This is a genomic window from Amycolatopsis sp. NPDC101161 (genome assembly GCF_044768185.1).
In the GTDB taxonomy this organism is placed as follows: Bacteria; Actinomycetota; Actinomycetes; order Mycobacteriales; family Pseudonocardiaceae; genus Amycolatopsis.
In genome coordinates this window covers 1561671-2011009 of the sequence record NZ_JBIWPI010000001.1, presented here as the reverse complement: position 1 = coordinate 2011009, position 449339 = coordinate 1561671, and the positions used below count along the sequence as shown (strand labels likewise).

The following is a 449339-nucleotide window of genomic DNA, read 5'->3' as shown; positions in this document are numbered from 1 at the left end:
AACGGCGCCGAACACCTGCGTCTCGACCGCAGGACCGGCTCACTGACTCCGGGCAAGGAAGCCGACATCGTCCTGCTCGACGCCACCGCACTCAACGTCACCCCGCTCAACAGTGTGCCTGGAGCCGTGGTGTCGCTCATGGACCGGAGCAACGTCGAGACCGTCGTCGTCGCCGGCAAGATCCGCAAGTGGCGTGGATCCCTGCTGGACGCCGACCTCGTCCGCCTGCGCGGTGAGCTCGAGCGGTCACGCGATCACCTGTTCCGCGCCGCGGACGTCCGGCTGAACCTGTTCTCCTACAGCTGACGCCGGTCAAGGTCGGCCCGCGCTTGTCATGTGACCGGCGGAGCCGCCGATCGCGGCCGGGATCCGACCATTCCACGAGAAACACGGACTTCGTCGGTGCACGACCCCTGGGTGAGGCGTGCCGAGAGCATGCCGTCGGCCGGCCCGAACGCGTTGCCGGCCGCGGCTTGCGCTTCCGTGAACTCCTTCTCACGACCTGGCTTCACGCTCATCTCGGTGGACGGGTCGAAAGTGAATCTGCCGGAGCCGTCGGTCGCCGGGTGTGCCTGCGCCCGCAGGACGAGCACGGCCTGCTCGACGTGGCCGCGCTGCTCGGCGAGCCCACCCTGGACACCGCCGTCTACTGCTACGGCCCCGAGCCGCTGCTGAAGGCCGTGGAGGCGCACTGCGCCGCTTGGCCGGCGGGGACGCTGCGCGTGGAGCGGTTCTCCCCGGCGGACGGAGTCCTCGACGGCCCGACGACCGGGAGGCGGGCATCCCCGTCATCTACAACTGCGAGGAAGGGACCTGCGGGGTCTGCGAGACACCCGTCCTCGACGGCGAGCCGGACCACCGCGACTCGGTGCTCACCGAGCATGAGCGCGAAACGGGCGCCTGCATGATGATCTGCGTGTCCCGGGCACGTTCCGCGCGGCTCGTCCTCGACGCTTAGGAGAGCCGGGGTCGACATCCGGCGGCGAAGGCGCGGATTCCACGGATCGGGGACACCGGTTGTCCGATCGAGACAACTCGCGATTCCCGTCGCCGCCCGTCTTGATCCTCGACGGCACGCGCACGGTCAGTCAGCGCAGTGGCGAACCGGTCCTCGAAGCGCCGGATCCAGACGAAGGTGTCCTCGTCGGCGAGCGCGGTGAACGAGCCGGCCGGCTCGGCGCCGCGGCCGGGGTGGGCGTGCTCCGTCCGGATCTCGTAGAACACGGTCCTTCTCCCTCGTGTCCGTGGTCAGTCCCGGGAGGCGGGGCCAGCTCGACCAGCTCGGCGGCCGGCACGGTTTTCGGTGTCCTGCCGTAGTAGTGGGTCGACAGGTCGAGCGTCACCTCGTCGGCGAACAGCTTCCGCAGAGCTGCCCCAGTCCTGGTCGTCCTGGGCGTGGGCGAGGCCGGGCGACGACGTCGGCGATGGCCGTCCGCTCCGCCGGCTCCTGCAGCGCGCTCATGCTCGGTCCTCTTCGGACGTGGGGCGTTCGATCACCGGCAGGATCAGCCGGCTGGGATGCGCGGGTCCGTGGAGGACGTGGTTGACGGCAACCACCACGGCGTCCGCGCCGTCGGTGGCGATCGTCGCGCCGGTGTTGGTGTTGCGGTCGTAGCGGGGGAAGTTGCTGCTGGAGACCTCGAGCCGGATGCGGTGCCCGGGCCGGAAGACGTTCGCGGTGACGCCCAGGTCGAGGGTGAGCTCGGCGACCGTGCCCGGCGCCAGCGGCGCGGGTTCGGTGAGCGACTCGCGGTAGCGGACGCGCTGGATGCCTTCGCACAGCAGGATCGCCCGGCCGTCGGGGTGCACGTCGACGAGCTTGCCGGTGAAGTCGGTGTCCGGTGTGGACGAACGGATGTGCAGCACCAGGGTGATGTGGCCGGTGACCTCGACGGGCCGCCGGAGAACCGGAGTGGTGAAGCACAAGACGTCTTCGCGCGTTTCGACCGCGGTCTGGTCGGCTGGTCCGGGGTAGGTGCCCGGCGCGGCGGCGAGCACCGTGCCGCCCAGGCTGGGCACCGGATCGCGCGGGTCGTAGCGGAAGGTGTCGGTCGCGTCCTCGGCCGGGGCGTCACGGGTCAGAACGCCGTCGCCGGCGGCGGTGTTGGCCCGGCCGCCGCCGGTGAGGAAGAAGTCGCTGTACCGGGTGTCCGGCAGCGGCCAGTCCGGCTCGTCACGCCACTCGTCGGCCCCCATGACGAAGATCCGGACGCGCTGGGTGTCGTCGGGGGCTGTCGTCCGGCCGCGGACCCAGCGGTCGAAGAACCGCAGGTGGGCTTCCGTGACGCCGGCGGCCTTGATGCTGCCGGCGAGGCCGAACGACCGGTCGGGGTAGGTGCCGAGGTCGGTGCCGTCGGCGTGGGACCAGGGACCGATGATCAGCCTCTGGCCGTCGCGGGCCTCGGCACTGCCACCGTGCTGACGCATCGCCGTGTACGACCGCACGGTCTCGCCGATGAACACGTCGTACCACCCTCCTATCTGGAGGGCCGGGACGGTGATGCGGTGGCAGTGGTCGATCGCGGAGATGTCCCGCCAGAACGCGTCCCGGTCCGGATGGTCGAGCACCTGGCCGAGCCAAGGCAGGTGGCGGGTCAGCGCGCCGCGGCCGGCGACCGGCTGCGGGTCGTGCAGCAGGTGCGGGTCGGACAGGCCGGACAGCAGTACCCGGGCGTCGGCGGCGTCATCGTGTCCGTCGGCGTCGCCGCGGCGCAGGTTGCGCAATGCCGACAGGGTCCCCCAGGTCAGGACGGCGTCCTGCGACAGCGCGCCGCCCGGCGAGCGCCAGGGAGCCGCGTACGGGTCGGCGGAGCTCATCACGGGTGCGATCGCCCGCAATGCGGGCGCGTCGTGCGGGGCCGCCTGCCACTGCGTGAATCCCATGTAGGACCCACCCCACATGCCGACCGCGCCGTCACACCACGGCTGGTCGGCCAGCCACGCCAGGGTGTCGAGACCGTCCGGGCCCTCGTGGGCGTGGGGTACGAACGTCCCGGCGGAACGGGATGTGCCCCGGACGTCCTGGGCCACCACCGCGTAACCGGCACCCACGAGAGCGAACACGTCCGGCAGCTTCGGGTTGCCGTACGTTCCGGCGTCGTCCTTGCCGTAGGGCGTGCGGACCAGCAACACGGGGAACGGTCCCGGCCCGGCGGGCCGCCACACGTTCGTGGCGAGGGCGATGCCGTCGCGCATCGGCACCGGCACGTCGACTTCGACGGTGAAGGTCATGCCTTCGCCGCGTTCTGTGCCCGCGCGGAAGTCAGCATCCAGTGACTGAACTCGGCGTAGCGCTGAGCGAACTCCTGCGGAGTGGGCGCGTGTTCCACCGCATCGGACAGTCGAGCGGCGTGGGCGTACCGCGGGATCTGGCGGGCTTCGTAGGCAGCCAACGCGCCGGGCACGTCGCCGCCGGGCGAGAGCAGGTTGCCGAGCAGGGCCGCGTCTTCGATGCCCAGCGTGGCGCCCGCGGTGATGTGCGGTGACATCGCGTGTGCCGCGTCGCCGGCCAGCACGACCCGGGCCGAAACCCAGTGCGGCAGGGGTGGTACGAGCATGATCCGGTTGTGCAGGATCCGCTCTTCGGGGGTCGCGGAGATCAGTTCGGTCAGGACCGTGTTCCGCCCTTCCTCGCCGAGGTGGGCGGCCCGCTGGAGGGCCTGCTCCTTCAGGGTGCCGGTCAGCGGGGGCGTGTCGAACTGGTTCACCAGCCAGTAAACGCTTCCGTCGTAGGTGCGGACGTACCCGCCGCGACAGCCCTCGGTGCCCAGGATCAGCCGGTTCTCGGTCACGGAGAGGCCGGTGGCCGGGATGACGGCGCGCCAGGCGTGGTGGCCGGCGTGTTCCCGCGCCGCGGTGTCCGGCGCCAGCTGCGCGCGCACCGTCGAGTACGCACCGTCGGCCCCGACGAGCACGTCGGCGTCCGCGCTGCTGCCGTCGGACAACCGGACCGTGACCCGGTCGGCGTGCTCGGAGTACTCCTCGAACCCGGTGGCCAGGCGAATGTTCTCCCGCCCGACGGCGTCGGCGAGGAGGTCGGTCAGCTTCGCCCGGTGTACCAACAGGAACTGGTGGTCCTCCTCGCCGAACCCCGGTGTGTCGAGCAGCCGCCCGCCGACGTCGTGGAAGTACATTTCGCTGGGTTTGCCGATGGCGCGCACCTGCTCGCCGACGCCGAGTTCGTCGAACGCCGCGAGCGCGTTCGCCCAGAGTCCCAGCCCCGCCCCGGCGGCGCGGATCTCGGGAGCCCGCTCGTGGATCACCACGTCCAGTCCGGCGCGGCGCAGCGCGAGGCCGGTCGTAAGACCCACGATCCCGCCGCCGATGACCACGGCCCGCGTCCGAATGTCCATTGCGTACTCCTCACTCGTCTCGTTTTCGACGGTAGGGACGCCGGCCGATTCTTTCCAGTGCAATGTTGGTACACATCAATTTCGCCTGTGATAATCGGCCGATGGACTACGACCTGCACACCTCGGCGCCGGCGTCAGCCGGCGTGCTTCCGAAGCTCGCTCAGGTAGGCGGCGATCGCGTCCCGGTTGCGGGCCAAGACGTCGATGCGCGTGCTCATCCGGTCCCGCTCGCGTTCGAGCGCCGCCACCGTCTCCGCCGTGACGCCTTCGAAGACGATCGGATCGCGTGGTGAGGCGAGGCACGGCAGGACCGCGCGGATCACCTCCGTGGACAGGCCCGCGTTCAGCAGTTCACGGATCTGCCGGACGCGGCCCAGGGCCGTCTCGTCGTAGTCGCGGTAGTTGTTCGGCCCGCGCGTCGAGGTGATCAACCCCTTCGCTTCGTAGAACCGCACTTGGCGCGTCGAGGCGTCTGCTCGCGCGGCCAGTTCACCGATGCGCACATCACAACGCTACTCCTTGACCTTGACGCAGGTGTCAAGGTTCGAGGCTGGCCGCATGAGTGAACCGAACGGAACCGTCAGCCCGGCCTTCGAACCCGTCCGCGATGTCGTGGCGGGGCACCTTCGTCGCGGAACCGAGGTCGGCCTGTCCCTGGTCGTCGACGTGGACGGGGATCGGGTGGTGGACCTGTGGGGCGGTCATCGCGACGGGGCACGCACCCGGCCGTGGCAGCGCGACACCATCACCAACGTGTGGTCGATCACGAAGACCGTGACCAGCCTGGCCGCCTTCCTGCTCGTCGACGCGGGCGAACTGGACGTGTCCGCGCCGGTCGCCCGCTACTGGCCCGAATTCGCCGCGCACGGCAAGGCACAGGTCGAGGTGCGGCACCTGTTGTCCCACACCTCCGGCGTTTCCGGCCTCGACCATCCCGCACGGCTCGAGGACTTGTACGACCCGCGTACGGCCGCGGCGCGAATGGCCGCCCAAGCGCCCTGGTGGCGCCCCGGCTCGGCGTCCGGCTACCACGTGCTGAACTACGGCCACCTGATCGGGGAACTGGTGCATCGCCTGACCGGTCAGTCCTTGCGCGAGTTCGTGCACCAGCACATCTCCGTCCCCCTGGGCGCCGACTTCCGGATCGGGTTGCGTGCGTCCGATGTGGACCGGGTTGCCGACGTCCTCCCGCCCGCGATCGATTTCGACCCGTCGGTCTTGGCGCGGGATACCGTCGCGTACAAGACTTTCACCGGCCCCGCGGTGAGCGCGGCCGCGGCCAACAGCCCCGCGTGGCGCGCCGCGGAACTGGGCGCGGCCAACGGGCACGGCAACGCCGCGTCGCTGGCCGAGATCCTGGCTCCCCTCGCGCGCTCCGGTGCTTCCGCCAACGGCCTCCTGCTCAAGCCCGGCACCATCGACCTCATCTTCGACCAGCAGTCCGACGGTACGGATCTCGTCAACGGCCTCCACCTCAAGTGGGGCCTCGGGTTCGCGCTGGCCGACCGGCGGACGGTCCCGTGGATCCCGGAAGGGCGCATCGCCTTCTGGGGTGGCTGGGGCGGCTCGATGATCATCCTGGATCTCGATCGGCACGTCACGATCAGCTACGTCATGAACAACATGGGCGCCGACATCCTCGGCTCACCGCGCGCCGCGGCCTACACCACCGCGTTCTACGACGCCCTGTCTTGATCCGCTCCCCGACTGCTACCAGGCGTTGTCCGTGCCGAGGAACAGCTCGGCGATCCGCCACTCGCCGCCGCCGTGATCGAGCCGGAAGGTGTAGAAGCCGGTGGCGATCACGCCCGAGCCTCCGCCCGCGTTCGAGGTGAGCAGGAGGTAGGCGTGCACCAAGGCCGTGTCGGCGTCCGCGCTGTGGACGACGACGTTGACCAGGTTGTGCCGTCGCTGGTCGGTCTCGGCGCCCATCGCGTCACGTGCGAACTCGAGGATCGCCGGTCGTCCGACGACGGGTCCGAGGTCGTTCTCGCCGGCGATCTTGAACGTCCACGTGGCGTCTTCGGTCAGGACGGCTTCCAGGGCCGTCAAGTCCTGCTGGTCGAGGGCGAAGGCGTAACGAGCCAGTGCCTGGTGGACGGCGAACTGCTCCGCCGGGTCGAGAGCCACCGGCCCCGGAGGGATCGCGGTGAGGTAGCTGCTTCCCCAGCCAGGGGCGGCCTTCGCGCTCATGCGACCGTCAGCACGATCTTGCCCCGCAGGTGTCCCTCGGCAGCTCGCTTGTGCGCTGCGTGGGCGTCCTCGAGGGGGAAGGTGCTGTCGATCGCCACGCGGATCGTGCCTTCTTCGTGCAAGCGCCCGAGTTCGGCGAGCTGCGCGCCGTTCGCGCGGACCTGGGTGGCGGTGACCGTGACCCCGAGCTTCGCGTTCTCCTCGTCGTCGAACTCGCCGAAGTACACCGGGTAGAGAGCCCCACCGCGCTTGAGGGTGCGCAGGAAGCGCCGGCTGTGCGGACCTCCGACGTTGTCCAGGACGAGGTCGAGGTCGCGAGCGACGTCTTCGGGCCGGTCCTCGGTGTAGTCGATGACTTCGTCGGCACCGAGTTCGCGCAGGAAGTCCTCGTGGGCACCCGAGGCCACGGCGATGACGCGGGCGCCCTTCCACTTGGCCAGCTGGAGGGCCAGGTGTCCCACGCCGCCGGCCGCGCCGTTGACGAGCACCGTCTTCCCGCTGTCGAGCGCCATCGGGCGGTGCTGGGCCTTCTGGAACGGCGAGGGGTGGTCGTGGCCGAGCTCGATCAGGAACTGCCACGCCGTCAACCCCGACATGGCCAGGGCGGCGGCGTGCACGTGGTCGACGGCGGCCGGTTTGCGGGCGAGGTCGGACGCCGGGGCGGTGACGTACTCGGCGTAGGCGTCGCTTTGGAGCACCGCGGGGAAGCGCAGCAGCCCGAACACCTCGTCACCGACCGCGAAGCCGTCGACACCGGCACCGATCGCTGCCACGACACCCGAGACGTCGGTGCCCGGGATCAAGGGCAGTTCCATCGGGGGCTTCAGCTCGGCGGGCACGTCGGGCATGCCTTCCCGCGCGTACCAGTCGGGAGGGTTCACTCCGACCGCGTGCACGCGGATGAGCACCTCCCCCGGCCCCGCTTCGGGGACCGGCACGTCCTCGTACCGCAGTACCTCGGGCCCGCCGAACTCGTGCAGCCGGATCGCTTTCATGGTCTGTGCCGGCACGACACTCTCCTTCGTCTCTCACGCGGTAAGCTAAGTGAACCAGGGATCCGTTTTTCCGGACCACTGATCCGAATATATGGTTCAGTGGTCCACTTAGTCAAGGGAGGGCTCATGCGGGCGGATGCCCAAGCCAACCGCGACCGCCTGCTCGTCGTCGCCGGCGCCGTCTTCGCCGAGCAGGGTGTCGAGGCGTCGATGCGGGACATCGCGCGCCGGGCCGGGGTCGGGCTGGCGACGCTGCTGCGGCACTTCCCGACCCGGGAGGCGTTGCTGGAGGCCCTGCTCCGGACGAGCTTCGACGAGTTGACGGCCCGGGCGGCCGAGGTCGAGGCCACCGGCTCGCCTCGAGAGGCGCTGATGACGTGGGTGCGTGAGTTCGTCGGTTTCACCACGGACAACCACGGGGTGGTGACGTCGATGGTGAAGGCGATCGAGGAACCCGAATCCGCGCTTCACGCTTCCTGCGTCGCCCTGCGTGCGGCTGGTGCCCGGATCCTCGGCAGCGCCCAGGCCGCGGAAGTGGCGCGGCCCGATATCGATGGTGAAGATCTCTTCGCCCTGGTTTCGGCGTTCGCCTGGCTCGGCGACCAACCCGGGCACGAAGCACGCGCCAGGCGGCTCTTCGACCTCGTGATGGGCGCGATCCTGACCGATCGGGCCGGCTGACGCCCGGTGCTACGCGTGGTTCGCCACCTGCCGGTCGAGCCAGTCGTAAACGATCTCCTCGCCGCCGGGATTGCCCATGTGGCGCAGACCGCTGCGCGCGTGGATCTCCTTGCGACCGCCGGACAGTGCCACCAGGATGCTGTCCTCGATGGGGAAGATCGAGTCCTCCATGCCGTTGAGGCACAGCAGGAGGCTGGACGGCCGGTCCAGGATCCCGCTGTCCAGCAGGCTGAACTTCGATCCTCGCGCCCGGTAGTCCGCGACCGCGTTCTCGCCACGGAATCCGTGTTTCCAGGCCAGCGCCTCGACCAGCGCGAACGGGTATTCCATCTGGTCTTGACGATCGATCCAGTCCGGGTGGTACATGTAGTGCGCTCCCCCACCCTGACTGACCACTGCGAGCATTCGCTCCGCATGGGTGTGGGCAAGCCGGAAAGCGTTGTAGCCGCCCGTGCTGATGCCTCGCGCGCAGATCTTGCCGGTGTCCACGGCGTAGGTGCCGGCGTTGGCGTCGACCCAGTCGAGGACGCTGCTCATGAGGCGGTCCGTCGACCGCGGGTCGTGAGCGGCGGCGGGGCAGTCGCCGGTTCCCGGGATCTCGAACGACACCGTCACGAAGCCCCGCTCGACGTGCGCCTGGGTGCGTGGCGTGTTGTCCGTCTTGTAGGCGTCCAGTCCGCAGATGAACAGCAGGACCGGCCGGCCACCAGGGGGCGGGGGCCCCTGCGGAACGCGCAGGTAGGCGCGGATGTCCGTGGTCGAGTCCCCCGCGGTGGCGTCGGCGTGGGTGAAGGGGATGCTCACCGGGATGATGGGCGGATCGAGAAGCCGGCCACCTTTCTCGTACGCGGCCTTGCCCAGTGACCACGCCTTCTCACCGTGCGCCGAGCGGATGATCGGGAAGCGGGAGATCCGGCAGACGGCAGCGGCGCGCAGGAAGAGGTCGCGGGCCTGCTCCTGGCGTCCGGCGGAGAGGTGCCCCTCGGCCTGGGCGACCAGATCTTCGGCCACGGGAACGAACGGTGCCCCGTACTCGTCCGGTCGCGACAGGATGGCGGTGTCGTCGCCCGAGACGCGGACCAGCTCGGCGAAGATCGGGTCGAAGTCCTCGACGTTCCCGTCGAAGAAGGGATAGATGCCCGCGGCGGCGTTGGGGCGCCATTTGTCCGCCCAGAGCAAGGAGACGGCATCGTGGTGGTCGAAGTACGGATACCCGTTCTTCAGCCCCTTGGCGGACGTTTGGACGTGGAACGGCGGGCAGAGAACCCGAGGGGAGTTGCTCATCGTGCACTTTCTCCGATTCCGGACGGTCAGGACAGCGGGGACATGGCGGCGGGGTCGAGCAGCACTTCTTCGACGTCGACGATGTCGCCGATGTCGAAGCCCCGCATGTCCGCTGCGAACTCGGGGCTGGCCATGTACGCGGCGGTGACTTCGCCGGGATCGGCGCCGTCGGGGTAGGCGATCAGGGCGACCAGGCGGTGCGCATCGGCGTCGTGGTCGGTCCAGATCCCGTGCGTGGTGACGCCGAACGCGCGCAGGCTCGGGATGTGCCGCGGCCAGTGCACGGTCGCGTAGTCCTGGAGCGCTTCGGCCGTGCGGAGGGTGTAAAACCTGAGCTGGTACACGATCCTCGGAATCCTTTCGGTCTTAGATCAGCTGATGAGGCTTACGCCCAGGGCGAGAACGGCCAGGCCCTGCAGGACGGCCCTGGGGACGATGACGCGGTCCCAGTTTCGTTGCCAGGCGCGGACGTCGGCGGGAGTTTCGCCGGCATCGGCGGCCGCGGTGAGTTCGCGGTTGATGGGTGCGCTGATGCGCAGGTACACCAGCACCCAGACCACCAGCACCAGGAAAGCCACTCCCGCGGTCACCGCGGCGACCGGGTGACCGGTCACCGCGGCGAACACGGATGCGACGGCGGCGGCGATGACGCCGAGGATTCCGGGTACGGGCATCCGCCGGTCGCCGAATCGGTGCACGTTGCCCATGATCGCGGTGAGGGTGGTGTCGTCGACTCGCGCGAGCGCGGATCGCTGGACGAGCGCGCAGAAGGCATCGGTGCCGTAGACGATCCCCGTGCTCAAGATGGCCAAGAGCGCGGCGAGGTGCGAGAGCAGTGTCATGCCTGCGCTCCGGCGGCACCGAGCGGCGGCAGGGCGCCGATCTGCTGGAACAGCTGCATCAGGTTCAGCTGGTCCCAGTGTTCGACGAACATGCCGTCCTGCACGCGCCAGATGTCGATGCTGCGCATTTCGACGGATTCGCCGCTGGCGGGGATGCCCAGCAGGTCCCCGGTGTGGGTGCCGCGGTAGGTGAAGCGGCCCACGACGCGGTCACCGGAGACGATCAGATCCTCCATCGTGACGGCCACGTCGGGCAGTCCGGTGAAGAACGCGGTCCAGAACTGGCGGTTGGCCTCGCGGCCACCGGCGACGAAGTCGTTGTGGTTGTCGTAGTCCTCGGCGATGAACCGGTCCACCAGGTCCGGGTTGTGGGTGTTGGTCATCTCGGTGAACAGCTCGGCGAGCCGGCGCCCGGGTGCGGTCATTGTCGGTCTCCTCGTAGTGGTTAGCACTGCTAGTTCTAGCAACGCTAGACTCCCGGGGCGGCCGCGTCAATAGCACTGCTAGGAAATCTAGCGGTGCTAGACTCGGGCATGACCACCGAAGACCGCCGCCGGCGCGAACGCTCCGCCCGTCGCCGGCTCATCACGACGACGGCGCGCTCCCTGGCCGAGGGTGAGGGCTGGGACGCGGTCACCACACGCAGGTTGTCGACCGAGATCGAGTGCAGCCAGCCGGTGCTGTACAAGCATTTCGGATCGATGGGAGACATCGTCGAAGCGGTCGCGCTGGAGGGCTTCGGCGAACTCGCCGAGAAGCTGCGCGCGGCCCGCCACGGCGGCGCCACGTCCGACGACGACGTCGGCCGGGTCGCCACCGCGTTCCACGGCTTCGCCAGGAAGAACCCCGCCCTCTACGACGCGATGTTCACCCGGACCACACGACTGCGCTTCAGCGGGGAGAGCACCCCTGCGCCACTGGCCGGAGCATTCGGCGAACTGCGCGATGCCGTCGCCACGGTTGCCGCCGAGCGCGACGTCGACACCCTCACCGAAGCCCTCTGGGCGGCACTGCACGGATTGGTCATGCTCGGGCGCGACGGCCGGCTACGCCCGGGGTACGACGCCGACCGCGTCGAGTTGCTGGTCGCACGGTTCGGCGATGCCGGGTCCCCGGCCGGCTGAGCTTCCGCAACGGCCTGCACCGGGCACCCCGGGTTTGCGCAGCAGGCTCGCACTCGGCGCCCTTCGGTCAGGCGGTGAGGACCTCCAACGCCGCGGCGTGCACGCCCGGGGCGGCGGCGAGGTAGCCGGTGCTGGTGAGGGTCCACGGCTTGCCGTCGAAGTCGGTGACGATGCCGCCGGCCTCTTGCACCAACAGCACGCCGGCGACCTGCGAGCGGACGTTCTCGAAGTTCCAGTGCAAGTCCATCCGGCCCGCGGCGACCTGGGCGAGCTGGTGGGTCGCCGGCACCGAGATCCGGACGTAGATGGTCGACTTCATCATCGCGGTGAACGAGGCCCCCATCCGCTCCGCGATCTCGGGGTCCTGGTTCGGCTTCGACTGCCCGGTGCCGGCCAGTGCGCCGTCCAGCGACTCCTTGTCGGAAACCTGCAGCCGTACGCCGTTGAGGAACGTCCCCCCACCCTCCGTGGCCGTGAACATCTGATCCAGCAAGGGAACGTAGAGCACCGACAGCACGGGGCGTCCATCGCGAACGAGGCTCACCCCCACGTTCCAGTCGGTCATCCCGTGCACCGTGTTGACGTTGCCGCCGACCGGATCGATGAGCCACCACTCGCCCTCGTCCAAGGGACCGAAGCCGTGCTCGTCGTTCAGCCAGCTCGCCTGCGGGCGGATCCCGGCCAGCGCCGGCCGCAGCACGTCGACCACCGCGGCGTCGTTGTCGTAGGCGGCCGCGAGGAGTTCGGCGCGACCGGACTGACGTGTCTCGGTGGAGTAGCGCGTCAGCAGCCGTTCGCCCGCGCGACGGACAGCGGCAGCGGCGGCGGGAAGCAGTTCGTGGGTCATCGGTACTCCTTCAGTTGCGTCGGACGCATTGGTTTTCCACTACTGTTTACTGTCATGCAGGTGGATCTGAACATGCTCACGGTGCTCGACGCGCTGCTCGAGGAGGGCAGCGTGATGGGCGCGGCCGAGCGGCTGCACCTCTCGTCGCCGGCGGTGAGCCGTACGCTCGGCAGGCTGCGCAAGGTGACCGGCGACGACATCCTGGTGCGGGCAGGGCACGCGATGGTGCCGACCCCGTACGCGACGGCGATCCGGGAGGACGTTCACGGCCTGATCAGGCTGGCCCACGAGGTCCTCCTGCCGGCCCGCAAGCCGGACCTCGCCACCCTGGAACGCACCTTCACGATCCAGTGCCACGACGCGCTGGCGGCGTTACTGATCCCGGCCCTTGTCGGACGGGTGCAAAAGCAGGCTCCCGGCGTGCAATTGCGTGTGCTGGCGGAGAATTCGGCCGACACCGATGACCTCCGGCAGGGCCGCGTCGACATGGAACTCGGCGGTGGCCGGCCGGAGTCGCCCGACATAGCGTCCGCGGCGCTCGGGCACGACCCGCTCGTCGTGGCGATGCGACCGGGTCATCCCTGCGCCGACCGCCTCGACTTCCGGGCGTACGCGGAACATCCGCACGTGCTGGTCTCCCGGCGCGGTCGTCTCAGAGCACCGATCGATGATCTGCTCGCGGCCGAAGGCCTCGACCGCAAGGTGGTGGCCTCGGTCGCCACCCTTGCCGTGGCGCTGCAGATCGCGAGCAGCAGCGATGTGCTGGTCACGAGCACAGCGATCCTCGGCCGTCCGCTCGTCGAGGCGTTCGGCCTGATCACGCGACCGCTCCCGGTCGAGTCCGAACCGGCGGCGATCATCTGCAACTGGCATCAGCGCTACAGTTCGGATCCCGCGCACTCCTGGCTTCGCGACCAGGTGCGCGCGGCCGTCGAGGAGGCCGTCGAGGCTGACTAGCCGGCCAGCGGCAACGCGACCGCGCCGGGAAAACGCGGCGTCTCGGCTTCGTCGAGCATGGCGGCCGCGACGGTTTCCCGGCTGATCTTCGCGCCGAGGTCGAAGGGCGGCGCGGCGTCCAGCCCGACCGTGCGCCGGTGGGCACTCTCCGGGCCTTCGTCGAGGAGGCCGGCGTGGAAGACCGTCCCCCCGGCGGCCAGGATGGTGTTGTCGGCGTCGATCTTGTCCGGCAGCCGGTCGCCCAGCAGCTTTCCGAGCACCGCGGCCCCTTCCCCGGCCACCTCCGCGGACTTGCCCGTGCCGTAGGCGCCGAGCCAGACGATGCGCCGCGGTCCGGCGGCGACGAGCGCTTTGGCGCCGGCGAGAAGGATTCCCGCTTGTTCCGTGCCCAGTCCGGAAAGGACAATGGAATCCGGGTCGACGACGGCGGCGATGCTGCCGGGATCGGTCACGTCGCCCGCGACCTTGCGCAGCTCGGGGGATTCGGGAAGGGCGATGCGCGCGGGGTCTCGCGCGATCGCCGTGACGGTGTGGCCGCGCCGCAAGGCTTGTCGAGTGATCGAGAGTCCGGTTCGGCCGGACGCGGCGAGAACAGTGAGGTTCATGCCGGAAACGTTACGGAGCCAGCGATTTAACATCAAGTGCATGTTATTTAAGGGATTATTTACCGTCATGCAATCGGCTCCGATGACTTGCAGGACTGTTCCTAGGTGAATGCCTCTTCGAGGAAGTCCGCCATGGCAACCCAAGAGCGGCGGTTCGCCGACGGGTTGAACGCGGCCCCGTGTTCGGGCAGATCCGTGCCGGGGACGGCGAAGGCATGCATCGCACCGGAGTACGTCACGACCTGCCAATCCGGTGCGCCGGCCGCCTTCATCTCCTCCTCGAAGGCTGTGCGCACGGGCGGAGGCACGACCGGGTCGTCCGCCCCCGTCAGGACGAGGATCGGCGAGACGATGCTGCCGGGGCGCGCCGGCGCCCGGGTCTCCAAGTTCCCGTGGAACGTCACGATCGCCGAGACCTTCGCGCCCGACCGAGCGAGTTCGAGCGCCCCCGTGCCGCCGAAGCAGTAGCCGATGACGGCGACTCGGGACGCGTCGACCTGCGGGTCCGCCCGCAACGCCGCGAGGTTCGCGGCGACCCGCTCCCGGAACAACGCCGGGTCGCCGGTGTAGGTGGACGCCAGGGCCATCGCCTGCTCCGGGCCCTCCACCGACACCGCCGCTCCGTAGACGTCGCCGGCCAGAGCGACGTATCCGAGCCGGGCCAGCATCCGCGCCCGCACCCGCACGTGGTCGCTCCGGCCGAACCAGTCGTGCAGCACCAGCACGCCGGGGCGCGCGAGCGAGGTGTCGCCGTCCGGACGAGCGAAGAAACCCTCGTACTCGGTTCCCGCCGTCCCGAACCGGGCCGTCTCCGTCCGGACGGGAACCGTCGCCGCGACGCTGTCGAGCAGAGCGTCCAGTTCCGGCGACAACGTCTGCTCGTTCACTGGATCCACTTCTTGGCCCAGCCGGTGTCGGCTCTCGCCGACCAGAAGTTGTCCATCAACTGCGCCGCGGCACGGGGCTCGAACCCGAGATCCTCCGGCGGCAGTTCGCGGCGCTCCGCAGGCGTGCCCAGCCCCATGATGACCTGCTCGAAGCCACCCGGCGTGTAGCCGTTGAACACGTGCGCCGCGCTCTTCGTCGTGAAACTGTGCACCGTTCCCCGCGGAATCCACACCGAGTCACCCGCCGTCGCCCGCATCGGCGGCTTGTCCTCGACGCGGAATTCGATGGAGCCTTCGAGGACGTTGAACCATTCGTCGATCGGGTGGACGTGCGGCGGCGGGCCGTCATCCGACGGCATCCACTGCTCCATCACCGAGAACGCTCCCCCGGTCTGCTCGGAGTCCGCCAAGACGACCCAGAGGACACCGAACGCCCAGTACGCCGGGGCCGTGTCCCTCCCGGTCAGGAACGGCACCCCATGAGGCGATACGGCGGCGACAGCGTCCTTTTCGTCGATCACGATCGTGTCCTTTCGCAGCGGAGATCGCGCGATCCCCCCGTGTTGGTACTCAGTACCATAACACACTGCGTTCCAAATGAACCCGAGATCCGCGTGAAGGTATGATGGGTCGGTGACACCCGAACAGGCGCCCGACTCCCTCGTCCAGCGCAAGCAGTTGCGCGCGCGGCAGCGCATCATCGACGCCGCCGACGAGCTTTTCGCGCTGCACGGGTACGACGCGGTGTCGGTGAGCGACATCGCCGCACGCGCCGAGGTGGGCCGCACGACGTTCTTCCGCTACTTCGGCGACAAGACGGAGGTCGTCTTCGCCAAGGAGCAGGCGCTGCTCGACACGATCGCCTTGGCGAGCGCTGACGACACCGTCGGCGCCGCGGGCGACTGCCGGGAGGCCGTCGAACAGCTGCGGCCGATCGTCCTGCGTCTGTGCGCCCACGTGGTGGAAGACCTCGCCACCTACGAGCGCCACGCCGATCTGGTCGAAAAGCACCTCGAACTGCGCGCGCGTGAAGCGCTCAAGACCCAGCAGCTCGCGTCGAACCTCAGCGAGGTGCTGCGAAGCCGCGGCACCTCGCTGACCATCGCGGTGTTCGCCGCGCAGATCGCGCTCGCCTGCTACGAGACGGCCCGACGTCGTGCCCGTACCGCCGCCGACCTCGTCAGCGAGTCGTCCGCCGCGTTCGACGAGGTCCTCACGCTCGGGTGCGGCTGACCGTCGCCTGCCCGCTCCTCTGGCTTCCGGCGCAATCGGCGTGCCCGCGCAGCCCGGATCATGGCGCAGGCGTTGGTCACGCCGGCCCCGTCGAAGCCCGGCGGTCCGAACCGCCCCCCGCTGCCGGCGACCTCATCCGCACGCCATACCGGAACGGCATGCCGGAGTAGCCTGCGAACATGCTTCCCGACCTGGATCTGCGGCTGGTCCGGTACTTCCTGGTGGTCGCCGAGCAGCTGAACTTCGCCCGCGCGGCCGAGCAGCTGCGGGTCGCCCAGCCGTCCCTGAGCCGCCAGATCCAGCGGCTGGAAAACGCACTCGGGACACGCCTCTTGGAACGCACCAGCCAGGGCAGCCGGCTCACCGCCGCCGGCGCGGCTTTCCTGCCCCGGGCGCAGCAACTGGTGCACAATGCCGAGCAGGCCGTGCTCGCCGCGCGCGCCGCGGCGCCGGCCCGCACCGTCACCGTCGGGTACGCCGACGATCTGGTCGTCACACCCGCCGTTCGCGACCTGCGAAACCGTTGTCCCGGCGCCCACGTCCGCACCCGTCACCTCAGCTCGCGGGAGGCCGGTGCCCTGGTGGACCGGCAGATCGACGCGCTGGTCATCCGCGCACCACTGCCGATACCCGAAGACGACCTCGCCGTGACGGCGCTCTACACCGAGCCTCCGGTCGCGCTGATGTCGACCGCCCACCGCTTCGCGGGCAAGGAGTCCATCGACGTTTCCGACGTCCGGTCGGAGCCGCTCGTCGGCTGCACCGGCATGGGCGAGGACTGGACCGGCTTCTGGCGTCTCGAACCCCGCGAAGGCAATGGCCCGGCCCCGTTGGGTCCCACCCTCGCCGACACCTACGACGACAAACTCGAGGCCATCGCCGAGGGCACCGCCATCGCGATCGTCCCCGCCGACGACCGGCGCTTCACCCTGCGCCCCGACCTGGTCGCCGTTCCCGTCGACGGGGCCGAGCCGAGCCGGGTCGTCGTCGCCTGCCGTGCCGGGGAGACCAACCCGCTCGTCGCGGAGTTCCTCCGTTCCGCGCAGAAGCTGCTCGTGCGCGATTCCGCTCGTGCATGACCAGGTGCGAAACAGGTCTTGGACGCGCTTGCCGGCCGCCGGTTCGCTGGTGGCATGACCATCGACTACCGCGCCCAGACCGTGCTGCTCACGGGAGCGAGCTCCGGTATCGGAGCCGCGTTCGCCCGGACCCTGGCCGCCCGCGGCGCGAACCTCGTGCTCGCCGCCCGCCGCGCCGACCGGCTGACCTCGCTGGCGGAGGAACTCCGCCGCGCCACCGACGCCCGCATCGACGTGATCCCAACGGATCTCGCCCGACTCGACGCCGCCGATGAACTGCATCAAGCGGTCACCGAGCGGGGCGTCCACGTCACCGGCCTGATCAACAACGCCGCGTCCGGATCGTTCGCCCCGTTCCTCGAATCCGAACCCGGCCGCCTCTCCGCCGAGATCGCCGTGGCCGCCCTGGCACCGATGCGGCTGACCGCCGCCTTCCTCCCCCGCATGGTGAACACCCGCCACGGCTTCGTCGTCAACCTCGCCAGCGTGTCCGCCTACCTGCCTTCGCCCCGGATGGCGGTCTACGGCGCCACGAAAGCGTTTTCCCTCAGCTTCACGGAATCACTGTGGGCCGAGCTGCGCGGCACCGGTGTCACCGTGTTCGCCGTCTGTCCCGGCGCCACCGCCACCGACTTCACGTCGAGCATGGGCCCGGACGCGGCGGTGCTGACCGCCGGAAAACTACGCCGGCCCGACGACGTCGTGACCACCGCGCTGAACCACCTGGAGAGCCGCGACCCGGGCCCCGTCGTGATCGACGGCCGCGCGAACCGCCTCGGCGTGCTCGCGAGCCGGCTCCTGAGCCGCCGTCGAGCTGCCCTGACGATGGCGCGGGTCTTCGATCCTCGTCGCTCCCGGTCGTAACCAGCCAAGACCTTGGCGACAACTCCGGCACCCGCCAGACATCAGCCATTATGAATACTGTCGACAGAATTGCCGCCAGGCCGTAGGGTCGGTGCCTGGGACGGGAACGTCCCTCGGAGGCGGACCGAGCGTCCCCGCCATCTGCGCTCCGGAGCCGGCGCTCGCGAGGGCCGCTCTCGCCGGACTCGCGCAGTCACCGAATCGAGGAGAGGTGCGCATGACCGAGAACATCGTCCGCCGGCGGTGGCGCGACCACGAGCCCGCCTTCGGCGCCATGCTGGGCATCCCGGCGATCTCCACCGCGCACGCCATGGCCGGTGCCGGGTTCGACTGGGTCATCATCGAGCAGCAGCACGCGTACGTGACCGAGGACAGCATCCCGGCGCTGCTGCACGCGCTGGAGCTCGGCGGGACCACCCCCTTCGTGCGCATCGGAGAGAACGACCCGATCGGCATCCAGCGAGCTCTGGACCTGGGCGCCCGGGGCATCGTGGCGCCGATGGTCAACACGCCGGAGCAGGCGGAGATGGTGCGGGACAACACCCGGTTCCCGCCGCTCGGTGCCCGCTCGTGGGGCGCGCCGCGACTGCACGCCACGCCCGCGGCGGCCAATGACGACGTGCTCACCCTGGTGATGATCGAGACGCCGCTCGCGCTGTCGAACATCGACGCGATCCTCGCCGTGGAAGGGATCGACGGAGCGGTCATGGGACCGTCGGACATGGCCCTGAGCATGGGTGCCGATGTGGCAGCGGGGATCGACGACCCGCAGGTGTGGCAGGCCTTCGAGACCATCGGCGACAGCGCCAAGCGGCTGGGGAAGCACTACGGCGCGTATGTCTTCACCGCCGAGGTCGCGCAGCGGATGGTGGACCACGGGGCGGACTTCGTCCTGTTCAGCACGGACATCGGCTACGTGGGCGCGGGTGCCGCGGCCGACATCGAGGCGATCGGGCGGATCCGAAGCCGGAGCGCGGTCTGAGGATCTTGCCGTAACTCGGCGAGGAGCGGGGCGACCAGGTGCCGGCCCCGCTCCTCGACACCACGGTCGGCCTCAGAGCGGGTCAAGCACCTGCGGTGCCGCCATTCCGCGCAAGACGTGGTCCTCCCACACGCGGACGAGCTCGGTGACGTCGCCGCCCTCGACGGCGGCCCGCATCAGGTCGAGGAGCCGGTGGTGGGCTGCCGCGATCGAGGGAGTCCGCTGCCAGGTCTCGATCTCGTTCGCCCGCAGCACGAGCCGGATCTGGTCGACGAGCCTTTCGTAGCGCTCGACCAGTCGAGGCAGGCCGGACAGGCGTACGACCTCGGCGTGGAAGGCGACGTCCGCGGCGAGCCCCTTCGTCGGATCGTTCCCGGCCGCGGCCATGGCTTCGATGGCGGCGGTGAGGGAGTCCAGCGGCAGTCGCTTGGTCACGATCGTGCGGATGGCGAGGATCTCGTCGGCCGCCCGCAGCGCGGCCAGCTCGTGGACGTCCTCGGCCGCGAACGCCGGTATCCGGTACGAGCGGTTGTTCGTCTTTTCGACGAGCCCCGCCTGCTCAAGCAGGCGCAGGGCCTCGCGGACCGGCGACCGGCTCACGCCCATCTCCTCGGCCAGCACCGAGTCCCGGAGACGCTCCCCCGGGCGCAGGTGGCCGGTGAGGATGTTGCGCCGGATCTGTCGCCGCGCCTCGTCGACGAGTGAGCCCACCTGGATGCGTTCGAACTCGGCTGCGGGGTCCGTCGCGGTCATGGCCGAACCTTACCGGAAAATATTCTGTGGACTGTCGACAGAACGCAAAAGAGGCCGTAGCTTCTCAGCAAGCCCGAGCCGACGTCACCGCCGACGAGAGAGGAATTCCGATGACCACCGAGCCATCGATGACCCCGTCACCCCAGACGGCGCCGAGTTCACCCGCCCCCGGCCCGCGCCGACGGGCGCGCTCCGGGACCCGTACCGCGGTCGCCGCCGGTGTCGGGACCGCGATCGAGTGGTACGACTACGGCCTCTACACCGTGGCCGCGGGCCTGGTCATCTCGAAGGTCTTCTTCAGCGGTCAGTCCGCGCAAGTGGCCCTGCTCGCGACCTTCGCCGCGTTCGCCGTCGGGTTCGTCGCGCGTCCGGTCGGCGGCATCGTGCTCGGCGCCGCATCCGACCGCTTCGGCCGCCGGCCGGTGCTGATCTTCTCGCTGATCCTCGTCGGTTCCTCCACGACGATCGTCGGCCTGCTCCCCTCGTCCGCGGCCATCGGCATCTGGGCGCCCCTCCTGTTGCTGCTCATGCGGGTGACGCAGGGGTTCGGTGCCGGCGCCGAGATGGCGGGGGCGATCATCATCGCCAACGAGAGCGCGACGCCCGGGCGCAAGTCCTACCTGTCCTCGCTGGCGATGGCCGGCGCGACTTTCGGCGTGCTGACCGCCTCCGTCCTCTTCGCGGTGACCAGCGCCGTGTTCTCCGCCGAGGACTTCCTCAGCTTCGGCTGGCGCATCCCGTTCCTGCTCAGCGCCGTGTTCACCGGCATCGGGCTCGTCCTGCGGCGGTCGATGCTGGAGTCCCCGGAGTTCGAAGAGGTCCAGCACGAACGGCAGCGCGGCGAGCTCGCCCAGGCGCACCGCAACCCGCTCGTCGCGATGGCGAAGGCCGTCAAGGCCAGCCCCCGCAACTGGGTGGCCGGCTTCCTCGTGCCCTCCGGCCTCAACGTCACCAGCTACATCACCAGTGCCTTCGCCATCAGCTACATCAGCGGTGCGCTCCGCCTGCCGGGCAGCTACGCGTTGCTGATGTCCTGCGCGGTCTTCGGGAGCGGGTTCCTGGCGCTGCTGGTGTTCGGTCGGCTCGGTGACACCATCGGCGTCCGCCGCGTCATGTTCATCGGCATCGCGGGCGCGCTGCTGCTGGCAGTCCCGTACGTCGCGATCCTCAAGGCCGGTGCGATCGTGCCGATCATCATCGCGAGCGTGGCCCTCAACGCCTTCGGGTGGGCCGGGGTGGCGGCGGCCCACACCGTGCTCATGCCGGCCCTGTTCCGGGCCGAGTACCGCTCCTCGGGGCTGTTCTCGTCCCGCGAGCTGCAAGGCGCGCTCATCGCCGGCCCGACGCCGCTCCTCGCGGCCTTCCTCGTCGGCCAGTTGGGCGGGGAACCGTGGATCGTCGCGGGCATCCTCGCGGCCGCCCAGCTCATGACGCTCGCCGGCGTCTTCCTCGGCCGGCCCCTCTTCAGCGCCGAGGAGCTCGCCGAGACCCCGGCCCTCAAGGGCTACGCCGCTACCCCGATCACCGTCGGCGGTGCACGGTGAAGGTCGTCTGCACCAGCAAGCTGATCGAGTTCAGCGAGGAAGACCTCAGCGCCTACGACGGCCTCGATGTCGACTTCCAGGTCATCGACGGGTCGAGCGAGGAGGCCATCCTCGCCGGTGCCGCGGACGCGGACGCGCTCATCGTCGTCGTCGAGGAGATCAGCCGCACGGTCATCGAGGGACTCGAGCGGTGCAAGGCGATCGGCCGGTGCGGCATCGGGTTCGACACCGTCGACCTGGACGCGGCCACCGGGCGCGGCATCTGGGTGAGCAACGTGCCGGACGCGAACTACCGCGAGGTGGCCGTCCACGCCATCGCGCTGACTCTCGCCGTGCAGCGGCGGCTCCCCGCTCTCGACGCCGGGATGCGCGCCACGGGCTGGGCGGACTGGGCCGTGCCGGGGGTGCACCGGCCCGACGTGCAGACCTTCGGCCTGTACGGGCTCGGCCGCATCGGTCGGCGGGTCGCCGAGATCGCCGGCTCGCTCGGCTACACCGTCATCGGGCACGACCCGGCGGTCGGGCAGGCGGACGTCGAGTCGCTGGACATCGAGCTGGTCGGCAGCGAGGAGCTGCTCGCCCGGTCGGACGTCCTGTCACTGCACGTCCCGCTGCTCGAGTCCACCCGCAACGTCATCGACCGCGCCGCCCTCGCCCGGATGAAGCCGGGCGCGGTGCTGGTGAACGTCTCGCGCGGCGGCCTCGTCGACGAGGTCGCGCTCGCCGACGCGCTGCGCTCGGGGCACCTCTTCGGCGCCGGCATCGACGTCTTCGACGCCGAGCCGGTCGCCCCGGGAAACCCCCTGCTGACCTGCGAGTCGGCCATCCTCACCCCGCACGCGGCGCACTGGAGCGAGGAGTCGCTCGCCGAGCTGAAGCGGAAGGTGGTCGACGAGTCGGCCCGCATCCTGCGCGGCGAGGCACCGCGCTCACCGGTCAACCGGCTGCCGAGCACCGCGGCCCGGGCGCAGCGATCCCCAGGAGCATCGAAATGACCAAGACCTTCGACATCGTGTTCGCGCTCTGGCCGCGGTGCGCGCAGCTGGACTTCCTCGGCGCCTACGAGGTGTTCGCGCACCTGCCGGGGGCGAACCTCCGGCTCGCCAGCGAGCACGGCGGCGACCTCACGGGCGCTCTCGGCCTCCCGCTGCGGGACGTCGAGAAGCTCAGCGACATCGAGCGCTGCGACCTGCTGTTCGTCGGCGGCACCGCGGACATGAGCGCAGCCACCACGCCGGGCATGCTCCAGCAGCTCCGGCGGCTCGGCGAGGACGCGCGCTACGTGACCTCCATCTGCACCGGCTCACTCATCCTCGGGCAGGCCGGTCTGCTGCAGGGCCGCCGCAGTGCCACCCACTGGGCGTTTCTCGACCAGCTCCGGCAGTACGGCGCCATCCCGGACCCGGCACGGACGGTCCGCGACGGGAAGTTCTGGAGCGGTGGCGGGGTCACGGCCTGCATCGACTTCGCACTGGAGCTGATGGCGGACATCGAGGATCCCACCTACGCCCGGATGATCCAGCTCTACATCGAGTACAACCCGGCTCCGCCCTTCGGCTCCGGGCACCCGAGCACCGCGCCCGCCGAGGTCATCGAGGCGCTCCGGGCCAAGTTCGGCGAGAAGCTCGGCAAGATCGGCGGCGTCGTGCCCACGACCGCCCTGACCTGACCTCCACCGATCGGTTCGCCCCCACGTCACGAGAGAAGGGCACGACCATGCGAACGCTGCGGAACTACATCGACGGGCGGTGGGCCGGCTCCTCCGGCCCTGGTTCGATCACGCGGCTCAACCCCTACGACGAGACTCCGGTCGTCACGCTGCCCGCCGGTACCGGCGAGGACGCCGACACCGCGGTCCGCGCCGCCGTTCGCGCCCAGCCGGCGTGGGCGGCACTGGACCTGAAGGACCGCCTGGATCGGCTGCGGCACCTCTCGGCCATGGTCCAGGAGCACGTGGACGACCTCGCGGCCGTGGAGACCGAGGAGATGGGCAAGCCGCGCCGGATCGGCGCGCAATTCATCCGGGCCGGCCTGACCACCTTCGACGACGCCCTCCGCAACGCCGAGAGTTATCCCTTCGCCCACCGGGTGAAGGTCGTCGACGGCGTGGCGACGGACGTCCAGCGGTTCCCGGTCGGTGTCGTCGCTCTGATCGTCCCGTGGAACTTCACCGTCACGACGATCCTCATGACCCTGGGTCAGGCGCTGGCGGCCGGGAACACGGTGGTGGTCAAGCCGTCGGAGAAGGCGTCGCTCTCCGCTGCCGCGTTCTTCGACCTCGTCGAGCGGGCGGGCCTGCCCGCCGGCGTGGTGAACCTCCTCCTCGGTGACGGGCACTCCGGCGCGCCCCTGGCCGGGCACCCGGAGGTCGACCTCGTGCACTTCACCGGTTCGGTGCGGACGGGCCGGTCGGTCGCGGTCGCGGCCGCGGCCAACCTCAACCGGGTGCTGCTGGAGCTGGGCGGCAAGGACCCGGTCGTCGTCGACTCCGACGTCGACGTGCACGCCGTCGCCGAGGAGGTGGCCGTGGGCTCCTACCTCAACAGCGGCCAGATCTGCACGGCCATGGAGCGGATCTACGTCCACCAGGACGTGGCCGGACCCTTCCTGGACGCACTGCTGGAGGCCACCGGGCGGCAGGTGGTCGGGGATCCGGCCGACCCCGAGACCCGGATCGGCCCGATGGTCGACGAGGACCAGCGGCGGGCGGTCCACCGGCAGGTGGAGGCTGCCGTCGCCGCCGGTGCCCGGGTGCTCGCCGGCGGAGAGCTTCCGGAGGGGCCGGGCTACTTCTACCCGCCGACCGTCGTGGTCGACGTGAGCCCCGAGATGGAGCTGATGTGCGCCGAGACGTTCGGTCCCGTCGCCGCCGTGCAGGTCGTGCCGTCGTTCGAGGCCGGTATCGAGGAGGCCAAGCGCACCGGGTTCGGCCTGGCGGCGACGGTCTACACGGCCGAAGAGGAGCACCTGAAGCTCGCCCGCTCCATCCCCACGGGCGTGCTGTGGCTCAACGGGTGGCAGCTGGGCGATCTGGGCCGCCTGATCGAGCCCGCCGGCCTCAGCGGTATGGGTGCTTCCGGTGGCGTGCACGCGTTGGACGCCATGACGCGTCCCACGTCGGTCAGCTATGTCGTCGATGCCGTCGAGGACGGCGCCGCACCGGCGGCGGTGTCCGGCACGAGTGGATGAGCCGTTCATGAGCGGGGAGCCCCTGGGACGTAAAGGTGTTGTGCGCTCCCCTGATTCCGCGCCGCGCTTCCATGCGACAGTTCGCTGACACTCCACTGTGGAATCCGCCGACCGCGCGCTGATGGTCACCCTCTCAGGGTGTGCCAGGTCCGGGGAGAGCCGCCTACCGTGGAAGCATGCACCACCTCGACGTCGACAACTCACTGGGCGAGTTCCTGAGGGCCAGGCGAGCACTGCTGGACCCGGTGGAGCTGGGGCTGCCGGACCAGGGTCGCCGACGGGTACCGGGGCTGAGGCGCGAGGAGGTCGCGTTCCTCGCCGGGGTGAGCCCGTACTACTACGCGCGGCTGGAACAGGGGCGCGATCGCAATCCGTCCGCGGCCGTGCTCGACGCGATCGCGCGAGCGCTGCAACTGGACGACGCCGGGTCGGCGCACCTGCGGCAGCTCGCCACGGCCCCGCCTCCGCGGCGGCGGCGCGCGCACCGGCCGGAAAAGGTACGTGCCGGTCTCGCCCGGCTGGTGGAAGGCTGGACCGCCAATCCCGCGGTGGTGATCGGCAGGTATCGCGACGTGCTTGCCGCCAACGAGCTCGCGGTGCTGCTCAACGAAGGGTTCACCCCGGGCCGGAACCTCATGCGCGACGTGTTCCTCGACCCCGCGGCACGCGAGATCTACCCGGACTGGACCACGATCGCGCACAGCGTGGTCGCGAGCGTCCGGTCCACAGCCGGTACCGACGTCGACGACCCGCGCCTGACCGAGCTGGTCGGCGAGCTATCGCTGAAAAGCGCGGAATTCCGCACGATGTGGGCACGCCACGACGTGCACGAGCGGACTGACGGCACGAAGCGGTACAACAATCCCTTCGTCGGCGAGATCACGGTGAACTACCAATCCCTCTCGGTGACGGGGTCGGCGGGGCAAACGCTGTACCTCTACTCCGCGGCCCCCGGTTCCGCGGCCGAACAGTCGCTGGCCCTGCTCGCGGGCATGGCCGGACGTCACGAAACCGCCCGCGCCGTCCCGCTCGAACCAGCGGCGCCTTCGCGCACCTGGAAAGAGCCAGTGGAACGCCAAACCGAGAAACACGACGGGAAGCTTTGATGACCGAGACCATGCGGCGCTGGGAAATGGACGACATCGGCCGCGATCAGCTGGAACTCAGGCACGTTCCGATTCCCGAGCCGCGGCGGGACGAGGTTCTGGTGCAGGTGGCGGCCGTCGCACTCAACTACCGCGACAAGATGGTCACCGAAAGCGGGCGGGGGTTGCCGCTCTCCTTTCCGTTCACCCCCGGGTCCGACCTGTCGGGAACCGTGGCAGCGGTCGGCGACGAGGTCACCCGCTTCGACGTCGGCGAGCAGGTGATCTCCACCTTCACCCCGGACTGGATCGACGGCCGCCGCCACGGCGACGCCCGGACGCCGTCCTACCGGACCCTCGGTGGTTACTACCCGGGCGTCCTGGCGGAGTACGTGGCCTTGCCGGCGGAATGGTTCGTCCGCGCGCCGCGAACACTCGCACACGCGGAAGCCAGCACGTTGCCGTGCGCCGGGCTGACGGCGTGGTTCGCGCTCGCCGAACGCGGCGGAGTGCGGGCCGGCGACACGGTGCTGGTCGAGGGGACCGGCGGGGTGTCGCTGTTCGGGATCCAGCTCGCGAAGGCGCTGGGGGCCGAGGTCATCGTGTCCGGCAGCGCCCACAAGCTGCCGCGCGCCGCGGAACTCGGCGCCGACCACTGCGTCGACCGCACGCGTGCGGACTGGATCGAGGCCATCCTCGAGATCACCGACGACCGCGGCGCGGACCACATCCTCGAAGTGGTGGGCGGTCCGCATCTCGGAAAAGCCGTCCAGACGGCGGCGGTCGGTGGGACGATCCACCAGATCGGCGCGTTGGAGGGCTTTGACGTGACTGCGCCCGTCATGCCCCTGATGCTCAAGGACATCACCGTCCAGGGCATCGGGACCGGCCACCGCCGCGCGCTGGAAGACCTCGTCCGAGCCGTCGACCGCACCGGTCTGAAGCCGGTGATCGATGAGCGCTACCCGCTCACCGAGCTGCCCGCGGCGCTCGACCACCTCGACCGCGGCGCATTCGGCAAGGTCGTCGTCGAAGTGGCCTGAGCCGGCGATCGTGCGACGACCAGCAGCACAACCTGTGACCCGGCCGGTTGTGGCAGCGATCGAACTGCGCGCACATCGGCGTACCGTCGGGGGTCAGCCCTTGAGACCCGGGAACTGGTCGTCCCGCCATTCGGCGCTCGCTTGTGGGTTGTCCGCCAGTTCTTCCTCGCGCGCCCGGAGTTCGACGCGCCGGATCTTGCCGGAAACGGTCTTGGGCAGGTCGTGGAACTCGATTCGCCGTACGCGCTGGTAGGGGGGCGAGGTGTTCCCGGGCGTACCGCAGTATCGACAGTGCCGTTTCCTTCGACGGTTCGTGGCCGGGCGCCAGCGCGATGTACGCCTTGGGCACGGCCAGCCGAATGGGATCCGGTGCCGGAACCACCGCGGCCTCGGCGACCGCCGGGTGCTCGATCAGCGTCGACTCGAGTTCGAACGGGCTGATCTTGTAGTCGCTCGCTTTGAACACGTCGTCGGTGCGGCCGATGTAGGTGATGTAGCCGTCGGTGTCGCGTCTCGCCACGTCGCCTGTGTGGTAGTAGCCGCCGCTCATCGCCTCGGCGTTGCGTTCGGCGTCATCCCAGTAGCCGGTCATGAGCGGCAACGGCCGTGCCGAAAGATCGAGGCACAGTTCTCCTTCGCCCGCTTCGGTGACCAGGCGACCGGACGCCGGGTCGACGAGGACGACCGGAACTCCCGGCAGCGGCCGCCCCATCGAACCGAGCCGGACCGCGCTCCCCGGAGTGTTGCCGACCTGGGCGGTGGTCTCGGTCTGGCCGAATCCGTCGCGCACGGTCAGGCCCCATGCGCGCCGAACCTGGTCGATCACCTCGGGGTTGAGCGGCTCCCCGGCGGCGATCGCCTCACGCAGCGCCTCCGGGCGCTCGTCGAGGTCGGCATTGATCAGCATGCGCCAGACGGTCGGTGGAGCACAGAACGAGCTGACCTTCCGGCGACGCAACTGATCCAGCAACGCCGTCGCGTCGAAGCGGCGGTAGTTGTAGACGACGACGGTGGCTTCGGCGATCCACGGCGCGAAGAAGCAAGACCACGCGTGCTTGGCCCATCCTGGTGATGAGATGTTCAGGTGCACGTCACCGGGCCGCAGGCCCAGGAAGTACATCGTGGACAGGTGGCCGACCGGGTAGGAAACCTGTGTGTGTTCGACCAGCTTGGGTCGCGAGGTCGTACCGGAGGTGAAGTACAACAGCAACGCATCGTCCGGTGTGGTGCCCGGGTGCGGGACGGCGGCGTGCCGCAGTCGCGCGGCCGCCCGCAGATCGGACCAGCCCTCGGCCGCACCGACGCTGATCCGTGTGTAGTCGCCGGGTACCTGGTCGAACTTGCCGGTGTCCGCGGCGTTGCAGATCACGTGCCGGACGTGGCCGCGGGCGATCCGGTCGGCGATGTCGGCCGGCCCCACCGCGGTCGTGGTCGGCACGATCACCGCTCCCAGCTTCATGATGGCCAGCATCGCTTCCCACAGCTCGACCTGGTTGCCGAGCATCAGCAGCACCGAGTGTCCCTTGTGGACGCCTCGGGCCGCCAGCCACGACGACAGGCGATCGGAGGCACGGGACATCTCGGCGAAGGTTCGTTCGGTCGCGGACCCGTCCTCCTCCACGACGACGAGAGCCGGGTGATCGTTGCCGTCCGCGATGACGTCGAACCAGTCCACTGCCCAGTTGAACCGCGGACCGAGTTCCGGCCATCGGAACTCGGCCACCGCGCGGTCGTGCTCGCCACGCAGGTGCAGCAGCTGGTCCCGGCTCCGCCGGTACGCGCCGGTCGCGTTCACGGTGTCTTCCTCCTCGATGAGCGGGACGCCGGTGCCGGGTCAGGAGAGCCGGTCTTCGTTCCGCTGTCCTGTGTCGACGGTAGGAACCGCCGTCGATTCACGCCAGTGCAACATTGGTAGGTACTTCTTTCACTTGTGATAATCGGTCGCGTAGCCGGGCACGATCTGCGACGGCGCTGTCGACCGCGCTCGGCCGGAGTGGGCGGCGGCGCCACCCCGTCCCCGGGGGTGGCGCCGCCGTGTTCAGGAAGCTCAGCCGAAGACGAACCAGAAGAACGCCACCGTCGCCTTCTTGCCCGCCGCGTCCGTCACCGTCACCGTGACCTGCCTGCTGTCCGCCCGGGTCGGGGTCCCGGAGACGACCCCGGTGGCCGGGTCGAGGCCCAGCCCCGGGGCCAGCGTGGTCGAGGACCACTTGTAGGGCGTGGTGCCGCCGGTGGCCTGCAGCGGCAGGTTCACCGCCTGACCGGTCCAGCTGTTCTGGGTGCCCGGGTTGGCCAGTTTCAGGTCCGCGGACTGGCCGCCCGTCACGGTCAGGCTGTAGTGCGTCGTCTGCGTCGACTTCGCGCTCTTGCCGGAGATCGTGACGTCGTAGGTCCCGGCCGGGGTGCTCGCGCTCGTCGAGATCGTGAGCGTCGAGTGGCCGCCCGGGTCCACGCTCGCCGGGCTGAACGCCGCCGTCGCCCCCGAAGGCAGGCCCGACGCCGTCAGGCTGATCGCGCCGGACGGCGGCGGGGTGTCACCGCCGGGCAGGTGCGGGGCGATGTCGGCCGCGTAGGTCGACACCCGCGCGTAGACGGCGTACCAGTCGCACGACGTCGACATCCACGAGAACACGCCCACGACCGCGTTGCCCACCAGGTACGGGCCGCCGCTGTCACCGACGCACGCGCCGGCGTGGTGGTCGGCGTACCCGGTGCACAGCATCGCCGGGGTCTTGTACTGCTCCTGCCCCTGCGGGTCGGTGAACCGGCCCTTGCACGCGCTGTCGGCCGCCACCGGGACGTCGGCCTGGCGCAGGACGTTGCTGTAGGTGTTCGCGCCGGTCTCGCCCCAGCCGATGGAGATCCCCTTCGTCCCGGCCGCCTCCAGGCTCGGGTCGGTGTTGAGCTTCGGGTAGGTGATCTCGGCCGGAACCGGCATGTCCTTGTCGAGGGTGACGACCGCGATGTCGGCGCCGGCACTCCAGTCGGTGTAGCTCGGGTGCACCCACTGCGCCGCGATCTCCGCGGTGGTGCCGGTGTTCTGCGTCAGGTCGTCGGCGCCGTAGACGAACCACTTGTGCCCGGGCTTCTCGAGCAGGCAGTGCGCGGCCAGCAGGACAGTGTGCGGCCCGAAGAGCGTGGCCGTGCAGGACTGCTGGCCCGGGAACGCCGAGCCCTCGCGCCGCATCGAGATGATGAACGGGTGCGCGGCCGTCGTGGTCGGGCTACCACCCACGACCGACGGCGAGGCGGACGGGGAAGCCGCGGCCGTGGCGGTCGCGATCACCGTGGTGCTCGCCGAGCTGCCCGCGGCCACGCTGCCCGAGGACGGCGAGGCGGAAAGGCTGAAGTCGCCGGTCGGAGGCGGCGGGGTGTCACCGCCGCCGGTCAGCTTCGCGCCCAGTGCGTCGGCCTTCGGGGAACCCCAGCCGGTGCACAGGTCGTAGCCGGTGCCCGCGTTGTAGGTGCCGTTGCCGCCGGAGGTGACGTCGTGGAACGTCGAGGCGTAGTCGGCCGAACCGGCGATCTTGTAGATGTTCGGGTTCAGCTGGCCGAGCCGGGACTTCCCGCCGCCGAGCGACTTCTGGTTCAGCATCGCCACGTACCCGGCCCACAGCGGCGAGGACAGGCTGGTGCCGCCGACGTCGAGCCAGCCGCCGTTCAGGTACACCGACAGGGCGCCGGCGCCGTAGTCGGCCAGCAGCGAGACGTCCGGCACCGAGCGGTACTGGTTGCTGCCCGGCTGCCAGTCCGGCCGCGCGTAGATCTTCGAGTAGCCGCCGCCGGAGCGGGTGTTGCCGCTGCTGCCCTGGTTCCAGCACGCCTCCGACTGCCAGGTGCCCGCGCTGTCGGACGTCCGCAGCTGGGTGCCGCCGACGCCGGTGAACAGCGGGTCGCTGGCCGGGTAGTCGGCCTGGATCGTCTTGTTGTCGCCCTGGTAGCCGCAGCCGGTGCCGCCCCAGTCGCCGGACGCCGAGAGCATCGTGACGCCTTGGGCGGCGAGCTGGGTGTAGGAGTCGTGCGAGGCCGCGATCGGGGCGGACTCGCAGACCTCGCCGTTGAGCCAGGACCCGGACAGGATCGTGATCTTGTTGTCCGAGGCGATCTGCGCCATCTCGTGCACCCACGCCTGGTCGGAGTTGGGCGCGGAGTAGACGACCTGCTTGGCCTTGGGCGCGGTGGCCGCCACGGCCTGGACGTCGAGGGTGACCTCCATCTGGTCGCTGCCGGGGTTCGGCACGCCACCGTCGACCTTGACGACCTCCGGTGTGACGGCGGGCTGCTTGAAGTACTGCGTCCAGGCGTCGATGTCGGACTGCTTGAACGTGTCGAACTCGATCAGCCCGACGGTCTCACCCGAACCGTCGTACGAGCCGGACAGCCCGCTCATGCTGTAGGCGGTGCGCAGCTGCGCCGGGGTGTAGCCGCCCGCCGGTCCGGCGGGTCCGGCCGGGGAGCCCGCCCGGTGCGCGGCGGCCCGGTTGGTCAGACCGGTCACCCCGCGGACGACGGCGGCGATGTCCGACGGCACCGCGGCGGGCTTGGTGGCGTTGAAGAACCGCTCGCCGGTCGCCGAGCGGAAGCCGGAGAGCGACGTGGAAAAGGCGCTTCCCACCTCAGCCGGCGCGCCCGACGCGGTGACGACCTGGCGGTTGCCGGTGACGTCGTCGACCCGCAGGCCCTTACCGGTCAGGTACGCCCGCACCTGGTTCACCGCGCCGGTCGTCGGCCCGAAGCGCTCGGTGTACTCCGCCGCGCTCAGGTAACGGTGGTAGAGCGGGGAAGCCGGGTCGGCCGTGGCGGCGACGTACCGCTCGGCGCCCGCCACGTCCCGGGGCTTCAGCGCGACCGAGACCGTGACGTTCCCGGGCATCGCCGAGCTGTCGGCCGTGGCACCGGCGGGGACGGCGGGAGCCGTACCCAGCGGCACCAGCGGCGGTGGCGCGGCCGAGGCCGACGGTGGGGAGATGACCGCCGTCGCCAGGAAAACGGCGGCGAGCAGAGCTGGTTTTCGCATGTGCTGCTCCGGAGAGGTGAGGAGGAATACAGCACTACGGACCGTAAGAACCGGTTTCGCCGATCTCCAGGAGAAGTGACGACCACACCGTGCCGGAGCGATATCCGCTGCTCAACGGCTCGTGTTCACAGAATTGCTACCACACCCATTCGACGCCGATGATCCCGGCGCCGACATCCCGGGCCGCCACGGCGACGACCCGGCTGTCCGTCAAGTGCAGCCGTTCCACCTTGCGGCGCGGTGCCGCCAGATCCCGTCGCCGGAAACGTTCGACGCTCCGCGGGACGGTCCGGCCGAACTGCACCTGACACGTGTACATCGATGCCGGCCGGGTCAGCCTGCGGTGGTAGCCGAGAACCGGCCGGCCGTGCGGGAACACCAGCTCGTACTCCACGGCGGCGACGTCTCCGGCGGCCAGCTCCCGGTCGAAGTACAGCTCGGCCACCAGCAGGCCGCCGCCCGCGTCCCGGCGGACCCGGCCCGCGCGGCAGCAGAACACGGCGGCGAGGCGCGGCGGCGGCCGGTGGATGTCTTCGGTCTGGTAGTACACCGGCATCCTGGTGACGCCGTCCGTCGTGGCCTCGGCGACCACGCGCACCCGCAGCAGACGTTCCTGGCGGTCGTCGTCGACGACCAGCTCGTCGTGCACCGACCTCAGGCGGACGTCGTCCTCGGGCGGGAGCTCGAATTCGAGAGCCGTCGGCCGCACCGACGGCCACAGCCGGCGCCGCTCCAGCAGCGGCGGCCGGCTCCCCCGCCGGAGGCCCGGCCGCTCCTGCGGCCCGAGCAACGACGTCAGGGCGCCGACGGTCAGCCCGAGCACGCGCTCGAGCTCGACCACCGCGCGCAGCGAGGCTTCCCGCTCGGGCTTCGACCGCCCCATCCGCCAGTACACCAGGGCGCTGCGCGAGAGCGACACCCCGCGCGCGGCCAGGTGCTCGCGGACGCGGTCCAGAGTCAGCCCGGCGTCGCTGATCGCGGCGTCCAGGGCGTCGGCGAACGATCCACGAGACGCGGGCACGGCGCCCACGGTGGCCTCCCCGCTGGTCGGCCGGCTACCTCCGTTCGTCGGGAATCGCGGTCCCCGTGCGCGGCCATGAGCAGGACTTTCGTCGGTTCCGGATCGACTCCTTCCCGATCATGCTGAGCGGGTGAATCGGCCGTCGCCGAGCTCGTTCGCGGTCACGCTGGACGCCGCGATCGACGAAGCCGGGCTGTCCCTCGACCGGCTCCAGCACCACCTCGCCGCCCGCGGGGTGCGGCTCTCGCGCTCGGCGCTGTCCTACTGGCGGCGCGGCCGGTCGCAGCCGGAACGCGAGGCGTCGATGGTCGCCGTCACGCACCTGGAGGCGGTGCTCGGCCTCGAACCCGGAACGCTGACCTCGCGGCTCGGGCCCAAGGCGCCCCGGGGCCGCTGGCTCGGCGAACCGGCCTGCCGGATCGAGCGCCGCCGGCTGTGGCCGCAGCTGCGGGTTCTCGCCGATGAGCTGAAGCCCCCGCCGGACGGGCAGCTGGCGTTCTGGTCCATCCACGACCGGATGCTGCTCGACGAACACGGCGGCGAACGCGCGCTGCAGGTCCGGATGGTCGCCGAGGCCGCCGTCGACGGCGTGGACCGGCTGATGACCTACTACCAGGGCGACTCCGCCTTGACCGCCGACCCCCGCTACCACTACGTCCGCGCGGCCCGGCCGGGGCGGGTCTGCGTGGACCGGGCGACCGGCATGGTCGCCGGCGAGCTGTGCCTCACGCATCCGCTCGCGCTGGGCGAGGTGACCGTGGTGGAGTACGAGATCCGCTTCCCGCCAGGGCCGCCGATCGACCACTACCACCGCCGGTTCACCCGGCCGATCGCCGAATACGTCAGCCAGGTGAGCTTCGGCTCGCGAAAGCCGCGGAGCGTCCGGTCGTTCGAGCAGCGAGGGCTGGGCGGGCCCGAGCACCCCGGCCGCCCGTTGTCGGCCGGGAGCACCCACGCGGCAACGCTCGCGCTGCGCGACGTCCGCCCCGGCATTTACGGCACCGGCTGGCAATGGTGACGGCAATTCTGTGAACACCCGACGTAGACCTGGGTGTTCGTGCCACCGGCACCGCGTCGTTCACAAAGGTCTGGGCCGGAAGCGATCATGGCCATACCGTCACGGCGCCTCCACTCCCCGGTCAGAAAGGGCGTCATCATGCGCCGACCGTCCCGTGCCCTGCTTGCCTTCGCCGCCGTCGTCGCCTTCGCGATCAGCGGCACCACCCCCGCGACCGCCGCCCCCGCGGGCGGCCACGACACGCGAGCGACGTCCATGGCCGCCGAATTCGGCACCGTCCCGGCCGCGGCGACCGCCACCACCATCGGCGACATCTACCCCTCGAAGTGGCGCAACGTCCCCCAGGACTCCGTCGTGGACAACTGGAACATGTACAACCGCGAGTGCGTCTCGTGGGCTGCGTTCACCATCGCCCGACACGGCCGGAGCGCGAACAACTACGGCGACGCCAAGTACTGGGACGACAACGCCCGCAACCACGGCTACCGCGTCGACAACACCCCGACCGTGGGCGCCATCGCCCAGACCGACAACGGCACCTACGGCCACGTCGCCGTCGTCGACAGCGTCCACGGCGGCACGATCACCGTCGAGGACTACAACTGGACCGGCGACGGGCACTACCTCGTCCACGACGTCAGCACGTCCTCGTTCCGCTACATCCACTTCTACAACTGAGCCGGGAGCCGACGTGCCTGTTCTGAGCCGAAGGCTCGCGCTCGCGACAGCGGCGTTCGCCGTGGCCGCCACCTTGGTTCCGCAGTCCGCGGTCGCCGTGCCGTCGTCCGCCGCCGCGGTCACGGCCCGCGACTACGAGAAGGACGGGGCGCACCAGCCCGTCAAAGCCGCCGGCGACGCCGCCCACACCTTGTACTACCCCGCCGACATCACCACGAGCACCGCCAGGCACCCGGTGCTGATCTGGGGCAACGGCACCGGGGCGACCGTCGAGCAGTACGAAGTGCTCTTCACCCACCTGGCGAGCTGGGGTTACGTGGTCGCCGCGGCGAACACCGGCCAGTCCGGTTCCGGTCAGGAGATGCTCGACGGCGCGAGATACCTGATCGCCGAGAACACCCGCCCGGGAAGCGCTTTCCGGGACCGGATCGACACCACCGCGATCGCGGCCGCGGGCCACTCCCAGGGCGGCGGCGGCGCGATCGCGGCCGGCGCCGACGCACTGGTGAAAACGACGATCCCGATCATGCCGGGGCCGCAGGGCGCGGAGAAGGCGTTGCACGGCCCCGCCTTCTACGTTTCGGGCCAGGCCGACGTCATCGTCCCCGCGTTCTACGTGCGGGCCAGGTTCGCCGCGACCACCCAGGTGCCGGCGGTCTACGGCCAGCTCGCCGGCGCGACGCACTTCCTGCAGGGCGACACCCGGTACCGCCTGATCGGCGCCATCACCGCCTGGCTGCAGTACCAGCTGGCCGGCGACCAGGCGGCGAAGGGCGTCTTCTTCGGGCCGGCTCCGGCACTGAAGCAGGACACGGCGGCGTGGTCGGATTTCGCCCGCAACCAGCGAGCCGACGCAGAATAGTGCGAGCTCGGGCTCGTGGCGGCTACGTCCGTCACGAGCCCGAGCTCGCACCCCACCCCGAGTTCGGCTGCCGGGTGGTGATCGCGGCGTAGAGCTGCATCCCCCTCGATCCTGAAGTCTTCACGAACGCGGTCGGTTCTCACCGGCCGGCGACCTGCGCGACCGCCGCGTCAGCGGGGCGCGGGTCGATCAGCTTCTCGTACGGCACGTCGGCGCTGACGAGGCCGTCCTCGACCATGATCCGCCGCCATTCCTCGTAGCCGCCGCGATCGATGCGGATGTCCTCCCAGATGCCCCGCGCGCGAAGGTCGTCGACGATCTCGATCAGGTGGCCGGTGTCGAGGTCCGGCCACTCGCGGGCGAGCAGGCCGGCGACGCCCACCGCCGGGTTTCCGCGGAGCCAGTCGTATGCCCGTTGCAGCGCAACGCAAAAACGCCGGATCACGTCGCTGCTCTCGAGCGTTTCCGGCAGCGCGTAGTAGACGCTGTTCGGCATCGGGCCGCCGTCGACGTCGTGCCGGGCGACGATCGCCGCGGTGCCGGCGCGCTCCAGCAGCGCGCCGTTGATCGCGTCGGTCACCAGCGCGTCGCCGTGGCCGCCCAGGAAGAGGTCGAGCATCATCGGCCCGCTCAGGTCGCGGACCCAGCGCACCGTCGCCATGTCCACTCCGGACCTGCGCATGAGACCGGCCGTGTGGACGTAGGGTGCGGTCCCGCCCGCGCCCGGCGCCAGCACGATCTTGTTCTCCAGCAGTGACCACGTGAAGCCCTCGACGGGCTCCCGCATCACGAGCACTTTCGGGTTGCGCGAATTGAGCGCCGCGAAGGGTACGTAGTGCTGCCCGCGGCCGTAGTACATGGCCGGGACCCAGATCCCGCCGAGCGCCACCGCGCAAGTGCCGTCGTGGAGATCGGAGAGCACTTTCGTCCAGTCCGGCGGCGCGCTGCGTCCGAAATCCAGGCCCTCGTCGGCGAAGTAGCCGTGCTCGTGGGCGATGTACTCGGGCAGGTAGTTGGGCCAGTGGGACGTCGCCGACACGTGCATGCGATCCATCGGTCCTCCTCGACCAGCCTCGGGCAGCCGATCACCGCCCGCGCGACGTTCACATTGTATACGCGCAACGTCATGATCAGCAGTCTCTACACCTCTGCTACCACCCTTCGTTAAGACGATGTAACAGCTCTGATCTGGGGGTTTTCCGCCGTCAACGCGAGCTACGCTCTGCCTGCACCTCTTGACCCGCCCCGGCAGGTCGTATACAAAGACTTCGGGGGATGAGGTGCGTCACACACCTCTCCGCTGCGCGAGCCGCAGCCCATCCGAGGAGGACGGTCGTGTCAGATCCAGCTCCCCACCAGCCGGTTGCGCAACGCGCCCGGTACCACTCCGTCGCCGATGCTCTCGATGCCATCCCGCTGACCCGCGCCCAGCTGTGGGTCATGGGCCTGGTGATGGCAGGCATGTTCTTCGACACCCTGCAGCAGGACGCCCCCGGGGCCATCGGCCCCATGCTCAAGGAAACCCTGGGCATCGGGAACGACGAGCTCGTCACGATCAACACGCTCACCGTGGTCGGTGGCATCGTCGGCCGGCTGGTCGGCGGCTACCTCGCCGACCGGAAGGGCCGGCGCTTCTCCCTCAGCTTCAACCTGCTGATCTACACCATCGGCGGCCTGCTCAGCGCCTTCGCCCCCAATTACGAAGTCCTGCTGATCAGCCGGTTCATCGTCGGCATCGGCCTCGGCGGCGAGTTCACCATCGGACTCACGCTCGTATCGGAGATCGTCGCGACCAAACGCCGGGGCACCGCCGTCGGCACGATGGGCTTCGCCTCCGGCGGAATCGGCAACTTCGCGGCCTACGGGCTGTTCGTGGTCGTCCTCGGGCCGCTCAACGACGTCCTCGGAGGCAACCTGCTCTCCTGGCGGTGGCTGCTCGGCTTCCTCGCGATCCCGGCCGTGCTCGTCGTGGTCTACCGCCGGTACCTGCCCGAGTCACCGCGGTTCCTGGTCGACTCCGGGCGCATCCACGAGGCGAACCGCGCGCTGACGATCCTCGCGTCGGACACCATCCGCAAACGGCCCACCGACGCGGAGGTCATCCCGTTCCTCGACACGAGCTCCGCGGCGGAGGTCCAGCCGCACGTGTCGCCGGTCGAGATCTTCAAGCGCCCGCTGCTCAAGCGGACCGTCGCGATCGGGGTCGCGTCGTGGATGGCCTTCGGCGCGCAGGTCACGCTCCTGGTCCTGTTGCCCACCCTGCTGGTGTCCAAGGGCTATTCGGTGTCCAGCAGCCTGATCTTCACCCTGATCATGTACGCGGGCAGCATGTTCGGCGCGCTGGCCGCCGCGCTCGTCGCGGCGAAACTGCCGCGGCGCACCACGGTCGTCATCGCGGGCGTCCTCGGCTGCCTGTCCGCCGTCGCCTTCGCGGAACTGGCGAACGGCGCCGCCGGCATCCTGATCTTCGGCTCGATCTTCCAGTTCTTCTCGCTGTTCCTCAACTCCACGCTCGCCCTCTGGTCACCCGAGCTGTACCCGACGCGGGTCCGCGCGCTCGGCTGCTCGACCGTGAACGGGGTCGGCAACGTCGCCGGCGCGCTCATGCCGTTCGCGGCCGTGTTCGCCTTCGACCGCGCCGGAGTGGCGGGCGTGTTCCTGATGATCGCCGCCATGTACACGATCCTGGCCGTCTCCGCCCGCTTCGCACCCGAGACACTCGGCCGGTCCCTGGAGGACATCAACGAGAGCACGGAAACCGCTCCCCTCACCAAGGAAAGGCGCCCCTGATGGAAACCCTGGCGGTCAGCGCGACCGCGCACGGCGTGAACTACCTGCCGGAGTACGTCGCCCGCGAACACGGCGTCTTCTCCCGCAACGGCCTGAACGTGCCCTACCGGCCGCGCAACCCGTGGGACGGCGTCATGCACGACCTCGCCGACGGGTCGGCCGACGTCGCACTGGGCGGGCTGTGGGTCCCGGCGATGTACGCCGGGAACGGACGCGACTTCGTCGCGGTCGCCCAGCTGAACGACCGGTTCCCGATGGCCGTGGTGACCCGCGAGCCGGTCCCGGACTTCACGCTGGACTGGTTGCCGGGCAAGACTGTGCTCGCCCCGGGCCAGGGCGGCGGTGCCCCCGGGGAGTTCACCCGCGGACTGATGCGCGAAGCCGGTCTGCAGCCGTACGACGCCCGGTTCGTCCACGACCTGTCGATGCAGATGTTCCGCGAGCTGTTCGTCGCCGGTCTCGGCGACGCCTTCATCACAGACCTGGGCACGGCGGCCGAGCTGGTGCGGGCCGGCACCGGCCACATCGTGTTCCGGCACGCGGAGTCCGGCGGGCGGATGCCCAACAGCGTCTACTACGTCCTGCGGGAGCGGATCGACGAGCTGCTGCCCCGGCTGGTGCCGTTCGTGCGCTCGATCGACGAGGCGATGCGCCTGCTGCGTTCCGGCGCCGCGGGCGACCTCACCCCGCTGTTCGAAAAGGAATGGCCCGAGACCGATCCGGCGGTGCTGGCCGACGTGGCCGGGCAAATCGCCGGGAACGGCACCTGGGCCGGGGTGCGGCTCGACCCCGAGCCCGTCGAACGGTGGACCTCGATCCTGCACACCGCCGGGCTGACCACGGCACGCGTCCGGTTCGAGTCCATTGTCGACACCCGCGCGCTGGACGCCGTGGAAAAGCCGGTCTGAGCAACCACTTCGTCAAAGGAGACGTCCGTGACGTTCACATTCGACGCGGCGACGGTCGGGGAGTCGCTCGATCTCGGCAAGCTCATCGAAGTCGTCGAGCAGCTGCACATCGAGCTCGCCGCGGGCCGCGCCGTCCAGCCGCCCCGCCTGCCGCTGGCCGTCCCCGACAGCCGAGCGGTGATCATCCCGATGCTCGCCGCGTCGACGGTCAGCGACCTCGTCTGCTTCAAGCTGCTGATCGACAACCCGGACAACGACCGGGGTCGCCAGCGCTCGACCATCGTCGCGATGAAGATCGACACCGGCGAGTGCGTCGCGACGCTGCAGGGCGCGGTCGTCACCCAGTTGCGCACGGCCGCGGCATCCGCGGTCGCCACCCGCGCGCTGGCCCGGCCCGACGCGCGGGTGCTCGGCCTGATCGGCGCGGGCGCGCAGGCCCGCAGCCACCTGCGGGCCATCGCGGCGGTGCGCGAGCTGGGCGAGGTGGTCGTGTGGAACCGGACGCCGGAGAACGCCGAGCGGCTCGCCGCCGAAGCCGCGTCGCTCGGCCTGCCCTGCACGATCGCCCGAGAGGTCCGCGCCGTCGTCGAGGCGAGCGACATCGTGTGCACCCTGACGCCCAGCCGGGAGCCGATCGTGCGCGGCGACTGGCTGCGCCCCGGCCAGCACCTCAACGTGGTCGGGTCGCCGCCCAGACCCGACCACCGCGAGATCGACTCGGAGGTCCTGCGGCGCTCCACGGTCGTCGTCGACGCGCTCGACGTCGCCCTCGCCGAATCCGGCGCCGTCGTCCGGGCCATCGCCGACGGCGCGATCTCCGCCGACGACCTCCGGCTCGAGCTCGGGCAGGTCCTGCTCGATCGCCCCTTCGAGCGGACGCCCGGGCAGATCACGGTGTTCACCTCGGTCGGCCTCCCGATCCAGGACCTGGCCGCGGTGACGGCACTGCTGGCCTCGACCGAAAGCCCCACGCGGTGACCGGCCCGGAACCGGTGCCCGGCCGCGCGGCGACGGTAGGCTCGGCGCATGGCCGGGAGCAGGAAGGTCCGCGATCCACACCGGGACGTGATCGCCAACGAGGTGCGGCGGGCGATCATCGCCGGCCGCTACAAGTCCGGCGAGCGGCTGCTCGAAGAAGCGCTGGCCGAGGAACACGGTGTGTCGCGGGTCCCGGTCCGGGAAGCGCTGCGCCGGCTGGAGACCGAAGGCTTCGTCACGCTCACCCCGTACCGCGGCGCGACCGTGTCCGCCGGATCGTTCCGCGACAGCTTCGAACTCATGCAGGTGCGCCGAGCCCTCGAGACGATGGCGGCGCGGCTGGCCGCCCAGCAGCGCGGCGGCGACGCGGCCGACGAGCTGGCGACAGTGGTCGCCCGCGGCCGGGAAGCCGCGCGGTCCCACCAGGTCACCGCGCTGCCGCCGCTGATCATGGAGTTCCACGAGCTGGTCGCCCGGGCGTCGGGGAACCAGCAGCTGCAGCTGGCGATCGATCGCGTCCTGCAGCGGGTTTCGTGGGGTTTCGAGCTCGATCTGGAGGAGCGGATCGACTCGGCCTGGACCGACCACGCGGCCATCGCCGCCGCGATCCTCAACGGCTCGCCGATCCAGGCCGGCTACCTCATGGACGAACACATCGCCAAGGACGAGCAGATCTACCGGTCGCAGCTCGATCACCCCGGCGAATAGTCCCGGCCGCGCCGGGCCCAGCGGAGCGAAACCCGGCGGAGGAGAAATCGTGACCAGGCTGCTCGTCGTCAACTGCAACGTCAGCGAATCGATCACCGCGGTGATCGACGCGGCGGCCGGCGCCGCCGCTCCGGCGGCCGACGTCGTCACCATCGCGCCGACCTGGGGCGTCGCCTCGGCCGAAGGCTACCTCGACGGGCAGCTCGCGTCGGTCGCGATGCTCGACGTCGTCCGCCGCTACGAAGAGCCGTACGACGCGGTCGTCCTGGCCGGCTTCGGCGAGCCCGGCCGGGAAGCGTTCCGGGAGCTCCTCGACGTCCCGGTCGTGGACATCACCGACGCCGCCGCCCACGTGGCCTTGATGCTCGGACCGCGGTTCGGCGTGGTGACCAGCCTCCCCCGCGCGATCGTGCAGATCCAGGACAGCCTGCACGCCGCCGGAGTCGCGGCCAACTGCGTCGGGGTGCGCGCCGCCGACCTCCCGGTCCTCGAGGTCGGCACCCTCGAGATCGGCCCGGGCAGCCCCTGCTGACCCAAGCCCGCGCACTGCTGGACCAGGGCGCCGAAACGCTGGTGCTCGGCTGCGCCGGCCTCGCCGGCATGGACAAGGCGCTGTCGGCTCACCTCGAAGTCCCGGTGATCGACCCGGTGGCCGCCGGCGTCGCACTGGCCGAGGCACTGGTCCGGCTCGGCCAGCGCACCAGCAAGATCCGCACCTACGCACCGCCTCGGGGCAAGATCCGGCCTGGCTGGGACACCGGACTCGAAAAGGTCCTCGCCACTTCCTGACGCCGGCGGCGCCTGGACGACCTATGACGCGACCGGCTGCTGGTAGCGCAGGGCTTGGGTCGCGACCCGGGCGCCGAGGTGGCGTGCCGTGGTGATGTCGGCCTTGTGGACGGCGTCCGGGCCTTGGTCGTTCCAGGTCTGGGCGCCCGCGCCGAGGTAGAACCCGAGCCGGTTGTCGTCGTGCTCGCTGCTGGTCGTGGTGTTCCAGCCGGGCAACAGGCCCAGGCTGACCCAGTGCATGCCATGTTGTGCGGCCAGCAGGGCCAAGTACTGCAGCGTGTGCAGCTTGTCGCCGCTCATCGATCCGGAGTTGGTGAACCCGGACGCCAGTTTGTCCAGCCATTGCTGGGTCATCCAGCGCTTCGAAGTCGCTTCGGCGAATGCGTGGAACGCCCCGGACGCCGATCCCATGTAGGTCGGTGTTCCGAAGATGATCGCGTCACTCGCATCGAGGACCGCCCACTTCGCGTCGGTCATGTCGGCCACGTCGACCAGGTCGGCGCGGGCCTCAGGCACCGACTCGATGCCGTCGCGGACGGCCTTGGCGATCTCGAGGGTGTGCCCGTAGCCGGAGTAGTAAGCGATAGCGACGTGAACGGATGGCATGGCAGATCCTTTCGGCACCCACTTGTTGACAACGGCAACGCTAGGGCCGTACCAGTGTCATTGTCAATGTCAACACGCTTCTGTTATCATCGGCACATGACCTCCGACGACCAACGCGAGCGCATCCTGAGCGCGGCCGTGAAACTGCTCGCCGACGCCGGACCGTCCGGACTGTCCACCCGAGCCGTCGCGGCAGCGGCCGGAGTTCAGACACCGACGCTGTACCGGCTGTTCGCGGACAAGGACGGGCTGCTCGACGCCGTGGCCAGCTTCGGCTTCGAGAGCTACCTCGCTGAAAAACGCGCGTTCGTGCCCAGCGACGACCCGGTCGCCGACCTGCGCCGAGGCTGGGACGTGCACGTCGAGTTCGGGTTGGCCAACCCCGCCATCTACACGCTGATGTACGGAAACGCGCGGCCGGGCCGCCAGCCCGTGGCGGCAACGGAAAACCGGGCCATCCTGCGCGGCATGCTCGAACGCGCCAACGCGCAGGGCCTGCTCCGCGTGCCGGTCGAAGCGGCCGTGGTGGCCATCGAGGCATCCACGACGGGCGCGGTCCTGCTCCTGCTGACCCAGCCGGAACAAGCACGGGACGCCCAGCTGATCCGGCCACTGCGCGACGTCGTGCTCGACGCCCTGACCGAGCGGACGAGCCCCCGCCCCGACCACTCCCCCATCGCCGAGCGCGCACAGTCGCTACTCGGGATCATCACTCCCGCCGGCAACACCGACCCCGTGACCGACGCGGGCTTCAGCGTCTCCGAAGCCGGCCTGCTGCGCGAATGGCTCGCCCGCCTCAACGAGGCCCACCCATCCCGCCACTAACAGCAACCCCGCATCTCGACAACCGCGGCGCTGCAGAAACGCCAAGAAATGAGACTTATCTTGGTGTCATCACCGTGAGACAGGCAGGAACCCCAAGTCGCACCGATACCGCCCGAACAAACGAACGCGGGTCAGTGCATCAGTCCCCGTCGCCGTCCGTAGGCGATCGAGGCGAGCGAGACGCCGATGGCCGCGAGCACCACCTGGGTGATCAGCTCCAGCCAGTCGAATCCGGGAGTTTCGGCGTAGCCGGCGCTGCGCGCGATGGCGGTTCCGGCAAGCGCGGCGATGATCCCGATCACGATGGTCAGCCAGATGGGGATTTTCTGCTTCCCCGGCGCAACCAACCGGCCGAGCACGCCGATCACGAGACCGACGACAAGTGCACTGATGATTCCGACTACAGTCATCGCCAACTCCTTTGTCGAAGCGATGACTTCGATTACCCCCGACCGCAAACGGAGAAACGCGATTCGCGGTCAATCTTCGGGAAGCAATGAGCCGAGCGGCCCGAGGTCGAGATTAAGCTCTCCCGGGTCTATCCCGAAATGATCGCACAACTCCGTCATCCGGTTTTCCAAATTCAGGAGCGTCTGCCCGATCGCCTCGATCTGAGTATCGGTGAGGTCACCGTGGTCGACTCTGCGCAACGCCTGCCTCTCCATGAGCTGCCGCAGCAGCTCCACCACGGTCAGCACGAGGCTGACCAGGCTGCGCTCGGCCGTCTCGGGATCGGCGTTGATCCGCCGCTTCTCCGGTTCAGTCATTGCGAGGTTGGAGAGCTGTGATCGAGGTCAGCAGGGTACGCAGTGAGATGTGCACGAGGTCGACGTCCGCAATGGACAGAGTGATTTCGCCGCTCACGACGACTCCCCCGGCGAGCACGCGATCGAGCAGGTCGATCAGCGCGACCGGCCGCTCGGCGATGGCCGGTGCCGGGTCGGATCGGCTCATGGTTCCTCCAGCATCGAAAAGGAGTACGGCGGCCACGGGCCGGTCAACCGCACCCGGATCGCGTCGTTGTCCTGGTCGCAGGTCGCGACGGCTTCGGCGAACCGCAGGGTGTGCCTGTTGTCGACCAGGTACGCGCCGTTGAGGATCATCCGCGCGTCGTCGCCGGCCAGCGCGCGGCTCTGCGGCGGATGGGTCCGGACGTCGACGGCCAGGTCGGCGAGCACGCTTTGCACCCGGTCCGCTTGCTCGACGGCGCGCCCCTCCTGACGCTCGCGCGAATCCAGCGCCGCTCGCCGCCGGGCCAAGTAGGCCGCCCCCGCCCCTCGTGGAGGCGGACCACCGGCGGCGGGCGGCGAGTCCGGCACCGGGGCGAGGAACACCTTGACGCCCCATTCGGTTCTCCCGGCGACCTGGTCGAGCACCCGGGCGAACTCTTCGGCCCGAGACGCGAGCAGGCAACGCACGCGGTCGTCGTCGTGGTACACCGTCGCCAGCCGCATCGGGATGGCCGCTCCCCGGTCGATCAGGGAGACGATCACCGAGTCGTGCGCGCGCGCCACCGCGTCCAGCCAGTCGAGGTCCTCGAGGTTGCGGTGCAACGCTTCCTCGCCGAAGGAGCTCAGCGGCACGTCGCCGATGACCGCGGCCAGCCCGGCCGCCTGGACGGACCGCGGGGTCTCGGCCGAGACCCCCGTCAGGGCGGCGAGTACGGCCGGGACGGGGTCGTGCGTCACGGCATACATCCAAACACCCTGCCCCTCAACCATCTTCGCCGTCCTGCGCCGATCCGGCCTCGAGCTCGGCCACCCGGGCTCGAAGCTGCCGGTTCTCCGCGCGCACCCCGCTGTCGTCCCCGGTCAGCCACGGATCGCTTTCCCACCAATCGATCCCGACTTCCTTCGCCGTTTCCAGGGAGGCCACGACGAGCCGGAGCTTGATCGTCAGCAGCTCGATGTCGAGCAGGTTGACCCGGATGTCGCCGGCGATCACCAGGCCTTTGTCCAGCACGCGTTCGAGGATGTCGCCGAGGTTGGCCGGTTGGTGGCTGCCGGTCGAGCCGAGACCGGGCTGAGTGGCCGACGCGGCGACGGGCTGTCCGGAAGTCATGTCAGCTCACCCCGTTTCCCAGCCCGGCCCGGCCGCGCGCATAGCGCCTGGTCCGGCGGTAAGCGAGCAGGGCACCGTCGTGATCCAGTTCGACTTCGTAGAGCGCGAGCATGTCCGCCGACGACGGGATCCGGCGTTCTTCGAGTACCTCGACCTCCACCAGCCAGCAGTCGTCGTCCGCCGGCTCGACCGAGGTGACCGCCGTCGGCTCGCTCGTGATCAGCTCGCCGACGTAGCGCAGCGCGAACGTCGCCGCCGACGACGCGGAAATCGGGTCACCGCCGGACTTCTGCGGAGCCATCGGGCATCACCTCTTCTCTTCGTCCGGCCGCGGACCAGACGGGGACGCGGTCAGGCGGTTCAGCACCCGCTGCTGCGTCGCGGCCTCTTCCTCGGGCGAGATTTCGCCTTCGGCACGTGCTTCGCCCGCCGCCTCGAGCTCGCGGCGGACCGACGCGGGGTGGTACAGCTCCGCGTCGACCTGCCGCTGGATCAGCTCGGCCACCGCGATCACCCCGCGCACCGGAGCGAGCGGAAGCCCGAGGATCGCGCCCACCACTCCCATCGCCTACCCCCCGGGCCGTTGGGTGACGACGAAGTCGTACGCCGCGAGCGGACCGAGCAACCGCACCTCGACCCGGCCTTCCCAGTCCCGGGCGAGCTCTTCGACGGCCGCCTCGAGATCGGCTTGCTCGGCCGTTTCGGCCAGGCAGGCGAGATGGACGGCGTCTTCTTCGTGCGTCGGTTCCCGTGGGCTGATCTCCACCCCGAGGGGTTTCAAGGCGTCCACCATCCGCTGTGTGTCGGTGGCGCGCTTGGCTTCGATGGCCTTGCCGATCTGCTCGCCCAGGGCGATCCGCTGGTCGCGCGTGGCGTCTTCCGGCTTGCCCCGGATGTGCTCCCGCAGCCGCGCCAGCTCCTCGTTCTCGTCGAGGATCTCGCGCAGGACGGCCTTCTCGACGTACCGGGCCTGGACGACGTATTCCGCCTTGCCTTCCAGTTCTTCCAGGGCCGCGGTGAAATCGTCCTCGTTCGCCTTGAGCAGCTCCTCGACGACGGCGTCCTCATCGGACACGACGGCACCGAAGCGGAGCGGGAGCACCGGGACCTCGGCGGCGGCCGCGTCCAGCAGGCCCGCGTGCGCGGTCAGGTCTTCCGGCCTGCCCAGTGGCTTGTCCAGGGCGATTTCGCTCACCAGCGCCGCGATTCCTTCGTGGGCCACGGTCGTGACGGGCGCGGGCGGGTCGCCGACGCCGCGCGCGCCGGGGTCGGTCTCGACGTCCGCCGGGACGATGCCGTAGACGTAGACGGCGGTCTCGGTTTCGCTCGCCACTTCAGTCACCTCTCTTTCGCCGTCGTCCGGTCGGCTGCTCTTCGTCCTCGTCGTCGCCGAGGAGGTCGCGGAGCTTGTCGCCGGCCGCTTCGAGCGCTCCTCGGGTTTTCGCCTTGGCTCCGCCCTGGTTCATGTCCTCGATGAGGTCGGGCAGTCCTTTCTGCTCGGTGTCCGAGATGTCCAGCCGGTTCACGGCTTCGGCGAACCGGAGGTAGGTGTCCACACTGGCGACGACGACGCGGGCGTCGATGGTCAGCAGCTCGATGCCCACCAGGGACACCCGGACGTAGGCGTCGATCACCAGGCCTTTGTCGAGGATCGTGTCGATCACATCGGCGAGACTGCTCGAACTCGGGCGGTCGAGGCCGCCTCCCCCGCCGGACGGCTGGATGGCTGTCGTCATCGCTTGTTCCCTCGCGCTCCGCCGGCGCGCGTCCGGGCCTGCCCGCGGCGCCGGGACGGTTCCGGCTCGTCGTCCTCGTCCTCGTCGTCTTCCTCGTCTTCGTCCTCTTCGGATTCGTCCTGGCCTTCGTCCTGCGCGCCTTCGTCTTCGTCGAACTCGTCCTCATCGGGCTCGTCGCCCTCTTCGGTGTCGACGACCTGGCCGTCACGGATCTCGCCGCGCCACCCCTCGACGTCCTCGGGGTGCAGGATCGCCTCGGTCATCACGTGCCGCCGGAAGTGCTTCAGCTCCAGCCGGGCCCGGCGGCCTTGGGCACGCCAGATGTTGCCGGTGCGCTCGAACAGGCCCTGCGGGTGGTAGGCGAGGACCAGCACCACCCTGGTGAGGTCGGGCGTGATTTCGTGGAACGTCACGGCGCCGTCCACGTGGCCCTTCTTCCCCTTCGATCGCCACACGATCCGCTCGCCGGGCACCTGCTCGAGGATCGTGGCCTCCCAGCTGCGGTGCGACCAGAAAACCTGGGCCTTCCACTCCAGCTTTTCGTCGCTGACCTGCTCGACGCTCTCGACCTTCTTCATGAACCGCGGGAACTCGGTGAACCGCGTCCACTGGTCGTACACGAGGTCGACGGGCGCACCGATGTCGATCTCCTCGATGATGTTGGTGAGCTTGATCTTCTCGCCCTTGCCCCCGCCGCCGCTGCCGCCGGTGAACGCGTTCTTGACCTTGTCCATGAGACCGGACAACCCGCCTTTGACCGCGCCCATCGCGGCTTTGCCCTTCACGCTGGGTTTCCCGCCGGTGACAGCTTCGGCCAGGCCGCCGCCACCTCCCCCGGCGTAGTCGTTGAGGCGGCCGGACGCGGACGTGATCCGCTTGGTCAGCGAGCCGACCGCCCGTCCCGCGACGGCCTGCGTCAGGTGCCGCAGTGCGTCGGTCAGCTCGTTCGACTGTCCCCCGCCGACCTTGCCCGCCGTCCCCGAGGCGGTGTCCTTGACCTGGTCCGTGGCCTTCTTCAGCTGTTTCGTGACCATCCCGTTCACCTCCGGCCGGTGCCGGCACGGGCTCGCCGGGCCGGCTTTTCGCCGTCGGATGAGGTGGACGCCCGCTTGGTGGCCGTCCTCCGGCGGCGCACGGGCCGCTCGGGCTCGTCTTCCTCGTCGTCGTCCGCGGCGCGGGCGGGCGCCCGCCGGCGCCGCGCGGGCCGCTGCGGCTCGTCTTCCTCGTCGTCGTTGTCCTGGTCGTCGTTTTCGGCGCGGGCAGGCGCCCGGCGGCGCCTCACGGGCCGCTCGGATTCCTCCTCCTCGTCCGGCTCCCCCTTGCGACGCCGATCGGTGCCCTCCGTGTCCTCCTCCTCGTCGGCCGCGCGGTCCGGCTCTTCGTCGTCCGGTTCCTCGTTCCGTTTGCGGCCCCCTTCCTGCAGGCGCCCGGTGAGCGATTCGATCCGGGAGCTCGCCGCCGTCACAGCGGCCGCTTTGGCCGCCCCGAGCAGTTCGTCGCGGGCGACGTCGGTGAGCGTGCCCAGCTCCGGCAAGGCGCCGAGCTGCTTCAGGCCGTGCTGCAGAAGTTTCACCGGGGACGTGCCCGCCCGCCCGGTGGCCCCGGCGGCCGCGATCATCAACGCGAGCCGCATCTTTTTCGTGCGCCCCAGTAGATAGCCGGCCCCGACCCCGAGGGCCATCCGCGCTCCTGCTTTCATGGTCGATCCTCCTGACGCTGACGGTTCGGACGAGTCCCCACACATCGCGCACGACCTACGGAATTCGGGGCGAACGGATGCGTCGGCATCGCTTAGTCCGGCTACCCGAGTGCCAGTCCACGAAAACCGCCGTCGTCGAGGAAATCAAGCTCCGAGATCTTCGCCGAGCCGGTCATCGACTCACCACTGTGGACCATCGGCTTCGGTTACCGACGAGTTTCCTGATCTGCTTGAAGTCACCGAACAAGCAGGCTCGATCACCCTGCGATCGCCTACATCGGACAGATGGCCTGCTCGTCACCGCCGAACAGTCTCACCCACTCGGGTCACGTTCTCTCGCCGTCATCGGCAATCACGGTGAGCTACAACGACCCACGGAGATCAATTTCGAGCGGAACGGGGCCGGAAACGCAGCGAAACGAGAAAGCCGATCCCGCCGAATGGCCTAACCCATCCGGGTCGTCGGCCATGCACGGTGACGCGAAAAGGCAGGCGCCGAAGATCTTGCTCGGTGAGCAGTTTGCCTTTTCCGAACCGAACTTTTGCCGTCCGCTCACCCGAAGCACCGGCTCGGTCGCCGCGACCGGAACCGGCCGAGGACAAGCAGCCGACGGGATCTTCAAACCGCGCCACACCGGAGCGGCACGGCTTGAAGATCCCGAGACGGCCTGACCAGATCAACAACTACAAAACAGCAGTTCAAACCCTATCTCGGCTACTTGTGCCAAAACTTGATCCCACTCCACTCCACCGTGATCGGCCCCTGGCCGCTGGCGGTGCGGTAGCTGCCGAACTTGTCGTAGTAGCTCCCGCCCGGACTCGAAACCGAGTCCTTCTGGGAGCCGTTGATGTACACCTTGTGCGTGCTGCCGACCTGGTTGATCGTGTTCACGCGGACGCTCGTGCCCACGGTCGCGCCGGTGGCGATCGTCTCCCCGCCGTGGACCGCGTAGAGGCGGCCGCCCTTCTCCACCGCCAGCAGGAAGAACGGGCCGGCGCTGGAGCCGTCCCGGAACGTCTGCTTCAGGCTGATCCGGGAGCCGGACATGCTGGTGATCTTGAACGACCCCTCGAACTGGTGGGTGCCGCCGGTGTAGGTGGTGTAGCGGCGTTCCGCGCGTTGGTCGCCACTGGCCGTCGAACACGTCAGCTTGAACGTGAGCCCGGAGACGTTGCCGCACCCCCGCTCCTGCTCGGAGTAACCCGGCGAATCCGAGATCCACGGGCCGGTCCCGACCTGGGCGTCGGCGACCGGGGTGAGTACCGCGAGCCCCGTCGCGACCGCCGCGAGCACGCCCGCGCCGCGAAGTCTGCGCACCGTCCAACCTCCTGTCACTCGAGGCGGCGGTGACCGGAAAGGTTCAGACCTTTACCCGGTGTGACCACGACTGTACGAGCCGAAGCCGCCGCGGACAAGACCCCACGATCTTTTCGCGGAGCGGTGTCGAATCCGGCCACCGCCGTTCGACAGACTGACGAACGCACGGAACGACCACCGAGGAGCACCCCATGCGCACCCTGATCGCCACCGCCTTCGTCTCGCTCGACGGCGTCGTCGAGGCACCCGGCGGCGAGCCCGGCTACCGCAACGCCGGCTGGACCTTCAAGGACATCGAGTTCGACCCGGCGGCCTACGAGCTCAAGGGCCGTGAGCAGGGCGAATCCGCGGCGATGATGATGGGCCGGGTCAGCTACGAGGCGTTCGCGCCGGTGTGGCCGGGCATGACCGAGGAGTTCCCGGGCTACAACGCGATGCCCAAGTACGTCGTCTCGACGACGCTGTCCGAGCAGGACCTGGTGACGAACTGGGGCGAGATCACCGTCCTGCGGTCGCTCGACGACGTCGCCGCGCTCAAGCAGACCGACGGCGGCCCGATCACCGTCCACGGCAGCGCCACCCTGAACCGCGCGCTGGCCGACGCCGGCCTGATCGACCGCTACCACCTGCTGGTGTTCCCGGTCCTGCTCGGCGCGGGCAAGCGGCTGTTCAGCGCGACCGACAAGGACAAGCAGAGCCTGAAGGTCGTCGAGAGCGAGACCTACGGCAACGGGATCCAGAAGCTCGTCTACGACGTGATTCACTAGAACAGGTGTTCGATCTTGGTGTAGGCTGGAGACCATGAACCCGGGTCTCCAGTCTTCGCTTTTCGACACCCAGGGGTCGGTCGCGCTGCGCCCCCTCGCGCCGGAGCGCACCGACCTCGGCTCGGGCGCGTGGGTCGACATCCAGCCCGGCTGGCTCGAGGGCGCCGACGAGCTGTTCGCGGCGCTGGTCGAGGGCGTGCCGTGGCAGGCGGAGAAGCGGAAGATGTACGACCGCGTCGTCGCCGTGCCGCGGCTGCTCAGCTACTACCGGGAGAACGTGCCGCTCCCCCACCCGGTGCTGGCCGCCGCGCGGGACACGTTGAGCCGGCACTACCTGCGGGAACTGCGCGAGCCGTTCCGGACGGCGGGGTTGTGCTACTACCGCGACGGCCGCGACAGCGTGGCCTGGCACGGTGACCGGATCGGGCGGGGTGCCCGGGAGGACACCATGGTCGCGATTCTTTCCGTGGGCGCGGCGCGGAACTTGGCGTTGCGGCCGCGGGGTGGGGGCGGGAAGACCTTGGCTCGGCCGCTGGGGCACGGGGATTTGCTCGTCATGGGTGGGAGTTGTCAGCGGACTTGGGAGCATTCGGTTCCCAAGACCGCCAAAGCCGTTGGGCCTCGGATCTCGGTTCAGTTTCGGCCTCGAGGGGTGAACTGAGGGTTCCTGGGGTTCCCGGGGGGGCCGGGGGGCCGGGGGGCCCGGGGGGCCCGGGGGGCCCGGGGGGGGGGGAGGTTAGTCCACAAAGGACTTTGGTGAGCCCCGTACGATGGCTTTGTGCACAGTCTCTTCGAACCGCCGCTCTTTGCTCGGCTTCGCTCCGCTCGGCGTGTTCTTGTTGCCGGTGCCGGTGGGGGCTTCGATGTCTATGCCGGGCTTCCCCTTGCCGTTGCCCTTCGCGCGCAAGGCAAAGATGTTCACCTCGCCAACCTTGCCTTCAGTGATCTCGACCGGCTTGATCTTGACGACTGGCTCTTCCCCGGTGTCGCCACCGTCCGCCCCCGCAGCTCCGGTGACGATGCCTACTTCCCGGAACGGACCCTTGCTCGGTGGCTCGACTCCCGCGGGTGGCCTTCCGTTGTCCATGCCTTCCCCCGCACCGGGGTTCGGCCGCTTCGGGATGCCTATCGGCAGCTCGTCGCCCACCTCGGTGTCGATGCCGTTGTTCTCGTCGATGGGGGTACCGACATCCTGCTGCGCGGCGATGAAGCCGGGCTCGGGACGCCCGAAGAAGACATGACCAGTCTTGCCGCCGTGGCCTCTCTCGAGGGTGTCGACCGGCTTGTCGTCAGTCTCGGCTTCGGCATCGATGCCTTTCACGGCGTCTGCCACGCTCATGTCCTCGAGAACCTCGCCGCCCTCGATCGGGATGGTGGGTACCTCGGTGCCCTCTCCATCCCCTCGCGTTCACCGGAGGCCGAGGCCTATCTCGATGCCGTTGCCGATGCTCAGCGCGCCACCCCGGAGCGGCCCAGCATCGTGCACGGGCAGATCGCCGCCGCCCTGCGTGGCGAGTTCGGCAATACCCAGTTCACCGCTCGGACCGCCGGCAGTGAGCTCTTCGTGAACCCGCTCATGGGCGTCTACTTCACCGTCGACCTCGCGACCCTCGCCGCCGGGGTCGGCTACCTCGATGACCTCGCCGGTACCGAGAGCGCCGTCGACGTCGCCATGGTCATCGAAGCCCACCGGGACCGCGTCGAGCGGCGGCCGCGGCGGGTCATTCCGCACTGACCCCTCAGTCCACCAGCACCGGGAGCTCGTCCAGGCCGTACACAATGGACACCTTGCGGAACGAGAGCTCCTCCGCCGGCACCGCCAGGCGCAGGTTCGGGAACCGGCGGACCAGCGCCGGGTACGCCGTGCGCAGCTCCATGCGGGCCAGCTCCGCGCCGATGCAGCGGTGGATCCCGTAGCTGAACGCCAGGTGCGACGTCGGCTCGCGGGTCGCGTCGAACTTCTCCATGTCCGGGCCCAGCTTCGGGTCGCGGTCGGCCGCCGACAGCGACACCAGCACGATGTCACCTTCGCTGATCCGCGCGCCCGCGATCTCCATGTCCTCCTTGGCGAACCGCGGGAACGCCATCTGGACGACCGTCAGGTACCGCAGCAGCTCCTCGACGAACCGGTGCACGGACTCCTCGTCGCCGCGGACCGCGTCGAACGCCTGCTCGTCGCGCAGCAGCACCAGCGCGCCGAGCGCGAGCATGCTGGCCGTCGTCTCCAGGCCGCCGGTGAGCACGCCGTCGGCGAGACCGGCCAGCTCGCGGTCGTCGATCTCGTCGCCGTGCTCCTTGATCAGCATGCCGAGCAGGCCGTCGCCGGGCTCCTCACGCTGCTTCTTGACGATGTCGAGCAGGTAGGTCAGCGACTCCGACATCGCGCCGAGCGACGCGCCCGCGCCGCCGAACAGGTCGAACCGGGCGGTGCTCAGCCGCTGGAAGTCCTCGCGGTCCTCGTAGGACACGCCGAGCAGCTCGCAGATCGTCAGCGACGGGATCGGCAGCGCGAACGCCTGCCACAGGTCGACCGGGCCGTCCGCCTTGGCCATCGCGTCGAGCTGCTCGGCGACGATCTGGTCGATGCGCGGGGTCAGCCGGCTCAGCCGCCGCATCGTGAACTCCGGCGTGAGCAGCTTCCGCAGCCGCGTGTGCACCGGCGGGTCCGCGAAGCCGAGGCCGCCCGGGTTCTGGTCCGCGGTGACGCCGGCGTTGCCGACGAGGTTGCCGAAGTCGCTGGAGAACCCGGTCGGCTTGCCGAGCACCGCCTTCGCCTCGTCGTACCCCGTGACCAGCCAGGCGTTCATCCCGAACGGCAGGTCGAGCTTGCTGATCGGGGCTTCGGCGCGGCGCTCGGCCATCGCGGGCACCGGGTCCAGGCCCTCACGCCGGAGCGGCTCCAGGGCCGAGTCCGGCAGGATGGCCGACATCTTTTCGAGGTCGAAGCCTTTTTTCGACTGACGCGCGAGGTACCGGCGCCCGACCCAGCCCAGGACCCGTGAGCGGAGACTCCCCATGGATCCGACAGTACCGCACTAGCCCGATCGGGTGAGCCGCCGCGAGACGGGACTCACCTCCGCGGCGGGACCTCCCGGTTCTCGGTGATCAGCCCGTGCTCGCTCGCGACGTAGTGGAAGTACGGCCGGCCGAGGTCGTCGGTGCCGGCGTACGACGTGCGGGAGCGGCCGTCGGCCTCGGTGTTGACGCCGTTGGTGCGGGCCAGCACGCCGGACGAGCTCAGCCACTCCGTCGACGCGCGGACCGGCCGCCAGTACCGGCCGTCGCCGGTGAGGTCGCCGAGGGTCTGCGTCATCTGCGCCGCACCGGAGATCCGCAGGTTCTGGTCGTCGGTGATGTTCGCGGTGGCGTCGGTGGTCAGCGGGTAGGACCAGGTGTGCCGGTTCGCCGACCGCACCCGGCCGTCCACAGTGGACGTCGAGGTCTGCTGCCCCGAGTCGCCCTGCACGACGTGCTGGGTGAAGCCGCCGCCGGTGACGTCGTCGCTGTTGCGGTAGTCGCGGGTGCGTTCGACGCGCGTGTACACGCGGCCGGCGGAGGTGTCGACGTAGCCGGCGGTCACGTCGTCGCGCTTCGCCGTGACTGTCACGTTCACGCCGTCCTTGATGTCCCGCACCGTTTCCTGCCGCACCGGGGCCGCGGCGACGTCGTGCTGCACCAGGGCGCCGGTGGTCTGCGCGGCGCTTTTGTCGGTGTAGAGCAGTAGCGTCGGGACGACGGTGAACTCACCGCCGATGTCCGGAAAGGAGAAGGAGAGGTCATGCGCGGCGCCGTCCACGAGCCGGCCGGCGAACGGCGTGATGTCGTAGGTTTCGGCGTGCAGGCTGAACGTGTCGATCGCGACGATCGGCCGCCACAGCTGCGGCACGATCCCGCCGGAGTAGATGTGCGGGAAGGTGAACGCGCTGCCGGCGGGCGTCCCGTCGAGCGCGAAGTTCGCTTCGCGGTACGGGCCCTTGCCGCAGAGCCCGGCCGCCGGGTACTTCGCCGACACAGCGTCCGGGACGTCGTCGAACCACTGCTCGTCGCAGGCGTGGCCCTCGAGGGTGACTTCGAGATAGGCGCGGGTGATGTTGCGAGGCAGGTCCTTCGCGCTGAAGTGGACGGTGGGCGCTGCGGGGGTCGCGTCGGCGTGCCCGAACCCGGCCACGTGGTCGGCCGTTTCGGGCGCGGGGTGCTTCCGGTCGGCCTGGTAGTAGGTGAGCGTCACGGTCTGGGCGTAGACCCCGGTGTAGACCGGCGAGTTGTAGTTCTCGATGCCGCCGTGGAACGGCTGCGGCGTGCGCAGCAGCGCGCTGTAGGGCGTGAGGTCCTTGTCGAAGTGGTAGGTGATCGGCCGGTTGCCCTCGCCGCTGGGCTCCTCCGTGGTCCCCCACCAGACTTCGGTGCCGCCGATCCGCAGGTCGCCGATCCGGTCGTACTGGCGGCCGCTGACGGTCACGGTCTGGTCCATGACGACCTTCGCCCACGGGCCCGGGCAGGCCTTCGGCGGCGCGAGCGTGCCTTCGTAGTACTGCGGTGTGCCGTCGGCGGCGTTGGAGCGGAAGGCGTCGGCGAGGGTCACCGTGCAGCGCGCGGTGTCCGGCCGGGTCACCGCGGGCGCCGCCGTCACCGGGTCGTCGGTGTCGTGTTCGAGCACGGGGTCCGCCGAGGCGACCGCCCCGGAGAGCACCCACGTCAGCACCAGTGACAGGACGATCGTGAAGATCCGCACCCGGACTCCTCCCAGCGGCAGCTCACCGCGGGGAAGCCTAGTACCGCGATCATGCTACTTACGGTGGGAAACGACCGTGCTGAAACGTTTCAGCACCGTGGTAGGCTCACGCCCTTCTCAGCGAGGGGGTGCGGTGGTCGGCATCAAGGACGTCGCGAAGCGCGCCGGCGTCTCGATCGGCACGGTGTCCAATGTGGTCAACCGGCCGCACGTGGTCGCCGCGGCCACCCGGAACCGGGTGCTGTCGGTCATCGAAGAGCTCGGCTACGTCCGCGACGAGTCGGCCCGCCAGCTGCGCGCCGGACGCAGCCGGATCATGGGGCTGCTGGTGCTCGACCTCGGCAACCCGTTCTTCGTCGACGTCGCCCGCGGCGCCGAACAGGCCGCGCACGCCGAGGGCCTCAACATCATCACCTGCAACAGCGGCCAGCGGTCCGACCTCGAAGCGTCCTACCTGGCGATGTTCGCCGAGCAGCGGGTCCGCGGCGTGCTGCTGAGCCCGGTCGGGACGTCCGGCGAGGCCCTGCGCGCGTTCCGCCGCAGCGGCACGCCGTACGTGTTCGTCGACCGCAAGGCACCGACGTCGGAAGCGAGCTCGGTCGCGGTGGACGACATCGCGGGCGGCGCGCTCGCGGCCCGGCACCTCCTGGAGACCGGCCACCGCCGCATCGCGTTCGTCAACGGGCCGACGATCCTCGCCCAGTGCCGCGACCGCGAGCAGGGCCTGCGCACGGCGCTGGCGGGCTCGGCGGCGGAACTGACGGTGCTGGAAGCGATCGGCCTCGACGTGGCATCGGGCCGCGACGCCGGCGCCCGCCTGCTGGGCACGATCCCCCGTCCGACGGCGGTGTTCTGCGCGAACGACCTCCTCGCCCTGGGCCTGCTGCAGGCGATGGTCGGCGCGGGCGTGCGCGTTCCGGACGAGATGGCGATCGTCGGCTACGACGACATCGAGTTCGCGGGCGCGGCGGCGGTCCCGCTGACGTCGGTCCGCCAGCCGGCCCAGCGCCTCGGCCGCACGGCGGCGGAACTCCTGCTGGCGGAAACGGCGGACACGACCATCGACCACCAAGCGGTGGTGTTCACGCCGGAACTGGTCGTCCGCGAATCCACCCGCGTCCGCCGCTGAACCCTCACCCGGCGATGACGGCGACGACCGTCGTGCCCTCGGGGAACTCCCCGCCGCGGATGCGCTCCCGCAGCCCGAACATCATCTTGGCTTCGTAGACCCAGTCGAGCCGGACGCCGTGGCGCCGCTCGAACTCGTCGATGAAGGCGTCTAGTTCGCGGGTCCGCCGCGCGAAGCCGCCGAAGTGGTAGCCCGTGTCGACCGACCACTCCCCCAGCTCTCGCCCGAACGCCTCGCGCTGGAGCCGGGCGACGTCGGCGGGCGGAAACTCGCCTTTGAGCGCCGAGAACCCGATGGCGCGCTGTCCGGGTCCGAGCCCGGCGGCGATCCCGGCGAGCGTCGCGCCCGTGCCGACCGCGCACGCGACGACGTCGAACGGCCGCTCGATCTCGGCCACCAGTTCGGCGCAGCCCCGGACGCCGGCCGGGTTCGCCCCGCCTTCCGGGATCAGGAAGAACTCGCCCCACGCGCGACGCAGATCGTCGAGGACCGCGGGATCGGCTTTCGCGCGGTACGCCGTCCGATCGAGGTAGGTGAGCTTCATGCCGTGGCCGGCCGCCGCTCGCAGCACATCGTTGAGGGGCAGGTGTTCCTCGCCCCGGACGACGCCGACCGTCTCGAACCCGAAGTGGTGGCCGGCCGCGGCGGTGGCGAGCAGGTGGTTGGAGTAGGCCCCGCCGAAGGTCAGCAGGCGGATGGCGCCGGCCTCGGCGGCGTCCCGGAGGTTGTGCTTGAGCTTGCGCCACTTGTTGCCGGGCAGCTCGGGGTGGATGAGGTCGTCGCGCTTGAGCAGGACGCGCACCCCACGTTCGGGCTCCTCCAGCTCGACGAGCGGCGAAGGCACGGTGAGCTGCAGCTTCGTCACGCTGTGAGCATAAATCGTTTGAACCGCGTACGACCGTTCGGCATGATGCCGATCATGGGGCTTCGCGCGTGACGAACAGGTGGGTGCGGCTGCAGGCGGTCGCGGTGTCCGGTTCCTCCGCCGAAGGGCTGATGCTCGCCGCGCTGCCGTTGCTCGCGGTTTCCGTCACCACCGATCCGCGCGAGGTGTCGCTGGTCAACGTCGCCGGGCAGGCGCCGTGGCTGCTGCTCTCGCTCTTCGCGGGCGTGCTCATCGACCGCGTGCGGCGGACCGCCGTGCTCGCCTGGGCGTACGCCGTGCAGGTCGTGGCCGCCGTCGTGCTCGCCGCCGTCGCGTCCGCCGGGTTGCTCAGCCTGCCGGTACTCCTGGTGGTCGCCTTCGTCGTCACGTCCGCGCAGGTGCTCGGCGACGGCGCGAGCGGCGCGCTGGTGCCCGAACTCGTCCCGCCGGACCGGCTGGCGCACGCCAACGCGCGGCTCACGGTGATCGACCGCGGGGTCGTGCAGTTCGTCGTGCCGCCGCTGACGGGGTTCCTGATCGTCGTCAGCACCGGGGCGCCGGCGTGGCTGGCCGCGGGCTTCGCGCTGCTCGCGCTGTTCCTGGTCCGGCGCATCCATTCGGAGTCCGTCGTCGCCGCGCGGACGCACCCGCTGCGAGACCTGTCGGCCGGGCTGCGGCACTTGGTGCAGACGCCGTTGCTGCGGTCGATCACGCTCAACGTCGCGCTCGGCTCGTTCGCCGCGAGCGCGGGCAACTCGATGTTCGTGCTGTACGCGACGCAGGTCCTGCACGTCGGCTCGGTCGGCTACGGCCTGCTGCTCGCGTGTCTCGCCTTCGGCTGGGTCGCGTCGTCGTTCGTCGTGCAGAAGGTCGTCGACCGGATCGGCTACTCGTGGTCGATGCGGTTCGGGCAGAGCTTCGGCGTGGTGACGAACCTGCTGATCGCGCTCGTCCCGCCGTGGCCGCCGCTAGTCGGTGCGGTGTTGATCTTGCTGACGGCGACGGTGCTGATCTGGAACGTGTGTTCGCAGTCCAGCCGCCAGCGCTTCACCCCGGCGCCCCTGCTCGGCCGGGTGCTGACGAGCCACCGCGCACTGGCGTGGGGCTTGACGCCGCTGGGCGCGCTGACGGGCGGTTTCGTGGCGGCGCACTGGGGGCTGCGAGCGGTGTGGGTGATGGCCGCGGCGATCCAGTCGGTGAGCGCGGTCTTGGTGTGGTTCACCCTCTCCCCGGCGGCGTTCGAGCGCACCGAGCGCGAAATGGCCGAAGCCGCGAGTTAGCGGATCGAGCTGTGCTTGATTTTGTAGCTCGCCGTGGTGTTGGGATATTCCTTCTGCTTGACGAGCGTTTTCCGGGCTGCCTTGATCCGCGACTTCAGGTCATGCGCTCGGCCCTGAACTTCAGCTCGAAGAAGATGGCACCGGCGATCGCCGATACCGTCGGCGCGGCGCCCGCTCCCCCATACCGGCCTGCAGCGGCTTGCCGGTCGGACCGACGTACGGCTCGGCGGCCTGCTTGCCCTGACGACGAGATGGCTGCGTCACAAAAACGGAGGGCGGCAGACCCGCCCTCCGAGTGGAGTTGATACCGGGTGGTGCGCCGGGTCGGGGCACCGGCGCACCACCCGGACGCCTACCCTCCCAGCGCCAGCGCCACCGCGCCCAGCAGCGCCGCGTCCTGGTCGAAGCGCGCCGAGACCAGCTCAGGAGGGAACGGCACCGCGTGCGCCAGCCGGGCCGCCAACGCCGGCAGCAGCACGTCCGCCGAGCGCACCAGGCCGCCGCCCACCGCGATGCGCTGCGGGTCCAGCGCGATCGCCAAGTTGGCCACGTGCATCGACAGCTCGTCGAGCGCCGCCGTCACCAGTTCCTTCGCCTCGACGTTCTCCTTGGCCAGGGCGAACAACTCGCCCGCGGTGACCGGGCGGCCGAGCAGACTGCTCGCCCGGCCGCCCAGCCCACGCCCACCGACGGCTTCCTCAAGCGGCGCCGCTCCGCTTGCGAAACCCTCGGTGTCCTGCGGCGAGAGCAGGTTGTACCCGATCTCGCCCGCAGCTCCGTTGGCGCCGGTCAGCAACCGGCCGCCCACCAGCACCGCCGCCGCGATGCCCGTGCCCAGCGACAGGAACACCGCCGGGTCCGCCCCCTCCAGGGCGCCCCAGCGCCACTCCGCCAGCGCCGCCGCCTTCGCGTCCGTGCCCACCGAGATCGGCACGTCCGGGAACTCGGCCGCCACCAGCTCGGCCAGGTGCAACTGTTCCCAGCCCGGGACGTTCGGCGCGAGCAGGATCTCCTCCGGCAGCACGATCCCCGGGCTGACGACGCCGACGGCGGCCGGTTCCGCGCCCGACTCGGCCAGGAGCGCTCGCGCCCCGGCCAGCGCCCGCACCACCACCTGCTCGGCCCCCGCCTGCGCGTCGGTGTCCAGCCGGCGCGTGGCCAGCAGGTTCCCGTCGTGGTCGGCGAGCCCCAGCGCCACCTTCGTGCCGCCGAAGTCGATCCCGAGAATCTTCTCCCCTGTCACTCCCTGAACCCCTCGATCTGCGGCGCGACGGCCGCGTCCCCGTGGTGGCCGTACCCGCCGGCCGCACCCACCACGATCCGGCCGGTGTTGAACCCGTCGACGCTGATCACCGGCACCGCGCCGCGCAGGTCGGACGCCTTGTAGGTGACGGTCAGCGTCTGCGACTGGCCCGGCCACAGCGTGATGTCGTTGTCGTCCCAGGTCGCGTTCGCGAGCTGGTTGTCGCCCGGTCCCTCGTGCCCGTCCGGCGTGCCGCGGCGGACGTCGGCCCGCAGGAAGAACGCCGCCCCCGGCGTCTTCGACGTGTTGGTCACGGTCACCGTGGAGACGAGGTCCCCGCCGTTCGCGCGGGTCGACGCCACGGCGCTGACCTGCGACTTCGGCAGGTTCTGCAGGGCCTGCAGGTTGCTGTACTGCGACAGCGTCGCCTGCGGGTTGCCCAGCGTCTTGCCCCAGTCGACGACGTCCTTCTGCGTCGAAAGCCAGTAGACGTTCCGGTCGACGACCTTCCCGCCCTGCTTCACCTGCAGCTCGACGAAGTAGACCTGCGCGGGCGCCGGCGCCTTCGTCTCGGCCGGGACCTTCGGCTTCAGGACCCCGGTGCGCACCCCCTGGCTGCCCAGCGAAATCCCGGAAGCCGTCTGGTCGTCGAGGACCTTGCCCGCGGTGTCGAGCACCCGGGCCTGCACCGAAAGACCGGACTGCGTGGCCGCGCCGAGGTTGTCCAGGGTGACGGACCCGTTGTCGTAGCCGTAGATCGCGTGCAGCGGCTTGTTCGCCTTCTTGGCGCCGAAGAACGCGCCGGCCTGGTCGCCGTCGTCGTTGTAGAGCGACCACAGCAGCGTCGGCCAGCCCTTGTTCAGCTGCCAGTAGACGACGCCGGTCGACGGGTTGTTCTTGTCCGTCGAGTGGTGCAGGAACGCCTCGAACTGCGAGCGGGTGTTCTCGTAGTTCGCGATGTTCGCCAGGTCCACATAGGACTTCAGCGAGCTCCACTTGCCGTACCGCTGGGTGATCGACTGGTCCAGCGTGTACAGCGTGCCGAACGCGTAGCCGCCGTGGTCCGGCTCGAAGTTCGCGTGGTACTGGTTGTACGCCGGGTCCTGCCACAGCTTCGCCTGCTCGGTGGGCGAGAGGAAGCGCTTGATCGAGTCCAGCGTCGGGACGGTGTGCCCGGCGCTCTGCTCGCTCGCGAAGCCCCACGAACCACCCGCGTTGGTGCGGCTGTCATCGGAAGCGTCGAAGTGCGAGGTGTCGTACCAGTACGACGGCGGGACCCAGTCGTACGGGCCTTCCTTCTCCCCCGAGTTGCCCAGCGTCGGCGTGCTCTTGTACTCGGCCGAGGCGATCACCGGGACCTGGAAGTCCTCCTGCTTGAAGGCGGACAGGACGGCCTGCTCCTGGTTCGGGAACGGCTCGTTGTCGCTCCAGCCGTAGTTGAAGACGCTGGGGTGGTTGCGTTCGCGCTGCGCGATGCTGACCGACGAGTCGTGGATGATCCGCAGGTCCCGCGCACCGAGCTGCGCGGCGGTGTCGGGCTGCCAGGCGTCACAGCAGATGAACCCGCCGATGACCAGCAGGCCCGCGCGGTCGGCCTGGTCGTAGAAGTCCTGCGGCATGTCGTGGCCTTCGAGGCGGACGCCGGAGAGGCCCATGTTCTTGATCAGCGCGATCTGGTGCGCGGTGTCGGCCTTGTCGTAGCGCAGGAACAGGTCCGGCGCGAAGCCGCCGCCGCGGAAGACGAAGTCCTTGCCGTTGATCGTGAACTGCCGCGCGCCCTCGGGCAGCGGCGCGGACTTGCCGACCAGGCGCGAGGTGACCGTGCGGATGCCGAAGGTGCTCTTCGACGACGTCGACAGCACGCCGTCCTGCGAGACCGCGGTGCCCAGCGTGTACAGCGGCTGGTCACCCATCGAGTACGGCCACCACACCTGCGGCTTGGCGATCTTCACCGGCGCGAACGTGACGGTCCGCTTGGTGTTCGCCGGGATCGTCACGCGCTGCTTGACGACGATCGGCGCACCCGACGGCGGCGTGATCGTCGCGGCGACGTCACCGGTCTGCGAAGTGGCGGCGTCGTTGGTGACGTCGACCTTCACCGTCAGCTTCGAGCTGGACAGGTCGGCGGCGTTGTCCTGCACGACGTGCGCGTTGTCGCCGGTGAGCGCGTCCCCCACCTGCAGGGTCGGGGGGAACTGGATGCCGGTGTCGTTGTCCGGCGGGATCTGGCCCCAGTCGACCTGGTCGAGCGTGTACATCTTGAGCGGGTTGTTGGGGTAGACCTTGATGGCCAAGGTGTTCTTGCCCGGCTTGACCAGCTTCGAGACGTCGAAGGTGTGCCCGGCGAACGCGCCGCTGACGACGTCCTTCGTCGCGACGAGCGTGCCGTTCACCCAGACGTCGCCCTCGCCGACGATGCCCGGGATGGTCAGCTTCGCGTGCTGGCCGGTCTTGAAGTCCGGGGTGAAGTCGGTGCGGTACCACCACGGGTCGGAGAACGGCTTCGTGACGACGGGGCCGAGCTTGTCGACGTACCCGAAGCACTTGCGCATGTTGTCGGAGTAGAAGACGTCCGGGCACTTCCCGTTCTGCACCAGCGCGTTGATCTCGGTGCCGGGAGCGCCCGCGTCGTCCGGCTTCACCGGTAGCCAGCCGGGAGTGGCGTACCCGGGCGTGGAGACCTTGTCACCGCCGTCCTTGACGTTCGCGGTCGTCAGGACCTGCCAGCCCTGCGCCCCGATCGTGGTGAGGCCGTGCGGCTTCGCCCCTTCGGCTTGGGTGTCCTGCGCGGCGGCGGGTCCGGCGAAGCTGAGCACGCCGGGCACGAGCAGCAGCGCGGCCAGCGCCGCGAGCTTCTTCGTCATGCCTGAGCCCCTTCGGTGTCGGCGGAGGCGAAGGCCTCCTTGATCTCCTTGGGTCCGAACGGCCACGTGTTCTCGGCCTTGGCGTAGACCAGGTACGCGATCGCGCCGAGGACGATCCAGCCCAGCGACAGGCCGATCGAGAGCCAGTCGGCCGAGATGTAGATGTAGACCCAGCCGACGAGCGCGATGAGCGTCGGCACGGGGTAGAGCCACTGGCGGTACGGCCGCCGCAGCTCCGGCTGCCGTCGCCGCAGCACGACGATCGCGGCGACCTGGGCCAGCGACTGGATGATGACCAGGGTCGCGACCGCCGCGTTGATCACCGTGGTCAGGGTGAACAGGGAGCCGAGGATCGTGATGGCGCCCATCGTGAGCACGCCCGCGGTGGGCAGGTGCAGCTTGGGGTGCAGCTTGCCGAACATCGGCAGGAACACCTTGTCGCGCGCGGCTTCGAACGGCACGCGCGAGCCGCCGAGCAGCCCGGCGAAGACCGACCCGATGGCGGCGATCACGATCAGCACGGTGATGGCCTTCGCCGTGCCGGTGCCCCACACCTGTTCCAGCACCGACGACGCCACCGACTTCGCGTCCTTCAGCTGGTCCAGCGGGATCGAGCCGAGCACGCCGACCTGCAGCAGGAAGTAGAGGCCCATGATGCCGAGGATCGAGTAGATGATCGAGCGGGGCAGCGTGCGGCCCGGGTCGCGCACTTCGCCACCGAGGTAGGCGGTCGTGTTGTAGCCGAGGTAGTCGTAGATCGCGATGATCAGGCCGGCACCGAGGCCGCCCCAGAACGTGCCGTCGCCGGCCGAGCTGAACGCGCCCGGGGTGAACGCGAACGCCTGCGCCGCGCTGAAGTGCGAGAACGCCGCGACGATCGTCGTCAGCACGGCGGCGAGCATGATCACGAACAGCACCGTCGTGAGTTTGGAGATCTGGCCGATCTTCCGGAACAGCGCCAGGATGATCACGAGCGTGATGCCGACGCCGATGATCTTGCCCAGTGGCGTCGTGCCCGCGTCGTCGGTGACGCCGGGGATCAGGTAGCCGAGGTACTGGACGAGCCCGATGATGCCGGTGGACATGATCAGCGGGATGAACAGCACCGCGCTCCACACGAACAGGAACGGCATCAGGCGGCCGGTGCGGTACTGGAACGCCTCGCGCAGGTAGAGGTAGGTGCCGCCGGCACCCGGCATCGCGGCGCCGAGCTCGGCCCAGATGAGACCGTCGGCCAGCGCGACGATCGCCCCGATGACCCAGCCGAACATCGCCTGCGGGCCGCCCATCGTGGCGACCATGGCGGGGATCGTGACGAACGGGCCGATACCGCACATTTGCGTCATGTTGATCGCAGTGGCCTGCAGGGGCCCGATCTTGCGTTCAAGGGCGGGCTGCGGCTCCCCTGAACGAGTGGGTGAACTCACGACGTGCCTCCGGCTAGTAGTTAGTAAAGTTTCTTAACATAGAACGGGCGGGGTCGAAAGAGTTCCGTCGATAAACTTGCGGCAACACAGGAGGACGCGTGGGGCAAAACGGGCCGCAGGTCGGAACTCCGGCGAGCATGCGGGCGCTGAACCAGCGTCTCGTACTCGACCGGTTGCGCACCCAGGGCGAGGCGACGCGACCGCAGATCGCGGGCGACACGGGGTTGTCGAAACCCACGGTGGGGCAGGCGCTCCTCGACCTCGAGCAGCACGGACTGGTCCGGACCACCGGCCGCAGCCTGGCCGGCCCGGGCCGCGCGGCGGTGGTGTACCGAGCGGCGCCGGACGCGGGGCACGTCGTCGGCGTCGACATCGGACGGCGCGCGATCCGGATCGCGGTGGCGGACCTGGAGGGCAGCATCGTCGCGCGGCTCGACGAGCCCAACCGGTGCCGCTCCGCGAGCGCGTTGGTGCGCACGGTCAGCGAATCCGTCGAACGCGCGGTGGCGTCGGCCGGGCTGGCGCCGCACGACGTCGTCGCGACGGTGGTCGGCACGCCGGGTGTCCCCGACCCGGCCACCGGGACGGTCCACCGCGCGCCGAACCTGCCGGGCTGGGAGCGGCGCGGGGTGCTGCACGAGCTCGTCGCGGCGCTGGCGGGCGCGGGGTCGGACGTCGTGGTGGAGAACGACGCGAACCTGTGCGCGGTGGGCGAGCACGCGCTCGGGGCGGCGCTGGGCGTGGACGTGCTGGTGTGCTTGACGGTCGGGACGGGCATCGGGATGGGCGTGCTCGTGGAGGGCCGCCTGTTCCGCGGCGCCCACGGCGCGGCGGGCGAGATCGCGGACCTGCCGTTCGGCCCGTTGCCGTCGGCCGCGGGGCCGCGCCGGCCGGGGCCGATGGAGACGGCGGCGGCGGGGCAGGCCGTGGTGGACGCGGCGCGGTCGGCGGGGTTGACGGTGCGGTCGGCGAAGGACGTTTTCCGGTTGGCTCGGAGCGGGGACGCGCGGGCCTCGCAGGTGGTCGCCGAGGAGGCGGAGAAGCTGGCTTACGTGGTCGCGGCGGTGACCGCGGTCCTGGACCCGGGGTTGATCGTGCTGGGCGGCGGGATCGGCGGCAACGCGGACCTGCTGACCGCCCCGATGCGGCGGGCGCTCGCCGCGACGGTGCCGGTGGTGCCGGAGATCGTGGCGGGGCAGCTGGGTTCGGACGCGGTGCTGGCGGGAGCGATCGCGACGGCGCTGGGGACGGCCCGGGAGCTGGTGTTCGACCGCCGGGGCCTCCAGCGGGCGGCCGGGGTGGGTTAGCGGGAGAACGGCCGGCTCACGCCCGCCGGCCGCCTCTGTCGGTCGCGGAATGAACTACCTGGAGAGTTAGGCCGCGAGTTGCGAAGCGGAGAGGACGACCGGTTCAGGCCCGCCTGCCGCCGCCCGCCCGGCGCGAGGCGCGAGCCGCGAGCCGCGAGCCGCGAGGAACTATCCAGTGAGTTCGCCCCTGCATCCCACGCAGGCCGACTCCAACCCGCGCCACCGGGCTCGGCGGCCTACCCCAGTGAGTCAGTCCGAAGGCCCCCGCAGGGTGAGCACCACCCGCAGCACGTGCTCGACCGCCGTCGGGAACGGGGCTCCTCGCAACTCCCCGCGCTCCGCCAAGTTCTCCGCCGCGAACTCCAGCACCCGCTCCGGGCCGCCCCGCCGCACGACCAGCGCCGCCAGGTCCTCGAGGTCCAGGTCCGGGTGGTCCAAGCGCGTCAAAGCGAACTCGATCATCAGCTCTTCCGCTGTCACGGCCACCTCCGCCCTCCATCGTAATCGCCGCCGGCTAACACTTGATCGACCAGACTTCGAGCCCCGATGTGGTGACGTCACGAAGCAAGCCCGCCACCCTCAGCAGACGAAGATTACGCCATTCGGCGGTTAATCCGGGCGATCGTGTACGGACCGCGAATACCCGGTAACCCGGACGAGCCGGTCAGTCATGATGCATAGCCCACCCGGCGGCGGACGGAGGCGACCCATGGCGATGCACCGGCACCGCACCCGGCCCGTCGTCCGGCCCGTCGTCCGGCGGCCGCGGCACGCCCTCCCCGCCCGGTGGTGGCCGCCCATGCTCCTCGCCGCCTCCGTCGCCGCCGTCATCCCCGGTGACACCGTCGGCGGGCTGCTCGTCGGGACCGGCGTGCTCGTCGCCCTGACCGCGCTCGCCGCCGCGCGGCGGGTCCTGGGGCACGCCGCCGTGCGCGTCGACCTCATCCTCGCCGAAGAACTGAGCGAAGACCCGCGCGGCAACTGAGCCGCGTGAGCCGGTGATCGACTTCACCCGCCTTACTGTACCGTCCAGACGGTATAGTAACCGGCATGACCACCACCATGCCGACCTCGGAACACCACGTCCTCAGCCCCCGCCGCCGGTGGGCCGCGCTGGGCGTGCTGGTCGGCGCGGTCCTCCTCCTCGCCGTCGACGGCACGGTCCTCTACCTCGCCGTCCCGTCGCTCACCCGCGAACTCGCGCCGAGCGCCGTCGAGATCCTCTGGATCGGCGACGTCTACTCGCTCGCGCTGGCCGGCCTGCTCGTCACGGCCGGCAACCTGGCCGACCGCTTCGGCCGAAAGAAGGTGCTGCTCCTCGGCACCGCGGCGTTCGGGCTGGCCTCCGCACTCGCGGCCTTCTCCCCCACCGCCGGCGTGCTCGTCGTCGCGCGGCTGCTGCTCGGCATCGCGGGCGCGACGATCATGCCGTCGACGCTGTCGCTCATCCGCACCCTGTTCACCGACCCGCGCGAGCGCACCCGCGCCGTCGCGATCTGGTCGGCCGGGTCCGGCGGCGGCATCGCGCTGGGCCCGCTCGTCGGCGGGACGCTGCTCGAGCACTTCTGGTGGGGCTCGGTGTTCCTGATCAACGTGCCGATCGTCGTCGCGTTCCTGATCGCCGGCGCGTTCCTGCTGCCGGAGTCGCGCGACCCGAACCCCGGCCGCTTCGACGTGCTCTCGGCGGCCCTGTCGATGGCCGCGATCGTCCCGCTGGTCTACGCGGTCAAGCACGCCGTCAGCGCGGGGGTCGACGCGCGGGTCGCCGTCGCGGCGGTCGTCGGGATCGGCGCCGGGATCCTGTTCGTGCGCCGGCAAAAGCGCGCGGCCGACCCGCCGATCGACGTCACCCTGTTCCGCAACGGGGCCTTCAGCGGCGCGGTCCTCGCCAGCTTCATCGCGGTCTTCGCATTGATGGGCCTGCTGTTCTTCTTCTCCCAGTACCTGCAGCTCGTCCGCGGCTTCTCGCCGTTGCAAGCCGGCTTCGCGGAGATGCCGGCGACGCTCGCGTCGATCGTCGTCGTGGCCGCGGTCGGCGTGGTCGTCAGCCGGCTCGGGCGGGGACGCGCCGTCGCCGCGGCCCTGGCCGTCGCCGCGCTGGGCCTGGCGCTCGTCGCCGTCGCCGAACGGATGCCGCAGTACTGGTGGCTCGGCCTGACGCTCGTCCCGGTCGGCCTCGGGGTCGGGTTAGCGCTGACGCTCACCGTCGACTCGGTGCTTTCCGCGGTACCGCGGGACAAGGCCGGGTCGGCGTCGGCGATCTCCGAGACCGCGTACGAACTCGGTGCGGCACTGGGCATCGCGATCCTCGGGTCGCTCGTCACCGTGGTCTACCGCGCTTTCCTGCCCACCGGCCCGATCCCGGCCGAGGTCCGCGATTCCCTCGCGGCCGCGGCGAACGCGCTCGATCCGTCGTCGGAGCTGGCGCACGCCGCGCGCGAGGCGTTCACCGGTGCCATGCAGGTGACTTCGCTCGCGGCCGCCGCGGTCACCGCCGTCGCCGCGGTGATCGCCTGGCGTACCATTCCGTCCGGAAAGGACTGAGCATGCCTCGCAAAGCCGGGCGCGGCCCGGAAGAAACGCGCCGGGCGCTGCTGGACGCGGCCGGGACGGTCATCCGCACGCGCGGGATCGCCGCGTCGCTCGACGAGATCGCGAGGGCGGCCGGGGTGTCGAAAGGCGGGCTGCTGTACCACTTCCCCGCCAAGGACGCGCTCGTCCGCACCCTGGCGCAGGACCTGCTGGACAGCTTCCGCGCGGAGGTCGACGCGGCGCTGGACCCGGCCGACACCGCCCCGGGCCGGCTGACGCGCGCGTACGTCCGGGCGTCGCTGGACACGTCGTACGACGAGGTCGCGATCCGCGAGAACATCGCCTTGATCGCCCAGCTGATCTCGATCCCGGAGATCGCCGAGCTGGCGCGCGCGGACGCCGAGCGCTGGGACCGCGACCTGCGCGCCGACGGCCTCCCGGGCCCGGTGGTCACGCTGGTGATCGCGGCGGCGGACGGCGCGAGCACGGCCCCCCTGTGGGGCGCGGGCATCGACGTCACCGCCGCGCGCGAGCTCGAACAGCAGCTGCTGGACCTGACGAGCGGAGCTTTGTCAACCCGCGAATAGTGTTGGTAAATCACCACTGGCAGCGCCCTACGTAAGTCGGCTCCCGGGCAGGCTAACAGCCGGTAAATTCTCGACAGCGCGCGCAAATCCGGCAAATCCCCGTCCCCCACGAGGAGTCTTCCGATGTCGAGGAAGTTCGCTCTGGCCGGCGCCGTCGCGCTGGCCCTGGCCGTGACGCCGATCGCCGCGGGCACCGCGTCCGCCGCACCGGCCTCCACCCAGCAGGAAGCCGCCGTCACGACGGTCTACTACAGCACCGCCAGCGCGCCGTCGTTCCGGTCGGTGATCAACGCGGGTGCCGCCAACTGGAACAACAGCGTCACGAACGTCAGGCTCGTCGAGCGCAACTCCGGCGCGAGCCTGCGCTACACGGAGGGCAACGACCCGCGCGGCTCCTACGCCTCGACCAACGGGCACGGCAGCGGCACCATCTTCATCGACTACACCCAGGCCCGCCAGTACAACCCGACCCGCATCGCGGCGCACGAGACCGGCCACGCCCTCGGGCTGCCGGACCACTACTCGGGCCCGTGCTCGGAGCTGATGTCGGGTGGCGGCCCCGGCCCGTCGTGCACCAACGCGGTGCCGAACGCGGCCGAGCGCAGCCGCGTGAACTCGCTGTGGGCCAACGGCCTCGTGGCGACGAACCAGCAGCGGGTCTACGAAACGATCTACGGCTTCTGATCCACCGCCGGCGAGCGGCCCGGGGACGATCGTCTCCGGGCCGCTTCGCGGCTACTTCACGCGGGGACGCTCGTCCTCGTCGACGACGTCCTCCGCGAGCTGCCAGCCCCCGCGGCGGCGCAGCACCACGCCGTAATACACCGCCGCCAGCACCACTATCCCCGCCGTCACGATCAAGCTCGGCCGGCCGACCGCCGGGTCCAGCAGGTTCTGGTAGACCACGAACACCAGCACCGCCAGCGCCAGCACCGGGGCGACCGGGAACCACGGCATGCGGTAGCGCGCGTGCGCCGTCGTGCCCGTGCGGCGGCCGTTGAGCGCTCCCAGGCAAAGGGCCGCGTACACCGCCACGATCGACGTGCTCGTCACCACCAGCAGCAGCTTCGGATCGACGTAGCACAGCAGCGCCGCCACGATGCCCGTGCCGATCGTCGCCAGCCACGGGGTGCCGAAACGCGGGTGGACCGCCGACAGCGCGCGGTTGATCGCGCCCGGCCAGGCGCGGTCGCGGCCGCTGCTGAACACCAGGCGGGAGCTGATCAGCACGATCGCCAGCACCGCGTTGACGATCGCGAGCGCCACCGCGAGGCTGATCACCGTGTCGAGCGTGCCGCCGCCGCGGGCGGAGATGAACGCCGACAGCATGTTCTGCGCGCCGAACAGCTGTCCGAGGTCCGGGGCGCCCAGCAGGACCGCCGTCACCGGGACGAGCTCGGCGACCACCGTGATCGCCAGCGCCAGCAGGATCGCGCGGGCGATGCCGCGCGGCGCGTCCTGCGTCTCCTCGCCGAAGTAGACCGCCGAGCCGTAGCCGTTGTAGGCGAACATCGCCACGGCCATCGCGATCGCGATGGCACCGACGGTCGCCGGGCCGCCGTCCGCGGCGACCGGATGGGCGATCAGGTCGGTGAACGGCCGGGCCGGGTGCAGGAACCCGAGCGCGCTCACCACCACCAGCGCGAGGATCTCGATGGCGAGGAAGACGCCGGTCACCCACGCGTTCAGCTTGATGTCGAACACGCCGACCACGGCGGCGAGCACGCACGTCGCCGCGGCGACCGTCGGCCCGGGCAGGCCCGGCCACAGCACGCCCAGGTAGGTGCCGACGCCGAGCGCGATCACCGCGACGATGAGCACCTGCGTGATGATCATCAGGCCCAGCACGGCGAACCCGGGCAGCCGGCCGAGCGTGCGCGCGACGATCGCGTATTCGCCGCCGGCCAGCGGGAACGCCGACGCGAGCTCCGCGTAGACGAACGCCATGAACACCCCGACGACCGCCGCGGCCGCGAAGCTGAGGAACGCGCCGGTGCCGGCGCCGGTGAGCACCCCCGGCGCGATGATGAACACCGACGACGCGGGGCTGATCGCCGAGAGCGTGATGAGCAGGGTGCCGAGCGTGCGCAGGCCGCGGCGGAGGGCGGGGGTGGTCACGAGCGGGCCTCCAGTTCTTTGAAGCTCCTTCGAGAAACCAGGTGACCACGCATCAAAGGCGCTCACCAGCGACAAGTCAAGAGCTTGCTTTTTTCGAAGATCCTTCGAAGAATGACCCGCATGGCACGACCGAGCAGGGCTCCCGAGCGGCGGGCCGAGCTGATCGCGGTGGCGCGCCGCGCCGTCGTCGAACGCGGGGTCCTCAACCTCCGGCTGCGGGACATCGCCGACGGCGCCGGCCTCTCCTCGGGCTCGGTGCTCTACTACTTCCCCACCCTCACCGACCTCCTGCGGGAGGTGCAGCACGAAGCCGTCGAACGCTTTTGCACCCAGCGGGAGGAGGCCGCCCGGCACGGGACTCCGCGGGACCGGCTGCTCGCCACCATCCGCGGCGGCCTGCCGAGCGGACCGGACGACGAACTGTGCGTGCTGCTCTACGAGCTCGGCACGATCGCCCGCCGCGACCCCGCGTACGCCGCCCGGCACGTCGCGCTGTACGAGCGGCAGGTGCGGATCTACACCGGGATCCTCGAGGCCGGCGCCGCGACCGGCGAGTTCGCCCTGACCGCCGACGCGGTCGCGATCGCGCGGAACCTCGTCGCCCTCGAAGACGGCTACGGCCTGCACCTCACCCAGGCCGTGCCGACGCTGGAGCGGGCCACCGCCGAAGCGATGCTCCTGTCCTACGCCCGCACGGCCTGCGCCCTGGAGGACCTCCGATGATCCGCGCCCGCGACCTGGGCATCCCGCTGGCCGGCCGGCCCGGCACGCACAACGCGCTCACCGACGTCCCCGGCGTCGAAGTCGGCTACACGACGCTGGTCGAAGGCGAATCCGTGCGCACCGGCGTCACCGCGATCCTCCCCCGTGGCCGGGCGGACTTCGCCGTCCCCTGCGCGGCCGGGACTTCTTCCCTCAACGGCAACGGCGAGATGACCGGCACGGCGTGGCTCGCCGAGACCGGGTCGCTCACGCTGCCCGTGCTGATCACCAACACCCACGCCGTCGGGCCGTGCCACCGCGGCGTCATCGACTGGGTGGTGCGCGAGCGGCCGGACGTCGCGGCGGAGTGGCTGCTCCCGGTGGTCGCCGAGACGTGGGACGGCTACCTCAACGACATCAACGCCCCGACCATCCACAGTGGACACGCGGTCGCGGCGATCGACGCGGCCCGCCCGGGCGCCATCGCGGAGGGCTCGGTCGGCGGCGGCACCGGGATGACCTGCTACGGCTTCAAGGGCGGCACCGGCACGGCGTCCCGGACCGTCGCCCACGGCGCGGACGAGTACACGGTGGGCGCGCTGGTGCAGGCCAACTTCGGCAGCCGGCGCGAACTCACCGTCGCGGGCTCGCCGGCCGGGCTCGCGCTGACGGCGGACAACCCGATGGACGAGTGGGCGGCCGCACCGGCCGGCGCGGGCTCGGTGATCGTCGTCGTCGGGACGGACGCGCCCCTGCTGCCGGGCCAGTGCACGGCGCTCGCCCGCCGCGTCCCGCTCGGCCTGGCCCGCACCGGCACGACGGGCTCGCACTTCTCCGGCGACCTGTTCCTCGCGTTCAGCACGGCGAACCCGGGCGCGCTGACCAGCACGTTCCCGCGCACCGCGGAAGCCGAGTACGAGACGCTGCGGTTCGTGCCGTGGGGCCGGATCGACCCGTACTTCGAGGCGGTCGTGCAGGCCGTCGAGGAGGCGGTGCTCAACGCGCTGGTGACCGGTCGCGAGACGACCGGCCACCGCGGCCGCCGGGTGCCCGGGCTGCCGCTCTCGCGCTGGCTCGGGTGACCCGGCCGCCGGTTCAGTTCAGCTGGAGGTAGTCGAGCTCGGCGTAACCGGTGCCGCCGGCGAAGAACGGCGCGCCCTTGGCCAGCCGGATCACGTTGTAGCCCGCGTGGAGGCTGACCGACGTCGAGACCGTGCCGAAGCGGCCCCAGCCGGCGGTCGGCGGGTAGCTCACCGTCGACCAGGCGCCGCCGTTGTACGCCAGGCCCTGGGTGGACGTCGCGCCGGTGCCGTTCGCGTAGCCGATGGTCATCGTGTAGGCCCGCGCGCTCGGCACGTTCACGACGAAGTCGACGTAACTGTCGTTGCGGGAGTCGCCGGAGTTGTCGATGCGGCCGACGTAACCACCGTTCGAGGCGGTCGTGCTCGACAGCCGTTGCGCGCGGAAGACCGACGCGTTCTCGGCCTCGTACCGCTGCTGGTACGCGGGCACGCCGCTCGCCGGCTCGACCACCAGGTGGTAGGCGCTCGTCGCGGACATGTTCGGCACCGGCACGGTGATCTGTCCATTCGAGACGGTGTAGGTCGACGTCGAAATCGCGGTCGGCGCGGTCACGGCGGTGAACCGGCCCGACGACGGCGTCGACTCCAGAGTGACGCGGACCGTGCCGCTGATCCCGGTCACCCGCACCGAGTTGGTCCCGGCCTCGTCACCGAAGACGACGTCGACGCGGTTGCGCGTGGAGTCGTAGGAAGCGAACCCGTCGAGCCCGGTCTGCGCCGGCGGCGTCGTGGTCACCATCGAGCCGGCCATGTCGCCGTACCACTTGTACAGCCACCACGTCCCGGTCGGCTGCGTGTTGTTGACGACCAGCCCGTTGACGGTCCCGTACTCGTACCAGAACGCCCGGTCGGCGCCCGCCACGCCGGCGCGTTCCAGCTTGGAGACGTAGTTCGCCACGCGCCCGGGCACGTCGACCTCGTCGGTCCAGGCGTACTCGTTGATGAGGATCGGCCGCGCGCTGATGCCGAGCGAAGACTCCAACGCGCGGTACGCCGAGACGTCGGCCGCGATCGACGCGCTGCTGTGGCCCAGCTCGTGCCAGACGACGACGTCCGGCACGGTGTTCGTGCTCTTCGCGGCGGTCAGGAACGCCCGCATCCGGTCGGTGTTCCAGCTCGAGTAGCCGGGTCCGGCGACCGGGGTCACCGTGTCACGGGTCCGGATCCGCTGGACCGTCCGCGCCCACCCGGCGTTGAAGTCGCCCGCCGCGGCGGTGTTCCAGGTGCCGTCGGGCTCGTTCCAGATCTCCCACGCGGCGACGTTGCTCACCGACGTGGCCGCCAGCCGCTTCGAGACCATCGTGTCCACTTTGGAGAGCCAGTCGTCCCAGCTCACCCACTTGTACGGGAAGTCGGGGTAGATGTCCGGCATCCGGATCACCTGGGCGGCGCCGACCCGGTCGGCCTGCGGCGCGACCAGCAGCGCGTCGCCGCCGGGCGGCTGGCCGTTGGGCTTCTGCCCGACGCCCGGCGGCGGCTGGGTGAGGGTGTTGAGCTTGAGGGGTAGCAGCGTCGAGTCGGCCGGCCGGCTGTTCTCGGCCAGCGCGTAGAGGCCGCCCGCGGCGGCGTGCGTCACCGGCCGGAACGCGGCCGCGGCGTTCACCACCAGGGTGTGGCCGGCGGCCGCCGCCGGGGCGACCGTGAGGCCGGCGAGGACGGCGATCGCGCTGAGCAGGACGGGGGTTCTGGACATCGGGACCTCGATCGGTGTCGGGGACGGGGAAGTACGGGATGAGGCTCGGTTCGGCGGCCGCGGGGTCACCGCCGGGTCCACTGCTGGTTGGCCCCGCCGCCGCAGGCCCAGAGGATGATCTTCGTGCCGTTGGCGGTGGCCGCGCCGCTCGCGTCGAGGCACAGCCCGGACAGCGCGTTGGTGATGGTGCCGTTGGCGTTCAGGGTCCACTGCTGGTTGCGCTGGCCGTTGCAGTCCCAGATGACGACGGCGGTGCCGTTGGCCGTTCCGTTGTTGTAGGCGTCCAGGCATTTGGTGCCGTTGACGACGAGCTGGCCACGCACCGGCGCCCACGTCTGGTTGGGCCCCGCGGCGCAGTCCCACAGCTGGGTCTGGACGCCGTTGGCGATGCTGTTGTCGTTCACGTCGAGGCAGCGGCCCGACTGCGCGCCGGCCACCTGGACGCCGTCGGTGCCGGGCAGCGGCAGGATCGCAACGTCGGTGAGCTGCGGCGACGTCCCCGAGAACGTCAAGGAGTTCGTTCCTTTGCCCAGCGAGACGATCGCGGAGACGGTCTTGGCCGCTCCCCCGGTCGCCGGGAACGCGACGACGGTCGGCTGCTGGCCGTTCACCGCGAGCGCCGGGGTCTGCGTGGTCGTCGCGCTGTAGGTGAAGGTCGCGACGGCCAGGCCCGTTGCAGCCGCGGTGATCGTCGTGCCGTGCGTGGACGCGGCGTCGGTGCCCTGGACGGTCAACAGGACCGAGTCGTTCGCCGGGACGCTCACGCTGTACCCGGTGGCGTAGCTTCCGTTGTCCGTGGCGGCCCAGAGGTTCCGCACCTTCGCCGGGGCCGTCGTCAGTCCGAGGTCGGCCCACCGCGCGGTCATCGTCGCCGCCGAGGACGTCCGGTTGAGCAACAGCACCGCGCGTTTCCCGGTGCCGCTCAGGACTTTGCCGTACACCTGCAGGCCCGCGGCGTCCTCGGCGACCTTCACCCCCTGCAGCCCACGCGGATCCTGGTCGACGGCGATGACTTCCCGGTTCTTCAGGATGCTCGCCGTCTCCGCGCTCATCGTCGCGAGGTTGTTGCCCGCCAGCAGCGGCGCGCCGGAGATCGCCCACATGCCCAGTTCGGTCCGGCCTTGCGCGGTGGTCAGCCCGGGCATGCCCACGGTGAGCATGTCGGGGTCGTTGACGTACCCCGTGTGCTGCGACACGGGGTGCTGCGCCTGGTCGAAGTTGGTCAGGGCCTGCGGGAGGGTCGCGCTCTGGCCGTAGTAGATGATGTCCGTGCTGGTGCGCCACATCGGGGCCGTCCCGGCGCCCCAGTTCCACGGGTTCTTCCGGCCCCAGTCGCAAATGGACAGTGCGAGCGCGCGGCCGGTCTGCGCGGTCGCGGCGCGGTTGGCGTCGCTGATCGCGCGGTAGGTGCTCGCCGGGTCGAGACCCTCGGCGTCGCCGCCGCACCAGTCGACCTTGACGAAGTCGAAGCCCCAGCGCTGGAACTGCAGCATGTCCTGCAGGTAGTGGCCTTCGCTGCCGCTCCCGGGCGCGGCGGGGCGCCCGGTCGGGAAGTAGTAGCCGCAGCCGTCGCGCCCGGCGTCGGTGTAGATCCCGGCCTTCAACCCCTTGCCGTGCAGGTAATCCGCGATCGCTTGCATGCCGCCGGGCCACTCGGCGGTGTCCACCGTGATGTTCCCGGCGCTGTCGCGGGTGCCCTGCCACCAGCCTTCGTCGATGTTGACGTAGCTGTACCCCGCGTCCTTCAGACCGGCCGAGACCAGCGCGTCGGCTTGGGCCTTGATGACGGAGTAGTCGATCTTGGCGGCGAAGGAGTTCCAGGACGCCCAGCCCATCACGGGCGCCGGGACCGGGGCTTCCGCGGCGCTCGCGGTCCCCGCACCGAGGAGCGTTCCGGCGATCAGCACGAGCACGGACAACGCGTGGCGCAGCTTCATGGCAGGACTCCGACTTCGTCGTCGAAAGTGTTAGCGTTAACATTCCGGGCTACGGGTGAATTGTTGACCTCCGGAGATTCCCGCGTCAACCGGCGGATGGTGGAAAGTCGCTCAGCGGGCGGTCTTCAGGCCGATGACGACCAGGCCGAGCATGCGCACGGTCCGCACGCTAGCCCCAGGTCAGGAAGCGGTAGTGCAGCCCGGTCGACGACTCCCGCCACTCCCCCGTGGCGTCCGGCGCCCGGCCGACGTCCGGCGCCCGCGTGTCGCCCTCGAACGTCTCCCGGATCTCCGTGACGACGATCCGGTCCGCGAAGGGCAGCGCCGCCGTGTACACCGCCGCGCCGCCGATCACCCAGCCGTCGCCCGACACCGCGTCCACCGCGGGAGCCAGGTCCGGGAACGTCTCGACGCCCTCCTGCGGGGTGGCCGACAGCACCAGGTTGCGCCGGCCCGGCAGCGGCCGGAACCGCGGCGGCAGAGACTCCCACGTGCGGCGTCCCATGAGGACGGTCGCGCCGGCCGTCAGCGTGCGGAAGTGCTTCAGGTCCTCCGGCAGGTGCCACGGCAGGGTGCCGTCGCGGCCGATGACGCCGTTCGCCGACTGCGCCCAGACCAGCCCGATCACACCGCCACCGGCGCTTTGATGCCCGGGTGCGGGTCGTAGCCGTCGAGCGCGATGTCGTCATACGTGTACTCGAAGAGGCTGCCCGCCTCCTTCAAGCTCAGCGTCGGGAACGGCCGCGCGTCGCGGGCGAGCTGCTTGCGCACCTGCTCTTCGTGGTTGTCGTAGATGTGGCAGTCGCCGCCGGTCCAGATGAAGTCGCCGGGGCGCAGGCCCACCTGGTCGGCGATCATGTGCGTCAGCAGCGCGTAGCTGGCGATGTTGAACGGCACGCCGAGGAACAGGTCCGCGCTGCGCTGGTACAGCTGGCAGGAGAGCTCGCCGTCGGCGACGTAGAACTGGAAGAACGCGTGGCACGGCGGCAGCGCCATCTGCGGGATCTCGCCGACGTTCCACGCCGACACGATGATCCGCCGCGAGTCCGGGTTCTCGCGCAGGGTGCGCAGCACCTCGGCGATCTGGTCGACGTGGCCGCCGTCCGGGGTCGGCCACGACCGCCACTGGACGCCGTAGACGGGGCCGAGGTCGCCGTCCGGCGCGGCCCACTCGTCCCAGATCGTGACGCCGTTGTCCTGCAGCCACCGGACGTTGCGCTCGCCGCGCAGGAACCACAGCAGCTCGTACGCGACCGACCGGAAGTGGACCTTCTTCGTCGTGATCAGCGGGAAGCCGTCGGCGAGGCGGTAGCGCAGCTGGTGCCCGAAGATCGACCGCGTGCCGGTGCCGGTGCGGTCCGCCTTGCGGGCGCCGGTGTCGAGAACGTGGCGGAGCAGGTCTTCGTACTGCGTGTCGGGCATGCCCGCGAGCCTAGACGAGCCGCTCCAGATAGGCCCGCAGCATCGCCTTCAGCTGGTCGAGCAGCGCGGCGGCGCCGTCGGGGTCGGCGCGGAACGCCTCCTGGATGACCGCGTCGGCGGCCAGGAACGCGGTGCGGCACGCCGTCGCGGCCGCTTCGTCGTCCCGGAGCCGGCCCTGCGCGACGAGCACGCGGTGCACCCCGGCGGCCATCACGCGCTTGTGGGCGACGTCCGCCTCCCGCGCCGCCTCGGTGAGCCCGCGGCCCAGCCAGAGGGCGCGGAACCCGGGTTCGGCGCGGTAGAGCGCGGCAAAGGCGTCGACCAGCAGGCCGACCGGGTCTTCCCAGGTCTCCCGCGCGGCCTGGTCGGTGAAGGCAGTCATGAGGTCTTCGAGGCGGGCGAGGTAGCCGTCGGCCAGGGCTTCGGTGATGGCGTCGCGGTCGGGGAGGTACTGGTAGAGCGTCCCGACGGAGACGCCGGCCGCGGCGGCGACCCGGGTGGTCGTCAGCGCCTCGACGCCCTCTTCGGCGAGCAGCCGGTCCGCGGCCTCCAGCACCCGGGCGAGCTTCTCGCGGGCCCGGGCTTGGCGCGGTACTCGCCGCGGCATGCGCTCTCCAAACCTGAACGTGACTTTGTTTCGGGTTTATCCTAGCCTCGGACCATGGCAGCAGGAAGTTCGGTGCTCGACGACGCCCGGCGGGCGGTGGCCCGGGCGAGCAACGGCCTCGCCGCGGAGGGCCTGCTGGTCGGCACCGCGGGCAACGTCAGCGTCCGGACCGGCGACCACGTGGCGGTGACCGCGACCGGCGTCGTGCTGGGCACGGCCGGGCCGGCGGACGTCACGGTCGTCGACCTCGACGGCAGGGTCGTCGACGGCGAACTGGCGCCGACGTCGGAGATGGAGCTGCACCTGGGGATCTACCGGCGCTTCGGCGCGGGCGCGGTGGTGCACACCCACTCCCCGCACGCGACCGCGGTGTCCCTGGTGCTCGACGAGCTGCCCTGCGTGCACTACCAGCAGCTCGCGCTGGGCGGGTCCGTCCGGGTCGCGCCGTTCGCGGTGTTCGGGTCGGCGGAGCTGGCCGCGGGCACCCTCGCGGCGCTCGAGGGGAAGGCGGCGGCGCTGCTGGCCAACCACGGCGCGATCGTCCACGGCCCGACCCTGGAGGCGGCGATGGACCACGCGCTGCTGCTGGAGTGGGCGTGCGGTCTGTACGTCCGGGCGGCGACGCTCGGCGTGCCGCGAGCGCTGGACGACGTGCAGCAGGAAGCCGTCGTGACCGCGGCGGTCCGGCGCGGCTACGGCCGTCCGCGGCGGCTGGAGGACGAGTGACGCAGACCGTCGTGACGCTGGGGGCGCACGTGTTCGACGTGCAGGTCCGGCCGGTGTCGGCGATCCCGGAGGGCCAGGGCGCGGCGCTGGTGGAGCAGATCCGCTTCGGCCCGGCGGGGACGGCGGCGGGCACGGCGGTGACGTTGGCGAAGCTCGGCGCCGAAGTGCGTTCCGCGGGCGCGGTGGGCGACGACCCGATCGGCGACCTGCTGCTGGCGATGCTCGCGAAGTACGGCGTCGACACGTCGCTGGTGCTGCGGCGTTCCGGGGTGCAGACGTCGGCGTCGGTGCTCCCGATCCGGCCCGACGGCACCCGGCCCGCGTTCCACGTGCCGGGTGCGAACCTGGGTTACGAGCCGTCGGAGTTCCCGGCCGCGTCGCTGGCCGGCCTGACCCACCTGCACCTGGGCGGACCGGAGCTGATGGGCGGCGCCGCGGCGGCGTCCCTGCTGGGCCCGGCTCGGTCCGCCGGCGTGGTGACGTCCGCCGACCTGCTGGCACCCGGCGATCCGGGGGTGCTCGCCTGGATCGACCCGGCGTTGTCCTTTGTGGACTACCTGCTGCCGAACGAGGAGCAGGTGCTCGGGTTGACGGGCGCGGTCTCCCTGGAAGCCGGCGCCCACGCCCTGTTGGAACGCGGGGTCGGGTGCGTCGCGGTCACGCGCGGTGCGCGGGGAGCACTGGTGGTGACCCCTCGGGACACGATCGCGGTGCCGGCGTTCGCGGTCCCGGTGATCGACACGACCGGCTGCGGCGACGCGTTCTCGGCCGGGTTCCTCCGCGGCGTGGGCCTGGGCCGGTCCCTGCGCGAGGCGGCGGTACTGGGCTGCGCGGCGGCGGGCCTGGTCGCGCAGGGGCTGGGCAGCGACCACGGCGAGTTCGACCTGGCGGCGGCCGACACCTTCGCGGCGCGGACACCGGTGCTCCCGATCGACTGAGTGACGTACGGCTTCGCGGCTGAACCTCGGCGCGGCACTGCAGCGACAGCGGTCGGGCCCCGATGAGCTCGGGCGCTTTGGACACCGCGGACGAACTGTCCCTGCAGCGCTCCGGTTGGCCAGGACACAGGCCGGAAACCCTGCCCGAGGGTCACGGCGTCGGCCGCCAGCGCACGAAGCCCTCCCGCTTGCTCCGCCGTTCGAACCCGACTCGACGCGACGGGCACGACCGAAGCCTTCGGAGCTCGTCGCCCTCGAAGCGCGCACGCAGACCACCCAGCTGCAGGTCCATACTGCTTCGCCACCTGGCGCGTCGCGGTCGGGCCACGGCGACCCGCAGAGCCTGCAGCCACCGTGATCTGCAGATTTCCTGCATCGCCACCCCTTGACTTGACGATATCCTGCATTCAGGATGCCTCCTGTGCAGAACGAAGCCAAGACCTCGGAGCTGGACCGCCGCATCGTGGCGGCGCTACAGCTCAACGGCCGGGCGTCCTGGGGTGCTGTCGCCCGGCACGTCGGGGCCAGTGAGTCCACCGTGCTGCGGCGGGCCGAAAAGCTCACCGAGAGCGGGCGCCTGCGGGTCATCGGCGTCGTCGATGTCCTGCGCTGCGGTCTCGGCGTGCCCGTCATCGCCCGGCTGAAGTGCCGGCCCGGCGCCGCCGGCACCGTTGCCGAGGCCCTCGCCGCCCGGCCCGATGTGCGGTACGCCAGCGTGCTCGCCGGGAGCGCCGACTGCTCTGCCGAGTTCGTCCTCCCCTCCTACGCCGACATCGCCGGCCTGCAGGAGAACGGCTTCCCCGCCGCCGAAGCCATCCGGGACGCCGAGACCTTCGCCGTTATGCGGACCTTCACGTCCAACCACGACTGGGACTCCGGCGAGCTGACCCCCGAGGCCGCGAAGGACCTGCGCGGCGGGGACGTCCGGCCGTTCGAAGAACAGCACTGGGAACGCCCGCCCGAGCAGCTCGACGAGCTCGACCTCGCCCTCTGCGCCGCCCTCGGCGAAGACGGCCGGCTGCCGTTCAAGGAAGTGTCCAAACTGGTCGGCACCAGCGAGTCCACTGTGGCCCGCCGCGTCGACTCGCTGGTGCGGCGCGGCTGCCTGCGGTTCCGGACGCTCGCCGAGCCCGCCATGTTCGGCTACGCCCTGGAGTTCATGCTCTGGCTCTCGATCGTCCCCGGCGAGCTCGACCGCGCCGGGCAGCAGCTCGCCGCCCACCCCGGCACGAAGTACCTCTCCGCCACCACCGGGCGGTTCAACCTCGTCGGCCAGATCGTGCTGCGCCACTACGCCGAGCTCTACCGCCACACCACCGACGTCGTCGGCGCGCTGCCCGGGCTCCGGGAGGCCGACGTGACCCTGCAGGTTTCGACGCTCAAGCGCGCGTGGGCCCCGACCCCCGCCGCCAGCTTGGAGGACGCATGACCGACCGACCGTGGCAGTGGGACGAACAGACGTGGCGCGGGCACGTCGACCACGTCCGCGCCGGGCGCCCGCTGCGCCCGGCGTCGTGGCCCGGCGGCGCGAAGGTCGCCGTCGCCCTGTCCTTCGACTCCGACCACGAGACGCCCTCCCTGCGCGACGGCGACGTCCTGCCCGGCAAGATGGCGCAGGGCGAGTACGGCGCCCGCGTCGGCGTGCCGCGCATCCTCAAGCTGCTGCGCAAGTACAACGCCCCCGCGTCGTTCTTCATGCCCGCCGTGTCGGCGCTGCTGCACGAGGGCGAAGTTAAGTCCTATGTGGACGCGGGACACGAAGTGGCGCTGCACGGCTGGATCCACGAACGCAACACCGCGCTCACCGAAGCCGAGGAGCGCGACCTCGCCTTCCGCGCCGCCGACGTCCTGGAGGGCCTGGCGGGCACGCGGCCGGTCGGGATCCGGACGCCGTCCTGGGACTTCTCCGCCCACACCCTCGCGATCACGCGCGAGCTGGGCCTGGCGTACGACTCGTCGCTGATGGCCGACGACGACTGCTACGAACTCCTCGAGCACGGCGAGCCGACCGGGATCGTCGAGCTGCCGGTGGAGTGGATCCGCGACGACGCGCCGTACTTCATGATGGACCGGTTCGCCTCGCTGCGGCCGTACACCCCGCCGCGCGGCGTGCTCTCGATCTGGCGCGACGAGTTCGACGCCGCGTATGCCGACGGCGGCCTCTTCCAGCTCACCATGCACCCGCACATCATCGGTCACCGCTCGCGCCTCGCGATCCTGGCGGAGCTCCTCGACCACATCGCCGGCCACGACGGCGTCTGGTTCGCCACGCACGCGCAGATCGTCGACCACGTCCGCCAGGAGCAGCCATGACCACTGTGGACACCGTCGTCAGCCACCGCTTGACGGCTCACCAGCGCAAGGCGATCGTCGCCGGCGCCGTCGGCAACACCGTCGAATGGGTCGACTGGGCCGTCTACGCGACCTTCGCCCCGGTCTTCGCCGGCCAGTTCTTCGCCGGCGGCAACGAAACCACGGCACTGCTGTCCACTTTGGCCGTGTTCGCCGTCGGGTTCGTGATGCGGCCCATCGGCGGCGCGGTGCTCGGCGCCTACGCCGACCGCCGGGGCCGCAAGAAGGGCCTGACGCTCACCATCTCGCTCATGGCCGGCGCGTCGATCCTCATCGCGCTGACCCCGACGTACGCGCAGATCGGCGTGCTCGCCCCGATCGTGCTGCTGCTGGCCCGGCTCGTGCAGGGCTTCTCCGCGGGCGGCGAGTTCGGTTCGTCGTCGGCGTTCCTCATCGAGTCGGCCGCACCTGGCCGCCGCGCGTTCGCCGGTTCGTGGCAGCAGGTCTCGGTCGGCCTGGGATCCCTGCTGGCCGCGCTGATGGGCACCATCCTCAACTCGACGCTGTCCGACGCCGACCTGCGCGGCTGGGGCTGGCGGCTCGCGTTCGGCCTCGCCGGCCTGCTCGGTCTCGTCGGCCTCTGGCTGCGGGTGTCGGTGCACGAGACCGAGGCGTTCCGCAGGATCAGCGCGAAGCCGCGGCGCAACCCGCTGGTGGCGATGCTGCGCGACCACCCGAAGGCCGCGCTGCGCGTCGCCGGCGTGACGATCGCCGGGACGCTGATCTACTACGTGTGGGTGTCCTACATGCCGGCCTACGCCCACCTGGCCACCGGCATCCCGCTCAAGACCGCGCTGCTGGCCAACACCTTGGCCATGGTCGTGTTCATCGCGCTGCTGCCCTTCGGCGGCCTGCTGTCGGACCGGATCGGGCGGAAGGCGACGATGACGGCGTTCGCCGGCGGGTTCGTGGTGTTCGCGTGGCCCGCGTTCCACTTCCTCGGCAACAGCTTCTGGAGCGTCTTCGCCATCGAGCTGATCGGCCTGGTCCTGATCGTCGGGTACTCGGCGAACTGCGCGGTGATCATGGCCGAGCAGTTCCCGCCGGAGGTCCGCACCACCGGCATCGGCCTGCCGTACGCGCTCGCCGTGGCGCTCTTCGGCGGGACCGCGCCGTACGTCACGACGTGGCTCAACGCCAACCACCTCGGGAACCTGGTGTGGGTCTACGTCGCCGTCGCCGCGCTCATCGGCGTCGCGGTCTACCTCACCATGCCGGAGACCAAGGGGAAGGAGCTGTAGTGCGGACCGTGCTCGTCACCGGGGCCGGCGGCGGCATCGGCGCCGCGATCGCGGCCCGGTTCGCCGAAGCCGGCGACCGCCTGGTCCTGGCCGACCTCCGCGCGGCGGAACTGTCCACAGTGGCCGCGGGGCTGCCGGCCGAGGTCGTCGAACTGCCCGGCGATCTCGCCGACGCCGGTTACGCCGAGGGGCTCGTCGAGCGGGCCGGCGCGGTGGACGTCCTCGTCAACGCCGCCGGGATCTACCCCGCCACTCCCCTGCTGGCGCTGACGGCGGCGGTCTGGGACCGCGTCCAAGACGTCAACGTGCGCGCCGCCTTGCTCACGACTGTCGCGTTCGGACGCGCCCACGTCGAAGCCGGAACCACCGGCGCCGTCGTCAACATCTCCTCCGGCGCGGCCACCCGGGCGCGTCCCGGCGCCGCGCACTACGCGACGTCGAAGGCCGCCCTGGAGATGGTCACCAAGGCCTGCGCGGTCGAGCTGGGCCCGCACGGCATCCGCGTGAACGCGGTGAGCCCGGGCTTCGTCACCGTCGACAGCGACGCCAACCCGGTCACCGAGGCCTACGCGGCCGCGGTGTCGGTCAACCCCCTCGGACGGCGCGGCGAGCCGCGCGAGATCGCCGACGCCGTGTACTGGCTCGCCGGCCCGGAAGCCGCCTGGATCACCGGCGCCGTCCTGCGCGTCGACGGCGGTTCGACGGCGGGGGCGGCCGGCCTGCCGCTGCACTGGGACGGGGAAACGTCCGTCCAGCAAGGAAAGGAAGCGCATGTCTGACCGGCGCTCGTACACCGTGGTCGGCGGCGGCGCGATCGGCGGGACGCTCGCGTTCCACCTCGCCCGCGCCGGCCACCCGGTGTCCATTGTGGACACCGACCCGGCCCACGTGGCCGCGATCGCGGACCGCGGCCTCACCCTGCGCGGCCCTGACGGCGACGAAACCGTGGAGCTGCCGGCTTTCCTGCCGGAGGACGCCCCGCCGACGCTCGGCCGCGTACTGCTGGCCGTCAAGGCCCAGGCGACCGAGACCGTGCTGCCTTGGTTGACGCCGCGGCTGGCTGAAGACGGTTTCGTCCTGTCCCTGCAGAACGGGCTCAACGAAGGACTGATCGCCGCGCACGTCGGTCCGGAACGGACAGTCGGCGCGTTCGTGAACCTCTTCGCCGACGTCGTCGAGCCCGGCGTCGTGCGGGACGGCGGGCTCGGCGCGCTGGTCGTCGGCGAGCCGGACGGCCGGATCAGCGACCGCGTCGAGGAGGTTGTCGCCGACCTGCAGGCTTGGGGCCCGGCGAAGGCGACCGCCAACGTCGAGGGCTACCTGTGGGCGAAGCTCGGCTTCGGCGCGATGCTCACGACGACGGCGCTGGCCGACGCGCCGATGGCCGACCTCATCGACCGGCACCGCCCCCTCATGCACGCCCTCGCCGCCGAGGTCCTCGAAGCGGCGGGCGACCGCGTCCTGGAGCCGTTCGACCAGTTCGACCCGGCCGCGTACCTGCCCGGCGCGTCCGGCCGCGACGCGGCGACCGACCGGCTGGTCGCGTGGCTGCGAACCCAGCCGAAGGACCGCAGCGGCATCTGGCGCGACATCGCCGTCCGGCACCGCCCGATCGAAGTGCACCACCACTACGCGCCGGTGCTCGCCGCGGCGGAGGTCCCGCTGCTGCGGGCGATGCTGAGGCGGCTGCGTGACGTCGAAACCGGCGCCGCGCCGATGTCCGAAGACCACCTCGCCGAACTGGAGCGAACGCTGTGATCCGCGAACTGCACGAATGGGTGCGCGCGTACCGCGACGACCTCCTCGCCGACGTCGCCGCCTACGTCGGCATCGAGACGCCCAGCGACGACAAGGGCGCCCTGACCACGGGACTGTCCTGGGTGGACAGCTGGCTGCGCGAACGCCTCGGCGAACCCGGCCAGGTCCGGGAAGTCGACGGCGGCCGGTACGGCGACATCAAGGTCTACGACTTCCCCGGCACCGGCGAGCCGGTGCTCCTGCTCTGCCACTACGACACGGTGTGGCCACTGGGGACACTCGCGAACTGGCCGTTCACCGTGGACGGCGACCGCGCGACCGGCCCCGGCATCTTCGACATGAAGTCCGGCCTGGTGCACGCGGTGTGGGCGCTGCGCGCGCTCGACGCGGCCGGCCTGCCGCGCCCGGCCGTGCGGCTGGTCCTCAACGGCGACGAGGAGATCGGCAGCCCGGCGTCCCGCCCGGTGATCGAAGAGGCCGCCGCGGGCACCCGCGCGACGCTGGTGTTCGAGGCGAGCGCCGACGGCGCGGTGAAGACCGCGCGCAAGGGCGTCGGCCTCTTCCACGTGCACGCGAAGGGCGTCGAGGCGCACGCCGGGCTCGACCCGGCCAAGGGCGCGAGCGCGGTCGACGAGCTGGCCCGCGCGGTGCTCGCGCTGCACGGACTGTCCGATGTGGACGCCGGAACGACGGTGAACGTCGGCGTGATCAGCGGCGGCACCCGGCAGAACGTGATCGCGGGCGCGGCGTCCGGCGAGGTCGACGTCCGCGTGTCCAGCGCGGCCGAGGCGGCGCGCATCGACGCGGGTCTCGCGGCGCTGAAGGCGCACGACCCGCGCGCGACGGTCGAGGTGACCGGCGGCTGGAACCGGCCGGTGATGGAGCGGTCGGACGCCATCGCGCGGCTCTACGAACTGGCTCGCGAGCAGGCCGCGGAACTGGGCGTCACGCTGCGGGAGTGTTCGGTCGGCGGAGCGAGCGACGGCAACTTCGTGGCGGCGCTGGGCCACCCCGTCCTGGACGGCTTCGGCGCGGTCGGCGACGGCGCGCACGCCCGGCACGAGCACATCAGCGTCGAAGGGATGCTGGAGCGGACGGCCTTGGCGGCCGCCGTCCTGCACCAGCTCGCCGGTTGACCGCTTGCGGTTTACAACCGGTCTTCGACGGGTAATACTGCTCTCGTAACGCAACCAGTTCCGAGGTGAGAGCAGTGCGCGAAGCCCGGTCGAAGTGTCCGATCAACCTGTCGCTGGAGATCTTCGGCGACCGGTGGACGCTGCTCGTCCTGCGTGACGTCGTCTTCGGCGGCGCGCGGCACTTCCGCGAGCTGCTCGGCGGCGAGGAACGGATCTCGTCGAACGTGCTGGCCGACCGGCTCGCCGTGCTCGTCGAGCACGGGCTGCTCACCCGGTCCGGCGACCCGTCGCACAAGCAGAAGGTCACCTACAGCCTGACCGAACGCGCGATCGACCTGGTCCCGGTGCTCGCCCAGCTCAGCTCGTGGGGCGTCCGGCACCTGCCGGTGGCCGACGCGTACGCGGCGCGCGCCCGGGTGCTCACCGACGGCGGTCCGCCGCTGTGGGAAGCCTTCATGGACGAACTGCGCGAAACCCACCTCGGCACCCGCCGCGGACCGGCGCCCGGCGGCCCGACCGTCGCCGCGCGCCTGGACGCCGCCTACGCCGCCGCCGGCGGCCGACGAACGGAGTGACCATGGAAACCCGGCTCGACGAACGGTTCAGCGACCCCGGCACCGAAGCCACCGGCTGGGCCGAAACCGCGCACGCGCTCGAGAACGCCCAGATCAGCTGGCTCACCACGGTGCGCGCCGACGGACGGCCGCACGTCACGCCGCTGGTCGCGATCTGGCTCGACGACGTCCTGCACTTCGCGACCGGCGAGACCGAGCAGAAGTACCTCAACCTGGCCGCGAACCCGAACGTCGTGCTCACCACCGGGCGCGACTCCTGGGACGACGCCCTCGACGTGATGGTCGAAGGCGTCGCCCGGCGCGTCACCGACCGGGCGCGGCTGGAGCGGCTCGCCGAGGCGTGGCTGGCCAAGTGGGACGGCAGCTGGGTCTACGAGGCCACCGACAACGGGTTCCGGCAGGGCGGCCACGACGACGTGGCCGTGTTCGCGGTCGAACCGGCGAAGGTGCTCGCCTTCGGCCGCCGCCGCTCGACGACGGACGCCTCGATGCTGTCCACAGTGGAATTCACCCACACCAGCCACTCACCGTCGCGCGGCTGACCGCCCGAACACACGTCCCCGGCGCCGGCCGCCGGTCCGCAGCCGCCCGGCGACTGCGTCCTCGAGCAGGGCGCCGACCGTTTCGCGGGCGCACGCCTTGTTCGCGCCGATGCCCCCCGACGGGCCGCGCTTGATCCACCCGGCCACGTAGGTCCCGGGCTCGACCCGCCCGGCGTCGTTCGGCACGGTCCCGGTGCCCTCGTCGAAGGGCAGGCCCGGCACCGGGACACCCCGGAACCCGGCCGCCCGCACCACGCGGCCGGCGGTGATCTCGACGTCGCCGGTCACGCGGACCCCGCGGACCTCCGTGTCGCCGGTGAACTCCAGCGGGGCCGAGTGGAAGCGCAGGACGACCCGGCGCGCGCCGTCCGGGGGCGGCGACGACCAGTCCACCGCCTCGCGCGGAATCCCTTGCAGCAGCGCGGCCTTGTCCCCGGGCGCGGCCACGTCGATGGCTTCGGCGACGCGCGGGTCGTGCGCGTCCACCACGAGGTCGCCGCGGGCGGCCAGTGCCAGCAGCTCCGAGCGCGTGTACGCGGCGTCGGAAGGCCCGCGCCGGGCCAGCAGCACGACCTCGCGCACCTTGCTCGAGCGCAGCCGGGCCAGCGCGGCCGGCGCCAGGGACGTGCCGGCCAGCGACTCCGGGTCGGCGGTCAGGATCCGGGCGATGTCGAGGGCGACGTTGCCGGTGCCGACCACGACCACCCGCTCGGCCGAGAGGTCGACGGCGTCCGGCGCGACGTCCGGGTGGCCGTTGTACCAGCCGACCACCGTCGCGGCGGGCAGGCTGCCGGGCAGGTCTTCGCCGGGGACGCCGAGGCGGCGGGCCTCCGTCGCGCCGACCGCGTAGATCACCGCGTCGTGCCGCTCGGCCAGCTCGGGACCGGCCTCGGTACCCAGGCGCAGCCGCAGCCGCGGGTGGTCGTGGAACCGCGCGAAGGTCTCGCCGATCTTCTTCGTCGACGGGTGGTCCGGCGCGACGCCGTAGCGGATCAGGCCGCCGGGCGTCGCCAGCCGGTCGATCAGCGTGACGCGGGAGTTGGTGTGCAGCAACAGGTCTTCGACGGCGTACATGCCCGCCGGGCCGGTGCCGACGACGGCGACGTCCAGCGGCGCGAAGTCGCTCGGCAGGACGCGGCCGAACTCCGGCGGCGACCAGCGGTGGAAGTTCGGCGCGACGGTCGCCGCGGCGAGGACGTCCCGGCCCGCGAAGAACTCCGCGTTGATCTCCTCGTAGACCTTCAGCGGCCCGGTGAGGTCACCGGCCGGGAAGATGGCGTCGACCGGGCAGGCGTCGGCGCAGGCACCGCAGTCGATGCAGGTCGCCGGGTCGACGTAGAGCATGTCGGTCGTCCCGAAGTCCGGCTCGTCCGGCGTCGGGTGGATGCAGTTGACCGGGCAGACCGACACGCAGGACGCGTCCGCGCAGCAGGTCTGGGTGATCGCGAACGCCATGTCAGATCAGGTTGGCGCGCTTGTAGAACCACAGCGACGGCTTGGTGAGCAGCCCGGCGGAGTGCAGGAACTCCATCAGCCCGGAGCAGCTCGACCGCAGCATCGACTTGTGGTGCTCGTTGGCTTTCGCCTCGCGCCGCGCGCGCTTGCCGTCGAGCCCGGCGTTCTCGTACACCTTGGCGTTCCACATGCTGCCGACGATGACGTAGGACGCGATCGCGACGACCAGCGCGTTGACCTGGCGCCGCACCCAGCCGGCGCCCTCGAGCCGCTGGCGGGTCTCCTCGCGCGCGAACTTCATGTGGCGCGACTCTTCGACGACGTGGATGTTGTTGATCGTGCGCACGAACGGGACGACGCGCTCATCGCGCATCCAGTCGCGCTGCATGACGTCGAGGACCTCTTCGGCCACGAGGATCGCCGCGTAGGCCGCCTCGCCGGTCGCGGTCGCCTTGAAGATCCGGCCGGCCTCGACGACGAACCGGCGCGGCCGGTAGGCGGGCGCACGCAGCTTGGCGGCGCCGCGGGCGAACATGATCGAGTGCCGGCATTCGTCGGCGATCTCGGTCAGCGCCCACTGGAACGCGGGGTCGGTCGGGTCCTTGGCGTAGAAGTCCCGCAGGATCATCTGCTGCAGGATCATCTCGAACCAGATCCCGGTGCTGGCCACCGACGCCGCCTCCTGGCGGGTCAGCTCGCGCTGCTGCTCCGGGGTCATATCGGCCCAGTAGGACGTGCCGTAGAGCGTGCTCCACTCGGGGCTCGCGCCGTGGAAGCCCGTGTCCAGCGGCGTCTCCCAGTCGACCTCCTTGACGGGGTCGTAGGACAGCTGCTCCGACGAGTCCAGCAGCCGGCGCGCGGTCGTCTCGCGGTCCGAAGCCGCTGCAGTCTCCGCTTCGCGTTCGCTGATGCTGGTCATCGCCGACCTCCTCGTCAGGTGTTACCCGAATTCACTGTTACCAACCGTAACACATATCCATCCGGTGCACACCCGTCGGCTCAACGGCCGCGGAACTCGCTCGGCGGGACGCCGAGCAGGCCGTGGAACATCGTCGTGAACGCCCCGGGGCCCGCGTAGCCGAGCGCGGCCGCGACCTCCGCCACCGGGGTGCCCGCGGCCAGCAGCGGCAACGCGTGCAGCACGCAGGCCCGGCGCCGCCACGGCGCGAGCGCGAGGCCGGTCTCGGCGCGGAACCGCCGGTGCAGCGTCCGCTCGGCGACGTGCAGCCGCGCGGCCCACGCCGCCGGCCGGACGTCGATCCGCGGCGCTGCCAGGAAGTCCTGGCACAGCCGCCGCAGCGCCGGGTCGGCGGGCAGCGGCAGGTCGAGCGGCAGCGGCGCGGCCCGGCGCAGCTCGTGCAGCGCCAGCTGCAGCACCGCGGCGTCCCGCCCGCGCGCGGCGTACCGCGGTTCGACGTCGACGGCTTCGCGCAGCAGCTCACGCAGCAGCGGCGAGACGTCGACAACCTGGCAGCGGGCCGGGAACCACGGGACGGCCCGCGGTTCGACGTAGAGGCTGCGCGTGCTCACGCCGTCCATCCGCACCGCGTGCGCCACCCCCGCCGGGATCAGCACGGCCCGCTGCGGCGGGACGGTCCACGCCCCGTCCGCCGTGTCGACCCGCATGGACCCGGTGACGCCGTAGAGCACCTGGGCCCGCCGGTGGCGGTGCTCGGCGAGGACGTGGCCGGGCGGGTAGTCGGTGCCGATGGCCACGACGTCGCGGTCGAGGTCGTCGACGGTGTCGATCGGGACGTTGCGCACTCCCCGAGCCTAGTGGCCGGAACTCGGAAGGATCTGGCCGATCGGCGAATGCCCGCCACGGCCGCGCGCCGTAGCGTCGAGCCACGTGCCCACCACCTTGACCGTCCTTTTCGGACTCGGGATCCTGTCCGGCGTGACGACCGCGCTCTTCGGCTTCGGGGGCGGATTCGTGACCGTGCCGGTGATCTACGCGGTGACGGGGGCGATGCACGTGGCGGTCGGGACGTCCGCCGCGGTGATGCTGGTCAACGCGCTCGGCGCGACGGTCACCGTGGTCCGGGCAGGCCGGCTGCGCCGCCGGTACGTCTGGCCGCTGGGCGGCTTCGTCGCGCTCGGCGCGGGCCTCGGCGCGCTGGCCGCCACCCGGGTCGCCGACGGCCTGCTGCACGCGCTGTTCGCGGCCTACCTCGGCCTGACCATCGTGGACAGCGTGCTGCGGCGGGGTTTCCTCGCCGGCGGGGCACCGCGTCCGCTCGGCCGCGGCACGGCGTCCGCGGGCGGGGCCGGGATCGGTGCGGTCGCGGCGTTCCTCGGGGTCGGCGGCAGCGTGCTGACCGTGCCGCTGCTGCGCCGCCACGGCCTGCCGATGAGCGAGGCGACCGCGCTGGCCAACCCGCTCAGCCTGCCGGTCGCCGCCGTGGCCACGGCCGTCTACCTGCTCGCCCCCGGCCCGTCGGCCGTCGACACGGTCGCCGCGGGCTTGCTGCTCGCCGGATCCCTGCCCACGATCGCCGTCCTGCGGCGGTGGGCACCGGTCATCCCGGACCGCGCGCACGCCGTCGCCTACCTGGTGCTGCTCGGGGCGGCACTGGTGGCCGTCCTGACGTGAACCGGCTCGCGTGGCCTCGGCGTTTCGGTGTACATTCGTTCACTCAAACGCTTCGAACGGCGGGAACCGGTGCACTCACCCAGCGACACGCCCACCCGGACCGGGCCGTTCGGCTCCGGGCTGCTCGGCCCCCTCGACCAGGACGTCACTGTATTGCGCCGGCGCGTCCAGCGCCTGTTGACCGCCACCCTGATCGCCACGAACGTGATCGGCGCGCTGGTGGTCGTCGGGCTCGCGGCGCTGCTCATGCCGGCCCCGGGGATGTCCGGCGAACTGCTGCGGACCACGGCGGTCGCGGTGCCGGTCTACGTCGTGTCGGCGGTCGTCGTCGGCACGCTGTGGGGCACCCGCGGGGCGCTGCGGACGCTGCACTGGGCCGCCGAAGGACGCCGGCCGACCGACGCCGAGCGGGCCGCGAGCCTCCGCGTCCCCCTGCGCCTCACGCTCATGCAGGCCGTCCTGTGGGGCGTGGCGACCGTCGTGTTCGCCGCGCTGGCCGTGCTCCGGCAGCCCGCCGTCGCGCTGACGGTGTTCCTCGTCGTGGCGTTCGCGAGCGTCGTGGTGTGCGCGATCGCCTACCTCTTCGGCGAGTTCGCCCTGCGGCCGTACGCCGCGCGCGCCCTCGACGGGACGGCGCCGGCGCGCCCGCTCAGCGGCGGCGTCAACCTGCGGATGCTGCTGTTCTGGTGCCTGGGCACCGGGGTGCCGGTCGCCGGGCTCGTCGTCACGGCGGTACTGGCCTGGGTGCGCGGCGACGTCTCGACCACCAAGCTCGCGGTGTCGGTGATCGCGCTCGGGCTGGTCGTGCTCTGCTTCGGCCTGCTGGTCACCGTGTTCACCGCCCGCGCGGTCGTCAACCCGATCACGTCGGTGCGCGACGCGCTGGGCCGCGTCCGGGCCGGCGAGTTCGAGGTCGCCATCCCGGTCTACGACGGCACCGAGCTGGGCCTGCTGCAGGCCGGGTTCAACGACATGGCGGCCGGGCTGGCCGAGCGGGAGCGGATGCGCGACCTGTTCGGCCGGCACGTCGGCCACGAGGTCGCCGTCGAAGCCATGCGCACGACCTCGGCGCTCGGCGGGTCCGTCCGGACGGTGTCGGTGCTGTTCGTCGACCTGGTCGGCTCGACGGCGCTGGCCGCGAGCCGCCCGCCCGAGGAGGTCGTCGGCCTGCTCAACCGGTTCTTCGCGGTGGTGGTCGACGAGGTCGACCGGCACCACGGCCTGGTCAACAAGTTCGTCGGCGACGCGGCGCTGGCCGTCTTCGGGGCGCCCACCCAGCTCGCGGACCACGCGACGTGCGCGCTGGCCGCCGGGCGCGCGATCGCCCGGCGGCTCGCCGAAGAGGTGCCGGACGGCCCGGCCGGCATCGGCGTCGCGACCGGCGACGCGGTGGCGGGGAACGTCGGCGACCCGCGCCGGTTCGAGTACACGGTGATCGGCGACCCGGTCAACGAGGCCGCCCGGCTGACGGAGCTGGCGAAGAACGCGCCGGACCGCCTCCTCGCGTCGTGGACCGCGGTCGAGGCGGCGGCCGCGGCGGAAGCCGAGCGCTGGAAGGCCACCGAGGACGTCACCCTGCGCGGGCGCAGCCGCCCGACGACGCTGGCGGTGCCGCGCTAGCGCCGCGGGTCGACGTGCACCTTCGGCGCGGCGAACCGTTCGCCGGCGAGCACCGCGCCGACCCGGTCCAGCCCGACGGTCGCCCCGACGAGCGGCCGCGGGTCGACGGTCCCGGCGGCGTAGGCGGCGATCGTGTCGGCCAGCCCGGGTGAGGCGGACAGCACCCCGACCGCGGTGACGTCCTTCAGCACCAGCGCGCGGCTGTCGAGCGTGCTGGGCCGGCCGGACAGTCCGATGTAGACGACCCGGCCGGCCGGTTCCACCAGGTCCAGCGCGAGCGCGGGCGAGCCGGCCGCGTCGGTGGCGTCGACGACGGCGTCGAAGGGCAGGTCCGGAAGCGTTTCGCGAGTCCGGACGTGCTCGCTTTCGACCAGGCCCAGGACGTGGACCTCGGCGCCGGCGGCCCGCAGGAACATCGCGGTGAGCAGGCCGATCGTCCCCGGGCCCAGCACCAGCGCCCGGTCACCGGGACCGACCCCGGCGGCCCGTGCGGCCCGCAAGGCGTTGCCGCCGGGCTCGACCAAGGCGCCGAGCACGGCGTCGACCTCGTCGGGCAGGGCGTGCAGCGACCAGGCGGGGACGGCGAGCTTTTCGGCCAGCGCACCGGCCCGGCCGCCGCGGATCCCGACTTCCTGCCGGTTCTCGCAGGTGTGCTGGTGGCCTTTCCGGCAGCGGCGGCACGTCCGGTCGCCGAGCATGGTGTCCCCCATGACCCGCCGGCCCAGCCACGCGGGATCGACGCCGTCGCCGACGGCGGAAACCGTGCCGGCCCACTCGTGCCCGAGCCGCATCGGGTAGGCGGCGTGGCCCTGGTGCAGGTAGGCCATGTCGCCGGTGAAGAACTCGACGTCCGTGCCGCAGACCCCGGCCCGTTCGACGTCGACGACGACCTCACCGGGGACGGCCTCCGGGACGGGCACCTCCTGGACGGCCCCCTCGCGCGGGCCGGTGAGCACGAAGGCCCGCATGGTCGAAGACATGGCTGCATGCTCGCACCCGCCTCCGCGATCGCTTTCGGGCGGCTCGGTTGTCCGACTACGCGAGAGAGAGGAAACCTCATGATCTTGCTGACAGGAGCGACCGGGCTGACCGGCTCCGTGGTACTGCACGCTTGCGTCGCCGACGGACTGCCGGTCCGCGCGCTCGTCCGCGACCCCGCGAAGGCCGCCGGCTTCCCGGACGGCGTCGACGTCGTGCCCGGCGACCTGCTGGACCCGGCCCCCGCGATCTTCGACGGCGTCGAACGGGCCCTGCTGATCTCCTCCGCTGACGAACGGCTCGTGGAGACGCAGCGGACGTTCATCGACGCCGCGAAGCGCGCCGGCGTGGGGCACGTCGTGAAGGTGTCCGGGCGGGGGTGCCGGGACGAGTCCGGGTTCCGGTTCGCGCGGATGCACGCCGAGGTCGAGCGGTACCTCGCCGGCTCCGGGCTCGGCTGGTCGGTGCTGCGGCCGAGCCAGTTCATGCCGGTGTACTTCCGCGAGGTGCCGTCGATCCGGCGCGGTGTGCTGAACCTGCCGATGGGGGACGCGAAACTCGCGCCGGTGGACGTCGGCGACATCGCGCGCGTCGCCCTCGCCCTGCTGCGCGGGGAAGGCGAAGACGGCGGCCGGTACGAGATGACCGGGCCCGAGGCGCTGACGATGTCCGAGGTCGCCGAGCGGATCGCCGCGGCCGTCGGCCGACCGGTCCGCTACGCCGACGCCGACCCGGCGGCCAAGCAAGCCGAACTGCTCGCCGCCGGGATTCCCGTCTTCTTCGCCGACGCGATGGACGAACTGTTCGCCGAGCGGCGGACCGGCGCCGAAGAGTCCCGGGTGGACTTGAGCACCCACGAGGAGTTCGGCGTCCGGCCGACGACGTTCGCCGAGTTCGCCCGGCGGCACGCGGCGGTGTTCCGCGGCGAGGCACCGCCGTCACACCTGTGGGCCTCCGGCTGGCGTGACCCCCGGACAGATACCGAACACTTGCCATTTTCTTGACAACTGTCCATTATCAGAGCCGTGCGAGCCGACTGGACGACCGAAGCCCCCGTCAAGGACCGGCGGGTGCGCCGGTCGCGGGCCGCGCTGATGGGTGCCGCCGTCGAGCTCGTGACCGAACGGAACTCCACCGCCGTGTCCGTCTCGGAGCTCGCCGAGGCGGCCGACGTCAGCCGCCAGGTGCTCTACCAGCAGTTCGGCGACCGCGACGCGCTCCTCCTCGAAGCCGCGCTCGACCTCGTGCGCCGGGAGCTCCTGGCCGACCTGCCCGACGACGAACGCGCGTCGCTCCTGGCCCTGGCCCGGCACTTCGCCGCCCACCGGCGCTTCTACCGCGCGCTTTTGACCGGGACGTCCGCGTTCGCGTTCACCGAGGCGCTCACCGGCCTGTTCCTCCCGCTCAACCGCCGGCACCTGGGCCACGCGCTCGGCGACCGGCTCGGCGAGCGGGAGATCGAGGACCTGGCCACGTTCCTGACCGGCGGGGCGGGCGCGGTCGTCAACGCCTGGGTCGTCGGCGGGCCGGACCCGCTCGACGCGCACGAGTTCACCGACCGGCTGCTGCGGATCCGGTCGGTCGTCACCGCGACGATCACGAAGGAGGCCGACCGGTGATCAGCCGTGTCCTCGAACGCCTGCTGCGGCTGCCCGCGCCGGCGACCCGGCGCCTGACCGTCCAGCGCGACCTGCGCGTCCCGATGCCCGACGGCGTCGAGCTGCTCGCCGACCGGTGGGCGCCCCGCACCGGCGGGGACGGCCTGCCGACCGCGCTGGTCCGCAGCCCCTACGGGCGGAAAGGCGCGTTCGGCGCGCTGTTCGGGCGGCCGCTGGCCGAGCGCGGCTTCCAGGTGCTGATCCAGAGCACGCGCGGTGGCTTCGGCTCCGGCGGCGTCTTCGACCCGCTGCGGCAGGAGCGTGAAGACGGCCTCGCGACGCTGGACTGGGTCGTGCGGCAGCCGTGGTTCGGCGACGCGGCGGTGCTCGTCGGCGCGAGCTACCTCGGCTACGTCCAGTGGGCGGTCGCCGACCGCCTGCCGCCGCAGGTGAAGGCGATGGTCCCGCACGTCACCGAATCCGGGCTGACGCTGGAGTTCCTGCGGGAGGACGGCCTTTCGCTGGAGACGCCGTTCGGCTGGGGCGTGCAGGTCGCCGTCCAGGAGCGCCGGTTCGCGCTGCTGCGTCAGCGCGGGCAGGCGAAGAAGCTGGAGCGGGCGCTGAACACCCTCCCGCTCGCGCAGGCGGACGTCGTCGCCATCGGCCACCGCTCCGACTACATCCAGGACGTCCTGGCCCACCCCGAAACCCACCCGCGGTGGGCGGCGGTCGACCACCGGGCGCGCGTCGCGGACGTCACCGTGCCGGTGAGCGCGGTCGGCGGCTGGTACGACATCTTCCTGCCCGGTCAGCTGCGCGACTTCCGGACGCTGCAGGACTCGGGCCGGCGGCCCCGGCTGACGGTCGGGCCGTGGACCCACGCCGGGCGGCCCGACCTGCTCGCCGGCGCGGGAGCGACGCTCCGGGAGACGCTCGGCTTCGGGCTCGCGCACGCCCGCGGCGAGGAGCCACCCGGGCGCGCGCCGGTCCGGTTGTTCGTCATGGGCGAGGAAGCCTGGCGTGACTTCGCCTCCTGGCCGCCGGAAGGCTATGCACCGCAACGGTTTCACCTCCACGGCGGCGGCACGCTGTCGCTCGACGGGCCGGCGGAGTCCGAGCCGGACCGCTACCGCTACGACCCGGCGGACCCGACGCCCGCGGCCGGCGGCGTGCGCATGGCCCCGGACGCCGGCCGCGTCGACAACGCGGCCCTGGAAGCGCGCGCCGACGTCCTCACCTACACCACGGCCGTGCTCACCGACGACGTCGAAGTCGTCGGCGACGTGAGCGCGGAGATCTGGTTCCGCAGCAGCCTGTCCTTCGCCGACGTCTTCGTCCGGCTCTGCGACGTCGATCCCGGCGGCCGGTCGGTCAACGTCTGCGACGGCCTGACGAGCCTGCGCGACGCCGGCGAGCTCGCCGCGGTCGCCGTGCGGATGTGGCCGACGGCGCACCGGTTCCGGCGCGGGCACCGCCTCCGCGTCCAGGTGTCCAGCGGCGCGTTCCCGCGCTACGCCCGCAATCCCGGCACCGGCGAGCCGCACGCCACCGCGACCACGTTGCGCGCCGCGGACCAGGAGGTCCACCACGACCCGGCGCACCCGTCGGCGATCGTGCTCCCGGTACGGCGGTGATCGGGGCTACGACCAGGGCGTGACCGGCCGCGGCAGCCGCTCGCCGTCGAGGACGACGTCGACGCGCTCGGTGAGGAAGGCGATGAGCCCGGCGACCTCCCGGGCGTCGGACAGCGGTTCTTCGTACGTCCAGGCGAGATCGCGGTGGTCACCCACCGACCAGTAGGTGGCGTGTCCTTTGTAGGCGCAGGTGGTGCGCGTGTCCGACGGCGTGAGCAGGTCCATCCGGACGTCTTCGCGCGGCAGGTAGTACCGGGTCGTGATGCCGGTTTCGAAGAGCATGCGGGGCGCGGCCGAGTCGGCCACGACGACACCGTCCACTTCGATCCGCACCCGGCTGTCGCCGCGCCGGATGTCGATGCGCGCGAAGGGGTCCCGCGGGTGCCCGACGATCGGTTCGGCTTCCTCGAGCCACTCGTCGAAGGCGGCGAAGTCGAGGATGACGTACTCGGCGAGGTCGGGGTCGGCGGGCCGGAAACCCGCGCCCGGCAGGGTCACGCCGTCCGCGGCGAGGGTCAGCGGCTCGCCGGCGCAGGTGTGCACGGCGAACGGGGTCCGCGGGTCGAGCACGGGCGGGCCACCTTCGGCCAGCTGCACCGGGTGTTCGGAAGCCGTCACCTCGCCGGCCGGGGTCAGGGTCGCGTGCAGGTCGGCGAGGGGGAACGCGTAGGAGGGCACGACGCGTTTCGGTTCCCAGACCAGCACGGCCCGCCGCGAGCCGGCGAACGTCCGTCCATTCGCGACCGCGCGCACCCGCTTGGCCACCGGTTCGTACCGCAGCGCGGCCAGGTCCCCGGTGAACCGCGCGCCCATGCGTGTCGCCATGGGTCCACGATCCGCGCCGGACGGCGCCGCCGTCAACACCCGCCGGCGCAGGTCTGCCGGCCGAAGCCCTGGGGCGGCAGCTGCCCGGCCGCGCTGTCGGTAACCCCTGGCCGGGCCGAGCCAGGTCGCCGGCGACCGCACGCAGCTCCTCAGTCGGATCGTCCGGTGAGGACGTCGAAAGCGTGGCGGCGGTGGACGGCGAAGAGGGCGAGAGCCGCGTCGGGGTCGCCGGCTCGCAGCGCCTCGGCGAGCTGCCGGTGCTCGGCGGGGATGCCCGCGAGGTAGCCCTCGGACTCGACGCCGATCCGGGTCAGCAGGAACAGGTGGACCTGCGAGCGGATCGCTTCCCACGCTTCGCGGAGGCGGCGGTGGCCCGCGGCGGCGTAGACCGCGTCGTGGAAGTCGAGGTCGCAGCGGACCATCTCGTGCTCGTCGGCCGCCCGCTCCATGCGCGCGACGACGGCGTCGACCGCCGCCAGGTCGGGCCCGCGGTCGACGACCAGCGTGACGGCGAGCTGCTCCAACGCCGCCCGCAGGCTGTCCAACTCGGCGACGTCCACTTCGGACAGTGCCGTCACCGTCGTCCCCCGGTGCCACTCGCCGCGCACCAGCCCCTCGCGTTCCAGCTTGAGCAGCGCCTCGCGCACCGGCCCGCGGCTGACGCCGAGCGCGTCCGCCAGCTCCACCTCGCGCAGCGACCCGCCCGGCGGGTAGGTCCCGTCGAAGATCGCGTCCCGGATGCGGTCGGCGACCTCGTCGGCCAGCCCGCGCCGGCGCGCGGGAGCCACTCGAGCACTCATGTCGTAATGTTAACATTCAGACATGACGATCCCGCGCTTCCACCTCGCCATGCCCGTCGACGATCTCGCCGCCGCCCGCCGCTTCTACGGCGAGGTCCTGGGCCTCGACCAGGGGCGCAGCGCCGAGACCTGGGTCGACTGGAACCTGCACGGCCACCAGTTCGTGACGCACCTGGCGCCGAAGGGGCCGGAGCGGGTCCACAACCCGGTCGACGGCCACGACGTGCCGGTCCCCCACTTCGGCCTGATCCTCACCGTCCCCGAGTTCCAGGCGCTGGCCGAGCGGCTGCGCGCCGCCGGGACGGCGTTCGTGATCGAACCTTACGTCCGCTTCGAGGGCCAGCCCGGCGAGCAGTGGACGATGTTCCTGCTCGACCCCGCCGGGAACGCCCTGGAGTTCAAGGCGTTCGCCGACGACTCACAGGTCTTCGCGGTCTGACGCCCTCAGCGAGCCCGGGTGTGCCTTCGCCCCGGGGTCGCGCCGGGTCTTGACCAGGCTGGCGACCGTCACCACGGCCAGCACCCCGATGATCACCGCGAGGCTCACCGGCGTGGCGATCTCCGGGACGCGCGCGTCGATGTCCACGTGCGCCCAGTGCAGGATCAGCTTCACGCCGATGAACGCGAGGATCACCGCGAGCCCGGCCGAGAGGTACACGAGCCGGTCGAGCAGGCCCTTGACCAGGAAGTACAGGGCGCGCAGGCCGAGCAGCGCGAAGGCGTTCGCGGCGAACACGACGAAGGGCTCGTCGGTGACGCCGAAGACGGCCGGGATCGAGTCGAGGGCGAACAGCAGGTCGACGCCGCCGATCGCGACGAGCACGACGACCAGCGGCGTCACCAGCCGGCGGCCGCCCTCGCGGGTGAGCAGCCGGCCGCCGTCGTAGGCGTCGGAGACCGGCAGGACCCGGCGGGCCGTCCGGACGATGACGTTGGACTCGATGTCGGGGTCGGCGTCGCGGTGCCGGAACAGCTGGACGCCGGTGTAGATCAGCAGCAGCCCGAAGAGCAGGAACATGACCGAGAACAGCGACAGGAGCGTCGCGCCGAGGGCGATGAAGAGCGCCCGCATGATCAGCGCGAGCACGATCCCGAACGTGAGCACCTTGTGCTGGTGCTCCTCCGGGACGGCGAACGTCGTCATGATGATCACGAAGACGAACAGGTTGTCGACCGACAGGCTCTTCTCGACGATGTAGCCGGCGAAGTACTCGGTGCCGAGTTCGCCGCCGTGGGCCAGCGTCAGCCAGACGCCGAACGCCACCGCGACGAGGATGTAGCCCACCGACCACGCGACCGCCTCGCCGAACCCGACCCGGTGCGGCCGGACGGCGGCGAGCACGAGGTCGACCGCGAGCAGCGCCAGGACGACGCCGATGGTGACCAGCCAGGTGCCGACGCCCATCCACTCCCCCGCTCCCCTGTGTGGCGCGATCGTAAGGGCGGGACGGCGATCGCGCACCAGGAGTCCACTGTGGACGATGCAGGCGGCCGTCGCGCGGAGTGCGTCCGCGGGCCGCTGTGCCGTACACTGCCGTACCTCTTACTTTGGGTGCCAGCTGGTCACGGAGAGTGCCAATGTGGGATGCCGCCGCCGAGCCGCCGGACGCCGTGCTGCTCGCCGCGTTCCGCGCGGGTGACCTCGACGCCGGCGGCGCCCTGTTCCGGCGGCACGCCGGGCCGCTGCGCCGGACCGCGGCAGCGTGGGCGAAGCAGCCCGCGGAAGGCGACGACCTGGTCGCCGAGACGTTCGCCCGGGTGCTGGCCGTGGTGCGCGCGGGCGGCGGGCCGCACGGCGACCTGCGGCCCTACCTCGTCGTGACGCTGCGGAACCTGGTGTGCCGCTGGAGCCGGCAGGGCAGCCGGGTCGAGCTCTGCGAAACCGTCCCCGAGACGAGTTCGAGCGGCGCCGACGAACTGGCCCTGCACCGGTCGCGCGAGAAGCTCGTGTGGTCGGCGTACTGCACGCTGCCCGGCCGGTGGCGGACGGTGCTCTGGCGGACCGAGGCCGAGGGCGACACGCCGACGGAGGTGGCCCCGCTGCTGGGTCTGTCGCCGAACAGCGTGTCGGCGCTGGCGATGCGGGCGCGTGAGGGGCTGCGGCAGGCGTACCTGCAGGTCCAGGTGCCCGACGCGGAGAAGCCGGTGTGCCGCGAGCCGCGCCGCCGGATGGGTGCGTGGGTGCGGGGCGCGCTGTCCCCGCGCCGGGCGAGCGTGGTCGCGGACCACATCGCGGGCTGCGGCGCGTGCCGGTCGGTGGCGCGCGGGCTGGACGAGGCGAACCGCGAGCTGCCGGGCTCGGCGGCCCGCCTCACCGGCTGACGCTCCGGGCCGGGGTTGCGCGAAGGTTGCCCCGACCCCGCTCCCCCGGGTTACCGTGAAGCCCGGCCCAGGAGGTGGCGGTGGACGACGAAGTCTGCGCGGTCCGGCCCGGCACCGACGTCGCCGGGCACGCCCGGCTGCTCGCCGGCATCCACGACGCCGTCCTCGCCGGGCGCGCGCCGGCGAAAGCGCCGCGCCGGCTCGTCGAACGGTCCTGGCGCCGCGTCGCCGCGCAGGGCGTCGACCCGGACCGGCCGCCCGCTCCCGATCCCGTCGGGGCCGCCGAGGTCGAACGACGGCGGACCGTCTGCCGGCTGAACGAGGTCCTGCCCGAGCTGCGCGGCGCGCTGACGTCGGTCGCCGAAGACGCGCACCACCTCATGGTCGTCACCGACGCCGACGGTGTCGTCCTTTGGCGCGAAGGGGCCCGGCGGGTGCGCCACCGCGCCGACTCGCTCGGCTTCACCGAGGGCGCCACCTGGTCGGAGCCCGCCATCGGCAGCAACGCGATCGGCACCGCGCTGGCCGAAGCCGCGCCGGTGCAGATGTTCGCCGCCGAGCACTTCGTCCGCTCGCACCACACCTGGACCTGCACCGCCTCCCCCGTGCACGACCCGCGCACCGGCGAACTGCTCGGGATCGTCGACGTCAGCGGCCCGGCCGAAACCGTGCACCCGATGACCGTCGCCCTGGTCGGGACGTCGGTGCGGCTCGCCGAGGCCGTCCTCCACCAGCGCCACGAAGCCCGGCTCGAAGCATTGCGCCGGCTGTCCGGCCACCTGCTGAGCACGACCGGGCTCGTCGTCGACGACCACGGCTGGGTGGCGGCGCAGCACGGCGTCCACGGGATCGACCGCGTCGCCGCGCCCCGGCCCGGCGTCCCGGTCGCGGTCCGCGGCATCGGCGCGTGCGAGCCCGAACCGGTGCCCGGGGGCTGGCTCCTGCGGCCGAGCCGGCGGGAAACCCTCAGGCTCACCCTCGAACTCGACCCACCTCGCGCGATCGTCGAAGGCTCGGCGCGGTGGACGCACCCGCTCGGCAAGCGGCAGGCCGACCTGCTGCGGCTGATCGCGACCGCGGGCCCGGCCGGGGTGTCGGCGGCCCAGCTGTCGGAGACGCTCTACGGCGACCGGACGCACCTGGTGACCGTGCGCGCGGAGCTGTCCCGGCTGCGCAAGCTGATCGGCGGCCTGCTGCTCGGCCGCCCGTACCGGTTCGCGCCGGGCGTCGAAGTCGTGCTGATGCAACCTTAGGGCAACCCTTACGCCGACCCCGCCCGCCGGGGTTGGCTGCGCTGAACGCGCCGCCGACGATGACGGTGCCCGAGACGGGGAGGTCCGCTCATGACCCAGACCCTCGAACCGGCCGCGGCCCTCGATGCCCGGCAGCGCGTCGACGGCTGGCTCGCCGACTTCGAGGCCGCGCTCGCGGCCCGGGACGCCGACCGGGCAGCCGCCCTCTTCGCCACGACGTCGTTCTGGCGCGACCTGATCGCCTTCACCTGGAACCTCAAGACGGTCGAAAACCGGGACGGCGTCAAGGATCTCCTGCTGGCCACCATGGACAGCACCGACGCGACCGGCTTCCACACCACCGAGGAGCCGAGCGAGGCCGGCGGGATCGTCGAGGCGTGGATCGGGTTCGAAACGGCCGTCGGCCGCGCCCGCGGCCACCTGCGGCTCAACGACGAAGGCGCGTTCACCTTCCTCACGACGTTGTACGAGCTGAAAGGCCACGAGGAGCCGCTCGGCACCACCCGGCCGAAGGGCGCGGAGCACGGCATCAACCGCGAACGCGTCACCTGGGCCGAGGCGCGGCAGGCGGAAGCCGAGGAGCTGGGCACCACCCGCCAGCCGTACGTCGTCGTCATCGGCGGCGGGCAGGGCGGGATCGCGCTGGGCGCGCGGCTGCGCCAGCTGGGCGTGCCGCACGTGGTCGTCGACCGGTACGCGCGGCCGGGCGACCAGTGGCGTGGCCGGTACAAGTCGCTGTGCCTGCACGACCCGGTCTGGTACGACCACCTGCCCTACCTCGACTTCCCGCGCAGCTGGCCGGTGTTCGCGCCGAAGGACAAGATCGCCGACTGGCTCGAGATGTACACGAAGGTCATGGAGGTCAACTACTGGTCGTCGACGACCTGCAAGAGCGCCTCCTACGACGAAGAGGCGAAGGAGTGGACCGTCGTCCTCGACCGCGACGGCGAGGAAGTCGTGCTGCGGCCGAAGCAGCTGGTGCTCGCGACCGGCATGTCGGGCAAGCCGAACGTCCCGGTGCTGCCGGGCCAGGACCGCTTCCGCGGCGAGCAGCACCACAGCTCGCAGCACCCCGGCCCGGACGCCTACCGCGGCAAGAAGGCCGTCATCATCGGGTCGAACAACTCGGCGTTCGACATCTGCGGCGCGCTGTGGGAGGCCGGCGCCGACGTCACGATGGTCCAGCGCAGCTCGACGCACATCGTCAAGTCGGACTCGCTGATGGACCTCGGCCTCGGGGACCTCTATTCGGAACGCGCGCTGGCCGCCGGGATGACGACGCAGAAGGCGGACCTGACGTTCGCCTCGCTCCCGTACCGGATCATGCACACGTTCCAGCAGCCGGTGTACGCGGCGATCAAGGAACGCGACCAGGAGTTCTACGACCGCCTCGAAGCCGCGGGCTTCCGGCACGACTGGGGTGACGACGACTCCGGCCTGTTCATGAAGTACCTGCGCCGCGGCTCGGGCTACTACATCGACGTCGGCGCGGCGGACCTGGTGGCCAACGGCGACGTCAAGCTCGCGCACGGCCAGGTCGTCGAGCTGACCGAGACGTCCGTGAAGCTCGACGACGGCACCGAGCTGGCGGCCGACCTGGTCGTCTACGCGACCGGCTACGGGTCGATGAACGGCTGGGCGGCGGACCTGATCAGCCAGGAGGTCGCGGACAAGGTCGGCAAGGTGTGGGGTCTCGGCTCGGACACGACCAAGGACCCCGGGCCGTGGGAGGGCGAGCAGCGGAACATGTGGAAGCCCACGCAGCAGGAGGGGCTGTGGTTCCACGGCGGGAACCTGCACCAGTCGCGCCACTACTCGCTCTACCTGGCCCTGCAGCTGAAGGCCCGCGCCGAGGGCATCCCGACGCCGGTCTACGGGCTGCAGGAGGTGCACCACCTGGCCTAGCCCGGGAGCGCGCGCACGGGATCGCCGAAGAGGAGGGCGGTCCCGTGGGCGCGCTTGAAGTACAGGTGGGCGTCGTGCTCCCAGGTGATCGCGATACCGCCGTGCAGCTGGATCATCTCGGCCGCCGCGTGGGAAAACGCCTCGCCGCACACGACTTTCGCCGTCGCGACCGCTTCCGGGTCACCGTCCACAATGGCCGCGTACAGGGCGGACCGGGCCGCTTCGACGTGGACGTGCACGTCGGCCATCCGGTGCTTCAGCGCCTGGAACGAGCCGATCGGGCGGCCGAACTGACGGCGTTGCTTCGTGTATTCGACCGTCAGCTCGAGCGCTCGGGCCGCCGCGCCGACCTGCTCGGCGGCCACCGCGATCACCGCCGTGTCGAGCAGCTTCGCGAGCTGCTGGTCGAAGCCGCCGGTGTCGAGGCGCCGGGCCGGCGTCGACGCGAAGTCGACCACGGCGAGCCGCCGGGTCGGGTCGAGCGTGGTGACCTGCTCGCGGCGGACGCCGTCGAGGGACACTTCGAACAGGCCGATGCCGTCCGCGGTGCGGGCCACGGCCAGGAGGACGTCCGCGAGGTCGCCGTCGAGGACGTAGTGCGCGCGGCCGTCCAGTCCGGCGTCCGACGCGGTGAGCGCCGGCGCCCAGTTCTCGTCAGCCCAGGCCAACGCGGCGAGGGTGGTGCCCGCGGCGATGCCCGGCAGCAGCCGTTCGCAGGCTTCGTCGTTTCCCGTGCGCAGCAACGCTTCCCCGCACAGCACCGCGGACCCGAGCAGTGGGGCGGGGGTCAGCGTCCGGCCGAGTTCCTGCAGGACTACACACATCTCGGCCAGGCCGGCGCCCGCACCGCGGTAGTGCTCGGGGATCGCGAGGGCGGCGACGCCGATTTGTTCGCACAGCGTCGACCAGAGTTTGTCGTCGTAGCCGAGCGGGGACTCCATCGCGGCCCGCACCGCCTCGGGACCCGAGCGGCGGGTCAGCAGCGCCCGGACGGCGTCCCGCAGCGCCTGGGCTTCCTCGGTTTCCAGGGGATCGGTCATCGCAGCACCCGCGTCCGGTGGAACGACCCGGTCCCCCAGGCGCCGGCGAGGGCCCGCACCTTCGTCAGCCGCAGCCCGAGGTCGTGTTCGGCGGTGTAGCCGATGGCGCCGTGCACCTGCAGCGCTGTGCGGGCGGCGAGGTACGCGGCGTCGCCCGCCATGACCTTCGCCGCCGAGACATCGCGGGCGAACGTGCCACCGGCGACGGCCGCGCCGTGGAGCAGCGGGCGGGCGAGCTCGAGCCGGGTCGCGACGTCGGCGAGCAGGTGCTTGATCGCCTGGTACTCGCCGATGGCGCGGCCGTACTGGCGGCGCTGTTTCGCGTACTCCACCGACGTGTCGAGGAGCCACTGGCCCGCACCGAGCAGCTGGGCGGACGCGGCCAGGACGCCCAGGTCGAACGCGGGTTCGCCGGCGGCCGGTGCGGCCGGCACCCGGAACAGCCGCCGGGCCGGGTCGATCGACCGCACGAGGTCGCCCTCCGGTTCCAGCTCCGCACCGGTCAGGTCCAGCACGGCTCCGGCGATGTCGGCGTCCAGGGCCAGGGGGACTTCCGGCGGGGCGGCGACGGTGGCCACGAGGTCACCCTCGGCGAGCGCGGCGAGCCGGTCGCCGGTCAGCAGCGCCGGGGCGACCGCCGCCGACTCGACGAGCGGGCCCGGGACGGCGTGGTAGCCGAGCGCTTCGAAGGCGACCACCAGCTCGACCGGGCCGGCACCGAGGCCGCCGTCGTCCTCGGGCACGAGCAGCCCGAAGACCCCGACGTCGGCGAGGGCGCGCCAGAGCTTGAGGCCGCGATCGTGCTCCCCCGCGGCCCAGGCCCGGGCGGCGGCCGCGGTGTCCGCCCCGCCCAGCAGTTCGTGCAGCGTCGCGGCGAACTGCCGGTGCTCCGGCGAGAGCTGGAACCTCATCGGCGGGCCTCCCTCGGCAGCTTCAGCAGCCGTTCGGCGATCGTGTTCCGCTGGATCTGGTCCGTGCCGCCGTAGATCGGACCGGCGAGGGAGAACAGGTAGCCGTTCACCCACGCCTCGTCGGTCTCCGCGGAAGGGCCGAGCACGTCCAGCGCCGTCTCGTGGAGTTCGACGTCCAGGTGCGACCAGAACAGCTTGTTGACGCTCGACTCCGGGCCCAGCTCGCCGCCCTCGGCCAGCCTGCTGACCGTGCCGAACGTGTAGAGCTGGTAGGCGCGGGCCCCGATCCAGGCGTCCGCCACCCGGTCCTTTGTGGACTCCTCGGCGCCGTGGGACCGCCAGAGGTCGACGAGACGGTCGGCCGCGGCGAGGAACCGGCCCGGGCTGCGCAGCGACAGGCCACGCTCGTTGTTCGCCGTCGTCATCGCGACCCGCCAGCCCTGGCCGACCTCCCCGATGACGTCCTCGTCCGGCACGAACACGTCGTCGAAGAAGATCTCCGCGAACCCGGGTTCGCCGTCCAGCTGCGGGATCGGCCGGACCGTGACGCCGTCGGCTTTCAAATCGGCCATGAAGTACGTCAGGCCGTGATGGCGCTGCGCGTCCGGGTCGGTGCGGAACAGCCCGAACGCGCGGTCGGCGAAGGTGGCCCGGGAACTCCACGTCTTCTGCCCCGACAGCAGCCAGCCGCCGTCGGTGCGCACCGCCGTGCTGCGCAAGGCGGCGATGTCGCTGCCCGCCTCGGGTTCCGACCACGCCTGCGCCCACACCTGCTCACCGGTCGCCATCGCGGGCAGGATCCGGTCGCGCTGCTCCTGGGTCCCGTGGGCGAACAGCGTCGGGCCGAGCATGAAGATGCCGTTCTGGCTCACCCGCCCCGGCGCCCCCGAGGCGTAGTACTCCTCCTCGAACAGCAGCCACTGGAGCATCGAGGCGTCCCGGCCGTGGTACTCGCGGGGCCACGACACGACCGACCACCGCGCGTCGGCCAGTTCGGCCTCCCACTCGCGGTGGGCCGCGAAGCCCTCGGCGGTGTCCATCGACGGCAACGTCCGGACGTGCTCGGCGAGCCACGACCGGGCTTCGTCGCGGAGGGCCGCGGAGGCGTCGTCGATGTCGAGGTCCATCACGTCCCCTTGTTCGCGTCGCGCATCGACCGCGCCGACTGGCCGCCCAGCGAGTCTTCCGACGTCTCCGCGTTGTGCGCGTGCGCCAGGTGGTGCAGCCCGAACACGGAGTCCATTCCGGACCGCAGCCCCATCAGGTCCTCGGCCTGGTTCACGGCCTTCTTCGCCAGCGCCAACCCGAACTGCGGCATCCCGCTGATCTTCTCGGCCAGTTCGAGGGTGTGCTGCTCCAGCTCGGCGCGCGGCACGATCCGGGTGACCATGCCCCACTCCTTGGCCTGCTGGACGGTGAACCGCTCGCCCGTGAACAGGACTTCCTTCGCCGCGCGGGGGCCGAGCACCCAGGGGTGCGCGAAGTACTCGACACCCGGGATTCCCATGCGCACCACGGGATCGGCGAAGAACGCGTCGTCCGCGGCGACGATCAGGTCGCACACCCAGGCCAGCATCAGGCCGCCGGCGATGCACGCGCCCTGGACGCTCGCGATCATCGGCTTCGGGATCTCCCGCCACCGGCGGCACATCCCGAGGTAGACCTCGGACTCGCGGGCGAACCGCTGGTCACCGCCGGCCCGGTCGGTGTGGTCCCACCACATCACGGCCCGGCGGTCGAACGGCTGGTCCGCGTCCCGGCCCGGGCTGCCGATGTCGTGCCCGGCGGAGAAGTGCTTGCCTTCCCCGGCCAGCACGATCACCTTCACCTCGGGATCGTCGACGGCCTCGGCGAAGGCGTCGTCGAGCGCGTAGGTCATGGCCGAGTTCTGGGCGTTGCGGTAGTCCGGCCGGTTCATCGTGACCACCGCGACCCGCCCGCGCCGCTCGGAGCGGACCACCGGTTCAGTCATGCGTTCTCCTCGGTCAGCAGCCGCTTCAGCACCTTGCCGGAAGCGTTGCGGGGCAGCTCGTCCAGGAACGCGACGAACCGCGGGGTCTTGTAGTTGGCGAGCCGCTCGCGGCAGAACGCCAGGACGTCCGGCTCGGTCAGGCCGGTGCCGACGACGAACGCCTTGCCGACCTCGCCGAGCCGCTCGTCCGGGACGCCGACGACGGCGACGTCCCGGACGCCTTCCAGCTCGGTCAGCGCGTGTTCGACCTCGGCCGGGTAGACGTTGAACCCGCCGCAGATGTACATGTCCTTGAGCCGGCCGGTGAGCGTGAGGTTGCCCTCGGCGTCGAGTTCGCCGACGTCGCCGGTGTGCAACCACCCCTGCTCGTCGACGGCCTTCGCGGTGGCCTCGGGGTCGTCGAGGTAGCCGAGCATCACGTTCGGCCCGCGGACGACGACCTCGCCGGGCGAACCGTGGATCCCGACCTCGAACTCCGCCGTCGCCCGGCCGGACGTGCGCGCGACCAGCTCGGCGTCGTCACCGGGGCGGCACATCGTCACCACGACGGCTTCGGTGAGGCCGTACGCGGTCAGGACGATCTCGAAGCCCAGCTCGGCCCGCATGCGCCGGACGAGCGACGCCGGCACGTCGGCGGCGCCGGTCACCGCCAGCCGCAACGACGAGAGGTCGCCGCGCTCGGGTTCGTTCAGGAGCGACTGGAAGATCGTCGGCGCGCCCGGCAGCACCGAGACGCGTTCGCGCTCGATCAGCTCCAGGGCGGCCCGCACGTCGAACACCGCCTGCGGCACGATCGTCGCGCCGGTCAGCAGGCAGACCACGATCCCGGCCTTGTAGCCGAAGCTGTGGAAGAACGGGTTGATCACCAGGTACCGGTCGTCGGCGGTGACCCGGCCGCACTCCGCCCAGGCGGCGGCGACGCCGACCACCTGGCGGTGCGCCGACAGCACGCCCTTCGAGCGGCCGGTCGTGCCCGAGGTGAACAGGATGTCGCTGACGTCGTCCGGCTGGACGGCGTCCGCGCGGCTTTCGACCTCGGCGAGCGGAACCCGCTCGGCGAGGTCCAGGAACCCGTCCCAGCCGAGGGTGCCCGGCACCGGCCGGTGCGGCTGCGCCAGGGGTACCCGGATGACTGTGCCGAGGTCGGGCAGGTCGGCGCCGGTCGCCACGATCGCGGCGTGACGGTCCGCGCCGAGGAAGTCCGCGGCCACGACCAGGGCTTTCGCCCGGCTGCGGACCAGCAGGTCGACGGTCTCGGCCGCGGTGAACCGGGTGTTGACCGGCACCAGGGACGCGCCCGCGTAGAGCGCGCCCAGCGCCGTGAGGACCCAGTGGTGGGTGTTCGGGAGGGTGACGGCGACGCGGTCTCCGGGCTGGACGCCCCGGGCCACGAAGGCCCGCGCGACCGCTTGAACACGTTCCAGAAGCGCGTCGAAGCCGAGCCGGACACCGCCGTCGACCAGTGCCTCCGCGGCGCCGAACTTCGCGGCGGCATCGCGGACGACGGCCGGGATCGTGGTCTGTCCCACCGCACCCTCCTCTGGACCGACAAACTAGAACGTGTTCTCATTACCCTAGGTGCCGGACCGGCCCGGCAGCAAGGAGGCGTGCGTGGAACCGACGCGATTCCGCCGCGAGGTCGCGGGCTGGCTCGCGGACAACCTGACCGGCGAGTTCGCCGCGCTGCGAGGCCTCGGCGGGCCGGGACGCGAGCACGAGGCGTTCGACCTGCGCCTGGCCTGGGAACGCCACCTCGCCGCCGCGGGCTGGACGTGCGTCGGCTGGCCGGCGGAGTTCGGCGGCCGCGGTCTCTCCCTCGACGAACAGGTCGCGTTCCACGAGGAGTACGCGGCCTCCGGCGCACCCGCCCGCGTCAACCACATCGGCGAGCAGCTGCTCGGCCCGACGCTCATCGCCTTCGGCACGCCGGAGCAGCGACAACGGTTCCTGCCCAAGATCGTCGCCGTGGAAGAACTCTGGTGCCAGGGCTACTCGGAGCCCGGTGCGGGTTCGGACCTGGCCGCCGTCTCGACGTCGGCGGTCCTGCGCGACGGCGAATGGGTCGTCAACGGCCAGAAGATCTGGACGTCCCTGGCGCACGTGGCCGACTGGTGCTTCGTCGTCGCGCGCACCGAACCGGGGTCCCAACGCCACCACGGACTGTCGTACCTGCTGGTGCCGCTGCGCCAGGACGGCGTGACCGTGCGGCCGATCCAGCAGCTGACCGGCACGTCGGAGTTCAACGAAGTCTTCTTCGACGACGCCCGCACGCCCGCCGACCTGGTCGTCGGCGAACCGGGCGAGGGCTGGAAGATCGCCATGGCCACGCTCGGCTTCGAACGCGGGGTTTCCACGCTGGGCCAGCAGATCGGCTTCCGCCGCGAGCTCGACGACATCACCGCCGAGGCGAAACGGCTCGGCACCTACGACGACCCGCTGCTGCGCGCCGACCTCACCCGCGCCCGCCTCGGCCTGCGCGTCCTGCGCGCCCACGCCCTGCGGACGCTCGGCCGCCCGGCCGGACCGGAGGTCGCGGTCGGCAAGCTCCTGTGGGCCCAGTGGCACCGCGGGCTCGGCGAACTCGCGATGCGCGCCCGTGGAGCGCGTTCCCTGGTCGCCGACGGTGCCGAACTGGACGACGCCCAGCGGCTCTACCTGTTCACCCGCGCCGACACCATCTACGGCGGGTCGGACGAAATCGAGCGGAACATCATCGCCGAGCGCGTGCTCGGCCTGCCGAGGGAGGCCCGCCCGTGATCCCGCAGACAGTGCCTTTGAAAAACGTACCCGGCCACGACCTGTTGTCCGGCAAGGTCGTCGTGGTCACGGCCGCGGCCGGCACCGGCATCGGTTCGGCCGTCGCACGACGCTGCCTCGAAGAAGGCGCGAGCGTCGTCATCAGCGACTGGCACGAACGGCGCCTCGGCGAGAAGGCCGCCGAACTGGCCGAGCTGGGCAAGGTGCACGCCCTCCCGTGCGACGTCACGAAGGAAGACCAGGTCCAGGCGCTCATCGACGGCGCTGTCGGCCACTTCGGACGCCTGGACGTCATGGTCAACAACGCCGGGCTGGGCGGCACGAAATCGGTCCTGGACATGACCGACGACGAGTGGTCCCGCGTCCTCGACATCACGCTCACCGGCACTTTCCGCTGCACCCGCGCGGCGCTGAAGCAGTTCGTCGCCCAAGGCGGCGGCGGGGCGATCGTCAACAACGCCTCGGTGATCGGCTGGCGCGCCCAAGCCGGTCAGGCTCATTACGCCGCCGCGAAAGCCGGGGTCATGGCGCTGACGCGGTGTTCGGCCCTCGACGCCGCCGAGCACCACGTCCGCGTCAACGCCGTCGCACCGAGTCTGGCCATGCACCCGTTCCTGGCCAAGGTGACCAGCGACGAGCTTCTGGCCGACCTCACCAAGCAGGAAGCGTTCGGCCGCGCGGCCGAACCGTGGGAGGTCGCCAACGTCATGGTCTTCCTCGCCAGCGACTACGCGAGCTACCTCACCGGCGAAGTCGTCTCCGTCAGCAGCCAGCACCCCTAGGAGCTCCCGTGCCCGAAGCCTTCCTCCTCGACGCCGTCCGCACCCCGGTCGGCCGGCGCGGCGGCGCGCTGTCCGGGTGGCACTCCGCCGACCTCGGCGCGCACGTCATCCGGGCGGTCGTCGAACGCGCACGTGTCGACCCGGACCTCGTCGACGACGTCATCCTCGGCTGCACCGACACCCTCGGCCCGCAGTCGGGCAACATCGCGCGCACGGCGTGGCTGGCGGCCGGCTACCCCGACCACGTGCCCGGGGTGACCGTCGACCGGCAGTGCGGGTCGAGCCAGCAGGCGGTGCACTTCGCCGCGCAGGCCGTCATGTCCGGCACGCAGGACCTGGTGCTGGCCGGCGGGGTGCAGAACATGAGCCGCATCCCGATCAGCGCGGCGATGCTGGCCGGGCGCGAGTACGGCTTCGACGACCCGTTCTCCGGCTCGAAGGGCTGGCAGGAGCGCTACGGCAGCGTCGAGGTGTCGCAGTTCCGCAGCGCCGACATGATCGCCGAACACTGGGACATCAGCCGGGAGGCGATGGAGGAGTACGCGTTCCGCAGCCACCAGCGGGCCCTGGCGGCCATCGGCTCCGGGCGGTTCGACGCGGAGATCGCGCCGGTCGACGACTTCCGGCACGACGAAGGGCCCCGCCGGGACACCTCGGTGGAGCGGATGCGCGGCTTGAAGCCGCTGAGCGACGGGTCCCGCCTGACGGCGGCGGTGGCCAGCCAGATCTCCGACGGCGCCAGCGCGGCGCTGCTCGCCTCGGCAGCGTTCGTCGAGGAACACGGCCTGACGCCGAGGGCCCGCATCCACCACCTGTCGGTGCGCGCGGCGGACCCGGTGTGGATGCTGACCGGCCCGATCCCGGCGACGTCCCACGCGCTGCGTCGCGCGGGGCTCACCATCGAGGACATCGACCTGTTCGAGGTCAACGAGGCGTTCGCCAGCGTCGTGCTGGCGTGGCTGGACGAAACGGGCGCGGACCCGGCGCGCGTCAACGTCAACGGCGGCGGCATCGCCCTCGGTCACCCGATCGGGGCGACCGGCACGAAGCTCCTCGCGACCCTGCTGCACGAGCTGGAGCGCCGCGAGGGGCGGTACGGCCTGCAGACGATGTGCGAAGGCGGCGGCACCGCCAACGTCACCATCATCGAACGCCTGTCCTGAGCCGTCCGGATGCGGCCACTGGCCGGGGTCGACCGTGTTCCCGAGGGGAGAAGTGGATCTACGGTCGAGCCGAATCCGACGATGCGCGGCGCCGGCGGTGCCGCGCGACCAGGGGAGGAAATCGATGAAACGCATCGGCATGCTGGGTGTTGCCGCGCTCTTCGGCGCGTCGTTGTTCGCACTCGGCACGGGAACGGCGTCCGCCGATCCCTACGACTGCACGGTCACGCATCCCCAGGCGAAGAGCGCCGCGGCCGTGTGCACCAACGGCACCGGCGAGTACCGCGCCTGGACCCACTGCTCGTCCAAGTGGGCCATCGACTACGACCGCACGGGCCCGTGGGTCCGCGTCGGGAAGACCAGCACGGCGGTCTGCAACGTCTACAAGGGCGACAAGGCCGTGAAGTCCACGGTCGAGGTGCACTGAGCCGTCCCGGTTCGCCCGGCCGGCGGCGCCGGCCGGGCGGAACTCCGGGCTCAGCCCAGGGCGCGCAGCTTCGGGAGCACGTCCTCGGAGAACTGGCTCAGGAACCGCTCCTGGTCGTGGCCCGGGCCGTGGAAGACGAGGTGGTTCAGGCCCGCGTCGAGGTACGGCTTGATCTGCGCCACGGCCTCGTCCGGGTCGGACGCCACGATCCAGCGCTTGGCGACCTGGTCGATCGGCAGCTCGTCGGCCAGCCGTTCCATCTCCTCGGCCGAGGACACGCTGTGCTTCTGCTCCGCCGACAGCGACAGCGGCGCCCAGAACCGGGTGTTCTCCAGGGCCTTCTCGTGGTCGCGGTCGTAGGACAGCTTGATCTCGATCGTCCGGTCGACGTCCTCGAGGGACTTCCCGGCCGCCTCCGCGCCTTCCTTGACCGCGGGCATCAGCTTCTCGGTGTAGAGGTCCATGCCCTTGCCCGAGGTGCAGATGAACCCGTCGCCCGCACGGCCCGCGTACTTGGCCACCACCGGACCGCCCGCGGCGACGTACACCGGCACCGGCTGCTCCGGCCGGTCGTAGATCTTGGCGTCGACCAGCTCGTAGTAGTCGCCCTTGAAGTTCACGTTGTCGCTGGTCCACAGCTCGCGGATCAGCTTGATCGACTCGCGCAGGCGGGCGAAGCGCTCCTTGAACTCCGGCCACTCGCGCCCGGAGACGGCGATCTCGTTCAGCGCCTCGCCGGAGCCGACGCCGAGGATCACGCGGCCGTTCGACAGCAGCGACATCGTCGCGAACGCCTGGGCGATCACGGCCGGGTTGTACCGGAACGTCGGGGTCAGCACGCTCGTGCCGATCTGCACCCGCTTCGTGCGCTCGGCGACCGCCGGCATCCACGCCAGCGCCCACGGCGCGTGGCCGCCCTCGTGGCGCCACGGCAGGAAGTGGTCCGACACCCAGACCGAGTCGAGGCCGACCTCTTCGGCACGCACCGCGTACTCGACCAGGTCCCGCGGCCCGAACTGCTCCGCCGACGCCTTGTATCCGACCTTGAGCGCCACGCTGACTCATCCTCCCGTTTGCCGGCCGAGTCTCCGCAGGATCTCACCTGCCTCGGCCACTGTGCCCTCGACGATCCCGGCCACCGTGGGCAGGTCGTGGATCATGCCCACCACCTGTCCCGACGCTAGCACTCCCGCGTCCGTCCGGCCCTCGACCAGCCCCGCCCGCAACAGCATCGGGGTGTTGGCCGCCATGACCAGCTGACTCCAGGTCAGATCGTGGCCGTGCTTCATCGCAAGGCCTTCTTTGACCATGGCAACCGGGGACAGTCCGGTGATATTCCGGAACCGGAGAGCGTTGCGCGCGGCCTGCGCCAGGCCGCGGATCCGGCCCGTCCGTTCGAGCTTCTCGACGAGGTCGGTGCGCAGCACGCGGTGCGGCAAGCCGTCGACGCGGCGGGTGACGACCGTCCCGGTGAGCCCCTGCTCGAGGTAGACACGCTTGACGTCGTCGGGGACCGTGCTCTCCTTGCTGAGCAGGAACCGCGTGCCCATCGCGACGCCGGCCGCGCCGTAGGCCAGCGCGGCGGCCAGGCCGCGGCCGTCGAAGAAGCCGCCGGCGGCGACGACCGGGATGTCGACGGCGTCCAGCACCGACGGCAGCAGCAGCGTGGTCGCCACTCCCCCGGTGTGCCCGCCGCCTTCGCCGCCCTGCACGATGACGGCGTCCGCGCCCCACGCGGCGACCTTCTCGGCGTGCCGCGCGGCGCCGATCGACGGGATCACGACGATCCCGTGGTCGCGCAGCTTCGCGATCATCTCCTTGCGCGGCGCGAGCGCGAACGACGCCACCTTGACGCCCTCGCGGATCAGCAGGTCGACGCGGTCGCCGGCGTCGGCCGCGTCGGCGCGCAGGTTGACGCCGAACGGCTTTTCCGTGCGCTTCTTGACTTCGGCGATCGCGGCTTCCAGCTCGGCGAAGGTCATCGTGGCCGAGGCGAGGATGCCGAGCGCGCCCGCCTCGGCGGTCGCCGAGACGAGCCGCGGTCCGGCGACCCAGCCCATCCCGGTCTGCACGACCGGGTGCTCGACGCCGACGAGCTCGGTCAGCGCGGTCTTCACGCCGGGACTTCCTTGTCGCGCAAGCTCTTCGGGTCGACGACCTCGCGGATCAGCCGCAGCTCTTCGTCCGTCGGCTCGCGGCTGGTCTCGACGCCGGAGAAGTCGATTTCGAACGTCGTCGCCGCCACGACCTCGTCGCGGGTGACGCCGGGGTGCAGCGACACCGCCCGCATCGCGTGGTCGGCACCCCCGAAGTCGAACACGCCGAGGTTCGAGACGACCCGGTGGACGTCGTGGTACCTCTGCGCCGACGGCCCGGCTTTGGCCGCGTTGTCGTAGCCGACCCCGGACACGACGTCCACTGTGTCCACGAAGACCCGCGAAGAGTGCCGCGGAACCCAGTAGCTGGTGCGGTGGTTGACCGTGTTGCCCGGCGCGCCGCGCACGCCGAGCAGCTGCTTCTTCGGCCGGGCGTGGTCGCCGATGGCGGAGATGTTCTGGTTGCCGTACCGGTCGATCTGGTTGGCGCCCATCACGACGTGCCGGCGCCCGTGCGGGACGATCGTGTCGAGCATCTTGCGGAACGGCTGCCAGCCCTCGACCACGCCGCCGGTCGTCACGAGGTAGGCCTCGCCGTCGGACATCAGCAGGTCGGGTTCGAACGTCAGCCGCGCGAGCTTGGCGCCCAGCTGCGGGACCAGGCCCATCGGGCTGACCACGATCTCGCCGTCGCCGCGGAACACCTCGGCCATCGCCACGACGACGATCTCGGCCCGGGTCGCGCTCATGCCGCCTCCGCCTCGAACTTGTCCACTTCGGACAGGTAGGTGCGCTCGTCGCCGGACAGGAACCGGTCCGCGAACCCCGGCCACGCGTCGAGGTCCTTGGCGCAGGCCGCGTAGTGGCGCTGGAACCGTTCGTCCCGGCCGTAGTCCGGCACGGCCGTGGTGAAGTGCGCGCCGCGTGGGGATTCGACGACGCCGTCGACCGCGCTTCGGTTGAGCAGCAGCGACTGCACCGGCCCGCCCGCCGTCAGCTCGGTCGTGTCGACGACCTTTTCCACCGACACGAACCGCCGGTCCGCGGCCAGGCAGAAGAGGTCGTCGAAGTACGGGTCCGGGCCGAGGTACTGGGCGTTGCCGCGGGCGTCGGCGCGGTTGAGGTGCACGAGCGCGACGTCGAGGTGCTGCGCCGGGACCGCGACCAGCTCCTCGCCGTCGGCGTAGGGCGAGCGCACGGTCCGCAGGTCCGGGTTGGCGCGCATCACCTCCGAGCCGAGTCCGGCACGCGTCGGCAGGAACGGAAGCCGTTGCGCGGCCGCGGAAAGCGCGGCGCCGAACATGCCTTCGTCGTACTCGGTGACGGCGATGGCACCGGTCTCGCGGGCGCGGCCGAACCACGGGTCGAACGGGATCGAATCGAGCGTCACGAACCCGAAGACGACGCGCTTGACCTTGCCCGCCGCGCACAGCAGCCCGACGTCGGGGCCACCGTAGGACACCACGGTCAAATCGCGTACGGGCGTCCGGAGGATCGCGCGGACGAGCGCCATCGGCTTGCGCCGCGAGCCCCAGCCGCCGATCCCGATCGTCATGCCGTCCTTCAGCTCGGCCGCCACTTCGTCGGCGGTCGTGCGCTTATCGGCCATTCAAGAACTCCTCGCGGGCTTCGTCGGAGGCGCCGAGCAGGTTGAGCTCGAAGGTGAAGCCCTGCTCGAACCGGTAGCTGCGGTGCACCTGCTGGGTGTCGATGCCGTTCAGGGCTTCTTTGGCCGCCCGGATGACCCGCGGGTCCTTCTTCGCGATGTCCCGGGCGACGGCCAGCGCGGCGTCGTCCAGCTCCGCGCGCGGTACGACCTGATAGACCGACCCGTGCGCGTGCAGCTCGGCGGCGGTGATGGTGCGGGCGGTGAAGTAGAGGGTGCGCATCAGGTGCTGCGGCACGAGCCGGGCCAGGTGGGTCGCGGCGCCGAGCGCGCCGCGTTCGACCTCGGGGACGCCGAAGGTGGCGTCGTCGGACGCCACGATCACGTCGGCGTTCCCGACCAGGCCGATCCCGCCACCGAGGCAGAACCCGTGCACTGCCGCGACAACCGGCACCGCGCAGTCGTAGACGGCGCCGAAAGCCGCGTAGCAACCCCGGTTCGCGCCGACGAGCGCGTCATACCCTTCGCTGCGCTGGATCTCCTTGATGTCGACCCCGGCGTTGAACCCGCGGCCTTCCGCTCGGAGGATCACGACGTGCACGTCGGGGTCGCGGCCCGCCTGCGTGATCGCGTCGGCGAGGTCGAACCAGCCCCGCACGGGCAGCGCGTTCACCGGCGGGAAGTCGACCGTGACGGTCTCGACGTGCGCGTCGCGCTTGGTGAGGATGCCCATCAGCTCGCTCCGTAGACGGGTTCGGGCTCGGGCGCGCGCTCGAGCAGGTCCTTCACCACCGGGCCGAGTTCGGCCGGGTCCCACCGGGCGCCCTTGTCCACGGCCGGGCCGTGCCGCCACGCCTGGGCGACCGACACCTTGCCGCCTTCGACCTCGAACACCCGTCCGGTGACGTGCGCGGACTCCTCGCTGCCGAGCCAGACGACCAGCGGCGAGACGTTCTCCGGCGCCATCGCGTCGAACCCTTCGTCCGGACGCGCCATCGTCGCGAAGACCGCCTCGGTCATCCGGGTCCGCGCGGCCGGCGCGATCGCGTTCACCGTCACGCCGTAGCGCGCCAGCTCGGCCGCCGCCACGACGGTCAGCCCGGCGATACCCGCCTTCGCCGCCGAGTAGTTGCCCTGGCCGACGCTGCCGAGCAGGCCCGCGCCGGAGCTGGTGTTGATCACCCGGGCTTGCGGTGTCCGCCCGGCTTTGGCTTCGGCGCGCCAGTGCTCCGCGGCGTGCCTCAGCGGCGCGAAGTGTCCCTTGAGGTGGACGCGGACGACCGCGTCCCACTCGTCTTCGCCGAGGTTGACCAGCATCCGGTCGCGGACGAACCCGGCGTTGTTGACCAGCACGTCGAGGCGGCCGAAATGCGTCAGGGCGGTGTCGACGAGCGTCTTGGCCCCGGCCCAATCGGCGACGTCGGAGGTGTCGGCCAGGGCTTTCCCGCCCAGGGCTTCGATCTCGGCGACGACTTCCGCGGTCGCGTCGCCGTCCACGTCGTTCACCACCACCGGCGCGCCTTCGGCGGCGAAGGCGAGGGCGTGCGCCCGCCCGATGCCGCGGCCGGCGCCGGTCACGACGACCACCCGATCCTGGCACAACCCGCTCACGAATCCTCCCGTTGGTTGACGTCGGCCGCGGCGAGGAACGCCGGGACCTCTCCCCCGCCGTGCACGAGCAGGGTCGCGCCGGAGACGTAGGAAGCCAGGCCGGAGGCGAGGAAAGCGGCGCAGGCGCCCACTTCCGCCGGCTCGGCCAGCCGGCCCAGCGGCACGGTCTTGCCGACCGCTTCGACGGCGGCCTCGCTGCCGTAGTGCAGGTGGGCCTGTTCGGTGCGCACCATGCCGACGTCGAGGGCGTTGACCCGCACCTTCGGCGCCCACTCGACGGCGAGGCTGGCGGTCAGGTTGCCGAGCCCGGCCTTGGCGGCCCCGTAGGCGGCGGTCCCGGGCGACGCGCGCGTGCCGCTGACGCTGGAGATCATCACGATCGAGCCGCCCGTGCTCTGGCGTTGCATGACGGCGTTGGCGTGCTGCGAGACCAGGAGCGGGGCCAGCAGGTTGAGCTGGACGACCTTCTCGTGCAGCCGCGGCGAGGCGGTGGCGGCCGGCGAGTAGGGGGCCCCGCCGGCGTTGTTGACGACGACGTCGAGCCGGCCGTGGTTGTCGACGATCCCGTCGATGAGCGCCTTGACCTGCGTTTCGTCCCGGACGTCGCAGGGGACGAACTCGGCGTCGGTGGCGGCTTCGCGCCGGGCGCAGGTGACCACGTGGGCGCCCTGGGCGAGGAACACGTCGGTGATGCCCCGGCCCACCCCGCGGACGCCCCCGGTCACCAGCACGACGGCGCCGGACAGGCCCAGATCGGTCTTCACTCCCCAAAACTAGAACACGTTCCAACTTTGGGCAAGGTCGTGCGATCATGGACGCATGACCGACCAGTGGCCCCTCGCGCCACCCGGCGCGGCGGACTGGCTCCGAGACCTGTGCGGCGACGGGCTGACCGGCTTCCTGCCGCCGGCGCTGCCCGACGCGGCCTGGGTGCTCAACGCGATGTACGAGCACGAGGAAGGGCCGACCGGCACGACCCACCACGAGTACCGGCAGGCGCGGCTGGCGGAGGGCGGGGTCGAACCGGTCGTCGTCGGAGGAATCGACCTCGAAGCCAGGACCGTCACCACGGGCGGCGGGCTGGGCCGCGCGGAGCACCCCGGCCCCGGCTGGCGACGGCTGCGCTGGGCGGAACTCGCCGAGCGCACCGGCGACCCCCTCGTTCCTGAGGGGCAGTTGCCCGGTTACCAGTGCTTCCCGTCGGTCAAGACAGGCGGCAGCTGGCCGCTCGGCATCATCCCGCCCACCGAGGGAAGCCTCGACCGCGAAACCTGGACGCGGCTGATCGACCTGCTCACCGAGCACGGTCCCGCCGGGCCGGACACACCTTGCTTCGCCTACTACAGCCCGGCCTTGTTCGGGTTCCTCGACGTCGAGACCCTCGTAGTGCGCGCCGGCCATCTCGGCGACGCCGAAGCCCTCTACGACCACCCCGAGGTCGGCTTCAGTCCCTCGAACCTCTGGCCCATCGACCGGTCGTGGTGCCTGGCCACCGACTACGACCTGTGGGGCACCAAGGTCGCCGGTCCGACCACCTTGATCGAGACTCTCCTGAACGACCCCGAACTCGAAGCCGTGCGACTCGACCCGAACTAGAACGCGTTACGACTCACGCTTGGCGGCGTCGTACTCCGCGTTGGCCGCCATCACCTCGGGCATCTGGCCCTCGACGTCCTCGATCAACGCCAGCAGCAGCGCCGCCGTGCGGCGGCCGCGGGGGGTCAGGCTGTACTCCACCTTCGGCGGGATCGTCGGCTGGGCCTCGCGGTGGACGAACCCGTCGCGCTCGAGGGCCTGCAGCGTCTGGGCGAGCATCTTCTCGCTGACCCCGGACACCCGCCGGCGCAAGGCGTTGAAGCGGAGCGTGCCGTCGTGGAGGGCGGCCATCGCCAGGATCCCCCACCGGCCGGTGATGTGCTCGAGCGTCGCCCGGGACGTGCACGCCTGCGCGAACACGTCGAACAGCACCTGCCCGTGCTCGTCCAGCCACTCCGGCGCCTCGCTCATGCCGTCCACGGTACCTCGCCCGCCGGGGAAACCCAGGTGAGGATGCTCACCAATAGTTTGCACTTTCGAATAGTTAGTACACTCTGTCGGTAAGCAATCCAACAGCGAGGAGCAGCAGATGATCGTCGTCACCGGTGCCACCGGCCAGCTCGGCCGCCTGGTCGTGGAAGGCCTGCTGAAGAAGGTCGCGCCCGGCGAGGTCGTCGCCGCCGTGCGCGATCCCGCGAAGGCCGCCGAGTTCGCCGCGCGCGGCGTGCAGGTGCGGCGCGCCGACTACGACGACCCGGCGAGCCTGGCCGCCGCCTTCGCCGGGGCGGACAAGGTGCTGCTCATCTCGAGCAGCACGCCCGGGCAGCGGCTGGCCCAGCACGAAGCCGCCGTCGCGGCCGCGCGCGAGGCCGGGGTCGGTCACCTCGCCTACACGAGCGTCCTGGCCGCCGACACGACGAAGCTGTTCGTCGCGCCGGACCACAAGGCCACCGAGGAGGCCATCCGCGCGTCGGGCCTGCCGTTCACCTTCCTGCGCAACGGCTGGTACACCGAGAACTACGCGCAGACGATCGCCCAGGCGCTCGCCGTCGGGTCCTTCGTGGGCAGCGCCGGCGAGGGCAAGCTGGGCGGCGTCCCGCGGGTCGACTTCGCGGAGGCGGCCGTCGAGGTCCTGACCGGCGAAGGCCACGAGGGCAAGGTGTACGAGCTGGCCGGCGACGAGCCGTGGAGCTACGCCGACCTCGCCGCCGCCGTGACGGCCGCGGCGGGCAAGCCGGTCACCTACCAGGACCTGCCCGGCGAGCAGTACCGGAAGGTGCTCGTCGGCGCCGGGCTGCCCGAGCCGGTCGCGGCCATGCTGGCCGATGCCGACCGCGGCATCGCCGAGGGCGAGCTGGCGTCGGACTCCGGCGACCTGCGCCGCCTGCTCGGCCGGCCGACGACGCCGCTCGCGGAGGCCGTCACCGCCCTGGTCAAGGGCTGAGGTCCGGCCCCGGGGACCGGAGAGCCGAGGCGCGCAAGGCCGCCTGCATGGCGAACCGGGCCCCGGGGTCCTCCAGCCGCTCGCCGAACGCCTCCCGCAGCTGGCGCACGCGGTACCGGACCGTTTGCGGGTGGACCGACAGGTTCACCGCGATCTTCTCCGAGTTCCCGCCGTTTTCCAGCCACGACAGCAAAGTCTCGCTCAGCCGGCGGCGCGTGCGGTCCGGGAACCGGGCCAGTGGGGCCAGTTCCCGGCGGGCCACCTGGTCCGCCAGGGCCGGGTCGCAAAGCAGCCACAGCTCCGTCAGGTGCTTCGCGCACCACGTCACCGGGGCGTCCGGCAGCGCGCCTTCACCCACCAGCCGCAGCGTCGTCCGCGCCCAGCGCAGGGACTGCGCCGACGCCGACGGCGGGACCGGCGGTCCCACCGCGGCCCGGACGCCGAGGGCGGCGAGCCACCGCTCGTCCACCGGCGCCGGCACCACCAGGCAGGGGCGCGGCGGTTCGAGGTCGGCCAGGACCTCGGGCCCCCAGCACGGTTCCACCGGTGCTTCGAGGACCACGGCGGCCACCTCGGCGGGCACCGGCCAGCCGGCCGCCGTCGCGAGCTCGGCCACGACCGCGTCCGTCGGCGCGACCGGGCCGGTGACCAGGCGCAGCAGGCGACGGCGCAGGCTCGCCCGCGTGCCGCCGAGCTCCGCCTCGGCCTCGCGGTGCCCGCGGATCGACATCCGCGCCAAGTCGTCCGCGTAGGCGAACAGCATCTCCGCCAAGCGCGCCATCACCGCCGACGACAGCCGTTCGCGGCGGCCCAGGCGCATGATCCAGCGCCAGCCGGCACGGGTGCCGATGCGGTACGCCGTCTGCAGGTCGTCGAGGCTCCGGCCCTCGTACGCCTCGCCCGCGCCGAGCCGGCGGCACGTCTCGTACAGCCGGTCCCGCGGCGCCAGCGGGTCCTCGACCAGGTCGACGAAGAGGACCACCGCGCACTCGACGCCGTGGCGGGTCACGCGGCCGTGCCCGGCGTACACCGGGACGGCCTGCCACACCTCCCGGACGATCCATTCCACCAGCGCGGGGATCGCCGGGCGCATGAGCGCGGCCAGCTCCGCGCGTCCGGAAACCTCGTGCGCCACCGGGACTTGCTGCCGAGCTCGGTCGCCGGACACCGGGCTCCCTTCGCGGGGCGGGTCAGCTTTACCGAGCGGTAAAGCAGCGAGACCGTAGAGTACACCTCCATGAGCAGGCCGCGGTCCCCTGATCGATCCAGCACGCGCCGGAGCCCGGCCGCCCGGCCCACCGACGGCGAGCTGCTCGACGCCGCCCGCGCGGTGTTCGCCGAACGCGGGTACGCCCAGGCCACCATGGACCTGATCGCCGCCCGCGCGGACTCCACGAAACCGACTCTCTACGCGCATTTCGGCGACAAAGCGGCGCTGTTCCGCGCCACCGTGAGCCGGGAGGTCGCCGTGCTGCGGAACTGGGTTCTCACGGCGTACGAGACCGCGAGCGCGAGCCCGCTCGAAGACCGCGTCCGGCTCGCGGTGATGGCCATGTTCCGCTACGCCGGCGCGCACCCGGACAGCTTCCGGATGCTGTACGACTCCGCCGTCGACGAGATGTCGAACGAGCGCCGCGCGCTCGCCGACACCGTCACCACGCACGTCGTCGACCGCGTCCGGGAGCACCTGCTCGCCCACGGCCGCACGCCCGGCCCCGGCGCGGACCTGCTGGCCGCGATGATGGTCGGCCTGGTCGGCCGGGCCGCGATGCACGTCTCCCACTCCCCCGGCGTCGACCCGATCGCCGCGGGCGAGCTGGCCACCGGGTTCGTGGTGGCCGCCCTGCGCGGGCTCGAACCCGCCCTGCTGGACCACGTCGACGCCGGGCGGCCGTGCGCCACCTGAGCGTCCACACGGGACTGTTTGTCACCGGCTGAACAATTCCGCCCGGCAAATCGGCGACCCCCTTGCCTTTTCCCGCATTTCGAGAAAGCGTTTGCGGATATTCCGGTTTTCCCGCAGAAGTGGGGTCAGTCATGATTCGTCTGCTTTCCGCTGTCGCCGCGGCCGGCCTCGCCGCCGCCGGGCTAGCCTTCGCCACCGCGCCCGCGGCTTCGGCCGCGGCGTGCACCGACGTCGACGTGCCGGTCGCCCGCGGCACGTTCGAACCCGGCACGCTCGGCCTCATCGTCGGCGACCCCGTCTACCAGGCCGTGCAGAACCAGCTGCGGCCGCGTTCGGTGAGCGGCTACCGCGTCGACTACCCGGCCGACCTCGGCGAGCCCGCGTCGGTGCAGAAGGGCAACACCGACCTGGTGAACCACGTCAAGGCGCAGGCCGCGGCCTGCCCGCAGCAGCGGTTCGTGCTGGTCGGCTACTCCCAGGGCGCCAACGTCGTCGACAATTCGATCGGCGTCAGCAGCGACGGCGCGGTCGTCGGCGGCCCGATCGTCGCGACCATCCCGGCGGAGCTGGCCCCTCGGGTCGCGGCTGTGTTGCTGTTCGGCAACCCGATCCGGGCGATCGGCCGTCAGGTCACCGGGACGTACCAAAGCCGCACCAAGGACTACTGCGCCGACGGCGACCCGATCTGCCAGGCCGGCGGCGCGAACTTCCTGGCTCACCTGAGCTACGGCGGCGACGCCTCCGACGCCGCCGCCTTCGCCGCGGGCGAGCTCTGACTGCTCAGCAGTTGGCCGGGGCCTGCTCACCGTTGAAGCGCTTCACGATCCACTGGTGGGCATCCGCGTTCCCGGCAAGGATTCCGGTGGCGTGGTCGGAGATGTAGGTCTGCCACTGCTCCCGGACGCCGGCGGCGCAGTACGCCCGGTGCAGCGCCTCGGCCTGCGGGGTGTTGACGATCTCGTCGGTGCTCGCGTGGTACTGGAACACCGGCACCCGCGGCGGGTTCGCGCCCAGCTTGTTCTGCGCCAGCCGCGCCTGCCACTGCGGCGTGCTCAGCGGGTTCGATGTCGTGTAGTCGCTGATCTTCTTGAACGAGTAGTTCAGCAGGAGCTCGGCGACGCACGCGTTCTTCTTCGCGTCGTTCAGCTGCTGCCGCCCGGTTTCGTTGAGGAACGAATCGAGCTTCAGCTCCGGGTACGCGGCGTCGAGCCCGACCGCGGCGAACGCGAGGAACCCGAACCCGACGTACCCGTCGAGTCCTTTCGCGACCTCCGTCAGATCGGCCGGCACCCCGCCCGCGACGACGCCGACGACGTTCAGCTCCGGCGCGTACGCGGGCGCTTTCTCCCCCGCCCACATCGACGCGCCGCCGCCCTGGGAGTACCCCTGGAAGATCACCTTGGCGGTCTTGGCCAGCTTGGCGGCCGGGAGGTTCTGCGCCGCCCGCACCGAGTCGATCACGGCCGGTCCTTCGGACTGCCCGGTGATGTACGTCGGCGTGGTCGCCGGCGAGTAGCCCTCGTAGTCGGTCACCGCGACGGCGTACCCGCTGGACAGCGAGTCGTTGATGGCGGGCTGGTCGTAGAGCGTGCCCCGTTCCATCGCCTTCGACGCCGCGCACTTGAACGCCGGGCCCTGCGTGCCGACGGCATACCCGACGATCGGAGCGGCGGCCGGGTCCTTGCCCTTCGGCACCAGGATCGTGCCGGTCACCGCGTCCGGCCGGCCCAGCGCGTCGGTCGAGAGGTACATGACCTGCCAGGTGTCGGCGTTGGCGGCGTTCAGCAGCGGCACCGACGGGCGCCACCGCAGGACGTCCCCGGGCTTGCCGGCCGGCAGCGGCGACGGCGGGGTGTAGAACGAGTCGTCGAACGGGCCGGGCAGGATCGGCGCCGCGGTGGCACCGGCCGGCGGGCTCGCGGCCACGACCCCCAGCGCCGCCAGGGAGACGCCCAGGAGCGCGGACAGCACGCGTCGCAAGTGGACAGACTTCACCACAACCTCCATCGGGGAAAGGGGAATGCGCTCAGGCGGGGAGGCCGAGCGCGCCGGCCAGGACCGGCCACGAGTCGTGCAGGGCCCGCTGCCAGTACGGCCAGCTGTGGGTGCCCGGCCCGTAGTAGTCGACCGTCGCCGGGATGCCGGCTTGGCGCAGCTTGTCGGTGAAGCTCTGCGAAGACAGCAACGCCGACGGTTCGAGCACGTCGGACTGCCCGGGTGGGTCGAGCGGCCCGGTCTGCCCGTTGCCGCAGGAGATGTAGAGCGCCGTGCCGCGCAGGTCCTGCACGTGGTCGTAGGGGTTGTGCGACGACCAGATCGGCTGCATCCCGAAGGAGTCGCCCCACAGGTTCAGGTAGTTGAAGATCCCGGCGCGCGCGAGGATGCCGATGATCCAGATCGGGATGCCCGGGTAGAGCGTGTTCGGCACGCCGGAGTACGACGCGGCCGCGGCGAACATCCCCTTGTGCTGGAACGCGTACGCCATGGCGCCGTAGCCGCCGATCGACAGGCCGGCGACCGCGCGGCGCGTGCCGCCGTGGTAGCCGCGTTCGACGATCTGGCGGACTTCGGCGGTGTGGAACGTGTCCCAGTCGGGTTTGCTCGACAGCCCGAAGTTCCACCACTTCGTGTACATCCCGGCCGGGCCGTCGGTCGGCATCACGACGAGGGCGTCCTTCGTCGCGGTGAACGCCTTGACGTCGGTGAACTGGTCCCAGGACTTGTAGTCGACGGGCTCGCAGCAGCCGTGCAGCAGGAACAGCACCGGCCAGGTCCGCGTCGGCTGGGAGGCCCAGCCGGACGGCACGATCAGCCGGACCATCCCGGTGGTGCCCAGGGCTGGGGAGTCGATCTTCAGGTCGACGGTCCGGGCGTCGAGCCAGGTCTCCTGGACGACCTTCGCGCCGTCGTCGGCCACGGCGGTGCTCGCCTGGGCGGCGGTGACGCCACTGGCGACCAGGACCACGACGGCCAGCATCAGCAGGGTGGCTCTCATCGGAGTCTCCTTCACAGGGGGATGTTTCCGTGCTTCTTGGCCGGCAGGGTCTGCCGCTTGGTCCGCAGGGCCCGCAGGGCGCGCGCGACCTGCAGCCGGGTCTGCGACGGCGTGATGACCTGGTCGACATAGCCGCGTTCGGCGGCCAGGTACGGGCCGGTGTGGCGCTTGCGGTACTCCTCGGTGAGCCGCCGTCGAGCCGCCGCCCGCCGCTCCGGCGGCAGCTCGGCCAGCTCGCGGCGGTAGAGCACCTGCACCGCGCCCGCCGCGCCCATCACCGCGATCTCCGCGGTGGGCCAGGCGAGGGAGACGTCGGCGCCGAGGTGCTTGGACCCCATCACCGCGTAGCCGCCGCCGTACGCCTTGCGGACGACCACCGTCACCTTCGGCACGGTGGCCTCGGAGTAGGCGTAGATCAGCTTGGCGCCGCGGCGGATGATGCCGCCGCGTTCCTGGTCGCTGCCCGGCAGGTAGCCGGGGACGTCGGCGAGGGTGAGCAGCGGGATCGAGAAGGCGTCGCAGAAGCGCACGAACCGGGCGGCCTTTTCCGACGCGTCGATGTCGAGCACGCCGGCCTGGTGCCGCGGCTGGTTCGCCACGACGCCGACCGTGCGGCCCTGGACGCGGCCGAACGCGCAGATCATGTTGGGTGCGAAGGCGCTGTGGACCTCCGAGAACTCGCCGTCGTCGACCAGGCGGACGATCAGCTCGGCCATGTCGTAGGTCTGGTTCGGCGAGTCGGGCACCAGCCGGTCGAGCTCCAGGTCGGCCGGGGTGACGACGGCGCTGGTGTCGTCGGCGTACTCCGGCACCGGGTCCAGGTTGTTCGCGGGCAGGTAGCCCAGCAGCGTCTGCACCCACTCGATGGCGTCCTGCTCGTCGGCGGCCCGGTGGTGGGCGTTGCCGGCGACCTCGCTCTGCACGGCCGCGCCGCCGAGCTCCTGCGCGGTGACGCGCTCGCCCGTCACCGCCTGCACGACGTCCGGTCCGGTGACGAACATGTGCGAGGTTTCGTCGACCATCACGGTGAAGTCGGTGATGGCCGGCGCGTACACGGCTCCGCCCGCACACGGGCCCATGATCATCGAGATCTGCGGGATGACCCCGGACGCGTGGGCGTTGCGCCGCCCCAGTTCGGCGTAGTAGGCCAGCGAGACGACGCCTTCCTGGATGCGCGCGCCGCCGGAGTCGTTGATCCCGACGACCGGGCAGCCCAGCGACATGGCCAGGTCCATCACCTTGAGGACCTTCTCGCCGGAGACTTCGCCCATGCTGCCGCCGAAAACGGTGAAGTCCTGGGAGAAGACGCAGATCTGGCGGCCGTCGACCGTGCCGTGCCCGGTGACGACGCCGTCGCCGTAGGGCCGGTTGGCGTCCATCCCGAACTCGCCGCACCGGTGCCGCGCGAACTGGTCCAGCTCGACGAACGAACCCGGGTCGAGCAGCAGCCCGATCCGTTCGCGCGCGGTGAGCTTGCCCTTGGCGTGCTGGCGGTCGACGGCCCGCTTCTCGGCGATCCGGACGGCTTCGTCCTGCCGGGCCGCGAGATCGGCGATCCGGAACGCCGTGGTCGGCATCAGTTCGTCCATCACCGCACCCCTGCTCCGAGCCGGGCCGCGAGCGCGGCGGCGATCACCGCGACGTGCGGCGGGTCGATCATCGAGACGTGGTCGCCCGGCACCCGGACGACTTCGAGGTCGCCGCAGTACTCGTCCCAGCCGAGGGTCTCGTCCGTGCGCAGGTACCGGGGGTCCAAAGTGGTCGTCAGCGGATGCGGTTCCCGCGCCCGCAGCAGCAGGACCCGGCCGTCGTACCGCTTCGGCGTGTACCGCTCGGCGACGCGCGCGTCCACATAGGACTCGTACTGGTGGCGCAGGACGCCCGCGCCCAGGTCCGGGACCCGTTCGGCGAGGCTTTGCATCACCCAGCGGATCTGCGCGTCTTCGTCCAAAGTGGCCAGTTCGGCGCGCGGGATCGCGAACGGGACGCCGTAGGTCCGCGACACGTGCTCGGCGAACCGGTCGAAGCGGTCGAGCAGCAGGTCCGCCGGCTTCCCCGCCGCCGGCAGCGGCAGGATCGAGTCGATCAGGACCACGAGGTCGACCGGGCCGTCCAGCCGCCGGGCCGTCTCGTGGGCGAGGCAGCCGCCGAACGACCAGCCGCCCAGCCGGTACGGGCCGCGTGGCTGGATCTCCCGGATCAGCTCGGCGTAGCAGGCGGCCTTGGCCTCGACGGTGTCCTCGTCGTCGATCCGCTCCAGCCCGTACACCGGGTGTCCCTCGGGCAGCAGCCGGACGAGCTCGCGGTACACGCTCGTCGGGCCGCCGGCCGGGTGGAACAGGAACAGCGGTTCGGCGACGCCGTCGCGCAGCAGCCGCACCGGGCCGCCGCCGTGGCCTTCGATCTCGCCGCGGAGCAGGTCGGCCAGCGCGGCGACGGTCGGCGTGGCGAACAGCCGCTCGACGGGCGGCACCGCGCCCAGCTGCTCCGCGAAGACGGCCCGAAGCCGCCGCGCGCTTTCCGGATCGCCGCCGGCGGCGAAGAAGTCGTCGTGGACGCCGGGTTCCGGGCCGCCCAGCTCGGCCCGCCAGTGGCGGGCGACCCACCGCTCGGCGGGATCGCGCGGCCCGGCGGTGACCGGCGCGGTCTTCCCCGCGCCGAAGCCGGCCTGCTCGGCGAGGTGCGCGGCGAGCTCGGCGAGGCTGGCGCCGCGCAGGAGCAGCGGGATCGGCAGCGGCAGGCCGAAGTCGCGTTCCACCGCGCCCCGGGCACGCATCGCCGACAGCGAGTCGAGGCCGAGCCGGGTGAGCGGCACGTCCCGCTCGACGTCCGCGTAGCCCAGCACGCCCGCGACGAGCCCGGCCAGGTGGTCGGCGATCGCCTTCCGGGCGGTGTCCGGCGGTGCTTTCCGCAGCGCGGCCAGGCCGTCCCAAGTGGACGGTCCGGTCCGCGGCGCGAACAACCCGAAGAACGGCCGCTCGGCCAGGCGCGGGAACAGCTCCAGCACCGTCCCGGCGTTGACGCGGGCCACGCCGGTCGCCTGGCGGTCGCGCGCGAGCACGGCGTCCAGCGCCGACAGCGCTTCCTCGGTGCCGAGCGGCTCGAGCACCGGGTTGCGCGACCCGGCCGCGGCGCCGACGTCGCCCCAGGCGCCCCACCCGATCGTCGCCGCCGGGAGCCCCTGGGCCCGCCGCCACACGACCAGGGCGTCGGCCCAGGCGTTGGCGGTGGCGTACGCGGCCTGGCCGGGCGAGCCGAAGAGAGCGGCGGCCGACGAGTACACGAGCCACCAGTCGAGGTCGTAGCCGGCGGTCGCCTCGTGCAGGCGCCAGGCGCCGAGCGCCTTCGGCCGCCAGACGGCGTCGAGCGCGGCCGCGTCCAGGCTGATCGCGGCGCCGTCGGCGAGGACCCCGGCGGCGTGCAGCACCCCGCGCAGCGGCACGCCACCGTCGACGGCCGCCGCGACCAGCGCTTCGGCCGTGCCGGGCGCGGCGATGTCGCCGGGCACGACGCGGACGTCGATCCCCAGGTCCGGCGCGGGGGCGGCGCGGCGGCTGTTGAGCACCACCCGGGTCGCGCCGCGCTCGGCCAGCCACTTCGCCGCGACCAGGCCGAGGCCGCCGAGCCCGCCGGTGATGACGTAGGCGCCGTCGCGGACCGGTTCGCGCACCGGGTCGCCCGGCTCGGGGCGGACGAGCCGCCGGACGTACCGGACGCCCTCGCGCCAGGCGACTTCGTCGTCGGGGCCGTCCGCGCGGACCTCGTCGCGCAGCTGCCCGACCCGCAGCCGGGCCGGGTCCGGTCCCGCGTCGAAGTCGACCGCGCTGACCCGGAGTTCGGGGTGTTCGAAGGCGAGCACGCGGACGAACCCGCGCAGCGCGGCCGAGGTCGGGTCGCCCCGTTCGCCGGGTTCGATGCTCTGGGCTCCGGTCGTGACCAGCCACAACCGGGGCGGCTGGGGCAGTTCGGCCAGCTCGGCGACCAGTTCGGACAATCTCCCGATCAGCCTTTCGGCCCGTTCGGGATCGGGGTTGTCTTCGCTGTCGAGGTGGACGAGTACCTCGGTCGGGTTTTCCCGCAGCTGGTCCTCGAGGGTGTCTTCGGACAGCTCGATCCAGCGCTCCGCCCGCTCCGGCGCGGCGGGCAGGTCGACCTGCTGCCACGCGGCCTCGTACAGCAGCCGGTCCAGCGCCGCGTCCCGGAAGCGGCGGCAGTAGACGTCGCGGAACTCGACCAGGACGGCGTCGTCGGCGTCGACGAGCTGGACGCTGCAGAGCAGCCCGTCCCCGGACGGGTCCCGCGAGGTGAGGACCGCGTCCACGCGCACCCCGCGGCGTGGCTCGCCGGCCAGGACCACCTCGCCGATGGTGAGCGGGAGGTAGAGGGCGTCGGCGTCCCCGACGGCCGCGGCGAGCGCGTGCAGGCAGGCGTCGGCGAGCGCGGGGTGCAGCCGGTAGGCGGGGTGGTCGTCGGGCTGGGCGATTTCGGCGGAAGCTTTGCCGTCGGCGGCGACGACGTTGCGGAGGCCGCGGAAGGCCGGGCCGTAGTCCTGGCCCAGCTCGGCCAGGACGCGGTAGAGGTCCAGGGGCTCGCCGGCGGCCTCGCCGAACGGCGCCGACGGCGTGCCGCCGGGCTCGATCCGCGCGGAGGCGTGGCGGACCCACTCGCCGTGGGTCTTGACGTGGACGCCGAACTCGGTGCCGGTGAGGCTGGTCGTCACCTCGGTGTGGCCGTCGAGTTCGAGGACTTCGCGGAGTTCGAGGTCCCGGACTCGCCGGCCCGGAGCGGCGGCGAGCGCCAGTTCGAGGAAGCCGGTCGCGGGGAACACCGGCGTGCCCCGCACGGTGTGGTCGGCCAGCCACGGGAGGGCTTCGGTGCCGACGTCCCCGCGCCAGAGGTCGCCGTCCGGGTGTTCGATGTGGACGCCCAGCAGCGGGTGGCCGCCCCGGGCGGGCGTCCGGCGCTTCGGCCAGAACTTCCGGTGGCGCCAGACCGGTCCCGGCAGGTCGACGCTCGCCGTCCGGGGACGGGCCGCGAGCGCGTCGGGCCGGCCGTGCACGTGCAGCCGGGCGAGGGTGGTGAGGAAGGCGGTCCGCTCGTCGACCTTGCGGCTGGCGGAGGGCAGGCCTCGTTCGCCGGTGGTCTGTTCGATGGCGGCGAGGGCGACGGGGTGCGGGGCGACTTCGATGAAGACGGTGTGGCCGTCCTCGGCCGCGGCGGCCAGCGCTTGGCTGAACCGCACCGGACGGCGGAGGTTCGCGGCCCAGTATTCGACGTCGAAGGCGGGCGTCTCCCGGGGCTCCGGGAGCACTGTCGTGTAGCAAGGGATTTCCGGTGTGCGCGGCCGGATCTCGTCGAGGCCGGCGCGGAACCGGCCGAGCACGGCGTCGACGGCGGCGGAGTGCCCGGCCCCGCCGACGGGGAGCCGCCGGGCGAGCCGGCCCAGGCTTTCGGCGTGCCCGACGAGGGCGTCGACCTGGTCGGCGGCGCCGCTGACGGTGCACTGGGTGGGCGAGGCGTAGACGGCGACGGTGACATCGGGGAACCGGGCGAGCTCCTGCGGCGAAAGCTCGACGACGGCCATGGCACCGGTCCCGCCCCGATCGAGCTCGGCGAGCAGCCGCGCGCGGGTGGCCATGACGCGCAGACCATCGGCGGGTTCGAGCGCCCCGGCGACCACGGCGGCGGCGACCTCTCCCATCGAGTGCCCGACCACGGCGGCCGGGGTGACCCCGTGGGCCCGCCAGAGCCCGGCGAGGGCGAGTTGCACGCCGAAGAGGGCGAGCTGGGTGGTGGCGAGGTCGCCGGGATCGCCTTCGAGGAGGTCGCGAAGGGAGGAACCGAGTTGGGATCGGAAGACGGGGTCGAGCGCTTCGACTTCGGCTTGGAAGGCGGGTTCGGAGCGGAGGAAGGCGCGGCCCATGCCGTCCCATTGGGAGCCGTAGCCGGAGAAGACGAAGACGGGATCGCCGGAACCCTCGCCGCGGCCGGTGGCCGGCCGGTTAGCCGCGCCGGTGGCCGGGCCGCCGCGGCCCGCGGTGGCCTTGCCGCGATCATCGGCCACCTTGCGAGCCACGCCAACCACCGCGCTGGCGGCTGGGCCGCCAGCAGTGGTGGCCCCGCCGCCGCGAATCGCGGTGGCCTCGCCGCGATCATCGGCCACCTTGCGAGCCACGCCAACTACCGCGCCCGCGGCAGTGGTGGCCCCGCCGCCGGACTCGGTCGGCGGTTTGCCCACCAAGCCACTCGCGGAGCCGCCGGACTCCGTGCCTGGCTCCCCCACCAAGCCGCGCCCCGCGGCCAGCTCCCGCAGCCCCGCCACCACCTCGCCGCGGCTTTCCCCCACCACCGCACCACGTACCGACAAGTGCTCCCGCCGGTGCGCCAGCGTCGAGGCCACCGCGCCCAGCGGCACCTCCGAAGCCCCCTCGAGCCACTCCGCCAGCTCCCCCGCCCGGGCCCGCAGCACCTCACCCGACCGGGCCGACAGCGCGAACACCGCCGGTCCCGCGGCCTCCGGCGGCACCCGAACCGGGAACGAAGCCGCCGGCCATTCCTCGAGCACCACGTGCGCGTTCGTCCCGCCGAAACCGAAGGCCGACACCCCCGCCCGGGCCGTGCCCGAGTAGCGCGGCCACTCCGTCGGCGACGTCACCACCCGCAGCCCCGAGAAGTCGATGTGCGGGTTCGGCTCCCGGAACCCCAGGCTCGGCGGCAGCCGGCGGTGCGTCATCGCCAGCACCACCTTCAGCAGCCCCGCGATGCCCGCCGCACCTTCGAGGTGGCCCAGGTTGCTCTTCACCGACCCCAGCAACAGCGGGCGGTCGGCCGGGCGGCCGAGCACCGCCGACAGCGCGCCCGCCTCCAACGGGTCCCCCAGCGGCGTGCCCGTTCCGTGCGCCTCCACGTAGTCCACAGAGGACGGATCCACCCCGGCGGACGCGTAAGCCGAGCGCAGCAAGTCCGCCTGCGCCAAGGGGTTCGGGGCCGTCAAGCCGTTGGACCGGCCGTCGGAGTTGACCGCGCTGCCGCGCAGCACCGCCAGGATCCGGTCGCCGCGGGCCGCCCGCAGCGGCTTCAGCACGACCACCCCGCACCCCTCGCCGCGCGCGATGCCGTCGGCGGCCGCGTCGAACGGCTTGCAGTGGCCGTCCGCGGCCAGCACTCCGGCGCGGTGGAAGCCCGCCGTGATGCCCGGCGACAGCAGCACGTTCACCCCGGCCACCAGCGCGATCTCGCTCTCGCCGCGGCGCAGGCTCTGCATCGCCTGGTGCACCGCGACCAGCGACGACGAGCACGCCGTGTCGAGCGTGAGACTCGGTCCGCGCAGGTCGAGCAGGTACGACAGCCGGTTGGCCGCGATGCTCGCCGCCGCCCCGGTGCCCGACCAGACGTCGACGCCGGCGACGTCCGTCATCGTCAGCGAGCCGTATTCGGTGGCCGACAGCCCGACGAAGACGCCGGTCCGGCTCCCGCGCAGCTCCGACGGCGGGATTCCGGCGTGCTCCAGCGCCGCCCACGCGACCTCCAGGAGGATCCGCTGCTGCGGGTCCATCGCCTCGGCCTCGCGCGGCGTGATGCCGAAGAACTCCGCGTCGAACCCGGCGACGTCGTCGAGGAACCCGCCCCGCAGCGGCAATCCCGCCAAGTCGCTGGCCGGCGCGAACGTCTCCCAACGGCCTTCCGGGACGTCACCGACACCGTCGCCGCTGGAGTCGAGTAACCGCCAGAACGCTTCCGGCGAGTCGATCCCGCCCGGCAGCCGGCAGCCGAGGCCGACGATCGCGATCGGCTCCTCTTCCACCTGCGGTGGCCGGGAAACCGCAGCGGATTCCCCTGTGGACAGATACTCGGCCAGCGCGTCGACCGTCGGGTACTGCCAGACGAGCGTCACGTCCAGCGAGCGCCCGACGAACTCGCCCAGGTCGGCCGCTAGGGCCGTCGCGTCCCGTGAGGACAGTCCCGTTTCGTGCAGCGGCCGGCCGGGGTCCACCGGACCGAGCCGGGCGAGCAGCCACGCGCGCACCGCGCCGGACGTTGTCATCCGAGCCGCCGGCCGGTCAGCGCACCGTCCAGATAGGACTTCCGGCAGCGCGCCCGGCTGATCTTGCCGCTCGACGTCCGCGGCACCTCACCGGGCGGCAGGACCACGACGTCGTGCAGTCCCAGACCGTGCCCGGCCGACACCGCCGCCCGCACCGCGGCCGCCAGCTCGGCGACGGCGACTGACGAGTCCTTCGCTCGTTCCAGCACGACAACCGCGGCTTCCCCGTCGTCGGTGGCGATCGCGAAGGCCGCCGCCGAGTGCGGCCGGACACCGGCGTGTTCCTCGGCCGTCTGCTCGATGTCCTGCGGGTAGTGGTTGCGGCCGTCGACGACGACCAGGTCCTTCAACCGGCCGGTGACGTAAAGCTCGCCTTCGAAGACCACGCCGAGGTCGCCGGTCGCGAGCCAGCCCTCGCCGGTTTCCGGGTCGAGCGGCGGCAGGCCGAACGTCGCCGACGACGCCGTCCGGCCCCAGTAGCCGCGGCCGACGTTCGGGCCGCTGACCCGGATCTCGCCGACCTCGCCCGGCGCGACCGGTTCGCCGGTGCCGGGATCGACGATCCGCACGCGCTGCCCGGCGGGGCGGCCGCACGAGACGAGCGTCGACCCGGCCGCGGCGGGCACCGCGAACCCGGCGGCGAGGCGGTCGCGGTCGAACGTGACCTGCCGGGCCGGTTTCCCGGCGTCGGACACCGCAACCAGCACGGTGGCCTCGGCCAGGCCGTAGGACGACCGGTGGACCTCCGGCCGCAACCCGCACCCGGCGAAGGCGTCCTGGAACTTCGCGATCGTGGCCGGCAGCACCGGTTCGCTGCCGTTGATCAGCGAGACGACCCGGCTCAGCTCCAGGTAGCTCTTCTCGGCCTCGGACACGCGGGAAGCGCAGTAGGCGTAAGCGAAGTTGGGCGCCGCGCTGATCGCGCCCGGGCTGGCCGAGAGCGCGCGCAGCCAGCGCGACGGCCGTTCCAGGAACGCCAGCGGGTCCATCAGCACCGAGGCGAGGCCGCCGACCATCGGCGCGCCGATGCCGAGGATCAGGCCCATGTCGTGGAAGAGCGGGAGCCAGCTGACCGTCGAGGTGGTCCGGCTTTCGGCGCCGTAGGCGGTGCACGCCTGACGCGCGTTGGCGAGCACGTTGCGGTGGGTCAGCACGACACCGGCGGGCGTGCGGGTGGAACCCGAGGTGTACTGCAGGTACGCCGTCGCGTCGGCGTCCGGTGCCGGCCAGTCCCGCGGTTCGGCCGGAGCGAGCGCGTCGACGGCGACGACGTCCGGCCGGACCGCCGAACCGTCGAGGAAGGCGTGGACCGCGTCGATGTCCGCGGTCGTGGTGAGCGCGACGCTCGGCGCGCAGTCGGCGAGCGCCGCGGCCAGCCGGCCCGCGTGCCCGGGCAGGCCGGGCGCGAACAGCGGCACGGCGATCAGGCCCGCCCGGATCGCGCCGAGGAACGCGACGACGTAGTCCACGGACTGCCCGGCGAGCACCGCCGCCCGGTCGCCCGGCGCCGCGATTCCGCTCAACCGCGCGGCGACCGTGCCGACCCGCTCGTCGAGCTCGCGCCAGGTGAGCGCGACCGCCCGGCCGTCGGCGCTGTCGCGGTAGTCGACGTGGGTCAGCGCGACCTCGTCGCCGAGCACCCGCGCCCACCGGCCGAGCAGGGTCGCCAGTGAGGCCGTCGATTCAGCCCCGGGGACGGGAACCGGCGGGGAAATGGTTTCCATGGCACCTCGCAGAGAGCGTTTACCGGCGCAGTGAATAGCCGCGCCCGGGCGGTTGTCAATCAAGCGAATTGCGATACTCACCGGCACGCGCATTACGGCACAGCGCGTTTGTCACGCGGCGACGAGGTCGGGGCGGATCCGCTCCGTGACACGCGCACGGCCAGCAGCGCGCCGGCGAGCGTCAACCCGGCCGCGGCTAGCAGACCCGCGGTGTAGCCCGCGGCCAGCGCCGGTCCCGGCGCCGCACCGGCGCCGAGCCGCAGCGCCCGCACGGCCGTCAGGACGGCCCCGATCAGCGCGACACCCAGCGCGCTCGAAAGCTCGCGAGACGCCGTGAGCAGCCCCGACGCCGTGCCGGCGTGCCGTTCGGCCACGACGTCCAGCGCGTGCGAGGTCAGCGGGGTCGTGAACGCCGAACCGGCCCCGATCAGCACCAGCCCGGGGACCCGCGGGAGCACCGCCGGAACGTGGTTCACCGCGGCGAGCGCGAGCAGGCCGGCCGCGACCACGCCGAGCCCGGCCGCGACCGTCCGATGTGGACCGTGCCGGGCGACGGCCCGCGGAACGAGCGGGGTCGCGGCCACCACCGCGACCGCGACCAGCGCGAGCGGCAGCCCGGCGCGCACCGGGTCGAGGCCGAGGAAGTCCTGGTGCAGCAACGGCGTGAAGAAGACGACGCCCGAAATCCCGAGGCCCCACAGCACCTGCACGGCGAGCGAGCCGGTGAACACCCGGTTTTCGGTCAGCTCGGCCGGCACCAGCCGGGCCGGTGTCCGGCGCTCGCGGAGCACGAACGCCGCACCGAGCGCGCCCCCGGCGGCCAGCAGCGCCACGCCGGTCCGCGGGTGCTCGCCGACCTCGACCAGCGCCGCCGTCAGCAGGACCAGGCTCGCGGTCACGACGGCCATCGCGCCGGCCGCCGGCCCGGGGTCGGCGGGGGCCGAGGGCGGCGAAGTACCGCCGCGGCAGGAGGATCGCCGTCGTCGCGAGGACGAGCCGGGCACCGGGCGGTCGCGGCCTCGCGGGACCGTTCCCGGCAGCAGCACGAGCATCGCCGCCACGAAGGGCAAGTTGACGAAGAAGATCCAGCCCCAGCCGAGGTATTCGCTCAGCAGCCCGCCGAGCGCCGGGCCCAGCGCGAGCGCGGCGGCCAGGCACGCCGTCCAGACGGCGGCACCGAGCGTCCGGCCACGCGCGTCGAGGTTGGTGCGCAGCAGGCTCAGCAGGCCCGGGACCAGGAACGCGGCGGCCGCGCCCTGCACCACCCGGGCCGCGACCAGCAGCCCGGCCGAGGTCGCCAGCCCGCCGGCGGCCGCGCCGAGCCCGAACGCGAGCAGCCCGCCGGCCAGCGCCGGACGCCGGCCCCAGCGGTCGATCAGCGTGCCCGCCACCAGCAGCAGCCCGGCGAACGGCAGCATGTAGCCGAGCGCGACCCACTGCAGCGCCCCGAGGTCCAGGGCGAGGTCGCGGGCGATCGACGGCGCGCCGGCCGCGACGATGGTGTTGTCCAGCGTCGTGACGAACGCGCCGAGCGCGATCAGCACCAGGGTCCGTCGCGTCATCGCCCGCTCCCCACCAGTTCGCGCGCGACCCGGGCCGGCCGCCGGCGCGGGAACCACCAGTTGGCCTCGCCGAACCACGCCATCACCGCCGGGACCAGCACGCACCGGACGACGACGGCGTCGAGCAGCACGGCGACCGTCAGCCCGACGCCGGCTTCCCGCACGACCCGGGCGTCGACGAAGGCGAACGCCACGAACACCAGCGCCATGATCAGCGCGGCCGCGGTGATGGTCCGGCCGGTCGCCGCGACGCCGTCGACGACCGCCGCCCGGGTGTCGCCGCGCCGCCGCCACGCCTCCTGGACGCGCGCGATGAGGAAGACCTCGTAGTCCATCGACAACCCGAACAACCCGGCGAACAGGAACACCGGCAGGTAGGGCTCGATCGGGGCGCCGAAGGCGAAGACGACCGCACCCGTCGTCGCGGCCGCGGTCAGCAGGTTCATCACCGCCGCGGTCAGCGGGATCACCACGCTGCGGAACACCCACGCCAGCAGCAGGACCGAGATGCCGACGACGCTGAACAGGAACAGCGGCAGCCGCGCGGTGACGGCCGCGGCGAAGTCGGCCCGGGCGGCGACCGGCCCTCCGACGTGCGTGTCCGGGCCGCCGACGGTGGTGGCCATCGCCCGCGTCCAGCTCAGCAGCTCGGCGGTGGCCGGGTCGTCGGGCGCGGTGCGCGGGGTGGCCGTGAGCAGCCAGCCGCCCGGGAGCGGGGTGGGCGGCCCGACCTCGGCGCGAGCGAGCAGCGCCTCGCGCAGCGTGCCGAGCGACGCGTCCCCGGTGCCCACCACCAGCAGCGGCGCGCCCGCGCCCGGCCCGAACCCGGCGTGCAGCAGCTCCGCGGCCGTGCGCGTGATGCTGCCGGGCGGGTCGAGGGACGCGTCCGGGACGCCGAGCCGCAGCCCGGTCATCGGCAGCGCGAGGACGGCCACGACCAGCAGCGCGGCGAGCGTGTACGGACCCGGCCGCCGGGTCACCGACCGCGCGAGCCGGGCCCAGCCGCGGCCACCGCCTTCGGCCGGGATCCGCATCCGCCCGGCGGCCGGGCGCAGCAACGCGGGCAGCAGGGTCAGCGCGGCCGACGCGGTGAGCAGCACGGAAACCGCGGCGGCGACGGCAATCCCGTCGAGGAACGGCATGCCGACGGTCAGCATCCCGGCCAGCGAGACGCACACGGTGACCCCGGCGAACACCACGCTGCGGCCCGACGTCGCCGCCGCGACGGCCAGCGCCGCGGCCGGGTCCGCGCCCTCCCGGCGGCCCTGCCGGAAGCGCGTGAGCACGAACAGCGCGTAGTCCACGCCGACGCCGAGCCCCAGCAGCGCGGCGATCTCGGTGCTGATCTTCGGCACGGTCATGACGTGCGACAGCAGCGTCACCGCGGCGAGCGCGCAGCCGACCGACACCGAGGCGGTGAGGACCGGGAGCAGGACGCAGGCCGGCGACCGGAACGTCACGAACAGCACGAGGGCCGCGGCGAGCAGGCCGATGCCGGCGTTGCCCAGGTCGGGCGCGGCCGCGGTCATCGCGGCGAGCTCCCCCGACGCCCCGGCGGTGAGGCCGCGGGCGTCGCGGACGACGTCGGCGAACGTGTCCGCCGTGGCCTGCCCGAGGGTCGTCGCGGGCGCGTCGAACCGGACGGTCAGGATCGCGGTCCCGCCGTCGGGCGCCACCCGGCCGGGCGGCGGGCTGACCGCGACGACGTGCGGCAGCGCCGCCAGGCGGGCGGCGAACGCTTCGAGGTCCACGCGGCCCGCGCCGCGGTCGATCGGGCCGTCCAGGGCACGCACGACGACGCTTTCTTCGGTACCCGTGCCGCGCAGCAGCTTCGCCGCCGCGGTGCTGTCCGCGGCGGGCAGGTCGACCGTGTCGTGGAAGGCCGCGCCCGTGTGCAGCGCGGCGAAACCGAGGCCGGCCAGCGCCGTCAGCCACAGCGCGGCGACCACGACGGCGTGGCGGAAACACCAGGAAACGACCCTCGTCATCCCGTTCTCCCGCCGCGCATGGTTGATCACGCTAACAACCGGATGGCCCGAGAAGATACGGTCCTGCTTCACAAAATGAATTCCGGAAACCCTTGCGGCGGTGAGTGTTCCGCCGTTTGTCGGACGGGTGACAAATCCGCGCGCGGCCATTGGTCTCCGCGTGACAGAACCGGGGCCGGACGCCGGGAGGACGGTTGCCAACCGGCGTTTCCGTGTGAGTACATGACGTCCGCGCCGACGCGGAAAGGGGTGGCCCATGACCCGGACGATCACCGTCCCCCACCCCCGCGGCACCGGCCGGGCGCAGCAGCTGTGGTGCTCGCTGCCGACCGAGCTCGCGCGGCGGTTCCGGCCGCACGCCGACCCGCTGTCCCGGCGGATCCTCGAGGAGATCCAGCGGGCCGTGCCCGAGTACGCCAAGCCCCTCGAAGGCGAGTTCGGGAAGATGATCGTGCTGGCGATCGAACAGGCGGTCCTCAGCTGCATCGACAGCATCGACGACTTACCGTCCACAGAGGACAACTGGCCGAAGTTGTTCCGGGAGGTCGGCAAGCGCGTCCACCACGACGGCGGCAGCCTGAACTCGCTGCAGGCCGCCTACCGCGCGGGCGGGCGCGCGGCGTGGCGGTACTTCGCGGAACTGGGACAGGCGCACCGCTTCCCGGCGGCCGTGCTGTGCGTCGGCGCGGAAGCGATTTTCGCCTACGTGGAAGAGATTTCCTCGTACTCGGTGGAGGGGTACACGCTGGCGCAGGCGATGGCGACCGGCACGCTCGAACGCCGCCGGCGGCGGCTGCTCGAACTCCTCCTGGCCACCCCGCCGTCGTCGCCGGCGACCCTGTCCACAATGGCGAAAGCCGCGAAGTGGACGATGCCGGAGTGGGTCACCGTCGTCGCGCTCGACCCGCGGGACGAGCAGCACCTGACGCCGGCCCCGCAGGTCGCCGACGACGTCCTGCTCGACCTCGAAGGCACCGAACCGTGCCTGCTCACCCCGAACCCGGACCGCGACCTGCGCGGCCTCGAAGGCCGGCTGCCGGGCTGGCGCGCGTCGGTCGGGCCCCGGGTCCGGCCGGCCGACGCGGGGACGTCGGCACGCTGGGCCCGGCGCACGCTCGACCTGGTCCGCCACGGCCTGATCGACGACCGCCCGGTGACGCGCACGGCCGACCACCTGGCGACGCACTGGCTGCTCGCGGACCGGTTCCTGCTCGACGAGCTGTCGGCGAAGACCCTGGCGCCGTTCGCCGGCCTGACGGTGAAGCAGCAGTCCCGGCTCGCCGAGACGTTGCTGAGCTGGCTGGAGCACAACGGGAACACCCCGGACATCGCGCAGGCGCTGGGCGTGCACCCGCAGACCGTCCGCTACCGCGTGAGCCAGCTGAGCGACCTCTTCGGCGACCGGCTGGCCGACCCGGCGCAGCGGCTGGAGATCCAGATGACGCTGCGGGCGCACCAGCTGCTCGGCACCGAGCCGCCGGGCGAGCAGTGACCCTTGACCGGGCGGCCCCTCCTCCCCCATCCTGTTAGCGCTAACAATGGGGAGGCCGCCGATGACGTCCACCGAAGTCACGCGGGAGTTCTTCGGCCGCGCCGGCGGCACCGACGTCCACCGGTACACCCTCGCGCGGTCCGGGATCACCGTCCGCGTGCTGGACTACGGCGGCGTCATCCAGTCCGTGGCCGCACCGGACCGCTCCGGGCGCCCGGCCGGCGTCGTCCTCGGCTACCCCGATCTCGACGGCTACGTCGCGAACAACCGGCCGGGCGCCGCGCGGGTCTTCCTGGGCGCGGTGATCGGCCGGTACGCCAACCGGATCGCCGGCGGCGCGTTCACCCTCGACGGCGTGCTCCACCGGGTCCCGGTCAACGACGGGAAGAACAGCCTGCACGGCGGCCCCGCCGGGTTCGACACGCGGGTGTGGTCCGCGAGCCCGGTGCCGGACGGCGTGCGGCTCACGCTGGTCAGCCCGGACGGCGACCAGGGCTACCCCGGCGAGCTCACCACCGAGGTGACCTACCGCCTCGACGACCGGCTGCGCATCACCTACCGCGCGACCACCGACGCGCCGACGGTCGTCAACCTGACCAACCACACGTACTGGAACCTGGCCGGCGCGGGGACCGTGCACGACCACTCCCTCGCGCTCGCCGCGAGCCGCTACTGCGCGGTCGACGAGGACCTGATCCCGGTGGGCGACCCCGCACCGGTCGAGGGCACGCCGTTCGACTTCCGCCGCGCGACGGCGATCGGCGCGCGCCTGGGCGAGCCCGACCCGCAGCTGGCGATCGGCGACGGCTACGACCACAACTGGGTCCTCGACGACGGTTCGCCCTTCGCCGCCCGCGTCTGGGAGCCGTCGTCCGGCCGGCTGCTCACGATGTGGACGACCGAACCCGGCCTGCAGTTCTACTCGGGCAACCACCTCGGCGATCCCCACGCGGGGTTCGCGCTGGAGGCGCAGCACTTCCCGGACTCGCCGAACCGGCCGGACTTCCCGGGCACGGTCCTCCGGCCGGGCGAGGTCTACCACCAGGAGACGGCGTTCGAGCTGACGACGGCGGACGGGCCGCCGGTGGCGTGAGCAACATTCGCCCCTGCTCCGGCGGCCCCCGCCGTTACCCTCGCCGGTCATGGGAGACCTTGCCGCCGACCTCGCGCCCACCGGGGTGCTGCGCGCCGCCATCAACCTCGGCAACCCCGTGCTCGCGCACGGCACGCCGGATTCCCCCGGCGGCGTCACCGTCGACATCGCGCGCGAAGTGGCCGCGCGGCTGGACCTGCCGGTTGAGTTCGTCTGCTTCGACGCCGCCCGCAAGGCGTTCGAGGCGCTGACCTCGGGCGCGGCCGACCTGTGCTTCCTGGCGATCGAGCCGGCGCGGGCGGCTTCGGTGGCGTTCACCGCGCCGTACGTCGTCATCGAAGGCGTTTACGTGGTGCCGGAAGACTCCGCGTTCGCCTCGCCCGCGGACGTCGACCGGCCGGGCGTCCGGATCGGCGTCAAACAGGGCTCGGCGTACGACCTGTTCCTGACCCGGACCCTCGAGCACGCGACGGTGGTGCGCGGCTCGGACGGCGTCGTGGCGTTCGAGGAGCAGGGCCTCGAGGTGGCCGCCGGGATCCGGCAGCCGATGACCGCCTACGCCGCCGCCCACCCGGGGACGCGGGTGGTTCCGGAGCGGTTCATGCAGATCCGGCAGGCCGTCGGGACGACGCCGGAGCGCGCCCCGGCGACCGTGGCGTTCCTGCACGACCTGGTCGAAGAGCTGAAGGCGAACGGGTTCGTGGCGGAGGCGTTGCGCCGCGCGAACCAGCCGGACGCGACCGTCGCTCCTTGAGTCACAGCCGGGGCAGCACCTGCGTGCGCCACGCCTCGAAGAACTCCTCCTGGTCCGGCCCGATCTGCTGGACGTACACCTCGTCGAACCCGGCGGCGGCGAACTCGCGCACCGCTTCGACGTGCCGGTCGGCGTCCGGGCCGCACGGGAACTGCTCGCGGACCATGTCCTCGGTGACCAGGCTCGCCGCGGCCGCGTAGTCGGCCGGGGTCGGGAGCGTCGAGGGCAGCTTGCCGGGCAGGAGCTCGTTGCGCCACCGGTGGTGCGCCGTGCGGACACCGTCCTCTTCGGACTCCGCCCAGCACACCTTCAGGCCGCCCTGCACCGGTTTGCCGCCCCCACCGGCTTCGCGGTATTTGCGCACGAGGCCGGCGTCGGGCATAACCGTGCAGAAGCCGTCGCCTGCGCGGGCGGCGAGCTCGGTGGCCGCGGGGCCGAACGCCGAGACGTAGATCGGCACCGGCTCGTCGGGCAGCGTGTAGAGCCGGGCGTGGTCGACGGTGTAGTACCGGCCGCGGTGGTCGACCTCCTTGCCGGTGTGCAGCTCCCGGATGACGTCGATCGCCTCTTCGAGCATCTCCAGCCGCACCGCGGGCGGCGGCCACTGCGCGCCGGTGACGTGCTCGTTCAGCGCCTCGCCGGTGCCGACGCCGAGCACGAACCGCCCCTCGCACTGCACGGCGGCGGTCGCCGCGGCCTGCGCCACGACGACGGGGTGCATCCGGATGATCGGGCACGTGACGGCCGTGGAGATGGGCAGCGAAGTGACTTCGCTCAGCGCGCCGATCACCGACCACACGAACGGGCTGTTGCCCTGTTCGTCCAGCCACGGGTGGAAGTGGTCGGAGATCCACAGCCGCTCGAACCCGGCGGATTCGGCGAGCCGGGCCTGCCGGACCAGCTCACGCGGGGAAAACTCTTCGGACGACAGGAAGTAGCCGACGCTCACCATGCCCGGGGGCTACCACCGCGGCGCGCCGCGAAACTTCGCGAAGCGGTGTCAGGACGCCAGCCCCAGCTGCAGGCGGAAGGTGTGCTCGTCCCACAGCGTCCACCGCTGGGTGAACCGGCCCGCCGGGCCGACCCGGTAGATGTCGACGACGTTCACCCGCAGCCGGGCGCCGGTGGCCGGGGGCAGCCCGGCGAACGCCGCGCCGCTGTGCGTGCCGGTGACGATGAGCCGCTGGGCCAGCGTGTCGCCGTCGACGACCTGCTGTTCGGTGTGCGCGCGCAGGTCGGGGAACGCCCGCCGCATCCCGGCGACGAACTCCGCCAGCTCGGCGACGCCGGTCGTGCGGTTCTCGACCGCGAGGTACTGGACGTACGCGGGGTCGACGAGCTCGTCGAGGACCGCGAGGTCGCCCTGGTTGAACACCTCTTCGGTGATTCTGCGGGCCCGCGCCCGGATCTCGTCGGGGGTCATGGCGGCCAGCCTCGCGCGTCGGCGCGGACGGGACCACGACGTCCGCCCACCGTCGGCTTGACACATTCGCCGCACCCGCGACGATTCACGGTCGTGAGCTTTTCCGCCCTGCTCAAGCGGCTGCGCCTGGCCGCGGGCCTGACCCAGGAGGCGCTCGCCGAGCGCGCCGGGGTGAGCCCGCGCGCCGTCAGCGACCTCGAACGCGATCCGCGCCGGATCCCGCGGCTGGACACCGTGCGGCTGCTCGCCGACGCCCTGGCGCTGGCCGACGCGGACCGCGCGGCGCTGCTGGCGGCGGCGCGCCCGGCCGGACCGCCGCCGACGCCCACCCCCGGGCCGCCGCGGCCGCTGCCGCCGCTGATCGGCCGGGCCGGGGTGGCCGCCGCGCTCGTCGAGCTGCTGGAGCGCGGCGAGACGCGGCTGCTGACGCTTACCGGTCCCGGCGGCGTCGGCAAGACGCGGCTCGCGCTGGAGGTCTTCGAGACGGTCCGCCCGCGCTACCCGGACGGCGCGCTCTTCGCCGATCTCGCGCCCCTGCGCGATCCCGCGCAGGTCGTCCCCGCGATCGCGCACGAGGCCGGGCTGGACGAACGCGGCCCGGTCCCGGTCGCCGAGCGCCTGGCCGCCGCGTTCCGCGACCGGCGGGCCATCCTGCTGCTCGACAACTTCGAGCACCTCGTCGACGCCGCCGCCGGCGTGGTCGCCCTGCTCGGCGCGTGCCCGGGTGTGACGGTCCTGGTCACCAGCCGGGTGCCGCTGCGCGTGCGCGCCGAACGCGACTACCGGATCGCGCCGCTGGAGTCGGGCCGGCCGGACGCCCCGGCCGTCCGGCTGTTCACCGAGCGCGCCACCGCCGCGGGCGTGTCCCTGGAAGCGGACGAGACGGTCGCGCGGATCTGCCGCCGGCTGGAAGGCCTGCCGCTGGCGATCGAGCTCGCCGCCGCGCGGACGCGGGTGCTGCCGCCCGCCGTCCTGCTCGACCGCCTCGAGCACCGGCTGCCGATGCTGGTCGGCGGGCCGCGCGACCTGCCCGACCGGCAGCGCACCATGCGGGACGCGATCGGCTGGAGCTACCAGCTCCTCTCACCGGCGGCGCAGGCGTTGTTCCGGACGTTGTCGGTGTTCGCCGGCGGCTGCCCGCTGCCGGCGGTCGACGACCTGGACACGCTCACCGAGCTCGTCGACGCCAGCCTCGTCACCACCGGGCCGGACGGCCGCGTCGGCATGCTGGAGACGATCCGGGAGTACGGACTCGAGCGGCTGCGTGACTGTGGCGAGGAAAGCGCCGCCGTGAGCCGGCACATCGAGTTCTTCGCGGGCCTGGAACCCGCGACCGCGGAGTCCGAAAAGGACAATCTGCGCGCGGCGCTCGACCGGGCCGTCGAGCGCGGCGACGCGGACGCCGGCCTGCGGCTGTGGATCGCGCTGTCGGGGTTCTGGACCGAACACGGCCTGCTGCAGGAGGGCGTCCGCGCGGCGGGGTCGGTGCTCGCCCTCCCCGGAGACGCGGCGGCCCGGATCCCCGCGCTGGCCGGGGCGGCGCGGATGGCGATCGGCATCTCGGCGTTCGAGGAGGCGACGGTGTGGTGCGAGCAGCTCGTCGACCTCGCGCGGCGCACCGGAACCGGGCTGGCCGCGGCGCTCAACACCCGCGGCGTGGTCGCGCGGCTGGCCGACCGCTACGCCGACGCGCTCGCCGACCACGAGGAGGCGCTGTCGCTGGCCGAGACGACCGGTGACCGGGCGGCCGCCCTGATCGGGACGGCCTACGCGCGGTTCTTCACCGGGCAGACGGGTGCGGCGATCGAGCTGGCCGAACGCGGCCTGGCCGAGACGCGCGCGGCCGGATCGGACCGGGAGCTCGCCGACGCGCTGACCCTGCTGGCGTGGCAGGCGATGCACGCGGGTCTGCACGAACGGGCCCGCGAGCTCGGCCTGGAGGGGCTCTCGGTCGCCCGGTCGATCGGCGACCCCAGCCGGGTGGCGGAGGGGCTCCGCGGCCTGGGCACGAACGCCCAGCTGATGGGCCGCTACGACGAAGCGGGGGAAGCGCTGCGGGAGAGCGAGCGGCTCAACCGGGCCCGCGGCGACGACCACACGGCCGACCAGCTGCTCGCGCACCTGGGTCACGTGGCGATGCTGAGGGGCGACCTCGCGGGGGCCCGCGAGCCCAGCGTGGTCGCGCTCGAATCGGCCCGCCGGTACGAGGACCTGTGGTCGATCGCCATGTCGACGACGCAGCTGGGTCACGTCGAGCTGGCGGACGGGCGGATCGAGCGGGCCCGCGAGCTGTTCGCGGAGAGCCGCGAGCTGTTCGGGCGCATCGGCAACCCGATGTACTTGTCGTGGTGCTTGGAGGGTCTGGCGGGCATCGCGTGGGCGGACGGCGACGGGCGGCTGGCGGCCGAGCTGTGCGCGGAGCGGGAGGAGCTGCTGACCCGCCTCGGCGCGCGGCTGCCGCCGATGAACCCGCCGGGCTTCGAGGCGGTTCTCGAGGCGGTGGACCGGCGGGCGCGAGGGGATCGAGAGCGTCCGCCCGGGCCCTGAGGTCCCGGATCCGCCACGTCAGCGGAAACGGTGAGTGCTCGGTGGGTGCTTGTCGTGGTTCGCCGGGGTCGGCCGGCCCAGCCTGGGAACAAGTCCGAAAACCCAGGAGGAGACCATGACCCGCACTCCCGTCTTCACCACCGGCTATGTCCTCTGCGTCGTGCTGGGGCTCTTCGACGTCGTCGGGGTCGCCGGCCTCGCCATGGACGACGCCCCTCCGGCCGTGGTCGTGATCCTCGGCGGGGTTCTGGGCCTCGTCACCCTCGCCGCGGCCGTGCCGGCCTGGCGGGGCAACCGCGCCGGCCAGCTCACCGTCGCCGGCTCGCGAGCGCTGTCCGGGCTGCTCGCGGTTCCCGCCTTCTTCGTCGACGCCCCGGCCTGGGCACGGCTGCTGTCCGGCGGTCTCATCCTCCTGACGATCGTCGGTGTCGGGCTGCTGCTCAGCGGCGCGCGCCGGCCCGCGATGGCGCGATGAGCCGCCTCGGGGGTGCGCTCGCCGCCGGTGGCGCGGCGGGCCTGGCGTGGGCCGCCGGCCTGCGCGGCCTCATGGTCGAGGTCGCCGGGCCGGAGTCCGCCGTGCACTGGTACGGCACCTTCGTCCAAATCCTGCTGCCCGGCGTCGTCACCGGGGCGCTGTTCGGCTGGGCCTGGCACACGCGCCGCCGCCGGTGGCTCGTCGTGGCGCCGCTGGCGTTCCCGCTCGCCGTGGTCGTCTCGCCGGACACGCTCTCGGCGATCCTGGCCGGCCGGATCCCGTTCAGCGACGGCCTGGGCGGCGGCGCGCTCGCGTTGCCGCTCTTCGGCATGGCGGGCGGCTACGCGATCGCCGGTGGGGGCGCGCGGTGGCGGCGCGTCCTCCTCGGCGCGTTCGCCCTGGTGCCCTTGCCCGCGTGGGCGTTCGCGAGCACGGCCATCTCGCCGTCGCTGAGCCTCGCCACCGCCCGCGGCGCCTGGGTCGCGGCCCTGTTCTGGGCCTCGATCGCGACGCTCGCGCTCGGCTGCGCGATCCCGCTCGCCCGGGCCCGGCCCCCGGCGCGCGACGACGTGCCGGCCGTCCCCGCCGGTGCCCGGGGCTGAGCGCGGACCTCGCACATCGCACTTGCGTCGCTACCGTCATCGATCCGACATCGCGTCTTCTCGACGGTCGCAACGAGTGCTACGTTCCTCGTGGTGCAGGTCGACCCGAGGGGTTGCGATGAGGCTTTCTCCCAGCGCGCACACCGACTCGTTCTGCCGCGACCGGCTGCCGCCGGCGCAGCAGTGGCCGCGGCTCGTGTTCGACCTGCCCGAGCTGCACTACCCGGACCGGCTCAACGCCGCCACCGCCCTGCTCGACGGCACGATCGAGCGCCTCGGGCCCGACCGGCCCTGCCTGCGCTCGCTCCAGGAGACGTGGACCTACGGCGAGGTCCTCGCCCGCGCCAACCGGATCGCGCACGTCCTCACCGCCGAGCTCGGCGTCGTTCCCGGCAACCGCGTCCTGTTGCGGGGCACCAACACGCCGTGGCTGGCGGCGTGCTGGCTGGGCGTGCTCAAGGCCGGCGCGGTCGCCGTCTCCACCATGCCGATGCTGCGGCGCCACGAGCTCGACAAGATCGTCGACCGCGCCCGGCCGGCCGTGGCCCTGTGCGACGAGCGCCTGCTCGACGAGCTGCCACCCGGCTTGCCCGTCGTCGCCTACGGCACCGAGCTGGCCGAACGCTGCGCGCGGCACCCGGCCACCTTCGCCGACGTGCCCACGGCCGCCGACGACGTCGCGCTGCTCGCCTTCACCTCCGGCACCACCGGAACCCCCAAGGCGACGATGCACTTCCACCGCGACCTGCTCGCCATCGCCGACACGTTCTCGCGGCACATCGTGCGGCCCACCGCCGACGACCTCTTCTGCGGCACCCCTCCCCTCGCGTTCACCTTCGGCCTGGGCGGCCTCCTCGTCTTCCCGTTGCACGCCGGCGCGTCCGTGCTCCTCCTGGAGCGCGCCACCCCCAAGGAACTGGCCTCGATCGTCGCCGAGCGCTCGGTGACCGTGCTCTTCACCGCCCCGACCGCCTACCGCGCGATCCTCGGCTCCGGCGACGGCGCGCTGCTCGCCGGCGTGCGCCGCGCCGTCTCCGCTGGCGAAGCGCTGCCCGCCGCCGTCGCCGAGCAGTACCGCGCCGTCGTCGGCCGCCCGCTCATCGACGGCATCGGCAGCACGGAGCTGCTGCACGTCTTCATCTCCGCCGCCGACGAGGCCGTCCGACCGGGCACGACCGGCACCGTCGTGCCCGGCTTCCAAGCCGCCGTCCTGGACGTCGACGGCACGCCGGTGCCCGACGGCACCCCCGGCCTGCTCGCGGTGCGGGGCCCCACCGGCTGCCGCTACCTCGAGGACCCGCGGCAGGCCGACTACGTCCGGGACGGCTGGAACATCACCGGCGACACCTACGTCCGCGAACCCGACGGCTACTTCCGGTTCGTGGCGCGCAGCGACGACATGATCGTCTCCTCCGGTTACAACATCGCCGCTCCGGAGGTCGAGGAAGTGCTGCTCGGCCACCCGGACGTCGAGGAGTGCGCGGTCGTCGGCACGCCCGATCCGGACCGGGGCGCGGTCGTGACCGCCTTCGTCGTGCTCCGCGCGGGTGTCACCCCGGGCCCGGAGGTCGTGCACGCCCTGCAGGAGCACGCCAAAGCCGTTGCGGCGCCGTACAAGTACCCGCGCCGGGTGCGGTTCCTCGACGCGCTGCCGCGCAACGCGAGCGGGAAGCTCCAGCGCTTCCTGCTGCGCGAAGCCGGGCGGGGGTGACGGGCCCGCTGCCGAGGTGGGGTGGCGGTGGGCCCGTCACGTCTGCGGGAGGACATGCCTCCACGATACCGGCCGATTCGAACACGTGTTCGCGTCTCTTCGAGTGATTTCCCGCTACGAAACGTCACCGACCTCGCCCAGAACTGCGCCGCGGCAACACTTCCGGGTGACAAGTTGTCCTCAATGGACAGTCGCGGACCACGGCGAACCCGCCGGAAGGCCCGCCCGGCACGCCGTCACGCGAACCGCCGGGGAGAGCGGACCGGCCGCGCGCGGCACCCGCCGTCGGCGGTAGAACTCCGGACACCGCACTGACCTGCGCCGGAGGACCATCACCCCGACGCGCCGAAGAGGCGGTGAGCGACCGGGAAACCGGGTCCCATAAAGTCTTCGCGCAGCCATCCGGAGGTGAACGCCCGCGTGCCCGAGGTCGACTACTACGAGGTGCTCGGCATTCGCCGGGACGCCACGGCGGCCGACGTCAAGACGGCCTACCGCCGGCTGGCGAAGACCATGCACCCGGACGGCGGCGGCACCGTCGGCACGTTCCGCCTGCTCCGCGAGGCCTACGAAGTCCTGGGCGACCCCGTCGCCCGCGCGCGCTACGACTCCGGCGGCGCGACCGTGGTGGCCGTCCCGGTCCGGCCGCGGCCCCGGCGGCGCTTCGGCGACGAGCCCGGCTTCGTCCCCGACCTGCCCGAACTCGACGCCGAAGACCTGACCTGGTGGCACTTCGCCGGGCAGGACACCCGGATGCGCCACGGCCGCCGCCGCGGGCCCGGGCACACGCCGGTGGTCGCCGCGGTGGGCGGGATGGTGCTGGTGCTGCTGCCGCTGGTCACCGGCGTCGGGTTCAGCACGCCGGTGCTCATCGTCTGGCTGCTGCTCACCGCCGGCACCGCGCTGCTCGTCCAGCGCCTGGCCCGCGGCTACCTGCGGGCGAACCGGGCCCGCGAGGCCTACGCCGAGGAGTTCGGCGGCCGCACGGTCTTCGGCGCGCCCGGCACCGAACGCGACGAGCTGGCCGAGCGGCTCACCGCCGACCTGCTCGAGACCTACCTGACCCGGCTGCCCGGCGCGCGGATCTTCCACGGCCTCGCCTGGCCCGGCTCGGTGTTCGCCGACGTCGACCACGCCGTGCTGTGCGGGAAGCGCCTGGTCCTCATCGAGTCGAAGCTGTGGCTGCCGGGGCACTACGAGACGGCCGAGGACGGCCGCCTGCTGCGCAACGGGCGCCCGTTCCGCGGCGGCGGCAGCCGGCTCGCCGAGAGCCTCGCCGCCTACCGCGACTTGCTACCCGGGGTCGCGCTGCGTGGGGCGATGATCGTGTACCCGAGCCGCAGCGGCGAGCTGACCACGGCCGACCCCGGTGACCTGCCCGCGGCGCCGATGACGCCGGAGGAGTTCCTGCACGAGATCGGCGAGTGGCTGGCCGCCGATCCGTCCACAGTGGACCACCAGGCGCTGCGAACCATGCGCGACCAGGTGGTCGGCGGTGGCGGCCGGGCGGCGTGAGCCCCGCGGCGGGTGCCCTGCCCGGGCCGGTGGTGGCGCTCGGCCCGGTGGCCGCCGTGCCAGGCCATCCGCTGTGAACACCGCCGCGGGCGCACGCCCCAGGCCGGTAGCGGCACACGGCCCCGCGACCGCCGTACCAGGCTGCCCGCCGTGAACACCACCGCGGGCGCACGCCCCAGGCCGGTGGCGCACTCGGCCCCGGGACCGCCGTGCCACGCTGTCCGCCCTGAACACCGCCGCGGGCGCACAGCCCAGGCCGGTGGTGGCGCTCGGCCCGGTGACCGCCGTGCCAGGCTGTCCGCTGTGAACAGCGCCGCGGCCACGCTGGGCACGGTCCTGCTGGCCTACCTCCCGGCGGCCGTCTCGCCCGGGCCGAACTTCGTGCTCATCGCGCACACGGCCGCCGCCGGGACGCGCCGGTCGGCGGTGGCGGTCGCGCTCGGGGTGGTCGCGGCGGGCGGGGTGCTGGCCGCGGTCGCGGTGTTCGGGCTGGGGAGCGTGCTGGCCCGGACGCCCTGGCTGGCGACGGCGTTGCGCGTGGTCTGCGGCGGGTACCTCGCCTGGCTCGGCGTGCGGCTGTGGTGGCGCGCCCGCGCCCCCGATGACGGTTCCGTCGAGCGACCGGCCTCGGAGGGCGAGCCGCCGGCGAGCACCCGGCGCGGGAACCACTTCCGGCAGGGAGTCGTCAGCAACCTGACCAACCCCAAGGCCGCGGCGTTCTTCGGCAGTGTGCTGACCGCGGCCCTGCCGCCCACCGAGCCCACCGCGGTCAAGCTCGCCGCGGTGGCGCTGATCGTCGTCGCGTCGACCGCGTGGCACCTGAGCGTGGCGCTGCTGTTCTCCTCCCCCGCCACCCAGCGCTGGTACACCCGCGCGAAACCGGCCCTCAACCGCGTCGTGGGCACGATTCTCGTCGTCCTGGGGCTCATCCTCGCCGTAACGCCGTGAAGGCCTCCCCGCCGAAGCGAGGAGGCCTTCACGAACAACCGACTGCTACCGAGCCCCGCCCGAAGCGCGCTGCTTCTGCGCGTGCGCGGAACGGGTGCAGACCTCGCCGACGTCGACCGTCTGGCCGCGGTCGACGAACACGTCGGCCACGCCGACCAGCTTGCCCTTCGGCGACGAGCAGGTCAGCTGGTAGGCCTCCTTCGTCCCGTACGTCGGCGGGATCGGCGACGCGAACGAGACGTCCCCGGTCCAGTCGTCGACGGCGTTCGGGTCGGTCTGGTCGTAGTTGACCACCACGGCCTTGTAGTCGCCGGCCGGCGGGTCGAACAGCACGGCGTGCTCGGACGTCGTGCCGCCGTTCGCCGACGAGGTGACCAGGTTGCCCGCCGCGTCGTAGACGAACAGGTCCCAGTCGGTCGTGGTGTTCTTCCAGTTGATGTTGACGCTGAACTTCCCGTTGTCGACCTTCGGCAGGCCGTCGACGTGGAAGGTGAAGCTCTCCGCCGTCGCGTCCGCCGGGTAGTTCTGGTTGATCGGCGGGACACCGGGCGGGTTGGCGACCGCGAAGCCCTGCTGCGCCGGGCCCTGGGGGTCACGCCCGTAGCGGCCGGCCACGTACGGCCGGGTCGACGGGTTGACCGACCAGGCGAACCGCCCGCCGGTGGTGGTGAGCTTCGAGTTCAGGTCGTCGGTGATGTAGATCGGCGGCTTGGTGGAGCCGTCGGCCTGGATCACCGGTGACGTCGGCGTCTGGAACGTCTTGTGCAGCTTGAGCTGGTAGTCCTTCGGCGCCGTGCCGATCAGCGTCGAGTGCTGCTGCGGGTCGGCCGCGTTGCCCAGCATGTCCAGGAACGCCTGGCGGTTGCCGCCCTTGCCGGCCCCGGCCGCGGGGGCCAGGCCCTCGTACTCGGCCACGACGCTGTCGGCGTACGGCCCGTGGAAGCCGTTGCCGCCGACCTCGATGGTGAAGCCCCAGCCGCCGGTGGCCCAGTACGACCAGTCCTCGGTGGTGCCCGTGGTGTCGTACAGCGCCCAGCTCGGCTCGCTGGTGTAGCCGTTGCGCGAGGCCAGCTTGTCGCCGAGGGCCTTGTAGGCCGGCTCCTCCAGCGGCGGGCGGACGTCGGCCACGCCCGGCGGGCGCAGCACGAGCGCCGCGACGGTGTGCATCGTCAGCAGGTTGGTCACCTGGCGCGAGGACACGATCGACCGGACGTTGCGCACCTCGGGCTCGCTGAACGGCCCGGACCCGCGGAAGGTGTCGCCGCTCCAGGCGATCTCGGCGCCGTTGCCGCCCCAGAACCCGCCGTAGTTGCGGTTCGGGTCGGTGCCGCGCAGGCGGCCGGCCGGGTTGGCCTTGCACACGCCGGTCGAGTACTGCGCCGGCGAGTCGTTGACGTTGCAGTTCTTCCGCTTCATCTCGTAGTCGAACCGGGTGAAGTCACCCTTGGGCTCGGCTTCGCGGGAGATCTCGAACCCGTCCGGGTTGATGATCGGCACGACGATGTTGCGGGTCTTGCCGACCAGGCTCCGGATCGCCGCGTCGTGGGCGTAGCCGTTGATCAGCTCGTACGCCCACTCCATGACGTGCTCGCCGGCGGGCCACTCCCGGGCGTGGTGCACGCCCATGGTGAAGTTGACCGGCTTGCCGTCGGTGAGGTTCTTGACGTCGCTGGCGATCTCGATCCCGACGACGTCGCGGCCTTCCCACGTCGACTCGGGCATGGTGAACGCCGAGACCAGGCCCGGGTTCTTGCGGGCCAGCTCCTTCATCTCGTAGTTGTAGTCGTAGAGGTGCCGGTAGCTCGTGCGCCCGGACGGCAGCGCCGACGCGGCGGTCGTCGCGGCGTACTGGCGGTCGGTCTTGGCGTCCTGCACGGACTTGGCCGACAGGTCGGCCTCGATCACCTTCGACTTGAAGCCGCTGTTCTTGAGCGTCTGGCGGTCCGCGTCGTCGGCGAGGACGACCTCGACCCCGGTCGCGTCACCCTTCTCCGTGACGTCGAGGCCGGAGGCGGTCAGCTTGTTCTTGTCGGCGCGCGTCGGCGTCTCGACGCGGACCAGCTGCGCCTTCTGCGCGGTCGTCGGCGTGCCCTGCGGCGTGAGCGCGAGGAAGTCGACGCCGAGCTGGGCCTGGCCGGCCGGGCCACCGTAGCGGCAGCCCTGGATGACGAGCTCCTGGCCCTTCTTGACGAAGCTCTCGGCGAGTTCGTGGGTGCGCAACGCCGTCGAGGCGGCGACCACCGCACCCGTCGCCTTGTCGAACACGGCGACGTCCCAGTCGCCTTCGGTGCCCGGGACCGGCTTCAGCCGGGCCTGCACCAAACCGTCCACAGTGGACGTGAGCTCGCGGCGGTCGACGCCCGCGGTGCCCTTGGGCTGCACTTTCGCGAAGCACGAGCGGGGTACCGACTTGTCGGCACGCAGGATGTTCTGGGCCGCGCCGGCGGTACCGGCCGGTAACGCGACGAACGCCGCCGCCAGCGCCACGACCGAAGCCGCCAGCACCAGTCTTCTTGGTGAATTCCCCACAGGCAAAGACCTCCTTGACCGAGGCCGGCACAGCACGGACGTACCGGTAGCGGATGACCGTAATGGACGAAAACCGGCTACGGTAACCGCCGTAAGTCGTACAGCCTTGACCTCGCTTTCACACCTTCGGCCGCCCGAAAGGACATTTCACCGGGAGTTCAACCGGCGCTCGGCTACTGTCGGTTCATGGTCACGGTCCCTGCGCGACGAACGTCGCTCGCGGTTTCGCTGAGCGGCATCGCCGCGCTCGTGATCGGCGCCGCGCTGGTGCTGCTGCTGCAGGTCATCCCGCCGACCGACGAGATCAGCGCGACCCGCCGCACGATCAGCGAGTACGGGCTCTCGGACCACAAGTGGGTGTTCGACCTCGCGGTGGTCCTGGTGGCCCTGGGCTCGGCGGCGGGGCTCGCCGTCCTGCGCAGCCAGCGGCGGCTGCCTGTGCCCGCGGCGCTGCTGGGGACACTGTGGACGGTCGGGCTGCTGGTCATCGTGGCCTTCCCCAAGCCGGACTGGGCCACGGTCTCGCGCGCGGACTTCGGCGGCACGCTGCACCGGATCGCCAGCGTGGTGGCCTTCGTCGCGCTGCCGCTCGCGGTGCTGGTCGCGGCGCGCACGGCGTTCCCGGACTCCCCCGGCCGCCGGTGGCTGGCCCGGGTGCTCGCGATCGCGTCCCTGGCCTGGTTCGCGGTGATCCTGGGCGCGGTCGTGGTTGCCGCGGTCGACGGCGGCCGCTGGTGGACGCTCATCCCGCTCGGCCTGGTCGAACGCGGGATGGCGCTGACCGAGCTGGTCGCTTTGGGCGTCCTGCTCGCTCCGGCGCGCGATCAGGCGCGGTAGAGCTCCGTCAGCAGGGCGGCGGCCAGGTGCGTCGCCGGGTGGGCGTCGCGGTGGCGCCAGATCAGCCGGACCGGCACGGGGTCCGCGTCGCGCAGCGGCCGGTAGCGGATGCCGTCGCGCCGGTACTGGGCCGCGGTCGCCTCCGGGGTGACACCGACGCAGCGCCCGGTCGCGATCGCCGCCAGCCAGTCGTCGATGTCGTGGGTGTACTCCACCGCCGGCCGCGTGCCTTCGGGCCAGAGATCCGGCGTCGTGGTGCCGGTGCGCCGGTCGACGACGAGCGTGCGCTCCGCCAGTTCGGCGAACCGGATCACGCGGCGCCGCGCCCAGGGGTCGTCCGAGGCGAGCGCGACGCACCGGCGTTCCCGGCCGACGAGCGCGTGGCTGTACCGGCGCGTGTCGACGGCGGTGCGCACGACGGCCAGGTCGCAGCGCCCCTCGGCCAGTCCCCCGGTCGCCGTGTTGGTCCGCACGAGCTGCAGCTCGACGTCCGGGTACTGGTCGTGCCAGCGCCGCTGGAACTCCGCGGTGTGCTTGCCCAGCGCCGACCAGGCGTGCCCCAGCCGCAGCCGCGTGTGGCCGGTCGTGACCTCGTGGACCAGCGCCTCGGCGTCGGCCAGCAGGACCCGGGCACGGGCGAGGACCGTGACGCCGGCCGTGGTCGGCTCGACCGTCCGGCTGGTCCGGTGCAGCAGCCGGACGCCGAGGATCCGCTCGAGGGCGAGCAGCGTCCGCGACACCGTCGCCTGCGAGACACCCAGCTCGAGCGCGGCGTCGGTGAAGCTGCCGTTGTCCACGACCGCGGCGAAGTGCCGCAGGTGGCGCAGCTCGAGCGAAGCATCCATGCGCTCAGCGTATAGCCGACGTGTCGGATGCATTTTGCGTATGCGTCCGCGGCCCCGATAGTCGGGGCATGACGAGCGAAGGACGCTGGCGCGGGGCGGCGCTGATGACGGGCAGCGGGCTGTCCAACCAGGTGGGGGCGGCGGTCGCGGCGCTGGCCTTCCCGCAGCTGGGCCCGGCCGGCGTCGTCGCCGTCCGGCAGTGGGTCGCGGCCGTGGTGCTGCTCGCGACCGCGCGGCCGCGCCTGCGCGCGTTCACCGCCGCGCAGTGGCGGCTCGTGCTGGCCTTGGCGCTGGTGTTCGGGACGATGAACCTCTCCCTCTACAGCGCGGTCGACCGCGTCGGTCTGGGCTTGGCCGTGACGCTGGAGTTCCTCGGCCCCCTCGCCGTCGCCCTGGCCGGGTCGCGGCGACGGGGCGACCTGCTGGGCGCGCTCGTCGCGGCGGTTGCCGTGGTGGTGCTGGTGCGGCCCCGGCCGAGCACGGACTACCTCGGCATCGGCCTGGCGCTGCTCGCGGCCGCGTGCTGGGCGAGCTACATCCTGCTCAACCGCGCGGTCGGCGCGCGCATCCCCGGCGTCGCGGGCTCGGCGGCCGCCGCGGGCGTGTCCGGGCTCGCGTACGTGCCGGTCGGGGTCGTCGCGATGCTCACGCACCGGCCGGATCTCGGCGCGGTCCTCGCCGCGGTGACCGCGGGGGTCCTGTCGTCGGCCGTGCCGATGCTGGCCGACCTGCTGACGCTGCGGCGGGTCCCGGCGCCGGTGTTCGGCACGGTGATGAGCGTGAACCCGGTGCTGGCGGCGCTCGTCGGCTGGGTGGTCCTCGGTCAGCGCCTCGACGCGCTGTCGTGGGCGGCGATCGCGGTGATCGTCGCGGTCAACGTCCTCGCGGTGATCAGACCCGCAGCACCGGCTCCGTCGTCTCCGTCAGCCGCGGGTCCGGCTTCGCCCCCGACATCGCCAGGAAGCCCCGTGCCACCCGCAGCAGCAGCGGCCAGTTCTTCGGGTTCTTCTTGTCCACCCCGCCGATCAGCTGCTTGAGCATCGAGAGCGTGTCGAAGTAGATGCGTTCGCACACGAGGTTTTCCTCGGCGTCGAACACGAAGTACGCGGTCATCCGGACGCGGAAGCGCGACCCGGTCGCCGGGATCGCGCCGAACGGGCCGAGGTGCGTGCCCAGCAGCCAGAACTCGACGACGACCGCGTCCGCGCTGTGGCGCAGCGCGATCAGCTCGTGGTGCTGGTCGGGGAACGCGGTGCGGGTGTCGTGGTAGTAGCCGCGGACGGCGCCGTCGCCGTCGTGCACGGTCATCGTCGCGACGACCTCGTAGTGCGGGTGCGGGAACGTCGAGAGCGTGGCGTCCCAGTCCTGGGCGACCTCGTCGCGGAAGTGGTCGAGCACCAGCTTCTGCCGCGCGGCCAGGACTTCCGGGCCGGGGATGTCGAACTCGCTCATCGCGCACTCCTTTATCTACGGCGTAGGTAAACAACGATAACCTACACTGTAGGGACGCCGACGGAAGGGGACGCTGTGCTCGAAGGAACCCTCGCCCGCGCGAAGCCGGTGATCAGGTGGGGCCTCGGCCACGCGCTCCCCCGGACCGTGCTGCGCCGCGAAGCCCGGCGCGGCGACCTGCAGGGGCGGATGGTGGTCGCGGCGGCCGAAGGCCACGACCTGACCGGCCTCTTCGAGGAGATCCGCGCCGCCGGCCCGCTCGCCCGCACCCGCTTCGGCTGGATGACCACGACGCACGCCGCGGTCCGGGAGGTGCTCTCCGGCGACGACTTCCGCGTCGGCGTCATCGGCTCCGACGGTTCGCCGCTCGGGCGGCTCGTCGAGTGGTCGGCCGGCGAGCACCTGCACCCGGTGCGGCCGCCGTCGCTGCTCGCCGTCAACCCGCCCGAGCACACCCGCTACCGCAAGCTCGTCACCGGCGTGTTCACCGTGCGCGCGGTCGAGCAGCTGCGCGGCCGCGTCCAGGAGATCGCCGACGGCCTGCTCGACGCGCTCGACCCGGGCCGCCCGCTCGACCTCGTCGAGTCCTACTGCGGCCTGCTCCCGGTGACGGTGATCAGCGAGATCCTCGGCGTGCCGCCCGCGGACCTGGGCAAGGTGCTGTCGCTGGGCGCGGCCGCGGCGCCGAGCCTCGACCTCGGCCTGGGCTGGCGGACGTTCCGCGACGTCGAGACCGCGCTGGCCGAGTTCGACACCTGGCTCGGCGAGCACCTCGACCACCTGCGCCGGCACCCGGGCCCGGACCTGTTCAGCAAGCTCGTCGCGGCCCGCAACGGCGGCGTCGGGCTCACCGAGACCGAGCTCAAGTCGACCGCGGGCCTGGTGCTGGCGGCCGGGTTCGAGACGACGGTCAACCTGCTCGGCAGCGGGATCGCCCTGCTGGCGGGCGATCCCGCGCAGCTCGCCGTGCTGCGCGAGCGGCCGGAGCTGTGGGGCAACGCCGTCGAGGAGGTCTTGCGGTACGACCCGCCGGTCCTGCTGACCGGGCGTCTGGCGACGCGCGCCACCGAGGTCGCGGGCGTCCCGCTGCCGCGCGGGGCGCTGGTGACCACCGTGCTGGCCGGCGCGAACCGCGACCCGGGCGTGTTCGCCGATCCGGGCACGTTCGACGTCACCCGCGAGGGCGCGCGCGACCACGTGTCGTTCGGCTCCGGCCGCCACCACTGCCTGGGGGCGTCGCTGGCGCGGATGGAGGGCGAGATCGGGCTGCGCACGATCTTCGACCGGTTCCCCGGGCTGCGGGTGCTGCCCGGCGGCCGGCGCCGCACCACGCGGATCCTGCGCGGCTACGAGGTGCTGCCCGCGGTGCTCACGCCGTGACGGGCCGGCGCGGGCGGCCGCCCAAGGAGGCCGGCGGCCTCTCGCGGGAGCGGATCCTGCGGGAAGCGCTCGCGCTCGTCGACGAAGAGGGTCTCGAGGCCGTGAGCATGCGGAAGCTCGCGCGGCGGCTCGGCGTCGACCCGATGAGCCTGTACAACCACGTCGACGGCAAGGACGCCCTGCTGGACGGGGTCGCCGAGGTGCTGCTGGCGGCGATCCCGGCGCCGGTGCCCGGCGGGGGGCTGCGGGAGACGATGTCCGGGCTGGCGCACGGGTTCCGGAACGCGATGCTCGGCCACCCGCGGGCGGCGCCGCTGGTGCTGACCCGGCAGCTGGCGTCGATGACGGCGCTGGCGCCGGTGGAGGCCGTGCTCGGGCCGCTGCTCGCGGCGGGCTACCCGCCGGAGCGCGCGGTGCACGGGTTGCGCGCGGTGCTGGCGTTCCTGATCGGCACGCTGATGCGGGAGGTCGACGCGGCCCCGACGTTCAGCGCGACCGGCTCTTCGGGCCGGCTGGCGGAGTTGGCGGGATCCGGGCTGCCCGCCGTGTCGGCGGCCGCGCCGTACCTGGCGGTGTGCGACCACGAAGCGGAGTTCGAGTTCGGGCTGGGGATCCTGCTCGACGCGCTGGCGCCGTGAGTCAGCGGATCCGTTCGTGCAGGGCGGCCATCCGGGCGTCGAGGTCGGCGGCCGTGCGGGCCGCGGCGGCGAGCTCGCCCGCGAAGTCGTCCGGGACGCGGTCGGCGTACTTGTAGGACAGCTTGTGCTCGACGGCCGCCCAGAAGTCCATCGCGATGGTGCGCAGCTGCACCTCGACCTTGACCTTCTCGACGCGGTCGGACAGGAACACCGGGATCCGGACGATCAGGTGCAGGCTGCGGTAGCCGTTGGCCTTCGGGCGGGCGATGTAGTCCTTGGTGCGCAACAGCTCGACGTCGTCCTGCGCGGTGAGCATCCGGGCGACCTGGTGGACGTCGGAGACGAACGGGCAGACGACGCGGATGCCGGCGATGTCGTCGAGGACGTGCGCGGCGGCGACCCAGTCGTCGCCCAGGCCGCGGCGGCGGACCTTCTCCTTGATCGCTTCCGGCCGCTTCACGCGGCTGGTGATGTGCTCGATCGGGTCGTGCTGGTGGACGAAGTCGAACTCCTCGCTGAGGATCCGCAGTTTCGTCATCAGCTCTTCGATGGCGAACTTGTACATCAGCAGGAACCGCGGGAGCTGCCCGGCGACGGCGAGCTCGTCGGCCGCCTCCCGCAGGTCCTCGGCCGCCGGATCGGTGGTCACTGAAGCCTCGTGCTGTCGTCGGTCGTCTGGGCGCTTCAGGTTACTGCGCTTCGATCGGTGAACGAACAGCGGTGGGGCGGAGTTCCCGCCGGTCACCGGATCGGGTGACGGTGGCCGTGCACCGGCCCGCCGCCGGTGCACACCCACCTGGTCTCACTTGCCGGCGGTTGCCGACGCGCTTTCGGTCGCGGTCGCGGTTCCGGTTCCGCTTTGGCTGCCGGCCGCGACGCACTTCTCGGCGACGGCTACCGCCGCTGCCTGCTCGGCCGCCTTCTTGTTCTTGCCCTTGGCCTTCTGCTGGCCGTTGCCGTTCTGGGCGGTGGCCGTGCCCTGCTGATCGGCGGTGGCGGCGGGATCGGCCGCGGCCTTGGCGACGCAGTCGAGAATGGCGGCGCAGTCCTGGTTGGCGGCCGCGTTCTGGGCTGCCATGCCCTGCTGGTTGGCCATGCCGTTCTGGTTGGCCATGCCATTCTGGTTCGCCATGCCGTTCTGGCTGGCCATGCCGTTCTGGTCGGCCATGCCCTGCTGGTTGGCCATGCCGTTTTCGCTGGCTGCGCCGTTTTGGTCGGCCATGCCGTTCTGGTTGGCCGCGCCGTTCTGGTTCGCCATACCGTTCTGGTCGGCCATACCCTGCTGGTTCGCCATACCGTTCTGGTCAGCCGCGCCATTCTGGTCGGCCATACCCTGCTGGTTGGCCATGCCGTTCTGGCTGGCCATGCCGTTCTGGTTCGCCATGCCCTGCTGGTTGGCCATGCCGTTCTCGTTGGCCGCGCCGTTCTGGCTGGCCATGCCGTTCTGGTTCGCCATGCCGTTGGCGTCGGCGGCTCCCGCGGCTTGGGCCACGCACTGCTCGACCACTCCGCAGGCCTGGGCGGCCGCTTGATCCTGGGCGGCGGCGTCCTGGGCGGCCTTCGCGTTCTTCCCGGCCGCCTTGTTCTTCTTGGCCTTGCCGTTGGCGGCAGCGGCTTTGCCCTGGTCGGCGACTCCCTGCTGGGAGGCCATGCCGTTGGCGTCGGCCATGCCGTTCTGGTCGGCCGCACCGTTCCCGGCGGCCATGCCGTTCTGGTCCGCCATGCCGTTCTGATCGGCCGCACCGTTCCCGGCGGCCATGCCGTTCTGATCGGCCGCGCCGTTCTTGGCCGCCATGCCGTTCTCGTTCGCCGCGCCCATGCCTTGCTGGGCGGCCTTGCCCTTCGCGGCCTTGCCCGCGGCCTTGGCGTCCGCTTCGGCCGCTTTCTCGCCTGCCTTGGCGACCGCCGCGCACTGGGCCGCTACCTCGTTGGCCGCCACCGCGCCGCCGCAGCCCGCGGCCGCGCGGCGTTGCTGGATCTGGTCCACCACCGCCTGGCGGTTGGCGATCCTCGCCGCCGACTGGGCGTCCGGGGCGGCCTGCTGGCCCGCGATGAACGTCAGGTTGTTCTGCAGCGCCGTGTCCAGGCCACCGCAGCTTTCCGTGGCCGCGTTGCTGGCCGGGCTGCTGAGCGCGATCGCCGTCGCGGTCGCCCCCGCGACTCCCAGCAGCGCGACCAGCCCGATCGTCGCCGGTTTGCGGTGTCGTCCGGTACTGCGTGCGTGGGGCATCGAGCCCCTCCTCTCTGGTCGCCACCTCACCACGGCACACGGCGCGACACCGGGAACGGTTCACCGCAAGAGGAAAACGACCAGGAGGAGTCCACAGTGGACATAAAAGAGCGGCCGGCGGTCCGCCGGCCGCTACCTGGATACCAGAGCCCGGGTTATCGGGCGGTAAAACTTCAGCCCAGTCCGGCCAGCTGCGGCACGACCGGCGCCATGCCCTCGATCCACGCGGCGGGCGAGCCGGTCGTCGGCGTGATGATCGCCTGCCGGATCCCGAGCTTCGCGTAGTCGGCCATGGCGCGCACGAAGTCGTCGCGGGTCTCCGGCGTCGGACGCGGGTTGTTCGCCAGGACCGTCTTGCGGATCTCGTCGTAGTCGCGGCCGACGTCGTCGCAGTGGCGGCGCAGCACGTCCAGCTTGTGCTCCACATCCGAAGGCGACGAAGCGAAGAGGTTGCACGCGTCGCCGTACTGGGCGACGAGCCGCAGCGTCTTGCGCTCCCCGCCGCCGCCGATGAGCACCTTCGGCCGGCTGATCGGCTGAGGAGAGCAGAGCGTCTCGGCGAGCTGGTAGTACTTGCCCTCGAACGGGCCGTTGTCGGCCGGGTCCCACATCTGCCCGCAGATCCGCAGCGTCTCCTCCAGCCGCTCGAACCGCTCGGCGACCGGCGGGAACGGCACACCCATCCCCCGGTGCTCGCGCTCGAACCAGGCGGCGCCGATGCCCAGCGCGGCCCGGCCGCCCGAGAGGACGTCGAGGGTCGTGACGATCTTCGCGAGCAGGCCGGGGTGCCGGTAGGTCACGCCGGTGACGAGCAGGCCGAGCTCGACCCGCGACGTGTGCGCGGCGAGGAACCCGAGGGTGGTGTACCCCTCCAGCATGTTCGACTCGGCGGGCAGGCCGGTGGGCTCGATCTGGAAGTAGTGGTCCATGAAGGACAGCCAGGTCGCCCCGGCCTCCTCCGCTGCGGCGCCCACGCGGGCGAGCTCACCGGCGATGGCGGTGGTCCCGCCCTCGATGTCGAAGATGGGGAGGTGGAATCCGAGTTCCATGGAACGTGCTCCTGACGTGTTGTCGCGTGACCTCACGCTAGAGGCTGGAGCGCGCTCCAGGTCAAGCCAGCGCGGCCACCAGGTCCGTGGCGATCCGGTGCTCGACCGGGGCCGGCACCGGCTGGACCTCGGCCGCGAGGCCGCCCGCGGCCACCGCCGCCAGGCTGCGGACCTGCAGGGTGAGCCCCAGATCCATCGCCTGGATGGAGTTCCCGTTCGCGGCGGTCAGGTTCAGCATCCGGCCGCGGTCGAGGACGACGACCTCCCGGCCGTCGGCCAGCACGTGCCCGACCCGGCGGCCCGGCGAGCCGTACTCGACCGTGCGGACCGTCGCCGCCCGCAGCGCCGCCGCGTCGATCTCCCACGCGAAGTGCCCGACCCCGGCGATCAGGGCGCCGTCGGGCAGGGCCGCCAGTTCTTCGGCGCCCACGACACCCGGGGCGCCCGTCGCCGTGAACACCGCCTGCGCGTCCGACAGCACCTCGACGGCGGAGCCGACCCGGTGACCGTCCAAAATGGCCTGCAGCGCCCGCATCGGGTCCGTGTCGCACACCGCTACCCGCGCGCCGAGGCGCGCCAGGGTGTCCGCGACGCCCTTGCCGCACGGCCCGTAGCCGAGCACCGCCGCGCGCATCCCCGGCACCATCAGGTTGGTGGCGTTCAGAAATCCCTGCACGACGCTCTGGCCGACGCCGAACTCGTTCTCCACCAGCAGCTTCAGCCGCGAGTCGTTGATCACGACGACCGGGTGGCGCACGGCCGCCTCCCGCAGCCGGACGCCGCCCGTGGTGGTCTCTTCGGTGCCGCCGAGGTAGCCCGCGGGCGTCCCGGACGCCAGCAGTGACAGCGTCAGGTCGGCGCCGTTGTCGAGCGTGAGGTCCGGTTCGCACTCGAGCACCGCGGCGACGTTGCGGGCGTGGTCGGCTTCGTCGTCGGACCGGCGGGTGTGCACGGCCACCCCGAGGTCCCGGAGCGCGGCCGCGACGTCGTCGTGCGTCGTGCCGGGCGAGCCGGTGAGCGTGACTTCGACGCCGGCGCGGGCCAGCAGGGTGGCCAGGGCGGCCGTCTTGGGTTCGACGTGCAGGCACATCGCCAGGCGCCGCCCGGCGAGCAGCGACGCGGCCTCTTCGACGGCGGCCGCGGTCAGCGGCATGTGCTTGAGCGCCCAGAGCACGGATGAAGACATGGTTTTCCTTGCGGTTGACGGAGAAAAGGACCCGGAGCAAAGGATCCGTCAACCGTAGAAGTCGCAGCGGTACGAGTGATCGCCGAAGATCGCCCGCCCGTCCACGCCTCCAAGCTACCGCACGACTTCGAGCTGGCGGCGCTCGGCGACCTGCCCGCTTCGGGCGCTCGGCACGGGCCGGGCGACGTCATGGCGTCGGTGTGCCGGTCGCCGTCGCCAGGAACCGCGCCACCTCGGCCGGATCGCCGTCGCCGGTCGTCACCGGGACGCCCGCCGCGCGCAGGTGGTCCGCGAACTCGGCCGATTTCCGGCCACCCGCGAGCAGGAACGGTGGGGCGCCCACGCCCGCGTACGTCAGCGGGCTCGCCTCGCGCAGCGTCGCCGGGGAACGGCCCAGGGCCACGAGGATCGAGGCCCGGGTGAGCGGGTCCAGGCCCGCGAGGTCGAAGTCCGCCGGGGCGTCGACCGCGGCCACCGCGCGGACCTCCGGCTTTCCCGCCACGCCCAGCAGCGACGCCAGGGTGCCGCCCGCGCCCGTGCCCACGACCGTGATCCGCGCCGGGTCGAGGCTCAACGCCGCCGCGTTGGCCCCGAGGAACCGGACCGCGCACCGGGCGTCTTCCAGCGGCGCCGGCCAGCGCGCAGCGGGGGCGAGGCGGTAGTCGATCGAGGCGACCGCGAACCCGCGCGCCGTCAGGGCGTCGCGCAGGGGAACCAGCCGCGAGCCGGCCAGCAGCGCGCCCGGGCCGGACGGCCGGCGGTTGCCGGCGACGAGCCCGCCGCCGTGGAGGAAGAGCGCCACCGGGGCGGCGGCGCGGCCGGCCGGACGCGCGAGGTCCATGGCGAGCGGGATGCCGTCCGGGCGGCAGTATTCGACGGTGCTGCCGTCCAGGAGGGACGACGCGGCCGTCCCGCTGATGCGGTCGCCGGCCGCGACCGTGCCCGCGGCGCCGGCCGCGAGCACGACCAGCAGCACCGGGAACAGCAGGATCCACGCCGTCACGCGCCGGGGCATCGAGGGCCTCGGGTGCGCGCGCCGCCGCGCCACGACCAGGAAGCCGAGTACGGCGATGACCTGCAGCGCGGCCGCGACGTAGTCGGTGAAGCCGACGACGGTGTCCGCGGGCTGCCAGGGGTCGAGCCGCGTCAGCAGCCCGAGCGGCCGGCTGGCCACCCACAGCGCGAGGCCGCCGGTGGCGATGAACGCGCCGGCGTGGGCGGTCTTGCGGGTCGGCCACCCGAGGACCGCGACGAAGGCGACCACCTCGATGGCCGCGACCAGGGCGAACAACATGGCGTAGAACTGCCAGATCCGCCAGAGCGCGGGCACCGAAGCGGCCGGGATCAGGGCCCCGCCGAGGGCGGCGAAAGCGGCCGTGACCAGCACCGGACCCCGCCTGAGCGGCGCCGGGGTGGCGTAGCGCGCGGTCGTCGACGGGCGGCGTGTGCCGGGGTACCCGTCGACGACCTTCATGGCGCCAGTGTCACCCCGGGCCGGGGTCCGCCGCCACGGCTCAGGCGGCGAACCCGGCGAGCGCGCGCACCTCGATCGGCGCGTGGATCGCGGCGGTGACCCGGGCGGCCCAGGTCAGCGCGGCGTCAAGACCGTCGGCTTCGATGAGGTAGAAGCCGCCGATGTGCTCCTTCGACTCGGCGAAGGGCCCGTCGGTGGTCAGCAGCCCGTCGCCGGCTTCCCGGACCACCCGGGCGGCGGCGGGGTCGTCCAGCCGGGCGCTGAACACCCAGGCCCCGGTCGTCTTGAGGTCGTTCTCGACGTCGCCGAGCCGCTGCTGCACCGCCCGCATGTCCGCCTCGGTGGGCGGCTCGCGGACTTCGCCTTCGACGCTGTGCACGGACAGCAGGTAGTGCGCCATGACGCTCCTCCTCGCGCGGGCGGGCCCGTCCCGCCGCTCACCGCTCATACGAACGGGCCCGCCCCGGGTCGACAAGGCTACTTGCGCGAGGCCGTGTAGTTCCGGAACAGCAGGTAGGTGTCCAGGATGTCGGACGAGGCGCTTTGGACCGAGCGGTAGATCCCCCACTTGGGCCGCACGTAGTCACCCTGGTCCGGGATGTTGACGTTCGACATGCTGCCCTGCGCCGCGACCGGGGCGCTCGACCCGGTCCCGTTGCGGATGACGCACGCCGCCTTGCCCTTGGACCCCGGCGTGAACGTCCACTCGATGGTGATCCACTTGTCCCGCAGCGGCGACAGATCGGTGGCCGCGATGCTCGGCGAACCCGAGTTGGCGTACGCGCGGGCGTTGAGCATTTCCTTGCTGCCGCTGCGGGTCAGGTCCAGCGTCACCCACGGGCCGCCGTTGGTGGACGGCGTCTTGGTCTGGAAGATGTGGGTGAACTTGCTGGTGCCGTGCAGGGTGCCCGGGATGTACATCTCGTAGGACAGCGTCCAGGTCTCGCCGTTGTGCATCTTGAGCGTCGTGCCGCTCTGCACCATGCCCTTGGACTCGGTGCGCTGGCGGTCGCCGCCGCCGGTCGTGTCGCGGTCGTCCTTCCAGATGTTGAAGCGGTAGTGGTCGCCTTCGACGACGACGTACTTGCGGTCCGGGTGGTGGTTGCCGCGGTCGGCTTCGATGCCTTCGAAGGCCTTGAGCCCGTCGGTGGCGGGGTCGGGGTGCCACAGCGGAGCCGCTTGCGCGACGGGGCTGAACAGGATCGGGATGGTGAGGGCGGCGACGGCGAGAGCCGTCCTGCGGGGGAAGTGGGGCACGTCGGTGTGTCCTTCCTGACGAAGTGGTCGGCAGGGGTGCACATCGGTCGGCGGACGGACCCGGCGAAACCGGGCTGGACATCCGATGTCTGGCGCCACGAAGTTAACGTCATCCGGCGGTGTTTGGCAAGATGCTCGCCTATTTGGTCGGCGATTCATCTGATGGCTAAGCTGATTCCATGCCGCACTTCCGGGGGTACGCCGGCCTGGAGCTCAGCTACCGCGAACTCGGCGCGGGCCGGCCGCTCGTGCTGTTCCACGGCTTCACCGGCTCGGGTCGCGACTGGCTCGGCCCGGCCGAGGTGCTCGCCGGGCACGGGCACCGCGTGCTCCTCCCCGACCTGCGCGGCCACGGCGCGAGCGCCGCCCCGCACGACCCGGGCGCCTACCCGCCCGACGTCCTCGCCGACGACGGGTTCGCCCTGCTCGACCAGCTCGGCCAGGACGACTACGACCTGGGCGGCTATTCGCTCGGCGGCCGGGTGGTGCTGCGCCTGCTGGCCCGCGGCGCCCGCCCCGGCCGCGCGGTCGTCGCGGGGCAGAGCCTCGACGCCGTCCGCCGCGCGACCTCGCGGACCGGGGTCTACCACCAGGCGCTGACCGCCCTCATCGACGGCGAGCCCGTGGAGCCCGGGTCACCGGCGTACTGGATCGGCCAGGCCGGCGGCGACCCGGTCGCGCTGCGGCACGTGCTGGGCACGCACGTCCCGACGACCGGCCTGGACCGGATCACCACGCCGACGTTGATCGTGGTGGGCGAAGAGGACGACAGCCACGCGTCGGCGGACGCGCTGGCCGCGGCCCTGCCCCACGGCCGGTTCGCCCGGGTCCCGGGCAACCACTACACGGCGATGTCGAGCCCGGAGCTGACCACGGCGATGATGGAGTTCCTGGCTCAGCCGTAGCACTCGGCCAAGGCGCCGAACGCCGCCTTCGGTTCCCACGGCACGCCTTCGTAGGTCTCCCCCGTCCCCTCCTCCAGCACCTTCACCACGCCCCAGCTCGCCATGTCCAGGTCCCGCCGGGGATCGGATCGGTGCACCAGCCCGTAACAGACGAACGTGCACGCGAAAGCCGCGTCGACGCCTTCGGTCTCGAACACCTCCAGCAGCTCGCGGAAGTACCGTGCCTGCTCCTCTTCGTCCCGGACGTAGGAACCCTTCAGCCGGACCGGTTCGGCGCCCTCGTACTCGACGATCTCGCCGCAGCGGGCGCCGAGGTCGGCCGCGCCGCGGTAGGGCGTCACGCCGAACTCCGTGATGGCCACCGGTTTGCCCGACGCCACCAGCGTGCGGACGCCCTCGCGGTACACGTGCTCGACCTCCTTCGAGCGGTGCGCGTCCACCGAGACGATGTCGAACGGCGTCCAGTCCACCCGCTCCAGCGGCACCGACGCGTACGTGACGCGGCCGCCGAACTCCGCCCGGACCGCTTCGACCGCGCGGGCCAGGAAAGCGTTGACCCGCTGGGGAAGTCCCGCGATCACCTCCCGCGAAGCCATCAGTGCGGCGACACGGGCGGTGATGTCCTCGCCCGGCACGAAGCCGTGGTTGAACAGGCTCAGCTCGGCGCCGGTGACGAACACGACCTCGGCGCCGGCCGCGCGCAGGCGTTCGGCCCGGGCGGCGCCGTCGGCGAGCAGTTCGAGGACCTCCTCCGGATGCCGGTCCCAGGGGAACGGCGAGAACCACACCTCCAGCCCGAGCGCGGCCGCCTCTCGGGCGGCGTGCTCGATGCGGTCCAGATCCGTGCCGATCAGCCGCACCGCGGTGCAGTGCAGGTCGTCGCGGATGATCGTCAGCTCGCGGCGGACCAGGTCCGGGTCGAACGGACGGTTGAACCGCCCGTCGCGCGCCAAGCCCGTGTCGTAGCCGATGCCCTTGGCTCTCACAGCTCCTCCAGATTTAGGGTACGGTCCGTACCGTACCCTAAACCGGTACACTGCCGTCCATGGCCGAGAAGACCCGCCGCCGCGGTGCCGAGCTGGAAGACGCGATCCTGCGCGCGGCCGCGGACGAGCTCGCCGAGACCGGCTACCCCGGCCTGACAATGGAACGCGTCGCGCAGCGGGCCGGCACCAACAAGAACGCGATCTACCGCCGCTGGCCGAACCGCGCCGCGCTCGGCGTCGCCGCCTACCGGCACGTCGCCGCGGACCGGCTCACCCCGCCCGACACCGGCAGCCTCCGCGAAGACGCGCTCGCCCTGCTGCGCGCGATCAACTGCGGCCAGTCCTCCCCCGCCGCCCGGATCCTGCGCGGCCTGCTGACCGGCGTCGGCGACGAGCCCGAGCTCCGGCGGCAGCTGCACGACCAGGCCGCCGAGGGCGGCCCGAAGCCGTGGCTCACGGTTCTCGACCGGGCCGTCGCCCGCGGTGAAGCACGCCCCGGAGCCCGGCACCCCCGCGTCGCCACCGTGGCACTGGTCCTGCTGCGCAACGAGTTCCTCACGCGCGGACTGACCACAGTGGACGATTCCGTGCTGGTCGAGATCGTCGACGAGGTCTACTTGCCGCTGGTGGGCGCGTAGATCGTCAAGCGCAGCGCGGGGTCCTCGGCGACCTGGAAGGTCGCGTAGTCGAATTCCGCCGGCTCCGGGCGGTACAGCGTCTTGCGGCCGGGTCCGCTGCGGCCGACGTCGTGGCGGTCCCACCACGTCGCGAACTCGCGGCAGCCCGCGCGCAGCCGCGACGCCAGCCCGGTGAACGCCGGGTCGCCGGCCCACAGGTCGTGCGCGGAGCGGAACTGCGCCACGGCGTGCTCGGCCTGCGCGGCCCAGCCCGGGCCGAACAGCCGCCGGCCGCGCTCGTCGAGCAGCAGGAAGACCAGGACGTTGCGGTCCGCGTCCGCGAGCGCGGCGAAGTCGGTGAACACCTCGGTGGCCGCGCGGTTCCAGGCCAGCACGTCCCAGCGGCGGCCCGTCACGTACGCCGGCTCGCTCAGGCCCTCGACGAGCCGGCGGGTGGCGGCCGGCACCTCTTCCCGGTCGAACGGGGACCGGGCCGGGTTCCGGGCGAGGGCACGCAGGTGGGCGCGCTCGACGTCGTCCAACCGCAGGGCACCCGCGAGCGCTTCGACGGTCGCGGCCGACGGGCTGACCGTGCGGCCCTGCTCGAGCCGGATGTACCAGTCGACGCCGATGCCGGCCAGTTCGGCGACCTCTTCGCGACGCAACCCCGGCGTGCGGCGCCGGCGGCGGTCCGGCAACCCGAGCGCCGCCGGGGTCAGCCGCTCGCGCCGGGACCGCAGGAACTCCCCCAGCCCGGCCCGCGCCGCGTCCGGCATGGCGACCTCCGTGGCACTGGACAGTCCCAGGATAATACCAGGTCTGGTTAGCGCTCCCGATCTTCCCGACGATGGCGGGGTGAAAGCTGCTGTCCTCGAAGAATTCGGTAAACCACTCTCGGTGCGCGACGTCCCCGAACCGGTCGTCGGCACGGGCGAAGTGCTGGTCGACGTCGTCGCGGCGGGCGTGCTGCCCTACGCGGCGGAGGTGTTCCGCGGCGAGCGGAACTACCCGCTGACGCTGCCGGTCGTGCCCGGCGCCGGCGCGGTCGGCCGGGTACGCGCGACCGGCCCGGACGCGACCCGGCTGAAGCCCGGCGACTGGGTGCTGTGCGACCCCACCATCCGCTCCCGCGACGACGCGCTCACCCCGGACATCACGCTCCAGGGCCTCAGCGCCCGCGGCGAAGGCGGTCTGTTCCTGCAGCGGCACTTCGGCCACGGCGCCTACGCCGAGCAGGTGCTCGTGCCGACCGAGAACGCGATTCCGCTCGGACCGATCGACCCCGCCGACGCGGGCCGGTGGGCCGCGCTCACCCTCTGCCTCGTGCCCTACGGCGGCCTGCTCGCGGCGGATCTGCGGCCCGGCGAGACCGTGCTCGTCAGCGGCGCCACCGGGAACTTCGGGAGCGCGGCCGTCGCCGTCGCCCTCGCGATGGGCGCCGCGTGCGTGGTCGCGCCGGGCCGGAACGAAGCGGCTCTCGACGACCTGGAGCGGCGCTTCGGCGCGCGCGTCCGGACGGTCCGGCTCACCGGCGACGACGACACCGCCCGCCTGCGCGACGCGGCACCCGGCCCGATCGACGTCGTCCTCGACCTGCTGCCGCCGTCGGCGGGCACGGCGGCCGTGCGCGTGGCGGCGATGACCGTCCGCGAGGCCGGCCGGGTGGTCCTGATGGGCGGCGTCGGCATGCTCGGCGGCGACGACCTCGCCCTGCCCTACCCGTGGCTCATGCGCAACAACATCACCCTGCGCGGCCAGTGGCTGGCCCCGCGGACGGCGAACGCGAGCCTGATCGCGCTCGCCCGGTCCGGGTTGCTCGACTTGGACCAGTTCGCCATCACCGAGTTCGGCCTCGACGACATCACCGGCGCCCTGGACCACGCGGCGAGCGGCCGGACGCGCTTCGCCCTCACGGTGGTCCGCCCTTGAGTAGCTTCGAAGGATGACCCGACTCGCCCGCCACGACAAGATCGCCGCGGCCCTCGCCGAGGCGCCCGACGACCTGCTGGCCGCCGCCCGTCCGCTCGGCACCGGGATCGGCGGGTCGACCTGGCTGCTGGAAGTGGCGGGCGAGCCGGTGTTCGTCAAGCGGGTCGCGCTGACCGACGTCGAACTGGCGAACCCGCGTAGCACGGCCGATCTCTACGGGCTGCCGCCGTGGTCGCACTACGGGGTCGGTTCCGCGGGCGGCGGAGCCTGGCGTGAGCTGCAAGCGCACCTGGCGGCGACCGACTGGGTCCGCACCGGTGCGTGCGAGCACTTCCCGCTCCTGCACCACTGGCGGGTCCTGCCCGGTCTGCCGCGCCCCAGCACGGACATCGAGCGGGACGTCGCGTTCTGGCACGGCGACGCGGGCGTGCGGCGGCGGCTGGAAGCGCTCGCCGCGTCGACCACCGACCTCGTGCTGTTCCTCGAACACCTGCCGCAGGACCTCGCGCACTGGCTCACCGGCAACCCCGGCGGGTTGGCCCTGGCCCACCGGGACCTCCGCCGCGTCACGGAGTTCCTGGCGGCCCAGGGCGTTCAGCACTTCGACGCCCACTTCGCGAACGTCCTCACCGACGGGAACCGGCTCTACCTCACCGACTTCGGCCTCGCCGTGATGCCCGGCTTCGCGCTTTCGGCGGCCGAAGCGGAGTTCCTCGCCGACCACTCCGCGCACGACCGGGCCTACGTGCTGACCCGCTTGCTGAACTGGGCCGTCCGGCACGACCTCGACGACAGCGACCTCCGCGCCTACGCCGCACTGGCCGAGGTCGTCAACGGTTTCTACTTCGCGCTCCACACCGAAAGCCGCCAGACGCCTTACCCCCGCGACGAAATCGCTCAGCAGTTGGAGCGGGCGGGTTTGCCCGCGAACCGGTCGCCGAGGTAGTTCACGACGTCACCGGCGGAGAACGCCAGCGTCGTCACGTGCTCGCCGACGTAGGTGCCCCACGTGACGGCCACCCCGGCCGCGCAGTACTCGCGCCGCAGGGTCTGCGCCTGCGACAGCGGGATGATCTCGTCGAGGCTGCCGTGGAACAGGAAGACCGGCGCGTGCGGCGGCCGGGCACCCAGCTCGTTCTCCGCCAGCCGCGCCTGCCACTTCGCCGTCGTCAGCGGGTTCGACGTCGTGTAGTCGGCGATGTGCCCGAAGGCGTAGCCGAACACCGCGTCGACGCACGCGTCCTGCTGCGTCTCGTACAGCGTGCGGCCGCGGTCGTTGAGGTAGCCCGGCAGGTCCAGCTCCGGGTACGCCGCGTCCAGGCCCAGCGCCGACAGCAGCAGGAAGCCGAACCCGACACCGCCGTCGAGGTTCTTCGCCACGACGTTCAGGTCCGCGGGCGTCCCGCCGGCCGTGATACCGGCGACGTGCAGTTCCGGCGCGTACGACGGCGCCAGCTCGCCCGCCCACGCCGCTCCCCCGCCGCCCTGGGAATAGCCGGAGAACGCGACCGGCCCGCCCGCCGCCAGCCCCGCGGCCGGCAGCCGGGTGGCCGCGCGGACCGCGTCGATCACCGTGTGCCCCTCCGACCGGCCGACGACGTAGGTGTGCCGGCCCGGGGTGCCGAGCCCCTCGTAGTCGGTGATCGCGACGGCCCAGCCGCGGCTCAGCATCGCGTCGACGAACAGCGGTTTCTCGTAGTCCGGCTGGAACTTCGAGGGCGCACAGCGGTCGCCGATGCCGCGGGTGCCGCTGGCCACCGAGACGATCGGGCGCGGGCCGGCCCCGGTCCACGGCGCCGTCGGCACCAGGACCCGGCCCGACACCGCGATCGGCGTGTCCGTCGCGGACCTCGACCGGTACAGCACGAGATAACCCTTGGCCGCACCGGAGTCCGGCAGCGGCCGCCACCAGACGACGTCGCCGTCGGCGCCGGGCGGCAGCGGGCTCGGTGGCGTGTAGAACGCGTCGCCGTCCGGGCCGTGCGGCGGATCCGCGGCCGCCGGTCCCGCCGTGGTGAGCACCAGGACGACGGCCAGCAGGACCGTCCACAAGCGACGCATGAGGTCTCCAGGGCTTCAGAAGACGCGATCGACGTCTTCGGCGATCAGGTGGTCCAGCGCGCGCTCGGCGAGCGCGGCGATGGTCATGGACGGGTTGCAGGCGGCGGTCGTGCCGGGCATCAGGGCGCCGTCGAGCACGTAGAGGCCGCGGTGGCCGAGCACGCGGCCATCGAGGTCGCAGACCGAGCCCATCGTGGCGCCGCCGAGCGGGTGCCACGTGCTGGGCGCGACGGCGGTCGTGTCGAGCAGCACGCCGAGCGAGCCGGCGATGCGGGAGATGCGTTCGTGGATGCGCGCGCTGAGCTTCGCGTCCGCGTCCGACGGCCAGTGCAGGACGGCGTCGTCCTTCGCGGCGTCGTAGACGAACCGGCCGCGGCCCGCGCTGATCCCGTACCCGACGAGCATCGTGGTCCGCAGGTCCGGCAGCGGTGGCAGCGACGCCTGGATGACGGTGTTGGCCGTCGCGGGGTCGGCCCATTCCTTGCTGCCGTAGACGACCGGGCCGCCTTGGGGCGTGCCGAAGTCGTCGGCGAGGTCGGTCCAGGTGTAGATGCGGTCGCCGTTGGTGCCCCAGCCGGCGCCGAGCGCGTCGGGCAGGTCGGGGATGTCGCCCTTGGCGCCCGCGCGCATCAGCAGCCGGGTCGTGTTCGCCGTGCCGGCCGCCATGACGAGCGCGTTCGCGGTGAGGACCTTCTGCTCGAGCACGGTCCCGGCGGTGTCGATGCGGTCGACGCGGATCTCCCAGCGGCCGTCCGGCGCGAGCGCGACGTCGGTGACGTTGTGGAGGGTCGCCACCGTGCAGCGGCCGGTCGCTTCGGCGGCGGCGAGGTAGGTGACGTCGACGGAATGCTTGCCGCCGTTGTTGACGCCGAGCGCGCAGTCGCCGTTGGTGTAGGACGGTTTCATCTCGCCGTTCAGCTCGCGCAGGGCGTAGTCCCAGTCGATCGGCATCGGGATCTTCTCGACCGCGTAGCCGGCGTTGCGCGCGTTGCGGGCGAAGACGCGCGACGCCTTGTACGACTTGCTCTCGATGAGGGCGTCCGGCGCGGTCGCGATGCCCAGCATGCGCGCGACGCGCGGGTAGTACTCGGCGTCCAGCCGCGCGTAGTCGAGCTGTTCGGGGAAGCAGGCGTGGAACAGCTCGGCCGTCGGCTGCAGCGTCATGCCCTGGTACACCAGCGATCCGCCGCCGACGCCCGCCGCGCACATCATGCTCATCCCCTGGCCGCTGACCTGTTCGAGCAGTCCGGTGTAGCGCTCGAACGGCGGCAGCGAGGGCAGGCCCGGCAGCGCCGGGGCGGACCCGAGCCAGAAGATCCGCTTGTCGGGCGCCGACGTCGGGTGCGGGAACGTCTCGGCGTCCGGCCCGGTCGGCCAGCGGCGGCCGCGTTCGAGCACCAGCACCGGCACGCCGGCCTGCGCGAGCCGCAGGGCCGTGACCCCGCCGCCGAACCCGGACCCGATGACGACGACCCGGTGCTCTTCCCGGGTGACCGGCACCCGGGCCGCCCCGAGCGCGGCGACACCCGCGACGGCGGCCGCGCCCCGCAGGACGGTACGGCGGTTCAAGCTGCGCATGGGCGGCTCCTTCGGCGACGGTGACTTTCGGTGACCTTAGGAACCCGAAACGAGAGATGGAACGGATTGCCGGTCTCACTACTCGCGAGTAGCATCCACGGCCATGCGCGCTGTGCGACCGTCCGCGGCCGGGCCCCGGCGCATCGACGCCCGCCGCAACCGCGAGGCGATCCTCCGCGCCGCCGACGAGGCGTTCAGCGAAGACGCCGACGTGGCCCTGGACGAGGTCGCCCGCCGCGCCGGGCTCGGCCGCGCGACGGTCTACCGGCACTTCCCCGACCGCACGGCACTGGCGCTCGCCGTCGCGGCCCACCACCTGGCGGCGCTGAAGAACCGGGCGCGCGGGCCGGAGCCGTTCCGCGAGCTGCTGCGGACGGTGCTGGCCATGCAGGCCCGGCGGCGCCCGCTCGTCCGGCTGTTCCGCGAACTCCCGGAACGCAGCCAGCGCCAGTACGCGCACGCGCTGGTTTCGTTGCTGCGCCCCGCTTTCGAGGAGGCGCAACGCGCGGGCAGCATTCGCGCGGACCTGGAACCGGCGGATCTGGCGCTGCTGTTCGAGATGCACGAGGCGGCGCTGGTGTCGGCGGAACCGGCCGAGCGCCTGGTGCGCGTGTTCCTCGACGGCCTGGCCGCCGCGCGTGAGCCGGGCGCGGACCACGCCTAGGCCACCCGGAGCACTCCTTGCGCCGAACGTGTGAACCCCGGTCGCGCAGCGAAGATCCGCAGGTCGGACCACAAAATCGTGGTTGACCGCCGGGAAGCCTGGGTACTTCGGGGACACGGCACGGCACCTCGGATCCCAGGTCCTCCTTCGCCGGGCCGCCCCTCCGCCCGTGACCGGGTCCGCCCGCGGCACGGCACAGCCACGCACATTTTTCGCCCACCGGAGTGCACCATGACCAACGACTCAGGAGCCTGGCACGCCAAACTGCAGCGCGAACAGGAAGCCATCCAGCGGAAGCGGGCGCAGCAGGCCTCGCGAACGCCGGCCGGGACGTCCGCCACGCCCCGCTGACCCGACTGTCCACAATGGATGCCGCGGTGCCCGGTCGAGGTGCCGCGGCATCACTCATCCCGGGGGCGTCAGCAACGCTTCCGCGTACTTCCGGAACGCCGCCACGAGCCGGTTGCGCTCGCCCGCGCGCGTGGCCACCGCCACCTGGCCCGGCTCGACGCCCTCCAGCGGCACCGTCGTCAGGTCCGCCCGGTAGCCGGTCACGGGGCCCGGCTGCGCCGGGATGATCGCCACCGCCTGCCCGCTCGCCACGAGCTCGATCTTGTCCTCGACCGCGTCGACGAACGGCCCGCCGGGTGCGGGACGGCCGTCCGGACGCGGGTCGATGCGCCAGAACGCGTCCCACTCCGGGTCGAGGGCGCGCGGCAGTGGTTCGTCGGCGATGTCGTCGAGCGTCACGGATTCCTTGCCCGCCAGGCGGTGGTCGCTCGGGAGCAGGAGCACGCGGGGTTCGTCGTAGAGCACGGTCACGTGCAGCTGCGCCGCCCGCAACGGAAGGCGGACCACGGCGACGTCGACGCGGTGCTCCAGCAACGCGGCCCGGGCGTCGTCCCAGGCGAGGTGCTGCGTGCGGACCTCGGCACCGGGGTGGTGGCGGCGCAGCTCGCGCACGGCGGCCGTGACGATCAGGTTCCCGGTGTAGCCGACGGTGATCCGGCTGGGACGCGCGACGGCTCGCGCGCGGGCCGCCGCGTCCGCCGCCGCCCTCAGCACGTCCGCGGCGAGCGGCAGGAACGCCTCGCCCGCCTCGGTGAGCCGTGTTCCCTGGGGTGTCCGGTCCAGCAGGCGCGCCCCCACCTGCCGCTCGAGCCGGACGATCTGCCGGCTCAGGGACGACTGCGTCAGGTGCAGCTCGGCGGCCGCGCGGCCGAAGTGCCGGTGCTCGGCGACGACGGCGAAGCTGCGCACCAGGCGGAGGTCCAGGTCGCTCATGACTCCAACTTAACCTGCGGTGATGCGCGGGTCGCATCACGTTTTCCGAAACAGTCATTGGACGCCGCACGCGCTGCGCCGCCACGGTGGAAGCACCCCCTCCGGAAGGACTTCCATGGCGAACCTGGGCCCCGTCGGCGTCTACCTGCCGATCTCGTTCACCCGCACCCCGCCCGCCGACAGCCAGCGCGACGCCGCGCGGCGGCTCGAGCGCGCGGGCTACCGGGCCGTGTGGACGAACGAGGTCGTCGGCGGGAAGGACGCCCTCGTGCAGCTGGCGGTGCTGCTGGCCGCGACCGAACGGCTGACGTTCGGCACCGGCATCGCCAACATCTGGTCCCGGGAGCCGCAGACGCTGCACGCCGCGGCGGCCTTCCTCGCCGACGCCCACCCGGACCGGCTGGTGCTCGGCGTGGGTGTCGGCTACCCGGAGCAAGCCGCGGGCACCGGCCGGGACTTCGGCCGTCCCCTGGCGACGATGCGCGACTACGTCGCCCGGATGGACGCGGAGACCTGGCCCCCGGCGCCGGCGGCCGCCTACCCGCGCATCCTCGGTGCGAACGGGCCGAAAATGCTCGCCCTCGCGGCGGAGATCGCCGACGGCGCGCTGCCCGCCAACCTGCCGCCCGCGTTCACCGCCGAGGCCCGCGCGGCCGTCGGCCCGGACAAGCTCCTCGTCGTCGGGCTCGCGGTCGTTCCCGACGCGGAGATCGCCCGGGCCCGGGCCGCGGCGGTCGAGCGCGTGACGCAGACGCTGAACCTGCCGACGTTCAGCAATGCGTTGCGCCGCTTGGACTTCGCGCTGGACGACGTGGAAGGCATCGCCGACGCGGTCGTGGCCCACGGCGGTCCGGACGCCATCGCAGCCAAGGTCCGCGAACACCTCGCCGCGGGCGCCGACCACGTCCTGCTCATGCCGCCGTCGGCCGACGACTTCGGCGCCGACATCGCGGTCCTGGAACGGCTCGCGCCTGCCTTCGCGGACCTCGGCTGACCGGCGCCGGTCCACGGACGGCCTCTTGACCAGCGGACACGACGGACTTTAAGGTCAGCGTGCCCTGCCTGATGTTAACGTTAACATCACCTGGTCCCGACGCGCCCCGAAGGAACCGACAACGATGAAGTTGTTCTCCCCGCGCCGTTTCGGCGTCGTGCTGGCCGTCGCGGCCGCACTCGTCCCGCTGGGCACCGCCGGTGGCGGCGCCGCGCCCCCGTCCGGCGAAGTCCGGGAAGCCGCGAGCGCCCTCGCCGTGCCCGGCATCGACGACGTCCGCGGCAACCTCACCCTGCCGACGAGCGGCGCGGCCGGGACGAGCGTCGCCTGGACGTCGTCCGCGCCCGCCGTCATCACCCCGACCGGGGAGGTCACCCGGCCACCGACCGGCGCCCCGCCCGCGAACGTCGTCCTCACCGCGAAGGTGAGCCTCGGCCGCGAAAGCACGACACGGCGGTTCACCGCCACCGTCGTCCCGAAGCCGAAGCAGGAACCCTTGGCGGGCTACAGCTTCTTCTACTTCACCGGCGAAGGCACCTCCGACGGCGAGCAGATCTACTCGGCGCTCAGCAAGGGCAACGACCCGCTGAACTGGACGGAGCTCAACCACGGCCGCCCGGTGCTCAAGTCGAGCCTCGGCGAGCTGGGCGTGCGCGACCCGTTCATCCTGCGCTCCCCCGACGGCGACAAGTTCTACCTGCTCGCCACCGACCTGCGGATCTACGCCGGCCGCGGCTGGGACGCCGCCCAGCGCACCGGCAGCCGGTCGATCATGGTCTGGGAGTCCACCGACCTGGCGCACTGGTCGCGCCAGCGCAGCGTCCAGGTGTCCCCGCCGACCGCCGGCAACACCTGGGCCCCGGAAGCGTTCTGGGACGCCCAGCGCGGCACCTACGTCGTCTACTGGGCTTCGAAGCTCTACGCCGAGAACGACCCGAACCACACCGGGGACAGCTACAACCGGATGATGTACGCGACCACACGCGACTTCGTCACCTTCAGCGCGCCGCAGGTGTGGAACGACCCGGGCTACTCGGTGATCGACTCGACGGTCATCAAGAACCAGGACACCTACTACCGCTTCACCAAGGACGAGCGCAACAACACCTCGTCGACGCCGTGCAGCAAGTTCATCACCGAGGAGAAGTCCACCGACCTGCTCGACCCGCACTACGGCTTCGTCGCCGACTGCATCGGCAAGGCGACCGCGACCAGCCCGGGCCTCTCCGCGGGTGAAGGGCCCACCGGCTTCAAGTCCAACACCGAGAACAAGTGGTACCTGTTCATCGACGAGTTCGGCGGCCGCGGCTACGTCCCGTTCGAGTCCACCGACCTGAACTCCGGCCAGTGGACCATGTCCGCCGGCGCGCACCTGCCCGCGTCGCCGCGACACGGCACCGTCCTCCCCGTGACGCAGGCGGAGATGGACCGGCTGAGCGCTCCCCCGGCGCCCGTCCAGGCCGATGCGAACGGCCTTGTCGCGCACTGGCCGTTGGACGCGAAGTCCGGGCAGGTCGCGGCCGACACGACCGGCCACGGCTACGACGGCGCCCTCGCCGGCGACGTCTCGTGGGCCGGCGGCTCGCTGGCCTTCGGCGGCGCGAACGGGCACGTCCAGCTGCCGAACAACCTGCTGACCGGCGCGGCCGCGGCGACCGTGTCCGCCGACGTCCTGGTCGACCCGGCGCAGCAGACGCCGTACTTCCTTTGGGGCCTGGGCAACACCGCGAAGGACGGGACGGGCGACGGCTACCTGTTCACCACCGGCGGCACCGCGAGCGGCGGCCTGCGTGGCGCGATCGCGACCGGCAACTGGACGACCGAGCAGCAGGTGCCGGCGAGCGGCGGCCTTCCGCGCGGCGTCTGGAAGAACCTGACGCTGACCGTCGGCGACGGCGTGGCGGTGCTCTACCTCGACGGCGTCGAAGTGGGCCGCAACGCGAACGCCACGATCAAGCCCTCGGACCTCGGCGGCGGCGTCACGGCCGCGAACTACCTCGGCCGGTCGGTGTACGCGGGCGACAAGTACTTCAAGGGCAAGATGAAGGACGTCCGGCTCTACGACCGGGCGTTGTCCGGCCTCGAGGTGTCGGCCCTGCCGTCGAACAGCACGACGATCCGGTCGGTGGAACTGGCTTCGCTGAAGACACCGGCCGTCATCGACTCCGGCGCGTCGACGGTCGTGCTGCCCGTCAAGCCCGGAACGGACCTGCGGAAGCTGTCGCCGGAGTTCGGGCTGGCCCCGGGCGCCACGATCAAGCCGGACACCCGGACCGTGGACCTGAGCCGGCCGCGGCAGTTCACCGTGACCGGTGCGGGCGGTGACCGTCGCGTGTGGACGGTCGAGGCGCACGAGACGCGCAGCCCGGTCCTGCCGGGCTACAACGCCGACCCGAACATCGTCGCGTTCGGCGACACGTACTACCTCTACCCGACGACGGACGGCTTCGACGGCTGGAGCGGCACGAAGTTCTCGGCGTGGTCCTCGAAGGACCTGGTCAACTGGACGAACAACGGCGTCATCCTCGACCTCGGGCCGGACGTCACCTGGGCGGACAAGAACGCCTGGGCGCCGACGATCGCGCAGCGCAACGGGAAGTACTACTTCTACTTCTGCGCGGAGGCCAAGATCGGCGTGGCGGTGAGCGACTCGCCGACCGGCCCGTTCGTCGACTCGGGGAAGCCCTTGATCGCGGCGAACCCCGACGGTGGCCAGGCGATCGACCCGGCGGTGTTCGTCGACGCCGGCGGGCAGCCGTACCTGTACTGGGGCAACGGGAACGCCTACGTGGTGCCGCTGAACGACGACATGGTGTCGTTCGACCCGGCGAAGATCACCCGGCTCACCGGCCTGGACGGCTTCCGCGAAGGCCTGTTCATGGTGCAGCGGCACGGGACGTACTACCTGAGCTGGTCGATCGACGACACCCGCAGCGAGGACTACCGCGTCGGCTACGCGACGGCGTCCTCCCCAACGGGGCCGTTCACCAACCACGGGCTCATCCTGAGCAAGGACGCGCACCTGGGCGTCCTCGGCACCGGGCACAGCTCGATGCTCCAGGTCCCGGGCACCGACGACTGGTACCTCGCGTACCACCGGTTCGGCATTCCGGGCGGCGACGGCACCCACCGCGAGACGACGATCGACAAGCTGACCTTCCGGCCCGACGGGACGATCGCGCCGGTCGAGCCGACGCTCGAGAGCGTGCGGCCGGAGCGGATCCCGCAGTGCCGGGGCCGGGTCCGCGCCGGCTGAGGCCGGGTCACTCGAACCGGTGAGACGGAGATCACCAACGGCGGCGTTTACCCCGTCTCGAGCGGGGTAAACGTCCGTCGTTCAGGTCTGTTCGCCGCTTCCGCCCAGGAGTCGTTTGATGACCAGCGTCCTGACCGACGGCCTCGAAAGCTCGCGCCCGCTCCCGGCGCCGCGCCGCCGTCCGGTCGCCTCCGACGCGCTCACCGAACTCGGCCGCCTCGCCGCGCTGGCCGAGCTCGCCCGGCGGTCTTCGCCGTCCCTCATGCACCACGCGATCCTCGCCGGCACCGCCCCCGCCACGGTGGCGGCGGCCGCGCAGATCGACGTCGCCGAAGCGCACATCCGCTGGCACGAGTGGGCGGACACGGCGGTCGGCCGCGACGAGTACCTCCGCGTGCACACCGCGTTCGCCGAAGCCGTCATCGCCCGTCACGAAGCTTTCGAGGAAGACCTGTGAAGACCGAAGAGACGACCTTGGCCGACCTGGCCGCGCTGGACCAGGCCGCGACCGAGCTGCTCGCCCAGATCACCGAGCAGCTGGCGACCGTCGCGTCACGGCACTGAAAGTCACGGCACTGAGGTCACGGGCGCGGAAACCGGCCAGCGGCGCCAGACCGCCACGTGCAGGATCACCGCCAGGCTGAGCGCGTTCAACGTCGTGTGCGTCGTCCACGCGGCGACCAGCCGGTCCGGTACCCCGGCACCGCGGGCCACCAGCGGGACGAGCCACACCAGGGCCGCCGTCAGCCCCGCGACCAGCAGCAGGACCGTGCCGCGGCCCGGCACCGGGGTCAGCCGGATCCCCGGCCACGCCTCGAACAGCATCGCCACGACGAGCACCGACGCGATGACCGCGCCCGCGACCGGCGCGGCCCACTCCCGGGGTAGCGCGAAGTAGCCCACCCAGGCGCAGGCGACGACCGCGGCGTGCGCGGTCGCCAGCCGGACCGCGCGCCGCCGGATCCGGGCGAACGGCCAGCCGCGCAACGCCACGTACCAGAGCATCTGCCAGGCGCCCAGCACCGGGAACCACGCGCCGTAGTCCTCGCCCGGCACCAGACCGGTCCCGACGAGACCCCGGTACAGCGCCCACCCGGCGACCCAGCACGCGGCCATGGCGGCGACGCCCGGCCACCGCACGCCCCGCCCGCGCAACGGCCAGCCCTCGCCGACCAGCGTCACTTGCAGCATCAGCGTGAAGATGCCCGCCGCCAGCGGCACGGACGCCGTCCCGGTGACGGCCCGGCCGAGCAGCGTCAGCGCCGCTCCCCCGGCCGCGACGAGCGCCGTGTCGGAGAGGCCGGGCCAGCCCCCGCGCAGGAGGCTGCCCGGCCAGTCCTCCCACCAGAACGCGATCATCGCGACGATCGGCAGCGCGAACGTGACCGGCGGCCCGAGCACCTCCAGGGTGCGCACCGGGCCGCCGGCACCGGCCGCGAGCAGCGCCGCCACGGGCAGGACGAACGCCAGGCCGAGCAGACCCCGCCGGGGCTGGGCCCGGCGCGCGTCGGCCAGGGCTTCCGGGCTCAGCGCGTCGGGCCGGCAAACCGCCGGGCGGTCGTCCGAAAGCTGGTCAGAGGACGTCATCGAGGCGGATCGGCAGCCGGTGGTGCCGCCGGCCGGTGGCGTGGTGCACGGCGTTGGCCACGGCGGCCGCGACCCCGACCATCGCGACCTCGCCGAGGCCCTTCACCCCGACCGGGTTGAACCGCAGGTCGGGCTCGTCGACGAACTCGACGTCGATGCGGTGGACGTCGGCGTTGACCATGACCGGGTACTCCTCGAGCGTCGAGTTGAGGAAGCCGCCGAACCGGTCGTCGGCCAGGCTCTCCTCGCGCAGCGCCCCGCCGATGCCCCACACCACGCCGCCGCGGACCTGGCTCGCGGCGGTGACCGGGCTGGCCACCCGCCCGCAGTCGACGACGCTGACCACGCGCGGCACGCGGATCCGGCACGTCGTCGGCTCGACGTGGACCTCGACGAAGTGGGCGATCCAGCTGAACGTGCTGAACTCGGGGTAGACCGGGCCGGCGATGGCGAGGTGCCCGGACCTCGACTGGTCGACCATCTCCGGGCCCTGCCCGGGCCCGACCGTGGCCGCTTCGACCTCGATCGGGTGGCCCGCCCGTTCGACGGCGGCGGTGACGTCGACCTCGCCGGTGTCCGCGGCGTTCAGGTGCTTGCGCAGCTCCCGCAGCCCGGCGTGCACGGCGGGCAGCGCGGTCGCCGTCCCCCACGAACCCGCCGTGAGGTGCTGCGGCGCGAAGCGGGTGTCGCCGACGCGGACTTCGACGTCACCCACCGGGATACCGAGGTCCCCGGCCACGAGCAGCGCGATCGCCGAGCGGATGCCCTGGCCCATCTCGTGGCCGTCGACGCCGACCGTCACGCGGCCGCCGGCGTGCGCGGTGAGGTGCGCGACCGCGGGCGCGACGTTGCCCGGGTAGTTGCCGGCGGCGACACCCCAGCCGACGAGCGACCCGTCGCCGGCGCGCATCGAGCCGGGTTCCGGGTTCCGGTCCGCCCAGCCGAACCGCTCGGCGCCGTGGCGGAGGCACTCGGCGAGGAACCGGGTGGAGAACGGCCGTCCGGTCACCGGGTCGGTCATCGTGTCGTTGGCCAGCCGCAGCGCGACCGGGTCCTGGCCAGTCGCGTACGCCAGCTCGTCGACCGCCGACTCGAACGCGAACATCGCCGAGCTTTCGAACGGCGCCCGCATGTAGCCGGGCGTCTGCACGTCGGTCCGCACGAGCCGGTGCCGGCCGCGGAAGGTCGGGAAGCCATAGAGCCGCGAGGTGACTTCGGTGTGCATCGCCGGGAACAGGTCGTGCCGCGACGTCTGCTGGTCGACCTCGTGGACGGCGCCGAGGATCTTGCCGGAGGCGTCCGCGCCGAGGCGCACGCGGTGCCGGGTCGCGGGCCGGAAGCTGCCGTTGTGGAACGTCTGGGTGCGGGCCAGCACGAGCTTGACCGGCCGCCCGAGCCGCCGCGCCACCAGGGCGAGCGGCCCGAGGTGCGGCTGCAGCGAGTTCTTCTGGCCGAAGCCGCCGCCGACGTACGGCGACCGCACTTCGATGTTCGCCGCGTCGAGGCCGAGCTGCTGGGCGAGCCCGGCCCGGACGGCGGCGGCGTTCTGGGTGCCCTCGTGCACGACGAGCGTGTCGCCCCGCCATTCGACGACGGCTCCGTTCAACTCCATCGGCACCGCGTGCTGCGCGGCGTGCTCGTAGGTGCGCTCGACGCGGACCGGGCTCGCGTCGACCGCCGCGTCCGCGTCGCCGACCTTGATGTCGGCGAGGAACGGCAGCGGGATCGCCTCTTCCTGGACCAGCGTGGTCGCGCCCTCGGCGTCGAGGTGGACGGCGAAGGGCTCGGGCTCGTACTCGGCGGTGACGAGCTCGGCGGCCTCGGTCGCGGCGACCAGCGTCTCGGCGACGACGAGGGCGATCGGCTGGCCGCGGTAGGCGATGTGGTCGTCCAGCAGCGGTTGCAGGCTCTGGAAGGAGAACCCGCCGCCCATGATGAACCCGGGCCCGCCCAGCTCTTCGGCGTCGAAGCGGGTCACGACGAGCAGGACGCCCGGCACGGCCTCCGCCGCCGTGGTGTCCACATGCGACACCCGGCCGCGGCCGATCTTCGCGAGGGCGAGCGTGGCGTGGGCGAGGCCGTCCGGGACGCGGTCGGTGCCGTAGGCGGCTTGGCCGGTGACCTTCTCGTAGGCGTCCACGCGGCGTGTGTCGGTCATCGGGCGGCCCTCTCCCCGGCCGTGCGCACGGCGTCGGCGACCGTGCGGATGCCCAATTCGACGCGGAATCCGTTGTGGGTGCCGGGCCGCGCGCCGGCGAAGGCGAGCTCTCCGGCGTGCCGGGCGGCTTCGGCGGTCAGCGACGCGCCCCGCAGGGCGCGTTCGGCGTCTTCGGCTCGCCACGGCCGGGTGGCGACGCCGCCGAGCGCGATCCGGCAGTCGCCGATCACGCCGTCTTCGACGGTGAGGGCGACCGCGGCGGAGGCGAGCGCGAAGGCGTAGGACTCGCGGTCGCGGATCTTCAGGTAGGTGGAGCCGCGGCCGGCGGGCGTCGCCGGGACGCGGATCCGCAGGATCAGCTCGTCGGCGTCGAGGGTGTGCTCGCGCGCCGGGTCGTCGCCCGGTTCGACGTGCAGGTCTTTGAGGGCGACCGTGCGCTCGCCACGCGGGCCGGCGACGTCGACGACCGCGTCGAAGGCGAGCAGCGCGACGGCCCAGTCGCCGGGGTAGGTGGCGATGCACGCGTCACTGGTGCCGAGCAGCGCGTGGGTGCGGTCGTGGCCGCCCCGCGCCGCGCAGCCGCTGCCGGGTTCACGCTTGTTGCACGGGAACTCCGGGCCGCCGCGGAAGTAGCCGCACCGGGTGCGCTGCAACAGGTTCCCGCCGACGGTGGCCATGTTGCGCAGCTGCTGGGACGCGGCCCGCCACAGCGACTCGGCCAGGGCCGGGTAGCCGGCGCGCACGGCCGGGTGGTCGGCGACGTCGGCCATCCGGGCTCCGGCGCCGAAGGACAGCTCGTCACCGCCGGTCTCGATGGTCGTCAGCTCGGGCAGCCGGTGCACGTCGACGACGGCGGGCGGGGTCTCGATGCCGAGCTTCATGAGGTCGTAGAGGGTCGTGCCGCCGGCGAGGACCTTGGTGCCGGGGACGGCGTCGCGGAGGGCGTCGACGGCCTCGGCGAGATTGCCGGGCGCGACGTAGGCGAAGGGGCGCATCAGGCTTCCTCGGTGGCATCGGCGGCCTGCCGGACGGCGGCGACGATGCCGACGTAGGCACCGCAGCGGCACAGGTTGCCGCTGAGGTATTCGCGGATCTCGTCGTCGTCGGTGGTGTGGCCCTCGGCGATGCAGGCGAGCCCGGACATGATCTGGCCGGGCGTGCAGTAGCCGCACTGGAGGGCGTCGTGGTCGACGAAGGCCTGCTGCAGCGGGTGCAGCGCCCCGCCGGGGCCGGCGACGCCTTCGATGGTGGTGACGTCCTGGCCGGCGGCCTGCACGGCCGGCGTGAGGCAGGAGACCACGCGGCGGCCGCCGAGGTGCACGGTGCAGGCACCGCAGTGGCCCTGGTCGCAGCCTTTTTTGGTGCCGGTCAGGCCGAGCCGTTCGCGCAGGACGTCGAGCAGCGACTCGCGGGGATCCAGCTCGAGCCGCACAGCCTCGCCGTTGACGATGATTTCCGGAGTGGACACGCCGGCGACGCTAACCCGCGTCGGGCGCCCGGCGCTTTCCCGTGATTGCTGCCGGAGCCGCCATTTATTGCTGGTACCGCACGGCGGCCCGATACGCGGAGGGCGACTGCCCGATTTGGGCCCGGAACGCCGAAGCGAACCGGGACGGCGTCGCGAACCCGCACGCCTGCGCGATCTCGGTGACGGAGAGCTCGCCCCGCTCGAGGTGCCGGCAGGCCCGTTCGACCCGGACGCGGGTCAGGAACCGGTACGGGGTCTGGCCGGTGGCGGTCTTGAAGACGCGCAGGAAGTGAAAGGCGCTCAGCTCCGCGGCGGCGGCCATGTCCGCCAGCGAGAGCGGCAGGTGGTGGTTGTCCCGGATGAACTGAACGGCCCGCCGGGTCCGCAGCTCGTCCCGCCCGAACTCCCGCGGCGGCGGCGCTTCGGCGTGCCGGGTGAGCAGGTGGACGGCGAGGAAGGCGGCGGCCGACTCGGCGTACAGCTCATCGGCCCCGGCGAGAGCGGCCGACCGCAGGGCCCCGATCACCGAAGCCAGCACGGGATCCTCGACGGCGAGGGTGTCCGGCCGGCCCAGCCGGCCGGCGTCCCGCCCCCAGAGGTCGAGGGCGGTGCGGTCGACGAGGGTCGCGGGCAGGTGCACGTGCGTGGTCTGCGTCCGCTCGGCGCCGCGCCAGCGGATCCGCGTCGGATGCCCGGGAGCGGTGAGCCCGATCGACCCGGGCCCGTAGCCGGCCCGCCGCCACCGGGCACCGTGCCGCGATTCGATGGTGGTGCTCCCCTGCCCGACGAGGACGACGATCTGGTCGTCAACGGGCGGCAGGTCGAGTTCGGCGACCTCGGCGTTGTCCAGCAGCCGCACGAGCACGCTGGACCAGCCGTTGTCCCGGCGGCTGCACAACCGCACCCGGGCAGCGGCTCCCGGATCGAACGTCACGGCTTCGGACACGCGGCTCCATGGGCTCTGGACTTCCGACAGTAACAGGCGTCGACCCGGTGGTTCGAATTCGAACGTTCGGTAGGCTCCGGGACATGGGTCGCGGGCTGAGCGCGGAAGAGAACCGGGCATGGACGGCCTTGCGCACGACGTACGCGTTGCTGCACCAGCGAATGGACCACCAGCTCAAGCGCGACGCGGGGGTGTCCCATCTGCAGTACGAGATCCTGTCCCGGCTGGCGGCGGCTCCCGGGCGGGAGTTGCGGATGGCTTCGCTGGCTTGCGCGGTGGGGAATTCGAAGAGCGGGTTGACGTATCAGGTCGGGCAGCTGGAGCAGGCGGGGCTGGTGAGCCGCCGGACGTGCGAGAGCGACGTCCGCGCGGTGTGGGCGGTGCTGACGGACTCCGGCGCGGCCCGGGTGGAGTCGGCTGCGCGGGGGTATGTGGGGTTGGTGCGTTCGCTGCTGGTGGACGCGCTGACCGCGGAGCAGTTGACGGCGTTGGCCGACGGGTTGGGCGAAGCGAACCGGCGCATGCAGGCGGACGGGCAAGGCGGCGACTCGATCGGCTGAAGTGGGTTCGCTGTCGTGAGTCGGCCCCCGCGTTCCTGGGGGTGACAGGGCCAGGCGCGGGCCCGCGGCTCGACCTACAGTCGAAAGCATGACCGAGCCGAACCTGCTGGGCGATCACCTCCGCGCCCGCCGCGAACTGCTCACCCCCGCTCAGGCGGGCCTTCCGGTCACCGGCGTCCGGCGGGTTCCCGGCCTGCGCCGGGAAGAGGTCGCGATGCTGGCCGGCATCAGCGCCGACTACTACCTGCGCCTGGAGCAGGGACGCGACCGCAACCCGTCCCGGGCGGTCCTGGAGTCCCTGGCGCGCGTGCTGCAGCTCGACGACGACACCACCGCGTACCTGATCAGCCTCACCGAAGCGAAACCCCGGCGGCCACGCCGGCGGCGCAAGGAAAGCGTGCCGCCGAGCATCGTCAAGTTCCTGGCGGCCCTGTCGCTGCCGGCGTTCGTCGAGGGCCGCTACTTCGACGTGCTGGCCGCGAACCCGCTCGCCGGGGCGATCTCGCCGCGCCTCGTCGCGGGCGCCAACCGGCTGCGCGACGTCTTCCTCGACCCCGCCGAGCAGGCGCTCTTCCCGGACTGGGAGCACGCGACGCGGGACCTGGTCGCCGGCTTCCGCCAGTCGGTCGGGACCGAGACGCAGGACCCGCGGTTCATCGAGCTCGTGGGCGAGCTTTCCCTGGCCAGCCCCCGGTTCCGGGAGCTGTGGGCACGCCACGACGTCGCGAACCGGCGGGGCGCGACCGTGCGCTTCGACCACCCGCAGGTCGGCGAGCTGGTGCTGAACCGGGAGAAGCTGCTCGTCAGCGAGGCCCCGGGGCTCGTGCTCGCCGTCTACCACCCCGACCCCGGCACGGACGCCGCGGACAAGCTGGCCCTGCTGGCCTCCGCGGCGCTTCCGCCCGCCACCCGCACCACGACAGAACAGGAACACCACGCATGAGCAAGCTCGCCCTCGTCACCGGCGCCACCTCCGGGATCGGGCAGGCGTTCGCCGACCGCCTCGCCGCCGACGGTTACGACCTGGTGGTCGTCGGCCGGCGGCAGGACCGGCTGGACGAGTTCGCCGCCGCCCACACCGGCGTCAAGGTCCGCACGGTCGCCGCCGACCTGTCGACCGACGACGGCATCGACGCCGTCGCGGAGATCGCCGCCGCCGAACCCCTCGACCTGCTGGTCAACAACGCCGGCGTCGCGCACTACATGCCGCTGGCCGACCTGCCCGCCGCCCAGGCGCGCGAACTGGTCAAGGTCAAGGTCCTCGCGCCCACCTTGCTGGCCCGCGCGGCCGTGGCGGGCATGCAGGAACGCGGCCGGGGCGCGATCGTCAACGTGGCCGGCATGATCGCGTTCAGCGGCCCGGCACCGCACGCGCAGATGCCCCGGCGCGCGGTCTACGCGGGTTCGCTCGCCCACTTGGTCACGTTCTCGCAGACCCTGAGCGCCGAACTCGAAGGCACGGGCGTCCGGGTCCAGGTGGTGTGCCCGGGCGTGGTCGCGACGGAGTTCCACGAGCGCCAAGGCATGGACCTCAGCGCGATCCCGCGGATGAGCGCGGCCGACGTCGTCACGGCGTCGCTGCGCGGCCTGGAGCTGGGCGAGGTCGTGTGCGCTCCCGGGGTCGAGGACACGGGCTTGCTGGCGTCGGTGTTCGACGCCGAACTGGCTGCTTTCGGGGGCCAGAGCACGGAACTCGCCACCCGCTACCGGGACGGTCAGATCTCGTAGGTGACCTCGGCGAGCCCGACGTTGTAGCTCTTGACCCGGATTTCGAGGACCGACAACGTGTTCGCCGGCCAGCTCACGCGCGCGGTGGCGCCCTTGCCGCAGCCGAGGGACTCCCACGGCCGCGGCGAGCGCACACTGGCCATCCGGCCGTCGCGTCCGGTCTGCCTCGGCAACGCGGTGGCTTCACCGACAAGTGGGCGGCGCGTCGAGTCGTGCAGCTTCACCAGCAGATTGCGGTGGAGCGAGTACCTCGAGATCCTCGTGGTACCTGGCGGCGGGCCGGCTTCATCCGCCGAGGCTGGCGCCGGATCGCGGATTTCCCGTCACTCGAACGGTTCTTCATCCCTCAAGGGACGACCAGCACCGGCCAGTGACCCGCCCGGATGAGCTTCGTCGCGACCGAGCCGGCGAAGCGGTGGCCCGCCTTCTGGGACGCGCCGACCACCACCGTGTCGGCCTGGCAGCGGTCGGCCGTGTCGCGCAGCGCCGTGTACGGGTCGCCGTACGTCTTCACCAGCGTCACCGCGATCCGCAGTTCCTCGGCCGCCGACCGCATCTGGTCGCGCAGCTCGGCGAACAGGTGCGTGGCCGTGTCGTGCTCCAGGACCATCGCGACCGCCGGCCGCAGCGGGGCCAGCGGGGCCGGGCACGCCACGAAGACGACCACGAGCCTGCTCCCCTGGCGGCGGGCCAGGCCGAACGCGAAGGCCGCCGCCCGCATCGCCGTGTCCGTGCCGTCGACGCCGGCCAGGATGGCCCGCGCCGGGGTGGCCCGACGCGGGCCGAAGCGCTCCACAGTGGACTCGAACGCACCGGGGCCGCCCATCGCCGTCTCCCCTAGCCCACTACCGCGCCGGACGCCGGTTCGTCCGCCTTCTCGGCGACGTCGATGGTCGTGCGCAACGTGATCGGCTTGAGCAGCAGCGCCGCGATCACCCCGACGACGGCCACCGCCGCGGAGATCAGGAAGATGTGCGCCGTCGCGTCGCCGTACACGGTGTGCACCACCGCCTGCACCTGCGGCGGCAACGCCTTGAGGTTCAGCGCGCTGACCCCGCCGGTCGACGCCTGGCCGGCCGGCACGTGCAGCGCCGCCGCCAGGTCGGCGGACACGCGGTTCGCCAGCACCGCGCCGAGCACCGAGACGCCGATGGTGCCGCCGAGCGACCGGAAGAACGTCACCGACGCGCTCGCCGCGCCGAGGTCGCGCAGCGGGACGTCGTTCTGCACGGCCAGCACGAGGTTCTGCATCGTCATGCCGACGCCGATGCCGACGACCGCCATCGCGATCCCGATGATCCACAGCGGCGTGGCGTGGTCGACCGTGCCGAGCCCGAGGAAGCCGAGCACCAGGATGATCGTGCCGGACACGATGTAGGGCTTGATCTTCCCGGTCCGGCTGATCAGCCGCCCGGACACCGTCGAGGACACGAGGACGCCGGCCATCAGCGGCATGGTCAGCAGCCCGGCCTCGGTGGGCGTGTACCCGCGGCCGATCTGGAAGTACTGGCCGAGGAACACCGCGCCGCCGAACATCGCCATGCCGACCGCGAGGCTCGCGAGGATGGCGAGGGCCGGCGTCCGCTGGACGACGATGTGCAGCGGCACCACCGGTTCGCGGACCTTCTTCTCCACCACCACGGCGGCCGCGAGCAGCACGAGCCCGGCCGCGACCATGACACCGCTCTGCCAGGAGACCCAGTCGAACGAGTTGCCGACGAACGACACCCAGATCAGCAGGACGCTCACGCCGGCGGCGATGAGGCCGGCGCCGAAGTAGTCGACCTGGACGTTCTCGCGGCGCACGGTCTCCAGCTTCAGGGTGCGCTGCAGCACGATGAACGCCAGGACCGCGATCGGCACGCCGACGAAGAAGCACCAGCGCCAACCCAGCCACGGCACGTCCACGATCAGGCCGCCCAGCAGCGGGCCGCCGACGGTCGCGACGGCCATGACGGCGCCGAGGTAGCCGTTGTACCGGCCGCGCTCCCGCGGCGGGATGATCGCCGCGATCACGACCTGGACCAGCGCCTGCAGCCCGCCGACGCCGATGCCCTGGAACGCCCGCGCGGCGATCAGCTGCCCGGTGTCCTGGCTGAAGCCGCTGATCATCGAGCCGGCCACGAAGATCACGATCGCGACCTGCACGAGCGTCTTCTTGTTGAACAGGTCGGCGAGCTTGCCCCAGATCGGGGTGGTGGCGGTGGCGGCCAGCAGCGTCGCCGTGACGACCCAGGTGTACTGCGTCTGCGTGCCGTTCAGCGAGCCGATGATCAGCGGCAGCGAGGTCGAGACGACGGTCGAGCTGATCATGGCCACGAACAGCGCGAGCAGCAGCCCGGACAGCGACTCCAGCACCTCGCGGTGCCGCATCGACCCGGACGAGTCGGTTCTATCGGACTTCATGGCATCCCTTCGCACGTTCCGGACCATCATTGCCCATTGGGCAAACTTGCACAATGGGCAACTTATTCCGGAGGTTACGCTGTGCGCATGGACACCCTCGACCTCCGCACCCGCAAGAAGGCGGCGACGCGGCAGTCGTTGCACGAGGCCGCGCTGCGCCTGGCGATGGAGCGCGGGCTGGACGGCGTGACGGTCGAGGACATCGCGGACGCGGTGGGCGTGTCCCGCCGGACGTTCTCGAACTACTTCACGAACAAGGAAGACGCGATCCTGCACGCCGACCGGGAACGGACCGGCGTGCTCGTGTCCCTGGTGGAGCACCGGCCGGCGGACGAACCGCCGTGGCAGGCGCTGCGGACGGCCAGCCGCGAGCTGTACCACGGGCGTGCGGTCCCCGACCGCGAATGGGTGGCCCAGCTGCGCCTGCTGCGGCGCCACCCGTCGCTGCTCGCGCAGCAGGCGGGGGACCAGATCACGCTGGAGCGCGACCTGGCCGCGGTGCTGCTGGCGCGCGGCCACGGCCTCGACGAAGCCTTGGCGCGCCTGATGACGGCGACGTTCCTGGCGGCCGTGCGCACGGCGAGCGTGCTGTGGCTCGAGGGCGCGGCGGACCAGCCGCTGCCGGATGTCCTCGACGGCCTGCTGGGGCGTGTCGAGTTCAGCTGAGCTACGGGCGGAACGCCTTCAACGCCGTCGCGACCAGCGCGTCCGCGTACCCCTCGGTCAGCGGGCCGGTCCGCAGCAGCCACCGCTGGTACAGCGGCGCGTAGAGCACTTCGAGCACCAGGTCGAGGTCGGCGTCGGCGGCGAGCTGCCCCGCCCGCTGGGCACTGCGCAGCCGGTCCTTCTTAGCCTCGTCGACGGGGGCGGCGAGCCGCTCGCGGTAGAGCGCGGCCAGGTCCGGGTCGTTCGCGATTTCCGTGTTGAGCGCGCGGATCGGCGCTTCGAACGCCGGGTCGGCGAACTCGGCGACGGTCGCGCGCATGACCACGCGCAGATCGGCTTCCAGGTCGCCGGTGTCGGGCAGCGCGACGACCGCGCCGGACGGGTCCGCGCTCAGCTCGAGGACCGAGTCGAACACGACCGCGCCCTTGTTCGGCCACCACCGGTAGATCGTCTGCTTGCCGACGCCGGCCCGCGCGGCGATGGCGTCGATCGACACCTTGGCGTAGCCGAGCTCGACGATCAGCTCGCGGGTGGCCGCGAGGATCGCCTGCCGGGACCGTTCGCTGCGCCGGGCGGCGTCGGGCTTCTTGGGGGCCACGGCGGGAGCCTAGCGCACGACGAGACGAACCGTTCCGTCTTGACACCCTCCCTGGTGCCGTGCAGACTCGACGCCACGAGACGAGACGATTCGTCTCGTGAAGGGAGGGGGGCAGCCATGACGGCCACCGACGGTCAGGTCTGGTTCATCACCGGAGCGTCACGCGGGTTGGGTCGCGCCATCGCCGAAGCCGCACTCGACGCCGGGCACCGCGTGGTCACCGCCTCCCGGACGAAAGGCACGCTCACCGACGACCGGCTGGTGCACATTCCCCTGGACGTGACCGACCGCGACGCCGTTTTCTCCGCGGTGGAGCGGGCAGCGGCCGTTTTCGGCGGTCTCGACGTCGTCGTCAACAACGCCGGGGTGCTGCTCTACGGCATGGTCGAAGAGGCCACCGAAGAACAGGTCCGGGCGCACTTCGACGTCAACTTCTTCGGCGCGCTCTGGGTCGCCCAAGCCGTGCTGCCCCACTTGAGGGGCGGCGGCCGGCTGCTGCAGGTGACGTCGATGGGCAGCGGCGGCGGGATGGCGTCGGTCGGGTTCTACGGCGCCGGCAAGGCGGCGCTCGACGCGTTGACCGAGGCACTGGCCATGGAGGTGGAGCGCTTCGGCGTGCGCGTGACGAACCTGCAGATGGGCGGCTACGCGACCGGGCTCTTCACGAGCGGAACGACGACCACCACCCCGGACCCCGCCTACCGCGAGCTGCGCAAGGAGCTCGAGGAGATGTGGGGGGACGACGCCGGCCCGGCACCGGAGACGGCCGCGCCGGTCGTGCTGCGCGTGGCGGCGCTGGCCGAACCGCCGCGCCGGCTCGTCGTCGGCAGCGCGTCGTTCGACATGCTCCAGGAACTGGCCCGGACGCGCGCGGAGCAGTACGCGAAGTGGGAAGACCTCAGCCGGCAGGCACCCGGCTGAGGTCTTCCCCCCGGCTCAGACCAGGCCCTGCTGGGACAGCCAGTCCTTCGCCACGTCCGCGGCCTTCTCGCCGTCGGAGTCGACGCGCTTGTTCAGGTCGCGCATGCCCTCCGTCGTGAGCTTCGCGCTCACCGCGTTGACCGCGGCCGCGAAGTCCGCGCCGCGCTCGTCGAGGACCTTCTTGGTGACCGCCGGGACCACGTTCTCGGTCGGGACCATGGCCAGGTCGTCCTTCAGCGCGACGTACTTCTTGTCGCCGGCCAGCGGGCTCACCGAGTCGACCGGGATGACCGTCACGGCACCGGAGTCGAGCTGCTGCACCCGCGGCCCGAGCTCCTGGACGGTCTGGAACGTCGCGTTGGTCAGCTTGTAGACGTCGGTGAAGCCCTTGAAGCACGTCAGCCGCTTCTCGCACTCCGGGCCGCCGGCCAGCACGACCTTGTCGAGCTTCTTCAGGTCGCCGATGGTCGCGAGACCCTTCGACTGCGCGAGGTCGGCCTTGACGATGTAGGTGTTCTTGTCTTCGGCCGCCGCGTAGTTCAGCAGCGACACCCCGCTCGGCTCGAGCAGCTTGGCCAGCTGGTCGTGCTCGCCCTTGGCGTCCTTCACCGGGTCCTTGCCGAACCCGGCGGCGATCGCCGAGCCCTGGTACTCCGGGATGAACTGCAGCTCACCGGACTTCAGCGACGGGTAGATCAGCTCCCGCGAGCCCAGGTTCAGCTTCCGCGTCACCGGGTAGCCCTTGGCCTCCAGGGCCTGCGCGTAGATCTCCGCCAGGATCTGGCTGTCGGTGAAGTTGAAGGACGCGACGACGATCGGCGCCCCGCCCTTGCCCGCCGCGGCGGGCTTGTCGTCCCCGCCACCGCACGCCGTCAGGCCCAGAGCGGCCACCGCCACCAGCGCGGCCACTCGGATGTTCCGGGTCCAGCCCACGTCCCACACTCCTCAGTCAAGATCGGACGGTCAGGACCCTAACCAGCCCCACCGACAGAAACCACTTGCTGGGAATCACCCGGCGAGGTGATCACGCAGCGTCGAGCCGGCGTATTCGGTGCGGTACCGGCCCTTGGCCTGCAGGATCGGCACGACGTGGTCGACGAACGCGGCCAGCTCGTAGGGCAGCGTCGAGCCCATGATGGTGAACCCGTCGACCGCGCCGGCGTCCTGCCAGGTGAGCACGTGGTCGGCGAGCTGCTCGGGCGTGCCGACGAAGTGGACCTGCCCCGCTCCCCCGGTCACCCGCTGCGCGATCTCGCGCAGCGACGCTTCGGGACGCTCCCGCGCCGCCGCGGCGAGCTGCTGCAGCCGCGAAGAGCCGCCCTCGGCCCGCAGCTCGGCGGGCAGCGGCGCGTCCGGGTCGAACGCGTCCGGGTCGAGGCCCGCGGTGTACAGCGCGTTCTGCCAGCGGAACTCCGGGCTGGCCAGCTCTTCGAGCCGCTCGGCCCGGGCCTTCGCCTCGGCCTCGGTACCGCCCAGGGTCACCATCAAAGCGGGCAGGACGCGCACGCCCGAGGGATCGCGGCCGGCCGCGACGACCTGGGCGTCGAGCTCGGCGCGGAACTTCACCGCGGCCTCCAGCGACGGCGGCCCGGAGAACACCAGCTCGGCGTACCGGGCGGCGAGCCCGATCCCGGCGGCCGACTGTCCCGCTTGGACCAGCACCGGGCGCCCCTGCGGCGACCGCGGGAACGGCAGCACGCCCTCGACGTCGTAGAACTTGCCGTGGAAGCGCGGCGCGTGCAGCTTGGCACGGTCGGCCCAGACGCCGTTTTCGCGGTCGCCGACGATCGCGTCGTCGTCCCAGCTGTCCCAGGCGCGCGTGACGACGTCGACGAACTCGTGGGCGCGTTCGTACCGGTCGGCGTGGTCGGGGTGCGCCTTTTCGCCGAAGTTCGCCGCGGCCAGCGAGGTGATGGTGGTGACGATGTTCCAGCCGGCGCGGCCGCCGCTGAGGTGGTCGAGCGTGGCGAACCGGCGGGCGAGCTCCCACGGCTTGTTGTACGTCGTCGACCCCGTCCCGATCAGGCCGATCCGCTCGGTGACCGCGGCCAGCGCCGACAGCACCGAGATCGGGTCGAACTGCGTCTGCGGCAGGTGGGTGACGCGGTACTCGGCGATGGCGATGTTGTCGGCCAGGAAGATCGAGTCCATCAGGCCGCGCTCGGCGGTCCGCGCGATGTCCGCGTAGTACGGCAGCCCGAGCACGCCGCGGACGTCGTCCTCGACGACCCGCCACGCGGACTCGTGGTAGCCGTTCGGCCAGATGAAGGCGTTGAAGTGCAGGGGATCCGTGGTCACGGCGCGGCTCCTTCGAGGGTGTCCGTCCATGGTCAACCGGACCGCCGCGAGGCTATTCCCGCGTCCCACATGCTGAACGCCTCGCCGTCCCACCCGGTGGGAGGACGGCGAGGCGGCCGCTCAGCTGCCCGGGGTCACGGGGGTCTTCGACACCCCCTTCCCGCCGGTGGCCGTGTTGGACGCGCCGATCACGTTCGGCGACTTCCGCGAGACGCAGCTGCTCTGGTTGGTCGAGTTGATCCCCCAGCCCTGCGCGTTCGTCAGCGTGAACGTGTTCTTGGTGATCGTGTTCCCGCAGCCGGCGTCACCCCAGACGTTGTGCGTCTGGAAGCCGTCGAGGTACGGATGGGTGACCTTGTTGCCGGTGATGGTGTACCCGTCGCCCTTGACGTCGATGGTGGAGTCGCCGGAGTTCTCGTTCTTCTCCCCCGTCCCGTCGAGGGTGTTGCCGGAGACGACGCCGTCGTGGGTGCCTTCCTTGATGTCGACGCCTTCGGCCGCGACGCCGGGGCCGATCTTGTTGTCGAGCACCTGGACGTAGTTGCTCGCGTCGGGGTCCTGGCCGCCGTTCGCGCCGTAGCACCCCCAGTTGCTGTTGGCCGAACCGAGGTAGACGCCTTCGCCGTAGCCCGGCTGCTCCTTGCCGGTGTTGTAGACGGCCGAATTCTTGATGACGCCGTACGCGCTGCTCTTGCGGAAGTGCACGCCTTCGTAGCCGATGTCGTGCACGGTGACGCCGTCGATCGTGACGTGCGAGGCCCCGTCGAGGACGATGCCCTTCTTCGAGTCCTTCACCGTGAACCCGTGGAGGTTCCAGTAGCTCGCGCCCCGCAGCCAGAGGCCGTAACCGGTCCGGCCGGACGGGCAGTCGGTGTCACCGGGGTTGAACAGCGGGTCGTGCAGGACGGCTTTCGCGCTGCCGGTCAGGGTGATCGGCGCCGACGCGGTGCCGGGCTTCGTCGCCACGAACTGGCCGCTGTAGTCGCCATCGGCCAGCACGATCGTGTCGCCCGCCTTCGCCGCGGACAGCGCCGCGGTGAGCTGGGCTGCCGTGGAGACGGCGATCGTCGTGGCGGCGGGGTGGACGAGCTGCCCGAGCAGGGACAGCGCCGCGAATGTCTTGAGCATCGGTGCTCTCCGTTCAGCCGGCGTTCTTCAGGAACAGGGACTTGGCCGTGCTCGTCTTCGAGTCGTCGACGCCGTGGCCGTGGGTGTAGTCCCGCTGTTCGTTGCGGGCCCAGTCGGTGATCGGTTTGCCGCCGACGTCGAGGTGGTGGAACGCGGTGCCGTCCCAGCCGAACTGGTAGATCTTCGTGTGGTCGGGGTAGTACGGCGTGTACGCCGCACCCGCGTTCACCTGCTTGGTCATCGTGTTGTCGAAGAAGACGTTGCGGGGCCCGGAAGAACCGGACCACTTCACCGCTTTCTGCCCGGTCGACCAGTAGATCGGGAACCACGTCGAGTCGTCCGGTGCGTCGCCGCCTTCGTCGCCGCAGTGGGCCGTGCAGCTGCCCGACCGGTGGGCGAAGGAGACCCGGTTCGTGTTCAGCTCGAACAGGTTGTTGCGTTCGTAGCCGCCGTGGATGTTGAAGTCGGAGTCGATGTCGTTGCCGATCACGACATTGCCCGAAGCCGACCACTGGAACGTGAAGTGCCGCAGGTCGCGGGTCGTGTTGCCGGCGTAGAGCGAGTCCCAGACGCGGGAGCCGCGGAAGTAGCCGTTGCCGCCCTTGCCCTTGTTCCACGAGCCGTCCAGCTCGTTGTTCACGATCTGCAGGTTCTTGGCTTCCTCGGTGACGATCGGATGCGAGCCGGTCATGATCGCGTGCGTGTTGCGGACCCAGGAGTTGGCCGCCCACTTGAACACGATGCCCTGCATGGCGAGGCTCGGCGCGAGGTTGCCGTAGTTGTCCTTGGCCTGCTCCCGCGTGACGCCCGGCGGGGCGGCCTGGGTGAAGGAGAGGTCCTCGAAGCCGACGCCGACGATCGGGTCCACGATCGGCGACGCCTTCGACGCGTACGCCGAGCCGTCGATCGGCGCGGAACCGTCCGAAGTGGAGTCGACCGGGACGTCGTACTCGAGCGGCTTGTCGACCGACACCGTGTGGTTCTTGGTGTCGACCGCGGTGATGGTGAACCACTGCTGGCGCATGTGCAGGTTCTGCAGCGGCCAGGTCGTGGGCACCGCGTTCATCGACTGGTAGAACTTCATCGTGTTGGCGGCCCGGATGTTGATGAAGCCGCCGACCTTCATGTTCGTCGTCTTCGCGCCGGTGGCCAGGTAGACGGTCTTGTCACCGGTGCGCGCGGCGAAGCCCTTGTCCCCCGGCTTCTCGCGCAGCTTCGCGCCCGCCTTCCAGTGCACGTTGATCGTGCCTTCGAAGAGGTCCTTGCGGTTGGCCGGCGCGGACGCGTACTCGCCGGCGTAGCTCGGGTCGACGCCGCGCGACTGCACGCGGAACAGGCCGCGGCCCGGCCACAGCCAGCCGCCGGAACCGTCCTCGTAGCTCATCTCGTGCTGGTCCCACTGGTCGCCGTCCGGGGTGACGACGTCGTATTCGGTGTTCTTGTCGGGCTGGTAGACGAACTTCGTCGCGTCCATGCCCGCGCCGCGCAGGATCAGGTAGTTCGCGTCGACGTGGATTTCGTGCGAGACGTTCAGCGTGCCGGCCGGGAAGGTGATCAGGCTCAGCTTGGTGTAGCTCGCCGAGGGCGAGCACGACGAGTGGATCTTGTCGATGGCCGCCTGGATGCCGGCGGTGTCGTCGACGCCGTCGTCCGGCTTGACCCGGTAGGTGGCGGCGAGCTGGGCCGCGGTGATCCGGCAGCTCGCGCTCGGGTTGACGGCGTCGGCGCCGGGCAGGTCCTGGCCGCCGCGGAAGCCGGCTTTGCTCCAGTCGTAGAGACCGGGCACCGGCGCGGCGCGGTTGCCCGCCGATGTGTCCAAAGTGGTCAGTGCGCCGGGACCGGGTGCCGCGGCCGACGGGCTCGGGCCGCCGAAGCCGGCCGCGACGGTCGCGGCGACGGCCGCGATCGCGACGGTTGTCTTGCGTGACAAGGAAACCTCCGGGAATGTCGAGCCCGCGGGCTCGCGTGGGGACACGCCGGAACCCGGCGTGCGTGACTCGTCCGTGGCGGGTGCGGCGAGTTGCCCGTCCGGTGGCGGTTACGGCCGAGCGGCCGAGGGGGAGACGCGCGAGGCGATGGCCCGTCTGATCACAAGCTCCTCCGTAGCTGACTGGTCTGCACCAGGACTGCTTGAAGGCGGCGGTGCGACGAACATACCAACCGGGGCGGCCATTAGTAAAGTAACCTTCCAAATACGGACCGCAAAACCCCGCACGTGACCCGCGTCACTTCACGCCCCGTCCCCGGAACCCGTGGCCCGGCCGGTGAGAACAGCAGATGACACTGGGCGCAGCGAAAGGCGGGCGATGACCCCGGAAGACACCGAAGCCGACGACGACGCGAGCGTGATCGGGCGCTCGCGGGCGGAACCGAGCCTGTTCGCGGTCATCTTCGACCGCCACTCCCGGCACATCCACCGCTACCTCGTCCGGCGGCTCGGCCCGAGCGCGGCGGACGACGTCCTCGCCGACACGTTCCTCATCGCCTTCAGCAAGCGGGCCAAGTTCGACCTCACCCGGCCGGACGCGCGGCCGTGGCTCTACGGCATCGCCACGAACCTCGTCTCGCGGCAGTGGCGGGCCGAGGTGCGCGAGCTGAAGCTCCGCCAGGCCGTCGGGCCGCCCGCCGTCGACGACGGGCACGCAGACCGGGTCGCCGAGCAGGTCAGCGCCCAAGCCCTGGGCGGCGACCTCGACCGGGCGCTGGCCAAGCTGCGGCCGCGCGAGCGGGACGTCCTGCTGCTCGTCGCCGCGGAAGGGCTGGGCTACCAGGAAGTCGCCGAAGCCCTCGCCATCCCCGTCGGCACCGTCAAATCGCGGCTCAACCGGGCCCGCGGCCACGTCCGCGCCGAGCTCGGCGCCCTCGACCTCGTGAAGGAGACCGCCAGCCATGGATGACCTCGACCTGATCCGCGAACGCGCGCAGGCGGTCGGCTTCGCGCCGGCGGAGCAGCTCACCCCGGCGCGGGAGCGGCTGCTGGCCGCGGCGCGCGGCGAACGACCGCGCCGGTCCCGCCGCTGGTTCTGGGCCGCCGGCGCCACGATCGGCTTGGCCGCGGCGATCACCGCGGTCGTCGCGCTCACCCCGGCCGACCGCGTCGGCATCGGCGCCGGCGTCGCGCACGCCGACCCGGTCAAGGTGCTGACCGAGGCGGCCAGCACCGCCCTGAAGGAACCGGCCAAGCCGCCGCGCCCGGACCAGTTCCTGTACGTGAAGACCGAATACGCCATTCCCCCGGACCGCGAGGTCTGGCTCTCGGTCGACGGCACCCGCGACAGCCTGATGGGCAACGTCAAGGAAGGTGGCTGCCGCAACGGCAAGGCGCCGATGTACGGCACGAACGACCCGCGCGCGGAAGGGACGCTCCAGGACTGCGTACCCAGGTCGATCTACCGGACGGACCTGCCGACGACGGCCGACGGGATGCTGGCCTACCTCTACGCGAAGGAAGAGGATCGCGACGGCCGGGCCACCTACATCGGCAAGGCCGTCTACACCCTCGCCGACGAGCAGGTCCTCCAGCCGGCGTCCTACGCGGCGCTGTTCGAGGCGGCGGCGAAGGTGCCGGGCCTGACGGCCCTGGACCACGTCACCGACGGCGCCGGCCGGCCGGGCGTCGGGATCAGGTTTCCGATGCCCCCGGGCTCCGCACCGAAGGCGAAGCCGATCGTCCTGGTCTTCGACGCCACGACCCACCAGTTCCTGGGTACCCAGGACAGCGCCGTGACCGTGAAGACCTACGTCGACGAGGTGGGGCAACGCCCCTGAACTCAGGCCGGGTCTTCGTGGAAGGTCGCGAAGGCCGGGACCGGCTCGCGGGTCGTGCGGTGACCGGCGAGCGGGTGGCTTTCGTCGGCGTACCCGAGCGCGATCCCGCAGACGACCACGTGGTCGGCCGGCACGTCCAGGTGCCGGCGCAGGACCGGGTGGTAGTCGATCAGCGACGCCTGCGCGCACGTGTGCAGCCCGGCGCCGCGCGCGGCGAGCATGAGCCCCTGCAGGAACAGGCCGGCGTCGACGAGCGCGCCCCGCAGGGGCAGCCTGCTGACGGTGAGGACCATTCCGACCGGCGCGCCGTAAAAGTCGTAGTTGCGCCGGTGGTGGGCGAGGCGGCCGGCGGTGTCGCCGGACTCGATGCCGAGCGCGTCCCGGTAGAGGCCTTCGCCGAAGCGGCGACGGCGGGTGCGGAACGGCTCCCGCCACTCGTCGGCGCCGGGCTGGTAGCCGAACTCGCTCGCGGCCCGGCGGCCTTCGTCGTGCGCGCGCAGCAGGTCCTCGGTCAGGGCGCGTTTGGCCGCGCCGGTCAGCACGTGCACCCGCCACGGCTGGCAGTTGGAGTTGCTGGCCGACCGGGCCGCCAGGTCCAGCAGCCGCTCGATTTCCGCGCGGGGCACGGGATCCGGGCGGAACGCGCGGCAGCTACGGCGGGTCAGCAGCGCGTCCTCGACGGTGGTGCTCACTCGGCCGGCGGGGTGATGTCGTAGGAGATCCGGCCCGCCGGCAGGTAGAAGAGGGCGATCAGCGCGCCGCCCTTGACCTCGGGGTAGTGGTGGCTGCCCGGACCCGGCGCGGTCCAGCCGGGGCCGCTCCAGCCGCGCGGGCCCCTCAGCTTCGCGTCCGGGTCGAGCGGCACCACCAGGTTGAGCTCGCCGTAGGGGTGCTGGTGGTACTGGCCGCGGTAGGGCTCGACGCTGTCCATGTAGACGGCGGTGACGCTGAAGTAGTTCAGCGCGTCCTGGGGGTCGGCGATCCGGCTGCGCCGGTACTTCGGGCCGTCGACCTCGATGTTCGCCGCCCAGCCCGCCCGGACGCCGTCGGTGATCATCCGGGCGAGGTCGTCGTACAGCGGGCTGCCGGGGCCGTGGTGGGTGTTGAGCCAGGTCTCCAGCTCCCCGCCCGCCGTCCGGTTCTTGACGGCGTCGAGGAACGGGATGCTGCGGTCGATCAGCTGCTGGGCGGTGGTCATCGGGGGCTCCTTCCGGTGGTGTCCCGAAGGTAGGCCGATGTTTCGTTACAGTCAAGTATTGTAACTTAACAGCCAGCGGTCGTAACGTATCCGCTAAGCTCCGCACATGGCAGCAGTGTCCGACGACACCCCGCGAGCCGGCGGCCGCCCCCGGGACGCCGCGCTCGACGAGGCGATCATCCTCGCCACCCGCGAGCGGCTCGTCCGGGACGGCTACTCGCTCATGACCATCGGCGACATCGCGTCGGACGCCAAGGTCAGCCGCCCGACGCTGTACCGGCGGTGGAGCACGAAGTTCGAGCTCGTCGTCGACGCGCTGGACTACGGCTTCCGCAAGCAGCGGGACAGCTACGCCGTGGACCTGGCCGGCCTGGCGCCGCGCGAGGCGTTCACCGAAGCCGTCCGGCGGCTGGACCCCGCGTACTTCAACCCGGACGCGATGGTCCTCATGGGCAACTTCGCCGGCGAAGCGATCCGCACGCCGGAGCTGCTCGGGATCCTCCGCGAGCACGCGGTCGAACCGCGCGTCACGCTCGTCGAGAACGTGCTGACGCAGCTGCAGGACGACGGCGCCGTGCGCGACGACATCGACAAGCACACCATCGCGACGCTGTGCTTCGGCAGCTACTTCGCCGCCTTCTACCGGGGCGAGAGCCGGGACGACATTCCCGAATCGGTCGTTTCGGTGCTGTGGCCCGCGATCGCGAAGGCCCCGCGCAAGCGCAAGTGAGCGTCGCGCACAACCATTCCGGGCTCCCATCCGTGCATTAAAGGTGTGAGGACACCTTCGGATCGACGGCGCCGCTTCCGCGCGCGGGCCGTGACCCTCGCGGTGCTGGTGGGGGCCGGTATCGCGTGCGCGGGCGCCGTCGTCGGCAAGCCGGCCGCGGGACCCGCGCTGGCCTCGGCCCTCGGCGGGCACAGCCTGCCCGACACCACCGCGCTGGGCCGCAGCCCGGCCGCCGCGCCACCGGCGCCGGCGCCGATTCTCCCGTTCAACGCGAAGCTGACGTCGGCGGACATTCCGGTCCCCGGCGGTGGCGTGCGCGACGGCGCCTGCAGCGGCTCGCTGGTCGCGCCGCAGTGGGTCGTCACGGCCGGGCACTGCTTCCACGACCTGAAGGACGCCCGGATCGGCGGCCGGCCGCCGTACACGATGACGGTGACGGTCGGGCGGCTCAAGGACACCGACCCCGGCGGGCACACGGCGGTGGTCGTCGACGTCCGCCAGTCGCCGGTCAACGACCTCGCGGTGGCGAAGCTCAGCGCCCCGGTGGCCGGCATCGCGCCGGTGACGCTGGCCTCGACGCGCCCGAAGGTCGGCGAGGAGCTGCAGTTCGCGGGCTGGGGCTCGCACTCGGCGACCGTGCTCGGCCCGTCCGACCACCTCAAGCGCGGCCGGTTCCGGGTTTCGGGCATCGCCCAGTCCACTTTGGAGGCACTGCCGATCGGGACGCGCACGGTGGACAACGGCCCCTGCCCGGAGGATTCGGGCGGCCCGTTCTTCGTTTCGGACGACGACGACCACAGTGGAACCCTGGTGGCCATCGTGAACACCGGGCCACCGTGCCCGGGACCGGGCGCGGAAACGATCGCGCGGGTCGACGTCGTGGCGGATTGGATCCGCGAGCAGACCGGCTGAACGCCGTCCGTCCTCCGCGCGGGGCGCGGTGCCCCGCGCGGAGGAACTGCGTGTCGAACCGGTTGTCGTGGCTGCACTTCGACGGCACCGGGCGCGGTGCGTGGCCGCCGCGCAGGTGCGCCTGGAGGCGCGGGGCCGGGCTGTGCGCGCTCACCGGCCGCGATCGGGGCAGGCGGCCCACGCCGGAAGCCCCGGTACCGTCACCACATCACCCCTTTCCCGCTCGTCACCGGTCAGTGACGACTGCGTCCGGCGGAGAACGCTCCCGCCGCGGGCACTGCCCGGCCGGGGCCCGGACGCGCGGGGGTCGCCGCGACCGGGTGCGGCCGCCGGACGGGGGGTACGGACCTGAAGCGCGCGGTGGCGGGGACGGCTTCGGCGGTGGGCCGAAGTTCGCGGCCACGATGGCGTCGAACTCCGCCTCGAGCCACGCCGGGTCCGCCAGCACCAGATCGGCGAACTCGCCTGCCGAACGAACGGTCATCGTCTTTCCACTCCCCGGATCGTCTCGCGATATCACCAGGTCATGTCCTGCGCTTCACTATTTTCTATAGCAGGCAACGCAAGGTGTTTCAAGTCCCCGCTCGCACCGTCACCGCCGGGGCCACGCCCGGCAGCGGGGCCGGCCCGAACCAGTCCAGGCACACCACCATCGCGTCGTCCTCGGCCTGGCCACCGCGCCGGCGGCGGGACAGCTCGCGCAGCACCGCGCCCGGGACGTGCGCCGCCGGGAGGTCGGCCGTCGCCGTCACCGCTTCCGCCAGCTCGCGGTCGCCGTAGTGCTCGCCGTGCGGGCCGATCGCGTTGTACACGCCGTCGCTGACGAACACGTAGCGGTCGCCCTCGGTCGCCTGGAAGCCCTCGGACTCGTAGATCGTGCCGTCGAACGTGCCCAGCGGGAGCTGCTCGTCGAAGAACACGCGCTCGGCCTTGCCGTCGCGCAGCCGCCACAGCCGCGGGGAACCGGCGTCGACCACCGACACCGCGCCGGTCGCGAGGTCGAACTCCAGCAGCAGCGCCGCCACGTGCTCGGCGCCGCGGTAGTGCGCGTAGACCGCCTGGTCGGCCAGCTCCGCTTGCGCGTCGAGCGGGATCCCCGCCCGGCGCGCGTTGCGCAGCGCGTTGATCGCCAGGTTGGTCAGCAGCGCGGCTTCGCTGCCCTCCCCCATGCCGTTGATCAGCGTGACGGCGAGCTTGCGCGCGGACGCCGACCAGTCGAAGCAGTCGCCGTAGATCGCGTACGCCGGTTCGAGCTGGCCGCCCAGCGCGAACTCGGCGCGAGTGCACGCGCGGCCCGGCAGCAGCTGCCACTGCATCTCCGCCGCCAGCGTCAGCCGGGACGACCGGCGCGCCTGGATGTAGAGGTCGGTGTCGCGGTCGGCGACGAACAGCTCGTGGGCCACCGCCTCGGCGAACCGCTCGAGCTCGGCCCACACGGACGGCTCGGGCTCGTCCGGCAGCGTCACAGCGAGGACGCCGAGCCGGTCGCCGCGGACGCTGACCGGCAGGTACCCCGTCACGCGGCCGCCGCCGGTGTCGAACGTGGCCGCCTGGGCGACGAACGCCGCGCCCGGGGTCGTACCCTCGACCGGGATCGGCTCGGTGGTGTAGGGCTCCCGGCCGACCCGGCACAGCTCGGTCAGCGCGTAGTCGGCCACCAGCAGTTCGACCGCCAGCGCGCCGAAGTGCTCGCCCAGTCCCGAGCGCAGGGCGGCCGGCAGGTCGTGCGGTGGGACGTCACGCAGAAGCCGTTCCACCGCCAGGGATCTGTCCAACGCCCGCCTCCTGCTCGCCGATCACCGTGCGCACGCCGGCGCCGGTCGGTCAGACGAGTCTGCGCCGTCCCGGCGAGCCGGTCCACGGCGAATCGCGTGAGCCGTGCTGCCGGTTCAGCATAGAGATGCCACAGTGGGGGCCGTGGATCGATCCCGCGAGCAGCCCGCCCCGGACGGGGCGGCTGCCGAGTCGACCCTCGCCGAGTTGTTCGAGGCGGTGTTCGAGCGCGGGCGGGACGTGTCGCCGCGGCCACTTTCGGTGTCGCAGCTGCGCGCGGTCGTCGCGCTGGACCGCCACGACGGCGTCAACCTGCGGGAACTGGCCGAACAGCTGGATTCGACGCCGCCGCTGGTGAGCCGGCTGTGCGACCGGCTCGAGGCGGTGGGCTTCCTCGATCGGCTGCCCAGCGCGCGCAGCCGGCGGGAGCTGACGCTGCGGCTGTCCGACCGCGGCCGGGCCTACCTGCGGGACCTGCGGGAGCGGCGCCGGGAGAACGTCGAGGCGCTGCTGGCGAAGATGACGCCGGCGGGCCGGGCCGCACTGGCCGCCGGGCTGCGGGAGTACCGCGCGCTCGCCGACGGCGAGTCCGCCGGGATGCCCTGAACCCCGCGTTGTATAGTCGCCTTAATTGTTGTTGTATGACAACAGTCAGTCGGCGTACAGCAGCGCGCGCCCCGGAGGTCGAGGAGGGGTTCGGTGCTGGGCACGGACGAAGGTCAGGTCCGCGAAGTGCTGGCGCGCATGCTGGCCGAGGACCAGGCCACCTTGGTGCGCGACTGGGCCGGGCAGCAGGCGGGCACGGGGCCGGAGAGCGGCCGTGAGCTGCAGCGCGAGGCGACCGGCCTGCTGGAGGCGCTGCGCGGCGCCGTGGGCGGCACGCTGCCGGTGGCGCGGATCGTCGAGCAGGACCCGGCGGTGCGCGACGCGCTGACGTCGTGGTCGGAACGCCGGGCGCGCGTGGGCGCCGAGCCGTCGGCGACCGCAATGGCGATGCTCGCGCTGAAACGGACGATGCTGAGCGCGATCGAGCGCCACACCGAGGACTCCGCGCTGCGCTACCGGGCGGCGCTGCTGGTCAACGAGCTGCTCGACAGCGCGGGCGTGCTGACGTTCGCCGTCTACGCGAGCGGCCGCGAACGGATCATCCGCGAGCAGCACAGCCAGGTGCTCGAGCTGTCGACGCCGGTCCTGCGGCTGTGGCGCCACGTCCTCGCGGTGCCCCTGATCGGCACACTCGACAGCGCGCGCACGCAGGTCGTGATGAACGGCCTGCTGGAGTCGATCCAGGCCAACGAGGCGCGGGTCGCGATCATCGACATCACCGGCGTCCCGACCGTCGACACGGCCGTGGCGCAGCACCTGCTGCAGACGGTCAGCGCCGTCCGGCTGATGGGCGCGGAGTGCGTGGTCAGCGGCATCCGCCCGTCGATCGCGCAGACCATCACGCAGCTGGGCATCGACCTGTCGCACATCGTCACCCGCGGCTCGCTCGCCGACGCGCTGGCGACCGCGATCCGGCTCATCGACGAGGGCACCGGCCCGGGCGGGGTGACCGGGTGAGCGCCGGCCTGCCGATCCTCCGGCTCGGCGACGTCCTGCTCAGCGGGCTGCTGAGCGACCTCGACGACAAGACCGCCCTGGCGTTCACCGACGAGCTGACCGCGCGGATCTCGAACGAGGGCATCCGCGGCGTCGTCATCGACATCTCGCGGCTGGAGATCATCGACTCGTTCGTCGCCCGCGTGCTCATGCAGATGGCGGGCACCGGCCGGCTGCTCGGCGCGCGGATGGTCGTGGCGGGCATGCGCCCGGCCGTCGCGCTGACGCTGACCGAGCTGGGGCTGCAGCTCACCGGCGTCACGACCGCGCTCAACGCCGAGCAGGCCATGGAGCTGCTGGGCTGGCGCCGCCCCGCCGAAGAGGCGCCCCATGCGCCCTGACGAGCGGATCGGCGAGGAGCACGACGTCCATCCGGTGCGGGTGGAGGAAGACCTGCTCGCCGCCCGCCACGCCGTGCGGGCCGGCGCGGTCGCCGCGGGGTTCTCGATCGTCGACCAGACGAAGATCGTCACCGCGGCCAGCGAGCTCGTCCGCAACGCCTACATCCACGGCGGGGGCGGCACCATGACCGTCGGCGTCGTGCGCGACGCGGGCGGGCGCGTCGGGCTGCGGCTCGAAGTGCGCGACGAGGGTCCCGGCATCGCCGACGTCGAGCAGGCGCTCACCGACGGCTTCAGCACCGGCGCCGGGCTCGGCCACGGCCTCGGCGGCACCCGCCGCCTGGTCGACGACTTCCACCTCGACACCGCGCCCGGCCGCGGCACCACGGTCACCGTGGTGCGCTGGAAACCGTGACCGCGACCGTCGCCGCGCCGACCACCCGGGTCCGCGTCGACCACCCGAGCGCCGTCTACGCCGCCGCCCGGGTCGCGCGGGAGGCGGCGAGCGACGCCGGGCTGCCCGACGTCCTCGCCGAACGTGCCGCCGTCGTGGCCGCCGAGCTGGCCGGCAACATCGACAAGCACACCCGCGGCGGGTCGGTGTTCGTGCAGCGGTCGCTGACCGGGCGCGGCGTCGACGTGCTGGCCGCCGACGACGGCCCGGGCATGACCGACCTCGACCACTGGCTGGTGGACGGCAACACGACCACCGCCACGCTGGGCACCGGCCTGGGCGCGGTGAAGCGGATGGCGACCGGGTTCCGGATCACGTCCTCGCCGACGGCCGGGACGCTCGCCGCCGCGCGTGTCACGGACCCGGCCGGACCCGCGTTTTCGGGGTCGGCCGGGCACTTCCGGCTGCCGCGCGAAGGCGAGGAGTACTGCGGTGACGCCATCGCGCTGGCCGAGGTGACCGGCAGCCGCACCGCGTGCGTCGCCGACGGGCTCGGCCACGGCCCGGACGCCGCCGAGGCCGCGGACGCCGCCATGCGCGTGTTCACCGAGAACCCGGACCGGCCGCTGCCCCACCAGCTGACGAACATGCACCGCGCGCTGCGCACGACCCGCGGCGCCGCGGTCGCGCTGGTGCGGGTCGCGCCGCACCGGCTCGAGTTCTGCGGCGTCGGCAACGTCAGCGGCGCGACCGTCGGCGGCGCGTCGCGGCTGCTGCTCAGCACACCCGGCATCGTCGGGTTCTCGCTGCCCGCCGCGCCGGTCCGGCAGCTCACGCTGGCCGGGGACGAGGCCGTCGTGCTGCACACCGACGGCGTCGGCAGCGGCTGGCGCGGTCCCGGCCGGCCGGCGGACGTGCTGCTGTTCGCCGCGGACGTCGCCCACCGGTACCGCAACCCGCGCGACGACGCCGCCCTGCTCGCCCTGCACCCGGACCGCCCCGCCTGATGCCCGACGACCTCGCCCGGCTCCGGCGGCGGCTCCGCACCGCCTGCGGCGCAGCCGGCGTGCCCGCCGACGACCGGGCGCGGCTCGTGCTCGCCGTGACGCTGCTCGCCGAACCCGCTTTCGCCGCGGGTGAAGCCGTCGACGTCACCACGGCGGCCGACGGCCACCGGCTCGCCGTCACCGTCCGGCTCGCCCACGCCGTGAGCCAGCGCCGGCGCAACGAGCTGCCGCTGCTGCCCGAAGCCGGCGCCGACGGCGTCCTGACCTGGCACCTCACCGGCGGCCGAGCGGCGGACCAGGGAGCCCTCGACGACGAACCGGCGACCCGCGCGGAGATGCTGGCGCTGATCGCCCGCGCCGACACGCTCGCCCAGGAGCAGCGGGACCTCAAGCACGAACTCGCCGAGACCAACAGCGGCGTGCTCGCGATGTACGTCGACCTCGAACAACGCGACGAGGAACTCCGCCACGCGCACGCGCGCATCTTCCGCGAGCTGGAGGACGCCCTGCGCCCGCCGCCACCGGTGGTGCCGGGCCTGGAGCTGGCCGTCCACTACTCCCCGACCGATCCGGACTCCCCGACCGGCGGCGACCTCTACGACTGGTTCGTCCTGCCCGGCGGCGACCTGCACGTGACGCTCGTCGACGCGGTCGGCCACGGCGTCACCTCGACCCGGCACGCCCTGACCGTCACCCACGCGATCCGGACGCTCGCCCTGGAAGGGCACTCGTTCCCGGACCTGATCGCCTACGCCGCCCGCACCCTCGCCGCGATCGAGCCCGGCCTGATGGCCACGGTCCTGCTCGCCCGCGTCGACCCGGTGACCGGCCGCGCGCGGCTCGCGAACGGCAGCCACCCGGAGCCGCTGCTGGTCACGGCGGCGGGCGACGCGCGGCTGCTGCCCTCACCCGTCATCGGCCGCGGGATCGGCTTTCCCGACCCGGGCAGCCCGCGGCTGGTCGACGTCGCCCTCGCGCCGGGTGACACCCTGCTGCTGTACACCGACGGTTTGGTGGAGAGCCGCAAGAACATCGACGAAGGCCAGGCCCGGCTGCTGCCGCTGGCCCGCGGCCTGCGCACCCGGCCGGCCGCCGCCGTGCCCCGCGAACTGGTCGCCCGGATGCACGAGGTCGTCACCTACGCCGACGACACGGTGGCCATGGTCCTGCGCCGGAGCTGACCGGGCTCACGAAGCGACCGGGATCTCCGCCCAGACCGTCTTGCCGCCGTCCCCGCGGTGGAAGAGGCCGCGCCGGCCGGAAGCCGCGGCGACCAGGGTGAGCCCGGTCCCCGCCGGCGCGGCGTCGGGCACGACCGGGTCGAACCAGGCGGACCCGCCGGCGTCCTCCACCCCGATCCAGACCGCGGCGTCCGCGCAGATCAGCAGCGCGCGCAAGGGTCCGGTGGCGTGCCGGACCGCGTTGGTCGCCAGCTCGCCGGTGATCAGCACGACGTCCGCCGCGACCCCGGCCGGTACGTCCGCCGCGGCCAGGCGCTCGCGCACCCAGGACCGCACCAGCCGGATCTGCGCCGGCTCGGCCTCGAACTCGAAACTTTCCCGCGTCACGTCTCAGGCACCTCCCCCAGCAGGATTCTCCCGGGACGGGGGTGACCGCTGCGGCGCGTCCTCACACGTCAATTAGCACGAACGGACGCATCCGCTCGTCGCCCGGCCGCCACTGGGCGGCCGATACCCGCCGCTCACCGCACGCCGGCCCCCGGGGCTGTTACAGATCCCGGCCGGTGCGCGACACCACCGTCGAGCATGAGGGGAAAGCGGGGTCGATGAGGGGCGAACGACGGGTGCGGCTGCGGCTGGGTACCCGCGCGGTCTCGGTGCCCGCCGGGCACGGCCGCGAAGTGGTGGAGTACGCCGGGGTGACCGTCGTGCGGGTCGAAGACGGCGAGCCCGTCGAGCAGGCGTGGGTCCCGGTCGGGACCTGCCCGAGCTACGCCGACGACGAAGCGCTGATCGCCGCGTGGCACGCGGCGCTGCTCTGGAGCCGCTCCCCCAGCGACGCGTGAGCCGGACCACACCTGTCACACGGCCGCACCGGCCGGTGTCTCGATGCCGAACCCGCATCGAAGGAGACACCATGACCGAGTCCACCGAGGTCGTCGTGATCGGCGGCGGATACGCCGGCGTCATGGCCGCCAACCGCCTGACCCGCCGCGACGGCGTCGCCGTCACCCTGGTCAACCCGCGCCCGCACTTCGTCGAGCGCATCCGCCTGCACCAGGTCGCCGCCGGCTCCGGCGACGCGGCCGTGGCCTACCGGGACGTCCTCGCCCCGCGCGTCCGGCTGGTCGTGGACAGCGTGACCCGCATCGACGCGGCCGCGCGCAGCCTGGACCTCGCGGACGGCGGCGCCCTCGGCTACGACCACCTGATCTACGCGGTGGGCAGCGCCGGCACGCGGGTACCCGAATTCGCTTACCCCGTCACGACCTTCGAGGAGGCGCGGCGGCTGCGACCGGTCGTCGACGGCGCGGCTTCGGTGACGGTCGTCGGCGGCGGCCCGGCCGGGATCGAGACCGCGGCCGAGCTGGCGGAGGCGGGCCGCGCGGTGACGCTGGTCTGCGGCGGCGAGCTCGGGCCCTACCTGCACCCCCGCGGCCGGCGCACGGTGGCCGCGCGGCTGGCGAAGCTGGGCGTCACCGTGCTGGCCGACGCGGTGGTGACGGAGGTGACCCGCGACACCGTCCGGCTCGCGGACGGCCGTGAGCTGCCGAGCGCGGTGACCGTGTGGACCGCCGGGTTCGGCGTACCGGACCTGGCCGCGCGCAGCGGGTTGAGCACCGACGCGCTGGGCCGCCTGCGCACGGACGAAACGCTGACGAGCGTGGACGACGACCGGATCGTCGCGGCGGGTGACGCCGCGGCGCCGTCGGACCTGCCGTACCGGATGGGCTGCCAGTCGGCGGTCCAGCTGGGCCCGCAGGCCGCGGAGACGGTGCTCAGCCGGCTCGCGGGCGCGGCTCCCGCGGCCGCCGACGTCGGGTTCGCCGGGCAGTGCCTCAGCCTCGGGCGCCGCGCGGGGGTCTTCCAGTTCTCCCGGCGCGACGACACCGCGATCCGGCTGCACTTGCGCGGCCGGCTGGGCGCGAAGGTCAAGGAGCTCGTCTGCGCGAGCACCGTCAAGCAGCTGGCCTCCGAGGCCCGCAAGCCCGGCGCTCGCAAGTGGTGGGTCAAGGACGCGCGGCGGCAGGAACGACTGGCCGCACGGCCGGTTTCCGTGTGACGGGCCGGGTGCCGGGGCGGGCCGCTCCGGCACCCGGCCGGCTACCGGGCCCCGCGCCGGACTTCGGCGACCACCGCCGGGACCGGCGCCCCGGTGATCACGAACTGCGAGCCCGGCTCGATGACGACGTCACCCTGGGCCGAACCGGTGATCCGCACGTTCGTCAGCGCCGCGCTGCCGCGGGCGCCGCTCATCGCGAGGATCCCGGCGCCGTTGTCCGACTTGTCCACCGTCACGTTCGTGACCGCCGCCGTCACCACGCCGCCGCCGGTCTTGAACTGGATGCCGTCGTAGGTCGAGTCGTGGATCTCGGTGTCCCGCAGCGTCACCCCGGGGATGTCCTTGCCCTGGGCGAAGAACGTGATCGCGCCGAACTTCTGCTGCTCGCCCCAGAAGACGCCGCCGCAGCGGTAGAGGGCGTTGTTCGCGATCGTCGTCTGCCCGGAGAACGGCAGCGGGTCGTGGTCGGTGGCCAGCATGATGCCCGGGTAGTTCATCGTGTCGGACACCAGGTTGTTCTCGATCCGGTTCCCGTACCCGCCGTAGATCGCGATGCCGTTGGCGCGCCAGGGAAGCTGGACCGTGTTGTTGGTGAAGGCGTTGTCGTGGCCGATGTCCACCGAGGGGTCCTTGACGTACTGGTTGGCCCACACCGCCATCGAGTCGTCGCCGGTGGTGCGGAACGACGAGTTGAACACCTTGGAGTTGCGCGTGCCGTTGGTGAAGTTGATGCCGTCGGCGTAGGTGTCGCGGATCCGCATGCCGCTGAACTCGAGGCCGTCGGCCGGGCCCCACAGCTCGGGCTTGTTGCTGTAGTCGCGGCCGACCCACACGCCGACGTTCGCGTGCTCGATCCATACGCTCGAGATCTTCGTGCCGGTGCCGAACCGGCCGTTGAGCCCGACGCCGCCTTCGGCGTTGCCGTCCCCGCCGCGGATGCGGCCGGAACCGAAGATCGCGATGTCCGAGATCTGCACGTTCTTGTCGATGTCGAACCCGAAGTTGCCTTCGTGCGGGTGGTTGATCGTGCCGGTGTCCTGCGGCTGGATCAGCGAGTACAGCTGCGACCGCCACATGCCGGCGCCGCGGATCGTCACGTTCGAGATGCCGACCTGGTTGTACTGGCCGCCGCCGTTGGGCACGGTCGGGTCGTCGGTGAGGATCTTGGCTTCCTGGCGCCACTGTCCTTCCGGGATCCAGACGCAGGCGATCTTGCCGTTCTGGTCGTCGGTGACCGCGCGCTGGATCGCCGGCGCGTCGTCGACGCCGTCACCGGACACCGCGCCGTAGTCGGTGATCGACGTGCACTCGGCCGGCTTCGGCAGCGCCGGGGCCACCTGTTCCAGGTCGACCAGGTCGATGACGTAGTACGCCGCGTTGTCGCCGTTGTCCCGCTGCAGCCGGAACTTCGTGCCCGGCGGGTAGGACTGGGTCAGCAGCGCGTGCGACTCGTCGAACAGCCGCCGCGCGTCAGTCCCCGGCGTGTTCGTCAGGCCTTCGGGGTCGTCGGTGGTGCCGTAGAGCCAGCTGTGCGTCGACGACAGCGTCAGCTTCTGCGCGAAGGTCCCGTTGACGTACAGGCTGAGCGTGTAGTCCTGCCCGCCGCCGCCCGGGGCGTCGGGGACCGAGTTGCGCACGACGATCGAGTTCGCCTGGTTCACCGACGTCACCTCCACGTACTGGCCCTGGCTCGCCAGCCGGACGGACTGGCGGCCCGAGGACTCGGTCGCGAAGTTCGTGTGCCCGAACGTGCGCAGCGCGTCGGTCTGCAGCAGTTGTCCTTGGTACTGCGCGGATTCCGCCTCGTACTCGGTGTACGGCACGGCCGCGCCGCGGCCCACCACGATCGCCCGCGACAGCTCGTTGTTGGACTCGTTGGTTTCCGCGACCGTGTTCGTCGCGTCGGCGGTCGCGGTGAGGGTCGCACCGCCGTTGGTCGCGGTCCACGTGCCGGAGATGGCGACGGTCGCCGTGGCGCCGGACGCGATCGCGCCTGTCGCGCCGGTCAGGGTGGTGGCACCGGCGGTCAGCCGGGTCACCGAGGTGCCCGAGCCGCTGGTGCCGCGGTTGTGCACCGCGACGGTGAACGACACCGCCGCGCCGGCCGCCGGGTTCGCCGGGTTCGACGTGATGCCGGTGACCTCGAGGTCCGGGCCCGGCGCCTGGGCGATCACCAGCGGCGTCGGTGAGGTGAACGTGTTGTTGGTGTCGTCCTGCTCGACGACGGTGTTGGTGGGGTCGACGGTGGCGGACACGCTGTAGGTGCCCTGCGGGCGGGTGCCCGCGTTCACCGTCACGGTCGTGGACGCGCCGGCCGCGAGGGCGCCGACGGCCGCCGTGCCGACGACGGTCCCGCCGAGGCTGACGGTGGCGGTCGTGGCGGCCGCGGGCGCGGTGCCCGCGTTCTTCACGGTCGCCGAAACCGAGACCTGGCTGGTCTCCGTCGGGTTCGCCGGGGTCCACGTCGTGCCGGTCACGACGAGGTCCGGGTTCGGCGCCGGCGTGCCGATCACCTGGAACTCCGCGACCTGCCCGCCGGGCGCGCCGGAGTTGGCGGTGAACCGGAGCCGGACGTCGGCCGTGCGGCCGCTGACCGGGAGGGTCACCGTGTTCTGGTTGGCGGCGGGGTCGAAGCGGTAGTCGGCGCCCGCCTTGAGGGTGGTGAACGCGGTGGCGCCCTGGTCTCGGCCGAGGACCTCGAAGGTCTGCGTCCGCGCGCCCCAGACCGGGTCCGGGTCGAGCTTCACGACGACCTGGTCGAGATCGGCGTTCGCACCCAGCTTGACGGTCACCGTGCCGGGCTGTCCGGAGGCTTCCCAGTAGGTGCCGGTGTTCCCGTCGTTCGCGTTGGCGGCGACGAAGGAGAAGACGCTCGAGGAGGCTTCGATCGGCTTGCCCGCGGCGAGGTTCTGCCCGGCCTGCGTGCCCTGGCGCACCACGTGGTTGCTGTCGGCGGACTCGTGCCCGGCCGCGTCCTTGGCGCGCACGAAGTACTCGACGCGGGTGCCGGCGGGCCGCGTCTCGGTGAACTCGGTGCCAGTAACCGTCGCGACGGGCGTGCCGTCGCGGTAGACGGTGTAGCCGGTGACGCCGACGTCGTCGGTCGAGGCGGACCAGGTGAGCTTGATCTGCCCGGACCCCGGCTCGGTCAGCGCGAGGTTCGCCGGCGCGGTCGGCGCCTGCGTGTCGCCGGAGTCGGGCCCGTACAGCTCGAACTCCGAGAGCTGCGCCGCGGGCCACTGGGAGTTCGCGGTGACGTTCAGCCGGACGTACCGGGTCGAGGCGGTCACCGGGATCGTCACGGTGTTGCTGCCGGCCGCGAAGGCGTACCCGGTGGCGGCGGCGAGGTCGGTGAACGCCGTGCCGTCGGTGCTGCCGCGCACGGCGAGGGTCTCGGTGCGGGACTCCCAGGCGGCGGGCAGTTTCAGCACGATCCGCGAGAGGGTCTTCGCGGAACCGAGGTCGGCCTGGATCCACTGCGGGAACGCGTTGTTCGCGGACTCCCAGTAGGTGGCCTGGTTCCCGTCGACGGCGTTGGCGACGGGGTAGCCGGGCAGCGCGCTGCTCGCCGACACCGTCCTGGTCAGGGGCACGTCGGCGAGCGCGGCGGGCTGCGCCGCCGGGCCCGGTGGCGCGCTCGCGGCGGAGGCGAGGGAGAGCCCGGCGGCCGACAGCCCCACGGCGAGGGAACCGGCGGCGAGCCGGGACAGGCGCGTTCGAGTCATGGCGTCTTCTCTTCTTCGAGACGGCGGGGAGGGGACTCAGAGCCACCCGAGCATGCAACAAGTGAGCGCCGTCACGCAAGAACTTGACACCAGCCAGAAAATTTACGACTCCAGGGTCATCACCCGACTGGCTCAACCAGACGAACCAGGGCGAACCGCTCGGCGAACGCCGCCAGCTCCTCGCGCTGGGCGACCGGGTCGGCGGTCGAGGGGCTCACGACGAGCCGCGTCACGCCCTCGTCCGCGAGGCGCTCGACGTCCACTTCGGACATTCCGAGTGAGCCCCATCGGGTGTACTGCAGCGCATCCGGGTCGCGGCCGGCGTCGGCCGCGGCCGCCCGGGCGAGGCCGAACTGGTGGCGGCGCTCGTCCGGGGTGAGCCGGCCACCCGGGAAGTAGCCGTCACCGCGCCGCCCGGCCCGGCGCGCGGCGGCCGGGCTGGAGCCCCCGACGTGGATCGGCAGCCGGCCGGTCGGCTTGGGGAAGCTGCAGACGTCGGCGAAGCGGAAGAACTCGCCGTCGTGGCTGACGCCGGTCTCGTCGCCCTCCCACAGCAGCCGCAGGACGTCGAACGCTTCGTCGGCCCGGCGGCCCCGGGTGGCGAAGTCGACCCCGGCCGCGGCGGCCTCCCCGGGCAAGGCCCCGACACCGACGGTGAGCAGCCGCAGGCGCCCGCCGGAGAGCAGGTCGAGCGTCGCCAGCCGCTTCGCGAGCACGACCGGGTGGTGGTACGGCAGCAGCAGGACGCCGGTGCCGAGCAGGATCCGCCGCGTCCCGGCGGCGACGAAGGCCAGGCACTCGAGCGGGTCACCGTAGGGCAGCGCCGGGTCCAGCTCCATCGCCCCGATCTTCGCGCCGGGCTGCAGGGCGATGTGTTCGGGGAGGTAGAGCGATTCGAAGCCGAGGTCTTCGGCGTCCCGCGCGAAGCGGGTCAGGGTAGCGGGGTCGACGCCGAGGTGCGGGGTGCTGTAGCTGATTCCGAACTTCACGGAAGCCGACGCTAAACACTGCCGCGCACGTCAAGGCAACGCTCACCGCAGCGCGAACACCATCCCGATGTCGGCCGCCCGCTGGACCGGATCCTGCACGGCCTCGACCGCGAACCCGCGCGCGGTGAACACCTCGCGGACGCGGTCGCGGTTGTCGGCCCACCGCTCGACCTCGACGACCGCCTGGCGGACCAGCGGCCAGTGCCGGTCTTCGATGCCCCGCAGCACGTCCAGCTCGGCCCCCTCGACGTCGACCTTCAGCAGGTCGACCCGGTCGATGCCCTCCTCGTCGAGCACCGGTGACAGCGGGCGGACGCGCACGCGGTGCGTCTCCAGCTCGCGCATCACCCGCAGCTTCCGGCCGACGAGCCCGCGCAGCACGGGCGCCGGCACGCGACGGGCCGCGGCGCCCAGGCCGCCCCGGCGGATCATCTCGACGATGCTGGCCGTGACCCGGCGGCGCTCGGCCTCGACGTTGCCCTCGTCGCGCCACGACGACGAGAAGATCGTCGCGCCCGGGAAGTAGCTGAAGTCGAGCTCGTCCTCGGCGGCCGCGAGCCCGAAGGGCAGCGCTTTCAAGCGGCCCGCGAAGAAGTCCTCGCCGTTGCGCGCCAGCTTCTCGAACAGCGGCGGCAGCGGCTCGAACGCGTAGATCCGCACGTCGCCGGCCAGCTGTTCGTAGACGGCCGCGGAGAAGACGCCGACGTTGGCGCCGACGTCCAGGACGGTCGCGCCGGGCGCGAGCCCGACCCCGTTGGCGAAGTAACCGCCGACCTCTTCGCGCAGGAACGACACTTCCCACGGGTTGATGCTGTGCAGGTCCATCGTCACGCGCAGAGCTTTATCAGTCCCGGCGCCCGGGAGCCAGCCCCATCGGTAGGTCACCCGATCGTGGACGGCGGCGTGGGCCACACTGGGGGCATGACCGCGACGCTGCTCATCGCCCGCCAGCTCGAGGTGCACGACCACCTGCTGGCCCGGGGCTGGCGGCTCGACGGCGACACCGGCCCGGCCGACGTCAAGTTCCTCGACGACGCCACGGCGGGCTGGTCGTACCCGGCCAGCTTCGGCGGCCGCCGCACCAACGACGTCGGCGACACGACGCCGATGGTCCTGCAGTGCTACTTCACCTTCGGCGACGAGGGCGAAGTGGTGTTCGGCGTCCTCCCGGCGGGCAACCTACGCGGCAGCGGGTGCGCGAAGCACGACACGAAGGAGCGGCTGTTCCCGCTCACCGGGACGGGTCACGTGGACCTCGTGACGCTCACGGCGATGGTGGACGAGCTGGAGCCGCTGGCGCGGGCGCACGACGTGCGCGCCCTGGTCGAATGCCGGTACTTCGGCCCGTGTGACGCGCGCCGGTAGCCGTCCCGGCGCACAACGCAACCCTTGACGGACCCGCTGGGGCCTCTTTAGGTTGGCCGGACATAGGACGTCAGACATCCCATGTCCTACCTCGACGAGGAGGTCGAACCCGGTGTCCCCGATGCGCAGACTCGCCACGATCCTGCTGGCCGCCGCCACCCTGGGCCTGCCCGGCGCCCCCGCCGCCACCGCCGCTCCCGGCTGCCTTTCCTCGGTGCCCTTCACCTCCGGCACCGAGGGCTACGACACGTTCCGCATCCCCGCGGTCGTCCGGGCCGCGAACGGCGCGCTGGTCGCCTTCGCCGAAGGCCGGCGCGACTCGGCCGGCGACTCCGGGGCCATCCAGACCGTCTCCCGCACCTCACGCGACGGCGGCTGCACCTGGGGCCCGCTCTCCGTCGTCGACAGCAACGGCGACGCCACCGCCGGCAACCCGGCGCCGGTACTCGCCCGCAACGGCGACCTGGTCCTGCTGACCGTCCACAACGGACTCGTCTCGGAGAAGCAGATCATGTCCGGGCAGGCGTCCGCGCAAGACACCCGCCGCGTCTTCGTGCTGCGCAGCCGGGACAACGGCCGCACCTGGTCCCCCGCGCGGGACATCACCGCCGAGGCGAAGGCGCCGGGCTGGCGGTGGTACGCCACCGGCCCCGGGCACGCCACCCTGCTGCACCACGGCCCGCACGCGGGCCGGATCGTCGTGCCCGCCAACCACTCCGGCGCCCCGCCCGCCGGCTCCCCCGACGTCGGCACCGAGGCGAAGTACTACGGCGGCCACGACCTCTACAGCGACGACGACGGCCGCACCTGGCACATCGGCTTCACCGACGACCGCACCGACGGCGTCGTCGCCGCGAACGAGACGACGGCGACCGAGCTGCCCGACGGCACCCTCTACTTCTCCAGCCGCAACCAGGGCTCCGCCGCCGAGCACCGCGTCGACGGCTACAGCGTCGACGGCGGGAAGACGCTGGTGCGGCCGTACCAGCCGCAGCCGTCGCTCTCCGGGCCGAAGGTCGAGGGCAGCGTCCTGCAGACGACCGTCCCGTGGCTGCTCGTGTACTCGGGCCCGGCCGACCCCGCCACACGCGCGGTCCTGCAGCTGCGGCTGAGCACCGACCGCGGGCGCACCTGGCGCGCGGGCCCCACGCTCACCAGCGGGCCGGCCGCCTACTCCGACCTGGTCCAGGCCGACCCCGCCACGCTCGGCGTCCTGTACGAGACCGGCACGGCGGGTCCGTACGAGAAGATCGTGTTCGAGCGGGTGCGCTCGGCCCCGGGACAGCTCGGGAACGCCCCCGCGAGGAGGTGATCGCCGTGGCCGATCTGCTGGGTCCGCGGGTGCCGGGACCGGCACGGCTGCGAGAGCTGCTGGCCGGCGACGAGCCGGTCGTGGCGCCGGGCGCGTTCGACGCGCTCAGCGCCCGGCTGGTCGAGGCGGCGGGGTTCCCGGCCGTGTACATGACCGGCTTCGGGACGACGGCCTCGCTGCTGGGCCGGCCGGACGTCGGCCTGCTGACCATGACGGAGATGGTCCAGGCGGCGGGCCGGCTCCGGCAGGCCGTGGAGGTGCCGGTGATCGCCGACGCGGACACCGGTTACGGCAACGCGCTGAACGTGATCCGCACGGTCCGCGAGTACGAAGCGGCCGGCGTCGCGGCGCTGCACCTCGAGGACCAGGTGGCCCCGAAGCGCTGCGGGCACCTCGAAGGCAAGCGCGTGGTCCCGGCGGAAACGATGGCCGACCGGGTCCGGGCCGCGGTCGCCGCGCGGTACGACCCGGACTTCCTGCTGATCGCCCGGACGGACGCCCGCGCGGTGGAGGGCCTGGACGCGGCGATCGACCGGGCCCGCCGCTACCGCGACGCGGGTGCGGACATGCTGTTCGTGGAGGCATTGCAGTCCGAAGCGGAGATCGAACGGGTGGCGGACGTCTTCCGCGGCGTGCCGCTGCTGTTCAACTGGGCCGAGGGCGGCAAGACCCCGCCGCTGGGCCGGGGCCGCCTGCGGGAGCTGGGGTTCCGGCTGGTCCTCTGTCCGATCTCGACACTGCTCGCGGCCACCGAGGCGATGCGCGCGGTGCTCGGCCGGATCGCCGCCGACGGCACCCCGGCCGGGGCGGTCCGCGACCTGCCGGGGCTGACCGCGTTCGCCGACCTGGTGGGCCTGCCCGAAATCGAGGAGATCGGCGGCCGCTTCGGCGACGGCTGAGCGGTTTTGTCGGTGCTGCCCGGTAATGTCCTGTCCGTGGAAGCACGGGAACGCATTCAGGAGCTCGCCGATCGCATCGTGGTCCTCCGCGACGCGTACTACCGGGGTTCGCCCGTCGTGGCGGACGCCGAGTACGACGCGGTCGAGGACGAGCTGCGCGCGCTCGTCGAGGCGAACCCGGAGCTGACGCCGGACCCGAACCCGCTCGACCAGGTGGGCGCGCCCGCCGTGCTGCACGCGCCGATCCGGCACTCGCGGCCCATGCTGTCGCTGGAGAAGGCCACCAAACCCGAGCAGGTCGAGGCCTTCTTCGACCGGTTCCCCGGTCAGCCCGTCGTCGTGATGCCGAAGCTGGACGGCCTGTCGCTCGCCGTCGTCTACGAGGAGGGCCGGTTGCAGCGTGCCGTCACCCGCGGCGACGGCACGACCGGCGACGACGTCACCGTGCTGGTCCGGGCGCTGACCGACGGCATCCCGGACCGGCTCGACGCCCCCGGCCGGGTCGAGGTGCGCGGCGAGGCCGTCATGCTGCGCTCGACGTTCGCCGCGTACAACGAGGCCCATCCGGACAAGCCGCTGATCAACCCGCGCAACGCCGCCGCCGGCACGCTGCGGGCCAAGGACCCCGCGACCGTCGCCGAACGGCGGCTCCAGTTCTTCGCGTTCGACCTCTACACCGACCCCGACAGCGCGGACACCGACCTCGGCGGCGCGCTGCAGACCCTCGGCTTCACCGCCGCCGACATGCGCCGGTGCGCCGACGCGGCCGCCGCGCAGGAGGTGATCGGCGAGATCGAGCGGCGGCGCAACGAGCTGGACTACGACCTCGACGGCGCCGTACTACGGCTGGCCGATCGGGACGCCTACGCGGCGGCGGGCACCCGCTCGAGCTCGCCGCGGGGTGCGCTCGCCTTCAAGTTCGCCGCCGAGGAGAAGACCACCGTGCTCGTCGATGTCCGCTGGGACGTCGGCAAGACCGGCAAGATCGCCCCGGTGGCGTGGCTGGAGCCGGTGTTCGTCGGCGGCACCACGGTCACCCGGGCGACGCTGGCCAACCAGGAGGTCATCAAGGCCCGCGGGATCAAGATCGGCGACACCGTCCTCGTGCGCCGCGCCGGGGACGTCATCCCGTTCGTGGCCGGCGTGCTCGACGCGTCGAAGCGCACCGGCGCCGAGCGGGAGATCGTGCCGCCGAGCGCGTGCCCGTCGTGCGGGCAGCCGCTGACCGAGCAGGGCAACAGCCGGGAACTGTTCTGCACCAATGTCTCCTGTCCCGCGCAGACCGTGCGGCGGCTGATCCACTGGGCGTCGCGGGCCGCGGCGGACATCGACGCGATCGGCGGCGTGTGGATCGAGCGGCTGGCCGAGTCCGGCGACCTCGAGCACCCGTCGGACTTCTACCGGCTGACCAAGGAGCGCCTACTGGAGTTCGACCGCATCGGCGAAGTCTCGGCGACGCGCATGATCGAGTCGATCGACGGCAGCCGGTCGGTCGGGCTGCGCCGGGCGCTGATCGGGCTCGCCATCCCGATGGCGTCCGAAGGCACCGCCGCCCGCCTGTGCCGGGCCGGGTTCGGCTCGCTGGAAGAGGTCGTCGAGGCCGGCGTCGACGGGCTGGTCGCCGTCGAGGACATCGGGCCGAAGGTCGCCGCGTCGCTGATCGAGCACCTCACGCGGCTGCGGCCCGAGCTCGAGCGGCTGCGGGAGCGCGGCGTTTCGCTGGACGTCCGCGAGGAGGACCTGCCGCCGGTCGTCGCGGCCGGCGCTCCCCTGGCGGGCAAGACGGTGGTGGTCACCGGCTCGATCAGCGACCCGCGTTCCGGTGAGAAGGTGCCGCGGCCGACGTTCCAGCGGCTGTGCGAAAAGGCGGGGGCGACCATCGCGTCGTCGGTGTCGGCGAGCACGGATCTGCTCATCACCGGCGCCGACGTCGGGGCCGCGAAACTGACGAAGGCCGAGAAGCACGGCGTCACCGTCGCCGACCAGAGTGAAATCTGGCCCCAGCTCATCGAAGCCGGGATCATCTGAGGCAGGGGCTCGTGAGATGCTGCGACCGCGCAGCAGGCTCGAGGGAGAGGCGGAGCAGGTGACCACCTGGACCGATGTGATCAACTACGTCCGAACGCGGTACGAGGTCTTGGAGGACACCGACGGCTGGCTCCGGTTCCGGTTGGAGGGTCCGGACGGCCGCACGCAGCAGGTCACCGCGCACCACGTGGAAGAACTGCACGGTGGCGCGTGGGTCGAAATCTCCTCACCGGTCGGCTGGGCCGACAAGATCGACCTGCGGCGCCTGCTCGAGCTGGCGGGCAACTCGGCCGTCGGCGGCGCCGCGGTCGTGGACGGCGTGGCGCTGCTCAAGCACACCGTGCCGCTGGAGGACCTCAGCATCGAGCACGAGTTCGAGCGGCCGCTCAAGTCGGTCGTCGCCCGGGCGGATTCGCTGGAGCACGAGCTGACCGCGGCGGACGAGTTCTAGTCCCTAGACGTGCATCGCCAGCCACAGCGCCATCCAGGCGAGGCACGCGAGCGCACCCCCGACCCCGAACGCCAGCAGCACGCGGCGCAACCCCGCGACGACCCCGGCCCGGCCGGACACTTCGGTGATCCCTGCTTCAGTCATGGCTCTCTGGTGCCCCGGGCCGGGGACGGCAAACATCCGATTCAGGAATCTTCGCCCATCACGAGGCCCTCGATCGTGTGTTTCTGGGTGATCGGCGTGAGGCTGTCGACGATCGGGCAGTCCAGGTGCGCGCGCACCGAGTCCGGCAGGGACGCCCAGAACTCGCGGGTCACGGCGGTGTCGTGGCGGTCGTCGTTGCCCGCGCCGGGCGCGTCGAGGCCGAGCACCAGGACCGGCCGCGACTTCGCCGAGTGGTTCGCGGTGCCGCGGTGCACGGTCAGCGCCGAGCGGATCGAGATGTCGCCCATCCGCGGGAACTTGCGCACGGCGAGCTCGCGGTAGCGCGAGTACGCCTCGCGCGGCGGGAACATGCCGTGGTCGAAGGCGCTCCCGTCGTCCCAGTGCGTGCCGGGCGCGATCTCGAACGGGCCCATGTCCGGCTCGGTGTCCACAGCGGTCACGTTGACGGCGAGGGAGTTCAGCCGGCGGTGGCGAGCCGTCTCCTCGGGCATCGGGAAGTCCCGGTGCCACGGCTGGTCGACGGCGCCGGCGAGCGGGACGTCGAACCCGACCTCGACGATCCGGTAGTCCGGCCCGAGCACGGACTCGGCGACGGCGGTGATCCACGGGTGCCCGGCCAGGTCGGCGAAGCCGCGCAGCTGTTCGGGGTGGATCTCGACGTAGAAGCGGTTCGGTCCGCGGCCGACGGCGCCGTCCGGCCGGGCGCGGGCCTCGGCGAACGCCGTGTCGATGTCCTCCCCGAGCCGGGCCACCCAGTCGCGGGTGAAGGCCTGGGGCAGGCCGATGATGCCGTCTTCGTACAGCCGGCCGGTCAGGGTCTCGACCTCGGCGGCGGTCAACGGCGAGGTCAGGTTCGTGGTCATGGGGACCTCCAAGGCGTCACGACGGCGTGGCGACTTCAGTTTGCAACGTGGCATGCCACGTTGCAAGAGGTACGCTGCGGGCGTGAACCCGAAACTGCGGGACGTGGCCGAGCACGCCGGGGTGTCGGTGCGGACGGTGTCCAACGTGGTCAACGGCTTCCGCTACGTCGCCCCGGCGACGCGCGAACGCGTGCAGGCGAGCATCGACGCGCTGGGCTACCGGCCGAACATGGCCGCCCGGACGCTGCGGCGCGGCCGGACCGGGCTGGTGGCCCTGGTCGTCCCGGAAATCGACTCGCCGTACTTCGCCGAGCTCGCCGCGCGGACCGTCCGGATCGCCGAACGCCGCGACCTGACCGTCCTCATCGACCAGACCGACGGCGACGCCGAGCGGGAGAAGCAGCTGCTGCACGGCCGGCGCAGCCAGCTCGTCGACGGCGTCCTGTTCAGCCCGTGGGCCGTGGCGCCCGCGGAGCTCGCCGCCCGCACCGACACCGTCCCGCTGGTGCTGCTCGGCGAGCACGACGGCGCGGCCGGCGTCGACCACGTCGCGATCGACAACGTCGCCGCCGCGCGCGAGGCCACCGGCCACCTGCTCGCCGCCGGCCGGCGGCGCATCGCCGCGCTGGGCATCCAGCCGCGCTCGCTCAACGCCACCGCCCGCCAGCGGCTCGCCGGGTACCAGCAGGCGCTCGCCGAAGCCGGCGTGCCCGCCGAGCCGGACCTGGCGGTGCCCGTCCGGCGCCTGCACCGCGCGGACGGCCACCGCGCGATGCTGGAGCTGCTCGACCGGGCCGAGCCGCCCGACGCCGTCTTCTGCTTCACCGACGAGCTCGCCCTGGGCGCGCTGCGCGCGGCCGCCGACCGCGGCGTGACCGTGCCGGACGACCTGGCCCTGGTCGGGTTCGACGACATCGAGGACGGCCGGTTCAGCGTCCCGGCCCTGACGACGGTGTCGCCGGACAAGGACCGGATCGCCGAGCTGGCTCTCGACCGGCTGGCCGCCGAACCCGGGCCGCCGCGCTCGATCGTCGCCCCGCACCGGCTCGTGGTGCGCGGGACCAGCGTCACGCCTGCCGGTTGACCACCCGCAGGATGAGCCACTGGTCGAACCACGCCCCGGCCGTCGTCACGACCAGCATCACGAGGCCGAGGATCAGGTGCGTGTAGCTGTGCAGCGGCGCGGCGCTGTCGGTCAGCTTGGCGAGGCCGAACTGGAGTCCCAGCCGCAGCGCGAAGAGCACGGCGACGAGGGCCAGGGCCTGCTTGCTGCGCCAGACCGCGCGCAGGTACTTGCGGCGCCGGGACAGCAGCGTGAACCACAGCGTCAGGTGCACCGCGAGGAGCGCGATCGGCAGGAACACGACCCAGTGGTACCGGTCGCTGAACTGCAGGCTGAGGTCGTTGGACGCCACCAGCAGCCCGACGAGCAGGAAGTACCAGCCCGGCAGTCCCTCGATCTTCCCCGGCCGGGTCTCGGCCACCGCGTCGTCCTCTCGCATGAGAAATCGGTTCATGCTCCCAGCTTCGCGAGGAAACGCGGGCAATCGATCAACCGGCGGTAGGAGATTCCGCCGCCGTCTCAGACCCAGGTACGAACTCCGGGCGCGAACGCGGCGCCGGGCCGCCGGGTGCGGCACCATCGGGCAGATGACCTCCGCCAGCCGGATCCCGTGGACCGGCCGCCGCGGCCCGCTGGTGGCCGAAGCGGCCGTGCTCGGCGTCCTGGTGGTGCTCGACATGGTCTTCGCGGCCCGCGCCGTGCCGGGCCAGGGCGAGCTCACCAGCATCGCGATCGAGTTCGCGCCGGGCGCCGGCCCGGTCGTCGCCGTGCTGGCCGTGCTGCGCCGCCGGTTCCCCGGCCACATCGCCGGGCTGGCCACCGCCGTCTCCGGGCTTTCCCTGCTGGGCTCGGGGATCGCGGCGGCGCTGGCAGCCACGGGCACGCGGCTGCCGCCGCAGCCGGGCGCGGCCGAGACCCTCGCGATCGCGCTGGTGGTCGGCGCCGCCTGCCACCGGCTCTCGCCGCGCGCGGCCACCGTCCAGGCCGTGCTCGGGGGCTGCGCGGCGACGCTCGCCCCGATCCTGCGCTACGGCACCGGCTCCCCCGCCGCGCTCTACGCCGCCGGCGCCGCGGTGGTGTGGGGCGGCGCACTCGCCGGCGGCCTGGTGCTGCGCGACGCCGACGTCCGCCACCGCGTCGACGTCCTCGAACTCCGGTCCGCCGAACGGCTCCGGCTCGCCCGCGAGCTGCACGACCTGGTGGCGCACCAGATCACCGGCATCGTCGTGCGCGTGCAGGCCGCGCACCGGGTCGCCGAGCGGACCGGCGGCGACACCGCGACGTTCGCCGAGCTCGAAACCGCGGGCGCCACCGCGCTTTCCGCGATGCGCCGGCTGGTCGGCGCGCTGCGCACGGGCGACGAAGACCTCTTCGTGCCGCCCGCCGACCTCGCCACCGCCGTGGACCGCGCGGTGCCCGACGACGACCGCATCCACCTCGACGTCAGCCCGGACCTCGGCGAACTGGCCGTCGCGCCGGAGGTCGTGACCACCGCGCACCGGCTGCTCACCGAGTCCCTGACCAACGTCCGGCGGCACGCGCCCGACGCCACCGAGGTCCGGGTGCTCGTCCACCACGAACCGCCCGGCGAGCTGCGCCTGGAAGTGGTCAACGACGGGGCAGGCCGGCCCGCCCGCCGGGGCGGCTACGGCCTGCTCGGGATGGCGGAGCGGGTCGCGGCGGTGGGCGGTACGGTGCACGCGGGACCGGCGGAAGGCCGGCGCTGGCGCGTGGTCGCGCGGCTGCCGCTGCGGCCGGACTGACCGCCGCGGGAGGGGAGAGCGGGTTGCCGACGCGAGTGCTGATCGCCGACGACCAGGCGATGGTCCGCGCGGGGTTCCGGCTGATCCTCGAAGGCGAACCGGACATCGAGGTCGTCGGCGAGGCCGCCGACGGCGACCAGGCCGTGCGGCTGGCCCGCGAGCTGCGCCCCGACGTCACGCTGATGGACATCCGGATGCCCGGCGTGGACGGGCTGCGCGCGACGGAACTGCTGGCGGGCCCGGACGTCCCGGACCCGCTGCACGTGGTGATGGTGACGACGTTCGGGCTCGACGAGAACGTCCACGCGGCCCTGCGCGCCGGGGCCTGCGGGTTCCTGCTCAAGGACGCCGGGCCGAACCTGCTGATCGAAGCCGTGCACGCGGCCGCCCACGGCGAGGCGCTCGTCTCCCCCGCGATCACGACCCGGCTGCTCGCGCACTTCGCGCGCGGCAGCGCCCGGCCCGCGCCCGAAACCCCGCTCACGCCCCGGGAGCTGGACGTCGTGAAGGCCGTAGCGCGCGGGGCGACGAACGACGAGATCTGCCGCTCACTCGTGGTTTCGCTGCCCACGGTCAAGACCCACATCGGCGCCGTCAAACGCAAGCTGGGGGCCCGGAACCGCACCGAAATCGCCATCTGGGCGTGGGAAAGCGGGCTCGTCCGCTGACCTCGGCACGCGTTCGACGACCGTGCGGGCCACGATGTCGCCGAACCGCTGCCGCCGGCGCGACACCAGCATCACGACGGTGCCCGCGAGACCCCACGCGAACCCGTCGACGACCATGAGCAGCTCGCGGACCAAGAACGCGCCCAGCGACGGGTGCCCGCCGTCGAGCGTCCGGACCCGCAGGCGCAGCCAGCGCATCGCCGGCGTCTGCCCGCCGTGCCGGTGGGGCCACCACACGGTGACGAACAAGAGGCCGACGAAGTCCAGCACCAGCATCGTGTAGAGGACGACCTCGAGGAAGGTCAGCAGGCCCGGGCCGTGCGGGTGGAAGAGCCAGACGACGGCGATCGCGAGCAGCAGCATCGGCAGGAAGACGAGCAGCTCGTCGAGCAGGAACTGCACCAGGCGGCGGCCGACGACGCCGATTCCCGGACGGGTCATCTGCCCATGATCCCGATCCTCCCGCGCGGGCGCGCGCTGAGTCGGCTCATACCCCGGGCTTAGTTCGCGGCGGCGAGTTCGTCCCCCGGGTTGATCACCGCCGGCGGCCGCCGGGCCAGGCTCGGGCGCACCCCACCCGGCGACGGAAGGACCCTTCGGTGCGCATCTCCCGGACAGGACTGGCGGCCGCGACGGCCGCCCTCTTCGCGGCGGCGGTGCCCGCCGCGGCCGCGGACCCGCTCACGCCGTACACGAGCCAGCAGCTCCAGTGGGGCGACTGCCCGTTCAAGCCGGGCACCGGCGACGCGGCCGTGCAGTGCGCGCTCGTCACCGTGCCGCGCGACTGGGCCGACCCGGCCGCGGGCACCGACCTGAAGGTGTCGATCAGCCGCGCCGCGGCGACCGGTGAGCGGCAGGGCGCGCTCCTGCTGAACCCCGGCGGGCCGGGCGGTCAGGGCACCACGCTGGCCGGCCCGCTCGCCGCGCTGGAGCCGTCCGTGCACCAGCTCTACGACTTCGTCGGCATGGACCCGCGCGGCACCGGCCACGCGGGCACCGACGACAAGGGCTTCCAGTGCCAGGTCCCGACCGGGCGGCTGCCGCAGGGTCCGCTCGACGCGCGCGACCGCTCGGCGGCCAGTATCGCGAACCACCAGAAGGTGCCGCGCGCGGTCGCCGAGGCGTGCCAGAGTGACGCGCTGGCGCCGTACGTCACGACGTGGCAGACCGCGCACGACATGGACCTGATCCGCACGCTGCTCGGTGACGAGAAGCTGAACTACCTCGGCTACTCCTACGGCACCTGGCTCGGCGCGAAGTACGCGTCGCTGTTCCCGGAGCACACCGGCAAGACCGTGCTCGACTCCAGCGTCAACTTCGAAGGCCGGCTGCAGGCGGACTTCGAGGCCTTCCCGGTGATCGACCAGCGGCAGTTCGACGACGTCTACGTGCCGTGGCTCGCGCGCAACTTCGCCGCGCAGCTGGGCGGGACTCCCGCCGAGGTGAAGGCGAAGTGGGAACGCGTCCGGGCGTACTACGCTGCCCACGGCGTCGCCCCCGACGGGTTCGACGGCATCTTCGTCGGCAACGGCAGCGAGATCCAGTGGCTGCTCGGCGCGCTGGTCTTCCTCCAGGGCGCGGCGGCGCTCGACGGCACCACGGCCACTCCCCCGCCGGCGTTCGCCGAGGCGATGGATGCCGCTTCCCGCAAGGCGTTCGGCGTACCGGCGGCGTCCGTGACCCCAGCCGTGGTGGCCGCTGCGGCACCGGACTACACGCAGCGGTCCGGCACCCGCTACGCCGTCGCGTGCGGCGACCAGCCGACCCGGCCGGCGGCCTGGTACAAGCGGCTCAGCGACCAGCAGGGGCCGCGCTACCCGCTGTTCGGCTGGGCGTACGGCCTCGGCGAAACGTGCGGCTTCTGGTCGGACGCACCGCAGCACGCGCTGCCGAACGTGCCCGCTTCGGTGGCGTCGAACATCCTGGTGGTGCAAGGGGAGTTCGACCCGCAGACGGGCTACGAGCAGGCCTCGGCGGCAGCGCGTGCGGCGAGGGTTCCGCTGGTGTCGGTCGACGACTCGCCGTACCACGGGCAGTACGCACTGGCGGGCAACCCGTGCGTCGACGGGCTGGTGAACGTGTTCCTCACGAAGAACTCCCGTCCGGGCAGCACGACGTGCCCGGGAGTGCCGCTCCTCGGCGAGGACCAGGTGTACCCGGTGCCGGGCCCGGTGCGGAGCAAGGCGTCCGTCCAAACGCGACTGTCGATCGAGAGTGGGTTGCGGAAGCGGGTCCAGGACGACGTCAGCGCGGTGAACCGCTGACCTCCCGGCCGCGGCGCACCCGCTGCGCCGCGGCCGGGCGGATCTCCGTACCGCGTCTCCGTAGTTGCCCCGACGTGCGTACCGCCGATCGGCGCGATCGTGGCCGCATGACGAAACAGCTTGTGGTGACCGAACGGCGGCGGCTCACGGCAGTGCGTGCCGCTCGGCTGTTCGATGGTGTCGGGTCCGCCCTCGTGGCCAACCCGCTGGTGGTGCTCGACGGCGCCACGATCCTGGGCGTCGAGTCCGGGGGTACCGCGCCCGAGGGGGCCGACCTCCTCGACCTGGGCGGGGCGACGCTGCTGCCCGGGCTGATCGACACCCACGTCCACCTCGCCTTCGACGCCAGCACCGAGCCGGTCGCGCGGCTCGCCGCGCGGGATGACGCGCAGGTGGCCGCGGCGATGGCCGAGGCCGGGCGAGCGTCGCTGCGGGCCGGGGTGACCACCGTGCGGGACCTCGGCGACCGCGGCTACCTGTCGCTGGCCCTGCGGGACCTCGCCGGGCAGCCGACGCTGGTCGCCGCCGGGCCGCCGATCACCAGTCCCGGCGGGCACTGCCACTTCCTCGGCGGGGTCGCGGAGGCCAGCGAGGCGGGGGTGCGGGCGGCGGTGCGCGAGCACGTCGAACGCGGCACCGACGTCATCAAGATCATGGCCAGCGGCGGGACGATGACCCCGGGCACGCGCCAGGAGGACGCCCAGTTCGACCGGGACGTCCTGCGCGCCGCCGTCGACGAGGCCCACCGGCACGGCCTGCCGGTGACGGCGCACGCGCACGGCACCTCGGCGATCGCCGACGCCCTCGCCGCGCGCGTGGACGGCATGGAGCACGTGACGTTCTGGACGGCGACCGGTGTCGAGCACTCCGAGGAACTGCTGCACGCCGTCGTGGACCAGGGGGTGGCGGTGGGGGCGACGGTCGGCATGGTGCCCGTCGAAGGCCTCGCCCCGCCCGAGGAGATCGCGCGCCGGATGCCGGGCGTGGTCGCGAACTACCGGCGGCTGCACCAACTCGGCGCGCGGGTGGTCGCGGGTACGGACGCGGGGATCGCGCCGGTCAAGCCGCACGGGGTGCTGCCGTGGGCGCCGCTGATGCTGCGCCAGATCGGGCTGTCGCCGGCCGACGCGCTGCGGGCGATCACCTCGGTCGCGGCGGGGGTGTGCGGGCTAGCGCACCGCAAAGGCCGGGTGGCCCCGGGGTTCGACGCGGACCTGCTGGCCGTGGACGGCGACCCGCTGGCCGACCCGCGAGCGCTGCTGCGGGTCCAGGCGGTCTGCGCGCGCGGGACGTGGGTCCGGTGAAGGCGTTTTGGCGGGCGTTGGTGAAGGGATTGGCCCGGGCGTCGTGGTTCCCGGCGCCGATCTGGCCGGCGGGGCCGAAGTTCCGGTGGCCCGGCGAGCCCCGCTGACCCGCGGCCGGTCGTGAGTGAGAAACAGGGTTAGAACACTGTTCCTCACTCACGAGGCAGGCCGTTCGGACGCCGGCGCCGTATCGTACTGGCGCATGGAGCTCGGCCGGGGCTTCGTCGGCCGGGCCGGCGAGCTGACCCTCTTGCGCGCCGGCCTCGCGGAGGCGCGGGCCGGGCGGGGCCGCGTCGTGCTCGTCGTCGGCGAACCCGGCATCGGCAAGACCAGTCTCGCCCGGGAACTCGCCCGGCACGCCGAAGACGCCGGCGTGCCCGTCGGCTGGGGACGCGCCAGCGACGACGAAGGCAGCCCGCCCTTCTGGGTCTTCCGGCAGCTGGCGCGGTCACTGGACCGGCCGTTCCCCACCGGCGAAGCGAACGGTTCCGCCGAAGCGCGCTTCCAAGCCTTCGAAGCCTTCGCCGACGGCCTGCGCGAAGCCGCCGCCCCGCACGGACTGCTCGCCGTGCTCGACGATCTGCAGTGGGCCGATGCCGCGTCGCTCGCCCTGCTCGTGCACCTCGCCCGCGACCTCGACCGCGCGCCCGTGCTGATCGTCGCGACCTACCGCGACACCGAGACGACCGGCCGCGAAGCCCTCACCTCGGCCCTCGCCGCACTCGCCCGCGAGCCCGTGCTGACCCGGATCCGGCTGGCCGGCCTGACCGAGGCCGAGGTCGTCGCGCAGCTCGGCCGCGGGGGCATCCCCGCCGAAATCGCGACGCTGGTCAGCCGCCGCTCGGGCGGCAACCCCTTCTTCGTCTCCGAGCTGGCCCGGTTGGCCGGCGACGGCGGCGACGCGTTGCCTGACGGCGTCGTCGACACCGTCCGCGCGCGGCTGGCCCGCCTGGGCGAGCCGTGCCGGCTGCTCGTCGCGACCGCCGCCGTGCTCGGCCGCGACGTCGACCCGGCCGCGCTCGCCGAGGTCACCGGCCGGCCCGCCGCCGACGTCCTGACCGAGCTGGACGAGGCCGCCGAAGCCGGCATCGTGACCGCGCGCAGCTTCAAGCACGACCTGATCCGGGAGTCGGCGGCGGCGGACCTGCCGACGGCGGCACGGCTGACCGCGCACGCCCGGATGGCGGCCTGGCTCGAGCGCCGCGACCCGGGCCGGACGTCGGAGATCGCCCACCATTGGCTGGAGTCGCTGCCCGTCGGCGACGCCGCGAAGGCCGCGCACTGGGCCGAGCGCGCCGGCGACCAGGCGCTGGCCCAGCTCGCCTGGGAACGCGCCGCCGAGCTCTACCGGCGCGCGCTCGACGCGGCTCCCGCGTCCGCCGCCGACCGGGCGCGGTTGCGGCGCCGCGAAGGCGTCGCCCACCTGCGCGGCGGCGAGATCGAACGCGGCTCCCGGGTCCTGGGAGCCGCCGCCGAGGCGGCCCGGGAGGCGAACGACCCGGCGCTGCTGGGCGAAATCGCGCTGGCGATGGAAGGCCTGTCCGACCCGTGGGGCAGCTTCAACGGCGGCAAGATCGCCAGCGAGGCGCTCGCCGGACTGCCACCCGGCGACGACCCGCTGCGCGCCCGGCTGCTCGCCCTGCACGCGGGCGAAGCCGGGTTCCTCGGCGGCGGCCACGCGGAAGCGGCGTCGGCCGAAGCACTCGCGATCGCCGACCGGCTCGGCGATCCGGACGTGCTCTGCTCCGCGCTGCGGGCCCGGCAGATGGTGCGCTCGGCCCCCGACGGCGTGCACGAACGGCTGGCCCTCGCCCACCGCATGATCGCCCTCGGCGAGGACCGCGACGACGCCGATGTGCTGCTGTGGGGCCACCTCTGGCGGTTCGACGCGCTGCTCATGCTCGGCCGGTTCGGGGAGGCCGAACAGGAGCTCGCCGCGCTGCGGCTGCCGGCCGAACGCCTCCGCCGGCCGCTCGCGCGCTGGCACCACCTGCGCAGCTTCGCCACCATCGCCATCGCGCGCGGACGGTTCGACGACGCCGTCGAGGCGCTGCAGCAGAGCTTCGCGCTCGTCGCCGACCGGGCGCACATGTCGCTGCAGGGCGTGCCGATCACCGTGCTGGCTTCGGTCGCCGCGCTCACCGGGCGCGCCGGCCTGGTGACGCCGGCGATGGAGAGCATCTTCACCGAGCACGCTCCGCCGTTCGTCGCGCTGCTGCACTCGGCGTGGCTGCTGCAGATCGGCGACCGCGCCGGGGCGGCCGAGTTCTACCACCGCGGCGCGGTTTCCCAACCCGCGCCGGTACCCGCGACGCTGCCCGTCGCTGCCGCCGCGGTGGAGGTGGGCGCGGAGTTCGGGCCGCCCGAAGCCGTCGAGCGGGCCGCGGCGATCCTGCGGCCGCACGCCGGGCTGTTCGTCACGGGCGGGGCGGGCTCGATCCTCGTCACCGGGTCGGTCCGCCGGTACCTCGCGCTCGCGGCCGCGTCCGCCGGCCGGCTCGACGAAGCCGTGCGGGAATCCCGGCTCGCGATCGCGGCCAACGACGAAGCCGGCACCCCGCCGTACGCGACGCTGGCGCGCTTCGAGCTGGCCAAGACGCTGGCGCGCCGCGCCCGCCCGGGCGACGTCGCCGAAGCGCTCGGCCTGGCGGCGTCGGTGTCGGCGACGGCCGAGCGGCTCGGGATGGCCCCGGTCCGGCAGGCCGCCGACGGGCTGGCGGCCACCCTGCGCGGGGACGCGCCGGGCCCGTTGACCCGCCGCGAACGCGAGGTCGCCGCGCACGTGGCCGACGGCCTGACGAACAAGCAGATCGCCGCGCTGCTGCACATCTCCGAGCGGACGGCGGAGAGCCACGTCCAGCACATCCTCACCAAGCTCGGCTGCACCAACCGCGCCCAGATCGCCACCTGGGTGACCACCCACGCTTAATCCGGCACCAGCGACAAGACCGCGTCGACGAGTTGCGGTCCGTCCAGCAGCACCGGGTCGTTGTGGCCCGCGTCCGGGACCTCCACCAGCCGCGCCGACGCCGCCGCGGCCACCTCGCGGCTTTGAGCGGGCGGGACGATCGAGTCGCGGCCGCCGAGGACCACCACCGTCGGGACGCGCAGGCGGGCGACCTCGTCCCGCACCGGGAACCGGTCGCGCAGCAGCAGCCGCACCGGCAGGAACGGATAAGCCTCGGCGCCGGCGGCGGCCAGGTCGGTGAACGGCGACCGCAGCAGCAGCCCGGCCGGCGGGTGCTCGAGCGCGAGCTCGGTCACCACCGCGCAGCCGAGGCTCTCGCCGTAGAAGAGGATCCGGCCGGGCGGCACCCGCCGGTCCTCGACGAGGAACCGCCACGCCGCGCGGACGTCGAGCGCCAGTCCTTCCTCGCTGGGGTCGCCGGGATTGCCGCCGTAGCCGCGGTAGTCGAACACCAGCACCGCCAGCCCCGCCTGCGCGAGTTTCGCCGCCAGCGGCGTCCGGTCGGCCCGGTTGCCGCCGTTGCCGCCGGCCACCAGCACGGTCGCGATCGGTGCCCGGCCCGGCCGGACGAACCAAGCGCCCAGGTCGAGGCCGTCGGCGGTGTGGAGCCGGACGTCCTCGGCGCCGGGAAGGACGGTCGTCGCCGAGGGCACCGTTGTGGTGTCCGGCAGGTAGATCAGGCGGCGCTGGAAGACCCACAGGAGCGCCAGGACCAGCACGACGACCAGCACCAGCCCGAGCAGCACCCGCACGACCACCGGCGCGGTCAAGCGGACCGCCGGGGAAACAACCACGCCTCGCGGACGTTGTACCGGGCGATGAACATTCTCCGATTCTGCGTCCTCGGCGACTCGCTGGCCGCCGGCGTCGGCAGTTCGCGCCGAGAGGACACCCTCGGGCAGCGGCTCGCGCGGCGGCTGCGGGCCGAGGGCCACGTCGTCCGGCTCCAGGGCTACGGCGTGCCCGGCGCCCGCTCGGCCGACCTGGACCGCCAGGCCGGCGCCGCGCTGCGTGACGGCGTCGATCTGGCGCTGGTCGTGATCGGCGCGAACGACCTGGCCGGGTTCGTCGCGCCGGCGGTCGGGGCCCGGCAGCTGCACGACGCCGTGGCCCGGCTGGTCCGCGGCGGCGCCCGAGTCCTCGTCGTGCCCGCGCCCGACCTGGGGATCGTGTCGCGGGTGCCCGCGCCCTACCGGCAGCTGGTGTCCGCGGCGAGCGGCCAGTACGCGAGTGCCCAGGCGGACGCCGCGATCCGGGCCGGCGGCGCCGTGGCCGCCGCGGGTCCCCAGCTCACCGCGCGCTTCGCCGCGGACGCGACGCTGTTCTCGGCGGACCGGTTCCACCCGTCGTCGGCCGGTTACGCGGTGATCGCGGACGCGCTGGCGCCCCACCTGCTCACGGTGGCGGCCGACCTCGCCGCGTAACGCTTCAGCAGACGCCGTGCAAAAGCCCGGCGAACCGCGCCTCCGCGGCCGCACCGGCGAGTGTCCGATGTAGACCGTCTCCGGTGCCGCCGAAGCCGTGGGTCTCGGCGCCGTCACGTTCGCGGGCCGCCGTCACCCGGGCGGACTGACGACGGCGCTGCCGTGTGTAGCCGGCCGGGTGCGCGGGTATCCCCGCCGCACCTTCGGAAGGAGCTGACATGGGTCTTCTCATCGGGTTGCTGGTGGTCTGGGCCATCCTGGCCGTCCTCGGCATCGTCATCAAGGGCCTGTTCTGGCTGATCATCGTCGGCGCGGTGCTGTTCGTCGCGACCGCGGTCATCGGTTTCGTCAAACGGGAGGCCCTCAGCCGCAAGCACTGACGACCGGACATCACGTTTTCGCGCCGGAAACGGCCGTTCGGTCTGCGCGCGTCCCGTCGGCGTGCTATTCGATCTCTATGACCGAATCACCGAACTATCCGAACTACCCCGAATCCACGGCGGCCGGGCAGCCGGCCGCCGCCCCGGCCCGGCCCACGACCGTCGAAGGCGCATTCTGGGCGTTCATCGCTTCGACTGTCATCGGCCTCGTCGGCGGCTTCTTGATCTTCGCAAGCCGTGACTCGATCGCCGACACACTGCGGAATTCGAACAGACAAAGCGGCGGCTCGCTGACCGACGCGCAGATCGACCAGGCCGTGACGATCACGATGGTCGTCGCGCTCGTGATCGCCGTGATCATCGCCGCGCTGTACCTGCTGTTCGCGTTCAAGCTGCGCGCCGGCCGGAACTGGGCGCGGATCGTGCTCACGGTGATCACCGCCCTGCAGCTGATTTCGGTGCTGGCAGGGCAGTCCACGGTGCTGGGGTACGTCAGCGTGGTCGTCGCCGTCATCGGCGTCGTGCTGTCGTTCCTGACGCCGTCGAACGCCTACTTCGCCGCCGCCAAGACCATCCGCTAGGACCGGCCCCGGGCCCGCCGCACCCGCGGCGGGCCCGGGCCGCTTTCCGCCGAGGTGCCCGAATTCGAAGGCCTCCGGGATCATCGACGCCATCGAGCAGCGCGCCCACGGCGATCGCCGCGCCACTGCCGGCACTGTCCTGTTCGGACGGTCGCCAGGACCGGCCGGGCGGGCGATCTCCCCGGCTTCAGCGGCCGTCCCACGGGCGGCCGGACAGCAGGTTCGTCACCCACCGCACGGCGGTCTCGCACAACGCCGCTTCCGGACCGCGCCGGTGGGCCACCACGTCGTCGTCGCACCAGAGCATCAGCGCCGTCGCGCCGCCCGCCGTCGGCGTCAACCCGACCACCCAGCGCCGGCCGCCGAGGGCGAGGACGCGCTCGGCGGTGACCCAGCGCCCGCGCGACCCCGTCACCGTCCACGCGGACAGCCGCGCGAGGTCCGCGACCGACGCCGGCCGGCGGGGGTTCGGGCCGTTCACGCCGCCACTGTCGCACATCCGGAGCACCGGGTCCGGGAAGCCGCGGGCGGGTCACCGGCCCGTCGACCCGTCGATCAGCTCGCGCAGGATGTCGGCGTGGCCCGCGTGGCGGCCGGTCTCCTCGATCATGTGGACCAAGGCCCAGCGCATCGACGGCGGCGTCCCGGTCGGGCGGGCCACCGGCTCGGTCAGGTCGGCGCACGCGTCGATCACCGCGTTGGCCTCGGCGACCGCCGCGCGGTAACCCGCCAGGAGCGCGGCGGCCGTTTCCCCCGGGCGCGGCCGGAACGTGGCGTGCCAGTCGGCCGTCGGCTCGCCGAGGAACGTGAAGCGCTCGACGTGCGTCAGGTGCCGGACCAAGCCGAGCAGCGACGTGCCGGAGGGCACGCCGGGCGTCCGGACCTGCGGCTCCGGCACGCCCTCGGCCTTGGCCGCCACCGCGGCGCGCAGCTGGTCGAGGAACCCGCGCAGCACGTCCTTCTCGGCGGGGCCGGTCCGCGGGGGCGGGGTGTCACGACGGCGGGGCATGGTCTGTCCTCCTCGGACGGTCACCGGGCTCGGCGGATCAGCAGCAGGTGGTCGACGACGTCGGCGGCCTGCCCGGCGGGTCCGGTGGCCCGGCGGGAGAGGGCTTCGGCGCGCGAGACGGTCCACTCGCCGGCGTCGAGGTCCAGCGAACGGGCCACCTCCCGCGGCGAGGGGAAGCGGGCTTCCCGGTCCCACGACCACGGCGCGACGGACCCGTGGTCGACGACCAGCAACCGGCCGCACGGCACCAGTGCGTGCGCGGCCCGGCGCAGCACGCGGTCGCGCGGGAACGCGAAGGACGTGTGCAGGTAGTGCGCCGAAACGAGGTCGAAGCGGCCCTCGGGGAACGTCTCGGCCAGTTCGTGCCGTTCGGCGGCGACGCGGTCGCCGAGCCCGAGGTCGCGGGCGCGCTCGGCCAGGCGTGCGATCGCGACGCCGGAGATGTCGGCCGCGGTCACCCGCCAGCCGCGGCGGGCGAGCCACAGCGTGTCGCCGCCGGGGCCGCTGCCCAGGTCGAGGGCCGTGCCGGGCGGCAGCTCGGCGACGGCTTCGGTGAGCCGGACGTTCGGGCGGGGCGCGGCGCGCGGGGTCGCGTAGTGGGTGTCCCAGAATTCCGTGGCGGTCATGGGTCCACCGTGGCGCGGCCGTGCCGGAGTGGCACGCTTTCTTGCGGTTTCGGCAAGATGGCCGGATGAGCGACGACATCGAGGACGTCCTGCACGCGGTCGGCCCGCGGCTGCGGGCCCTGCGCCGCACCCGCGGGCTCACGCTGGCCGAGGTCGCCGGCACGACCGGGGTGTCGGAGAGCACGCTGTCGCGGCTGGAAAGCGGGCAGCGGCGGGCCAGCCTGGAACTGCTGCTGCCGCTGGCGCGCGCCTACCGCGTCCCGCTCGACGACCTCGTCGGCGCGCCCCGCACCGGCGACCCGCGCGTCCACCTCGCGCCGATCCACCGCCACGGCATGACGTTCGTGCCGCTGTCCCGGCGGCCGGGCGGCATGCAGGCGTACAAGATGCTCATCCCGGGCACCGACCGCCCACCCGAGCCGGCGCACCAGACCCACGACGGCCACGAGTGGCTCTACGTGCTCCACGGAAACCTGCGGCTGGTCCTCGGCGAGCACGACCTGGTGCTGCCGGCGGGCGAGGCCGCGGAGTTCGACACGACGCTGCCGCACTGGCTCGGCAGCGCCGACGGAAAGGCCGTCGAGCTGCTCATCCTCTTCGGACAGCACGGCGAACGGGCGCACCTGCGCGCCCGCGCCACCCGCGACTGACCCGGCCCGGGATCGATTTCCGGGGAAGGAACAGGCGCACCCGCTCCCGGCCGCGCGAACTCCCAGGGTTCTCCCAGAACCTCCCAGGAACCGGCCAGGCGGCCGGGCCAGGCTCGCCGCCATGACCACCATCGAAGTGCGCGGCCTGACCAAGCGGTACGGCCCCGACACCGTCGTGGACGACCTGTCGTTCACCGTCGAACCCGGGCAGGTCACCGGGTTCCTCGGGCCGAACGGCGCGGGCAAGTCCACGACCATGAAGCTGATCCTGGGCCTCGCGGCGCCGACGCGCGGGTCCGTCACCATCGGCGGGCGCCGCTACCGCGACCTGCCCGTCCCGCTGACCGAGGTCGGCGCGCTGCTCGACGCGGGTGCCGTCCACGGTGGCCGGAAGGCGCACGACCACCTGCTGGCCCTCGCGGTGAGCAACGGCCTCCCCCGGCGGCGGGTCGGCGAGGTGCTGGCCCGGACCGGCCTCGAGAGCGTGGCGGGCAAGCGGGCGGGCGGGTTCTCGCTCGGCATGCGGCAGCGCCTCGGCATCGCGGCGGCGCTGCTCGGCGACCCGCGCGTGCTCATCTTCGACGAGCCGGTGAACGGGCTCGATCCCGAAGGCATCCGGTGGATCCGCGACTTCATGCGCTCCCTGGCCCGCGAGGGCCGGGCCGTGCTGGTGTCCAGCCACCTGATGAGCGAGATGGCCCAGACCGCCGACCACCTGGTCGTGATCGGCCGCGGCCGGCTCGTCGCCGACACCGCCGTGAGCGAGCTCGTACGCGGCGAAGGCACCGTGCTCGTCCGCACGCCCGACGCGGGCTTCGCGCGGCTGCTCGTCACCGCCGGCGCGACCGTGCGGGAAGGCGCCGAAGCCTCGCTCGTCGTGTCCGGCCTGACGAGCGCGGAGATCGGCAAACTCGCGGCGTACCACGGCGTCGCGCTCGCCGAGCTGACCCCGCAGCGCGTCTCGCTCGAGGACGCCTTCATGGATTTGACCCGCGACAGCGTCGAGTACGAGGGAGCGAGCGCGTGAGCTTCGCCCAGTCCGTCCACGCGGAGTGGATCAAGCTCCGCAGCCTGCGCTCGACGTGGTACACGCTGGCGTGCCTGTTCACGGCCGGCCTCGGCATCACGGCCCTGGCCATGAACGCCGCGGCGAAGACGTACGCCGAGGATCCCCAGGCCTGGGACCCGACCAACCGCAGCCTGACGTCGTACATCGTCGCGCAGCTGATCATCGGGGTGCTGGGCATCCTGGTCGTCACCGGCGAGCACGCGACCGGGCTGATCGGGACGTCCCTGATCGCCACGCCCCGCCGGCACCGGCTGCTGGCGGCCAAGGTCGTGGTCGCCGTCGGCGTCGCCGTGGTGGCGGGCCAGGTGCTGATGTTCGCCGCCTTCCTCCTCGGGCAGGCCGTCCTGGGTGCGCAGGGCCTCCCGCGAGCGGCGCTCGGCGACCCGGGCGTGCTCTCCGCCGTGACGGGCGGCGGGCTCTACCTCGCGGCGATCGCGCTGCTGGCGGTCGGGCTGGGCACGCTGATGCGGGCGACCGCGGGCGCGCTGGCGACGCTGGTCGGAATCGTGTTCCTGGTCCCCGCGCTAGCGGGCCTCTTCCCGGCGTGGGTGCGCGGGCTGTTCTTCTACTGGCCGACGCTCGGGGCGTCGGCGGTCCTGAAGACGGTGCCCGACCCGGACTTCCCGCACCCGTGGGTCAACCTGGCCGGGATGTGCGTGGGGGTGGCCGCGGTGCTGGCGGTGGCATTCGCGGTCTTCCGTCGCCGGGACGTGTGATGCGCGAGGTCGGCCGAGGCCTGGCGGCGGCGGCCGCGGCGCTGCTCGCGATGGCGGTCATCGCGGCGGCGGGGTTGCTGCTGCTCGGGGTGCCGGACGTCGGCGGGTTGACGGCGGCGGTGGTGGCGTTGGCGGTGGGCGGATCGGTCGATGTCCAGGCGGCTGCCGCCGGTGGGCTTCCGGTCGAGGTGCATGGTGGCCTGCACGGGCTTCCGCTGGGGGTTTCCCTTGCGGGGGCGGTGGTTTTGGGGTGGCTGTTGCTGCGGCGTCGGGAGGGGTTGCTCGTGCGTGGGGCCGCGGCGGTGGTGGGTTTTGTGGGGGCGTTGGGTGGGATTGCGTTGTGGGGCGGGGGGAAGGTGGGTTTGCCGGGCGGGGTTGGTGGGCCTGGGGGCTGCGTCTCGGGTGGGTTGCCTTTCCCGGGCGCCGGTTCTTCCGCGGGGGTGAGGCAGGGTTCGTTGGGTGGGCTCGGCGCCGGTTTCCCTGCCGCGGCTGGTGGACCGCTCTCCGGTGGGCTTCCCGCGCGACCCGGCCTGCCCACCTCGGCCGATTTACTCGCCGGACTCCCCGCGCAAGCCAGCCTGCCCACTCCGACCGACCTACGCGCCGGGCTCCCCACGCAAGCCAGCCTGCCCACCCCGGCCGACCTACACACCGGACTCCCCGCGCAAGCCAGCCTGCCCACTCCGACCGGCCTGCACGCCGGACTCCCAGCCCAAGCAAGCCCGCCCGCCCCAGCCGACCTACACACCGGATTTCTCGGGCAAGCCAGCCTGCCGTCCCTTGGCGATCTGCACGCCGGACTTCCCGGGCAAGCCGGACTTCCCTCCCCCACCCACCTGGAAGCCGCGTTCTCCGTGGCCGCCGCCCCCACCCTCGCCGGCGCCCTGTTCTTTGCCCTCGTGGTCGTCGCGGCCTGCGGCCTGATCGCGCGCTTCCCTTCCCTGGCAACAACTCTGCGCACCCTCCGCTGGCCGCTCGCCGGGCTCGCCGCGGTCTGCCTCACCGCCGCCGGCGTGCTCGGCGGCGCGACCGCGGCGGGGGCCGTCCTCCTGCTCCTCCCCCAGCTGCTCCCCGCCGCCGTTCTGACCGGCCTCGGCGTCCCCTGGCACCTCAGCACCACCGGCCTGCTCTCCTGCGCCCCGGACACCGGCTTCCCCGCCACGCACTGGATCGCCGCCGCGGTCCTGCTCGGCTGCGGCATCGCCGTCGCCCTCCGCTGGCGTCACCCACCGCTGCGGCAAGCCCCGGTGCTCGCCGCCGTCGTCGGCGGTGTCCTGGCCGTCACCGCACTCGTGTCACGGTTCTCCGCCGACCTCTCGGTGAGCGCGTTCGGCTTCTCGGTGCCCGTCCTCGGCGCTCAGCTGGCGGCGAACCCGCTCCTGGCCCTGGCCGCCGGGGCCGCGGGCGGCGCCGTCGCGGGGTTCGCGGGCAGCCTGCTCGTCCGCGCGATCTCCGTATCCTCGCGGGCATGGACGCGATGAACCGGCTGCTGGTCGTGGACGACGAGCCCACCGTCCGCGAGCTGCTCTCGGCCGCCCTCCGGTTCGCCGGCTTCCGGGTGACCTCCGCGGCGACGGCGCGCGAAGCCGTCGCCGCGGCCACCGAAGAACCGCCCGACCTGGTGCTGCTGGACGTCATGCTGCCGGACCTCGACGGCTTCGAAGTGGTCCGGCTGCTGCGCGAACAGCACCGTCCGGTACCCGTCCTCTTCCTCACCGCGCGGGACGGCCAGGCCGACAAGGTCACCGGCCTGTCCCTCGGCGCCGACGACTACGTCACGAAGCCGTTCGACCTGGCGGAGCTGATCGCGCGGATCCGGGCGATCCTCCGCCGCACCTCCGGGCACCCGGCCGCCGTGCTGACCGTGGGCACCCTCGCCCTCGACGCCGACGGCCGGCAGGTGACGCGCGCGGGGCAGCCCGTCCGCGTGTCCGCCACCGAGTTCCGGCTCCTGCGCTACCTGATGGAGAACGCCGGCCGCGTGGTCTCGAAGGCGCAGATCCTCGACCGCGTGTGGCGCGAGGACTTCGGCGGCGACGCCAGCATCGTCGACACCTACATCTCCTACCTGCGACGCAAGGTCGACACCGAGGAGCCCAAGCTGATCCACACCGTGCACGGCGTCGGCTACGTGCTGCGCGAGCCCCGGCGATGACGCGGCTGTCGCTGCGGGCGCGGCTGCTGCTGCTCACCGCGGGCCTCCTGCTGGCCGGCCTGACCCTGATCAGCGCGCTCGTCGCCGGGCAGCTGGAGCGCTTCCAGCTCGACCGCCTCGACGGCCAGCTGCGCTCGATGACCGAGCTCATCTCCCGCGCGGCGGGCCCGCCCCCGGCCGAAAACGCCGCCGTGCGGCCGGATCTGCTCGACCCCGCGCTCGAATTGTTCGGCACCCCGTACGTCGTCTACCTGGACGCCGCCGGCGCCCCGGTGGGCGGGCTGCACTCGTCGCGCGTGTCCGGCGCGACGCTGCCGCCGTTCGACGCGCTGCGCACGGTCCCCACCGACGGGACGGCCGTCGACCTGACCGCCGCCGACGGCTCGGAACGCTGGCGGGCGGTCGCGCGCCCGGCCCTCCGCTGGGGTGGCACGGTGGTTTCGGCCGCGCCGCTCGCCGAAGCCGACGCCACGATCGCCCAGCTGCGGGTGAGCAGCCTGGTCACCGGCGCGGGGCTGCTCGTCGTGCTGACCGCGGCCGGCTGGTTCGCCCTCGGCCGGGGCCTGCGGCCGCTGCGCCGGATCGAGCACACGGCGGCCGCGATCGCCGGCGGCGACCTCACCCGGCGCGTCCCGGTCCTCGCGCCGCCGGGCACGGAGATCGGGCACCTCGCGGCGTCGCTCAACACGATGCTCGGCCAGCTGGAGGGCGCCTTCGCCGGCCGGGCGGCGTCGGAGGCGCGGATGCGCGCGTTCGTCGCGGACGTCAGCCATGAGCTGCGCACGCCGCTGTTCGGCATCAAGGGGTCCACGGAGCTCTACCGGATGGGCGCGCTGCCCGGACTGTCCGATGTGGACGAAACGATGCAGCGCATCGACCGCGAAGCCACCCGGCTCACCGCGCTCACCGAGGATCTCCTGCTGCTCGCCCAGCTCGACGACGCACCGGAGGAGCAGCTCGACCGGGCCCCGATGGACCTGCGCACCCTCGCCGGCGACGCCCGCCACGACCTGCGCGCGCTCGACCCGTCCCGCACGGTCACCCTCACCGGCCCGGGCGGCGACGGACCCCCGGGCCCGGCCCCGGTCGACGCGGACGAGGCCCGGCTCCGGCAGGTGGTCACGAACCTGGTGGGCAACGCGGCCGCGCACACGCCCCCGGGCACGAGCGTCCGCATCGGCGTCGGCACGGCGGCGGGGCGCGCGGTCCTGGAGGTGGCCGACGCCGGGCCGGGGATGCCGGCCGAGCAGGCGGCGAAGGTGTTCAACCGCTTCTACCGCGCCGACCGGTCCCGCACCCGCTCGGGTGGCGCGGACGCGGGGCTGGGGTTGTCGATCGCGCGCTCGCTGGCCCGCGCTCACGGCGGCGACGTCGAGCTGGAGACGGCGGCCGGTGAAGGCGCGTGTTTCCGGCTGTCGTTGCCGTTGCCGGACTGAGGTTCAGGAACGCTTCGGGCCCAGCGCCGCCACCAGCTCGGCCACGCGGTGGTGGGCTTCCAGCGGGTGCCGCAGGCGGCCTTCCGGGTGGATCGTGTAGTGGTTGCGGCGGCCCACGCGCTCGCGTTCGACGTAGCCGTCCGCGATCAGGTCCGCGAGGATCAGCTGCACGCCGCGTTCGGTGATGCCGACCCGCTCGGCGATGTCGTGCAGCCGGTGGTCCGGATCCTCCGCCAGGCACAGCAGGACGTGCGCGTGGTTGCTCAGGAACGTCCACGAAGCCATGCGGGCAGCTTAGCCGTCCACACTTGACAGACGAAGCAGAGTTCGTCATTCTGGAGTGGACGGAGGGGAGTACCCGCCCCGGTCCGGCATCGTCAATACGGCTGCCCCAGCGCACGCCCGGTGCCGGCGCCACCTCGCGGTGGCCGGGAAGACCTCCGGTTCGCACGAACCGGAGGAGTGTGCTGTGACCGTCCCCATCTGGGCCTGGGCCGCCGTGCTGGGCGTCATCCTGCTGATGCTCGCGGTCGACTTGTTCGCTCACCGCAAGGCGCACGTCGTCGGCGTCCGCGAGGCGCTGGCGTGGTCGGGCGTGTGGGTGGCGCTCGGCGTCGCGTTCGGCGCCGTCATCTGGTGGGTCTGGGGCGCGGAATTCGCGGGCCAGTACTTCGCCGGGTACGTGATCGAGAAGTCTCTGGCGGTCGACAACGTCTTCGTGTTCGCGATCATCTTCGGCTACTTCGCCGTGCCGCGCGAACACCAGCACCGGATCCTGTTCTACGGCGTCATCGGCGCACTGGTGTTCCGCGCGGTGTTCATCGCGGCCGGCTCGGCACTGCTCGCGAGCTTCGCCTGGATCCTGTACGTGTTCGGCGCGTTCCTGGTCCTGACCGGCATCCGGATGGCGCTGCACCGCTCGGAATCGGTGGACTACGAGAAGAACATCGTCCTGCGCGTGTTCCGCCGGCTCGTCCCGTCGACGGACGTCCACCACGGCAGGAAGTTCCTCGTCCGCGAAGCCGGCCGCTGGGTGGCGACGCCGCTGCTGGCGGTGCTGGTGCTGATCGAGGTGACGGACGTGGTCTTCGCGGTCGACTCGATCCCGGCGATCTTCGCGGTGACGCAGGAACCGTTCCTGGTGTTCACCTCCAACGCGTTCGCGATCTTGGGTCTGCGAGCGTTGTACTTCCTGCTGGCGGACTTGATGCACCGGTTCGTGTACTTGAAGCTCGGCTTGGCGCTGGTCCTGGTCTGGGTGGGCGTGAAGATGCTGCTGCTGGAGGTCTGGAAGATCCCGACGGGCCTGTCATTGGGCGTGGTGGGCGCCATCCTCGCGACGGCCGTCGTGGCCAGCTTGGTCCGGACCCGCATCGCCGCCCGCTCGTCTTGACAGAAAGGAATCCCGGAATGCGTGCGGCGCGGCTTCCGAAACCGACTGGGTGCGGCAGAAGACCGGCCAGGTCTCCGCACTCACGAAAGCCTGCGGCCTTTGAGTCGAACCACTCAGGACGGCCGGTTGGTTTCCCCCTCGCGGACCGCGATGAACGGGCTTCAGCAGGATCTCGGCCTGGGCCTTGCCCTCGTCCGTCGGGGCCGGTACCGGCGTCAGCACCTGGTCGGCCGGGGAGTTCGCCTCGGACTCCGCGCGCGGGATCGGGACCTGCCACCCGACCAGCTTCTTCATCACCGTCGTCGGCAGGCTGTGCCACGTCACCAGCAGGTCGCTGGCTGATCGGGACCGTCTCGTCGGCTGTGCCCGTCCACTGCGGGGACTGCGGCAGCAGGTGGCGCACCGCCGCGTGGACCAGCCGGGTCTTCACGCACGTCCGCGGGCAGCCGTCGGGCAAGGGCTGGCCGTTCGTCTTCCACGTCGGCAGCAGCGCGTCGGCCTCGGGGTCCCACACCCAGCGCGGGTCCGCGCCCGCCCCAGTGCTCCGCCGCGCTTCAACGCGCTCCGGCGGGTCAATCCGGCCATCGCCGCTCCTCGGGAGCATGTCCGGCCGCCGCCCACACGACCTAGGCTGAGAGGATCAGGAGGTGGCCGTGGAACCCGTGGTGTCGCCGTTCACCTCCGCGCCGGGCGCGGAGTCGCTCCTGCAGCGCGCCTACACCGACGCGCTCGAGCAGGTCGGCGACGCCGACGAGATCCGCGTCCGCGTGCTCGACGCGGCCTACGAGCAGTTCTGCCGGATGGGCATCCAGCGCTCCACGATGGAGGACGTCGCCAAGCGGGCCGGGCTGTCGCGCATCACCGTCTACCGGCGCTTCGCGACCAAGGACACGCTGGTCGAGCACGTCGTGCGCCGCGAGTACCGCCGCTACTTCGACCGGTTCCTCGTCGAGATCGCGCAGGCCGAGACCGTCGCCGACCGGGTCGTGCTCGGCTTCGTCAGCTCGCTGCGCGCCATCCGCGGCAACCCGCTGATCGGCGGGCTGATCGCCGCCGAACCCGGGCTGCTCGCCTCGTCCATGATCACCGACGGCGGCCGGACGCTGGCCACCGTCCAGCAGTTCGTGGCCGGCCAGCTCCGGCGGGAACAGCACGCCGGGACCGTGTCCGCCGAGCTCGACGTCGAGGTCGTGGCCGAGCTGATGGTCCGGGTCTCCGCGTCGTTCTTGGCGATCCCCAGCCACGTCGTCGACCTCGACGACGACGAGCAGCTGGCCGATCTCGCCCGCCGCTACCTCGTCCCTCTGCTGGACACCTGAGCCGCGCCCGGATATGAAGATACAAAGCAGGTAACCTTGTATCTGTCCGACCGCCGGGAGCGCCCGTGAGCCTGACCACCGAACAGCGCGACTTCGTCGCCGCCGTGGACGACTTCTGCCGGCGGGAGGTGGGCACCCGCGAGAAGTGGCTGGCGCTCACCGACGACGGCCGGAACCCGCACAACGACGCGCTCTATCGCAAGATGGCCGAGCTGGGCTGGCTCGGCGTCGCCGTGCCGGCGGAGTACGGCGGTGCCGGCCAGGGCATGCTGGACCTGGTGCTGTTCCTGGAAACCACGGCGTACCACCAGGCGCCGATCGGCGGGTTCGCCACGTCGGTGATCACCGCGGCGTCGTACGAGAAGTTCGCCGGCGAGGAGCGCAAGCAGGAGGTGCTCGGCGCGTTCCTCCGCGGCGACGTCCTCGCTGTCTCGATGTCCGAACCCGGCGCCGGCTCCGACGTCGGGGCGCTCGCGTGCAAGGCGGTGCGGCAGGACGACGGCTGGGTCGTCGACGGCCAGAAGACGTGGTGCTCCAACGCCCACATCGCCCAGCACATCCTGCTGGTCGCGCGCACGTCCGCCGACGGCGGCAAGCACGACGGCCTGACGATGTTCTCGGTCCCCGCGGGCATCGACGGCCTCGCGGTGCACGGCATCGACACCATGGGCGGGCGCGAGGTCAACGACCTGTACTTCACCGGCTGCACGCTGCCCGGCGACGCGGTGGTCGGCGAGGTCGGGCAGGGCTGGCGGCAGCTGATGGCGGGCCTGAACCTCGAACGCATGATCCTGGCGGCCCTGATGCTCGGCACCGCGCGCCGCGCGTTCGACGACACGGTGTCCTACGTGCGCGAACGGCACCAGTTCGGCCGTCCGGTCGGGTCGTTCCAGGCGCTGCGGCACCGGATCGCCGACCACGCCACCGAGTTGGAGTGCACCCGCCTGCTGGTGCACGACGTCGCCCGCAAGATCGACGCGGCGGCCGGGAAACCACTGCCGCGCGAGGCGTCGATGGCGAAGCTCAAGGCGACGGAGTTCGCGAAGGCGATGGCCCTCGACGGCATGCAGATGCTGGGCGGCTACGGCTACGCGACGGAGTACGGCATGGAACGCCTGCTGCGGTCGACCGTGGTGTCCACTGTGTACGGCGGGACGAGCGAAATCCAGCGTGACATCATCGGCAAGACCTACGGGCTCTAGCCTCGGCTGAGACGTGCAACCTAGGCTCAGCTCGGCCAGGCGATCGCGTCGAGGAACTCGTCGATCGCGATGAGCACCCGGCCGAGCACGGCGACCGACTCGCCGATCGGGCCGGGAACCTGCATGCCGTGGTCGGCCTCCCCGACCTCCAGCAGGTACGGCGACAGCCGGCGAGCCTCGGCACCGTCCCACAACGCATCGCCCGTGCCGCCCACCAGCAACATTGGTGCGGTCGCCCGTTCCAAGGCGGCAACCACCCAAGGCACGGTGAGGATCGGCGTCAGCCACACCGCCGGCAGGCTCCGCTCGGCGGCCAGCGCCGCGGCATTCGTCCCGAGTGATTTCCCGATCAGCAGGGGGTTCTCGAGGCGGTCGAGCACGGGCCGGATCTCGTCGCAGACCCAGCTTTCGATCTGCGGCTCGAACAGGTGCGACGGCGGCTGTGACCACCCATGCCGGTGCACTGCCGCGCCGCGTCGCTCCGCCACCACCCCGGCATACATCAGCAGCCCGGCTGCCGGGCCGAACGCACCACCGGGAACCACGACCGCGTCAGCCATGCCGCCGACCCTAGCCACACCTGCCCGAAAAGACGCCGCGCTAGCCGAGATTGGTCCGGAGCGCCGGTTCACGCCGCGACTGGCGTGACCCGCTTCGCCCGCGCGGTCAGCGTCGCGATCGCCGTTGCTCCCACCAGTGACACCGCGATGCCCACCACCACCGCGCCGTTCCAGCCCGCGGTCAGGGCCGCCGGGGACGGGTGGACGGCCAGCACGCTGACCACCGTCACGCCGAGCGCCGCGCCGACGTAGCGGCTCGTGTTGTTGATGCCGCTGCCCATCCCGGTCCGGTGCGGCGGCACGCTCGCCACCGCTTCGCGCCCCAGGGACGCGTTCACCACGCCCGTCCCGAACCCGGCCACCACCAGGCCCGGCAGCAGGGACGCCGGACCCGACGCCGGGGTCACGAACGCGAGCGGCACGAGCCCCGCGGCCACCACGAGGAAGCCGGCGCTCAGCCGCGCGCCACCGGAGAACGACGCCGGCAGCCGGCGCGTCAGCAACGCCGAAAGCACGCTCGTCGCCGACCAGCCGAGTACCACCAGCGCCGCGGTGAGCGGGCTCAGCGCCAGGCCGTTTTCGAGCATCGTGCAGAGGAACGCCATCAGCGCGGTGACGCCCGCGCCCGCCACGAACGCGCCGGCCGTCGCCGACGCCAGGGCCGGGCGGCGGAACAGCGTCAGGTCGAGCATGCCGCCGCCGGAGCGGTTCTGGTGGGCGAAGAACGCCGTGAGCAGCACGACCGCCGCCGCGATCAGGATGAGCTCCAGGGGGCTCGTCCAGCCCTGCCGGCCTTCGGTGAGCGCGGCCAGCAGCGCCGCGAGGCCGCCGCCGAGCAGCAGCGCGCCGGGCACGTCGACCGTCCGCGGGCGCCCCGACACCGACTCCGCCAGCAGGACGCGGCCGAGCAGGGCGACGCCGAGCGACAGCCCCGCGATCCCGACGTAGAGCACGCGCCAGTGGTGGTCGAGGGCCGCGCCGGCCAGCGGGCCGATCGCGATGCCCGCGCCGACGCAAGCGCCCCACAGGCCGGTCGCGCGGACGCGGCCGGCGGCGTCCGGGAACGCCGGGCCGAGCACGGCGAGCCCGCACGCGATCAGCGCGCCGGAGCCGAGGCCTTCGACGACGCGGCCGGCGATGAACGCCAGCGGCCCGGGCGCGACCGCGCACAGCACCGAGCCGGCGGCGGTCACGACGGCGCCGGCGACGAACACGCGCCGCCGGCCGAAGTCGTCGCCGATCGCCCCGGCCGGCAGCAGCGCGACGGCCAGCCCGAGGCTCATCGAGCTGAGGATCCACGACGTCGCGACCACGCCGGCGCCGAGCCCGCCGGCCACCGCCGGGACGATCGACAGCGGCGCGGTGAAGACGAAGAGCGCGAGCAGCGTGGCGCCGCCGGAGGCGACGAGGACGGCTCCGGGGCGGCTGGCCATGCGGACTCCCACGTTGATTCGGTCACCGAACTCTTTCGCCCCGGAGACTAGCACGGTTGGTTCGATGAACGAACTTTTTTGTGGCAGACTGGACGCATGGCGCTGCCCCGCGAGTACACGAACCAAGCCTGTTCGATGGTCCGCGCGCTGGAGATCGTCGGCGAGCGCTGGACGCTGCTGATCGTCCGCGACGCGGTGTTCGGCGTCCGCCGCTTCAGCGATTTCGTCGAGCACCTCGGCATCCCGCGCGCGGTGCTGACCGAGCGGCTGGAGTTCCTCATCGCCGAAGGCGTCCTGGAGCGCGTACCCGGCCCCGGCAAGCGCAGCGAGTACGAGCTGACGGCGAAGGGCCGCGGGCTCTGGCCGGTCGTCCGCGCGCTGTCGGCGTGGGGCGACGAGCACTACGCACCGTCCGGCCGGCGCCGCGTGTTCGTCCACGCGGGCTGCGAGGGCGAGGTGGCGCAGTCGGGCACCTGCCTGCGCTGCGGCGCGGACGTCACGCTCACCGAGACGGTGATGACCCCGGGGCCGGGCCTGACGCCGTCGCCGGAAGACGGCCAGGTCAGCGCGATCCTTTCGCAGCCGCGGCCGCTTCTGCAGCCCATCCACTGAGCACCCGCCGGACACCCGCGAGAAGACCACGTCTGGCTTCTGTACCTACTGGTATGTACAGTGCCGGAGGTGGACACCAGGGACCAGCTCATCGACAGCACGCGCGAGCTGCTGTGGGAACGCGGGTACGTCGGCACCAGCCCCAAGGCCATCCAGCAGCGCGCCGGCGCCGGCCAGGGCAGCATGTACCACCACTTCTCCGGCAAGCGCGCGCTCGCGCTGGAAGCGGTGCGGCGCAGCGCGGACGAACTGCTCACCGCCGCCGACGCCCAGCTGCGCGGGCCCGGGACCGCCGTCGAGCGCATCACCGCGTACCTGCGCCGCGAGCGCGAAGTGCTCCGCGGCTGTCCCATCGGCCGGCTGACCCAGGACCCCGAGGTCGTCGCCGATCCGGAGCTGCGCGCTCCCGTCGACGAAACCCTGACCCGCCTGCGTGCGCGCCTGGCCGAAGTCCTGGAAGAAGGCCAGGCCGCGGATGAGCTGCCCGCCGGGCTGGACCCGGCTGCCCTGGCCGCCACCGTCGTCGCCGTGCTGCAGGGCGGCTACGTCCTCGCCCGCGCCGCCGACACCCCCGAACCCTTCGACCAGGCCGTTTCCGGTGTCCTCGCCCTGCTCACCGTCCACTGAGGAGTCTTTCGTGCACGTCCGTCCCGTCCCGCAGACCAGCGCGCCCGCGCCCGCCGGCGCGATCAGCGGCAGCGCGTGGGTCACGTCGCTCGCCGTCCCCGAAGGCCCGTCGCGCACGCGGGTCGACCGCGTGCAGTTCGCGCCCGGGGCCCGCACGCGCTGGCACCGGCACCCGCTCGGCCAGGTCCTCGTTGTCACCGAGGGCACCGGGTACGTGCAGCGGCGCGGCGGGCCGGCCCAGCTGGTCCGGCCCGGCGACACCGTCCGCGTCGCCGCCGGGGAGTGGCACTGGCACGGCGCCACCGACACGACCGCGATGACCCACCTGGCCATCGAAGAGATCCCGGGCGACGGCACCACGACCGAGATCGGCGACCCGGTGGCCGGCGGCGAACCGGCGCCCGTCCCGGCCGAGCCCGTCACCCGGACGCTCGTGCTGGAACAGCGGCTCCCGGCCCCGCGCCTGGTCGACCTGGTCGAAGTCCGCCGGATCACCATCGCGCCCGGCTTCGGCGCCGGCCTGCACGTCCACAATGGACCGGTGTTCGGCAGCATCGAAACCGGTTCGGCCGTCTACCAGATCGACGGCGAGCCCGAATCGGTGCTGCGGCCCGGAGACGTCTTCTACGAACCGGAAGCGACCCGGATCGCCCGGTTCGACGCGCAGGAGGACGGCGTCACGTTCCTCGCCCAGTTCCCGGTGGGCCCCGGCGAGACCCCGCGCCTCGACCTGATCGCGGAGGACGGCCGGTGAAGGGCGTGCTCGTCACCGGCGGGTCCCGCGGGATCGGCCGGGCCACCGCGAAGGCGTTCGCCGCCCGCGGCTACCGCGTGGCGGTCCACTACGGCACGCGCCGCGACGACGCCGAGACGACGCTCGGCGAACTCGAGGGGTCCGGGCACGTGTGCCTGGCCGGCGACCTGGGCGACCCGGCCGCCGCGCGGCGGGTCGCCGACGACGCGGTCGCCGCGCTCGGCCGCGTCGATGTCCTGGTCAACAACGCCGCGCAGGCCCCGACCGAGCGGACCCGCCACGCGGTCGCCGAGGTCGGCTACGACCAGTGGGTCGAGGTGTGGCGGCGCACGGTGGAGGTCAACCTGCTCGGGGCCGCGAACGTCACCTGGGCGGTGGCCCGGCACCTGATCGAGCAGGGCCGCTCGGGCAGCGTCGTCAACGTCGGCTCGCGCGGTGCGTTCCGCGGCGAACCCGAGCACCCGGCCTACGGCGCGAGCAAGGCGGCACTGCAGGCGTTCGGCCAGTCGATGGCGATCGCCCTGGCCCCGCACGGGATCTCGGTGACGTCGGTGGCGCCGGGGTTCGTCGCCACCGAACGCCAGGAGACCAAGCTCGCCGGCGCCGGCGGCGACGAACTGCGCGAGCAGAGCCCCTTCGGCCGGGTGGGTACGGCCGAAGACGTCGCCGCCGCGATCGTCCACCTGGCCTCACCCGGGGCCGTGTGGAGTTCCGGCGCGATCCTCGACGTCAACGGCGCCTCGTACCTGCGGTGACCGGCGGGCGCGGAAGAACGCGACCGCGACGAGGACCAGCACCGCGACCTCCGCGAGCACACTCACGAGTGCTTGCGGCGCGGGCTGGAACCCGCGTTCGGAGAAGCCGAACAACCCGGTGGTCCGCGACAGCGCGAACCCGGCCAGAGCGCCCGCCGCCAGTCCGGCCGCCGCCAGCCGGATGAGCGGCGGGCCGCCCGCCAGCACCAGGATCGCCACGGCGAGCGCGCCCGCGGCCTGCAGGAGGAAGGCCGGCCCGATCACCGGGATCACCCGGTACCCGCCGACGTACAGCTGGGCGTGGACGTAGCCGCTGACCCCGAGGCACACCGCCGTCGCGAGACGAAGAAGGACGTTCATGCCAGCTTCACGTCCTTCACCGCGAGGCCCGGCGTGCCCGGCCGGTAGGTCACTTCGCGGATGCCGAGCGCGTCCGCGAGCTTGCCCGCGGGCAGCGTCACGGGCGTCGGCGCGGGCCGCGTTCCCGGCTGGGGCAAGGGGTACGCGGTCGTCGTCGCGCTGTGGAAGGTGATGTTGCCTTCGGTCTTCGTGAACAGCTGGTGCACGTGCCCGTTGAGGCAGGTCACCGACGAGAACCGCCGCAGGTACGACAGGGCCTGGGCCGCGTCGTCGGTACCCCAGCCCCACGCCGGGTACATCGCGAACAGCGGGATGTGGCTGAACACCACGATCGGCGTGTCCGCACCGAGCTTCGCGACGTCCTTGCGGACGAACTCGAGCTGGTCCGGCCCGAGGTGGCCGAGCTTCTCCAGGCTGAGGGTGTTGACCAGCGCGATGAAGTGGACGCCCTTGACGTCGAAGCTGTACCAGCCGTCGCCCGCCGTGCCCGCCCCGAAGGCCGCGCGGTACTTCTGCCCCGCGTCGTCGATCGAGTCGTGCTCGCCGGGCACCGTGGACACGTGCCCGGTGTCCAGCGTGCCCAGCATCTGCTTGACCTGGTCGAACTGGGCCGGCGTCGACAGGTGCGTCAGGTCGCCGGTGTGCATGACGAAGTCCGGGCGGTAGCCGAGCCCGTTGATCTGCGTGAGCGCGTGGGAGAACGACGCCTCGACGGCGGTGTTGGCGGGTCCGGTGAAGCCGAGGTGGCTGTCGCTGATCTGGACGAACCGCAGCGCGTTCGGGTCGTCGGCGGCGACGGCCTCGCCCGGTCCGGCGATCCGGCTGATCACTTCGCCGCCGGACACCGTGAGGACGACCGCGGCGCCGAACCAGGCGGTGTGGCGCAGCAGCTGGCGCCGCGTCATGCCTTCGGGGTCGCCGTCCTCGCCGGTCACGGCGTCACCGTCACGGTGGCGGTCATGAACGGGTGGATCGTGCACAGGTAGTCGAACGTCCCGGGAGTGGTGAAGGTGTACCGGTAGGACTGTCCGGTTTGGAGGGTGGGCGAGCGCAGCGGGCCGCCGGACCCGGTGCTGGTGACCGTGTGCGCGTCCTGGTCCTGGTTGGTCCACGTGACGGTCGTGCCCACCTTGACCGTGGTCGCGGCCGGCGTGAACGCGAACTCCTTGACGGCCACGGCGTTCGCGGTCGAGTTCGTGGCCACCGGCGGTGGCGGCGGTGTCATGCTCGCCATCCCGGGCATCGACGGCGCGGGCGTGGCGGCCGGCTGCGCGGCGCAGGCCGTGAGCGCCAGCGCCGCCACCGTGACGAGCAGGAAGTGTTTCACCCCAACGGAATTCCTCATACCAGGAATACGCGCGGGGGTTACGCTCCGGCCGGCGGGACCAGCACCTCGACCACTCCCCCGGCCTCGCGCACCACCAGGTGCGGCAACGGCGGCGGCGTCACCGGCAGCTGGTGCACGAGGACCGCGCCGTCCACGGCGAAGGACGTCCGGTGGCACGGGCAGTTCAGCCGCCGGGCGGGGGCGTCCAGGTTGAGCCGGCAGCCGAGGTGCGTGCACGTCGCCGAGACCGCGCGCACCTGGCCGTCCGTGCGCTGCACGAAGCCCGCCACCGCCCCGAAGTCGAACGGCAGCACGCCGCCTTCGGGCAGGTCGTGCGCCGCCACGACGGCCCGCCACTCGCCGTTCTCCGGCCGCAGCACGTCCTCGGCGGGCGGTGGGGCCGCGGCCTGCTCGGCCCCGGACGTCACCAGGTATTCGACGCCGGCGCCCGCCGCGGCCGCCACCGCGGCGGCCGACGACACCTGGATGAACCGCCGCCGGTTGCCGGCCGGTGCGGGGTCGCCGAGCTCCTGGGCGAGCCGTCGGTGCAGCCCGGCGACGAACTCCTCGCCCGCCGCCCCGGCACCCGGCCGGGCGGCGCGCAGCAGCACCGCGGTCCGCAGCTCGGCCTCGTCGCCGGGGCCGGCCGCGAACGGGCGCGGCCGGCGCCGGCGCAGGAGGTCCTTGACGAACCGGCGGACGCCTCGAGTGGTCACGGCTCCATCCCTTCCGCCACCTGGGCCGCCTGCCGCAGCGCGCGGTGCTGCAACACCTTCGCGTTGCCGACGGTGGTGCCCAGCTCCGCCGCCGCTTCCTTGAGCGAACACGCCTGCAGGAACCGCAGCCGCAGGATGCGGCCGTACCGTTCGGGCAGCTGCGCGAGGATAGCCTCGGCCCGGGCCGGCGTGCGCGGGTCGACGACGTCGGCTTCGAACGCCGCGATGTCACGCTCCTCGTCGAGGGTCGTGATCTCGCGGCCGAGCGTGCGCCGCCAATGCCCGGCCAGCACCGTCCGCGCGGTGGCCAGCAGGTACGCCCGGACCTCGCCGACGCTCGCCGAGACGCGCAGCGGCCGCAACGCCGTCAGGAAGACCTCGGTGGTGAGGTCCTCCGCGTCGGGCCGGTTGCCGACCTTCGAGAACATCAACCGGTACAGGCGATCGACGTTGTCGCGGTAGACCGCCTCCCAGTCCGGGTAGACGTCCGCGCCGACCGCGTGCAGCCGCGGCTGCGGCGCCGCGCCCGCTTCGTCCTGTTCGGCGCGCCTGCGCCGGAACCGCTGTGCCACCGGCACCGCCCGCCTTCTCCCCTGCCGATTCTTCCCGCCACCTGAGGGATACGAACAGGGGTTACGGATCGGGCCAAAAGCAGGCCCGCCCCCTGGGGGTACGCGACTGTCACTCCGAAATCGTCGGGCCGTGGCTGTGGCCGGATTCGTAACCAGCGGCACAGTACGCCGTAACCATGGACCGTATCGGGAAGCGGACCATCCGCCGAACCGGGGAGAGAAATGACCACATCGATGTCGCGCCGGCACCTGCTCGTCTCGGGCGGGGCGGCCGCCGCCGTGCTCGCCACCACCGGACTGCCGTCGCCCGCCGCCGCGGCCCCGCCGGCGCGGCGAGGCGGTGCGGACGTCGTGCTCGCCTGGAACCGGGAGCTGCTGGCCACCGTGCGCACCGCCGGCCTCCAGCCCGCGACCGTGCACCCGACCCGAGCTTCGCCCTGCTGCACGCGGCGATCCACGACGCCGTCGTCGCGACGACCGGGACCGGGCGGCCCTACCTGTTCACCGTCGACGTCCCGGGCGCGGCGGACCCGGAAGCGGCCGCGGCGCAGGCCGCGCACGACGTGCTGGCCGCGCTGTACCCCACCCGCGCGGGCGAGTTCGCGGCCCTGCTGGCCGGCCAGCTGGCGCAGGTGCGTCCCGCGGGCCGGGCCGCGGGCGTGCGGGCCGGTGGCCTCGTCGCCCGGCTGCTGCTGGGGTTGCGGGCGAACGACGGCTCGGCCGCCGTCCCGCCGGCGATCCCCCCGGGCACCGCGCCGGGGCAGTACCGGCCGACGCCGCCCGCGTTCGCGCCCGCCGCGTTCACCCACTGGGCCGCCGTGACGCCGTTCGTGCTCGACCGCGCGGACCGGTTCCGGCCCGGCGCCTACCCCGCGCTGACCGGGGCCCGGTACGCGAAGGCTTTGAACGAAGTCGCGGCGGCCGGGCGGGACACCAGCACCACCCGCACCGCGGACCAGACCGTGCAGGCGCGGTTCTGGGCGGCGCCGATCTGGAACTACTGGAACGAGATCGCGCAGTCCGTCGTCGGCGGTTCGCACGCCGGACTGGTGGTCGCGGCGCGGGTGTTCGCGCGGCTGAACCTGGCCTTCGCCGACGCCGTCATCGCGTTCTACGAAGCCAAGTACCACTACCGGATCTGGCGGCCGATCACGGCGGTCCGCCTGGCCGGCGACGACGGCAACCCGGCGACGGACGCCGTCCCCGACTGGTCGAGCCTCGCCACCACCCCGGCCGACCCGGCGTACCCCGGCGCGCACAGCGTCATCTCGCAGGCGGGTTCCCTGGTGCTGCGCCAGGAGTTCGGGCCGCGGTGGCCCCTGGCCGTCACGTCCGAAGCGCTGCCCGGGGTGGTCCGGCGGTTCGCGACGTTCCAGGACGCCGCCGACGAGGCGGGGCTGAGCCGCATCGTCGCCGGCGTCCACACGCGGCTCGACCACGAAGCCGGGCGGCAGCTCGGCCTCGACGTCGCCGCGTTCGTCCTCCGGTCGTAGCCCTACCGGCGGGCACCGGTCAGCGACGGCGGGTCGAAGCGCACGTACCGGCCGGTGCCGCCGGCGGCTTCGTTGAGCCGCCGCGGCTCGGCGACGTCACCCCACCGTCCGGTCTCGATCCGCGATTCGAGCGCGTGCAGGGCCGAGACCGTCTCCGCCATCCGGAACGCGCAGTGCCCGGTCGCGCCGACGTAGGCCTGGCGCAGCAGGGACCCGGCGCCCGCCCGGTGCACCTGCTCGCCGTACCAGTCTTCCTGCTCCACCGGCACGAGCTGGTCGGCGATCGTGTGGATGTCCAGCGTCGGGACGCGCAGCCGGCCGGTCGCCGCGGACGTGCGCGCGAGGGTGCGCACGGCTTGCGGGTCCGGCCGGATGCCGGCGTCGCGGGTCAGGGTCGCGAGGTCGGCGTCCAGGTCGAGGCCGGCCGCGCGGTAGAGGGCCCGGACCTGGCGGGCGTGGCTGCTGCCGGCCAGCAGCGCGTGGTAGTCGACGCCGGCGGTGAACGCGCTGTTGCCGCCGGCGGCCAGCTCGATCTGGTAGCGGCCGGAGACGACGAACCCGAGCACGAACTGGGAAAGTTCCTGCTGCTGCTGGACTTCCTGGCCCGGGTAGTCGGCCGGCGGGGTCGGACCGGTGAACCAGCCGGGCTCGTTCATCAGCGCGGCGGCGAGCGCGATGCGCGCCTGCCCGGCGGGCGTGGCCTGCGCGTCGGTGGCGATCTTCGTCAGCGCGGCGGCCGACGCGCTCGCCTCGGCCGGGCTCGCGAACCGCACGAGCTTGACGTCCTGCGCGGGCGCGAGGAGGTGGGCCAGCGCGTACTCGCCGTCCAGCTGGTAGTTGTTCAGGTTCAGGCCGCCGGCGACGAGCCCGCAGGTGCTCAGGACGCCGTCGAGCCCGCCGCGTTCGGCTTCGAGGGCGCTGACGAGACCGCCCATCGACGTGCCCCACGCGATCGTGCGGCGCGGGTGGCCGGTCAGCTGCGCGGCCGCCGCCAGCGCGCCGAACTGGTCGTCGACGGCGGAGGCGAGCGCCCACCACGACGGGCCGCTGTAGGACGAGCCGACCAGGGCGTACCCGCTGCCGAGCAGCGCTTCGCGGGTCTCGTCGTCCGGCGCGTCCTGCGCGGCGAGCGGGCCGAAACCGTGGCTGTAGAGGATCGTCGTGCCGTTCCACGCGGCCGGCACGTCCGCCACCCAGGTGGCGCCGTCCGGCAGCTGCCCCGTGTGGTGTTCGCTCGTGGCCGCGGCCGCGGTCCCCGCGACCAGGCCGGTCGTCAACAGGATCGCGCCGAGCAGCGCCAGGACGCGCATGGTGGTGCCCCTCACCCCGGACCGTCACGCCCGGCTCGATGTGGCACCGAGAGTCCCACGCCGAGCCGAAGATGTACAGGTTTCCTGTCTTTTTTCAGTGCGACGGCCGGTCGGCGAGCGCCGCGTGGCACGCGACGACGTAGGCGCGGAACCGGGCCGCGTCCCGGGGGTTCAGCTGCGAGACCATGCGTTCTTCGAGCGCGGCGACGTCGTCGCGGACCCGGTCGAGGAGCTCTTGCCCGGTTCCGGTCAGGCCGATGACCCGCCGCCGGCGGTCCCGCGGATCGCCTTCCCGCGCGATGAGGCCCCGCCGTTCGAGCGCGACGACCATGTCGGCCATCGCCTGGTCGGTGACGAAGGAGTTGCGCGCCAGTTCGGCGGTGGTGAGCCCGGACCGGCGTTCCAGCACGGTGAGCGCGGTGTACTGCAGGGGCGTGAGCGCGACCGGGCGGAGCACCTCGTCGAGCCGGGCCCGCACGGCGAGCTCGAGCTGCTTGACGAGGTACAGCAGGCCGGGACCGGCGGCATCGGGCACGGGAACGGGCTGGGACACGGTTCCATGGTGACCGACGGCGGCGCCCGGCGCCCGAGCCGGTCAGGCTTTCGGGCGTTTGAAGACCTCGGTGGGCAGCCCCAGGTTCTCGACGATCCGCTCGACGGCGTCGCCGAATCCCACGAAGTCGGCGCCGAGGGGTTCGATCACCAGCCGCCGGACGTTCGCGACGTGTGCGGGGGACGCCGTCGCCAGGTGCGCGCGCCCCGCGTCGGTGAGGGTCGCCGTCGTGAAGCGGCGCCCCTGGCCGGTGCACACCGTCCGCGTCACCCACCCGCGATCCTCCAGCCTGGCCACCGCGTGGGAGATCCGCGGCAGCGACCCGTTGGCCATCTCCGCGATCTCGCTCATCCGCAGGCTTTCCCCCGGCACCACCGAAAGCCGCGCCAGGATCATGTAGCCGAGCAACGTCAGGTCGGAATCCCGCAGCAGCTGGCTTTCCAGCGCGCCCGGCAGCGTGAGCAGCACCTTCGCCAGGTTGACCCACGCGTGCCGCTCTTCATCGCCGAGCCGGTCGAACGGCTCCACCGCTTCGTTCTCGCCCACGCTTGACTTTAACACGCAACTCAAACTACCTTTGGGTTTAACACGCAACCCAAGGAGGAGCGATGCCCACCACCGCCACCCCGACTTCCGCCACGGTCGTCCGCCTGGGCATCGCCCTCGTGGCGGCCGCGGCCGTGAACACCCTCCTCGCGCTCGGCGCGTCCTCCCTCGACGACGGGGGGATCGGCATGGGCCTCAACGCCGGGTCCTACCTGCCGGCGACGGTCGTCGGGCTGCTCCTCGGCACCGCCGGCTGGTTCCTGATCGCCCGCCGCGCCCCGAAGGCACTGCGGGTCGTCGTCCCGGTGGCCCTGGCCGCCACCTGGATCCCGGACCTGCTCCTGTTCACCGCGGGCGCGACGGTGGCCAACGTGATCGGCCTGATGCTCATGCACCTGACGGTCGCGACGGTCGTCGTCCTCGCCCTGCGCCCGACCCTGCCGGACTCAGCTCCGGCGCCGGTCGCGGGAGACGTCCAGCAGGTCCGCGGCTGAGGCCAGCCGCGGGAACAGACGGGCGCACAAGGCGGTCCGTGCCACCGGCTGAGCCGCCGCGTCGATGCCCGCCGGCCGGGCGTCGACCGCGGCCGGCGGCGTCCATCCGAAGTGGACACCCGGCGAGGAGATCGACAGCCGGGAAACCTCGACACCCCACCGGTCCATCAGCTCGAGCCCGCTTACGCGAGCGCCACCCCGGCCGCCCAGACGCCGCGGATCTTCGCGGTCGCCGTGATGTCGCGGGTGGGATCGCCGTCGACGAGCACGACGTCGGCGCGCAGCCCTTCGCGCACGGCACCGCGGTCGGGGAAGCCGAAGTACCGCGCGGGCAGGTCGGTCGCCGCGCGCAACGCGTCCACTTCGGACAGTCCGGCGGCGACGAGCAGCGCCAGCTCCTGGTGCAGGCTCACCCCGTGGACGACCGGGACCGGCAGCATCGGCGCGGAGAACGCGTCGGTGCCGGCGAGGATCGGCACGCCGGCCGCGTGCAGCGCGGTGACCGAGTCGCGGCTGAAGCCGTAGCCGTCGGCGCCGAGTTTCGTGGTGAGCGCGTCCATCATGGTGAGCGTGGGGACGGCGATCTGGCCCTGTTCGGCCATCCGGGACGTGGTCTCGGTGTCGAGGACGCCGTCGCGCGGGACGTGGGTGATGACGTCGGCGCCGGCCTGGACAGCGCGCCGGTAGGCGTCGACGGAGGAGGCGTGGGCGACGGTGAGCTTGCCGTGGGCCTTGCCCTCGGCGACGACCGCGTCGATCGTCGCCTGGTCCAGGAGGTCGCCCTCGATGACGACCTTGACGTAGTCCGAGCCCTCGGCGACGCGGCGCGCGACGAACTCCGCGGCCTGCCCGGGCGCGGTGAGGATCGCCTCCGCGGGCATGCCGGGCATCTTCGCGTGGTTGCCGCCGGGCCCGATGGCGGGCAGCCCGGCGCTGCGGATGTCGGGTACCTGCCCGCGGAAGGAGTCGACGCGTTCGCGTGGCCAGCACGCCATGTCGAGTGCGGTGGTGACACCGTGCCCGGCGAGGGCCCGCAGGTCGCCGGGGGTGAGGAGGTGGACGTGGGCGTCGAAGAGCCCGGGCAGCAGGGTGGCCCCGGCCCCGTCGACGACCTCGGCGCCGGCCGCGTCGGTACCGATGAGCGGCCCGTCGAGGACGACGGTGGCGGGTCCGGTCAGGCGCGCGCCGTCGAAGACGCGGACGCCGGTCAGGGCGGTTTTGGTCATGACGCCGGCTCCGCGCTGAAGCTCGACTCCATCACGATCTCCTTGGTGCGGTTGATGTGCGCCTCGAACCGGGCGACCGCCAGGTCGGCGTCGTGCGCCAGGGCCGCGTCCACCAGGCCCTGGTGTTCGCCCGCGACGTCGCGGTGGCGCTCCTCGCCGCCCGGGCCGGACCACGCCCGGTAGAGTTCCGCCGCGTCGGAGAGGCGGGTGCAGATGTCGAGCAGCACCGCGTTGCCGCACGCCTTGATCAGCGTGTGGTGGAACTCCAGGTGCGCGCGGGCCCACTCCTCGTTGCGCCGCATCGGCGGGCCGGGCAGCAGCATCGGCTGACCGCCCAGCCGGTGGTGCGCGGCCAGCACCTCCGACTCCCACGTGACGCCGCCGCGCTGCACCGACAGCCGCAGCGCCGAGCCTTCGTTGATCGCCCGGGCGTCGGTCAGGTCGGTCAGCGCCCGCATCGACAGCGGCTTGACCCGGAACCCGCGGTTGCGATCCACCTGGACGAGGTCCTTCGCCGCGAGCAGGCCCAGCGCCTCCCGCACGACGCCCAGGCTGACCTCGAACTCCGCGCTCAGCTCGGCGGGTTTGACGCGCTCGCCCGGGGCCAGTTCACCGTTGAGGATCGCCGACCGCAGCCGGTGGTACACCGACACGGCCAGGCTCTCGCCTCCCGCTCTCTTCGCCATGATCAGACGATAACACGCTATCCGTACAAGAATCGATTCTTACCTTGACAGTCGGATATCACCGGCAGAGTATGAGGTGACCGACGCCAGAGCGGATCCCGGCGTCGGGCTCCTCGACCGAAAGGCAACGCGATGCGGATCGCCAACCTCGCCGGCCGGCTCGTCCTCCTCACCGAAGACGGCGCTGTCGACGTCGAGCGCGCCAGCGGGCAGCGCTTCCCCGCCGACCCCCACGCTGTGTACGCGCGCTGGGCCGAGTTCACGGCCTGGGCGGCCGAGCTCCCGGCGGCCGAAGCCGAAGCGTTCGACGAAGCCGATCTGCGGGCGCCCTCCCCCACGCCGGCCCAGGTCTTCGGCGTCGGGCTGAACTACCGCGACCACGCGGCGGAGTCCGGCCTCGGCCTGCCCGACTCCCCGGCCGTGTTCACGAAGTTCCCCAGCTGCCTCACCGGCCCCTACGGCGGCATCGCGCTCACCGGGTCCACTGTGGACTGGGAAGTCGAGCTGGTCGCCGTGATCGGCCGCGAGGCCCGGAACGTGCCCGCCGAGCGCGGCTGGGACCACGTCGCCGGGCTGACCGCCGGCCAGGACCTCTCCGACCGGACGGTGCAGCTGGCCGGCCCGGCGCCGCAGTTCAGCCTGGGCAAGTCCGCGCCCGGCTTCGGGCCCACCGGCCCGTGGCTGGTCACGCCGGACGAGTTCGCCGACCGCGACAACCTCGAGCTGGACTGCGCGGTCAACGGCGAATCCGTGCAGAAGGGCCGCACCAGCGACCTGATCTTCTCCGTGCCCCAGCTGGTCGCCCGCCTGTCGGCGATCCTGCCGCTGCGCCCCGGCGACGTGATCTTCACCGGCACCCCGGCCGGCGTCGGCATGGCCCGCACCCCGCAGCGGTTCCTCGCCTCCGGGGACGAGCTCGTCACCACAATCGAGGGCATCGGCTCGATGCGCCACCGGTTCTCGGAGCCGTCATGACCACTGTGGACGGACAGCGCTTCCGCGCGGTGATGGCCGCGGTCTGCGCGCGGACGGCCCGGAGGGTGCGACCGTCAGCTCGTTCACGTCGCTGTCGCTCGACCCGCCGCCGGTCGGCGCTGCCGCCCGAGATCCTCGACGCCGGCCGGTTCGGCGTGAACCTGCTCGGCCGGGGCGGCCTGCCGGGGCGCGCGATGGGGTCTCCGGCGTCCTGGCCACCACCGCCGAATCGACCAAAGTGGACGGTGGCCCTTCCAGCTCCAGCTCGCCGAGGCGGCGATGCGGATCGACACCGCCCACCTGCACGCGTACCGCGCGATCGACGTCCTGCTCTCCACGCACGGCGCCGGCAGATCACCCCGCTCATCCGACCCGGAGGGAACTCCTCATGAGCCTGCACCGCCTCACCAAGATCGCCATCGGCGTCCCGGACGTCGACGAGACCGCGAAGTACTACACCGAGTTCGGCCTGACGCCGACCGCCACCGGGTTCGCCACCTCCGACGGCGGCGAGCAGCTCGAGCTCCGCCGGACCCCGCGCCGCCGGCTGCTCACCCTCGGCGTCGGCGCCGACGACCCGGACGACCTCGGCCGGATCACCGCGTCCTTGGCGCGCATCGACGTCGAGAGCCGCATCGAAGGCGATTCGCTCCACACGAAGGACCCGGTCACCGGGCTCGACGTCGTCGTGTCGGTCGCCCCCAGGCTGCGGCAGGAACCGCCGGAACCGGTGGCCTACAACGGGCCCGGCCAGATCCGGCGGGCCAACACCCGCGCGCCCGGCATCGACCGGGAACCAGCCGTCCGGCCGCGCAAGCTCGGGCACGTCGTGTTCGGCTCGCCCGACCAGGCCGCGACCCAGCGGTTCTTCACCGAGGGCCTCGGCTTCAAGGTCAGCGACGAGGCACCCGGCCTGGCCGCATTCATGCGCTGCTCGACCGACCACCACAACGTGCTGGTCCAGCAGGCGCCCGTCAGTTTCCTGCACCACACCTCGTGGGAGGTCGACGACGTCGACGAGGTCGGCCGCGGCGCCACCGCGATGCTCGAAGGCCACCCGGAACGCCACACGTGGGGCCTGGGCCGGCACTACATCGGCTCGAACTTCTTCTGGTACCTGCGCGACCCCGCCGGCAACTTCTCCGAGTACTACTCCGACCTCGACTGCATCCTCGAGGACCAGCTCTGGGAGCCCCGCGTCGTCGCCGGCGAGAAGAGCCTCTACGCGTGGGGCCCGCCGCCCCCGCCGTCGTTCCTCGAACCCGAGGACCTCGCGGAACTGATGACCGACGCCCACGACGGCGCATGAGCGAGCTGGACGTCTTCGGCCACGGCTTCGATTCCTACGAAGACCTGTGGCGGTGGTCGGTCACCGACCTGGAAGGGTTCTGGGCAAAGGTCTGGGACCACTTCGAGGTCCGCGGCTCCTACGACCGCGTCCTCGGCTCCGCGGAGATGCCCGGTGCCGAGTGGTTCCCGGGCGCGGAGCTGAACTACGCCGAGCACGTGCTGGGCGGTGCCGGCGACGACCTCGCCGTGGTCGCCCATTCCCAGACGCGCGCCGGGCAGTCGCTGACGTTCGGGGAGCTGGCGGACCGGGTCGCCCGCGCCCGGGCCGGGCTGCGCCGGCTCGGCGTCGGCCGCGGCGACCGCGTGGCGGCGTACCTGCCGAACATCCCGGAGACGCTGGTGGCGTTCCTCGCCTGCGCGTCGCTGGGCGCGGTCTGGGCGGCGTGCGCGCCGGAGTTCGGCGCCCGCAGCGTCGTCGACCGGTTCGCCCAGATCGAGCCTGCCGTGCTGCTCGCCGTCGGCGGTTACACCTACGGCGCAAAGGAGATCGACAAGAGCCTTGACGTGGCGGCGATCCGCGCCGGGCTGCCGTCCGTCCGGCAGGTCGTCGGCGTCCCCTATGGACAGTACACAGTGGACGCCGACGTCTCCTGGCCCGAGCTGCTCGCCGAGCCGGGGCCACCGGAGTTCGACCGCGTGCCGTTCGCCCACCCGCTCCACGTCCTGTTCTCCTCCGGGACGACCGGGCTGCCGAAGGCGATCGTCCACGGCCACGGCGGCATCCTGCTCGAACACCTGAAGGCGCACGCGCTCCACCTCGACACCCGGCCCGGCGACCGGCTGCTGTGGCACACCACCACGGCGTGGATGATGTGGAACGTCCTGGTCTCCGGCCTGCTGCGGCGGGCGGCCGTGGTGCTGACCGACGGCAACCCGCTGTACCCGGACCTCGGCGCGCAGTGGCGGCTGGCCGAAGGCGCGACGCTGGTCGGCACCAGCCCGGGGTACCTGATGGCGTGCCGGGCGGCCGGCGTCGAGCCCGGCGACCTGCCGGAGCTGCGGACGCTGGGCGTCACCGGGTCACCGCTGCCCGCCGAGGGGTTCGACTGGGCCACCGAGCGGCTCGGGGTGCCGGTGAACTCGATGTCGGGCGGCACCGACGTCTGCTCGGCGTTCGTCGCCGGGAACCCGTGGGTTCCGCCGCGGCGGGGCGAGCTGACCGCGCCGTGCCTCGGCGTCGACGTCACCGCGTTCGACGCGAGCGGGCGCGAGGTCGTCGGCGAGGTCGGCGAGCTGGTCGTGCGCCGCCCGATGCCGTCGATGCCGGTCGGGTTCTGGAACGACCCGGGGCACCGGCGGTACCGGGCGGCCTACTTCGACACCTATCCGGGCGTCTGGCGCCACGGCGATTGGGTGACCATGACGCCGGAGCGCGGGTTCGTGATCTCCGGCCGGTCGGACGCCACGCTCAACCGCGGCGGCGTCCGGCTCGGCACGGCCGAGTTCTACGCGGTCGTCGAGGAGCTGCCCGGCGTCGACGACTCCCTGGTGGTGCACCTGGAAGACGGCGACGGCGGGCCCGGCCGGCTGCTCCTGTTCGTCGTCGCCTCCGCCGGACTCGACGATGCTCTCCGGCAGCGGATCCGGCAGGCGCTGCGCGACCAGCTGTCCCCGCGGCACGTGCCCGACCGGATCGAGGCGGTCCCGGCGATCCCGCGGACCCTGACCGGCAAGAAACTGGAGACGCCGATCAAGCAGATCCTGCGCGGCCGCCCGCCCGCCGAGGTGATCTCGCCGGACGCGGTCAGCGACTACGCCGCGGTGAGCGCGTTCGCCCGGGTTCACTGACCCCCGAACAGGGCGACCAGGCCGTGCGGCGAGTCGTCGCCGAAGAGCAGCTCGTGGAGCTCGTCGCCGTCGGCGGCCGCCGCCGCGCTCCGGGGAAACATGGCCCGCTCGAACTCCGCCAGCGCCGTCTCGACGTCGTCGCCCCCGGCCAGGGCCAAGGCCAGCTCGGCGCCGTCGAGCATGGCCAGGTTCGCGCCTTCGCCGTTCGGGGGCGCGAGGTGGGCGGCGTCGCCGACCAGCGTCACGCCCGGCACGCGGTCCCACCGGTGCTCGACCGGCAGGGTGTGGAGCGGACGCAGGACCGGCGCGGTGTCGGCGTCGGTGATCAGCGCGGTGAGCTCGGGGGCCCAGCCCTCGAACTCCCGCGCGGTCCGCTCGACGGCGGCGGCCGCGTCGGTGAAGTCGCCGAACCACTCGATCGGCCGGGTCAGCGCGACGTAGGTGTGCAGGGTGCCGTCCTTCTCGCGGTGGGCCTGGATCCCCTTGCCCGGCGCGAGCGCGAGCATCGCCCCGGCGCCGACCGCCTTCGCGGCGGCCGGGTGCCGGGTGTCGCTGTCGTACAGGAAGGTCTCGACGTACGACCGGCCGATGTACTCGGGCGTGGCCGCGGACAGCAGCGGCCGGACCTTCGACCAGGCGCCGTCCGCCCCGACCAGCAGGGTCGTGGTGACGGTGGCGCCGCCGGCGAAGGCCACCTCGTGGCGGCCGTCGCCCAGCGCGCGGACGCCGGTGACCTTGTGTCCCCAGTGGACGGTGCCCGCCGGCAGCGAGTCAAGCAGGAGCTGCCGCAGCTCCCCGCGGGGCACTTCGGGGCGTCCCCCGGTGCCGTCGTCGGGCTCGTCGTGGACGACCGAGCCGTCGCGGCCGAGGACCCGGGTGGCCTCGTGGCCCGCCAGGACCAGCCCGCGGAACTCCCCGGTCAGGCCGGCCGCTTCGAGGGCGACCTGGCCGGTGCCGACGTGGATGTCGAGCAGCCCGCCCTGCTTGCGGGCGGCCGGGGACGGTTCGGCCTCGTAGACGGTGGCCGCGATGCCGTGGACGTGCAGGACGCGGGCGAGGACGAGACCGCCGAGCCCGGCGCCGATGATCGTGACGTTCATGGTGACTCCTTCGTTCTGGAATGTCATTCCATCTTGGAACAGCGTTCCAGATATGTCAAGATGAGGGCATGGCACCCCGCACCCGCCGCCGCACGGAGGCCCTCAGCCGCGACCGCATCGTCGAAGCCGCGGTCGAGCTCCTCGACACGACCGGCGAGGCCGGGCTGACCTTCCGGACGCTGACCGAACGCCTCGAAACGGGGGCGGGCGCGATCTACTGGCACGTGGCGAACAAGGGCGAGCTGCTCGACGCGGCGACCGACGGGGTGATCGCCGCCGCGCTGGCCGTCGGCTCCCCCGGCTCGCCGCGCGAGGAGATCCGCGCGGTCGCGCTCGGGTTGTTCGACGCCATCGAGCGGCACCCGTGGCTCGCCACGCAGCTGGCGCTGCAGCTCTCGCGCAGCCCGTGGGGGTCGGTGACGCCCCGGATCTTCGAAGGCATCGGCCGCCAGGTCCGCGCGCTGGGCGTGCCGGACGGCCACCTCTTCACGACGACCTCGGCCCTGGTGAGCTACATCTTCGGCGCCGCCGGCCAGAACGCCGCGAACCACGCGGGCGCCCCGCCCGGAGGCGACCGCGCGGAGTTCCTCGACGCCGTCTCGACGGCGTGGGAGGAGCTGGACCCGGAGGAGTACCCCTTCACCCGCGCGGTGGCGGCCGAGGTGCGCGGGCACGACGACCGCGAGCAGTTCCTCGCCGGGCTCGACCTCGTCCTCGCCGGCATCGCCGCCGTCCACCTGTCCGGAGCCGGGTGATACAGCAACGGAAAAAGGCCCGACCGCGAAATTCACGGCTGAATTTTCCGTCGGCCGTATCCGGGGAAATCGGCCGTACCATGACGGGATGGGCGCTCAGGAGCAGCAAGCACTCGATTCCCTCTACGAGATCGACAATGTGCTGACGGTGGAGATCACGCTGCCGCCCGCCGACTGGGACGCCGTGCGCACCGAACAGCCGGCGGGCGGCGTGTGCAACTTCGACTGGGCCGGCGGAAGCCGTTACACCTGGCGGAAGGCGTCGGTCACGATCTCCGGGACGAAGTTCCCCGCGAAGACGACGTTCACCGACGTGGGGATCAAGAAGAAGTCCTTCTGCGGCTCGATCAACAGCGACAAGCCGTGCCTGCACGTCGACTTCGCGAAGTACGGCGACGCCAACAAGGCGCAGATCCGCGACCTGATCGGGTCGCGCTTCCTGACGCTCAACAATTCGGTCCAGGACCTTTCCTACCTCCGGCAGCTGCTGGGCTACCGGCTGTTCGAACTGGCCGGGCTGCCCCATTCCCGCGGCAACTTCGCGAAGGTGCTCGTGAACGGCACACCGATCGGCGAAGGCGTCGCCGGCGTCGACAGCCCGGGTGTCTTCGTGAACGTCGAACCGATCATGCCGCGGTACATCGAGCGCAATTTCGGGCACACCGACGGAAACCTGTACGAGCTGGAGCACAAGGACGACTTCATCGGCGCGCGGTTCGATTTCATCGGCGTGGAACCGCTGTCGAAGTTCGACGACAAGGCGGACCTGAAGGTCGCCATCGACCACATCGCCGCGCACGGGCTGGCCGGCGCGAGCGAGGTCTTCGACCTCGACCAGTTCATCAGGCTGTACGCGATGGAGTTCTTCCTCAAGCACTGGGACGGCTACTCCCGCAACACCAACAACACCTACGTCTACAACGACGTCACCGCCGTCGCCGCCCCCGGCGTCGGCGACGTCGAGTTCAAGCTGATCCCGTGGGGCCTCGACCAGACGCTGCAGCCGGCCCGGCACTTCCGGATCGACACGGCCGGGCTGCTCGCCCAGCTCGTGCGCGACGACCCGGGCCGCCGCGCCCAGCTGCTCGGGCAGATCCGCGCCTACCGCGAGAGCGTGTTCGGCTCCAAGACCCAGGAAACCGTGCTCAAGCCGCTGATCGACCGGATGGCGGCGGTGCTGACCGGGCTCGGCGTGCCCGGCGTGCCCGCGCAGGTGACGATCGTGCGCAAGCAGCTGCGGCTCGCCGCGTCCGCCGGCTACCTCTGCGGCGGCCTGCCCGGCGCCGACGGGGCGTACGTCCGCGAAGACGTCACGAACGAGTGCATGCACGCCAGCGGCACCGAAACCATCGAGCCGGGGAGCTTCGAGGTCGTCCACCGGCTGCGGCCGGCCGCCGTCGACGAGGCCGACCTGTGGTGCTTCGACACCCTCGGCACCGGGAAGTCGCTCGCCACCAAGGGGTCCGGCCGGTTCCTGCACGCGAGCACGACGACGTCGCCCCTCGGCCACCGGCTGCTCTGCACGCGCGCCGCCGACAACACCGACCACGCCGAGGAGTTCGCGGTCGCCCCGGTGGACCCGCCGGACGACCCCTTCGCCTACAGCGGCTACTTCACGCTGACGAGCGTCCGGACCGGGGCCGGCGCGGCGTTCGCCGCCGACCCGGCGCCGTCCGGGCGGCCCCGGGTCGTCCAGGACCCGGCGGCGTCGAAGCTGTACTTCTCCTAGAGGACCGCGTAACCGCCGTTGTCGGGCCGGCTGGGTTGTTGGTTGATCATGTTGGTGTGGTTCAGGTGATCACGGCGTCGCGGCCGGAGTGGATTGCCCCGCTCACGATGCGCCAGATCGGTCCCCTGTTCGGAGTGTCGCATTCCGCCGCGCGCCGGGTGATCGACACAATCGGGCCACTGCCAGCACTGGCCACGGTCCGCAAACGCCGCCTCCACGCGGTAGCGATCGTGGACGGCACCCTGGTCCCGACCTGGGATGGCCGATGGCGGCTACCAAGGCAACCCCGAGGTCGTCATGCCGTACCGCAAACCCCGCGACGGCAGCGAGCTGCCGAACTGGCAGGAAGACCTCAACGCCACCCGGCGCAAGGTTCGCGCTCGCGTCGGGCATGTCCTGGCCCGGATGAAGAACTTCAAGATTCTCCGCGACTACCGCCGCGCCGCCAGCATGTTGGCCGACACAGTGTCCGGAATCGCGAACCTGCACAACCTCCACCTCACCGACTGACCGCAAAGCCAACCCCGCCGACCGCACCACCAGTTATGAGACATCTCCTAGAGGACCGCGTAACCGCCGTTGTCGTCGACGACGAGGATCTTCCGCTCGCCGCCGGACGGGAACGTCGTGACGCCTTCGGGTTTCGCGGTCCGGTGGAAGGTGACGTCGAGCAGCTCGACGGTGTCGCCGCCGCGGGGCCAGGTGCCGAGCCGGAACGGCGCGTCGTCGTGGCTGGCCGACCGGCCGAGCAGGACCAGCAGGTCGCCGTCGCAACAGAGGTCACGAATGCCTTGCGACGCGGTGGAGTGCGGGAGCCGCGCCGAACGCACAGCGGGCTCGCCGAGCGACTCCGTCGTCCACTTCCCGCCGAGGTCGACGGGAACGTGGACCAGGGTGACGTGGCCGGGAACGGCCGGTCCGCGCAGGCCGAACAGGAGTGCGCTCGTCTCCGCGTCCCAGGCGAGGCCCTCGACGTTCAGGCCGTCGTCGTCCGGTCTGCGCCTGCCGGGCGCGGCGAGGGCGGGCAGGTGGCCGAGCAGCCAGGCCCGGAACCCGGTCATCGGTTCGGCGGGCAGGTCGCCGTCCGGGCGGTACCGGACGCGCACCAGGCCGTCGTTGACCCGGTTCCGCTCGACCGACAGCGACGAGGAGACGATGAGGAAGGTTTCGCCGTTCCGGTCGACCCGGGTGAGCCCTTCGGGGTCGCCCAGTTCCCCCGCGCCGGTGAGCCGGCGCCGGCGGATGTGGTCGACCTCCGCCAGGTCAGCGTCGAACGTCATTTCGAACAATGCGGTGGGGTCTTTGTTGTCGACGAAGGTGAAGCACCGTGCGCCCGTCCGCACCACGCCGGAAGCGTTGAACGGGTTTTCGCCGTTTCTTTCGCGGAACGGCGTCGGCTTCACGTTTTTCCGCTTCGCCACGAATCGAGTGTAGACCCCGATTCACCGGACATGGCACTCAGTGCCACTACGGGCGGCGGAGGACCTCCCCGACCTGGGCGACGACCTCGTGCAGCGGCGCCGACGTCGTCATCACGGCGACGACCGTGGCCGGCTCTTCGCGCGGAGCCCGGAATGCGGCGACGACCAGCGCGAACGCCTCGGCCGCGCGGACCTTGATGTCGTCCTCGCCGCCGGTGCGCAGCCAGCGCCGCAGGACGTGGTTGTTGGCCGCGGCGATCGCCGCGGCGGCGACGGCCGCGCGCAGGCTCGCCGCCGGGTCGCCCCGCTGCTCGTAGCGCGCCTGCAGGTAGCGCGCGAGCACGCGCTGGTAGCGGTCGACCGTCGCGACCTCCTTGTCCCGCAGCGAAGGCACCGTGCGGGTCAGGGCGAAGCGCTTGAGCGACACGTCGAGTTCGCCGGCGTAGGAGTCGAGCACGAGGCCGACCGCGTCGCAGGCCACCTCGATCGGGTCGCGCGCCGGGTCGGCGGCGGCGAAGGCGTCTTCCATCTCGGCCACGATCTCGTCGTGGTTGGCGAAGAGGACGTCGTCCTTGGCGTCGAAGTACCGGAAGAACGTGCGGCGGCCGACGCCGGCCGCGGCCGCGATGTCGTCCACCGTGGTGGCCTCGTAGCCGTTGGCGGCGAACAGGTCCACGGCCGCCGAGGCGAGGGCGCGGCGCAGCTGCCGCCGGCCCGCGGGGGTCGCCCCGACCCGGGTGGCCGGCGCGCGGCGCGGCGAATCGGTCATGGCCGGACGGTAGCAGCCGGGCTTGCTAGCGGCACTGAGTGCCGTTAGGCTGGCGGCCACTTCCCCACCGAGTGGAAAGGCGTCGCCGATGTCGCTCGACCAGCAGGTGCCCGTCGCGCCCCGGGATCCGGCGGGCGACCGGGTCGACGCCTTCTACGGCCGCCTCTTCGGCTGGCCGGTCAAATGGCGGGGAGTCCACCCGTTCCTCGCGCTGGAAAACGGGATCTGCGCGGTGACGCTGCCCAAGCTGAGCGCGGGCCCGGTCCTGTCCCGGCTCGCGGCGACGGGCTGCCAGGGCCCGGCGATGCACCTGCCCACCCAGCACGGCCCGCGCGTGGCGCTGCTCGCGGAGACCGACGGGCTGATCCCGCCGCGTGACGCGCTGCCGAGGAACGTCGAGGTGCTGGCCTGGGGAACGCTGCTGCCGCTGCCGGTCGGCCCGCGCCGGGTGGACCTGGCGACGGAATGGCTGTCGGCGCCCGATCCGCAGCACCGGTGGCTCCCGAGCCTGAGCGCGGTGCTGGCGGGGATCCCCGAACGCTTCTAGGTTCGCCGAAAAACGAGTCGACTCCCCGCCCGCGGCGGTGCCACAGTGGCCGATCATGGGGAACTCCGAGCTGCTGACCGCCGCGGACGTCGAGTCGATGCAGGAGCTGGCGCAGCGGGTCACCGCACTGCGCCTGGATCTCGTGAACAGCGACGCGTCCTACGGCGAGCTGGCCTGGAACTTCGGCCGGGGCCACGCCGCCGCCGGCGCGACCTGGCCACGCCGGCTGTGGTTCTCCGGCGGCGAGCTGGTGGCGTGGGGCTGGGCCCAGCTGCCCCGCCGGGTGCGGCGCGACGACGGCTCGGTCAAGGACGTCACCGGGGCCTACCTCGCGTACCAGGTCCACCCCGCGCACGCCGCACTGGTCGACGAAGTGATCGCCTGGTTCGACGCCACCGCGGGCGACGTCGACCGCACGGTGCTGCCCAGCGCGGCCGACGAGGCCGGCTTGGCCCGCTGGGCCGCGCACGGCTACCGGCCCGACCCGGACGCGGCGGACTCCTGGACCCAGCTCACCGAACGCGACCTCACCGAAATCGAAGAACCGGTGCTGCCGCCGGGGTTCCGGTTCCGCACCGCGGCCGAGGCCGGGCCGGCCGCCGCGGTCCGGGCCCACGTCGCCGCGTGGACGCCCACGTCGTACGACGAAGAGGCCTACGAAGGCGTCCGACGGACCACCGCGTACCGCGGTGACCTGCACGTCGTCGTCGAGGCCCCGGACGGGACGATGGCGGCCTCGGCGATCCTGTGGCTCGACGAGGCGAACGAGACCGCCGAGTTCGAGCCCGTCGGCACGCACCCGGGCTACCGGCGGCTCGGCCTCGGCCGCGCGATGCTCCTGCACGGGCTGCGGCGGGCCCGGGACGCCGGAGCGACGCACGCGACCGTCGCCTGCCTCGGCGCGCCGGGCCGCCCCGCCGCGCGCGAGCTGTACTACAGCGTCGGTTTCCGGGCGTTGTCCCGGGACCTTCCGCTCATCAAGACCGCGGGCTGAGGCCCTTCGATCGTCCGTCCACAAAGGACAGATGTTTGACCGGGCCGCCGGTGGGGTATTAACCATCCCCGCGAATCCACGCAGCCCCGTCGCCACCCGTCCGGGCGACGGCCGTGGTCGCCCGGCTTGGGCTGTGAGGCAACGATGAACCCTGACGGCACCGCCACGCCCCCGGTCCTCCGCCTGCCGTGGACGGCCTACGCCCTGCTCCTGGTCGTCGCCGCGGACCAGGTGACCAAGGCGTGGGCCTGGCGCGAAGTGCCGAGGACACGCATCAACTTCGGGGGAAACCCGCTGGTCGGGCCGGTCGTCGGCGCGTGGTACGCCGGCCCGGTGACCGGCGCGGTGCTCGACCTCGCGGGCGCCGCGCTGCTGACGGCGGCGGTGCTGCTCCTGCTGCGCCGCCGGCACCCGGTGCTCCTGCGGGCACCGGCCGCGCTGGCGATCGGCGGCTGGACCAGCAACCTGCTCGACCGCCTCGGGCTGCACCACCTCACCGCGCCGGGCAGCGTCCGCGGCGCGATCGACTTCGTGCCCCTCGGCAAGTATTCGTTCAACGTCGCGGACTTCTTCATCATCGGGGCCACCCTCGCGTTTTCGCTCGCCCACGGCTACCGGTGGGCGACGGCGAGGCTGTCCGGCGCCCCCGCGGACGTCCCGTACTGCCGCCCGCGGCCGGGCAGGCCGGCGCGCATCGTGACGGCGACCGGCGCGGTGGTGCTGGTGGCGGCCGTGACGCTCGGTGCCACCCACTACGGCGGGGCGACGCATCCCCCGCGCGTCCAGCGGACGTCCGCGAACCGGTGAGCCGGGCCGCGGCGCGCCCGTACAAGGACTGAGCGCTCAGTCCGCCGGCCGGTGCAGCCACGGGTTGCCCGCCGTGAGCCGCGCGGTGAAGCCCGTTTCGTCGCGGTACAGCGCCACCTGACTGCAGATCTGGTGCGCGATCCACAGGCCGCGGCCGCCGATCCGGCGGTCGGCCGGGAGCAGGCCGGCGAACGGGTCGTGCGGGCCCTCGCCGGTGTCGTGCACCGTCACGACCAGGTGGTCGGGGTCCGCCCAGAGCCGCATCTCGACCGGCGCGCGGCCGTGGCGCAGCGCGTTGTCGACGATCTCGCTGACCGCCAGGACGAGGTCGTCGACCTCGGCGGCGGGCAGGTCGGTCTTGCCGAGGTCGAGCACGGCCCGGCGAGCGCCCGCGGGCTGCGGGTCGGTGAGCACGACGAGCGGGGCGGTGTGCTGGATCGGGAGCGGCGCCACCGGCCGCGGGCCGGCCAGGAAGGCCAGCGGGTCGACGTAGCCGGCGTTGCCGTGGCGCCCGCCGGGCGTCGCGACGAAGGGGTGCGTACGGGCGACGTCGTCGAGCACGTGGCGCGGGGTGGTCCGGGTGTCGTAGGCGCAGATGCTGCGCAAGGGGAACTCGTCGTAGGCGTGGTTGACCGCCGACTCGTAGCGCGCCCACCCGTCCCACGACGTGTCGATCGCCGCGCGCGGGATCTCACCGAAGATGCGGATCCCGGTGGCGCCGCCGGCGACCAGCCCGGCCATCATCGCCCGGTAGGACTTGATCGCGGCGGCCGGGCGCACGTAGAGCTCGTCCGTGGTCAGGTACCGCACGTCCGCCGACGGGAGGACCTCGCGCACCAGCCCGGCCCGCGCCGGCTCCAGGGACACCATGGTCGGCTCGCCCGCGGTCAGCCCGCTCTCCAGGAACGGGACGGCGACGGCGAGCAGCTCGGCGTCGGAGCGGTAGTGGACGGCGGCGTGGTCGTAGCCCCGCGGCGCGGTCTCCGCTTCGACGGTCATGACTCCCCCTCGACGCGGACGCCGGCCAGGTCGAACAGCTCGAGCAGGCGCGCCGGCGTGGTCAGCCGCGTTCGCAGGACCACCGTCGTGGCGTGGCGCTCGGCGTAGTCGGCGACGTCGAACAGGCTGCGGTGGTCGATGAAGCCGAGGCGGTGGGCGTCGATCGCGATCGGTCCCGGGACCGCCCGCAGGTCGGCGCGTTCCAAGGCCAGCGGCCAGAGCTCGCGTACGGCCGAGTCCAGTTCCCCCGCCAGCGCGGCGACGTTCCCGGCGCGCGCGTGGCCGTGCAGGTGGAACGGCGTCGCGCCCGCGTGGGCGACCGGGTGCATGCACGCCAGCTGCGCGACGACGTCGCCGCCCAGCTCGGTCAGGTCGTAGCCGCACATCGCCGACATCGGGTGCGCGGCCATGTAGCGGTCGACGAGGTGCTCGTAGCGGGCGAAGGCGTCCAGCTGCGCGGGCGTGCGCACGAGCGACGTCGCGTCCGCGGCGACGCGCAGGCCGGTGAACCCGGCGGCGAGCGCCTCTTCGGTCGCGGCGGCGTAGAGCCGGACCTGGCCGGCGGGGTCGACGACGGTCCCGGTGGTGTAGGTCGAGTCGACGGACGAGACCAGCACCGCCCCGCGCCGCAGCCCCACGTCGAACTGCCCGGTCTCCCGCAGCTGCGCGATCAGCAAGGCCTCGTCACCGGGGGCGACGTAGAGCACCCGCTCCCCCGCGGCCAGTCCCGCGGCCAGGAAGTCCCGGGCCCGGGCGACGAACTCGGCCCGCCGCCGGTACCCCCAGCACACGTGGCCGCGCGCCGGCCCGCGGACCGGCTGTGTCGGCATCTGCACGGTGCGACAATACGCCGCCAACCGCGAACGCCGGTTCACTCACTGGTGGCGTCGGCTGGAGCGGCAGGTTTGCGCACGAGGTGGGAGGGTGGCGACCGGTTCGCGGGTCTGTTCGGCCGGATCCTGCGGCGGCACAGTCCGCACGGCCGCCACAACCCGGGCGACCGACACCCCGCAGAAGCCCCGGCTCAGCCGCCCAAGACCGCCGCGACGAGTGCGCGCGCTGCGGTGTCGACCTCCGCCTGCGTGCTCCAGCGACCCAGCGACAGCCGGATCGCCGCCGACGCTCGGCCCGCGTCGAAGCCCATCGCCGTCAGCACCGGTGATGGCGACTCGATCCCGCTGTGGCACGCCGATCCGGTGGCCGCCGCGATCGACGGGACGGCCGCCAGCACGCGGTCACCGCGGGTTCCGGCGATGCTCACGTTGAGCGTGTTCGGCAGCCGCCTCCCCTCCTCCGCGGGGCCGTTGAGGCGGACGCGGCCCGGCAGCGCCTCGGCGAGCCGCCGGTGCAGGTCGTCGCGCAGCGCGGTGATCCGCCGCGCGGCGCCCGCGGCGAGGTCGTCGGCGGCGAGGCGGGCGGCGGTCCCGAGCGCCACCGCCAGCGCGACGTTCTCGGTGCCCGCCCGCAATCCGCGTTCCTGCCCGCCGCCGTAGACGACCGGCTCCAGCGCGACGCCGTCGCGCACGAACAACGCGGCCGCGCCGCGCGGGGCGTACATCTTGTGGCCCACCACCGTCAGCAGGTCGACGCCGAGCGCGCCGACGTCGACCGGGATCTTCCCGCACGCCTGCGCGGCGTCGCAGTGCACGAGCGCGCCGCGGGAATGCGCCAGGGCGGCCAACTCCGCGACCGGCTGGATCGCGCCGGTCTCGTTGTTCGCCGCCATGATCGACACGACCGCGCGGCCCGCGCCGGCGCGCAAAGCCGCTTCCAGCGCGTCGAGGGAGACCAGCCCGTGGTGGTCGACGGGCAGCACCGTGACCCGGGTGCCGTGCAGCCGGGCGAGCGCGCGGGCCGTCTCCAGCACGGCGGGGTGTTCGGTCGCCTGGACGACGAGGTGCGCGCCGGCGGCGAGCACCGCGCCGCGCAGGGCCAGCAGGTTCGCCTCCGACCCGGACCCGGTGAACACGATCTCGCCCGGCCGCGCGCCGACCAGCTCCGCCACCTGCGCCCGCGCGGCGGCCAGCGCCCGGCGCGGTTCGCCGCCGTAGGCGTGCTCGCTCGACGGGTTCCCGAAGAACTCCGTCCAGTACGGCAGCGCGGCTTCGGTGACCCGCGGGTCGACCGGCGTCGTGGCGTTGTAGTCGAGGTACACCGGCCCGGTCGCCAGGCCCGGCGGCCGGGGGCACGCCACTTCGGTCGTCCGTCCGCTCATCCGGAGTCCTCCCTTTGCCGGAACGCGCGTCCAGCATGCCCCGCGCTGGGCGTCCGCGCCGGTTGCAACGTGGCATGCCACGTCGCAAACTGAGCCGTCCGATCCGTCCCCACCAGGAGGTCCAGGTGACCGACTTCGATCGACGTGACGTACTGCGCGCCCTCACCGCGCTGGGGGTGACCGGGGCGGCCGCGGGCCTGCTCGGCGGGACCGCCGAAGCCGCCGGCACCGACCCGCTCTCCCTGAAGTTCTCCGTGACCGAACAGTTCCGGCCCTTCGCCCTGATCGCCCCGAAGTTCGTCCAGGTCGACACCGCGGCCCGGCCCGGCGCCCTCGTCAAGACCGGGGTCCGGCCGAAGGCGCCCTACGGGACCGTGACCGTCGACGTGCTCGACGCCGGCGCTCCCGTGGTCGCCGGGCTGGCCGGGAACGGCGTTTCGGTGCTCGGCACGTACGACCCCGCGGCCGGGCAGGCCGGCATCGAAATCACCACCGCGAGCGGCACCGCCGTCGTCAAGACAGCGGCGGCGAGCCTGCCGAGGGCGTTCGGCTTCGCCGTGGTGGTCAACGAAAACGCCGTGACGGTGCTGGCCGACACCGGCGGCGGCTGGCGGCCGCTGCTGACCGAGCGCGACCAGGTCCGGGCGCGGATCGACCTGCGCGACCCGGCCGTGCTGGGCGAGCTCGGCTACGCGTACGGCAGCCGCGGCCCGGCGCGGCTGGGCCGGGTGCGGGCCGGCTACTTCGGCCAGGCGGGCGTGCGCGACCCGCACGTCGTGCAGTACGCCGACGGCCGGCCCTACGTCCACGACGGCAAGCTGTACCTGACGATGACCAACGCCGGGCTCGGCTTCTTCCAGCAGGCGCACTGGGGGGTGTGGACGCTCGACCTCGCCGACCCGACGAAGCTGGAGCAGGTCGCGGCGCTGTTCTTCGCGCGCGACGGCGTCGTGCTCGGCGACCACGCCGGCCAGATCGTCGTCGACGACGACCGGTTCATCCTGCTGATGAGCTCCTGGGGCGACTTTTCCTTCACCGGCGTCCACGTGCGGCACACCGTCACCCGCGAGAACGTGCTCTCCGGCGTGCACGTCCTGCCGACGCGACAGCTCCCGCTGCCCACCACCGTCAGCTCGTGGGACCCGGCGCTGACCCGGATCGACGGCCGGTGGCACATCGCGTTCGTCGAAAGCCCCGCGCAGCAGCCGGCTTTCGTGTTCCACCCGGCGCTGGCGGCCGCGCCGCGCGGTGCCGACTACGACGACGGCCTGACGCTGCTGGGCGCCGACACGTCGGTCAGCCAGACCGAAGGCACGATCCTGCAGCGGGTGGGCGGGCGGTGGTACCTGTTCGCCAGCGACGGCGACGCCCGCGAGTACCCGGTGTACGACCTCCGGCTGCGCAAGCTGGGCACGCTGAACGCGCCGTACGGCACGAACATCCCGCACCCGATGCTGGTGCGGATCGGGAACCGGTGGTGGCTCCCGACGTTCAACGGCACCCAGTACGCCGAGGACGTCCTCGGCTACGGCGGCCACGGCGACTTCATCTTGATGCGGGCCTGAACCGCGTCGCCGCTGTCGCGGGTCGAGGTGCGGCGGAGGGGGAAGCCGCGAGGCATGAACTCTCCCCCGCACCTGCACGCGGCCGAGCCAGCGCAGCCGCGGCCAGAACCGCACCGCGGCGATCTACCTGCGCAAGCACCGCACCGACGTCTACACCGCGCTCGCCGGCCGGCTCTGGCGGAGGATGTCGCGGGTCAGCTCGAGCTGGCCGTGGTGCTGGGCCAGCTCCTCGTACACGTGCTGCAGCGCCCCGCCTTGCGTCCGGCCCGCCGGGGTGTCCGCGTACTTCGGCGGCGCCGGCGCGCGCAAGGGTGCCGCCGGCTCGGCGACCGCCAGGTCGGCGCGCAGCTGGTCCTTGGCCGCCGCGACCCGCGACACCAGCCCCGCCACCGACCCCGACGCCGTGAACTCGGCGGCCCGGTCGCGCTCCACCGCCCGGCCGGCCACCAGGGCGCCGACCCAGAACTCGAGCACGCCCAGGCAGTGCGTCACGATCGCGTAGGGCGTGTTCGTCCCCGGCAGCGGGGGCCGGCGGTTGGCCCGCTCGTCGCCGAGGTCCGTGAGGATCGCCGTCATCCCGTCGAGGGCGCGGCCGGCGAACCACAGGTAGTCGTCCTCGCTGATCCGCATGCCCGTCACTCTGCCACGGCGCTCAGGGCGACACCTCCATTTCCAGGCCCATGACCCGGACGGTGCGCCGCCGGCGCAGCCAGCCGCGCGCGGGCGCCCCGTCCGGCAGTTCGTCGAGGAACGCCTTGCGCTGCGCCGAGGTCGTCGACCGCCAGCGCATCGCCAGCACCGGGCGGACCGGCGCGATGAAGGGCCGGACCCGTTCGTGCGCCCCCGCCAGCCGGATCTCGTACTCGCGGTCCGGCCGGTAGCCGAGGTCGAGGTCGATCAGCGGCTCGGCGCCGCCGGCGCGGTGGTGGCAGCGCGACAGCACCCGCGCGAGCTCGTCCATCGCGACCTGCAGCGTGCAGGGCATCTGGTCCTGCCAGCGGCCGAGGCGCGGAGCGTTCACCGACGCCGCCGTGACCTCGTCCGCGAGCACGACGAGGGCCCGGACCGGCGAACCGGCCAGTTCGACGCGGATCCGCCGCCGGTCCGCCTCGACGTGGAAGCGGAGCACGCGGTCGGCAACGACGGCACCCGACCGCAACCGGACCCACTCCTCGACGGCGTCGGGCGACGGGCAGGACGACACGAAGGTGAACGCCAGTCCTTCGCCGGCGAGGGTCATCGCCACCGGGAACAGGGACCCGAGGTCGTGCATCAACGCCGAGCCGATGACGAGTGCGGCACGGGAGCCGCCTCCGGTCATCGTCTCCTCCTCCCCCGAGCTACACCTGCAGGTCGGCTTCGATGCGCTTCAGGTAGTGGCGGGCCAGGGCCAGGTTCGCGCGTTCCCGGTCCAGCACCAGGTACAGGAACAGGGAGTTCCGCGACGAGTTCAGCAGCCGGATCAGGTGGTACTGGCGGTGCAACGTGATCAGGATGTCCTCGATGCTGTCGTTGAGCGCGAGCGAGGACATCACCCGCAGCTTCGACCGCACGACCTCCGTGTTGCCGGCGGCGGCGACCTCCAGGTCGAGCCAGTCGCCACCCCCGCTGGTGCCGAGCGACATCCCGCTTTCGTAGTCGACCAGCGCGACGCCGACGGCGCCGGTGATCGACATGGCTTCCTTCAACGCGGTGTCGATGTTCATCATGGTGCTGCAACCTTTCCGTTGTGACAGGCTTGTGCGCTACGCGGCCAGGATCGTGCCGATCCGGTCGATGACCGGGCGGGACTCGAAGAGCAGGCGCCCGACGTTCAGGCCCTTGTCCCCCAGCACCACCATCAACGCCAGCCGGCCGACGGCGTAGACGGCCATGTAGCCGTCGCTGCCGAACACCACCGTCTGGCTCAGCGTGCCCTTCCCGGTCATTTCGGCGGCCTGGCGCGCGATTCCGAGATCGGTGGCGGCGAGCGCGGAGATCTTCGCCGGGTCGATGTAGTCGTCCGCGTCGGCGATGATGGGTATCCCGTCGACCGCGGCGAGCACCGTACCGGTCACCCCGGCGACGCTTTCCCGGAGATTGCGCAGCTCAGCGGCCAGTGCGTCGAAATCCAATTCCTCTTTGCTTTCTTTCGGCAGCGACCGATCGGCCCGGAGGGCAGCGATCAGCCGTTCGAGTTGCCTTGTCGCCGGGGACCCTACCGCCATCATCACTGCCCGCCTATCCGTGCGGGATGGTCGCCCGTGCATTTACACGATCGGGTGAAGCGGGATGGTTGGTGTAACCGAAATAAATTCACCGGCGAAATGATCGTTCATTGATCACGGTCGACGGACGGTCGGTTGTCCGGAATTTTCGACGGGACGGTTGAAATGCGGTTATGGCATTTCCGCGGTGTCGGCCGCGGCGGTTTCCCTGAGTGATCGGCAGGTACCGTTCACCCGTTCACCGGAATCGGGCATCATGCGGGCATGACGGAACACGTCCTTCGCGCGGCCGCCGGGAGCGTCACCGGCGAGCGGTACCCGGCCAACTTCGACGTCGTGCACCTCGACGAGGAGCCGCTGCTCGCGGTGCTGGCCGACGGGATGGGCGACGGCGAAGGCAGCCGCGTGGCGGGCCGGACGGCCGTCGAGGTGTTCGTGAACCGGATCCGCCCGGTCGGGGACGCCGTCGATCCCCCGCTGCTGCGCGCGGCGGTCGCCGATGCTCAGGCGCGGGTCGGCGCGGCCGGCGAGCGGATCGGCGGCTTGACGGGCTGCACCCTGACCGCGCTGGTGGCGTCCGGCGCCGGCCTGTGGCTCACGCAGATCGGCGACTCGCGCGGCTACCGCCTGCGCGACGGGCTGCTGGAACAGCTGACGACCGACCACACCATGGCGTGGCTCGGCGCGGTCAACGGCTGGTACCCGTTCGACTCCCCCGAAGCGCACGCGGCCCGCTACCAGCTGACCCGCTACGTCGGCCACTCCGCGCGACCGGAGCCGGACGTCCTCAACATCGCGCCGCACCCCGGCGACGTCCTGCTGCTGTGCACCGACGGTGTCACCGACCAGGTGCCCTACCGTCGGGTGCGGGAAGTCCTCGCCGGGCCGGCGTCGCCCGCCCGGAAGGTCGCCCGGCTCCTGGCCGACACCGAAGAAGCGGGCGGCCGGGACAACGCGACCGCAGTCGTCGTGCACGTCGTCCCGGCCTGAGCGGCTACGACGCGTATTCGTCGTGCAGGCCGAACTTCGTGATGTGCGCCTGCCGGCCCAGCGGCGTCAGGTCGAGGTAGGTGTACGTCGTCACGAGCTGGTCGAGACCGCGTTCGTACGTCGAGTACGTGTGGTGGACGTCGTCGCCGTCGCGGAGGAAGACGCTCAGGCCCTGCCACTCCCCCTCGGCGTACCACGGCGTGCCCTTCGCCAGCAGCGTCGCCTTGTCCTTGTAGTTGTACTCGACCGGCGCGACGGACTCGTCGTTCGCGACGTGGTAGTCGAAGTTGAAGTCGCTGCCGAGCGAGGAGTACCACGGGATCGTCCAGCCCATCCGCTCCCGGAACGCCGTCAGCCGGCCGATCGGCGCCCGGGACACGAGCGCGACCGTCGTGTCGAGGGCGTGCAGGTGCTCCTCGTGCGCGATGTTGTCGACCAGCAGCGCGCAGCTGTTGTGGCCCACGGTGTCGTCCGGGCCGAACATGAAGTGGTAGACGACGAGCTGGCGGCGGCCCTCGAACAGGTCGAGCAGCCGGGCTTTGCCGGCCGCCCCTTCGAAGACGTAGTCCTTGTCCACCTTGACCATCGGCAGTTCGCGCCGCCGCGCGCTGAGCGCGTCGCGGCGCAAGGTCACCTCCTTCTCCTCCGCGAGGAGCTCCTTGCGGGCGGTCAGCCACTCGTCCCGCGAAACGATTCGGGGCAGGTTCATCGGTCGTTCTCCGTCATCCGGGGTCTGGGTCATCCGGTTCGACAAGGCGCGCGGCCGGAATGCACCGGCCCGCCCCAGCCAGAACGCGCCGGACACCGCGAAAACCAGCGTCAGCAGGACAGCGACGGGCGTCGAGACACCTCCGGGGGACAGCATCCACACCATCGCGGCCGCCATCAGGGCGTGGTGGGCGTCGTGCCCGCGCCGGCCGGCCAGGGACCGGGCCGCGAACCACAGCCCGGCGAAGCCGAAGAGCACGACCTGCGAGAACGTGCACGCCATCGCGACCATGCCCGCGCCGAGGGCCACCTGCAGCACGCCGTCGACGGTGGTGAGGACCCGGCGGCGGGCCGGTGCGGGAATCACTTCGCGGTTCCGGGTGTCATGACCGGGTGGACCGGGCACGGCGGGCGAACGCACCGGTGCATCCGGGGCCACTCGGTTGTCCGCACCGGTATGGACAGGGAGGACCCGATGTCTGACGAGGACTTCTGGCGGCTGGCGGATCCGCACCGCCGCGAGCTGCTCGCCCACTGCTACCGGCTGCTGGGCTCGTTCCAGGACGCCGAAGACCTGGTGCAGGACACGATGCTGCGCGCGTGGCAGGCTTTCGACGGCTTCGAAGGACGCTCGTCGGTGCGCACCTGGCTGTACCGGATCGCCACGAACGCGTGCCTCAACGTGCTGAAGAGCGCGCGGCGGCGGGTGCTGCCGTCCGGGCTCGGCGCCGGGGCGGAGACCGCCGGGGCCCTGCCCCGGATCGACACGGTGTCGTGGCTGGAGCCGCTGCCGACGGCCGGCGACGACCCCGCCGAGCTGGCCGCCCTGCGCGACAGCACGCGCCTCGCGGTGGTGGCGGCGTTCCAGCGGCTGCCGGCGCGGCAGCGGGCGGTGCTGATGCTCGTCGAGGTGGCGGGGTTCGCGGTGTCGGAGGCGGCCGCGACGCTGGGGATGACCACGACGGCGGCCCGCAGCGCGTTGCAACGCGCCCGCGCGACGCTGGCGGCCGACCAGCCGGTCGAGAACGAGGTCCGGCCCGACCCGGCCCTCGACGACGAGGTCCTGCGGCGTTACTTGAAGGCGTTCGAGGACGCGGACACGGCGGGCCTGGCGGCGCTGCTGCGGTCGGACGTCGAGTACCAGATGCCCCCGATCGCGGTGTGGTTCCACGGCCGCGACGCGGTCCTGGAGCACCACACGCGCCGGGTCTTCACCTCCCCCCGCCGGGCGCTGCCGACGAGCGCGAACGGGTTCCCGGCGGTGGGCAGCTACACGAGACAGGCGGACGGGTCGTTCGCCGGGCACGGGATCCACGTCCTGGAGGCCGACGGCGGGGTCATCGGCCGGATCGTGGTGTTCCTGGACGAGAAGCTGTTCCCGGCGTTCGGGCTCCCCGAGACGCTGCCGGGCTGAACCGGATCGATGTTCAGCCCGGGTTCCGGCTCTCCGGCAGCGACCGGGGCAGGCCGAACGCCGGGAGCACGCTGTTCTCGAACCGGGTCAGCGCGCTGATCCGCTCCCCCGCCAACGTCAGCACGTACAACCCCGTTCCGTGCCGGATGCCGGACGGCGCGCACAGGTACGCGCCGAACGCCGGCTGGCCGTTGGCGCGCGTCGGGACGAGGGCGAACCGGCGGCCCGCGCCGAACAAGCCCTCGCAGAGCCGGCCCACCACGTCCCGGCCTTCGTATTCGAGCGGCAACGGCGGCATCGACACGAACACGTCGTCGGTCAGCAGGGCCACCAGCGCGTCGATGTCGGCGGTTTCCCACGCCCGCGCGAAGTTCGCCACGACCGCCTGCTCGGCGGCTGAGCCGGGCGCGGGCGCCGGTTCGCCCGCCGGCCGGCGCCGCAGCCCGGCCCGGGCCCGCTTGAGGGCGCTCTTCACCGAGTCGACCGTCGTGTCCAGCATGGCGGCGACCTCGCCCGCCGGGAACCCGAGGACGTCGCGCAGCACCAGCACCGCCAGCTGGCGCGGCGGCAGGACCTGCAGCGCCGTCACGAAGGCCAGCGACACCGATTCGCGCTGCTCGTACCACGCCTCCGGGCTCGGTGGCGTGGGAAGGAGCGCGTCAGGGAAGGGCTCGAGCCAGACGACTTCGCCGAGCCGCGTCGGTTCGGGCGGTTCGATGCCGGGGATGTCCCACGCCTTGGCCGGGCGCCGCGCGGCCGCGCGCAGCGCGCTGAGGCAGCGGTTCGTGGCGATCCGGTACAGCCAGGTGCGGATCGACGCGCGGCCGTCGAACCCTTCGAGGCCCCGCCACGCCGACAGCAGCGTGTCCTGGAGGGCGTCTTCGGCGTCCTGGTACGAGCCGAGCATCCGGTAGCAGTGCACCTGCAGCTCCCGGCGGTGCGGCTCGGTCAGCACCCGGAACGCCTCGCCGTCCCCGGCCCGCGCCCGCCCGATCAGTTCGGTTCCCATCCGGCCTCGTCTCCCTGCTCGCGCTTCCATCCTGTACGGACGCCGCGCGGGCCGGAAAGGGGGCGCCGCCCCCTTTCCGGCCGTCCCGGCGTCAGTCCCGGCATGGGAAAAATCATCATCAGCGAAAACGTCACGCTCGACGGAGTCATCGAAGACACCCGCGGGGACGAGGGGTCCGTCAGCTGGTTCACCGGGATCGGCGACGACGACCGCGCGGCCTGGGCCGAAGCCGAGTACGCGGAGGCCGTCGGCGCCGCGGCCCTCCTCATGGGCAGGAAGACCCACGCGTACTTCCTGAACCGGGGCTGGGCGTCCCGCGCCGGCGAGTGGGCGGACCGGTTGCGCGCCCTGCCGAAGTACGTCGTCTCCTCCTCCGCCGTCGACGACGCCGGCTGGGGCGAGACGACGGTCCTGGCGGGCGACGTCGTCAAGGAGGTCGCGAAACTGAAGGAGGAAGTGAGCGGGGAGATCGTCGTGTACGGCAGCGGAAAGCTGGTCCGCACGCTGATCGAGCACGACCTGGCCGACGAGCTGCGGCTGATGACCTACCCGTTCGTAGTCGGCGCGGGCGCGCGGCTCTTCCCGGAGGCCGGCGTCAAGCCCGCTCGGCTGCTCGGCACGCGTCCGGTCGGGTCGGCCTTGGTCCTGCTGACCTACGAGCTGATCCACCCCTGACCTCGACGTCGGCCTCGACCTCGGCCGAAAGGACGAGATCCGCTGTCCCTTCGGCCGAGGTGGTGGGCAGCACCCGCGGCCTAGCTTGATCGTCATGGACTTCACAGCCAGGAGGATCGGGGTCCTCTCGGCCGCCGCAGGGGCCGCGGTGGTGGCGATCGGGGCCACCGTCCTCGCCACCGCCGCCGGCCCCGTCGCGCCCGAGGTCCTGAGCGCGACCCCGGCCGAGGCCGGGCACGAGGGCCAGGGCAAGTACACCGCCGGGGACTACGTGCTGACCGTGCGCGAGCTGAACGACGACGGCGAAGGCAAGGGCACGACGATCGGCCCGCACACCGCGTACTACTCGAAGGTCCTGCACGGCACCGGCTCGTGGCAGCCGACGGTCATCAAGTTCTCCGCCGGCCGCGACAGCGACGCGCCGACCGTCTTCACCTACCCCGTTCCCGGGCCGGGCAAGGGGGTCGACTGCGTCGCGTCCGGGACCGAGGCCGCGCCGCAGGTGCGGTGCGAGACGAAGGTCAGTAGCCGACCGTGAAGTGCCGGTCCGCACCGGCGTTCTCGAGCTCGTCGACGACCGCCGTCGCGAGGTCTTCGGCCGAGATCGCGGACGTGCCGTCGGGCCGGGTCAGCAGCGTCGTCGTGCCGCGGCGGTAGCCGCCGGTCGGGGTGCCGGGCTCGAGGACCGCCGGCGGGCTGAGGTAGACCCAGTCGGCGGCCGGGTGCGCCCGGCAGACGGCCGGTTGCGCGGCGCTCGCGGCGGCGATGGCGCGGTACTCCGGCGGGACGTACCGCGGGTCGTCGAGGACCAGGCCGCCACCGGGGACGCGCAGCGGCGCCGCACCGCCGACGACGAGGACGCGGGCGCCCGCTGTCGCGGCCGCGTCGAGCAGCGCGGTCGTCGTGGCGCCGACGGTGTGTTCTCGCCCCGGCACCGGCCGGGCCGCGGCCACGACCGCGTCGGTGCCCGCGAAGAGCGTGGCCATCCGCTCCGGATCGCCCGCGTCGGCTACGGCCGTCCCGACGCCGGGCGGCAGGACGGCCGGGCGTCGCGTCCGCAGGATCGCGAGGAGGTCGTGGCCGCGCCGGGCGGCTTCGGTGAGGACACGGGAGCCGACCATGCCCGCGGCGCCCACTACGGCGATCTTCACCGGGACTGTCCTTTCCGGACGGACGGGGCGGGGAGCTGGCCGGCGACGAGCGCGGCCAGGGCGAGCGCGAACCCGGCCAGCTGGACCACACCGAGGGTCTGGTGCAGGACAGCCGCGCCGAGGACGGCCGCGACCAGCGGGGACAGCAGCCCCAGCACGGCCACCGACGCGACCGGCAACGTCGTGACGCCGCGGAACCACAGGGTGTAGGTCAGCAGCCCGCCGATCAGGCCGAGCCAGACGTAGCCGAGCGCGGCGCGGCCGTCGATCGACGGTGGCGCGCCCTCGAAGAGAGCCGTGAGCGGCAGCAGGAATAGGCCGCCCGCGGTGAGCTGCCAGCCGGCGAACGCCGCCGGGCCGACGCCTTCCGGGCGTCCCCAGCGCTTGGTCAGCGTCACGCCGAGCGCCATCGTGGCCGCGCCGCCGAGGCCGGCCGCGACGCCGACGCCGTCGAAGGTCGCCGCCGGGCCGAGCACCACCAGGCCGACGCCCGCCATGCCCGCCACACCCCAGCCGAGCCGCCAGCCCGACAAGCGCTGGCGCAGCAGGGGTACCGACAGGACGGCGACGACGAGCGGCTGCCCGGCACCCAGCGTCGCGGCGACGCCGCCAGGCAGGCGCTGCGCGGCGACGAACAGCAGCGGCAGGAAGATGCCGATGTTGAGCACGCCGAGCGCGGCGGCCTTGCCCCACCAGGCGCCGCGCGGCAGCGTCCGGGTGAAGGCGAGCGCGATGAGCCCGGCGGGCAGCGCGCGCAGGAGGCCGGCGAAGAGCGGGTGGCCGGCGGGGAGGAACTCGGTGGTGACGAGGTAGGTGGTGCCCCACACGGCGGGAGCCGCCGCGGTGAGCGCGATGCGGGGCAGGTCGACGCGGCGGGTGTCGCCGGGGTCCGTCCGCAGGAGCTGGCTGGTCATACCGAAATCTCACCGGACGGTGATCGATGAGTCCAACACATGTTCGTCACCGCAGCGATCGTGGTTCAAGATGGATGCGTGGAACTCCAGCAGCTGCGGTACGTCGTCGCGATCGCCGAAACGAACAGCTTCACCCGGGCCGCCGAGCGGTGCCTGGTCGTCCAGTCGGCGCTCAGCCACCAGGTCGCGCGGCTCGAGCGCGAGCTCGGCGCGCGGCTGTTCGAGCGGACGAGCCGCCGGGTCCGGCTGACCCCGGCGGGCGAGGCGTTCCTGCCGTCGGCGCGCCAGTGCCTGGCCTCGGCGGAGCGGGCGGCGGCCGAGGTCGCGGCGGCGGTGGGCGAGGTGCGCGGACGGCTGGCGGTCGGCCTGATCCCGACGGTCACCGCGGCCGACGTCCCGGCCACGATCCGCGAGTTCCACGACCGGTACGCGCAGGTGCGCATCAGCCTGCGGGTGGGGGCGAGCGACGACCTGATCGAGCAGGTCCGCGACGGCAGCCTCGACGTGGCGTTCCTCGGCCTGCCGACGACGGCGAGCCCGCGCGGCGTCGCGGTCCGCGAGCTGGCCCGCGGCCACCTGATCGCGGTGGTGGCCCCGGACCACCCGCTCGCCGGCGAACCGACGGTCAGCCTGAAACGCCTGGCCGCGGAGGTGTTCGTCGACCTGCCGCCGGGCACGGCCGGGCGCGCGCAGTCCGACCAGGCGTTCGCGGCGGCGGGCCTCGACCGCGAGGTGGCGTACGAGGTGACGAGCGCGGACTACGTGCCGCGCCTGGTCGGCCCCGGGCTGGGGGTGGCGATGCTGCCGTCGGGGTACGCGCCGCAGCTGACGGGCGTGGTGACGATCGAGATCACCGACGCCCCGGCCCGGGTGGAGTACGTGATCTGGGCGGCGGCGAACCCGACCCCGGCGGCGACGGCGTTCCTCGACTTGCTGGGCACCGGTCGTGAGTGAGAAACGGTGTTCTAACCCTGTTTCCCACTCACGACCGGCCGGGCGTCACATCTTCTCCGCTCCCGCCTTCACCGCCTCGCGGATCCGCGCGTAGGTCCCGCAGCGGCAGATGTTGCGGATCTCGTCCAGGTCCGCGTCCGTGATCTCGTGGCCCGCCGCCCGGGCCTGGCGGACCTTCGCCACCGCCGCCATGATCTGGCCCGGCTGGCAGTAGCCGCACTGGGCCACGTCGAACTCCAGCCACGCCTCCTGCATCGGGTGCAGGTCCTGGCCCACCGTCGCCGGCAGGCCCTCGATCGTCGTGATCTCGTCGGACTCCGCGATGTCGGCCACGCGGACCGAGCACGGGTTGAACGCCTTGCCGTTGATGTGGCTGGTGCACGCCTTGCAGACGTCGAGCCCGCAGCCGTACTTCGGGCCCTTGATGCCCAGCAGGTCGCGCAGGACCCACAGCAGCCGCAGGTCGTCGTCGGCGTCGACCGTGACCACCTTGCCGTTGATCTTCAGGGTGTGTTGCGGCACTGCGGTCTCCTAGTAGGCGTGGTCGAGGCCGTCGGTCGGCGACGGCGGCGTGGACGGCTGCACCGGCAGCGGCTCGAAGGAGAGCGTGCCGTGGTTGATCGGGAAGGAGGTCGGCATCTTGCCGACCGCGCGCGCGTACGCGCAGGCCACCGCGGCGAACGACGGCGCCACCGCCAGCTCGCCGGCGCCACTGGGGCTGGACGAGGTGTTCGGCATGATGACGACCTGCGTCTCGGGCGGGGTGTTCCACTCGCGCGTGTAGAAGTAGTTGTCCCAGCTGCCTTCCAGCGGCAGCCCGTCCTTGATGTGGATGCTCGAAGTGAGGCACATCGCGATGCCGTCGTTGAGCCCGCCGATCATCTGGGCTTCCAGGCCACGCGGGTTGATCGCGAAGCCGGGGTCGACGACGACCAGGGCCTTCGTCACGCGCGGGCCGGTGACGCCGTCGCGCACCTGGCGGTTGACCGTTTCCGGCCGGCAGTCGATCTCGACCAGCACCGCGACCGCGCCGCGGTACTCCGAGTGCAGCGCGATCCCCTGCGCCACCCCGGCGGGGAGCGAGCGGCCCCAGTTCCCGACCTGGACGGCCTTGTCCAGCACCGCGCGCAGCCGGTCGTCCTTGAGGAACTCGCGGCGGAACGCCACCGGGTCCTTGCCGAACTTCTTCGCCAGCTGGTCGACGACGAGCTCTTCGGCGGTGACCACGTTGGGCGAGTAGATGTTGCGCATGCTGCCGGTGTTGAACTTCAGCGGGATCTCGTTGAGCAGCTGGGTCGTGACACCGAAGTTGTACGGCGAGGACTGGCTCAGCAGGAAGATCGACTCGGCGAAGCTGAGGTTGCCGCCGATCGGCAGCTTCGCGGCGGTCGCGGTGATCATCTCGCCCAGCCCGTGGCTGAACTCGGTCTGCACGCTCGTGTGGCGCTGTTCGAAGCTGACGACGTTGCCGAGCAGGTAGGTCGCCCGCACGCGCGACACGCACATCGGGTGGATGCGGCCCTGCCGGAAGTCGTCGGTGCGCGACCACATCAGCTTGACCGGCTTGCCCATCTTCTGCGACGCCTCCGCCGCTTCGGCGGCCGCGTCGTGGAACAGGTGCCGGCCGAACGACCCGCCGCCCTGGGTGACGTGCACGGTGACCGCGTCCTGCGGCATGCCCAGCAGCTTCGCGATCTCTTCCTGGGCGACGATCGGCACCTTCAGGCAGGACCAGATCTCCGCGCGGTCGGCGCGGACGTCGGCGATCGCGGCGCCCGTCTCGAGCGGGCTGTTGCTGGCGGCGGCGAACGTGAACTCGGCGTCGATGTACTGGTCGAGCAGGCCCGGCACGGTCATCGGCAGCTGCGCGGCCTTGAGCTTCTTGAACACGGTCGCGTCGGACTCGCCGTCGACCGTGCCCGCGCCCCAGGTCACCTTGAGCGCGCGGATCGCGTCGATGCACTGGCCGAACGTGCGGCCGCGCACCGCGACGCCGTGCGAGATCGCGGCGACGTCGGTGATCCCCGGCATCGCCTTGACCTCGGCGGCGTTGAGGATCGAGCGCGGGGTGCCGTTGATCGTCGGCGGCCGGGCGACCATCGTCGGCAGCGCGCCCGGGACGTCGAGGTCGAGGGTGAACTGCTTGGTGCCGGTCACCGACGCGTGCGCGTCGAGGCGGTTCTGCGGGGTGCCGAGGACCTTGAACTCCGAGCGCGGCTTGAGCGTCGCGGCCACGCTGATCGTCGTCGCGGACGCGGCGGCCTTCGCCAGCGAGCCGTAGCTCGCCGTGCGACCGGAGGAATCGCGCACGACGCCGCCGGACGTCGTCAGCTGCGACGCCGGCACGCCCCACTTCGCGGCGGCCGCGGCCAGCAGCCGCTGCCGGGCGATCGCCGACGCCGTCCGGACCGGCGTGTAGATGCTGCGCATCGAGTTGGAGCCGCCGGTCAGCTGGTTCATCAGCAGCTCGGGCCGGGCGTCGGCGAGCGTGACGTCGATCTTGTCCAGCGGGAGGTCGAGCTCTTCGGCGATCATCATCGCCACCGCGGTGGTCATGCCCTGGCCGACCTCGGTGCGCGGCACGGCGAACGCGGCCCGGCCGTCGGCGCCGACCTGGACGCTGATCAGGCCCGACGTCGGCAGCGCGGCGAGGTTCTGCAGGTCGCCGAGGTCGAAGATGTCCTCGGGCTGGGGCAGGGACGGGATCGCCGCGTCGGCTTCGCGGGGGGCCAGTTCGGAGCCGCCGATCTGGGCGGCGACGGCGAGCGTGGGCGCGGCCAGCACGAAGCCGAGGAACCGGCGGCGGGCCATCGAGCGCGGCTCGGGCCCGGGTGGTGGGACGGCGGGGTCGTGTTCGGGCATGAGCGGCTGGGACCTCTCGAACGACGGTGTGGGAGAGCGCGGGCCGGAGCACCGCCGGCCGGAGTGTTGCACAGATCACGCCGCCGAATGAAGGACCTGGGTGCCTACATTTGGCCTAGTGTCGTTGTGCACTGTGCACAGGGGGTACCGGTCAGGGCACGCGCGGTGGCGGGAGGAACGGCAGCGCGCGGACGACCAGGGCCAGCTCCAGGGCCAGTTCCCCGCCGGTCAGCGACCGGCCGGTCAGCTCCTCGAGCCGGTGGATCCGGTTGAGCACGGTGTTGCGGTGGCAGTGCAGCGCCTGCGCCGAGCGGGTCGCCGAGCCGCCGGTCCGCACCCACGTCGCCAGGGTTTCCAGCAGCGGCCCGCGCTCGGCCGTCCGCAGGTCCAGCAGGCCGCCCAGCCAGTCCTGCTGCAGCGACTCGGTCAGCTCCGGCGAGGAGAGCAGCAGGGCTTCGGGCAGCCGTTCGGCCAGGCAGACGACCTCGACGCGCCCCGGCGGGACCGTCCGCATGGCGAGCACCGCCTGCCGGTAAGCCGTGTGCACCGCCGCCAGCCCGTCGACGACCAGCGACACCCCGGCCGGCACGGTGAGCACCGACCCGATCGCGCCGACGACGCCGGTCACCTCCCGGCCCGGCAGGGACACGAGCCCGACGAGCACGTCCGCGCGCGACTGCCAGGCCGACGCCGAGCCGAGGTCCTCCAGGGCGGAGCCGAGCGGCTCGGCGAAGGCGCCGTCGCCGGGACCCGCGGCCGCGACGACGACGTAGGGTCCCGAAATCGGCAGGCGCAGCACCCGCCCGGCCTCGTAGGCGAACCCCGCGTCGGCGGCCCGGCCCTGCAGCAGCCCCTCCCACAGCGACGCGCGGCGCTGCTCGTCCGCGCGGACGAAACTGCGTTCCGCCGCGTGGTAGGCCAGCGCGACCTGGGCCGAGGTGGCGTCGACGACCTCCCAGACGCGGGTCGCCAGGTCCAGCATGGCCTCGTTGTTCACCGACCCGGTCGCCCGGGCCTGCGCGGTGAGGGCCTGCCAGACCAGCCGGCCGCCGATGCGGAACGACCGCAGCACGTCGTCGAGCGGGAGCTGCTGCTCGGCGCGGCGCCGTCCGGTCGCCTTCGCCGCGTCGTAGAGGTCTTCGCCGCTGCCGGTGCCCCGGCCGATCAGCTGCAGGACCCGGCGGAGGTTGTCGTGGCAGGAGCGCCAGAGGTCGTCGTCGGGCACGACGTCGACCACGCGGTAGCCGGGGTTCTGCTCGCCGATGACGGCGACCAGGGCGCCGGTGAGCTCGTCCAGCTCGTCCAGCACCCGGGCCGCCAGTGACCACGCGGTGTCCCGGGCGTCCGCCCGCGCCTCGCCCATCCGCACCACCACTGTCGCGCTCTCTTCGGCGCGTCAGCCTACGTCGGCGGTTGCGTTCCCGCTCACCTCACGAGCGCGAACCCCGGGTGCGGCGGCTGGTTGTACGCGGTGTTCCGCCACGCGACGGCCTCCGTGGTCGCGGCCGGCTTCGACGTGTCTTCGTCCACTTTGAACTCTTCGAACCCGGCCCGGGATCAGGCCGACGCGCCCGGGGCGAAAGTATCGGCGGATTCGACTACGTCGTCGAAAACCGGTCGATGCGCGGTGCTTCCCGGACTACCGTTCGCGGCGTGCCGAGCGGATCACTGGAGGGCCGGGTCGCGGTCGTGACCGGGGTCAGCCGCCGGGCCGGGATCGGCTTCGCGGTGGCCGCGGAACTGCTGGCGGCCGGCGCGTCGGTGCTCGTGCACTCGTGGTCCCCGCACGACGCGGACCAGCCGTGGGGCCTCGATCCCGCCGGCGACGCGGGAGTCGTCGAACAGCTCGGCGGCGAGGGTCACCGGCTGCGGCACGTCGCCGCCGACTTCGCCGATCCGCAGGCGCCCGCGAAAGTGGTGACCGCTGCCGTGGAAGCGTTCGGCGCGGTCGACGTGGTGGTCGCCAACCACGCCCGGAGCTCGAACCACGGCCTCGCCGAAGTGACCGCCGCCGAGCTGGACCTGACCTGGGCGGTGAACGCCCGCGCGAGCGTGTTGCTGGCGCAGGCGTTCGCGGCCGTCCACGACGACGAGCGCCCCGGCGGGCGGATCATCCTGTTCACCTCCGGGCAGCACCTGGCGCCGATGAGCCAGGAGCTGCCGTACGCGATCAGCAAGGGCGCGATCCACCAGATGACGCTCACCCTGTCCGACGCGCTGGCCGACCGCGGGATCACGGTCAACGCGCTCAACCCGGGTCCGGTCGACACCGGCTGGGCGGACCCGGACCTCGCCGAGCGCGTCGGCCGCGCCCTGCCCGCCGGGCGGTGGTGCCGCCCGGACGAGGTGGCCCGGCTGGTCCGCTGGCTGGCCTCCGACGAAAGCCGGTGGATCACCGGTCAGGTCGTCAACGCCGAAGGTGGCTTCCGCCGCTGGGTCATGTGAGTCCGATGTGGACAGCCGGGCCGCGTCCGGTCGCCGCCCGGAATGGCGCAACGAGCGCCCATTGCCCGCGCCCGGCGGGCTCGGTACAGTCCGAGACGGCAAGATCGTTCTCGCCGACGCCGCGTTGCCCACCTCCCGCCCACCCGGCCCAGGAGCACGACGTGCGCATCCCCTCACGCTTTCTCACCGTCCTCTTCACCGCGCTGCTCATCAGTTCCGTCGGCAGCGCCGACGCCGCGACGGCGCAGTGGCCCGGCGATCCCGCCGTCACGGTCGCCGACGCCGCCGGCTTCTTCGGCGAGAACCTGAGCGGACTTTCCTTCGACGGCCCCGACGTGCTGTGGGCGGTCAAGAACGGTCCCGGCACCCTCTACCGGCTCGTCCGCGACGGCGGCAAGTGGAGCCCGGCGAGCGGCTGGCCGTCCGGCAAGAAGCTGCACTACCGCGACGGCAGCGGCGACCCGGACGCCGAGGGGGTCGTGGCCACGCCCGACGGCGTCTTCGCCGCGACCGAACGCGACAACGACGGCGACGGCAGCCTGCTGAAGGTGCTGCGGTTCGACACCGCGTCGCCGGCCGGGTCGCTCAGCGCGGTCGCCGAGTGGGACCTCACCGGCGACCTGCCCGCGGTCGGCGACAACGGCGGGTTCGAGGGCATCACCTGGATCCCGGACTCGTTCCTCACCGCGAACGGCTTCCGCGACGACCACGCGAAGGCCGCGTACGACCCGGCCGCCTACCCCGGCCACGGCAGCGGCCTGTACTTCGTCGGCCTCGAGGACGAAGGCATGGTCTACGCCTACGCCCTCACCCAGTCGGGTGGTGGCTTCACCCGGGTCGCGGCCTTCTCGGCCGGTTTCCCGAACGTGATGGAGCTGGAGTTCGAGCCTTCGGCCGGCCGCCTCTGGTCCATCTGCGACAACACGTGCGGCGGCAAGACGGCGACCTTGAAGATCGTCAACGGGAAGTTCACGGTGACGGCGACCTACGCGCGGCCGTCGAAGATGCCGAACTACAACAACGAAGGCTTCGCGATCGCCCCGCAGTCGACGTGCTCGTCGGGACGCAAGGCCGTCGTGTGGGCCGACGACTCCGACGACGGCGGCCACGCCCTGCGTGCCGGGACGCTCTCCTGCTGAGCCCGGTTGCTCCGGATGTACCAACGAAACACCAGGTCGTGTGGTTTGCGGCGGCTTTGGGTAAGTGGTCACCATGGTTGTCAGAGCCTTGGAGCGACCCACCGCGACGCTCACCCCCGCGCCTCGGCGGACCAACCAGTTCGCCCATTGCGCTCCGCTGTTCGACGAACGCAGCGAGCTCACCCCCGGGGATCCCCGGCACGCCGAGCTGCGTGCCCGGCTGATCACCGAGCACCTCGCCCTGGCCGAGAACATCGCCAAGCGCTTCGGCGGCCGCGGCGAGTCCTTCGACGACCTCGTGCAGGTCGCGCGGACCGGCCTGATCCACGCGGTCGACCGCTTCGACCCGGGCCGCGGCCGGGACTTCCTGTCCTTCGCGGTGCCGACGATCATGGGTGAGGTCCGCCGCCACTTCCGCGACAGCGCGTGGTCGATGCGCGTGCCGCGGGCCCTGAAGGAGCTGCAGCAGAACCTCGTCAAGGCGACCGGCGAGCTGGCCCACGACCTGGGCCGCTCCCCCACGCCGAGCGAACTCGCGGCGCACCTGGACATCGACGTCGAGACCGTCCGGGAAGGACTGTTGGCGGCGGAGGCGTACAAGCCGGCCTCATTGGACGCTCCGGCCCGCGGCGGCGGCGACACCGGCACGATCGGCGACCAGCTGGCCGACCGCGAATCCCCGTACGCCAAGGCCGACGACCACCTCACGCTGGAAGCGGCGATGGCCGACCTCCCGCCCCGCGAGCGCGCGATCATCGAGATGCGGTTCGTGGAGGAGCTGACCCAGAGCCAGATCGCCGAGCGGATCGGGGTGTCCCAGATGCAGGTGTCCCGGCTGCTGGCGAAAACGCTCGAGCAGCTGCGCCACCGGGTGGTTGCCGGCTAGGCGGACGGCGGCCGCGTACTCCCGGGCTTCGGCCTCACCCGTCAGCCAGGCGCTGGATCGTCTCGCCCAGCCACGCCTCGAGCTCGGCCGGGTCGCCGAGTTCGGCGCGCAGGACGCGGCGCCGGGTCGAGACGCCGAGCACGAACGCGTCGATCGCGGCGGCCCGGGCGCGGGCCTGCGCGTCGTCCAGACCACTGTCGCGCAGGTAGCCGTGCAACGGCTCCAGGGAGTTCGCGTCGAGGAACGCGGCGAGCGCCTCCGCCGCCTCGGGGCGTTCGCCGGACGCGCGTTGCAGCACCAGCAGCGGGTCCTCCCCCGGGTCGCCGAACCAGCGGCGGACGATGCTCGCCGCCAGCCGCGACCCCAGCGTGGCGCGGTCGCCGTCGAACGAGTCCGCGACCGGGATCTCGACGCGGGTGGCGGCGAGGAACAGGCCGTCCTTGCCGCCGAAGTAGCGCGTGATGAGGTTGGGCGACACGCCGGCCGCGTCGGCCACGCCCTTGACCGTGATCGCCGTGTACCCGTGCCGGGCGAACTGGCGTTTCGCGTGCTCCAGGATCCGTTGCCGGGTGGCCGCCGCGTTGCGCGAAGTCATGTGTACGAGCATACACATCATGTGTACAGTGATACACATGAGCGACGAACTACGCGACAGACTCCGGCGCACGCGGCGCGTCACCACCCCGTGGAGCGACGACCCGGCCCGCGGCATCGGCCGCGCCCGCCTCGACGAACTGCTCGACCGCTGGGCCAACGGCTACGACTGGGACGTGCACGAGCGCCGCATCGACGCGCTCCCGTGGACGACCGCGGGGGCGCTGCGGGTGATCCACCAGCGAGCCGCGGATCCGGACGCCCCCGTCGTCGTGCTGCTGCACGGCTGGCCGGACTCCGTGCTGCGGTTCGAACGCGTCCTGCCCCTGCTCGGTGACCTGCACGTGGTGGTTCCCGCGCTGCCGGGCTTCCCGTTCGCGGCTCCGCTCACCGAGCCCGGCATGTCCGCCGGCCGGATCGCGGGGCTCGTCGCCGACGCCCTCGCCGAACTCGGCTACGCGCGCTACACGGTGTCCGGCGGCGACATCGGCGGAACCGTCGCCGAGATCCTCGCAAGCGGTCACCCGGACCGGGTGACCGCCCTGCACCTGACGAACGTCGCCCCGCAGCGCGCGCTCACCGCCGACCCGGCGACCCTCGCCCCGGACGCGGCGGCCTACCTCGGCCGCGCGGCGCGGTGGTTCCGCAGCGAGGGCGGGTACATCGCCGAGCAGTCGACGCGGCCGAACACGCTCGCCGTCGCCCTCGGCGACTCCCCCGCCGGGCTCGCCGCCTGGCTCGCCGAGAAGCTCGATTCCTGGTCGGACGCCTCGGCTTTCACCCCGGACGAGCTCCTCACCTGGATCACCGCGTACTGGGTCACCGGCACGATCGGCACGTCGTTCGCCACGTACGCCGAACCGGTCACGCTGCCCGGCCGGGTCGAGGCGCCGACCGTGCTGTCGGTGTTCCCCCGCGACACCAAGCCGGAGCCGCGCAGCTACGCCGAGGTGTTCCTGAACATCCGCGAGTACGTCGAACACCCGTCGGGCGGCCACTTCGCGGCCTGGGAACGCCCCGAGGCCTACGCGGGCGACGTGCGGCGGGCGGTGGAACTGGGCGCCTGAGCCAGTCTCAGCCCGGTTTCCACGAGGACCCACCCGAGGCGCTGCCGTCGCGTTCCTTCGCGCCGGACGCGGACCGCCGCCCGCCTCAGGTCCGCTTCGCGCTCGCGGACGAGCTCCTCGGCCAGCAAGAAGTGCACCATCGGTTCCCCCTCAGTCGGATTCTTCAGTCGGTTTCTTCGGGCCGCGCTTGCCGCGGGAACGCCGACCAGTGCGCGAGCACGTCGTGGTCGCCCGCTCGCGCGTCCCGGCGGTAGCGGTCGATCACGGCGTCGACCTCGGCGCTCATCGCGGCCGCTTCCTCGGGCGTCAGGCTCAGCCGGACGTCACTGAAAACGGCCTTGTCGTGCCACTGGTCGATCCACCGCGGCAGTTCACTGACGAACCGCGACTCGGCTTCGTACCGGTGCTCGATCACCGAGCGCAGGTAACTGTCCAGCGGCGCCGCGAGGTCCGGGTCGCCGATGAAGTCGGCGGCCCGCATCCGCGTCGACTTCTGGACCGGCTTCCACCACCGTTCGCGCTTGTTGCCGCGTTCGCTGTCCTCTTCGACCAGGCCGGCCTCGGCGAGCAGCCGCAGGTGCCAGCTGGTCGTGCCGGAGCTCTCCCCGACCCGCTTGCCCAGCCCGGTCGCGGTGGCCGGGCCGTCCGCCTGCAGCAGTTCGAGCATGCGCATCCGCAGCGGGTGGGCCAGCGCCCGCAGCATCCGCGCGTCCAGCCGCCGCGACGGCTCGTCCTCGGTCATGCCACCACGATAAACCACAGAGAGTCCTTTGCAAAGAGTCCTCTGCGGTTGCTTTCGCCCGCGAAATCCCAGGTTGCCCGCCCGAGCCAGGGATCACCGGATTTTCGGGCAACCCGAACCTTCGCCGTGGTGGCGCTGCTACGTTCACCGGAAGCTCTTTGAAAGTTTGACGAATGTTCGCCGTGACGTCAGGAAGGTCGCGTTGTGGGCAACCCGCTGGTCGCGGAGACCAAAGACTCCACCAAGGCGTACTCGGGCATTTCGCTGCTGGAGTCGGCGAACGACCTGAAGTCCGCGATCGAAAGCGGCGACTGGGCGTCGGTCGCCCTCGGCGCGGTCGGCACCGCCCTCGACGCCCTCTCCATGGCCATGGACCCCTTCGGCGCCATCCTCGCCGCCGGCGTCGGCTGGCTCATCGAACACGTCGGCCCGCTCAAAGAAGCCCTCAACGCCTTGACCGGCAACGCCGATGAGATCGCCGCTCAGTCCGAGACCTGGAAGAACGTCGCCACCGAACTCGGCAGCGTCGGCCAGGACCTCACGGGCATGGTCAAGACGGACATCTCGTCGTGGACGGGCAATGCCGGGGACGCCTACCGGCAGCGGGCCCAGGACACGGTCACCCTGCTCGAAACCGCGCAAAAAGGCTGCGAAGGCGCGTCCAGCGGCGTCAAAACCGCCGGCGAAGTCGTCGCCGCCGTGCGTGCCCTGGTCCGGGACATCATCGCCGAACTCGTCGGCCACCTGATCAGCTGGGCGCTGCAAGTGGTGTTCACGCTCGGCATCGGGATGACGTGGGTCGTCCCGCAGGTGATCACCGCCGTCGCGAAGACCGCGTCGAAGATCGCCGACCTCACCAAGCGCCTCGTCAAAGCACTGCAGGCGCTGATCCCGCTGCTCAAGCGCGCCGGCGACTTGTTCGGCGACGCGGCGAAGGCGCTGAAGAACATCAAGCCCGGCAAAGCCGCGCCGCCGCCGAAGCACGCCGACATCAACGGCAACCCCAAGGACCTCGGTGGTCCCAAGGGCAAGGGTGACCCCGACGCGCCGCCGCCCAAGACCGACCCGCCACCGAAGACCGACCCGCCGCCCAAGGGCGACGACAGCACCAGCACGTCGGGCGCGAAGGGCGACCCGCCGCCCAAGAGCGATCCGCCGCCGAAGACCGACCCACCACCGAAGAGCGACCCGCCGGCCGACGGCCCGCCGCCGAAGGCCGACCCGCCCGGGGGCACCCCGAAAGGCAGCCCGGACGGCGGTGGCAAGCCGAAGGGCGACCCCAAGGGCGACGGACCGCGCGACCGCGCGGTGCCGGACGACAAGAAGGTCTGCGTCTCCGACCCGGTCGACGTCGCCACCGGCGAGGTCGTGCTGACGCAGGTCGACCTGACCCTGCCCGGCGACGCCGGCGACCTCGTGCTGTCGCGCACGCACCTGTCGGCCTACCGCGCCGGCCGGTGGTTCGGGCGCTCCTGGGCGTCCACTTTGGACCAGCGGCTGGAGGTCGGCCGCGACCAGGTGCGGTTCTACGCCGAGGACGGCATGGTCCTGGTGTACCCGCTGCCCGGCGGCGACCGGCCCGTGCTGCCGCTCGAAGGACCGCGCCACCCGCTGCGCCGGACCGCCGAGGGCTACCGGCTCTCGACCGGCACCCGCGACCTCGGGTTCGCCGACGGGCCCGGCCCGGTGCGGCCGCTGACGCTGATCGAGCAGGGCGGCTCCCGCACCACGATCGACCACGACGGCAGCGGCGCCCCGCGGCTGCTGCGCCGCGACGACGGCACCGAAATCAGCGTCGAGTCCGGCGGCGGCCGGGTCACCGCGCTCGGCGTGCCCGGCGGCGCGCCGGTCGTCCGGTACGGCTACAACCGGCTCGGCCAGCTGACCCAGATCGCCGGCTTCGCCGGGCGCCCGGTGAACCTCGACTACGACGTCGACGACCGGATCGTCGGCTGGCAGGACCGCACCGGCACCTGGTACCGGTACGTCTACGACGCCGCGGGCCGCTGCGTCCGCAGCGTCGGCGCCGAGCGCTACCTCAACGGCACCTTCGCCTACGACACCGGAACCCGGACCACCCGGCACACCGACGCGCTGGGCCACACCTGGACCTACCGGATGAACGAGGCCGGGCAGCTCGTCGAGCGGACCGACCCGCTCGGCCACACGCGCCGCTACTCGTGGACCCGCTACGACGACCTGCTCTCGCAAGCCGACGAGCTCGGGCGGATCACGTTCTACGGCTACGAAAACGGCGTGCTGGCGACCGTGACGCGGCCGGACGGTTCCGTCGTGCGGCTGACACCGGCCGGGACGGGCGAGGTGGAGCTGCGGGCCGGCGACGCGCGGGTGGTGGCCGCGGCGGCCGATCCGTACGCCGCGCTGCCGGGCGTCTCCACCCGGTTGCGCGTCGACGGCCCGGCGGACGCCCTCGGCGACGAACCCGTGCTCACCGCGGCGGTGCGGCCGGGCGACCGCGACCCGTTCGGCCGGCCGCGGCTGGTGCACACCGCGTCCGGCGGCGCGGCCCGGCTGGGCTGGACGGCCGAAGGGCAACGCTCTTGGCGGATCGGCCCCCACGGTGAGCGGGAGAGCTGGCGCCACGACGGCGAAGGGCGTGTCGTCGAGCACCGCGACGCCGCCGGGCGGACGACGCGGCGCGCGTACGGCCCGTTCGGCCTGCCGATCGAGGAGTTCGACGCCGCGGGTGCGCGCACGGCGTACGGCTACGACGCCGAGCTGCGTCTGGTCTCGGTGACCAACCCGCGCGGCCAGACCTGGCGCTACACCTACGATCCGGCCGGGCGGCTCGTCGAGGAGACCGACTTCGACGGCCGCCGGCTGACCTACGCCTACGACGAGGCCGGGCAGCTGCGGAGGATGACCAACGGCCTCGGCGAAGTCACCGAGTACGCCTACGACCAGCTCGGCAACGTCGTCGAACGCCGCACCGCCACCGGCGTCACCGGGTACGCCTACGACGCGCTGGGCCGGCTCGAGTACGCGATCAACGCCGACTCGGTCCTGCAGATCGTGCGCGACGAGCGCGGACGCGTGCGCGAGGAGACCGTCAACGGGGTCGGCGTGCGCTGGACGTACGACGCCGCGGGCGTCCACCGCACCACACTGTCCGGTGTGGACAGTGAGTGGCGCTACGACGGCGAACTGCCCGTGTCGCTGCGCGTCGCGGGCCACGAAATCGCGTTCGAGTACGACGAAGCCGGTCGCGAAGTCCGCCGCGCGGTCGACGGCGCGGAGGTCCAGCGTCAGGTCTTCGACGCCGCGGACCGGCTCGGCGAGCAGGTGATCACCGGCCTGGGCCGGCGCACCTACACCTACACGCCGGACGGCCGGCTCGCCGCGATCGGCGACGCGCGGCAGGTCCGGTTCGGGTTCGACCCGGCCGGGCGGGTCGCGGAGGTGCTCACGCCCGACGGCGTCGAACGCTTCGCCTACGACGCGGCGGGCCGGCTCACGCCGCCGGCCGGGACGCGGTACGGCCACGACCCGCAGGGCCGGGTGACCAGCCGGGTGCACGCGGGCGCCGAGTGGCGGTTCGTCTGGGACGAGCTGGACCGGCTGATCACCGTCATCGCCCCGGACGAGTCGTTCTGGACGTACCTCTACGACGCGCTCGGCCGGCGGTTCGCCAAGCGGCGCTGGGAACTCGGCGACGACGGCGCGCCGCGGCAGACGGCCGAGACGTGGTTCGTCTGGAGCGGCGCCGAGCTCGTCGAGGAGATCGAGCTGACCGACGACGGGCACTCGCGCGTGCTGACCTGGGAGCGTCATCCCGACGACGGCCGGCCGGTGGTGCAGGTCGAGCAGCGGGGTTCCGAGGTGCGGTTCCACACGGTGGTGACGTCCCCGGCGGGCACGCCGACCGAGCTCGTCGGCGCGGACGGGACCATCGGCTGGCAGGCGCGCACGAGCTTCTGGGGCGAGCTGCTGCCGTCGACGTCCGGCACCGCGCCGATGCCGCTGGCCTTCCCGGGCCAGTACCGCGACGCCGAGACCGGGCTGCACTACAACGTCTACCGCTACTACGACCCGCAGACGGGCCGGTACCTGAGCCAGGACCCGCTCGGCCTGGCCGCGGCGCCCGACCCGGTGGGCTACGTCGAGCAGCCGCACCTGCAGAGCGACCCGCTCGGCCTGGTGCAGAGCCCGTGCGGCAAGACGGGCGGCCCGAAGGCCCCGGACAACCCGGCGGGCGGCGGCGACGCGGCGAAGCTGCCGCCGGGGTCGAAGAAACCGGACGGCCTCGACGAGTTCCGCGACCCGGACGGCAAGATCCGGCCGCACAACATGACCGACGAGCAGTACGCCAAGTTCTCGAAGAAGTGGGACGAGATGATGGCGCCGGGCAAGGACAAGTCGTGGTTCTGGTCGGGCGGGCACATCAAGGACTCGGTCGTCGACCCGGCGACCGGCAAGCCCATCTCCGAGTCGAAGTACCACGGCTCGATCGAGAACCCGGCGATCGACCTGGCCAAGAAGAACGGCGGCAACACCCTCGAAGGCCTCCTGAAGGACAACGGCGTCGAGATGCCGAAGTTCTCGGACAACCACCCGAACGGCGAGAAGGTGTGGAAGGACGCGTCGAAGGCCCTGGCGCACAACGCGGAGGGCGACGTCCACATCGCCCTGCCGAACACCCCGGGCAAGTCGAGCGGCTGGCCCGGTCAAGGCGACGAGCTGGGTTCCCGGCGGCCGAACAACGTGTTCGACATGGACGAGTTCCCGATCCTGCGCCACAACCCGAAGGTGGACAAGGTCATCGCCCACGACACCGACTACCCGGACGCGCCGCCGGTGGTCATCTGGGACAAGAACAAGCGCTGAGCTCAACCGGCGGCGGTGTTCGGGCGTGAGAGGGACGTCCGCACGTACCCCCACCGGAGAGGACTCCCATGGACACCTTGCCCGAAGACCCGATCGGCCCGCCGGTGCTCGGCCAAGCGGCACCGCTCGTCACGGCCCGCAACCAGGCACTCGCCGGCCGCGACCCGCGCAGGGACGTCTTCATCCAAACCACCACCATCAGCCTGCACCCCGAAGACAGCTGAGCCGCCGCCCGCCACCGGCCGCGCCGGTGGCGGGCCCCGGCCGAACGCACCGCCGCAGCGCGGTCGCGTTGCCGATCCTCGGGCGGCCGCGAGCCCCTCCGGAGCCGGAAGGTCGCGCCGTCTCAGTCCGGGTCGCGCCGGTGGCGGAACACCGCCCGGTACTCCCGCGGTGACGTGCCGAGGTGCCGGTGGAACGCCGCCCGCACGGTCGCCGTGCTGCCCAGGCCCGTGTGCCGGCCGAGGTGCTCCACCGGGAGGTCCGTCGTCTCCAGCAGCTCGCGCGCCCGGTCCAGCCGCGCGCCGGTCAGCCAGGCCATCGGGGACGTGCCCGTCTCCTCGCGGAACCGGCGCAGGAACGTGCGCCGCGACAGGTGGACGCGGGCGGCGAGCGCGTCGACGTCCACCTGGCGCGTGAGGTCGGCCAGCAGCCAGTCGCGCAGCGGGCCGAGCCGGTCGCCCGTCGCCTCCGGGCGCAGGCGCTCGATGTACTGCGCCTGGCCGCCCGCGCGATGCGGCGGGGCGACCAGCTGGCGGGCCTGGTCGTTGGCCGCCGCGGCGCCGGCGTCGGTCCGGATCAGGTGCAGGCACAGGTCGATCCCCGCGGTCACACCCGCCGAGGTCAGGATGTCGCCGTCGTCGACGTAGAGCCGGTTGGGCAGCACCCGCACGCGCGGGAACCGGGTGCGCAGGTCGGCGGTGAACCGCCAGTGCGTGGTCGCCGGCCGCCCGTCCAACAGGCCGGCCTCGGCGAGCGCGAACGCCCCCGTGCAGATCGAGACGATCCTCGCGCCCCGCGCGTGCGCGGCCCGAAGCGCGTCCAGGATCGCGGCGGACGGCGGCGTGTCGATGTCGTCGTAGCCGGGGACGATCACCGTGCCGGCGCCGTCCAGGGCCTCGAGCCCGGCGTCCGCGGCGATCGTCAGGCCGCCCCCGGACACCGGGACCGGGCGCCGGTCCGCGCACACCGTCAGCTCGTAGTGCGGGTCCGAGCCGAAGACCTGCACCGGGATCCCGACGTCCAGGGCGAGCACGCCCGGGAGCGCCAGCACCGTGACACCATGGCGTTCCATGGCACGATCCTAGCGATGACCGGCCTCCGGGCCACTGTCGCCCGCCGTCGACGGCTTCTAGCGTCGACGCGGTGACCGACTTCCTCGCCCTGCCCACCGGGCCGCTCGCTGACACGATCCTCGCCACCGTGCGGAAAACGGAAAGCCCCGCGGTGGCCAACCACAGCATCCGGAGCTTCCTGTTCGCGCGCCTGCTCGCCGAGCACGAAGGCTGCCTGGACGACGCGGCCTACGACGCCGGGCTGCTCTTCGCGGCCACCGTCCTGCACGACCTCGGCGTCGGCACGCTGGCGCCCGGCAAGACGCGCTTCGAGGTCGAAGGCGCCGACCTCGCCGCCGAGCTGCTGACCGAGAACGGCGTCCCCGCGCCGCAGGTCGACCTCGTGTGGGAAGCGATCGCGCTGCACACCTCGCCCGGCATCGCCGAACGCCGCGGCCTGCTGGCCTACCTGACGCGCGAAGGGGTGGGCATCGACTTCGGCCGCAACGCCCACGTCGTCACCGGCCGGCACGAGCGCATCCACGAGGAGCACCCGCGGCTGTCGATGGTCCCGTCGCTGGTCGACGCCATCGTCGAGCACGCGGCCCGCGCGGAAGAAGCCGCGGCACCGCGCTATTCGATCGCGGGCGAACTGCTGCGCGAGCGCCGGGAAGCCGGCGTCACCGGACTGGAACGCGCGACCGCCGGCACACCCTGGGAGTGACCGGCATATCGTCCACAGTGGACAAGTGCGCTACCCGGCGATCGTCTCCGTCACGTGCGTCCGGATGTTCTCCCGGGTCTCGTCGTCCATCGGGTGGAAGCACTCGATGCGCAGCTCCTGGAGCGTCACGTCCTGGGGCGTGCCCAGCGTCGTCACCGTCGAGAAGAAGGCGAACCGCACGCCGTCGCGGGCGTAACGGATCGGGACGATCGGCAGCAGCGGGCCCGTCACGTCCAGGGTCCGCAGGCCGGGCGGTACGCCGGGGTAGCCGAGCACCTCGTCGAGGATCTCCCGGGCGCGTTCGTCCGTCACGCCACCCAGTGCTTCCCGGCGCACGCGCCCGACCAGGGCTTCGGCGACCTCCGGCCAGTTCGTCACGTGCGGCCGGACGCCGTCCGGGTGGAACATCCGCCGGAGCACGTTCGGCGGTCCGGGCGGCTCCGTCGGACGTCCACTGTGGAGGAAAGCGAAGAAGCGCCGCGCGGCGCCGTTGGCGTGGCGGATGTCCCAGCCGCGGTCCATCACCAGCGCCGGATACGGTTCCTGCTGCGCGAGGATCGCGTCGAGCGCGGCCCGTACCGCCGCCAGCGCCGGAGCGTCCAACGGGGACTCGGCGTACTCGGGGGCGAACCCGGCGCTGAGCAGCAGGGTGTTGCGGTCCCGTAGCGGCACGTCGAGGACGTCGGCCAGCTTCAGCACCATGGCGCGGCTCGGTTTAGCACGCCCGGTCTCGAGGAAGCTCAAGTGCCGCAACGAGACGGCCGCCTCCGCGGCGAGCGCCACCTGGCTCAGCCGCCGCGCGGCGCGCCAGTGCTTCAGCAGCGGGCCGACGTCAGGCACTCGCGGTCCACGCGTGCGGTTCGACCGCCGGTTCCAGCGGCGGCCGGGCGACGTTCGCGGAGTAGTTCGTCATCGCCGAGATGGCCACCCCGGTGATGACCTCGAACAGCTGCTCCTCGCCGAAGCCCGCCGAAGTGAACGCGTGCACGTCCTTCTCGTCGAGGTGTCCGCGCTTCTCGATGAAGGCGACGGTCAGCGCGGACAGCGCGGCCAGCCGCGGGTCACCGGGCAGCTCGCCGCGGCGTACCGCCTCGACCGCTTCGGGCGGGACCCCGTCGGCCAGCGCTTCGAGGGTGTGGAAGGCGACCGCCCACTCGCTCGTGTTCGCGACGGCGTTGGAGAGCAGCAGCACCTGGCGCTCCGCCGGGGTGAACGTGCCGCCGCCGCGGAAGTGGCCGAAGGCCGAGAAGAACGAGTTGAGCAGCGCCGGCGAGTTCGCCATCACGGCGGCCGCGCCGGGCACGAAGCCGAACGTCTCACGCAGAACGGTCAGCGGCGCCTGTGCCTCGGCCGGCGCGGTGTCGAGGGTGTGCATCGGATAACTGGTCATGGCGAAAGCATGGCCGGGCCGGGGCACGGAAACAATTCCCTCCGAGGTAAGCATCCGGCTCAGCGCAGCTGCCGCCAGGCCTCCCGGCGGCGACGCTGCGCCTCCGGGTCCGCCACCGGCGCGGCCGACAGCAGGCGCTGCGTGTAGGGGTGCGCCGGCGCCGTGAGGACGTCCTTCGTCGGGCCCTGCTCGACCACGTGCCCGCGGTGCATCACCGCCACCCGGTCGGCCAGCTGCTCGATCACCGCCAGGTCGTGGCTGATGAACAGGCACGCGAAGCCGAACTCGTGGCGCAGGTCGCGCAGGAGGTCGAGGACCTTCGCCTGGATCGTGACGTCGAGCGCGCTCGTCGGCTCGTCGGCCACCAGCAGGTCCGGGTTCAGCGCCAGGGCGCGGGCGATGCACGCCCGCTGGCGCTGGCCGCCCGACAGCTCGTGCGGGTAGCGCCCGGCCAGCGACGGCGAAAGCTGAACCGAGTCCAGCAGCTCCGCCACCCGTCCGTCCACTTCGGACGGCCGGACCGCCTTGTGCAGCCGCAGCGGGGTGCCGACGCTCTCCCCCACCGTCGTGCGGGGGTTCAACGAGGACAACGGGTCCTGGAACACCATGCCGATCCGGCGCCGCAACGCCTTCGCGGCCCGGCCGCGCACCCGGCTGATGTCGGTGTCTCCGATGTGGACGGACCCACCGGTGGGCGCGAGCAGCCCCGTGACGGCGCGCGCGACCGTGCTCTTGCCGGAGCCGGATTCGCCGACCAGGCCGAGCACCTCCCCCGGCTCCACGTGCAGGTTCACCCCCGACGCGGCGCGCACGGCGATCGCGCGGAACCGGCCGCGGTAGGTCACCGACAGGTCCGCCACCCGCAGCAGCGATGCCTGGGCGGGCACGTCCGGGACCGACGCCGTCGCCGGGTGCTCCGCCACGGCGACGTGGCCGGGGCCGACCGAAAGGTCCGCCGCCAGCGCGCGTTCGAGCCCGGACGTGGCCGTCGCCGAAAGAGAGACGACCGAGCCGAGCAGCTGGCGCGTGTACTCCTCGGCGGGCGCGGTGAAGATCGCGGCCGCGGTCCCCTGCTCGACGACCCGGCCGTCGTGCATCACCACCACGCGGTCGGCCAGGTCGGCGACCACGCCCATGTCGTGCGTGATCAGCAGGATCGCCGTCCCCAGCCGCGAGCGCAGGTCCCGCAGCAGCTCCAGGATCTCGGCCTGGACGGTGACGTCCAACGCGGTCGTCGGCTCGTCGGCGATCAGCAGCTTCGGCTCGTTCGCCACCGCCATGGCGATCACGACGCGCTGCAGCTGCCCGCCGGACAGCTCGTGCGGGTAGGACCGGAACCGTTCGCGGGGCGCGGGCAGCCCGACCAGGTCGAGCAGTTCGACCGCGCGGGCGCGCGCCGCCGAGGCGGTCAGCTCCCGGTGGGTCCGGATCGCCTCGACGAGCTGGTCGCCGACGGTGAACACCGGGTTCAGCGCGCTCATCGGCTCCTGGAACACCATGCCGACCTCGCCGCCGCGCACCGCGCGCAGCTCGGCCGGGGTCATCGCGTAGAGGTCCCGCCCGGCCAGCTCCGCGCGGCCCGTCACGCGGGCCGTGGGCGGGAGCAGGCCGAGCAGGGACATCGCGGTGACCGTCTTGCCCGAGCCGGACTCCCCGACCACCGCGACGACCTCGCCCGCGTGGACCTCGTAGCCGACCCCGCGGACGGCTTCGACGTCCCCGAACGAGACCGCGACGTCGTGCAGCCGCAGGAGTCCGGCCGCGGTCACTGCAGGATCCCGAACTTGCGGTAGTCGACGTAGGCCGGGAAGCGCCCGATCTCGACGCCGCCGACCTGCGACCCGTGCAGGAACGAGTTGCGGGTGTAGATCAGCGGCACGACCGGCGAGTCGGCGAGGATCTTCTTGTCCAGCGCCGCCCACTTCTTGCCGGCCTCGGCCGGGTCCACAGTGGCCTGTGCCTCCCCGATCAGCTTGTCGACCTCGGGGTTGTTGTAGCGCGACTCGTTGTACCCGCCGTTGCCGATCTCGGTCGACTGGAACAGCGGCTGGATGTTCGCGTTGGCCGACGGGATGTCCGGCTGCCACGAGGTGAGCGTCAGGTCGTAGTCCGACAGGCCCTTGGTGTCCACTTCGGACGTGTAGGTGTCCTCGTCGAGCGGCTTGATGGTGACCTTGATGTTCGCCCGCGCGAGCGAGGCCTGGATCGCCGCGGCCTTCTCCGGGAAACCCCGTTCGTTGTGGGTGGCCAGGACCAGCCCGTCCAGCCCGTTCGGGAACCCGGCCTCGGCGAGCAGCTGCTTGGCCTTGGCCACGTCACCGGACGGCGGGGCCGGGTACAGGTCGTACTGCTCGCGGCCCTGCAGGCCCGGGGTGATGAGCGTGGTGGCGACGTCCCCGGCCAGCTGGGCGCTGCCCGCGCTCGCGACCTGGAAGGCGGCCTTGTCCACGGCGTACTGGAACGCCTGGCGCACCTTGGGGTTGGTCAGGTTGCCGCGCTGGGTGTTCAGCGAAAGGTAGGCCAGCGCCCCGGATTCCGACGTCACGAGCCGCGACTTCGCCGACGCGTTGCCCTGGATCTGGGCCAGCTGGGCGGGCGAGGCGAACGACATGCCGAAGGCGGCGCGGTCCTTGCCCGTGTCGTCGACCAGGCGCTTGGAGATGACGCCGGTGTCCTGGCCGAGCTCGAACTCGATGGTGTCGGGGTTGGCGAGGCGCGTCTTGTCCTCGTCCCGGTTCCAGTTCGGGTTGCGCGTCAGCTTCGCCGACTTGCCACGCTCGTAGCTCGCCAGCTGGTACGGCCCGGACGCGACCGGGTGGTCACCGTAGTTCGCCTCGGCGCCCTTGCCCTTCGGCACCGGCGAGAACGCCGGCGTGCTCGCGACCCAGTTGAAGTCGCCGTAGGCGCGGGCGAGGTGGAAGACGACGGTCTTCGGGTCCGGCGTCTGGATGGTGTCGAGCTCCTTGCCGTCGAACGGGCCCTTGTACGCCAGGCCCGGCGAAAGCAGGTCCTTGTGGTAGGCCAGGCCGCCGGAGAACGCGGGCGCGAACGAGCGTTCCAGGCCCCATTTGACGTCCGCCGAGGTGATGGCGGTGCCGTCGGCGTACTTCAGGCCGTCCTTGAGGGTGAACGTCCACGTCTTGCCGCCGTCGGTGGCCTTCCCGGTGTCGGTGGCCAGGTCGGGCACGATCGTGGTGTCCTTGCCCGGCGCGACGTCCCACGACGTCAGCCGCCGGTGGATCAGCCCGAGCGTCGTGACGACGAGGTTCGAGCTCTTCGCCGGGTCCCAGGTGATCGACGGCGCGTCGTTGAGCAGGACGAGGTTCCCGCCCGGCTTGACGGTGCCGCCCTGCCCGGCCGGCGTGTCGTTGGCCCCGCACGCCGTCAGCAGCGTGAGGGCGGCCAGCACCCCCGCGGCGAACCGCAGCTTTTTCATCGTTTCCCCTTCAGACGAGGCGAGCCCGCGGATCGAGCGCGCCGTAGCAGAGATCGACCAGGAAGTTCAGGACCGTGACCAGCAGGGCCGAGAACAGCGTCACGCCCAGCAGGACCGGCAGGTTGAGCGACGCGATCGCGTCGACCAGCAGCCGTCCGACGCCGGCCATGCCGAAGATCCGCTCGGTGATCACCGTCCCGGCCAGCAGGCCGCCGAGGTCGACGCCGAAGACCGTGATGACCGGCAGCAGGACGTTGCGCAGCGCGTGCCGGCCCACGACCTTCCGCTCGGTGAGGCCCTTCGCCCGCGCGGTGCGGATGTAGTCCTCGCCGAGGGTTTCGAGCATCTGGCCGCGGGTCAGCCGCGCGTAGATCGCGGCGTGCAGGAACGCCAGCACGAACCACGGCAGGACGAGGTGCCACGCCCACTGCGCCGGGTCCTCGGTCAGCGGCACGTACCCGGACTTCGGGACGACGTCGAGCGCGAACGCGAAGATCGTGATGCCGATCATCCCGGCCAGGTAGGCGGGCATGGACACCCCGGTCATCGCGGCGGCCATGGTGATCCGGTCGACGGCGGTTCCGCGCCGCAGCGCGGAAAGCACGCCGAGCCCGACGCCGAGGACGATCCAGATCGCGGCCGCGCCCAGCGCGACCGAGAAGCTGACCTCGATCCGGCCGCCGATTTCGCTCAGCACGTCGACGTTGTTCTGGAAGTCCCAGCCGAAGCAGGGCGCGGTGCAGTGGACCGCCGCGGCGCCGGTGCCGAAGGTGCGGCCGCCGAAGATGCCGCCGAGGAAGTCGAGGAACTGGTGGTACCACGGGACGTCGTAGCCCATGAACTCCCGCGCGAGCTGCAGGCCCTCGGGCGAGCACGGGCGCCCGCAGGCCAGCCGCGCCGGGTCGGCGGGCAGGACGTAGAACACCACGAACGTCACGAAGGCGACGACGAACAGGACCAGCAGCATCCCGGCGAAGCGGGTGGCGACGAACCGCGCGGTGCGCATCAGGCGGCACCGCCGGACCGCGGGTCGAGCGCGTCGCGGATCGCGTCGCCGACGACGTTGAACGCCAGCGTGATCAGGAACAGCATCGCGCCGGGGAAGACCAGGTACATGGGGTCCGTCTCGAAGAAGTCGATGGCCGCGCTGATGGTGCGGCCCCAGCTGGGGGTCGGCGGCAGGACGCCGACGCCGAGGAACGACAGCGCGGCCTCGTTGCCGATCATCGACGGGATGGACAGGCTGGCGACGACGATGATCGGCGCCCAGAGGTTCGGCAGCAGTTCCTTGGTGAAGACGTGCCACGGGCCGCCGCCGACGACCCGGGCCGCGGCGACGAAGTCGCGCTTCGCGAGCGTCAGGGTCTGGGCCCGCACGATGCGCGCGATGCGCGGCCAGCCGAAGAGCCCGAGGACGACGATGAGCGTGACCTGCCGGGGGAAGTCCACCGGCAGCACCGCGCCGAGCGCGATCATGAAGATCAGGTAGGGGAAGCCGAGGATGACGTCGGCGGTCCAGGTGACCAGCCGGTCCCACCAGCCGCCGAGGTAGCCGGCGCTGACCCCGATCACGACACCGAGCACGGTCCCCAGCACGGTGGCGCCCAGCCCGACGAGCAGCGAGGTCCGGGCGCCGTGGGCGACGAGCGCGAAGAGGTCGACGCCGGTCAGCGGCTCGACGCCGAACCAGTGCGCGCCGCTCACGCCCCCGAGCGCGCCGGCGGGCAGCCCGGTCGGCCCGAGGGTGGTGATGTCGGGGGCGAGGCTCTGCCCTTCGGCCAGGACGAACAGATCGGCCCCGGCGGCGAGCAGCAGGATGCCGGCGATCAGCACCGCGCAGAGGGGCGTCCACCGCCCGGTCCGGACGGCACGCCACACCGCGGCGGGCAGGGAGCGCGCCGCGAGCGGCGGGAGGGAGGAGGCGGGCACGGCACCTTCAAGAGTCGGAATTCAGCCGATCGAGTGACGATCGGGAACTCTATGGAGGTGCCGGTGATCATTCAACTGTCCCAGTATGCGGACGGGAAGTAACGCGCTTGCGGGTGTTTGGTCCGAGTTGTGGGGGTTTGTTCGCACGATGCGGACGGTTCGGGAGCCGCGGGGACGAGCGGGCACCGCGGGTGCGGGCGGGCGGGCGAGCGGCGGGGGCGGGCGTGGGTGCAGGCAGGCGGGGCGCCGAGGGTGGGCGCGGGGCGGTCGCACGCAGGCGGGCGCGGGCAGGCGGCCGACAGAGGGCAGCACGAGTGGGAGGCGGCCGCCGGGGGCGGGCACCGGGAGGGCGAGCGCGGGCGGGCGGCCGAGGCACGCGCGGGCAAGCGACAGTGGGCGCGGGGCGGGCTTCGGCGGGCACGAGCGGCTTCGGCAGGCGCAGGCAGGCTTCGGCAGGCGCGAGCGGCTTCGGCAGGCGCCTGCGGGCGCGGGGGGGGGGGGGGGGGGGGGCGGGGGGCGCCCCCCCCCCCCCCCCCCGGCGGGATCACGTGTACCAGGTCGGCTCCGGCAGCTCGCCGCGCAGTGCGTACACACCCACCTCGCGGCGCTTGTACGCCACCGGGTCGTGCAGTGAATGCGTCCGCAGGTTGCGCCAGAACCGGTCCAGGCCGTGCTTCGACGCGCTCGCCCGGGCGCCGGTCAGCTCGAAGATCTTCGTGCCGATCTCCAAGCCCGTGTCGATCACCCGCTGCTTGGCCGCGGCGATCAGCACCGCCAGCTCGCCGCGGACCTCCGGCGTCAGCTCCTCGCGCGGGGCGTGCAGCACCCGGGAAATCGCCGTGCCCGCCTTGTCGGTGAGCGCCTCGGCCGCCCACAGCTTCGCTTGCAGGTCGCCGTAGCCGTCGAGGATGTACCACTCCTCCGCGGCGGCTTCCTTGTCGTCGCCACCGTAGGGCCAGGGGCGGGTGCGCTCGCGCGTGTACGCCAGGCCGGCGTCGAGGGCACCTTGCGCGATGCCGAGGTAGAAGTTCGTGAACACCAGCTGGATCGCCGGGACGTTGAGCGTGTTGTAGGTGAGCGGGCGGAACTTGCGGTCGACGTAGCCGGCGGCGCTCGCCCACGGCACCCGCACGTCGGTGATCGTCACGCTGCCGGATTCGGTGAGCCGCTGGCCGATGTTGTCCCAGTCGTCGTGGAAGACGATGCCTTCCTGGGCCGAGGGCACGATCGCGAAGATGTGTTCTCCGGTGCCCGCGAGGACGCCTTCGAGGACGGTCAGGTCGGACACCTTGCTCCCCGTCGAGAACGACTTGTGTCCATTGTAGACGAGCTCGTCACCGTCCTCGGTGATGGTCAGATCGGAGTCACGGGGGTTGACCGCGCCGCCGAAGAAGAAGTTGTTGGTGGTGTAGAGCTCTTCGACAGCGGCGATCTGCTCGTCCGTCGCGACGAGCCGCGCGGCCCACGCCCACAGGTAGTGGTAGCCGAGCAGCTGGCCGATCGAACCGTCGGCGCGGGCGATCTCGCGGGTGACGCGGTAGGCGGTCTCCCACTTCTGCCCGCCCCCGCCGTGCTCGGGCGGGCCGAGCAGGGTCACCAGGCCGGCTTCCTTGAGCAGCCGGATCTCTTCGTACGGCGTGGCGTTGCCCCGGTCGCGCTCGACGGCGTCGACGGCGAGCTTCGCGGCGACGTCCTGCGCGGTCGCGATCCAGTTCTCGGTGGTCGTCACGGGCTTTTCCTTTCGTTGCAAGGGCATGCCGAAGCAGCCCCGGTGCGGGGCTGCTCGAGCGGGGATCGTCCGGCGGAGCACCGCCGTCCATGATCCCGAGTACACCGGCGCCCCGGCGACGTCGTCAAGCCGTTCCACCGGCCGGACGGATTTCGCCGTTCCGGCTACCGGTTCGAAAGTTCCGCCACCTGAACCCGCTCCCGCTCCGCCCACCGCACCACCGCCGGCACCGCCAAGCCCGTCACCGCGAACAGACCACCGACCACCCACCAGCCCGGTGTCCCCCACGTGATGCACAGCGCGATCAGCACCGCCGGCCCGAGCGTCACGCCCAGGCCGAGCCCCATGCCGAACAACCCCTGGTACTGCCCGACCGCGTGCGGTGGGGCAAGGGTGAACGACAGCTCGAACCCGCCCGCCGCCTGCCAGATCTCGCCGATCGTGTGCACCACCACCGCCGCCAGCAGCAGCACCAGCGCCAGCCACGTCGGCGCGCCCGCCATCGCCGCGATCGCCACGCACGCCGCGAAGAACGCGAACCCGGCTCGGCGGAACGCCAGCGCGCCCGCCTTCGTCGTGTCGATCCGGCGGCTCGCGCGGACCTGGAAAACCACCACGATCACCGTGTTGACCACCATCACGCCGGAGACCGTCCAGTTCGGCGCCGTCGTGCGGGCGACCAGCCACAGCGGGACCGCCGCCGAAAGGACCCGGTACTGGATCGCCATCACCCCGTCGAGCAACGTCAGCACCAGGTACGGCCGGTCGTGCAGGGCCACCCAGCGCGGGCCCGTCCCGGCCGGTTTCGGCGGGACCGCCGGCAGGAACAGCACGATCGCCGCGCTGGCCGCGTAGGACACCGCGCTGCCCGCGATCAGCAGCACGTACGCGTACCGCGTGTCCGCCGCGACGCCCCAGCCGGCCAGCAGCGCGCCGAGCGCGATGCCCAGGTTCGTCACCGACCGCAGGTAGCCGCGGAACTCCGCCGGCCGGTCGCCGCCGTACTCCTGCACCAGCGGGCTGCGCGCCGCCGGCCCGGCCGTCTGGGCCGCCGCGCCGAGGCTCGCGAACAGCACGAACGACCAGAACCCTTGCGCCAGGCACAGTCCCGCCATCGAGACGGCGCCGAGGACGAGCGTCAGCGCGTACACCGTGCGGGCGCCGTGGCGGTCCGCGAGGTGCCCGAACGGGATCCCGGCCGACAGCGAGACCGCGCCCGCGACCGTCAGCCCGAGGCCGACCTGCGCGGCGGGCAGCTGGACGACGCGGGTGAAGTACAGGACGCCGGCGGTCAGGTAGACGCCGTAGCCGGTCATGGTGACCAGGGTCGCCACCGCGAGGAGCCGGGGCGGGCCGCCGCGGGGAAGGAGCGCGGGCATGGAAGACCTTTCTCAGCGGTGGGACAGGGCGCCGGCGCGCGGCCGGACGTCGAGGCCGGCGCGCGGCGGGGTCGCGGTCCAGCGGCAGAGGGTGACGCCGAGGTTCATGCCGCCCCCGAACGCGGCCAGCAGCACGACGTCGCCGACGTCGAGGGCGCCGGCGCGGTGGGCGGCGTCGAGCGTGACCGGCACGGACGCCGCACCGGTGTTCGCGTACCGGTCGACGGTCAGGTGCAGGGCCGCGTTCGGCAGGTCCAGGGTCTCCCCCAGCTCGCGCAGCATGACGCCGTTCGCCTGGTGCGGCACGAGGTGGCCGACCGCGGCCGCCGGAAGCCCGGTCTCGCGCAGGGTCTGGGCGATCGCCGCGGGCACGTGCCCGTTGACGAACTCGCGCACGCCCCGGCCGTCCATCCGGAAGAAGTGCTCGCCGTCCAGCACCGAGCGCACGGACGCGGGGAGCCGGCTGCCGCCCGCGCGCACGCCGATGAGGCGGTGGTCGTCACCGTGTCCGCGCAGCCGCGTGCCGATGACGCCCCCTCCCGCCGGTACGGGGCCGAGCACGACCGCCCCCGCACCATCACCGAACAGGATCGCGGTCTTGCGGTCACGCACGTCCAGGATGCGGGAGTAGATGTCGGCGCCGATCACCAGGGCGTGCCCGCCGTCCCGCACCAGACCGCGGGCCATGGCGAGGGCGTAGACGAACCCGCTGCAGACAGCGTTGACGTCGACGGCCGAAGCCGACCGGGCGCCGATGAGGTGCTGGACCAGGCTGGCCGTCGCCGGCTGCGGGTGGTCCGGGGTGGAGGTGGCGACGACGACGTGGTCGACGTCGTCCGGGCTCAGGCCGGCCGCGAGCAGCGCCCGGTCGGCCGCGATCGCCGCGAGGTTGGAGGTGGCCTGCCCGGGTTCGGCGTGCCGGCGTTCGCGGATGCCGGTCTTGCGTTCGATCCACGCCGCGTCGACGCCGGCCGCCGGGGCGATCTCGGCGTTGGTGACGACCCGGTCGGGCAGGTAGGAGCCGGTGCTGAGGATACCGATGTCGGTCATGTCGTCCTCGAAGGTCAACGCAGGGCCCACAGGCCCGGCAGGCGGTCGGGTTCGGACTCGGGGACGAACTTCACCGAGTCCACGAGGTCGGCGGCCAGCGCGCTCGCCGCTTCGGGCGTGTCGGCCCCGACGACGACCAGGCCGACGCGGTCACCGGACCGGTGCACGGGCTTGATTTCGTCGCCGGCCTTCACGCCGAGTTCCGCGTACAGGACGGCGGGGTGCGCGAGGACTTCGTCCCAGCCTTCGACGGCGGCGAGCCGGCCCGGCGGCGGCGTGAAGTACCGGACGGCGGCGCCGCGGCTCGGTTCCAGGGGCACGTCCGGGAACGGGCGCCCGAGCATGTCGTCGAAGACCAGGCCGAACAGCTCGAGGCCGGGGATGGCGTGGGCGAGCATGCGGTGGATCCAGTCGCCGCCGAAGCGGCCGTGCACCTCGCCGAGCACGACGCCGGCCGGGGTGAGCCACAGCTCGACGTGGAAGCCGCCGACGCGCAGCCCGAGCGTCCGCAGCGCGCTCGACACCTGCTCTTCGATCTCCCGTCGCCGGGCCTCCGGCAGCGGCGCGGGCAGCAGGTGCCCGGTCTCGACGAAGAACGGCGGCGGCACCTTCTCCTTGGCGGTGACGGCGAGGATCTTCGGCACGCCACCGAGGAAGACGCCCTCGACGCTGAACTCCGGCCCGTCGACGAACTGCTCGACGAGGAACGGCTTCGCGTCCGGCAGCAGCGCGATCGCCGCGGGCAGCTGCCCGGCCTCGGTCACCAGGCTGACGCCGGTGCTGCCCATGGCGTCACGGGGTTTGACGATCCACGGCCCGGCGTACTCACGCAGAAACGCCTCGGCTTCCGCTTCGTTCGCGCACAGCCGGACGACCGGCTGCGGGAATCCGGCGGCGGCCAGGGCTTCGCGGCAGGCGTCCTTGGTCCGGACGCGGTGCACGGCCTCGGGCGGGTTGCCCGGGGCGCCGACCGCTTCCGCCGTCTCGGCGACGGCCACCTGGGCCAGTTCCTGGAGCGCGTACACGGCGTCGAAGCCGCGGTCGCGGGCCCAGGCGGCGGACTCGCCGGGCTTCAGCACGTCCACAGTGGACACTTCGGCGGCCTTCGCGACGACGTCCTCGGTCGCGGCCAGGATCTCGGCGGTGTTGGTGACGTGCACGCGGATGCCCCGGGCCGCGGCCTGGGCCAAGGCTTCCGCGGCCATGTCGAGACTGAAGGTGAGCGGCCGGGCGCCGCCGACGAACAGCAGGGTGGGTTCATCGGACATGGTTTCTCCTTCAGGGGGTGAGGGTGACGAGGACCTGGTCGGCGGCGACGAGTTCGCCGGGGGCGCAGGAGAGCCGGTCGACGGTGCCGGCGAACGGCGCGACGATGCGGTTCTCCATCTTCATCGCCTCGACGATCACCAGCAGTTCCCCCGCTTCGACCCGGCCGCCCGGCTCGCACGCCACGCCGACGACCGCGCCGGGCATCGGCGTGCGCACCGCGCCGTCCGAGGCCTCGCCACCGCCTTCGTCGAACGTCGGCCGGGACAGCGCGGCGCGGTGGCCGCCGATGACGATCTCGTAGCCGTCCGAGGTGGGCAAACCCGTCCAGCGGGTGGATCCCACCGTGCCGCGGACCAGGCCGTCCGCCGCGGGTCCGGCCAGCACCGTGACGCGGCGCCCTTCGGCCTCGACGTGCAGTCCGGCCCGGTCGCGGGCCAGCAGCCGGGCCTCGCGGTCGCGGCCGTCGAGGCGCAGGACGAGCCGGCCGAGCGGGGCGTCCGGGTCGAGCGCGGCGCGGTCGAACGCCCCGATCGTCCCGGTCCACGGCGAGGCCGCGGCGGTCCGCTCGGGCACCGCCATGGCGGCCGCGCACGCCAGCGCCTGCGCGTCGCGGTCGTGGGTCGCGGGGCGGGCGGTGACGCCGTCGACGAGGTGGGTGTCGACCTCGCCTTCGACGACCCGCGGCTCGGCCAGCAGCTCGCCGAGGAAACCGAGGTTCGTGGTCAGGCCGACGAGGGTGGTGTCCTCGATCGCCGTGCGCAGGCGGGCGAGCGCCGCCGGCCGGTCGGGTCCGGCGGCGACGAGCTTCGCGACCATCGGGTCGTAGAACCCGGGCACCGCGCCGGAGTCGTCGAACGCGGCTTCGACGCGGACGTCCCGGGGCCACCGGACGACCTCGGCGCGGCCCGGCGCCGGCCGGAAGCCGTGCGCGGGGTCCTCGGCGTAGACGCGGCACTCGATCGCGTGCCCGGTCGCCCGGATCTGCCACTGCGGCAGCGGGATCGGCTCGCCGTCGGCGATCCGCAGCTGCCACTCGACGAGGTCGAGGCCGGTGATCTCCTCGGTGACCGGGTGCTCGACCTGCAGCCGGGTGTTGACCTCCAGGAAGAAGAACCGCCCGTCGCCGTCGAGGATGAACTCGAACGTGCCCGCGCCGACGTAGCCGAGCGCGGTGGCGCCGCGCACCGCCGCGTCGAGCAGGGCGCGGCGGGTCGTCGGCGGCAGGTGCGGCGCCGGTGCCTCCTCGACGATCTTCTGGTGCCGCCGCTGCAGCGAGCACTCGCGTTCGAAGAGGTGGACGACGGTGCCGTGGCGGTCGCCGAAGACCTGCACCTCGAGGTGCCGCGGCGCGGCGACGTACCGCTCGGCCAGCAACCGGCCGTCGCCGAAGCCGGCGCGGCCCAGGCGGACGGCTTCGGCGACCGCCTCGGGCAGCTCCGCCTCGTCGTGCACCACCCGCATGCCCTTGCCACCGCCCCCGGCGACGGGCTTGAGGATCACCGGGTACCCGATCCGGCGCGCGTCGGCGAGCAGGACGTCCGCCGACTCGGTCGCGTGCTCCGAGCCCGGCAGCACCGGGACCCCGGCCGCGGCCATCAGCTCGCGGGCGCGGGCCTTGTCCCCCATCGCCTCGATGGTGGCCGCGTCCGGTCCGATGTAGACGAGCCCCGCTTCGGTGACGCGGGCGGCGAACTCCGGGTTCTCCGACAGGAAGCCGTAGCCGGGGTGGACGGCGTCGCAGTCGGTGCGCAGGGCCGCTTCGACGACGGCGTCGATGTCGAGGTAGCTCTCCCGGGCCGCGGCCGGTCCGATGTGGACGGTGTCGACCGCGCCCTCGAGGTGGGCCGCCCCGGCGTCCGCGGCGGAGTGCACGGCCACGTAGTCGACGTCCAGCCGGCGGCAGGTGCGCGCGATCCGGCGGGCGATCTCCCCGCGGTTGGCGATGAGCACGCGTTTCGGCATCGTCCCTCACATCCTGAAGACCCCGAAGCGGGTCTCCCGCTTCGGCGCGTCGGCGGCCATGGCCAGGCACAGCGCGAGCCAGTCCCGGGTCTCGACCGGGTCGACGACGGCGTCGACCCACAACCGGGCCGCGTAGTACAGCGGTTGCGCCTGCCGTTCGTAGGCGGCGAGGATCGGCTCGCGGATCTCCGCCTCCTCCTCGGGCGTCAGCTCGCGGCCCTCCTTGGCGAGCTGGTCGCCGCGGATCAGCGTCATCACCTTGGCCGTCTGCTCCGCACCGACCACAGTGGACCGGGCGCTCGGCCACATCGCCATCAGCTGCGACCCCATCGAGCGGCCGCACATGGCGAAGTTGCCCGCGCCGTAGCTGCCGCCGATCACCAGGCTGAACTTCGGCACCTTCGCGCACGACACGGCGTTGACGAGCTTGGCGCCGTGCTTGGTGATCCCGCCGGCCTCGTACTCGGCGCCGACCATGAACCCGTTGATGTTGTGCAGGAACAGCAGCGGGATTTCCCGCTGCGCGCACACCTCGATGAAGTTCGCGGCCTTCTGCGCGCTCTCGGAGAACAGGACGCCGTCGTTGATCAGCACGCCGACCGGGTAGCCGCCGACGTGCCCGGTGCCGCAGACGATCGTCGGGCCGAACCGGGCGCGGTACTCGGTGAGCTCGCTGTCGTCGAGCAGCCGCGCGAGGACTTCCCGCGCCGGGATGTGCTCCTTCAGCCCGGCGCTGACCACGCCCGGCAGCTCCGCGGGGTCGTACTTCGGCAGCCGGGGCGTCCGCGGCGGCGGAGACAGCGGCGGCCGGGTGCTGCGCGCGGCGAGGTCGCGCAGGATGGCCAGGGCGTGCTCGTCGTTCTCGGCGAGGTGGTCGGCGACCCCGGTGACGCGGGTGTGCAGGTCGGCGCCCCCGAGCGTTTCGGCGTCGACGACCTCGCCGGTGGCCGCGCGCACCAGCTGCGGGCCGCCGAGGAACACCGTGCCGGTGCCGCGGACCATCACCGTCTCGTCGCACATCGCCGGGATGTACGCCCCGCCCGCGGTGCACGAGCCCATCACGGCGGCCAGCTGCGGCAGCCCTTCGGCCGACATCTCCGCGATGTTGCGGAAGATGCGGCCGAGGTGGTCCTCGTCGGGGAAGAGGTCTTCCTGCAGCGGCAGGAACACCCCGCCCGAGTCGACGAGGTAGAGGCAGCCCAGGCCGTTCTCGCGCGCGATCTTCTGCCCGCGCAGGTGTTTCCGGACGCCGAGCGGGAAGTACGTCCCGCCCTTCACGGTGGCGTCGTTGGCGAAGACCATGAACGGCCGGCCGGCGACGATCCCGACGCCCACGACGAGCGCGGCCGAGGGGACCGGCTCGTCGTAGACGTCGTGCGCGGCGAGCTGCCCGACCTCCAGCAGCGGGGTGCCGGGGTCCAGCAGACGGGCGATGCGCTGCCGGGCGGTGAGCTTGCCGCGCGCGGCGTGCTTGCGGTGGGCCTTCTCGGTGCCGCCGGCCAGCGCCGCGGCTCGCGCCCGGGCGATGACCTCGCGGTTGACCTCGAAGTCCTCGGCGTTGCGGCGGAACCCGGCCGAGGCGACGTCGACGTGGGAACGCAGCGCCGTCACGCGTCCCCCAGCGTGCCGAGGAGGGCGGCGAACCGCTCGATCTCGGCCGTGGTCATGCTGGCGCGCAGCATGATCCGCAGGCCGGCCTTGCCGCGGCCGATGATCGGGAAGAAGATCGGCGAGACGTAGAAGCCGTTGCGGAACAGGTCCTGCGCGAGCCGGACGGTCGCGTCCTCCGAGCCGACCCGCACGAACCGGATCGGCAGCCCGTCACCGCGTTCGCCGGTCTCCACCAGGCGGTCGAAGAGCGCGATGTTGTCCTGCAGCCGCTGCTGCAGGAGCGTCAGCTCGTCGGTGCGGTGCAGCTCCGCGGACGCGAGCAGGCCGCCGAGGCCCGCGGTGTTGATGCGCTGCGACCACATCAGCGGGCCGCCGTTGCGCTGCGCGGTGTCCAGCCGCCACTGCGAGCCCCGCTTGCCGAGGAAGATCGCGCCACCGGACGCGCCGAACCCCTTGTTGAGCGAGGTGATGATGATCGTGCGGTCGTTGATCTGCCCGAGCTCCTCCAGCACGACGCCGCGGCCGCGGTGGCCGACGGTGGAGATGCCGTGGGCTTCGTCGAAGACGAGGAACAGGCCGTACTTGTCCTGCAGGGCCAGAAGTTCCTTCACCGGCGCCTGCCCGCCGGTGCTGTAGACGCCGTCGGCGACGTAGGCGACCCGCTTGTGCTGCTTGCACAACGCTTCGAGCGCTTCGACGTCGTTGTGCGGCACCACCGCGACCTCGGTCTCATCGGCGACGCTCGGCTTCATCGCGTTCAGGCAGAAGTGCGCGTTCTTGTCGAACACCATCAGCGGCGGTTCGCCTTCGGTGAAGATCCCGGAGGCGACGAGCGGCAGGGCCGCCCACGCGGCGGCGGCGCACGAGTTGAGCGTCACGGCCTCGACGTCGAAGAGATCGGACAGCGCCGCTTCGGCGTCCCGCAGGGCACCGAAGCGCACGCGCATCCGGGACGTCGAGGTGTTCAGCGCGCCCTCGGCGAGGACGGCGTCGGCGGCGGCTCGCACCAGCTTCGGGTGGGTGTCGAGGCCGAGGTAGGAGTATGAGGACATGTTGACGAACTCGTGGCCGTCGTCGAGCGCGCGGTGGCGGCCGTCGCCGAGGCCGGCGACGACGACGTCGAACAGCCCGGCTTTGTCGGTGACGTCCCAGAAGTCGTCGCTGATCCGGGCGGACTTCTTGATGTTCAGGAACGAGTGCACGGTTTTCTCCTTCAGTACGTGTGGAAGCCGCGGCCGGTCTTGCGGCCGAGGTGGCCGGCTTCGACCAGCCGGGACAGCGACGGCGGGGCGGCGTAGAGGGGCTGCTTGAACTCGTCGTGCAGCGCGGCGGCGATGGCGGCGACGACGTCGAGGCCGATCAAGTCGGCCAGCCGCAGCGGGCCCATCGGGTGCGCGCAGCCCAGTTCCATGGCGCGGTCGACGTCTTCGGCCGGGCAGTAGCCGGTGTCGACCATGCGGATCGCGGCGAGCAGGTACGGGATCAGCAGGGCGTTGACGACGAAGCCGCTCTGGTCGGCAACGGTGATCGGCTGCCGGTCCAGGGTGTGTTCGGCGAACGCGGTGATTTGCTCGGTCACCTCGGGGGCCGTCGGCAGCGCGGGCACGACCTCGACGAGCCGCATCGCCGTGACGGGGTTGAAGAAGTGCAGGCCCAGCACGTGGTCCGGCCGCGTGGTCGCGGCGGCGAGCCGGGTGATCGCGATCGCCGAGGTGGTGCTGGCGAGGATCGCGTCGTCGCCGGCGATCTTGTCCAGCGTGGCGAAGAGGCCGAGCTTGAGCTGCTCGTCCTCGGGGATCGCCTCGATGACGAGGTGCCGATCGCCGAGCTCGGCCAGGTCCGTGCCGACGCTGATCCGGGCCAGCGCGGCGTCGCGCTCGTCCGGGGTCAGCTTGCCCTTGTCGACGCGGCGGCCGAGCGACGCCGCGATCTTCCGCGGCGCCGAGGTCAGCGACGACTCCCGCGACACCGCCAGCCGGACGTCGAGCCCCCGCGTCGCGCAGAGCTCGGCGATCCCCGCGCCCATCGTGCCCGAGCCGACCACGCCGACCCGGGTGATTGCGTTCGCACCCACTTGTTTCCCCGCATTCTGCCGGGCCACCGCATTCGCGGCGGCACCTGAGTTCGAGACCGGAATGCCCGAAGGTTCGGGTTTGAGGGCGCACCGCGGGAACGCGTTCACGCCGAAGTCCGGCGGCGCGTTCATTCGCGGTGGTACCCCAGTGCCCCGGTTACTTCACCCCAGCCGTGGCGTTCGCCAGTCTGCCCATGCCGGGTGCCGCCGCGCCATGGGGGCCGCTCCCCCACCTTTTCCGCGGACCTCGCGTTTTCCCCGCGAGCAGGGCGAATCCCGACGTCGGGCCGGTGGCCTGGACCACTTGTGCGGCCGGAGTCACGGCGTCCAGGTGGGACGCGTGGCCGCCCGGGGCGTGTCAACCACCGAACGGACTATCCGGGCGGTCCGCCCCGCCCGCCGCCCGCCGGGGAAACCTGGGGGAACCCGCCCCAGGCCGTCCGGTAAAGGCGTTCCGGTATCGCCGCGGTGAATTCCAGCATTCGGTCCCGGTTGGCGCTCCGGTGCTTGTCGTGTATCCAAGAAGTGGCCGTCCGGAGGGGCGCCGGAGCTGGGGGCTCAATTCGATGCGTGAATACGATTATTCCTTTTCCGCGGTTGCCGACCGCGCATGCTGATCCGCTCACCGGAGCTGGTCGGCCGGGACGCGGAGCTGCGTGAACTGGCCACGGCGTTCGACGCCTCGCTGGCCGGCCGGGGCGGGGCGGTCTTCCTCGCCGGGGAGAGCGGGATCGGCAAGTCCCGGCTCGCCCGTGAGGCGGCGGCGCGCGCGGCCGGCCGTGGTGCCCGGGTGCTGCGCGGGCAGGGCAGCTCGGTCGGCCCGGTGGTGCCGTTCCGGCCGCTGGCCGAGGCGTTGTTCTCGCTGACGCGCGACGCCGAGCCGGTCGACGTCGGCGAACTCGGCCCTTACCTCCCGGCGCTGGGCGTGCTCGTGCCCGACTGGCGGAGTGGCCCGGAATCGGACCCGCCGCTTCTGGTCGTCGCCGAGGCGGTGTTGCGGCTGCTGGCCGTGGTCGGCCGGGCCGGCGGCTGCGTGCTGGTGCTCGACGACCTGCACGACGCCGACGCGGAGACGCTGTTCGTGCTGGAGTACCTGGTCGGCAACCTGGACTCCGCCCGGGTGCTGCTGATCGGGACGATCCGCGACGACCCGTCCGCCGCCCGCGACATCGCCCGGTCCGCGGCCCGGCGCGGCGCCTGCGTCCTGCGCACGCTGCCGCGGCTCGGCCCGGGCGCCGTGCACGACGTCGTCGCGGCGTGTCTCGGCGCGGACCGCGCGCGGGTGCCCGCCGAGACGGCCACCCACTTGTGGCGGCTCAGCACCGGGATCCCGTTCCTGGTCGAAGAACTGCTGCACGAGCTGGTCGGCGACGGGCTGCTGACCGACCGGCCCGGGGGCTGGCACCTGGCGGACACCGGCACCGTGCCCGCGGCGCTGGCGGGCAGCGTCGCCACCCGGACGGCGCGGCTCGGGCCCGACGGCGCCGGACTGCTGGCCGCGGCGGCGATCCTCGGCCCGCGCTTCGCCGCGCCGGTGGTGCAGCGGGCCGCCGGGGCCGACGACCGGACGGTGGCGGCGTTCCTCGACGCGGCCGTCGACGCGCGGCTCGTCGAGCCCGATCCGGCGGCGCTCGGCTGGTACACGTTCGGGCACCCGCTGACGGCCGAGGCGGTGCTGGCGCAGCTGGGCCCGACGCGGCGGGCGGAGCTCGCCCGGCTGGCGGCCGACGCGGCCGAGCTGCTGCACCCCGGCCTACCCGGCGACTGGTGCGCACGGGTGGCCGAGCTGCGCCGGCTCGCGGGCGACCGCGCGGCGGCCGGGCGCCTGTTCGCCGACGCGGGCCGCCGGGCCCTGGAGTCGGCGGCGGCCGGGTCCGCGGTGGAGCTGCTCGTCCGCGCGGACGCGTTGCTGACCGAGAGCCCGGATCTGCGCGGCGCGGTCCTGGAATCGCTGGTCTTCGCGCTCGGCGAGACCGGGCAGTTCGACCGCGCTTCCGCGTTGGCGGCCCGGTTTTCCGAGGTGGGGCTGTTCGACCGGGCGGCGGTCCTGCACGCGCGCCTGGCGTGGGCGGCCCACTCGGCGGGCCGCCCGGCGGCCGCGCTCGCCCACCTGACGGCGGCCCGCACCCGCACCCGGTCGGACCGCCGGCGCGCGGCGGTCGACGCGGTCCAGGCGTTGCTGCTGCTGGAGGAACCGGACCGGGCGGCCGAAGCGGAGCACCTCGCCACGGCGGCGCTCGAGCAGAGTAACGACCCGGTCGTGACGTGCCAGGCGCTGCTCGCGCTGGGGGTCTTGGTGCGTTCGCGGGATCCGGAAGAGGCGAGGAAGTCACTGGAGCGAGCCCACGCGCTGACCGAGTCCCACCGGATGCCGTTGTGGCGCACGCATGTGCTGCTGCGGCTGGGCGAGCACTTCGCGCTGACGGAGGGAGATACGGGCGGCCTGGCACTGGCCCGCGAGCACGCCCGCCGCGCCGGTTCGGTGCCGGCGGCGAGGATGGCCGAACTCGCGATCGTCCTGCACGGGCTGGTGCTCGGTGGGGAGTTCCGCGCGGGTGAGCAGAGGTTGGCCGAGCTGGAGCGGGAAACGGCGGTCCGGGGCGAGTGCGCGGCGGAGGAGATCGCCAGTGCTTGCCCCACAGGCGCAACCCGGGGCGACCGCGAGGCCCCGGCCGGAGCGGCCGACTCCGACCACCGCGCAATCACCCAAGCCAACCACGCCGGGCTGGCCAGCACCCGAGCCGACCGCGAAGCCACGGCCGGAACGACCGACTCCCACCACCACACCGCCACCCAAGCCGACCGCGCCAGGATCGGCAGCACCCGAGCCGACCGAGAGGCCCCGGCCGGAACGACCGACTCCCACCACCGCGCAACCACCCAAGCCAGCCACGCCGGGTCGGCCAGCGCCGCCAGCCGAGCCGACCGCGAGACCCACGCCGGAGCGACCACCACCCCCGGAGCCCACCGCGCGAGCACTCCCGATTCCAACAGCAGCACCGTCATCCGGGCCATCTCCGCGGCCCACCAAGCCGACCGGGCGACCATGACCGAGGCCGTCGCCGAACTCCGCGCCACCCGCGGCGACCACCACCCCGACCTCACCCTCACCCTCGGCCTCGCCCAAGCCGTCTGTGCCCTGCTCGAGGAAGACCGCGACCGCGCCCGGCGGGACCTCAACCGCGTGCGCCACTCCGGCAGCTCTCCCCTCGCCGGTCACCACGGCCTCGCCCTCCTCCTCGACGTCCTCGCCGGCGATCTGCCGCAAGACCGGCTCGACGCCGCCACAAACACTCCCGCGAGCCGGTTTCGGTGGAACCGGCAGTTCGCCGCCCTGGCGCAAGCCGTCGCCCACGGCCGGCACGGCGACACCGCCGCTGCCGAAGCCGCCGCCAAGGAAGCCCGCGAAGCCGCCTACCCCTACCGGATGGCCGCGCACCTCGGGGCGCGGCTCGTCGCCGAAGCCGCGCTCGCCGACGGCTGGGGCGAACCCGTCCCCTGGCTGCGGGCCGCCGAGGAGTACTTCCACGACGCCGCCGTCCCCGCCGTCGCCGGGGCCTGCCGCACCCTGCTGCGCCGGGCCGGGGAATCCGTGCGGCAACGGCGGCCCGGCCTCCACCGCCTCCCGCGCGAACTGCGGGACGCCGGGGTCACCGTCCGCGAATACGACGTCTTCCGGCTGCTGGCCCACCGCCTCGGCAACACCGACATCGCCCGGCGCCTGCTGATTTCCCCGAAGACCGTGGAAAAGCACGTGTCCAGCCTGATGGTGAAGACGAAGCTGCCCGACCGCGTCACCCTGTTCGACTACGCCGCGGCGCTCGGGCCGTGAGCCCCGCCATCCACGTGACCAGGGCGCCGAAGGCCGACGCCGCGCCGAGAACGGCCGAGCCCGGCCAGCCCGCCACGTCGTACACCGCCGTCGTCGCGGCGGCACCGGTCGCCGAGCCGAGGGAGTAGAAGACCATGTACCCGCCGATCACCGTGCTGGTGCGGCCGGGGAACGCGGTCGTCAGCACGTGCTGGTTGGCGACGTGCACGACCTGGACGGCGAAGTCGAGCAGCAGCACACCGAAACCCGCCAGCAGCAACGACCAGCCCAGCTGCCCGATGGCGAGCCACGACCCGAGCAGCAGCACGAGCGCGATGCCGGTGACGCGGCCGGCGTGTCCCGCGTCGCCCCAGCGGCCGGCCCGGGCCGCGCCCAGCGCGCCCGCGAGCCCGGCGACGCCGAACAGCCCGATCTGCGTTTCGTTCAACCGCCACGGTTCGCCGGCCAGGGGCAGCGCCAGTCCGCTCCACAATGTACCGAAAGACGCGAAGAGGAAGAACCCGATCAGACCCCGGCGGAGGAACAGCGGCCGGGTGAAAAGCCTGGCGAGCGACCGGAGTATCCGCCCGTAGGACTCGGTGCCGGTCCGGACGTCCGCGGGCAGCGCCACGAGACACAGCGCCGAAAGTACGGCGGCGAGGACCGCGAGCGCCAGGTAGCTGCCGCGCCAGCCACCGAGATCCGCCAAGGCTCCGGTGAGCACCCGGGCGCCGAGGATCCCGGCCACCACGCCGGACGTGACGACGCCCAGCGTGCGCCCGCGTTCGGCGGGCGGCGCGATCGACGCGGCATACGCGACCGTCGTCTGCACCACCACCGCGAAGAGCCCCGCGACGGCGAGACCGCCGAACGCCACCCAGGCGACCGGTGCGGCCGCGGTGACCGCCAGCCCGGCCGCTACCAGGGCGAGGTGGGCGGCGATCAAGCGACGCCGGTCGAGCCGGTCGCCGAGCGGCACCAGCAGCACCAGCCCGGCGAGGTAGCCGAGCTGCCCGGCGGCCACGAACCAGCCGACGGAGTCCCGGGGCACACCGAGGTCGTCACCCATCGGGCCCAGCACCGGCTGCCCGGCGTACACCCCAGCGACCGCGACGCCGCACACCACGGCCAGGAGCAGCCTCGTCCCGCGTCCCACGACACCTCCGATTGGTTGCGATTTGCAACTCTTCGGAGAGTAGGCGAGAATGGTTTCATTACGCAACTCATGGGAGAAGCGATGTGGACGGACCCGACCTGCCCGGTCGCGCGGGCGGCGGACGTGATCGGCGACCGGTGGAGCCTGCTGATCATCCGCGACGCGATGGACGGCGCCCGCTCGTTCACCGACTTCCAGCAGCGCACGGGCATCGCCCGCAACATCCTCACCGACCGGCTGCGCAAGCTCACCGGGCACGGCCTGCTCGTCCAGGTCGAGGCGCCGTCGGGCAAGCGGCGGCAGTACGCGCTCACCGAGGCGGGCCAGGACCTGTTCGCCGTGATCGTGACGCTGCGCCAGTGGGGTGAGCGGCACGCGTTCGAAGCGGGCGAGCCGCATTCGGTCCTGGTGGACGAGCACGGCGCGGTCGTCCCGCCCCTGGTGCCCACCGCACCCGACGGCGCACCGCTGACCTGCGACACGACCTCGGTGCTGAAGGTGGATCAGCTATAGCGCTTGCCCAGCCATTCGACGATCTCGGCGGCCGCGAGTTCGTTCCCCGTGGGCTCCCCTTCCGCGATGGCGCCGCCGAAGTGGAGACCTCGCACCGTGGTCGCCGTCAGGTCCGCGGCGCCGAGGGAGGCGATCATGCGGCGGGAGTCGGCCGGGAACGCCGCTTGGTCGCCCGTCAGCTCGATGAACAACGTCGGGATCGTGACGCCCGGTCCACACCGGACGAAGTCGGCGCGGGAGCTGAGGCCGGACCACGTCGACAGCCACGCTTCCGGCGTCGCGAGCCGGCCGAACCCGACCAGCCCGTAGTCGATCAGGTCGGGGCGCTTGCCGAACAGCGAGCCGTACGGCCGTTCGCTGGGGTCGAGGCTCAGGTCGACCGTGCGCGGGTCGGCGTCGGTGCGGAACACCGTGAGCACGCGCGGCGCCAGCGAACGCCGGCGGTCTTCGGCTCGGCCGCTCGTTTTGAACGCTGTGCGCGCCGCCGCGGTGCCGGCCAGGTGCGCGCGGGCCACCGCGTCGATGCGGGCGACGCGGTCACGTTGCGCCGCGCGGTAGCGCTCCAGGAATTCCTTTGTGTAGCAGGAACTTTCCGGTGGTTCGGCGAACCCGTTGGCCGGGGAGAACGGGTCGAGTTCGGGGACCACGGACATCGGGTCCGCCTCGTCGGCCACGGACGGGTCGATACACGCGAGCAGCAGCTTGCCCTGGCCGGGGTGCGGCGCCAGGAAGACGACGCCGTCGGGCAGCGGCATCTCCGCTTCGGCCAGCCGCGTCGGGCGCCCGCCCGGCGTGGTCTCGACGCGGTCGGTGAGCGCGGCCTGCTCGCAGTAGTAGGCGAAGAGCGTGCCGCCGCCCGAGTGCCCGAGCACGACGACCGCGTCGAAACCCTGCTGCCGCAGGAAGACCTGCCCGGCGGCGACGTCGAGGAGCGCTTGCTCGTGGACGAGGTTCAGGTCGTTGTTGACCGAGCGGGTGTGCTGGGTCCAGACCGCGAACCCGGCCCGCAGCAGCAGCGGGACGAGCGGGTGGTGCGTCAGGTCCTGCCGCGGGTGCATCAGCGCCACGACGGTCCGCGCACCGGCCACAGTGGACAGTACGCCGCGCACGGTCGCACCGTCCACAGTGGTCAGCTCGTGCACGGTGGACGCGGGCCGCTCCCCCGCGGCGAGGTACCGGCCGGCGCCCAGGCGGCCGCTCACACCGGCTCCACGCGCAGGGCGTCCTTGTCGTGCTGGGTGATCCGGCTGTCGCGCGCCACGCCGCCCACGCACGAGTACCAGACGGCGTGCCGGCAGCCGGTCGCGCGGCGGTCGACCACGATCGGCCCGGTGGCGCTGATCTCGAAGTACGGCCCGATCCGCCCGACGGTCACCGCGGCGTCCTCGGCGGCGATCTTCGCGACCGCGGTGTTTTCCGGGACGTCGAGGACGTAGAAGGCGGTCATCGCACCGGTTCCCAGTCCGCCGCGCGCTCGACGATCAGCTCCGCCTTGCGCGCGAGGAGCTTCCCGAAGGTCGGCTCCGGCTCGCCGACGACGTCGAGGAGCGCGTCGATGGTCAGGGTGGCGTCGAGGTCCTCCTGCGGCGTGACGGGCCGCATCGCGCGGGTGATCTCGAACATGTAGCCGTTGGGGTCGTGGGTGTAGATCGACTCGATGGTCTCGTGCTGGATCTGCATTTCGACGGGCCAGTCGCTCGCGTCGAGCCGGCGGCGGTACTCCAGCAGGTCGGCTTCGTCGTTCACGTGGATCGCGAGGTGCCGCGAGCGCACGAAGTACTCGGGGACGTCCGCGCCGAACCGCGCGTAGACATCGCCTTTGACGCCTTCGGGACCGCCGACTTCGGGGGTGGAGCCGAAGTAGTAGAAGAACGCGATCCGGTCGTCGTTGCCGATGTCGAAGAAGAAGTGGATGAAGTCGGGGTGGTTCTCCGGGCCCCACCCCGCCGCGCAGATCGAGTGCACGACGGGGAACCCGAGCACATCCCGGTAGAACCGCACGGTGGCGGCGGGGTCGAAGGTGGGGAAGGCGACGTGGTCGACGCCCCGCACCCGGTGGTCCAGCTCGGTCATGACTGCCTCCCGCGTGGTCTCGTGAGCTTCACGGTACGCGGGAGTCAACGGATGCGTCAATATTCTGACGCCTGTGCCGAACGCCACGAAGCGACGCCCCCTGGCTGACTTCGGACGCCACGGACACGGATTCCGACACGGTCCACAGTCTGCTGCGTGTCGCCGAGATCGAGACGGGCAACGCGGCCAAGTCCGTTCTGCACCACCTGCGGCTGCTGGCGTTGGCATACCCGCCCGGCGCGACTACCGACTCCGGCCTCGATCCGGACGGCCGGCCCGACCTGTCGACCTTCCCGTTGCCCGGGACCAGCGTCAGACGTCGAGGATGCGCTCCAGGTGGTCCAAGTCCTGACGCAGCATCTTCAACGCCGCCGCCGGCCCCTCACCGTCGAGAACATGCTGGTCAGCCCGCTGCAAAGCACCCACAGCCATATCAGCCAGCTGTTCGACAACCGCCTCGGCGGTATCCCGCCCCCCAGGGTGGAACCACCACGCCACCCAGTTGCACATGCCCAGCACACCCAGCGCCGCGACACGACCGTCGACCGGCCGGAACCGGCCCGCTCGCACGCCCTCGTCGATGACCCCCGCGATCGTCTTCAGCACCGCCCGGCGCCCCTCGTCGTACGCCTCCGTCAGCTCGGCCGGCAGCTCGGCCTCCGACCGGATCAGCAGCCGGAACCGCTCCGGCTGCCGCGCGCGGCGGCCGACGATGATCTCCACGATCCCGCGCAGCTTCGCCACCGGGTCGAGGTCGCGCGCGACCAGGTCGGTCAGCTCCTCCAGCGGCCCGTTGGTGACCTCCGTGACGAGCTTGGCCAGCAGCTCTTCCTTGCTCTTGACGTAGTAGTAGAGCGCCGGGCGCGTGATCCCCAGAGCGTCCGCGATGTCCTGCAGGCTCGTGCCGGCGAAGCCGCGCTCGGCGAAGAGCCGGGTGGCGTGCTCGTAGAGCTCGTTCTCCACCAGTTCCCGCCGGGCGGTGGTCCCCTTTTCGCGGGACCCGCCCCGCGGTGTGCTGCCGCTCATCCTCGTGATGGTAGAGGTCCCACGAGCAGCCGACCGGCTCCCGGCAGCCGCGGCGCCAGGTTCAAGCCCTTCAAGAGCGCGTACGCGCCCGCCGTCGCGGCCGACAGCACCGGCAGCCCGAACTCCGTCTCCGCGGGTTCGACCAGGTCCAGCGACGGCATCTGGACGCAGGCGGAGATCACCAAGGCGTCGGCCCGGGAGAGGTCCAGCCCCCGCGCGGCGGCCAGGACACGCGAACCGGGGATGCACCCCACCTCCGCGTTGTCCCCGACCTCCAAGGCGGCCCAGTCCACGACGTCGAAGCCCTCCGCGCGCAGGTAGGCGACCACTTCTTCGGCGAGTGGACGCAGGTACGGCGTCACGAGGGCGATCCGCCGGGCGCCGAGCGCGCGCAGCCCTTCGACGAGCGCTCCGGCGCTGGACAGCACCGCCGGGTGCGCGTCGCGCGCCGCCAGCTGTCCCACGACTGCCTTCTCCGTGCGCACGTGCTCGCCGGGGCCCTGCGCCATCACCGCGACGAGGCACGCGTAGAGCAGCGCGTCGACGCCGGCGTCGGCCAGCTCGTCGACGCAGCGTTCACGCTGGGCGTTCATCGCGCGCAGCTCCTCCGGAGACACCTGGTGCATGCGCATCCGGCTGCTGTGGAAGGAAAACGCGGCGGAGGGGTGGCGCGCGAGCAGCGCCGGGATCTCCGTCTCGACGGTGACGTTCGAGCTGGGGACGACGAGGCCGATGCGGTGCGGGGTCACGGGGTTTCTCCTTGCTCGGTGGCGATCTTCGCGGCGATTTCGGCCTGCAGGCGCTTCTTGTCCAGCTTCCCGACGAGGGTGCGCGGGATCTCCTCGACGACTTCGACGCGTTCCGGCCACTTGAACTTGGCCACGCCCAGCTCGGCGAAGTGCCGTTGGACTTCGGGCAGGTCCAGGGGGCCGCCGACCACGAACGCGCACGACCGCTCCCCCAGGCGCGGGTCGGGCATGGCCACGACGGCGGCCGCGGTGACGCCCGGGTGGCGCAGCAGGAGCAGCTCGACCTCTTCGGCGTTGATCTTCTCGCCGCCGCGGTTGATGACGTCCTTGATCCGGCCTTCGATGCTCACGTACCGCTCGCCGTCGAGGACGCGGACCGCCGCGAGGTCGCCGGTGCGGTAGAAGCCGTCAGTGGTGAACGCGCGCGCGTTGTGCTCCTCGGCGTCGAAGTAGCCGCGCAGCGTGTACGGGCCGCGGCAGCACAGCTCGCCGATCTCGCCGTCGGGGACTTCGTCTTCGGTGCCCGGTTCGAGCACGCGTACCTCGTCCATTTCGGACAGTGGCGTCCCGACGGTCGTGGCGCGCGCGGTCCGGGGCGCGCCGGGGCGGGTGGTGAGGAACAGGCCCTCCCCCATGCCGAACAGCTGCCCCGACCACAGCCCGCGCCGCTCGAGGTCGTCGAACAGCGCGGGCGGGACCTTGCTGCCCGACAGCACCACCTGCGTCAGCGCGGCCGAAGCGGCGGCGAACCCCGGGTGGGCGACGGCCCGGAAGTGGCCGTGTCCCAGCAGGACGTGCGTGGCCGCTTCACGCGCCAGCAGCGGGAGCGACGCGTCCAGGTCGGCGGTGCCGAGGATCAGCGACGCGCCGACGCTGTGCGGGCCGTGCAGGGCGCAGACGATTCCCGCGTTGTGCACGATCGGGATCAAGTGGGCGACGCGCGACTCGGCGGTCCATCCCCAGGACCGGGCGTAGGCGAGGGCGTTGTACCAGTACTCGGCGTGCAGCCGCGGGATCACCTTCGGCACGCCGGTGGTGCCACCGGACAGCTGGAACACCGCGACGTCGTCCGGCCCGATGCCCGCCTGGATCTCCTCGACGGTCTTGCGCGCGGCCCCGGCGTCGAGGTCCCGGCCGAGCGCGTCGACGGCGATGCCGCGCGGGTCGTCGCCCAGCACCAGCACGTGCCGCAGGGTCGGGTGCCCGGCGGCCTGCTCGATCGCGAAGCCGACGAGGTCGAACCCGCCGGTCTCGACGAGGTGCGCGACGGCGCCGACGCGGCGGCTGACCTCGCCGATCTCGTGCCCGCGGTGCGCCGCGAGGGTGCACACCGGCACGAGGCCCGCCTTGAGCACGCCGTACCAGGCGAGCACCGTGCCGAGCCGGTTGGTCGCCTGGAAGAGCACCGGGTCGCCGGGTTCGAGCCCGAGCCCGGCCAGGCCGGCGGCCAGCAGGTCGGTGCGCTCGTCCAGTTCGCGGAAGGTGACGCGGCCGTCGAGCGCGACGACGGCGTCGCGGTCCGGGTGGGCCCGCGCGATGTCGTGCAGCTGCGTGGCGATCGTGCGGGTCCCCCACAGCCCGCGGTCGCGGTAGGCGCGCACGACGTCCTCCGGGTAGGGGACGACTTTGTCACCCCGGCTCATGCGGTCTCCTCGATCAGGTCGGTGCGGGCGCTGACCAGGCCGGCGGCCAGGTCGCCGCGCAGCGCCGCGGGCCCCGCCACCAGCACGATGCCACCGGTTTCGAGCCGGACGCGCTCGGCGAGGTCCAGCCGGGTGAGCAGCGCGCCGCGGTCACCCGGTCCGGTGAACCGGAACCCGACCGCGCCCCGGTCCCGGGCCTCCCGGGCGCGAGCCACGACCGCGTCCCCGGCGGGATCCCACGGATCTTCGACGACGTCGTCGATCGTGACGAGGTCGGCGGGCCGCGTCGGCTGCCGGTCGAGGACCCAGTCGACGAGCCCGTCCGCGGGTGGGGACGTCCCGGCGTACTGGGTGAGCGCGGCCCCGACGACGTCCGGACTGGTGGCGGCGAAGCGGTCCAGGGGCACGTTCCCGGCGCGGGTCATGTAGGCGACCATCAGCCGCTCGACGGGCAGGTGCAGCCGCGCGGGGAAGGACTCCCACCACAACCGGCTGCGCCGGGCCAGCTCCTGCAGCCGTTCGACGGCCGGCCGCCGCTCCGCCTCGTACCGCGCGAACGCCTCGGCCGGGCCGGACGCGGACCGCAGCGCGTCGACCAGGCCGATCGCGTCCTCCATGGCCAGCTTGGTGCCGGAGCCGATGGAGAAGTGCGCGGTGTGCGCGGCGTCGCCCAGCAGGACGGTGTTCCCGGCCGACCACCGGGCACAGTGGACGGTCCGGAACCGCAGCCAGCGCGTGCGGTTGCCGATCAGCCGGTGGCCGCGCAGCGGCTCGGCGAAGGCGTCCTGCAGGTACCGCAGGGAAACCTCGTCGGACGCCGTCTCGGCGACGGCCCGGTCGAATCCCGCCCGCCGCCACGTCGCCTCGTCGGTTTCGATGAGGAACGTGCTGCGGCCGGTGCCGTACGGGTAGGCGTGTGTGACGAAGACGCCGTGCTCGGTGCGCACCGGCTCGAACAGGGCGTCGTCCAGCGCGAAGTCGGCGCCGCACCACAGGTACAGGCCACGGCCGGTGCCGATCCGGGCGCCGAAGTCACCCTGCTCGCGCGTCGCGCTGCCGACGCCGTCGGCGGCGATCACCAGGTCGGCGTCAAGGTCGGCGGACGCGCGGCGGACGCCGAAGTGCAGGTCCACCCCGGCCTTCTCCGCGTGCCGCTGGAGGATGGCCAGCAGTTCGGTGCGGGCGACGCCGACCAGGCGGTCGTTGCGGACCCGGGCGACGCGCCCGTCGACCCGCAGGGTCATGTCGTGGCGGCAGCCCGCGGCGACGACGTCGCGCAGGGTGTCGGGGTCGGCCGCGGCCAGCTTGCGCTGGGTGCCCGCGGCCAGCCCGACGCCGAACCCGAAGGTCGTGTCCGGCTCGCCCTGCTCGTGCACGGCGACTTCGCAGGACGGAAACGCGAGCTTGAGCAGACGGGCGGCGTAGAGCCCGCCCGGCCCGCCGCCCAGCACCGCGACCCGACGTGGCTGCATCTCCGACCTCCTTGTTTGACAACTACGTCGACTATTTGACGTCAACGACCAGTCACCGTCAAGAGGGTTGACTCTTGTCACATGCGTTGAATAGTCTACGCCGCAGTTAGCAGCTTTCTCCGCGCAAAGGAGCGTGAGTCATGGCCTATGTCATCGGCGTGGACGTGGGCGGCACGTTCACCGACGCCGTTCTCGACGACGACGCCGGGACCGTGCTCGCCGCGAAGTCCCCCTCGACCCCGCCCGACTACTCCCAGGGCGTGCTCGACGTGCTCCGGCTGCTCGCCGAGCAGCTGGGCAAGACGCTGCCGGAGCTGCTGGCCGACACCCACCACATCGCCCACGGGACGACGTCGTCGCTCAACGCGCTGGTGACCGGCAACGTGCCGCCGGTCGGCTTCCTCACCACCAAGGGCCACCGCGACTCGATCTTCATCATGAACGTCGAAGGCCGCTACCTCGGGCGCTCGCCGCACGAGCTGCAGAACGTGCTGGGGCAGAAGAAGGACCACGGGCTGCTGCCGAAACGGCTCGCCCAGGAGGTGACCGAACGCGTCGACCGCGACGGCACCGTCGTCGTCCGGCTCGACGAGGACGAGGCCCGCGCGAAGATCCGCGGGCTGCTGGCCGACGGCGTCCGCGCCATCGCCGTCTCGCTGCTGTGGTCGTTCCGCAACCCGGCGCACGAGCAGCGGATCCGCGAACTGATCGCCGAAGAGGACCCGGACGTCTTCGTGGCGCTGTCGTCGGAGGTGAGCCCGCGCATCCGCGAGTTCGCCCGCAACGCCACCACGATCATGAGCACGCAGATCGGCCCCGGCCTGCGCGACTACCTCAGCACGCTCGAGGACACGCTGCGCGAGAACCGGCTTTCCGGGCCGCTGCTGGTGATGCAGAGCAACGGCGGCGCGGTGGCTGCCAAGGAAGCGCCGGCCGCGGCGATCAGCACCGTCGGGTCCGTGCTGACCGGCGGCGTGATCGGCTCGGTCGCGCTGGGCCGCCAGCTCGGGCACCGCAACATCATCTCGACCGACGTCGGCGGCACGACGTTCCTCGCCGGGCTGGTGGTCGACGGCGAACCGGTGCGCGACACCACGACCGTCATCAACCACCACCCGATCAACGTGCCGACGCTGCGGGTCGACGCGATCGGGTCCGGCGGCGGCGCGATCGCCTGGCTCGACGCCGGCGGCAACCTGCGCATCGGGCCGCACAGCGCCCAGGCCGTGCCCGGACCCGCCTGCTACGGCAACGGCGGCACCGAGCCGACCAACACCGACGCCAACCTGGTCCTCGGCATCCTGCCCGAGCGCGGGCTGCTCGGCGGCCGCAAGCCGCTGTCGCTGGAACTCGCGCGCGAAGCCATCGACACGCACATCGCCAAGCCACTGGGCCTCACCGTCGAGGAAGCCGCGGCCGCGATCTACACCGTGCAGAACGCGCAGACCGGCGACCTGCTGCGCAAGACCGTCGTCGAGGCCGGCCACGACCCGCGCGGGTTCGTGCTCTACGCGTTCGGCGGCGCCGGGCCGGCGCACTGCGCGGGTTACGCGGCCGAAGTCGGGTGCACCGAGGTCGTCGTGCCGCTCGGGCCGGTCGCGTCGGCGTTCTCCGCCTTCGGGCTGGCGTCGTCGGACATCGTGCTGGCGGCCGAGCTGTCCGACCCGCTGAACGTCCCCTTCGACCCCCAGCGCGCCGAACGCAACTTCGCCCAGCTGGAACAGCGCGTCCAGGAGGGTCTGGACCGCCAGGGCCTGAAGTTCGAAAAGGTCGAGCTGTACCGGGAAATCGACATGCGCTACTCGATGCAGCTCGCCGAAGTGACGACCCCGGTTGTCCAGGGACCTTTGGACATGGCGGCGATCGAGGAGGCCGCTGCCGGGTTCGAAGAGCGTTATGCCGCGTTGTACGGCAAGGACGCCGGGTTCCGCGAAGCCGGGATCCAGGCCATCACGTTCCGCGTGCGGGGCGTCGGCATCCTGCCGTTCAGCCCGGAACTGCCCGAAGTCCCGGCCGCGGACTCCCCCGCCGCGCGGGCCGGCACCCGGCCCGTCTGCCTGAACGCGGCGCTCGGTTACGTCGACACCGCCGTCTACGACTACCGCGAGCTGCGCAGCGGCCACGTGCTGACCGGGCCGGCCATCGTCGAAGTCCCGACCACGACGGTCGTGGTGCCCGCCGGCTCCACCGGCACCGTCGACCACCTCGGCAACCTCACGATCAGGAGCGCCGCATGAGCATGCCCATCCCGGGCTCGGAGCAGTTCTCGAGCCGTCCCGTCGACCTCGGTGAGCTCCGGCGCTCACTACCGTCCACTTTGGCCGTCCACAGTGTCGCCCAGGAGCAGGTCGACGCCCTCGACCCGCTGACCTACGAGGTCATCCGGCACCGGCTGTGGTCGGTCACCGACGAGATGGGCGAGGCGCTCAAGCGCATGTCCGGCTCGCCGATCGTCACCGACGCCAACGACTTCGACTTCGCCATCTCCGACGAGCTCGGCCAGGAGGTGCAGGTCGGGCTCTACAACACGATGCTCGTCGGTGCCGTCGACCTCGCGATCTACTGGACGCTGCGCAACCGCGCGGCCAACCCGGGCATCGAAGCCGGCGACATGTTCCTCTGCAACGACCCGTGGGTCGGCGGCGGGCTGCACCAGAACGACGTCATCGTCTACCAGCCGGTGTTCCACGACGGCGAGCTGTTCGCCTGGACCAGCGCCATCGCCCACCAGCCCGACCTCGGCGGCGTCGGCCTCGGCTCCTTCTCCCCCGCCGCCGAAGACGTCTTCTCCGAGTCGCTGCCAACCCCGCCGGTGAAGGTGGTCCGCGACGGGCGCCTGCAGCGCGACGTCGCCGACCTGTGGGTGCGCCGCTCGCGCGTGCCGATGCTCGTCGGGCTCGACCTGCGCGCGAAGATCGGCGCGAACAACGTCGGCGCCGAACGCCTGCACGCGCTGATCGAGCAGTACGGCCCGGACACCGTCAAGGCCGTCATGAAGCGGATGATGTCCGACGCCGAAAGCCGCTTGCGCGACAAGCTTTCCGCGCTCCCCGACGGCACCTGGACGGCCACCGGCTACCAGGACCAGTCCCACGAGGGCGACCGGAACCTGCACAAGATCACGGTCACGACCACCAAGACCGGCGACCACCTGACGTTCGACTTCACCGGCACCGACCCGCAGGCCGGCGTCATCAACTGCACGTACGCGGGCATGCGCGGCGGCGTGATGCTGGCGCTGCTGCCGATCCTCGCGGGCGACATCCCGTGGTCGGCGGGCGGGCTGATGCGCTGCTTCGACCTCGTCACCGAGGAGGGGACGCTCAACAACGCGACGTTCCCGGCGGCGGTCGGCCGCGGCCCGATCGGCCCGGCCTGGCTCACCGGCAACCTCATCGCCGAGTGCCTCGCGCAGATGCTCGACCGGGACCTCGAACTCGGCAAGAGCGTCCAGGCGACGTGCTGCGGGACGTGGGACACCGCGGTGATCGCGGGTCTCGACGAACGCGGCGAGGCGCCGGCGCCGTTCCTCAGCATCATCATGGAGCCGATGGCCGGCGGCTACGGCGCGCGTCCCGACGCGGACGGCATCGACACCGGCGGCCTGTTCTGCATCCCGATGGGCCGCGTTCCGGACGTCGAGATGACGGAGTTCCTCTACCCCGTCCTGACGTTGTGGCGGCGCGAGGTGCCGGACTCCGGCGGGCCGGGACGCCACCGCGGCGGGCTCGGCGCGTCGATCGCGATGACGCCGCACGGCACGAGCGTCCCGATGGGGCTGGTGCTGGCGTCGGCGGGCAAGGCGATCGCGCAGAACGGCGGGCTCGCGGGCGGCCACCCGGGCAACAGCGGCCTCGACGTCGTGGCGCGGCAGAGCCCGGTGGCTGCGCTGCTCGCTTCCGGGCGGATACCGTCCACAATGGACGAGCTGGGGTCCGCTTTGGAGCCCGGGCAGAACTACGCGTCGAGCTACCTCGCGCCGGGCGAGGTGTTCGCGATGACGTGGCAGGGTGGCGGCGGCTACGGCGATCCGTTGCTGCGGGATCCCGCGGCCGTGGCGCGGGACCTGCGCGAAGCCAAGGTCACCCCGGAGGCGGCGCTCGAGGTCTACGGCGTGGTGGTCCACGACGGTGTGGTGGATCCGGCTGGGACTTCGGCCGAGCGTTCCCGGCAGCGGTCGGCGCGTCGCTCGCGCTCGGCGGTGCCGGCGTCTTCCCTCGGCAAGGCGAGCTTGCCCGGCGCCCGCCGCCTCGACGACAACCTGGTCGAGCCTTCCGGCGGCGGCCTGGCCTGCGGCCACTGCGGCGAAGTCCTGCGCACGGCAGAGGGCGAACCGGCGGTGGCGGTGTACGAGGGCCCGCCGACGGACGCGGGCCCCCAGATCATCGCGACGGCGGCCGACTACGTGGACGCGGAAGTCGTGTTCCGCCAGTACTGCTGCCCATCCTGCTGGACGGCGGTGTATTCGGGCGTGGTCCCGGCGGACCACCCGGACTCGTTGCGCGCCCTCGGGCACCGCACCACGGCGCCGGTCGCCTGAGCCGAGCGGCCCGCCGTGCCCTCAGCCGGGCACGGCGGGCTGCTCGCGCTCGCGGGCCTGCTCCCCCGACCTCAGCCAGGCACGGCGGACTGCTCGCGTTCGCAGCACGACCACACCGCTCCCCGGACCTCACCCGGGCCCAGCGGGCCGGTCGCGCTCGCGGGCCGGCCCAGCCGCTGCTCCCCGGGCTCAGCCCGCGACAGCAGGCCGCGAGCCCGCGCGCGCCAGCAAGCCTGAAATCGTCACTTCCAGGGTCCTACTCACCAGGTCGGTGAAGTCGACCCGCATGGCCGCCACCGCCGGATCCTGCGCGTAGGCCGCCTTCAACGCCTCCGACGGCCGGCTGTGCGGCCACGCCGCCGCGGTGACCAGGCTCGTCGTCGCCACCAGCTCGTACGCGGCCCGGTCGTCGAACTCGGGCAGGTGGCGGCGGACCACCGCGCTCAGCGACTCCACCGCCCGCAGGAGCGCGCGCTTGTGTTCGAGCGCCACCTCGGTCGAGACGTTGTGCTCCAGCACCGCCGCCTGGGAGCTGAACAGGTCGCACAGCACCGGCCGCCGCGCCAGCGATTCGGCCAGCACGGCCGCCAGCCGGTCGCCGCGCTCCCGGGGCGAGCCTTCCTCGACGGAAGAGCCCGCCAGCTCCGCGATCCAGTCGCGCACGTGCCGGTCGAGCAGTTCCAGCAGGACCGCCTCGCGCGACTCGACGTACCGCACGATGTTCGCCTTGGCCAGGCACACCCGGCGGCTCAGCTCGTTGAAGCTCAGCTTGGCGACCGGCATCTCGGTCAGCATCTCGTCGGCGGTGGCCAGGATCGCGCGCCGGCGCTCGGCTCGCTGCTCGTCGGTGCGGGCGCGCTTGAAGTTCACCTCACCATCTTACGTACCCCTGGTACGTTGTCAACGAACCGCTGGTACGTTATCGTGAGTGTCGTAACGTACCAGCGGTACTTAGAGAGGTGTGCCATGTACCAAGTCCCTGACCAGCACGGAAAGCTCGCCGTCGTCACCGGCGCCAACAGCGGGACCGGTAAGGAAACCGCCAAGCGCCTGGCCGCGGCCGGCGCGGACGTGATCCTCGCCGTCCGGACGCCCGCGAAGGGCGAGCAGGCCCGCCGCGACATCCTCGCCGAGCACCCCGGCGCCCGGCTCGAGGTCCGGCGGATCGACCTCGCCGACCTGACCTCGGTCCGCGAGTTCGCCGACGGGCTGATCGCCGACGGCCGGCCCCTCGACCTGCTCGTCAACAACGCCGGCGTGATGACGCCACCCCAGCGGGTCGAGACCGCCGACGGCTTCGAGCTGCAGCTGGGCAGCAACTACCTCGGCCCGTTCGCGCTGACCGTGCGCCTGCTCCCGCTGCTGCTCGCCGCCCCGGCCCCGCGGGTGGCGACGATGAGCAGCGGCATGGCCAACGCCGGCCGGATCGGCTTCGACGACCTGCAGTGGGAGCGCGAGTACAGCCCGAACCGCGCCTACGCCCAGTCGAAGCTGGCCGACCTGATGCTGACGCTGCGGCTGGCGGACATCGCGGCCGAGCGCGGCTGGCCGCTCGTCTCGACCGGCGCGCACCCCGGCTACACGCGCACCAACCTGCAGACGTCGGGCCCGCAGCTGGACGGCAGCAGCCCCGGCCCGCTCGCTTCGCTGGCCTTCAAACTCGTGCCGTCCCAAGGGGTCGAGCAGGGCGCGGAACCCCTGCTGTACGCGGCGACGAGCCCGGACGCGGTGCCCGGCGGCTACTACGGCCCGCGCTGGGGTCTGGTCGGCCCGGTGAAGACCGCCAAGCCGACGCGCCGCGCGCTGGACAAGGCGGTGGCCGAGCGGCTGTGGACCGAGTCCGAACGCCTCACCGGCGTCTCCCTGCCCGCCCACGCCTGAGGCGTCACCCGCGCAGCGCCGGCCCGATCCACCGCCGGACGAGCGCCCGGATCCCGTCGTCGGTGAGCGGCGGGGTCGACGGGTACCGCAGGTACGACAGGAACAGGCGCATCAGGATTTCGGCCAGCCCCGCGAAGTCCTCGTCGGTGGTGACACCGGCGGCCGTCCAGTCGACCGGCACGTTCCGGAGAATCGTTGCGCCGTAGGAGAAAGCCATCGGCGACAGCACGCCTTCGGTGAAGAACTCGGCCTCGCCCGCCTGGAGGAGGAGGCCCAGGTGGGGCTCACCGGGCAGCGTCCGGACCGCGAACAGCACCGATTCCACGGCGACCTCGACCGGGCTGCCGAACGACGTCAGGTGGCGTTCCATCCGCCCGGCGAACTCCTCGACGCCGGCCAGGGCGACCGCGCGCAGGATGTCGTTGAGGCTCGGGAAGTAGCGGTAGACGGTCTGCCGCGTCACCCCGGCCTCGGCGGCGACGTCGGACAGGGAGGTCTTGGCGAGGCCGACGCGGTCGAGGCACGCCGTCGCCGCGTCGGTGATCCGGCGGCGTGCCTCGTCTTCGGTGCCGGGTGGGTTGCCCCGCCAGCCGTGGTGCCCCATGCGTCCCATCTTCCCCGACCGGACGGCGTCAGCCGGGAACGGGGGCCCGCTCGTTCCGGTACAGCGCGACCAGCACGAGCCCGGCCGCGGCGAAGCAGGCGAGTACGTAGAGGACGCTCCCGGCCGGGCCGCCGCCGTCCGCGGCCAGCCAGAACACCGCGAGCCCGCCCAGGTAGGCGGCGGGATAGACCCGCGCGAAGGCGGACGCGGGCGGACGGTCCGCCCGGCTCGTGGCGATGAGCCAGGCGCCCGCCACCCAGACCAGGGCCAGCTCGGCGCCGAGGATCCAGGCCTGCGCGCCTGCGTTGCCGTCGAAGAGGCTCGACGGGATCCCGGCGACCGCCATCGCCGGCGGGGCGAGCACCCCGGCCACGACCGTGCGCCAGGCCAGCGACCACCCACGTCGCGGACCACCGGCCAGCCGCACCACCAGGTAGGTCAGCGCGCCGAACGAGACGGACGCGAACAGCAGCATGCTGGTCATCGGCACCGACGCCAGCGCCGGGTGGTTGACGATCCGGTTGCCCGGGTTCCACGCCCACCACTTCAGCCGCGGGCCGAGCTGGTCGAAGACCTCGTAGAACACCTGGCAGACGAAGGCGACCGCCACCGACCCGGCGAGCGGGCCGCGGCCCCGGAAGATCCCGAGCGCCCGCACCACCTCGTAGGCGAGCTGGCTGAACGCCGGGTAGAACGCCACGATGTAGAGCGGCAGCCGGTCCGCCATGAACTGCACGGTGAACTCGTTGTGGGCGAAGATGAAGCCGTACAGCTTGTCGAGGCCGAACCACTCCGGGAAGTACAGCGGCGGCTCGGTGACGAAGAGGTAGACCAGGGAAGCCCACCACAGCGCGAGGTTGACCGGGTCGCCCGCGCGGTAGCGGCGGACGGCGTGCACCAGCGCGAAGACGGCACCGGCGACGACGAGCAGTTCGAGCAGCGGCATCGTCCAGTGGGCCAGGTCCCAGGGGAAGCGGACCGACGCGACCGGCGAGACGTCGTGGCAGTCGAAGCCGAGCCCGCGGGTGACGGCTTCGGCGTCCGGCCCGCACGCCGTGCTCATCGCGCGGTCGCCGTCGAATAGTCCGTGGCGGGCGGCTCGGCCTGGGCGTCGAACCCGAACGGCACCCGATGCCGGCCGAGCGCCGCGCGGACGCGGTAGCGCACCAGCCCGGCGAGCACGCGCGGGTTGCGCAGCATGTCCCCCAGCGACTCGTCGAGGTTGAACACCTTGGCGAAGTGCTCGTCGACGACTTCGTCCTCTCGTGCGGCCCCGACGATGAGGCTGAACGCCGGGGCGGAGACGGCGGCGAGGATCCGGCGCTTCCACTCGGGCGGCTTCTCGGTGCCCTCCGCGCACTCGTACCCCTGGTCCCGCGCCATCGCCAGGCGCCAGGGCACGTTCAGCAGTTTCCGTTGCGCGGCAAGGAACTTCGCGGAGAACGCGGTGTCGAACCGGTCGGCGCGGGCGAGGTGCTCGCGCAGCAGCAACGCGGACCCGGCCGCGGAGCTGATGCCCTGGGCGTAGAAGGGGTTGAACGCGCAGATCGAGTCGCCGACGAACGCCAAGCCCTTCGGCGGGGTGCGCAGGCGGTCGTAGCGCCGCCACTTGTTGCCCGTCGAGCGGGTCAGGTGGACCTCCGAGGTGGGCTCGCACCGGTCCATCGCGGCCGCGAACAGCGGCGTCCGAACCCGGCGGGCCGTCTCGACGAACGCGTCGGTGGTGCGCGGCATCGGCAGGCCCCACGACCCCATGCAGGCGATGACCCGGTCGCCCTCGACCGGGAAGAAGTTGACCAGGTAGTCGTGTTCGTCGGGGTGCTCGCCCTTGTCCGGGGTCGGCATGATCACCAGGTGCCGCCACCACCAGGACGCCGGCCGCGGCGCCGGGAGGTCGTACCAGCGCGAGGTGTAGGTGACCTTGGCGTCGAGCGTCCTGGTCTCCGGTTCGGGCCAGCCGGCCGCCGCCAGCCAGGCGCCGACGGAGGAACCGCGGCCCAGGGCATCCACGACGAAGTCGGCGTCGAGGTCGCCGCCGTCGGTGCCGACGCCGGTGATCCCGCCGTCCCGCGCGGTCAGGCCGGTGACCACGACCCCCTCGCGGATGACGACGTTGGGCAGCTCGCGGACCTTGTCGCGCAGGACGCGTTCGATGAGGATCCGCGAGCTGTAGACCATGGTCATCGCACTGCGCTTGCGGGCGGACCAGCCGACGCCGTCGAGGTAGGCGGCGTCCATGGACGGCATGAGGTGCAGCCCGCCGGCGGCGATGAGGTCGGCTTCGAAGCCGGGGAAGAGCGCGCCGATCGCGCGGCGGCCCGAGTTCAGCAGGAAGTGCGGATGCTTGCTCTGCGGCACCCCGCGGCGGTGCTCGGCTTCGGCGGGCAGCTCATCGCGTTCCAGCACGACAACGCGGTCGAAGTAGGGCGCGAGCGCGCCGGCGGAGCAGAGCCCGGCGGCACTGCCCCCGAGGACGACGGCGGTCTTGCCGAGCCGCATGCGGACCAACTCCCCACGTCGGATCATACAAAGTGACGACGAATGTATGAATGGGTGGGCGTGGGTGTCAAGGGGCCCGGGTTGCTGGGGCCTGTCCCAAAGTCAGAGGAGCAAGGTGGCCAGGTGCGGCCGAAGGCCGGCGGGATGTGCCGTCGGCCGCAGCGAGGAGCGAATGGCGCGGCTCGGAGTAGCCCTTGCCGGCCAGCACCCTGCTCGGGCGGGTCGCCGGACGGCCACCCGCCGATCATCGACCCGTGGACATCAGTCAGCTCATGCCTGCGCACCACGGCCCAAGATCAAAGCAGGTGGCCGTCACCCACTTCGAGGACAGGCTCTAGGACGCCGGCGGTGAGCTGACCCGCAGGACGTTCCCGTCCGGGTCGAGCAGGCGCATTTCGTACCTCCCCCACGGCCGCACGAACGGCGGCTCCGCGACCGTCACGCCGCGCTCGCGCCACTCCCGGAACAGCCGGTCGACCTGCGCGGCCGTGTGGACGTCGAGGTGCAGGCGGGTCGTGTGCGCGCCCGGGACCTGGGTCAGCATGAGCTGGACGTTGTCCCGGGCGACCAGCGCCGTGCCCGGCTCGTGCGGCTCGCCGTCGTGCAGGAACCGGCCCTGGCGGTCCGACCAGCGCCAGCCGACGTCGAAGCCCAGCGCGTCCGCGTAGAAGCCGAGGCTGGCGACGACGTCGGCCACGAGGAGGTTGGGCCGGCAGGCGAAGATCGCCGGCCCGGGCGCGGCGCCGTGCCAGTCCTCGGCCAGCAGGCCGAACAGCAGGTCGTCGGCCCACTCGCCCTTGAGCCACGTGTGCCGGCGGCGGAAACCTTCCCGGGTGAACCCGAGCCGTTCCAGCAGCCGCGCGGACGCGGTGTTGCGCGCGTCGCACTCCGCCGAGACGCGGCGGACCCCGGCGGCGAACACCCGGTCCAGCACGCACCGCACGGCTTCCGTCGCATAGCCGCGCCGCTGGTGCGCGCGGGCGATCGTGAACCCGAGGTCGGCCTGCATCCGGTTGTCCGCCAAGCAGACACCGACGTCTCCGACGAGCACCCCACCGGCTTCGACGGCGTACTGGAACCAGCCGGGCGCGCCTTCTTCGGCGGCCGCGAACTCGGCGACGAGCTGCCGGGCGTCCGCTTCCGGCACCGGCGCGTCCCAGCCCTGGTACCGGGCGACGTCGGGATCCGAGCGGTACGCGGTGAAATCGGCCACGTCCGCGGCGGTGAACCGCCGCACGACCACCTGCCCGGCCGATACCGGCAGTCCGCTCACCTTTCCGGGCTAGCGCGCGGAACCGTGGGACCCGCGGATGCGCAGCCCGTCCGCCTCGATGATCAGCTCGGTCGGGCAGTCGTTCACCCCGACGCCGGCGAACCGGATCGGCTCGCGGCGGGCGCCCACCAGGGTGGTGGTGCCGTTCTTCTCCTCGAGCCGCACCGTCCGGGGCCCCGATCGGGTGTCGAAGACGTGCAGGCTGCCGAACGCGGCCTCGTGGTCCGGCCACGCCGCCTCGCGCGGACCGTCCAAGACGACGGACGGCAGCTGCTGCGGCTCGCCGTCCAGGAGGACCTCCATCTTCGCGGTCTCGCCCGTGTCGATCCGGAGGCCGGTCTGTTCCTCGTTGTCGAGGGTGAGCTCGACGTACCCGCCGCGCGGAGCGGTCTCGCGGATTTCGAGCTCGCCGCCGGGGCGCACCAGGAACTCCGCCGAGCACCGGGCCACCACGGCCAGGAGCGGGTGGCGCAGGCCGTTGACGATGCGGATCGTTTTCACCCGCTGCGCTAGTGATTCAGTCAACGGACAGGCCTTTCGAAGTAGCTGCGAATCGGCCGATCGTACCTCCGGCCGCCGGGTCGCCGGAGCTACCCCAGGGGTATCTAAGGGGTGGTCCAGTCCTGCGTCACGGACCGGCCTTCGCGGAGGTGGACGTGCAGCAGGGCGGCCGGGTTCCGCCGGTGGTGCGGCTTCCAGGGGCCGAGCCCGATCTCCGCGCACCAGTGGACACCCGCGTCGAGCTGGGCCGGGCCGTCCTCGGCGAGGGAACGGACCTGTTCGCCGGCGAGCTCGAAGGCGCGCCGGCTGCCGATGAGGAACAGCGTGTCCGCGGCGAAGGCGTACCTCAGGTGGTCGCGGAAGTCCTGGTGGAAGAACCGGTCGTGGTCCGCACGCTCGAAGACGGGGAACGGCCGCGGCGGCAGTGTGACGGTGGTCGCGGCGGGCGGGGACAGCCGGGCTCGCAACCGCTTCCAGTTCGCCACGCGGAACCCGAGGCGGTGGTGCAGGAGCACCAGGTCGAGCGGCCGGCCTTCCGGCGTGGGCGTGCGCAGCGGCAGGTGGACGAGGCTGTGCGGCGACCGCGCGGCCAGCCACCAGGCGGCGGCGAAGTCGACGGCCGCGGCCTCGCCGACCGCGAACTCCGCCCCGAACCGGTGCTCCTCCAGGACGGCGTCCCGGATCGGCCGCCGCGGGCGGACGACGCGGTAGCCGGCACCGTCCAGCCGCGCGGTGCTGACCGACGCCCGCCACCGCACCCCGGCGAGCCGCATGTCGTTTCCCCTCCACCTTTCGGCTGACGGCGAAACGATAGGCGCGGGACGGTGGCGGCAACCACCGGTTTACCGGTGAACCGCGGGCGCTCCCGACCGGCGGTTGGTCACCGCATGCGTTCCGGGGTGGTGTCCAGGGTCTTGAGCAGCCGCACCGCGAGCGCCTCGCAGGCCGTGTCGGACAGCTTCGTGTCCTCCTTCAGCACGTCCCGCACCGCTTTGACCCGCAGGTCGTATCGGGAGACAAAAGCCGCTTGCGTGGTCATGGTCGTTCCTTCACCGGTTGGTGTGCGTGAGTGTGGGAGTGCGGCGAAAACCGGTGTCAGCGGCGGCCGGACGGGTCGTGGGCCGCCTTGCCGGACCGCCGTTGCGGGCCGGGCGCACCGTCGGAAGACGGCGACGGGGTGTACACGGGCTGGCGGAACAGGCCGCCGTACCGGACGTCCTGGGGTGTGGTCAGCGTGCCGGGCCGGAGCTCTTCGGCGATGGGGTGGCTGAACAGCGAACTGTCCATTGTGGAAGCAGTGATCGGGCGATCCTTTCGTGGACGCCACCGGAGGTGGCGTGGTTCAGGTGGGCTGCGGCACTCGGCCGCCCCGCGGGGCGAGCAGGTGCGCGCTGTCGTCGGTGTTGTCCTCGCTCGCGGCGTTCGCGAGGACGCGCTCCGCGGTCTCGGAGCCGGTCTCCGGCGGGACGACCACGAGCGTCAGCAAGCGGCGGTCCCAGCCGATCACCGTCAGCGTGCCGGTGGCCTGGGACCGGAATCCCTCGAGCCGCACGACCTGGTCGTCGACGGAGATCCGGCGGGGCGCCCCCGGCCATTCACCGAGGTGGTAGGTGACCCGGTCGATCCGTCCCAGCCGGGCCGCCACCGCCGTGAGCAGCGGGGGAAGCTCGGCGGACAGGTCCTGGGTCTCGGGCCACCACGCGCCGTCGACGTGTCCCGTGGCGGGTCCCGCCGGCTTCAGCCGCAAGCGTGGTCCGGTGGCAAGTGGTGGGGTGTTCGAGCCCGACGACATGTCGGTGCTCCCGTCCCCGGCTGTGGAAATCGGCCGGATTGGGGCCGAGGGCGGCGCAGGTTCGACCACTCGCGCTCGAAATGCTCTCGGACACCACCGAGCGTACACGACGCCCTCGCGGAGTGTGTTAAGACTGGGTTCTAGCAAAGGGGCCACCGTGCACCAGCTCAGTCTCGGCGTCATCGCGCGTTCACGGAAAGAGAACGAACGGCGGCTGCCGATCCACCCGCACCACCTCGACCGGATCGACGCCCGTCTCCGGAAATCCCTCTACCTCGAACACGGCTACGGCGAACCCTTCGGCGTGCCCGACGAACTGCTGGCGCCCACCGTCGCGGGCCTGCGCACGCGCGAGCAGCTCATCGCCGAGTGCGACGTCGTGTTGCTGGCCAAGCCGCTTCGCGAAGACGTCGCCGAGCTGCGGCCCGGCCAGGTGCTGTGGGGCTGGCCGCACTGCGTGCAGGACGTCGAGCTGACCCAGCTGGCCATCGACCGCAAGCTGACCGTGATCGCCTTCGAGGCGATGAACCACTGGCGCCGCGACGGCTCGTTCGGCCTGCACGTCTTCCACAAGAACAACGAGCTGGCCGGCTACTGCTCGGTGCTGCACGCGCTGCAGCTGATCGGGTCGACCGGCGACTACGGCCGCCGGCTGCGGGCCGTGGTGATCGGCTTCGGGGCGACGGCGCGCGGTTCGGTGACCGCGCTGAACGCCCACGGGATCCACGACGTCGACGTCCTCACCGCGCGCGGTCTCAGCGCGGTCGGCTCGCCGATCCACTCCGCGACGATGGTCCACATCGACCACGACGCGAACAACCCGGGAGACCTCCGGCGCAGCCACGCGATCACCGGCAACGGCCGGGTACCGCTGGCCGGGTTCCTGGCGGAGCACGACATCGTCGTCAACTGCGTGCTGCAGGACACCGCGGCACCACTGACGTTCCTCATCGAGGACGACCTCGCCGCCTTCCGCCCCGGCAGCCTCGTCATCGACGTCTCCTGCGACGAAGGCATGGGCTTCAGCTGGGCCCGGCCCACGACGTTCGCCCGGCCGACTTTCCCGATCGGCGACGGCGTCACCTACTACGCCGTCGACCACAGCCCCTCCTACCTCTGGAACTCGGCGACCTGGGAGATCAGCGAAGCCCTGCTGCCGCTTTTGCCGGCGGTCCTCTCCGGACAGTCCACCTGGGACGACGACGAAACCGTCCGGCGCGCCGTGGAGATCCAGGACGGCACGATCCGCAACCCCGCGATCCTCGCCTTCCAGCACCGCGCACCGGAATACCCGCACGACCGGCGCTGACGAGGCCCACCCCGTCTGCCAGGGCGCACACTCGTCCCCGGCGCCGGGTTCACCGCGGTGAGCCAGCTGTCCGTCGCGCCGAGCGTGAAGTCGTCCCGCGGCCGGCCGCTGCCGAGGACACGGCCGGCGTAGTCGAGCCGCGCGGCCGGTGTCCCCTTCGCAGGCGGTCGGGGCGTCAGCCGGAGAGCGCGTCCGCGCGGGTGCCGGCGACCGCCAGTGCCTCGGTCAAGCCGGTCAGCTCCAGGGCCCGGCCCACGGTGCTGCGCCCGGGCGCCACGACCCGCAGCTTGGTGCCGCTGCCGGCGTCGCGGTGCGCCTTGAGCAGGACCGTCATGCCGACGGACGCGAGGAAGGTCACGCCGGTCAGGTCGATGACGAGCAGCGCCGGTTCGCGGGCGACGGCCGCGACCAGCGCGTCGTCCAGGACCTCGACGCTGAGCAGGTCGACTTCGCCGGCCACTTCGAGCACCTCGGTCCCGCGGTCGGGTCGGTGCACCGTCACGTGCAGCAGGTCCTGGGGCCGGACCCGGCCTCCGTCAGCGGTCACCTTCACCTCCGGTCGCTCGCCTTCCCCAGCGCCTACCCACTTCTCCGGCAGCTCAAACACCCGCGGCGCTGACGTTCCCGCGACGTCCTGGTGACGGCCGGCTGCGACGCTGTCCGAGGGTTCCCGTCGTGGGAGGAGAACCGGTCCATGCCACCGCCGCCACCGAGGGATCGAGCGAAGCTCCCCGCGGTGACGACGGCGCCGGCAACGACTACGCCGGTGGCGCTGAAGGACCGGCCTTCGCGGCCGAAGCCGCCCCCGCTGCCGCTGCCGCCGTCCAACGCCGCGGCCTTGGCGGCGCTGCGGGCGGGTGACAAGAAGCCGCCGACCGACCCGTCGCGCAAGGAGTCGCAGGACAAGGTCGGCAACGGCGCGGTGGCGGCGGGCCTGGCGCGGGGCCCGGCGACGGACCCGAAGTTCGCGGCGCTGAAGAAGGACGTCGCGCACAAGAAGCACACGGTCGCGCGGTCGCATCCCCCGGCGGGCCAGGAAGCGACGTCGGCGCAGGACGCGTCCGTGCCGCCCAAGGACGACGAGGTCGCGCAGGGCAAGACGGCCAACGCCGAGAAGATGAACGAGGCCAAGCCGAAGGACTTCGACAAGGACGCGTTCGTCAAGGCCGTCGAGAAGGCCATCGCCGAGAAGGCGCCGAAGAACCTCGAAGAAGCCGACGAGTTCTCGGACTCGGGCAAGCCCGCCGAAGTCAAGGCCGAGGTGCAAGGCCAGGTCGGCGAGGGCAAGACGGACTCCGCCGAGCAGATCGCCGACACCACGGCCTCGCCGCCGGACACGTCCGCGGCGGAGACGAAGCAGGTCGTGCCCATGGCGCCCGACCGCCCGCCCGGCACCCCGGCCACGCCGGACCCGGCGAAGGCGGCGCCGGACAAGCTGCCGCCGTCGGCCACCGACATGTCCGCGGGCCCGGCCGGCGTCGACCGGGAGATGGCCGGCAACCAGGTCACCGAGCAGCAGCTGCAGAAGTCGAACGAACCCGCGTTCGGCGCGGCGCTGAAGGACAAGAAGACCGCGGAAAAGCATTCGGAGACGACCCCGCCGGAACTGCGCAAGAACGAAACGCAGCAGTTGCGGCAAACCACGGCGCAGGCCAAGGGTTTGGGCACAGCCGCGATGGGCGCGATCGCCGGCCGGCGCGTGCGCACCGGCCAGCAGGTGGGCGGCGGCAAGAAGGCCACGAAGACCAGCGACGAAGACAAGCGCGCCCAGGTCACGGCCGTTCTGCAGAAGGTCTTCGACACGATGAAGACCGACGTCGAAGGCATCCTGACCGGCCTCGACAAGCTCGTCGACGACCAGTTCACGAAGGGCGAGAAGGACGCGCGCGACGCGTTCACCGCCGAACACCGGCGGAAGATGGACGACTACAAGGCCCGGCGCTACGGCGGCACCTGGGGCCTGATCAAGTGGGGGCACGACAAGCTGTTCGGCCTGCCCGACGAGGCGAACCAGATCTTCGTCGAGGCGCGCGACAACTACGTCAAGCGGATGCGCGGGGTGATTTCGGCCGTAGCGGACACGATCGGCCGCGAGCTGACCCGCGCGAAGCAGCGCATCGCGAAGGGCCGCGACGAGCTGCAGGCAGAGGTCAAGAAGCTGCCGAAGGACCTGCAGGCGCTGGGCAAGCAGGCGGCGGCCGGGTTCGCCGACAAGTTCGACGAGCTGACCCAGTCGGTCGACGACAAGAGCACCGAACTGGTCGACACCCTGGCGACGAAGTACACCGACGCGGTCAAGGCGGTCGATGACGAGATCGCCGCGGAGAAGGAGAAGAACAAGGGGCTGGTCGACAAGGCCCTGGACGCGGTCAAGGGCGTCATCAAGACGATCCTCGAGCTGAAGGACCTGCTGCTGGGAGTGCTCGCGAAGGCGGCGCAGGCGGTGATGGGAATCCTCCGCGACCCGATCGGCTTCCTGGGCAACCTGGTTTCGGCGGTCGGCGGCGGGCTCAAGCTGTTCATGAACAACGCGGGCCGCCACTTGCAGCAGGGAGTGTTGTCCTGGCTCCTGGGCACGGCGGCCACGGCCGGGATCACGCTGCCGACGAGCTTCGACGTGATGGGCATCCTGCTGCTGATCGCGAGCTTGATCGGGTTGTCGTGGGCGAACCTGCGGGCTCGGTTGGCACGCAAGCTGCCGAAGGAGGCAATGACGGCCATCGAGGTCGGCGAGCACGCGCTGCCTTTGGTGCTGGAGGTCCGCAAGCGCGGGATCGCGGCACTGTGGGACGACCTCAAGACGCGCGTCGGGGACCTGAAGAAGAATCTGATCGACAATCTGGTGTCGTACCTGCTCCCGACGATCATCATGGCCGGCATCACGTGGATCATTTCCCTGTTCAATCCCGCGTCGGCGTTCATCCGGGCTTGCAAGATGATCATCGACATCATCCGGTTCATCGTGACGAATGGTCGGCAGATCATCGAGTTCGTCAATACGGTGCTGGATGCGGTGATCGCGATCGCCAAGGGTGGGTCTGGCGGGGTGCCTGCGTTGGTGGAGAAGGCGTTGGCTCGGTCTATTCCGGTGTTGATCGGGGCTTTGGCGGCGTTGCTGGGGATCGGTGGGATCGCCGGGAAGGTCAAGGAGATCTTCCAGAAGCTTGCTCGGCCCGTTAACAAGGCTATTGACTGGGTTGTCGACAAGATCGTCGGGTTGGCGAAGAAGGTTTGGGCCAAGGTCAAGGCTTTGGCCAAGAAGCTGAAGGACAAGTTCAGCAAGAAAAAGCCGGGAGACAAAGAGAAGAGCAAGCCCGGCGGCGACGACAAGAAGGACGCCGACGTCAAGCTCCAGCCGGAGCAGGAAAGCTTGTCCATGACCGGCGATGGCCACACCCTGATTGCGACACCCGGCGAAGGTGTCGACATTGCGAGCGCTCGACTGAAGGTCTCCGTCAAGGCCGACCGGGCGATCAAGAGGCTCCAGGCAAGGAAACGAAAGGACCTGAAAGAAAAGGAGAAGGTCAACGACCTCAAGGCAATCGTCCGAGCCGCCAAGAAGGTCGAGAAACTCGTCGAGGCGGCAGAGAAGCAGAAAGGCCAGCAGGCCAAGAAGCTCCTCGACTACCCGGGCTTCCCCGCGGCGTTCCGGGACCTCAAGGCCAAGATCATCCAGTACGGGAGCGACTACGGAGTCAAGGACCTCGTCGAAGGCGACCTGGGCGAGCAGGTCAAGATCGAGAAAGAGATCCGCGCAGAAATCGTCTCAGTGGCCAGGCAACACGACAAGGCCGGCCGGTACGAGGACGTCATCGCCGACGTGACCAAGAAGGTCAACCAAGACAAGAAGATCGCGAAATACACCGACTACCACGCCTCGCCTCCGGAGTGGCGCGGCAAGGACCTGCTCGAGGGTGCAGCTTACCTCGTAGTCGGAGAGTTCGCCCGTGACTCCGGCCGCACCTACCGGATCTTGGTCGGCGACCAAAACCTCGTCGGCGAAGAAGCGAAAAAGGCCTTCGCCGACTTGGCGAGGGTAACCGCGGCGGCAGGCATGCTGCCCGCTTCCCGGTTGGCGCAGCAGATGACTCCCGAGATGATCAAGGCAGGCAGGGCACGACCGGATCTGCGCACGCGGTTCATCGGAATGGCGGTGGAAAAGTACGTGGCGGCCACCGTCTCCCACCCTGACATCAAACAACTCGGCGCAAGCCGGCCAGGGACGAGTGTTCCGGACTTCCTGATCAAGGACGGCGAACGGTCCATACCGGTGGATGTCACCGGTTCCAGCACCACGTCCACGAAGGAACACCTGCAACGAGCCTACATAAGCCGCGAGACCCAGATCGTCGCGTACCGTTCCATCTCGGCCCGTATCATCGACGCCGTGTTCGTGTGATCACCGGAGAGGACGGGTTGTGCCCACCAGACTGGTTGACGAGCGTTTCGAAGATGTCCGCGCCACCGATCCGGGGCAGGTCATCGAAGACTTCGAGCTCGACCGGTGCACCTTCGTCGCTTCGAGGTTGGCCCAGCGAACCGACTTCACCCCGAGCCTCGTCGTACGCCGTGTCAACGCGACCCGGTGCACGCTCGACAATTGCCTGGCCGTCGGCACCCGCTTCGAAGACGTCACCATAGACAACCTTGTGACCAAAGGCGGCCTGCTGCATCTCAGGGGCTGTGTACTGTCCCATGTCACGATCAGGGGCAGGGCGGGCTCGGTCATCGCCAGCCCACCTGTCCCACGGCCAGGCGAGGACGAGGTCAGCCCGGAGGCCGATCGAGCGTTGGTCGAGGCGTACGAGTCGGTCGACTGGGCGCTGGACATCACGGAGGCCGAGTTCGTGGACGCAAGCCTCGACTACGTACCGGGCGACCTGGTCAGACGAAACCCCGAAACACAGTTCCTCCTACGCCGCGCCAGCTTGGCGGAACTGCAGAACCGGCCGGTCCCCGACGGAGCGGACCTGTTCTTCAGGCGGCTCGAGATGAGCCCGTTCGACTCGATGGTCGCCATCGCTCCTCAGCGCAGTAAACAGTTCCAGTCCTTATTGGAGATCCTCCAAGGTCTCCGCGAACTCGGATTGGCCGAGTGAGCGCAGGATCCACGCTCAACAGCCCGGGCAGGAGTCCTTCTTCGGTACTGCCATCGGCACCACCCGCACCGCCGCCCCCGCGATCGCCGCATTCCCCACCCGATCCTGCCCAGCCGCGAACGTCGATGCCAAATGCGACGGCACCGTCTTCGACGACCCATCCATAGCCGTCTTAGCAGCCTGAGCGTTGCCGATCACCGCCGGCACCAGCACCAGCTTCTGGTGACCCCGATCGGACGCGGCGGACATCCGGAGTTCCTGGGCGGTCACCGGCACCGCGGGCTTCGTCTGCGGGGGCATCAACTCATGCATCACGCACTCCCGTTCTCGGCCAGCAACCCAGCATACCGGCCCAGCTCCGCCGGGCGGAACAGCCGCGCCTCGCGCTGGAACTGGCGCGACACCCCGCGGACCACGTGCCGCATCGAGATCGACGCGCTCGACGAGTCGGCCGCGGCGAGCGCCGCCGTTCGGGCTGCCGATGCTATGCCCGCTCCCGTCATGTCCAAGCGCGCCAATACATCCACGTCGACGTCCGGGGACAACGGTGCCTCCGGGGGGAAGGCCAGCTGCCACAGACGGCGGCGCTCCGCCAAGGACGGCCGGGGGAAGTGGACCACGAAGTGGAACCGGCGGGTGAACGCCGGGTCGATGTTCTCCTTCAGGTTGCTCGTCAAGATGATCAGCCCGTCGCTCGCCTCCAAGCGCTGCAACAGGTAGCCGACCTCCAGGTTCGCGTACCGGTCCGTGCCCTGCTTGACCTCGCCGCGCTTGCCGAACAACGCGTCCGCCTCGTCGAACAGGACCACCGCGTGGCTGTCCTCCGCCTGGCGGAACACCTCCTCCATGTTCTTCTCCGTCTCCCCCACCCACTTCGACACCACCTGCGCCAGGTCCACCTTCAGCAGCTCCAGCCCCAGCATCCCGGTGACGACCTCCGCCGACATCGTCTTGCCCGTGCCCGGCTCGCCGGTGAACAGCGCCTTCACCCCGCCCGTCGCCGACTTGCGGGCGAACCCCCACGACTCCGCGATGCGGGGCCACGCGCGGAACGCCGACGCGATCTCCCCGATCTGGCTCAGCTGGGCCTCCGGCAGCACGAGATCGGCCAATCCGCGGCGCGGGATGATCGACTGGACCGCGCCGCTCCTGCGGCCGCGCGTCACCGTCGCGATCGCCGGCTCCACGTGGTCGGTGATCGGGTGCCCGTTGCCGGACAGGCGCGCGTCCGCGTCGGCGACCGACGCCACCGCGCGCAGCTCGCCGCCGGTCATGCGGTAGCGGGCCGCCAGGTCCGTCAGCACCTCCGGATCCAGCACCGGGAACGCCGACGACCACATCGCGCGACGCTCCGGGAAGCCCGGCGCCGGGATCGTCAGCTCCGCGTACGTCCGGGCGGCCAGCAGCCGGGGCGGGCGCCACGGGGTCGTGCCGGTCAGGCACAGCGGCACGCCCGAGCGCACCAGAGCCTCGTCGGGCTGCGCCGCGCGGCCGTCGGTCGGGATCCACAGGATCGCGTCGAGCGCGGCGGCGGTCCGCAGGTCGTGCAGCACGTCGGCGCCCACCCGGCGCAGGGGACGCCCGGCCGCGGCCGCCAGCGCCTGGGCCGCGTCGGGCTGGCTGTCGGCCGTCAGCCCCCACAACCCGACCACGTCGACGTCGCCCGCGTGCAGGGCCTGGCCGAGCCGGGTCAGCCGGTCGGACTCGAGGTAGCCCGGGGCCGCCGCGGCGGCGACTTCGCCGGGGTCTTCGCCCAGGGTGCCGACGTCGCCGCCCCACCCCATCAGGTACTCGAACACGCCGTCGCCGAGCGCCAGTTCCCGGGCCGGCTCGGCGGCCGCCTCGCCGTACGCCCGCAGCAGGCCGTAGCGGCGCAACCGGCCCGCCGCGCCCAGCGCGCGGCGCAGGGCCAGCCGGTCCGCCGGCGTCTCCCCCAGCACCGTGACCAGCAGCTCCACGCACGGCGCCCGCCGGTTGAGGTTGTCGACGACGTACGCGTAGACGCGCTCGTAGCCCGGGTCCAGCTCCGGCGCGGCCACCAGCAGCAGCGCGTCCTGCTCGACCCGCGACAGGCCGTACCGGGTCGCGAGCGCGTCCAGCGGCAGCGTCACCCCGCGCGCCGCGGCCAGGCGCCGCAGCTGCTGCTCCGACTCCGGGTCCGCGCGGGCCGGCGACGCCGGCTCGGTCATCGCCTCGGTGAACGCGTCGACGCGGTCCAGCAGCGCGTCCACCTGCTCGTCGGTCACGCAGAACGGCGTCAGGTCCGGACGCGTCAGCGCCGCGGCCGCGCGCGCCTGCGCCGCGACGGCGACCCGCAGCGCCTGGTGCAGCTCCGCCCAGCGCACCCGCAGGTGCTCGACCGCCACTGCGCTCACGTCAGCCACCGGAGAAGGTCAGGGTCCGGCCACCGAGCCAGACGACGTCGGGCACGTCGGCGAGGGCGCCTCCTTGCCACAGGTCCGTGTGGCGGCGGCCCAGCGGGATCTTCACCCGCACCGCGTCACGGGTGAACCGGACGGACGCCTCCAGGTCGGCGAACCTCGTCAAGGCCGGCACCGGGGTGTCGCCGCCCCACAGCTGCCCGGCGATCATGCCCAGTGCCAGGGACGCCGCCAGCGCGACGCTGCGGTCGAGGGCGCGGTCCGCCGCCAGCGGCACGGCCCGGTGCTCGACGAACAGCGTGCGGACCAGGTCGTCGACGCGTTCGGCGGACAGGTCCGCGGCCAGCCGGGGTTCGACGCCGCCGGTCGTCCACAGTGGAGTGCGCCACCGCAGGCGGGTCAGCGGGTCGTCGCGCAGCGGGCGCGCGTCGGTGATGAACCGGACGCCCGCCGCGGCCAGGTCGCGCAGGCACGTCGGCGGCCACGGTCCGGCCCGGACCAGCACCGGCGGCCGACCGCAGGCTTCCCAGTGCGGCAGCAGCCCGTCCACTGTGGACGCCCACGCCACCGGGAACAGGCCCTGGCCGTCGAGGAGCAGCAGGCCGTCGTCCACGCCCGCGACGAGCAGCGGGCCGGCGGAGTCGTGGCCGCGGCACAGCGACAGCGCAAGCACGCCGTCCAGCACCGGCAGGGCGGGAGCCACCCGGCGGGCGAACGCGGTCAGGTCCGGCACCGACTCCAGACCGGCGAACGCGGCCGCCGCGACGTCGTCTTCGGGGTCCCGGCGCCAGCCCCGCTGGGGCGCGCCCAGCACCTGGTACGCCAGGGCCGCGGCGAACAGCGGGGTCTCCGCGGCCAGGTCCACACCGGACAGAGCCGGGCCGATCGCGTCCAGGTAGCCGGTCCGCGCCAGCGGCCCGGCCAGCAGGAACGGCAGCACCGAGCCGACTCGCGTCTCCCCCGCCGGCCGCGGCGAGACGGTGACGCCTTCGGACGGCCTTTCGCCGACGGTCGCTCCCCGCGAGGCCAGCCCGTCGAGTTCCGCACGGGTGGCCGGAGACGACCGGCGAGCCAGTTCCCGTACCAGTTCGTCCATCGGTCCGCCGATGTCGTCCGCGACGAACGAACCAGTACGTTCGCCACGGGCGGCGAGCAGCGCCGCCAGGTACGTCCGCACGGTCTCCTCGGGCAACAAGGCGAGCAACGCACCGAGTTCACCCCGCACGGCGAGTTCACCGAACAACGAGGCGGCCGTCGGGTCCGCGACCTCCGCGGCGACGCCCACTTCAGGGTCCGAGTCCACTGTGGACGAGACCGCAACCGGTTCGGGCCGCGGACCCCCGTCCGAGACGGGTTCGACGGCGAGACCGGCCGGCACCAGCCCGCCTCCCCCGCCCGCGGACAACCGGACGGACAGCCGCACCGGCCCGGTGATCTCCAGATCCGGCCCGTCACCGGTCAGGTACTCGTCGAACTCCGCGGCCAGCAGCTCCGGCAGCGCGTCCAGCACCCGCTGCACCAGGCCGCGGGGATCGGGCCCCCAGCTCCACCCACCCCGCCGGACCACGTGCACCACGCACTGCCGCACGGTGATCTCGCCGGTGGTGGGCGCGCTCACGGCTTCCCGACCTTCTCCAGCCGGCCCACCCAGCCGGGGACCAGGACCAGCACGCCGTGCGGGTCGTCGTCGACGGCCGTCGGGAGGGTCGTGGACGTGTCGCCCTTGTTGATCTGCCCGGGCAGCACGGTCGTCGCCCGGCCGGCGGAAATGAACACCCGCACGACGGTGTCGGCACCGACCGGGTTGTCGACCTCGACGCGCAAGCCGTTGTCCTTGAACACCAGCGGCTTGCTCGACTCCACCAGCGGCACGAGCGCGGGTTTCGGCGGCTGGCCCGGGAGCACCGGCTCGACCCCGAACGCGAGCGGGTCGAGGAACACGCCCGGCTCGTCGTCGGCTTCCTGGACACCCAGCTCGCCGGCATCCAGGGTGAGCGTCGCGACCTCCTCCGGGAGGAGCGAGACGCGCACCGGCAGCGCGTCACCGGCCACCTCGGCCACGGTCGGCAACGCGGCGCCGATCGCCCGGACCGCGCCGACGACGTGGCCGGTCTTCTTCACGTACACCACGAAGAGGCTCATGGTCAGCCACCACCACCCGTCGCCGCGACCGTTGCCAGGACCAGGAAGTCGACCACGCCCGGCTGTTCGAAGACCTGCGCCGGGGACGCCGTGGGGTCGTAGACCCGGATCCGGCACCGCACCCGCCGCGCACCGTCCACAGTGGCCTCGGCCGGGCTGGTCAGCGCCGACCCGGTCGCCGTCGGCGGGATCCGCGGGGTCACGTGGACGTGCAGCGACACCCGGCCGTCGGCGACCTCCTCCGGCGTCACGCCGGAGGGCAGCGGCAGCACCACGCCGTCGGTCGCGCTGCCCGACGTCGCCAGCACGCTGCCCGCGGAGATCCGGCCGGAGAAGCTCCCGGCGATGGTGAGGTTGCCGTTGGGCTCCACCGTCAGCAGCGGGTCGACGGCGCCGGTTCCCTTGTACAGCCCGTAGACCAGCGTCGGGGCGTCCGATCCGGACAGCACCAGCGCCGGTTTCCCCTCCTGCGCGGCAGGCCGCGTCCGCAGCGTGAGGGTGCCGGACCGGGCCGACACGGTGTCCGCGCGCACCCCGACGTACCGCGGGCCGACGCCCCGGGCCGCCGGGAACACCGCCGTGAAGTGCCCGGTGGTCCACTGGACGAAGCCCAGCAGTACCAGCCACTGCGCCGGCGGGGCGGCCGGGGCCGCGTTCACCGCGGGCGGCTGCTGGTCGGCCACCAGCCGTTCGTCGCCCAGCCGCCGGAAGAGGAGCTGGTAGGACTCCTCCACGCGCGTCGGCCCGGACGAGCCGGCGCAGGACGCGGGGCCGGTGGCCGGCTGGGCCCGGTCGGCGGCGGTCAGGAACACCGGGTACGGCTCGGTCGTCGGCCGGTCGGCGCCGTTGACGGCCGCGAAGTCCGCCTCCGACAGCACGACCGGCGCCGGCACCACGATCTCGCGGCCGGTCCCGTCGACCGCCAGGCCGGCCTGCACGCTCACCTCGACGTACCGGGCGCCCGTCGCCGGGTCGGTCCGGTTCTCCGTCGTCAGGGCGAGCCCGTCGGCGATGCCCCAGTCGTGCGCCAGGCGGGCGTGCCGGGCCGCCGCCGCGCGGGCGTACCCGACGGTCGCCGCGAGGTCCGCGGCGGCGAGGACCTGACCCTCGCGGAACTCCGGGCGCAGTGGACCGGTCACGACGACTCACCCGACCGCGGCTTGCGCGCCGAGCCACTGCCGCGGCTCGACGTCGACCGGGTCCGCCGGGGCGGCGGCTTCGGCTTCTCCTCGTCCTCCTCCGGAGCGGCTTCCGCTTCCGGCGCGTTCTCCAGCTCCGAGAGCCGGTCGGACAGCCGGTCCGGCAGCTCGTCCCGCACCTGCGAAACCTGTTCCCGCGCGGAATCCAGCTGTCCGCGCAGCGCCTCGACGGTCGCGATCAGGTCGCTCACCTGCCCCCGCAGCGCGTTCATCTCCTGCAGGCTGTCGGTCACCTCGTCCGGCACCGTGTACACCTGCTCGTGGATCGGCTTCGGCGGCGTCTCGCCCGGCGCGGGCCGGACCAGCAGGCTCCACATCCGGTCGAGGTCGGTGTCGCGGGGCCAGCGGGCCAGCAGGCCGGCCACGTAGGCCGCGGGCACCAGGCCCTCCGCCGGTGGTGTCGGTTTCCGGTACACCGGCGGCGGCTGGCAGCACACGCGCTCGGCCAGCTCGCGCAGCCGGTAGAGCTTCGGCAGCCACTCGCCGTACGCGGAGCCGCCCGGCAGCACCTGCTCCCGCGTCGCCGAGCAGACGCGCACGACGTCGCAGCCGTCCAGCTCCAGGTGCGCGAGCAGCACGTCGTTGTCGGAGCAGTCGACGCACGGCGGGTTCAGCGTCGAGCAGGCGGCGTCGGTGACGAACCGCTGCAAGTGCCGGGTGAGCTTGCCGGCGGCGTCGACGAGCTGGTCCAGGTCGGTCATCGTCAGGCGCTGCGCGGGGTCCGGGTCGGGGGTGGGCAGCGGCTGCGGCACCGCCACCTGCCGCACCTGGTCCCGCAGCGTGCAGTCCGCGACGCCGGGCACCCGGTCGAGGCGGCCCAGCAGCCATTCCCGGAGCTGGACCAGGTCGGACCGGAACTCGGCCTGCAGGACGTTGCTGATCGGCGTGCCCTGCGCCAGCAGGCGGACCTCGAGCGGCGCGTCGTGCGCCGGCTCGACGACCCGGGCCCGGGCTTCCGCCACGACCGCGACGGCGATCGAGCGGTGCACCGGCTCGGGCCACATCTTCTCCGCGTCGAGGCCGCCCAGCCGGTCGCACGCCGCCCCGAGGACCTGCCGGGCGGCGCCGACGTCGCCGAGCCCCAGCCCCGGCTGCCCCTCGGCGTCGTAGGTGTCGTACCGGGCGAGCGTGCCGGCCACGGCGCGGACGCGCTCGGTCATCTCGGCGACGACCGGCGGTGTCAGCGGCACTTCGGCGTTGTCCTGCAGCCACTTGAGCGAGTCCTCGTACCGGGTCCGGTCGGCCGGCGCGAGCTCGATCGTCCGGGTCGACGCGGCCCCGGCGAGCGACATCGCGTCCAGGTAGAACCCGAGCCGCTGGGCGCGCAGGCGCACGGCCTCGTACTTGGCCAGCGGGCCGATCCGCTCCAGCAGCCGCGTGCCGGGGTTGTAGCGGTGGTCGTCGGCGGTGTCGCACTTGACGACGAACCGGAAGCCCTCCTGGACGCGCGACGGGACGCACCCCGGCGTCGGGCACGGCTCCTCGGTGGCGAACGGCGTCACCGGGTCGGCCATGCTCTCCTCGTACCGGACGTACAGCCCGTAGTGGCGCGAGCCGTCGTCGCACGGGTCGCCGCAGTCGGCCCCCGGCGAGGACACCCGCAGCTCGCGCACGAGCGCTTGCACGTCGACCTTCTCCTTGCAGGACAGCACGATGTCGTTGCCGCAGCAGTCCAGGGCGTGCCCCGGGTGCACGAGGACCGTCCCGCCCGCGCACGAGTCGCAGGACACCTCCAGGCCGCACACGACACCCGGACCGGACAGCATCCGGTTGTGCAGCCGGTCCTTCCCGGCGACGTAGCCGGTCAGCAGGGACAGGTCGTCCTCGGTGAGCAGCTGGCCCGCGAAGAACCGCGGCCGGACGAACGCGGCCGGGAAGGCCGACGTCCCGCCGCACCCGCAGCCGCAATCAGGCTTGCTCATGAACGCTCCTCGGTGATGAAGAACCAGCTCTCGAAGACGTCGCCGCCCGCGCCGGTGCCCGACGTCCACGGCCCGATGCCCGACGGCGGCACCAAGCAGCCCGTCGGGTCGGGCTCGGGCTCCGGGTCGTGGCCGTGGCCGGTCTCGGTCTCGGCGTCGGCCGTCGCCGCGCCGGTGAACGGGACGCGGCCGCCGACGTTGGTGCCGTCGACCGGGCGGCAGCAGCGGTCGAGCAGGAACGCCGCGCGGACCGTCACCAGCACGCGGTCGCCGTCCTGCAGCGTCTCGCGGGTCGTCTGCCGGTAGCGGAAGTGCCGGGTGAACTCGCCGTCCTTCTCGGTCGGCTCCTCGAACTTCCCGCCCATGTACCAGGTGTCGGCGTTGCGGCCGGCGCCGCCTTCGATCACCTGGATGTCCACCACCCCGCGGCGCAGGCTGTCGACGCGGACGTCGTCGGAGAACTCGACGACCAGCCCGCCCGCGTCCTTGTGCGTGCCGAGCAGCTCCTTGGCTTCGTCGACCGTGTAGGTGTGGCCGTGGCGCCAGTTGATCCCGGTGATCACGGTCGGCACGTGCCGGCCGAAGAACCGGCGGACGTTCGGGTGGAGCTGGTCTTCGCGAACGGGCCGGCCGAAGTCGACGTCGTCGATCCGCGCCACCCACAGGATCTTGTGCTCGCACGGGGTGCAGCAGGTCTCGCAGCGCTCGTCCTTCGGCGGCGTCTTGGTGGTGACCCGGACGCAGTAGCTCTCTTCGGTGTAGCCGAATTCGCAGTCGGAGGTATCCGCGCAGGCGGAGTTGAACACGGTCCGGGTCGGCTCGACCGCGCGTTCGGTGTACTCGACACCGACCCACACCGTCGTGCCGCCGGTGCGCTCGTCCTCGTGCAGGGCCTCCCACAGGTCGATCGCGCAGCCGCCGGGCACCACCACCTCGTTGCCTTCGCAGTCGACGCCGAGCCCGGCGGTGATGCGCACCCGGGCCTGGTGTTCGTGCTTTTCCTTGTCATCGGCCGGCGCTGCGGGCTCGACGAGCAGCCCGCACACCACGCCGTAGCCGAGCAGGCAGCGCATCCGCAGCTTCAGCTTCTCGCGGAAGTACTCCTGCTCGCGCTGGAAGTCGCGGGCGGTGAGCAGCTGCCCGTGGAAGTACCGCAGCCGGCGGAAGGGCTGTTCCTGTGTCGTTGCCTCGGTCATCTCTCTTCTGTCCTCTCAAGACACTCGCGTGTGGACCCCGACCGCGGACACCACGCCGACGCCCACGCCGTGGCGGGCACCCCGTGGCCCGGGTCTCAGTACTCCGTCGTGGTTCAAGCGCGCCCCGCCGACCACCGGCGGCGGCAGCGGGACGAACGCGGTGTCCACCCCGACCGTCGACCGCGTGCCGACCACGAACCCCGTCCCGCCGACGCGCACCGAACCCCGCGTGTGCGCGGGCGCCTGCCGGACGACCAGGCGCCGCACCGCGTCCTCGTCGGCCGCGCCGGCCGGCAGCAGGACCCGGAACCGGTGGGCGTGCTCGGTGAGGGGGTCGGTGTCCGGGTCGCCGAACGCCCGCAGCGGCGCCCCGCCCAGCGTCGAGGTGCCGAGCCGCAGCCGCGCCGACGAGCGGCCGAACAGCCGCACCGAGCCGAGGCCGCGGGCCGACGGCGGCGCCGCGGTCGCGCGCACCTGCGCCCAGTGGCGGTCGCCGGCCAGCTCGTCGACCACCGGCGTGACGCCGAAGACGATCTCGATCGCTTCCTTCAGGGCACAGGGAGTGCCGCGCCGCCGGTACAGCGCGGGCGCTGCCTTGATCAGCTTCCGGCGCGTTTCCGCGTCCCAGCCCGCCTCGAACGTCAGGCCGAGCAACCCGGCCAGCCACGGCAGCGCGCCGTCCGGCACGCCCGCCGGGTCGAGCAGCGCCGGGTAGCGTTCGATGACCCGGTCGATGTCGGCCGTGGTGGCGTCGAACAGCGACAGGAACCGCTCGGTGAAGTCGTCCGCCGCCGGGTCCTGCCGGAACGCGGCGGGCAGCAGGTCCGCGCTGGTGGAACGCGGGAAGTCGAGCCGGATCCGGTGCAGCGCCGGCGTCGCCGATGAGTCGCCGGACAGCCCCACCCGGGCCGTGAGGTAGCGACCCGGGGGCTGGTCGACGAGGAAGTCGGTGACGCCGGCGGGCGCGGTCTGCCAGTCGCTCGCGGCGAACTTGCCGTCCTCAGACACGACGACCGCCACGGACACCGCCGTGCCCGCCGGCACGTCGGCCTCGACCCGCACCCGGTGCCAGCGGCAGCGCGAGATCCCGCTGTCGATCCGGTGGGTGCTGAACTTGCCCTCGGTCGCGAACACCCCCGACGCCGGCGCCGGTTCGTCACGCGGCTCGCCGTCCCAGTCGTAGCAGGTGGTGACGTCGCCGTCGGGCCTCTTCTCCCGCAGGCAGAAGCCGTTGTCGTCCGCGCTGATGAGCGAGCTGGGCGGCAGCGCGGCGGCCAGTTCGTCCATAGTGGACTCTTTGCCGTCGCGGTAGACGTGGAAGCGGTCGCCTTCCTCGGTGAGCAGCCAGATCGTGCGGCCCGGTCCGGTGCGGATCCCGATGATCTCGCCGCGGACGTGGGTCCGGATGACCTCGCACAGCCGCCCGTCAGGGCCGTACCGCCGAAGCAGGTTGCTACCGGCGCAGGCCACGAGCACCTGCTCGTCCTGCGCGAGCGCGACGACAGTGGCGTGCCGCAGCCGGATCACCGCGGTCAGGTGGTCGCCTTCGTTGCGCCACACGAAGACCCGGCCCGAGTCGACGACGGCGATGCGGTGCCCGCGCGCGGCCACCGCCGTCGGCGCGTGGAGCAGCCGGGGGTCGCAGTAGGGAGCCCAGACGGGCAGCCAGCCGCCGGCGCAGGTGTCGCGGCGCAGCAACCGCTCGCCGGAGAGCAAGTACCAGCCGCACGGGCCGCAGCCGGGCGCCAGCCGCGGGTCGGGGAACCACGGCAGCAGCTGCGTCCGCGTCGGGCCGTCCGGCGACGAGCCGGCGTAGGCGAGCCGGACGCCGGTCGCGTCCTCGAACCCGACGACGTTCGCCACCGCGTCCTGGTCCCACCCGACGACGTCGTCGAGGAGCCGGAACGTGACGGTGGCCGGGGTACAGGTCATGGGGACTCCTCCACCGGGATCAGCAGCGGGCGCTCCGGCCACACCAGGTCGTCCGGCGGGATCGCGTGGTCGGCGCACGGCGGCAGCCGCAGCCCGTCGGCCGTGAGCGACAGCCCGGACACCGCCCGGACGCCGTCCACGGACAGCAGCCGGCGCACGAGCGGGGTGTGCCGCACGGCGCCGCCGAACGGCCAGCCGCCGCCGTCCTCCCCGCCGCGCAGCGGGTCGAGGTACGTGGTCACCGCGTCGGCGGCCCGCGCGAGGACGGCGGCCCGGTCCTGGTCCGCGTCGAGCACGATCCGGGCCTCGACGGCGAGCCGGTGGAACGCGACCGGGCCGGTGACGACCGTGATGCCGGCGGGCGCGACCTCGCGGGTGAGGTAGCCGGCCACCGCGCGCAGGGTTTCGGCGGCCGGCACGGGCGGCTCGGTGGCGCCCGGGTCGATCGGCGGCACCACGAGGACACCGACGACCCCGGGGATGGGCGTGCCGGCGAAGTCCGGGTGCAGGCCGGGCACGCCGTGCGCGCGGGCGATCGCGGCGCCGGGCGCGCGCAGGGCGAGCAGGCCGTAGTCCGCGGGGGCGACGGCGCGGCCGCGGGAGCGCAGCTCCCCCACCCCGCGCCGGACGACGTCCGCGTCCGGTTCGGCGTCGGCGCCGCCGGTCGCCGGGAAGGGGTTGGTCACGCCGGTCACGAACGGCCGCGCGGTGATGACGCCGTTGACGGCACCTGCCGCCACCGCACCCGCCGCACCGCCGCCGACGCGGTACCGCACGGCCCGGACGTTGCGGAAGCCCGGCGGCACGGGCGCGCCGTTGACGCCGTCGCCGAAGGTGACGATCCCGGTGTCGTAGTCGACGACGAACACGCGGTCGTCCGGCCCGTACGCGGCGAGGCTCGGTACTTCCCGCCACCGCGACGCGTTCTCTTCGACGGTACCGAAAAGGTCGGTGCCCGGGTCGTCGTCGACCTCGATCACGACGGTGCCGGCGAGGATCGGGACCTGGCTCAGCCGCAGCTGCCGGCGCTGCGACGGCGTCGCCGGGTCCTGGATCGGTTCCAGGGGCTCGGCGAAGATCGTGCGGGCGGCGGTGGCGGCCACCGTGTTCAGCCGCAGGCCCGACACGAGCGGCGGCGCGACCGTGACGAGGCCGTCGGTGACCTGCAGCCGCAGCCAGCGCAGCGCCGGGCCGGGCCGCGCGGTCGGCGGCTGCCCGGGGGCCCAGGTGCGCGGCAGCCGCAGCTCGATCGTGCCGCCGGCGCGCAGCCCCCGGGTCTCGTCCCGGACGACTTCGGCGGGGACGAACCGGCCGCCGTCCAGCACGTCCCAGCGCAGCAGCGGCTGGGGTGCGACGGGCAGCGGGGTGAGCCCGCCGGCGGCCGCGGGCGCCGGCGGCGCGGCCGCGATCACGAAACCCAGCGACAGCGCCGGGAACGGGCTCGCGGTGCCGGCGAGGCCCAGCCAGAGGGCGTTGCCGGGCTGCGGTTCGGAGCCGAACGGCGGGAACGGGCGGCCGGGGCCGCTGGGGCCGAGCGGGACCGGTTCGAGCGCGCCGCCCCGCTGCACCGCGAGCACGGCGAGGGTGGCGGGGGTGGCGTAGAGGTCCTGGTCGGTCTCGAAGACGATGTCGCCGTCGGCGCCGGACGCGGCGGCCTGGAAGCCCGCGGGCACGAGGACCGATGAGCCGTCCGGCGGGGTGACGGTGAACTCCAGCAGCGCGGCGGCCGCGGTCGCCGGGCGGCGGCGCACGCCGGCGGTGTTCAGGTGCTCGGCGAGCATCTTCTCCGGCAGCCGGTTGACCCGGGTGAGCACGGGCTCGGCCTGGGTGCCGAAGAGCCGCACGAGCGCGACGCCGGCGTCCTGCCGGTCGGGGTTGGTCCAGTCCGGGGTGTAGCCGGCAATGCGATCGCGCACGGCGGCCCGCACCGCTTCCCGCGTGGCGTCGACGAGTTCCGGCTCCACCCCGGACGGCCCGGGGCCGGGAACGAGACGCGCGTCTTCGCCCGAGTCGCGGGCCCACCAGACGTCGGTCACAGCAAGCCCTCCCCCGGCACGGTGGGGCGGTCGGGCAGTGCTCGGATCCGCTCATTCACAGCAAGCCCTCCCCTGGCTCGACGGCGGGCACCACGTGCGTCCGCACCTCTCGCACCACCGGCAGATCAACAGCGCGCAACTCGACGTCGTCGCACGTCTCCGTCGGGTCGGCGCCGTCGATGCCGATCGCTACTGCCGTCACGTCCGCCAAGTCGCCGAGGGCCTGCTGGGCCGCGCGCAGCAACGCCGAGGGCCGCAGGGCCTCGCCGAACGGCCAGCCCGACTGCTCGTCGCCGCCCACCAGCGGGTCGAGGAACCGGCGCAGCGCGTCACCGACCACTGTGGACACCCTCACCCGGTCGGCCGGGGTGCCGGACAGGTCGACCCGCAACCGCACGTCGCGGTACGCCGGGGCGCGGACGAACACCTCGGCCGTCAACAACCGCGCCGAGGCCAGCCGGTCCGCGACCGCGCGCAGCATGCCCGGGTCCGGTTCCGGGGCGGCCACGGCGCCGGCGGGCACCGACGGGACGATGTGGACGGTGACCGCGCCGGGCACCCGCGCGCACGGGAAGCCCGGGTGCTCGCCGGGTGCGGCGTAGGCCCGGCCGACCGCCACGCCCGGCGTCGTCACCGCCAGCGTGACGAAGTCCTCCGCGGTGACCGCCCGAGTCACCTCGCCGAGCGCGCCCGCGGCCCGGTCGCGGGCCTGGGGCAGGGTCTCCGGGTCCGCGCCGCCGTCGGCCTGGACGAGGTTCGCCGCGCGCACCGGCGCATCCGCCGTCACGGGCAGCCAGTTGCCGGTGACGCCGCCGTTGCCGTCGCGGCCGCCGCCGATCGTGTACTCGACGACCGTGGCGCCGTCCGGACGCGGGATCCGGCCGGTGAGCCCGTCGCCGAACACGAGCGCGCCGTCTTCCCGGTCCAGCAGGAAGATCCGGTCGCGGGAGGTGCCGAAGCCGAAGTCGGGGACCGGGGTCCAGTCCTCGCCGGCGAGCTCCAGTGCCGCGGTGAGCAGCCGGCCGGCCGCGTCGGGCAGCACGAGACGCTGGCCGGGCAGCTTCAGCCACTCACCGGTCTGGTCGGTGAAGCCGGTGGCCGTGCGGTGTTCGAGGTGACGGGCCACCGAGACGTTGACCGCCAGCCGCAGCAGCCGGGGCGCCGACGCGTACGTCGCCGCCGGGGTCGACACCACCAGTCCCTTGTCCACTGTGGACCACTCGGCCGGCAGCCGCAGGCGGACCACCCCGGACCGCCGCAGCCCGCCGGTGCCGTCCTCGACCCCGTCGAACTCACCGGCGGCGTCACCGCTCGGGCGGAACCACGACCAGGTCAGCTCGGCGGGCGGACCGGCTGGGGCCGCGAGCGGCGACCAGGACGGCGGCACCTCCGAGTCCAGCTCGAACAGCACCGACAGCCAGCCGGACGTGGGGTGCGAACCGGCCAGCGGCAGCGTGAACCGGGCCGACGCGGCGGAACCGTCGCTCGCCAGCAGCGGGACGCCGCGCCCGGCCACGAGATCCGCGGTGCGATCCCGGTCGGTGAAGACCGCGACCCGGCCGTCGAGCGGGAACGCGGTGACGTCGTCGTCGAGGCTGAACCGGATGGCCGCGGCGGGGTCGCGGGCGAAGACGGTCCCCGCGGGTACCTCGGCGACGAGGTCGGACTCGGGCGTCAGCGCGAGCACCGTCGACGCCGGCTGCGCGGGCCGCGGCGGGTCCACACCCAGGAGCTTCAGGATCGCCACGACCAGCTCGTCCGGAGCCTGGTCCAGCCAGTAGAGCCGCTGCTCCAGCAGGTACGCGAACAGTTCCAGCAGCGTGACGCCGGGGTCGACGGGCGCGTGCAGCGTCCACGTGCCGTCCGACTCCGCCGGGATGCGGCGGGTGACGGCCGCCATCAGGTCGGCCCAGGTGAGGTCGTCGAGCTTCGGCACGGGCAGCGTCATGGCGTCGGTCCCGTCATCCCGAGGTAGAACGGGAACACCAGGTTGGCCTTGGTGTTGGTGCGCCGGATCCGGTACTCGACCGAGATGGTGACGTGGGATTCGTCGGCCGGCCCGGCTTCGGCCAGCACGCTCGAGAGCTCGACCCGCGGCTCGAAGTCGCGCACCGCGTCGGCGATCGAGCGCTCCAGCTCGCGCAGGTTCTGCACGCTGCCGGGCGCGAACACCGACTCGCTCACCGTGGTGCCGAGCTCCGGCCGCATCACGCGTTCGCCGGTGGCGGTGAGCAGCAGCGCGCGCAGGCAGTGCTCGATGCTCGTCTCGCCGGCGGCGTAGGCGAGCCGGCCGGCCTCGTCGGGCAGGATCGGGAAGCGCCAGCCGGTGCCGAGGAAGGGTTCGGTCACGTCGCCTTCACCTTCTTCGCGAGCACCGACGGCGGCAGCGGCGTCGCTGGGCCGGTGGCACCGCCCGGGGCCGGGTGGGTGTGCTGGACGAACGCCTGCAGCAGCGCGTTGCCGAGCACGACCGGTTCGGTCGAGCCGCCGCCGAGGTCGACGTCGGACGCCTTGACGGTCACCGTCTTCGCCTCGAGGGTGATCTCCCCGCTGTCCTTGAGCACCACCGTCGCGCCGGACGCGGTGCTGATGGTGATCTCCTTCTCCTTGTCGTCGAAGAGGATCCGGTGCCCGGCCTTGGTGCGGATGACCTTCTGGTCGACGCCGCCCTGGTGCGCGACGGGCGGCTTCTTCTTGCCGTTGTAGAGCCCGCCGAGCACGTACGGCTGGCGCATGTCGCCCTGGAAGAACGCGACGAGCACCTCGTCCCCCACCTCGGGCACGAACACCGAGCCGTAGCCGGGGCCCGCGTACAGCTGGCTGACCCGGATCCAGGGGCTGATCGACGCGCCGCCGTCCAGCCAGTAGTACTTGACCTTCACGCGGCCTTCGTCGTCGCCGTCGTTCTGCACGACCTCCGCCGGCGCGACGCCGTAGAAGCGCTGGTCGGTCGCCATGGCCCGGGGCATCGCCGTCATTTCTTCTCCCCCTGGAAGATCTTCCGGCCGGTGAACGTGGTGAAGAAGCCGCTCGAGTTGAGGGCGTGCTCGACGCGCTTGACGAAGTAGGTGCCGGTGAACCGCTTGCCGAGGCCGAAGATCTCCAGGTTGTCCCCCGGCCGCAGCTCCGGCAGCCCGGCCACCCGGCCGGTCGCGGTGATGAACTCGTACGCCCGCTCCCGCAGCAGCGCGATGGCCAGCTCCTTGGCTTCTTCCTGGCTGAGCACCGGCGCGTCGACGACCACCTCCTGCCGCCCGCCCGCCGCGCTGTCCGCCGCCTCCGGCCCGCTCTGCCCGTCGCTCTGGTTCTGCCCGCCGGGCAGGTCGTTCGCGGTCGCGACGTACTCGATCGGCTCGGCCTTCACCGGGTCCCAGCCGTGCACGGTGAGCTTGCTGACCTGGTTGGACACGGTCATCGTCGGCGTGAAGTCGATCAGGTTGGGCACCAGGCCGGCCGGCTGCCCGCTCGGCCCGGTCGCCAGGCCGGGGCTGTAGGCGAGCCGGAACACCCGGATGGGAGCGCTGTCGCGGCCGTCGGTGGGCTTGATGAAGTACAGCGTCTGCTCGCCCGTCTTCGGGTCCGGCAGGATGTAGCAGTCGAAGTCGATCCGCTTCGCCCGTTCGACCAGGAACTGCGCGTCGGACTGGTTCTTCTGCACGACGAGGTCGTGGCGCGGGCCCTCGTGGGTCGTCTTGAACGCCAGCTTGTTGCGCCGGGCGATCTGCTCGGCGATCTCCCAGTCGGTCTTGCCGACGAAGTTCTTGTCCTCTTCCTTGGTGGGCTTGCGGTCCTTGAGCGCGAGCATCCCGTCCACGCAGGTGATCGAGACGGTCGGCGACGCGCCGTCCGGGAACTTCGGCGCGAGCGTGCTGATCGTCCCGGTGCCGACGGTCAGCAGCTGGTCGGCGTAGCCGAGCCGGACGGACACGCGCGTGCCGATCTGCAGCTGCCCCGAGTCGCTGTGCTTGAACTTCAAGGTGACGTCGTCCCAGTTGTTCAGCTCCAGGTCGAAGCCGGACATCTCGTCGAGGTCGCGGTGCACCTTGATGTCGAGGATGTCGTTGCGGGTCGTCGGGTCGGCCTGGAGGCCGTCGATCACCACTTCGAACCCGGGCGCGTAGCGGTCCGGGTCGGCGATCTCGGGGCGGGTGCCCGCGGGCGCGGTCATCGCACACCCCCGCTCACGGCAGCCGGGGCACGGTCAGCACCAGCCCCGGCCGCAGGTCCCGGGGATCGGCGATCCCGTTGGCGCGCGCCAGCTCCCGCCACGCGTCCGGACGCCGGTAGACGGCGGCGGAGATGCGGTCCCACGTGTCGCCGCGGCGCACCACGTAGCTCTTCTCCACCGTCGGCGACGACCGCGGCGGGTCGTTGGCCTGCTCCTTGGCCGGCCGGTACTCCTTCAGCGTGAGGTCGAGCTGGGCCCGCAGCGGCACGCCGTTCTTGGCGAACAGCACGTAGTTGACGTCCAGCTTCTCCACCACGCCCCGGAACACCGTCTTGTCCCAGACGAACCTGACGATCGGCGGCGCGTGCAGCGTGTTCTGCGGCCGCATCAGCTTGCGGATGTTGTCCACATAGGACTTGCGGACGTCGTCGAGCGTGTCGGAGGTGTCCACCAGCGCCTGCACCGACAGCGACTCGCTGCCGCCGCGGATGTACTGGATGGGCGGGGTTTCGAGACCGGGGATGGTGATCTCGGCGAAGGTGTTGGTCTTGCTCAGCTTGTACTCGGTCGGGTTGAACCTCAGCGGGATCCGCTTCGGCACGTCCTGCGGGTTCGCCGGCTGCTCGATCTCCAGGTGCGCGTCGGCGCCCTGGCTGACCAGCGAGAACGGGGTGGTGCTCACCGGCGGCCTCCCGGATCTCCGAGCCTGCGGTCCTCGTCGCTGCGCTCGGCCCGCGCGCACTCGTCTTCGTAGAGCCGTGACCAGGCCTGGATGTGCTTGTTGAACAGGCGGGTGAACAGGGCCCCGTCGTCGCCGTCCACCTGGAACCGCACCTCGAGGTTGTGGATGATCAGGTTCTTGGGCACGCTGCTTCTCCTCAAAGCGCCGTCTCTCCTAGAGAACGGCCGTCAGGCCCTCGTGGGCGATTTCCAGTTGCTCGATCGCGACCGCGTTCTGCTCGGCGTGCAGGTCCGGGCCGGTCCACTTGGCGGCCAGGCCGCCGTGGAAGATCCACGACTTCGCGGGCCGGCCCGCTTCGTCGAGCATGATCACCGCGCCGTCGCGGCGGGCGCCCAGCGAGTCGTGCAGGCCGGTCTCGTACCAGGACCACAGGAGCCGGTCGCGGACCACGCCGCGCTTGAGGGTGATCGGGTTCCACGAGTGGCGCAGCGGCAGCCGGTGCACCGAGTCGTTGCGGCCGCCTTCGGCGTAGGTCACCACCTCCAGCTGCGCCCCCATCCCGGTGACCTCCTGGAAGGCGCCCGCCGCCACGACCGGCAGCAGCTGCGCCTGCGCCGGTGGCAGGTAGACGTCCGCCGCGGCGAGCGTCACGAGGAAGCGGAACTTGCCCAGCGGCTCGTTCACCGCGAGCAGCTGCTCGACCGGGGTGGTCACCGCTCGATCACCTCCAGGCCGCGGTCCTGGCCGAGCACGAGCCGCAGCGCGAGGAACTCCATCGGCACGGCCGGCGCGACGTCGATCTCGCAGACGACCTGCCCGGGGTCCTGCTCCGGCGGGTTGTTGGTCTCGTCGCACACCACGCGGAACGCGTCCTCGGGCCGGGTCCCGGCGAGCGCCCCGGTGCGGAACGCCTCCAGCAGCACCGAGGTGATCGCGCGGACCAGCGACAGCCGCAGCTCCGGCGAGTTCACCTCGAACACCAGCGGCGCGGCGGCCCGCCGGATGGCCCGCACCAGCAGGTGCAGCAGCCGGCGGTGGGCGACGTAGACCCGGCGCGGGTCGGCCGACAGCGTCCGCCCGCCCCACACCACCAGCCCGCGGCCGCGCACGCACCGCACCAGGTCGACGCCTCCCTCGAACAGCCGGACCTGCTGCTCTTCCGGGTATTCGACGTCGAGGTCGACGGCGTCCAGCAGCGTGGCGTTCGCCGGGGTCCAGGCCGGGCCGCGCTCGGCGTCGAGCCGCGCGACCAGCCCGGCGACGTGCCCGGAGGCCGGGACGGTCCGCAGCCCCGGGCCCTCGAGCGACGGCGCCCGCAGCGGCGGGTGGTACACCGCCGCCGCGGCCAGCAGCGCCTCGTCGCCGAAGTCCGCCAGCGCGCCCGCCCAAGCCAGCACTTTGTCCACTGTGGACTTGTCCGGCGGGACGTCCAGCAGCACCAGCCGGTCCAGCAGCGGCGCCACGGCGCCCAGCAGGTCCAGCACCAGGCCGGTGTGGTCGTCGCCGGTCAGGTCGGTGCCGAGGTCCGGCAGGGCCACGAGCGCCGGTTCCGGCAGCTCGGCCTGCGTGGTGACGGCGGCCGCGTAGTCGGCCCGGCTGGGCGGGCTGTCCGTGCCGCCGGTGAGCGTCAGGTCCCACGAGAGCGAGATCGGCGCGTCCGGCGGGATCGGGTCGGTCCCGCCGACCGGGACCACCCGGATCAGCCGGGACGCGGCGACCCGGTCGACGACCTCCCCGGGCGCCAGGCCGGCGAAGATCTCCGCCGGCTCGCCGGGCACGAGCACGCGCACGGTGACCGCCGGCGGTCCGGCGACGCTGCTGGCCCGGTACCGCACGGTGACCCGGCCGCCGTTGGCCCACGCCCCGGGACTGGCGGCCACCACGAGGAAGCCGTCCGTCCACAGTGCACTCGCCGGTTCGGCGGCCCCGGCCACCCGCACCACCCACGCCGTGCGGCCCTCGTTCTCGAAGAACCCGCGCAGCGCGTACGGTGTCGCCGCCGTGCCGTCCGGCGGCCCGAACTCGCCCACGACGTCGTTCCAGCTCTCGACGCGCACGGGCCGGCCGACGGGGCCGCGCCGGGTGCGGCCGAGGAACACGGCCACGTCCGTGCGCAGCGGTTCGTCGTCCGAAGCCGCGCGTTCGAAGGTCAGGGATACGCCGGGAAGCGCCGGGCTGGTCATCACGCGTCGATCACGAAACTCTCGACGGCCAGCACGAGCGTCTCCATGGCGATCTCGTTCTTGGTCGCGTTGAACGACGGTCCGGTGTACTTCGTCGGCCAGGCCCGGTCGAAGTTCCAGCGCATGACCTCCTGGCGGTTCTCGTCGAGCATGACCACCGAGCCGGACGTGCGCCGGACGCGGCCGTCGAGGGCCTCCTTCACCCAGTTCCAGAAGCCGACGTGGCCGGTGACCCCGCGCTTGAACGTCAGCGCGCTCGGGAACTTCTTCAAGCCCACGAGCTTGCGGACGGTGATGTCCTCGCTGCCGGTGCGGTACTCGATCACCGGCAGCTCGATGTCGAACCCGCTGGCTTCGGTGAACGAACCGCTCACCGCTACTCCGTCGTCGCTGACGTTGGTCACGATGACCAGGAAGTTGTACGCGGCATACGGGTCGTCCCGCGTGACAGGTGGCATGTCCGTTGCCTTTCAGTGGTCAGACGAGCTGGGGCTCGCGGGTCTTCTGCTGGATCCGGAAGATCACGAACTCCGCCGGGAACACGGGCGCCACGCCGATCACGCAGATGAGCCTGCCGTTGGCGATGTCGTCGTCGGTCATCGTGGAGCGGTCGCACTGGACGAAGAACGCCTCGTCCGCGGTCGTGCCGGCGAGCGCGCCGCTGCGCCAGACGGTGGTGAGGAAGTTCGCGACGGTCTGGCGCACCAGCGCCCACAGCGACTCGTCGTTCGGCTCGAACACGACCCACTGCGTGCCCTCGTCGATCGACTCCTCGAGGAACAGGAAGAGCCGGCGCACGTTGACGTACTTCCACGACGTGTCCGAGGACAGCGTCCGCGCGCCCCAGACCCGCTGGCCGAGGCCGGGGAAGAACCGGAGCGCGTTGATCCCCCGCGGGTTGAGCACGTCCTGCTGGCGCTTGGTGACGTCCTGGGCGATGCCGTCGGTCAGCCGGATGCCGCGGATGACCGCGTTGGCCGGCGCCTTGTGCACGCCCCGCTCGACGTCGGTGCGGGCGTAGATCCCGATGATGTGCCCCGACGGCGGCACTTCGACGAACTGGTTGGCCGAGGGGTCGTTGACGACCAGCCACGGGTAGTACAGCGCCGCGTACTTGGTGTCGAAGGGCTCCCGGAACGCCTGGATCCCCTCGATGTCGAGGCCGTCCTGCGGGTCGAGGACGGCGAAGCGGTCCTTGAGCTGTTCGCAGTGGGTGACCAGCGCCGACTCGACGGTGCCGGCCCACACGCCCGGGACCGCGCAGATGGCGATCTCGTCGATGTCCTCCAGCGCCACGATGCCGGTGCGCTTGCCGCTTCCGCCGTCGGTTCCGACGAAGTCCCCCACGTCGAGGCCGGCGAACGCGTCGTCGCCGTCGTCGGCGAGGCTGATCCACGAACCGGTCCCGGGGGTGGGGAACTTCGTGGGATCGGTGCTGAGGCCGTCGAGCGCCGTGCCCCGCACCAGCCGCGACCGGCTCGCCAGGGTGCCCACCACGCTGCCGGGTGCGTCGCCGAGCAGGCGCAGGTCGCGGAACGTCTCGGTCACCGAGCCGCCGCCCGGGTCGGTGAACCGCGTGTCCACAGTGGACTCGACCAGCCGGAGCCGGGCCGTCTCGAACACCTTGTCCGGGGTGTCGGCGTCGAAGGTGACGACGTCGTCCGGCCCGACCGACACGACGTTCAGCGTGCTCAGCCGGTCGCCGGTGTCGAGCTGCGTGGCCGCGCCTTCGTACAGCCGGCTCGATCCGCTGATCCGCAGCCGGGGACCGGCGCCGGCGTTGGCCAGGCGCACCCGGCGCACGGTGAGACCGGCCTTCCACGGCGCGTGCGTGGTGCCGTCGGGGAAGGTCAGCGTGACCTTGCCGTCCGCGGGCTGTGCGACGGTGACCGGGAACCGCCGGTCGTCGACCAGGATCCAGACCTCGTCCGGGAGCGGGCCGGGGTCGAGCCCGGGTACCGCGTTGACCTGGATCGACGGGGAGTCCTCGCCGGCCTCGGCGGCGAGCGCGGTGATGAACAGCGCGCCCTCGTTCGGGTCGGGCAGCGCGGGGAGCGACGCGCTCACCGAGGGCTGGATCCGGACCTGGACCGCCTTGCCCCACGACCCCGGGCTCGACGCGGAGAACCGCAGGCTCGGCGTGCCGGCGCGGTCCTTCTGGACGTAGTCCCCGCGAGCCGCCTTCACCTCCGAGGTCAGCGCGGTGCCGAGGGTGACCCGCCCGGTGGTGGCGTTGTACGCGGTGATCGTCGCGTGGCCGATCTCGACGTCGTCGCTGCCGCGGAAGACGGTGATGTCGTCCGCGCCGGTGAACCCGACCAGGTGCCCGAGCTGCAGGGTGGTGGCCCCCGCCGCGGCGTCCTGGGTGATCGCGCTGACCAGCCCCGTGCCCAGGGTGCCGGAAGCGGCTTCGGCGGCTTGGCTGGCGACCCGCTTGACGTAGAGCCGCTGGCCGCCGTTGTCGAAGAACCCCTTGACCGCCAGCGGGAACAGCCACCAGCGGCCGCCCTCGGTCGGGTTGTTCGCCCAGGCGTCCCGGATCGCCGGGTCGGGCTCGGGCAGGAACCCGCCGAACGTCGTCCGGAACTCCAGGAAGTTCGTCACCAGCTTGGGCTTCCCGTCGGTCGGGCCGCGCTGGGTGACCCCGACCATGCCCGCCGTGCTGGTGCTCACCCCCGCGATCGGCCGCGGCCCCGCGTCGACCTCCTCGACGTAGACGCCGGGGCTCAGGTACTCGGGCATGGTTTCGGCTCCTTCTACTGCTCGGTGCTCAGTGCTCGGCGATTTCGATGACGTGCCGGACGTTCCGCCCGGTGGGCAGCCGGACCTCGACGGCCCCGGTCCGCCCCGGCCGCTCGGTGGCGGTGAGGTGGAAGACCTGCACCGGCGGGGGCCCGGCGGCCGGCTCGCCCTCCCAGCGCAGCGCGAGCCGGAACGCGCCCGCCGCGTCGGTCAGCGTCCGCTCCAGCCACGCGATCCCGTCGCGGATCGTGACGCCCCGGGCCTCGACCAGCGCGTTCCCGACCGGTGCCCGGGTGGCCGCGTCGACGACCACGCCGTACACCGTGCGGACGCCGGGCCCGTACGGGTACGCGGTGCCCGGCAGCAGCCGCACCACGCGCGGCTCGCTTTCGACGGCGGGCGGCGTGGTGTCGTCGTAGGGGACGGCGACGAACTCGATCCCGGCCACGGCCGCGTCGAAGTCGGTACCGTCCGCGGGGTACAGCGGCGCGAGCCCGGTGGCGGCGAACCGGACCCGGAACCGCTCGGGCAACGCCCCCGGGCCCCGGCGCCGGCCCAGATCCGGGTAGGCGATCGCGGCGCTCGGCGTGCGGATCGCCGGGGTGTCCTGCGGCACCCAGGCGTTCCCGTCCGGGTCGAAGCGGTCCAGCTCGGCGCTGACACCGGCGGCCCGCGGGCGCTGGGCGAACTCGTCGAAGGGCACGAACCACGCCGGGCTGTGCAGGACCGAGGTGCCGACCGGGTAGCGGATCACGGCAGCGGCGCCCCGGTGATCGTCCGGCTGCGCACGAGCCGCAGGTCGGCGACGTCGAGCGAGTCGAGGTTGACGACCCGGACCTCGTAGTTCAGCGACAGCCGGTAGGGCTTCTGGATCGCGTACCAGATCCACGACTTCTGGTCGAGGGTCAGCGGCGTCAGCGTGAACTGCAGCGCCTCGGTGGTGCCGGCCATGCTGCCGGTCAGCTCCTCGCCGGTCCAGATCGCGTCGTCGTAGAACACCTGCAGGGCGCGCCCGATCATCTGGTGCTGGGTCTCCTGGCTGCCGCCCCACGGCGTGATCAGGTACCGCAGCAGCAGCGCCATCGGCGGCTTGCGGCTCGTGGGGGCGTTCGGCGGCAGCGACCGGACCGGCGGGCGGTTGCGTGACGTCGGGTCCTCGGCGACCTCGTAGAGGAACACCGTGAGCGTCGCCCGGCTCGGCCGGTCCTCGAGGTCGCTCAGCACCGCCGTCGGCGGCTCGGCCGGGTCCAGCCCGCGCAGCGCCTCGGTGAGCCGGTCCACGATGATCGTCGAAACGTCGGCGACGACGCCGAAATCGCCCATGCCAGTCCTCCCCTGCCAGCCGCGGCGAAGCATCGCAGGGGTGGCGTGGCGGGGCCGCGATCAACGCGTCGCGCGAGCGTCACCACGGCGTTCCCCGCCCGCACGTTGACGGGGTGGCGACGCGGCGGTGACAGGCGGGCGCGCATCCTGCGTCGGTGGAGGCTCCCGAGGAACGGTCCGGCAGCATGGTCCTTCGTGCCTGGCTGGAAGGCGGCCAGGCCGGCGAGCTGCGCGTGCGCATCCTCTCCACCGTCGGCACGGCCGAGCCGAAACCGCTCGCGGTGACGTCCGCGGAGGCGGTGCTCGCGGCCGTGCAAAACTGGCTGGACGAGCTCGGATCAGGCCCGATGACGTTTTCGTGACGCCTGGTCGACGCCACTCGATCGATAATTCGCGTAACGTTTCCCACACGGGTCGCGAATTGCCGTGCGGTGGGGTCGATCCGATCGGTGGCGGGCGTAGGTTGGGGAGCCGATGCGCACTGACGTGACAGAGATCGTGACATTGCGGCTGCTGAAGGGATTCACGCTCCTGGTGGCGGACGACCCGGTGGCGTTGTCGTTCAGCGCGCAGCGGCTGCTCGCGTTCCTCGCGCTGCAGGACCGCCCGCGCACCCGCACGTACGTGGCGAGAACGCTGTGGCCGGAGGCGACCACGAGCCGCGCCAACGCGAACCTGCGCTCGTCGCTGTGGCGGGCGTCGCGCAGCGGGCACCAGGTCATCGACGCGTCGGTGCACGAAATGGCGCTGGCGGGCAACATCAGCGTCGACATCCACGACGCCGTCACGCGCGCGCACCGCCTGCTCGACAAGTCGTGCCTGTGCGACGACATCCTGAACCGCCGGACCCGCGACGACCTGTCGGCCGACCTGCTGCCCGAGTGGTCGGACAACGAGTGGGTGCTCATCGAGCAGGAGCAGTACCACCAGCTGCGGCTGTACGCGTTGGAGGCCATGGCGAAGCGGCTCACCACGGCGGGCCGCCACGGCGAGGCGGTGGCGGCCGGCCTCGCCGCGGTGCGCGCGGAACCGTTGCGGGAGAGCGCGCACCGCGTGCTGATCGACGCCCACCTCGCGGCCGGCAACCGCGCGGCGGCCCAGCACCAGTACGAGCAGTGCCGCGGGACGTTGCGCGAGGAACTGGGGCTGGAACCGTCGGAGTCGCTCCGGCACCTCCTGCCGCACATGACCGCGCACTGACGGTGGTTTCCGGGAATGGTCCGGCGAATCATCCGGCGGTTCTTCGCCGAATCACGGTGAATTCGCACGGAATCGGCTCGGCGCTGACGGGATTCGCATTGAATGGGTCTCCACGGCACTCCTCCCTCGTTCGGTGAACCCGTCCACGGTGGCAGCGCACCGGCCGCGGTTCCATCGCTCGCGGGGTGACGGAAACCGCGCGCGGCCTCATCGCGCGGGCGCGCCGGGAGGATGATGGCCGGGTGCCACCTGACGACCCGGACGAGCGGGCCCGGCTGCGGGTCGACGCCGAGACGACGCTGATCCTGCGGGAGGCGTTCCACAAGATCGACGCCAACTACCGCGGCGACCACTACGGTCTCTACGACTACGCCCGGGCCGTGATGAGCAAGATCGTTCCCCTGGACCACTTCTACGTCGGCTTCTTCCACGGCGCGAACCGCGTCCGCTACCCGTACGGCTACGACGGCGGCATGTACACCGATCCGGCGTCGCACATCTACGGCCCGCACGGCCAGGCCGCCTGGCTCCTCAAGCACCGCCAGACCTACCGGATGCAGTACGACGGCGGCGCCGCGCTCAACGCCGGCGTCGCGTCCGGCGACACCAGCCGCGCGTCGGCCGACGCCGTCACCACGCCGCTGTTCCGCCGCGGTCGCACGGGCGAGCCGGTGGTCTTCGGCATGATGTCCATGCAGAGCTACCGGCCGCACACCTTCGACGACAACTCCGTCCGCGCGTTCGAGTGGCTGGCCGACCTGGTCGCCCGCGTGCTGACGACGGAAGCCGAAAACGTCGACGCGCTGCGGCGGCTGCCCGCCGACGCCGCCGGCGTGCCGCCGCTGGTCACCGCCGACCACGTCGTCGAGTTCCTGTCGTCGCGGGTGGCCGACGTCCGGCAGCGGGCCCAGGACGCCCTCGCGAAGCCGGACGCGGACGCGCTGCGCGAGGCCCTGCGGCGCATCGTCACCGACTGCCAGCAGCTCCAGTCGGACCTCGTCGAGCTGACGCTCAACATCGACAACGGGCCCGAGGAACGGTTCCGGTCGCTCACCGCCGCCGAACAGGGCGTCGCGGTGCTGCTCGGCAGCGACCTGCCGAACGAGCGGATCGCCCGCGAGCTGGGCGTCAGCCCGCACACCGTCAAGACGCACGTGCGCAACATCCTGGCCAAGTACCGGATGAGCGGCCGCGCGGCCGTGGCCGAGGACGTCCGCAAGCACCTGGCCCGCTGATCGGGCACGGCCGGTTCCCCCGCGCACCCCCGGTGCCGCCGCGATCTTGCCGCCCGGGCGCGCCGGGCGTTATCCAGGAGGCTCCTTCGACCGAGGAGCGGCTCGTGAAGAAGATGCTCGCCATCGTCGCCGTCGTCCTGCTCGCGCTCGCGGTCCCCGCGTCCGCGGCCACCGGCAAGAAGGGCGTCAGCGCCAACCCCTACCCCGGCGCCGCCACCGCGCTCGCGGACGTCGGGGCCCGCTGGTTCTACACGTGGGCCGCCGACCCGCAGGGCATCGCGGTCCCGTCCGGCACCGAGTTCGTGCCGATGATCTGGGGCCGGGACTCGGTCACGCAGGACCAGCTCGACCGCGCGAAGGCCGCGGGCAGCACGCTGCTGGCCTTCAACGAACCCGATCTGGCCGGCCAGGCGAGCATGTCCGTCGAGACGGCGCTCGACCTGTGGCCGCGGCTGCAGTCCACCGGTCTGAGGCTGGGCGCGCCCGCGGTGGCGTACGGCGGCGACGTCGCGGGCGGCTGGCTCGACCGCTTCCTGAGCGGCGCGGCCGCGCGCGGCTACCGCGTCGACTTCATCCCGCTGCACTGGTACGGCGGCGACTTCTCGACGGCGGCGACCGGGCAGCTGCAGTCGTACCTGCAGCGGGTGCACGACCGCTACCACCTCCCGATCTGGCTGACCGAGTACGCGCTGATCGACTTCTCCGGCTCGGCCCCGCGCTACCCGTCGTCGGCGCAGCAGACGGACTTCGTCACCCGCTCCACGGCGATGCTGGAGGGGCAGTCGTACGTCGAGCGGTACGCGTGGTTCTCGCTGTCGACGTCGACGTCCCCGACCGGGCTCTACTCGGGGACGACACCGAACGCGAGCGGCGTCGCCTACCGGGCGAGGTGACCGCGTTCCTGGACGGTCCACGTGTTGCCGTCCGGGTCGGCGAAGTCGAAGAAGCTCGCGTAGTCACGCCGGTCCGGATCGACGCCGGGCGCGAAATCCCCTTGCCAGTCCACGGACTTCTTGTGCCGCAGCGCGCCCACCGGCACGCCGCGACCGGCCAGTTCTTCGTGGGCCGCCTCGATGTCGGCGACCACCAGGTAGTGGTCCCGCGCCGAGCCGGGGGCCGCGGCGGTCAGGCCGACGCCGAGCTGGACCGACGCCGCAGACCCGGGCGGGGTCAGCTGGACGACCCGGAAACCCGCGTGCGGCGCGTAGTCGACGTCGAGGCCGAAGCCCACCTGCTCGGTGTAGAACCGCACGGCCCGGTCGACGTCGGCGACCGGCAGCGTGAGGACTTCCAAGCTGAGCTCAGACAAGGGGTTCACCCCCGTCGACACCGAGCGAGACCCCGGTCAGGAACGTACTGCCGAGCGCGAAGACGACGGCTTCGGCGATCTCTTCGGGCCGGCCGACGCGCCGCGCGGGGCTCGTCGCCGCGCGCGCGGCGAACAGCTCGGCCTTCTTCTCGGCCCCTAGAGCGTCGTAAGCGCCGGTGTCGATCGTGCCGGGCGACACCGCGTTCACCCGGATCGGCGCCAGCTCCACCGCGAGACCCCGGGTCAGCGCGTCGACCGCGGCGTTCGTGGCCCCGACCGCGAGCATGCCGGCGGCGGGCTTGCGCGCCGACGATCCCGAGAAGAACACGAACGAGCCGTCTTCGGGCAGCCGGGGCGCGAAGTGCTTGGCCAGCAGCAGCGGACCGAGCACCTTGACGTCGAACGACCGGAGCACGACGTCGTGGGCGAGGTCGCCCACCGCGCCGCGGGCCCGGGCCGACGCCGTCGAGACGACGTGGTCGACCCGGCCGAGCCGCTCGGCGAGCGCGGCGACGGAGGCTTCGTCGGTCAGGTCGACGGTGGCCGCCGTGACGCCCGGATCGTCGTAGGCGGCGGCCAGGACGGTTTCGTCGCGACCGGCGACCACGACGTTCGCCCCCGCGTCGCGGACGGCGAGCGTCACCGCGCGGGCGATCCCGCTGCCGCGGCCGACGACCAGCACCGTACGGTCCTTCAACGCACTCATCTCAGTTTCCCTTCCGGAGCAGCAGTTCGTCGGGGTCCAGGCCGCGGTCGACGCCGTGCGGGGTGACGGTCTGGCCCGGTTCGAGGGCCAGCTTGCGGTCGTCGAGGGTCACGTCGACGACGTCCGGCTCGAACGACACGAACCCGGACACCCGCCCGACCTCGGGCCAGGCTTCGGGGTACGACCAGGCCGCGCGCTTGCCGGAGCCGATGTCGAAGTAGCCGGCCAGTCCCTTGTACGGGCAGAACGTCTCGCCCTCGACCGGCGTCAGCGCGGTCATGTCGATGTCCTCGCGCGGCACGTACCAGCGGGGCGCGAAGCCGGACTCGTAGAGCACGACCGGGCGCCGGGTCTCGGCGACGACGCGGTCGCCGTCGCGGACGACGAGGTGGCGCGAGGTCTGCCGGATGTCGATGCGGTGGTACGGGTCGGCCGCGTGCCCGACGATCCGCTCGTCCTCCTCGTGGAAGGCGTCCATCGCCCGCCAGGCGAAGGCGACGCGGTCGCGGAGCACGTCCGCGTGCCCGGGCAGGCCGGTGTACCGCCACGCCGCGCGCGGCGCCTGCCGGTCGCCCGCGCGGACGGTGAACCACTCGGCCGGGCCGAGCTCGCGGTGCGTCGTCGTCCGGTTCTCCGCGGCGAGCACGTCGGCGCGGACGTCGGCGAGCGGGAAGTACGCCACCGGGTAACGGCCGGGCTCGTGCAGCAGGACGACGTCCTCGCTGTCGGCCACCCACTCGCCGCCGAAGCGCACGCGCATCCGCCGCCGCAGCGGCTCGGCGAACAGCAGCCGCTCGGGCAGCGGCTGTTCGACCAGGAAGTGCCCCACCGACCGCGTGGCCAGTGGTCCTTGCTGCCAGGCCAGTCCCATCTGCCTAACCCTTCTACTCGACTTTGATAGTTAGACAGGCAAGCACCGGTACTGTAACCTGTCAAGGGTGAGTTTGGAGGTTAGGCGGAAGATGACCGACGAGATGCTGCTCCTGGATCTACTCAACACGACCCCGGTGCGCGACGGCGTCCCCGAGGACGACCTGGCCGACCCGGCGGCTGCCCGGGAGTGGCTGGCCGCTCACGGGCAGCCGGCCACCGGTGACGAGCACCGCGCGCTGCTCGAAGCGCGGGCCGCGCTGCAGGGGATCGTGCGCGGCCAGGAGGCTCCGGCGGCCGCGGCCCGGTTCGTCGACGACGTGACCTACCGGGCGACCTTCGTTGACGACGGCGTCGAGTGGGTCCTCGACGTCCCGGCCGGGAGGTCCGCTGCCGCGCGGGCCGTCCTCGCGTGGGACGCGCTCGCCAAGTCGAGCCCCGGCCGGCTGCGCCCGTGCACCAACCCGGAGTGCCGGCTGTTCCTGATCGACCACAGCAAGCCCAACAGCGCCCGCTGGTGTTCGATGGCCGTGTGCGGCAACCGGATGAAGGCCCGGCGCCACTACCAGCGGTCCCGGACCGCGGCGGACTGAAGGAGACGACCATGGCCCGGTTGGTGTCGCTGAACGTCGGGATGCCGCGGGACGTGCCCTGGGAGGGGCGGACCGTCCACACGGGAATCTTCAAGTACCCGGTCGAGGGGCGCCGGATGGTGCGCCGGCTCAACGTCGACGGCGACGGCCAGGGCGACCTGGGCGGCCACGGCGGCGAGAACCGCGCGGTGCTCGTCTACCAGCGCCAGTCCTACGAGCACTGGCGGGACTTCCTCGGCCGCGACGACCTCGAGGACGGCCAGTTCGGCGAGAACTTCACCGTCGACGGCCTGCCCGACGACGAGGTGCACATCGGCGACCGGTACCGGATCGGCGAAGCCGAGTTCGAGGTGACCCAGCCGCGGGTCACGTGCTTCCGCGTCGGGATGCGCCTGGGCGAGCCGCGGATGCCGTCGCTGCTGGTCGCGCACCACCGGCCCGGCTTCTACCTGCGCGTCATCACCGAAGGCCACGTCCGGGCGGGCGACGAGATCGTCCGCACCCGGACCGGCCGCCACGAACTGAGCGTCGCCGACATCGACGCGCTGCTCTACCTGCCGGGGCGCGACCACGACGCGCTCCGCAAGGCCGTCGACATCCCCGCGCTGAGCCCCGGCTGGCAGGCGTCGTTCCGCGACCTCCTCGCGGAGCAGGCAACGCCGCCGGTCGGATGGCGCGGGTTCCGGCCGCTGCGCGTGGCCCGGGTGGTGCCCGAGAGCACGACGGTCGCGTCGATCCACCTGGCCGCCGACGACGGCGAGCCGCTCCCCCGGCCCGAGCCGGGCCAGTACCTCACGCTGCGCGTCCCCGGCGCGGGCGACCCGGCGCCGGTCCGCAGCTACTCGCTGTCGGCGGCGCCGTCGGACCGCGAGTACCGCATCAGCGTGAAGCGGGACGGCGTGGTCAGCAGCTACCTCCACGAGAAGCTGGCGCCGGGCGCGGTGGTGGACGTGGCGGCGCCGCGCGGCGACTTCGTCCTGGCCGACGACGACCGGCCGGTGGTTCTGCTGTCCGCGGGCATCGGCGTGACACCGGTCCTGGCGATGCTGCACGCGCTCGCGGTTCGCCGGAGCCCGCGGCAGGTCTGCTGGGTGCACACCACCCGCACGGCGGCCGAGCAGGCCTTCGCGGCCGAGGCCCACCGGCTGGTGGCGAGCCTGCCCCACGGCCGCGAGCACGTCTTCCACACGGCGGAGAGCGGCCGCCTGACGCTCGACAAGCTGTCCACATTGGACCTTCCGGCCGACGGTACCGCCTACCTCTGCGGCCCGGACGCGTTCATGACGGCGATGCGGGAAGCCCTGGTGTCCCTGGGCTTCGACGCGGCCCGTGTCCACAGTGAACTGTTCGGCGGGGTGTCGGCGATCAACCCGGGGCTGACCGGGGTCGTCCGGAATACCCCGCACGTGCCCGCGGGCGCGACGGGGACCGGACCCGCGGTGACGTTCGCGCGCAGCGGGCTCACGGTGCCGTGGAGCGAGCGGTACCCGAGCCTGCTGGAGTTCGCGGAGGCGTGCGACGTGCCGACGCGCTGGTCGTGCCGCACCGGCGTGTGTCACACGTGCGTGACACCGGTGCTGTCGGGCGGCGTGGAGTACGACCCCGAACCCCTCGAAGCCCCGGCGGCGGGCGAAGCGCTCGTCTGCTGCTCCCGCCCGCGCGAGGACGTCGTCCTGGACCTGTAGCAGTCAGCGGAGGTCGAGCCGCATGAGCCAGCGGACCCGGCGGTCGGCGCGCGCGTCGGTCGGGCGGACGCGCTCGAAGCCCGCCGCCTCGAACAGCGTCGTCGTGCCGACGTGGGCCGCGCTCGAGGAGATGCGCTCGCCCTCGGTGTCGACCGGGTAGCCCTCCACCGCCGGCGCACCGCACTCGCGCGCGTAGTCGACCGCGCCCGCGAGCAGTGCCGCGGACACCCCGCTTCGCCGGTAGGGCGCGCGGACCACGAAGCACACGACGCTCCAGACCGGCAGGTCGTCGAGCGGAGGCATCGTCCGCGACCGTTTCAGCCGTTCCATGGTCGAGCGCGGCGAGACACCGCACCACCCGGCGGGCGTCTCGCCGTCGTAGGCGAGCACGCCGGGCGCCGGCTCGCCCGCGCAGAGCCCGCGTACGCGGTCGGCCCGCTGCTCGCCGCGCAACGCGCTGTACTCGGCCGAGGTGATCCGGTAGGCGAGGCACCAGCAGGCGCGGTCGTTCCCGCCGGGGTTGAGGATCGCGGCGACGTCTTCGAAGCGCGTGGCAGGACGGATCGAGAGCATGGAGTCACCGTAGGATCGGATTCCCGCCACGGCCACGTCGGTCAGGGGGATCCGCAAGGACCGGCTCGTCGGCTTCGGCCGCTACCCGGGGATGACCCAGCTCCACCAGGCGGTGCCGCTGGTCGAGCGCCGGCACGCACTGATCGAGGAGATGCGCGCCCGGGCACCCCGGTTCGTCACCGGCCGGGCCCTGGCCGAGCGCACCGGGACGACGGTGCGCACGATCGAGCGCGACGCCACGCGCCTGCGCGCGGCGGGCATCCCGATCGAGGTCAAGCGCAGCACAGGCGGCGGCTACCGGCTCCCCATTCCGGCCCGGCTCTCGCCGATGAGCTTCACGCCGGGCGAGGTCGCCGCCCTCGTCGCGTCCCTCGTCGCCCTCGGGCCCTACACCTCCGCGACCGCCCGCAGCGCGTTGGGCAAGCTCGTCACCGCGTTCGGCTGACGATTTGTCGACTCCCGTCACAGAGGCGGGCGGCGACCCGTCAAAGCGGTATGAGGACTCTCTCGACGGCCGCCACCGCCGCGTTCGCGGGTGGTGCTCTGCTCAGCCAGACCGTCATCGTGCCGTCCTGGCGGGCCGCGCCGCCGGAGGTGTTCCTGGCCCGCTTCGCGACCGAAGGGCCGATCACCGGCCTGACGGTCTTCCCGTTCGAACTGGCGTCCCTGATCTTCCTGGGCATCACCACGTACAGCGCCGCGAAGCACCACCGCCCGGCCCGTCTCTGGGCGGCGGCGACCGCGTGCCTCGCCGGGACCTTCGCGCTGCTGCTCTACTTCGTCCCCGCCAACTCCGCGATGCTCGACCCCGCGTTCCCGCCCGGCGAGGTCGCCTCCGCGCTGGCGACGTGGAACGCCGTGAACTGGGTCCGCACCGGCCTCGCCCTCGCCGGTGCCGCTCTGGCCGCCATCGCCCGACTCAGGTCGGATGTCCCCGGTGATCACCGGGCCTACTCTGGATCCAGCTGAACGGCACCGGGAGGCGTCGTGGACCTGGAACTGCGCCACCTGCGCGCTCTCGTGACCGTCGCCGACACGCGCAGCCTCACCCGCGCCGCCCGCCTGCTGCACGTCTCGCAACCCGCGTTGTCCGGGCTGCTGCGCCGCGTCGAACGGATCGTCGGCGGGGCGCTGTTCGTCCGCTCCCCCACCGGGTGCGTGCCCACCCGGCTCGGCGCCGACGTCGTCGCCGACGCGCGGACCGTGCTCGCCGGCGTGTCCGCGCTGACCGAGCGGCTCGGCGAACAGCGCGCGCCCACCGGGCCGCTGCGGGTCGGCGGCTACTGCGGCTTCCTGCACCTCGCCGTGTCGCGGTGGCTGCGCGACCGGCCGTGGAGCCACGGTGTGAGCGTCCAGGAAGACCAGGACGAGACGGCCACCCTGCACCGGCTCGCCACCGGTGCCCTCGACCTCGCGCTCGTCTACCTGCCGCCGTTGCCCGATCCCGTTGTCCCGGAAGGCGTCGAGAGCCTCGTCGTGCACCCGCGCGAACCGGTGTTCGTGATCCTCGCGCCCGACCACCCGCTCGCCGGCGCGCGGGAAGTCCCGTTCGCCGGCCTCGGCGAGCACCCGTGGGCCGACGACGCCCCGGGGACGACGCGCTGGTCGGCGTACCTGCAGCGCGTCTGCCGCCGCCACGGCGTCGCGCTCGACCAGCCGCACCGGCCGCAGTGCCTGGCGACGCTGCTGGACCTCGTCCGCGCGGGCATGGCGGTCGCCCCGGCGCTCGCGACGCGCGAAGACCGCCCGGCGAGCATCGCCGTGCGCGCGATCGAAGGCGCGCCGCTGTGGCAGGAGCTGCGGCTCTGCTACCGGCCGGGCACCCCGGTCGCGGCGCACGCCGAGGAGATCCACGCGGCCGTCGTCGCGAGCTACGCCGGCCGGCGGGGCTGCAGCGCCGCGTTCGACACCTGGTGGCACGAACGCGGCCGCGAGCTGCTGCTCACACGGTGACCCGCCAGGTGCTGTTCGGCGCCGGGACTTCGAAGCGCAGCGTCGAGCAGTCGTAGTCCGCCGGCCGCGGGTTCGCGGTCGGGCTCAGCGGCGAGTTCGTCCGCGACGCGTTCACCCAGTTCCCGGCGACGCGCAGCTGCAGCGAACTGGACTCGAACACCGCGCCGCGGGCGTCGGAGCAGTAGTACGCGTTGCCCGTCGCGGGGTTGCGCGTCGAGTAGAGCTCGAAGATGTCCCAGCCTTCGTCCAGCGAGCTCTGGTCACTGCCGCTCTGGGTGAACAGCGTGTCCCACGCGCCGGTCTTGACGTTGCGCAGCGACGCCGTCCAGCTGTTGGCCGTCGCGTTGGTCCGGACCTCCCGCACGGTGTAGGCGGGGTGCCCGTCCACGGTGCTGGTGTAGGTGGCGAGGAAAGCGCTGTCGATCGGCACGACCTTGGCGGGTGACACCGAGCGGCACCAGTCCCACGCCCAGACCTGCGCGGCCTCGCCGAGGCCGTAGGCGGTGACGACCTCGACGCACGAGTGCCCGGTCGGTTTCATCGTCGGCGCGTAGACGACGTCGTTGCTGTTCGAGATGCGCAATGACGGCGTGACGCTCTGGGTGACCACCAGCCCGTCCGCGCTGGTGGCGAGCTGGGGTTCGGGACCCCAGAAGGTGTGCCGCTGCGCGAGGGCTTTCCCTTGCCGCAGCTGGAGGAACCGGTCGGCCATCGACCCGGCGGCGGCCTTCGCGGCGGCGCCGGTGAGGCCGGGCACGGTCCCCGCCGCGGACGCCGGCCCCGCCACCGCGGTCAGGGTCACGACGGCACAGCACAGGACGGCAAGCAGTTTCCGCATCGGCGCGTCTCCTCGTCCTCGGCGGACGAGGACCGCCCGCGGGACCCGGAGGTTAAGCCGCGATTTCCGTTGCCTGGCACCGACTTTCGGCGGGTGCCCGGGATCGCGGCAGGTCGGCGCGGGTATGCGATCCGCGGCACGGCGGTGTTATGCCGCCGTCCGGCCCAGGCGACCGCGAGCTCAGCAATCGACGAACGTGACGGTTTCCGCGAGCGGCGCGCGGCCGGTGCGGGAGTGGTCGGCCGCGGGGTCCTCGTACCCGATCGACATGCCGCAGAAGAGCAGCAGCTCCGCCGGCGGCGTCACGATCTCCGCGACGGTCCGGTGGAACTTGGCCCACGCCATCTGCGGGCAGCTGTGCAGCCCTTCGGCGCGCAGCAGCAGCATGACGGTCTGCAGGAACATGCCGGCGTCGGACCACTGGGGCCGGCACAGGCCGCGGTCGAGGTAGCAGAACAAGGCGGCGGGCGCGCCGAAGAAGTCCCAGTTCCCGGCCGCCGCCCGCTGTCGCGCCTCCAAGTCGTCACGCGCGATGCCGAGCGCGCCGTACCGCAGTTCGCCGAAGGCGGCTCGGCGCTCGCGGTACGGGGACGGCAGCGCGGACGGGTACATCTCGTACTCCGGCTCATCCCAGGGATCGCCGGCGGCCAGGCGCTCACCGGCCCGCTTCTTGAGGTCGGCCAGCGGCGCGCCGGTCACCACGAAAGCGTGCCAGGGCTGGAGGTTCGACCCCGAGGGCGCGTGGACGGCCGCGGCCAGCACGCGCTCCAGCACCGCCCGCGGCACCGGCCGCTCGCTGAAGGACCGCACCGCCCGGCGGCTCGTGACCGTCTCCGTGCGGGGCTGCTCAGTCTCGGCAGGGATGGGCGAGCCGGGTCAGCAGCTCCGTCAACCGGGCGGTTTCGTCGGCGTCCAGGTCGGCGACCAGCCGTTCGGCCACCGGCTCGGCCCGCAGGTGCGCCGCGTCGAAGAGTTCCCTGCCCCGCGGGGTGATCTCGACGGCCCGCACCCGCCGGTCCCCCGGCACGGCCTTGCGCACGGCCAGCCCCAGCCGCTCCAGGTCGTCGACGACCCGCATGATCCCGGCCTTGTCGGAGCCGGCCGCGTCCGCCAGGTCCCGCTGCATGGTGGGCCCGCGGTCGGCCAGCACGATCAGCACGGCGAAGTGCCGCAGCTCGATCCCGAGCGGCCGCAGCGCCTCGGTCATCACGGCGGCGGCGCGCCAGTGCGCCCGGCGCAGCAGCAGGCCGAGCGCGAACGGCGAGACGTCCCCGGGGCGGTCGGTCGCCCGCGGGGCACTGGTCCTGCGAGGAGCGTCGGCCACGGGCCCACACTATCCGCCGCGGCGAACGCCGGCGGTCATTGACTGGTCCCGTCGCAGATCCCCGGTCCGAAGCGCTTGATCGCGACGATGCGCGTCAGCGGGACCGGCACCGGCGGACCGGATCCGGTGAGCACCGTCGTATAGACCGTTATACGCGTCAACTGCACGAGTGGTGGCGTTCCGCAGGCCGGCGTCGAGACGGCGGCGAGCGCCACGGGTTCGTCGGAAGTTCAGGTTCGCTGCCCCGCAGGGCAGCCGGCGCCTCCGATGCAGTGGGCGTAGAGCAGTCCGGCGGCCCCCACCACGGCCAGCCGTCCGGTCACCGTCTTCGCGCGCTTCCTCGGAATGTGAACCGCCCCCTCGCCCATTCACATCAGTTGGTGAACTCGGCCGCGATCGTAAACTGACGTGACCGACGCGGTCAACGGTAGACTCGCGCCATGCCGGAGGAGATCGCCGTGGGGACACTGTCGGCGAAGCTGAATCACCTGTTCGGGGTCGTGCGCCCCGCCGACGGTGACGAGTACACCTTCGACGAGGTCGCCGAATCGATCCGCGCGCAGGGCGGCCCGACGATTTCCGCGACCTACCTGTGGCAGCTGCGCAAGGGCCTGCGCGACAACCCGACCAAGCGGCACCTCGAAGCGCTCGCCGCGTTCTTCGGCGTACCCCCGGCGTACTTTTTCGACGACGCGGAAGCCGAGCGCATCGACGCGGAGCTGACGCTGCTCAGCGCGCTGCGCGACGCGCCGGTCCGGCAGATCGCCCTCCGCGCGCGCGGGTTGTCGGCGAAGAGCCTCGAAGCGATCAGCGACATGGTCGACCGGGTCCGCGAGCTCGAGGGCCTCCCCGAACCGGCGAGCGACGCCGAACGATGAGCCGGCGCGGGCGGCGCCGGCTGCGGCACCGGTTCACCGCGGTGCTGCGGGACCTGAACCTGCCGGCCACGTTCGACGTCCGGGAGCTGTGCGCGGCCCTGGGCGAGCGACGCGGCCGCCCGATCCGGCTGCTGGCGCTGCCCGGGCTGTCGGAGGTGTGCGGCCTGTGGATCGCGACGCCGACGACGGACCTGATCGCGTACGAGAAGCACACGAGCGCCCCGCACCAGGACCACATCGTGTTGCACGAGATCGGTCACCTGCTGTGCGACCACTACCCGGCGACGCTCACCCCGGCCGAGCAGGCCCACGTCCTGCTCCCGAACCTGGACCCGGCGATGGTCCGGAGGGTCTTGGGGCGCGCGGGGTATTCGAGTGCGGAGGAGCGGGAGGCGGAGCTGTTCGCGTCGATGCTGGGCCAGCAGACGGGTTTCGCCCACCACGGCGACTCGGCGGCGGACAGGCTGCGCTCAGCCCTGGAAGACGGCGGCGACCGTGGGTGAAGCGAGGCGGCGGACGGACCCGGCCGCTCCGGCAACCACCCCTCCGGCGAACGGCGGCGCCCATGGGTGAAGTGAAGCGCCGCGCGGTCCCGGCCGCCCGGGCTACCGCAACCACCCTCCCGGCGAACGGCGGCGACCGTGGGTGAACTCGTCCGCCGCTACGGCCCGGCCGTCCTGGCCTGGGCCCTCCTGCTCTGGCTGCGCCCCAGCCCCGCTCCCGGCCGCCGGCTCGTGCGGTTCTGCGTGTTCGGCCTCGCCGTCTCGCAAACCGCGCTCACCCCCGCCGTCCGCGGATTCACCCGCGCGGCCGGCGCGGCCAACGTCGAACTGCTCGTCGCCCACCTCGCCATGGTCGGCGCGGTCTGGGCCGGTGCCCAGCTCCTGCTCACCCTGCACGGACTCCGCGAAAGCGCCCGGCGCCACACCGCCTGGGCCGCGACCGGCGGCGCCGTCATGATCACGTTCTTCGTCCTGGCGCCCGACATGATGCCGCAGTCGCCGTTCGTCATGGAGTACTGCATCGCCTACGCGGTCGCGCTCCTGCCCGAGCTCGCGGTCATCGCCGGGCTGTGCCTGCAGGACGCGCGCCGCACCGCCGACCGGATCGTGCGCGCCGGCTTCGGCCTGGTCGTCGCCGGGGTCGTCGCCGCGGCCGCCTACATGGTGATCCGGACCGTCGTCGCCAGCACCGCCCGCGCTCCCTTCACCTTCGAGTACGGCCGGGGTTTCCTGCTGAGCAAGGCCCTCCCCACCGGGGCCCACGTGCTCGTGCTCGTGGGCGTCGGCGTCCCCGCGGCCGTCGGCTGGCTGCGCCGCCACCGCCAGTACCGCCGGCTCGGCCCGCTCTGGCTCGCCCTCTACCGCGCCGAGCCGGAGATCGCGCTCGAACCGCCGCGCACCACGCTGTTCCCGACGCGGCTGCACCTCTACCGCCGGGTCATCGAGATCCGCGACGGCCTGCTCGCCATCCGCCCCTACCGCACCGGCTCCGCCACCGGCGAACGCCAAGAGGCCGCCGAGATCGCCGCCGCCCTGCACGCCCGCGAAGAGGGCAAGCCACCGCTCGCGACCGAGCCGACCGTCCAAGGTGGACAGGACCTCGGCAGCGACACCGAGTACCTCTGCCGCGTCGCCGACGCCTACCGCGAGCTCACGCGCTGATCACGCCACCGGCGGCGTCCCGTGCGTGTGGAACGACTCGATCGTCTTCAGCCCCCACGCCTGCCCCTTCGCGCGTTCAGCCTCGGTCCAGGTGACCGGCTCCCAGTCCGGCGCGAAGATCAGCCGCCCGGTCGGGTTGCACAGCTCGATCCGGTTGCCGCCGGGTTCGTAGAGGTAGAGGAAGAACGTCTGCTGGATCGCGTGCTTGTGCGGCCCGGTCTCGATGTGGACGTCGTTGTCGAGCGCGATGTCCGCCGCGCGCAGGATGTCCTCGCGCGTGTCGGTCGCGAACGCGATGTGGTGCAGCCGGCCGTGAGACTTCGTCCAGTCGTTCGTGTAGACGAGGTCGTACGACTTCTGCGCGAAGTGCGTCCACTGCCCCGAAATCACGCCGCTGTCGAGCCGGATCTGCTCGGTGACGCGGCCACCCAGCGCGTCGCAGACGAACCGGCCGTTGACTTCGGCCTCCCGCGCCAGGTAGTTGACGTGGTCCAGGCGCCGGACGCCGACCCCGCGCCCCGGGTACGCCTGCGCCTGGTTCTTCAACGCGGGCCGCAGGTGCTCCGGCGGCCGGTAGCGCTCGGTTTCCCAGTAGATCTCGAGCTCGTGGCCGTCCGGGTCGCGGAACAGGTAGGTCGTGCCGATCCCGGTGTCGCCGTCGACCCAGCCGACGCCGAGCCCGCGCTCCTCGAGCGCGACGACCCGCCGCTTGAGGGCCTCTTCGCTGGACGTGCGCAACGCTGTCCGCCCGACCCCGGACGTCTTCGCAGCGGTCAGCTTCAGGCTGTGGTGCTCGTAGTCGTCCCAGGTGCGCAGGTAGACGGAGTCGCCGTCGGTGCCGTTCTCGGTCAGCCCGAGCACGCGGACGAAGAAGTCGAGGCTCTTCTCCGGCTCCGGGGTCAGCAGCTCGACGTGGCCGAGGTGCGCGATTTCGTGACGCGGCGAGGGGTCGGACATGAGCGGATCTCCTCAGGGGCGCGGGAAAACGGTGCCGTCGAACAGCTTCCGGGCGGTGCGGATCACGGTCGACCGGCGGACGCGGGAGCCGTCGAACTCGATCGCCACGGCGAGCTTGCCGCTCGGGTGCTCGATCTCGATGGGCTCGCCCGCGGCGGGTTTCCGGAGGAGCTCGGCCCCGACGGCGCCCTCGAGCAGCAACGCCGTCACGACGCTGACCCCGCCGAGCACGCCGATCGACGGGTGCTGCTTGACCGGGATGAAGGTGCGGGTGGCGATGGCGCCGCCGTCGCGGGGCGCGGAAACCAGTGTCGTCTTGGGGACGGACGAGCCGCGGACGTCGCCGAGGCCCATGAGCTTCCCGGCTTCGATGCGCAAGGCGTCGATCCGGTCGGCGAGCCCCGGTTCCTCGCCGAGGTCTTCGGCACGCGCGACGACGACCGGCATCCCGTTGTCCACACAGGACACCACGATGCCGCCGATCTCGTCGCGGACGTTGCCGGTGGGCAGCAGGCTGCCGCAGACGGATCCTTCGGTCTCGGTGAAGTCCAGCTCGACCGGGGCGGCGGTGCCGGGGACGCCGGAGATGGCGGTGTCGCCGCTGTAGTCGACTTCGCCGCCGGGGGTGGCGAACGTCGAGACGGCGATGGTGCCGGTGTTGACCAGCCGCACGCGCACGGTGGTGCGCTCGGGGCCGGCGGGCACGAGCCCGCGTTCGACGGCAAACTGCCCGACGCCGGCCAGGAGGTTGCCGCAGGTCTGCCGATCGGAGACGGTGGGCTCTTCGACGCCGAGCTGCAGGAACAGGTAGTCGATGTCGTGGCTCGGTCCGTCCGCTTCGGACACGACGGCGACCTTGCTGGTGACCGGCTGAGCCCCGCCGAGACCATCGATCTGGCGCGGGTCGGGGGTGCCCATGATCCGCATCAGGAGGTCGTCGCGGGCCGTCGGGTCTGCGGGGAGGTCGTCGGCGAGGAAGTAGGCGCCCTTGGAGGTGCCGCCCCGCAAGAGCATGCAGCGCACGCCGGTCATGCCTGCTCCTTCTCGTACTCCTCGGCGGTCACGTACCGGACGCCGAGGGCTTCGAGCTTCTCGCGCAGCCCGTAGCGGTCCAGGCCGAGCTGGCCCTGGGCGAACGCTTCCCGCGCGGCGGCTTCCTTTTCCAGCCGGGCCTGCGAGGCGTCGAGTCCTATTTGGACATCTTGGCGGCGCACGCGCAGAACGCCGTCGTCGTCGGCGAGGATGGCGTCGCCCGGGCGGATGACCTGCCCGCCGATGACGACGGGAACGTTGACGGCGCCGGCGGTCGCCTTGACGGTGCCTTGCGCGCTGACGGCGGCCGACCAGACGGGGAAGCCGAGCGCGCGCAGGTCGCTGACGTCCCGGACGCCGGCGTTGATCACGAGGCCCCGCACGCCCCGGTAGCGCAGCGCGGTGGCGAAGAGCTCGCCGAAGAGCCCGTCACGGCAGGGGGAAGTGGTGGTGACGACGAGGACATCGCCTTCGCGGCACTGCTCGACGGCGGCGTGGATCATGAGGTTGTCCCCGGGCCAGCAGAGCGCGGTGACGGCGGTGCCGCCGATCCGGGCGCCGTCCTGGATCGGGCGGAGGTCCGGACCGAGCAGCCCGGAGCGCCCGAGAGCCTCGTGGACGGTGGCGACGCCGTAGTCGGCCAGCTGCGCGACTTGCCGCAGGTCGGCCCGCGGCGGATCGGTGACGATGACGGGCTTCATACGGCTTACGGTACGGTTCAGTCGACGAAATTGTCAACAATCTTGGCGCCAGTACCGATCACAGGGAGTACGCATCCGCAAGACCCGTCACGGCCGCAGGTGCGACACCTCCGCGGCATCGGCCACCTTGAGCGCCTCGATCACGCTCGCCAAGTGCACCCGCGCCGCCTCCGCCGCCCGTTCCGCGTCGTGCGCGCAGATCGCGTCGATGATCGCCAGGTGCTCCGGGAGCGACACCTGCGGCCGGCCCGGGCGCATCGCCAGCCTGAACTGGTGGCGGACACTCTGCCCCCGCAACCGCTCCAGCACCTGCGCCGCCGTGTGCTGGCCGCTGATCTCGCGCACCCTGCGGTGCAGCCGCTGGTTGAGCCCCGAGTACCCGACCACGTCACCGCCCGCCACCGCCTGGCGCATCAACTCGCCGAGCTCCTTCAGCTCGCCGACCTCGGCGTCGGAAACGCGCTCCGCCGCCTTCGCCGCGCACAGCGACTCCAGCATCATGCGGACCTCGGAGATCTCGACGGCCTCCTCGAGCGACACCGCCCGCACCCGCGCGCCGCGGTTCTGCACCCGCTCGACGAGCCCCTCATTCGTCAGCTCTATCAGGGCCGCGCGCACCGTCGCGCGGCTCGCGGCGAACTGGCCGGACAGGTCCGCCTCCACCAGCCGCTGGTTGGGCACGAACTCGCCGCGGACGATCGCGTCGCGGATGGCCGCCACCACGGAACGCTCCCCCGGCTGCCGGTCCGCAGCACTCTCGGTCATACCCCGACCCCGTCTGTCGACGCCTTTTGTTGACAATTTTGTCTAGCACATCGTGTACTCGATCGTAGCTTGTGGAGAGGATTCTGCTATGCCCGGAACCATCGCGATACTCGGCCTCGGCGAGGCGGGCAGCGCGCTCGCCCGCGATCTGGCCGCCGCCGGAGCCGTCGTGCGGGGCTACGACCCGGTCGTTTCCGCCGTCGAGGGAGTCGTCACGACGGGCTCGGAAGCCGAAGCCGCCGAGGGCGCCGACCTGGTGCTCAGCGTGAACAGCGCGCACGCGGCCGTCGAAGCGCTCGAGGCCGGGCTGGGCGGCGTGAAGACCGGCGCCGCCTGGGCCGACCTGAACACCGCCTCCCCCGGCACCAAGCGCGAGCTCGCCGGTATCGCCGCCGAACACGGCGTGCCGTTCGCCGACGTCGCGATCATGGCGCCGGTGCCGGGGCGCGGCCTGCGCGTCCCGATGCTCGCCACCGGTGTCGCCGCCGAGGCCGTCGCCGCGGCGCTGAACGCGTTCGGCGCCGCGGTCGAGATCATGACCGGCGACGCCGGCCTCGCCGCCGAGCGCAAGCTGCTGCGCAGCGTGTTCTTCAAGGGCATGTCGGCCGCCGTGGTCGAAGCGCTGCAAGCGGCGCGCGCCGCGGGCTGCGAGGACTGGCTGCGCAAGATCATCGTCGACGAGCTCACCGCGGCGAACGCGGCCACCGTCGACCGGCTCGTCGACGGCTCCTACCGGCACGCGGTCCGCCGCACCGCCGAGATGGCGGCGGCCGCCGAGATGCTGACCGAACTGGACGTGCGCAACGACGTCGCCGGCGCGGCTCGCGACCAGCTCGCGCACATAGCTGATTCACAGGATTGTTGACAATTTTGCCGCGAGTCTTGTGTTCAATATCTCAGCCGATGTAGCTTCGGACACCTCCGCCGCCCCCGGACGAAAGGGACGAGGATGTCCACGCGAGAACCAGGCGGCACGGCCGCCGCCACGGTCCGGCTGTCGATCCGGGTCACCGCGCTGTGCTGGGTCCTCGTGCTGCTCGACGGCCTGGACCTGTTCGTCTACGGGGCGACCCTGCCGGGCGTGCTGGCCGACAAGAGCTTCGGCCTGACCGCGGTCACCGGCGGGACCATCGGCAGCATGACGACGTTCGGGATGATGCTCGGCGCGCTCGCGTCCGGGATCCTCACCGACCGCACCGGGCGCCGGAAGATCATCATCACCGGGGTCACGGTCTTTTCACTGGCCGCGGCCGCGTGCGCCGCCGCGCCGACGGTCGAGTTCTTCGGCGCGGCGCGGTTCGTCGCCGGGATCGGGCTCGGCGGGCTGCTGCCGTCGGCGATCGCGATGGTCATGGAGTACGCGCCGGCGTGGCGCAAGAACCTCGCCGTCACCACCGTGATGACGGCCCACCAGGCGGGCGGGGCGCTGGCCGGCGCGCTGGGGATGACGCTCGTCCAGTCGCTGGGCTGGCGCTCGGTGTACTGGATCGGCGCACTGCTGCTCGTGGTCGTGCTGCCCGCCGTCGTCTTCCTGCTGCCGGAGTCGCTGACGTTCCTGCTGGCCAAGGGCAAGACCGGCCGCGCGCGGGCCATCGCGGACAAGTACGCGGTCTCCCTCGGCACGTTCGCGCCCGAGCCGGCCGAAGACCGGCGCGGCGGCCTGCGCGGGCTGTTCACGCCGTCGGTGCGGATGACGACGCTGCTGTTCTGGATCGCCTCCTTCGCCGGTCTGCTGCTGGTGTACGGCGTGAACACCTGGCTCCCGACGATGATGCGCGGCAGCGGCTACAACCTCGGTTCCGCGATCAGCTTCCTGCTGGTGATCAACCTGGGCGGGATCGCGGGCATGCTCGTCGCCGGCCGGCTCGCTGACCGGTTCGGCGCCCGGCCGGTCGCGATCATCTGGTTCGCGCTGACGGCGTGCGGCGTCGGGCTGCTGGCGGTGCACCTGCCCCTGGTCGTGACGTACGTGGTCGTGTTCCTTACGGGCGCGTGGCTGTTCAGCGCGCAGACGCTCATCTACGCGGCGGTCGGCGCGTACTACCCCGCCGACAGCCGCGCGACGGCGCTCGGCTGGGTGTCGGGCGTCGGCCGGCTGGGCGCGGTGTTCGGGCCGTGGCTGGGCGGGGTCCTGGTCGCGAGTGGACTGTCCTCTTCGGGCTTCGTGGTGTTCGCGATCGCGGGCGTGCTCGGCGCGGCGATGGTGAGCCTGGTGCGCCGCGCCGAGAACCCCCTCAGCGTGCGCGAGGGGCACACCACTGCGCGGTCGGCTTGACGATCGCGAGGACGAGCGTCGCGACGGCCGGGACCAGGGTCAGCAGCAACCCGAGGAAGCCGGGGAACAGCCCGGCGCCGTAGTGGCCGATGCCGACCATGTCGACCACGACCGTCGCGACGGCCACGAAGATGGCGAACCCGCTGCCGATGATCGTGAGCAGGCGGCCCATCGGCTTGCGCAGGAACAGGAGGATGCCGCCGGGGAGCAGCGTGCCCACGAGGATCAGGTTCTCGACGAGGGCGACGATGAAGAGCCAGTGCAGGAACCCGAGGCCCGCGATCCCGATGGCGCCGGTGATCAGGCCGAGCAGCGAGGCGAGCCCGCCGAGCACGGCGAGGACGCCGGCGATGATGGCGGTGGCCCCGTTGGGTTGCGGCGGCTGCATCCCGTAGCCGGGCGCGGGGTAGGGCGCCTGCGGGTAGGGCTGCGCGGCGAACCCACCCGGGTACGACGGCTGGCCGGGGTAAGGCTGCTGCGCGGGGAAGCCCCCCGACGGCGCGGGATACGCCGGCTGGGCCGGGAAACCACCCGAAGGCGCGGAGTACGGCTGCTGCCCCTGCGGCCCGGGGTACTGCGGATTCGTCATGACGTCCTCGGTGTCGGCCGACCGCCCCCACGGTGCGCCGACTCCGGCCCCCGGCGGTTCGGGCGAAGTCTCCCACGCGGACCCGGCCCGTCCCGGGTGGATCGCACCATCTCGATCAGGTCAATCTCGTCGTAGATATTGTCAACAATTTCATCGACGATTAGTGTGCGAGTATCGAAGCCCGGAAGCGACGAGGAACCACCTTGATCATCGACTGCCACGGCCACTACACCACCGCCCCGCCCGCGCTCGCGGCGTGGCGCGACCAGCAGATCGCGGCCCTGACCGGCGACGCCGCCGCGCCCACGCCGGCGGACCTGCGGATCAGCGACGACGAACTGCGCGAGACGATCGAGCCGAACCAGCTGCGCCTGATGGACGAACGCGGCATCGACCTCACGATCTTCTCGCCGCGGGCGTCGTTCATGGCCCACCACGTCGGCGGTTTCGAGACCTCCGCCGAGTGGGCGGCGCTCTGCAACGAGCTCTGCCACCGCGTCAGCACGCTCTACCCCGAGCGGTTCGCCCCCGCCGCGATGCTCCCGCAGTCGCCGGGCATCGACCCCGCCACCTGCCTGCCGGAGCTGACTCGCTGCGTCGAGGAGTACGGCGCCGTCGCGCTGAACCTCAACCCCGACCCCAGCGGCGGCCACTGGACGGCGCCGCCGCTCACCGACCGGTCGTGGTACCCGGTCTACGAAAAGATGGTCGAGTACGACATCCCGGCCATGGTGCACGTCAGCACCAGCGTGAACCCCGCGTTCCACACCACCGGCGCGCACTACCTCAACGCCGACACGACCGCGTTCATGCAGCTCGTGCAGGGCGACCTGTTCACCGACTTCCCGACGCTGCGGCTGGTCATCCCGCACGGCGGCGGCGCGGTGCCCTACCACTGGGGCCGGTTCCGCGGCCTCGCGATGGCGCTGGGCAAGCCCGAGCTGGAAGACCACCTGCTGAACAACGTCTTCTTCGACACCTGCGTCTACCACCAGCCGGGGTCGGACCTGCTCTTCGACGTCATCCCGGCGCGCAACATCCTGTTCGCGTCCGAGATGATCGGCGCCGTCCGCAGCGTCGACCCGCGCACCGGCCACCACTTCGACGACACCCGCCGGTACGCCGAGTCCGCGAAACTGTCCGAAGAGGACTGGGCCGCGATCCGCGAGCACAACGCCCGCGCCGTCTACCCACGCCTGGACACCCTCCTCAAAGGACAAGGCCGGTGACCGCGCCCAAGACGCCGGGCTGGCTGGACTGGTACGCCGGTCCGTCCACACCGGACTTCCGGCTGCCCGAGGGCACTGTGGACGCCCATTGCCACGTGTTCGGCCCGCAGAAGGAGTTCCCGTTCGCGCCCGAGCGCAAGTACACGCCGTGCGACGCGGGCAAGGACCAGCTGTTCGCCCTGCGGGACCACCTCGGCGTCACGCGGAACGTCATCGTGCAGGCCACCTGCCACGGCGCGGACAACTCGGCCATGGTCGACGCGGTGCGGGCGGCGGGCGGCCGGGCACGCGGGATCGCGACCGTCCGGCCCGACGTCGGCGACGGAGAACTGCGCGACCTCGACGCGGCCGGCGTGCGCGGAGTCCGGTTCAACTTCGTCAAACGGCTCGTCGACGCCTCGCCCGAAGAGGACCTGAGCACCATCGCGAAGAAGATCGCGCCGCTCGGCTGGCACGTGGTGCTCTACTTCGAAGCCGCCGACCTGCCCGAGCTCGAGGACTTCTTCGGCGAGCTGCCCGTGCCGCTGGTGATCGACCACATGGGACGCCCGGACGTCACGAAACCCGTGAACGGCCCCGAATTCGAACGCTTCCTGGCGTTCGCCGACCGCAACGACGTCCACGTGAAGGTGAGCTGCCCCGAGCGCCTCACCGTCACCGGCCCACCGGCCCTCGACGGCGAACGGCACGCGTACACCGACGTCGTGCCCTTCGCCCGGCGCGTCGTGGCGGAGTTCCCGGACCGCGTGCTGTGGGGCACCGACTGGCCGCACCCGAACCTGAAGAACCACATGCCCGACGACGGCCTGCTCGTCGACTACGTCCCGCACATCGCGGAAACGCACGAGCTGCGGCGGAAGCTGCTCGTCGACAACCCGATGCGCCTCTACTGGCCCGGCGAAACCGCCTGAAACCCCTGAAGGGCATGCAATGCAGCACGCCAACGCGCTCAACCGGCTGAACCGACTGCCGATTTCACGGTTCCACAAGGTCACCCTGCTGGCCGTCTCGTTCGCCTACTTCTTCGAGTTCGCGGACATCAACAGCTTCGCCACCACCGCACCCAAGCTGATCAAGCTCTGGGGCGTGACGGTCGACCAGGTCGCCTACGTGACCTCGCTGTCGTTCGTCGGGATGTTCTTCGGCTCGGTCATCGCGAGCAAGCTCGCCGACCGCTGGGGCCGGAAGAACGCGCTGGTGTGGACCACCGTGTGGTTCGGCGTCTTCTCGTTCGCGGCGGTGTTCTCGTGGGACATCGTGTCGCTCGGGGTGTTCCGCATCCTGACCTCGGCCGGGCTCTCGGCGATGACCGTCGTCGCGGTCATCTACGTCAGTGAGCTGTACCCGGCGGCCAGCCGCGGCAAGTACCAGGCGTACGCGATCGTGATCGGCATCTGCGGCACGCCGGTGACCAACCTGATCGCGAGCGCGGTCGTGCCGATCAACTCCTGGTCGTGGCGGCTGGTGTACCTGTGGGGCGCGCTCGGCGTGCTGCTGGTGCTGTTCACGCGGCAGCTGAAGGAGTCGCCGCGCTGGTACGAAAGCCGCGGCGAGCACGCCAAGGCGGACGCGGTGCTGCGGGAGATCGAAGAGCGCGTCGCGGCGGAGAAGGGCCCGCTGCCGGAGCCGGCACCGCCGATCGACGAGGCGCCGGTGGCCAAGGCGCCGCTGCGGTTGCTGCTGAAGAAGAAGTACCTGATGCCGACGTTGCTGCTGACGGTCCTGTGGGTGACGCAGACGATCGGCTTCTTCGGCTACTCGAGTTGGGCGCCAACGCTGCTGGCGAAGGAGGGCTTCAGCGTCGAGAAGTCGGTGTTCTACGTGGCGCTGACGACGGTGGGCGCGCCGCTGGGCTCGTACCTGGCGGCCCTGGTGACGGACCGCTTCGAGCGCAAGTGGTGCCTGGTCGCGTTCGGCACGGTGATCGCGCTGTGCGGCCTGTTCTACGGGCTCACGTTCAACCCAGTCCTCATCGTGGTGTTCGGCTTCCTGGTGAACCTGTTCGAGCGGGGCTACACGGCGCTGGGGTACGCGTACTCGCCGGAGCTGTTCGACACGCGGGGCAGGTCGCTGGGGACGGGCGTGTCGTACGGGCTCGGCCGGCTGTCCAACGCGGTGGGCCCGCTGATCGTGGCCGGGTTGTACAACGGCAGCGGGTACCAGAGCGTGTTCCTGTTCATCGCCGGGACGTGGCTGGTGGGCGCGGTGGTGCTGGCGGTGTTCGGCCCGAAGACCCGCGCGGCCCGGCTCCAAGGGACTCCCGAAGCCAAGCCGGCCGGGGTCTGAGCGGGCTACGGTTGCGGAGGCCGGCGGTAGGGCGACCGACCGAGCACGTCGTCGGTGAAGTGCGCGGGCGCCTTCTGCGCTCCGGCCGTCCCCGTCGGTCCACCGCACCCGCCAGCCCCCGATGCTGTCTTCATCGCGCCGGACGACCGGGGCGAAAATCTCGCGGGGGCGGTGTTCGCCGTCCGCCCAGAGTTCGGCGTGGACGTCACGGACCGGGCCGTCGCTCCAGTTGGCGAAGGGGAACTCCACCACCGAGACCGCGTCGGGAACACCCTGCCAGTCGGAAATCGGCCGGAAGCCCGGATTGCTGCCCGGGCCAAGCATCCGCCCATCCCTCTTGGCGACGAATCGCTCCCGTTGGGAGACGACCAAGGCGATGACACCGGCGAAGAGCGCTCCGATTCCGCCGCCCCCTGCCCGAAACCCGACCATTCCCTGAGTCGCCGGCCACGGCGATGGTGTTTCACCGCCGGATGCCGGCGTGAGCGGCGGCCCTGGTTCATCAAACCCGTTTGATGTATTTTACGAACATGACGCTCCCAGCGTTCGTCCGGCTGGCCGCCCACCCCCTGCGGTGGGCGCTGCTGAAAGCACTGGCCGGGAGCGATCTCCGGGTGCGCGAACTGACCGAACGCGTCGGGCAGCCGCAGAACCTCGTCTCCTACCACCTGCGGCTGCTGCGGGACGGCGGCCTCGTCACCGCCACGCGCAGCAGCTTCGATGGCCGGGACAGCTACTACCACCTCGACCTCGACGCCTGCGAGGCCGCGCTGGACGGGACCGGTGCGGCGCTGCACCCCGCGTTGCGCCGGGAACCCGCCCCGACAACCTTTGGGCGGGTCGCCGTGCTCTTCATCTGCACCGGCAACAGCGCCCGCTCCCCCATCGCCGAAGCCCTGCTCCGCCGGCGGACCGGCGGCAAGATCAGCGTCGCCAGCGCCGGTACGCGCCCGAAAGCCGCGCTGCACCCCGATACGCTCCGGGTGCTGCGCGACGACTTCGGTCTCGACCTCGGCGAGCAGCGCACGCGCTCTCTCGACGCCGTCGCCGGGCGGCGGTTCGACCACGTCGTCACCCTGTGCGACAAGGCCCGCGAGGTCTGCCCCGAGTTCCCGGGCCGCCGCCACTGGAGCGTCGCCGAGCCCGCGGGGTACGCCGCGTTCCGGCGGACGGCGGCGGAGATCGACGTCCGCGTCCGGCACCTGCTGCCGGATCTCGTTGTGGCGCAAGGCAAGGAGGCCCAGCCGTGACCGAGGAGTACGCCAGCGTCCGGTACGTCGTCGACGACGTCCCGGCGGCCCTCGACTTCTACACCACCCACCTCGGCTTCACCGTCCGCATGAGCGCGGGGCCCGCGTTCGCCGACGTCGTCCGCGGGCCGCTGCGGCTGCTGCTCTCCGGGCCCGCCAGCTCCGGCGCCCGCGCCACCCCGGCCGATGCCTCGGCCGCCGGGCGCAACCGGATCCACCTCGTCGTGCCCGACCTCGACGCCGAAATCGCGCGGCTCAGCGAAGAAGGCCTCTCCTTCCGCGGCGACGTCGTCGCCGGTCCGGGCGGGCGGCAGATCCTGCTGGCCGACCCAGCGGGCAACCTCGTCGAGCTTTTCGAGTCCGCCCGCTAAGCCGTGAGCGCGGCGCGGCCGGCGTCGAAGCTGCGCAGCGCCGCCCCCACCGCCGCGGCCACCGTGACCTCGAAGACCTCGTCCTCGCTGCACCCGGCGGTGAGCAAGGCGCGGACGTCGTCGTCGCGCACCCGGTGGGACGCGTCACGGACCAGCGCCACGTAATCGCCCCACGGCGAGGGCAATCCCGAACCCGTGCCGGCCGCCCGCCGCAGCTCGGGATTCGTGTGCGCGGGCTGCTCGAAGACGCTCTCCCGGAGGTCGGCCGGGCCGTCGGCGAGCAGGAAGCCCGGGAACCGGTAGCCGGCGCGGTGCAGCGCCCGCGTGCCCGTCTTCAGCTGCCCGTCGAGCAGTTCGAAGCCGAACGCGTTCGCGAGCCGGTTGACGATGTTCCACACCAGGTTGACGTCCAGCGCTTCCGAGACGGCGTGCGCGGGCAGGTCGCGGACCACCGCCGGGTCGAGGTCGGCGTCGCGCGAGACGTCCTCGACAAACCGTTGCACAGCAAGCAGTTCCGGCCGGGGAACGAGGTCACCGTCGCCCGCGATCCGCACCAGTTCGGCGTGCGTGACCACGCAGAACGGGCACTCGTGCACCCGCGCCGTGCTCATCGCGAGGTATTCGCGCTCGGCCGCCGTCCAGTACGACTCGCCGCGCATCGCGGGCGCGGTCAGCTCCAGCAGCGGCCGGGTCAGGAATCCGGGCCGGTAGAGCAGCAGCTTGACGATGTCCGGGCTCGTGACGCCGGAGAGCTTGCCCGTGACGGCCATGAAGACCCGGGCCCGGCGCCGGTGGCCGGTGTCCAAGACGGACAGTCGCATCAGGACTCCAGTTCGCGGAGGCGGCGGTCGAGGAAACGGTGGTCGGCCGGGGCTTCGGCCAGTTCGCGGGCCCGCCGGTACGCGGCGACGGCGTCTCGGGGACGGCCGAGGCGGCGCAGCAGGTCCGCGCGGGCGGCGTGCCACAGGTGGTAGCGGTCGAGCCCGTCGATCGCCTCGACCAGCGCCAGGCCGGGTTCGGGACCGGACGCCATCGCGACGGCCACGGCGTGGTTGAGCGCGACCACGGGTGACGGCGCGAGCGTCCGCAGCTGGGCGTAGAGCGCGGCGATGCGCGTCCAGTCGGTGTCGGCGGCGACGCGGGCCTGCGCGTGCTGGGCCGCGATGGCCGCCTGCAGCTGGTACTGCCCGACCGTCCCGTGGCGCAGCGCCCGCCCGAGCACGCCGAGCGCCTCGGCGATCCCGGCGTGGTCCCACCGCCCGCGGTCCTGGTCTTCCAGCAGGACGACGTCACCCTCGGGCGTGTAGCGGGCGGCCGAGCGCGAGTCCTGCAGCAGGAGCAGCGCGACCAGGCCGAGCGCCTCCGGCTCGTCGGGCATCAGCGCGGCCAGCAGCTTCGCCAGCCGGATCGCCTCGCGCCGCAGCTCGGCCGGCTCGTCCCGGCCGGACGGCGACGTGTAGCCCCGGGTGAAGACGAGGTAGATCACCGCGAGGACACCGGCGAGGCGGTCCGGCAGCAGGTGGTCCGGCGGGACGCTCAGCGAGATGCCCGCGTCGCGGATCTTGCGTTTCGCCCGCACGAGCCGCTGCGCCAGCGCGGGCTCGGCGACGAGGAACAGCCGCGCGATCTGGGCGGCGGTCAGGCCCGCGACCGCCTGCAGCGTCAGCGCGACCCGGGCGTCTTCGGCCAGGGCCGGGTGGCAGCAGGTGAAGAGCAGGCTCAGCCGGTCGTCGCCGACCTCGGCGAGCCGGTCGTCGGGCAGGCGCACCGCGGTCACCCCGCTTTCCCCGGCCGCGACCTCGGCCAGCTTGGCCCGGCCGACGCGGGCCCGGCGGATCCGGTCGACGGCGCTGTTGCGCGCCGCGGTCAGCAGCCAGGCCGCGGGGTCGTCCGGGACCGTGGCGTCCCACGTCCGCAGCGCTCGCGCGACCGCGTCCTGCAGGGCGTCTTCGGCGAGCTCGAAGTCGCCGAGCACCCGGACCAGCGCGGCGAGCAGCCGGGCGCGGTCCGCGCGGTAGACGCGTTCGACGGCGTCCGCCGCCCGGTCAGCCACGGGCGGCGCGGTGGTCCAGCCCGGGCACGCCGGCGACCGGGCGCACCTCGATCGAGCCCTGCGCGGCCATCGGGCACAGCGCGGCCAGCTCGAGGGCTTCGTCGAGGTCGCGGCAGTCGAAGACGTACACGCCGCCGAGGTGCTCGTGGGTTTCGGTGAAGGGCCCGTCGGTGATGAGGGTCCGGCCTTCCTGCACGGTCACCGTCGTCGCGGTGTGCTCGCCCTGCAGCGGGTGGCCGGAGACGAAGACCCCGCGGCGGCGGCATTCGTCGGCGAACGCGTTGACGGCGGCCAGCGCCTCCTCGAACCCGGGGTCGCCCGGCTCGGGCCGGTCGCAGTTGTAGATCAGCAGCATGTAGAGCACGCGCGCTCCTTCGTCCGGCGTCGGTCGAAGAGGATGACGAACAGGACGACGGTAACTCGACAGACCACGCGGGACCCGGCGAAAACCGCCCTCGGAAATTACCAAAGGTAAGTTCTGTCGCCATCTTGACTTTACCAATGGTCAGGAGGAGAGTCCTCGCCACCTGATTCGTCTAGACCAATCAGCGAGCTCCGGCGGACGGCCATCCTCAGGAGGAGACCCATGTCCCGCAGAACCCGGACCACCACAGCAGCCCTGACGAGCGCGGCGACCGTGGCCGCGACGGCCCTGATCCTCTCCGGCGGGGCCGCCGCGAGCCAGACCGCCGCGGCGGCCGACTGCGGGGTGCTGTTCGACGACTTCCACTACGCCTCCCCGACCGACTCCGCCTTCAGCGGCGCCGGCTGGACCACGCGCAACGACGTCGGCAGCCCCGGCGTCGCGGGCGCGCGGTGGCTCACCAGCAACGTCACCTTCCCGACGGTGAACGGCGAGCGCGTCGCCCAGCTCGCCGCGAGCACCGACGGGAGCGCGGCCGGCACCACGCACTCCGAGATGTACCAGAACCAGCTGCGGTTCTTCGAGGGCACGTACGCGAGCCGGGTCCGCTTCACCGACGCGCCGGACAGCGGCACGGACGGCGACCACGTCAACGAAACGTACTTCACGATCTCGCCGCTGCGGTACGACCGCGACCCGCTCTACAGCGAGCTGGACTTCTCGGAGTACCTGCCCAACGGCGGCTGGGGCGGCCCGACGGCCGACTACCAGACCAGCTGGTACACCTACTGGAACAACCCGACGTGGGACGGCCTGCGCACGTCCACCGCGCAGAACCGCAGCTTCGCCGGCTGGCACGACATCGTCACGCAGGTGTCGGGCGGGCACGTGAAGTACTACATCGACGGCGTGCTCACCGCCGACCACACGACCGACGCCCAAGGCGACCCGGTGACCCCGCGGACGCCGATGTCGATCAACTACAACATGTGGTTCATCGACACGGCCGGGCACACGAGCGGCAACAGCGTCTACACCGAACAGGTCGACTGGACGTACTACGCGGGCAACCAGGTGGTGTCGCCTTCGGACGCCGTCGCCCGCGCGGGTTCCTACCGGACGGCCGGGACGTCCCATGTGGACACCGTGAACGGGTGCACGTCGCCGACCACCCCGCCGGCGACCACGACGACCCAGCCGACGACGACGCCCACGACCCCGACGACGCCGACCACGCCGTCGCAGCCGGCCGACTGCTCCACGGCGCCGGAGTGGGACTGGGGCACGGTGTACCTCGGCGGCCAGCGGGTGAAGCACAACGCGCACCTCTGGCAGGCGAACTGGTGGACCCAGGGATCCGAACCCGGGCTCACCGCCCAGTGGGCCGACCTCGGCCACTGCTGAAGTCCGGCCGCGGCCCGGGTCACAGGGACCAACCCGGGCCGCGGCCCCCTTCCCGCACACCCGCTCGTGAGCGGGAAACAGGGCTGGAACACCGTTTCCCACTCACGACCGCCACTCCCCCACCGCCTCACTCCCCGGGAACTCCCATGCGCAGACGCACTTTCGCCGCCGCCCTGGCCGTCGCCGCCGTGACCGCCACCGCCGCCTGCGGTACCGACACCCCCGCCCCGTCCGCCCAGGGCGGCGGGCAGCTGACCGTCTGGCTGATGAACGGCGACCTGTCCGACAAGGCCACCGCGGCGATCGGCGCCGCGTTCGAGAAGGCCACCGGCGCGAAGGTCACCGTGCAGATCCAGGAGTGGGACAACATCAACACCAAGATCAGCACCGCTCTCGCCCAGGACAACACCCCCGACGTCATCGAGATCGGCAACACCGACGTCCCGCTCTTCGCCGCCAACGGCGCCCTCGCCGACCTGAACCCGCACCGCGACGAGCTCGCCGCCGGCCAGACCTGGCTGGACGGCTTGGCCGGTCCGGCCACTGTGGACGGACACCTCTACGGCGCCCCGCTGTTCGCCGGCAACCGCGCGGTCATCTACGACAAGCGGGTCTGGGCCGACGCCGGGATCACCGCGCCGCCGAAGACGTTCCAGGAGCTCACGCAGGACCTCGACAAGATCAAGGCCAAGCACCCGGCCGCGGACTACTCGGCCTTCCACTTCCCCGGCAAGTACTGGTACGGCGCGCTGCAGTTCGTCTGGGACGCCGGCGGTCGGCTCGCCACGCAGAAGGACGGCAAGTGGACCGGCGCCCTGGAAAGCCCCGAGGCGCAGAAGGGCCTGCAGGCCTGGAAGGACTTCCAGGCCGCCTACTCCTCTCCCGCCTCCCGCAACGTCGACACCAAGGCCCCCGACCAGGCCGCGATCTTCTCCTCCGGCGGGGCCGGCGCGATCCTCGACACGAGCGTCAACACCGTCGTCAAGAACAAGCCGGAGCTGAAGGACCACCTGGGCACCTTCCCGTTCCCCAGCGCCACGCCCGGCAAGACGCAGCCGGTGTTCCTCGGCGGGTCCGACCTCGCCATCGCCGCCAAGAGCCGCAACCCCGGCCTCGCCCTCGCCTACGTCAAGGCCGCGACCGACCCCGCCGTCCAGCGCGACGCGATCGTCGGCATCGACGGCTGGACGCCCATTTCCACCCAGCTGATCGACCAGATCACGCCGACCCTGCCGCCGCTCAACGCCGCCTTCGCCACCGCCGCCAAGACGAGCGTCGCGACCCCGGCCGCGCCCGGCTGGGCGACCATCGAGAGCGACAAGTCGATCAACACCTTCTTCGCGGACATCGCCACCGGGCGCCGGCCGATCGCCGACGCCGCCAAGGACTTCGACGCTCACCTGACCGAGGCGCTGAACGCCCGCTGACCGGCGGGGTGGCCCGGCCGACTGCCGTCCCCAACCGGGCCACCCCGCCCCTTTTCCGCGAAGGAGTCCTCGTGCTGCTGGTGAAAGCACCGCCCGAAGCCCCGCCGAGCCCGGCCACGCCGCGCCGGCGCCGCTCGCTGCTGCCCTACGGCCTGCTGCTGCCCGCGACCGTCCTGCTCGGACTCGTCCTGGGCTACCCCCTGGTGCGCCTGGTCGTCATCTCGACGCAGCAGTACGGCCTGCGGTCCCTGTTCACCGGCACGACGAGCTTCGCGGGCTGGGACAACTACGCCGCCGTCCTCGGCGACGACCAGCTCCTCCCGGTCCTCGCGCGCAGCATCGGGTTCTGCGCGGCCCTGGTGGCCGGCACGCTCGTCATCGGGTTCGGCGTCGCGCTGCTGCTGCAACGCCTGGGCCGCGGCATGCGCACGACCGTCACGCTCTGCCTGATCGCGGCGTGGGCCCTGCCGAACGTGGCGTCCACCCTGGTCTGGCAGTGGCTCTTCCAGCCCGGTTACGGCGTGGTCAACTGGCTGCTCACGCAGGTCGGGTTCGGCGACCTCACCCAGCACGACTGGACGACGTCCCCGGCGTCGGCGTTCACGCTCGTCTGGCTGCTGGTCGTCTGGCAGTCCGTGCCGTTCGTCGCGCTCACGCTCTACGCGGGCCTGTCGCAGATCCCGCGTTCGTACTACGAAGCCGCCGCGCTCGACGGCGCCCGGCCGTGGCGGGTGCACCGCACCATCACCTTCCCGTTCCTGCAGCCGATCCTCGGCCTGGTCACGATCCTGTCGGTGATCTGGGACTTCACCGTGTTCAACCAGATCTGGATCCTGACCCAGGGCGGCCCGAACGACGGCACGACGACGCTCGGCATCTGGACGTTCACGAGGGCGTTCAGCGGCAACAACTTCGGGCAGGGCGCGGCGATCGCCGTCGTCTCGGTCCTGCTGCTCGTCGCGATGACGGCCGTGTACGTGCGCCGGCTCGTCCGCTCCGGGGAGGACCTGTGATCCGGCGGATCGGCCGCAACGCCACAGCCGCGCTCTTCTGCCTCGTGTGGATCTTCCCGGTCTACTGGATGGTGCTCACGGCGTTCAAGCCCGCGGGCAAGATCCTCCAGCCCACGCCGGAGTTCCTGCCGGTGGACGTCACCCTGGACAACTTCGCGGACGCGCTCGCCAAGCCCGGGTTCGTGCAGGACCTGGTCAACAGCGTCGTGGTCGTCGTCGCGGTCGTGGTGCTGTCCATTGTGGTCGCCTTCCTGGCCGCGACGGCGTTGACGCGCTTCCGGTTCTTCGGCCGCCGCAGCTTCCTCATCGGCGTGCTGGTGCTGCAGATGGTGCCGGTGCCCGCGCTGGTCATCCCGCTGTTCCTCGGCCTCAAGAGCGCGCACCTGCTCGACACGCTGTTCGGGCTGGTCCTGACGTACGTGGCGCTCGTGCTGCCGTTCACGATCTGGACGTTGCGCGGGTTCCTGCACGGCATCCCGGTCGAGCTCGAGGAGGCGGCGATGGTCGACGGCGCGACGCGCGGGCGGGTCATGCGCTCGGTCCTGCTGCCGCTGGTGCTGCCGGGGCTGATCGCGACCAGCGTGTTCGCGTTCATCACGGCGTGGAACGACTTCCTGTTCGCGTACGTGATCATGAAGGACAGCTCCGGCTACACGCTGCCGGTGTGGCTGGTGTCGTTCAGCACGAGCACGGGCACCGACTACGGCGGCCTGATCGCCGCGTCGACGCTGTTCGCGCTGCCCGTCGTCGTCTTCTTCGCGCTCGTGCAGCGCCACCTGGTCGAAGGCATGACCGCGGGCGCGGTGAAGGGCTGATGATCATCCCCCACCCCGCGCGGCTGACCCGCCGCGCCGGCTCGTTCGCGCCCGCCGGCGGGCTGCGTGTGCTGGCCGGCCGCGGCGCCGAACGCGCGGCGCGCCTGCTCGCCGGCTACCTGCCCCGGCCCACGATCCACAGTGGACCGGCGATCCGCCTCGACCTCGTGCGGGAGGGAAACCGCGGGCTGGAGGGTTACGAACTCGACGTCACGCCGACGGGTGCGCTGCTGACCGCGTCGACCGAAGCCGGGCTGCGCAACGGCGTGCAGACCCTGCGCCAGCTGGTGCCGCTGCACGGGCCGCCGCGGCTGCCCTGCCTGCACGTCCGCGACGCGCCCCGGCTGCCGTGGCGCGGGGTGCTGCTCGACGTCGCCCGGCACTTCATGCCGCCGGAGTTCCTGCGCGAGTTCGTCGACCTGCTGGCGCTGCACAAGTACAACGTGCTGCACCTGCACCTTACCGACGACCAGGGCTGGCGGATCGAGATCGACGGATGGCCGCGGCTCACCGAAGTCGGCGCGTGGCGCGCGGAGTCGATGGTCGGGCCGGCCGGCAGCGACGTCTACGACGGCGTTCCGCACGGCGGCTTCTACACCCAGCGCGAGCTGCGGGAGCTCGTCGCGTTCGCGGCCGACCGCGGCGTGCGGATCGTGCCGGAGATCGACCTGCCCGGGCACGTGCGCGCGGCCTTGGCCGCCCACCCCGAGCTGGGCAACCGGCCGGAGGTGCGGCTGCCGGTGTGGACGGCGTGGGGCATCAGCCCGGACATCCTCGGCGTCCACGACGGCGCGTTCGCCTTCTGCCGGGAGGTGCTCACCCAGGTCGCGGACGTCTTCCCGGCGCGGCACCTGCACATCGGCGGCGACGAGTGCCCGACGACGCAGTGGGCGTCCAGCCCGGTCGCGCGGGCCAAGGCGGCCCAGCTCGAGCTGGGCGGCACCGCCGAGCTGCACCCGTGGTTCCTCGGCGAGCTGCACCGGTTCCTGGCGGAGCTCGGCCGGCAAGCCGTCTGCTGGGACGAAACCGGCCACGCCGCGGGCCGGCTGCCACCGGACCTGGTCGTCACGGCCTGGCGCGACGCCGCGCACGGCGCCCTCGCCGTGGCCCGCGGGCACCAGGTGATCATGGCGCCGCACACGTCGACGTACTTCGACTACCGGCAGAGCGAGGAACCGGGCGAACCGCCGCGCGCGGACGTCACGACACTCCGGGACGTCCACCGCTTCGACCCCCTGGACGGCGGGCTCCCGGTCAGCGACGGGACGCGGCCCGGCGTGCTCGGCACGCAGGCCCAGCTGTGGACCGAGCACGCGCCGACGCCCGACCACGTCCGCCACCTGGCGTTCCCGCGGCTGTGCGCGCTGGCCGAGCGCGCGTGGTCGCCCGCGGCGCGCAGTTATGCTGAATTCCAGGAGCGCCTGGCCGGTCACCTCGAACGGCTGCGCGCCCTGGACGCCCTGCCCAAGGAGCGCGTCCGGTTCGCCGGCGCGGTCCCCCTATCCGGGAAGACGGTGCCTTGACCGCTGTATCACCCGGGGCTTCGCCCCGGGCCGGGGGCTCCGCCACCCGGAGCCCCCGAACAGAAGGTGAGGCATCCGGGGCTTCGCCCCAGGCCGGGGGCTCCGCCACCCGGAGCCCCCGAGAAGGTGGCGAGCCGGCGGACCGCCCGCCCACGGTGAAGCGCGACCGCGTCCGGCGGCACCTGCTCAAGGTGATCGAGAACGCCGGCCCCGGCACCGGGCTGGCGTCCGAACGCGACCTCGCCGCGGAGCTGGGCGTGTCCCGCCCGACCGTCCGGGCGGCGATCGACGAGCTGACCCGCACCGGGCTGCTGGTGCGCCAGCGCGGGCGCGGGACGTTCACGAGCCCGCAGAAGGTGACCCAGGAACTGGCGACGGGCCTGGCTGTCCCGCCCGCCGAGGGGCATTGGACGAGCCGGGTGGTCGCGTTCGCGGTCTCCCCCGCCCCGCGGTCCCTGGCGGCCGACCTGGAACTCGAACCGGGGACGCCGGTGCTGCGCGTCACCCGGGTCCGGTACGTCGACGACGAGCCGATCGCGATCGAGCAGCTGGCGCTGCCGGCGTCCCTGGTCCCCGGGCTCGCCGTGGCGGACCTGGAGTCGGGCAACTTCTACCGGCTGCTGCGCGAGCGGTTCGGGATCGTGGTGTCGGACGCGGTGCAGACGATCGAGCCGGCGGTGACCAACCCGGAGCAGGCCGAGCTGCTCGAGATCGCGGTGTACGCGCCGATCCTCCACATCGAGCGGCTCACCCGCGACACGACGGGTCAGGCCGTCGAGCTGACGCGATCGGTGTACCGGGGCGACCGGTACCGCATCACGTCGAAACTCCGCTTCGACGCCGAATCGGGGTAGCACGGCGGGTTGGTGCCCACCACCCGCCGAGCCGAGGCCGCCGAACTGCCGCCACGCGGGCCCGGTTCCCACTCGCGGTCGCCGGAGCAGGACCTGCGCGACCCGTCGGGGGACGGGGCGCGACGGTCGAGCTGACGCGATCGGCGTACCGGGCGACCGGTACCGGATCCACGCCACAGCACCGCGAAATGGTGCCCGCTACCCGCCGAGCGGGCCACCGGAGCGCCGCCACGCGAGCCGGGTTTCGACTCGCGGTCGTCCGAGCGGATGCTGCGCGACCCGTCGGCGGACGGGGTCGCGACGGTCGAGCCGACCCGCTCCGTCCACCCGGGGCGACCGGTACCGGTTCGGGCTGAGCGCCGAGCCCGGCAGGCTGCGGCCCGGCCGATGGCCACCACGGGAGAGCCGCTGTCCGGGCGCAACGTCGGTCGTCGGACCCGGGTCTCGCGCGAATTCCCGGCGAGCGTGGGTCGAGACACCCGACGCGAAGGCAGGACACCAGCGCATTCGGAAAGTAGATCATCACCGCCGGGGAATCACGCCGGTTTTCGCGACCGGCCGTTACCCGATCGAGTGACAGCAGGACGGCATCCGGGTGAGCAGCCACCGGAAAACCCCTTGTCACAGCGGGCGTTCATTGTTTCGCGTCGGTAACGAACTGCGCTGTTGGCATCGCCTTTCTGGCGCCCGGGTGAGTGCGCTTCAACGCACTCCCGGCACGGCATAGGATTTTCCTTCGGCCGGGAAAACGATTCCCGGAATCCACTCTCGCGAAAGAATCGAGGACCATTCATGCGAAGACGCATGCTGGGTGCCGTGCTGCCCCTCGTGCTCGTCGCGGCCTCCGCCGTCGCGCTGCCCGTGGCCGCCGAAGCCGCCGCCGTCTCGGGGCTCACGAAGTCCGTGCAGGGCACCGGATCCCCCGCCGACCACGGCGCCACCGCGAACTGGGTCATCGGCTACGACGACCAGGCGACCGGGTCCGGCGCCGCCACCATCACCGACGCCGTCGGCGCGGGCCAGGCGTTCCAGTCCGGCTCGCTGCACGCCCCGCCCGGCTGGACGCCGTCGTGGTCCACCGACGGCACCACGTTCACCGGCACCGAACCCGCGTCCGGCGTCACCGCCGTGCGGGCGACCGACCCCGACGCCGGGCCGGACGCGACCTCGCTGTCCGGTGCCCTCACCCCGCCCGTGCAGGCGGTCACGACGGCGACCGGCGGCGACGGCTTCAGCCCGATCCTGTACCGCCCGCCGGGTGGCACGCTGCAGGCCTGGAACATCTACCACCACCTGGGGGCCACTTCGCCGAAGGTGGTCTGCACCGACCTCGCCACCGGGCAGCGCTGCCCGGGCGGCCCGTGGCCGAAGGTGCTCAACACCGCACCGGGCCCGCTCGGCACCCTGGGGGCCGGGGACATCGCCAGCACCATGGTCGAGCAGTACGTGCGCGACCCCGCCGCGCCCGCGAAGGTCTACTACCCCGCCGTCACCGCGGCGTCGACCGGCGTCGGCTGCCTCGACCTGGCCGCCGCGGCCAACTGCGGGTACTGGCCGCTGGCCGCGCTGGGCGGATCACCACCGGTGCGCAGCATCGGCGGCTTCGTGGAGAGCGCCGGCAACCTGTACGGCATCGTCACCTCCGGCGCCGTGGTGTGCTGGACCATCGCCACGCAGAGCGCCTGCGGCGGCCAGCCGTACGCGCCGATCGCGCCGGCGGCCAACCAGCCGTACGTCTACGGCGGCGTGACCGTGGTGGCGGGCAAGGTGTTCGCGTCGACGTCGAACCCGGGCACCGGGCAGCAGCCGGCCCTGGGCTGCTTCGACCCGGCGACGGCCACGGCGTGCGCGAACTGGGCGTCCTCGCGCCCGACCGGCCCCGCCGGCAACTACAACTACAACGACTACACGGCCTTCGACGCGAGCGGCGCCCCGGTGGGCGCGTGCGCGACGACGACCGGCGGGACGGACGTCACGACGTGCTACGCCCTCGACGGTTCCGCGCTCGCGGCCCCGCCGGGACCGGCCGCGCTGCCGGGCGGCGTGTACGCCTTCCCGCCGGAGGTCGTCACCGATCCCAACGGCCGCACGCGCAGCTACCTGCCGATCTGGAACGGCGGCTACGCGGGTGCGGCGCTCTGCCACGACTGGACGACGGGCACGGCGTGCGCGGGCCTGCCGGGGCCGATCTCGCACCCGACGGTGAACGGCGGGGCCACGCGGGACTACGGGTATTCGTACGACCCGCCGTCCGGCTGCCTGATCGGCCTGGGCGACGCGGGCGTGCTGTTCTCGATGGATCCCACGACCGGGGCCACGCCCTGCGTCCGTTCGGGCGGGCAGGTGACGCTGAAGCCGGGTGACTTCTACTGCGACGGCGGCTCGCACGTCCAGGGGTACACGGCGGCGCGGCTGACGGGCGTCGACCCGGCGAACGTCGACTTCGCGGCGTCGCGGGTCACCGTGGTCGACCAGGACGGCGCGACGGTGCCGACGCCGGGCTTCGCCCCGGACGGCTCGGTCGACCTGACGGGGGTCTCCGTGGCGGCACACCCGTCGATCACGGTGACGACCACGCTGGTCCTGCACTCCGCGGCCGGGTTCGCCGGCCGGCTGGTGGTGGACTACGCGGGCGACGCGCCGCAGCTGTGCTTCCGCACGACGATCTCGGCGGACTGCGCGGTGTCGTCGGTGGCGAACACGGCGTCGGGCACGGATTCGACGGGCTCGTTCACTTCGAACACGGTGACGCTGCCGGTCGCGCCGGGCGCGTCGTGCACGCCGAAGGTCAAGGTGGAGAAGGAGATCTGCACGTCGTCGTCGGCTTCGAAGTGCGGCCCGGGTGGCGCCGGACCGTGGGCGAAGCAGGCGGGGGTCGGGTTCCTGGGCCTGCTGAACGCGACGGCGTACTGGCGGATCACGGTCACCGACCTCGGCCCGGTCGGGATCACGTCCGCGCACGTGGTGGACAGCGTGGAGCCGTCCTGCCAGACGGCGGACTTCACGTTGGCGGCGGGTCAGTCGAAGCAGGTCTACTGTTCGACGTACGCGCTGCTGAGCCTGTTCCCGATCACCAACCAGGCGAAGGTGAGTTATGTGCCGGTGAACGTCCCGCCTGGGACGCCGCCGTCGCACACGGCGTGGTCCTCGGCGACCGCGTGTTCGCTGCTGTGCATCCTGTAGGGGGTTGAGGTGACGGCCCGCGGGGAGGTTCCCCGCGGGCCGTTTGCCACACTGGTGGCATGCGGTCGAACTCGCGGGCGTGGCCCGGTCGGTTCCACGAGGTCCCCTGGCGGGAGATCACCACCCGGTTCGACGCCATGGCCGCCGACCACGCGGAGCTGCGGCCGCTGGCCGACATCGCCGGCAGCGTGCTCGCGTGCGGCGGCGAGCGGCAGCTGGCGGGGCTGACGTCGATGCACGACCTGGTGGTCGCGGCCCGCCCCCTGCCGGAGCACCCGCCGGTCCCGGTCGTGGTCGTCCGGTCCCGTCGTCCGGTTACGTCGGCGCCTGCGGCGTGTTCATCGAGCACCGGTCGGTCACCGGCCACGACGACGGGATCTTCCGGCCCGGCTCCGAGGCGGTGCCGCTGTTCTGGCGGTTCATGATCGAGAAGTTCGGAGTGGAGCCCGATCGGTCCACTTCGGACCGCCGGCCCGGGAAGGCGTGAGGGAACCGTGACGGACGTCGAAGAGCGCTACCGCGCCTACCTCACCTGCCTGAACGAGCGGCGCTTCGCCGACCTCGGCGCGTTCGCGCACGACCCGGTCGTCCACAACGGCCGCACCCTCACCGTCGCCGAGTTCCAGGACCTCCTGCAGCGGGACGCCACCGAGATCCCCGATCTCCACTACGCGATCGAACGCCTCGTCGTCCAGGGCGACCAGGTCGCGTGCCGCATCCGGTTCGACTGCACTCCCGTCGAGGTCTTTCGCGGCTTTCCGCCGACCGGCGAGCGCATCTCCTTCGTCGAGCACGTCTTCTACCGCTACGAAGACGGCAAGATCGCCGAAATCTGGTCTCTGCTCGACACCGACGCGATCCGCGAGCAGCTCACACCGTGACCGGCTGCGGCTGCTCGGCCTTCGGGGACACCGCCGGCGCCATCAGCACCGCGCACAGCGGCACCGCCATCGCGATCGCCGCCAGCACGAACACCGGGAACAGGAACGAGAACACCTCGACCCCGGCCGGGTCCGGAGCGTTCATGTCCATGTGCATCCGGACCGCCGCCATGCCCGTGTAGTGCATGCCCGTCACCGCCGCGCCCATCACGAACCCCGCCAGCAACCGCAGCGGCAGCCGGTCGAGGAACACCGCGAACCACAGCGCCGCCGTCGCGGCCACCACCGCGATCACCACCGACAGCGCCACCAGGCCGCCGTCGTAGCCGAAGTCGCCTTTCACCCGCAAGGCCGACATCCCCGTGTAGTGCATGACGTTCACCGCCAGGCCCGTGATCACGCCGCCGAGCGCGAGGCGCCACCAGCCGAACTTCGCGCGGCCACCCACCACCAGCAGGCCCGCGAACACCGCCCCGACCGAGAGGATCGCCGACAGCACCGTGCGGAAGATGTCGTAGCGGACCGGCATCCCCGGCGTGCTGAAGCCGAGCATCGCGACGAAGTGCATCAGCCAGATGCCGACGCCGCCGATCGAGATCGCCGCCAGCACCAGCCACCGCATGCGGTGGCGGGGGTTCGCCGCGTGGCGGGCCTGCACCGTGCACGCCAGCCCGAGCGCGCAGCCCACGACCGACGTCAGGTACGCGAGCACCAGCAGCCAGTGCCCCAGCGCGAAATGCTCCATCGCAAAGTCCTTCCTACAGGTCGCGCAGCCCGTGCAGCACGCGTTCCATCAGGTCGTGGCGCTCGTCCCAGGTGGAGGTGTCCGACAGCGTGTCGCGCACGATCACCAGGTTGTCCTGCATCAGGTCCGACACGAGCACGCGGACCACGCCCAGCGGCAGCGACAGCAGTGCGGCGATCTCCATCAGCGACCGCGGCCGCAGGCACAGCTCGGTGACCTCCGCCAGCGCGCTCGACCCGAGGTAGCCGGCTTCGGCCCGGCCCGCAGCGGTGGTCTCGACCAGCGCTTCGACGGCGATCTCGACCGCCGGCGCCGTCCGGCCTTCCGTCCAGGCGTACGGGCGGGCCAGCGACGCGCTGCGCCGCGGCTCCTCCCCGTACGGCCCGGGCGGCGGGTCGTCGATCACCGGTGGTCCTGGGCCACCGGCATCTCGCGCGCGGGCACGTCGACCTTCTGCCCCACCCGCTCGACCAGCATCGTCATCTCGTAGCCGACCAGCCCGATGTCGCAGCCGGTCGAGGCGAGCACGACGAGGTTCGAGCCGTCGCCGACGCTCATCAGCAGCAGGAACCCCTGCTCCATCTCGATCACCGACTGCACCACCCGCCCGGCGGTGAACAGCTCGGCGGTGCCCAGCGACAGGCTGGACAGGCCGGCGGCGATGGCCGCCAGCTGGTCGGCGCGCTCGCGGGGCAGCGACTCGTCGGCGGCCACGAGCAGGCCGTCGGCGGAGACCAGCACGGCGTGCGCGACCCCCGACACGTCCTGGACGAACCCGTTGACCAGCCAGTTCAGCGTCGCCGTCCGTTCGGGCGGCGCGGCGGAACCGGGGAAGGCCAGCGTCCCGCTGAGGGACCGGGCCGACGGTTCGGTGCCGGTGCGGCGCGGCACGCCGGGAAGTTCCGTCATCGCGGATCCACTTCGTCCTTTCCGGATTCTTCGGCGCGGGCCGCGGTCTCCCGCCGGGCCGCGCGCATCCCCTGGTAATGGCGGGAGAGGCTGGTGCGGACGGCGGCGGCGTCGCGGAACGACCCGCCGTCCTGCTCGCGCACCCGCGGGACGGCCGCGCCGGGGGCCAGCTGGGCCCCGGGCCGCCGGGTGGGCAGGCCGGCCTCGGTGAGCCGCTGCGCGGGGGCGGGCTTGAGAGCGCTTTCGGCGGCTTGCCGCGCGCGGTCGGCCGGGGTGTCCCACTCGCCGACGACGGGCTTTTCGGGCCGCGCGACGGGCTTTTCCACCGAGGGGGGCCAGTCCGTGGCCGGGATCGCCGAGTCCTCGGCCTGCGCGGTGGACGGTGTTGTTTCGGCGGCGGGACTCCGTTGTGCCACCGGAGCTTCGGCCTCGGTCTTCGCCTCGGTGGGCGGCCAGTCCATTGTGGACTCCGTCGGCGCCGGTTCCCTCTTCCCCACCGCCGGCCACTCCCCCGGCCCGGCCGAGCCGTTCCGCCGGACCACCGGCTTGGCCACCGGCTCGGTGAACCAGCTCGTCACGACCTGCTCGAAGATCGGCGTCGACGCCTGCGCCGGCACCACCGGGGGCCGGGTGTGGCCGTTGCGGTTCGCTCCCGCCGACACCAGCCTCCCCGCGCCGATCGGGCGGGCCAGGTCCGCGATCACCAGCGCGCCCGGGACGTGGACGCTCGCCGTCACGCCCGCGTGGCGGGCGCCCGTGCCGGTCGCGCGCAGCCGGACCGTCACCCCGTGCAGCGCCGCGAGCCGGCCGACCACGAACAGCCCCATCCGGCGGGTCGTCTCCGGGCCGACCGTCCCGGCCGCCGCGAGGCGCTCGTTCACCGCCGCGAGCTCCGCCGGGGTCATGCCCAGCCCCTGGTCGACGACCTCGATGAGCAGCCCGCCGTCGGCGCCGCGGTCGGCCGTCAGCGCCACCTTGTGCTCCGGCGGCGAATACCGCGTCGCGTTCTCCAGCAGCTCCGCGAGGATGTGCACGACGTCCGCGGCCGCCTCGGGCTGCACCGAACTGCGCGGCGCGTTGCCCAGCGCCACCCGCCGGTAGTCCTTGACCTCCGACGTCGCCGCGCGCAGCAGGTCGCGCGTCGGCACGGGTTCGCGGCCGTGCCGCACCGGGCGGCCCCCCGCCAGGACGTGCAGGTTCTCGCCGTTGCGGCGCAGCCGGGTCGCGATGTGGTCGATCCGGAACAGCTCGTCGAGCCGCTTCGGGCTCTGCTCCCCCGCCTCGAGGTCTTCGATGATCGACAGCTGCTGCTCGACCAGCGACTGGCTCCGCCGCGACAGCGTCATGAACATCTCGCTGACCTGCTTGCGCAGCTCGGCCTGCTCGACAGCGAGCCGGACCGCCTGCCGGTGCATGTCGTCGAACGCCCGGGCCAGCTGCCCGATCTCCTCCTCGGTCTTGACGCCGGAGTCGGGCACCGCGCGCCAGTCGACGTCGTGGCCCTCCCGGACCTGCCGGACGGTCTCCGGGAGCTGTTCGTTCGCCGCGCGCAGGGCGGCCGCGCGCAGCCGCCGCACCGGCGTCACCAGGGACCGCACCACCAGGAGCGCGATCGCGAGCGCGCCGAGCAGCGCGCCGAGGACCAGGGCCGTGTCGCGCAGCGAGTCGGACCGGGCCCGGTCGGCCGCGGCCGAGACGTCGCTCGCCAGCTTCGCCGAGACGTCGTTCAGCACGGCCGTCACGCCGGCCGTCTCGGCGGCGATCGAGGGGGCGAACGACGCGAGCGCCGCGGTGCCGCCGTTCCCGGAGTCCTGCAGGGTCTCGAGGCGGGCGTCGGCGGAGCTCGTCGCCGCCTTGAACCGGTTCAGCCGGTCGCCGGTGAGCTGGTGTTCGACCTGCTCGCCGAGCACCTCCTGCTCGGCGGCGGTCTGCACGACGGCCGGGCGCAGCGACGCGTCGTCGGGACTGTTCTGCGCCGCTCGAGCGAAGGTCTCTTCGGTGGCCAGCTCGGCGCGCAGGTGCACCAGCAGCCGGGTGGTTTCCGCGCCGGCCGCGGTTTCGCTGCCTGCGTCGGCCGGGACGAACGAAGGCACGAGATCGCCGAGGGTGGCGATGATGTCGTTGTAGCCTTCGGCCTTCGTGCGGACGTCGCCGCCGCCGGCGCCGGCCGCGCGGATCCCGGCGAGCTTGCCCAGCGCGGTGTTCAGCGCGCGGCCGGTGTCGGCGGGCAGCGGCGCGAAGCCGATGTCGCGCTGGACGGCGGCCACCTTCGCGTCGACGGCCGCGGTCAGCGTGTTCGGCGCGCCGGCCGGGACCGCCACCGCGGCGACCATCTCCTCGCCCAGCGAACCGGTCAGGTCGATCGTGTCGTGCAGCACCGGCAGCCGGTCGCGGGCCGCGCTGAGCGCGGTCGCGCGGTCGAGCTCGCCCTGGATCCGGACTTCCGCGAGCGCCACCGCGACCAGGACCGGCAGCAGCAGGACGACGCTGATCTTGGTGCGGACGCTCCAGTGCGCCGGCCACCACGCGGCGTCCACCGGCAGGCGGGGCGTGGATCTGCTTTCGTGCATGGCGGAATCGCTCGATTCCCAGCCGCGCGCACGGCTGACGTCGAACTCGGACAGGACGAGGGGGCCCCAGGGCCGACCACGGACGTCCCGAGCGGACTTTCCGAACCCGGCTCCCGGACCGGCGAGGACGTGGCGTTGATCGAGCCGACCAGCAGAGAACCCCACGTCCGGCATCCTTGTCAACCCTAAGCAGCGGCGTTTCGGAACGCGCTGATCGAATTGGCCACGATTCCCTTCGCCGGTTCACGCATCGTGTTCCGGCGATCGCTGCTTGCACACCGTACAAGCAGATTCGCGCAGCTCCAGGGCCTACCGAGCGGTAAACGCGCGCCGCCGTCGCATTGGCGGCAGAATTACCCACAGCAGTTGCCGGGACGAATTCCGCCCATTGTTCGAATGGTGTGTTAATAATTCCCCCGGCGCCCGGTCGTGGGTCCTCGCCACCGGCCCGGCAGAATCGCCGTCGTGACCGATGTGGACGAAACCGGCGGCGGCAAGCGGGTCGGCTGGGTCGAGCTGTACTTCGACCTGGTCTTCGTGTTCGCGGTGGGCCAGGTGGCGCACGGCGTCGTCGCGGACCCGCACTGGGCGCGGGTGGCCGCCGCGGGCGGCCTGTTCGCGACGCTGTGGTGGACGTGGATCGGCTTCGCCGTGCTGTACAACCGCCGCGGCGACGACAGCCGCGTCGCCGACCGGCTGTTCGTGCTCGCCGGCACGATCCCCTGCGGGATCGCCGCCACCCAGGCGCACCACGTCTTCGACGGGCACCCGGCGATCTTCGCGGTGGCCATGGCCGCCGTCCGCCTGATCCTCGCGGCCGCGCACCGCTGGCCGGCCCGCGACGGTCTGGACCAGCGGCGGATCAGCTGGGGCTACACGCTCTCGGCGGTCCTGTTCGGCGTGTCGGCGGTCATCCCCTACACGTGGGTGCTGTGGGTGGTCGCGCTCCTGCAGGAGGCGGGGTTCCTGCTGCTCGGCGACCGGCCGAAGCGGCGTCGCGGCGAGCGGCGGGAACGGCCCACGCGCGAGGCGCGGTGGCGGAGCATGTGGGCGCCGCCGCGCGACCCGAACCTGGCGGTCGACTCGGCGCACCTGGCGGAGCGGTTCGGGCTGTTCATGATCCTGCTGCTCGGCGAGCTGGTGATCACCGTCGGCACGGCGGCGCTCGAGCGGCCGGCCGACGACCTCGCGTACTGGGCGTCCCTGGTCGCCGGGCTGGTGATGGCGGGCGCGCTGTGGTGGCTGTACTTCACGTCGGCCGCCCTGATCTACGAGCGCATGCTCGACCTCTCGGGCGGCAACCCGGCGCTCGCGTATTCGCTCTACGCGGGCGGCCACCTGTTCCCGGCGTTCGCGCTGCTGCTCATCGCGGCGGGGGTGAACCTGTCGCTGCACGAGTCCCCGCCCCAGGCGGCGAGCTGGTACACGACCATCGGCCTGGCGCTGTACCTGTCGGGCACCCGGGTGTTCTCCTCCGGCCCGGCGGAACGCTGGTACAGCGGCGTGGCCCAGGTCGCGGCGCTGGCCGCGACGGTGTGCCTGGCCTTCCTGGGCCGCGTGCTCCCGGCGCCCGCGGTGGTCGTGGTGGTCGCGGTGTGGGCGGTCGGCTCGACGCTGATCGCGGCGGGCATCCGCCACCGCGCGCTCGAGGAGTTCGGCTCGGACCCGGTGGCGTTCCTGCGCAGCATCGAGCGGGATCGGCTCCACGACCACGACCGGCCGCGGCAGCCCTGACCCGGCCCGGAAGCGGGTATCGCGATTCCCCGGGCGCCATTCGGGTAACCGGCCACCGGAAGCCCAGGACGCACAGGGAGTACTCATGGCTCAGACAGTCGGCGACTACCTGCTCCAACGCCTGCGCGAGTGGGGTGTCGAGCAGGTCTTCGCCTACCCCGGCGACGGGATCAACGGCCTCGTCGCCGCGTTCGGCAAAGCGGACGACCAGCCGCGGTTCGTGCAGGCGCGGCACGAGGAGATGGCCGCGTTATCGGCGGTCGGCTACGCGAAGTTCAGCGGCCGCGTCGGGGTCTGCATGGCGACGTCCGGCCCGGGCGCGATCCACCTGCTCAACGGGCTCTACGACGCCAAGCTCGACCACGTCCCGGTCGTCGCGATCGTCGGGCAGACCGCCCGCAGCGCGATGGGCGGCAGCTACCAGCAGGAAGTCGACCTGCAGGCGCTCTACAAGGACGTCGCGAGCGAATACCTCGTCGAGGTCAACGTCGCCGAGCAGCTGCCGAACGCGCTCGACCGGGCGATCCGCACGGCCGAAGCCGGCCGCTGCCCGACCGCGCTGATCATCCCCGCCGACCTGCAGGAAGAACCGTACGAAGCGCCGAAGCACGCGTTCAAGCAGGTGCCGTCCAGCCCGCCGAGCACGTCGTGGTCCGCGCCGGTCCCGCCCGGGGAGGACCTCGACGCGGCGGCCGAGGTGCTCAACGCCGGCGAGAAGGTCGCCGTCCTCGTCGGGCAGGGCGCGCGCGGCGCCGCCGAAGAAGTCCGGCAGCTCGCCGAGACCACCGGCGCCGGGGTCGCGAAAGCGTTGCTGGGCAAGGACGTCCTGTCCGACGAGCTGCCGTACGTGACCGGCTCGATCGGGTTGCTCGGCACCCGGCCGAGCTACGAGCTCATGCGCGACTGCGACACGCTGCTGATCGTCGGCTCGAACTTCCCGTACAGCCAGTTCCTGCCGGACTTCGGCCAGGCCCGGGCCGTGCAGATCGACCTGGACGGCCGGTTGATCGGGATGCGCTACCCGACCGAGGTCAACCTCGTCGGCGACAGCGCGGCCACGCTGCGCGCGCTGCTGCCCAAGCTGGCGGCCAAGCCGGACCGGTCGTGGCGCGAGACGATCGAGAAGAACGTCGCTTCCTGGTGGGAGACCGTCGAGAAGGAAGCCGCGGTCGACGCCGACCCGGTCAACCCGATGGCCGTCGTTTCCGAGCTGTCCAAGCGGATCCCGGACAACGCCATCGTCACCGCCGACTCCGGCTCGTCCACCAACTGGTACGCCCGCAACCTCCGGATCCGCGGCGAGATCCGCGGGTCATTGTCGGGGACGCTGGCCACCATGGGGCCGGCCGTGCCGTACGCGATCGGCGCGAAGTTCGCCCACCCGGACCGGCCGGTGATCGCCCTCGTCGGCGACGGCGCCATGCAGATGAACGGCCTCGCCGAGCTGATCACCATCGCCCGCTACCAGCACCTGTGGAGCGACCCGCGCTGCGTGATCTGCGTGTTCCACAACAACGACCTGAACCAGGTCACCTGGGAGCTGCGCGCGATGGGCGGCGCGCCGAAGTTCGAGGAGTCCCAGAGCCTGCCGGACGTCGACTACGCCGGCTTCGCGCTTTCGCTGGGCCTGACCGCGGTCACCGTCGACAAGCCGGACCAGCTCGCGCCGGCGTGGGACACCGCGCTGTCCGCGGGGAAGCCGGCGGTCCTGGACGTCCGCTGCGACCCCGAGGTGCCGCCGATCCCGCCGCACGCGACGTTCGAGCAGGTGAAGTCGGCCGCCCAAGCGGTGCTGAAGGGCGACCCCGACGCGTTCCACCTCGTGGCGCAGGGGGTCAAGACGAAGCTGCAGGAGTTCCTGCCCGGCAAGAACCGCTGACGCCGACGACCGGGCCGAGGCGGGGGTCCCCCGAACCGGTGAGGCCGGTCGCGCATACTGGAGGGCGTCCTCGGCAGATGGAGGAGGCCAGTTGAGCGCGCCCGCCGACCCCTTCGTGCACCCCGCGCTGTTCTACCGCGACGACGCCGAGTACGTGGCCGGGACCGTTCCGTTCGTCTGGGCCGGGCTCGCCGCCGGTGAACCGGTGGCCGTCGCCGTGCCGGGACCGAACCTAGACCTGCTGCGCCGCGAGCTCGGCGCGGACGCCGACCGCGTCCGGCTGCTGGACATGACCGAAGCCGGGCGCAACCCCGGGCGGATCATCCCGCGGGTCCTGCGCGGCTTCGCCGACAAGCACCCGGTCGGGCCGGTGCGGATCATCGGCGAGCCGATCTGGGCCGGGCGGTCGGCCGTCGAGTACCCGGCGTGCGTGCAGCACGAAGCGCTGATCAACCACGCGTTCGCCGGCCGGGACGTGACGATCCTGTGCCCGTACGACGTCTCGAGCCTCGACCCGGCCGCGCTGGCGGACGCCGAGGCGACCCACCCCGTCCTGATCGACGGCGCCGGCCACCGCCCGAGCGCCGCGTACGCGCCCGACGACGTCCTCGCCCGGTACAACCGGCCGCTGCCGCCGGGTCCCCCGCCGGAGCGGGTGGTGGAGCTGGCCGGCACGACCGACCTCGCGGCGGCCCGGACCGCCGCCCAGGTCCAGGCCGAGGCCGGCGGGCTGAGCGCCGACCAGGTGGCCGACGTCGAGGTGGTGGTGACGGAGCTGCTGTCCAACTGCGTCGAACACGGCGGCGGCACGGGCACGGTCCGGCTGTGGAACGAAGGCGGCGAGTTCGTCTGCGAGGTCCAGGACCGCGGCACCCTGGCCGACCCGCTGGCCGGCCGCCACCCGGCGACGCCGGAGCAGACCCGGGGCCGCGGGCTGCTGCTGGTCAACTACCTGGCCGACCTGGTCCGCCTGCACACCGGCGACCACGGCACGACGTTCCGCGCGTACTTCCGCGCCTGAGCCCGCGTCAGGGCAGGCCGGCGAGGTCGGCCAGCAAGGTCAAGTGGTGTTCGAAGTACTCCGCGCGCGCCTGGACCATGTCGTCGAGGCGGTGGAAGACCTCGAAGTTGACCTGGCCGAACAGGTGCGTCCAGGCGAGCAGCACCCGGTCCAGGCGCTCCTCCGAGAGGTCGCCCGCCTGCTCGTCGACCAGGCGGCGCAGGTCGGTGCGGACCGGGGCCGGCGCCGGCGGTCCGGCCGGGTCGTCCGGCGCTTCGGCGACGATGGCCGCCAGCAGCAGGATCACCTTCGACGCCGGGCCGACCGTCTCCTGCGGCGCCGCGTAGCCGGGGACGGGGTTGCCGTAGAGCAGGCCGTACTCGGCCGGGTGGGCGAGCGCCCACGACCGCACCGCGTGGCACGCCGCCAGCCACCGGCCGCGCAGGTCCTCGCGCGGGAGGGCGGCTTCGGCCTCGATCGCGGCGTCGCCCAGGCCGTCGTAGGCGTCGATGATCAACGCCGTCAGCAGCGCGTCGCGGCTCGGGAAGTACCGGTACAGCGCCGAAGCGACGATGCCCAGGTCGCGGGCGACGGCCCGCAGCGACAGGTTCGCGCCCTCCTCGGCCAGGCGCCGGCGGGCGACTTCCTTGATCTCCTGGTGCATCTCCGAGCGGACCCGGGCACGCAGCGACGAGGCGGACACGGCCCCAGTGTCGCACAGCCGAGAACACTGTTCTTGACTCGACGACCCCGGAGCTCGTACGGTGTTCTCGTCCGAGAACAGTGTTCTCTCCTTGGGGGTTTTCCATGGCTCTGCACGTCATCGTCGGCGCCGGTCCGGTCGGTTCGGCCACCGCGCGCCTGCTCGCCGCCCGCGACAACGAAGTCCGCCTGCTGAGCCGGCGCGGCGCCGGCCCGGCCGTCGACGGCGTCCGGCTCGTGGCGGCGGACGCCACCGACGCCGCCACGCTGGCGCGGCACACGGCCGGCGCGGCCGCGCTGTACAGCTGCGCCGGGCCGGCGTACCACCGCTGGCCCACCGACTGGCCGCCGCTGGGCGCGGCGCTGGTGCACGCGGCCGAGACGAGCGGCGCGGTGCTCGTCACGACCGGGAACCTGTACGCGTACGGCGCGGTCGACGGGCCGATGACCGAGCAGCTGCCGGCGCGCCCGAACTCGGTCAAGGGCGAGGTGCGGGCGAAGCTCTGGGCCGAGGCGCTGGCGGCGCACGACGCCGGCCGGATCCGCACGGCGGAGGTCCGCGGCTCGGACTACCTCGGCGCGGGCGCGCTGTCGGCGTTCACGGCGCTGGTGCTGCCGAAGGTCCTGGCGGGCAAGCGCGCGGCGGCCCCGGCCGACCTCGACGCGCCGCACAGCTGGACGTACGTCGGCGACGTCGCGCGCACGCTGGTCGCGGTCGCGGCGGACGAGGGAGCGTGGGGCCGGCCGTGGCACGCGCCGACGCCACCGCCGATGTCGGTGTGCCGCTTGGCGGCTCGCGCGGCGGAGCTGGCGGGAGCCCCGCCGGCCCGCGTGACGACGATGCCCCGGATCGCGTTGCGCCTGGCGGGGCTGTTCGACGCGACGGCGCGCGAAATGCCGGAGATGGCGTACCAGCTGCGCGCACCGTTCGTGCTGGACTCATCGGCGGCGACGGCGGCGTTCGGCATCGAGCCGACCCCGACGGACGACGCCCTGCGCGAGACGATCGAGGGGATCAGAGGTCCGAAGCACGCCGGAAGGCACGACGCAGCAGCGCGGTGACGGCCAGCCCCACCAGCCAGCCGCCGGCGAACCCGGCGACCACCGGCCACGGCGGCGACCGCAGCCACCACAGGTAGCCACCCGAGACCCCGGCGGCGGCGAGGGCGAGCAGCCCGACGCCGTCGAACGCCAGCCGGGTCGGGTGCACGAAGTTCCAGCCGGTGACGCTGAACCAGCCCCGCGAGGTGGGCGCGGCGAGCGCGGTGGACCGCCAGGTCTCCCACTGGAGGTGCCCGCCGAGCCGCTCCGCGAGCGACTCCCGCACGTAACGCCGGATGAGCTTGATGTGGAAGTCGTGCAGGATGTACCGGCTGCCGAGCAGGTAGGACGACACCGGGACCAGCAGGAGCACCGTCGGGTTCGCCGAGATGGCGACACTGGCGATCGCGCCCGCCGAGGCGAGCTGCAGCGCGAAGACGTTCCACTGCACATTCGCGCGGCGCTCGGCTTCGGTGCGCAGGGCCGTGTACTCGGCCAGCAAGATCTGCCTTGCCGAATCGTCCGGGTCCTGCATGCCACCAGGATGGGGCCGGCGCGGCGCGCCGCGGCGGCGTCGGGCACACCGGATACCCGCAGAACGCCGTTCTGCGGGTACCGGAAGCCCTGCCTAGTTCGGGATCTCCGTCGCCCGTTCCCAGCCCGAGGGCAGCGGGCTCAGGTTCAGCGCGTGGTCGAGGCCGCTGCCGGCCAGCGCCCGGCGCACGACGCGGTTGTCGCCGGTGACGATCCGGAGGGTGGTGTTCTCGCGGACCGTCCGGACGTGGATGTCCGCGAGCACGGAAAGCCCGGCCGAGTCCAGGAAGTCGACCTCGGAGAGGTCGAGCACCAGCGTCGGGAACCGCCGGTGCGCCCAGGTGGCGAGGACCGAGCCGAGCTCGGCGGCGCTGTCCTCGTCGAGCGCGCCGCTGATCCGGACCATCACCGCGCCGAAGTACGGCCGGATGACCTTGATGGCGGAGGAACTTCGTTCCACGCGGGGGGACGGCACGGGGATCGCCGTCGCGGGGTGCTGCACGACCAACATCTTTGTACGCCTTCAGTCGCGGATGGCGTGCCGAGCGGTGTCCACTGCCCGCTCGAACGCCGGCAAGTCGGGGGAGGGCGGCTGCTCCTGAACCGCACCCTCGCAGCCTAGTACTTGATCCAAACGGCGCAACCCCGCCAACGGCCGAACCGACGGTGGACCACTGTCGGCCGAAAGCGCGTCTTCCCGGCGTAGGCACCAAAAACCCGCTCCCGGACGGTCCGCCCTTGACAGCCCGCGCGGGTGACAGTCAGACTCGAAGGCGTCTCAGGGTTCCTGATATAGCACCGGAGGTGCCCGCGTGCCCCGATCGCCGCACGGCCCGGCCGACTTCGGCCTCGGCAGCTGGCCCGCGCGCCGCGCCCGGATCTCCCCCGGGCGCACCGCGCTCGTCCAGCCCGGCCGCACGCGCACCTACGCGGAGCTCGCCGAGCGCGTCGAACGGCTGGCCGGCGCGCTGGCCCGGCTCGGCGTCCGGCCGGGCGACCGCGTCGCCTACCTCGGCGTCAACGATGTCACCGTCTTCGAAACGCTCTTCGCCACCGCCCGCCTGGGCGCGCTCTTCGTGCCGCTGAACTACCGCCTCTCCCCCGCCGAGATCCGCTACATGCTCGACGACAGCGGCGCTTCGGTGCTGGTGCACAGCCCGGACACCGACGACCTGGTGGCCGGCCCGCTGCCGGAGACGCTGCGGCACGTCGTCGCGACGGACCCGGCGTCGTGCCCGGCGGGCGGGCTGGACTACGAGGCCGAGCTCGCCGCCGCCGCAGATCCGCCGCCCACCGGCGTCCGGCTCGAGGACCCCTGCCTGCTGCTCTACACCTCCGGCACCACGGGCCGGCCGAAGGCCGCGGTCCTGACCCACGGGAACCTCACCTGGAACACCGTCAACCAGCTCGCCCACCTCGACGTCCTGGGCACCGACAAGGCGCTGTGCATCGCGCCGCTGTTCCACTGCGTCGGGCTGGGCCAGATCACGCTGCCGACGCTGTTCAAGGGCGGCAGCGTGGAACCGGTCGCGAAGGTCGACCCCGGCACGATCCTCGCCCGGATCGGCGAGGCCGGCATCACGAGCTTCTCCGCCGTCCCGACGATGCTGGAAATGCTGTGCCGCCACGAGGACTGGGACCGCACGGACCTGAGCTCGCTGACGTGCGTGCTCTACGGCGGCTCGCCGGTCGCCGAGCGCGTCGCCCGCGCGTGGCTCGACCGCGGCGTGAAACTCCTCCAGGGCTACGGCATGACGGAGGCCGCTCCCGGCGTCTCGATGGCCACCCACGAAGGGACGCTCGACCACCCGGTCGCCGCCGGCGTCCCGCACTTCTTCACCGACGTGGCCGCACTCGGCCCCGAGCTCACGCCCGAGCCGCTCTCCGAGACGCCCGCGGAGCTGCTGGTGCGCGGCCCGCACGTCTTCGGCGGCTACTGGAACCGGCCGGAGGAGTCGAAGGCGAGCTTCGTGGACGACGACTGGTTCCGCACCGGCGACGTCGTCAAGGTCGACGACGACGGCTGGGCCCACGTCGTCGACCGCGTCAAGGACATGATCATCTCCGGCGGCGAGAACGTGTACCCGGCCGAGATCGAGGCCGTCGCGGTCCGGCTCGACGCGGTCGACGACTGCGCCGTCGTGGGCGTGGCCGACGAGCGCTGGGGCGAGGTCGGCGCCGCCTTCGTCGTCCGCCGGGCCGGTGCCGAGCTCGACGAAGCCGGCTTCCGCGCCCACCTCGAACAGCACCTCGCCCGCTACAAGATCCCGAAGCACATCCGGTTCACCGACGCCCTGCCCCGCAACGCCACCGGCAAGATCCGCCGCGTCGAACTCCGCGCGCGGGCCGCCGAAGCCTTCCCGAACGGACCCGCATGACCACCGCTCTCCTGCCCCCGTCCCTGCGCCTGGAGCTGCACGACGACGTCGCCGTGCTGCGGCTCGCGCGCCCGGAGAAGCGCAACGCTCTCGACGACACCACCGTGCTCGGCCTCGAAGCGTTCTTCGGCGCCCCGCCCCGCGGCATCAAGGCCGTCGTGCTGGACGCCGTGGGCGAGCACTTCTCCGCCGGGCTCGACCTGTCCGAGCTGACCGAGCGCGACACGTTCGAAGGCCTGGAGCACTCGATGATGTGGCACCGCGCCTTCGAGCGGCTCGAACGCGGGCGCGTCCCGGTCGTCGCCGTGCTGCGCGGCGCGGTCGTCGGCGGCGGCCTGGAACTGGCGGCGGCCGCGCACATCCGCGTCGCCGAGCCCTCGGCGTTCTACGCGCTGCCCGAAGGCCAGCGCGGCCTGTTCGTCGGCGGCGGCGCGTCGGTGCGGGTGCCGCGGCTGATCGGCGCGCACCGGATGACCGACATGATGCTCACCGGCCGCGTCCTCGACGCCGGCGAGGGCCACGCCGCCGGGCTGTCGCACTACCTCGTCGAAGACGGCTCCGCGCACGCGCTCGACCTGGCCCGCAAGATCGCCGCGAACTCCCCGGTCACGAACTTCGCCGTCCTGCAGGCACTTCCCCGCATCGCCGAGGCCAACCCGGCCGAGGGCTACTTCCTCGAGGCGCTGATGGCCGCCGTCGCGAGCGGCAGCGCCGAGGCCAAAGAGCGGATGCAGGCGTTCCTGGACAAGCGCGCCGGGAAGGTCGGCCGATGATCCTGCGCCCGGTCGCGCCCGACGTCCGCGAAACCACGGAGATCGGCCGGTACCTGACCTGGCTGGCCGAGCGCGGCCGCAAGTTCGACGACTACGCCGCGCTGCACCGCTGGTCGGTGACCGACCTCGACGGCTTCTGGACGTCGATCAAGGACTTCTTCGGCGTGCGCTTCCACTCCCCCGAAAGTGCGGTCGTCCCGGACCGGCGGATGCCGGGCACCGAGTGGTTCCCCGGCGCGACCCTCAACTACGCCGAGCACGCCGTCGGTGGCCCGGCCGACGACGTCGCCGTCGTCGCCTACTCACAGACGCGTGAGCGCACCGAACTGACGTGGGCCGAACTGCGCGACCAGGTCGCGAAGGTCCGCGCGGGTCTGCGCCGGCTCGGCGTCGGACGCGGCGACCGCGTCGTCGCGTACCTGCCGAACATCCCCGAAACCGTGGTCGCCTACCTCGCGACCGCGAGCCTCGGCGCGGTCTGGGCGTCCTGCGCGCCCGAGTTCGGCGCCCGGTCGGTCGTCGACCGGTTCGGCCAGATCGAACCCCGCGTCCTGCTGACCGTGTCCGGCTACCGCTACGGTGCCAAGGACGTCGACCGCCGCGCCGAGGTGGCCGAGATCCGCGCCGGCCTGCCGACCGTCGAACACGTCGTCCACGTCCCCTACGGCGAGCACGACCTCCCGGACGCCCTGGACTGGAGCGCCCTCCTCACCGAGAGCGCACCCGGGTTCGAGCCGGTCGGCTTCGCGCACCCGCTGTGCGTGCTGTTCTCCTCCGGCACCACCGGCAAGCCGAAGGCGATCGTGCACGGCCACGGCGGGATCCTCCTGGAGCACCTCAAGAACCACGGCCTCAGCTGGGACCTGCGCCCCGGCGACCGGATCCTGTGGTTCTCCACCACCGCCTGGATGATGTGGAACGCGCTGGTCTCGGGGCTGCTCACCGGCGCGTCGATCGTGCTGGTCGACGGCAACCCGCTGCACCCCGACCTGGCGTGGCAGTGGCGGCTCGCCGCCGAGACCCGCGCGACGCTGATGGGCGCGAGCCCGGGCTTCCTGATGGCCTGCCGGAAAGCGGGCCTCGACCCGGCCGCGTCGTTCGACCTCTCCGCGGTGCGGCAGATCGGCGCGGCCGGCAGCCCGCTGCCCGCCGAGGGCTACCACTGGGTGCGGGACGTCTTCGGCCCCGAAGTGCTGCTCAACGTCGGCAGCGGCGGCACCGACGTCTGCAGCGGGATCGTGCAGGGCAGCCCGCTGCAGCCCGTGTTGGCCGGCGAGATCTCCGGGCCCTGCCTGGGGGTCGACGCCAAGGCGTTCGACGAGCACGGCACCGAAGTCGTCGGCGAGCTGGGCGAACTCGTGATCACCGCGCCGATGCCGTCGATGCCGGTCGGGTTCTGGGGCGACGACACCGGTTCCCGCTACCGCGACACGTACTTCGACACCTACCCGGGCGTCTGGCGCCACGGCGACTGGATCCGGTTCGACCCCGGCGGCGGCTGCGTCATCGCCGGCCGCTCGGACGCCACCCTCAACCGCGGCGGCGTCCGGCTCGGCACCGCCGAGTTCTACGCCGTCGTCGAGGAGCTGCCGGAGGTCGACGACTCGCTCGTCGTGCACTTGGAAGACCCGGCGGGCGGCAACGGCGACCTTCGCCTCTACGTCGTCCTTCGGGACGCCGTCCTGGACGCGCCGCTGCGCACGAAGATCGCGACGGCGTTGAAGAGCGCGCTGTCGCCGCGGCACGTGCCGGACACGATCACCGCCGTCCCGGTGATCCCCCGCAACCGCACCGGGAAGAAACTGGAGCTGCCCGTGAAGAAACTCCTGCTCGGTGCCCGGCCGGACGACGTCGTCGGCCGGGACGTGCTGGCCGATCCCACCGCGCTGGACCACTTCGGGATCCCCTCGTGAGCACTGTCGCGGTCGTCGGCACCGGCGTGATCGGCGAGAGCTGGGCGAGGCTCTTCCTCGCCCACGGCCTCGACGTCGTCGCCACCGACCCGGCGCCCGGCGCCGAGGAGCGGCTGCGGGATGCGCTCGAAGACACGACTCGGCTGCGGTTCGTCGCCGACCCCGCCGAAGCGGCGGCCGCCGCGGACTTCATCCAGGAGAACGGTCCCGAGCGCGAAGACGTCAAGCACGCGCTGTTCGCCGTCCTCGACGAGGCCGCGCGGCCGGACGTGGTCCTGGCGAGCAGCTCGTCCGGGCTGCTGCCGAGCGTCATCGCACGCGGCTGCCCGCACCACCCCGAGCGGGTCGTCGTCGGGCACCCGTTCAACCCGCCGCACCTGATCCCGCTCGTCGAGGTCGTGCCCGGCCGCGACACCGCGCCCGAGGTCGTCGACCGGGCCGTGGCGTTCTACACGTCGGTCGGCAAGCGGCCGATCCGGTTGGCGCGCGAAGTGCCCGGCCACGTCGCGAACCGGCTGCAGGCCGCGCTGTGGCAGGAGGCGTATTCACTGGTGGAGCGCGGCATCGCGACGGTCGCCGACATCGACACCGCGATCGCCAACGGGCCCGGCCTGCGCTGGGCCGTGCTCGGCCCGTTCGTCAACCAGCACCTCTCCGGCGGCGCGGGCGGGCTCGCGCACGTCCTCGCGCACCTCGGGCCGCCGACCGAAGCGTGGTGGCGCGACCTCGGCCGCGTCCACCTGACGCCGGAACTGGCCGAGGCGCTCGTCGCCGGGGTCGACGCCGAACTGGCCGGCACCGACGACCGGTCCCTCGTCGCCGCGCGCGACGCCGTCCTGCACCACCTGCTGGCGGCCAAGGCCGCGCAGCCCGACCTGCCTTGAGCACCGGAGATTCCCGTGGACCTTTCCGCACTGACCGCCATCGACGTCCACACCCACGTCGAGCAGGACGGGCACGGCTGCTTCGCCCTCGACCAGGAACTGCTGGACGCGTCGGAGAAGTACTTCCACGCCGGCCAGGACCGCACCCCGACGGTGGCGTCGATCGCCGAGCACTACCGGGCGCGGAACATGGCGGCCGTCGTCTTCACGGTCGAGGCGCCGGCCGCGACCGGGCACCCCGCGCTCTCGAGCGAGGAGATCGCCGACGCGGCGGCCGAGCACGCCGACGTGCTCATCCCGTTCGGCTCGGTCGACCCGCACGCCGGCAAGGCCGCCGTGCACCGCGCGCGGCGCCTGGTGACCGAGCACGGCGTCCGCGGCTTCAAGTTCCACCCGAGCCTGCAAGCTTTCGAGCCCAACGACGTCCGGTACTACCCGCTGTACGAGGCGATCCAGGAGCTGGGCGTCCCGGCGCTGTTCCACACCGGGCAGACCGGCATCGGCGCGGGCCTGCCGGGCGGGCACGGCATCAAGCTGCGCTACTCGAACCCGATGCTGCTCGACGACGTCGCCGCCGACTTCCCGGGCTTGACGATCATCCTGGCCCACCCGTCGGTGCCGTGGCAGGACGAGGCGATCTCGGTCGCGACGCACAAGGCGAACGTGTACATCGACCTGTCCGGCTGGTCGCCGAAGTACTTCCCGCCGCAGCTGGTCCGGGCGGCGAACTCGCTGCTGAAGCGCAAGGTGCTGTTCGGCTCGGACTTCCCGGTCATCACCCCGGACCGCTGGCTCGCCGACTTCGCCGCCCTCGACCTCAAGGACGAGGTGCGCCCGCTGATCCTCAAGGAGAACGCCGTCCGAGTACTCGGCCTGGCCTGAACGTTTGTCCGGTCCATCCCCGGGCACCCGCGAAGCCTGGTGCTCTGCGGACGGAGGCGGACGTCGTGGCCGAGGGTGACGTGCACACCTACTTCGAAGACGGACTGTGGAAGAACCGCGTCGAAGGCGGGAGCCGGGCGTCCAACACCTCGCCGCGCCGGACCGACGCCGTGCTGTCCGGCCGGCTGATCGCGAAGAAGCGGCGCGTCGGGCACGTGGTCCACACGCCGGAGGGGGACGTCGAGACCGAGCGGGACTACCGGCCGCGGGTGAAGCGTCCACAGTAGACGAAGACCCGCCCCCGCTCGGCGAAGGCTGGGGGTTACCTGCGAGCGGGGGCGGGAGCCTGTACTCGTTACAACGCAGGGGAAGCGGCGGTGTTCCCGTACGTGACGCGGGCCTCAGCGGCGGGCCAGCACGGCCCACACGGTCTTGCCGCCGGACCGGCGCGGGCTGCTGCCCCACGTCTTCGAGACCTTGGCGACCATCCGCATGCCGAGGCCCGTCTCGGTGAGATCCAGCCCTTCGCGGACGAAGGCGGGTCGCGAACTGTCGTCGGCCACCTCGACGGCCAGCCGCCCGCGGCGCAGCTCCAGCCGCAGCCGGGGCACCGAATCCGTGTGCCGCAGCGTGTTCTCGACGAGTTCGGTGGCGATCAGCTCGGCGTCCTCGGCCAGTTCGGGCACCCCCCACCGCGCGCAGGTGCTCCGGACGAACTCCCGGGCGGACGCGGAGGTGCGCGAGGACCGGACCAGCACCCGCCGCGCCCTTTTCGCCGCGGGACGGGGCAACGCGGCTTCGGCCGCGGCGGCGTCGGCGTACACGGGCACGTTCTGGCCGGCCAGCACCGCCCGCTGCTCGGGCCGCCCGGTCACGAGGGCGAACGGCACCGCGGGCCAGTCGCCGACCCGCAGCGCGACCAGCGCGAACACCCGCAGCAGCGCCGGATCCCGCAGGGCGAGGCGCTCGACGTCGACGAGCACGGCGTCCCGTGCGTCGGCGGCGAGCTCGAGCAAGCTGTCGCGCAGCCGCGGATAGGTCGTCCGGTCGAGCACGCCGACGGCGGACGCGGTGGCGGTCGAACCGGCCGGGGAAACCAGCCGGACGGAATTGTGCCGGGCGAGCACCGGGACCACCTCCTGGGAAAAGGACCTCAAGACCGGATAGCCGGTCACGCGGCACTCAAACGGCGGGTTTCCGGTTGACCGCGGACCGGCGGGCGCCGCAGCGCTCCCGCTTCCGCCGATCGGGCGAAACCCGGGCACACCGGCGACCGGTGCAGCGGCCCGCGTTTGCCGGGCCCGGCGCCGGGCATGCCGCCCCGGCGCGGCCCCCGGCCGAGGGCCCGTCCCATCCGAATCGGAGGAACCACCATGGCATCGACGGAGACCGCCGTCCGGCGGACCCCGCGCCAGCTGCTCGCGGCGATCGTGGCAGTGGTTTTCCTGCTGGTCGGCGTGCTGGGGTTCATCCCCGGCGTGACGACGAACTACGACATGCTCACCGGTGCCGGGCACCACTCCGGGGCGCTGCTGCTCGGGATCTTCGCCGTCTCGATCCTGCACAACATCGTCCACCTGGCGTTCGGCGTCGCGGGGCTCGCGCTGGCCCGGACTCCGGGCGGCGCCAAGGCGTTCCTCGTCGGCGGCGGTGTGGTCTACCTGGTGCTGTGGCTCTACGGCCTGCTGATCGACCAGGGCAGCGCGGCCAACTTCGTGCCGGTCAACACGGCCGACAACTGGCTGCACCTCGGCCTCGGCGTCGGCATGGTCGCGCTCGGCCTGATCCCGCTGGGCGCGACGCGCGGCCCGATTGCCGACTCGCGCTGAGTCACCCGGGCCGGGCGACTCCTCACGGCCGCCCGGCCCGGCTCCCCGCGTAAGCCTTTTCCCGCACCTGCGCCAGCCACCCCGGCGCCACCTCGAGACCCGCGGGCCGGTTGAGCATCGGATCGAACGCCGGCGCGTCTCCCCCGACCTCCGACAGGGTCAGCTCAGCACTGTCGCACCAGCGCCCGTCCTCCCGGCCCGTCCGCAGCACGAACCCCAGGCCGCCCGCCGCCACCACCGACTCGAGCGACGCGTCCAGCCGCGGCGACTCCGCCGATGCCCACGCCGCCAGCCAGATCAGCCGATCCGCGCGGCGGTAGGGCACCAGGCTGCTGTACGCCCCGCCGGTCCACGTCGCCGCCGGGCGCGGCAGCATCCGGCCGACGTGCCCGCTGCCCGCCGTCGTCAGGGTGAGGTCCCACGGGCCGCCGTCGCGGCCCGCGCCGGGGATCCGCACCGCCAAGCCGAGCGCGTCCGGCAGCCGGCCGGGCGTGCCGGCGCCCTTGGACAGCCGCGCGACGACCGCCGTCGGCCCGGCCGGCCACGGCAGGTCGTCGTCGACGGGCCGCAGCTCGCCGCGCAGCACCAGCCCGGCCGGGTGAAACGCGCGGGCGCGGCGCAGGGCCGCCAGCCCGCGGAAGCCGGCCGCCACCAGTTCGGTCACCGGCGTCGTCATGTGTAGGTCCTCTCGCGTCGGGTACCCGGGCGATACCCACCCGGAGCCCGCAGAAACCCGAGGAGACCACCATCGCCACCGCGGTCCTGTTCGACGTCGACGGCACGCTCGTCGACTCCAACTACCTCCACGTCCACGCCTGGCGGCGCGCCTTCCACGAGCTGGACCGGAAGGTCGACTCCTGGCGCGTGCACCGCGCGATCGGCAAGGGCTCCGGCAAGCTGCTGAGCACCCTGCTGGGCGACGAAGACGCCGAGCGCGTCGGCGACGAAGCCAACGAGCTGCACAGCCGCTACTACCTGGAGACAGCGGAGCTGCTGCGGCCGTTCGCCCAGGCCCCGGAGCTGGTGCGGGCGCTGGCCGCGAAGGGCGTGCGGGTCGTCCTGGCGACGTCGGCGGGTCCCGACGAGCTGGACGTGCTGCGCAAGACCCTCGGCGTCGACGACGTCGTGCAGGACATCGTCGCCGGCTCGGACGTCGAAGCGACGAAACCGGATCCGGAACCGGTGCGGGTGGCCCTCGAGAAGGCGGGCACGGCCCCGGAGGACACGATCTTCGTCGGCGACGCGGTCTGGGACGTCCGGGCCGCGACGAAGGCCGGTGTGCGCACGATCGGCGTGCTGTCGGGCGGCGTCAGCGCGGCGGAGCTGACGGAGGCGGGCGCGATCGCGACCTACGACGACGTCGCCGCGCTGCTGGCCGACCTCGAGGAGAGCCCGCTGGCGGAGCTGTTCAGCTGACCTTCCGGGCCACCAGCCGCTCGACCAGCCCCAGCTTGAACCGCTCGCGCCGCTCGATCGGCATCCCGAGCGCCTCCACCAGCTTCAGCGGGCGGCGCCGGAAGTGCTCGCCGGCCAGCGGGACGCTCGCCAGCTCGAGCAGCCACTGCGCCGCGCGGACGAAGACCGACGAGCCCGCCACGTGGTCCACCAGGATCAGCCGCCCGTCCGGGCGCAGGACGCGGTGCATCTGCGTCACCGCCGCCGCGGGGTCCGGGATCGCGCAGAGGCCGAACGTGCACACCACCGTGTCGAACGACCCGTCGGCGAACGGCAGCTCGTGCGCGCTGCCCTCCCGCAGGGTCACCTCGCGGCCGAGTTCGCTGGCGCGCGTGCGGGCGATCTCCAGCATCCCGCTGCTCAAGTCCAGGCCGGTGAGCCTCACCCCGGCCGGGTACCAGGGCAGGTTGAGCCCGGTGCCGACGGCGACCTCCAGCACCTCGCCGGCCGCCTGCCCGCAGGCCCACTCCCGCGAGTCGCCGAAGAGGCGGCGGTCCCAGACGCCCATCTCCGCGTCGTAGGTCGCCGACTTGCGGTCCCAGTACCGGTTCCACCGCTGCGCCTTCGTCATGTCCCCCAGCGAAGCACGAACCGGCCCGGGATCGGGTGCTCCCGGGCCGGTTCGGGTCAGCCGAACATGCCGAGCTCGTAAGCGCCGCCCCGCTGGCGCAGGATCACCGCGAGCCGGTTGGCCGAGTTCATCTGGGCCACCAGCGCGACCAGCGCCGCGGTCCGATCGTCGTCGAAGTGCTCGCGCACGCTCTCCCAGGTGTCGTCGGAGACGCCCGGGGCGGCGTCGGCGAGCCGGGTGCCCTCCTCGGCCAGCGCCAGCGCGGCCCGCTCGGCCTCGGTGTACACCGTGGCCTCGCGCCAAGCAGCGACGAGGTTGATCCGGACCGCGGACTCCCCGGCGGCGGCCAGCTCCTTCGTGTGGATGTCGACGCACCAGCCGCAGCCGTTGATCTGGCTGACGCGCAGCGACACCAGCTCCTGCGTGATCTTCGGCAGCGGCGACTGGACGATCGCCAGGCTCGCGGTGCCGAACCGCTTGGCGAACTTCGCGCCGATTTCGTTGTCGGTCAAGGCGAAACGGGGTTCCATGGTTCCTCACTCCCGGTCGTGGGACGGTCGACCAGGAGATGCCGAACCGTCCGGACCCGTGACAGTGACCACCGTCACGGTCACAACGGGAGCGCGGCCGGCATCCGGTGGGAAAGACCGCTCGACGCCGAAAAAAACAGGAGCCACCCATGGCCGACCCCGCGACCGAGGCGTTCCTCGCCCACCGGAACCTGCTGTTCACCGTCGCCTACCAGATGCTCGGCTCGGCCGCCGACGCCGAAGACGTCCTGCAGGAGACGTGGCTGCGCTGGGCGGGCGTGGACCGCGCCGTCGTGCGCGACGAGCGGGCGTACCTGGTCCGGATCACCACGCGCCTGGCGCTGATGCGGCTGCGGACCCAGGCCCGGCGCAAGGAGTCCTACGTCGGCCCGTGGCTGCCCGAGCCGTTGCTGACCGCGCCGGACGTCGCCGAGGACGTCGAGCTGGCCGACAGCGTCTCGATGGCGATGCTGCTGGTGCTGGAGACGCTGACACCGGCCGAGCGCGCGGTGTTCGTGCTGCGCGAGGTGTTCGCCCTGGACTACGACGAGATCGCCGAAGCCGTCGGCAAGACCCCTTCGACCTGCCGCCAGATCGCCCACCGCGCCCGGTCCCACGTCGCCGCGCGCCGGCCCCGCGGCGACGTGTCCCCCGCGACGTCGCGCGACGCGCTGGAGGCGTTCCGGCGCGCGGTCGAGACGGGCGACCTGCGCGAGCTGCTGGACATCCTCGCCCCGGACGTGGTGTTCCTCGGCGACGGCGGCGGGGTCGTGCGGGCCGTCCTCGAACCGGTCGTCGGGTCCTCGGCGGTGGCCGGCTTGCTCACCGCCGGCCTGGGCAACTTCGCGCGCGGATCCCTGGCGACGGCCCAGGTCAACGGCCACCCGGCACTGGTCCTCCGCCGCGACGGCGAGGTGGACACGGTTCTGGCGTTGCGCATCGACGACGGGCTCGTCACGGGCCTGTACGCGGTGCGCAACCCCGAGAAACTGTCGCGTTTGGACGAAGAGACGCCCCTGCGGCGGTGAGTCCGGCACGCGCCGGACTCACCGCCGATCACCCGCGGGTCACTCGGCCGCGGCCGCCGCGATCACCTCGGCGACGACGCCGGGCTGCGACACCGCGACGGCGTGGGAGGCGTCGATCCGCCGGACCGTCGAGGACGCGCGCTCGGCCATGAACTCCTGGGCCGCGGCCGGGATGGCGTTGTCCTGGTTGGCGATCAGCGTCCACGACGGGAGCTTCGTCCACGCCGGGGTGCCCTCGAACGGCGCGGCCAGGGCCTGCTGGGCCACCGGGCGCTGGGTGACGGCCAGGATCGCGGCCGTCTCCGCGGGGACGTCGGCCGCGAAGACCTCGGCGAAGTCTTCCGGCTTGATCGACAGTTCCGGCGTTCCCTCGTGGACCAGGACGTTCGTGGTCTCCGGGCCGAGCTTCGCGCCCGGGTAGCGGCCGGACAGCTCGAAGACGCTCTCCCCCGCGTCCGGCTGGAACGCGGCGATGTAGACCAGCGCGCGGACGTTCGGCGTCTCGGTCGCCGCGCGGGTGATCAGGGCGCCGCCGTAGGAGTGGCCGGCGAGGACCACGGGGCCTTCGACGCCCTTGACGACGTCGGCGACGTACGCCGCGTCGGACTCGACGCCGCGCAGCGGGTTCGCCACCGCGACGACCGGGAAGCCCTGCTCCTGCAGCTTCGCGACGACACCCGTCCAGCTCGACGAGTCGGCGAAAGCGCCGTGGACCAGGACGATGGTGGGCTTGCTCATGAATGGCTCCTCACAGAGAGAACGACTGGTCTTTCTGTCTCCACACTCTGGCCGTCCGCGGACGGGTTGGCAATGTGACGTAGCCGATCTGGCAGAACGACTGGTCTTTCTCTATGGTGGACCGATGACGACTGCCGACGTGCACCCGAAGGACCGGCTGCTGGCTACCGCGTCGCGGCTCTTCTACGCGGAGGGCATCCACGCGGTCGGGGTCGAGCGGCTGGTGTCCGAGGCATCGGTGACGCGGGCGACGTTCTACCGGCACTACCCCACAAAGGACGACCTGGTGGCGGCGTACCTGGCGGAGACGAGCCGCCGAATCCGCGAAGCGGTCGACGCGGCGCGGGCGGGGAAGCCTCCGCGCGAGGCGTTGGCGGCGGCGCTTGCGGTGGTGGGAGAGGCGACGTGCGGAGAGGACTTCCGCGGCTGCCAGTTCCTCAACGCGGCGGCCGAGTACCCGGACCCGGACCACCTGGTCCGCCAGGTGATCGAGGACCACCGCAAGTGGTTCTTCGAGGTACTGCGCACCGAGGCGGCGGCCGCCGGCCACCCCGAGCCCGACCACGCGGCGCGGGTCTTGGTGCTCCTCCGCGATGGGGCGTTGCACGGCGGCGAGCTGGACGACGCGGAGACCGTGCGCGCGACGCTGCGGCGAGCGGTCGAGGACTTCTTCCCGGCCTGAGCGGGCCATCCCGGCCCTGCTGGGCTAGGACTCGGCGGACTCGCGAGCCGTCGCACGCGCCAGGAACCCATGGCGCCGGGCCATCCCGCAACGCCGACCGTCCCGCGTGCCGTCTGCTGCTGCGCCGCCTCCGACCGCACCTGCCGCCGCACCGAAACCCCGCGCAAGCTCGCCGCCGCCGGGACCACCCTCGTAGCGACCCACCTCACCCCAGCACACGGTTCACTCCGACCCACCCCACCCCGCGTGCTGAAATGAAAGCCGTGCCGCCCGAGGATCCACTCCCCCGCATTGCCCGCCCGCGGGCCCTGCTCTTCGCCCTCCCCGCCGCCGGACGGCGGTGGAGCGCCGGGCTTCGGGCCGCCGGCGCCGTCCTCCTGCCCGGCGTCATCGTCGTCCTCACCGGACACCCGAGCCGAGCGCTCTTCGTCACCTTCGGCGCCTTCGCCGTCCTCTACGGCGAAGGCCGCCCCTACCGCGTACGCGCCCGCGTGGTCCTCACCGCCGCTGCCGCCCTGCTGCTCGCCGCCGCGCTCGGTGCCGCGGTCGGCTCCGTTGGCGGCAAAGCCGCCGTCGTCATCGTCGTCACCGCTGTCGCCGTCGTCGCCGTCTACACAGTGGACGCCCTCCGGCTCGGGCCGCCCGGCGCGCTCTTCTTCGCCATCGTCTGCGGCGGCGCCTTCGTCGCCACCGAAGCCGGCGCCGATCCGCCGGCCCTGCTCCTCTGCACCGCGCTCGGCGGTGTGTCCTCCGCCGTCGTGTCCATGGCCGGCGCCCTCGCCGACCGCGAAAAACCGGAACGCACCGCCGTCGACCAAGCCGTCCGGGCCGTCGATGCCTTCCTGGACACCGAAAACCCGAACGCCGCCCTCCGGCACGCCGCGGGCTCGGCTCTCTCGGCCGCCCGGAACGCCGTCCACGACGCGGGCCACCACCCGAAATCCGCCCTGGCCACCACCCTCATCGCCGCCCACCGGCGCTTCACCGCCGCAACCGACGACGAGGCCGGGCCGCTCCCCCTCCCCCGCCCCAGCGTCGGTTACCGGCTGCGACGCTCCGCGAGCCTCCGGTCGCACGCCGCGGTGACGGCGCTGCGCGTCGGCGGCACCTGCCTGCTCGCCGGCACCCTCAGCGCGACGCTCGGCCTGGCCCGCCCGCACTGGGCCGTCCTCAGCGCGCTCGTCGTCCTGCAGCAGGGCACCGACCGCCTGCACGCCAACGTCCGGGGCCTGCAGCGCTTCGCCGGGACCGCCGTCGGGTTGGCCCTCTTCGCCGCGCTCTCCCTGCTCGCGCCCACCGGGATCGCGCTGGTCGCCGTGATCGCGGTGCTGCAGTTCTGCACCGAGCTGTTCGTCCCGCGCAACTACGCCGTGGCCGCCGTCTTCATCACGCCGGTCGCGCTCCTGGCCGGTGGCGTCGCGGCGTCCGGCGCGATCGGCCCCGCCGTCCGCGACCGCCTCGTGGAGACGCTGATCGGCGTCGCGCTCGCGGTCCTCGCCCAGTACCTGCTCGCCCCGAACGCCCATCGCACGACGTTCCGCTGGACCGAATCCCGCGTCCGCACCGCCGCGCGGACGCTGCTCGCGACCGGCCCCGCGGCGGTGGACCACCGCCGCGACCTGCAGTTCGAGCTCGAGGGCACGACGCGCGCGGCGGTCGACTCGGCCCACAACGACCTCGCCTGGACGCGCCGGCACTGGCCCGCGCACGTGGAGCTCGTCCACCGCGGCTACGACCTGCTGGCCGCGTGCTGGACGACGTCGGGCGAACTGCGGGCCGAAGAATGGGAACAAGCGTTCCGGTAGCTTTCACCTGCACAAACCCAGCACGGCTAGGCCGAACGGGTTACCTTCGAGAAACACACACGGAGGTTCGGCATGGCTGGTCACGACGGAGTCCCCGCGTGGGTCGAGCCGATGCTGGCCAAGGCCGACGGCGGCCGGCTGCGCAGCGGCGCCGAATGGGCGTACGAGTACAAACTGGACGGTTACCGCGCCGCCATGCGGATCGCCCCGGACGGCACCACCGTGCTCACCAGCCGCAACAACATCGACTTCACGCCCGAGTTCGCCGACCTCGCCGGCGTGCTCGCCCCGGCGCTCGACGGCCAGGCCGCCTACCTCGACGGCGAGGTCGTCGTCTACGGCGAAGACGGCCGGATCGACTTCGAGCTCATGCAGGAACGCCGCGGCCGCTGGGTCCGGCACCAGAGCGGGCCCCAGGGGCGGCCGTTCGACGACGTCCCGGTCCGGTTCCTCGCCTTCGACCTGCTGCGGCTCGGCGACCGCGACCTGCTGAAGGAGCCGTACGACGAACGCCGCCGCCTCCTGGCCGCGCTGCCGATGCCCGATCCCTACCGCGTCTCGGTGGTCCGCGCGGTCACCTTCGACGAGCTCGCCGCCGACCGCCGTACCCCGGCGGACTTCCTGGACCACGCGGCGTCCGCCGGCTACGAGGGCGTCGTCGCGAAGCTGCGCAGTTCCGCCTACGTGCCCGGGCAGCGGCCGGACTCGTGGCTCAAGCACCCGCTGATCCGCACGCAGGAGGTGATCGTCTGCGGCTGGCGCCCCGGGCAGCGCAGCTTCACCGGCACCCTCGGCGGTCTCCTGCTCGGCGCGCACGACCCCGGCACCGGCGACCTCGTCTACATCGGTGACGTCGGCACCGGCTTCAGCCAGGCCGCTCGCGCCGACCTGATGGCGCAGTTGCAGCCGCTCGAACGCCGCACCCACCCGTTCGCGACGACGCCGCCGCGCGAGGACACGGTCCGCGCGCGCTGGGTCGAGCCGCGGCTGGTCGGGGAGATCGTCTACCGGCAGTTCACGCGCGGCGGCCGTGTCCGCCACACCGCGTGGCGCGGCCTGCGGGCCGACAAGAAACCGGCGGACGTCCTCGCCCCGCGGGCGGCCGGCCCCGTCGCCGCTCCTCCCCCGCCGCCCGAGCCGGTGGGGCAGCGGATCACCGTGCAGGCCGGGAACCGGCGGCTCACACTGTCCAATTTGGACAAGGTGCTGTACCCGGCGGACGGGTTCACCAAGGGCGAGGTGATCAACTACTACTCGCGGATCGCGCCGGTCCTGCTGCCGCACCTCGCCGGCCGGCCGGTGACGTTCATCCGCTACCCCCACGGCGTCGGTGGCGAAAAGTGGTTCGAGAAGAACGTCCCGAACGGCGCGCCGTCGTGGTTGCGCACGGTCCGCCTGCCGAGCACGGGGTCCCGCGGCAGCGGCGACACGATCGACTACCCGCTCCTCGACGACCTCCCGGCGCTGGTCTGGTCGGCGAACATGGCGGCGCTCGAACTCCACGTTCCCCAGTGGACGGTGACGCCGGACGCGAGCCGGCAGCCGCCCGACCGCCTGGTGTTCGACCTCGACCCGGGGCCGGGCACGACGGTCGTCGACTGCGCCCGCGTCGCCGAACGCCTCCACGACGTCCTCGTCGCCGATGGTCTGACCCCGTACGCGAAGACGTCGGGTTCGAAGGGAATGCAGCTGTATTGCGGCATCCGCACCGACGACCCGGCGGCGCCGTCGGCGTACGCCAAACGTCTCGCGCAACAGCTCGCGCGGGAGACGCCCGATGCGGTGACCGCGGTGATGGCCAAGGCGCAGCGCACCGGCCGGGTGTTCATCGACTGGAGCCAGAACAACCCGGCCAAGACGACGATCGCACCGTACTCCCTGCGCGGCCGAGACCACCCGACGGTGTCGACCCCGGTGACGTGGGACGAGGTCCGCACGTGCGGGCACGTGAACCACCTGACGTTCACAGCGGACGAGGTCCTCGACCGCGTCGACGAGCACGGCGATCTGCTCGCCGGTCTGGTGGAGAGTCGCGCGCCGCTCCCCTAGTGTCGTTTGAGGAGGCGCTTGGCGTGGCTGAGCAGGCTCCGCACGGCTTTGCGTCCGGTGGCGGTCTTCTCGGTTGGCGTTTCCTCGGCGGATTGCGTGCGCGGCGCCGGGATTTCGCCGGTGATAGTTCCCGACTCGGGTACCGACGGCTGCGGCTCGGCTGGCTGGGGTTCGGCGGTCCGAGTCGGCGCGGCTGCGGATCGGGCGGGGACAGGTTGGGGCGCCAGAGCATGGCGGGGCTGTCGCGGAAGGTCGGGCTGCGGCGTGGCTCGAACCGGCTCCGGCTCGGCGTGGACCTGAGGCTGCGCTGGGACTCCGGGCGCAGGCTCCGGCTCGCCGAGGCCCCCGGGCCGGGCCGGCACCGGGCTCTCCGCCGAAACTCCAGGCGCAGCCTCCGACTCGGCGTGGCCCCAAGGCCGCAGCTCGGCACGGGACTCGGCCTGGCGCCCGCCCTCGACCTGAGGCTGCGCCGGGAGCGGCCTCACCGCCGAAACTCCAGGCGCAGCCTCAGACTCTGCGTGGCCCCGAGGTCGCGGCTCGGCACCGGACTCGACCTGGCTGCCGGCCCTGACCTGAGGGTGCGCCGGGGCCGGGTTCTGCGCCGGAACTTCTACCGCAGGCTCCGACTCGGCGTGAACCCGAGGTCGCGGCTCGGCACCCGACTCGGCCTGGCTCCCGACCTGAGGCTCAGGCCGGGTCTCCACCCGCCCCTGCGCTTGCGCCCGGATCTGGTTCAGCGGCTGCTCCGACCCGAGCATCTCCGGCGTGACCACCGGCGTCATGAGCGGCGTGTGCGCCGCGTCGGCGTTCGGCCGCGCCGGCTCGCGGACCTCCGGGTAGCGGGCCAGCGGGTCGGCCGCCGTCGGCACCGCCCGGCTTCGCAGCAACCCCACGCACCCCAGCAGGCCGAGCAAGCCGAGCAAACCCCAAAACACCGTCATGACCGTCCTCCCTTTCCGCGCTCGCACCTCGGATAACCGGCCACGCGCCGGCCAACCGGAC

436 protein-coding genes and 5 pseudogenes (1 of these 441 only partly in view) are annotated in these 449339 nt (G+C 72.4%); 208 read left to right on the top strand and 233 right to left on the bottom strand.

Annotation, left to right across the window (positions count from 1 at the left end):
* Both ACIRSS_RS09870 and ACIRSS_RS09865 read left to right on the top strand, forming a co-directional pair.
* On the top strand, positions 1 to 306 hold the end of the coding sequence (locus ACIRSS_RS09870) for an amidohydrolase family protein (protein WP_400892789.1). The gene continues 1158 nt to the left of window position 1, outside the view; only the last 306 of its 1464 coding nucleotides appear in the window; its start codon lies off the left edge, out of view; its stop codon occupies positions 304 to 306.
* A 251-nt stretch (positions 307 to 557) separates the two neighbouring features.
* Positions 558 to 958: pseudogene (locus ACIRSS_RS09865) on the top strand (flavin reductase family protein); the annotation flags it as partial.
* Here the strand turns inward: ACIRSS_RS09865 and ACIRSS_RS09860 are convergent.
* The 4 genes from ACIRSS_RS09860 to ACIRSS_RS09845 all read right to left on the bottom strand — a co-directional run bounded on the left by ACIRSS_RS09860 (position 955) and on the right by ACIRSS_RS09845 (position 4855).
* The gene (locus tag ACIRSS_RS09860) at positions 955 to 1224 is read right to left on the bottom strand and encodes a hypothetical protein (RefSeq protein ID WP_400892787.1); all 270 of its coding nucleotides are present in this window, start codon (positions 1222 to 1224) and stop codon (positions 955 to 957) included. The pseudogene ACIRSS_RS09865 and the gene ACIRSS_RS09860 overlap by 4 nt on opposite strands.
* Positions 1225 to 1458: 234 nt before the next feature.
* A complete protein-coding gene (locus tag ACIRSS_RS09855; protein ID WP_400892784.1) occupies positions 1459 to 3231 on the bottom strand; it encodes a CocE/NonD family hydrolase in 1773 nt (590 codons plus the stop codon).
* Positions 3228 to 4352, bottom strand: coding sequence for an FAD-dependent oxidoreductase (locus ACIRSS_RS09850; protein ID WP_400892782.1), 1125 nt, complete (start codon positions 4350 to 4352; stop codon positions 3228 to 3230). Before ACIRSS_RS09850 ends, ACIRSS_RS09855 begins: the two co-directional genes overlap by 4 nt.
* A 134-nt stretch (positions 4353 to 4486) precedes the next feature.
* Positions 4487 to 4855 carry a MerR family transcriptional regulator gene (locus ACIRSS_RS09845; RefSeq protein WP_400892779.1) on the bottom strand — a complete coding sequence of 123 codons (369 nt, stop codon included), beginning with the start codon at positions 4853 to 4855 and terminating at the stop codon, positions 4487 to 4489.
* Between the two features lie 55 nt (positions 4856 to 4910).
* On the opposite strand from ACIRSS_RS09845, the gene ACIRSS_RS09840 reads away from it, so the two are divergent.
* On the top strand, positions 4911 to 6047 hold the full coding sequence (locus ACIRSS_RS09840) for a serine hydrolase domain-containing protein (RefSeq protein ID WP_400892776.1): 1137 nt from the start codon (positions 4911 to 4913) through the stop codon (positions 6045 to 6047).
* A 15-nt stretch (positions 6048 to 6062) separates the two neighbouring features.
* Here the strand turns inward: ACIRSS_RS09840 and ACIRSS_RS09835 are convergent, their stop codons facing one another.
* Both ACIRSS_RS09835 and ACIRSS_RS09830 read right to left on the bottom strand, forming a co-directional pair.
* Positions 6063 to 6545, bottom strand: coding sequence for a nuclear transport factor 2 family protein (locus ACIRSS_RS09835; protein ID WP_400892773.1), 483 nt, complete (start codon positions 6543 to 6545; stop codon positions 6063 to 6065).
* Positions 6542 to 7555, bottom strand: coding sequence for an NADP-dependent oxidoreductase (locus ACIRSS_RS09830; RefSeq protein ID WP_400892770.1), 1014 nt, complete (start codon positions 7553 to 7555; stop codon positions 6542 to 6544). The genes ACIRSS_RS09835 and ACIRSS_RS09830 overlap by 4 nt, the downstream gene beginning before the upstream one ends.
* Positions 7556 to 7666: 111 nt before the next feature.
* Between ACIRSS_RS09830 and ACIRSS_RS09825 the strand changes: the two genes are divergently transcribed.
* A complete protein-coding gene (locus tag ACIRSS_RS09825; protein ID WP_400892767.1) occupies positions 7667 to 8221 on the top strand; it encodes a TetR/AcrR family transcriptional regulator in 555 nt (184 codons plus the stop codon).
* A 9-nt stretch (positions 8222 to 8230) separates the two neighbouring features.
* On the opposite strand, the gene ACIRSS_RS09820 is transcribed toward ACIRSS_RS09825, so the two are convergent.
* The 4 genes from ACIRSS_RS09820 to ACIRSS_RS09805 are packed head-to-tail and all read right to left on the bottom strand — an operon-like array spanning position 8231 to position 10772.
* Positions 8231 to 9505, bottom strand: a complete 1275-nt coding sequence (locus ACIRSS_RS09820; protein ID WP_400892764.1) for an alpha/beta hydrolase family protein — start codon at positions 9503 to 9505, stop codon at positions 8231 to 8233.
* Positions 9506 to 9531: 26 nt separating this feature from the next.
* Positions 9532 to 9849 (bottom strand): NIPSNAP family protein, encoded by a 318-nt coding sequence (locus ACIRSS_RS09815; RefSeq protein ID WP_400892762.1) that lies wholly within the window; start codon positions 9847 to 9849, stop codon positions 9532 to 9534.
* Positions 9850 to 9876: 27 nt separating this feature from the next.
* Positions 9877 to 10347 (bottom strand): hypothetical protein, encoded by a 471-nt coding sequence (locus ACIRSS_RS09810; protein ID WP_400892761.1) that lies wholly within the window; start codon positions 10345 to 10347, stop codon positions 9877 to 9879.
* On the bottom strand, positions 10344 to 10772 hold the full coding sequence (locus ACIRSS_RS09805) for an ester cyclase (protein WP_400892759.1): 429 nt from the start codon (positions 10770 to 10772) through the stop codon (positions 10344 to 10346). The genes ACIRSS_RS09810 and ACIRSS_RS09805 overlap by 4 nt, the downstream gene beginning before the upstream one ends.
* A 108-nt stretch (positions 10773 to 10880) precedes the next feature.
* Here ACIRSS_RS09805 and ACIRSS_RS09800 point away from each other — a divergent pair, with 108 nt between their 5' ends.
* Positions 10881 to 11471, top strand: coding sequence for a TetR/AcrR family transcriptional regulator (locus ACIRSS_RS09800; RefSeq protein ID WP_400892757.1), 591 nt, complete (start codon positions 10881 to 10883; stop codon positions 11469 to 11471).
* Positions 11472 to 11538: 67 nt separating this feature from the next.
* Here the strand turns inward: ACIRSS_RS09800 and ACIRSS_RS09795 are convergent, their stop codons facing one another.
* The gene (locus ACIRSS_RS09795; protein WP_400892755.1) at positions 11539 to 12318 is read right to left on the bottom strand and encodes an inositol monophosphatase family protein; all 780 of its coding nucleotides are present in this window, start codon (positions 12316 to 12318) and stop codon (positions 11539 to 11541) included.
* Between the two features lie 54 nt (positions 12319 to 12372).
* On the opposite strand from ACIRSS_RS09795, the gene ACIRSS_RS09790 reads away from it, so the two are divergent.
* Complete coding sequence (locus ACIRSS_RS09790) at positions 12373 to 13275, top strand: LysR family transcriptional regulator (RefSeq protein ID WP_400892753.1); 903 nt, start codon at positions 12373 to 12375, stop codon at positions 13273 to 13275.
* Here the strand turns inward: ACIRSS_RS09790 and ACIRSS_RS09785 are convergent.
* The 3 genes from ACIRSS_RS09785 to ACIRSS_RS09775 form a co-directional block, all read right to left on the bottom strand.
* Positions 13272 to 13880 carry an NAD(P)-dependent oxidoreductase gene (locus ACIRSS_RS09785; protein WP_400892751.1) on the bottom strand — a complete coding sequence of 203 codons (609 nt, stop codon included), beginning with the start codon at positions 13878 to 13880 and terminating at the stop codon, positions 13272 to 13274. The two genes, ACIRSS_RS09790 and ACIRSS_RS09785, sit on opposite strands and share 4 nt — an antisense overlap.
* Before the next feature lie 101 nt (positions 13881 to 13981).
* Positions 13982 to 14767, bottom strand: a complete 786-nt coding sequence (locus tag ACIRSS_RS09780) for a dienelactone hydrolase family protein (RefSeq protein WP_400892749.1) — start codon at positions 14765 to 14767, stop codon at positions 13982 to 13984.
* Entirely contained in the window at positions 14764 to 15288 is a 525-nt protein-coding gene (locus ACIRSS_RS09775) for a cupin domain-containing protein (protein ID WP_400892747.1), read from the bottom strand. The genes ACIRSS_RS09780 and ACIRSS_RS09775 overlap by 4 nt, the downstream gene beginning before the upstream one ends.
* Before the next feature lie 112 nt (positions 15289 to 15400).
* On the opposite strand from ACIRSS_RS09775, the gene ACIRSS_RS09770 reads away from it, so the two are divergent.
* The 4 genes from ACIRSS_RS09770 (at position 15401) to ACIRSS_RS09755 (ending at position 18925) form a co-directional block, all read left to right on the top strand.
* Positions 15401 to 16000: a TetR/AcrR family transcriptional regulator gene (locus ACIRSS_RS09770; protein WP_400892745.1), complete on the top strand. Its 600-nt coding sequence runs from the start codon at positions 15401 to 15403 to the stop codon at positions 15998 to 16000.
* A gap of 179 nt (positions 16001 to 16179) precedes the next feature.
* Complete coding sequence (locus ACIRSS_RS09765; protein ID WP_400892743.1) at positions 16180 to 17079, top strand: LysR family transcriptional regulator; 900 nt, start codon at positions 16180 to 16182, stop codon at positions 17077 to 17079.
* 54 nt (positions 17080 to 17133) lie between these two features.
* Positions 17134 to 17943, top strand: coding sequence for an SDR family NAD(P)-dependent oxidoreductase (locus tag ACIRSS_RS09760; protein ID WP_400892741.1), 810 nt, complete (start codon positions 17134 to 17136; stop codon positions 17941 to 17943).
* Positions 17944 to 18160: 217 nt separating this feature from the next.
* Positions 18161 to 18925 carry an HpcH/HpaI aldolase/citrate lyase family protein gene (locus ACIRSS_RS09755; protein WP_400892739.1) on the top strand — a complete coding sequence of 255 codons (765 nt, stop codon included), beginning with the start codon at positions 18161 to 18163 and terminating at the stop codon, positions 18923 to 18925.
* 72 nt (positions 18926 to 18997) lie between these two features.
* On the opposite strand, the gene ACIRSS_RS09750 is transcribed toward ACIRSS_RS09755, so the two are convergent.
* On the bottom strand, positions 18998 to 19678 hold the full coding sequence (locus ACIRSS_RS09750) for a GntR family transcriptional regulator (protein WP_400892737.1): 681 nt from the start codon (positions 19676 to 19678) through the stop codon (positions 18998 to 19000).
* 110 nt (positions 19679 to 19788) lie between these two features.
* Between ACIRSS_RS09750 and ACIRSS_RS09745 the strand changes: the two genes are divergently transcribed.
* The 6 genes from ACIRSS_RS09745 to ACIRSS_RS09720 all read left to right on the top strand — a co-directional run bounded on the left by ACIRSS_RS09745 (position 19789) and on the right by ACIRSS_RS09720 (position 26539).
* Complete coding sequence (locus tag ACIRSS_RS09745; protein ID WP_400892735.1) at positions 19789 to 21222, top strand: MFS transporter; 1434 nt, start codon at positions 19789 to 19791, stop codon at positions 21220 to 21222.
* Complete coding sequence (locus tag ACIRSS_RS09740; RefSeq protein WP_400892733.1) at positions 21219 to 22217, top strand: C-terminal binding protein; 999 nt, start codon at positions 21219 to 21221, stop codon at positions 22215 to 22217. The genes ACIRSS_RS09745 and ACIRSS_RS09740 overlap by 4 nt, the downstream gene beginning before the upstream one ends.
* A complete protein-coding gene (locus tag ACIRSS_RS09735; RefSeq protein ID WP_400892731.1) occupies positions 22214 to 22891 on the top strand; it encodes a DJ-1/PfpI family protein in 678 nt (225 codons plus the stop codon). The genes ACIRSS_RS09740 and ACIRSS_RS09735 overlap by 4 nt, the downstream gene beginning before the upstream one ends.
* A 47-nt stretch (positions 22892 to 22938) precedes the next feature.
* Entirely contained in the window at positions 22939 to 24411 is a 1473-nt protein-coding gene (locus ACIRSS_RS09730) for an aldehyde dehydrogenase family protein (RefSeq protein ID WP_400892729.1), read from the top strand.
* A gap of 176 nt (positions 24412 to 24587) precedes the next feature.
* Entirely contained in the window at positions 24588 to 25517 is a 930-nt protein-coding gene (locus tag ACIRSS_RS09725) for a helix-turn-helix domain-containing protein (RefSeq protein WP_400892727.1), read from the top strand.
* Positions 25517 to 26539 carry an NAD(P)-dependent alcohol dehydrogenase gene (locus ACIRSS_RS09720; protein ID WP_400892725.1) on the top strand — a complete coding sequence of 341 codons (1023 nt, stop codon included), beginning with the start codon at positions 25517 to 25519 and terminating at the stop codon, positions 26537 to 26539. The genes ACIRSS_RS09725 and ACIRSS_RS09720 overlap by 1 nt, the downstream gene beginning before the upstream one ends.
* A 93-nt stretch (positions 26540 to 26632) precedes the next feature.
* Here the strand turns inward: ACIRSS_RS09720 and ACIRSS_RS09715 are convergent.
* From ACIRSS_RS09715 to ACIRSS_RS09705, 3 genes and pseudogenes are all read right to left on the bottom strand, one after another.
* Positions 26633 to 28334 (bottom strand): annotated as a pseudogene (locus ACIRSS_RS09715) (AMP-binding protein).
* 252 nt (positions 28335 to 28586) lie between these two features.
* Positions 28587 to 31556, bottom strand: coding sequence for a trypsin-like serine protease (locus tag ACIRSS_RS09710; RefSeq protein ID WP_400892723.1), 2970 nt, complete (start codon positions 31554 to 31556; stop codon positions 28587 to 28589).
* A gap of 136 nt (positions 31557 to 31692) precedes the next feature.
* Positions 31693 to 32577, bottom strand: coding sequence for an XRE family transcriptional regulator (locus ACIRSS_RS09705; protein ID WP_400892721.1), 885 nt, complete (start codon positions 32575 to 32577; stop codon positions 31693 to 31695).
* Between the two features lie 130 nt (positions 32578 to 32707).
* Here ACIRSS_RS09705 and ACIRSS_RS09700 point away from each other — a divergent pair, with 130 nt between their 5' ends.
* The 3 genes from ACIRSS_RS09700 to ACIRSS_RS09690 all read left to right on the top strand — a co-directional run bounded on the left by ACIRSS_RS09700 (position 32708) and on the right by ACIRSS_RS09690 (position 35135).
* A complete protein-coding gene (locus tag ACIRSS_RS09700) occupies positions 32708 to 33595 on the top strand; it encodes an XRE family transcriptional regulator (protein ID WP_400892719.1) in 888 nt (295 codons plus the stop codon).
* A 138-nt stretch (positions 33596 to 33733) separates the two neighbouring features.
* Positions 33734 to 34273, top strand: a complete 540-nt coding sequence (locus ACIRSS_RS09695) for a CHAP domain-containing protein (protein WP_400892717.1) — start codon at positions 33734 to 33736, stop codon at positions 34271 to 34273.
* 13 nt (positions 34274 to 34286) lie between these two features.
* A complete protein-coding gene (locus ACIRSS_RS09690; RefSeq protein WP_400892715.1) occupies positions 34287 to 35135 on the top strand; it encodes an acetylxylan esterase in 849 nt (282 codons plus the stop codon).
* A 139-nt stretch (positions 35136 to 35274) separates the two neighbouring features.
* On the opposite strand, the gene ACIRSS_RS09685 is transcribed toward ACIRSS_RS09690, so the two are convergent.
* Positions 35275 to 36189: an ABC transporter substrate-binding protein gene (locus tag ACIRSS_RS09685; protein WP_400892713.1), complete on the bottom strand. Its 915-nt coding sequence runs from the start codon at positions 36187 to 36189 to the stop codon at positions 35275 to 35277.
* Positions 36190 to 36470: 281 nt separating this feature from the next.
* Here ACIRSS_RS09685 and ACIRSS_RS09680 point away from each other — a divergent pair, with 281 nt between their 5' ends.
* Genes ACIRSS_RS09680 through ACIRSS_RS09655 form a run of 6 tightly spaced genes read left to right on the top strand, consistent with a single transcriptional unit; the run spans position 36471 to position 41308 of the window.
* Positions 36471 to 37925, top strand: coding sequence for an MFS transporter (locus tag ACIRSS_RS09680; RefSeq protein ID WP_400892711.1), 1455 nt, complete (start codon positions 36471 to 36473; stop codon positions 37923 to 37925).
* Complete coding sequence (locus tag ACIRSS_RS09675; RefSeq protein WP_400892709.1) at positions 37925 to 38833, top strand: ABC transporter substrate-binding protein; 909 nt, start codon at positions 37925 to 37927, stop codon at positions 38831 to 38833. Before ACIRSS_RS09680 ends, ACIRSS_RS09675 begins: the two co-directional genes overlap by 1 nt.
* Positions 38834 to 38860: 27 nt before the next feature.
* Entirely contained in the window at positions 38861 to 39811 is a 951-nt protein-coding gene (locus ACIRSS_RS09670; protein ID WP_400892707.1) for an ornithine cyclodeaminase family protein, read from the top strand.
* Between the two features lie 48 nt (positions 39812 to 39859).
* Entirely contained in the window at positions 39860 to 40519 is a 660-nt protein-coding gene (locus tag ACIRSS_RS09665; RefSeq protein WP_400892705.1) for a GntR family transcriptional regulator, read from the top strand.
* 49 nt (positions 40520 to 40568) lie between these two features.
* Positions 40569 to 41051, top strand: coding sequence for an aspartate/glutamate racemase family protein (locus tag ACIRSS_RS09660; RefSeq protein WP_400892703.1), 483 nt, complete (start codon positions 40569 to 40571; stop codon positions 41049 to 41051).
* Positions 41052 to 41092: 41 nt separating this feature from the next.
* Positions 41093 to 41308, top strand: a complete 216-nt coding sequence (locus ACIRSS_RS09655) for an aspartate/glutamate racemase family protein (RefSeq protein WP_400892701.1) — start codon at positions 41093 to 41095, stop codon at positions 41306 to 41308.
* Between the two features lie 21 nt (positions 41309 to 41329).
* Here ACIRSS_RS09655 and ACIRSS_RS09650 read toward each other — a convergent pair whose 3' ends face one another.
* Complete coding sequence (locus ACIRSS_RS09650; protein ID WP_400892699.1) at positions 41330 to 41914, bottom strand: flavodoxin family protein; 585 nt, start codon at positions 41912 to 41914, stop codon at positions 41330 to 41332.
* A gap of 96 nt (positions 41915 to 42010) precedes the next feature.
* Between ACIRSS_RS09650 and ACIRSS_RS09645 the strand changes: the two genes are divergently transcribed.
* The gene (locus ACIRSS_RS09645) at positions 42011 to 42739 is read left to right on the top strand and encodes a TetR/AcrR family transcriptional regulator (RefSeq protein ID WP_400892697.1); all 729 of its coding nucleotides are present in this window, start codon (positions 42011 to 42013) and stop codon (positions 42737 to 42739) included.
* Between the two features lie 131 nt (positions 42740 to 42870).
* On the opposite strand, the gene ACIRSS_RS09640 is transcribed toward ACIRSS_RS09645, so the two are convergent.
* The 11 genes from ACIRSS_RS09640 to ACIRSS_RS09590 form a co-directional block, all read right to left on the bottom strand.
* Complete coding sequence (locus ACIRSS_RS09640; RefSeq protein WP_400892695.1) at positions 42871 to 43149, bottom strand: GlsB/YeaQ/YmgE family stress response membrane protein; 279 nt, start codon at positions 43147 to 43149, stop codon at positions 42871 to 42873.
* A 69-nt stretch (positions 43150 to 43218) separates the two neighbouring features.
* Positions 43219 to 43506 (bottom strand): gas vesicle protein K, encoded by a 288-nt coding sequence (locus ACIRSS_RS09635; protein WP_400892693.1) that lies wholly within the window; start codon positions 43504 to 43506, stop codon positions 43219 to 43221.
* Positions 43499 to 43693: a gas vesicle protein gene (locus tag ACIRSS_RS09630; RefSeq protein WP_400892691.1), complete on the bottom strand. Its 195-nt coding sequence runs from the start codon at positions 43691 to 43693 to the stop codon at positions 43499 to 43501. The genes ACIRSS_RS09635 and ACIRSS_RS09630 overlap by 8 nt, the downstream gene beginning before the upstream one ends.
* A complete protein-coding gene (locus tag ACIRSS_RS09625; RefSeq protein ID WP_400892689.1) occupies positions 43690 to 44436 on the bottom strand; it encodes a GvpL/GvpF family gas vesicle protein in 747 nt (248 codons plus the stop codon). Before ACIRSS_RS09625 ends, ACIRSS_RS09630 begins: the two co-directional genes overlap by 4 nt.
* Positions 44437 to 44452: 16 nt before the next feature.
* Positions 44453 to 44800 (bottom strand): gas vesicle protein, encoded by a 348-nt coding sequence (locus ACIRSS_RS09620; protein ID WP_400892687.1) that lies wholly within the window; start codon positions 44798 to 44800, stop codon positions 44453 to 44455.
* 1 nt (position 44801) lies between these two features.
* Positions 44802 to 45101 carry a gas vesicle protein GvpO gene (gene gvpO / locus ACIRSS_RS09615; RefSeq protein WP_400892685.1) on the bottom strand — a complete coding sequence of 100 codons (300 nt, stop codon included), beginning with the start codon at positions 45099 to 45101 and terminating at the stop codon, positions 44802 to 44804.
* A gap of 6 nt (positions 45102 to 45107) precedes the next feature.
* The gene (locus ACIRSS_RS09610; protein ID WP_400892683.1) at positions 45108 to 45365 is read right to left on the bottom strand and encodes a gas vesicle protein GvpG; all 258 of its coding nucleotides are present in this window, start codon (positions 45363 to 45365) and stop codon (positions 45108 to 45110) included.
* 3 nt (positions 45366 to 45368) lie between these two features.
* Positions 45369 to 46133 carry a GvpL/GvpF family gas vesicle protein gene (locus ACIRSS_RS09605; protein ID WP_400892681.1) on the bottom strand — a complete coding sequence of 255 codons (765 nt, stop codon included), beginning with the start codon at positions 46131 to 46133 and terminating at the stop codon, positions 45369 to 45371.
* Between the two features lies 1 nt (position 46134).
* The gene (gvpJ, locus tag ACIRSS_RS09600) at positions 46135 to 46536 is read right to left on the bottom strand and encodes a gas vesicle protein GvpJ (RefSeq protein WP_400892679.1); all 402 of its coding nucleotides are present in this window, start codon (positions 46534 to 46536) and stop codon (positions 46135 to 46137) included.
* Positions 46533 to 47570, bottom strand: a complete 1038-nt coding sequence (locus ACIRSS_RS09595) for an SRPBCC family protein (RefSeq protein ID WP_400892677.1) — start codon at positions 47568 to 47570, stop codon at positions 46533 to 46535. Before ACIRSS_RS09595 ends, gvpJ begins: the two co-directional genes overlap by 4 nt.
* Positions 47571 to 47575: 5 nt before the next feature.
* A complete protein-coding gene (locus tag ACIRSS_RS09590) occupies positions 47576 to 48235 on the bottom strand; it encodes a hypothetical protein (protein WP_400892675.1) in 660 nt (219 codons plus the stop codon).
* Between the two features lie 357 nt (positions 48236 to 48592).
* On the opposite strand from ACIRSS_RS09590, the gene ACIRSS_RS09585 reads away from it, so the two are divergent.
* Complete coding sequence (locus tag ACIRSS_RS09585; RefSeq protein ID WP_400892673.1) at positions 48593 to 48907, top strand: hypothetical protein; 315 nt, start codon at positions 48593 to 48595, stop codon at positions 48905 to 48907.
* 43 nt (positions 48908 to 48950) lie between these two features.
* On the opposite strand, the gene ACIRSS_RS09580 is transcribed toward ACIRSS_RS09585, so the two are convergent.
* Positions 48951 to 49529, bottom strand: a complete 579-nt coding sequence (locus tag ACIRSS_RS09580) for a hypothetical protein (protein WP_400893424.1) — start codon at positions 49527 to 49529, stop codon at positions 48951 to 48953.
* A gap of 215 nt (positions 49530 to 49744) precedes the next feature.
* On the opposite strand from ACIRSS_RS09580, the gene ACIRSS_RS09575 reads away from it, so the two are divergent.
* The 3 genes from ACIRSS_RS09575 to ACIRSS_RS09565 all read left to right on the top strand — a co-directional run bounded on the left by ACIRSS_RS09575 (position 49745) and on the right by ACIRSS_RS09565 (position 52055).
* Entirely contained in the window at positions 49745 to 50320 is a 576-nt protein-coding gene (locus ACIRSS_RS09575; RefSeq protein WP_400892671.1) for a dihydrofolate reductase family protein, read from the top strand.
* Between the two features lie 34 nt (positions 50321 to 50354).
* A complete protein-coding gene (locus ACIRSS_RS09570; RefSeq protein ID WP_400892669.1) occupies positions 50355 to 50981 on the top strand; it encodes an alpha-ketoglutarate-dependent dioxygenase AlkB in 627 nt (208 codons plus the stop codon).
* Positions 50982 to 51098: 117 nt separating this feature from the next.
* Positions 51099 to 52055, top strand: a complete 957-nt coding sequence (locus ACIRSS_RS09565) for a DUF1152 domain-containing protein (RefSeq protein ID WP_400892667.1) — start codon at positions 51099 to 51101, stop codon at positions 52053 to 52055.
* 4 nt (positions 52056 to 52059) lie between these two features.
* Here ACIRSS_RS09565 and ACIRSS_RS09560 read toward each other — a convergent pair whose 3' ends face one another.
* A complete protein-coding gene (locus ACIRSS_RS09560) occupies positions 52060 to 53337 on the bottom strand; it encodes a cytochrome P450 (protein ID WP_400892665.1) in 1278 nt (425 codons plus the stop codon).
* A 53-nt stretch (positions 53338 to 53390) separates the two neighbouring features.
* The gene (locus tag ACIRSS_RS09555; protein WP_400892663.1) at positions 53391 to 55052 is read right to left on the bottom strand and encodes a peptide-N4-asparagine amidase; all 1662 of its coding nucleotides are present in this window, start codon (positions 55050 to 55052) and stop codon (positions 53391 to 53393) included.
* A 133-nt stretch (positions 55053 to 55185) separates the two neighbouring features.
* On the opposite strand from ACIRSS_RS09555, the gene ACIRSS_RS09550 reads away from it, so the two are divergent.
* A complete protein-coding gene (locus ACIRSS_RS09550; RefSeq protein WP_400892660.1) occupies positions 55186 to 56181 on the top strand; it encodes a LacI family DNA-binding transcriptional regulator in 996 nt (331 codons plus the stop codon).
* A 4-nt stretch (positions 56182 to 56185) separates the two neighbouring features.
* Here ACIRSS_RS09550 and ACIRSS_RS09545 read toward each other — a convergent pair whose 3' ends face one another.
* Positions 56186 to 57046, bottom strand: a complete 861-nt coding sequence (locus tag ACIRSS_RS09545; protein WP_400892657.1) for a 1-aminocyclopropane-1-carboxylate deaminase/D-cysteine desulfhydrase — start codon at positions 57044 to 57046, stop codon at positions 56186 to 56188.
* A gap of 68 nt (positions 57047 to 57114) precedes the next feature.
* Between ACIRSS_RS09545 and ACIRSS_RS09540 the strand changes: the two genes are divergently transcribed.
* Positions 57115 to 58326: an MFS transporter gene (locus tag ACIRSS_RS09540; protein WP_400892654.1), complete on the top strand. Its 1212-nt coding sequence runs from the start codon at positions 57115 to 57117 to the stop codon at positions 58324 to 58326.
* Between the two features lie 352 nt (positions 58327 to 58678).
* Here ACIRSS_RS09540 and ACIRSS_RS09535 read toward each other — a convergent pair whose 3' ends face one another.
* Genes ACIRSS_RS09535 through ACIRSS_RS09525 form a run of 3 tightly spaced genes read right to left on the bottom strand, consistent with a single transcriptional unit; the run spans position 58679 to position 63860 of the window.
* Complete coding sequence (locus ACIRSS_RS09535; RefSeq protein WP_400892652.1) at positions 58679 to 59569, bottom strand: ROK family protein; 891 nt, start codon at positions 59567 to 59569, stop codon at positions 58679 to 58681.
* Complete coding sequence (locus ACIRSS_RS09530; RefSeq protein WP_400892649.1) at positions 59566 to 62433, bottom strand: glycosyl hydrolase 2 galactose-binding domain-containing protein; 2868 nt, start codon at positions 62431 to 62433, stop codon at positions 59566 to 59568. The genes ACIRSS_RS09535 and ACIRSS_RS09530 overlap by 4 nt, the downstream gene beginning before the upstream one ends.
* The gene (locus tag ACIRSS_RS09525; RefSeq protein ID WP_400892646.1) at positions 62430 to 63860 is read right to left on the bottom strand and encodes an APC family permease; all 1431 of its coding nucleotides are present in this window, start codon (positions 63858 to 63860) and stop codon (positions 62430 to 62432) included. Before ACIRSS_RS09525 ends, ACIRSS_RS09530 begins: the two co-directional genes overlap by 4 nt.
* A 137-nt stretch (positions 63861 to 63997) precedes the next feature.
* Between ACIRSS_RS09525 and ACIRSS_RS09520 the strand changes: the two genes are divergently transcribed.
* Positions 63998 to 65167 (top strand): ROK family protein, encoded by a 1170-nt coding sequence (locus tag ACIRSS_RS09520; protein ID WP_400893423.1) that lies wholly within the window; start codon positions 63998 to 64000, stop codon positions 65165 to 65167.
* A 249-nt stretch (positions 65168 to 65416) separates the two neighbouring features.
* Here the strand turns inward: ACIRSS_RS09520 and ACIRSS_RS09515 are convergent, their stop codons facing one another.
* Positions 65417 to 65647 carry a hypothetical protein gene (locus tag ACIRSS_RS09515; RefSeq protein ID WP_400893421.1) on the bottom strand — a complete coding sequence of 77 codons (231 nt, stop codon included), beginning with the start codon at positions 65645 to 65647 and terminating at the stop codon, positions 65417 to 65419.
* Between the two features lie 229 nt (positions 65648 to 65876).
* Here ACIRSS_RS09515 and ACIRSS_RS09510 point away from each other — a divergent pair, with 229 nt between their 5' ends.
* The 4 genes from ACIRSS_RS09510 (at position 65877) to ACIRSS_RS09495 (ending at position 68970) form a co-directional block, all read left to right on the top strand.
* Positions 65877 to 66152, top strand: a complete 276-nt coding sequence (locus ACIRSS_RS09510) for a hypothetical protein (protein ID WP_400892644.1) — start codon at positions 65877 to 65879, stop codon at positions 66150 to 66152.
* A gap of 65 nt (positions 66153 to 66217) precedes the next feature.
* Complete coding sequence (locus ACIRSS_RS09505) at positions 66218 to 67711, top strand: MFS transporter (protein ID WP_400892641.1); 1494 nt, start codon at positions 66218 to 66220, stop codon at positions 67709 to 67711.
* Positions 67712 to 67713: 2 nt separating this feature from the next.
* Complete coding sequence (locus tag ACIRSS_RS09500) at positions 67714 to 68286, top strand: TetR/AcrR family transcriptional regulator (RefSeq protein WP_400892639.1); 573 nt, start codon at positions 67714 to 67716, stop codon at positions 68284 to 68286.
* Positions 68287 to 68409: 123 nt separating this feature from the next.
* Entirely contained in the window at positions 68410 to 68970 is a 561-nt protein-coding gene (locus ACIRSS_RS09495; protein WP_400892636.1) for a snapalysin family zinc-dependent metalloprotease, read from the top strand.
* A gap of 51 nt (positions 68971 to 69021) precedes the next feature.
* Here the strand turns inward: ACIRSS_RS09495 and ACIRSS_RS09490 are convergent, their stop codons facing one another.
* Entirely contained in the window at positions 69022 to 70404 is a 1383-nt protein-coding gene (locus tag ACIRSS_RS09490) for an APC family permease (RefSeq protein ID WP_400892634.1), read from the bottom strand.
* Between the two features lie 120 nt (positions 70405 to 70524).
* Here ACIRSS_RS09490 and ACIRSS_RS09485 point away from each other — a divergent pair, with 120 nt between their 5' ends.
* Together ACIRSS_RS09485 and ACIRSS_RS09480 are read left to right on the top strand one after the other, a co-directional pair.
* Positions 70525 to 71127: a TetR/AcrR family transcriptional regulator gene (locus ACIRSS_RS09485; protein WP_400892632.1), complete on the top strand. Its 603-nt coding sequence runs from the start codon at positions 70525 to 70527 to the stop codon at positions 71125 to 71127.
* On the top strand, positions 71124 to 72188 hold the full coding sequence (locus ACIRSS_RS09480) for a P1 family peptidase (protein WP_400892630.1): 1065 nt from the start codon (positions 71124 to 71126) through the stop codon (positions 72186 to 72188). The genes ACIRSS_RS09485 and ACIRSS_RS09480 overlap by 4 nt, the downstream gene beginning before the upstream one ends.
* A gap of 13 nt (positions 72189 to 72201) precedes the next feature.
* Here the strand turns inward: ACIRSS_RS09480 and ACIRSS_RS09475 are convergent, their stop codons facing one another.
* The 5 genes from ACIRSS_RS09475 to ACIRSS_RS09455 all read right to left on the bottom strand — a co-directional run bounded on the left by ACIRSS_RS09475 (position 72202) and on the right by ACIRSS_RS09455 (position 77847).
* The gene (locus ACIRSS_RS09475; protein ID WP_400892628.1) at positions 72202 to 73881 is read right to left on the bottom strand and encodes a carbohydrate-binding protein; all 1680 of its coding nucleotides are present in this window, start codon (positions 73879 to 73881) and stop codon (positions 72202 to 72204) included.
* A 65-nt stretch (positions 73882 to 73946) separates the two neighbouring features.
* Positions 73947 to 75818, bottom strand: coding sequence for an RICIN domain-containing protein (locus ACIRSS_RS09470; protein WP_400892626.1), 1872 nt, complete (start codon positions 75816 to 75818; stop codon positions 73947 to 73949).
* A 169-nt stretch (positions 75819 to 75987) separates the two neighbouring features.
* Positions 75988 to 76446, bottom strand: coding sequence for a dihydrofolate reductase (locus ACIRSS_RS09465; RefSeq protein ID WP_400892623.1), 459 nt, complete (start codon positions 76444 to 76446; stop codon positions 75988 to 75990).
* Positions 76443 to 77240, bottom strand: a complete 798-nt coding sequence (locus tag ACIRSS_RS09460) for a thymidylate synthase (protein ID WP_400892620.1) — start codon at positions 77238 to 77240, stop codon at positions 76443 to 76445. The genes ACIRSS_RS09465 and ACIRSS_RS09460 overlap by 4 nt, the downstream gene beginning before the upstream one ends.
* Positions 77241 to 77250: 10 nt before the next feature.
* Positions 77251 to 77847: a TetR/AcrR family transcriptional regulator gene (locus ACIRSS_RS09455; RefSeq protein ID WP_400892618.1), complete on the bottom strand. Its 597-nt coding sequence runs from the start codon at positions 77845 to 77847 to the stop codon at positions 77251 to 77253.
* A 54-nt stretch (positions 77848 to 77901) separates the two neighbouring features.
* Here ACIRSS_RS09455 and ACIRSS_RS09450 point away from each other — a divergent pair, with 54 nt between their 5' ends.
* From ACIRSS_RS09450 to ACIRSS_RS09405, 10 genes are all read left to right on the top strand, one after another.
* Positions 77902 to 78573, top strand: a complete 672-nt coding sequence (locus ACIRSS_RS09450) for a class II aldolase/adducin family protein (RefSeq protein ID WP_400892615.1) — start codon at positions 77902 to 77904, stop codon at positions 78571 to 78573.
* Positions 78570 to 79511, top strand: a complete 942-nt coding sequence (locus ACIRSS_RS09445) for a carbohydrate kinase family protein (RefSeq protein WP_400892612.1) — start codon at positions 78570 to 78572, stop codon at positions 79509 to 79511. The genes ACIRSS_RS09450 and ACIRSS_RS09445 overlap by 4 nt, the downstream gene beginning before the upstream one ends.
* A 412-nt stretch (positions 79512 to 79923) precedes the next feature.
* Positions 79924 to 80940 (top strand): Lrp/AsnC family transcriptional regulator, encoded by a 1017-nt coding sequence (locus ACIRSS_RS09440; protein ID WP_400892609.1) that lies wholly within the window; start codon positions 79924 to 79926, stop codon positions 80938 to 80940.
* Positions 80937 to 81824: a polysaccharide deacetylase gene (locus tag ACIRSS_RS09435; RefSeq protein WP_400892607.1), complete on the top strand. Its 888-nt coding sequence runs from the start codon at positions 80937 to 80939 to the stop codon at positions 81822 to 81824. Before ACIRSS_RS09440 ends, ACIRSS_RS09435 begins: the two co-directional genes overlap by 4 nt.
* A complete protein-coding gene (locus ACIRSS_RS09430) occupies positions 81821 to 83104 on the top strand; it encodes an MFS transporter (protein WP_400892605.1) in 1284 nt (427 codons plus the stop codon). The genes ACIRSS_RS09435 and ACIRSS_RS09430 overlap by 4 nt, the downstream gene beginning before the upstream one ends.
* A complete protein-coding gene (locus ACIRSS_RS09425) occupies positions 83104 to 83883 on the top strand; it encodes an SDR family NAD(P)-dependent oxidoreductase (protein ID WP_400892602.1) in 780 nt (259 codons plus the stop codon). The genes ACIRSS_RS09430 and ACIRSS_RS09425 overlap by 1 nt, the downstream gene beginning before the upstream one ends.
* Complete coding sequence (locus tag ACIRSS_RS09420) at positions 83876 to 84862, top strand: ketopantoate reductase family protein (RefSeq protein ID WP_400892599.1); 987 nt, start codon at positions 83876 to 83878, stop codon at positions 84860 to 84862. Before ACIRSS_RS09425 ends, ACIRSS_RS09420 begins: the two co-directional genes overlap by 8 nt.
* Positions 84859 to 85998, top strand: a complete 1140-nt coding sequence (locus tag ACIRSS_RS09415; protein WP_400892597.1) for a M20 family metallopeptidase — start codon at positions 84859 to 84861, stop codon at positions 85996 to 85998. Before ACIRSS_RS09420 ends, ACIRSS_RS09415 begins: the two co-directional genes overlap by 4 nt.
* 74 nt (positions 85999 to 86072) lie before the next feature.
* Positions 86073 to 86573 (top strand): winged helix-turn-helix transcriptional regulator, encoded by a 501-nt coding sequence (locus tag ACIRSS_RS09410; protein ID WP_400892594.1) that lies wholly within the window; start codon positions 86073 to 86075, stop codon positions 86571 to 86573.
* Between the two features lie 2 nt (positions 86574 to 86575).
* Entirely contained in the window at positions 86576 to 87115 is a 540-nt protein-coding gene (locus ACIRSS_RS09405) for a pyridoxamine 5'-phosphate oxidase family protein (RefSeq protein WP_400892592.1), read from the top strand.
* Here ACIRSS_RS09405 and ACIRSS_RS09400 read toward each other — a convergent pair.
* The 3 genes from ACIRSS_RS09400 to ACIRSS_RS09390 all read right to left on the bottom strand — a co-directional run bounded on the left by ACIRSS_RS09400 (position 87098) and on the right by ACIRSS_RS09390 (position 90334).
* On the bottom strand, positions 87098 to 88570 hold the full coding sequence (locus tag ACIRSS_RS09400) for an FAD-dependent oxidoreductase (protein WP_400892590.1): 1473 nt from the start codon (positions 88568 to 88570) through the stop codon (positions 87098 to 87100). The two genes, ACIRSS_RS09405 and ACIRSS_RS09400, sit on opposite strands and share 18 nt — an antisense overlap.
* Before the next feature lies 1 nt (position 88571).
* Positions 88572 to 89489, bottom strand: coding sequence for a diiron oxygenase (locus ACIRSS_RS09395; RefSeq protein WP_400892588.1), 918 nt, complete (start codon positions 89487 to 89489; stop codon positions 88572 to 88574).
* A gap of 80 nt (positions 89490 to 89569) precedes the next feature.
* Positions 89570 to 90334, bottom strand: coding sequence for an AraC family transcriptional regulator (locus ACIRSS_RS09390; RefSeq protein WP_400892586.1), 765 nt, complete (start codon positions 90332 to 90334; stop codon positions 89570 to 89572).
* Positions 90335 to 90419: 85 nt separating this feature from the next.
* Between ACIRSS_RS09390 and ACIRSS_RS09385 the strand changes: the two genes are divergently transcribed.
* Positions 90420 to 91163 (top strand): sulfite exporter TauE/SafE family protein, encoded by a 744-nt coding sequence (locus ACIRSS_RS09385; protein WP_400892584.1) that lies wholly within the window; start codon positions 90420 to 90422, stop codon positions 91161 to 91163.
* Positions 91164 to 91232: 69 nt separating this feature from the next.
* Positions 91233 to 92783 carry an adenylate/guanylate cyclase domain-containing protein gene (locus tag ACIRSS_RS09380; RefSeq protein WP_400892581.1) on the top strand — a complete coding sequence of 517 codons (1551 nt, stop codon included), beginning with the start codon at positions 91233 to 91235 and terminating at the stop codon, positions 92781 to 92783.
* Here ACIRSS_RS09380 and ACIRSS_RS09375 read toward each other — a convergent pair.
* Complete coding sequence (locus ACIRSS_RS09375) at positions 92780 to 93763, bottom strand: zinc-binding dehydrogenase (protein ID WP_400892579.1); 984 nt, start codon at positions 93761 to 93763, stop codon at positions 92780 to 92782. The two genes, ACIRSS_RS09380 and ACIRSS_RS09375, sit on opposite strands and share 4 nt — an antisense overlap.
* Before the next feature lie 78 nt (positions 93764 to 93841).
* On the opposite strand from ACIRSS_RS09375, the gene ACIRSS_RS09370 reads away from it, so the two are divergent.
* The 3 genes from ACIRSS_RS09370 to ACIRSS_RS09360 are packed head-to-tail and all read left to right on the top strand — an operon-like array spanning position 93842 to position 96993.
* Positions 93842 to 94765, top strand: a complete 924-nt coding sequence (locus ACIRSS_RS09370) for an SDR family oxidoreductase (RefSeq protein ID WP_400892577.1) — start codon at positions 93842 to 93844, stop codon at positions 94763 to 94765.
* Between the two features lie 21 nt (positions 94766 to 94786).
* On the top strand, positions 94787 to 95380 hold the full coding sequence (locus tag ACIRSS_RS09365; RefSeq protein ID WP_400892575.1) for a TetR/AcrR family transcriptional regulator: 594 nt from the start codon (positions 94787 to 94789) through the stop codon (positions 95378 to 95380).
* Positions 95377 to 96993: a CocE/NonD family hydrolase gene (locus tag ACIRSS_RS09360; protein ID WP_400892573.1), complete on the top strand. Its 1617-nt coding sequence runs from the start codon at positions 95377 to 95379 to the stop codon at positions 96991 to 96993. The genes ACIRSS_RS09365 and ACIRSS_RS09360 overlap by 4 nt, the downstream gene beginning before the upstream one ends.
* Before the next feature lie 6 nt (positions 96994 to 96999).
* Here the strand turns inward: ACIRSS_RS09360 and ACIRSS_RS09355 are convergent, their stop codons facing one another.
* Positions 97000 to 97818: a DUF427 domain-containing protein gene (locus ACIRSS_RS09355; RefSeq protein ID WP_400892570.1), complete on the bottom strand. Its 819-nt coding sequence runs from the start codon at positions 97816 to 97818 to the stop codon at positions 97000 to 97002.
* Positions 97819 to 97967: 149 nt separating this feature from the next.
* Positions 97968 to 98618, bottom strand: a complete 651-nt coding sequence (locus tag ACIRSS_RS09350) for a GntR family transcriptional regulator (protein WP_400892568.1) — start codon at positions 98616 to 98618, stop codon at positions 97968 to 97970.
* A 22-nt stretch (positions 98619 to 98640) separates the two neighbouring features.
* Between ACIRSS_RS09350 and ACIRSS_RS09345 the strand changes: the two genes are divergently transcribed.
* Positions 98641 to 99057, top strand: coding sequence for a VOC family protein (locus ACIRSS_RS09345; RefSeq protein WP_400892566.1), 417 nt, complete (start codon positions 98641 to 98643; stop codon positions 99055 to 99057).
* On the opposite strand, the gene ACIRSS_RS09340 is transcribed toward ACIRSS_RS09345, so the two are convergent.
* Positions 99037 to 100023, bottom strand: a complete 987-nt coding sequence (locus ACIRSS_RS09340) for a TerC/Alx family metal homeostasis membrane protein (protein ID WP_400892564.1) — start codon at positions 100021 to 100023, stop codon at positions 99037 to 99039. The genes ACIRSS_RS09345 and ACIRSS_RS09340 overlap by 21 nt on opposite strands.
* Positions 100024 to 100196: 173 nt before the next feature.
* Here ACIRSS_RS09340 and ACIRSS_RS09335 point away from each other — a divergent pair, with 173 nt between their 5' ends.
* From ACIRSS_RS09335 to ACIRSS_RS09325, 3 genes are all read left to right on the top strand, one after another.
* A complete protein-coding gene (locus ACIRSS_RS09335; RefSeq protein ID WP_400892562.1) occupies positions 100197 to 100940 on the top strand; it encodes a zf-HC2 domain-containing protein in 744 nt (247 codons plus the stop codon).
* 80 nt (positions 100941 to 101020) lie between these two features.
* On the top strand, positions 101021 to 102193 hold the full coding sequence (locus tag ACIRSS_RS09330) for a GAF domain-containing protein (RefSeq protein WP_400892560.1): 1173 nt from the start codon (positions 101021 to 101023) through the stop codon (positions 102191 to 102193).
* A gap of 90 nt (positions 102194 to 102283) precedes the next feature.
* Positions 102284 to 104098 (top strand): flavin-containing monooxygenase, encoded by a 1815-nt coding sequence (locus ACIRSS_RS09325; RefSeq protein ID WP_400892558.1) that lies wholly within the window; start codon positions 102284 to 102286, stop codon positions 104096 to 104098.
* On the opposite strand, the gene ACIRSS_RS09320 is transcribed toward ACIRSS_RS09325, so the two are convergent.
* The 5 genes from ACIRSS_RS09320 to ACIRSS_RS09300 are packed head-to-tail and all read right to left on the bottom strand — an operon-like array spanning position 104095 to position 109550.
* Positions 104095 to 105138: an acyl-CoA dehydrogenase family protein gene (locus tag ACIRSS_RS09320; RefSeq protein ID WP_400892556.1), complete on the bottom strand. Its 1044-nt coding sequence runs from the start codon at positions 105136 to 105138 to the stop codon at positions 104095 to 104097. The genes ACIRSS_RS09325 and ACIRSS_RS09320 overlap by 4 nt on opposite strands.
* Entirely contained in the window at positions 105135 to 106049 is a 915-nt protein-coding gene (locus ACIRSS_RS09315) for an acyl-CoA dehydrogenase family protein (RefSeq protein ID WP_400892553.1), read from the bottom strand. The genes ACIRSS_RS09320 and ACIRSS_RS09315 overlap by 4 nt, the downstream gene beginning before the upstream one ends.
* A complete protein-coding gene (locus tag ACIRSS_RS09310) occupies positions 106046 to 107176 on the bottom strand; it encodes an acyl-CoA dehydrogenase family protein (protein ID WP_400892551.1) in 1131 nt (376 codons plus the stop codon). Before ACIRSS_RS09310 ends, ACIRSS_RS09315 begins: the two co-directional genes overlap by 4 nt.
* The gene (locus ACIRSS_RS09305; protein ID WP_400892548.1) at positions 107176 to 108021 is read right to left on the bottom strand and encodes an enoyl-CoA hydratase; all 846 of its coding nucleotides are present in this window, start codon (positions 108019 to 108021) and stop codon (positions 107176 to 107178) included. Before ACIRSS_RS09305 ends, ACIRSS_RS09310 begins: the two co-directional genes overlap by 1 nt.
* On the bottom strand, positions 108018 to 109550 hold the full coding sequence (locus tag ACIRSS_RS09300; protein ID WP_400892546.1) for a FadD3 family acyl-CoA ligase: 1533 nt from the start codon (positions 109548 to 109550) through the stop codon (positions 108018 to 108020). The genes ACIRSS_RS09305 and ACIRSS_RS09300 overlap by 4 nt, the downstream gene beginning before the upstream one ends.
* Positions 109551 to 109632: 82 nt before the next feature.
* Here ACIRSS_RS09300 and ACIRSS_RS09295 point away from each other — a divergent pair, with 82 nt between their 5' ends.
* From ACIRSS_RS09295 to ACIRSS_RS09280, 4 genes are all read left to right on the top strand, one after another.
* Positions 109633 to 110778 (top strand): acyl-CoA dehydrogenase family protein, encoded by a 1146-nt coding sequence (locus ACIRSS_RS09295; RefSeq protein ID WP_400892544.1) that lies wholly within the window; start codon positions 109633 to 109635, stop codon positions 110776 to 110778.
* A gap of 17 nt (positions 110779 to 110795) precedes the next feature.
* Entirely contained in the window at positions 110796 to 111560 is a 765-nt protein-coding gene (locus tag ACIRSS_RS09290; RefSeq protein ID WP_400892542.1) for an SDR family oxidoreductase, read from the top strand.
* 8 nt (positions 111561 to 111568) lie between these two features.
* Positions 111569 to 112723: an acetyl-CoA C-acetyltransferase gene (locus ACIRSS_RS09285; protein WP_400892539.1), complete on the top strand. Its 1155-nt coding sequence runs from the start codon at positions 111569 to 111571 to the stop codon at positions 112721 to 112723.
* A 124-nt stretch (positions 112724 to 112847) separates the two neighbouring features.
* On the top strand, positions 112848 to 113150 hold the full coding sequence (locus ACIRSS_RS09280; protein ID WP_400892536.1) for a hypothetical protein: 303 nt from the start codon (positions 112848 to 112850) through the stop codon (positions 113148 to 113150).
* 50 nt (positions 113151 to 113200) lie between these two features.
* On the opposite strand, the gene fgd is transcribed toward ACIRSS_RS09280, so the two are convergent.
* From fgd to ACIRSS_RS09245, 7 genes are read right to left on the bottom strand one after another with little or no spacing between them, the layout of a single operon-like run.
* The gene (gene fgd, locus ACIRSS_RS09275) at positions 113201 to 114205 is read right to left on the bottom strand and encodes a glucose-6-phosphate dehydrogenase (coenzyme-F420) (RefSeq protein WP_400892534.1); all 1005 of its coding nucleotides are present in this window, start codon (positions 114203 to 114205) and stop codon (positions 113201 to 113203) included.
* Between the two features lie 6 nt (positions 114206 to 114211).
* Positions 114212 to 115267 carry an NAD(P)H-dependent flavin oxidoreductase gene (locus ACIRSS_RS09270; RefSeq protein WP_400892531.1) on the bottom strand — a complete coding sequence of 352 codons (1056 nt, stop codon included), beginning with the start codon at positions 115265 to 115267 and terminating at the stop codon, positions 114212 to 114214.
* Positions 115264 to 115995 (bottom strand): CoA-transferase subunit beta, encoded by a 732-nt coding sequence (locus ACIRSS_RS09265; protein WP_400892529.1) that lies wholly within the window; start codon positions 115993 to 115995, stop codon positions 115264 to 115266. The genes ACIRSS_RS09270 and ACIRSS_RS09265 overlap by 4 nt, the downstream gene beginning before the upstream one ends.
* The gene (locus ACIRSS_RS09260) at positions 115992 to 116855 is read right to left on the bottom strand and encodes a CoA transferase subunit A (protein ID WP_400892527.1); all 864 of its coding nucleotides are present in this window, start codon (positions 116853 to 116855) and stop codon (positions 115992 to 115994) included. Before ACIRSS_RS09260 ends, ACIRSS_RS09265 begins: the two co-directional genes overlap by 4 nt.
* Positions 116845 to 117585 (bottom strand): enoyl-CoA hydratase family protein, encoded by a 741-nt coding sequence (locus ACIRSS_RS09255; RefSeq protein WP_400892525.1) that lies wholly within the window; start codon positions 117583 to 117585, stop codon positions 116845 to 116847. The genes ACIRSS_RS09260 and ACIRSS_RS09255 overlap by 11 nt, the downstream gene beginning before the upstream one ends.
* Positions 117585 to 118463 carry an SDR family oxidoreductase gene (locus tag ACIRSS_RS09250; RefSeq protein ID WP_400892523.1) on the bottom strand — a complete coding sequence of 293 codons (879 nt, stop codon included), beginning with the start codon at positions 118461 to 118463 and terminating at the stop codon, positions 117585 to 117587. Before ACIRSS_RS09250 ends, ACIRSS_RS09255 begins: the two co-directional genes overlap by 1 nt.
* Complete coding sequence (locus ACIRSS_RS09245; protein ID WP_400892521.1) at positions 118460 to 119227, bottom strand: SDR family oxidoreductase; 768 nt, start codon at positions 119225 to 119227, stop codon at positions 118460 to 118462. The genes ACIRSS_RS09250 and ACIRSS_RS09245 overlap by 4 nt, the downstream gene beginning before the upstream one ends.
* A 55-nt stretch (positions 119228 to 119282) precedes the next feature.
* Between ACIRSS_RS09245 and ACIRSS_RS09240 the strand changes: the two genes are divergently transcribed.
* Positions 119283 to 120059: a hypothetical protein gene (locus ACIRSS_RS09240; protein ID WP_400892519.1), complete on the top strand. Its 777-nt coding sequence runs from the start codon at positions 119283 to 119285 to the stop codon at positions 120057 to 120059.
* Positions 120060 to 120065: 6 nt separating this feature from the next.
* Here the strand turns inward: ACIRSS_RS09240 and ACIRSS_RS09235 are convergent, their stop codons facing one another.
* Entirely contained in the window at positions 120066 to 120470 is a 405-nt protein-coding gene (locus ACIRSS_RS09235; RefSeq protein WP_400892517.1) for a winged helix-turn-helix transcriptional regulator, read from the bottom strand.
* A gap of 118 nt (positions 120471 to 120588) precedes the next feature.
* On the opposite strand from ACIRSS_RS09235, the gene ACIRSS_RS09230 reads away from it, so the two are divergent.
* Positions 120589 to 121443 carry an SDR family oxidoreductase gene (locus tag ACIRSS_RS09230; protein WP_400892514.1) on the top strand — a complete coding sequence of 285 codons (855 nt, stop codon included), beginning with the start codon at positions 120589 to 120591 and terminating at the stop codon, positions 121441 to 121443.
* On the opposite strand, the gene ACIRSS_RS09225 is transcribed toward ACIRSS_RS09230, so the two are convergent.
* Positions 121433 to 122611, bottom strand: a complete 1179-nt coding sequence (locus tag ACIRSS_RS09225; protein WP_400892512.1) for a helix-turn-helix domain-containing protein — start codon at positions 122609 to 122611, stop codon at positions 121433 to 121435. The genes ACIRSS_RS09230 and ACIRSS_RS09225 overlap by 11 nt on opposite strands.
* Positions 122612 to 122680: 69 nt before the next feature.
* Between ACIRSS_RS09225 and ACIRSS_RS09220 the strand changes: the two genes are divergently transcribed.
* Together ACIRSS_RS09220 and ACIRSS_RS09215 are read left to right on the top strand one after the other, a co-directional pair.
* Entirely contained in the window at positions 122681 to 123349 is a 669-nt protein-coding gene (locus ACIRSS_RS09220; RefSeq protein WP_400892510.1) for a TetR/AcrR family transcriptional regulator, read from the top strand.
* A gap of 131 nt (positions 123350 to 123480) precedes the next feature.
* On the top strand, positions 123481 to 124125 hold the full coding sequence (locus ACIRSS_RS09215) for a cutinase family protein (RefSeq protein WP_400892508.1): 645 nt from the start codon (positions 123481 to 123483) through the stop codon (positions 124123 to 124125).
* Positions 124126 to 124129: 4 nt separating this feature from the next.
* On the opposite strand, the gene ACIRSS_RS09210 is transcribed toward ACIRSS_RS09215, so the two are convergent.
* From ACIRSS_RS09210 to ACIRSS_RS09180, 7 genes are all read right to left on the bottom strand, one after another.
* Entirely contained in the window at positions 124130 to 125344 is a 1215-nt protein-coding gene (locus tag ACIRSS_RS09210) for a lipase family protein (RefSeq protein WP_400892506.1), read from the bottom strand.
* A 31-nt stretch (positions 125345 to 125375) separates the two neighbouring features.
* On the bottom strand, positions 125376 to 126344 hold the full coding sequence (locus ACIRSS_RS09205) for an alpha/beta hydrolase (protein ID WP_400892504.1): 969 nt from the start codon (positions 126342 to 126344) through the stop codon (positions 125376 to 125378).
* Between the two features lie 11 nt (positions 126345 to 126355).
* Positions 126356 to 127933, bottom strand: a complete 1578-nt coding sequence (locus tag ACIRSS_RS09200) for an acyl-CoA carboxylase subunit beta (RefSeq protein ID WP_400892502.1) — start codon at positions 127931 to 127933, stop codon at positions 126356 to 126358.
* On the bottom strand, positions 127933 to 134388 hold the full coding sequence (locus ACIRSS_RS09195) for a beta-ketoacyl synthase N-terminal-like domain-containing protein (RefSeq protein ID WP_400892500.1): 6456 nt from the start codon (positions 134386 to 134388) through the stop codon (positions 127933 to 127935). Before ACIRSS_RS09195 ends, ACIRSS_RS09200 begins: the two co-directional genes overlap by 1 nt.
* Positions 134385 to 136112, bottom strand: coding sequence for a fatty acyl-AMP ligase (locus tag ACIRSS_RS09190; RefSeq protein WP_400892497.1), 1728 nt, complete (start codon positions 136110 to 136112; stop codon positions 134385 to 134387). The genes ACIRSS_RS09195 and ACIRSS_RS09190 overlap by 4 nt, the downstream gene beginning before the upstream one ends.
* A 92-nt stretch (positions 136113 to 136204) precedes the next feature.
* Positions 136205 to 137674, bottom strand: coding sequence for an MFS transporter (locus ACIRSS_RS09185; RefSeq protein ID WP_400892495.1), 1470 nt, complete (start codon positions 137672 to 137674; stop codon positions 136205 to 136207).
* Positions 137671 to 139662, bottom strand: a complete 1992-nt coding sequence (locus ACIRSS_RS09180; protein ID WP_400892492.1) for an MMPL family transporter — start codon at positions 139660 to 139662, stop codon at positions 137671 to 137673. Before ACIRSS_RS09180 ends, ACIRSS_RS09185 begins: the two co-directional genes overlap by 4 nt.
* Positions 139663 to 139918: 256 nt before the next feature.
* Here ACIRSS_RS09180 and ACIRSS_RS09175 point away from each other — a divergent pair, with 256 nt between their 5' ends.
* The 3 genes from ACIRSS_RS09175 (at position 139919) to ACIRSS_RS09165 (ending at position 143001) form a co-directional block, all read left to right on the top strand.
* Positions 139919 to 141154 carry a helix-turn-helix domain-containing protein gene (locus ACIRSS_RS09175; RefSeq protein ID WP_400892490.1) on the top strand — a complete coding sequence of 412 codons (1236 nt, stop codon included), beginning with the start codon at positions 139919 to 139921 and terminating at the stop codon, positions 141152 to 141154.
* 61 nt (positions 141155 to 141215) lie between these two features.
* Entirely contained in the window at positions 141216 to 142247 is a 1032-nt protein-coding gene (locus tag ACIRSS_RS09170; RefSeq protein ID WP_400892488.1) for an aldose epimerase family protein, read from the top strand.
* 49 nt (positions 142248 to 142296) lie between these two features.
* Positions 142297 to 143001, top strand: a complete 705-nt coding sequence (locus ACIRSS_RS09165) for a transporter substrate-binding domain-containing protein (RefSeq protein ID WP_400892485.1) — start codon at positions 142297 to 142299, stop codon at positions 142999 to 143001.
* A gap of 1 nt (position 143002) precedes the next feature.
* Here the strand turns inward: ACIRSS_RS09165 and ACIRSS_RS09160 are convergent, their stop codons facing one another.
* A complete protein-coding gene (locus ACIRSS_RS09160; RefSeq protein ID WP_400892483.1) occupies positions 143003 to 143953 on the bottom strand; it encodes a TIGR03557 family F420-dependent LLM class oxidoreductase in 951 nt (316 codons plus the stop codon).
* Between the two features lie 48 nt (positions 143954 to 144001).
* Positions 144002 to 144424 carry an ester cyclase gene (locus ACIRSS_RS09155; protein WP_400892481.1) on the bottom strand — a complete coding sequence of 141 codons (423 nt, stop codon included), beginning with the start codon at positions 144422 to 144424 and terminating at the stop codon, positions 144002 to 144004.
* 93 nt (positions 144425 to 144517) lie between these two features.
* On the opposite strand from ACIRSS_RS09155, the gene ACIRSS_RS09150 reads away from it, so the two are divergent.
* The 6 genes from ACIRSS_RS09150 to ACIRSS_RS09125 all read left to right on the top strand — a co-directional run bounded on the left by ACIRSS_RS09150 (position 144518) and on the right by ACIRSS_RS09125 (position 152222).
* Positions 144518 to 146971, top strand: a complete 2454-nt coding sequence (locus ACIRSS_RS09150; protein WP_400892479.1) for an ATP-binding protein — start codon at positions 144518 to 144520, stop codon at positions 146969 to 146971.
* Between the two features lie 115 nt (positions 146972 to 147086).
* Positions 147087 to 147446 carry a hypothetical protein gene (locus ACIRSS_RS09145; protein WP_400892477.1) on the top strand — a complete coding sequence of 120 codons (360 nt, stop codon included), beginning with the start codon at positions 147087 to 147089 and terminating at the stop codon, positions 147444 to 147446.
* Positions 147443 to 148048, top strand: a complete 606-nt coding sequence (locus tag ACIRSS_RS09140) for a hypothetical protein (protein WP_400892475.1) — start codon at positions 147443 to 147445, stop codon at positions 148046 to 148048. Before ACIRSS_RS09145 ends, ACIRSS_RS09140 begins: the two co-directional genes overlap by 4 nt.
* Positions 148049 to 148166: 118 nt before the next feature.
* On the top strand, positions 148167 to 149759 hold the full coding sequence (locus tag ACIRSS_RS09135; protein WP_400892472.1) for an AMP-binding protein: 1593 nt from the start codon (positions 148167 to 148169) through the stop codon (positions 149757 to 149759).
* Between the two features lie 420 nt (positions 149760 to 150179).
* Positions 150180 to 151274, top strand: coding sequence for a DnaJ domain-containing protein (locus tag ACIRSS_RS09130; RefSeq protein WP_400892469.1), 1095 nt, complete (start codon positions 150180 to 150182; stop codon positions 151272 to 151274).
* A gap of 303 nt (positions 151275 to 151577) precedes the next feature.
* Positions 151578 to 152222 (top strand): LysE family translocator, encoded by a 645-nt coding sequence (locus tag ACIRSS_RS09125; RefSeq protein WP_400892467.1) that lies wholly within the window; start codon positions 151578 to 151580, stop codon positions 152220 to 152222.
* A 45-nt stretch (positions 152223 to 152267) separates the two neighbouring features.
* Here the strand turns inward: ACIRSS_RS09125 and ACIRSS_RS09120 are convergent, their stop codons facing one another.
* Entirely contained in the window at positions 152268 to 154727 is a 2460-nt protein-coding gene (locus tag ACIRSS_RS09120) for a M14 family zinc carboxypeptidase (RefSeq protein ID WP_400893419.1), read from the bottom strand.
* Between the two features lie 210 nt (positions 154728 to 154937).
* Between ACIRSS_RS09120 and ACIRSS_RS09115 the strand changes: the two genes are divergently transcribed.
* Positions 154938 to 155588, top strand: a complete 651-nt coding sequence (locus ACIRSS_RS09115) for a DUF998 domain-containing protein (protein ID WP_400892465.1) — start codon at positions 154938 to 154940, stop codon at positions 155586 to 155588.
* On the opposite strand, the gene ACIRSS_RS09110 is transcribed toward ACIRSS_RS09115, so the two are convergent.
* The gene (locus ACIRSS_RS09110; protein WP_400892462.1) at positions 155576 to 156433 is read right to left on the bottom strand and encodes a LysR family transcriptional regulator; all 858 of its coding nucleotides are present in this window, start codon (positions 156431 to 156433) and stop codon (positions 155576 to 155578) included. The two genes, ACIRSS_RS09115 and ACIRSS_RS09110, sit on opposite strands and share 13 nt — an antisense overlap.
* A 68-nt stretch (positions 156434 to 156501) precedes the next feature.
* Here ACIRSS_RS09110 and ACIRSS_RS09105 point away from each other — a divergent pair, with 68 nt between their 5' ends.
* Positions 156502 to 157470, top strand: a complete 969-nt coding sequence (locus tag ACIRSS_RS09105; protein WP_400892460.1) for an EamA family transporter — start codon at positions 156502 to 156504, stop codon at positions 157468 to 157470.
* Between the two features lie 49 nt (positions 157471 to 157519).
* Here the strand turns inward: ACIRSS_RS09105 and ACIRSS_RS09100 are convergent.
* Positions 157520 to 157885: pseudogene (locus ACIRSS_RS09100) on the bottom strand (ester cyclase); the annotation flags it as partial.
* Positions 157886 to 157960: 75 nt separating this feature from the next.
* Here ACIRSS_RS09100 and ACIRSS_RS09095 point away from each other — a divergent pair.
* Both ACIRSS_RS09095 and ACIRSS_RS09090 read left to right on the top strand, forming a co-directional pair.
* Positions 157961 to 159265 (top strand): cytochrome P450, encoded by a 1305-nt coding sequence (locus tag ACIRSS_RS09095; RefSeq protein ID WP_400892457.1) that lies wholly within the window; start codon positions 157961 to 157963, stop codon positions 159263 to 159265.
* Entirely contained in the window at positions 159262 to 159903 is a 642-nt protein-coding gene (locus tag ACIRSS_RS09090; RefSeq protein ID WP_400892454.1) for a TetR/AcrR family transcriptional regulator C-terminal domain-containing protein, read from the top strand. Before ACIRSS_RS09095 ends, ACIRSS_RS09090 begins: the two co-directional genes overlap by 4 nt.
* Position 159904: 1 nt before the next feature.
* On the opposite strand, the gene ACIRSS_RS09085 is transcribed toward ACIRSS_RS09090, so the two are convergent.
* The 7 genes from ACIRSS_RS09085 to ACIRSS_RS09055 form a co-directional block, all read right to left on the bottom strand.
* On the bottom strand, positions 159905 to 160552 hold the full coding sequence (locus ACIRSS_RS09085; protein WP_400892452.1) for a GTP pyrophosphokinase family protein: 648 nt from the start codon (positions 160550 to 160552) through the stop codon (positions 159905 to 159907).
* A gap of 153 nt (positions 160553 to 160705) precedes the next feature.
* Positions 160706 to 162133 (bottom strand): hypothetical protein, encoded by a 1428-nt coding sequence (locus tag ACIRSS_RS09080; protein WP_400892450.1) that lies wholly within the window; start codon positions 162131 to 162133, stop codon positions 160706 to 160708.
* A gap of 173 nt (positions 162134 to 162306) precedes the next feature.
* Entirely contained in the window at positions 162307 to 163182 is an 876-nt protein-coding gene (locus ACIRSS_RS09075) for an LLM class F420-dependent oxidoreductase (RefSeq protein ID WP_400892447.1), read from the bottom strand.
* 61 nt (positions 163183 to 163243) lie between these two features.
* A complete protein-coding gene (locus tag ACIRSS_RS09070; RefSeq protein ID WP_400892445.1) occupies positions 163244 to 164368 on the bottom strand; it encodes an adenosylhomocysteinase in 1125 nt (374 codons plus the stop codon).
* 187 nt (positions 164369 to 164555) lie between these two features.
* The gene (locus ACIRSS_RS09065; protein WP_400892442.1) at positions 164556 to 165842 is read right to left on the bottom strand and encodes an alpha/beta hydrolase; all 1287 of its coding nucleotides are present in this window, start codon (positions 165840 to 165842) and stop codon (positions 164556 to 164558) included.
* A 40-nt stretch (positions 165843 to 165882) separates the two neighbouring features.
* Entirely contained in the window at positions 165883 to 166242 is a 360-nt protein-coding gene (locus ACIRSS_RS09060; RefSeq protein ID WP_400892439.1) for a YciI family protein, read from the bottom strand.
* A gap of 77 nt (positions 166243 to 166319) precedes the next feature.
* On the bottom strand, positions 166320 to 167099 hold the full coding sequence (locus ACIRSS_RS09055; RefSeq protein ID WP_400892437.1) for a hypothetical protein: 780 nt from the start codon (positions 167097 to 167099) through the stop codon (positions 166320 to 166322).
* Positions 167100 to 167278: 179 nt separating this feature from the next.
* Here ACIRSS_RS09055 and ACIRSS_RS09050 point away from each other — a divergent pair, with 179 nt between their 5' ends.
* Entirely contained in the window at positions 167279 to 168004 is a 726-nt protein-coding gene (locus ACIRSS_RS09050; RefSeq protein ID WP_400892434.1) for an alpha/beta fold hydrolase, read from the top strand.
* Here ACIRSS_RS09050 and ACIRSS_RS09045 read toward each other — a convergent pair.
* The gene (locus ACIRSS_RS09045; RefSeq protein ID WP_400892432.1) at positions 167995 to 168990 is read right to left on the bottom strand and encodes a hypothetical protein; all 996 of its coding nucleotides are present in this window, start codon (positions 168988 to 168990) and stop codon (positions 167995 to 167997) included. The two genes, ACIRSS_RS09050 and ACIRSS_RS09045, sit on opposite strands and share 10 nt — an antisense overlap.
* Positions 168991 to 169049: 59 nt before the next feature.
* On the opposite strand from ACIRSS_RS09045, the gene ACIRSS_RS09040 reads away from it, so the two are divergent.
* Complete coding sequence (locus tag ACIRSS_RS09040; protein ID WP_400892430.1) at positions 169050 to 169628, top strand: TetR/AcrR family transcriptional regulator; 579 nt, start codon at positions 169050 to 169052, stop codon at positions 169626 to 169628.
* On the opposite strand, the gene ACIRSS_RS09035 is transcribed toward ACIRSS_RS09040, so the two are convergent.
* Positions 169604 to 170383, bottom strand: coding sequence for a helix-turn-helix transcriptional regulator (locus ACIRSS_RS09035; RefSeq protein ID WP_400892427.1), 780 nt, complete (start codon positions 170381 to 170383; stop codon positions 169604 to 169606). The two genes, ACIRSS_RS09040 and ACIRSS_RS09035, sit on opposite strands and share 25 nt — an antisense overlap.
* Positions 170384 to 170504: 121 nt before the next feature.
* Here ACIRSS_RS09035 and ACIRSS_RS09030 point away from each other — a divergent pair, with 121 nt between their 5' ends.
* Positions 170505 to 171536, top strand: a complete 1032-nt coding sequence (locus ACIRSS_RS09030; RefSeq protein WP_400892425.1) for an alcohol dehydrogenase catalytic domain-containing protein — start codon at positions 170505 to 170507, stop codon at positions 171534 to 171536.
* A 13-nt stretch (positions 171537 to 171549) separates the two neighbouring features.
* The gene (locus ACIRSS_RS09025; RefSeq protein WP_400892423.1) at positions 171550 to 172482 is read left to right on the top strand and encodes a hypothetical protein; all 933 of its coding nucleotides are present in this window, start codon (positions 171550 to 171552) and stop codon (positions 172480 to 172482) included.
* Here the strand turns inward: ACIRSS_RS09025 and ACIRSS_RS09020 are convergent.
* Together ACIRSS_RS09020 and ACIRSS_RS09015 are read right to left on the bottom strand one after the other, a co-directional pair.
* Positions 172434 to 173597, bottom strand: coding sequence for a lipase family protein (locus tag ACIRSS_RS09020; protein ID WP_400892421.1), 1164 nt, complete (start codon positions 173595 to 173597; stop codon positions 172434 to 172436). The two genes, ACIRSS_RS09025 and ACIRSS_RS09020, sit on opposite strands and share 49 nt — an antisense overlap.
* Positions 173598 to 173612: 15 nt before the next feature.
* Complete coding sequence (locus ACIRSS_RS09015; RefSeq protein ID WP_400892419.1) at positions 173613 to 175175, bottom strand: GMC oxidoreductase; 1563 nt, start codon at positions 175173 to 175175, stop codon at positions 173613 to 173615.
* A gap of 103 nt (positions 175176 to 175278) precedes the next feature.
* Here ACIRSS_RS09015 and ACIRSS_RS09010 point away from each other — a divergent pair, with 103 nt between their 5' ends.
* Positions 175279 to 175839, top strand: a complete 561-nt coding sequence (locus tag ACIRSS_RS09010) for a TetR family transcriptional regulator (RefSeq protein WP_400892417.1) — start codon at positions 175279 to 175281, stop codon at positions 175837 to 175839.
* Positions 175840 to 176244: 405 nt separating this feature from the next.
* On the opposite strand, the gene ACIRSS_RS09005 is transcribed toward ACIRSS_RS09010, so the two are convergent.
* On the bottom strand, positions 176245 to 177123 hold the full coding sequence (locus ACIRSS_RS09005) for a LysR family transcriptional regulator (RefSeq protein ID WP_400892415.1): 879 nt from the start codon (positions 177121 to 177123) through the stop codon (positions 176245 to 176247).
* Between the two features lie 115 nt (positions 177124 to 177238).
* On the opposite strand from ACIRSS_RS09005, the gene ACIRSS_RS09000 reads away from it, so the two are divergent.
* The 3 genes from ACIRSS_RS09000 to ACIRSS_RS08990 all read left to right on the top strand — a co-directional run bounded on the left by ACIRSS_RS09000 (position 177239) and on the right by ACIRSS_RS08990 (position 181830).
* Positions 177239 to 178117, top strand: a complete 879-nt coding sequence (locus tag ACIRSS_RS09000; RefSeq protein ID WP_400892412.1) for a TIGR03620 family F420-dependent LLM class oxidoreductase — start codon at positions 177239 to 177241, stop codon at positions 178115 to 178117.
* Between the two features lie 124 nt (positions 178118 to 178241).
* Positions 178242 to 181373, top strand: a complete 3132-nt coding sequence (locus tag ACIRSS_RS08995; protein WP_400892409.1) for a family 43 glycosylhydrolase — start codon at positions 178242 to 178244, stop codon at positions 181371 to 181373.
* A gap of 118 nt (positions 181374 to 181491) precedes the next feature.
* Complete coding sequence (locus ACIRSS_RS08990; RefSeq protein ID WP_400892407.1) at positions 181492 to 181830, top strand: hypothetical protein; 339 nt, start codon at positions 181492 to 181494, stop codon at positions 181828 to 181830.
* Between the two features lie 110 nt (positions 181831 to 181940).
* Here ACIRSS_RS08990 and ACIRSS_RS08985 read toward each other — a convergent pair whose 3' ends face one another.
* The 5 genes from ACIRSS_RS08985 to ACIRSS_RS08965 form a co-directional block, all read right to left on the bottom strand.
* A complete protein-coding gene (locus ACIRSS_RS08985) occupies positions 181941 to 182960 on the bottom strand; it encodes a hypothetical protein (RefSeq protein WP_400892404.1) in 1020 nt (339 codons plus the stop codon).
* Entirely contained in the window at positions 182947 to 185118 is a 2172-nt protein-coding gene (locus tag ACIRSS_RS08980) for a xanthine dehydrogenase family protein molybdopterin-binding subunit (RefSeq protein ID WP_400892402.1), read from the bottom strand. Before ACIRSS_RS08980 ends, ACIRSS_RS08985 begins: the two co-directional genes overlap by 14 nt.
* Positions 185115 to 186113, bottom strand: coding sequence for an FAD binding domain-containing protein (locus ACIRSS_RS08975; RefSeq protein WP_400892400.1), 999 nt, complete (start codon positions 186111 to 186113; stop codon positions 185115 to 185117). Before ACIRSS_RS08975 ends, ACIRSS_RS08980 begins: the two co-directional genes overlap by 4 nt.
* Positions 186113 to 186586: a (2Fe-2S)-binding protein gene (locus ACIRSS_RS08970; protein ID WP_400892397.1), complete on the bottom strand. Its 474-nt coding sequence runs from the start codon at positions 186584 to 186586 to the stop codon at positions 186113 to 186115. Before ACIRSS_RS08970 ends, ACIRSS_RS08975 begins: the two co-directional genes overlap by 1 nt.
* Before the next feature lie 64 nt (positions 186587 to 186650).
* On the bottom strand, positions 186651 to 187532 hold the full coding sequence (locus tag ACIRSS_RS08965; protein WP_400892395.1) for a helix-turn-helix domain-containing protein: 882 nt from the start codon (positions 187530 to 187532) through the stop codon (positions 186651 to 186653).
* 83 nt (positions 187533 to 187615) lie between these two features.
* Here ACIRSS_RS08965 and ACIRSS_RS08960 point away from each other — a divergent pair, with 83 nt between their 5' ends.
* The 3 genes from ACIRSS_RS08960 (at position 187616) to ACIRSS_RS08950 (ending at position 189820) form a co-directional block, all read left to right on the top strand.
* Positions 187616 to 188092, top strand: coding sequence for a MarR family winged helix-turn-helix transcriptional regulator (locus tag ACIRSS_RS08960; RefSeq protein WP_400892393.1), 477 nt, complete (start codon positions 187616 to 187618; stop codon positions 188090 to 188092).
* Between the two features lie 88 nt (positions 188093 to 188180).
* Positions 188181 to 189035 carry a helix-turn-helix transcriptional regulator gene (locus tag ACIRSS_RS08955; RefSeq protein ID WP_400892390.1) on the top strand — a complete coding sequence of 285 codons (855 nt, stop codon included), beginning with the start codon at positions 188181 to 188183 and terminating at the stop codon, positions 189033 to 189035.
* Positions 189032 to 189820, top strand: a complete 789-nt coding sequence (locus tag ACIRSS_RS08950) for an SDR family NAD(P)-dependent oxidoreductase (protein WP_400892388.1) — start codon at positions 189032 to 189034, stop codon at positions 189818 to 189820. The genes ACIRSS_RS08955 and ACIRSS_RS08950 overlap by 4 nt, the downstream gene beginning before the upstream one ends.
* Here the strand turns inward: ACIRSS_RS08950 and ACIRSS_RS08945 are convergent.
* The 3 genes from ACIRSS_RS08945 to ACIRSS_RS08935 all read right to left on the bottom strand — a co-directional run bounded on the left by ACIRSS_RS08945 (position 189808) and on the right by ACIRSS_RS08935 (position 192226).
* Positions 189808 to 190044 (bottom strand): hypothetical protein, encoded by a 237-nt coding sequence (locus tag ACIRSS_RS08945; protein ID WP_400892385.1) that lies wholly within the window; start codon positions 190042 to 190044, stop codon positions 189808 to 189810. The two genes, ACIRSS_RS08950 and ACIRSS_RS08945, sit on opposite strands and share 13 nt — an antisense overlap.
* A 122-nt stretch (positions 190045 to 190166) precedes the next feature.
* On the bottom strand, positions 190167 to 190646 hold the full coding sequence (locus ACIRSS_RS08940; protein ID WP_400892383.1) for a universal stress protein: 480 nt from the start codon (positions 190644 to 190646) through the stop codon (positions 190167 to 190169).
* An 11-nt stretch (positions 190647 to 190657) separates the two neighbouring features.
* On the bottom strand, positions 190658 to 192226 hold the full coding sequence (locus tag ACIRSS_RS08935; protein WP_400892380.1) for an MDR family MFS transporter: 1569 nt from the start codon (positions 192224 to 192226) through the stop codon (positions 190658 to 190660).
* A gap of 87 nt (positions 192227 to 192313) precedes the next feature.
* On the opposite strand from ACIRSS_RS08935, the gene ACIRSS_RS08930 reads away from it, so the two are divergent.
* Positions 192314 to 192892 (top strand): TetR/AcrR family transcriptional regulator, encoded by a 579-nt coding sequence (locus ACIRSS_RS08930; protein ID WP_400892377.1) that lies wholly within the window; start codon positions 192314 to 192316, stop codon positions 192890 to 192892.
* Between the two features lies 1 nt (position 192893).
* On the opposite strand, the gene ACIRSS_RS08925 is transcribed toward ACIRSS_RS08930, so the two are convergent.
* The gene (locus ACIRSS_RS08925) at positions 192894 to 193490 is read right to left on the bottom strand and encodes a TetR/AcrR family transcriptional regulator (RefSeq protein ID WP_400892374.1); all 597 of its coding nucleotides are present in this window, start codon (positions 193488 to 193490) and stop codon (positions 192894 to 192896) included.
* Between the two features lie 117 nt (positions 193491 to 193607).
* On the opposite strand from ACIRSS_RS08925, the gene ACIRSS_RS08920 reads away from it, so the two are divergent.
* Entirely contained in the window at positions 193608 to 194411 is an 804-nt protein-coding gene (locus ACIRSS_RS08920; RefSeq protein WP_400892372.1) for an SDR family NAD(P)-dependent oxidoreductase, read from the top strand.
* Positions 194412 to 194426: 15 nt separating this feature from the next.
* On the opposite strand, the gene ACIRSS_RS08915 is transcribed toward ACIRSS_RS08920, so the two are convergent.
* The 4 genes from ACIRSS_RS08915 to ACIRSS_RS08900 form a co-directional block, all read right to left on the bottom strand.
* Positions 194427 to 195344 (bottom strand): ABC transporter substrate-binding protein, encoded by a 918-nt coding sequence (locus ACIRSS_RS08915; RefSeq protein WP_400892369.1) that lies wholly within the window; start codon positions 195342 to 195344, stop codon positions 194427 to 194429.
* Between the two features lie 75 nt (positions 195345 to 195419).
* Complete coding sequence (locus ACIRSS_RS08910) at positions 195420 to 196709, bottom strand: LLM class flavin-dependent oxidoreductase (RefSeq protein ID WP_400892367.1); 1290 nt, start codon at positions 196707 to 196709, stop codon at positions 195420 to 195422.
* A gap of 120 nt (positions 196710 to 196829) precedes the next feature.
* Positions 196830 to 197837 (bottom strand): right-handed parallel beta-helix repeat-containing protein, encoded by a 1008-nt coding sequence (locus ACIRSS_RS08905; protein ID WP_400892365.1) that lies wholly within the window; start codon positions 197835 to 197837, stop codon positions 196830 to 196832.
* 13 nt (positions 197838 to 197850) lie between these two features.
* On the bottom strand, positions 197851 to 199767 hold the full coding sequence (locus ACIRSS_RS08900) for a hypothetical protein (protein WP_400892363.1): 1917 nt from the start codon (positions 199765 to 199767) through the stop codon (positions 197851 to 197853).
* Positions 199768 to 200143: 376 nt separating this feature from the next.
* Here ACIRSS_RS08900 and ACIRSS_RS08895 point away from each other — a divergent pair, with 376 nt between their 5' ends.
* Both ACIRSS_RS08895 and ACIRSS_RS08890 read left to right on the top strand, forming a co-directional pair.
* Complete coding sequence (locus ACIRSS_RS08895; protein ID WP_400892360.1) at positions 200144 to 200734, top strand: RNA polymerase sigma factor; 591 nt, start codon at positions 200144 to 200146, stop codon at positions 200732 to 200734.
* Positions 200727 to 201605 (top strand): CU044_5270 family protein, encoded by an 879-nt coding sequence (locus ACIRSS_RS08890; protein WP_400892358.1) that lies wholly within the window; start codon positions 200727 to 200729, stop codon positions 201603 to 201605. The genes ACIRSS_RS08895 and ACIRSS_RS08890 overlap by 8 nt, the downstream gene beginning before the upstream one ends.
* A gap of 2 nt (positions 201606 to 201607) precedes the next feature.
* On the opposite strand, the gene ACIRSS_RS08885 is transcribed toward ACIRSS_RS08890, so the two are convergent.
* Together ACIRSS_RS08885 and ACIRSS_RS08880 are read right to left on the bottom strand one after the other, a co-directional pair.
* Positions 201608 to 202297: a nitroreductase gene (locus tag ACIRSS_RS08885; protein ID WP_400892356.1), complete on the bottom strand. Its 690-nt coding sequence runs from the start codon at positions 202295 to 202297 to the stop codon at positions 201608 to 201610.
* The gene (locus ACIRSS_RS08880) at positions 202294 to 202803 is read right to left on the bottom strand and encodes a DUF4863 family protein (protein WP_400892354.1); all 510 of its coding nucleotides are present in this window, start codon (positions 202801 to 202803) and stop codon (positions 202294 to 202296) included. The genes ACIRSS_RS08885 and ACIRSS_RS08880 overlap by 4 nt, the downstream gene beginning before the upstream one ends.
* A 106-nt stretch (positions 202804 to 202909) precedes the next feature.
* On the opposite strand from ACIRSS_RS08880, the gene ACIRSS_RS08875 reads away from it, so the two are divergent.
* Positions 202910 to 203533 carry a TetR/AcrR family transcriptional regulator gene (locus tag ACIRSS_RS08875; protein WP_400892351.1) on the top strand — a complete coding sequence of 208 codons (624 nt, stop codon included), beginning with the start codon at positions 202910 to 202912 and terminating at the stop codon, positions 203531 to 203533.
* A 45-nt stretch (positions 203534 to 203578) separates the two neighbouring features.
* A complete protein-coding gene (locus ACIRSS_RS08870) occupies positions 203579 to 204445 on the top strand; it encodes a S1 family peptidase (protein WP_400892349.1) in 867 nt (288 codons plus the stop codon).
* Positions 204446 to 205017: 572 nt separating this feature from the next.
* Here ACIRSS_RS08870 and ACIRSS_RS08865 read toward each other — a convergent pair.
* Entirely contained in the window at positions 205018 to 206220 is a 1203-nt protein-coding gene (locus tag ACIRSS_RS08865) for a PP2C family protein-serine/threonine phosphatase (RefSeq protein ID WP_400892346.1), read from the bottom strand.
* Between the two features lie 133 nt (positions 206221 to 206353).
* Here ACIRSS_RS08865 and ACIRSS_RS08860 point away from each other — a divergent pair, with 133 nt between their 5' ends.
* The 6 genes from ACIRSS_RS08860 (at position 206354) to ACIRSS_RS08835 (ending at position 210743) form a co-directional block, all read left to right on the top strand.
* On the top strand, positions 206354 to 206824 hold the full coding sequence (locus ACIRSS_RS08860; protein WP_400892344.1) for a MarR family transcriptional regulator: 471 nt from the start codon (positions 206354 to 206356) through the stop codon (positions 206822 to 206824).
* Between the two features lie 93 nt (positions 206825 to 206917).
* Positions 206918 to 207781, top strand: a complete 864-nt coding sequence (locus tag ACIRSS_RS08855; protein ID WP_400892342.1) for an STAS domain-containing protein — start codon at positions 206918 to 206920, stop codon at positions 207779 to 207781.
* Positions 207778 to 208161 carry an STAS domain-containing protein gene (locus ACIRSS_RS08850; protein ID WP_400892340.1) on the top strand — a complete coding sequence of 128 codons (384 nt, stop codon included), beginning with the start codon at positions 207778 to 207780 and terminating at the stop codon, positions 208159 to 208161. Before ACIRSS_RS08855 ends, ACIRSS_RS08850 begins: the two co-directional genes overlap by 4 nt.
* Positions 208151 to 208576, top strand: a complete 426-nt coding sequence (locus tag ACIRSS_RS08845; RefSeq protein WP_400892338.1) for an ATP-binding protein — start codon at positions 208151 to 208153, stop codon at positions 208574 to 208576. The genes ACIRSS_RS08850 and ACIRSS_RS08845 overlap by 11 nt, the downstream gene beginning before the upstream one ends.
* Positions 208573 to 209562, top strand: a complete 990-nt coding sequence (locus tag ACIRSS_RS08840) for an ATP-binding protein (protein ID WP_400892336.1) — start codon at positions 208573 to 208575, stop codon at positions 209560 to 209562. The genes ACIRSS_RS08845 and ACIRSS_RS08840 overlap by 4 nt, the downstream gene beginning before the upstream one ends.
* On the top strand, positions 209562 to 210743 hold the full coding sequence (locus ACIRSS_RS08835; RefSeq protein ID WP_400892334.1) for a PP2C family protein-serine/threonine phosphatase: 1182 nt from the start codon (positions 209562 to 209564) through the stop codon (positions 210741 to 210743). Before ACIRSS_RS08840 ends, ACIRSS_RS08835 begins: the two co-directional genes overlap by 1 nt.
* Before the next feature lie 6 nt (positions 210744 to 210749).
* On the opposite strand, the gene ACIRSS_RS08830 is transcribed toward ACIRSS_RS08835, so the two are convergent.
* Entirely contained in the window at positions 210750 to 211130 is a 381-nt protein-coding gene (locus tag ACIRSS_RS08830) for an ATP-binding protein (RefSeq protein ID WP_400892333.1), read from the bottom strand.
* Positions 211131 to 211348: 218 nt separating this feature from the next.
* Between ACIRSS_RS08830 and ACIRSS_RS08825 the strand changes: the two genes are divergently transcribed.
* A complete protein-coding gene (locus ACIRSS_RS08825; protein ID WP_400892331.1) occupies positions 211349 to 211588 on the top strand; it encodes a hypothetical protein in 240 nt (79 codons plus the stop codon).
* Between the two features lie 71 nt (positions 211589 to 211659).
* Positions 211660 to 212805 (top strand): NAD(P)/FAD-dependent oxidoreductase, encoded by a 1146-nt coding sequence (locus ACIRSS_RS08820; protein WP_400892329.1) that lies wholly within the window; start codon positions 211660 to 211662, stop codon positions 212803 to 212805.
* Between the two features lie 41 nt (positions 212806 to 212846).
* Here the strand turns inward: ACIRSS_RS08820 and ACIRSS_RS08815 are convergent, their stop codons facing one another.
* The 3 genes from ACIRSS_RS08815 to ACIRSS_RS08805 form a co-directional block, all read right to left on the bottom strand.
* Positions 212847 to 216530: a CARDB domain-containing protein gene (locus ACIRSS_RS08815; protein WP_400892327.1), complete on the bottom strand. Its 3684-nt coding sequence runs from the start codon at positions 216528 to 216530 to the stop codon at positions 212847 to 212849.
* A 119-nt stretch (positions 216531 to 216649) separates the two neighbouring features.
* The gene (locus ACIRSS_RS08810; protein ID WP_400892326.1) at positions 216650 to 217519 is read right to left on the bottom strand and encodes a TIGR03619 family F420-dependent LLM class oxidoreductase; all 870 of its coding nucleotides are present in this window, start codon (positions 217517 to 217519) and stop codon (positions 216650 to 216652) included.
* A gap of 42 nt (positions 217520 to 217561) precedes the next feature.
* Positions 217562 to 218344 (bottom strand): FkbM family methyltransferase, encoded by a 783-nt coding sequence (locus tag ACIRSS_RS08805; RefSeq protein ID WP_400893417.1) that lies wholly within the window; start codon positions 218342 to 218344, stop codon positions 217562 to 217564.
* A gap of 96 nt (positions 218345 to 218440) precedes the next feature.
* Between ACIRSS_RS08805 and ACIRSS_RS08800 the strand changes: the two genes are divergently transcribed.
* From ACIRSS_RS08800 to ACIRSS_RS08780, 5 genes are all read left to right on the top strand, one after another.
* A complete protein-coding gene (locus ACIRSS_RS08800; RefSeq protein WP_400892323.1) occupies positions 218441 to 218884 on the top strand; it encodes a hypothetical protein in 444 nt (147 codons plus the stop codon).
* A gap of 121 nt (positions 218885 to 219005) precedes the next feature.
* On the top strand, positions 219006 to 220196 hold the full coding sequence (locus ACIRSS_RS08795; protein WP_400892321.1) for an exo-alpha-sialidase: 1191 nt from the start codon (positions 219006 to 219008) through the stop codon (positions 220194 to 220196).
* A gap of 5 nt (positions 220197 to 220201) precedes the next feature.
* Positions 220202 to 221095 (top strand): oxaloacetate decarboxylase, encoded by an 894-nt coding sequence (locus tag ACIRSS_RS08790; protein WP_400892320.1) that lies wholly within the window; start codon positions 220202 to 220204, stop codon positions 221093 to 221095.
* Between the two features lie 36 nt (positions 221096 to 221131).
* Positions 221132 to 223123 (top strand): NAD-dependent DNA ligase LigA, encoded by a 1992-nt coding sequence (ligA, locus tag ACIRSS_RS08785; protein WP_400892317.1) that lies wholly within the window; start codon positions 221132 to 221134, stop codon positions 223121 to 223123.
* 58 nt (positions 223124 to 223181) lie between these two features.
* Positions 223182 to 223574, top strand: coding sequence for a hypothetical protein (locus ACIRSS_RS08780; RefSeq protein WP_400892315.1), 393 nt, complete (start codon positions 223182 to 223184; stop codon positions 223572 to 223574).
* Between the two features lie 3 nt (positions 223575 to 223577).
* Here ACIRSS_RS08780 and ACIRSS_RS08775 read toward each other — a convergent pair whose 3' ends face one another.
* Together ACIRSS_RS08775 and ACIRSS_RS08770 are read right to left on the bottom strand one after the other, a co-directional pair.
* Entirely contained in the window at positions 223578 to 223718 is a 141-nt protein-coding gene (locus ACIRSS_RS08775; protein WP_167379510.1) for a hypothetical protein, read from the bottom strand.
* Positions 223719 to 223759: 41 nt separating this feature from the next.
* Positions 223760 to 224602, bottom strand: coding sequence for a phytanoyl-CoA dioxygenase family protein (locus ACIRSS_RS08770; protein WP_400892313.1), 843 nt, complete (start codon positions 224600 to 224602; stop codon positions 223760 to 223762).
* Positions 224603 to 224684: 82 nt separating this feature from the next.
* Here ACIRSS_RS08770 and ACIRSS_RS08765 point away from each other — a divergent pair, with 82 nt between their 5' ends.
* A complete protein-coding gene (locus tag ACIRSS_RS08765) occupies positions 224685 to 225686 on the top strand; it encodes a LacI family DNA-binding transcriptional regulator (protein ID WP_400892311.1) in 1002 nt (333 codons plus the stop codon).
* On the opposite strand, the gene ACIRSS_RS08760 is transcribed toward ACIRSS_RS08765, so the two are convergent.
* Positions 225670 to 226119, bottom strand: coding sequence for a hypothetical protein (locus ACIRSS_RS08760; protein ID WP_400892308.1), 450 nt, complete (start codon positions 226117 to 226119; stop codon positions 225670 to 225672). The two genes, ACIRSS_RS08765 and ACIRSS_RS08760, sit on opposite strands and share 17 nt — an antisense overlap.
* A gap of 133 nt (positions 226120 to 226252) precedes the next feature.
* On the opposite strand from ACIRSS_RS08760, the gene ACIRSS_RS08755 reads away from it, so the two are divergent.
* Both ACIRSS_RS08755 and ACIRSS_RS08750 read left to right on the top strand, forming a co-directional pair.
* Positions 226253 to 227428, top strand: a complete 1176-nt coding sequence (locus ACIRSS_RS08755; RefSeq protein WP_400892306.1) for a sensor histidine kinase — start codon at positions 226253 to 226255, stop codon at positions 227426 to 227428.
* 23 nt (positions 227429 to 227451) lie between these two features.
* A complete protein-coding gene (locus ACIRSS_RS08750) occupies positions 227452 to 228096 on the top strand; it encodes a response regulator (protein ID WP_400892303.1) in 645 nt (214 codons plus the stop codon).
* Here the strand turns inward: ACIRSS_RS08750 and ACIRSS_RS08745 are convergent.
* The gene (locus ACIRSS_RS08745) at positions 227977 to 228537 is read right to left on the bottom strand and encodes an RDD family protein (protein ID WP_400892301.1); all 561 of its coding nucleotides are present in this window, start codon (positions 228535 to 228537) and stop codon (positions 227977 to 227979) included. The two genes, ACIRSS_RS08750 and ACIRSS_RS08745, sit on opposite strands and share 120 nt — an antisense overlap.
* 158 nt (positions 228538 to 228695) lie before the next feature.
* Between ACIRSS_RS08745 and ACIRSS_RS08740 the strand changes: the two genes are divergently transcribed.
* The 3 genes from ACIRSS_RS08740 to ACIRSS_RS08730 all read left to right on the top strand — a co-directional run bounded on the left by ACIRSS_RS08740 (position 228696) and on the right by ACIRSS_RS08730 (position 234593).
* On the top strand, positions 228696 to 230360 hold the full coding sequence (locus ACIRSS_RS08740) for an alpha/beta fold hydrolase (RefSeq protein WP_400892299.1): 1665 nt from the start codon (positions 228696 to 228698) through the stop codon (positions 230358 to 230360).
* A gap of 107 nt (positions 230361 to 230467) precedes the next feature.
* Entirely contained in the window at positions 230468 to 231664 is a 1197-nt protein-coding gene (locus ACIRSS_RS08735) for an amidohydrolase family protein (RefSeq protein ID WP_400892297.1), read from the top strand.
* Between the two features lie 202 nt (positions 231665 to 231866).
* On the top strand, positions 231867 to 234593 hold the full coding sequence (locus ACIRSS_RS08730; protein WP_400892295.1) for an AAA family ATPase: 2727 nt from the start codon (positions 231867 to 231869) through the stop codon (positions 234591 to 234593).
* On the opposite strand, the gene ACIRSS_RS08725 is transcribed toward ACIRSS_RS08730, so the two are convergent.
* Positions 234590 to 235426, bottom strand: a complete 837-nt coding sequence (locus ACIRSS_RS08725) for an alpha/beta hydrolase (RefSeq protein WP_400892293.1) — start codon at positions 235424 to 235426, stop codon at positions 234590 to 234592. The genes ACIRSS_RS08730 and ACIRSS_RS08725 overlap by 4 nt on opposite strands.
* 24 nt (positions 235427 to 235450) lie before the next feature.
* Here ACIRSS_RS08725 and ACIRSS_RS08720 point away from each other — a divergent pair, with 24 nt between their 5' ends.
* The 3 genes from ACIRSS_RS08720 to ACIRSS_RS08710 all read left to right on the top strand — a co-directional run bounded on the left by ACIRSS_RS08720 (position 235451) and on the right by ACIRSS_RS08710 (position 237017).
* A complete protein-coding gene (locus tag ACIRSS_RS08720; protein ID WP_400892291.1) occupies positions 235451 to 236056 on the top strand; it encodes an SGNH/GDSL hydrolase family protein in 606 nt (201 codons plus the stop codon).
* Between the two features lie 218 nt (positions 236057 to 236274).
* The gene (locus ACIRSS_RS08715) at positions 236275 to 236436 is read left to right on the top strand and encodes a hypothetical protein (RefSeq protein WP_400892289.1); all 162 of its coding nucleotides are present in this window, start codon (positions 236275 to 236277) and stop codon (positions 236434 to 236436) included.
* 77 nt (positions 236437 to 236513) lie between these two features.
* On the top strand, positions 236514 to 237017 hold the full coding sequence (locus ACIRSS_RS08710) for a hypothetical protein (protein ID WP_400892287.1): 504 nt from the start codon (positions 236514 to 236516) through the stop codon (positions 237015 to 237017).
* Positions 237018 to 237204: 187 nt separating this feature from the next.
* Here ACIRSS_RS08710 and ACIRSS_RS08705 read toward each other — a convergent pair whose 3' ends face one another.
* The 3 genes from ACIRSS_RS08705 to ACIRSS_RS08695 are packed head-to-tail and all read right to left on the bottom strand — an operon-like array spanning position 237205 to position 238652.
* Entirely contained in the window at positions 237205 to 237498 is a 294-nt protein-coding gene (locus ACIRSS_RS08705) for a hypothetical protein (RefSeq protein WP_400892286.1), read from the bottom strand.
* Positions 237499 to 237549: 51 nt separating this feature from the next.
* Positions 237550 to 238026 (bottom strand): DinB family protein, encoded by a 477-nt coding sequence (locus ACIRSS_RS08700; protein ID WP_400892284.1) that lies wholly within the window; start codon positions 238024 to 238026, stop codon positions 237550 to 237552.
* A gap of 20 nt (positions 238027 to 238046) precedes the next feature.
* Positions 238047 to 238652 (bottom strand): SAM-dependent methyltransferase, encoded by a 606-nt coding sequence (locus ACIRSS_RS08695; protein WP_400892280.1) that lies wholly within the window; start codon positions 238650 to 238652, stop codon positions 238047 to 238049.
* A 65-nt stretch (positions 238653 to 238717) separates the two neighbouring features.
* Here ACIRSS_RS08695 and ACIRSS_RS08690 point away from each other — a divergent pair, with 65 nt between their 5' ends.
* The 7 genes and pseudogenes from ACIRSS_RS08690 (at position 238718) to ACIRSS_RS08660 (ending at position 244678) form a co-directional block, all read left to right on the top strand.
* Positions 238718 to 239302: a helix-turn-helix domain-containing protein gene (locus tag ACIRSS_RS08690; protein WP_400892277.1), complete on the top strand. Its 585-nt coding sequence runs from the start codon at positions 238718 to 238720 to the stop codon at positions 239300 to 239302.
* A 121-nt stretch (positions 239303 to 239423) separates the two neighbouring features.
* On the top strand, positions 239424 to 240329 hold the full coding sequence (locus tag ACIRSS_RS08685) for an ABC transporter ATP-binding protein (RefSeq protein WP_400892275.1): 906 nt from the start codon (positions 239424 to 239426) through the stop codon (positions 240327 to 240329).
* Positions 240326 to 241087, top strand: coding sequence for an ABC transporter permease (locus ACIRSS_RS08680; protein ID WP_400892273.1), 762 nt, complete (start codon positions 240326 to 240328; stop codon positions 241085 to 241087). The genes ACIRSS_RS08685 and ACIRSS_RS08680 overlap by 4 nt, the downstream gene beginning before the upstream one ends.
* A pseudogene (locus ACIRSS_RS08675) lies at positions 241087 to 241479 on the top strand (hypothetical protein); the annotation flags it as partial. The gene ACIRSS_RS08680 and the pseudogene ACIRSS_RS08675, both read left to right, overlap by 1 nt.
* A gap of 462 nt (positions 241480 to 241941) precedes the next feature.
* Positions 241942 to 242568 carry a hypothetical protein gene (locus tag ACIRSS_RS08670; RefSeq protein ID WP_400893453.1) on the top strand — a complete coding sequence of 209 codons (627 nt, stop codon included), beginning with the start codon at positions 241942 to 241944 and terminating at the stop codon, positions 242566 to 242568.
* Positions 242556 to 243242 (top strand): response regulator transcription factor, encoded by a 687-nt coding sequence (locus tag ACIRSS_RS08665; protein WP_400892271.1) that lies wholly within the window; start codon positions 242556 to 242558, stop codon positions 243240 to 243242. The genes ACIRSS_RS08670 and ACIRSS_RS08665 overlap by 13 nt, the downstream gene beginning before the upstream one ends.
* A complete protein-coding gene (locus ACIRSS_RS08660) occupies positions 243239 to 244678 on the top strand; it encodes a sensor histidine kinase (protein WP_400892268.1) in 1440 nt (479 codons plus the stop codon). Before ACIRSS_RS08665 ends, ACIRSS_RS08660 begins: the two co-directional genes overlap by 4 nt.
* Positions 244679 to 244681: 3 nt before the next feature.
* On the opposite strand, the gene ACIRSS_RS08655 is transcribed toward ACIRSS_RS08660, so the two are convergent.
* A complete protein-coding gene (locus ACIRSS_RS08655; protein WP_400892266.1) occupies positions 244682 to 244963 on the bottom strand; it encodes a helix-turn-helix transcriptional regulator in 282 nt (93 codons plus the stop codon).
* A 184-nt stretch (positions 244964 to 245147) separates the two neighbouring features.
* Between ACIRSS_RS08655 and ACIRSS_RS08650 the strand changes: the two genes are divergently transcribed.
* From ACIRSS_RS08650 to ACIRSS_RS08640, 3 genes are all read left to right on the top strand, one after another.
* A complete protein-coding gene (locus ACIRSS_RS08650) occupies positions 245148 to 246071 on the top strand; it encodes a TerC family protein (RefSeq protein ID WP_400892263.1) in 924 nt (307 codons plus the stop codon).
* A 653-nt stretch (positions 246072 to 246724) separates the two neighbouring features.
* Complete coding sequence (locus tag ACIRSS_RS08645) at positions 246725 to 247390, top strand: TetR/AcrR family transcriptional regulator (RefSeq protein WP_400892261.1); 666 nt, start codon at positions 246725 to 246727, stop codon at positions 247388 to 247390.
* A gap of 65 nt (positions 247391 to 247455) precedes the next feature.
* A complete protein-coding gene (locus ACIRSS_RS08640; protein ID WP_400892259.1) occupies positions 247456 to 248592 on the top strand; it encodes an acyl-CoA dehydrogenase family protein in 1137 nt (378 codons plus the stop codon).
* Between the two features lie 26 nt (positions 248593 to 248618).
* Here the strand turns inward: ACIRSS_RS08640 and ACIRSS_RS08635 are convergent, their stop codons facing one another.
* Positions 248619 to 249152 (bottom strand): hypothetical protein, encoded by a 534-nt coding sequence (locus tag ACIRSS_RS08635; RefSeq protein ID WP_400892257.1) that lies wholly within the window; start codon positions 249150 to 249152, stop codon positions 248619 to 248621.
* A gap of 68 nt (positions 249153 to 249220) precedes the next feature.
* Positions 249221 to 250585, bottom strand: coding sequence for an MFS transporter (locus ACIRSS_RS08630; RefSeq protein ID WP_400892256.1), 1365 nt, complete (start codon positions 250583 to 250585; stop codon positions 249221 to 249223).
* A gap of 96 nt (positions 250586 to 250681) precedes the next feature.
* On the opposite strand from ACIRSS_RS08630, the gene ACIRSS_RS08625 reads away from it, so the two are divergent.
* The 4 genes from ACIRSS_RS08625 (at position 250682) to ACIRSS_RS08610 (ending at position 253333) form a co-directional block, all read left to right on the top strand.
* Positions 250682 to 251197 carry a winged helix-turn-helix transcriptional regulator gene (locus ACIRSS_RS08625; RefSeq protein ID WP_400892253.1) on the top strand — a complete coding sequence of 172 codons (516 nt, stop codon included), beginning with the start codon at positions 250682 to 250684 and terminating at the stop codon, positions 251195 to 251197.
* 69 nt (positions 251198 to 251266) lie between these two features.
* A complete protein-coding gene (locus ACIRSS_RS08620) occupies positions 251267 to 251824 on the top strand; it encodes a TetR/AcrR family transcriptional regulator (protein ID WP_400892251.1) in 558 nt (185 codons plus the stop codon).
* Positions 251825 to 251834: 10 nt separating this feature from the next.
* On the top strand, positions 251835 to 252578 hold the full coding sequence (locus ACIRSS_RS08615) for a cupin domain-containing protein (protein ID WP_400892249.1): 744 nt from the start codon (positions 251835 to 251837) through the stop codon (positions 252576 to 252578).
* On the top strand, positions 252575 to 253333 hold the full coding sequence (locus ACIRSS_RS08610; RefSeq protein ID WP_400892247.1) for an SDR family NAD(P)-dependent oxidoreductase: 759 nt from the start codon (positions 252575 to 252577) through the stop codon (positions 253331 to 253333). The genes ACIRSS_RS08615 and ACIRSS_RS08610 overlap by 4 nt, the downstream gene beginning before the upstream one ends.
* Here ACIRSS_RS08610 and ACIRSS_RS08605 read toward each other — a convergent pair.
* From ACIRSS_RS08605 to ACIRSS_RS08585, 5 genes are read right to left on the bottom strand one after another with little or no spacing between them, the layout of a single operon-like run.
* Positions 253268 to 253693, bottom strand: coding sequence for a hypothetical protein (locus tag ACIRSS_RS08605; RefSeq protein WP_400892246.1), 426 nt, complete (start codon positions 253691 to 253693; stop codon positions 253268 to 253270). The genes ACIRSS_RS08610 and ACIRSS_RS08605 overlap by 66 nt on opposite strands.
* The gene (locus ACIRSS_RS08600) at positions 253690 to 254628 is read right to left on the bottom strand and encodes a metallophosphoesterase family protein (RefSeq protein ID WP_400892245.1); all 939 of its coding nucleotides are present in this window, start codon (positions 254626 to 254628) and stop codon (positions 253690 to 253692) included. The genes ACIRSS_RS08605 and ACIRSS_RS08600 overlap by 4 nt, the downstream gene beginning before the upstream one ends.
* Positions 254625 to 255020, bottom strand: coding sequence for a cupredoxin domain-containing protein (locus ACIRSS_RS08595; protein ID WP_400892244.1), 396 nt, complete (start codon positions 255018 to 255020; stop codon positions 254625 to 254627). The genes ACIRSS_RS08600 and ACIRSS_RS08595 overlap by 4 nt, the downstream gene beginning before the upstream one ends.
* A 38-nt stretch (positions 255021 to 255058) precedes the next feature.
* Complete coding sequence (locus ACIRSS_RS08590; protein WP_400892242.1) at positions 255059 to 255736, bottom strand: ubiquinol-cytochrome c reductase iron-sulfur subunit; 678 nt, start codon at positions 255734 to 255736, stop codon at positions 255059 to 255061.
* Positions 255733 to 256314, bottom strand: a complete 582-nt coding sequence (locus tag ACIRSS_RS08585) for an RNA polymerase sigma factor (protein WP_400892241.1) — start codon at positions 256312 to 256314, stop codon at positions 255733 to 255735. The genes ACIRSS_RS08590 and ACIRSS_RS08585 overlap by 4 nt, the downstream gene beginning before the upstream one ends.
* A 170-nt stretch (positions 256315 to 256484) precedes the next feature.
* Here ACIRSS_RS08585 and ACIRSS_RS08580 point away from each other — a divergent pair, with 170 nt between their 5' ends.
* The gene (locus ACIRSS_RS08580) at positions 256485 to 257801 is read left to right on the top strand and encodes a vanadium-dependent haloperoxidase (protein ID WP_400892239.1); all 1317 of its coding nucleotides are present in this window, start codon (positions 256485 to 256487) and stop codon (positions 257799 to 257801) included.
* Positions 257802 to 257803: 2 nt separating this feature from the next.
* On the opposite strand, the gene ACIRSS_RS08575 is transcribed toward ACIRSS_RS08580, so the two are convergent.
* The 3 genes from ACIRSS_RS08575 to ACIRSS_RS08565 all read right to left on the bottom strand — a co-directional run bounded on the left by ACIRSS_RS08575 (position 257804) and on the right by ACIRSS_RS08565 (position 260210).
* Positions 257804 to 259111 (bottom strand): alpha/beta hydrolase, encoded by a 1308-nt coding sequence (locus tag ACIRSS_RS08575; protein ID WP_400892237.1) that lies wholly within the window; start codon positions 259109 to 259111, stop codon positions 257804 to 257806.
* Between the two features lie 94 nt (positions 259112 to 259205).
* Complete coding sequence (locus ACIRSS_RS08570) at positions 259206 to 259664, bottom strand: MarR family winged helix-turn-helix transcriptional regulator (RefSeq protein ID WP_400892235.1); 459 nt, start codon at positions 259662 to 259664, stop codon at positions 259206 to 259208.
* A 42-nt stretch (positions 259665 to 259706) separates the two neighbouring features.
* Positions 259707 to 260210: a MarR family winged helix-turn-helix transcriptional regulator gene (locus ACIRSS_RS08565; protein WP_400892234.1), complete on the bottom strand. Its 504-nt coding sequence runs from the start codon at positions 260208 to 260210 to the stop codon at positions 259707 to 259709.
* 62 nt (positions 260211 to 260272) lie between these two features.
* On the opposite strand from ACIRSS_RS08565, the gene ACIRSS_RS08560 reads away from it, so the two are divergent.
* Positions 260273 to 260704, top strand: coding sequence for a DUF6069 family protein (locus ACIRSS_RS08560; protein ID WP_400892232.1), 432 nt, complete (start codon positions 260273 to 260275; stop codon positions 260702 to 260704).
* Between the two features lie 182 nt (positions 260705 to 260886).
* On the opposite strand, the gene ACIRSS_RS08555 is transcribed toward ACIRSS_RS08560, so the two are convergent.
* Positions 260887 to 261930: an amidohydrolase family protein gene (locus tag ACIRSS_RS08555; protein ID WP_400892231.1), complete on the bottom strand. Its 1044-nt coding sequence runs from the start codon at positions 261928 to 261930 to the stop codon at positions 260887 to 260889.
* Complete coding sequence (locus ACIRSS_RS08550; protein WP_400892229.1) at positions 261927 to 262616, bottom strand: GntR family transcriptional regulator; 690 nt, start codon at positions 262614 to 262616, stop codon at positions 261927 to 261929. Before ACIRSS_RS08550 ends, ACIRSS_RS08555 begins: the two co-directional genes overlap by 4 nt.
* A 132-nt stretch (positions 262617 to 262748) precedes the next feature.
* On the opposite strand from ACIRSS_RS08550, the gene ACIRSS_RS08545 reads away from it, so the two are divergent.
* The 3 genes from ACIRSS_RS08545 to ACIRSS_RS08535 all read left to right on the top strand — a co-directional run bounded on the left by ACIRSS_RS08545 (position 262749) and on the right by ACIRSS_RS08535 (position 266729).
* Positions 262749 to 263591: a fumarylacetoacetate hydrolase family protein gene (locus ACIRSS_RS08545; protein WP_400892228.1), complete on the top strand. Its 843-nt coding sequence runs from the start codon at positions 262749 to 262751 to the stop codon at positions 263589 to 263591.
* Between the two features lie 388 nt (positions 263592 to 263979).
* Positions 263980 to 264900 (top strand): VOC family protein, encoded by a 921-nt coding sequence (locus ACIRSS_RS08540; protein WP_400892227.1) that lies wholly within the window; start codon positions 263980 to 263982, stop codon positions 264898 to 264900.
* Positions 264897 to 266729 carry an acetoacetate--CoA ligase gene (locus ACIRSS_RS08535; RefSeq protein WP_400892226.1) on the top strand — a complete coding sequence of 611 codons (1833 nt, stop codon included), beginning with the start codon at positions 264897 to 264899 and terminating at the stop codon, positions 266727 to 266729. Before ACIRSS_RS08540 ends, ACIRSS_RS08535 begins: the two co-directional genes overlap by 4 nt.
* On the opposite strand, the gene ACIRSS_RS08530 is transcribed toward ACIRSS_RS08535, so the two are convergent.
* Positions 266723 to 267829: an FAD-dependent oxidoreductase gene (locus ACIRSS_RS08530; RefSeq protein WP_400892223.1), complete on the bottom strand. Its 1107-nt coding sequence runs from the start codon at positions 267827 to 267829 to the stop codon at positions 266723 to 266725. The two genes, ACIRSS_RS08535 and ACIRSS_RS08530, sit on opposite strands and share 7 nt — an antisense overlap.
* A gap of 68 nt (positions 267830 to 267897) precedes the next feature.
* Between ACIRSS_RS08530 and ACIRSS_RS08525 the strand changes: the two genes are divergently transcribed.
* From ACIRSS_RS08525 to ACIRSS_RS08515, 3 genes and pseudogenes are all read left to right on the top strand, one after another.
* Entirely contained in the window at positions 267898 to 268584 is a 687-nt protein-coding gene (locus ACIRSS_RS08525; protein WP_400892222.1) for a TetR/AcrR family transcriptional regulator, read from the top strand.
* A gap of 88 nt (positions 268585 to 268672) precedes the next feature.
* Positions 268673 to 270313: a CotH kinase family protein gene (locus ACIRSS_RS08520; protein ID WP_400892219.1), complete on the top strand. Its 1641-nt coding sequence runs from the start codon at positions 268673 to 268675 to the stop codon at positions 270311 to 270313.
* Positions 270314 to 270402: 89 nt separating this feature from the next.
* Positions 270403 to 270823: pseudogene (locus ACIRSS_RS08515) on the top strand (transposase family protein); the annotation flags it as partial.
* A 47-nt stretch (positions 270824 to 270870) separates the two neighbouring features.
* On the opposite strand, the gene ACIRSS_RS08510 reads toward ACIRSS_RS08515, so the two are convergent.
* Together ACIRSS_RS08510 and ACIRSS_RS08505 are read right to left on the bottom strand one after the other, a co-directional pair.
* On the bottom strand, positions 270871 to 271734 hold the full coding sequence (locus ACIRSS_RS08510) for a DUF3616 domain-containing protein (protein WP_400892216.1): 864 nt from the start codon (positions 271732 to 271734) through the stop codon (positions 270871 to 270873).
* A 46-nt stretch (positions 271735 to 271780) separates the two neighbouring features.
* Positions 271781 to 272503 carry a TetR family transcriptional regulator gene (locus ACIRSS_RS08505; RefSeq protein ID WP_400892214.1) on the bottom strand — a complete coding sequence of 241 codons (723 nt, stop codon included), beginning with the start codon at positions 272501 to 272503 and terminating at the stop codon, positions 271781 to 271783.
* 88 nt (positions 272504 to 272591) lie between these two features.
* Between ACIRSS_RS08505 and ACIRSS_RS08500 the strand changes: the two genes are divergently transcribed.
* The 3 genes from ACIRSS_RS08500 (at position 272592) to ACIRSS_RS08490 (ending at position 274851) form a co-directional block, all read left to right on the top strand.
* Positions 272592 to 273050, top strand: coding sequence for a glycogen operon protein GlgX (locus ACIRSS_RS08500; RefSeq protein WP_400892211.1), 459 nt, complete (start codon positions 272592 to 272594; stop codon positions 273048 to 273050).
* Between the two features lie 55 nt (positions 273051 to 273105).
* Complete coding sequence (locus ACIRSS_RS08495; protein ID WP_400892208.1) at positions 273106 to 274044, top strand: GNAT family N-acetyltransferase; 939 nt, start codon at positions 273106 to 273108, stop codon at positions 274042 to 274044.
* 144 nt (positions 274045 to 274188) lie between these two features.
* Entirely contained in the window at positions 274189 to 274851 is a 663-nt protein-coding gene (locus tag ACIRSS_RS08490) for a signal peptidase II (RefSeq protein WP_400892206.1), read from the top strand.
* Between the two features lie 36 nt (positions 274852 to 274887).
* Here ACIRSS_RS08490 and ACIRSS_RS08485 read toward each other — a convergent pair whose 3' ends face one another.
* The 3 genes from ACIRSS_RS08485 to ACIRSS_RS08475 all read right to left on the bottom strand — a co-directional run bounded on the left by ACIRSS_RS08485 (position 274888) and on the right by ACIRSS_RS08475 (position 278065).
* The gene (locus ACIRSS_RS08485; protein ID WP_400892204.1) at positions 274888 to 275850 is read right to left on the bottom strand and encodes an anti-sigma factor RsbA family regulatory protein; all 963 of its coding nucleotides are present in this window, start codon (positions 275848 to 275850) and stop codon (positions 274888 to 274890) included.
* Positions 275847 to 276680, bottom strand: coding sequence for an MEDS domain-containing protein (locus ACIRSS_RS08480; protein ID WP_400893415.1), 834 nt, complete (start codon positions 276678 to 276680; stop codon positions 275847 to 275849). The genes ACIRSS_RS08485 and ACIRSS_RS08480 overlap by 4 nt, the downstream gene beginning before the upstream one ends.
* A gap of 194 nt (positions 276681 to 276874) precedes the next feature.
* Entirely contained in the window at positions 276875 to 278065 is a 1191-nt protein-coding gene (locus ACIRSS_RS08475) for a cysteine desulfurase family protein (RefSeq protein WP_400892202.1), read from the bottom strand.
* Positions 278066 to 278190: 125 nt separating this feature from the next.
* Here ACIRSS_RS08475 and ACIRSS_RS08470 point away from each other — a divergent pair, with 125 nt between their 5' ends.
* Entirely contained in the window at positions 278191 to 279630 is a 1440-nt protein-coding gene (locus ACIRSS_RS08470; RefSeq protein WP_400892200.1) for a hypothetical protein, read from the top strand.
* Positions 279631 to 279780: 150 nt separating this feature from the next.
* On the opposite strand, the gene ACIRSS_RS08465 is transcribed toward ACIRSS_RS08470, so the two are convergent.
* From ACIRSS_RS08465 to ACIRSS_RS08450, 4 genes are read right to left on the bottom strand one after another with little or no spacing between them, the layout of a single operon-like run.
* A complete protein-coding gene (locus ACIRSS_RS08465) occupies positions 279781 to 280260 on the bottom strand; it encodes a DUF664 domain-containing protein (protein ID WP_400892198.1) in 480 nt (159 codons plus the stop codon).
* Positions 280261 to 280282: 22 nt separating this feature from the next.
* Positions 280283 to 280951, bottom strand: a complete 669-nt coding sequence (locus tag ACIRSS_RS08460) for a hypothetical protein (protein WP_400892196.1) — start codon at positions 280949 to 280951, stop codon at positions 280283 to 280285.
* A gap of 19 nt (positions 280952 to 280970) precedes the next feature.
* Positions 280971 to 281336 carry a hypothetical protein gene (locus tag ACIRSS_RS08455; protein WP_400893413.1) on the bottom strand — a complete coding sequence of 122 codons (366 nt, stop codon included), beginning with the start codon at positions 281334 to 281336 and terminating at the stop codon, positions 280971 to 280973.
* A 39-nt stretch (positions 281337 to 281375) separates the two neighbouring features.
* Entirely contained in the window at positions 281376 to 281744 is a 369-nt protein-coding gene (locus tag ACIRSS_RS08450) for a roadblock/LC7 domain-containing protein (protein ID WP_400892193.1), read from the bottom strand.
* A 357-nt stretch (positions 281745 to 282101) separates the two neighbouring features.
* On the opposite strand from ACIRSS_RS08450, the gene ACIRSS_RS08445 reads away from it, so the two are divergent.
* Entirely contained in the window at positions 282102 to 282827 is a 726-nt protein-coding gene (locus ACIRSS_RS08445) for a PP2C family protein-serine/threonine phosphatase (RefSeq protein WP_400892191.1), read from the top strand.
* 4 nt (positions 282828 to 282831) lie between these two features.
* Here ACIRSS_RS08445 and ACIRSS_RS08440 read toward each other — a convergent pair whose 3' ends face one another.
* The gene (locus ACIRSS_RS08440; RefSeq protein WP_400892189.1) at positions 282832 to 283902 is read right to left on the bottom strand and encodes a DUF5134 domain-containing protein; all 1071 of its coding nucleotides are present in this window, start codon (positions 283900 to 283902) and stop codon (positions 282832 to 282834) included.
* 18 nt (positions 283903 to 283920) lie between these two features.
* Between ACIRSS_RS08440 and ACIRSS_RS08435 the strand changes: the two genes are divergently transcribed.
* Positions 283921 to 284949, top strand: a complete 1029-nt coding sequence (locus ACIRSS_RS08435) for an RNA polymerase subunit sigma-70 (protein WP_400892186.1) — start codon at positions 283921 to 283923, stop codon at positions 284947 to 284949.
* Between the two features lie 13 nt (positions 284950 to 284962).
* Here ACIRSS_RS08435 and ACIRSS_RS08430 read toward each other — a convergent pair whose 3' ends face one another.
* Positions 284963 to 285958: a sigma-70 family RNA polymerase sigma factor gene (locus ACIRSS_RS08430; RefSeq protein ID WP_400892183.1), complete on the bottom strand. Its 996-nt coding sequence runs from the start codon at positions 285956 to 285958 to the stop codon at positions 284963 to 284965.
* Positions 285959 to 286060: 102 nt separating this feature from the next.
* Between ACIRSS_RS08430 and ACIRSS_RS08425 the strand changes: the two genes are divergently transcribed.
* Both ACIRSS_RS08425 and ACIRSS_RS08420 read left to right on the top strand, forming a co-directional pair.
* A complete protein-coding gene (locus ACIRSS_RS08425; protein ID WP_400892180.1) occupies positions 286061 to 286633 on the top strand; it encodes a dihydrofolate reductase family protein in 573 nt (190 codons plus the stop codon).
* Positions 286634 to 286727: 94 nt separating this feature from the next.
* Entirely contained in the window at positions 286728 to 287171 is a 444-nt protein-coding gene (locus tag ACIRSS_RS08420) for a hypothetical protein (RefSeq protein WP_400892178.1), read from the top strand.
* Here ACIRSS_RS08420 and ACIRSS_RS08415 read toward each other — a convergent pair.
* Positions 287155 to 287784: an NAD(P)-dependent oxidoreductase gene (locus tag ACIRSS_RS08415; protein WP_400892176.1), complete on the bottom strand. Its 630-nt coding sequence runs from the start codon at positions 287782 to 287784 to the stop codon at positions 287155 to 287157. The genes ACIRSS_RS08420 and ACIRSS_RS08415 overlap by 17 nt on opposite strands.
* The gene (locus ACIRSS_RS08410) at positions 287781 to 288698 is read right to left on the bottom strand and encodes an EamA family transporter (RefSeq protein WP_400892173.1); all 918 of its coding nucleotides are present in this window, start codon (positions 288696 to 288698) and stop codon (positions 287781 to 287783) included. The genes ACIRSS_RS08415 and ACIRSS_RS08410 overlap by 4 nt, the downstream gene beginning before the upstream one ends.
* A 78-nt stretch (positions 288699 to 288776) precedes the next feature.
* Here ACIRSS_RS08410 and ACIRSS_RS08405 point away from each other — a divergent pair, with 78 nt between their 5' ends.
* Positions 288777 to 289652: a LysR family transcriptional regulator gene (locus ACIRSS_RS08405; protein WP_400892171.1), complete on the top strand. Its 876-nt coding sequence runs from the start codon at positions 288777 to 288779 to the stop codon at positions 289650 to 289652.
* A 45-nt stretch (positions 289653 to 289697) separates the two neighbouring features.
* On the opposite strand, the gene ACIRSS_RS08400 is transcribed toward ACIRSS_RS08405, so the two are convergent.
* The 3 genes from ACIRSS_RS08400 to ACIRSS_RS08390 all read right to left on the bottom strand — a co-directional run bounded on the left by ACIRSS_RS08400 (position 289698) and on the right by ACIRSS_RS08390 (position 293877).
* A complete protein-coding gene (locus ACIRSS_RS08400; protein ID WP_400892169.1) occupies positions 289698 to 290174 on the bottom strand; it encodes a (2Fe-2S)-binding protein in 477 nt (158 codons plus the stop codon).
* Positions 290175 to 290183: 9 nt separating this feature from the next.
* Positions 290184 to 292514: a molybdopterin cofactor-binding domain-containing protein gene (locus ACIRSS_RS08395; protein ID WP_400892167.1), complete on the bottom strand. Its 2331-nt coding sequence runs from the start codon at positions 292512 to 292514 to the stop codon at positions 290184 to 290186.
* A 151-nt stretch (positions 292515 to 292665) separates the two neighbouring features.
* Positions 292666 to 293877, bottom strand: coding sequence for a PucR family transcriptional regulator (locus ACIRSS_RS08390; protein ID WP_400892164.1), 1212 nt, complete (start codon positions 293875 to 293877; stop codon positions 292666 to 292668).
* Between the two features lie 290 nt (positions 293878 to 294167).
* Here ACIRSS_RS08390 and ACIRSS_RS08385 point away from each other — a divergent pair, with 290 nt between their 5' ends.
* The 3 genes from ACIRSS_RS08385 to ACIRSS_RS08375 all read left to right on the top strand — a co-directional run bounded on the left by ACIRSS_RS08385 (position 294168) and on the right by ACIRSS_RS08375 (position 296984).
* Positions 294168 to 294959: an SDR family oxidoreductase gene (locus ACIRSS_RS08385; protein WP_400892162.1), complete on the top strand. Its 792-nt coding sequence runs from the start codon at positions 294168 to 294170 to the stop codon at positions 294957 to 294959.
* 161 nt (positions 294960 to 295120) lie between these two features.
* A complete protein-coding gene (locus tag ACIRSS_RS08380; protein ID WP_400892160.1) occupies positions 295121 to 296098 on the top strand; it encodes a hypothetical protein in 978 nt (325 codons plus the stop codon).
* A gap of 88 nt (positions 296099 to 296186) precedes the next feature.
* Positions 296187 to 296984 (top strand): SigB/SigF/SigG family RNA polymerase sigma factor, encoded by a 798-nt coding sequence (locus ACIRSS_RS08375; protein WP_400892157.1) that lies wholly within the window; start codon positions 296187 to 296189, stop codon positions 296982 to 296984.
* Positions 296985 to 297018: 34 nt separating this feature from the next.
* On the opposite strand, the gene ACIRSS_RS08370 is transcribed toward ACIRSS_RS08375, so the two are convergent.
* Positions 297019 to 297579 carry a TetR/AcrR family transcriptional regulator gene (locus ACIRSS_RS08370; protein ID WP_400892155.1) on the bottom strand — a complete coding sequence of 187 codons (561 nt, stop codon included), beginning with the start codon at positions 297577 to 297579 and terminating at the stop codon, positions 297019 to 297021.
* A gap of 37 nt (positions 297580 to 297616) precedes the next feature.
* Here ACIRSS_RS08370 and ACIRSS_RS08365 point away from each other — a divergent pair, with 37 nt between their 5' ends.
* Positions 297617 to 298645: an epoxide hydrolase family protein gene (locus ACIRSS_RS08365; protein WP_400892153.1), complete on the top strand. Its 1029-nt coding sequence runs from the start codon at positions 297617 to 297619 to the stop codon at positions 298643 to 298645.
* A 163-nt stretch (positions 298646 to 298808) separates the two neighbouring features.
* On the opposite strand, the gene ACIRSS_RS08360 is transcribed toward ACIRSS_RS08365, so the two are convergent.
* Positions 298809 to 299387, bottom strand: coding sequence for an ArsR/SmtB family transcription factor (locus tag ACIRSS_RS08360; RefSeq protein WP_400892150.1), 579 nt, complete (start codon positions 299385 to 299387; stop codon positions 298809 to 298811).
* Positions 299388 to 299591: 204 nt separating this feature from the next.
* On the opposite strand from ACIRSS_RS08360, the gene ACIRSS_RS08355 reads away from it, so the two are divergent.
* Complete coding sequence (locus tag ACIRSS_RS08355) at positions 299592 to 304232, top strand: DUF6531 domain-containing protein (protein WP_400892148.1); 4641 nt, start codon at positions 299592 to 299594, stop codon at positions 304230 to 304232.
* Positions 304233 to 304300: 68 nt separating this feature from the next.
* Positions 304301 to 304456, top strand: a complete 156-nt coding sequence (locus tag ACIRSS_RS08350; RefSeq protein ID WP_400892146.1) for a hypothetical protein — start codon at positions 304301 to 304303, stop codon at positions 304454 to 304456.
* 122 nt (positions 304457 to 304578) lie between these two features.
* On the opposite strand, the gene ACIRSS_RS08345 is transcribed toward ACIRSS_RS08350, so the two are convergent.
* Positions 304579 to 305526, bottom strand: a complete 948-nt coding sequence (locus ACIRSS_RS08345; protein ID WP_400892144.1) for a GlxA family transcriptional regulator — start codon at positions 305524 to 305526, stop codon at positions 304579 to 304581.
* Between the two features lie 71 nt (positions 305527 to 305597).
* Here ACIRSS_RS08345 and ACIRSS_RS08340 point away from each other — a divergent pair, with 71 nt between their 5' ends.
* Positions 305598 to 306230: an HD domain-containing protein gene (locus tag ACIRSS_RS08340; RefSeq protein ID WP_400892141.1), complete on the top strand. Its 633-nt coding sequence runs from the start codon at positions 305598 to 305600 to the stop codon at positions 306228 to 306230.
* A 30-nt stretch (positions 306231 to 306260) separates the two neighbouring features.
* Here ACIRSS_RS08340 and ACIRSS_RS08335 read toward each other — a convergent pair whose 3' ends face one another.
* The 14 genes from ACIRSS_RS08335 to ACIRSS_RS08270 all read right to left on the bottom strand — a co-directional run bounded on the left by ACIRSS_RS08335 (position 306261) and on the right by ACIRSS_RS08270 (position 324059).
* Positions 306261 to 307070 (bottom strand): helix-turn-helix domain-containing protein, encoded by an 810-nt coding sequence (locus ACIRSS_RS08335; protein ID WP_400892139.1) that lies wholly within the window; start codon positions 307068 to 307070, stop codon positions 306261 to 306263.
* The gene (locus ACIRSS_RS08330; RefSeq protein ID WP_400892137.1) at positions 307063 to 307620 is read right to left on the bottom strand and encodes a carboxymuconolactone decarboxylase family protein; all 558 of its coding nucleotides are present in this window, start codon (positions 307618 to 307620) and stop codon (positions 307063 to 307065) included. The genes ACIRSS_RS08335 and ACIRSS_RS08330 overlap by 8 nt, the downstream gene beginning before the upstream one ends.
* A gap of 59 nt (positions 307621 to 307679) precedes the next feature.
* Positions 307680 to 309389 carry an ABC transporter ATP-binding protein gene (locus ACIRSS_RS08325; protein ID WP_400892135.1) on the bottom strand — a complete coding sequence of 570 codons (1710 nt, stop codon included), beginning with the start codon at positions 309387 to 309389 and terminating at the stop codon, positions 307680 to 307682.
* The gene (locus ACIRSS_RS08320) at positions 309386 to 311056 is read right to left on the bottom strand and encodes an ABC transporter substrate-binding protein (RefSeq protein WP_400892133.1); all 1671 of its coding nucleotides are present in this window, start codon (positions 311054 to 311056) and stop codon (positions 309386 to 309388) included. Before ACIRSS_RS08320 ends, ACIRSS_RS08325 begins: the two co-directional genes overlap by 4 nt.
* Before the next feature lie 10 nt (positions 311057 to 311066).
* A complete protein-coding gene (locus ACIRSS_RS08315) occupies positions 311067 to 312062 on the bottom strand; it encodes an ABC transporter permease (RefSeq protein WP_400892132.1) in 996 nt (331 codons plus the stop codon).
* Positions 312062 to 312985 carry an ABC transporter permease gene (locus tag ACIRSS_RS08310; protein ID WP_400892130.1) on the bottom strand — a complete coding sequence of 308 codons (924 nt, stop codon included), beginning with the start codon at positions 312983 to 312985 and terminating at the stop codon, positions 312062 to 312064. The genes ACIRSS_RS08315 and ACIRSS_RS08310 overlap by 1 nt, the downstream gene beginning before the upstream one ends.
* A gap of 544 nt (positions 312986 to 313529) precedes the next feature.
* Complete coding sequence (locus ACIRSS_RS08305; RefSeq protein WP_400892128.1) at positions 313530 to 314714, bottom strand: acyl-CoA dehydrogenase family protein; 1185 nt, start codon at positions 314712 to 314714, stop codon at positions 313530 to 313532.
* Between the two features lie 164 nt (positions 314715 to 314878).
* Positions 314879 to 316093, bottom strand: a complete 1215-nt coding sequence (locus ACIRSS_RS08300; protein WP_400892126.1) for an MFS transporter — start codon at positions 316091 to 316093, stop codon at positions 314879 to 314881.
* Positions 316094 to 316105: 12 nt separating this feature from the next.
* Entirely contained in the window at positions 316106 to 317143 is a 1038-nt protein-coding gene (locus ACIRSS_RS08295; RefSeq protein WP_400892124.1) for a 3-oxoacyl-ACP synthase III family protein, read from the bottom strand.
* Positions 317144 to 317157: 14 nt separating this feature from the next.
* Entirely contained in the window at positions 317158 to 318411 is a 1254-nt protein-coding gene (locus tag ACIRSS_RS08290) for an ATP-grasp domain-containing protein (protein ID WP_400892122.1), read from the bottom strand.
* A gap of 10 nt (positions 318412 to 318421) precedes the next feature.
* Positions 318422 to 320374: an acetyl/propionyl/methylcrotonyl-CoA carboxylase subunit alpha gene (locus ACIRSS_RS08285; RefSeq protein ID WP_400892120.1), complete on the bottom strand. Its 1953-nt coding sequence runs from the start codon at positions 320372 to 320374 to the stop codon at positions 318422 to 318424.
* Between the two features lie 6 nt (positions 320375 to 320380).
* Positions 320381 to 321985, bottom strand: coding sequence for a carboxyl transferase domain-containing protein (locus ACIRSS_RS08280; RefSeq protein ID WP_400892118.1), 1605 nt, complete (start codon positions 321983 to 321985; stop codon positions 320381 to 320383).
* Positions 321982 to 323187 (bottom strand): aminotransferase class I/II-fold pyridoxal phosphate-dependent enzyme, encoded by a 1206-nt coding sequence (locus tag ACIRSS_RS08275; RefSeq protein WP_400892116.1) that lies wholly within the window; start codon positions 323185 to 323187, stop codon positions 321982 to 321984. Before ACIRSS_RS08275 ends, ACIRSS_RS08280 begins: the two co-directional genes overlap by 4 nt.
* Positions 323188 to 323198: 11 nt before the next feature.
* Positions 323199 to 324059, bottom strand: a complete 861-nt coding sequence (locus tag ACIRSS_RS08270; RefSeq protein ID WP_400892114.1) for a 3-hydroxybutyryl-CoA dehydrogenase — start codon at positions 324057 to 324059, stop codon at positions 323199 to 323201.
* Positions 324060 to 324669: 610 nt separating this feature from the next.
* Between ACIRSS_RS08270 and ACIRSS_RS08265 the strand changes: the two genes are divergently transcribed.
* Positions 324670 to 327891 carry a helix-turn-helix transcriptional regulator gene (locus ACIRSS_RS08265; RefSeq protein ID WP_400892111.1) on the top strand — a complete coding sequence of 1074 codons (3222 nt, stop codon included), beginning with the start codon at positions 324670 to 324672 and terminating at the stop codon, positions 327889 to 327891.
* Here ACIRSS_RS08265 and ACIRSS_RS08260 read toward each other — a convergent pair.
* Positions 327854 to 329026 carry an MFS transporter gene (locus ACIRSS_RS08260; RefSeq protein ID WP_400892108.1) on the bottom strand — a complete coding sequence of 391 codons (1173 nt, stop codon included), beginning with the start codon at positions 329024 to 329026 and terminating at the stop codon, positions 327854 to 327856. The two genes, ACIRSS_RS08265 and ACIRSS_RS08260, sit on opposite strands and share 38 nt — an antisense overlap.
* Positions 329027 to 329095: 69 nt before the next feature.
* On the opposite strand from ACIRSS_RS08260, the gene ACIRSS_RS08255 reads away from it, so the two are divergent.
* Positions 329096 to 329539, top strand: coding sequence for a winged helix-turn-helix transcriptional regulator (locus ACIRSS_RS08255; protein WP_400892106.1), 444 nt, complete (start codon positions 329096 to 329098; stop codon positions 329537 to 329539).
* On the opposite strand, the gene ACIRSS_RS08250 is transcribed toward ACIRSS_RS08255, so the two are convergent.
* From ACIRSS_RS08250 to ACIRSS_RS08220, 7 genes are all read right to left on the bottom strand, one after another.
* Positions 329530 to 330741 carry an alpha/beta hydrolase gene (locus ACIRSS_RS08250; RefSeq protein ID WP_400892104.1) on the bottom strand — a complete coding sequence of 404 codons (1212 nt, stop codon included), beginning with the start codon at positions 330739 to 330741 and terminating at the stop codon, positions 329530 to 329532. The genes ACIRSS_RS08255 and ACIRSS_RS08250 overlap by 10 nt on opposite strands.
* Positions 330738 to 330986, bottom strand: a complete 249-nt coding sequence (locus ACIRSS_RS08245; protein WP_400892101.1) for a hypothetical protein — start codon at positions 330984 to 330986, stop codon at positions 330738 to 330740. The genes ACIRSS_RS08250 and ACIRSS_RS08245 overlap by 4 nt, the downstream gene beginning before the upstream one ends.
* Positions 330983 to 331612 (bottom strand): VOC family protein, encoded by a 630-nt coding sequence (locus ACIRSS_RS08240; protein WP_400892099.1) that lies wholly within the window; start codon positions 331610 to 331612, stop codon positions 330983 to 330985. The genes ACIRSS_RS08245 and ACIRSS_RS08240 overlap by 4 nt, the downstream gene beginning before the upstream one ends.
* Before the next feature lie 312 nt (positions 331613 to 331924).
* Positions 331925 to 332638, bottom strand: coding sequence for a TetR/AcrR family transcriptional regulator (locus tag ACIRSS_RS08235; protein WP_400892096.1), 714 nt, complete (start codon positions 332636 to 332638; stop codon positions 331925 to 331927).
* A complete protein-coding gene (locus ACIRSS_RS08230; RefSeq protein WP_400892093.1) occupies positions 332635 to 333387 on the bottom strand; it encodes a maleate cis-trans isomerase in 753 nt (250 codons plus the stop codon). The genes ACIRSS_RS08235 and ACIRSS_RS08230 overlap by 4 nt, the downstream gene beginning before the upstream one ends.
* Positions 333384 to 335030, bottom strand: coding sequence for a (2,3-dihydroxybenzoyl)adenylate synthase (locus ACIRSS_RS08225; RefSeq protein WP_400892091.1), 1647 nt, complete (start codon positions 335028 to 335030; stop codon positions 333384 to 333386). The genes ACIRSS_RS08230 and ACIRSS_RS08225 overlap by 4 nt, the downstream gene beginning before the upstream one ends.
* Positions 335027 to 336502 carry an FAD-dependent monooxygenase gene (locus tag ACIRSS_RS08220; RefSeq protein ID WP_400892089.1) on the bottom strand — a complete coding sequence of 492 codons (1476 nt, stop codon included), beginning with the start codon at positions 336500 to 336502 and terminating at the stop codon, positions 335027 to 335029. Before ACIRSS_RS08220 ends, ACIRSS_RS08225 begins: the two co-directional genes overlap by 4 nt.
* A gap of 140 nt (positions 336503 to 336642) precedes the next feature.
* Between ACIRSS_RS08220 and ACIRSS_RS08215 the strand changes: the two genes are divergently transcribed.
* Both ACIRSS_RS08215 and ACIRSS_RS08210 read left to right on the top strand, forming a co-directional pair.
* Positions 336643 to 338739, top strand: coding sequence for a hydantoinase/oxoprolinase family protein (locus ACIRSS_RS08215; protein ID WP_400892086.1), 2097 nt, complete (start codon positions 336643 to 336645; stop codon positions 338737 to 338739).
* Positions 338736 to 341042: a hydantoinase B/oxoprolinase family protein gene (locus ACIRSS_RS08210; RefSeq protein ID WP_400892084.1), complete on the top strand. Its 2307-nt coding sequence runs from the start codon at positions 338736 to 338738 to the stop codon at positions 341040 to 341042. Before ACIRSS_RS08215 ends, ACIRSS_RS08210 begins: the two co-directional genes overlap by 4 nt.
* A 189-nt stretch (positions 341043 to 341231) precedes the next feature.
* On the opposite strand, the gene ACIRSS_RS08205 is transcribed toward ACIRSS_RS08210, so the two are convergent.
* Positions 341232 to 341912 (bottom strand): TetR/AcrR family transcriptional regulator, encoded by a 681-nt coding sequence (locus tag ACIRSS_RS08205; protein ID WP_400892082.1) that lies wholly within the window; start codon positions 341910 to 341912, stop codon positions 341232 to 341234.
* A 96-nt stretch (positions 341913 to 342008) separates the two neighbouring features.
* Here ACIRSS_RS08205 and ACIRSS_RS08200 point away from each other — a divergent pair, with 96 nt between their 5' ends.
* Complete coding sequence (locus ACIRSS_RS08200; RefSeq protein WP_400892080.1) at positions 342009 to 342923, top strand: SDR family oxidoreductase; 915 nt, start codon at positions 342009 to 342011, stop codon at positions 342921 to 342923.
* A gap of 4 nt (positions 342924 to 342927) precedes the next feature.
* Here ACIRSS_RS08200 and ACIRSS_RS08195 read toward each other — a convergent pair whose 3' ends face one another.
* The 9 genes from ACIRSS_RS08195 to ACIRSS_RS08155 all read right to left on the bottom strand — a co-directional run bounded on the left by ACIRSS_RS08195 (position 342928) and on the right by ACIRSS_RS08155 (position 349592).
* Positions 342928 to 343527 carry a TetR/AcrR family transcriptional regulator gene (locus ACIRSS_RS08195; RefSeq protein ID WP_400892078.1) on the bottom strand — a complete coding sequence of 200 codons (600 nt, stop codon included), beginning with the start codon at positions 343525 to 343527 and terminating at the stop codon, positions 342928 to 342930.
* Positions 343528 to 343555: 28 nt separating this feature from the next.
* Entirely contained in the window at positions 343556 to 344590 is a 1035-nt protein-coding gene (locus tag ACIRSS_RS08190; RefSeq protein ID WP_400892076.1) for a hypothetical protein, read from the bottom strand.
* Entirely contained in the window at positions 344587 to 346026 is a 1440-nt protein-coding gene (locus tag ACIRSS_RS08185; protein ID WP_400892074.1) for an FAD-dependent oxidoreductase, read from the bottom strand. The genes ACIRSS_RS08190 and ACIRSS_RS08185 overlap by 4 nt, the downstream gene beginning before the upstream one ends.
* A gap of 334 nt (positions 346027 to 346360) precedes the next feature.
* The gene (locus tag ACIRSS_RS08180; protein WP_400892072.1) at positions 346361 to 347299 is read right to left on the bottom strand and encodes a GNAT family N-acetyltransferase; all 939 of its coding nucleotides are present in this window, start codon (positions 347297 to 347299) and stop codon (positions 346361 to 346363) included.
* Between the two features lie 9 nt (positions 347300 to 347308).
* Complete coding sequence (locus ACIRSS_RS08175) at positions 347309 to 347824, bottom strand: hypothetical protein (protein ID WP_400892070.1); 516 nt, start codon at positions 347822 to 347824, stop codon at positions 347309 to 347311.
* 80 nt (positions 347825 to 347904) lie between these two features.
* Positions 347905 to 348573 (bottom strand): hypothetical protein, encoded by a 669-nt coding sequence (locus ACIRSS_RS08170; RefSeq protein WP_400892067.1) that lies wholly within the window; start codon positions 348571 to 348573, stop codon positions 347905 to 347907.
* 107 nt (positions 348574 to 348680) lie between these two features.
* Positions 348681 to 348839 carry a DUF6307 family protein gene (locus ACIRSS_RS08165; RefSeq protein WP_400892064.1) on the bottom strand — a complete coding sequence of 53 codons (159 nt, stop codon included), beginning with the start codon at positions 348837 to 348839 and terminating at the stop codon, positions 348681 to 348683.
* A gap of 56 nt (positions 348840 to 348895) precedes the next feature.
* Positions 348896 to 349087, bottom strand: a complete 192-nt coding sequence (locus ACIRSS_RS08160) for a hypothetical protein (RefSeq protein WP_400892062.1) — start codon at positions 349085 to 349087, stop codon at positions 348896 to 348898.
* A 55-nt stretch (positions 349088 to 349142) separates the two neighbouring features.
* Entirely contained in the window at positions 349143 to 349592 is a 450-nt protein-coding gene (locus tag ACIRSS_RS08155) for a DUF5994 family protein (protein ID WP_400892059.1), read from the bottom strand.
* A gap of 157 nt (positions 349593 to 349749) precedes the next feature.
* On the opposite strand from ACIRSS_RS08155, the gene ACIRSS_RS08150 reads away from it, so the two are divergent.
* Complete coding sequence (locus ACIRSS_RS08150; protein ID WP_400892056.1) at positions 349750 to 350901, top strand: N(5)-(carboxyethyl)ornithine synthase; 1152 nt, start codon at positions 349750 to 349752, stop codon at positions 350899 to 350901.
* Positions 350902 to 351076: 175 nt separating this feature from the next.
* Here the strand turns inward: ACIRSS_RS08150 and ACIRSS_RS08145 are convergent, their stop codons facing one another.
* Complete coding sequence (locus tag ACIRSS_RS08145) at positions 351077 to 351448, bottom strand: STAS domain-containing protein (RefSeq protein ID WP_400892053.1); 372 nt, start codon at positions 351446 to 351448, stop codon at positions 351077 to 351079.
* Positions 351449 to 351637: 189 nt separating this feature from the next.
* On the opposite strand from ACIRSS_RS08145, the gene ACIRSS_RS08140 reads away from it, so the two are divergent.
* Both ACIRSS_RS08140 and ACIRSS_RS08135 read left to right on the top strand, forming a co-directional pair.
* Complete coding sequence (locus ACIRSS_RS08140) at positions 351638 to 355300, top strand: hypothetical protein (RefSeq protein WP_400892051.1); 3663 nt, start codon at positions 351638 to 351640, stop codon at positions 355298 to 355300.
* A 19-nt stretch (positions 355301 to 355319) separates the two neighbouring features.
* The gene (locus tag ACIRSS_RS08135) at positions 355320 to 356000 is read left to right on the top strand and encodes a hypothetical protein (protein WP_400892049.1); all 681 of its coding nucleotides are present in this window, start codon (positions 355320 to 355322) and stop codon (positions 355998 to 356000) included.
* 15 nt (positions 356001 to 356015) lie between these two features.
* Here the strand turns inward: ACIRSS_RS08135 and ACIRSS_RS08130 are convergent, their stop codons facing one another.
* From ACIRSS_RS08130 to ACIRSS_RS08030, 21 genes are read right to left on the bottom strand one after another with little or no spacing between them, the layout of a single operon-like run.
* Positions 356016 to 356312, bottom strand: a complete 297-nt coding sequence (locus tag ACIRSS_RS08130) for a hypothetical protein (protein ID WP_400892046.1) — start codon at positions 356310 to 356312, stop codon at positions 356016 to 356018.
* The gene (locus tag ACIRSS_RS08125; protein WP_400892043.1) at positions 356312 to 358375 is read right to left on the bottom strand and encodes an ATP-binding protein; all 2064 of its coding nucleotides are present in this window, start codon (positions 358373 to 358375) and stop codon (positions 356312 to 356314) included. Before ACIRSS_RS08125 ends, ACIRSS_RS08130 begins: the two co-directional genes overlap by 1 nt.
* 1 nt (position 358376) lies before the next feature.
* Complete coding sequence (locus ACIRSS_RS08120) at positions 358377 to 359999, bottom strand: hypothetical protein (protein ID WP_400892040.1); 1623 nt, start codon at positions 359997 to 359999, stop codon at positions 358377 to 358379.
* On the bottom strand, positions 359996 to 360523 hold the full coding sequence (locus tag ACIRSS_RS08115) for a hypothetical protein (RefSeq protein WP_400892037.1): 528 nt from the start codon (positions 360521 to 360523) through the stop codon (positions 359996 to 359998). The genes ACIRSS_RS08120 and ACIRSS_RS08115 overlap by 4 nt, the downstream gene beginning before the upstream one ends.
* Before the next feature lie 2 nt (positions 360524 to 360525).
* Positions 360526 to 361662 (bottom strand): hypothetical protein, encoded by a 1137-nt coding sequence (locus ACIRSS_RS08110; protein WP_400892034.1) that lies wholly within the window; start codon positions 361660 to 361662, stop codon positions 360526 to 360528.
* Positions 361659 to 363644, bottom strand: coding sequence for a hypothetical protein (locus tag ACIRSS_RS08105; protein ID WP_400892031.1), 1986 nt, complete (start codon positions 363642 to 363644; stop codon positions 361659 to 361661). The genes ACIRSS_RS08110 and ACIRSS_RS08105 overlap by 4 nt, the downstream gene beginning before the upstream one ends.
* Positions 363641 to 364840: a hypothetical protein gene (locus ACIRSS_RS08100; protein ID WP_400892028.1), complete on the bottom strand. Its 1200-nt coding sequence runs from the start codon at positions 364838 to 364840 to the stop codon at positions 363641 to 363643. Before ACIRSS_RS08100 ends, ACIRSS_RS08105 begins: the two co-directional genes overlap by 4 nt.
* Positions 364841 to 364855: 15 nt before the next feature.
* On the bottom strand, positions 364856 to 366772 hold the full coding sequence (locus tag ACIRSS_RS08095; RefSeq protein WP_400892025.1) for a phage tail protein I: 1917 nt from the start codon (positions 366770 to 366772) through the stop codon (positions 364856 to 364858).
* Positions 366769 to 368808 (bottom strand): putative baseplate assembly protein, encoded by a 2040-nt coding sequence (locus ACIRSS_RS08090; protein WP_400892023.1) that lies wholly within the window; start codon positions 368806 to 368808, stop codon positions 366769 to 366771. The genes ACIRSS_RS08095 and ACIRSS_RS08090 overlap by 4 nt, the downstream gene beginning before the upstream one ends.
* Before the next feature lie 55 nt (positions 368809 to 368863).
* Positions 368864 to 370756: a baseplate J/gp47 family protein gene (locus tag ACIRSS_RS08085; protein ID WP_400892021.1), complete on the bottom strand. Its 1893-nt coding sequence runs from the start codon at positions 370754 to 370756 to the stop codon at positions 368864 to 368866.
* A complete protein-coding gene (locus ACIRSS_RS08080) occupies positions 370753 to 371157 on the bottom strand; it encodes a GPW/gp25 family protein (RefSeq protein ID WP_400892018.1) in 405 nt (134 codons plus the stop codon). The genes ACIRSS_RS08085 and ACIRSS_RS08080 overlap by 4 nt, the downstream gene beginning before the upstream one ends.
* Positions 371154 to 371786: a phage baseplate assembly protein V gene (locus ACIRSS_RS08075; protein ID WP_400892016.1), complete on the bottom strand. Its 633-nt coding sequence runs from the start codon at positions 371784 to 371786 to the stop codon at positions 371154 to 371156. The genes ACIRSS_RS08080 and ACIRSS_RS08075 overlap by 4 nt, the downstream gene beginning before the upstream one ends.
* Complete coding sequence (locus tag ACIRSS_RS08070) at positions 371783 to 372976, bottom strand: phage late control D family protein (protein ID WP_400892013.1); 1194 nt, start codon at positions 372974 to 372976, stop codon at positions 371783 to 371785. Before ACIRSS_RS08070 ends, ACIRSS_RS08075 begins: the two co-directional genes overlap by 4 nt.
* 13 nt (positions 372977 to 372989) lie before the next feature.
* Positions 372990 to 373658, bottom strand: a complete 669-nt coding sequence (locus ACIRSS_RS08065; RefSeq protein ID WP_400892010.1) for a LysM peptidoglycan-binding domain-containing protein — start codon at positions 373656 to 373658, stop codon at positions 372990 to 372992.
* A complete protein-coding gene (locus tag ACIRSS_RS08060; protein ID WP_400892009.1) occupies positions 373655 to 373843 on the bottom strand; it encodes a putative phage tail protein in 189 nt (62 codons plus the stop codon). Before ACIRSS_RS08060 ends, ACIRSS_RS08065 begins: the two co-directional genes overlap by 4 nt.
* A 28-nt stretch (positions 373844 to 373871) precedes the next feature.
* Entirely contained in the window at positions 373872 to 374372 is a 501-nt protein-coding gene (locus ACIRSS_RS08055) for a phage tail protein (protein ID WP_400892006.1), read from the bottom strand.
* Positions 374369 to 375841 carry a phage tail sheath subtilisin-like domain-containing protein gene (locus ACIRSS_RS08050; RefSeq protein WP_400892004.1) on the bottom strand — a complete coding sequence of 491 codons (1473 nt, stop codon included), beginning with the start codon at positions 375839 to 375841 and terminating at the stop codon, positions 374369 to 374371. The genes ACIRSS_RS08055 and ACIRSS_RS08050 overlap by 4 nt, the downstream gene beginning before the upstream one ends.
* The gene (locus ACIRSS_RS08045) at positions 375841 to 376299 is read right to left on the bottom strand and encodes a phage tail protein (RefSeq protein WP_400892002.1); all 459 of its coding nucleotides are present in this window, start codon (positions 376297 to 376299) and stop codon (positions 375841 to 375843) included. Before ACIRSS_RS08045 ends, ACIRSS_RS08050 begins: the two co-directional genes overlap by 1 nt.
* A 19-nt stretch (positions 376300 to 376318) precedes the next feature.
* A complete protein-coding gene (locus ACIRSS_RS08040) occupies positions 376319 to 378583 on the bottom strand; it encodes a phage tail sheath family protein (protein ID WP_400892000.1) in 2265 nt (754 codons plus the stop codon).
* A 28-nt stretch (positions 378584 to 378611) separates the two neighbouring features.
* Positions 378612 to 379337: a carboxypeptidase regulatory-like domain-containing protein gene (locus tag ACIRSS_RS08035; RefSeq protein WP_400891997.1), complete on the bottom strand. Its 726-nt coding sequence runs from the start codon at positions 379335 to 379337 to the stop codon at positions 378612 to 378614.
* Positions 379334 to 379906: a DUF4255 domain-containing protein gene (locus tag ACIRSS_RS08030; protein WP_400891994.1), complete on the bottom strand. Its 573-nt coding sequence runs from the start codon at positions 379904 to 379906 to the stop codon at positions 379334 to 379336. The genes ACIRSS_RS08035 and ACIRSS_RS08030 overlap by 4 nt, the downstream gene beginning before the upstream one ends.
* Positions 379907 to 380061: 155 nt before the next feature.
* On the opposite strand from ACIRSS_RS08030, the gene ACIRSS_RS08025 reads away from it, so the two are divergent.
* The 4 genes from ACIRSS_RS08025 to ACIRSS_RS08010 all read left to right on the top strand — a co-directional run bounded on the left by ACIRSS_RS08025 (position 380062) and on the right by ACIRSS_RS08010 (position 383234).
* Positions 380062 to 380268: a hypothetical protein gene (locus ACIRSS_RS08025; protein WP_372661925.1), complete on the top strand. Its 207-nt coding sequence runs from the start codon at positions 380062 to 380064 to the stop codon at positions 380266 to 380268.
* A 112-nt stretch (positions 380269 to 380380) separates the two neighbouring features.
* Positions 380381 to 381106, top strand: coding sequence for a BTAD domain-containing putative transcriptional regulator (locus ACIRSS_RS08020; protein WP_400891992.1), 726 nt, complete (start codon positions 380381 to 380383; stop codon positions 381104 to 381106).
* A gap of 242 nt (positions 381107 to 381348) precedes the next feature.
* Complete coding sequence (locus tag ACIRSS_RS08015) at positions 381349 to 382341, top strand: response regulator transcription factor (RefSeq protein WP_400891990.1); 993 nt, start codon at positions 381349 to 381351, stop codon at positions 382339 to 382341.
* Between the two features lie 113 nt (positions 382342 to 382454).
* Complete coding sequence (locus ACIRSS_RS08010) at positions 382455 to 383234, top strand: glycoside hydrolase family protein (RefSeq protein ID WP_400893411.1); 780 nt, start codon at positions 382455 to 382457, stop codon at positions 383232 to 383234.
* Here ACIRSS_RS08010 and ACIRSS_RS08005 read toward each other — a convergent pair.
* From ACIRSS_RS08005 to ACIRSS_RS07995, 3 genes are read right to left on the bottom strand one after another with little or no spacing between them, the layout of a single operon-like run.
* The gene (locus ACIRSS_RS08005) at positions 383219 to 383659 is read right to left on the bottom strand and encodes a VOC family protein (protein ID WP_400891988.1); all 441 of its coding nucleotides are present in this window, start codon (positions 383657 to 383659) and stop codon (positions 383219 to 383221) included. The genes ACIRSS_RS08010 and ACIRSS_RS08005 overlap by 16 nt on opposite strands.
* The gene (locus ACIRSS_RS08000; RefSeq protein WP_400891985.1) at positions 383643 to 384356 is read right to left on the bottom strand and encodes an SDR family oxidoreductase; all 714 of its coding nucleotides are present in this window, start codon (positions 384354 to 384356) and stop codon (positions 383643 to 383645) included. The genes ACIRSS_RS08005 and ACIRSS_RS08000 overlap by 17 nt, the downstream gene beginning before the upstream one ends.
* A 1-nt stretch (position 384357) precedes the next feature.
* On the bottom strand, positions 384358 to 385227 hold the full coding sequence (locus ACIRSS_RS07995; RefSeq protein WP_400891983.1) for a DUF427 domain-containing protein: 870 nt from the start codon (positions 385225 to 385227) through the stop codon (positions 384358 to 384360).
* Between the two features lie 91 nt (positions 385228 to 385318).
* On the opposite strand from ACIRSS_RS07995, the gene ACIRSS_RS07990 reads away from it, so the two are divergent.
* The gene (locus ACIRSS_RS07990) at positions 385319 to 385819 is read left to right on the top strand and encodes a CGNR zinc finger domain-containing protein (protein WP_400891980.1); all 501 of its coding nucleotides are present in this window, start codon (positions 385319 to 385321) and stop codon (positions 385817 to 385819) included.
* An 11-nt stretch (positions 385820 to 385830) separates the two neighbouring features.
* A complete protein-coding gene (locus ACIRSS_RS07985) occupies positions 385831 to 387504 on the top strand; it encodes an MOSC domain-containing protein (protein WP_400891978.1) in 1674 nt (557 codons plus the stop codon).
* A 3-nt stretch (positions 387505 to 387507) separates the two neighbouring features.
* Here the strand turns inward: ACIRSS_RS07985 and ACIRSS_RS07980 are convergent, their stop codons facing one another.
* A complete protein-coding gene (locus ACIRSS_RS07980) occupies positions 387508 to 388077 on the bottom strand; it encodes a GNAT family N-acetyltransferase (protein ID WP_400891975.1) in 570 nt (189 codons plus the stop codon).
* Between the two features lie 91 nt (positions 388078 to 388168).
* On the opposite strand from ACIRSS_RS07980, the gene ACIRSS_RS07975 reads away from it, so the two are divergent.
* From ACIRSS_RS07975 to ACIRSS_RS07965, 3 genes are read left to right on the top strand one after another with little or no spacing between them, the layout of a single operon-like run.
* Positions 388169 to 388522: a helix-turn-helix transcriptional regulator gene (locus ACIRSS_RS07975; protein ID WP_400891973.1), complete on the top strand. Its 354-nt coding sequence runs from the start codon at positions 388169 to 388171 to the stop codon at positions 388520 to 388522.
* A 50-nt stretch (positions 388523 to 388572) separates the two neighbouring features.
* Positions 388573 to 389046, top strand: coding sequence for an anthrone oxygenase family protein (locus tag ACIRSS_RS07970; RefSeq protein ID WP_400891971.1), 474 nt, complete (start codon positions 388573 to 388575; stop codon positions 389044 to 389046).
* Positions 389047 to 389064: 18 nt separating this feature from the next.
* Complete coding sequence (locus ACIRSS_RS07965) at positions 389065 to 390030, top strand: LysR family transcriptional regulator (protein ID WP_400891969.1); 966 nt, start codon at positions 389065 to 389067, stop codon at positions 390028 to 390030.
* Here the strand turns inward: ACIRSS_RS07965 and ACIRSS_RS07960 are convergent.
* The 4 genes from ACIRSS_RS07960 to ACIRSS_RS07945 all read right to left on the bottom strand — a co-directional run bounded on the left by ACIRSS_RS07960 (position 390020) and on the right by ACIRSS_RS07945 (position 392407).
* Entirely contained in the window at positions 390020 to 390868 is an 849-nt protein-coding gene (locus tag ACIRSS_RS07960; RefSeq protein WP_400891966.1) for a carbohydrate-binding protein, read from the bottom strand. The genes ACIRSS_RS07965 and ACIRSS_RS07960 overlap by 11 nt on opposite strands.
* A gap of 180 nt (positions 390869 to 391048) precedes the next feature.
* Entirely contained in the window at positions 391049 to 391732 is a 684-nt protein-coding gene (locus ACIRSS_RS07955; RefSeq protein WP_400893409.1) for a nitroreductase, read from the bottom strand.
* Complete coding sequence (locus ACIRSS_RS07950; RefSeq protein ID WP_400891964.1) at positions 391716 to 392192, bottom strand: MarR family winged helix-turn-helix transcriptional regulator; 477 nt, start codon at positions 392190 to 392192, stop codon at positions 391716 to 391718. The genes ACIRSS_RS07955 and ACIRSS_RS07950 overlap by 17 nt, the downstream gene beginning before the upstream one ends.
* A gap of 35 nt (positions 392193 to 392227) precedes the next feature.
* Positions 392228 to 392407, bottom strand: coding sequence for a hypothetical protein (locus ACIRSS_RS07945; protein WP_400891961.1), 180 nt, complete (start codon positions 392405 to 392407; stop codon positions 392228 to 392230).
* A gap of 225 nt (positions 392408 to 392632) precedes the next feature.
* Here ACIRSS_RS07945 and ACIRSS_RS07940 point away from each other — a divergent pair, with 225 nt between their 5' ends.
* The 3 genes from ACIRSS_RS07940 (at position 392633) to ACIRSS_RS07930 (ending at position 394734) form a co-directional block, all read left to right on the top strand.
* Positions 392633 to 393070 carry a helix-turn-helix domain-containing protein gene (locus ACIRSS_RS07940; protein ID WP_400891959.1) on the top strand — a complete coding sequence of 146 codons (438 nt, stop codon included), beginning with the start codon at positions 392633 to 392635 and terminating at the stop codon, positions 393068 to 393070.
* A complete protein-coding gene (locus ACIRSS_RS07935; RefSeq protein WP_400891956.1) occupies positions 393067 to 393573 on the top strand; it encodes a hypothetical protein in 507 nt (168 codons plus the stop codon). Before ACIRSS_RS07940 ends, ACIRSS_RS07935 begins: the two co-directional genes overlap by 4 nt.
* Before the next feature lie 138 nt (positions 393574 to 393711).
* Entirely contained in the window at positions 393712 to 394734 is a 1023-nt protein-coding gene (locus tag ACIRSS_RS07930; RefSeq protein WP_400891954.1) for an MAB_1171c family putative transporter, read from the top strand.
* Here ACIRSS_RS07930 and ACIRSS_RS07925 read toward each other — a convergent pair whose 3' ends face one another.
* The 4 genes from ACIRSS_RS07925 to ACIRSS_RS07910 all read right to left on the bottom strand — a co-directional run bounded on the left by ACIRSS_RS07925 (position 394735) and on the right by ACIRSS_RS07910 (position 398189).
* Positions 394735 to 395691: a catechol 2,3-dioxygenase gene (locus ACIRSS_RS07925; RefSeq protein ID WP_400891952.1), complete on the bottom strand. Its 957-nt coding sequence runs from the start codon at positions 395689 to 395691 to the stop codon at positions 394735 to 394737. It lies immediately after the preceding gene.
* Positions 395692 to 395703: 12 nt separating this feature from the next.
* Complete coding sequence (locus ACIRSS_RS07920; RefSeq protein ID WP_400891950.1) at positions 395704 to 396723, bottom strand: 4-oxalomesaconate tautomerase; 1020 nt, start codon at positions 396721 to 396723, stop codon at positions 395704 to 395706.
* On the bottom strand, positions 396720 to 397424 hold the full coding sequence (locus ACIRSS_RS07915) for a 4-carboxy-4-hydroxy-2-oxoadipate aldolase/oxaloacetate decarboxylase (RefSeq protein WP_400891947.1): 705 nt from the start codon (positions 397422 to 397424) through the stop codon (positions 396720 to 396722). Before ACIRSS_RS07915 ends, ACIRSS_RS07920 begins: the two co-directional genes overlap by 4 nt.
* 87 nt (positions 397425 to 397511) lie before the next feature.
* Complete coding sequence (locus ACIRSS_RS07910; RefSeq protein ID WP_400891945.1) at positions 397512 to 398189, bottom strand: GntR family transcriptional regulator; 678 nt, start codon at positions 398187 to 398189, stop codon at positions 397512 to 397514.
* Positions 398190 to 398277: 88 nt separating this feature from the next.
* Between ACIRSS_RS07910 and ACIRSS_RS07905 the strand changes: the two genes are divergently transcribed.
* On the top strand, positions 398278 to 399054 hold the full coding sequence (locus ACIRSS_RS07905; RefSeq protein WP_400891943.1) for a DUF1932 domain-containing protein: 777 nt from the start codon (positions 398278 to 398280) through the stop codon (positions 399052 to 399054).
* An 84-nt stretch (positions 399055 to 399138) separates the two neighbouring features.
* On the top strand, positions 399139 to 400464 hold the full coding sequence (locus tag ACIRSS_RS07900) for an MFS transporter (RefSeq protein WP_400891941.1): 1326 nt from the start codon (positions 399139 to 399141) through the stop codon (positions 400462 to 400464).
* Here ACIRSS_RS07900 and ACIRSS_RS07895 read toward each other — a convergent pair.
* The gene (locus ACIRSS_RS07895; protein ID WP_400891939.1) at positions 400424 to 401053 is read right to left on the bottom strand and encodes a hypothetical protein; all 630 of its coding nucleotides are present in this window, start codon (positions 401051 to 401053) and stop codon (positions 400424 to 400426) included. The two genes, ACIRSS_RS07900 and ACIRSS_RS07895, sit on opposite strands and share 41 nt — an antisense overlap.
* Positions 401054 to 401256: 203 nt before the next feature.
* On the opposite strand from ACIRSS_RS07895, the gene ACIRSS_RS07890 reads away from it, so the two are divergent.
* From ACIRSS_RS07890 to ACIRSS_RS07870, 5 genes are all read left to right on the top strand, one after another.
* On the top strand, positions 401257 to 402282 hold the full coding sequence (locus ACIRSS_RS07890; RefSeq protein WP_400891936.1) for an amidohydrolase family protein: 1026 nt from the start codon (positions 401257 to 401259) through the stop codon (positions 402280 to 402282).
* Positions 402279 to 403193 (top strand): amidohydrolase family protein, encoded by a 915-nt coding sequence (locus ACIRSS_RS07885; protein WP_400891934.1) that lies wholly within the window; start codon positions 402279 to 402281, stop codon positions 403191 to 403193. The genes ACIRSS_RS07890 and ACIRSS_RS07885 overlap by 4 nt, the downstream gene beginning before the upstream one ends.
* Before the next feature lie 19 nt (positions 403194 to 403212).
* A complete protein-coding gene (locus tag ACIRSS_RS07880) occupies positions 403213 to 404568 on the top strand; it encodes an MFS transporter (protein ID WP_400891931.1) in 1356 nt (451 codons plus the stop codon).
* Positions 404569 to 405098: 530 nt separating this feature from the next.
* The gene (locus tag ACIRSS_RS07875; protein ID WP_400891929.1) at positions 405099 to 405818 is read left to right on the top strand and encodes an ArsR family transcriptional regulator; all 720 of its coding nucleotides are present in this window, start codon (positions 405099 to 405101) and stop codon (positions 405816 to 405818) included.
* Positions 405815 to 406189 (top strand): VOC family protein, encoded by a 375-nt coding sequence (locus ACIRSS_RS07870; protein WP_400891927.1) that lies wholly within the window; start codon positions 405815 to 405817, stop codon positions 406187 to 406189. Before ACIRSS_RS07875 ends, ACIRSS_RS07870 begins: the two co-directional genes overlap by 4 nt.
* Here ACIRSS_RS07870 and ACIRSS_RS07865 read toward each other — a convergent pair.
* Genes ACIRSS_RS07865 through ACIRSS_RS07855 form a run of 3 tightly spaced genes read right to left on the bottom strand, consistent with a single transcriptional unit; the run spans position 406186 to position 408606 of the window.
* The gene (locus ACIRSS_RS07865; protein ID WP_400891924.1) at positions 406186 to 407010 is read right to left on the bottom strand and encodes a hypothetical protein; all 825 of its coding nucleotides are present in this window, start codon (positions 407008 to 407010) and stop codon (positions 406186 to 406188) included. The two genes, ACIRSS_RS07870 and ACIRSS_RS07865, sit on opposite strands and share 4 nt — an antisense overlap.
* The gene (locus tag ACIRSS_RS07860; RefSeq protein ID WP_400891922.1) at positions 407010 to 408242 is read right to left on the bottom strand and encodes an RNA polymerase sigma factor; all 1233 of its coding nucleotides are present in this window, start codon (positions 408240 to 408242) and stop codon (positions 407010 to 407012) included. The genes ACIRSS_RS07865 and ACIRSS_RS07860 overlap by 1 nt, the downstream gene beginning before the upstream one ends.
* A complete protein-coding gene (locus ACIRSS_RS07855; RefSeq protein ID WP_400891920.1) occupies positions 408235 to 408606 on the bottom strand; it encodes a YciI family protein in 372 nt (123 codons plus the stop codon). The genes ACIRSS_RS07860 and ACIRSS_RS07855 overlap by 8 nt, the downstream gene beginning before the upstream one ends.
* Positions 408607 to 408828: 222 nt before the next feature.
* Here ACIRSS_RS07855 and ACIRSS_RS07850 point away from each other — a divergent pair, with 222 nt between their 5' ends.
* From ACIRSS_RS07850 to ACIRSS_RS07810, 9 genes are all read left to right on the top strand, one after another.
* A complete protein-coding gene (locus ACIRSS_RS07850) occupies positions 408829 to 410010 on the top strand; it encodes a carbohydrate-binding protein (protein ID WP_400891917.1) in 1182 nt (393 codons plus the stop codon).
* 146 nt (positions 410011 to 410156) lie between these two features.
* Positions 410157 to 411437, top strand: a complete 1281-nt coding sequence (locus tag ACIRSS_RS07845; protein WP_400891915.1) for an extracellular solute-binding protein — start codon at positions 410157 to 410159, stop codon at positions 411435 to 411437.
* Positions 411438 to 411508: 71 nt separating this feature from the next.
* Positions 411509 to 412450 (top strand): carbohydrate ABC transporter permease, encoded by a 942-nt coding sequence (locus ACIRSS_RS07840; RefSeq protein ID WP_400891912.1) that lies wholly within the window; start codon positions 411509 to 411511, stop codon positions 412448 to 412450.
* Positions 412447 to 413265 (top strand): carbohydrate ABC transporter permease, encoded by an 819-nt coding sequence (locus ACIRSS_RS07835; protein ID WP_400891910.1) that lies wholly within the window; start codon positions 412447 to 412449, stop codon positions 413263 to 413265. Before ACIRSS_RS07840 ends, ACIRSS_RS07835 begins: the two co-directional genes overlap by 4 nt.
* The gene (locus ACIRSS_RS07830; protein ID WP_400891907.1) at positions 413265 to 414788 is read left to right on the top strand and encodes a beta-N-acetylhexosaminidase; all 1524 of its coding nucleotides are present in this window, start codon (positions 413265 to 413267) and stop codon (positions 414786 to 414788) included. Before ACIRSS_RS07835 ends, ACIRSS_RS07830 begins: the two co-directional genes overlap by 1 nt.
* A gap of 155 nt (positions 414789 to 414943) precedes the next feature.
* A complete protein-coding gene (locus tag ACIRSS_RS07825; protein ID WP_400891905.1) occupies positions 414944 to 415642 on the top strand; it encodes a GntR family transcriptional regulator in 699 nt (232 codons plus the stop codon).
* Positions 415643 to 416434: 792 nt separating this feature from the next.
* Positions 416435 to 418825 carry a hypothetical protein gene (locus ACIRSS_RS07820; protein WP_400891903.1) on the top strand — a complete coding sequence of 797 codons (2391 nt, stop codon included), beginning with the start codon at positions 416435 to 416437 and terminating at the stop codon, positions 418823 to 418825.
* A 59-nt stretch (positions 418826 to 418884) separates the two neighbouring features.
* A complete protein-coding gene (locus ACIRSS_RS07815) occupies positions 418885 to 419250 on the top strand; it encodes a hypothetical protein (protein ID WP_400891900.1) in 366 nt (121 codons plus the stop codon).
* Positions 419251 to 419319: 69 nt separating this feature from the next.
* Entirely contained in the window at positions 419320 to 419706 is a 387-nt protein-coding gene (locus ACIRSS_RS07810; protein WP_400891898.1) for an ester cyclase, read from the top strand.
* Here ACIRSS_RS07810 and ACIRSS_RS07805 read toward each other — a convergent pair.
* Genes ACIRSS_RS07805 through ACIRSS_RS07790 form a run of 4 tightly spaced genes read right to left on the bottom strand, consistent with a single transcriptional unit; the run spans position 419696 to position 423930 of the window.
* On the bottom strand, positions 419696 to 420451 hold the full coding sequence (locus ACIRSS_RS07805) for an MHYT domain-containing protein (protein WP_400891896.1): 756 nt from the start codon (positions 420449 to 420451) through the stop codon (positions 419696 to 419698). The genes ACIRSS_RS07810 and ACIRSS_RS07805 overlap by 11 nt on opposite strands.
* A gap of 13 nt (positions 420452 to 420464) precedes the next feature.
* Positions 420465 to 420857 carry a DUF742 domain-containing protein gene (locus ACIRSS_RS07800; protein WP_364454613.1) on the bottom strand — a complete coding sequence of 131 codons (393 nt, stop codon included), beginning with the start codon at positions 420855 to 420857 and terminating at the stop codon, positions 420465 to 420467.
* Entirely contained in the window at positions 420854 to 421360 is a 507-nt protein-coding gene (locus ACIRSS_RS07795; protein ID WP_400891893.1) for a roadblock/LC7 domain-containing protein, read from the bottom strand. Before ACIRSS_RS07795 ends, ACIRSS_RS07800 begins: the two co-directional genes overlap by 4 nt.
* Positions 421357 to 423930 carry an ATP-binding protein gene (locus ACIRSS_RS07790; protein WP_400891891.1) on the bottom strand — a complete coding sequence of 858 codons (2574 nt, stop codon included), beginning with the start codon at positions 423928 to 423930 and terminating at the stop codon, positions 421357 to 421359. The genes ACIRSS_RS07795 and ACIRSS_RS07790 overlap by 4 nt, the downstream gene beginning before the upstream one ends.
* A gap of 465 nt (positions 423931 to 424395) precedes the next feature.
* Here ACIRSS_RS07790 and ACIRSS_RS07785 point away from each other — a divergent pair, with 465 nt between their 5' ends.
* The 3 genes from ACIRSS_RS07785 to ACIRSS_RS07775 all read left to right on the top strand — a co-directional run bounded on the left by ACIRSS_RS07785 (position 424396) and on the right by ACIRSS_RS07775 (position 428564).
* Positions 424396 to 425664 carry a low temperature requirement protein A gene (locus tag ACIRSS_RS07785; RefSeq protein ID WP_400891888.1) on the top strand — a complete coding sequence of 423 codons (1269 nt, stop codon included), beginning with the start codon at positions 424396 to 424398 and terminating at the stop codon, positions 425662 to 425664.
* Positions 425665 to 425749: 85 nt separating this feature from the next.
* Entirely contained in the window at positions 425750 to 427543 is a 1794-nt protein-coding gene (locus tag ACIRSS_RS07780) for a thiamine pyrophosphate-requiring protein (RefSeq protein ID WP_400891885.1), read from the top strand.
* Between the two features lie 91 nt (positions 427544 to 427634).
* The gene (locus tag ACIRSS_RS07775) at positions 427635 to 428564 is read left to right on the top strand and encodes an anti-sigma factor RsbA family regulatory protein (RefSeq protein WP_400891883.1); all 930 of its coding nucleotides are present in this window, start codon (positions 427635 to 427637) and stop codon (positions 428562 to 428564) included.
* A 7-nt stretch (positions 428565 to 428571) separates the two neighbouring features.
* Here ACIRSS_RS07775 and ACIRSS_RS07770 read toward each other — a convergent pair whose 3' ends face one another.
* Positions 428572 to 429246, bottom strand: coding sequence for a TetR/AcrR family transcriptional regulator (locus ACIRSS_RS07770; protein WP_400891880.1), 675 nt, complete (start codon positions 429244 to 429246; stop codon positions 428572 to 428574).
* A 104-nt stretch (positions 429247 to 429350) separates the two neighbouring features.
* Between ACIRSS_RS07770 and ACIRSS_RS07765 the strand changes: the two genes are divergently transcribed.
* Entirely contained in the window at positions 429351 to 430307 is a 957-nt protein-coding gene (locus ACIRSS_RS07765) for an NAD-dependent epimerase/dehydratase family protein (protein ID WP_400891878.1), read from the top strand.
* Here ACIRSS_RS07765 and ACIRSS_RS07760 read toward each other — a convergent pair.
* A complete protein-coding gene (locus tag ACIRSS_RS07760; RefSeq protein ID WP_400891875.1) occupies positions 430261 to 430821 on the bottom strand; it encodes a hypothetical protein in 561 nt (186 codons plus the stop codon). The two genes, ACIRSS_RS07765 and ACIRSS_RS07760, sit on opposite strands and share 47 nt — an antisense overlap.
* 93 nt (positions 430822 to 430914) lie before the next feature.
* Positions 430915 to 431280 carry an STAS domain-containing protein gene (locus ACIRSS_RS07755; RefSeq protein WP_400891873.1) on the bottom strand — a complete coding sequence of 122 codons (366 nt, stop codon included), beginning with the start codon at positions 431278 to 431280 and terminating at the stop codon, positions 430915 to 430917.
* Between the two features lie 352 nt (positions 431281 to 431632).
* On the opposite strand from ACIRSS_RS07755, the gene ACIRSS_RS07750 reads away from it, so the two are divergent.
* The 6 genes from ACIRSS_RS07750 to ACIRSS_RS07725 all read left to right on the top strand — a co-directional run bounded on the left by ACIRSS_RS07750 (position 431633) and on the right by ACIRSS_RS07725 (position 437937).
* The gene (locus ACIRSS_RS07750; RefSeq protein WP_400891870.1) at positions 431633 to 433198 is read left to right on the top strand and encodes a long-chain fatty acid--CoA ligase; all 1566 of its coding nucleotides are present in this window, start codon (positions 431633 to 431635) and stop codon (positions 433196 to 433198) included.
* Positions 433195 to 433971, top strand: coding sequence for a crotonase/enoyl-CoA hydratase family protein (locus ACIRSS_RS07745; protein WP_400891868.1), 777 nt, complete (start codon positions 433195 to 433197; stop codon positions 433969 to 433971). Before ACIRSS_RS07750 ends, ACIRSS_RS07745 begins: the two co-directional genes overlap by 4 nt.
* Positions 433968 to 435884, top strand: a complete 1917-nt coding sequence (locus ACIRSS_RS07740) for an acetoacetate--CoA ligase (protein WP_400891865.1) — start codon at positions 433968 to 433970, stop codon at positions 435882 to 435884. The genes ACIRSS_RS07745 and ACIRSS_RS07740 overlap by 4 nt, the downstream gene beginning before the upstream one ends.
* Entirely contained in the window at positions 435881 to 436768 is an 888-nt protein-coding gene (locus ACIRSS_RS07735; protein ID WP_400891863.1) for a 3-hydroxyacyl-CoA dehydrogenase NAD-binding domain-containing protein, read from the top strand. The genes ACIRSS_RS07740 and ACIRSS_RS07735 overlap by 4 nt, the downstream gene beginning before the upstream one ends.
* Before the next feature lie 15 nt (positions 436769 to 436783).
* The gene (gene couO, locus ACIRSS_RS07730; RefSeq protein WP_400891861.1) at positions 436784 to 437650 is read left to right on the top strand and encodes a 4-hydroxyphenyl-beta-ketoacyl-CoA hydrolase; all 867 of its coding nucleotides are present in this window, start codon (positions 436784 to 436786) and stop codon (positions 437648 to 437650) included.
* Positions 437651 to 437715: 65 nt separating this feature from the next.
* Positions 437716 to 437937 carry a DUF2188 domain-containing protein gene (locus ACIRSS_RS07725; RefSeq protein ID WP_400891859.1) on the top strand — a complete coding sequence of 74 codons (222 nt, stop codon included), beginning with the start codon at positions 437716 to 437718 and terminating at the stop codon, positions 437935 to 437937.
* 114 nt (positions 437938 to 438051) lie between these two features.
* On the opposite strand, the gene ACIRSS_RS07720 is transcribed toward ACIRSS_RS07725, so the two are convergent.
* The gene (locus ACIRSS_RS07720) at positions 438052 to 438825 is read right to left on the bottom strand and encodes an ATP-binding protein (RefSeq protein ID WP_400891857.1); all 774 of its coding nucleotides are present in this window, start codon (positions 438823 to 438825) and stop codon (positions 438052 to 438054) included.
* 198 nt (positions 438826 to 439023) lie between these two features.
* Here ACIRSS_RS07720 and ACIRSS_RS07715 point away from each other — a divergent pair, with 198 nt between their 5' ends.
* Positions 439024 to 439479 carry a DUF4383 domain-containing protein gene (locus tag ACIRSS_RS07715; protein WP_400891854.1) on the top strand — a complete coding sequence of 152 codons (456 nt, stop codon included), beginning with the start codon at positions 439024 to 439026 and terminating at the stop codon, positions 439477 to 439479.
* 22 nt (positions 439480 to 439501) lie between these two features.
* On the opposite strand, the gene ACIRSS_RS07710 is transcribed toward ACIRSS_RS07715, so the two are convergent.
* Positions 439502 to 440155 carry a hypothetical protein gene (locus ACIRSS_RS07710; RefSeq protein ID WP_400891851.1) on the bottom strand — a complete coding sequence of 218 codons (654 nt, stop codon included), beginning with the start codon at positions 440153 to 440155 and terminating at the stop codon, positions 439502 to 439504.
* A 32-nt stretch (positions 440156 to 440187) separates the two neighbouring features.
* Between ACIRSS_RS07710 and ACIRSS_RS07705 the strand changes: the two genes are divergently transcribed.
* Complete coding sequence (locus ACIRSS_RS07705; RefSeq protein WP_400893408.1) at positions 440188 to 440895, top strand: HAD family hydrolase; 708 nt, start codon at positions 440188 to 440190, stop codon at positions 440893 to 440895.
* Here the strand turns inward: ACIRSS_RS07705 and ACIRSS_RS07700 are convergent.
* Positions 440888 to 441505 carry a class I SAM-dependent methyltransferase gene (locus ACIRSS_RS07700; protein ID WP_400891848.1) on the bottom strand — a complete coding sequence of 206 codons (618 nt, stop codon included), beginning with the start codon at positions 441503 to 441505 and terminating at the stop codon, positions 440888 to 440890. The genes ACIRSS_RS07705 and ACIRSS_RS07700 overlap by 8 nt on opposite strands.
* Before the next feature lie 56 nt (positions 441506 to 441561).
* Complete coding sequence (locus tag ACIRSS_RS07695; protein WP_400891845.1) at positions 441562 to 442035, bottom strand: carboxymuconolactone decarboxylase family protein; 474 nt, start codon at positions 442033 to 442035, stop codon at positions 441562 to 441564.
* Between the two features lie 149 nt (positions 442036 to 442184).
* Here ACIRSS_RS07695 and ACIRSS_RS07690 point away from each other — a divergent pair, with 149 nt between their 5' ends.
* Positions 442185 to 443063 (top strand): RNA polymerase sigma-70 factor, encoded by an 879-nt coding sequence (locus tag ACIRSS_RS07690; RefSeq protein ID WP_400891843.1) that lies wholly within the window; start codon positions 442185 to 442187, stop codon positions 443061 to 443063.
* Between the two features lie 39 nt (positions 443064 to 443102).
* On the opposite strand, the gene ACIRSS_RS07685 is transcribed toward ACIRSS_RS07690, so the two are convergent.
* Complete coding sequence (locus ACIRSS_RS07685) at positions 443103 to 443801, bottom strand: alpha/beta fold hydrolase (RefSeq protein ID WP_400891840.1); 699 nt, start codon at positions 443799 to 443801, stop codon at positions 443103 to 443105.
* 124 nt (positions 443802 to 443925) lie between these two features.
* Here ACIRSS_RS07685 and ACIRSS_RS07680 point away from each other — a divergent pair, with 124 nt between their 5' ends.
* The 3 genes from ACIRSS_RS07680 to ligD all read left to right on the top strand — a co-directional run bounded on the left by ACIRSS_RS07680 (position 443926) and on the right by ligD (position 448337).
* Positions 443926 to 444483: a TetR/AcrR family transcriptional regulator gene (locus ACIRSS_RS07680; protein WP_400891837.1), complete on the top strand. Its 558-nt coding sequence runs from the start codon at positions 443926 to 443928 to the stop codon at positions 444481 to 444483.
* Between the two features lie 254 nt (positions 444484 to 444737).
* Positions 444738 to 446288 carry an FUSC family protein gene (locus tag ACIRSS_RS07675; protein WP_400891834.1) on the top strand — a complete coding sequence of 517 codons (1551 nt, stop codon included), beginning with the start codon at positions 444738 to 444740 and terminating at the stop codon, positions 446286 to 446288.
* 72 nt (positions 446289 to 446360) lie between these two features.
* Positions 446361 to 448337 (top strand): DNA ligase D, encoded by a 1977-nt coding sequence (ligD, locus tag ACIRSS_RS07670; RefSeq protein WP_400891831.1) that lies wholly within the window; start codon positions 446361 to 446363, stop codon positions 448335 to 448337.
* The last annotated feature ends 1002 nt before the right edge of the window (positions 448338 to 449339 follow it).

Coding starts and splice junctions, on each gene's coding strand:
- ACIRSS_RS09310 (WP_400892551.1), bottom strand. CDS start 107,176: ATGGACCTCGACATCGACGACGCCTCCGCGGCCCTCCGCGACGAAGCC.
- ACIRSS_RS08710 (WP_400892287.1), top strand. CDS start 236,514: ATGACCGAATCACCGAACTATCCGAACTACCCCGAATCCACGGCGGCC.
- ACIRSS_RS09440 (WP_400892609.1), top strand. CDS start 79,924: ATGCCTCCTGTGCAGAACGAAGCCAAGACCTCGGAGCTGGACCGCCGC.
- ACIRSS_RS09165 (WP_400892485.1), top strand. CDS start 142,297: ATGGGAGACCTTGCCGCCGACCTCGCGCCCACCGGGGTGCTGCGCGCC.
- ACIRSS_RS09650 (WP_400892699.1), bottom strand. CDS start 41,914: ATGCCATCCGTTCACGTCGCTATCGCTTACTACTCCGGCTACGGGCAC.
- ACIRSS_RS07905 (WP_400891943.1), top strand. CDS start 398,278: ATGCCCGGAACCATCGCGATACTCGGCCTCGGCGAGGCGGGCAGCGCG.
- ACIRSS_RS07715 (WP_400891854.1), top strand. CDS start 439,024: ATGGCATCGACGGAGACCGCCGTCCGGCGGACCCCGCGCCAGCTGCTC.
- ACIRSS_RS08095 (WP_400892025.1), bottom strand. CDS start 366,772: ATGACCTGTACCCCGGCCACCGTCACGTTCCGGCTCCTCGACGACGTC.
- ACIRSS_RS09455 (WP_400892618.1), bottom strand. CDS start 77,847: ATGCCGCGGCGAGTACCGCGCCAAGCCCGGGCCCGCGAGAAGCTCGCC.
- ACIRSS_RS07695 (WP_400891845.1), bottom strand. CDS start 442,035: ATGGAACCCCGTTTCGCCTTGACCGACAACGAAATCGGCGCGAAGTTC.
- ACIRSS_RS09265 (WP_400892529.1), bottom strand. CDS start 115,995: ATGAGCGCGACCCGGGCCGAGATCGTCGTCGTGGCGATGGCCGAGGTG.
- ACIRSS_RS09735 (WP_400892731.1), top strand. CDS start 22,214: ATGACCAAGACCTTCGACATCGTGTTCGCGCTCTGGCCGCGGTGCGCG.
- ACIRSS_RS09065 (WP_400892442.1), bottom strand. CDS start 165,842: ATGAAGGTCGTCGACGGGTACCCCGGCACACGCCGCCCGTCGACGACC.
- ACIRSS_RS07845 (WP_400891915.1), top strand. CDS start 410,157: ATGCGCAGACGCACTTTCGCCGCCGCCCTGGCCGTCGCCGCCGTGACC.
- ACIRSS_RS08735 (WP_400892297.1), top strand. CDS start 230,468: ATGACGAAACAGCTTGTGGTGACCGAACGGCGGCGGCTCACGGCAGTG.
- ACIRSS_RS08930 (WP_400892377.1), top strand. CDS start 192,314: ATGGACACCCTCGACCTCCGCACCCGCAAGAAGGCGGCGACGCGGCAG.
- ACIRSS_RS08685 (WP_400892275.1), top strand. CDS start 239,424: ATGACCACCATCGAAGTGCGCGGCCTGACCAAGCGGTACGGCCCCGAC.
- ACIRSS_RS08545 (WP_400892228.1), top strand. CDS start 262,749: ATGCGGATCGCCAACCTCGCCGGCCGGCTCGTCCTCCTCACCGAAGAC.
- ACIRSS_RS08420 (WP_400892178.1), top strand. CDS start 286,728: ATGGACTTCACAGCCAGGAGGATCGGGGTCCTCTCGGCCGCCGCAGGG.
- ACIRSS_RS07940 (WP_400891959.1), top strand. CDS start 392,633: ATGCCGGAGGAGATCGCCGTGGGGACACTGTCGGCGAAGCTGAATCAC.
- ACIRSS_RS08000 (WP_400891985.1), bottom strand. CDS start 384,356: ATGAGTGCGTTGAAGGACCGTACGGTGCTGGTCGTCGGCCGCGGCAGC.
- ACIRSS_RS09800 (WP_400892757.1), top strand. CDS start 10,881: ATGACCACCGAAGACCGCCGCCGGCGCGAACGCTCCGCCCGTCGCCGG.
- ACIRSS_RS07895 (WP_400891939.1), bottom strand. CDS start 401,053: ATGACGAATCCGCAGTACCCCGGGCCGCAGGGGCAGCAGCCGTACTCC.
- ACIRSS_RS09745 (WP_400892735.1), top strand. CDS start 19,789: ATGACCACCGAGCCATCGATGACCCCGTCACCCCAGACGGCGCCGAGT.
- ACIRSS_RS08185 (WP_400892074.1), bottom strand. CDS start 346,026: ATGCGGCTCGGCAAGACCGCCGTCGTCCTCGGGGGCAGTGCCGCCGGG.
- ACIRSS_RS07780 (WP_400891885.1), top strand. CDS start 425,750: ATGGCTCAGACAGTCGGCGACTACCTGCTCCAACGCCTGCGCGAGTGG.
- ACIRSS_RS08890 (WP_400892358.1), top strand. CDS start 200,727: ATGGATGACCTCGACCTGATCCGCGAACGCGCGCAGGCGGTCGGCTTC.
- ACIRSS_RS08690 (WP_400892277.1), top strand. CDS start 238,718: ATGAGCGACGACATCGAGGACGTCCTGCACGCGGTCGGCCCGCGGCTG.
- ACIRSS_RS09325 (WP_400892558.1), top strand. CDS start 102,284: ATGACCCAGACCCTCGAACCGGCCGCGGCCCTCGATGCCCGGCAGCGC.
- ACIRSS_RS08555 (WP_400892231.1), bottom strand. CDS start 261,930: ATGACCAAAACCGCCCTGACCGGCGTCCGCGTCTTCGACGGCGCGCGC.
- ACIRSS_RS08530 (WP_400892223.1), bottom strand. CDS start 267,829: ATGAACGTCACGATCATCGGCGCCGGGCTCGGCGGTCTCGTCCTCGCC.
- ACIRSS_RS09025 (WP_400892423.1), top strand. CDS start 171,550: ATGACCCGACTCGCCCGCCACGACAAGATCGCCGCGGCCCTCGCCGAG.
- ACIRSS_RS09185 (WP_400892495.1), bottom strand. CDS start 137,674: ATGACGCGACGGACCCTGGTGCTGATCGCGCTCGGCGCGTTCGTCACG.
- ACIRSS_RS08370 (WP_400892155.1), bottom strand. CDS start 297,579: ATGACTTCGCGCAACGCGGCGGCCACCCGGCAACGGATCCTGGAGCAC.
- ACIRSS_RS07875 (WP_400891929.1), top strand. CDS start 405,099: ATGACGCTCCCAGCGTTCGTCCGGCTGGCCGCCCACCCCCTGCGGTGG.
- ACIRSS_RS09590 (WP_400892675.1), bottom strand. CDS start 48,235: ATGAAAGCAGGAGCGCGGATGGCCCTCGGGGTCGGGGCCGGCTATCTA.
- ACIRSS_RS07790 (WP_400891891.1), bottom strand. CDS start 423,930: ATGCACGAAAGCAGATCCACGCCCCGCCTGCCGGTGGACGCCGCGTGG.
- ACIRSS_RS08290 (WP_400892122.1), bottom strand. CDS start 318,411: ATGTCCGATGAACCCACCCTGCTGTTCGTCGGCGGCGCCCGGCCGCTC.
- ACIRSS_RS09570 (WP_400892669.1), top strand. CDS start 50,355: ATGAACCCGGGTCTCCAGTCTTCGCTTTTCGACACCCAGGGGTCGGTC.
- ACIRSS_RS08975 (WP_400892400.1), bottom strand. CDS start 186,113: ATGCGCCCCTTCGCCTACGTCGCGCCCGGCAATCTCGCCGAGGCCGTC.
- ACIRSS_RS09530 (WP_400892649.1), bottom strand. CDS start 62,433: ATGACGAAGAAGCTCGCGGCGCTGGCCGCGCTGCTGCTCGTGCCCGGC.
- ACIRSS_RS09110 (WP_400892462.1), bottom strand. CDS start 156,433: ATGGATGCTTCGCTCGAGCTGCGCCACCTGCGGCACTTCGCCGCGGTC.
- ACIRSS_RS09060 (WP_400892439.1), bottom strand. CDS start 166,242: ATGGCGCACTACCTGCTGTCCGTGCACAGCGTCGAAGGCGAAGTCCGC.
- ACIRSS_RS08845 (WP_400892338.1), top strand. CDS start 208,151: ATGCGCCCTGACGAGCGGATCGGCGAGGAGCACGACGTCCATCCGGTG.
- ACIRSS_RS09685 (WP_400892713.1), bottom strand. CDS start 36,189: ATGGATCGCATGCACGTGTCGGCGACGTCCCACTGGCCCAACTACCTG.
- ACIRSS_RS09480 (WP_400892630.1), top strand. CDS start 71,124: ATGATCCGCGCCCGCGACCTGGGCATCCCGCTGGCCGGCCGGCCCGGC.
- ACIRSS_RS08920 (WP_400892372.1), top strand. CDS start 193,608: ATGACGGCCACCGACGGTCAGGTCTGGTTCATCACCGGAGCGTCACGC.
- ACIRSS_RS08875 (WP_400892351.1), top strand. CDS start 202,910: ATGGCAGCAGTGTCCGACGACACCCCGCGAGCCGGCGGCCGCCCCCGG.
- ACIRSS_RS07865 (WP_400891924.1), bottom strand. CDS start 407,010: ATGCGACTGTCCGTCTTGGACACCGGCCACCGGCGCCGGGCCCGGGTC.
- ACIRSS_RS08235 (WP_400892096.1), bottom strand. CDS start 332,638: ATGAGCGGCAGCACACCGCGGGGCGGGTCCCGCGAAAAGGGGACCACC.
- ACIRSS_RS09795 (WP_400892755.1), bottom strand. CDS start 12,318: ATGACCCACGAACTGCTTCCCGCCGCCGCTGCCGCTGTCCGTCGCGCG.
- ACIRSS_RS08455 (WP_400893413.1), bottom strand. CDS start 281,336: ATGAACATCGACACCGCGTTGAAGGAAGCCATGTCGATCACCGGCGCC.
- ACIRSS_RS09375 (WP_400892579.1), bottom strand. CDS start 93,763: ATGTCTTCGACCATGCGGGCCTTCGTGCTCACCGGCCCGCGCGAGGGG.
- ACIRSS_RS09015 (WP_400892419.1), bottom strand. CDS start 175,175: ATGCGCAGCTTGAACCGCCGTACCGTCCTGCGGGGCGCGGCCGCCGTC.
- ACIRSS_RS08115 (WP_400892037.1), bottom strand. CDS start 360,523: ATGAGCCTCTTCGTGGTGTACGTGAAGAAGACCGGCCACGTCGTCGGC.
- ACIRSS_RS09470 (WP_400892626.1), bottom strand. CDS start 75,818: ATGAAGCTGCGCCACGCGTTGTCCGTGCTCGTGCTGATCGCCGGAACG.
- ACIRSS_RS07900 (WP_400891941.1), top strand. CDS start 399,139: ATGTCCACGCGAGAACCAGGCGGCACGGCCGCCGCCACGGTCCGGCTG.
- ACIRSS_RS07805 (WP_400891896.1), bottom strand. CDS start 420,451: ATGGAGCATTTCGCGCTGGGGCACTGGCTGCTGGTGCTCGCGTACCTG.
- ACIRSS_RS08045 (WP_400892002.1), bottom strand. CDS start 376,299: ATGCCACCTGTCACGCGGGACGACCCGTATGCCGCGTACAACTTCCTG.
- ACIRSS_RS08315 (WP_400892132.1), bottom strand. CDS start 312,062: ATGCGCACCGCGCGGTTCGTCGCCACCCGCTTCGCCGGGATGCTGCTG.
- ACIRSS_RS07820 (WP_400891903.1), top strand. CDS start 416,435: ATGCGAAGACGCATGCTGGGTGCCGTGCTGCCCCTCGTGCTCGTCGCG.
- ACIRSS_RS08490 (WP_400892206.1), top strand. CDS start 274,189: ATGAACCCTGACGGCACCGCCACGCCCCCGGTCCTCCGCCTGCCGTGG.
- ACIRSS_RS07815 (WP_400891900.1), top strand. CDS start 418,885: ATGCGGTCGAACTCGCGGGCGTGGCCCGGTCGGTTCCACGAGGTCCCC.
- ACIRSS_RS09835 (WP_400892773.1), bottom strand. CDS start 6,545: ATGAGCGCGAAGGCCGCCCCTGGCTGGGGAAGCAGCTACCTCACCGCG.
- ACIRSS_RS08760 (WP_400892308.1), bottom strand. CDS start 226,119: ATGAACCGATTTCTCATGCGAGAGGACGACGCGGTGGCCGAGACCCGG.
- ACIRSS_RS08990 (WP_400892407.1), top strand. CDS start 181,492: ATGACCAGCGTCCTGACCGACGGCCTCGAAAGCTCGCGCCCGCTCCCG.
- ACIRSS_RS08155 (WP_400892059.1), bottom strand. CDS start 349,592: ATGTCGTCGGGCTCGAACACCCCACCACTTGCCACCGGACCACGCTTG.
- ACIRSS_RS09625 (WP_400892689.1), bottom strand. CDS start 44,436: ATGTATGCCGTGACGCACGACCCCGTCCCGGCCGTACTCGCCGCCCTG.
- ACIRSS_RS08160 (WP_400892062.1), bottom strand. CDS start 349,087: ATGGACAGTTCGCTGTTCAGCCACCCCATCGCCGAAGAGCTCCGGCCC.
- ACIRSS_RS08935 (WP_400892380.1), bottom strand. CDS start 192,226: ATGAAGTCCGATAGAACCGACTCGTCCGGGTCGATGCGGCACCGCGAG.
- ACIRSS_RS07710 (WP_400891851.1), bottom strand. CDS start 440,155: ATGACGACGCCGGTGACCGAACTGGTGGCGGCCGGCTTCCGCGGGCTG.
- ACIRSS_RS09070 (WP_400892445.1), bottom strand. CDS start 164,368: ATGTCTTCATCCGTGCTCTGGGCGCTCAAGCACATGCCGCTGACCGCG.
- ACIRSS_RS08775 (WP_167379510.1), bottom strand. CDS start 223,718: ATGACTGAAGCAGGGATCACCGAAGTGTCCGGCCGGGCCGGGGTCGTC.
- ACIRSS_RS08170 (WP_400892067.1), bottom strand. CDS start 348,573: ATGCGGCTCGCCGGGGTGCGGTGGCGGGCGTCGGTCAGCACCGCGCGG.
- ACIRSS_RS08195 (WP_400892078.1), bottom strand. CDS start 343,527: ATGGGGCACCACGGCTGGCGGGGCAACCCACCCGGCACCGAAGACGAG.
- ACIRSS_RS08525 (WP_400892222.1), top strand. CDS start 267,898: ATGGCACCCCGCACCCGCCGCCGCACGGAGGCCCTCAGCCGCGACCGC.
- ACIRSS_RS09500 (WP_400892639.1), top strand. CDS start 67,714: ATGCCTCGCAAAGCCGGGCGCGGCCCGGAAGAAACGCGCCGGGCGCTG.
- ACIRSS_RS09190 (WP_400892497.1), bottom strand. CDS start 136,112: ATGGAAACCATTTCCCCGCCGGTTCCCGTCCCCGGGGCTGAATCGACG.
- ACIRSS_RS09005 (WP_400892415.1), bottom strand. CDS start 177,123: ATGAGCGACCTGGACCTCCGCCTGGTGCGCAGCTTCGCCGTCGTCGCC.
- ACIRSS_RS08630 (WP_400892256.1), bottom strand. CDS start 250,585: ATGGCCAGCCGCCCCGGAGCCGTCCTCGTCGCCTCCGGCGGCGCCACG.
- ACIRSS_RS07685 (WP_400891840.1), bottom strand. CDS start 443,801: ATGAGCAAGCCCACCATCGTCCTGGTCCACGGCGCTTTCGCCGACTCG.
- ACIRSS_RS09510 (WP_400892644.1), top strand. CDS start 65,877: ATGGCGATGCACCGGCACCGCACCCGGCCCGTCGTCCGGCCCGTCGTC.
- ACIRSS_RS08575 (WP_400892237.1), bottom strand. CDS start 259,111: ATGCGCGTCCTGGCGCTGCTCGGCGCGATCCTGTTGACGACCGGCCTG.
- ACIRSS_RS08050 (WP_400892004.1), bottom strand. CDS start 375,841: ATGACCAGCCCGGCGCTTCCCGGCGTATCCCTGACCTTCGAACGCGCG.
- ACIRSS_RS09840 (WP_400892776.1), top strand. CDS start 4,911: ATGAGTGAACCGAACGGAACCGTCAGCCCGGCCTTCGAACCCGTCCGC.
- ACIRSS_RS08020 (WP_400891992.1), top strand. CDS start 380,381: ATGCGCACTGACGTGACAGAGATCGTGACATTGCGGCTGCTGAAGGGA.
- ACIRSS_RS09155 (WP_400892481.1), bottom strand. CDS start 144,424: ATGACCCCCGACGAGATCCGGGCGCGGGCCCGCAGAATCACCGAAGAG.
- ACIRSS_RS08955 (WP_400892390.1), top strand. CDS start 188,181: ATGACCGAGCCGAACCTGCTGGGCGATCACCTCCGCGCCCGCCGCGAA.
- ACIRSS_RS09255 (WP_400892525.1), bottom strand. CDS start 117,585: ATGGGCATCCTCACCAAGCGCGACGCGCACGTCGAGACCGTCACGGTC.
- ACIRSS_RS08010 (WP_400893411.1), top strand. CDS start 382,455: ATGCTCGCCATCGTCGCCGTCGTCCTGCTCGCGCTCGCGGTCCCCGCG.
- ACIRSS_RS08320 (WP_400892133.1), bottom strand. CDS start 311,056: ATGAAAAAGCTGCGGTTCGCCGCGGGGGTGCTGGCCGCCCTCACGCTG.
- ACIRSS_RS08165 (WP_400892064.1), bottom strand. CDS start 348,839: ATGACCACGCAAGCGGCTTTTGTCTCCCGATACGACCTGCGGGTCAAA.
- ACIRSS_RS08350 (WP_400892146.1), top strand. CDS start 304,301: ATGGACACCTTGCCCGAAGACCCGATCGGCCCGCCGGTGCTCGGCCAA.
- ACIRSS_RS07975 (WP_400891973.1), top strand. CDS start 388,169: ATGACCCAGCTCCACCAGGCGGTGCCGCTGGTCGAGCGCCGGCACGCA.
- ACIRSS_RS08075 (WP_400892016.1), bottom strand. CDS start 371,786: ATGACGGCGATGCCCCGGGCCATGGCGACCGACCAGCGCTTCTACGGC.
- gvpO (WP_400892685.1), bottom strand. CDS start 45,101: ATGGCTCCGCAGAAGTCCGGCGGTGACCCGATTTCCGCGTCGTCGGCG.
- ACIRSS_RS08225 (WP_400892091.1), bottom strand. CDS start 335,030: ATGAGCCGGGGTGACAAAGTCGTCCCCTACCCGGAGGACGTCGTGCGC.
- ACIRSS_RS09235 (WP_400892517.1), bottom strand. CDS start 120,470: ATGAGCGAGGCGCCGGAGTGGCTGGACGAGCACGGGCAGGTGCTGTTC.
- ACIRSS_RS08755 (WP_400892306.1), top strand. CDS start 226,253: ATGACCTCCGCCAGCCGGATCCCGTGGACCGGCCGCCGCGGCCCGCTG.
- ACIRSS_RS08660 (WP_400892268.1), top strand. CDS start 243,239: ATGACGCGGCTGTCGCTGCGGGCGCGGCTGCTGCTGCTCACCGCGGGC.
- ACIRSS_RS09760 (WP_400892741.1), top strand. CDS start 17,134: ATGACCATCGACTACCGCGCCCAGACCGTGCTGCTCACGGGAGCGAGC.
- ACIRSS_RS07760 (WP_400891875.1), bottom strand. CDS start 430,821: ATGCAGGACCCGGACGATTCGGCAAGGCAGATCTTGCTGGCCGAGTAC.
- ACIRSS_RS09805 (WP_400892759.1), bottom strand. CDS start 10,772: ATGACCGCACCCGGGCGCCGGCTCGCCGAGCTGTTCACCGAGATGACC.
- ACIRSS_RS08285 (WP_400892120.1), bottom strand. CDS start 320,374: ATGCCGAAACGCGTGCTCATCGCCAACCGCGGGGAGATCGCCCGCCGG.
- ACIRSS_RS07675 (WP_400891834.1), top strand. CDS start 444,738: ATGAAAGCCGTGCCGCCCGAGGATCCACTCCCCCGCATTGCCCGCCCG.
- ACIRSS_RS07910 (WP_400891945.1), bottom strand. CDS start 398,189: ATGACCGAGAGTGCTGCGGACCGGCAGCCGGGGGAGCGTTCCGTGGTG.
- ACIRSS_RS08960 (WP_400892393.1), top strand. CDS start 187,616: ATGGGTCGCGGGCTGAGCGCGGAAGAGAACCGGGCATGGACGGCCTTG.
- ACIRSS_RS07935 (WP_400891956.1), top strand. CDS start 393,067: ATGAGCCGGCGCGGGCGGCGCCGGCTGCGGCACCGGTTCACCGCGGTG.
- ACIRSS_RS08085 (WP_400892021.1), bottom strand. CDS start 370,756: ATGACGCTGCCCGTGCCGAAGCTCGACGACCTCACCTGGGCCGACCTG.
- ACIRSS_RS09140 (WP_400892475.1), top strand. CDS start 147,443: ATGAGCCGCCTCGGGGGTGCGCTCGCCGCCGGTGGCGCGGCGGGCCTG.
- ACIRSS_RS08825 (WP_400892331.1), top strand. CDS start 211,349: ATGAGGGGCGAACGACGGGTGCGGCTGCGGCTGGGTACCCGCGCGGTC.
- ACIRSS_RS08635 (WP_400892257.1), bottom strand. CDS start 249,152: ATGGCTGACGCGGTCGTGGTTCCCGGTGGTGCGTTCGGCCCGGCAGCC.
- ACIRSS_RS08745 (WP_400892301.1), bottom strand. CDS start 228,537: ATGACCCGTCCGGGAATCGGCGTCGTCGGCCGCCGCCTGGTGCAGTTC.
- ACIRSS_RS08980 (WP_400892402.1), bottom strand. CDS start 185,118: ATGACCGACACACGCCGCGTGGACGCCTACGAGAAGGTCACCGGCCAA.
- ACIRSS_RS09200 (WP_400892502.1), bottom strand. CDS start 127,933: ATGGACGAACTGATGCCGACCACGGCGTTCCGGATCGCCGATCTCGCG.
- ACIRSS_RS09475 (WP_400892628.1), bottom strand. CDS start 73,881: ATGTCCAGAACCCCCGTCCTGCTCAGCGCGATCGCCGTCCTCGCCGGC.
- ACIRSS_RS08255 (WP_400892106.1), top strand. CDS start 329,096: ATGGGAGAAGCGATGTGGACGGACCCGACCTGCCCGGTCGCGCGGGCG.
- ACIRSS_RS08430 (WP_400892183.1), bottom strand. CDS start 285,958: ATGGGAACCGAACTGATCGGGCGGGCGCGGGCCGGGGACGGCGAGGCG.
- ACIRSS_RS09175 (WP_400892490.1), top strand. CDS start 139,919: ATGACCCGGACGATCACCGTCCCCCACCCCCGCGGCACCGGCCGGGCG.
- ACIRSS_RS09820 (WP_400892764.1), bottom strand. CDS start 9,505: ATGAGCAACTCCCCTCGGGTTCTCTGCCCGCCGTTCCACGTCCAAACG.
- ligD (WP_400891831.1), top strand. CDS start 446,361: ATGGCTGGTCACGACGGAGTCCCCGCGTGGGTCGAGCCGATGCTGGCC.
- ACIRSS_RS08500 (WP_400892211.1), top strand. CDS start 272,592: ATGTCGCTCGACCAGCAGGTGCCCGTCGCGCCCCGGGATCCGGCGGGC.
- ACIRSS_RS08905 (WP_400892365.1), bottom strand. CDS start 197,837: ATGCTCAAGACATTCGCGGCGCTGTCCCTGCTCGGGCAGCTCGTCCAC.
- ACIRSS_RS08715 (WP_400892289.1), top strand. CDS start 236,275: ATGGGTCTTCTCATCGGGTTGCTGGTGGTCTGGGCCATCCTGGCCGTC.
- ACIRSS_RS07880 (WP_400891931.1), top strand. CDS start 403,213: ATGCAGCACGCCAACGCGCTCAACCGGCTGAACCGACTGCCGATTTCA.
- ACIRSS_RS08410 (WP_400892173.1), bottom strand. CDS start 288,698: ATGACCAGCCAGCTCCTGCGGACGGACCCCGGCGACACCCGCCGCGTC.
- ACIRSS_RS09345 (WP_400892566.1), top strand. CDS start 98,641: ATGACGATCCCGCGCTTCCACCTCGCCATGCCCGTCGACGATCTCGCC.
- ACIRSS_RS09220 (WP_400892510.1), top strand. CDS start 122,681: ATGAGCAGGCCGCGGTCCCCTGATCGATCCAGCACGCGCCGGAGCCCG.
- ACIRSS_RS09560 (WP_400892665.1), bottom strand. CDS start 53,337: ATGGGGAGTCTCCGCTCACGGGTCCTGGGCTGGGTCGGGCGCCGGTAC.
- ACIRSS_RS07925 (WP_400891952.1), bottom strand. CDS start 395,691: ATGTCCGACCCCTCGCCGCGTCACGAAATCGCGCACCTCGGCCACGTC.
- ACIRSS_RS08805 (WP_400893417.1), bottom strand. CDS start 218,344: ATGGACCTGCACAGCATCAACCCGTGGGAAGTGTCGTTCCTGCGCGAA.
- ACIRSS_RS08240 (WP_400892099.1), bottom strand. CDS start 331,612: ATGACCGAGCTGGACCACCGGGTGCGGGGCGTCGACCACGTCGCCTTC.
- ACIRSS_RS09075 (WP_400892447.1), bottom strand. CDS start 163,182: ATGGAACTCGGATTCCACCTCCCCATCTTCGACATCGAGGGCGGGACC.
- ACIRSS_RS09645 (WP_400892697.1), top strand. CDS start 42,011: ATGACCTCCGACGACCAACGCGAGCGCATCCTGAGCGCGGCCGTGAAA.
- ACIRSS_RS08100 (WP_400892028.1), bottom strand. CDS start 364,840: ATGACCGAGGCAACGACACAGGAACAGCCCTTCCGCCGGCTGCGGTAC.
- ACIRSS_RS07690 (WP_400891843.1), top strand. CDS start 442,185: ATGGCCGACCCCGCGACCGAGGCGTTCCTCGCCCACCGGAACCTGCTG.
- ACIRSS_RS09730 (WP_400892729.1), top strand. CDS start 22,939: ATGCGAACGCTGCGGAACTACATCGACGGGCGGTGGGCCGGCTCCTCC.
- ACIRSS_RS09635 (WP_400892693.1), bottom strand. CDS start 43,506: ATGACTGAACCGGAGAAGCGGCGGATCAACGCCGATCCCGAGACGGCC.
- ACIRSS_RS09720 (WP_400892725.1), top strand. CDS start 25,517: ATGACCGAGACCATGCGGCGCTGGGAAATGGACGACATCGGCCGCGAT.
- ACIRSS_RS09765 (WP_400892743.1), top strand. CDS start 16,180: ATGCTTCCCGACCTGGATCTGCGGCTGGTCCGGTACTTCCTGGTGGTC.
- ACIRSS_RS09430 (WP_400892605.1), top strand. CDS start 81,821: ATGACCACTGTGGACACCGTCGTCAGCCACCGCTTGACGGCTCACCAG.
- ACIRSS_RS09080 (WP_400892450.1), bottom strand. CDS start 162,133: ATGCCCCACGCACGCAGTACCGGACGACACCGCAAACCGGCGACGATC.
- ACIRSS_RS09520 (WP_400893423.1), top strand. CDS start 63,998: ATGCGGGCGCTGAACCAGCGTCTCGTACTCGACCGGTTGCGCACCCAG.
- ACIRSS_RS09485 (WP_400892632.1), top strand. CDS start 70,525: ATGGCACGACCGAGCAGGGCTCCCGAGCGGCGGGCCGAGCTGATCGCG.
- ACIRSS_RS09595 (WP_400892677.1), bottom strand. CDS start 47,570: ATGGTCACGAAACAGCTGAAGAAGGCCACGGACCAGGTCAAGGACACC.
- ACIRSS_RS09575 (WP_400892671.1), top strand. CDS start 49,745: ATGCGCACCCTGATCGCCACCGCCTTCGTCTCGCTCGACGGCGTCGTC.
- ACIRSS_RS09450 (WP_400892615.1), top strand. CDS start 77,902: ATGGCAGCAGGAAGTTCGGTGCTCGACGACGCCCGGCGGGCGGTGGCC.
- ACIRSS_RS08720 (WP_400892291.1), top strand. CDS start 235,451: ATGAACATTCTCCGATTCTGCGTCCTCGGCGACTCGCTGGCCGCCGGC.
- ACIRSS_RS08360 (WP_400892150.1), bottom strand. CDS start 299,387: ATGACCGAGGACGAGCCGTCGCGGCGGCTGGACGCGCGGATGCTGCGG.
- ACIRSS_RS08985 (WP_400892404.1), bottom strand. CDS start 182,960: ATGACGTCCTCTGACCAGCTTTCGGACGACCGCCCGGCGGTTTGCCGG.
- ACIRSS_RS09335 (WP_400892562.1), top strand. CDS start 100,197: ATGTGGGATGCCGCCGCCGAGCCGCCGGACGCCGTGCTGCTCGCCGCG.
- ACIRSS_RS09215 (WP_400892508.1), top strand. CDS start 123,481: ATGATTCGTCTGCTTTCCGCTGTCGCCGCGGCCGGCCTCGCCGCCGCC.
- ACIRSS_RS08505 (WP_400892214.1), bottom strand. CDS start 272,503: ATGACCGATTCGCCGCGCCGCGCGCCGGCCACCCGGGTCGGGGCGACC.
- ACIRSS_RS08625 (WP_400892253.1), top strand. CDS start 250,682: ATGGCGCTGCCCCGCGAGTACACGAACCAAGCCTGTTCGATGGTCCGC.
- ACIRSS_RS07960 (WP_400891966.1), bottom strand. CDS start 390,868: ATGCGGAAACTGCTTGCCGTCCTGTGCTGTGCCGTCGTGACCCTGACC.
- ACIRSS_RS08330 (WP_400892137.1), bottom strand. CDS start 307,620: ATGACCAGTTATCCGATGCACACCCTCGACACCGCGCCGGCCGAGGCA.
- ACIRSS_RS08295 (WP_400892124.1), bottom strand. CDS start 317,143: ATGACCGACATCGGTATCCTCAGCACCGGCTCCTACCTGCCCGACCGG.
- ACIRSS_RS09505 (WP_400892641.1), top strand. CDS start 66,218: ATGACCACCACCATGCCGACCTCGGAACACCACGTCCTCAGCCCCCGC.
- ACIRSS_RS08220 (WP_400892089.1), bottom strand. CDS start 336,502: ATGCAGCCACGTCGGGTCGCGGTGCTGGGCGGCGGGCCGGGCGGGCTC.
- ACIRSS_RS09785 (WP_400892751.1), bottom strand. CDS start 13,880: ATGAACCTCACTGTTCTCGCCGCGTCCGGCCGAACCGGACTCTCGATC.
- ACIRSS_RS09495 (WP_400892636.1), top strand. CDS start 68,410: ATGTCGAGGAAGTTCGCTCTGGCCGGCGCCGTCGCGCTGGCCCTGGCC.
- ACIRSS_RS09050 (WP_400892434.1), top strand. CDS start 167,279: ATGCCGCACTTCCGGGGGTACGCCGGCCTGGAGCTCAGCTACCGCGAA.
- ACIRSS_RS08265 (WP_400892111.1), top strand. CDS start 324,670: ATGCTGATCCGCTCACCGGAGCTGGTCGGCCGGGACGCGGAGCTGCGT.
- ACIRSS_RS08300 (WP_400892126.1), bottom strand. CDS start 316,093: ATGCCCGCGCTCCTTCCCCGCGGCGGCCCGCCCCGGCTCCTCGCGGTG.
- ACIRSS_RS09710 (WP_400892723.1), bottom strand. CDS start 31,556: ATGCGAAAACCAGCTCTGCTCGCCGCCGTTTTCCTGGCGACGGCGGTC.
- ACIRSS_RS07920 (WP_400891950.1), bottom strand. CDS start 396,723: ATGACCGGCGTGCGCTGCATGCTCTTGCGGGGCGGCACCTCCAAGGGC.
- ACIRSS_RS09400 (WP_400892590.1), bottom strand. CDS start 88,570: ATGGCGTTCGCGATCACCCAGACCTGCTGCGCGGACGCGTCCTGCGTG.
- ACIRSS_RS08210 (WP_400892084.1), top strand. CDS start 338,736: ATGAGCATGCCCATCCCGGGCTCGGAGCAGTTCTCGAGCCGTCCCGTC.
- ACIRSS_RS09695 (WP_400892717.1), top strand. CDS start 33,734: ATGCGCCGACCGTCCCGTGCCCTGCTTGCCTTCGCCGCCGTCGTCGCC.
- ACIRSS_RS09035 (WP_400892427.1), bottom strand. CDS start 170,383: ATGCCGGACGCGGCGCGGGCCGGGCTGGGGGAGTTCCTGCGGTCCCGG.
- ACIRSS_RS08815 (WP_400892327.1), bottom strand. CDS start 216,530: ATGACTCGAACGCGCCTGTCCCGGCTCGCCGCCGGTTCCCTCGCCGTG.
- ACIRSS_RS08130 (WP_400892046.1), bottom strand. CDS start 356,312: ATGCATGAGTTGATGCCCCCGCAGACGAAGCCCGCGGTGCCGGTGACC.
- ACIRSS_RS07970 (WP_400891971.1), top strand. CDS start 388,573: ATGAGGACTCTCTCGACGGCCGCCACCGCCGCGTTCGCGGGTGGTGCT.
- ACIRSS_RS09630 (WP_400892691.1), bottom strand. CDS start 43,693: ATGAGCCGATCCGACCCGGCACCGGCCATCGCCGAGCGGCCGGTCGCG.
- gvpJ (WP_400892679.1), bottom strand. CDS start 46,536: ATGACGACAGCCATCCAGCCGTCCGGCGGGGGAGGCGGCCTCGACCGC.
- ACIRSS_RS08770 (WP_400892313.1), bottom strand. CDS start 224,602: ATGACCACGAACCTGACCTCGCCGTTGACCGCCGCCGAGGTCGAGACC.
- ACIRSS_RS07995 (WP_400891983.1), bottom strand. CDS start 385,227: ATGGGACTGGCCTGGCAGCAAGGACCACTGGCCACGCGGTCGGTGGGG.
- ACIRSS_RS09435 (WP_400892607.1), top strand. CDS start 80,937: ATGACCGACCGACCGTGGCAGTGGGACGAACAGACGTGGCGCGGGCAC.
- ACIRSS_RS09750 (WP_400892737.1), bottom strand. CDS start 19,678: ATGACCGCGACGGACCCCGCAGCCGAGTTCGAACGCATCCAGGTGGGC.
- ACIRSS_RS08800 (WP_400892323.1), top strand. CDS start 218,441: ATGACCGCGACGCTGCTCATCGCCCGCCAGCTCGAGGTGCACGACCAC.
- ACIRSS_RS09755 (WP_400892739.1), top strand. CDS start 18,161: ATGACCGAGAACATCGTCCGCCGGCGGTGGCGCGACCACGAGCCCGCC.
- ACIRSS_RS09115 (WP_400892465.1), top strand. CDS start 154,938: ATGGTCACGGTCCCTGCGCGACGAACGTCGCTCGCGGTTTCGCTGAGC.
- ACIRSS_RS09370 (WP_400892577.1), top strand. CDS start 93,842: ATGATCTTGCTGACAGGAGCGACCGGGCTGACCGGCTCCGTGGTACTG.
- ACIRSS_RS08245 (WP_400892101.1), bottom strand. CDS start 330,986: ATGACCGCCTTCTACGTCCTCGACGTCCCGGAAAACACCGCGGTCGCG.
- ACIRSS_RS08950 (WP_400892388.1), top strand. CDS start 189,032: ATGAGCAAGCTCGCCCTCGTCACCGGCGCCACCTCCGGGATCGGGCAG.
- ACIRSS_RS08605 (WP_400892246.1), bottom strand. CDS start 253,693: ATGAACGTCCTTCTTCGTCTCGCGACGGCGGTGTGCCTCGGGGTCAGC.
- ACIRSS_RS08395 (WP_400892167.1), bottom strand. CDS start 292,514: ATGCCCGAACACGACCCCGCCGTCCCACCACCCGGGCCCGAGCCGCGC.
- ACIRSS_RS08390 (WP_400892164.1), bottom strand. CDS start 293,877: ATGGGCGAGGCGCGGGCGGACGCCCGGGACACCGCGTGGTCACTGGCG.
- ACIRSS_RS09405 (WP_400892592.1), top strand. CDS start 86,576: ATGGAAACCCGGCTCGACGAACGGTTCAGCGACCCCGGCACCGAAGCC.
- ACIRSS_RS07915 (WP_400891947.1), bottom strand. CDS start 397,424: ATGAAGCCCGTCATCGTCACCGATCCGCCGCGGGCCGACCTGCGGCAA.
- ACIRSS_RS08540 (WP_400892227.1), top strand. CDS start 263,980: ATGAGCCTGCACCGCCTCACCAAGATCGCCATCGGCGTCCCGGACGTC.
- ACIRSS_RS08835 (WP_400892334.1), top strand. CDS start 209,562: ATGCCCGACGACCTCGCCCGGCTCCGGCGGCGGCTCCGCACCGCCTGC.
- ACIRSS_RS09105 (WP_400892460.1), top strand. CDS start 156,502: ATGACGAGCGAAGGACGCTGGCGCGGGGCGGCGCTGATGACGGGCAGC.
- ACIRSS_RS08030 (WP_400891994.1), bottom strand. CDS start 379,906: ATGGGCGATTTCGGCGTCGTCGCCGACGTTTCGACGATCATCGTGGAC.
- ACIRSS_RS08190 (WP_400892076.1), bottom strand. CDS start 344,590: ATGAGCACGGCGTGCGGGCCGGACGCCGAAGCCGTCACCCGCGGGCTC.
- ACIRSS_RS08550 (WP_400892229.1), bottom strand. CDS start 262,616: ATGGCGAAGAGAGCGGGAGGCGAGAGCCTGGCCGTGTCGGTGTACCAC.
- ACIRSS_RS08365 (WP_400892153.1), top strand. CDS start 297,617: ATGAGCGACGAACTACGCGACAGACTCCGGCGCACGCGGCGCGTCACC.
- ACIRSS_RS07830 (WP_400891907.1), top strand. CDS start 413,265: ATGATCATCCCCCACCCCGCGCGGCTGACCCGCCGCGCCGGCTCGTTC.
- ACIRSS_RS09195 (WP_400892500.1), bottom strand. CDS start 134,388: ATGACAACGTCCGGCGCGGTGCGCGCGTGGCTGCTCGCCCGGCTCGGT.
- ACIRSS_RS08435 (WP_400892186.1), top strand. CDS start 283,921: ATGACCGGGTGGACCGGGCACGGCGGGCGAACGCACCGGTGCATCCGG.
- ACIRSS_RS09640 (WP_400892695.1), bottom strand. CDS start 43,149: ATGACTGTAGTCGGAATCATCAGTGCACTTGTCGTCGGTCTCGTGATC.
- ACIRSS_RS09790 (WP_400892753.1), top strand. CDS start 12,373: ATGCAGGTGGATCTGAACATGCTCACGGTGCTCGACGCGCTGCTCGAG.
- ACIRSS_RS07765 (WP_400891878.1), top strand. CDS start 429,351: ATGGCTCTGCACGTCATCGTCGGCGCCGGTCCGGTCGGTTCGGCCACC.
- ACIRSS_RS08820 (WP_400892329.1), top strand. CDS start 211,660: ATGACCGAGTCCACCGAGGTCGTCGTGATCGGCGGCGGATACGCCGGC.
- ACIRSS_RS08655 (WP_400892266.1), bottom strand. CDS start 244,963: ATGGCTTCGTGGACGTTCCTGAGCAACCACGCGCACGTCCTGCTGTGC.
- ACIRSS_RS07990 (WP_400891980.1), top strand. CDS start 385,319: ATGACCGACGAGATGCTGCTCCTGGATCTACTCAACACGACCCCGGTG.
- ACIRSS_RS08485 (WP_400892204.1), bottom strand. CDS start 275,850: ATGACCGTCGAAGCGGAGACCGCGCCGCGGGGCTACGACCACGCCGCC.
- ACIRSS_RS08895 (WP_400892360.1), top strand. CDS start 200,144: ATGACCCCGGAAGACACCGAAGCCGACGACGACGCGAGCGTGATCGGG.
- ACIRSS_RS08475 (WP_400892202.1), bottom strand. CDS start 278,065: ATGAGCGGACGGACGACCGAAGTGGCGTGCCCCCGGCCGCCGGGCCTG.
- ACIRSS_RS09855 (WP_400892784.1), bottom strand. CDS start 3,231: ATGACCTTCACCGTCGAAGTCGACGTGCCGGTGCCGATGCGCGACGGC.
- ACIRSS_RS07745 (WP_400891868.1), top strand. CDS start 433,195: ATGACCACCGCTCTCCTGCCCCCGTCCCTGCGCCTGGAGCTGCACGAC.
- ACIRSS_RS08580 (WP_400892239.1), top strand. CDS start 256,485: ATGGACCGTATCGGGAAGCGGACCATCCGCCGAACCGGGGAGAGAAAT.
- ACIRSS_RS08795 (WP_400892321.1), top strand. CDS start 219,006: ATGCGCAGACTCGCCACGATCCTGCTGGCCGCCGCCACCCTGGGCCTG.
- ACIRSS_RS09205 (WP_400892504.1), bottom strand. CDS start 126,344: ATGAGAGCCACCCTGCTGATGCTGGCCGTCGTGGTCCTGGTCGCCAGT.
- ACIRSS_RS08880 (WP_400892354.1), bottom strand. CDS start 202,803: ATGACCACCGCCCAGCAGCTGATCGACCGCAGCATCCCGTTCCTCGAC.
- ACIRSS_RS09160 (WP_400892483.1), bottom strand. CDS start 143,953: ATGGTGAGCGTCGGCTACTTCCTGTCGTCCGAAGAGTTTTCCCCGCGT.
- ACIRSS_RS09320 (WP_400892556.1), bottom strand. CDS start 105,138: ATGACCGATCCCCTGGAAACCGAGGAAGCCCAGGCGCTGCGGGACGCC.
- ACIRSS_RS07985 (WP_400891978.1), top strand. CDS start 385,831: ATGGCCCGGTTGGTGTCGCTGAACGTCGGGATGCCGCGGGACGTGCCC.
- ACIRSS_RS09180 (WP_400892492.1), bottom strand. CDS start 139,662: ATGACGAGGGTCGTTTCCTGGTGTTTCCGCCACGCCGTCGTGGTCGCC.
- ACIRSS_RS09020 (WP_400892421.1), bottom strand. CDS start 173,597: ATGCGTCGCTTGTGGACGGTCCTGCTGGCCGTCGTCCTGGTGCTCACC.
- ACIRSS_RS09040 (WP_400892430.1), top strand. CDS start 169,050: ATGGCCGAGAAGACCCGCCGCCGCGGTGCCGAGCTGGAAGACGCGATC.
- ACIRSS_RS08995 (WP_400892409.1), top strand. CDS start 178,242: ATGAAGTTGTTCTCCCCGCGCCGTTTCGGCGTCGTGCTGGCCGTCGCG.
- ACIRSS_RS09230 (WP_400892514.1), top strand. CDS start 120,589: ATGATCGTCGTCACCGGTGCCACCGGCCAGCTCGGCCGCCTGGTCGTG.
- ACIRSS_RS08345 (WP_400892144.1), bottom strand. CDS start 305,526: ATGGAACGCCATGGTGTCACGGTGCTGGCGCTCCCGGGCGTGCTCGCC.
- ACIRSS_RS09340 (WP_400892564.1), bottom strand. CDS start 100,023: ATGGGCGTCGGCACCTGGCTGGTCACCATCGGCGTCGTCCTGGCGCTG.
- ACIRSS_RS09675 (WP_400892709.1), top strand. CDS start 37,925: ATGGAAACCCTGGCGGTCAGCGCGACCGCGCACGGCGTGAACTACCTG.
- ACIRSS_RS09850 (WP_400892782.1), bottom strand. CDS start 4,352: ATGGACATTCGGACGCGGGCCGTGGTCATCGGCGGCGGGATCGTGGGT.
- ACIRSS_RS08480 (WP_400893415.1), bottom strand. CDS start 276,680: ATGCCGACACAGCCGGTCCGCGGGCCGGCGCGCGGCCACGTGTGCTGG.
- ACIRSS_RS08700 (WP_400892284.1), bottom strand. CDS start 238,026: ATGCCCCGCCGTCGTGACACCCCGCCCCCGCGGACCGGCCCCGCCGAG.
- ACIRSS_RS09280 (WP_400892536.1), top strand. CDS start 112,848: ATGAAACGCATCGGCATGCTGGGTGTTGCCGCGCTCTTCGGCGCGTCG.
- ACIRSS_RS08535 (WP_400892226.1), top strand. CDS start 264,897: ATGAGCGAGCTGGACGTCTTCGGCCACGGCTTCGATTCCTACGAAGAC.
- ACIRSS_RS08445 (WP_400892191.1), top strand. CDS start 282,102: ATGACGGAACACGTCCTTCGCGCGGCCGCCGGGAGCGTCACCGGCGAG.
- ACIRSS_RS08200 (WP_400892080.1), top strand. CDS start 342,009: ATGTACCAAGTCCCTGACCAGCACGGAAAGCTCGCCGTCGTCACCGGC.
- ACIRSS_RS09355 (WP_400892570.1), bottom strand. CDS start 97,818: ATGGCGACACGCATGGGCGCGCGGTTCACCGGGGACCTGGCCGCGCTG.
- ACIRSS_RS09810 (WP_400892761.1), bottom strand. CDS start 10,347: ATGACACTGCTCTCGCACCTCGCCGCGCTCTTGGCCATCTTGAGCACG.
- ACIRSS_RS08215 (WP_400892086.1), top strand. CDS start 336,643: ATGGCCTATGTCATCGGCGTGGACGTGGGCGGCACGTTCACCGACGCC.
- ACIRSS_RS08105 (WP_400892031.1), bottom strand. CDS start 363,644: ATGAGCAAGCCTGATTGCGGCTGCGGGTGCGGCGGGACGTCGGCCTTC.
- ACIRSS_RS09010 (WP_400892417.1), top strand. CDS start 175,279: ATGCGCGCTGTGCGACCGTCCGCGGCCGGGCCCCGGCGCATCGACGCC.
- ACIRSS_RS09000 (WP_400892412.1), top strand. CDS start 177,239: ATGGCGAACCTGGGCCCCGTCGGCGTCTACCTGCCGATCTCGTTCACC.
- ACIRSS_RS09620 (WP_400892687.1), bottom strand. CDS start 44,800: ATGACTTCCGGACAGCCCGTCGCCGCGTCGGCCACTCAGCCCGGTCTC.
- ACIRSS_RS08425 (WP_400892180.1), top strand. CDS start 286,061: ATGGGAAAAATCATCATCAGCGAAAACGTCACGCTCGACGGAGTCATC.
- ACIRSS_RS09350 (WP_400892568.1), bottom strand. CDS start 98,618: ATGAGTGCTCGAGTGGCTCCCGCGCGCCGGCGCGGGCTGGCCGACGAG.
- ACIRSS_RS08460 (WP_400892196.1), bottom strand. CDS start 280,951: ATGACCGGAGGCGGCTCCCGTGCCGCACTCGTCATCGGCTCGGCGTTG.
- ACIRSS_RS09460 (WP_400892620.1), bottom strand. CDS start 77,240: ATGCCCGACACGCAGTACGAAGACCTGCTCCGCCACGTTCTCGACACC.
- ACIRSS_RS09315 (WP_400892553.1), bottom strand. CDS start 106,049: ATGAGGTTCCAGCTCTCGCCGGAGCACCGGCAGTTCGCCGCGACGCTG.
- ACIRSS_RS08695 (WP_400892280.1), bottom strand. CDS start 238,652: ATGACCGCCACGGAATTCTGGGACACCCACTACGCGACCCCGCGCGCC.
- ACIRSS_RS07700 (WP_400891848.1), bottom strand. CDS start 441,505: ATGACGAAGGCGCAGCGGTGGAACCGGTACTGGGACCGCAAGTCGGCG.
- ACIRSS_RS08465 (WP_400892198.1), bottom strand. CDS start 280,260: ATGCGGATCAGCGAGGACGACTACCTGTGGTTCGCCGGCCGCGCCCTC.
- ACIRSS_RS09135 (WP_400892472.1), top strand. CDS start 148,167: ATGAGGCTTTCTCCCAGCGCGCACACCGACTCGTTCTGCCGCGACCGG.
- ACIRSS_RS09825 (WP_400892767.1), top strand. CDS start 7,667: ATGCGGGCGGATGCCCAAGCCAACCGCGACCGCCTGCTCGTCGTCGCC.
- ACIRSS_RS08495 (WP_400892208.1), top strand. CDS start 273,106: ATGGGGAACTCCGAGCTGCTGACCGCCGCGGACGTCGAGTCGATGCAG.
- ACIRSS_RS09420 (WP_400892599.1), top strand. CDS start 83,876: ATGTCTGACCGGCGCTCGTACACCGTGGTCGGCGGCGGCGCGATCGGC.
- ACIRSS_RS09260 (WP_400892527.1), bottom strand. CDS start 116,855: ATGGCCGATAAGCGCACGACCGCCGACGAAGTGGCGGCCGAGCTGAAG.
- ACIRSS_RS07850 (WP_400891917.1), top strand. CDS start 408,829: ATGTCCCGCAGAACCCGGACCACCACAGCAGCCCTGACGAGCGCGGCG.
- ACIRSS_RS08730 (WP_400892295.1), top strand. CDS start 231,867: ATGGAGCTCGGCCGGGGCTTCGTCGGCCGGGCCGGCGAGCTGACCCTC.
- ACIRSS_RS08520 (WP_400892219.1), top strand. CDS start 268,673: ATGGGCGCTCAGGAGCAGCAAGCACTCGATTCCCTCTACGAGATCGAC.
- ACIRSS_RS09610 (WP_400892683.1), bottom strand. CDS start 45,365: ATGGGAGTGGTGGGCGCGATCCTCGGGCTTCCGCTCGCTCCGGTGCGC.
- ACIRSS_RS07795 (WP_400891893.1), bottom strand. CDS start 421,360: ATGACGGAACTTCCCGGCGTGCCGCGCCGCACCGGCACCGAACCGTCG.
- ACIRSS_RS08665 (WP_400892271.1), top strand. CDS start 242,556: ATGGACGCGATGAACCGGCTGCTGGTCGTGGACGACGAGCCCACCGTC.
- ACIRSS_RS09170 (WP_400892488.1), top strand. CDS start 141,216: ATGACGTCCACCGAAGTCACGCGGGAGTTCTTCGGCCGCGCCGGCGGC.
- ACIRSS_RS09395 (WP_400892588.1), bottom strand. CDS start 89,489: ATGACCAGCATCAGCGAACGCGAAGCGGAGACTGCAGCGGCTTCGGAC.
- ACIRSS_RS09665 (WP_400892705.1), top strand. CDS start 39,860: ATGGCCGGGAGCAGGAAGGTCCGCGATCCACACCGGGACGTGATCGCC.
- ACIRSS_RS07680 (WP_400891837.1), top strand. CDS start 443,926: ATGACGACTGCCGACGTGCACCCGAAGGACCGGCTGCTGGCTACCGCG.
- ACIRSS_RS09725 (WP_400892727.1), top strand. CDS start 24,588: ATGCACCACCTCGACGTCGACAACTCACTGGGCGAGTTCCTGAGGGCC.
- ACIRSS_RS08070 (WP_400892013.1), bottom strand. CDS start 372,976: ATGACCGCGCCCGCGGGCACCCGCCCCGAGATCGCCGACCCGGACCGC.
- ACIRSS_RS08040 (WP_400892000.1), bottom strand. CDS start 378,583: ATGCCCGAGTACCTGAGCCCCGGCGTCTACGTCGAGGAGGTCGACGCG.
- ACIRSS_RS09145 (WP_400892477.1), top strand. CDS start 147,087: ATGACCCGCACTCCCGTCTTCACCACCGGCTATGTCCTCTGCGTCGTG.
- ACIRSS_RS08560 (WP_400892232.1), top strand. CDS start 260,273: ATGCCCACCACCGCCACCCCGACTTCCGCCACGGTCGTCCGCCTGGGC.
- ACIRSS_RS09305 (WP_400892548.1), bottom strand. CDS start 108,021: ATGACTGAACCGGTGGTCCGCTCCGAGCGGCGCGGGCGGGTCGCGGTG.
- ACIRSS_RS07740 (WP_400891865.1), top strand. CDS start 433,968: ATGATCCTGCGCCCGGTCGCGCCCGACGTCCGCGAAACCACGGAGATC.
- ACIRSS_RS09240 (WP_400892519.1), top strand. CDS start 119,283: ATGACCGACCAGTGGCCCCTCGCGCCACCCGGCGCGGCGGACTGGCTC.
- ACIRSS_RS08940 (WP_400892383.1), bottom strand. CDS start 190,646: ATGGGCGGCCCCGGTGCGTTCGAGTCCACTGTGGAGCGCTTCGGCCCG.
- ACIRSS_RS07980 (WP_400891975.1), bottom strand. CDS start 388,077: ATGCTCTCGATCCGTCCTGCCACGCGCTTCGAAGACGTCGCCGCGATC.